Raw genomic sequence first — 428,849 nt, 5'->3', positions numbered from 1 at the left:
GTGCAGTAATGCATTAAGCTAACCAGTACTAATTGCCCGTAAGGCTTGTCCCTATAACATTAGCAGTTGTAGAGAATTGAAAGCGCGTTGTGCTTGTGAGATATATAATCTCTACCCAGCAGTAAATAAAGTTAAAACTTACTTCTTCCAGATTCAAGGCTGTGCTGCTCCGTTCGAGAGCACAGCCTGTACAAGTTATGCCTGATGACCATAGTAAATCGGTACCACCCCTTCCCATCCCGAACAGGACCGTGAAACGATATTACGCCGATGATAGTGCTGCAACCAGTGTGAAAGTAGGTTATCGTCAGGCTAGTTATAGTGAGAAAACCCCGTACAGCGATGTGCGGGGTTTTTTTACGTCTGGCGCTTTTGCGGAATCAGTACAATGTCTTGTCATTCCCATACTCACGTAATATATTCAGCGTATTCACCATTTCCCGGGACATGCAGCATGACACTCTCCAATTGGCTCCTCTACGTCGCAGCAGTGCTGGTCCTGACCGTCACACCGGGACCGAGCGTCTTGATGTGCGTGTCCACCTCGGTCAATCTGGGCGTGCGTAAGGCCTTGATCGCGTCGCTGGGCAGCACGACGGCAATTGTGGGCATCATGGCACTGTCGGCACTGGGACTGGGGACCGCGCTGGCTGCATCGGAAACTTTGTTTACTGCAATCAAGTGGATGGGTGCGGCCTATCTTGCCTATCTGGGCATCACCTCGCTGTTGTCATCGGCCACCGACATTGCCGTCTCCGGTTCTGTTACATCTTCGACGAGCGGGCGGCTTTTTGGCCAGGGATTCCTGGTTGGCGTCAGCAATCCCAAGGCGCTACTTTTCTTCGGCGCGCTGTTCCCCCAATTCATCATTCCGGGCGCGCCACAGGCACCACAATTCATGGTGCTGGGCGCGACATTCATTTTTTTCGAGTTGGCGTGGCTGACCATTTACGCGCTCTCGGCATCCAGGGCCAAGCGCTGGCTGCAGCAGCCACGTCGTGCCACACTGTTCAACCGTGCTACCGGGGCGGTGTTTCTGGTGGCCGCCGCCGTGCTGGCCAGCAGCAAGCGCAGCACGAGTTAAGTCAGGCCTGCGCAGCGCCGCGAAGGTGGCGCATCAGGTACTGGCAGGCACTGGCTCGGCAGGGACCACCTTGCCGCCCTGGCTGATGCTCTCGCCATCGTTGCGTTTCAAGGTCCAGAACGCCAGCGAGGACAGGATCGTGACCACCGACAGGGCGACAAAGGCGCTGTGCAGCGCGCTGGTGACCATGCCCTGGTTGGTTTGCGGCACCTCGCCCAGGTAATAGGCGGCCACCAGGCTGCCCGCGGCCAGGCCAAAACTCATCGACAGCTGCTGAAACGAACTCGATATCGTGCTAGCCATGCTCGAATCGGCCTGGGCAATGTCGGCGTACGCGAGGGTGTTCATGCTGGAAAACTGCAGGGAATTGAAAAAGCCCTGCATCAGGCTGAGCACGACGATCATGCTCAAAGGCGTGCCTGCCTTGACGGTCGAAAACAGGCCGATGGTGATGCCAATGCAGACCGTGTTGACGATCAGCACCTGGCGGTAGCCGAAGCGGGCCAGCAGGCGCGGCGAGATCAGCTTCATGCCCATGGCGGCAAGGGCAGTGGGCATCATCAACAGGCCCGACTTCCATGCCGGTAAGCCGAGGCCCACCTGGTACATCATCGGCAGCAAGAATGGCAGGCCGCCCACGCCCAGCCGGGTGACGAAGCCACCGAGCACCGCGGTGCGGAAGGTGCGTATCTTGAACAGGGTCAGGCGCAGCAAGGGGAACTCGATGCCGCTGGCATGCCAGCCATACGCCACCAGCAGACTGATCGACACCACCAGCATCAGCAGCGCCGTCATGGGCTCGAGCGTGTGCTCGCCGAACACTTCCAGCAGCCACGACAGCAGGGCGGTGCCGCAACTGAATAAAATCATGCCGACCACGTCGAGCGGGCGCCGCTCCGTCCCCTTGTAGTCGGGCATGTAGCGCCATACCAGGTAGAGGGCGATCAGGCCGACCGGCACGTTGACGAAGAAAATGGCCCGCCAGGAAATCCAGTGGACGATCAAGCCACCCAGCGTGGGCCCCAGTAGCGGCCCGATCAGCGCGGGGATGATGACGAAGTTCATTGCGCCGAGCAATTCGGACTTGGGAAAGGTGCGGATGATCGCCAGCCTTCCGACTGGCATCATCATGGCGCCACCTATGCCTTGCAGCAAGCGCGCGCCCGTCATCATGGTGGGATTCAAGGCCAGGCCGCACAGCACGGAGGCGAAGGTAAAGATGGCAATGGCGATGCCGAACACGCGGCGGGTGCCGAAGCGGTCGGCCATCCAGCCGCTGATGGGAATGCCCACTGCGAGACTGAGGATGTAGCTGGTGACGACCGACTTCAGGCTCAGGGGCGTGACGTGCAGGTCGGCGGCGATGCTGGGAATGGCCGTGTTGACAATGGTCGCGTCAAGCTGCTCCATGAAGAGCGCGGTGGCGACGACCCACGGCAGATAGGTCTTGATCGAAGCGGTTCTGGTCATCGGCCGATTGTCACATAAAACCGGCCGGGGTGAGCTCAAGCGAACGCGCCCCCGTGCCGGCCAAACACCATCAGAAGGGGCGCGCCAGCTTGACGACGAACCAGTTCACGCCGCTGTTGGGCTTCTTGTAACCACCGTTGGAGTAATGCTGGATCTTCGCGCCCAGTTCCCACTTGTTGCCGAACACATAGCCGGCACCCAGGTGGTCACCGAACTGAAAATTGGTCGACAGGCGATTGTCATCGTTGTCGTACTTTTTCGACAGCAGGCTGACACCGATACCGCCCTCCGCATACCAACCCAGCTTGTTGCTCGCTTCGTAGCGGAACACGGGGGTCAGGTTGATGGCGGTGATGTTCTGGTGCTGGCCGGCCACATTTTGATAGGCGTTGCCGCGCCACTGGGCCAGGTTGGCGTCCCAGTAACCCGACAGGTGGGTGCCGTTCGATTCGAACCAGGCGCGGTCCCAATTTTTCTGGGCGCTGACGCGGATCATTTGCACTTTGGCGCCGGCGCCCACTTCGAGGGCGACGGAGTCAACGAGATCCTGGGCGAGAACGGACTGGCACGCCAGCAAGGCGCCCAGCGCCAGGGCCGAGCGAGCGATGATTTTGCGAATAAACATGGGGATTTTCCGAGGTAAGAATGCAGTTCAGATAAGAGCTACAGCATTGTACCGGGTTCCCGATGGGGCGTTTGGCGCGTCCGCGCTACAATCTGTGACTCTACCAGGAGCCGCCATGACCCCAACCATTATTGCATTTCTCGGCATCGGACTGATGGGCAAGCCCATGGCCAGCCGGCTGGCGGCAGCCGGTCATACGCTGCGCGTATGGAACCGCACCTTGAGCAAGGCCCAGGCAATCACCGGCGCGCAGGTGCAGGCATGCGCCACGCTGGCCGAGGCCGTCGCCGGGGCCGACCTGGTCATCTCGATGCTCGAGGACGGCGCCATTGTCGGAGAGATTATCGCGGCCGCCCAGGCTGCGCTCAAGCCGAACGCCTTGTGGGTCGACATGAGTTCCACCCAGCATGCCGAAGCGCTGGCCTTCCACGCCCGCCTGGCTGAGGGCGGGGTGCGCTTCATGGATGCGCCCGTCTCAGGGGGCGTGGTGGGCGCCGAGGCGGGTTCACTCGCCATCATGGCCGGCGGGACATCGGCCGATTTCGCCGAGGCGGCGCCGCTGCTGGCAGCGATGGGTCGGCCCACGCTGGTGGGCCCGGTCGGCAGTGGCCAGGTCGCCAAATTGTGCAATCAATTGATTGTCGGCGGCACGCTCGACCTGATCGCCGAGGCGCTGCTGCTGGCGCAGGCCGCCGGGGCCGATCCGGCCGCCGTGCGCACGGCCTTGCGTGGCGGCTTTGCCGAAAGCCGCCTGCTGGAAGTGCACGGCCAGCGCATGCTCGATCGCAATTTCGTGCCCGGCGGGCAAGTCAAAAGCCAACTCAAGGACATGCGCAATGTGCTGGCGGCGGCCGCCGATGCGGGCCTCGCGTTGCCGCTGGCGACGCTGGTGACGGCGCACTACGGCGAAATTGGTGACAGCCACCCCGGCGCCGACCAGAGCGCCGCCCTGATCGCCCTTGAGTTGCGCAATCCCGGCCAGCGCCTGGGCAGCGGGCCGGACCGGCTCTAGGGGCTCAGGCCAGCGGCAAACTCAGCTCGGCCAATTTCACCCAATAACTGGCGCCGATCGGCAATAAATGGTCGTTGAAGTCGTAGCTGCCGTTGTGCAACTGGCAGGGGCCCAGGCCGTGGCCGCCATCGCGGTGGCCGCCTTCGCCATTGCCGATAAACACATAGCAGCCGGGCTTTGCTTGCAGCATGAAGGCGAAATCCTCGGCGCCCATGGTCGGCTCGACCTGCGTATCGACGCGCTCGGCGCCCACCACGGCCATCATCGCTTCGGTGGCCAGCGCCGTTTGCGCCGCATGGTTGACCAGCGGCGGATAGTTGCGTTTGAAGCTGAAATCGATGGTGGCGCGGTAGCCGGCGGCGGTGTGGACGGCGATGTCTTGCATGCGCTGCTCGATCAGGTCGAGCACGTTGGTGGTGAACGTGCGCACGGTGCCGATCATGACGGCCTCGTCGGGAATGACGTTGGTGGCGCTGCCCGCGTGGATTTGCGTGATGGACAACACCGCCGTGTCGAGCGGGCTTTTTTCGCGCGAGATGATGGTCTGCCACCCCTGGGCGATCTGCACCGCCAGCATGACGGGATCGACCCCTTTATGGGGCTGGGCCGCATGGGCGCCCTTGCCGCGCACGGTGACCTTGAATTCGTTACTCGAGGCCATCATCGGCCCCGCCACCACGCCGAAGGTGCCCTCCGCCATGCCGGGCCAGTTGTGCATGCCGTACACGGCGTCCATGGGAAACTGTTCAAACAGGCCGTCTTCGATCATGCGCCGCGCGCCCGCGCCGCCTTCTTCGGCGGGCTGGAAAATGAGGTAGATGGTGCCGTCGAATTCGCCGTTGGCGACCAGGTGGTGGGCCGCGCCCAGCAGCATGGCCGTGTGGCCATCGTGGCCGCAGGCGTGCATCTTGCCGGGGTGGACGGAGGCGTGGGCAAAACTGTTGACCTCATGCATGGGGAGCGCGTCCATGTCGGCGCGCAGGCCGATCGCGCGGGGCGAACTGCCCCGTTTCAGGATGCCCACCACGCCCGTGATGCCCAGGCCCCGCACCACGGGGATGCCCCACTCGGTGAGCTTGGCGGCAACCACATCGGCGGTGCGTTGTTCTTCGTAACACAGTTCCGGATGGGCGTGGATGTCGCGGCGGATCTGCTGTAATTCGGCTTGGAAAGCGAGGATCGGTTCGACCAGTTTCATCGTGCATCTCCAGGTTTGATCGATTGTTAATACTATTGTAGCCTTACTGCCTATTGCGTGGTGCCCATCTGCGCAGGGGGCAACTTTGCGCGCCAAAATCGTTTAAAGTAGACGCTTCCCAGCCCCCTTTTTCCTCGCCATGACCACCACCGAAGTGCGCGCCACCTGCCCGCATGACTGCCCCGACACCTGCGCCCTGTTGATCACCGTGACCGACGGCGTCGCCACCGAGGTCAAGGGCGATCCCGACCACCCCACCACGGCCGGCGTGCTGTGCACGAAGGTGGCGCGCTACGCCGAGCGCACCTACCACCCGGAGCGCCTGCTGTATCCGATGCGCCGGGTGGGCGCCAAGGGAGAGGGCAAGTTCGAGCGCATCAGCTGGGAGGACGCCATCGACACCATCGCCACGCGCCTCGGTGCCATCGCCGCGCGCGACCCGCAGGCGATCCTGCCCTACAGTTATGCCGGCACCATGGGCCTGGTGCAGGGCGAGTCGATGTCGGCGCGCTTTTTCAACCGCCTGGGCGCCTCCGCGCTCGACCGCACCATTTGCGCCACCGCCGGCCTCACCGGCTACAAGTACAGCATCGGCGCCGCGCTGGGCACTGATATCGAGCAGTTCCAGAATGCCCGGCTGATCATCATCTGGGGTGGCAATCCGATCGCCTCGAACCTGCATCTCTGGACCCGCGTGCAGGAAGCGAAACGGCGCGGCGCCCGCCTGATCGCGATCGACCCGTACCGCTCGCTGACGGCGGAAAAATGTCACCAGCATATCGCGCTGCTGCCCGGCACCGACGCCGCGCTGGCGCTGGGGATGATGCACGTGCTGATTGCCGAAGACCTGCTCGACCATGACTACATCGCCCGCCACACGCTCGGCTTCGACGCGCTGGCCGCGCGCGCGCTCGAATGGACGCCGGCGCGCACGGCGGCCGTCTGCGGCCTCGACGCCAATGAAGTGATCGGCCTGGCGCGCGACTACGGCCAGGCGGCCCGGCGCGGCGAACCGGTGGCCATCCGCGTCAACTACGGCGTGCAGCGGGTGGCCGGCGGCGGCATGGCGGTGCGCAATATCGCCTGCCTGCCCGCGCTGGTGGGCGCCTGGCGCCACGCCGCCGGCGGCGTGCAGTTGTCGACCTCGGGCGCCTTCCCCGTCGACCGGGTGGCCCTGCAGCGGCCCGATCTGGGCTGTGCGCCCGTGCGCACCATCAACATGACCACCATCGGCGACGATTTGCTGCGTCCCGCCTCGCCCGCCTTCGGCCCCGCCATCGACGCCGTCATCGTCTACAACGCCAACCCGCTGGCGATCGCGCCCGACTCGGCCACGGTGATGCGCGGCTTCCAGCGCGAGGACCTGTTCACGGTGGTGCTCGAGCACTTCCAGACCGACAGCGCCGACTACGCCGACATCCTGCTGCCGGCCACCACCCAACTCGAGCACGTCGACGCCCATCTGGCCTATGGTCACCTGTACATGATGGCCAATAACGCCGCCATCGACGCGCTGGGCGAGGCCAAGCCGAACACGGAAATTTTCCGCCTGCTGGCCGCGCGCATGGGGTTTGCCGATCCGTGCTTTGCCGAGACCGACGACGAGCTCGCCGCCCAGGCCTTCGACGCCAGCCACGCGCACGCCGTGCACTTCGACTGGGAGTCGCTAAAGCGCAAGGGCTGGCAAAAGCTGGTGGTGGCGGACGCGCCGTTTGCCAACGGCGGCTTTCATACGCCGTCCGGCAAGTGCGAGTTGTATTCCGCCGCGATGCTCGCCGATGGCCTCGACCCGGTCCCGGCCTACATTGCGCCCTACGAATCGGCCGCCTCCAACCCGCAACTGGCTAAACGGTTTCCGCTGGCGATGATCTCGCCGCCAGCGCGCAATTTTCTCAACTCGACCTTTGTCAACGTCAAGAGCCTGCGCGGCGTCGATGGCGAGCCGTATCTCGACATCCACCCGCACGACGCCGCCGCGCGCGCCATCGCACACGGCGACATGGCGCGCATTTTCAACGACCGCGGCTCGTTCGTCGCCAGGGCCAGGGTCACCGACAAGGCCCGCCCGGGGCTGGTGGTGGGGCTGTCGATCTGGTGGAAAAAGCTCGCCACCGACGGCAAGAACGCCAACGAAGTGACCAGCCAGCGGCTGACCGACATGGGCCGCGCACCGACCTTTTACGACACCCTGGTGCAGGTGGAAAAAGCGCCGGTGACGGTGTCATGACGCGGCGCTGGCGCCTGGCGGTTTTGGCCGCGGCGCTGGCGGCCGGCCTGGCCGGCTGCTCGACGCTGGGCTACTACAGCCAGGCGGCGCAGGGACAAATCGCGCTGCTGACGCAATCGCGCCCCATTGATGAGGTGATCGCCGACCCGGCCACCACGGCGCAGCTGAAAACCCGGCTGGCCAGCGCCCGCCAGATCCGCGCCTACGCGGTTGAGCGGCTGGCGCTGCCGGACAATCAAAGCTACCGCAACTACACGGCGCTGGCCCGTCCTTACGTGGTGTGGAACGTGGTGGCCACGCCGGCGCTGTCGATGAGGCCGATCCAGTGGTGCTTTCCCGTGGCCGGTTGCGTCAGCTACCGCGGCTATTACGGCAAGGACGATGCCGCCGCGTATGCGGGCGAACTGCGCGCGGCCGGCTACGACGTCCAGATGGGCGGAGTGACGGCCTATTCGACGCTGGGCTACTTCAACGACCCCCTCATTTCAACCTTCATCCATTATCCCGACGCCGAGCTGGCGCGGCTGATCTTTCATGAGCTCTCGCACCAGGTGGTGTACGTCGCCGGCGACTCCCAATTTAACGAGTCCTTCGCCAGCGCGGTGGAAGAGGCGGGCGTCGAGCAGTGGCTCGAACGTTTCGGCAACCAGGCCATGCGCGAGAACTACGGGCGCTACATGGTGCGCCGCCAGGCGTTTCTGAATCTGCTGCTGGGCTGCCGCCGCGCGCTCGAGGCCAATTACAAGTCGGCCGCCAGCGATGGCGTCAAGCTGGCCGAAAAGGGGCGCCTGTTCGCGCAGTTGCACAGCGATTACGCGCGGCTCAAGACCGAATGGGGCGGCTACGCCGGCTACGACCGCTTCTTTGCCGAGCCGCTGTCGAACGCCCACCTCGCCGCGGTGGCCACCTACAGCGACTTCGTGCCGGCGTTTCGCGCCCTGCTCAAGCGCGAAGGCAGTTTCCCCGCCTTCTATGCCGCCGCGCGCAGCCTGGCCGCGCTCGACAAGCCGGAGCGCCACCGCCGCCTGGCGGCGCTGGGCGGCGTCCTGCCGCACGCCATCCAGGACGAATAAGGTTAGAGCGCGCCTTCGAATCTGGGCAAAAGCGCTTGCCATTGCCTTCACTGCCCGATAGCATCTGTGGGAGCACCCCATAAATGGCGTCCACGCAGGCGTCAATAACGATAAATACGAGACAAAGGCATCCCGATGGACAAAATTTGGCTGAAGTCTTATCCCGCTGGTGTGCCGGCGGAGATCGATCCCGACCAGTACCGCTCGCTCGTCCAGCTGCTCGACGAGTCGTTCGTCAAATACGCCGAGCGCAATGCCTACGTGTGCATGGACAAGTTCCTCACCTACGGCGAGCTCGACGAGTACTCGCGCCGCGCCGCGGCCTGGCTGCAAAGCCGCGGCATGCAGCAGGGCGCGCGGGTGGCCATCATGATGCCCAATGTGCTGCAGTACCCGGTGGCGATCGCCGCCATCCTGCGCGCCGGCTACACGGTCGTCAACGTCAATCCCCTGTACACGCCGCGCGAACTCGAGCACCAGCTTACCGATGCCGGCTGCGAGGCGATCATCGTGCTCGAGAACTTCGCGCACACGCTGCAACAGGTGCTGCCGCGCACCCAGATCAAGCACATCGTGGTGGCCAGCATGGGCGAAATGCTGGGCGGCGCCAAGGGCGCCATCGTCAATTTCGTGGTCCGCAACGTCAAGAAAATGGTCCCCGAATTCAGCTTGCCGAACACCGTCAAATTCAAGGAGATGCTGGCGCAGGGCGCAAAAATGCAGTTCGCGCCCGTCGTCAGCACGCCGCAGGACATCGCCTTCCTGCAGTACACGGGCGGCACCACGGGGGTGTCGAAAGGCGCCACGCTGAGCCACCGCAACATCATCGCCAACCTGCTGCAGTCGGAAGCCTGGTCGGCGCCCGTGCTGGGCGCCGCCGGCGGCGCCCAGACCACCATCGTCTGCGCGCTGCCGCTGTATCACATCTTCGCACTGACCTGCTGCGCCATGTGGGGCATGCGGGTGGGGGCGCTCAACATCCTCATTCCGAACCCGCGCGATATCGGCGGCTTCGTCAAGGAGCTGCGCAAGTACAAGGTCAACATGCTGCCGGCCGTGAACACGCTGTATAACGCGCTGGTCAATCACCCGGACTTCGGCGCGGTCGATTTCTCGGGCCTGAAAATCGCCAACGGCGGCGGCATGGCGGTGCAGCAGACGGTCAACGACAAGTGGAAGGCCATCACCGGCGTGTCCATCATCGAAGGCTACGGCCTGTCCGAAACGTCGCCCGTCGCCACCTGCAATCCGGCCAATATGGACGGTTTTTCCGGCGCCATCGGCCTGCCCGTGCCATCGACCGACGTCGCCATTCTCGACGACGACGGCAAGCCGGTGCCGCTGGGCGAACGGGGCGAGATCGCCATCCGCGGCCCGCAGGTGATGGTCGGCTACTGGAACCGCCCCGACGAAACGGCCAAGGTCATGACGGCCGACGGCTTCTTCAAGTCCGGCGACGTCGGCGTGATGGACGCGGCCGGCTCCGTGAAAATCGTCGACCGCAAGAAGGACATGATCCTCGTGTCCGGCTTTAACGTCTACCCGAACGAACTCGAAGGCGTCATCGCCGCCCATCCGGGCGTGCTCGAATGCGCCGTCATCGGCGTACCCGATGAGCACTCGGGCGAAGCGGTCAAGGTGTTCGTGGTGCGCAAGGACCCGGCATTGACGAAGGAGCAGCTGATGGACTACTGCAAGGAACAGCTGACCGGCTACAAAAAACCGAAGTATATCGAGTTTCGCGATGAGCTGCCGAAGACCAACGTCGGCAAAATTTTGCGCCGCGTGCTGCGCGACGAAACGCCGGCCGAATCGGCCCGCCAGGTCGCATAGCAAGGCCGGCAGGACCGACCTTCGGGTCGGTTCACCGTAACGCCCGGCCGCCGGGCGTTTTTTATTGTATTGAGCATTGAGTAAATGAGGCGTGGATGGACAAGTTTTGGCTTAAATCGTATCAGCCCGGCGTGCCGGCGGAAATCGACTGGACGCAGTACCAGTCGCTCACGCACATGCTTGAAGACGCCTTCGTGCGCCACGCGGCGCGCCCCGCCTTCGCCTGCATGGACAAGTCGATCACCTACGCCGAACTTGACGTCATGTCGCGCAAGATGGCCGCCTGGCTGCAGTCGAAAGGGCTCAAGCAGGGCGCCCGCGTGGCCCTGATGATGCCCAATGTGCTGCAGTACCCGGTGGCGATGGCTGCCGCGCTGCGCGCCGGCTACGTCATCGTCAACGTCAACCCGCTCTACACGGCGCGTGAACTGGAGCACCAGCTGATCGACTCGGGCGCCGAGGCCATCGTGGTGCTGGAGAATTTCGCCACCACGGTCGAACACGTGCTGGCGAAAACGCCCGTCAAGCACGTCATCGTCGCCACCATGGGCGACCTGCTGGGCGCCGTCAAGGGCACCATCGTCAACCTGGTGGTGAGAAAAGTCAAAAAGCTGGTGCCGGCGTTTTCGCTGCCCGGCGCGGTGTCGTTCAACAAGGTCATCCGCGAAGGCGCGCGCCTGCAGTTCAAGCCCGTCACCATCAAGCACGACGACATCGCCTTCCTGCAGTACACGGGCGGCACCACGGGCGTGTCGAAAGGCGCCGTGCTGCTGCACCGGAACGTCATCGCCAACGTGCTGCAAAACGAGGCCTGGCTCACCCCCACCCTGTCGACCCTGCCGGCCGGCCAGCAGTTGCAGTTCGTCTGCGCGCTGCCCCTGTATCACATCTATGCGCTCACGGTGTGCGCGCTGATGGCGATCCGCCTGGGCGGCATGAACCTGCTCATTCCGAATCCGCGCGACATGCCCGGCTTCGTCAAGGAACTGGGCAAGTACCGCATCAATATTTTCCCCGCCGTGAACACGCTGTATAACGGCCTGCTCAACAACCCCGACTTCGCCAAGCTCGATTTTTCCAGCTACCGCGTCTGCAACGGCGGCGGCATGGCCGTGCAGCAGGTGGTGGCCGACAAGTGGCTGGCCGTGACGGGCACCCCCATCGTCGAAGGCTACGGCCTGTCCGAGACTTCGCCCGTGGCCACCGCCAACCGCTGCGACATCACCCGCTTCACGGGCACCATTGGCCTGCCGCTGCCATCGACCGAAGTGCGCATCCTCGACGACGCCGGCTTCGAAGTGCCGCTGGGCGAGCGGGGAGAAATCGCCATCCGCGGCCCGCAAGTGATGGCCGGCTACTGGAACCGCCCCGACGAAACGCTCAAATCGATGACCTCGGACGGCTTTTTCCGCACCGGCGACATCGGCATCATGCAAGCCGACGGCAGCACCCGGATTGTCGACCGCAAGAAGGACATGATCCTCGTGTCGGGCTTTAATGTGTACCCGAACGAGGTCGAGGCGGTGGTGTCGTCGATGCCGCAGGTGCTCGAAGTGGCCTGCGTGGGCGTCCCGGACGCCAACTCGGGCGAGGCGGTCAAACTGTTCATCGTCAAGCGCGATGCGGCGCTGACGAAGGAGCAGGTGCTCGACTACTGCCGCGAACAGCTGACCGGCTACAAGCGGCCGAAGTTCGTCGAGTTCAGGAGCGACCTGCCGAAGACCAACGTGGGCAAAATCCTGCGGCGCGAACTGCGCGACACCACCGCCGCCTGAACCCAACAGCGCGCTAGCTGGCCACGATGCGGGCGCTGCCCGCGCTCACCGTGAAGCGCGCCAGCGTGGCGCTGGCGCTGGCGGGATCGTGGACATCGTCGACGCCGATAAAGTGGGCCGTCGAACTGGCCGGCGTCACCGCCATCAGGATAAAACCGCGGCGGTCGCTGCGGCCGTAGCGGATGTGCGGATTGGTCTCGACCATTTTCAGGGTGCGCTCCTGCGGGCGGCTCGGCGAGGTAATCGAGGTGCCGCAGAATTCGGCCGCCAGCAGCGGGTTGGCGGGCGAGGCCGGCAGGTCGAAGTCGCGCCGCAATTCGGCGGCAAAAAAACTGTGGACATCGCCCGACAGCACCAGCGGATTGGCGGCCTGGCTCGTCTGTAAAATATCGAACAGGCGCCGCCGCGCGGCCGGGTAGCCATCCCAGCCATCGGTCCAGAAGCGTCCGTCGCCCGGCTGGACGATCCTGACCTGGCTCGCCTGCGCCATCAGGGTCTGCTGGGCGATGATGTTCCAGCGCGCGGGCGAGCCGCGCAGGCCCTGCGCCAGCCAGGCCTCCTGCTCGCCGCCCAGCATGGCGCGGGCGCGGTCCTCCAGCGTGGCGCAGCCGGCGCGCGTGGCGTTGCTGACGCCGCAGGCGTGCGGGGCGCGGTACTGGCGGTCGTCGAGCACGTGAAAGCGCGCCAGCCGGCCCCAGTCATAACGCTGAAACAGGCTAAATCTCGCATAATCGCTGCCCTGCGGCAGGCGCAGCGGCATGTGTTCATAAAACGCCTGGTAGGCCGCCGCCCGCCGCGCGGCAAAGCCGGCCAGGCCGTGCGCATCGACTTCTCCCGTGTAATCGTTGACCACCTCGTGGTCGTCCCAGGTGACGATCCACGGTGCGGCGTGATGCGCCGCCTGCAGATCGGGGTCGCTCTTGTACTGGGCGTAGCGGGCGCGGTAGTCGGCCAGGGTGAACGATTCGTTGGTGCGCAGCGCCTTGGCGGGATGGTCGCGGCGGTACGGTCCCCATTCGTAGATGTAGTCGCCGACAAAGGCGACCAGGTCGGGCGCGGCGGCGGCGATATGGCGGTGCGCGCAATAGCTGCCGAATTCCCAGTGCTGGCACGAAGCCACCGCCAGCTTGAGCAGCGCCGGCAGTTCGCCCGCCGCGGGCGCCGTGCGGGTGCGTCCGACCGGGCTGACGGCGTCGCCCAGCATGAAGCGGTACCAGTACCAGCGCCCCGGCCGTAAGCCCTTGACGTCGACGTGGACGCTGTGCGCCAGCGCCGGCGTCGCGCTGGCGCTGCCGCGCGCGGCGATGCGGGCAAACGCGGCATCCTCGGCCACTTCCCAGCGCACCGCGTAGGCGATGGGTGCACTGGCGGCGCCCAGCGGATCGCCGAGGATACGTGTCCACAGGATGACGGAGTCGGGCAGGGGCGCACCCGAGGCGACGCCCAGGCTGAACGGATAGGCGCTGTCGGCGGCGCGGGCGCAGCCAATGCCGGCGGCGGCGACGGCCGCCAGTTGCGCCGCATTGCGCAAGAAAATGCGGCGCTGAAGGCTCATGGGTGCGGCGGGTGATTGATCAGCGATTCGATCGGCGGCAGCGCCCGCGGCTTGCGGTCGGCGCCGGTGGCGACGTAGGTCAGGGTCGCCTCGGTCACCTTGACGATGTCGGCCTGCAGCCGGTTGCGCTCGGCGTAGACCTCGACATACACGGTGATCGAGGTGGTGCCCACCTTGACGATGTCGACGTAAAACGACAGCAGGTCGCCCACGAACACGGGCTGCTTGAACAGGAACGAGTTGACGGCGATGGTGGCGACGCGGCCGTTGGCGCGCCGGGTGGCCGGCAGCGAGCCGGCGATGTCGACCTGGGCCATGATCCAGCCGCCGAACACGTCGCCATAGACGTTGGCGTCGGACGGCGCCGGCATCACGCGCAACTGGGGCATTTTGCCCGCGGGGAGGCCGGGCGGGATCGCTGCGGGCGTGAAGTTTTCTGGCGTGGTCATCGTGAATTTCCGTGAAAGGCTACAATCGATCCGAATTGAACCACAAAAGTAAAAGCTCTGTCATGCGCCGTTCCTCCCCCCCCAGCACGCCCGCCACCGCCAGCGCCGAAAAAACCGGTCGCAGCGACTGGTCGACCATCAAGACCCTGCTACCGTATTTGTGGGTCTACAAGTGGCGGGTGGCCGCCGCGCTGGGCTGCCTGATCGGCGCCAAGGTCGCCAACGTGGGCATTCCCGTGGTGATGAAACACCTGATCGACGCGCTCACCATCGGCCCCGGCAATCCGCAGGCGCTGCTGGTGCTGCCCCTGGGCGTGCTGGTCGCCTACGGCGCCCTGCGCCTGTCGACGACGGTATTTACGGAGCTGCGCGAATTTCTGTTTGCCAGGGTCACCCAGCGCGCCGTGCGCACCATCGCCCTGCAGGTGTTTCGCCACCTGCACAACCTGTCGCTGCGCTTTCACCTGAACCGCCAGACGGGCGGCATGACGCGCGATATCGAACGGGGCACCCGCGGGGTCAGCTCGCTCATTTCCTACACCCTGTTCAATATTTTGCCCACGCTGGTGGAAATCACCCTGGTGCTGTCTTACCTGGTCGTCAAGTATGACCGCTGGTTCAGCATCATCACGGCCGTCGCCCTCGTCACGTACATCACGTTTACCGTGATGGTGACGAACTGGCGCACCCATTTCAGGCGCACCATGAACGAGCTCGATTCGAAGGCCAACACCAAGGCCATCGACTCGCTCATCAACTACGAGACGGTCAAATACTTCGGCAACGAGCGCTACGAGGCGGCGCGCTACGACGAAGGCCTGCAGCGCTATGAAAATGCCGCCGTCAAGTCGCAGACCTCGCTGTCGGTGCTCAACACGGGCCAGTCGCTGATCATCGCCAGCGCCGTCACCCTGATCCTGTGGCGCGCCACCGTCGGCGTCATCGATGGCAGCATGAGCCTGGGCGACCTGGTGCTGGTCAATGCCTTCATGATCCAGTTGTACATCCCGCTCAACTTCCTCGGCGTGATCTACCGCGAAATCAAGCAAAGCCTGGCCGACATGGAGCGCCTGTTCGCCCTGCTGGACCAGAACCGCGAAGTGGCCGACAGCGCCGGCGCCGGCGCGCTGCTCACGCACGGCGCCCGGGTCGAATTTCGCCACGTCGATTTTAACTACGAAGCGAACCGCCAGATCCTGTTCGATGTCGATTTCACGATCGCCGCCGGCACCACCACGGCCGTGGTGGGCCACAGCGGCTCGGGCAAGTCGACCATGTCGCGCCTGCTGTTCCGCTTTTACGACGTCAACGCCGGCGCCATCACCATCGACGGCCAGGATGTGCGCGCGGTGACGCAGGAGTCCTTGCGCGCGGCGATCGGCATCGTGCCGCAAGACACGGTGCTGTTCAACGACACCATCGAATACAACATCGCCTATGGCAAGCCGGGCGCGAACAAGGCCGACATCGTCGCCGCCGCGCGCGCGGCGTCGATCCACGACTTCATCGAGTCGCTGCCGGACGGCTACGCGACGATGGTGGGGGAGCGGGGCTTGAAACTGTCGGGCGGCGAAAAGCAGCGCGTGGCGATCGCCAGGACGCTGCTGAAGGATCCGGCGATCCTGATCTTCGACGAGGCGACGTCGGCGCTGGACTCGCGCGCCGAGCAGGAAATCCAGGCGCAACTGAAGGACATCGCCAGGAACCGCACCACGCTGGTGATCGCTCACCGCCTGTCGACGGTGGCCGACGCCCAGCAGATCCTGGTGCTCGACCATGGCCGCATCGTCGAGCGCGGCACCCATCAGTCGCTGCTGGCGCTGGACGGCCTGTATGCGCAGATGTGGCAGCGCCAGCAGGCCCGCAGCGACGAGGCGCTGGCTTCGCCGCCGGCGGCACTGCTTCAGTAAGTGTAGAACATGCGCTGAATGTCCTTGCTGTTGCTGGTGCGCGTGAGCGCCAGCATCAACAGGATCCGCGCCTTTTGCGGGTTGAGGGTATCGGCGGCGACGAAGTCGAGTTCATCGTCGTTGGCTTCGCCGTTGCGGGCCAAAATCCCCTGTCCGACGCGGCTGGCGCGCACCACGATGGCGCCTTTCTGGCGCGCCGCTTTCAAGGCCGGCAGCACTTTCGCCGCCAGGCTGCCGTCGCCCACACCGGCGTGGATGATGCCCTTGGCGCCGGCGGCGACAAACGCGTCCACCGCCACCGGGCCCACGTTGGCGTAGCCGTAGACGATTTCCACCATCGGCAAGGCGTTCAGGCCGGCGATGTCGAACTCGGTGTCGACCGTGTGCTTGCGCGTGGACTGGCGATAAAAGAACGGTTTGCTGCCCTGGATGTAGCCCAGCATGCCCAGTTCCGGGGTGCGGAAGGCGTCGAGCGTAGAGGTGTTGGTCTTGGTGATGTCGCGCGCGGCCTGGATCTGGTCGTTCATCGCCACCAGCACGCCCTTGCCGACCGCCTCGGGGCTGGCCGCCAGCAGCACGGAATTGTACAGATTGATGGGACCGTCGGCCGACAGCGCCGTCGACGGCCGCATGGCGCCCACCAGCACGACCGGTTTGCGGCTTTTCACCACCAGGTCGAGAAAATACGCCGTCTCTTCGAGCGTGTCGGTGCCGTGGGTGATGACGATGCCATCGACATCGGCGCGCGCGAGCAGCACGTTGACGCGCTTGGCCAGGGTCAGCCAGTGCTCGTTGCTCATGTTTTCGCTGGCGATCTGGAACACCTGTTCGCCGCTGACCTGGGCCACCTTGGCCAGTTCCGGCACCGCCTTGATCAGGCTTTGCACGCCGACGGTGGCGGCGGTGTAGCCGACCGTCGTGGTCGAGCTGGCGCCGGTGCCGGCGATGGTGCCGCCGGTGGCGAGAATGATGACCCTGGGCAGCGGCGCGGGCGCCACGCTCTGCGCGTGGGCGCCGGTGAGCACCATGGAGGCGCACAAGGCGAGCATGAGACGGCGTGTAGGTTGGTGCATGAAGACTCCCTGGTAAAAAAACGAAGCGAAATCAAAAAAAAGGCTTTCCATCGCTGGAAAGCCTTGAGGCGGTGCGAACGGCTGCCGGCGGATCAGGCCAGCGGCGCCGTCGCCAGGTCCTTCTGGACCGGCTGGGTCAGTTCGCCCTCCCACTTGGCGACGACGGCGGTGGCGATGCCGTTGCCGATGACGTTGGTGGCCGAACGCGCCATGTCGAGGAAGTGGTCGATCCCCAGCAGCAGCAGCAGGCCCGCTTCCGGAATATTGAACTGGGCCAGGGTGGCGGCGATCACCACCAGCGAAGCGCGCGGCACGCCGGCCATGCCTTTCGAGGTGAGCATCAGCACCAGCATCATGGTGATCTGCGAGCCGAGCGACATTTCGATGCCGTAGGCCTGGGCGATGAAGACGGTGGCGAAGGTGCAGTACATCATCGAGCCGTCGAGGTTGAACGAATACCCGATCGGCAGCACAAAGGCGGCGATGCGGTTCTTCACGCCGAAGCGCTCGAGGCCTTCCAGGGTTTTCGGAAACGCCGCTTCCGACGACGCCGTGGAAAACGCCAGCAGGGTCGGTTCGCGCAGCTCGGCCAGCAGGCGGATCACGCGTGGGCCCAGAAACAGGAAGCCCAGCGCCGTCAACACCAGCCACAGCAGCGCAATGCCGAAGTAGAACTCGCCCATGAAGATGCCGTAGGTTTTCAGCACGCCCAGGCCGCTCTTGGCGACGATGCCGGAGACGGCCGCAAACACGGCGTACGGCGCGAAGTTCATCACGTAGCCGGTGACCTTGAGCATGATGTGGGCGACCCCGTCGATGGCGTCGATCAGCGGCTTGGCGCGCTCGCCGACGGCGGCGGCGGCGGTGCCGAAGAACAGCGAGAAGATCACGATCTGCAGGATCTCGTTTTTCGCCATGCCGTCGGCGATCGAGGTGGGCACCAGGTGGGTGATGAACTCCTTGAGCGTCAGGCCGCTGGTGACGATGCCGGAGGCGGTGCCGATGGCCGGCATGGCGTTGGCGGCGTGGAAGGCGTCGCCCGGACGGAACAGGTTCACCAGCACCAGGCCCAGCGTGAGCGAGATGACGGAGGCGATGACGAACCAGCCCAGCGCCTTGATGCCGATGCGGCCCACTTCGCGCGAGTCGCCCATGCGGGCGATGCCCACGACAAGGGTGGAAAACACCAGCGGCGCGATGATCATTTTAATCAGGCGCAGGAACAGGGTGGTCACCAGGTTCATGGCGTCGGCGTAGCTGGTGGGCGCGGCCATGTTGGCGTTGACGATGTAGCCGACCAGGATCCCGAGCGCGAGCCCGATCAGGATGTAGATGGTCAGGCGGTTGCGATTGTTCATATGGCGCTTCCTGTGAGAGGGTCGAGGCGGGTGCTGACAGTGACGGTGGAGCGCCGCCGGCGCGCGATCTCGGGCAAAATATGCCGGCCGAAGCGCGTGGTCGCCGCCGATACTGGTGGTAAAGACAAGTTCCGCAGTATCCTAAGCATTACAGACGCTGTCAAGCTAACCTGCCTGGGGAACAACGCAACAATGATCGAACTGAACAAAGTCAGTAAATGGTACGGCGCCTTCCAGGTGCTCGACCAATGCAGCACCGCTGTCGCCCGTGGCGAGGTGGTGGTGGTGTGCGGGCCGTCCGGTTCGGGCAAATCGACCCTGATCAAGACCGTCAACGGGCTCGAGCCGTTCCAGCAGGGCCGTGTCAGCGTCGACGGCATCGCCGTGGGCGACCCCGCCACCGACCTGCCGGCCCTGCGCGCCCGCATCGGCATGGTGTTCCAGAATTTCGAGCTGTTTCCCCACCTGAGCGTGCGCCACAACCTCATTCTGGCGCAAATGAAGGTGCTCAAGCGCAGCGAGGAGGAGGCCAGCGTCAACGGCCTGAAATACCTGGACCGGGTCGGCCTGCTGGGTCAGCAGGACAAATTCCCCAGCCAGCTCTCCGGCGGCCAGCAGCAGCGGGTGGCGATCGCCCGCGCGCTGGCAATGGACCCGGTGGCCATGCTGTTCGACGAACCGACTTCCGCGCTCGACCCGGAAATGATCAACGAGGTGCTCGACGTGATGGTGGGGCTGGCGCAGGACGGCATGACGATGATGGTGGTGACCCACGAAATGGGCTTTGCCCGCAAGGTGGCCGACCGCGTCATTTTCATGGACCACGGCCAAATCGTCGAGGAAGCGGCCACCGAGGCGTTTTTTACGGCGCCCCGCTCGGCGCGGGCGCGCGACTTTTTGGCGCGCATTATTCATTAGTGTTGGTCTGATCATGGCTGCCACTGGCGCGGGCGACGTCGGCGCGGGCGCAGAGTAAAATACCGCCACCCGTGTTTTGAAAGCTGCCATGTCCACCATCGCCTCCCCGCAGACCCTCACCATCACCCGCCCCGACGACTGGCACCTGCACCTGCGCGACGGCGCCACCCTGGCCAGCGTGCTGCCGCACAGCGCGCGCCAGTTCGCCCGCGCCATCGTCATGCCGAACCTGAAGCCGCCCGTCACCACCACCGTCCAGGCGGCGGCGTACCGCCAGCGCATCCTGGCGGCGCTGCCGGCCGGGATGGCGTTCGAGCCCCTGATGACCTTGTACCTGACGGAGGACACCGACCCCGACGAAATCCGCCGCGCCCAGGACAGCGGCTTCGTGCACGCCGTCAAGCTCTACCCGGCCGGCGCCACCACCAATTCGGCCGCCGGCGTGACCGACCTGGCGCGCTGCTATAAAACCCTGGAAGTGATGCAGGAAGTGGGCATGCCCTTCCTCGTGCACGGCGAAGTCACCGATGGCGACATCGACCTGTTCGACCGCGAAGCGGTGTTCATCGAACGCGTCATGCGGCCCCTGCGGCGCGACATGCCGGCCCTGAAAATCGTTTTCGAGCACATCACCACGAAGGACGCGGCGCAGTACGTGGCCGAGGCCGAAGGGCCGATCGCCGCCACCATCACCGCCCACCACCTGCTCTACAACCGCAACGAGATCTTCAAGGGCGGCATCCGTCCCCATTACTACTGCCTGCCCGTGCTCAAGCGCGAAGAGCACCGGCTGGCGCTGATGACGGCCGCCACCAGCGGCGACGAGCGCTTCTTCCTCGGCACCGACTCGGCCCCGCACGCCATCGGCGCCAAGGAAACCGCCTGCGGCTGCGCCGGCTGCTACACCGCCCTGCACGCGATGGAGCTGTACGCCGAAGCGTTCGAACGCGCCGGCGCCCTCGACCGGCTGGAAGGCTTCGCCAGTTTTCACGGCGCCGATTTCTACGAACTGCCCAGAAACGAAGGCAGCATCACCTTGACGCGCGAGGCCTGGACCCTGCCGGACACGCTGCCGCTGGCCGACGCCGCCGTGGTGCCGCTCAACGCGGGCGAGCAAATCAACTGGAAGATGCTGTAAGGCGTGCTGCGCGATATTGACTGGCGCCAGCCGTGGTACGACAGCGTGCGGCCCGCCTTCGAGCGCCTGGCGCCGGGCGACCTGCATGCGGCCCTGAACGGCGCCGCCCGCGCGCTCGATCTGCGCAACGGCGCGCAGGTGCCGATCCGTTTCGTCCCGGCGGCTGCGCTGCCGGCCGACCAGGCCTATGAGCAGTTCATCGGCGCCACCGCCTGCGTGCCCACGCGCGAAAACCTGCACGATTTTTTCAACGCCCTGGTCTGGCTCACCTTCCCCCGCATGAAGGTGCAGCTCAACGCCCTGCAGGCGGCGCAGATCGCCCTCGACGGTGTCGGCCGTTCACGCGGTCCGGCGCGCGACGCGGCCACCATTTTCGATGAGAACAGCGCCTTGCTGGTGGTGCGCGACAGCGACAGCGCCGCCGCCCTGGTCGAGGCCTTGCGGGACCACCGCTGGCACGAAGCGTTCGTCGAGCGGCGCGCCCAGTTCGGTGTTGATACCGACTTGTGGCTGTTCGGCCACGCACTGATGGAAAAGCTGGTGGCGCCGCGCAAGCCGATCACCGCGCACACCCGCGTGGTGGTGGCCGACGCCGCCTATTTTCTGGCGCCGCCGCCGCAGCGGCGCGCCTGGCTCGACGCCCACCAGGCGCAGGCGCTGACACAAGCGCCCCTGACCACGGCCTGCTTCACGCCACTGCCGGTGCTGGGCGTGCCCCACTGGTGGCCCGGGCAGGATGAACAATTTTATGACGACGCCAGCGTGTTTCGACCGAAGCGGCGCTGACAAGAAGGAGTGATATGGACGCAAACGTACGCTGGGGCATCCTCGGCACCGGCAAGATCGCCCGTGCCTTTGCCGAAGCGCTGCGGCACACGCCGGGCGCCGTGCTGGCCGGCGTCGCCTCGCGCGACGGCGCCAGCAGCGCCGCCTTCGCTGCCGAATTCGGCACCGCCCACGCCAACACCGTCGCCTACACCGGCTACCAGGGGCTGGCCGACGCCGATGGCATCGACCTGGTTTACATCGCCACCCCGCACCCCATGCATGCGGAGAATGCCCTGATGGCGCTGCATGCGGGCAAGGGCGTGCTGTGCGAAAAAGCCTTCACGGTGAACCGCCGCGAAGCCGAACAGGTCGTCGCCCTGGCCCGTGCCAAGGGGCTGTTCCTGATGGAGGCCATGTGGACCCGCTTCATGCCGGCCCTGGCCGCGGTACGCAGCGTCATCGCCGAAGGCCGCATCGGCACGCCCACCCACCTGACGGCCGATTTCGGCTTTCATGCCAGCTTCGGCGCCGAACACCGCGTCTTCAATCGGGCCCTCGGCGGCGGCGCGCTGCTCGACCTGGGCATCTATCCCCTGTCGATCGCCGCCAGCCTGCTGGGCCCCGTGCAGGCGGTCAGCGCCCTGGCCGACATGGGCCCCACCGGCGTCGACCTGCAGACCGCCTTCACGCTGCGCCACGCGGGCGGCGCCATCTCGGCCTGTGCCTGCTCGCTGCGCGCACGCACGCCATGCGAGCTGACGGTGTCGGGCGAACTGGGGCAGGTGCGCATGAACACGCGGTTTCACCGCGCCACCAGCATCCGCGTCACGCTCGCCGACGGCAGCAGCAGCACGCTGGCCACGCCCTACCTGGGCAATGGCTATGTCCACGAGATCGTCGAAGCGCAGCGCTGCTGGCGCGCCGGCCTGATCGAAAGCCCGCACATGACGCACGCGGACACGCTGGCGCTGATGGGCGTGATGGACGCCATCCGCGGCCAGATCGGCCTGCGCTACGAGGCCGACGATCTGCCAGAGGCATAAAAATTTTTTGTGGAAAGATTGTAAAAAACAGTTGCATTTACATTACAATTATCGGCCCGGACCGGGCGATTCGTCGGGCTCGCTCGCCGGATCCCTTCCATTGTTTCGAAAGGCCGTACTGTGATGCTTCGTTCTTCCCTCGCCGTCGCCGCCGCAGCGCTGCTTACCGCATGCGCCACCCCGCAAGCGCCCGTTGGCATGGGCGCCACCACCTTGACCAAGCCGGGTAGCAGCTACGCCGTCATGATGACGACGCTGGCGCCGTCCGACACGTTTTTTCCCGGCGCCGACTGCCTGCTGTGCATCGCCGCCGCCTCGGTGGCCAACAGCAAGCTGACCGCGCACACCAAGACGCTGGCGCCGGGCGAGCTGGCCAAGCTCAACGTGGAAGTGGCCGAGGCGCTGCGCAAGAAGGGCGCCACCGTCACCGTGGTCGATGCCTTCGACATCAAGTCGCTGCCGGACGCGGCGAAATCGGCGCCGAACTTCGCGCGCAAGGATTTCAGCAGCCTCAAGGCCAAATACCATGTCGACAAGCTGCTCGTGATCGCCGTCGACGCCACCGGCTTCGAACGCCGCTACGCCACCTATATTCCGTCGAGCGATCCGAAGGCCAAGGTGGGTGGCGTCAGCTACATCGTCGACCTGTCGACCAACGCCTACGAATGGTATATGCCCATCAATGTGCAAAAAGCCAGCGACGGCGCCTGGGACGAGCCCCCCACTTTTCCCGGCCTGACCAACGCCTACTACCAGGCGCTTGAAATGACCCGCGACCAGGTCATCAAGCCGCTGGCCCAGTAAGCCAAAGCGCCAGCGCATGCCGCAGCACCGACCAATGGGACGCCGCCTGGCCGCCTGCCTGGCCGCCGTCGGTGCGCTGGCGAGCGGCGCCGGCGCCGCCGACCTGCCGCCCGGCCTGTGCCTGCGCGGCCCGGCCCAGCCGCAGGTGGCGTTTCACGGTCTGCCCAATTTCGACGGCGCCGGCGGCAGCGCCACGCCGATTCTGTACCCGGCGCCGAACCTGGCCGGCATGCTGGGCGGGGTGATCGCCCATGGCCTGCTGGTCAATGGCGGGCGCGAGCGCGAGAAAGAGCGCATCCGCGAAGAGGCTGACAAGGTGCTGCTGCCCTACCACGGCGACCTGGCGCAGTTCAATCATGAGCAACTGCTGGGCGCCGCGCTGGCGCAGGCCAGGGTGGCCGGCGCCAAGCGCCTGGCGGCAGCGGCAACGGTGGCCGGCGTCGACGAGACGGTGCTCGACAGCGCGCCCCTGTTCTACATGACCCAGGACCGGCGTGCGCTGGTGCTGGTCAACACGCTCACCGTGCGGATCGCCGGTGCTGCCGCGGCGGTGCAGAAAATGGTGCGGGTGGTATCGGCGCCGCGCGCCCGCGATGCCGAGGCGGACTGGACCGACGGGACCCCCAATCTGCTGCGCCGCACCAGCATCGGCATGCAGGCGCGCGCCATCGAAATCGCCCTGGCCGACGCCAACGCCGACTACCGCGCCGGCGCCGCGGCGCCGTTTCGCACGGTGCGTTACGACGAGGGCGGCGTCGAGCGCATGGAGCGCGCGCAGGTGGTCGCCGAGCAGTGCGGCGAATTGGTCATCCGTACCCTGCGCGGCGAATTGATGGCAGTGCCGCGCAAGGCGGCCGGCGGCGATCCCTTGTGCACGCCGCACGCCGGCAGCTGACCGGCGCCGTTTCAGGCCTGCGCGCGCGCGCCGTCGAGCTTTTGAAACAGCGCCCGGTACTGGCCGCGCGCATGCTTGTTCAAATGCTGGCGCACCAGGTCGAGTTCCTTTAATTCGCGCCCGGCCAGGTCGGGGCGGCCGTGCGCCAGCGCCCACATGGCCAGGCCGGCGCGCGCTTCGATGCTGGCGAAACGCTCGACCAGCGCCTCGTACTCGACGCCCGCCTCGGCGTGGCGGCCGGCGCTGTCGTACGCGGCCGCCAGCGTCAGGCCCAGCTGCTCGGGACGAAAGCCCGGTTGCGCCGCGCGGACGGTGACGAGAATGCCGATCGCTTCGCCCGGTTGGGCGTTGGCCAGGCGCGCGCGGGCGGCGCCCAGTTGCAGTTCGGCGTCGCCGGCGAACGGGCCGGCCAGGCAGGCGTCATAGTGGTCGACCGCCTCGGCGATGGCGTCGGCCTCGCCCGTGTCGAGCAGGGCGGTGGCCAGGCTGACGCGGTTGGCGGCGGTGGGCGCGAGCGCAAAGGCGGCGCGCGCCTCGCGCACGGGGCGGCCCGGCTGGACGGCACGGTCGATGGCGCCGGTGGCGCGCGCCAGCCCCCGCTGCAAGCGGGCATCGGGCAGGAACACCACGGCGAAATACACCACGCTGCCCAGCAGCGGGAACATAAACAGGATCAACAGCCAGTACAGCTCACGGCCCGTGCGCACGGCGTGAATGGCGAAGAAGAGGGCGACGATGACGTGGAGTCCGAGTCCGAGGAATGGCATGCGCGAAACAATTTAATAGATAGATTGGCAAGTGTAGAGAGTATTTGCCTAATGAAAACTATTCAATTGTCACAAGTACACCGATTGCGCCCACTTGTAACGTTGCGGACAGAATCGGTGTCGCGGTGGCGCCACGCTCACACCTTCAGGAACTCTTCCTTGCCGCCCAGCCAGCGTGCCAGGTGCGCCTCGACGACGTCGCCGGCCGGGTTGCGCAGCAGTTCGGTGGCCACTTCCTTGGCCTGTTCGACCAGCCACTGGTCCGTTTCCAGGTCGGCGAAGCGCAGCATGGCCTGGCCCGACTGGCGCGCGCCGAGGAACTCGCCGGGGCCGCGGATTTCGAGGTCGCGGCGGGCGATCTCGAAGCCGTCGGTGGTCTCGCGCATGGTCATCAGGCGCTGCTTGGCGATGCCGCCCAGCGGGCTTTGGTAGAGCAGCAGGCAGACGCTGGCCGCCGAGCCCCGTCCGACCCGCCCGCGCAACTGGTGCAGCTGCGACAGGCCGAAGCGCTCGGCGTGCTCGATCACCATCAGCGAGGCGTTCGGCACGTCGACCCCCACCTCGATGACCGTCGTCGCCACCAGCACCTGCACGCTGTTGGCCGTGAACGCGTCCATCACCGCCTGCTTTTCGGCCGCTTTCAGGCGCCCGTGCACCAGTCCCACCTGCAGGTCCGGCAGCGCCTCGGCCAGCATGGCGTGGGTGTCGGTGGCCGTTTGCAGCTGCAGCGCTTCGGATTCTTCGATCAGCGGGCAGACCCAGTAGACCTGGCGCCCTTCGAGGGCGGCGGCGTGGACCCGCTCGATGACTTCGTCGCGGCGGTTCTGGTCGATGGCGCGGGTGACGATGGGGCTGCGGCCCGGCGGCAGTTCGTCGATGACGGACACCTCGAGGTCGGCGTAATAGGTCATGGCCAGCGTGCGCGGGATCGGCGTGGCCGACATCATCAGCTGGTGCGGGGTCTTGCCGTTGCTGCCCTTGTTGCGCAGGGTCAGGCGCTGGCCCACGCCGAAGCGGTGCTGCTCGTCGACGATCACCAGGCCCAGCCTGGCGAAGCTGACGCTGTCCTGGATCAGCGCATGGGTGCCGATGACGAGTTGCGCTTCGCCCGATTCGACGAGGGCGGTGGCGGCGAGCTTGTCCTTTTTTTTCAGGCTGCCCGTCAGCCACGCCACCTTCACGCCCAGCGGCTCCATCCAGCCGGCGATTTTTCGGAAATGCTGGTCGGCGAGAATTTCGGTGGGCGCCATCAGCGCCGCCTGGTAGCCGCTGTCGATGGCCTGGGCGGCGGCCAGTGCCGCCACCACCGTCTTGCCGCTGCCGACGTCGCCCTGCAGCAGGCGCTGCATGGGATATGGCTGGCGCAGGTCGGCGCGGATTTCTTCGAGCACGCGCGCCTGGGCGCCCGTCAGCGTAAATGGCAGCACCGCCGTGAACGCCGCGGTGAGGGTGCCGGCGGTCTTGATCACGGGCGCCCCCTTGGCGCGCCGGGCGCGCTGGGCGCGTTTGAGCGAGAGCTGCTGGGCCAGCAGCTCGTCGAACTTCATGCGCACCCAGGCCGGGTGCGAGCGGTCCATCAGCGCGTTCTCGTCGATTTCCTGGGGTGGCGTGTGCAGCAGGCGCACCGACGCTTCGAACTGCGCCAGGTTCATCGCGTGCACCAGCGGCGCCGGCAGGGTGTCGGTCCAGTCGATGCGGCCCATCGCCTCGGCGATGGCGCGTCGCAAAATGGTCTGCGAGAGCCCTTCGCCGGACGGGTAGACGGGGGTGAGCACGGTGGGCAAGGGCGCGCCCTCGTTGACCACCTTGTAGATGGGGTGGACCATCTCGGCGCCGAAGAAGCCGTGTTTGAGTTCGGCGCGGGCGCGCACCCGCGTGCCTTCGGCCAGCTGGCGCACCTGGCTGCCGTAGAAATTCATGAAGCGCAGCAGCAGTTCGCCGCTGGCGTCGGCGATCGTCACCAGCAGCTGGCGGCGCGGCTTGAAACTGATCTCATTTTTGGTGACGATGCCTTCGACCTGCGACACGTGGCCGCCGCGCAGGCAGGCCTCGCGGATCGGCACGACGATGGTTTCATCTTCGTAGCGCATCGGCAGGTGCAGCACCAGGTCCATGTCCGAGCGCAGGCCCAGCCTGGCGAGCTTGGTTTCGTTGGATTTTGGCGCGGCTTTGGGTTTAACAGGCATGGATGGCGATCAAGCGTGGCAAGTGGCGTAAAATAGAGGGTTGCCCGGCGCGTTTGACGCGGTATTTATCGCAATACCCGTATTGTAAGTCGCGTGGGCCTGCCCCGTGAACCCCGCCACCAGGCGTGCGCCGGTGATGGCCCCCTTTTTTTTGAACGACCACCATGTACAGCCTTTCCGACTTCGATTTCGACCTGCCGCCCGAGCGCATTGCGCAAACCCCGCTGGCCCGGCGCAGCGCCTCGCGCCTGCTGCACCTCGATGGCGACGCCATCATCGACCGCCAGTTCGGCGACATCGTCGACCTGCTGGACGCGGGCGACTTGCTGGTGATGAACGACACGCGCGTGCTCAAGGCGCGCTTCTTTGGCGTCAAGGCCTCCGGTGGCCAGGTCGAAGTGCTGGTCGAGCGCGTGCTCGACAACCGCACCGTGCTGGCCCAGGTGCGCGCCTCGAAGTCGCCCAAGCCGGGCAACCGGATGCGCCTGGCCGACGCCTTCGATGTCACCGTGGGCGAACGGGCCGGTGAATTTTTCACCCTCACGTTCGAGGCCGATGTGTTCGAGCTGATCGAAGCGCACGGCCGCCTGCCGCTGCCGCCCTACATCGACCACACCGCCGACGCTTTCGACGAGCAGCGCTATCAGACCGTGTACTCGAAGGCGCCGGGGGCGGTAGCCGCGCCCACCGCCGGCCTGCATTTCGACGACGCCCTGCTGGCGCAACTGGCCGCCAAGGGCGTGCGCTTCGCCTACGTCACCCTGCACGTGGGCGCCGGCACGTTCCAGCCGGTGCGGGTCGAAGCGCTGGCCGAGCATCACATGCACACCGAGTGGTACACGGTGCCGCAGGCCACCGTCGAGGCGGTGCAGGCGGCCAGAAGCGCCGGCCGCCATGTCGTCGCCGTCGGCACCACCAGCCTGCGCGCGCTCGAATCGGCCTCGCAGGGGGGCGCGCTGGTCGCCGGCAGCGCCGACACGGCGCTGTTCATCACCCCCGGCTACGCCTTCCATACGGTCACGCGCCTGATCACCAATTTCCACCTGCCCAAATCGACCCTGTTGATGCTGGTGTCGGCGTTTGCCGGCTACGCCCAGATCCGCGCCGCCTACGCCCACGCCATCGCCCACGAATACCGCTTTTTCAGCTATGGCGACGCCATGCTGTTGACGACCACTTCACGTAAAGTAGCCCATGCTTGAATTTACCCTGCTTAAAACCGACACCAGCGGCCTGTCGCACGCCCGCCGCGGCCGTTTGAAACTCAACCACGGCATCGTCGAGACGCCCATCTTCATGCCCGTCGGTACCTACGGCTCCGTGAAAGCCATGTCGCCGCTGGAACTGAACGAGATCGACGCCCAGATCATCCTCGGTAACACTTTTCACCTGTGGCTGCGCCCGGGCACCACCGTGCTCGACAAGTTCGGCGGCCTGCACGGCTTCATGGGCTGGCAAAAGCCCATCCTCACCGACTCGGGCGGCTTCCAGGTGTTTTCGCTGGGCGCGATGCGCAAGATCACGGAAGAGGGCGTCAAATTCGCCTCGCCGATCGACGGCAGCAAGCTGTTCTTGTCGCCGGAAATTTCGATGCAGATTCAACGCTCGCTCAATTCCGACATCGTCATGCAGTTCGACGAGTGCACGCCATATGAAATCGATGGCCGCCCCGCCACCAGCGAAGAGGCTGCCAAGTCGATGCGCATGTCCTTGCGCTGGGCCCAGCGCTCGATGAACGAATTCAAGACGGGCGAGAACCCGAACGCCCTGTTCGGCATCGTCCAGGGCGGCATGTTTGAAAATTTACGCGATGAATCGCTGGCCGGCCTGGAAGAGATCAACTTCCCCGGCATCGCCATCGGCGGCCTGTCGGTGGGCGAGCCGAAGGAAGACATGATGCGCATGCTGGCCCACGTGGGCCCCCGCCTGCCCGCCAACAAGCCCCATTATCTGATGGGCGTGGGCACGCCGGAAGACCTCGTGGCCGGCGTCGCCAACGGCATCGACATGTTCGACTGCGTCATGCCGACCCGGAATGCGCGCAATGGCTGGCTGTTTACCCGCTTCGGCGACGTCAAGATCAAGAATGCCCGCTACAAGGACGACGCCGCGCCGCTCGACGAGAGCTGCAGCTGCTACTGCTGCAAGAATTTTTCGCGCGCTTACCTGCACCACCTGCACCGCTCGAAAGAAATCCTGGGTGCGCGCCTGAACACGATTCATAATCTGCACTATTACCTAAAAATCATGCAGGAGATGCGCGACGCCATCGACGCCGATGATTTCGCGGGATTTCGCCGGCAGTTCGCGGCCGATCGCGCGCGCGGGGTGTAAATACGCAGCAACAGGGCGCTTGTATAAACGAATAACGGTTCCACTTACGCGAAGTGGTTCACGCCATCGCGCCAATGCTAGAATACAGCGCTGCTTTTTTAACCAAGTCACAACGATAACTGGAGTAAACGTGTTCATTTCCAATGCTTATGCACAAGCCACCACGGCTGGCACCGCCGCCGATCCTGGCATGATGGGCAACCTGACGACCTTCGCCCCGCTGGTGCTGATGTTTGTTGTCATGTATTTCCTGATGATCCGCCCGCAGCAAAAGCGCGCCAAGGAACAGCGTTCGATGATGGATGCGCTGGCCAAGGGCGACGAAGTCGTCACCTCCGGCGGCCTGCTGGGCAAAGTGTCGAAGGTCAGCGACGCCGGCTACGTCACCATCGAAGTGGCGACCAACACCGAGATCGTGGTGCAAAAATCGGCCATCACGACCTTGCTGCCCAAGGGCACCCTGAAGTCGCTGTAAGCTTGCCCCTTGCGCGGCCCCCGGGCCGCGCTGTCGCGCATGTTTATCTGCCAACCCGCTTGACGCTGGAATACTATGAATCGCTATTCACTCTGGAAATACATCCTGATCGCCTTCGCGCTGCTGTTGGGCGCGCTGTACACGGCGCCCAATTACTTCGGCGAATCGCCGGCCTTGCAAGTGACGACCGGCAAGGCGACCGTCAAGATCACCAGCGACACCTCGGCCCAGGTGGCCCAGGCCCTCAAGCAGGATGGCATCGCCCCTGACCGCGTCACGCTCGACGGCCAGGGCGCCTCGAGTTCGGTGCGCGCGCGCTTTGCCACCACCGATGCCCAGTTCAAGGCCAAACTGGCCCTTGAGCGCGACCTCAACCGCGACCCCACCGACCCCGACTACATCGTCACCGTCAACCTGGTCAAGAACACCCCCGCCTGGATGCAGGCCATCCGCGCCCTGCCCATGAACCTGGGCCTGGACTTGCGCGGCGGCGTGCACTTCCTGATGCAGGTCGATGCCAAGGCTGTGCTGGAAAACAAGATCAAGGGCTTGCAGTCGAGCGTGCGCAGCACCTTGCGCGATAAAAACGTCCGTCATGCGGGCATCGAGCGCGTGGGCAATGGCCTGGAAGTCAAATTCCGCGACGCCGATACCCGCAGCCAGGCCCGCAATGCCCTGGCCGCCCAGATGGCCGACCTGGCCTTTGCCGACGCCGCCGACGGCAGCGACCTGAAACTGGTGGTGACCTTGAAACCGGCCGCACTGGCGCGCACGGTGGAAGAGGGCGTCAAGCAAAACATCACCACCCTGTCCAAGCGCATCAATGAACTGGGCGTGTCCGAGCCCATCATCCAGCAGCAGGGACCGGACCGCATCGTCATCCAGTTGCCGGGTGTGCAAGACGTCGCCCGCGCCAAGGATATTATCGGCCGCACCGCCACCCTGGAACTGCGCATGGTCGACGAGACCGTGTTGCCTGGCACCGAAACGGCGGCCACCATCCCCCTCAATTCCGAAGTGTTTACCACGGGCCCGGCCGCACCTGCCGTGCTCTACAAGGACATCGTTCTGACCGGCGAATACATCTCGAATGCGTCCGCCAGTTTCGACCAGAACCAGCAGCCCGCGGTTTCCATCGACCTCAATGGCGACGGTGGCCGCAAGATGCGCGAGGCGACGCGCGAGCGCATCGGCAAGAAGATGGCGATTCTGCTCAAAGAGAAGGGCAAGTACAACCTGATTTCCGTCGCCACCATCCAGAGCGAACTGGGCAGCAGCTTCCAGATCAACAACATGGGCTCGCCGGAACGGGCCAGCGAACTGGCTCTGCTGCTGCGCTCGGGCGCGCTGTCGGCGCCGATGGAATTCGTCGAAGAGCGCGTGGTCGGCCCCCAACTGGGCGCCGAAAATATCGCCAAGGGCCTGTACTCGACGGTGTATGGCTTCATCGCCATCGCCATCTTCATGATCATCTATTACCAGCTGTTCGGCGTCTTCAGCGTCATCGCGCTGGCGTGCAATTTGCTGTTCCTGCTGTCCTTGCTGTCGATGCTGCAGGCCACGCTCACCTTGCCCGGTATCGCCGCCATCGCGCTGGCGCTGGGGATGGCGATCGATGCCAACGTGCTCATCAACGAGCGTATCCGCGAAGAGTTGCGCGGCGGCGCCGCCCCGCAGGCGGCCATTGCCGCCGGTTTCGACCGCGCCTGGGCCACCATTCTCGACTCCAACGTCACCACCCTGATCGTCGGCCTGGCCTTGCTGGTGTTCGGTTCGGGCGCCGTGCGCGGTTTTGCCGTGGTTCACTGCCTCGGTATCCTGACCTCGATGTTCTCCGCCGTGTTCGTCTCGCGCGGGGTGGTCAACCTGTGGTACGGCCGCAAGAAAAAGCTCAGCAGCATCGCCATCGGTACCGTGTGGACGCCCGGCGTGACGTCCATCAAGAAGTAATAGAGAAGAGGAACATTCAAGATGGAATTTTTCAGAATCAAGCGCGACATCCCGTTCATGCGCCACGCGTTGATCTTCAACGTGATTTCGGCCCTGACCTTCGTCGCCGCGGTATTTTTCCTGGTCCACAAGGGCTTGCACTTCTCCGTTGAATTCACGGGCGGCACCAAGCTCGAGCTGCGCTACCCGCATGCGGCCGACCAGGAGAAGATCCGCCACAACCTCGAAGGCCTCGGCTACGAGCAGCCAGTGGTGACGAGCTTCGGCACCGCCCAGGACATCATCGTCAACCTGCCCGTCCTGAAAGGGCAGGGCGACGGTTCGGATCGGGTGTTTGGTTCACTGTGCGCGGCCGAGAAAGGCACGCCCAAGCAGATCGCCAGCGTCGTCAATGGCCAGAGCGTATCGAAGCAGGGCTGCGTCGACGCCGCCGGCGCCGAAGTGCTGTCGCTGCAATCGAAAGACTTCGTCGGCCCGCAGGTGGGCGAGGAACTGATGCAAAACGGTCTGAACGCCATGCTGATGGTGATCGTCGGCGTGATGATTTACCTGGCCATCCGCTTCGAGTGGAAATTTGCCGTGGCCGCCATCGTCGCCAACTTGCACGACGTCGTCATCATTCTCGGCTTCTTTGCATTTTTCCAGTGGGAGTTCTCGCTCACCGTGCTGGCCGCCATCTTGGCCGTGCTCGGTTACTCGGTGAATGAATCGGTGGTCATTTTCGACCGGATTCGCGAAAATTTCCGCAAGCAGCGCCGCGCCAGTGTCACCGAAGTGATCGACAACGCCATCACCAGCACCATCTCGCGCACCATCATCACCCACGGCTGTACCCAGATGATGGTGCTGTCGATGCTGTTCCTGGGCGGCGCCACCTTGCATTACTTCGCCGTCGCCCTGACCATCGGCATCCTGTTCGGTATTTATTCGTCGGTGTTCGTGGCCGCGGCGATCGCCATGTGGCTGGGCGTCAAGCGTGAAGACTTGATCAAGCCCGTCAAGGAAAAAGATGAAACGGATGGGGCGGTGGTGTAAGGCCGCACCCCGTTTTCGCCAACAAAAAGCGCGCCCGAGGGCGCGCTTTTTGTTGGCTGGGCCACACGTCCCGAAGGACGCGCTCGCTTAGCGTGGACGGCGACGACGGATGCCGCACAGGGCCAGCAGCGAGGCGCCGAACAGGGCGATCGAGCCCGGCTCCGGGACCGCCGACACGTGCAGGTTGTCGACGCGGACGGTGACGCCATTGTCGATATTTTCGGTACGAAAGCCAATGTTGTTGAAGGACGTCAGCGCCGACGCGCCGGTGGCGATGGCATCGGGGGCGGTCAGGGTGCGGAAGGCGGCAATGGTACTGGCGGTCTACAACTGCAAGACGTTGGCAAGACCAATATCCCTGAAGCAATATTCATGCCAAAAACATCATATTTTTCAAATCAACAAGTTGCAAACATATACCTGGAGTCAGTGTATACATGTGTCAATAATATCGACATATCAATTGAAGTAAACGATTTGTGTGGGCTGCCGCACAGAGCGCGCGGCGGCGCAGTCCTATAGTGAAGCTGTCTCTTTCAGGACATCCCTAGTTTTGGACTTTGGCCCGCTCTTTCGAGAGCGGGCATTTTTTTGCCCGGATCAGAACAGCGCCGCGGTCAGGCTGGCCACTTCATCTTTCGCTTCTTGCAAGATCTCTGCGAGCGAGCCTTCACCCACCACGAAGTCGACGGTGGCCGCCGACTGGGCGGTGGTGGCGCCTGCGCGCACGAGCAGGGGCGAGGGCAGGGGGGACAGGTCGTTGGCCAGCATCAGGGTGTCGCCCAGGGTTTCCGGCGGCAGGGCGCGCAGGCCGATCCACATGGCCTCGATCGCTTCCATGACGGGGGCGGGCACCCCCAGTTTTTTGAGGACGGCGCGGCCGATGGCACTTTCGCCGAACTCGACCCATTCATCGGGATCGCCGTCTAGCATGCCGGGAAACTCGCTGGCACGCGACAACATGTAAAAGCCGCCCACTTCGTGGATGATGCCGGCGAACAAGGCCGTCTCGGGATCGACCTTGCTGATGCGCTTGGCGATGAGCTGCGACAGCGCCGCCACGTGGGCCGAGTGCTTCCATAGCTGGTCGGCCTTGGCGCGCAGGGCGGGATCGGTGATTTTGCTGTCCAGTTGGCGCACGATCACGGCCGCCGCCAGCGCATTGAGGACGCGAAAGCCCACCAGTTGCACCGCCGCGCGCACCGTGGTGATGGGCTTGCCGGAGCGGTTGTAGGTCACGGAGTTGGCCATTGCCACAGTTTTCGCCGCCAGCAGGGGCTCGGCCTGCACCAGGCGGGCGGCGGTATCGGCATGCAGGTCCGGATCGCCCAGCGCACGCTGCAGTTTCAATGTGGCGTCCACGCTGGTCGGGAAGCTGAGCTCACCCCGATGCGCTTGCGCGGCGATTTTCTTGAAGGCGTCGAGTCGGTCCATGGAAAAATTATACTCCCGGCTTTTCAGCCACACGCAAAATATTTCTCTGTAGAACTAAGACGGTGGCGCTCAGCCTTCGCTGAAGATGGCGTCGCAGCCTTCCTCGGTGCCGTCGCTGTCTTTCAACTCGTCGACCATGCCCAGGTCTTCCAGTTCTTCCACGGCATTGGTGTAGCTGTTGGCCTTGGCGGCGCCGATCAGGCGATAAATGTCGCCCGTTTCATTGCGTACGCCGATCAGCATTTTTTCCTGGCGCACTTCGTCGGCGGAAGCGACATCGAGCAACAGGTTGCCGATGATGTGGGTGTCGATCTTGGCCGGCGTGATGCCGTCGAGCAGGGCAGTTTTCAAGTGGGATCCTTGTGATAAGTAGCTAAAGTGGGGCAGCCGCGCACGTCCGTGCTGGTGGCGCTGGCAAGCGTGCCCTTGAATTTGTCGAGGATGCCGTCGAGGGCATCGTAATCGGCGTCGTTCCAACTGGCGAACAGGCGCTTGCCGTCGTCGACCATGGCGGGGAACGCCCTGTTGAACATGGCCACGCCGTCGTCGGTCAGGCTGACGAAAAACGAGCGCTTGTCGTTGCCGCTGCGGCAGCGCGCCACCAGGCCCTTCTGTTCGAGCCGTTCGATGACGCCCGTCAGGGTGCCCTTGGTGATCAGGGTGCGCTCGCCCAGTTCCTTGTAACTCATGCCCGCGGTGTTGCCGAGCGTGGCGACAATATCGAACTGGGCGTGGGTCAGCCCGCAGCGGCGCACCGATTCGCCCGAAAAGCGTTCGAAGCCCTGCATGCATTCCGCCAGCAAGCGGATACTCTTTAAGTAACGTTCCCCCATGCCCCGATTATAAATCCCGGCGGCCAGTTGCGGGGCGCCGGTTCGCGTTTTGCGGCGCAGACAGTTACCATACGCAGATTGCCACCTTCGCCAGACGCCGAGAGATTGTCCATGACTCACACTTTACGGGGCATTCTTGCCCTGCTGCTCGTTACCCTGGTTTGGGGCACCACCTTTCCCGCCATGAAAGAGTTGACCCAGCATTTTTCGGCCCAGTGGATCATTTTCTTGCGCTTTGGCATCGCCGGCGTGCTGCTGGCGCCCTTCCTGTGGAAAGCCGGCCGCGACGACCTGGTCTCCGGCGGCCTGCTCGGCGTGCTGCTGTTTTTCTGTTTCGTGTTCCAGATCGAGGGGCTGGCGCTGACCAGTTCGAACCGCAACGCCTTCATCTGCGGCCTGTCGGTGCTGATGGTGCCGCTGCTGGACCTGGTGGCCGGCACATGGCCCGAAAAGCGCATCGTCGCCGCCCTGCTGCTGGCGCTGACGGGGCTGGCGCTGCTGTGCTGGGATGGCGGCCCGTGGGGGCGCGGCGACAGCCTGGCCCTGGCCTGCGCCGCCGGCACCGCCGTGTATATCAAGATGATGGCGTTTCGCACCCGCCGTGCGTCGCGCCTGATGACCCTGACGGCGGCGCAGGTCATCACCGTCGCCCTGTGCGCGGCCGTCTGGCTGCTGGCGCGCGACGTGCCGCGCAGCACCATCGACGCCGGCCAGGATTTTGTCAATTACTGGCAATACATCGAGCAGGGGCTGGCCAAGTACACGTTCAACCTGCTGTTCCTGGGCGTGGTCGCCACCGCCGCCATCATTTCCCTGCAAAGCTGGGGCCAGGCCCGCGCCAGCGCCAACGAGGCGGCCATCATCTACGCGTTCGAACCGGCCGCCGCCGCCTTCTTCGCCTACTTCATGCTCAACGAGACGATGACTTCGCGCGGCTGGCTGGGCGCCGCCCTGCTCATCCTGGGCATGATCGTGAGCCAGTGGAACGCGGCCACGCCGCGGCCGGCAGCGGCGCTGGTGCCCGAGTAAGCGCCCTTCATGGCTGAGCACGACGCTTCCCTGCTCGCTGCGCTGGCGCACGAACGGCCGCTGCGCATCCTGCTGCTCAATGCGGGCGAGCCCGACAGCCTGAGCTGGTCCGGCCTGTTCCAGCCGCTGCGCCTGGCGGCCAAGCTGCTGGGGCCGGCGCGCCTGCACGTCGATGTCGTCAGTCCCGACAAATTCGCCGCCGGCGCCTTGCAGCACTGGCAACTGGTGCTGCTGGTGGCCGACGACACGGAGGCGGCCCGCAAACCGGCCAACCTGCGCGGCGTCATCGAGCGCCTGCGCGCGGCGCCGCTGTGGGGCGGCATCGGCGCCGGCGTGCTGTGGCTGGCCGAGGCGGGCGCCCTGAACGGCGTGCGCGCGGCCCTGCCGTGGGCGCTGTACGCGGCCGTGCCCAGCAGCGCCGACCAGGCCATCATCACCCCGCAACTGTACGAAATCGACGGCAACACGCTCACCTGTTGCGGCGGCGCCGCCAGCATCGACTTCGCCCTGACCGTGGTGGAAGCGATCTTCGGCGCCGCCGTGCAGGCGCAGATCAAGGAAGTGCTGTGCATCGACCGCGTGCGCGGCAGCCAGGAGCGCCAGCGCGTGGCCCTGCAGGCCCGCTTCGGCGCCCTGCAGCCGAAACTGAGCGAAGCGGTCACCTTGATGGAAGCGAACATCGAGGAACCGCTCTCGACCGACGACATCGCCTCGCTGGTGGGCCTGTCGCGGCGCCAGCTCGAGCGCCTGTTCAAGCAATACCTGGGCAGCCTGCCGTCGCGGTATTACCTGGAAATGCGGCTGCAGCGGGCGCGCCAGTTGCTGCTCGATACCAATTATTCGATCGTCCAGGTGGGGCTGATGTGCGGCTTTTCCTCGGGCTCGCATTTCTCGACCGCTTTCGGGGCCCTGTTTGGCAACACGCCGCGCGAAGAGCGCCAGCGAAAATTGTCGAACTGATACCGCGATGCCGTAAAAAACGAAAATCGCTGTCGCCTGGAGAAAAGTAGGCGAGCCGGTCCTTTCCTATAATGGACCTGGCACCCTGCTGTCCGAGACCGGGCGCAGCCCCCCACTAACCAGATTGAAAGAGGAAATGCCATGAACGCAATGCTTGATTCGGGTGTCACCACGCGGCCAACCGAACGGGCCGTCACGCGCGCCACATTTGACGACGTGCTGGTGCCGACCTACGCCCCCGCCGCCATGGTGCCAGTGCGCGCGGCCGGCCTGGACCTGTGGGATCAAGCGGGCAAGCATTACCTCGATTTCACCGCCGGCATCGCCGTCACCAGCCTCGGTCACGCCCACCCCGTGCTGGTCGAGGCGCTCACGCGCCAGATCAACACGCTCTGGCACCTGGGCAACGGCTACACCAACGAGCCCGTGCTGCGCCTGGCCATCGCGCTGACGGAGGCCACCTTCGCCGACCGTGCGTTCTTCTGCAATTCCGGCGCCGAAGCGAATGAAGCGGCCCTCAAGCTGGCGCGCAAATACGCCCACACCAAGTTCGGCCCGCACAAGTCGCGCATCATTTCCTGCCTGTCCTCGTTCCACGGTCGCACCCTGTTCACCGTCTCGGTGGGCGGCCAGGCCAAGTACACCGAAGGGTTCGAGCCGCTGCCGCAGGAAATCAACCACGTGCCCTATAACGACATCGCCGCCGCCGTCGCCGCCATCACCGACGATGTCGCCGCCGTCATCGTCGAGCCGATCCAGGGCGAGGGGGGCGTCATTCCCGGCCAGGTCGCCTACCTCCAGGCCTTGCGCGAGCGTTGCGACGCCACCGGCGCCCTGCTCGTGTTCGACGAAGTGCAGTCCGGCGTGGGCCGCAGCGGCACCCTGTACGCCTACATGCAGCAGGGCGTCACCCCCGACATCCTCACCAGCGCCAAGGCGCTGGGCAACGGTTATCCGATCGGCGCCATGCTCACCACCAACGCCATTGCCGAGCACTTCGGCGTCGGCTCGCACGGCACCACCTACGGCGGCAACCCGCTGGCGGCGACGGTCGCCCTGAACGTCGTCGAGATCATCAACACCCCCGCCTTCCTGGCGCGCGTGAAAGAGGCCGCCGCCAGGCTGATGGCCAGCCTGGATGTGCTCAGCGCCGATTACCCGCAGCTGTTTGGCAAGGCGCGCGGCATGGGCCTGTTGATCGGCGTGCCGGTGGCCGACGCCTTCAAGGGCCGCGCCAAGGATTTCACCAAGGCGGCCGAGGGGCTCGGCCTGATGCTGCTCATCGCCGGTCCCGACGTCATCCGCCTGGCGCCCGCGCTGATCGTCAGCGATGCCCAGCTTGACGACGCGCTGCGCATCATGCGCGCCGCCGCCGAGCAGGTCATCGCCGCCGACGCCGCCCACGTCGCCGCCACGCCCGCCGCGGTCTGATTTTCCCCGGCCCCGAAGGAGCGCCCATGCACCTTGTCCGCCCCGCTGAACTGCGCGATATCGCCGCCCTCGAAACGCTGGCGGCGATCAGTTCGCCCGGGGTGCACACGGTGCCCCGCACGCGCGAAAAAATCGCCGCCTCGGTGGCCCGCTCGATCGCCTCGTTCGCCGCCCAGGTCGACCTGCCCAGCGAAGAGTCCTACCTGTTCGTGCTGGAAAACGCGGCCACCGGCGAGATCGCCGGCAGCGCCGCCATCCACGCGTCGGCCGGCTCGAACGGCACCTATTTTTCGTTCCGCAACGACGTCATCCAGCAGGTCTCGCGCGACCTCAACATCAGCCACAGCGTGCACGCGCTCACGCTGTGCTCGGAGCTGACCGGTTACTCACAGCTGTCCGGGTTTCATGTGCGCGAGCGGCAGGGCGCGGCCAACGAGGCGGCCCTGCTCTCGCGTGCGCGCCTGCTGTTTGCCGTGCTGGCGCCGCACCGCTTCGGCGACCGCTTTTTTGTGCCGCTGGCGGGCCTGACGGACGACGCCGGCAACTCGCCGTTCTGGGACGCGCTGGGCCGCAAGTTTTTCAAGATGGATTTTCTCGACGCCGAACGGGTCATCGGCGGCGCCCGCAACCGCACCCTGATCGTCGAGCTGATGCCCCATTATCCCGTCTACGTGCCGCTGCTGCCGGGCGACGCCCAGGCGGTGATGGGGCAGATTCATCCGGACGGCGAACTGGCCTTCCAGCTGCTCACGCAAGAAGGTTTTGAAGCGGACGACTACATCGACATCTTCGACGGCGGTCCCATCCTGCAGGCCCATAAAAACGCCTTGCGCACTTTTGGCGCCGCGGTCGTGCGGCGCGTCGCCGACGCTCCCGCCAGCGACGCCGGCGGCGTCACCTATGCCATCGCCGCCAGCGACGAGCAGCGCTTTCGCGCCATCACCGTCACCTGTGCACCGATCGAGGCGGGCGACACCATCAAGCTGCCGCCGGCGGCCCGCGCCGCCCTGCTGGTCGCCCCCGGCGACAGCGTCATCTGCGTTCGCCTTTAGTGCCAGGAGCTGCCATGCTAGTCGTACGCGCCATCCAGTTGAACGACCTCGACGCCCTGCTCGACATGGCCAGCCAGGTCGGCAGCGGCATGACCACCCTCAAGCCCGACCGCACCATGCTGGGCGACCGGGTCGAGGTGGCGGTCGCCTCGTTCGCCGAAACCATCGCGCCGGAAAAGCGCGACTACATGTTCGTCATGGAAGACACCGACAGCGGCCGCATGGCCGGCGTGTGCGCCATCAAGAGCGCGGTCGGCCTGAACGAGCCGTTCTATAACTACCGCATCGGCACGCTGGTGCACTCGAGCCGCGAACTCGACATCTTCACCCGCATGGAAACGCTGTACCTGTCGAATGACCTGACCGGCTCGACCGAACTGTGCTCGCTGTTCCTGCATCCCGACTACCGCTTTGGCCACAACGGCAAGTGGCTCTCGAAAAGCCGCTTCTTGTTCATCGCCCAGTTCCCCCACGTGTTCACCGAAAAGCTGATTGCGGAGATGCGCGGCTACCAGGCCGACGACGGCAGCTCGCCGTTTTACGAGGGACTGGGCCGGCACTTCTTCAAGATGGATTTCGACCATGTCGACGAGCTCACCGCGCTGGGCAAGAAATCGTTCATCGCCGAGCTGATGCCGCGCCAGCCCCTGTACGTCGACTACCTGCCCGAGTCGGCCCAGGCCGTCATCGGCAAGGTGCACCGCAATACCCAGCCGGCGCGCAAGATGCTCGAACAGGAAGGCATGCACTTCGAAGGCTATGTCGATATTTTCGACGCCGGCCCGGTGCTGCAGGGCCGCGTGTCGGAACTGCGCTCGGTGCGCCAGAGCGAACTGACGACGGCGCTGCTGGCCGACGGCGCGCCCGTCGCTGGCGCGCAGCCCACCCTGGTGTCGAACACCGACATGAAAAATTTTCGGATGATCGTCAGCGCCAGCGCGCCGGACGGCGGGGCCATTGGCCTGGACGGCGCCGAACTGGCCCTGCTGGGCGTCACGGCGGGCGAGCAGTTGCGCACGCTGCCACTTAACGCAAGGAAAAATCCCCATGTCCCAGCCCGACGCAATAACGATTAGTCCCCAGCACAGCAACTTCATCGGCGGCCACTGGCAGGCCGGCAGCGGCGCCGCCATCGTCACCATCGACCCGTCGACGGGCGCGCAGAGCTGGTCGAGCCAGGCCTCGGATGCGGCCGACGTGGGCCGCGCGGTGGACGCGGCCAGGGCCGCCTTCGCCGCCTGGGCCGACACCCCGCTCGACGCGCGCATCGCCGTCTGCGGACGCTTTCGCGACCTGCTCAAGGAGCACGCCGAACTGCTCGCCGCCACCATTGCCGAAGAAGTCGGCAAACCGCTGTGGGAAGCGCGCACGGAAGTGGCGACCATGGCCAACAAGGTCGACATTTCGATCCAGGCCTACGGCGCCCGCACCGGCGCCACCGCCGCCAAGGTCGCCGACGGCACGGCCGTGCTGCGCCACCGGCCGCACGGCGTGTTCGGCGTGTTCGGTCCGTATAACTTCCCCGGCCACCTGCCCAACGGTCACATCGTCCCCGCCCTGATCGCCGGTAACACCGTGGTGTTCAAGCCCAGCGAATACGCGCCCCGCACCGCCATCATCACGGTCCAGTTGTGGGAGCGCGCGGGCGTGCCTGCCGGCGTCGTCAACCTGGTCAACGGCGGCCGCGACACCGGCATTGCGCTGGGCCAGCAGGGCGGCCTCGATGGCGTGCTGTTCACGGGCAGCTGCCAGACCGGCGTGGCCCTGCACAAGCAGTTCGGCGGCCAGCCCGGCAAGATGCTGGCGCTGGAAATGGGCGGCAACAATCCGCTGGTGGTGTGGGATGTCAAGGACCTCGACGCCGCCGTCCACCACGCCATCATGTCGGCGTTTATTTCGGCCGGCCAGCGCTGCACCTGCGCGCGCCGCCTGATCGTGCAGGACAGCCCCGCCGGCGACGCCTTCGTCGCCCGCCTGGTGCAAGTGGCCTCGACGCTGACGGTGGGCGCCTCGAACGCCGAGCCGCAGCCGTTCATGGGGCCGGTCGTGTCGAGCAAGGTGGCTGCCACGCTGGTCGCCGCCCAGGCCGACATGGTCGCCCGCGGCGGCCTGACGCTGCTGCAGATGCGCCAGCCCGACCCCGCCGCCGGCTTCGTCACGGCCGGCATTGTCGACGTCAGCAACGCCGTCGGCATTGCCGACGAAGAGTGGTTCGGTCCCTTGCTGCAAGTGATCCGCGTGGCCGATTTCGGTACCGCCATCGCCGTCGCCAACGCCACCGAATTCGGCCTGGCCGCCGCCCTGCTGTCGAACGACCAGGCGCTGTGGGAGCGCTTTGCCACCCATGCGCGCGCCGGCATCATCAACTGGAACCGGCCTACCACGGGCGCGGCCAGTTCGGCGCCGTTCGGCGGCGTCGGCAAGTCGGGCAACCACCGCCCCAGCGCGTATTACGCCGCCGATTACTGCGCCTACCCGGTCGCCTCGATCGAAACGAGCGAACTCGAACTGCCGGCCAAGCTCGCGCCCGGCCTGCACCTGTAAGCGGAAACTCTCCATGACAATCGCACGCGAATTCAACTTCGACGGCCTGGTCGGGCCGTCGCACAACTACGCCGGCCTGTCGTTCGGTAACGTCGCCTCGTTCAGCAACGTCAAGAGCGCGTCGAACCCGAAACAGGCCGCGCTGCAGGGCCTGGCCAAGATGCGCACGCTGGCCGCGCGCGGCTTCGCCCAGGCCGTGATGCCGCCGCAACTGCGCCCCGATTTCCCCATGCTGCGCGCGATCGGCTTTGGCGGCAGCGACGCCGACGTGCTCGCCGCGGCCTGCAAGGCCGCCCCCGTGATCCTGGCCTGCGCCTATTCGGCCGCGCCCATGTGGACCGCCAACGCCGCCACTGTCAGCCCGTCGGCCGACAGCGCCGATGGCCGCGTGCACTTCACCGCCGCCAACCTGAACAACAAGCTGCACCGCGCCCACGAACACCGCCAGTCGGCCCGCAGCCTGCGCGCCATCTTCGGCGATGCCGCCCATTTCTCCGTCCACGACGCGCTGCCGTCGACCCCCGCGTTCGGCGACGAAGGCGCGGCCAATCACACCCGGCTGGGCAACAGCCACGGCGCCGCCGGCGTCGAACTGTTTGTTTATGGCCGCGTCGAATTCGATCCGGCCGCGCCGGCGCCGCGCCGCTACCCCGCGCGCCAGACGCTCGAAGCATCGCAGGCGGTGGCCCGCCTGCACGGCCTCGATGCGCGCCGCACCGTGTTCGCCGCGCAGAACCCGGACGTGATCGACCAGGGCGTGTTTCACAACGACGTCATCGCCGTCGGCAACGGCAACGTGCTGTTCTACCACGAGCAGGCCTTCGCCGACGAGGCGGGCACGCTGGCGGCGCTGGGCGCCGCGCTCGAGACGGTCGAGGCGGCGCTGGTGCCGCTGCGGGTGGCCAGCGCCGACGTGCCGGTGGCCGACGCGGTGGCCAGCTACCTGTTCAACAGCCAGCTGCTTACCAAACCTGACGGCGCCATGGCGCTGGTGATTCCCCACGAGTGCCGCGAGAATGCCGCCGTCGCCCGTTACCTGGACGGCCTGACGGGCGCCGCCGGCCCGATCGACGAGCTGATCGAATTCGACCTGCGCCAGTCGATGCGCAACGGCGGCGGACCGGCCTGTCTGCGCCTGCGGGTGGCCTTGACCGACACCGAGGCGCGCGCCATGCACAAGGGCGTGCTGATGACGGAAGAACTGTATGCGCGCCTGGTGGACTGGGTCGAGCGGTTCTATCGCGACCGCCTGGCGCCGGCCGACCTGGCCGACCCGCAGCTGGCGCGCGAATGCGCCGCCGCCGCCGAAGCGCTCGAGCGCATCCTCGGCTTGCCCGGCCTGTACCGCTTCGATTGAGCGGCCGCCGGCCCCGCACTGTTTGATTCGCCTGCCATTAGCTGTTCTAATGGCGGCACCTGAAAGATGCTGTATTGACGACCGGTCACCCCGGTCCCCTTGACAATCGCTACCGCCACGCCACGAGCCGCCACGGCCGCGACGCACTGACCTCGTATTGGAGACGTACCATGACACAAGCACCCCACGACCTGCGCACGCAGACCCTCGCCACCGTTTCGGCCAACCAGCCTGCCGCCGCCGGCAGCCAGGTCGCCGCCCTGATCGGCGCCTGGACCACCTCGCTCGACGAGGAAGACCTGGCCGGCACCTCGCCGGCGAGCCTGGCGCCCGTGTTGTGGGACGGCTTTACGCAGGCCGCCCGCCGCGAAGCGCCCGGCTGCGAAGTCGAGCAGCTGCGCTACGCCGACGGCCGCGGCGGCATGGCCACCGCCCTGCTGGTGCTCAACGACGACATGCCCTACCTGGTCGACTCGATCGTGATGGCGCTGCGCCGCCAGCGCGCCGCCGTCGCCGCCGTGATGAACGCCGTGCTGCCCGTCAAGCGCGATGCGGCCGGCGTGGTCCTTGAAGTGGGCGCCGCCGGTGCGCCGCTCGAGTCCTACGTGCTGTGCCTGTTGGCCGAAGAATTGAATGCCGACGACCTGGCCGCGCTGGTCGCGCGCATTCACATGGTCGCGCGCGATGCCGCCGTGGTGCGCCGCGACGCCGTCGCCATGGGCGACCGCCTGACCGCGGTGGCCGCCCAGGCGGCCAGCCATGGCGCCGACGGCCAGGAAGTGGCGGCCTTTCTCGAGTGGGCGAAAAATGAAGGCTTCGAGCCCTTCGGTTACGCCTATTACGTCGTCAAGCCGGGCGTGCGCGAACTCGAACGCGATATCCCCAGCCGCATCGGCGTACTGCAAGACACCAGCCATCCCGTCTACGGCACCTGCCTGGCCAATATCCCCGGCGACCTGGTGACCCTGTCCGGCCGCGCCGACACCCTGTCGATCGTCAAGGCCGACGTCGAAGGCACGCTGCACCGCGACCAGCCGCTCGATTTCATCGGCGTGCGCGACACCGACGCCAACGGCAACATCCTCGGCGAGCATTGTTTTGTCGGCCTGTTCACCCGCGCGGCCACGTCGACGCCGCTGGCGCGCCTGCCGTATGCGCGTGGCCGCGTGGCCAAGGTACTGAGCCTGGCCGGCGTGCGCCAGGAAGGCTTCCGCGCCGAGAAATTCCTCGAGATCCTCGAATCGCTGCCGCGTACGGAAGCGATCGAAGCCGATCCGGAATGGCTGGCGCAAGTGTGCAGCTCGGTCGTGTCGCTCTACAAGCAGCCGCGCGCCCGCGTGTTCGCCCGCCGCGACGTTTATGCGCGCCACCTGAACGTGCTGGTGTACCTGCCGCGCGAGCGCTACAGCGCCGCCGTCGCCGCCGCCCTCGCCAACGCCTTGAAGGACAGCTCTGGCGCGCGCGACGTGCGCGTGCAGACCCTGGTGGCCGACGGTCCGCTGGCACGGGTCTACCTGATCGCCGAAGCGGCGCGCAATCCACTCGACCTGGAAACCGATATCCAGCGTCCGCTGCTGTCGGTGCTCGATGGCTGGCACGACACCTTCGCCGCCCTCACCGACAAGCTCGACGACATGCCGCTGCGCGGCAACCTGCGCAAGCTGTGCGCCGCGCTGCCGGTGAACTACGTCGCCAACACGCCGCCGGCGGTGGCCTTCCGCGACCTGGGCGCCCTGCTGCACAACGGCCAGAGCGGCCACGTGTCGGTGCGGGTTGAAGCCGACGCCGGCGACGCCGCCTCGGTGCGGCTGTATTCGACGGGCTCGGTGCCGTCGCTCTCGCGCATCCTGCCGGCCCTGCAAAACGCCGGCGTCGCCATCGACCGCGAGCAAACCTTCGGCATCACCCTGGCCGACGGCGCGCGCCATTTCGTCACCAGCCTGGTCGTCGACGCCGACAGCGCCGCCAAGCTGGCCAAGCCGGGCATCACCGCCGTCGCCGAAGAACTGTTCGCTGCGCTGTTCAACGACAACGCCGAAGACGGCCGCCTGAACGGCCTGACCGTCGAGGGCGGCCTGTCGATGCGCGAAGTGCAGCTCGTGCGCGCCTACATCAGCTACTGGCGCCAGACCGGCAGCAAGTTCACCACCCGCTACATGGCCGAGATCCTGCGCAGCCAGCCGGTGCTGGTCAAGCAGCTCGTCGACCTGTTCCTGCAGCGCTTCGATCCGGCCCGCGACGGCGCCGCCCGCGATGCCGCCGGCACCGCGCTGACGGACCTCAAATCGAAGCTGGCCACCGTCAACCACGCCGACACCGAGGAAATCCTGGCCGCCCTGGTCGACCTGGTGCTGGCCACCGTGCGCACCAATTATTTCCAGAACAGCCAGCAAGGCGACAAGATCATCTTCAAGTTCGACACCAGCGCGCTGGCGCTGGTTCCGGAGCCGCGCCCGTTCCGCGAAATCTACGTGTTCTCGCGCCGCTTCGAGGGCGTGCACCTGCGCGGCGGCCCGGTCGCCCGCGGCGGCCTGCGCTGGTCGGACCGGATGGAAGACTACCGCACCGAAGTGCTGGGCCTGGTCAAGGCGCAGATGGTCAAGAATGCCGTCATCGTGCCGGCTGGCTCGAAAGGCGGCTTCGTCTGCAAGCAGATGCCGAAAGACGCCGTGCGTGAAACCATCGCAGCCGAAGGCGAAGCGGTGTATCGCCTGTTCATCGCCTCGCTGCTGGAAGTGACGGACAACCGCGTGCGCGGCGCCATCGTGCCGCCGCTCGACACGGTGCGCTTCGACCAGGACGATCCGTACCTGGTGGTGGCGGCCGACAAGGGCACCGCGACCTTCTCCGACATCGCCAACAGCATCGCCGTGCAGCGCGGCTTCTGGCTGGGCGACGCGTTTGCCTCGGGCGGCTCGAACGGCTACGACCACAAGAAAATGGGCATCACCGCCAAGGGCGCCTTCGAGGCCGTCAAGCGCCATTTCTACGAGATGGGCCACGACATGAACACCCAGCCGATCACCATGGTGGGCGTGGGCGACATGTCGGGCGACGTGTTCGGCAACGGCGTGCTGCTGTCGCGCCAACTCAAAGTGCTGGCGGCGTTCGATCACCGTCATATCTTCCTCGACCCGACCCCCGATGTCGCCGTCTCGTTCGCCGAACGCGAGCGCATGTTCGCGCTGCCGCGCTCGTCGTGGGAAGACTACGACAAGTCGCTGATCTCGGCCGGCGGCGGGGTCTACCCGCGCAGTGCCCGCAGCATCGAGCTGTCGCCGCAGATCCGCGCCGCGCTCGACATCGCCGAGCTGTCGCTCGCGCCCGAAGAGCTGATGCACCGCATCCTGCTGGCGCCCGTCGACCTGTTCTATAACGGCGGCATCGGCACCTACATCAAGGCCTCCACCGAGACCCACGCGCAGGTCAAAGACCGCGCCAACGACCATATCCGGGTCGACGGCAACGCCCTGCGCTGCAAGGTGGTGTCCGAAGGGGGCAACCTGGGCGCGACGCAGAACGGCCGCATCGAGTTCGCCCTGGCGGGCGGTCGCATCTTCACCGACGCCATCGACAACTCGGCCGGTGTCGATTGCTCCGACCACGAAGTGAACGTCAAGATCTGGCTCGACACGGAAGTGAACGCGGGCGCGCTGACGGAAGCGGACCGCAACCGCATCCTCAACGAAATGACGGGCGAGATCGAGCGCCTGGTCCTGCGCGACAACGAGCTGCAGACCCACCTGCTGGTGCGCGAAGTGCAGGCCCAGTTCGAGCCATCGGTGGTGGACGGCTACGCCGCCCTGATCACCAGCCTGGAACGCGAAGGCGCGCTGTCGCGCGAACTCGAGCAACTGCCCAGCGATGCCGAACTGGCGCGCCGCAAGGCGGCCGGGCTGGGTCTGACGGCGCCGGAGCTGGCGGTCGTCATCGCCAACGTCAAGAACCGCTTCAAGCGCCTGCTGGCACTGCTGCCGCTGACCGAGATGGCGTGGGCCGAGACGGTCTTGAAGCCGTACTTCCCGGCCCAGCTGGTGGCCACCCGCCGCGCGCTGGCGCACCCGCTGGCCAACGCCATCCTGGCCACCGTGCTGGCCAACGAGTCGGTCAACCGCTGCGGTCCCCTGATGATCGGCGCGCTGGCCGATGAACACGCCATCGCCGACACCGCGGTGGTGGTGGCCTGGGGCCAGGCCTGGGCCGCGCTCAATCTCGCCCCCGTGTTTGGCGCCCTCGACGCCGACGCGCTGACGGTGCCGCGCGAGGTCTCGATCGAGGTCGATGTGCGCACCCGCGTGCTGTTCAAGTCGGTGCTGGAAGGGGCCTTGTCGGTCGCCGCCACCGAGCACGGCGCCGCGCCGGCCGGCGGCATGGCCGAATTGACCGGTTTGTTCGCTGACGGCATGCTCGACCAATTGACCCCGGTGCTGGCCCATGCGGCCGATGGCGCCGCCCTGGCCGACCTGCCGGCGCCGTTCGCGCGCGCCTGGAAGGCGGTCGACGCCCTCGAAGCGGTGGCGACGTTCCTGTTCGCCGCCGTCTCGGTACCGCGCCCGGCCGGCATGAACCTGGCCCAGTTCCTGCAGGTGGGCATGGCATTGCGCGGCAAGGCCGGCATCGACACGCTCGAACGGGGCCTCAAGCTCACGCCAACGAGCAAGTCGCAGGAACAGCTGCGCAACTACGCCATGCAAGCCTTGCGCCGCACCCAGCAGCGCCTGTTGATGCAGGTGCTGGCCAGGTCGAACGGCGGCGCGCAGGCGCTCGATGCGCTCGACGCGGTCGGCGCCGTCACCGGCACCATGGGCCTGTCCGGCTATGCGATGCCGGCCGACCTCGAACAAGCCATGCTCGACGTGTGGGCCTTGTCCGAAGCGACCACCGCCGCGGCGGCCTGATGGCTGCCGGCGCGCCCACCCTGAGCGCGGCGGTGCAACAGCTGGCCGCGGCCGATTTTTCCGCGCTGGCACAGCGCTTCGGCGAGGCCGGCTTCACGGTGGCCCAGCCGGCGCCCGGCATCATCACGCTGGCCGCGCCCGGCCTGGCGGCGCGGCCGTCGGTGCTGGTGTCGGTCGGCGTGCATGGCGACGAGACGGGGCCGATCGAGATGCTGGCGCAGGTGCTCGACCGGCTGGCGCCGGCCAGCCTGGCGGTGGACCTGATGGTCTGCGTCGGCAATATCGACGCCATTGCCCAGGGCCGGCGCTTCATCGACGCCGACCTGAACCGGATGTTCCGCGCCCAGCGGGGCGCGCTGGCGACGATGGCCGAAGCGGCGCGCGCCGACGTCCTGAGCGCCGCCACCACGGCGTTCTTTGCCGGCGCCGGGCCGCAGCGCTGGCACCTCGACCTGCACACGGCGATCCGGCCGTCGGTCTATCCCACCTTCGCGGTGGTGCCCGAGCTGCTCGCCGACGGGCCGAAGGCGCAGCTGCTGCACTGGCTGGGCCAGGCCGGCATCGGCGCCGTCATCCTCAATCCGCAGTCGGCCGGCACCTACAGTTATTACACGGCCGAGCACCACGGCGCGCGCGCCAGCACGGTCGAACTGGGCCGGGTCGGCGTGCTGGGCGAGAACGACCTGTCCCTGTTTGCCGATGTCGCCGCCGCGCTCGACGGCTTGCTGCGCGGCTTGCCGGCAGCAGCGGCGGTTCACCCGCACGTGTTCACGGTGGCGCAGGAAATCGTCAAGCGCAGCGACGCGTTCAGTATGGCGTTCGGGCGCGAGACGGAAAATTTCACGGCCCTGGAGGCGGGCGCGCTGATCGCCACCGATGGCGACACCCGCTGGCACGTCGGCGCGCAGCCGGAGCGCGTGGTGTTTCCCAATCCGGACGTGCGGGTGGGCTTGCGCGCCGGCCTGATGGTGGTGCGCACCGCCTGACGGCGCTGCTGCTGCCCGCACTCCGGTAGACTGGGGCATCGATGACCCCAGGAGCGACCGTGTCCCAACTTTTTTCCCCCATCTCGCTAGGCCCCCTGCAGCTTGCCAACCGCATCGCCATCGCGCCGATGTGCCAGTACTCGGCCGATGAGGGCCTGGCCACCGACTGGCACATGATCCACCTGGGCCACCTGGCGCTGTCGGGCGCGGCGCTGCTGATCCTGGAAGCGACGGCGGTGGTGCCGGAAGGGCGCATTTCGCCCGCCGACCTGGGACTGTGGTCCGAGGCGCACGCCGATGCGCTGGCGCCGGTCGTGCGCGCCATTCGCCAGTACGCCCCCATCAAGCTGGCCATCCAGCTCGGTCATGCGGGCCGCAAAGCCTCGTCCGCCGTGCCCTGGGAGGGCGGCGCCAACCTGGCACCCGGCGCGGGCGGCTGGCAGACGGTGGCGCCATCGGCCCTGCCGCACGGGGCCGGCGAGACGGTGCCGACGGCGCTCGACGAGGCCGGCATGGCGCGCATCATCGACGGCTTTGCCAGCGCCGCGCGGCGCAGCCACGCACTCGGTTTCGACGCCATCGAAATCCACTCGGCGCACGGCTACCTGCTGCACCAGTTCCTTTCGCCCCTGTCGAACCGGCGCGACGACCAGTACGGCGGCACGCTGGAGAACCGCATGCGCTTCCCCTTACAAGTGTTCGAGGCGGTGCGCGCGGCGGTGCCGGCGTCGATGGTGGTGGGGGTGCGCATTTCCGCCCACGACTGGGTCGATGGCGGCTGGGACGTCGAGCAAAGCGTGGCCTACACGCAGGCGCTGGAAAAGCTGGGCTGCCAGTTCATGCACGTCTCGAGCGGCGGCCTCTCGCCCCTGCAGCAGATCCCCGCCGGTCCCGGCTACCAGATCGGCTTCGCCGCCTGCATCAAGCGCGAAACGTCGATGCCGGTGATCGGCGTGGGCATGATCACCGAAGCGGTGCAGGCCGAGCAGATCGTCGCCACCGGCCAGGCCGACATGGTGGCGCTGGCGCGCGCGATGCTGTTCGATCCCCGCTGGCCGTGGCATGCGGCGGCCGAACTGGGCGCCCAGGTGACGGCGCCGCCCCAGTACTGGCGCTCGCAGCCGCGCCAGTACAAGGAGTTGTTCGGCGACACCCGGCTGGGGCAGCGCTAGCGCAGTTCGTGCCCGCTTTTGCGCAGTCTGTCGCAGTCCCCCGTTGCGCCTGTGCTGTTGTTGCTAAAGTGGGAACACTGGCGCCCCACCAGCACCACCACCACCAACACAAGGAACCCCATGCGCTCACTGATCACCATCGCCTGCATCGCTGCCCTGTCCGGCTGCGCCGTCATCGTCACCGGCACGGACGACGTCCAGGTCCGCTCCGTCTTCAGCAGCAACGCGGTGGCGGGCAACGGCACGCTGGCGCATGATGTGCGCCAGGTGGGCACGGTGAGCGGCCTCGAGGTGAGCGGCCCGCTCGACGTGACGGTGCGGGTGGGGCCGGCCACCACGCTGGCGATCGACGCCGACAGCAACCTGCTGCCGCTCATTCGCAGCGAAGTCTCGGGCGGGGTGCTGCGCGTGTGGGTCGACGGCGATGTGCGCTCGTCGAACAACCTGCGCGTGACCTACACCACGCCTTCGCTCGTGCTGCTGCGCGCCAGCGGTTCCGGGCGCCTGACCGTCAATGATTTCAACGGCGAGGCGCTGGACTTTGCCAAGAGCGGCTCGGGCAGCACCACCCTGACCGGGCAGGTCGCCAGCCTGGACCTGCGGCACAGCGGCTCCGGCCAGGTCAACGCCCATGGCCTGCGCATGGGCACCGCCCGCGTCGAGCAGTCCGGCTCCGGTCGCACCGGCCTCGGTCCCCTGCGCGGCAGCGAACTGTCGCTGCGGGTGAGCGGCTCCGGCTCGGTGCAGGCCAGCGGCACCGTCACCGCCCTCAACGCCCGCACCAGCGGCTCGGGCAGCGCCGACCTGACCGGCGTGACGAGCGAGCAGGCCGACCTGATCACCAGTGGCTCGGGCAGCATCAGCGCCACCGTCAAGCGCAGCGTGCTGGCGCAGACCAGCGGCTCGGGCCATATCACCGTCTACGGCAACCCGGCCCAGCGCCAGGTATCGGGCAAAAACGTCACCGTGCTGAACTGAGTGTGTTGCAAAACAATGCTAATAACAAATCATTGATTGACTTGTAACTTTCTTCATTGGAATATTGAGGCCGGCCTGTCCGGCCCTTTTTTCGACTGGAGACATGCATGAACAAGTTGCTGGCGCTCGTGGTGGGTGCGCTTTTCTGTGTGGCGATGGCGCGGGCGCAGGAGGCTGCGGCGCCGGCCATGGACAAGGACGCGTTCCTGGCGTCGCTGCATTTTCAGGAAGGGACGATTGCCTTGCCCGGCAAAATTGCCACCTTGCAGTTACCGGCCAGTTTCCGCTACCTGCCGCCGGCCGATGCCTCGCGGCTGTTGGCAATGTGGGGCAATCCGCCCGACGCCAGCACGCTGGGGATGATTGTGCCGGCCGCGCCTGGTGTACTGAGCGAGGGCGGCTGGGCGGTGGTGGTGACTTACGACAAGGATGGCCACATCAAGGACGACGACGCCGACAGCATCAATTACGACAGCCTGCTCAAGGACATGCAGGCGTCGATCGACGACGGCAATGCCGAGCGCAAGAAGCAAGGCTACGCGGGCATGCGCCTGCAGGGGTGGGCCGAACGCCCCAGCTATGACAAGGCCAGCCACAAGATGTACTGGGCCAAGCAGATCCGTTTCGACGATTCGGCGCACGACACGCTCAATTACAATGTGCGCGTGCTGGGGCGTGAGGGCGTGCTGGTGCTCAACGCCGTCGCCGATGCGGGCCAGATCAGCCAGATCAAGCAAGACATGCGGACGGTGACGGGCTTTACGGAATTTACCGCCGGTAATCGTTACGCCGATTTCGACAGCAAGACCGACAAGGTCGCCGAGTACGGCCTGGCGGCGCTGGTGGCGGGCGGGGTGGCGGCCAAGCTGGGGATGTTCGGCAAGTTGTTCGCGCTGCTGCTGGCCTTCAAGAAAATCATTTTCGTCGCCGTGGCCGCGCTGGGCGCCTCCGTGTTCCAGCGCTTCAAGGGCAAAGCGGCCGCGCCGCCCCCCGTGTCGCTGGAAAAACCGGACCAGGACCGTTGATGGGCAAACTGCTGGTGCTGCTGCTCTCGGCCGGCAAACTGGGCAAGCTGCTCACCACGGGCGGCACCATGCTCATCTCGATGGCCGTGTATGCCTGGGTGTTCGGCTGGCCCTACGCGGTCGGCTTCGTGCTGCTGATCCTGGTGCACGAACTGGGGCATTATGTGGCGGCGCGCCAGCGCGGCCTGGACGTGGGCGCGCCCACCTTCATTCCTTTTGTCGGCGCCTGGATCGCCCTGAAGGACCAGCCGCACGATGTGGAAACGGAAGCGTACATCGGCTTTGCCGGACCGCTGGCGGGCACCGCCGCCGCGCTGGCCTGCTACTTCCTGGCGCGCGAGAACGGCAGCCGCCTGCTGCTGGCGCTGGCCTATTCGGGCTGCATGCTCAATTTGATCAACCTGATCCCCCTGTCGCCCCTCGATGGCGGGCGCATCACGGCCATCATTTCGCCCAAGGTGTGGCTGCTGGGCGTGCCCCTGCTGGCGGCGCTGTTTTTTTACCGCCCCAGCCCCATGCTGATCCTGATCGGCCTGCTCGCCTATCCCCAGCTGAAACTGGCCCTGCAGGGCAATCCCGACCTGCCGCCGGCGTATTACGCGACGGCGCGCGAGACGCGCATCAATTATGGCGTGATGTACCTGGGGCTGGTGGTGTTCCTGGCGCTGATGAGTTTTAGCATTCACGAAATGCTGGACGCGTAAACACAGCGGACCAGCGGCCCTTTGGGGCCCGCGCAGGGTCCGCAAAAGATGTCAATCAGGAAGCGATATGGCCCTATAATCACAACGTTTTGGCGCGCCGCCACGCGTGTGCCTGACCTCCACCGCGTGACCAAAGGACTATTCGTGAAGCTGACTCTGGGCCAGAAACTGATCCGTACCAAACCGACCATGGCCGCCCCGGCCGAGCACGGCGACGGCAGCACCGTCCGCCTCGGTCGCAGCATCGGCCTGTTTCCGCTGACCATGATCGGCGTGGGCGCCACCATCGGCACCGGCATCTTTTTTACCATGGTCGAGGCGGTGCCGAAAGCGGGCCCGTCGGTCATCTTGTCTTTCCTGCTGGCCGCGCTGACGGCCGGCCTGACCGCCCTGTGCTACGCCGAGCTGTCGTTTCGCATCCCGGCGGCGGGCTCCTCGTATTCCTTCGCCTACGCCACCGTGGGCGAATTTGCCGCCTTCATCATGGCCTTTTGCCTGCTGCTCGAATACGGCCTGGCCGCCAGCGCCACCGCGATCGGCTGGTCCGGGTATTTGAACAATTTTCTCGGCAACGCCTTCCACTGGCAGATTCCCGAAGCGCTGCGCTCACCCATGTTCGTCTCCGGCGCCAATGGGCTCGAAGTGCACGCAGGGCATGTCAATTTGCCGCCCATCCTGCTGGTGATCCTGTGCGGCTTTTTGCTGCTGCGCGGCACCCGCGAATCGGCCACCGCGAATGCCGTGATGGTGCTGATCAAATTGGCCATCTTGCTGTTTTTCGTCGTCATCGCCTTTTCCGGTTTTAATATCGACAATTTCCATCCCTTCTTTTTCGAAGCCTCGGCCAAGAGCCCCGGCGGCATGGCCGGCGTCACGGCGGCGGCGGCCACCGTGTTCTTCTCGTTCATCGGCCTCGACACGGTGGCCACCGCCGGCGAAGAAGTGCGCGACCCCACCCGCAACGTGCCGGTGGCGATCCTGGCGGCGCTGGGCATCGTCACCGTGTTTTACATGCTGGTGGCGGTGGCCGCCATGGGCGCCCAGCCGGCCCACATGTTTGAGGGGCAAGAGGCGGGCCTGGCGGTGATTCTGCAGAACGTCACCGGTAAAACCTGGCCCGCCATCGTGCTCTCGGGCGGCGCCGTCATTTCCGTCTTCAGCGTGACCCTGGTGACGATCTACGGCCAGACCCGCATCCTGTACGCCATCAGCCGCGACGGCCTGATTCCGCAAACGTTCCAGAAAGTCCATCCGCGCACCCTGGCGCCGGTGGGCAATACCGTCATCGTCTGCCTGATCGTGGGCATCGTCGCCGGCCTGGTCGACTCCACCTACTTGTGGGACATGGTCAGTATTGGCACCCTGACGGCCTTCATCGTCGTCTCGATCGCCGTGCCGGTGCTGCGCGCCAAGGAAGGCGCCAGCGCCACCCGGGGCTTCCGGGTGCCATTTGGCCCCTACCTGGTGCCGGGGCTGTCGATTGCCGCCTGCCTGTACCTGGTGTGGGGGCTGTCGATGATTACCTACGTCACCTTCGGCGTGTGGATGAGCGTTGCCGTGCTCACCTACCTGGTGTACGGCGTGCGCAATTCGAAGCTGAATGGCCTGGCAGTGCAGGCCGCTTGATGGGTTTCATGAACACATGGACCAACTGTAATCGATAAAGTGTGCCATCGCACAGAGCGGGAAGCAGTTGACGCCTAGCATCCATTGTTGATTTCATTTATCACTGGATCTTGCCATGCCACGCTTTTCACTGACCTGCGGCGCGCCCTCGCGCTGCCCCTCGATGCCGTCGCCGGCACGCTACTGAGATGCCCGACGGAAGCACCTGCGGCGCGCTGCAAGCGCTGCCTGCCCGGGCCCACCGGCAGGATCACGCCACCGCCAAGATCATTTATCAGGCGCAAACCCTGCGGCGGGCATTCGGCCGTCGCGCCGCCCACGCCTTCCTGATTGCCCGGCGCGTGCCCGCGGCGCTGGCCCTGCGCGTGCTGGGGGCATCGGATCAGCAACTGCGACGCTGAGGCCCTTCCAGCAGGGCGAAAAAAAACCGCGCCAGCAGCGCGGTTTTTTTATGGACGGAACGCTTATTCGGCGCCCATTTCCTTGAGCAGATTGTCGGCATGGTCGACATGCTTCATGTTCCACAGGATGTAACGGACGTCCACCTGGATGTCGCGGGTGTTGGCCTTGTTAAAGTCCCAGTCGGAAATGATGGAGTCGAGCGTGCCGTCGAAGGCCAGGCCGATGAATTCGCCCTTGGCGTTGAGCGCGGCAGAACCGGAATTGCCGCCGGTGATGTCGAGCGTGGCCAGGTAGTTCACGGGCACGGTCTTCAGTTTTGCATCGACGTAGTTACCGAAGTCCTTGGCCTTGATGGCCGCCAGTTGGGCCGCTGGGGCGTTGAACTCGCCTTCGCCGGTGGCCTTGGCCTGCACACCCTTGACGGTGGTGAAGGCGGTCCACGAACCGGTGCCGTCGGCGCCATGGTCGCGGCCGGCGATCTTGCCGAAGGTCACGCGCAAGGTGCCGTTGGCATCTGGATAGACGGCCTGGCCCTTGCTGTTCATGTAGGCGATTTTTGCCTTCATGTAGTTGGCGTAGGATTGCTGGATCTTGCCCGACAATTCTTCGTCATCGGCTTCGCGCTTCAAGGCGCCGTCATACATGGCGACAGCGGCCTTGATGAACGGGTCGTTGCTGGCCTGGAAATCGGCCGGCTTCTTGCTCAGCCATTCAGCGCGCACCTTGGCGTCGTTCAGCGTGGTCTTGGCGTACATGGCGTCGAGCAGGCCCGACAATTGCGCTTCGCTCATGCCATCCTTGATGCCGACGGCGGCGTCGAAGTTGGCATTGCGCGTGGCGGCTGGCTGGGCGGCATATTTCACCAGGCTGTTCATCACCAGCGCCTTGTCGACTTTCGGGTCGTAGGTGCGGTCCAGACCGGCAACGCCCGCCTTGAAGCGGCTCAGGTCGCGGTCCTGGAAGCCGGACTTGCGCTCGGCGTCCGGCTTGGCCATTTCATTGGCCAGGCGGTACAGCGAACGGGCCGAACCGAGCAGGCGTGGCGACGACGAGAACAGGTACCAGTCGCGCATGGTCTGGGCGTCGCGCTCGGCGATGAGCTTCTCGACATTGTCGATGTCGGCGGCGTACTCTTTCTGACGGGCAGGATTGGCATTGACCCAGGTTTTCAGGTCGGCATGCTCTTTCGTCTTGCGTGCCAGGAAATCGCTGCCTTCGTAGCTGGTCAGCATGCCCTTGCGGTTCTTGTAGTAATTGTTGACGCCGGCGATCTGGCCTGCGTATTTCAGCTTGGCGGCAGGATCGTTCTTGGTTTCACGCTCGATGATGGCCAGCGTTTCGCCCGAGGTCTTGATGAAGGCTGGATAGTTCTGGTCGAAGGTGTACGCCACTTCCGACGGCAGGCGGTGACGGTTGGTGCGGCCCGGGTAGCCGGCGACCATGATGAAATCGCCTTCCTTGACGCCCTGCTTGGCCAGTTTCAGGTAATGCACGGGGACGTAAGGGACGTTGTCCTTGGAGAAATCGGCTGCCTTGCCGTCGCGGCTGACGTAGGCGCGGTAGAAACCGTAATCGCCCGTGTGGCGCGGCCACATCCAGTTGTCGGTGTCGCCACCGAATTTGCCCACGCCGGCCGGTGGCGCATGCACCAGGCGCACGTCGCGAATTTCCAGTTGCTTGATCAGGTAAAACTCCAGGCCGCCGTAGTAGCTGGCCACGGTGCAGCGGTGTCCCGGATCTTTTTCGCAGGCGGCGACCAGGGCCTTTTCATTTTTTTCCATGGCATCGACGCGGACCTTGCCGGCCAGTTTGGCGACCTCGGGCGTGATCACCTTGGTGCTGACGTTGCTGACGTCCTTGGTGACGAAAATCCGGCTGCCAGGCGAGGCGGGCAATTCATCGGCCAGCGTCTTGGCCAGGAAACCGTTGGCCAGCAAATCGTTTTGCGTCGTCGAGTTCACGGCCACGCTGTTGTAGACGCAGTGGTGATTGGTCGCCACCAGGCCCTGGGGCGAGACGAAGGAGGCCGAGCAGCCGCCCAGGCTGACAATCGCGCCCATCGGGAATTCGGTCAGTTTGGTCAGGGTCGCGGGGTCGAGCTTGAGGCCGGCGGCCTTGAGTTGCTTGGCTACTTGTGGCAGCTGCTGCGGCATCCACATGCCTTCATCGGCGTAGGCGGTCGATGCGGTGCTCAGGATGGCGAGCGCCAGGAGGGTCTTTTTCATTCGCTTTTGTCTCAGAGGGGTCAATCGGAACATGGCGCCCGGCCGGGGTGGCCGGCGAGCGCACCGGTGAAGCATCTCAGAGTATCCGCAGCCGCTTCATTTTAGTCAATCGAAATTGTTTCCTTGAACATATGCATATGTCCTCACAATTGCGATCCCACCAGGCTGGCCAGCTTGCCCATCAGCTTGGCCGACAGGGGCCGCTTGTCCCAGGCGGCGTAGGTGACGACCTTGGCGCGCGCCCAGTCGGCGTCGAAGACCTGCGACTGCTGCTGGGCAAATTTGGCGTCGAGCACGTTCAGATTGGCTTCATCGTTGAGGCTGAATGAACGGTTGTCGAAATTGGTCGAGCCCACCGACACGAGCAGGTCGTCGACCACCAGTGCCTTGACGTGGAACATGGTCGGTTGGTATTCGGCGATCTGCACGCCGGCCGCCAGCAGGGGGCCCCATTGTTCGCGCGAGGCGGCGCGCACCACGCCGGAATCGATGATCTTTCCAGGCGTGATGATCTGCACTTTCACACCGCGCTGCTGGGCCGCCACCAGCGCCCTGACGGTCAGTGCATCGGGCACAAAATAGGCGTTCGACAGGCGGATCGTGTGGCGGGCGGCAGTGATCGCCATCAGGTACATCAGGTGCATGCTTTCGCTGCCGCCCGTGGGCGAACTGCTGAACATTTGCGCCGGCTCGGTGCCGGCGGCGGGCAGGGGCGGGAAATAGTTGACGCCGTCGAGCACGGCGCCCGTCGACTTGATCCAGTTGTCGGTGAACACCGCCTGGATCTGCGCCACCACCGGGCCCTCGACGCGGAAATGGCTGTCGCGCCAGTGGTCTTCGTCCTGGCCCTGGCCGCGCCATTTGTCGGCGATGCCGACGCCACCCGTGAAGCCCACCTTGCCATCGACCACCAGCAGCTTGCGGTGGGTGCGGTTGTTCAGGCGCGTGAGCTTCCACCAGACGGGCTTGTGATAGCGCTCAAGTTCGATGCCGGCCGCGCGCATCGCAATCATGGCGTCGTCGTCCATCTTGATGGAGCCGATAAAGTCGAGCATCACGTGGACCTTGACACCGGCCCGGGCGCGCTCGATCAGGGCATCGGCAAATTCCTTGCCGATCGTTTCCGACCAATAGATATAGGTCTCGAAGGTGATGGTTTTTTGCGCGCTGCGGATGGCGCCCAGCATCGACGGGAAGATCTGGTCGCCGTTCAGCAAGACCTCGACCTTGTTGCCATCCAACATGGCCGGTCCCAGCAGGACGTCCATGGAACGGCGGAACTGGGGATCGGCGACATCGTATTTGCGCACCAGTTGCTGTTCGACTTTTTTCTCGCCGGGAGCGAGATTGAGAAACAAGAAACCCGCGAACAGGGTAAGCGCGCTGGTAATTAAAACAGTGACCACAGGTTTGGTTCTCATGGAAATTCTCAAGGTGAAAAAAAACCAACGCCGTGGCGTTGGTTCAATAGAGCGACGCTGTTTAGCGGGTACGGCCGCGACGGAACAAGTTGACGATGGCCAACAGGATGACGGCGCCCAGGAACGATACCAGCAGCGAGGTGACGCTGAAGTCGTTGGAATTGATGGTGCCCGTGCCGAACAGGGGCGAGAGCAGCCAGCCGCCCAGGAAGGCGCCGATGATGCCGACGACGACGTTGAGGATCATGCCTTGTTCGGCATCGGTTTTCATGACGAGGCTCGCCAGCCAACCCAAGATACCGCCTACAACGATCCAGATGATGAATAACATGGTGTTTCTCCTAAAGTTGTGTGCCCGAGACCCTTTGTGCCGGCCTTGTGAAAAAGTCTATTCATGCCGACACCCCGGGTCGGTGCGGCAACGAACCTTCCGTCCACCTTTTTTGACCGCGCCGGCGCGCTTGCGTTCAACGCGGCGTGGTCTGGCCATGATTGACGGAACAATCTGCCCGGCTCGGTGCGTGATCTAACAGAGAAAAGTGCGTTCAAGCGGTAATGTTGGCCCACTGGCAACAAACTTCGCGTTTGTTAGCGCGGGACCTTTACCAAAAATCAACCCAGAAGGAAACGACATGAGTAACTACGAGACAAGCAACAACGATTCCCGCATGGTTACCGGCCTGTTCCGTGACCGCGACAGCGCCGAGCGCGCCTATAACTCGCTGGCCGACCGTGGCTATTCCAAGGACGACGTCACGCTGATGATGTCGGACGACACCCGCAAAACCCATTTCGCCGACACCGACACCGAGCTGGGCAGCAAAGCCGCTGAAGGCGCCGGGATCGGCGCCGGCATCGGTGGCACCATCGGCGCCGTACTGGCCGGTATCGCCGCCGTCGGCACCACCCTGGTGCTGCCCGGGATCGGCCTGGTGGTGGCCGGCCCCATCGCCGCTGCACTGGCTGGCGCGGGCGCCGGCGGCGTCGCAGGCGGCCTGGTGGGCGCCCTGATCGGCGCCGGCATCCCCGAAGAGCGCGTCGTGCACTACGAAGAAGGCATCAAGAACGGCGGCATCCTGATGGGCGTGACGCCCCGCTCGGACGACGACGCCGCCTACGTCGAGCGCAGCTGGAGCGACAGCGCCGGTGAACACATCATCGGCACCGGCATCGGCGCCGCTGGCGGCGCCGCCACCGGTGCGGCGATCGGCTCGGTGGCCGGTCCTGTCGGCACCCTCGCTGGCGCTGCCATCGGCGGCATCGCCGGCGGCCTGGCGGGCAAGGGCGCCGCCGAAGTGGTCAACCCGAAGTCCGGTGACGACCTCGACGAGCACCACCTGGCCAAAGGCGTGGGCGCTGGCGCTGGCGCGGCGACCGGTGCCGCCATTGGCGCCGTGGGCGGCCCCATCGGCATGGCCGCTGGCGCTGCCATTGGCGCCTTCGCGGGCGGCGCGGCGGGCCATGCGGCCGGCAGCGTGGTCAACCCGCAGGAAGAAGATGCATATTGGCTCGCGGCGCACACGAGCGCCCCGTATTATTCGTCGCAATACAGCTACGATGACTACGCGCCGGCCTACCAGCTGGGCTACAACAGCCGCGGCCGTTATGTAGGTCAGACCTTCGACAGCGTGGAAAACACCCTGTCGGACGACTGGAACCGCAGCAAGGGCGCCTCGCGCCTGGCCTGGTACGATGCCCGCTCGGCGGCCCGCGCCGCCTGGGACCGCGTCGACGCCAATGGCGCTCCCCGCTAAGTGGCTATCGTAGTAGAGGGGAGGAAGCGGATGGCGATGACTGGCAAGCGCGGGCTAGGCGCGAGGAGGCCGCATGGCTAGCCATGCAACGACGAGCAACGCCGCCCCCGCTTGCCAGGCGCGGCAGCAGCGACTCCAATCTACTGGGATAGGCACTAAGTAAATTCGGCCTGTAACAAGTCAAAAAGCCCCGCATCCCAAGAGGATGCGGGGCTTTTTGCATGGGGCGGCGCAAGCGGCCGCCGCTCACTGCTTACTGCTTGACGGCTTCGACTTCGATGGCCAGTTTGACTTCCGGGTTGAAACCCATCTTGACAGCGTAATCGATGCCGAAGTCGGCGCGGTTGAAGGTGGCCGACGCATCGGCGCCGCACACTTCACGCTTCAACATCGGGTGCATGATGCACTTGAATTTGTTGATGGTCAGGACCACCGGCTTGGTCACGCCATGCAGGGTCAGTTCGCCATTGACGGTGGCCGGGGCGTCGCCCTTGAAGGTGATCGATGTCGATTTGTAGGTCGCGGTAGGGAACTTGGCGACGTCGAACATGTCCGGGCCCTTGGCGTGGCCGTTCAGCTTTTCATTGCCGAAGTCGAGGGTGCTGGCATCGATGGTGATATCGAGCGAGCCGGTCTTGGCGGCGCGATCGAGCACGACGGTGCCGCTGGTCTTGGTGAACTTGCCGCGCAAGATAGAGATGCCCATGTGGTCCGCTTCAAAACTCGGATAGGTGTGGCCTGGCTCGATCATGTAGGTGTCCGGTGCGGCGACGGCAGCGCCGGCGATGCTGGCGGCGAGAGTGGCGATCAAAAATTTCATGTTCATGCTTTTTTCCCTTGATGGATGGTTGATTTACTGCGCCGCTGTCACGCGGAATTTGATGATGACTTCGTCGGCGACGGTGCTGGTGTCTTTCCATTCACCTTCGCCGATGTTGTAGGTCAGCCGCTTGATGGGCACGGCGCCTTCGAACACTTGTTTGCCCCCGTCGGCCTTGACGGTCAAGGGAAAGGCGACATCGGTGGTCTTGCCCTTGATGGTGAGCTTGCCGGCCACGGTCAGCTTGCCGGCACCGGCCGGCTTGATCGACGAGGACACGAACGTGGCCTTGGGGAACTGGGCGGCGTTGAACCATTCTTTCTTCGCCACTTCCTTGTTCATTTCCGCTTCGCCCAGGTCCAGGCTGGCCGTGTCGATCTCGACGCTGGCCTTGGCCAGTTCCGGCTTGGCGGCGTCGTAGTCGACGTTGGCAGTAAATTTCTTGAACTTCGCTTCCACCGGCACGTTCATTTGTTTGAACGTGGCCGACACGCTGCTCTTGGCGGTATCGGTTTTGAGGGGGGCGGCAGCGGCGATGAGGGCGACGGTCAACAGCGACAGCGGGGCGAGCGTGGACAATTTCATGCAGTCTCCTGGGGTGGCAACAAAATCGGGTCAACAGTGATGGTGGCAGCAGTGACGGCGGCAGCGCTTACGGCAGCATGCGCCGCATGACGCCATCGCGGTTGATGATAGCGTGTTTCAAGGCGGCCCCGACGTGCGCTGCCACCAGTGCGGCCATGCCCATGGTCAGCCAGTAATGGACGGCCTTGAGGACCGGTTTCAAGGCCGGGTCGGCGTCCATGAACACGGGCAGCGGCAGCACGCCGAAGTACACCACCGGCACGCCGGCCGCCAGGGTATACAAATAGCCGGACACGGGCACGGCGAACATCAGCATGTACAGCAGCAGGTGCAGGTGGTGGGCCGCCGCCTTTTCCCAGGTTTTCATGCTCACCGGATAGGCCGGGGCCGGATGCGCCAGGCGCCACAACAAGCGCAGCGCGGCCAGACCCAGCACGGTGACGCCGGCCCATTTGTGCCACGAATAGTATTTGAGCTTGGTCGGCGAAAAGCCGGGGATGTCGGTCATGATCACGCCCAGCGTGAATGCGCCGATGATCAGCACGGCGATCAGCCAGTGCAGCAGCATGGCGGTACGGGTATAGCGTTGCATGGGCGGGTCCTCGGGGTATTTAGTACGTGTTAGGACTAATAGTACCGCAAAACGGCCGGGCGTGTTCGAGTGTTAAATTTTCATCGTGTGGCAAGCATACCGCAGCGCCGCCGAAAAAAAAACGGGAGCGGCCTGGTGGGCGCTCCCGTGTTCGATGTTGCCTGCAAGCTTACACGGCCGCGGCCAGTTGCGCGGCGATGCCGATGTAGTTCGCCGGGGTCATCTGCAGCAGCAAATCCTTGGCTTGCTGCGGCACGGCCAGGGTGCCGATGAACTCGCGCAGGGCGTCTTTCGAGATGCCCTTGCCACGCGTGAGTTCTTTCAGCTGCTCATACGGGTTTTCCACGCCGTAGCGGCGCATCACCGTCTGCACGGGTTCGGCCAGCACTTCCCAGTTGGCGTCGAGATCGTGTTCGATGCGGGCGGCATTGACTTCGAGCTTGTTCAGGCCGCGCAGGCAGCTGTCGTAGGCCAGCAGGGCGTAACCGAAAGCGACGCCGATATTGCGCAGCACCGTCGAGTCGGTCAGGTCGCGCTGCATGCGCGAGACGGGCAATTTTTCCGCCATGTGCTTGAGCACCGCGTTGGCCATGCCCAGGTTGCCTTCGGAGTTCTCGAAGTCGATCGGGTTGACTTTATGGGGCATGGTGGACGAGCCGATTTCGCCCGCTTTCAGGCGCTGCTTGAAGTAGCCCAGCGACACGTAGGTCCAGATGTCGCGGTTCAGGTCCAGCAGGATGGTGTTGGCGCGGGCGATGGCGTCGAACAGCTCGGCCATGTAATCGTGCGGCTCGATCTGGATGGTGTAGGGATTGAAGGTCAGGCCCAGGCGCTGCTCGATGACGTTTTTCGAAAACGCCGGCCAGTCGAAGTCGGGGTAGGCCGACAGGTGGGCATTGTAATTGCCGACGGCGCCGTTCATTTTTGCCAGCATCTCGACGGCCTTGATGCGCGTGAGCGCGCGGTCGAGGCGGGCGACGACGTTGGCGAACTCCTTGCCCAGCGTGGTGGGGCTGGCGGTCTGGCCGTGGGTGCGCGAGAGCATCGGCAAGGCCGCGTTGGTGTGGGCGATCTCGCGCAGTTTGTCGATCACCGCCTGCAGGGCGGGCACGATGACGCCGTCGCGGGCCGCCTTGAGCATCATGCCGTGCGAGGTGTTGTTGATGTCTTCGGAGGTGCAGGCAAAGTGGATGAACTCGGTGGCGGCGACCAGTTCCGGCACGTCCTTGACCTGTTCCTTGAGCCAGTATTCAACGGCCTTGACGTCGTGGTTGGTGACCGCTTCGATGGCCTTGATGCGGGCCGCGTGCTGTTCCGTAAAGTCGGCCGCCATCTTGTCGAGCAGGGCGCTGGCCTCTGCCGAAAATGGCTTGATTTCGGCAAAACCGGCCTGCGACAGGGCTTGCAGCCACGCGATCTCGACCTTGACGCGGTGGTGCATGAAGCCCGCTTCGGACAGGATCGGGCGCAGCTTGTCGGTCTTGGCGGCGTAGCGGCCGTCGAGGGGGGACAGGGCGGAAAGGGTGAACTGGGGGGCGGTAGAGGTCATGGCGGCAGGCGTGAGCAAAACGCCGATTTTACCACCGGCGGCAGGGCAGGTCCCATGTTGCAGCTGGACATCAGTAGCCCGTTTGGCAGGCCAGCGGCGCGGACGCCGATGCTATACTGGCTATTACTCTTTTACTCATAAGTACGTATGAAACTCATCGGTTCCGTTGCAAGTCCGTACGTGCGCAAGGTGCGCGTTGTGTTGGCCGAAAAAAAGCTCGACTGCGCGTTTGAGCTGGAAAACGTGTGGGCCGCCGACACCACGATCGCCCAGTCGAACCCGCTTGGCAAGGTGCCGTGCCTGGTGATGGAAGATGGCAGCGCCCTGTACGATTCGCGCGTCATCGCCGAGTACCTCGACACCCTCACCCCCGTGTGCAAACTGCTGCCCCCGAACGGGCGCGACCGCGCTGACGTCAAGGTGTGGGAAGCGCTGGCCGACGGCGTGCTCGACGCCGCCGTGCTGGTGCGCCTGGAAACCACCCTGCGCCCCACCGAGCAGCAAAGCAGCGCCTGGATCGAGCGCCAGATGGGCAAGGTCCACGGGGGCCTGGCCGTGATGTCGACCAAGCTGGGCGAGTCGCCGTTTTGCGGCGGCAATCACTACACGCTGGCCGACGTCGCCGTCGGCTGCTGCCTGGGCTGGCTGGCGTTCCGCTTTCCGCAGATCGACTGGCGCGCCGATTACCCCAACCTGGCGCGCCTGTTCGACAAATTGTCCGAGCGCGCCTCCTTCAAAGACAGCGTGCCGCAGTGAGCGAACTGAACATCGGCAAGGCGCCGCCAGCGGCCACCACCGTCATCTTCGGCGAGGCGCTGGTCGACGATTTCGTCACCGAGCAACTGGTGGGGGGCGCGCCCTTCAATGTGGCGCGTCACCTGGCCGCCTTCATGGCGCCGCACTTGATGATCACGCGCATCGGCAGCGACCGCAACGGCGCGGTGGTGCGGGGCGAGTTCGAGCGCTTCGCCATGAGCGAGCAGGGCTTGCAGATCGATGCCATGGAAGAGACGGGGCGGGTGCTGGTGGAGCGGCGTGGCAACGGCCACCGTTTCGTCATCCTGCCGCGCCAGGCCTACGATTTCATCGATCCGCAGCTGGCGCTGGCGGCGATGGGGGCGGTGACGCCCTCGACGCTGTACTTCGGCACCCTGGCCCAGCGCGCGCAGCGTTCGCGCGAGGCCTTGCGCACGCTGTTGGCGGCGACCGGGGCCAGCCGTTTCCTCGATCTGAACCTGCGCGAAAACCAGGTCGACCGCGCCTGCGTGAGCGCCTCGCTCGACGCCGCCGACATCGTCAAGCTCAACGAGGAAGAGCTCGAATCGCTGTTCCAATGGTATTTTCAGATCGCGCCCGGCACCCCGCTGGCCAGCGAAGAAGTGCGCGCCGCCTGCCGCGCCCTGCTCGACAAATTTCAGCTCGAAGGGCTCATCCTCACCCTCGGCCACCGGGGGTCCGTGTATTTCGGCGCCGACGGCCAACTGATCGTCCACCGCGACAATCCGGCGCCCCCCTTCGTCATCGACACGGTCGGCGCTGGCGACGCCTTCGCGGCCATGTTTCTGCTGGGCCGCGCGCGTGGCTGGGCGCTGGAAACGACGCTGTCGCGCGCCAACGAATTTGCCGGCGCCATCTGCGCCGTCAGCGGCGGCGTGCCGCGCGATATCGGCTTCTATGACAAATGGGTGAGCAGGTGGAAAGCCGGCTGACGCCAACGTAAAAAAAGCCAGCATCGCTGGCTTTTGTTTTTCATGCAGTACCTTTACGCGTGCTCGCCCATCTGGCTTTGCAGGTAGTTCTGGATGCCCACCTTGGCGATCAGGTCGATCTGGGTTTCCAGCCACTCGATGTGCTCTTCGGTATCGTCCAGGATCAGCAGGAACAGTTCGCGCGAGACGTAATCGCCCACTTTTTCGCACTCAAAAACGCCTTCCTTGACCGTCACGTGGGCGGCCCGTTCCAGCGCCAGGTCGGCCGCCAGCATTTCTTCCGTGTTCTCGCCGATCAGCAGCTTGTGCAGCGCCTGCAGGTTGGGCAGACCGTCGAGCATCAGGATGCGGTCGATCAGCTTGTCGGCGTGCTTCATTTCGCCGATCGATTCTTCGTACTCTTTCTTGCCCAGCTTGTCGAACCCCCAGTGGCGGTACATGCGCGCGTGCAGGAAATACTGGTTCACGGCCGTCAGTTCATTGGTCAGCTGCGCGTTGAGCAGGCGGAGGATGGTCGGGTCGCCCTTCATGGGATGCTTTCTTTGGATGAGAATAGAGGCAATCATAGCAAACCCGCGGCGCGCAGGGACACAATTTGCTTACCAGGACGCCGCGGCGATGCCCAGCATGGAACAGACGGCCACGGTGCCGATGGCGGTGCCGACCAGGCGCTTTTTGCTCATCAAGGCCCACAGCAGCACACCGGTGATCGACAGCAGGATGATGGAGCCGGCCAGGGTGTCGACCAGCAAGATCCAGCCCACCCCCATGCCCGAGCCCTTGTGCAGATTGGATATGACGCCGAAGGCATTGGTGTCGGTGCGCTTGACGCTGACGAAGTTGTTGCCGACCCAGTATTCGGCCTGCACATTGCTCGATGGCGTGATGAACGCGGCGCTCCAGCGCGCCGGTTGCACGACGGCGGCGTCGCCCCAGGCCACCGGTTTGGCCTTGTCGGCCTTGACCCGGGTGGCGGGCGCGGCGATGGCTAGCGATTGTTTCAGCCACAGCGCCATGGCGTCGGCGTCGCGCGGGGCGGGCGTGGGCAGCGGCACCTGAATGGTCGATTCCTGGCTCTGGACGGCGGGAATTTTCAGCAGGGCACGGTGGTTGAGCAAGATGCCCGAGGTGCCGAACAGCAGCCCCAGCGCGGCGCCCCACAGGCCAATCCAGCCGTGGGTCTTGCGCAGCCACTTGATCAGGCTGGCCTTGCGGCCATGCTGGGCCTTGTCGCGCTGGGGCGCGGCAGGCGCGCGCGCGGTGTCACGCTGGAGGGGGGTAATCGTTGCGCTCAAGCTCAGGCAGCCTGGCGCGTGCGGAAATGCAGTTCGGTGATGGCAACGGTGGTCACGACCTCGACCGCTTGGCCCAGGTGCGCCTGCAGGACCTGCTCGGCGTAGCTGGCACATTGACCGCAGCAGGTGGCCACGCCAAGATCGCGGCGCAGCTCGTCCATCGAAGTGATACCCAGCTCGATGGCCTGGCGGATTTCACGGTCGGAGATGTTATTGCAAACACAAACGATCATTCTGTAGCCTTTCGGGAAAAGTGGCCAGAGCGGCCCTTGCCGGCACCTTGTCTGATTACTAAAATGAGAATCATTATCATTTCGATGTAGATTCTCACCCATTTTTTCAGCCATTGCAAGCAGATTGTGCGTCTTGTGCACGGCGCAGACTGGCGCGCGGGGCGCCGGGCTTGCGATTTGTCGCGTCCGCCCCACCATGTCATGCCGGGGAAAGGAACGCAAATGGAAATTATTCGCATTTAGGTTTATGATGCTAGTATGTCGTGGCAACGCGGCACTGCGTACATTCTTTATATTTAGTTGGTTTCACCCACAAAGCCCACCATGACCCTCGTCTCGCAGTTGACCACGCTCGATACCCTCCCGGCAGGCCAGGGCGGCACCGTCATTCACCTCGCGCCCAGTGCGCAGGGTGGCGCCGACGTGGCGCGCCGGCTGATGGAACTCGGTTTCGTGCCCGGCGAGCGCATTCGCATGCTGCGCCGCGGCGTGCAGGGCGGGCCGCTGGCCATCAAGGTGGGTGAATCAACGTTCGCACTGCGCCGCTTCGAAGCGGCGCTGGTGTCGATCAAACCGGAACAACAGGCGGAATAAGCGGCTATGGGAGCAGTAGAACGGCGGGTCCAGGTCGACCCGCGCACGCCGCTGATCGCCCTGCTGGGCAATCCGAATTGTGGCAAGACGGCGCTGTTTAACCGCCTCACGGGCGCGCGCCAGAAAGTGGCCAACTACGCCGGTGTCACCATCGAGCGCAAGGAAGGCAGTTTTACCTCCTTGTCCGGGCGCGCCTACCGCGTGCTCGACCTGCCGGGCGCCTACAGCCTGTCGGCCCACACCCCCGATGAAGCGATCACGCGCGACGTGGTGGCCGGTCTGCGCGCCGGCGAGCAGGCGCCCGACGCCATCGTCTGCGTCGTCAACGCCACCACCTTGCGCCTGAACCTGCGCCTGGTGCTGGAAGTGCAGCGCCTGGGCCTGCCGATGGTGCTGGCGCTGAACATGGTCGATGTCGCCCACAAGCGGGGCATCAAGATCGATGCCGACCAGCTCGCGCTCGAACTGGGCATGCCGGTGGTGGAAACGGTGGCGGTGCAAAGCGGCGGCGAAAAGTCGCTGCTGCGCGCGCTCGACCTGATGCCCGCGGCCCAGGGCGGCGTCAAGCCCCTGTCGGCCATCGACGCCGTCTCGGTCGAAGACACCCAGCGCGAAGTGCGCCGCATTCTTGACGTCTGCGTCAGCCACGCCAACGACACGGGCAACCTGACGGAAAAAATCGACCAGGTCGTGCTCCATCCGGTGCTGGGCCCCATCCTGCTGGCGGCCCTGATGTTCCTGGTGTTCCAGGCCGTGTTCAGCTGGGCGGCGCCGCCGATGGAGGCGATCAAGGGCGGCGTCGACCAGCTCGGCCAGCTGCTCGCCACTCACATGGGCGAGGGCATGCTGCGCAGCCTGCTGGTGGAGGGCATCCTGGGCGGCGTCGGCAGCGTGCTGGTGTTCCTGCCGCAGATCCTGATCCTGTTCTTCTTTATCCTGGCGCTGGAAGACTGCGGCTACCTGCCGCGCGCGGCCTTCCTGCTCGACCGCCTGATGGGCGGCGTCGGCCTGTCGGGGCGCGCCTTCATTCCGCTGCTGTCGAGCTTTGCCTGCGCCATCCCCGGCATCATGGCCGCCCGCACCATCCAGAATCCGCGCGACCGCCTCGTCACCATCATGATCGCGCCCCTGATGACGTGCTCGGCGCGCCTGCCCGTGTACGCGCTGATCATCGCCGCCTTCATTCCCGCGCGCGAGGTCTGGGGCGGCTTCAGTTTGCAAGGGCTGGTGCTGTTCGCCCTGTACTTTGCCGGCATCGCCAGCGCCATGGCGGTGGCGTATTTCTTCAAGCGCAGCATGGGATCGTCGCACGAGCAGCCGCTCATGCTCGAGCTGCCCAGCTACCACTGGCCGCACCCGCAAAACCTGGCGCTGGGCCTGTGGGAGCGCGCCCGCATTTTTCTCTCGCGCGTGGGTACCATCATCCTCACCCTGATGGTGCTGGTGTGGTTCCTGTCGAGCTTTCCCGGCGCGCCGGACGGCGCCACCCAGCCGCCCATCTATTACAGCATCGCCGGCATGATCGGCCGTGGCATGGCCGTCATTTTCGAGCCGATCGGCTTTGGCTGGCAGATCTGCATCGCGCTGGTGCCCGGCATGGCCGCGCGCGAAGTGGCCGTCGGCGCCCTCGGCACCGTCTACGCCCTGTCGCAAAGCGGCGAAGCGCTGGCCAGTTCGCTCACCCCCATCATCGCCCAGTCGTGGACCCTGGCCACCGCCCTGTCTCTGCTGGCGTGGTATGTGTTCGCCCCGCAGTGCCTGTCGACCCTGTCGGTGGTGCGGCGTGAAACGGGCGGCATGCGCTGGCCCCTGATCATGGCGGCCTATATGTTCGCGCTGGCCTACATCGCCTCCTTCATCACCTACCGGGTGGCGCTGGCACTGTCATGATGCAAACCCTGATCGTCGCCCTGATCGTCGTCGCCGCCGCCCTCCACGTGGCGCGCAAATACCTGCCGGCCGGCTGGCGCGAAAAACTCGTGTATGCGCTGCGCGGGCGTGGCACCAGGCCGTCCCGGCTGGCCAACTGGGTCGACACCGCCTCCGGCTGCGGCAGCGGCTGTGACACCTGCAAGTCGTGCGCAACGCCGGCCGCCGGCGCCCCCACCGAACACGTCATCAAGATCGTGCGCCGCTGATCAAGGGCGGCCCGCCGCCAGCGCCGCCTCCAGCTCCTGGTCGCGCCCGGCCGCCTGCAGGGCGTAGCTGCGCCGCACCGGCAGGTCCGGGGTGACGCTGGCGTCAGGCGTGTCGGCGCGGTAGCTCGACGCCAGCAAGGGAATGTCGACCGCCACGCCCGAATGGGGCAGGTTCACCCATGCCAGCTGGCCCCCATTGAGGCCCCGTTGATTGCCGCCGGTGTTCTGGCCGACCAGTTTCGCCGCGCCCGTCTGCTGCGCCAGCTGGGCCAGCGCGAACGTCGCCGAGCTGTTTTCCGGCCCCACCAGCAACCAGGTCGCTCCCGTGAAGCGCGCGGCACGGGGCGTGATGGTGTGCGCCCGGTTGGCGTTCGGGCGAAACCGCCAGCGCCCGGCCTGCGGGCCATCGACGATTCGGTCGACTTGTCCCGTGCGGTCGAAAAAGCCGAAGTCCCAGGTGTCGAGGTAGCGCGCCAGCTGGTAAGGCACCCGCTCGACCATCGTCACCGACTGGTCCGACACGTACGTGACGGGCGTGTTGACCAGGTAGGACAGCAGTTCGAGGCCGATGGCGCCGTCGCCGCCCTCGTTGGCGCGGATGTCGATCACCAGGCGGGCGACGTGCTGCGCGCGCAGTGTGCCAAAACTGTCGGCGAAGAAGGCGCGCCAGTCGAATGTGTCGCGGTACAGGGCGAAGGTGGGCAAGGTCATCACGGCCACATCGCCGTCGATGCGCAGGCGCCAGGCCTGCGACGGCGGCGCCACCCCCTGCGCCTGCAGTGACTGCGCGCGCGCCGCCAGCGTGGTGGCGTCGGCGGTCACGCTGCGCACGGCGCCGTCGCCACCGCGCACCGTCAGCTGGTAGCGCCCCTCCCGTGGCGGCGCCAGCAGCGGCCAGACGGTGTCCATCATGCTCAGGTCGCCGCGGTCATGGTCCAGCTGGCGCAGGCGCTTGCCGTCGCTGGCGCCGTCGGCGCGCAGGTAGGGCAGCATGGCCGCCACCACCGCGGCGCTGGCGTGGCCGTCGATCGTCACCACTTCCTCGCCGGCGGCGATGGCGGGCGTGGCGCTGGCCAGCACGCGCCAGCGGCCCTCCACCAGCGTCATGGTCAGCGGCAGCTTGTCGGCTGTCTCCAGCAGTCGCTGCTTGATGGCGCCCTGCTGGTTGAGCACATTGGTCCAGGTGTGGCCGCAGCGGATCGAGGCGGCCAGTTCGGTCGCCGCCAGGTACATGGCGCTGCTGGTGCGGGCCTGGCCGGCGCGCTGGCGGAACTGTGCGAAGGCGGCGTCGACCTGGGCGTCGCTGCGGTACTTGTCGAGCGCCGGATGGAGCGTGCGCAGGGCGCTGACGAGGATGTCGGCGTCGCGCCTGGCCTGCTCGGCCGTCAAGCTGTCGGCGGCGGCCGGGAGGGACAGGAGCAGCGCGAGGGCGCCGGCAGTGGCGTGGAAAAAGCGGACGGGCATGGGCGGCTCTCAGGTGGTGGAATGGTGCCCCACTGTAGTGCCGGGGCCCGCGCCCGGCGTCGCAAAACCGTCGTGCGCCTCTGAAATACGGGATTTGCGACGCGTCCGACCTTCAGACGGGGGGCGCCAGGCCCTGCCGGTACGCGCTGGGCGTTTGTCCCGTGTACAGTTTGAAGGCGCGAATAAAACTCGCCTTTGAGTTGAACCCTTCCGCCAGCGCGATCTCGAGCAGGGGGCGGCGCTCGTCGTCCCCTTGCAGGGCGGCGAGCACGGCGTCGGTACGCAGGCGGTTGATCAGCTCATTGAAATTGACGCCCAGGCCGTCGTTGATGGCGCGCGACAGGGTACTGGTATTGGTCCCCAGCTGGCGCGCCAGGCTGGCCATGCTCAGGGTGGGATCGCGCCACCACTGGCGCGCCAGCGCTGGCCCAGCGCGGCAAGGTCTGGCACGGCCGGGGCGGCGGGCGCTGGCGCTGGCGCCATGGCCGGCGCGGGGATGGGAAACGGCACCACGCCGTGGCGGTAGCCGTCGGTGCCGAGATAGCCCACCACGATGGCCAGCCACATATAGAAAGGGAAGCGCTGGAAGTAATTCAGGCCCGAGCAGGCCAGTTCGGCGCCGGTCAGCAAAAACCAGAACAGGATGGTCAGGCCGGTGGCGACGAGCAGCTTGCGCGGCCATTCGCCATGGCCGCCGCCCTGGCGGTGGCGGCGCAGCGCCAGCAGCCAGTACAGCGCCAGCGACGCCAGCAGCGCCAGCGTCTCGAGCGGGTCCAGGTAGGGCCGGTGCACGCTGGCGTCCCAGTCGTTCTTGAATGCCAGCGGCTGGCCAAACAGCACGCTGTAGTACAGCACTTGCAGCAGCGCGGGCGCCAGGTGCAGGGCCCAGCGGGCCGGCAGGCGGGTGCCGCCGGCGTGCAGGCAGGCCAGGTACAGGTAGAGCAGGGGGCCGATCGCCAGCGTCGCCTTGTAGGGCGCGAACGACAGCCAGGGGTAGGCGTCGTAGTAACCGGCGTAACCGATGATGTAGGGCGCGCCGTACAGTGCCAGCACGCCGACCAGGCCGGCCAGCAGGCGGTTGGCGGGCCGGTTGACGGGAATGCAGCACAGCATGGCCGCGCACATGACGCTATACAGCGCGCCACACAGCAGCACAATGCTCATCGGACCGAAGCGTATCATCGGGGACCACGAAAAACGGAAAACCCGATTTTACCCTTGCCCGACGAGGTCAGCGGGGCAGCGCCCCCACCACCGGCAGGTCGATCACGCTGTGCATCCCCGCCGCATGGTAGATGCGCTGGGTGGCCTTCTGGTAATCGCCCGGCTTCGCATGGAAAATGTTCGGCACGAAGCGCTGCGGATTGCGGTCGTACAGGGGGAACCAGCTGGACTGGACCTGCACCATCACCCGGTGGCCGGGCAGGAACACGTGGTCGGCGTTGGGCAGGGCGAAGCGGTACGGTTCGACCTTGTTGGCGCTGATCGGCAGCGCCTTGTCCAGGCCCTGGCGATAGCGGCCGCGGAAGATGTCCATGGCGATGCCCAGCTGGTAGCCGCCCAACTCCGGCTGGGTCGACACTTCGTCCGGGTAGACGTCGATCAGCTTGACGACCCAGTCGGCGTCGGTGCCGCTGGTGGCGGCGAACAGCGTCACCTGCGGCTGGCCGGCGATGTGCAGCGGCGCGCTCAAGGGTGCGCTGACCCAGCTGACGACGTCGGGGCGGTCGGAGAACGCGCGCTGGTCGCTCACCAGCCACGGCTTCCAGACGTTGGCGTCGCCCATTCGCACGGGGCGCTGCACGAACGGCACCGGCTTGGCCGGATCGGACACATATTCGTCGAAGGCGGCGGCGCCGGCGGCGGGCGGCTCAAACCCCAGTTGGCCGCCCGCTTTCAGGTACAGGGGCGTGCTGGCGGCGGCCAGCGGCCAGCGCGCCAGGCGCCGCCACTGGTTGCTGCCGGTTTCGTACGACCACACGGGCGGGGTCGCCGCCACCGGTGCGCCATCCTTCAGGTACTGGTCGAAAAACGGCTGCATGACGTCGCGGCGAAATTGCGCGGCGGTGTCGCCGGAAAACTTCAGGGCGCCCAGGCTGCTGCCATCGTAATTGACGCCGCTGTGGCGCCACGGCCCCACCACCAGGTGGTTCATGGTGTTGGTGGTGTCGCGCTTTTCCATCGCCGCGTAACTGGCGTAGGCGCCGTAGATGTCTTCCTGGTCCCAGCGGCCCACGATCGTCATGGTCGGCACCGTCAACGGCCGCTCGGCCAGGATGCGGTCGAGCGCCTGGTGCTGCCAGAAGCTGTCGTAGGCGGGATGCTCGAAGAGTTTACGCACGAAGCTGAGCTGGTCGACCCCGGACTGGCGCGCGTAGTCGCCGACCGAGCCGGCCCGCAGTTGCGCCTCGTAGTCATCGTAGATGCCGGAGGCCAGGCGCGCCCCTTCACCGCGCGCGCCGGTCTGGCCGCTGGCGTAGTCGAGGTTATTGGTGCGGAAGGCGCCGTTATGAAACCAGTCGTCGCCGCGCCAGCCGTCGACCATGGGGCTCATCGGCGCGGCCGCCTTCAGTGCCGGGTGCGGGTCGGCCAGCGCCATCAGCACCGTGAACCCCTCGTAGGACGAGCCGACCATGCCGACCTTGCCGTTCGACCGGGGCAGGTTCTTGACCAGCCAGTCGATGGTGTCGAAGGCGTCGGTGGCGTGGTCGATGGCGGTCTCGTTGAGGGGGCCGCGCAGGGGCCGCGTCATCACGTAGTCGCCCTCCGAGCCGTGCTTGCCGCGTACGTCCTGGAACACGCGGATGTAGCCGGCGGCGACGAAATTGTCATCGCCCTCGGGCAGCACCGAGGCCATGCGGGGGCTGACGTTGCGGGCGGCGCGGCGGGCCGCGTTGTACGGGGTGCGGGTGAGCATGATGGGCGCGCGGGCGCTGGTCTGCGCGCTGTTGGGCGTGACGATCACGGTGTAGAGCTTGACGCCGTCGCGCATGGGAATCATGACGACCTGGCGCGTGTAGTCAGCGCCGGGCAGGGTCGCTTCGAATTTGGCGGCGCCGATGTCGGGCGCCATGGCGGCAAGCTGGGCGCGCGCGGGCGCCTGCAGCGCCATCGACAACAGCGACAATGCGGACAGGCAGAGCAGGGAACGACGGGGGCTGATTCGGCGCGACATTGAAACTCCGTTTCTGAAGGGGGGCGGGGCGGCTTCATCTTACCGCAAGAGGGGGCGTCTGCCGAGGCACAGGCGGGGCGTAAAATGTTAAGCTGGCCACCTTCCCACAGGCTGAAAGAGACCATGATCGTCGTCCACCATCTGAACAACTCGCGCTCGCAGCGCATCCTGTGGCTGCTCGAGGAACTGGGCCTGCCCTACGAGATCAAGAAATACCAGCGCGACGCCACCACCATGCTGGCGCCGCCCGCACTGCGCGCCATCCACCCGCTGGGCAAGTCGCCCGTCATCACCGATGGCGACGTCACCGTCGCCGAGTCGGGCGCCATCATCGAATACCTGCTCGAGACCTACGGCGACGGCCGCCTGGTGCCGCCGGCCCGCACCCCCGACAAGCGCCGCTACACCTACATGCTGCATTTCGCCGAGGGGTCGGCGATGTCGCCGCTGCTGATGAAGCTGGTGTTTGACCGCATCGAAACGAGCCCCATGCCGTTCTTCGTCAAGCCGGTCGCCCGCGGCATCGCGCAGAAGGTCAAGAGCGGCTACGTGCTGCCGAACCTGAAGGCGCACCTCGATTTTCTCGAGGCCGAGTTGCAGCAGTCGCCCTGGTTTGCCGGTGAAGCGTTCAGCGCCGCCGACATCCAGATCAGCTTCGTGCTGGAAGCGTCGGCGTCCCGTGGCGGACTCGACAAGAGTTACCCGAAGCTGAGCGACTTCCTGGCGCGCATCCACGCCCGCCCGGCCTACCAGCGCGCGCTCGAACGGGGCGGCGAGTACGCCTATGCCAAGTAAGTGTCCGTGCCTGCCATGACGGCCGCGATGGGCAAGCTGCTCGCCATCGACGGCCTCAATATCGTGCGCCGCGTGTACGAGGCCAGTCCCGAACCCGATTCGCACGAGAAGGCGGCGCTCGCCCTGCGCCATGCGCTGTCGTCGTTTCGGCGCCTGCTCGAAGCGCACGATCCCAGCCACGTGCTGGTCGCGTTCGACCATGGCGGGCCAACCTGGCGCCACGCGCTGTATCCCCGTTACCGCGAACAGCGTGCGCCCATGCCCGCATTTTTACGTGACGCCTTACCCGATTTTCATGCGAAACTGGCGGCCAGCGGTATCCGCGTGGTGTGCGTGCCCGAGGTCGAGGCGGACGATGTGATCGGCACCGGCGTGCTGCGCTGGCTGGCCGAGGGGCGCGGCGAGGCGATTGTCGCCAGCACCGACAAGGACCTGCACTGCCTGATCGCCAGCGGCGCCCTGGTGTGGGACCATTTCAAGGGCGAGTGGCACGACGACGCCTGGGTGCGCAAGCGCTTCGGGGTGGCGCCCGAACTGCTGCCCGACCTGCTGGCGCTGATGGGCGACGTCACCGACGGCGTGCCGGGGGTGTCGAAAGTGGGCATGAAGACGGCGGCCAAGCTGCTCAACGCTTACGGCGACGTCGACGCGGTGCTGGCGGGGGCCGGTATCCTGAAAACGCCGCTGGGCGAGCGCTTGCGTGCCGAGCGCACGATATTGATGTTGTCGCGCCAGCTGGTGCGGCTCAAGACGGACGTACAGTTGGGGGTGACATGGAACATGCTGGCCCTGGCGGCACACTGAATAAAGGGGGACCCGTATGCTCAAAGCGATGATCATCGATGGCAATTCAGTCTCGCGTGGCCTGCTCAACACCGTGCTCACCGAGGGCGGCTACGAGGTCGTGGCGCAGACCCATGTCTCTCACATCGGCTACGGCTTGATGCAAAAATATCGGCCGCAACTGCTGTGCATCGCCCGCGAGCAGATGGAGGACGGCGAAGACATCGTCGAACAGATTCGCCAGCAACTGCCGAAAACCATCATCTTCCTGGTCTCCGGCGCGATCGACGCGGCCACCCTGCAGGCGGCCCTCGCGCGCGGCGTGCAGGGCTTTATCGTCAAGCCGTTCAAGGCCGACGCGGTGCTCAAGACCATCCGCAATACCGTCATCACCACCATCAAGAAGCAGCAAAGCCAGGACGGCTGAGGCCAGCACCGCGCTTCGGCCCGGTTCGCCTCAGGCAGGCAAGGGCAGCGAGATGGAAAATTCGGCGCCGTGGCCCAGGCCCGCGCTAAACGCCTCCAGGGTGCCGCCATGCAGTTCGATCAGGCGACGTGTCAGCGCCAGCCCGATGCCCAGGCCATTGCCGCTGCCACGCTGCCCGGCCGGTGTCTCCTGGGCGAACATGGCGAACATGCCGGCCACCGATTCGGGCGCGATGCCGCGGCCGTTGTCGGTGATGGTGATCCGCGCGACGCCTTCCGCGACCTTGAGCGAGACGGCAATCGCGCCACCGGGCGGGGTGAATTTGGCGGCGTTATGGAGCAGGTTGGCGATGGCCTGGATGATGCGACTGCTGTCGAAACAGGCATCGACGGCATGCTCGGGCAGTTCAACGCTCAAGCGCTGGCCGCCCTGGCCGATCCAGTGCCCGCAGGTTTCCAGCGCCACCGTCACTGCCTGGCGCAGGTCGCCGGTGGTCCGTTGCAGATCGAGCTTTCCCGAGCCGATGCTGGCGACGTCGAGCAGATCGTCCACCAGCCGGGCCAACTGTGCGCTCTGGCGCTCGACGACGGCGGCGGCGCGCGCAGTTTGCGCGGGCTGGACCTGGGCCATTTGCATCAACTGCGCCGCCGAGCGGATCGCCGCGAGGGGGTTGCGCAATTCGTGCGCCAGCGTCGCCAGAAAGACGTCCTTGTTCTGACCGGCTTCGCGCAGCGACGCTTCGCTCGCGCGCAGGCGCGCGCTGGTGCTGCGCAGCTTGCTCAGTGCCTGTTTCATCAGGTGAATCAACCAGCAGTCGATCACCAGCACGCCGGCGAAAAAAACCATGGCAATCAGGTCGCTGCGCGAGAAATCGAGGGTGCCGGCGGGCCGATCGATAAAGAAGGTGGCGACGGCAAGGACGCTCAACAAGGCGGCCAGCAGGCCCGGCCCCAACCCGACCAGGAAGGCGCTGATCATCACGGCGGGGAAAAACGTCAGGAACGGAAACCCCGTGGCCGGCAGCACGCCGGCCAGCGCAAAGCGGCTCGCCAGCGCCAGCAGGAAAAACACGGTGGCGGCGCCGTAGCGGGCAGCCCCGGGCAGCCTGTCGAAGCCGGCCAGCAGCGCGGCGGTGACGTTGGCGGCGTGGGGCCACGGTGGCGCGCTGGACATGGCGACGGTGCGTTAAGTGCGGCTGTCGATGATGCCGCCGCCCAGGCAAACGTCGCCGTCGTACAGCACCGCCGACTGGCCAGGCGTGACCGCCCATTGTGGCTGCGTGAAACTGAGGTCGAACTGCGCGCCGTTGGCGTCGACGATCTGGCAGGCCACGTCGGCCTGGCGATAGCGCGTCTTGGCGAACAGCTCGCCCGCCGGCGGCGGCGTGCCCGCCACCCAGCTCGCCTGCGCGGCGGACAGGCCGCTCGACAACAGCCACGGGTGATCGTGCCCCTGCACGATGTACAGGGTGTTGTTGTCGATGTCCTTGCGGGCGACGAACCAAGGCTCGCTGGTACCGTCAGCGTTGCGGTGCGCTTTCAGGCCGCCGATGCCGATGCCCTTGCGCTGGCCCAGCGTGTAGAACGACAGGCCCACGTGTTCGCCCACGGTGGTGCCGTCGTCGAGCTTCATGGGGCCCGGCTTGTAGGCCAGGTAACGGTTCAGGAAGTCGCGGAACGGGCGCTCGCCGATAAAGCAGATGCCCGTCGAATCCTTCTTGGCCGCGTTGGGCAGCTTGAGTTTTTCGGCCAGCAGGCGCACTTCGGTCTTGGCGATTTCACCAAGCGGGAACAGGGTTTTCGACAACTGTGCCTGGTTCAAGCGGTGCAGGAAATAACTCTGGTCCTTGGTGGCGTCGACGGCCTTGAGTAATTCGAAGCTGCCGCCGTGGGGCTGCTGGCGCACGCGCGCGTAATGGCCGGTGGCGATCAGGTCGGCGCCCAGGCGCATGGCATGGTCGAGAAAGGCCTTGAACTTGATCTCGGCGTTACACAGCACGTCCGGATTGGGGGTGCGCCCGGCCTGGTACTCGCGCAGGAATTCGGCGAACACGCGGTCCTTGTATTCGGCGGCGAAATTGACCGCCTCGATGTCGACGCCGACCACGTCGGCCACGCTGGCCGCGTCGATCCAGTCCTGCCGCGTCGAGCAGTATTCGGAGTCGTCGTCGTCTTCCCAGTTCTTCATGAACAGGCCGACCACGTCGTAACCCTGCTCCTTGAGCATCCACGCGGCCACCGACGAATCGACCCCGCCGGACATGCCGATGACGACCTTCTTCTTGCGCGGCGCGCCGCTGTCCGTGCTCAGGTTCGTGCTCATTCCAGGCCCCCCTCGAACACCGAGGCGTGCGTGTGCAGCAGCGCGAGCGGCGCGAGCGTGCCGGCTGCGCGCGCGGCCAGGTAATCGTCGACGCAGCGCAGCACGATGGGGCTGCGGTGGCGCTCCTGGCAGGCGGCCAGTTCGTCGCGCGTCATCCACATGGTGCGCAGGATGCCCTCGTCGAGCGGCTGGTCGTGCTCCTGGCCGGCCACGCCGCAAAAGGTGAAGCGCAGATAGGTGACGTCGACGCCGCGCCGCTTCGACATGTAGCGCGACATGTACATGCCGACCAGGCCGGTGGCGGTGAAATCGTGCGCGGTTTCTTCCAGCACCTCGCGCACCACCGCCTGCTCGAGCGACTCGTGCGGGTCCAGATGGCCGGCTGGCTGGTTCAGCCGCACGCCCTCGCTGGTCTCTTCTTCGATGACCAGGAAGCGGCCGTCCCGTTCGATGACGGCGGCAACTGTGACGGAGGGTTTCCAGACATTCGGCATGAGGATGGGCTTTCGAAATGAGCCGGTATTCTACCTTGACGGCGCTGTCCGCGCCGGCCGCGCCGGCATTGTCAAGGGCCGTCAAGCGGAAATACGACAAACTATCATTGACCTGAGACAGCTTCTTTGCGATTTGCCGTGGTATGCAACGCCGATCGTTTCGATCGCTGCAATTAGCGTTCGTAGGGCTGACGTTGCGTACTCTTACGTGTTAGATTCTAGACAGTTTATCAATCCAGGAGACATTCCAATGAGAATAGGCATACCGGCCGAAACACGGTCGGGGGAAACCCGCGTCGCTGCCACGCCCGAGACCGTCAAGAAACTTGCCGCCAAACACCAGGTCATCGTGCAGTCCGGCGCCGGCTTGCAAGCGTCCGTCACCGACGAGGCTTACAGCGCCGCCGGCGCCACCATCGGCAGCGCCGCCGATGCGTTCGGCGCCGACATCGTGCTCACCGTGCGCGCCCCCGACGCCGAACAACGCGCGCTGATGCAGGCCGATGCAGTCCTGATCGGCATGCTCAATCCCTTCGACCGCGACAACCTGGCCGCCATGGCGGCGTCCCGGCTGCGCGCCTTTGCGCTCGAAGCGGTGCCGCGCATTACCCGCGCGCAGTCGATGGACGTGCTGTCCTCGCAAGCGAACATCGCCGGCTACAAGGCGGTGATGGTGGCGGCCAACACCTACCAGCGCTTCATGCCGATGCTGATGACGGCGGCCGGCACCGTCAAGGCGGCGCGCGTGCTGATCATGGGGGTCGGCGTGGCCGGCCTGCAGGCCATTGCCACGGCCAAGCGGCTCGGCGCCGTCATCGAGGCGTCCGACGTGCGCCCGCCCGTCAAGGAGCAGGTCGAGTCGCTGGGCGCCAAGTTCATCGACGTGCCCTACCTGACGGACGAAGAGCGCGAGATCGCCAAGGGCGCCGGCGGCTATGCGCGCGCCATGCCGGCCGACTGGATGCGCCGCCAGGCCGAACTGGTGCACGAACGGGCCAAGCTGGCCGACATCATCATCACCACCGCCTTGATTCCCGGCCGGCCCGCGCCCGTGCTCATTTCCGAGGACACCGTCAAGGCCATGAAACCCGGTTCCGTGATCGTCGATCTGGCCGTGTCCCAGGGCGGCAATTGCCCCCTGTCGGAACTGAACAAGACCGTCGTCCGCCACGGCGTGCACATCGTCGGCGAGCCCGACCTGGCCACCCTGGTGGCGGCCGACGCCTCGGCCCTGTACGCCCGCAACGTGCTCGATTTTCTGAAGCTGATCATCGACAAGGACGAGCAACTGGTGATCGACCGCGACGATGAAATCGTCAAGGCGTCGCTGGTGTGCGCCGACGGCGTCGTGCTGCGCAGCTGAGACCGCGCCGTCGCGTATCAACCATACTGAATCAGGAGAGACCCATGGAAATTAGCCATACCATCATCAACATCATCATCTTCGTGCTGGCCATTTATGTCGGCTACCACGTGGTCTGGACCGTCACCCCGGCGCTGCACACGCCGCTGATGGCTGTCACCAACGCCATCTCGGCCATCATCATCGTCGGCGCCATGCTGGCTGCCGGCCTGACCGAAGGGATCGTCGGCCAGGTCGCCGGTACCCTGGCGGTGGCGCTGGCCGCCGTCAACGTGTTCGGCGGCTTCCTGGTGACCCAGCGCATGCTGGAGATGTTCAAGAAGAAGGAACCGAAGGCCAAGGCCGCCGCCGCTGTCACCACGGGAGAGCACGCATGAACGACCTGCTTTCCCTTGTCAGCATGAACCTGGTGACCATGCTGTACCTGGTCGCCTCGGTGTGCTTCATCCAGGCCCTGAAAGGCTTGTCCTCGCCCGCCACGGCGCGGCTGGGCAATGCCTTCGGCATGGCCGGCATGGCGATCGCCGCGCTGACCACGGTGGCCCTGATTTTCAAACTGAAGGCGCAGGCGAGCAGCGGCGCGCTGGGTTTTCCGCTGGTGCTGTTCGGCGTGGTGGTGGGCGGGGCGATCGGCGCCTACGCGGCCAGGAAGGTGGAAATGACCAAGATGCCCGAACTGGTCGCCGCCATGCACTCGCTGATCGGCCTGGCGGCCGTGTGCATCGCCGTCGCCGCCGTCTCCGAGCCGTGGGCGTTCCAGATCGCCACCCGCGACACCGCGCTGCCCTTCGGTAACCGGCTCGAACTGTTCATCGGCACCTTTGTCGGCGCCGTCACCTTTTCCGGTTCCGTGATCGCCTTCGGCAAACTGGCCGGCAAATACAAGTTCCGCCTGTTCCAGGGCGCGCCCGTCAGCTTCCCCGGCCAGCACATCATCAACCTGGTCGTCGCCATTGCCATCGTCAGCCTGGGCCTGGTGTTCTGCTTCGCCCCCGGCGTGCAGCCGGCGTGGACGCCGTTCATCATCATGACGGCGCTGGCCTTCGTGCTGGGTGTGCTCATCATCATCCCCATCGGCGGCGCCGACATGCCGGTGGTGGTGTCGATGCTCAATTCCTATTCGGGCTGGGCGGCCGCCGGCATCGGCTTCTCGCTCAATAACTCGATGCTGATCATCGCCGGCTCGCTGGTGGGGTCGAGCGGTGCGATCCTGTCGTACATCATGTGCAAGGCGATGAACCGCTCGTTCTTCAACGTCATCCTGGGCGGCTTCGGCGGCGCCCCGGCCGAGGCGGCGGGCGGCGCGCAGGAACAGCGTCCCGTGAAAACCGGCTCGGCCGACGATGCTGCTTTCATCATGAGCAATGCCGAAACCGTCATCATCGTGCCCGGCTACGGCCTGGCCGTGGCGCGCGCCCAGCACGCGTTGAAGGAGCTGGTCGAAAAGCTGACCCACAAGGGCGTCATCGTCAAGTACGCGATCCACCCGGTGGCCGGGCGCATGCCGGGCCACATGAACGTGCTGCTGGCCGAAGCGGAGGTGCCGTACGACCAGGTGTTCGAGATGGAAGACATCAACGGCGAATTCGGCCAGACCGACGTGGTGCTGGTGTTGGGCGCCAACGACGTCGTCAACCCCGCCGCCAAGGACCCGAAATCGGCCATCGCCGGCATGCCGATCCTGGAAGCGTACAAGGCGAAAAGCATCATCGTCAACAAGCGCTCGATGGCGTCCGGCTACGCAGGCCTGGACAATGACCTGTTCTATCAAGCCAACACGATGATGGTGTTCGGCGACGCCAAGAAGGTCATCGAGGCGATGGTCAAGGCGGTCGACTAAGAACCTATCCCGGTAGTTCGGAGTCGCTGCTTGCGCGCCTGGCAACCGATGGCGGCGTTGCTCGTCTTCGCATGGCTCGCCATGCGTCATCCTCGCGCCTTGCCCTCGGCTGCCATGCATCGCAATCCGCTTCCTCCTACCTACCGGGATAGGTTCTAAGCGGCGTTTCGTCGCCATCCTGCGCGGGCGCGCCGGCAACGGCGTCGCCCGCTTTTTTTTGGTTTGCGCATCTTTGTTATGCTGCTCGCATCGCCATCAACGGACTCCCCATGAAAAAATCGCGCCTGGCCATCCTGGCCGCCCTGCTGTTCGCCGTCGGCGCCTTTGTCGTCGCCCATGACGGCGGCAGCGCCACCGTGGTGTCGCTGCCGGCCGGCGTGGCGCCATCGCCCGCGCTGGTCGACAGCGCGCGCCTGTTCGACGACGTGCGCACGCTGGCCTCGGTGCCCTTCGACGGCCGCCGCACGGGCACGTCCGGCAGTCACAAGGCGCGCGCCTACCTGCAGGAGCGCTTCACGCAACTGGGCCTGACACCGTTCGGCGCCGCCTATGCGCAGCCTTTCAGTTTTACCGTGACGAGCCTGAAGGGCCTGTTCACGCCGGGCCGGCCGTTTCGCACCAGTTACAACGATGCCGCCAACTACGTCGGCTTCATCAAGGGCAGCGGCGTGCCCGAACGCTTCATCGTCGTCTCGGCCCACTACGATCACCTGGGCAGCAAGGGCGGCCAGCTCTACCCGGGCGCCGACGACAATGCCTCGGGGGTGGCGGCGATGCTGGCGGTGGCGGCCTATTTCAAGGCCCATCCGCCCACCCACACCATCGTCTTTGCCGCCTTCGACGGCGAAGAAATCGGCCTGCAGGGCGCCAAGGCTTTCATGGGGGCGCTGCCGTTTGCGAAGGCGCAGCTGGCGCTCAACCTGAACTTCGACATGGTCAGCCACAACGAGCGCAACGAGATTTTCGCCGCCGGCACCAGCTACACGGCGGCGCTGGCGCCGCTGGTGGCCGAGGCGGCGCGCCGCCATACCGTCAACGTCAAGCTGGGTCACGATCATGGCCAGCTGCTGCCGGGCGCCGTGTCGGAAGACTGGACCGACAGTTCCGACCACGGCCCGTTCCACGATGCCGGCGTGCCGTTCCTGTATTTCGGGGTGGAGGACCACGGCGACTATCACCAGCCGGGCGACACCTTCGAGCACATCAACCAGCCGTTCTTCAACGCGGTGGCCAACCTGCTCGTCGATGTGGCGGCCACGGCCGACCGCACGCTTAAATAAGGGGCAGGCCGCTAGCGGCGGCCGTACATCATCAGTTCGGCCAGCAGGGAACGGGCCGGTGCGAACGCGTCGACGGCGCCCAGGCCCAGGCCCAGCAGCGCCTGCAGCGCGCCCTGGCCGGCGAACACCCTGGCCATGCTGTCGGTCAGGCCGATGGTGAGCTTGCGGTCGCGCTGGCGTGCCGCGCCGAAGGCTTGCAGCTGCGCCGGCGTGGGCGCCACCGCCAGCAGGCGCGCCAGCACGGCGGCGTCGCGCAGGCCCAGGTTCAGGCCCTGGCCGGCCACCGGGTGCAGGGTTTGCGCGGCATTGCCGATGGCGACCGTGCGCGCCGTGGCGGCGGCGTCGGCGTTCAGGCCCAGCGGGTAACTGGCGCGTTTCGACACGGCCGTAAAACGTCCCAGCCGGGCGCCGAACATGTCGCCCAGGCGCGCCAGGAAGGCGCCGTCGTCGAGCGCCAGCAAGTGCGCCGCCTGGTCCGGCCGGGCGCACCATACCAGCGCGTATTGCAGGCCGTCGGCGCCGTCCTGCGGCAGCAGCGCCAGCGGGCCTTCGTCGGTGAAGCGCTCAAAGGCGCGGTGGGCCAGCGGCGCGCTGGCCGCCACCCGGGCGATGACGGCGCTCTGTTGGTAGTCTCGCTGCACGGCGCGCGGGGCCTGCTGGCCGAACACGCCGCCCTCGGCCTGCACGGCGATGGCCGCGCGCAGCACGCGACCGTCTTCCAGGCGCAGGCTGACGGCGTCGCCGTGTTCGACCATGCCGGCCACGCGTGCCGGACGCAGCGGCGCGATGGCGGCGGCCGCACAGGCTGCCGCCAGCGCCGCCGCCAGCTCGCCGTAGCGGGTGACGTAGCCCAGCGCCGGCAGGCGGTGGTCGGCGCGGTCGATCAGGGTGCGGCCGAACTGGCCGCGGCGCGACACGTGGATCTGGTGGATCGGCGTGGCCGGCAAGGGCCAGGCGCCTGCCTGTTCGAGCAGCTGTTCGCTGCCGTAGGACAGGGCGATCGAGCGGGGATCGGCCACCGCGTCGGCCAGCGCCCTGGCGTCGAGCAGGGCGATGCGCGCTGGCGCCACCCCCCGCTTGACCAGCAGCAGCGCCAGCGCCATGCCGACCGGGCCGGCGCCGCAGATGGCGATGTCGACGTCGATGTCAGTGTCAGGGTGGGCCGGCGCGCTCATGCTGGCGCCATCGCCGCTTCGATCTCGGCCACCGTCTTCGGCGCGTCGATCGTCAGGATGCGGTGGCCGCCGGCGTCGATGATGACGTCGTCCTCGATGCGGATGCCGATGTGCCAGAACTGCTCGGGCACGCCGGCGGCGGGGCGCACGTAGATGCCCGGTTCGACCGTCAGTGCCATGCCCGCCAGCAGCGCGCGCGAGGGTTTGCCGTCCAGGTGGCTGTCGCGGTAGGCGCCCACGTCGTGCACGTCCATGCCCAGCCAGTGGCCGGTGCCGTGCATGTAAAACTGCTGGTGCAGGCGCTCGGCGATGACGTCGTCGACGCTGCCGACGACGGCCTTGTCGAGCAGGCCCAGGTCGAGCATGCCGCCGGCCAGCACCGCCACGGCGGCGTCGTGCATGCCGCTGTAGGGCAGGCCGGGACGGGCCGCGGCCAGCGCCGCGTTCTGCGCCGCCAGCACCAGTTCGTACAGGGCCCGTTGCGGCGCGCTGAAGCGGCCGTTGACGGGGAAGGTGCGGCTGATGTCGGCGGCGTAGCCATCGAGCTCGCAGCCGGCGTCGATCAGGATCAGGTCGCCGTCGCGGCTTTGCGCATTGTTGGCCACGTAGTGCAGCACGCAGGCGTTGGCGCCGGCGGCGACGATCGAGGTGTAGGCGGGCGACTGCGCGCCGCTGCGGCGAAATTCGTGCAGCAGCTCCGCTTCGAGTTCGTATTCGAACATGCCGGGCCGCGCCGCCTTCATGGCGCGTGTATGGGCGCGGGCGGAAATTTGCGACGCGCGCAGCATGGTGGCCTGCTCGCTGTCGTCCTTGATCAGGCGCATTTCATCGAGCAGCACGAACAGGTCGTGCGCCTCGGCGGGCGCACGCACGCCGCTGCGCGCCTGGCTGCGCACGGCGGCCAGCCAGGTCTTGATTTGCACATCGAGGGCGGCGCTGTGGCCCAGCGCGTACCACAGGGCGGGGGCGTCGGCCAGCAGGCGCGCCATCTCCGTGTCGAGTTCTTCGATGGGGAAGGCGGCGTCAAAGCCGAAGTGCGCGCGGGCGCCGTCGGGGCCATGGCGAAAGCCGTCCCAGATCTCGCGCTCGCTGTTTTTCGCCCGGCAGAACAGGATCGATTGGGCCGCCTGCGCGCCGCGCGCGGCCACCAGCACCAGCACGGCGTCGGGCTCGCAAAAGCCGCTCAGGTAATAAAAATAGCTGTCGTGCCGGTACGGGTACTCGGCGTCGCCATTGCGCAGCGCTTCCGCTGTGGTCGGCAGGATCGCCACCGCGCCCGGCTGCATGCGCGCCAGCACCGCTGCGCGCCGCGCGGCGCAGGCGCGCACCACGGCGGCCGTCATGAGGCGGCGCGCCGGTTCAGCGGCGCATTGAGCTCTTCGAGCTGCTCGATGGTGCCCACGTTGACCCACTGGCCATCGTAGATTTCGCCGCCCACCTGGCCCAGGTCGATGTACTGGCGCATCAATGGGCTGAATTTTGCGTGCTGTCCCGGCGTGATCTGCGCGAACATCTCGGGGCGGTACACGCCGATGCCGGCGAAATTCCACTTCGGCGTGCCCTCGTTCGACAGCGAGTACATATTGATGGCGAAGTCGCCCTGCGGGTTGTGCCACGGGTTCGGCGTCAGGTACAGCCAGGCGACGTCGCGTTTTTCAGGGGGATGGGGCTGGCCCCAGATGTCCTTGTCGTGCAACACGTCCTTGACCTGGCTGAAGTCGAAATACGGGCAGTAGATGTCTCCCGAGACGGCCACGAACGGTTCCTCGCCCAGCAGGTGCAGGGCATTGGCGACGCCGCCGGCCGTCTCCAGCGCGCTCGCTTCGGGCGAGTAGACGATGCTGGCACCGTAGGCGCTGCCGTCGCCCAGTTCGTCTTCGATCATCTGGCCCAGGTGGGCGTGGTTGATGACGATCTCGGTGATCCCGGCGCGCACCAGGTTGAGCACCTGCCAGGTGATCAGGGGGCGGCCCCGTACTTTGAGCAGGGGCTTGGGGCAGGCATCCGTGAGGGGACGCATGCGCTCGCCGCGGCCGGCGGCAAATATCATCGCTTTCATGCGCGCTCCGTCAGAAGGTGTAGCCGAACTGCGGCGTTTTTTCCTCGAACGCGTCGAGCAGGCGCACCAGGGGTTTCAAGGCGCCGTAGCGGTTGGCGGTCTTGCGCACGTAGTCGAGGACGGTGGGCAGGTCGCCCATGTAGATGCTCTTGCCGTCGCGGTAGTGCAGGCGGCAGAAGATGCCCAGGATTTTCAGGTGGCGTTGCAGGGCCATGAATTCGAAATCGCGGTAAAACGCGTCGATGTCGGGATTGACGGGCAAGCCCACCTGCTTGGCGCTTTGCCAGTAGCGAATCACCCAGTCGAGCACGACTTCTTCGTCCCACTGGATGTAGGCGTCGCGCAGCAGCGAAGCGAGGTCGTAGGTGACGGGGCCGTAGACGGCATCCTGGAAGTCGAGCACGCCGGGATTGTTTTGCTCCATCCACATCAGGTTGCGCGAGTGAAAATCGCGGTGCATGAACACTTGCTGCTGCGACAGCACATTGGCGGTGATGGCCTCGAACACGGCGTCGAGCTGCTTTTGCTGCTCGGGCGTCATGGTCACGCCCAGGTGCTTGCCAATAAACCATTCGGGGAACAGGTTCATTTCGCGCAGGACGAAGGCGCGGTCGAATTCGGGCAGCACGCCCGCTTCGCTGCTGAGCTGGAACTTGATCAGGGTCTCGACGGCGCTCGCATACATGACGGAGGCGTTGTCGACGTCGAGGCGGTCCAGGTAGGTGGTGCTGCCCAGATCGGACAACAGCAAGAAGCCGTTGGCCACATCGCGGGCGACGATCGCCGGCACGTTCGCGCCGGCCGCCTGCAGCAGGCCGGCCACGTGGATGAAGGCGGGCACATTTTCCCGCTCGGGCGGGGCATCCATGGCGATCAGGGTGGCGCCCACCTTGTCCTGCATGGCGGGTAAGACGTCGAACCGGAAATAACGGCGAAAACTGGCATCGGACGAGGCGGGGCGACGGCTGTCGACCTGGACCAGTCCGAGGGTGTCGAGCCAGCGCGTCAGTTGAACGAGGCGGGCATCGGCCGAGGTCGTCGGGGAAGAAGATGAAGACATTGACATGGAGCGACCTGTGGAATACGGAGAGGAGATGGTTATTCCCATATAATAAGGGATTAGCCCCAAAAAATCGCCCTCCAATAGTGTTCGCCTCCGTTTCATGAGCTCGATTTCAGCTCGCTTCCCCCTGACCCGCCTGGCCTGTGCCATCGGCGCCCTCGGCTTGCTCACCAGCGTCACCGCGCTGCCCGCGTTCGCCCAGGCGACGCTGCGCCCGGCGCGCGGGGTCGAGGACCCGAACGCGCCGACGGTGGCCGAAGCCGAACGCATCACGGGCCGGCCCGACCGCGAGATCACGCTCGAGCGCAATGCCGAAATCACGCGCGGCAAGACCCGCATGACGGCCGAGGTGGCGTGCTACAACGTCGTCGACGACGTCGTCGACGCCCGTGGCGACGTCAATATGTGGCGCTTCGGCGACCGCTACAAGGGCGACGCCCTGCAATTGCAGCTCGATTCGGGCAAGGGCTGGTTTCTGCACCCCGAATACCGCCTGGCGCAAAACAATGCCCAGGGCCGCGCCAGTCGCATCGATTTCATCAACACCGAAGTGGCGGTCGTCACCGACGGCACCTACAGCACCTGCGAGGGGCCCAATCCGGACTGGTACTTAAAATCGAGCACCATGCGCCTGGACCAGGGCCGCGACGTGGGCACGGCCGGCAAAACGATCGTGTATTTCAAGGATGTGCCCATTCTCGGCACGCCCGCCATGTCGTTTTCGCTGTCCGGTGCGCGCCGCTCGGGCTGGCTGCCGCCGTCGGTGGGCTTCGGCTCGAAGGGCTCGGGCGAAATCATGCTGCCGTATTATTTCAATATCGCCCCCAACCGCGACCTGACGATTTTTCCCCGCGAAATTTTCCGCCGGGGCTTGTTGATGGGCGCGACCGGTCGCTACATGGGCGAGACGGCGCTGGGCGCGTATGCCGGCCAGACCTCGGCCGAACTGATGATCCACGACCGCGTCACCAATACCGACCGCTGGCTGATCAATTCGCTCCATTCGCAGACCATCGGACCGGGCTGGTCGTACGGCTGGAACATCAAGGGCGCTTCCGACAACGAGTACCCGGCCGATTTTTCGCAGTCGGTGGCCAACAGCGCCGAGCGGCAGTTGCTGCGCGAAGTGCGCACCGATTACAACCAGCAGTTCTGGAGCCTGAGCGCGCGCGTGCAGAACTACCAGGTGCTGCAAGACCCGGCCGCCGCCGCCAACCCCATCTTCACGGTGGCGCGGCCGTACGACCGCCTGCCGCAAGTTAATTTCCACACGGGCCGCTACGACGTCGCCGGCTTCGACTGGACTTTCGACGCCGAAGCGACCCGGTTCTGGCACCCCGACCTGGTGCGCGGCAACCGCGCCGTGGCCCAAGGCCAGCTGTCGTACCCGATCGTGCGACCCAGTTATTTCATCACGCCCAAGCTGATGCTCAACGCGGCCAAGTACAAGCTCGACGACAACAGCATTCTCACCACCACCGTCGGCAACGGCACGGCCAGGCTGCCGCAGCCGGGGGCATCGCTCAGCCGCGCCGTGCCCACGTTCTCGCTCGACAGCGGCATGGTGTTCGAGCGCGACACCTCGCTGTTTGGCCGCGCCGTCACGCAAACGCTGGAGCCGCGCGTGTTTTATGTGCGCACGCCGTACAAGGACCAGAGCGCGTTCCCGAATTTCGACAGCGCCGAGGCCGGTTTTAGTTTTGCCCAGATGTTCACGGAAAACCGCTTTGTCGGCAACGACCGGATCGCCGACGCCAACCAGGCCACGGTGGCGCTGACGTCGCGCTTCATCGAGTCGAGCGGCGCCGAGCGATTGCGCCTGGCGCTGGGCCAGCGCTTTTATTTCGGCAAGCAGCGCGTCCAGCTCGACCCCAACGCGGTGCTCAACCAGAGCCACTCGGACGTGCTGCTCGCTGCCTCGGGCCGGGTATCGGAAACCTGGGCCTTCGACAGCGCATTACAATACAATGCGACGACCCACAGCGTATTCAGCTCGAATTTCGGCGCGCAGTGGCAGCCGGGCGAGAAAAAAGTCATCAACGCCGAGTACCGTTACGTGCGCGAGAGTTTCAAGAATGTCGATGTGTCGAGCCAGTGGCCATTGACGCAGCGCTGGTACGGCGTGGGCCGGGTCAGCTATTCGGTGCTGGACAAAAAAGTGGTGGAAAGTTTGATCGGCCTCGAGTACAAGGCCGATTGCTGGGTTTTCCGCATGGGCGCGCAGCGCTTCGTGACGGCGGCGCTGACCACCTCGACGCCGATTTTTTTCCAGCTTGAACTGAACGGCCTGTCGCGCCTGGGCTTGGGCAATCCGCTCGAGTCGTTCAACAAGAGCATTCCCGGTTATAGCCGGCTTAGCCCCGTGGCCACCCGCTAGCGGGGCGCCAGGCTGACGGTGCCGGCTGAATTTTTTCATGTGAATATGAATTATCTTATGACTGTTTCCCAGACTATGCGACCATTTCGACTGCACCCCCTGAAACTTGCGGCACTGCTGCTGTGTACCGCCGCCGCCGGCCAGTCGCTGGCCCAGGTGCGCGCCCCCGCGCCAGGCACCACGCCGGCACCCGCCGCGGCGGCGCCGGTGGTCCTGCCGACCCTGCCAAAGGCGGCCCCGGCCGCAGGCTTCGTGCCGCCGGCGTCGAGCGCCGCCAAAGTCATCGACTCGATTGCCGTCGTCGTCAACGACGAAGTCATCACCAGGAATGAAGTCGCCTCCCGCGTGCGCTCGGTGGAAGCGCGCATGAAGGCGAGCAATGCGCCGATTCCCGACAGCAGCGACCTGCAGCGCCAGGTCACGGAAGCGATGATCGTTGAGCGGGCCCAGCAGCAATTGGCCAAGGAAATGAACATCAAGACGGACGACCAGCAGCTCGACCGCGCCATCAGCCGGATCGCCGAAGGCCAGAAGCTGAGCGTGCAGGAACTGCGCAACCAGATGGAAAAAGAGGGCATGCCGTTTGCCGTCTTCCGCGAAGAAATTCGCAACGAAATCAGCATGCAGCGCCTGCGCGAGCACGAGGTCGATGCCAAGATCCAGATTTCCGACGCCGAAGTCGACACCTACCTGACGGCCGAGCAGGCCGCCGCCGCCGACAAGTTCGAAGTCAATATTTCGCAGATCCTCGTGCGGATTCCCGAAAACGCCACGCCCGAACAGGCCGCGGCCCGCAAGGCGCGCGCCGATGAAGTCGCGCGCCAGCTGCGCACGGGCGCCGATTTCGCCAAGATGGCGGCGACCTATTCGGACGCGCCGGACGCGCTCAAGGGCGGCGAAGTGGGCTGGCGTGACCCGAACCGCCTGCCGCCCCTGTTTGCCGAGCAACTGGTGAAAATGTCGCCCGGCCAGATCACCCCCGTGATCCGCAGCGCCACCGGCTTTCACCTGCTCAAACTGGTCGACAAGCGCGCCGCCGCCGCCGCCGCCCCCGACGCGGCAGCGCAGCAGCAGACCCACGCGCGCCACATCCTGCTCAAGGTCACCCCCACCATGACGGCGGCCGAAGCCAAGCACAAGCTGGCCGATTTCAAGGAACGCCTCGACAACAAGACCGCCAAGTTCGAAGACCTGGCGCGCACCATGTCGAACGATGGCACCGCGGCCAAGGGCGGCGACTTGGGCTGGCTGTATCCGGGCGACTCCGTACCCGAGTTCGAAACGGCGATGAACGCCTTGAAACCCGGCGAAATCAGCGGCCCGGTGGAAACGCCGTTCGGCTGGCACTTGATCGAAGTGCTCGAGCGCAAGAGCGATGACGCCACCAAGGAACGCCAGCGCAACACGGCCCGCAACGTCATTCGCGAGCGCAAGATGCAGGAAGCGGCCGAGGACTGGGCGCGCCAGGTGCGCGACCGCGCTTACGTCGAATTCCGCGAGGAAAAGTAAGCGCATGGCCGCCACCCGCCCCACCATCGCCATCACCACCGGCGAGCCGGCGGGGATCGGCCCGGAAATTTCCCTGCGCGCGGCGTGGGCCCTGCGCGCGCAGGTCAATGCCGTGCTGCTGGGCGACGCCGCCTACCTGGCCATGCTGGCGGCCGACATCGACCCCGCCATCCGCGTCGCCGCCCTGTCGATCCAGGCCCTGCGCAACGGCGGCCTGCCCCATTTCGGTCCCGAGCGCCTCACCGTCATCGATGTGCCGCTGGCCGCCCACGTGGTCGCCGGCCAGCTCGACCCCGCCAACGGCCGCGCCGTGCTGGCCACGCTCGACCTGGCGCTCGAGGGCATCGACGCCGGCTGGTTCGAGGCGATGGTCACCGCGCCCCTGCAAAAATCGACGATCAACGATGCCGGCGTGAAGTTTTCCGGCCACACCGAATACCTCGCTGAAAAAACCGGCACCGCCCAGGTGGTGATGATGCTGGCCGGCACCACCGGCACCACCGGCGCCAGCGGCGAGGCCGACTGGCTGCGGGTGGCGCTGGCCACCACCCATCTGCCCCTGCGCGCGGTGGCCGACGCCATCGGCGCCGACCTGCTGCTCGACGTGCTGACCATCATCGACCATGATCTCAAGCGCCATTTCGGCATCGCCGCACCGCGTATTGTCGTCACCGGCCTCAATCCCCACGCGGGCGAGCACGGCTACCTGGGCCGCGAGGAGATCGACATCATCGAGCCGGCGCTGGCCCGCGCGCGCGCGCGCGGCATCGACGCGCGCGGGCCGTATCCGGCCGACACCCTGTTCCAGCCCAAGTACCTGCAAGAGGCCGATTGCGTCCTGGCCATGTACCACGACCAGGGTTTGCCGGTCCTCAAGTACGCCACCTTCGGGCGCGGCATCAACATCACCCTCGGCCTGCCGCTGGTGCGCACCTCCGTCGATCACGGCACCGCGCTCGACCTGGCCGCGCGCGGCGTCGGCCTGGCCGACTGCGCCAGCATGATCGAAGCGATCGGCTGCGCCGTGCGGATGGCGGCGGCGCGCCGTGCTTTCACCCTATAAATTAAGACTTCAATGAAACATGTGGCCCGCAAGCGCTTCGGTCAGAATTTTCTGACCGACAAATTCGTCCTCGACAACATCACCGACGCCATCGACCCGCAACCGGGCCAGGCGCTGGTGGAAATCGGCCCCGGCCTGGCCGCCATGACGGCGCTGATCGCCAAGCGGCTCGACCACATGCACGTCGTCGAACTCGACCGTGACCTGGTGACCCGCCTTGAAAAGCAGTTTCCGCGCGAAAAGCTGACCATCCACTCGGGCGACGCCCTGAAGTTCGACTTCGCGCAAATTCCCGTGCCGCCGGGGCAAAAGCTGCGGGTCGTGGGCAATTTGCCCTACAACATCTCCAGCCCGCTGCTGTTTCACCTGGCCGAGTTTGCCCATCTGATCGAAGACCAGCATTTCATGCTGCAAAAGGAAGTGGTCGAGCGCATGGTCGCCGAACCGGGCAGCAAGGTCTACGGCCGCCTGTCCGTGATGCTGCAATGGCGCTATAAAATGTCGCTGCTGTTCATCGTGCCGCCCACGGCCTTCGATCCGCCGCCGCAGGTCGAATCGGCGATCGTGCGCATGATCCCCGTCGCGCAAAAACTGGCCTGCGACGGCGCCACGCTCGAAGCGGTGGTGTTGAAGGCGTTTTCCCAGCGCCGCAAGGTGATCCGCAACTGCCTGGCCGGCATGTTCACCGAGGCCCAACTGGTGGCGGCGGGCGTCGATCCCACCTTGCGGCCGGAGGCGATCGGCCTGGTCCAGTACGTGGCGCTGGCCAATCTGCTCAAGCCCCTGCCTACATCAGTTTGACACGCATCTAACCCATTGTGATTAGCCGTCGCTAGCGCGGACGGGTGCTAGCCAGGCACTGCAAATCTGGCTATTATAATTTCCTGAGTGTAATTATAGTTTCATGAGGGCAAAACTGTCGAAAGGCAGTGACGCAAAGCTACCGGCCTACCGCGCACCCGCGCCACGGCAGCGGGGCCGCCAACGTTGGCGCCGGCATCAGGCCGTGCGCTACTGCCACCGCACGCCGGAGGCAACGTTGTCGTGGCGTGGCCCTCGCCACCACGAGAGCCCCCGCCATGACCGACCGATCGATCGTTCCACCAGCGCTGCCAACCGGCCGTCTGCACTTCTTGCCGGCACTCGGTGTGGCCGCTGCGCTGAGCGCGTGCGGTGGCGCCGTCGACACGGCCCCCCAGGCCAGTGTGGCGATGGCGCCGGCCAGTGCCGTCACCACGTTGCAGCTGGACATGGCGCCGCTGCCGGAGGCCGCCGCCGCCTTTGTGGCGCGGCCCATGTTCAACCTGGCGCCGACCCTGCTGGCCGAACCGGACCAGCCCGACAGTGGTGAGGCCCACCGGGCGCCGCATACCCGGCGCCTGTCGACCGACCAGCAGCACCTGTCCACGCGCCGGCTGACGGTGCAAGCCATTCGCGAGGCCGACCGCCAGCGCGCCATCGACGAGGCGAACGGCGTTGACACCGGCGCCGCCGCGCAGGCTGACGGCGCCGGTGTCGCACCGATGGCCAGCGGCGCCGTCATCGCCACCTACACGCCGGCGCAGATCCGCGCCGCCTACGGCTTGCCGCCGCTGCCGGCCGCTGGCGCCGTGCTCAGTGCGTCGCAACGGGCGCAACTGGGCGCCGGCCAGACCATTTATATTGTCGACGCCATGCACGACCCCAACGCGGCCGCCGAGCTGGCCGCGTTCAACGTGAAATTCGGCTTGCCGGCCTGTACCGTCAAAGCGATCGCCGTCACCCAGGCGCTGCCGCTGGCGGCGGCCTCGTCCACCGCGTGCGAATTCTCGGTGGTCTATAACACCGCCGCCGGCGCCATGACCGCCGCCGCGCCCGCCTACAACTCGGGCTGGGCCACCGAGATTGCACTGGACGTCCAGTGGGCGCATGCCACCGCGCCGCTGGCGCGCATCGTGCTGATCGAGGCAGCCGACGCCTCCCTCAACAGCCTGATCGGCGCGGTCAAACTGGCCAACGCGATGGGCCCCGGGGTGGTGTCGATGAGTTTCGGTGCCAACGAGGGCACCTGGACCGCTTCGGTCGATGCTGCCTTCAGCGGCGCCAACATGAGTTACCTGGCCGCCACCGGCGACAACGGCGCCGCGGTGTCGTGGCCGGCCGTCTCGCCCAAGGTGGTGGCGGTGGGCGGCACCACCCTGACCTACAGCGGCACCGGCACGCGCAGTGAAGTGAGCTGGTCCGGCACGGGCGGCGGCACCAGTGCCTACACCCCCACCCCGACTTACCAGAACAGCACCATCCCCGGCGTCGGCACACCGCTGCGCCGCACGGTGGCCGACGTCGCCTTCAATGCCGATCCGTCGAGCGGCCAGTACGTGGCGGTGATGACACCTGGCAGCACCACCCCGAACTGGGTCAGCGCCGGCGGCACCAGCCTGTCGACCCCGCAGTGGGCCGGCCTGGTGGCCCTGGCCAACGCCATGCGCGCCCTGAGCGCCAAGGCGCCGCTGGGCATGGCCCACACGGCACTGTACGGCCAGATCGGCGCCGTGCCGATGAATTACTCCGGCGCGTTCGCCGACATCACCAAGGGCAGCAATGGCGCCTGCGCCACCTGCGTGGCCAAGGCCGGTTACGACTCGCTGGCCGGCCTGGGCACGCCCAATGTCACCAGCCTGCTGCAGTTGTTGTCCGGTGCCACCGTCACGCCTGTTGCGCCCGTGGTCACTGGCGCCGCCATCGCCGGCACGCTCGGCACGCCGCTGACGTTCACGGTCGCCGCCAGCGCCACCAATGCCGTGACGTACACGCTCAGCGGTGCGCCCTCGGGCATGACGATCAGTACTGCCGGGGTGGTGTCGTGGGCCGTGCCGCTGGTCGGCACCTATAACGTGACGGCGCTGGCGCGCGACAGCGTGAGCGGTTTGACGGGGCAGGGCAGCTACACCGTCACCATCGCGTTGCCACCGGCACCGGTGGTGACCGCCGGCGCCATCAGCGGCAAGGTCGGCACGGCCCTGTCGTTCAGCGTGAGCGCCAGTGGCAGCAATCTGAGCTGGTCGCTGACGGGCGCCCCGTCCGGCATGACGATCGCCAGCACCGGCGTGGTCAGCTGGCCGACCCCGGTCGCCGGCACCTATGCCGTTACCGCCATCGCCACCGACAGCAAGACCAAGCTGAGCGGCAAGGCCGTCTACACGGTGGCGATCGCCGCGCCGCTGCCGCCCGTCGTCAGCGCTGCCAGCCTGACGGGCCGGCCCGGTATCGCCCTGTCGTTTGGCGTGAGCGTGGTGGCGCCCAACGCCGTCACGTACAGTCTGACCGGTGCGCCTGCCGGCCTGACCATCAGCAGCGCCGGCCTGCTGGCCTGGGCCAGCCCGGTGCTGGGCAGCTACAGCGTGACCGTGGTGGCGCGCGACAGCAAGACGGGCTTGTCCGGTCAGGCCGTCATTGCCATCAAGATTGCCGCTGCCGGTCCCGTGATCACGGTCGTGCCCCTGACCGGCGTGGCGGGCAAGGCCTTCAGCGGCAGTTTCGGCGTGGCGGCCCCCGGCGCGAGCTGGTTGTCGGTGTCGATCGCCGGCGCCCCGGCCGGCATGAGCTTCGGCTTTAACGGCACCAGCATCCTGATGGCCTGGGCCAGTCCCGTGACGGGCAGCTACACGCTGACGGTGGTGGCGACCGATTCGGCCGGGCTCATCGCCAAGGCCAGCGTGCCCATTACCATCACGGCAAAATAAGTGGATCTAACCGGTAGCGGCGGCAACGCCGCTACCGCCTACCCCGCCGTCCTGGCACTGTTTTCCTCGATCATCGCCAGCGCCACGCTCCTCGCCTCGGCCTGCGCTTCTGCCTGACTCGCATACACGTGTTCCACCGCCACCCGCTGCGCGGGCACGATGCTGTTGCGGTGCATGGGATTGCTCGACGGACCGTAAATCGTCACCCATGCCGCCCAGCCGTCCACATCGTCCATGTGCACGCCGCTGTAGTCGATCTCGTACGCTCCCACCGTTTCTGTCGCCATCGTCGCTCTCCTTCAGGATGTCAGCGGCCATCATGCCAGTTTTGTGGCTCGCGCGAAGCGCGCCTTGACGGTGGGTACAGGCGAAAAAAAAGCCCGCTGTTGAGCGGGCTTGAAATCCAATTCTTTTTGAGGAGACTTGGAGGAGACAGATGCATTATGCTGCGTCACAGCATATAAAACCAATTGTCTTTTCCAATATCAGTTAATCAGATTTCGTATATCTCAGGTGCTGGCAGGCTTCGTTACGCAGGTAACATTGATATTGGTCACTGCCGCATCGCCCATCACGCCGGCAGGATTGCTGACGGTGCAGACTTGATTGGTGGGCTGGGTCAGCACGGTGATGCCGTAGCTGGTGTTGTAAGGCACGTTGTCGGTGAAGGCGTAGGCGGTGACGCCGGAGGCCACGGCGATGGTGCCGCTACTGCCGTTGGTGAGCACCAGGCCGTCGGCCGCGAGGCCGCTGACAGCGCCGCCGATGCTGTAGGTGTTGAGCAGGCAGGTGACGACGATGGCGATCGACGCCGTGCGCCCGGCCGTGCCGCTGGCCGTGTCGACGCCGGTCAGGGGACTGACCGTGGTGCAGCTCTGGTGCAGGGGCGGCGTCTTCTGGGTGACGTTGTAGACATCGCCGTACGACACGGTATTCGGGAAGGAAAAACTGGTGGCGCCGGCTGGCACGCTCAGATCCATGCCATTGGTGGTAAGCACCAGGCCGGGGTAGCTCAGGCTGGTCACCGTGCCGCCGATGGTGAAGGTGGCTTTGCCGCCGCAGGCCGCCAGGGTCAGGGCGATGGCCGCCAGGGCGACCGGGCGCAGGAAGGTTGTAAAAGTCATGAAGTTCTCCGGGAGGCGGTCAGATGCAGTTGACCTGGACATTGGTGACATTGGCCGGGCCCATCGTGTTGGTGCCGTTGGTCACCGTGCAGGTCTGGTTGGCCGGCTGGCTCAGGATGGTGACGCCGTACGGCGTACCGTCGCCCACCTTGGTCATCTTGAACGAGGTGGCATCGGCCGCCACGCTGACCTTGTCCGGACCGTTGACCAGCACCAGGCCGGTGTTTTTGAGGTTGCTCACGGTGCCGCCCAGATCGTAGGTATTGGTGACGCAGCTGATGACGACGGTGGTGATGTCGTAGGTCGACGTTTTGCCCGTGTTGCTGCTGGCCGTGCACACGGCGTTGCTGGGCGAACTTTTAACCGTGACGTTATAGTTGGTATCGTTGCCGACCAGGGTGGGGAAGACGAAGCTGGTGTTGGTCGCCGGAACGACCAACTCGTCGCCGCCGTTGTTGAGCAACACGAGGCCGGTGCGGTTGAGGTTGACCACGATGCCGCCGATGATCAGGGAGCCGCCGCTGCCACCGCACGAGGCCAGGGTCAGGGCGCACGCGAGCGCGACGCCCGAACGCAGGAACAGACTTTTCATGTTTTCTCCAAAAACGACAAGATGGCGCCAGCGCGCTGGCGACCGCAAAATAGACAAATTGGCCGCCATTTTAGTGCATTTGTTATGCTAAGGCCCCATTGGCCGTGTATCACGGTGTAACTGGCCCATGCGGCAGTTGAAATCGTCCTATTTACTTGTGAGCGCGTCATGACAGCACTGCCCCTTCCTGCCTGGCCCAAGGCCGTCCTGTTCGACCTCGACGACACCTTGTGGCCCATCGCTCCCGTCATCGAGCAGGCCGAGCGCCAGGTGTGGGCCTGGATCGAGCAGCATGCGCCGGGCATCGCCGGCGCCCACTCGATCGACAGCCTGCGCCAGGCGCGCCTGCAAAAGCTGGCGCGCGAGCCGCACTTCCACCTCGACCTGGCGGCCCTGCGCCGGGCCGGCCTGCTCGACGCCTTTGCCGCCAGCGGCGACGACGTCGGCCGCGTCGACGAGGCGATGGCGATCTTTTCCGCCGCGCGCAACCTGGTCGCGCCTTACGCGGACGTGCTCGACGGCCTCGAGCGGCTGGGCCGGCGCACGCTGATCGGCTCGATTTCGAACGGCAATGCCGACTTGCGCGCAATCGGCCTGGACCACCATTTCAAGGTGTCGGTGGCGGCCCACAGTTTCGGCCAGGCCAAGCCGGCCCCCGCGATCTTTCTGGCCGCCTGCGCCGAACTGGGGGTGGCGCCTGCCGAGGCCGTGTATGTGGGCGACGACGTCCTGCTCGACGTGCGCGGCGCCCAGCAGGCGGGCCTGCGCGCCGTCTGGCTCAACCGCACCGGCAGCGCGCGCCACCTCGAACACGGCGTCACGCCCGACGCCATCTGCGCCGATTTCGATCAATTGCTGGACTGGCTCGAGAACAACCATGCCTGAGCGCGCCCATGCGGCCGTCGTTACCCCGCACGGGCCGCGAGCGTGCATAATAAAGGCACCCAGTCCAAGGATCACGTCAGACCACCATGCATCTCGATAACCGTGCTCAAACCCTGCTCAAGGCCCTCGTCGAGCGCTACATCGCCGACGGCCAGCCGGTCGGCTCGCGCGCCCTGTCGAAAATATCGGGCCTGGACCTGTCGCCGGCGACGATCCGCAACATCATGTCCGACCTCGAGGAAATGGGCTACGTCGCCAGCCCGCACACCTCGGCCGGGCGCATTCCCACCCCGCGCGGCTACCGCATCTTCGTCGACACCCTGCTGACGGTGCAGTCGATCGACGAGCACTCGGTCGATTCGCAGTCGCGCATGCGCCTGCAGGCGCCGCAGCAGCAAAAAACCATCGCCAACGCGGCGCAGATGCTGTCGTCGCTGTCGCAGTTCGCCGGCGTCGTCATGAGCCCGCGCCGCGAGTCGGTGTTCCAGCAGATCGAATTTCTGCGCCTGTCGGAAAAGCGCATCCTGCTGGTGATCGTCGATCCCCGCGGCGACGTGCAAAACCGCCTGCTGCTCACCGATGTCGACTACACCCCGTCGCAGTTGATCCAGTCGGCCAATTTCATCAACCAGAATTACGGCGGCCTGTCGTTCGACCAGGTGCGCGCCCGCGTGACGGGCGAATTGCGGAAATTGCGCGACGACATGAGCCGGCTGATGCAGGCGGCGGTGGAAGCGGGCAGCGAGGCCATGGCCGACCACAGCGACGACATGGTCATCTCGGGCGAACGCAATCTGCTCAGCGTGGCCGACCTGTCGTCGAACATGAGTTCGCTGCGGCAGATGTTCGACATGTTCGAGCAGAAAACGGGCTTGATGCAATTACTTGATGTGTCAAGTAAAGCCACGGGCGTGCAGATTTTTATCGGCGGCGAGTCCAGCCTGGTGCCGATGGACGAGATGAGCGTGGTGACGGCGCCTTACGAGGTCAACGGGCGCATCGTGGGAACGCTGGGGGTGATCGGCCCCACCCGCATGGCGTACGAGCGGGTCATTCCCATTGTCGATATCACGGCCAAGTTGTTGTCGAACGCCTTGAGTCATTAAGAACCTACCGGGATAGGTTCGAAGGACTGGCAAGCGGCCAGCCCGTGCGCAGCTTAGCGGTGCGGGCAGGCCGGCTTGATGCAATTGCCATAAATGGCCAGCGCATGCTCGGCGATGCTGAAGCCGCGCTCGCTGGCGATGGTGTTTTGCCGGGTTTCGATCGCTTCGTCGAAAAATTCTTCGACGCGCCCGCAATCGAGGCACACGAGGTGGTCGTGGTGGGAACCCGCATTGAGTTCGAAAATGGCCTTGCCCGTTTCAAAATGGTTGCGGTTGAGCAAGCCAGCCTGTTCAAACTGGGTCAGCACGCGGTACACGGTGGCCAGGCCAACGTCGAGATTTTCTGTCAATAACTGCTTATAGACGTCTTCGGCAGTCAGATGGCGCACCTCGCTGTTCTGAAAGATCTCCAGAATTTTCAGGCGCGGCAGGGTCGCTTTGAGGCCGCTGGCCTTGAGGTCGGTGGGATTGTTACTCATGTTTGTTGCTCGAAGTTGGGCGTAGTGCTTTATGATATAGCGTTTTGGAGCTATGGCTCAAACGTTTTGAGGTTCCCTATGCGCGTCACGATTGCCGATTTTTCCCGCAGCTTGTCCCTGAAGCCCGTCCTGGTCGCCGCTGCCGCCTGTGCCGTGCTGAGCCTGGCCGGCTGTGCCAACTGGCGCCAGACCCAGCCTGCCGCCGCGGTCTCGACGGCGCCGGGGGCGATCGCGGCCGACGCCAACGCCTCGGCGGCCAGCGCCAACGCGGGCGCCCAGACCAGCAGCGCCACCAGGCTGCAGCGCTTCTTCTGGATCTTCTCGCCGTACCGGCCAGACATTCAGCAGGGTAACTTCGTGTCCCAAGAAATGCTGGCCCAGCTCAAAGTGGGCCAGACCCGCGACCAGGTCAAGTTCATCCTCGGCACGCCCCTGCTGACGGACGTGTTCCATGCCGAGCGCTGGGACTACCCGTTTTATCTGGCACGGGGCAATGGCGAGCTGACCAAGGCGCGCGTCACCGTCTATTTCAAGGACGACAAGGTCGAGCGTTTTGACGGCGGCAACCTGCCCACCGAAAAAGAGTACATTGCCCGCATCGCCGGTCCGTCGAAGGTGGCGGCCAAGGCGGCGCCCAAGAAGGAAGAGGCCGCTTCGGCCAGCATCCAGGTCAAGAAATAATCGTATGGCCGCTCTGAATATTGCCGTTGCCGGCGCCAGTGGGCGCATGGGCAAGATGCTGGTCGAAGCGATCGACCAGGCTGCCGACACCCGCCTGTCCGGCGCGCTCGACGTCGCCGGCGCGCCCGGCCTGGGCCAGGACGCCGCCGCCCTCCTGGGCCGCCCGTCCGGTGTGGCCATCGGCGCCGACCTCGCCAGCGCGCTGGCCGGCGCCCGCGTGCTGATCGATTTCACCCGGCCGGAAGGCACCCTGGCCCACCTGGCCTATTGCGCCGCGCACGGCATCGCCATGGTGATCGGCACCACCGGATTCGATGAGGCAGGCAAGGCGGCCATCCGCGCCGCCGCCGAAAAAACCGCCATCGTGTTCGCCCCCAATATGAGCGTGGGCGTCAATGTCACGCTCAAACTGCTGGAAATGGCGGCGAAAAGTTTTAGCGAAGGCTACGACATCGAAATTATCGAAGCGCACCACCGCCACAAGGTCGACGCGCCGTCCGGCACCGCCCTCAAGATGGGCGAAGTGATCGCCGACGCGCTCGGGCGCGACCTCGCCAGCTGCGCCGTCTACGGCCGCGAAGGCGTCACCGGCGCGCGCGACCCGTCCACCATCGGCTTCGCCACCATCCGCGGCGGCGACATCGTGGGCGACCACACGGTGCTGTTTGCCGGCGACGGCGAGCGCATCGAGATCAGCCACAAGTCGAGCAGCCGCGTCACCTACGCCCACGGCGCCCTGCGCGCGGCGCGTTTTCTGGCCGACAAGCAAAGCGGCCTGTACGACATGCAAGACGTACTCAATTTGAAGGACTGACATGGCCACCGTCGAACTCAAGGGCGCCGCCATCGACAGCGCGGCCGCCTTTCACCTTGCCTCGCAGGCCGCTTTTGGCTTTCCCGACAGTTATAGCCACACCATCGACGGCTGGGTCGATTGCCTCAGCTACCTGCGCGATGCCGATGGCATGAGTAAATTTCGCCTTTTCCCCAAAGAAATGCTGGAAATCGTCATCACCGACAGTGCGGCCCTCCAGGCCAGGCTGCCCGAGCTGGTCGAAGAAATCAGCTATTGCGTGGCCGGCATCAACGAGCGCTACGCCGATTACGGCGAATTGCCGGCACTTAAGCTGGTGCTGCGCTAGCCTGATCGGGTCAATTACGGCCGGCGTCCGCCGCCAGCCAGTATAATGTTCGGTTCAAACCAACATTCCTGGCCCTTTAATCATCATGCAAGATAAATATAGTCCCGCCGACGTCGAACAAGCCGCCCAATCCCACTGGAAAGCGATCGACGCTTACCGGGCCGTCGAACACGACCCGCGTTTCCCCAAGGGCAAGTACTATGCTTGCTCGATGCTGCCTTATCCGTCCGGCAAGCTGCACATGGGGCACGTGCGCAACTATACGATCAACGACGTGATGTACCGCTACCTGCGCATGAACGGCTACAACGTGCTCATGCCGATGGGCTGGGATGCGTTCGGCATGCCGGCGGAAAACGCGGCGATGCAGAACAAGGTGCCGCCGGCCCAGTGGACCTATTCGAACATCGCCCACATGCGCCAGCAGATGGAATCGATGGGCCTGGCCATCGACTGGTCGCGCGAAATGACCGCCTGCACGCCCGAGTACTACAAGTGGAACCAGTGGATGTTCCTCAAGATGCTGGAAAAAGGCGTCATCTACAAGAAGACGGGCACCGTCAACTGGGACCCCATCGACCAGACCGTGCTGGCCAACGAGCAGGTGGTCGACGGCCGCGGCTGGCGCTCGGGCGCGCCCATCGAAAAGCGCGAAATCCCCATGTACTACGCGCGCATCACCGACTACGCCGAAGAGCTGCTCGACTATGTCGACAATAAACTGCCCGGCTGGCCCGAGCGCGTGCGCGTCATGCAGGCCAACTGGATCGGCAAATCGGTGGGCGTGCGCTTTGCCTTCCCGCACACCATCACCGGCGCCGACGGCCAGCTGATCGACGACGGCAAGCTGTTCGTATTTACCACCCGCGCCGACACCATCATGGGCGTCACCTTCTGCGCCGTCGCCCCCGAGCACGCGCTGGCCGCGCACGCGGCGGCCAGCAACCCGGCCCTGGCCGCCTTCATCGCCGAGTGCAAACTCGGTTCCGTCATCGAAGCGGACATGGCGACGATGGAAAAGAAGGGCATGCCCACCGGCCTGTTCGTCAGCCACCCGATTACGGGCGAGGCCATCGAAGTCTGGGTCGGCAATTACGTATTGATCACCTACGGCGACGGCGCCGTGATGGGCGTGCCCGCGCACGACGAGCGCGATTTTCTGTTCGCCACCAAGTACGCGCTGCCGATCAAGCAGGTCGTCGCCATTGACGGCGAACAGTTTTCGCTGGCCGGCTGGCAGGAGTGGTACGGCGACAAGGAGCGCGGCGTGCTGGTCAACTCTGGCACCTACGATGGCCTCGACTACACGGCGGCCATCAACGCCATCGCCGGCGACCTGGTCGAACGGGGCCTGGGCGCGAAAAAAGTCACCTTCCGCCTGCGTGACTGGGGCATCTCGCGCCAGCGCTACTGGGGCACGCCGATCCCGATGATCAACTGCGCCGAGTGCGGCGCCGTGCCGGTGCCGGAAGCGGACCTGCCCGTCGTGCTGCCCGAGGACTGCGTCCCCGATGGCAGCGGCAACCCGCTCAACAAGTATGAAGCGTTCCTGCAGTGCGACTGCCCCCAGTGCGGCAAGCCGGCGCGCCGCGAGACCGACACCATGGACACCTTCGTCGACTCGTCCTGGTACTACATGCGCTACACCTCGCCCGGCTCGACCGAGGCCATGGTCGACGCCCGCAACGATTACTGGATGCCGATGGACCAGTACATCGGCGGCATCGAGCACGCCGTCATGCACCTGCTGTACGCGCGCTTCTGGACCAAGATCATGCGCGACATGGGCCTGGTCAAGTTCGACGAGCCGTTCACCAATCTGCTCACGCAGGGCATGGTGCTCAACGAGACCTATTACCGCGACGACGCCGGCAAAAAAACCTGGTTCAACCCGGCCGACGTCGACCTGGTGCTGGACGACAAGGGCCGGCCGCAGTCGGCCGTGCTGCTCAGCGATGGCCAGCCGGTGGAAATCGGCGGCACCGAAAAAATGTCGAAGTCGAAGAACAACGGCATCGACCCGCAGGCGCAGATCAGTCAATATGGCGCCGACACCGCGCGCCTGTTTACCATGTTCGCCTCGCCGCCGGAGCAGACGCTCGAATGGTCCGACAGCGGCGTCGAAGGCGCCAGCCGCTTCCTGCGCCGGGTGTGGGCATTCGCCCATGCGCAGGCGCCGAAGGTGGCCTCGGAGCTGGCCGCGCCATCGGCCGACGGCTTGAACGACGCGCAAAAAACGCTGCGCCGCGAGCTGCATAAAATCCTCCAGCAGGCCGACTACGATCTCAAGCGCATCCAGTACAACACCGTGGTGTCGGCCTGCATGAAGATGCTCAACCTGCTCGAATCGGCCAAGCTCGACGAGGGCAACGCCAGCAATGCGGTGATCGCCGAAGGCCTGTCGATCTTCCTGCGCGTATTAAATCCCGTGGCGCCGCACATCACCCACGTGCTGTGGCAGGAACTGGGCTTTGGCGCGCGCGATGGCGACATCCTCGACGCCAGCTGGCCGCAGGTTGACCCGCTGGCGCTGGAGCAGTCGGAAATCGAAATGATGGTGCAGGTGAACGGCAAGCTGCGCGGTGCGGTGCTGGTGCCGAAGGGCGCCGACAAGGCGGCCATCGAGGCGCTGGCGCTGGCCAGCGAAGCGGCCGTGCGCTTCATGGACGGAGCGACGCCGAAAAAGGTGATCGTCGTGCCCAACAAACTCATTAACATTGTGGTGTAAGCGATGACCGTGCTCCGTTCGACCTTCCTGCGCCATGGCGCCGTGCTGCTGCTGGCGCTCGTGGTGGCCGCCTGCGGCTTCAAGCCGCGCGGCGCGAACGGGCAGTACCGGATTCCCTTCCACACGATTTACCTGGGCTTTGCGGAAACCTCGCCGCTGGGCGTGGAACTGCGCCGCAACCTGCGCGGCCTGGAAGGCGTGCAGGTGGTCGACGATGCCGGCAAGGCCGAGGCCAAGGTCGATGTCGTCTCCGAGTCGCGCGGCAAGGTGATCCTGTCGCTCAACAGCCAGGGCCGGGTGCGCGAATACCTGCTCACCTACACGCTGGTGTTCAAGGTGCGCGACAACAAGGACGCCGAGCTGCTGGGCCCCACCGAAATCAGCCTGAAGCGCTCGATCGCCTTCAACGAGAACCAGACGCTGGCCAAGGAGTCCGAGGAAGTGCTGCTGTACCGCGACATGCAGTCCGACCTGGTGCAGCAGATCCTGCGCCGGCTCACGGCCATCAAGCCCCAGTAAGGCCGGGCCAACTTATGCAGCTTCGGGTCGACGCCCTCGACGCCCACCTCGCCAGGTCGGTCGCGCCGCTGTACGTCATCAGCAGCGACGAGCACCTGCTGGCGCTCGAGGCGGGCGACCGTATCCGCCGCGCCGCGCGCGCCAACGGCTACACCGAGCGCGACGTCCTCACCGTCGAGCGCACCTTCAAGTGGGGCGAGCTGCTGGCGGCCAACCAGGCGCTGTCGCTGTTCGGCGACAAAAAGCTCATCGAACTGCGCATCCCCACCGGCAAGCCGGGCAAGGAGGGCGGCGCCGCCCTGCAGGCCTACGCGAAAGATCTCAGTCCCGACAACCTGACCCTGATCACCCTGCCCAAGCTGGACTGGCAGACCGCCAAGGCGGCCTGGGTGGGCGCCCTGCAGCAGGCCGCCGTCTACATCGAGATTCCCGTCGTCGAGCGCAGCGCGCTGCCGGCCTGGATCGGCATGCGCCTGTCCAGCCAGGGCCAGTCGGCCGATCGCCAGGGCATCGACTTCATCGCCGAGCGCGTCGAGGGCAATCTGCTGGCGGCGCACCAGGAAATCCTCAAGCTGGGCCTTCTGCACGAGCCGGGAAAACTCAGTTTCGAGCAGATCCACGACGCCGTCCTCAACGTGGCCCGCTACGACGTTTTCAAATTGTCCGAGGCGATGCTGGCGGGTGACTGCGCGCGCCTGGTGCGCATGCTCGAAGGCTTGAAGGGAGAAGGCGAGGCGTTGCCGCTGGTGTTGTGGGCGGTCGCCGAAGAAATCCGTACGCTGCTAAAATTGAAGGCGGCGATGGCGCAGGGCCGGCCGCTGGGCATGCTCCTCAAAGAGCTGCGCATCTGGGGGCCGCGCGAGCGGCTGATGGAGCCGGCGCTGCGGCGCCTGTCGCTGGCCACGCTCGAACAGGCCTTGCAGGACGCCGCCCAGGTCGACAAGCTCGTCAAAGGCTTGCGCGCCAGGGGCCTGGCCGGCGACGCCTGGGATGCGATGCTGCAGCTGGCCCTGAAGGTGGCCCGTTGAACGCGCCCATGCCAACTGTCTCTGTTATCAAGATAAAGTGAACCGCCCGATGAATATTGCCCACTACATGGAACAGGTCGGCCGCCAGGCGCGCAGCGCCGCGCGCGCCATGGCCAAGGCCGATACCGCCACCCGCAACCGCGCCCTGCTGCTCATCGCCGCCGCCGTCGAACGCGACGCCGCCCTGCTGCGCGCGGCCAACCAGCGCGACCTCGACGGCGCCACCGCCGCCGGCCTGGCGCCGGCCCTGGTCGAACGGCTGGCCTTGTCCGACAAGGCGATCGCCACCATGGTCGAAGGCTTGCGCCAGATGGTGGCGCTGGCGGACCCGATCGGTGAAATCAGCAACATGAAATTTCGCCCCAGCGGCATCCAGGTGGGCCAGATGCGCGTGCCGCTGGGCGTGATCGGCATCATCTATGAAGCGCGCCCCAACGTCACCGTCGACGCGGCCGGCCTGTGCATCAAGAGCGGCAACGCCACCATCCTGCGCGGCGGCTCGGAAGCGATTCACTGCAACCGCGCGCTGGCCGCGATCGTCGCCGAGGGCCTCGAAGGGGCGGGCCTGCCCGCGCACGGCGTGCAGATCATCGACACCATCGACCGCGCCGCCGTCGGCGCCCTGATCACCATGCCGCAGTACGTCGACGTCATCGTGCCACGGGGAGGCAAGGGCCTGATCGAGCGCCTGATGCGCGAAGCGACGGTACCGATGATCAAGCACCTCGACGGCATCTGCCACGTCTACATCGACGCCAAGGCCGACCTGGACAAGGCGGTGCCGATCGCCGTCAACGCCAAGTGCCACCGCTACGGCACCTGCAACACCATGGAAACGCTGCTGATCGACCGCGCCATTGCCGCCTCCGTGCTGCCGCTGCTGGCGCCGCTGTACCTGGAGCAGGCGGTGCAATTGCGCGCCGATCCCACCGCGCTGGCGATCCTGCACGCAGCCGGCTACCCGCTGCTGGCCGCCGCCACCGAAGACGACTGGGCCACCGAATACCTGGCGCCGATCCTGGCCATCAAGACCGTCGATGGCCTTGACGAAGCGATCGACCATATCAACACCTGGTCCTCGCATCACACCGACGCCATCGTCACCGAAGACTATACCGACGCCCTGCGCTTTCTGCGTGAAGTCGATTCGGCGTCCGTCATGGTCAATGCCTCGACCCGCTTTGCCGACGGATTCGAATACGGCCTGGGCGCCGAGATCGGCATCTCCAACGACAAGCTGCACGCGCGCGGTCCCGTCGGTCTCGAAGGCCTGACGTCCCTGAAGTACATCGTATTCGGCCACGGCCAGGTACGCGTTTGAGCTGCACCTGACCCTACTGGACCCCCATGCTCTGGATTAAAGCGTTTCACATCGTCTTCGTCGCCTCCTGGTTCGCCGGGCTGTTTTATTTGCCCCGTATCTTCGTCAACCTGGCGCTCGAAAGCGAGCCGGCGGCCACTGCGCGCCTGCTGCTGATGGCGCGCAAGCTGTACCGCTTCGCCTCGATCCTGATGGTGCCGGCGCTGGTGCTGGGGATCTGGCTGTGGCTGGGCTACGGCTTCAAGGGTGGCTGGCTGCATGCCAAGCTGGCGCTGGTGCTGCTGGCGGTCGGTTACCATCACGCCTGCGGCTCGCTGCTCAAAAAATTCGAACGTGGCGTCAACCTGCGCACCCACGGCTGGTACCGCTGGTTCAATGAAGTGCCGGTTATTTTGCTGATCGCGATCACCATTCTCGTGGTCGTCAAACCATTCTAAGGAAGCGGCGATGTCCAAGACCACCATTTATTATCTGGCGCCCCATTCGCCGTGGACCTACCTGGGCCACGCGCGCTACGTCGCCATGGCGCGCGCCGCCGGCGCCCGCATCGACATCAAGCCGTGCGACATGGGACGGGTGTTCGCCGCCTCGGGCGGTCTGCCGCTGGGCAAGCGCTCGCCCCAGCGCCAGGCCTATCGCCTGGCCGAACTGGCGCGCTGGGCGGCGCACCTGGGGCTGCCGCTGAACGTGCAGCCGACCTGGTTTCCCGTGCCGCCCGACGCCGCCGCCAAACTGATCATCGCCGCCCGCACCAGCCTGGGCGGCGAGGCGGCGCTCGAACTGGCCGGCGCCATCATGCACGCCTTGTGGGCGGACGACAAAAACATCGCCGACGACGCCACCCTGGCCCACATCGCCAGTGCCTGCGGCTTCGACGGCGCCAACCTGGTGAAGTCCTCGCAAACGGCCGGCGTGCAGGCCGAGTACGAAAAAAACACCGACGACGCGCTCGCCGCCAATGTGTTCGGCGCGCCCTGGTACATCGTCGACGGCGAAGGCTTCTGGGGCCAGGACCGGCTCGACTTCGTCGAACGGGCACTGGCGAAACAAGCCTCTCCACAGTCTTAGCGCAGTTGTTGTAACGCGGGGAGGGCGCAGGCGCCTTCCCGTCATTTCATTGTAATTAACGGATAAAGGGAACCCCTGATGGCCTCATTTTTTTGTCCTTGCCCACGCGGCATGGAAGCGGCGCTGGCCGAAGAGCTGGGCGAAATCGCCCAGTTGTCCACCACCATGAAGGTGCACAACCAGGTGCCGGGCGGCGTGCACGCCTCCGGCCACCTGCTCGATAGCTACCTCATGAACCTGCACTCGCGCATCGCTTCGCGCGTGCTGATGCGCATGGCGCAGTCGAGCTACGCCAACGAAAACGATATCTACGACCTGGTGCTGGCCCAACCGTGGGAAGATTTTTTCACGGTGGACCACACCATCCGCGTCGACGTCACCGCCGTCAAGTCGCCCCTGCGCAGCCTCGAATTTACCACCCTGAAAATCAAGGACGCCGTCTGCGACCGCTTCCGCGACCAGTTCGACAAGCGTCCCTCGGTCGACACGCGCGCGCCCGACATCCGCATCGTCGGCTTCCTCGACGCGCGCAACTTCACCATCTATATCGACACCTCGGGCGAAGCGCTGTTCAAGCGGGGCTGGCGCGAAGAGACGGGCGACGCGCCGCTGCGCGAAAACCTGGCCGCCGGCATGCTGCGGGTGGCTGGCTGGAAGCCGGGCACGGTGCTGTTCGACCCCATGTGCGGCTCCGGCACCATCCTGATCGAAGCGGCGCAGATGGTGCAAGGCATCGCCCCCGGCGCGCGCCGCAGCTTCGCCTTCGAAAAATTCAACGACTTCAAGGCTGCCCCGTGGCAAGCCATGAAGGACGCCGTCAAGACCAATCCGCTGCCGTCGGAAGCGACCATTTTCGGCAGCGACATCTCCGGCGACATGGTCGCCATGACGCGCCACAATCTGAAAGTGGCGGGGATCGAATTCGACATCCCCCTGAAACAGATCGAGGCGCAGGAAGTCAAGCCGCCCACCGACCATCCGGGCATCTTGCTGACCAACCCGCCGTACGGCGAGCGTATCGGCGTGCGCGGCGACAGCACCATGGCGCCCGACGAGATGGCGCAGGCGTTCTATAGTTCGCTCGGCACCACCCTCAAGCAGCGCTTTGCCGGCTGGACCGTGTTCCTGTTCACCGCCGACCTGTCGCTGCCCAAGCTGCTGCGCCTGAAAGAAGCGCGCAAGACGCCGTTCTTCAACGGCGCCCTCGAATGCCGCCTGTTCCGCTTCGACATGGTGGCCGGCTACAACCGCCGCGAAGAGGCCAAGCCGAAGCAGGTCTGAATGTTCCCCGAGCCGCCGGCCAGTCTGCCGAAAGACCCCGTCATCCCGGTGCCGCTGCCGCCGGTGCACCGTATCGCCATGCTGGGCGGCGTCGCGCTGGCGATGCTGCTGGCCGGGCTGTCGATGCTGGGACCGTTTTCGATCGACGCCTACCTGCCCGCCTTTCCGAACATCGAAGCGGACCTGCACGCCAGCGCCATCGAGGTCCAGCAGACCCTGTCGGCCTACATGCTGGCGTTTGCCGGCATGGTGCTCTGGCACGGCGCGCTGGCCGACGCCTTCGGCCGCCGCAAGGTGATCCTGGCGGCGCTGATCGTGTTCGCCGTCGCCACCTTCGGCTGCGCCGCCTCCCATTCGGTCCATTACCTGTGGGTGTTCCGGATCATGCAGGGGGTCTCGGCGGGGGCCGGCGTGGTGATCGGCCGCGCCATCATCCGCGACCTGTACACGGACGCACCGGCGGCGCGCCTGCTGTCGCTGGTGACGATGATCTTTTCGATCGCCCCGGCGGTGGCGCCCGTGCTGGGCGGCCTGATCGTCAAGTACACCGACTGGCGCATGATTTTCCATTTTTTGCTGGTCTACACGCTGCTGCTGTTCTGGGTCTGCTGGCGCTATCTGCCGGAAACGCTGCCCGTGGCGCAGCGCCAGGCCTTCAATCCCGGCTACCTGGCCCGCAATTACTCGAGCATCTTCAAGTCGCCCCTGTTTCACCTCAAGTCCGGCGTCATCGCCTGCAATTTCGCCGGCCTGTTCCTGTTCATCACGGCCGCACCCGTGATGCTGCCCGTGCACCTGGGGCTTGGCCCCGACCAGTTCGCCTGGCTGTTCGTGCCCTCCGTGTCGGGGATTTTTCTGGGCGCGCTGGCTGCCAACCGCTGCGCCGGCCGGATGGGCTTTGCGCGCCAGATCGGCATCGGCTTCGGCTTCCTGCTCGCCGCCGCCAGCGCCAACGTGCTCTATCACCTGTGCTTGCCACCGGCGCTGCCGTGGAGCGTGCTGCCAATGTTCTTTTATACCTTCGGCATGTCGCTCGTCGCCCCCGGCGCCACCCTGCTCACGCTCGACCTGTTTCCGCACATTCGCGGCACCGTCGCGTCCTGCCAGTCGTTCGAAGTGACCTTGCTGGGCGCGCTGGTGGCGGGCGTGATCGCGCCCTTCCTGTCCCATTCGGTGCTGTGGCTGGCGCTGGGCCAGCTGGCTTTTTGCAGTGTGGCGCTGGCACTATGGATAGCGGCGAGGCAATATCGGCGCCGTTTGTCGAGGCAATCCCCGGGCTAAACCGCCCTCGCTGCGCCAAACACCACAGTTTGCCTGAAATGATTATTCCCATATAGAAAGCTTGTGTATATATGCTAAGATCGTTGTGTTATTAACTCGACCAAGGCCAAAAAGCTGCTTTGTCCGAGGCGTAAATACACATGTCGTGGCCGTTTTATCCAGGCGGCCCCCCGGATACATTCCCTTCGATTATTGGCGGCGTGCCTGAGATAATGCAGCAAACAGACCACGATATTCGCAATCGCCTGTTGATTGCCCGTCTGCCGGCGATGCCGCAGATCCTCATCAAGTTGCTCGAGCACCTGCAGGCCGACGATCTTGGCATGGCGGAGCTGGCCGCGCTGATCTCCAACGATGCGGGGATGACGGCGAAAATCCTCGCCGTTGCCAATAGTTCGGCCTACCACCGCGTGCACCGCCAGGTGGGCCTGGAGCCGGCCCTGATGGCCCTTGGCACCGACATGATCAAGACGCTGGTGATCAGCGAGTCGGTGTTCCAGACCTTTAATAACTTCCCCCATTCGGGCAGCACCGATCTGCGCGGTTTCTGGAAAACCTCGCTCACCGCCGCCGTCGTCGCCCGCGATGTCGCCAAGCGCATGGACTACCCGCACGTCGAGGAAGCCTACCTGGCCGGCCTGCTGCACAATGTGGGCCGCTTGGCCCTGCTGGCGACGGCGCCGAAGGAATACGCCTTCAATTTCACCGCGCGCGACGACGACGACCTGTGCGCCGTCGAACAGCGCACGCTGCAAATTACCCACTCGGAAGCGGGTGCCTGGCTGATCGAACGCTGGCACCTGGACTCCTTCCTGGCCGACTCGGTGCTGTACCACCATGAGCCGATCGAACGGCTCGAGGCGGCCCATCCGCTCATCCGCATCGTGCGCCTGGCCCATTTGCTCAGCCACCCGGCCGACCACCAGGACGACGACACGGCCATCGCCGCCGGCGCCGGCCTGTGCGCGCTGGGCCTGGACGACGTGATGGCGATTGCCGTCGCCGCCGCCCGCCAGGTGGAAAAATCGGCGGCGCATCTGGGCATCGACCTCGCCGGCGCCGACGACATCCCCACCCCGCCGGCCTATGCGCCGCCGCCTGACCCGGTGCGTCAGCGCCTGTCCGAGGAAGTGCGCAACCTGGTGCTGGTGTCGGAAGTGGGGCAGACCTTCGCCCGCCAGCAGGGCGAGGCAGGACTGCTCGAAGCGATGACGCGCTCGGCGCGCATCCTGTTCGACTTCGACAACGCCGTCATCCTGCTGGAAAATCCCACCGGCCAGGCGCTCGTCGGCATGCCGTCCGGCGCCCAGCAGCGCATCGCCGAATTTTCGATCCCCCTCAACCGCGGCGGCGTTGTCGCCGCCGCCGCGCTGGCCAGGAAGCCAGCCTTCGTCAAGCGCGACGCCCAGTCGCTGGGGCTGGCCGAGGAGCAGCTGTTTCGCTTGCTGGGTACCGACAGCCTGGTGTGCGTGCCGCTGGCGACCGGCGCCCGTTCGCTGGGCGTCATGATCGGCGGCCTGGCCGCCTGGCAGGTGCCGGCATGCCAGAAGCGCGAACGCTTCATGCTCGCCTTCGGCGCCCAGGCGGCGACGGCGCTGGACGCTGCACTGGCCGAGCGGGGCCAGGCCCACCGCCAGCTGGCCCACGCCGCCGAGGAATACCGCGAAGCGTCGCGCCGCGTGGTCCACGAAGTGAACAATCCCCTGTCGATCATCAAAAATTACCTGAGCGTGCTCGATAACAAGCTGGCCCGGCGCGAGCCGGTGGTGGGCGAAATGTCGATCCTGAACGAAGAAATCGACCGCGTCGGCCAGCTCATCAACGGCCTCGCGGACCTGCAGCCCAGCGCCAGCGAGGGCGCCGCCAACGTGGCGCGGGTGGCCGACGACGTGCTGCGCCTGTTCCGCGCCACCGAATTCGTGCCCGCCGGGGTGACGATGACGGCGTCGATGTCCGACACCAGCGCCGAGATCGACGGTGACGCCGATGTGCTCAAGCAGATCCTCGTCAACCTGGTCAAGAACGCCGTGGAAGCGCTGGACGGGCACGGCAAGATCGACATCGCCAACCGCGGCCACGTGGTGCGCGACCGCACCCTGTACGTCGACCTGGTGGTGGCCGACAACGGCCCCGGCATGTCGCAGGAGGTGCTCACGAACCTGTTTTCGCCCGTGCGCAGCGCCAAGGAAGGCAAGCACCACGGCCTGGGCCTGTCGATCGTGCACGGCCTGGTGAAAAAAATCGGCGGCACCATCAGCTGCCGCAGCGGCGCCGCCGGCACCAGCTTTGAAATTTTGCTGCCGGCCCGCGGTCCGGCCGGCGCCGTGGCCGCACGCTCGCGGGCGATGGACTCGATCTAGGCGATGATCAACTTGAACGCACAGGCAAGCGCCCCCATGGTCCCCGATACCGAGCACGGCGAGCAAGCTGCGGCGGGCGCGCTGGCGTCCTACGCCGAACGCGCCGACAGCCGCAAGCAGCTGCCGCGCATCCTGCTGGTGGATGACGAGCCGCGCCTGCTGTCGTCGCTGTACGAGCTGCTGCGCGACCGCGACTACCACCTGTTTACCGCCGCCTGCGGCGCCGAAGCGCTGGCGCACCTGGAAAAAACCAGTTTCGACCTGGTGCTGCTGGACCTGCGCCTGCCCGACATGAGCGGCCATGACATCATGGACTTCATCAACCAGAAGGGCTTCGACGCCGACGTCATCGTCATGAGCGGCGAAGTGGGCATCGACGCCGCCATCGGCGCCCTCAAGCGAGGTGCCTACGACTACCTGCGCAAGCCCTACAGCCGCGAAGAGCTGCTCAAGACAGTGGCCAATGCGCTGCAGCAGCGCCGCCTGGCGGCCGCCAACCTGCAGATCGCCTCGCAGCTGGAAAACTCGGAAAAGCTGTACCGCTACCTGGTCGACAGTTCGCCCGACATCATCTATACGCTCAACCACGAAGGCCGCTTCACCTTCGTCAACGACCGCGCCTACCAGTTGCTGGGCTTTTCGCGCGAGGACCTGATCGGCAAGCATTACTCGATCCTGGTCCATGAAGAAGATCTCGAGCGCGCCCGCTACGCCTTCAACGAGCGCCGCGTCGACGAGCGCGCCTCGCGCAACGTCGAACTGCGCCTGAAGTGCCACGCCGGCGGCAGCGCCGACCGCACCTTCAACAACACCCTGATGACGATCTCGCTCAATTCGATCGGCATGCACATCCCCGACAACGAGGTGACGCGGCTGGAGTTTTTCGGCACCTATGGCGTGGCGCGCGATATCACCGACCGCAAGCGCGCCGAAGAGCTGATCTCGTACCAGGCCTACCACGACATCCTCACCGACCTGCCCAACCGCATGCTGTTCAAGGACCGCCTGGGCCTGGCCGTGATCCAGGCCAAGCGCAAGATGACGGAACTGGCGGTGATGTTCATCGACCTGGACCGTTTCAAGCTGGTCAACGACACCCTCGGCCACGTCAAGGGCGATGAACTGCTGCAGCAGGCTTCGGTGCGCCTGAAAGAGTGCCTGCGCCGGGGCGACACGCTGGCGCGCCAGGGCGGCGACGAATTTACCATCGTGCTGCCGGAGCTGCGCGACCGCGACGACGCCAAGCTGATCGCCGACAAATTCCTCGAATGCCTGCAAAAGCCGTTCGACCTCGACGGCCACGAAGTGCATATCTCCGCCTCGATCGGCATCGCCATCTACCCCACCGACGGCGAATCGATCGACGAACTGCTGCGCCACGCCGACATCGCCATGTACCAGGTCAAGGCGCTGGGCAAGAACGGCCACAGTTTTTATCACAACTCGATGCTCGACATCTCGCACCAGAAGATCGCGCTCGAGCAAAGCCTGCGCAAGGCGCTCGAGCAGAACGAGCTGGAGATGCATTACCAGCCGCAGATCGACGTCATCACGGGCCGCATCATCGGCGCCGAAGGCCTGATGCGCTGGAACCACCCCGTGCGCGGTTTGCTGACGGCGGGCGAATTCCTGCCGTTCGCCGAGGAAAACGGCCTGATGCTGCCGATCTCGGACTGGATGATCGGCGCGCTGTGCCGTGACATGTTGCAGTGGAACGCCAGCGGCAACGAGGCGATCCGCCTGTCGCTGAACCTGTCGCCCCAGTACCTCGACCGCGGCGACTTTTTCGAGAAGATGCGCGGCGCGCTGGTGCGCTACGGGATTTCGCCGGCCCAGATCGAGGTGGAAATCACCGAAAACATCTGCATCCGCAATCCCCAGTACGCCATCGAGCAGTTGAACAAGCTGTGCCAGCTGGGCGTGTCGGTGGCCATCGACGATTTCGGCACCGGCTATTCCTCGCTGTCCTACCTGCACCGCTTCCCCATCCACACCATCAAGATCGACCAGTCCTTCGTCAAGGAGATCCACGACGAACACGGCCACTATCCGGTGATCCTGGCGATCATTTCGATCGCCCGCGGCCTTGGCCTGCACCTGATCGCCGAAGGCGTCGAGACGGACGTGCAGGCGCGCTACCTGAAGTCGAACGGCTGCCTGACCATGCAGGGCTATCTGTACCACCGGCCGATTCCGCTGTCGCAGTTCATCGGCTTGCTGGGCGAGCAGGGCAGCGCCAGGACGGCGCCGCCGCAGGTGGTGGCGCCGGCGTCGCACCGCCTCGTGATGCCGAGCTGAGCGGCGATGTCCCATCCCGGCGCACCGGCGCGTCCCGACGGCCGCCACACGTCCGAATTCCTGCGCATCAAGGCGCTGGCTGAAAAGGGCGTGGCCAGCGCCCAGCATTCGCTGGGCTTCATGTACGTCAACGGCCAGGGCGTGCCGCAAAACTTCGAGCTGGCGGTGGCCTGGTACCGCATGGCCGCCACTTCCGGCCTGGAGCAGGCGCAGTACAACCTGGGCGTGATGTACCAGAAGGGCCAGGGCGTGGGCCAGGATTACCCGCAGGCGCTGGCCTGGTACCAGCGCGCCGCCGAACAGGGGTATGCGGCCGCCCAGTACAACCTGGGCTGGCTGTATGCGAAAGGCCAGGGCGTGCCGGTCGACGTCCACCGCGCCATGCACTGGTTCAGCCAGGCCGCCAGCCAGGGCGATCCGGGCGCGCAGAACAACCTGGGCATGATGTACGAAAGCGGCAAGGGCGTGCCGCAGGATTTCAGGCTGGCCATCAGCTGGTACCGCAAGGCGGCGGAACAGGGCTACGCGCGCGCCCAGTTCAACCTGGCCCTGCGCTACGACAACGGCCAGGGCGTCCAGCAGGATCGCCCGCAGGCGCTGGCCTGGTTCCGCAAGGCCGCCGAGCAGGGCTACGCCCCCGCCCAGTTCAATCTCGCCTTGCGCCATGAACGGGGCGAGGATGTCGCCCTCGACATGGTCAAGGCCGTCAACTGGTACCGCAAGGCGGCCGCCCAGGGCCATGCCAGTTCGCAGTTCAACCTGGGCCTGATTTACGACGGCGGCCAGGGCGTCGAACGGGATGAAAGCGTCGCCCTCGGCTGGTTCCGCCAGGCCGCCGACCAGGGTCACGCGGGGGCCCAGGACAACCTGGGCCTGCGCCACGAATACGGCCAGGGCGTCGAACGCAACGCCGCCCGCGCCGCCCACTGGTACCGCAAGGCCGCCGTACAGGGTTTCGCCAGCGCCCAGTATCACCTGGGCCAGCTTATCGACAGCGGCCTTGGCGCCGACGGTGTCGACGCCGACCGCGCGCAAGCGGCCGCCTGGTATCGCAAGGCGGCCGAGCAGGGCCATTTGCGCGCCCAGTTCGACCTCGGCCTGTGCTACGAGAGCGGCGCCGGGGTCGACGCCGACATGCAGGCGGCGCTGCACTGGTATCTGCGCGCGGCCGAACAGGATTACGCCGCCGCCCAGTACAAGGTGGGCGCGCTGTTCGACCGCGACGACAGCGGCGGCGCCGACCAGCATGCCTGCGACTGGTACACCAAGGCGGCCCGGCAGGGCCACGCGCTGGCGCAGTTCGCCCTCGGCCTGCGCCACGACAGCGGCCAGGGCGTGCCACGCGACTACGCCGTCGCGCACGCCTGGTACCTCGCTGCCGCGCGCCAGGGCCACGCCAGGGCCCAGTTCAACCTGGGCCTGATGTACCTGAGCGGGCAGGGCGTCGCCAGCGATGCCCTGTACGCCACCTTGTGGCTGCAGCGCGCCGCCCACGCCGGCCTGGCCGGCGCCGAGCGCTACGCCAGCCAGGCCAGCGCCCGCATGAACGATCTGCAGCGCGAGCGCTGCCAGCGCGAGCTGCTGCAGGCGCAACCGTCTTTCACCGCGCCTCCCGCGCCAACCCACGCTTGACCGCCGCTCGCGCGGCCGGCGTCTCGACTGCCCCTTCCATGAATCTTCGTCCGCTCTGCCTCTGTCTCGTCCTCGCCTTCGGCGCCCAGGCCGCCCACGGCGCCACCGCGCCCCTTGCCGCACCGGTGACATTCGACCGCGCCGCCTACGCCATCGCGCACCAGCGCTTCGTGCTGCCCAACGGCCTGACCCTGATCGTCCACGAAGACCACGCGGTGCCCATCGTCGGCGTCAACCTGTGGTACCACGTCGGCTCGCGCAATGAAAAACGGGGCAAGACGGGCTTCGCCCACCTGTTCGAACACTTCTTCTTCAACGGTTCCGAAAACTACCCGCACGGCTTTCGCGAGGCGATGGATGACCTGGGCGCCAACAACCGCAACGGCACCACCAACACCGACCGCACCAATTTTTTCGAGGACGTGCCCACCTCGGCGCTCGAGCGCACCCTGTTCCTCGAATCGGACCGCATGGGCTTCCTGGCCAACTACATTTCGAAGGAGATGCTCGAGCGCGAACGGGGCGTGGTGCAAAACGAAAAGCGCCAGGGCGAAAACCAGCCCTACGGGCGCGTGCGCAGTGAAATCAGCGCAAAGATGTACCCGTATTCGCACCCGTATTCGTGGTCGACCATCGGCAGCATGGACGACCTCAATGCCGCTTCGCTCGACGACATCAAGGAGTGGTACCGCACTTATTATGGACCGAACAATGCGGTCATTTCGCTGGCCGGCGACATCACCCCGGCACGCGCGCTCGAGCTGGTGACGAAGTATTTCGGCGAGATTCCCCCGGGGCCGCCGCTGCCCCGCCTGGAAACCTGGATCCCCGCGCTGGAACACAATATCCGTGACGAGATGGCCGACCAGGTGCCGCAGGTGCGCATCACCCGCAGCTATCACGCGCCGGCCTGGAAGGACCCGCAGGTGGCGCACCTGGAACTGTTCGCCGGCGTGCTGGCCGGCTCGAAGAGCGCGCGGCTGGACCGCCGCCTGGTCTACGACAAGGCCATGGCCACCGGCGTCAGTGCATCCGTCAACGACGGCGAACTGGCCAGCACCCTGAATATTTCGGTGATGGTCAAGCCGGGCGTGGAGCCGCTGGCGGTCGAACGCGAACTCGACGCGGTGCTGGCCGAGCTGATCGAGAAGGGGCCGACGGCGGCCGAACTGGCGCGCGTCAAGACGGTGAACCTGGCCGATTTTTCGCGCTCGATCGAACGCCTGGGCGGCTTTGGCGGACGCTCGGACGTGCTGGCCGAAAGCATGACCTACGGCGGCGCGCCGGACGCCTACCTGGACCGCCTCGAGCGGCAGGCCAACACCACCTCCGCGCAAGTAAAGGCGGTCGCCCGCGACTGGCTGCGCGCGCCCTTTTACACGATGACGGTGCGGCCCTTCCCCAAGCTGGCGGCGACCAGGCCGGTGATCGACCGCAAGGTGCTGCCGGCGCTGGGCGAGACGCCTGACGCGACGTTTCCGCCGATCGCCCGCGCCACCTTGGGCAACGGCGTCAAGGTGATGCTCATCGAGCGCCATGGCGCGCCCATCGTCCACGTCGCGCTGGCGCTCGACGCCGGCGCCGTCACCGACAGCGCCGGCAAACCGGGCACCGCCTCGCTGGCGCTCGACCTGATCGACAAGGGCAGCACCACGCGCAGCGCGTTTGAACTGGCCGAGGGTTTCGAGTCGCTGGGCGCGCGCCTCACGGCCGGCGCCGGCCTGGAAACGGCGCTGGTGCGCCTGCAGACCACCAGCGCCAAGCTGGCGCCGTCGCTGGCGCTGATGGCCGATGCCGCACTGCGTCCGGCCTTCGCCCAGGACCAGTTCGCCTTGGCCCAGCAGCGCCGCCTGGCCACGCTGGGGCAGGAGCGCGCCCAGCCCGCGGCGCTGGCCGCGCGCCTGATGCCCGGCCTGCTGTACGGCGCCGGCAACGGCTACGGCCGCCCGGTGCTGGGCAACGAGGCGGGCATCAAGAGCGTGACGCGCGCCGACCTGGCGGCCTGGCACGCGGCCTGGTTCACCCCGGCCAACGCCACCATCGTCGTCACCGGCGACACCACGCTGGCGAAGGCCTTGCCGGCGCTCGAAGCGAGCTTCGGCGGCTGGCGCGGCGGCGCCGTGCCCGCCCGCGCGGCGATTGCCGATGGCCGCGCCGCACCGGCGCGCATCTACCTGGTCGACAAGCCCGACGCGCCGCAGTCGATCATCGCCGCCAGTGAGCTGTCGCAGCGCCACGGCCAGCCGGAAGACCTGGCCATGGAGATCGTGATGAGCAATTTCGGCGGCATGGCCACCTCGCGCCTGAACCGCAATCTGCGCCTGGACAAGCACTGGAGCTACGGTACCTCGGGGCGCCTGACGGACGTGCGCGGCGAACGCGCCTTCAATATCGTCGCGCCCGTGCAGACCGACAAGACGCGCGAAGCGATGCTGGAAGTGGCCAAGGAAATCCGCGGCGTCGCCGGCGAGCGCCCACTGGTGGGGGCCGAATACGACAGCATCATGCGCAGCATGCGCGCGCGCCTGGCGGGCCGCTTCGAAACCGTGGCGGCGCTGGAGTCGGCCGCCCTGAGCAGCCTGAACCTGGGCCTGGCGGACGACTACTGGCAGGGCTACGCGGGCAAGCTACGCGCGCTGACGGCGCCCCAGCTGGCGACGGCGGCGAGCAAATTCGTCAAGCCCGACAACATCACCTGGCTGATCATTGGCGACCTGCGCAAGATCGAAGCGGGCGTGCGCTCGCTCAACTGGGGCGAGGTGGTGGTGCTCGACAGCGAAGGCAAGCCGCTGCGCTGACAGCAGCGCTAGCGCGTGCCGGGGCGGCTTGTGCTGTTCCAGGTTTGACCCGGCAATCGTGCGCCGCACCGTGCGCCCTGGTGTAAAATACTGTACATACATACAGTAAATTTTACATCATGGAACTCACGGATAAACTGGAAATCCTCGCCGACGCGGCCAAGTACGACGCCTCCTGCGCCAGCAGCGGCGCGCCCAGGCGCAGCTCCATCGGCAAGGACGGCATCGGCGCCACCACGGGCATGGGCATTTGCCACAGTTACACGCCGGACGGTCGCTGCGTGTCGCTGCTCAAAATCCTGCTGACCAATTTCTGCATCTACGACTGCCAGTACTGCGTCAACCGCCGCACGTCCAATGTGCCGCGCGCCCGCTTTGCCGTCGATGAAGTGGTCAAGCTCACCATCGATTTTTATCTGCGCAATTATATCGACGGCCTGTTCCTCAGTTCCGGCATCATCCGCTCGGCCGACTACACCATGGAGCAACTCGTCGAGATCGCCCGCCAGTTGCGCGAGGTGCACCAGTTCCGCGGTTACATCCACCTCAAAACCATCCCCGACGCCGACCCCGCCCTGATCGCCCTGGCCGGCAAGTATGCGGACCGTCTCAGCGTCAACATCGAGTTGCCCACCCAGGACAGCGTGCAAAAGCTGGCGCCCGAAAAAAGCGTGCACACCATCAAACTGGCCATGGGCGCCATCCGCCAGCGCCTCGACGAAAAAGCGCAGGAGCCGAAATCGCCCCGTTTCGCGCCGGCCGGCCAGAGCACGCAAATGATCGTCGGCGCCGATGCCAGCGACGATCAAACCATCTTGTCGACGGCCGAAACGCTCTACAACAGCTACAAGCTCAAGCGCGTGTACTACTCGGCGTTCAGCCCCATTCCCGACAGTCCGAAAAGCGTGCCGCTGGCGCCGCCGCCCATGCTGCGCGAGCACCGCCTGTACCAGGCCGATTTTCTGTTGCGCAGTTACGGCTTTGTCGCCAGCGAGTTGCTGCCCGCTTCCGGCGGCAACCTGGCGCTCGACATCGACCCGAAACTGGCGTGGGCGCTGGCGCACCGCGAACACTTTCCCCTGGACCTCAATCTGGCCGACGCCAGCATGATTGCGCGCGTGCCGGGCATTGGCCTGCGCAACGCCCGGCGGCTGGTGGAATTGCGCTGCCTGCGGCGCATCCGCTATGTCGATCTGGCGCGCCTGCGCTGCAGCATGAAAAAAATCGCGCCGTTCATCGTCACCGCCGACTACGCACCCGTCAATGGCGCCGCCACCTCCGAACTGCTGCGGCGCTCGCTCACCGAGCAGCCCACGCAACTGAGTTTATGGACGCAATTGCAAGCGGCCTGAGGGCCCTGGACGAGCTCGCCGGCAGGGTTGCCGCCGGCGAAGCCGTGCCCGTGCCCGTGCACGACTTCGCCAGCTGGCGCGAGGCGGCCCGCGCTTTGCTGGCCGCCGCGGTGCCGCCGCATGCCATTGACTGGCGCACCGCCGGTCAGGCGGGCGACCTGTTGACGGGGGCGGGCGGCGGCGCTGATGCCGGCGCCGCCACCGCCGATTTGTTTGCCCAACCCGTGCTCACGCCGCCCACACCGGCCACGCCACCGACTCCGGCCACAGCGGCCACGCCACCGACTCCGCCCACACCGGCCACGCCACCGACTCCGCCCGCGCCGCCCGCCCCGAAGCCGCCCGCGGCGGGCGCGCCCGTGCGCATCCCGCGCCAGCTGATGGACATGCTGCAGCAAGCCGCCTGCTGCCGCGTGCCCGACCGCTGGGCCTTCCTGTACCGCGTGCTCTGGCGCTGGCAGCATGGCGAGGCGGTGGTGCTGTCGGCCGCCGACGAGGACGGCAGCCGCCTGCACGGCATGGTCAAGGCGGTCAAGCGCGAACAGCACGACATGCACGCCTACATCCGCTTCCGCGAGCGGGGCGAGGGCGCCGGGCCGCCCCGTTTCGTCGCCTGGTTCGAGCCCGCGCACGACGTGCTGCCCCAGGTGGCCCAGCACTTCGCCGGTCGCATGGGCAAGGTCAGCTGGCTGATCGCCACGCCCGAGGCGAGCGTCATGTGGGACGGCGTCGCGCTCCACTTTGCCGGGCCCGTGCTGCGCAGCCAGGCCGCCTTCGACGATGCGGGCGAAGCGCTGTGGCTGACCTATTACCGCAGTATTTTCAATCCGGCGCGCCTGAACGAGAAACTCCTGAAAAGCCATATCCCGTCCCGCTTCTGGAAAAACCTGCCGGAAGGCCAGGTGGTGCCGGACATGGTGACGCAGGCGGCGACCGGGATGCGCCGCACGGGGCAGACGGCGTCGGTGGGCCAGCGCCACGGCACCACCATTGCCATCGCACCGGAGCAGGCGCAGCCGCAGCGTGATGTCCCCACCTCGCTCGACCAGTGCCGCCGCTGCGAACTGTGGCAGCATGCCACCCAGGCGGTGGGCGGCGTCGGCCCCGGCCACGCGCGCATCATGCTGGTGGGCGAGCAGCCGGGCGACCAGGAAGACCTGGCCGGCACCCCCTTTGTGGGGCCGGCCGGGCAGCTGCTCGATCGCGTCATGGACGAGGCGGGCGTGGAGCGGCGCGCCGTTTATCTGACCAACGCCGTCAAACATTTTAAATGGATGCCCCGCGGCAAGCGGCGCCTGCACAAGACCCCCGCGCAGCGCGAAATCGATGCCTGCGGCGTCTGGCTCGAGCGGGAGCTGGCCCAGGTCCGGCCCGTCGTCGTCGTCGCGCTGGGCAGCACGGCCTTGAAAGCCGTGCTGGGCAACAGCCACGCCACCCTCAAGGACAGCCTCGGGCAAGCCATTGCGCACCAGGGCCGCTGGGTGGTGCCGGTGTATCACCCGTCCTACGTGCTGCGCGTGCCAGACGAGGCCAGCAAGCGCGAGGCGACGCAACTGATGATCGCGGGCTTGCGGCTGGCGCAGCGGCTGGTGGACGACGGCGCCGCGCCCCCATAGGAAAGACGCAGGCGCAGGCAAAAAAAAGCCGCCCCGGCGGGCCGGGGCGGCTTTAGACGAACATGGTGCGCGACCGACGATCGATCAGGCGGCGGCAAGCACCTCTTCGGCCACTTCGGCAGGCACATCGACGGGCTGGCGGATCAGGTAATCGAAGGCGCTCAGGGCCGCCTTCGAACCTTCACCGGCGGCAATGACGATCTGTTTATATGGCACCGTCGTCACATCGCCCGCGGCAAACACGCCGGGCAGGCTGGTGTGGCACTTGGCATCGATGACGATCTCGCCGAACTTGCTCAATTCCAGCGTCCCCTTGAGGAACTCCGTGTTGGGCACCAGGCCGATCTGCACGAACACGCCTTCGAGCGCCACGTGGTGGATCTCGTTGCTGACCCGGTCCTTGTAGCTGATGCCGTTGACCTTGCTGCCGTCGCCCGTGATCTCGGTGGTCTGGGCGTTGACGTGGATGGTCACGTTGTGCAGGCTGCGCAGCTTGTTGACCAGCACGGCGTCGGCCTTGAGGGCGTCGGCAAATTCGATCACGGTCACGTGCTGCACCAGGCCGGCCAGGTCGATGGCCGCTTCGATGCCGGAGTTGCCGCCACCGATGACCGCCACTTTTTTCCCCTTGAACAGGGGGCCGTCGCAGTGGGGGCAATACGCCACGCCCTTGTTCTTGTACTCGGCTTCGCCGGGCACGTTGACGTTTCTCCAGCGCGCGCCCGTCGAGACGATCACGCTGCGCGCATGGAGCACGCCACCGTTGGCCATGTGCACGGACACCAGGCCGCCCGGCTTGGTCGCCGGCACGATCTTGTCGGCCCGCTGCAGGTTCATGATGTCGACATCGTAGTGGCGCACTTGCGCTTCCAGCGCCAGGGCGAATTTCGGGCCGTCCGTCTCGAGCACCGAAATGTAATTTTCGATCGCCATGGTGTCGTTGGTCTGGCCGCCGAAACGCTCGGCGGCGACGCCGACCCGGATGCCTTTGCGGGCGGCATACACGGCCGCTGCCGCGCCGGCCGGGCCGCCGCCCACGATCAGGACGTCGAACGGGGTTTTTTCGTTCAGCTTCGTCGCTTCGCGGTCGGCCGAATGGACGTCGAGCTTGCCGACGATTTCTTCCAGCGTCATGCGGCCCGAACCGAACAGGGCGTCATCCTTGAACACCATCGGCACCGCCATCACCTGGCGTGCTTCGACTTCGGCCTGGTACATGCCACCATCGATCACGACGGTATTGATCTGCGGGTTATAAATCGCCATCAGGGCGGCGGCCTGCACCACGTCCGGGCAGTTATGGCAGGAGAGGGACATGTACACCTCGAAGTTGCCGCCGGCGAGCGTCTTGATTTGTTCGATGACTTCAGGGGCCACCTTGGGCGGGTGGCCGCCCGTCCACAGCAGGGCCAGCACCAGCGAGGTGAATTCATGGCCCAGGGGAATGGCGGCAAAGCGCACGCCACGGCTTTCGCCTTGCCTGGCGATCAGGAATGAGGGCGAGCGGGCATCGCTGCCCGATTCGTCGACCGTCACCTTGTCGGACAGGCTGGCGATGTCGAGCAGCAGCGCGCGCAATTCGGCGCTCTTGGCGCTGTCATCGAGCGTGGCAATGAGGGTAATCGGGGTACGCAGGTTCTGTAAATAAGCCTGCAATTGGGTTTTGAGCGTAGCGTCAAGCATGTCGATATCCGTAAAGTTGTTTTGAAGTCAGCCTTGCAGTTCAACCGCGCGCGTCTCTACTACGATGTTGTGACACGGGAGGGTGGCAAGGCAGCGCACCCTCCCGTCAAACTGCATTAAATCTTGCCGACCAGGTCCAGCGATGGGGTCAGGGTAGCAGCGCCTTCATTCCACTTGGCAGGGCACACTTCGCCTGGGTGAGCGGCGACGAACTGGGCAGCCTTGAGCTTGCGCAGGGTTTCCTTGACGTCGCGGGCGATGGCGTTGTCATGGATTTCCAGGGTCTTGATGACGCCATCCGGATTGACGACGAAGGTGCCGCGCAGTGCCAGGCCTTCTTCTTCGATGTGCACGCCAAAGCCACGCGTCAAGGTGTGGGTTGGATCGCCCACCAGTGGGAACTGGGCCTTGCCGACCGCTGGCGAGGTCTCGTGCCAGACTTTGTGCGAGAAATGGGTGTCGGTGGTGACGATGTACACCTCGGCGCCCACCTTCTGGAATTCGGCGTAGTTGTCAGCCGCATCTTCCACTTCGGTTGGGCAGTTGAAGGTGAACGCGGCAGGCATGAAAATGATGACCGACCACTTGCCCTTGAGGCTTTCGTTGGTGACTTCGATGAATTTGCCGTTGTGGAAAGCTTGGGCTTTGAAGGCGGGTACTTGGGTATTGATCAGAGACATGTGAAATCCTCGTGTGCAGTGGGTCGGTTGATAAAAACTATCGAATGAGAAGAACTCATTGAAAACATGATACATCAGATTCGCGGCGCGCCTGATTGGTAGTTTCAATCGCTGCGATTGGAAATGCTATCGGCGCCGGGGCCGTTTCCGTTTTCTGTAACGATGCCCCGGAGCGGCTTACCTGGTATTGCCGCCGCTACCGACCGACCACGATGGCCGTATCTGCCGTGCCCACCTTGAACACGCTCACCACCTGCGTCAGCGTGCTCGCCTGCGCCTGCAGCGAAGCGGCGGCGGCGGCGGCCTGTTCGACCAGGGCCGCATTTTGCTGGGTAACGGCGTCCATTTGCATGATCGCCTGGTTGATCTGGTCAATCCCCACGCTCTGTTCCTGGCTGGCCGCCGTGATATGCCCCATCACCTCGGTCACCCGATTGACGCTGTCGACGATCTCGCGCATGGCTGCGCCGGCGCTGTCGACCAACTCGGTGCCCGCCTGAACCGCGCCGACCGACTCGCCGATCAGGTGTTTGATGTCCTTCGCCGCGCTCGCCGAGCGATGCGCGAGGTTGCGTACCTCGGCTGCGACAACGGCAAAGCCGCGCCCCTGCTCGCCGGCGCGCGCCGCCTCGACCGCCGCGTTGAGGGCCAGGATGTTGGTCTGGAAAGCAATGCTATCGATGACGCCGATAATTTCCCCCATCTTCTTGCCGGAAGCGCCAATGGCGACCATGGTGTCGACCACCTGCCCCACCACTACGCCACCATTGACGGCGATGTCGCGGGCCCTGACGGCCAGTTGATTGGCCTGGCGCGCGCTGTCGGCACTTTGCCTGACGGTCCCCGTCAGTTCTTCCATCGCCGCGGCCGTTTGTTCGAGCGAACTGGCTTGCTGTTCCGTGCGCGCCGACAGGTCCAGGTTGCCGATGGCGATCTGGCTCGATGCCGTCGCGATGGTATCGGTGCCCTTGCGCACCTCGCCGACGATGGTATGCAAACTGCCGCGCATGGCCATCAAGGCCTGCAGCAAGCGGGCCGTCTCGTCCGTGCCAGTCACCACCAGCGACCTCGTCAAATCACCGGCCGCCACGGTTTGCGCGATATGTATTGCGCGGCGCAAGGGCTCAGTGATCGAGCGCCCGATGCGCCACGCCACCAGTGCCCCCACCACCATGCTCAAGGCGCTCAGCGTGCTGACCATGGTAACGCTGTCCGCATAGGCCGTGGCGACCTGCGCGCCCGCCTGCTTCATGAGCGTCGCTTGAAACGTCGCCGATTGGTCCAGGGCAGCGAAATAGCGTAGTTGCTGAGGGCGTAGCGTCGTCATGAGCAACTCCTTCGCCACCTCGAATTGTTCGTCCCTGATTGCGCGCATAAATAGTTCCTGAGCAGGAAAATAGAGCTTGCGTTCTCGCATGACCGCGCTCAATAGCACGCGCCCGTCGGCATTGTGGATGTGTTGATCCAGGTAATCGAGCTGGCGGTCGATGTTGCGATTATCCGCATCGATCTGGTTCAACTCCGCTGCAATGTGCCGTGCCTCGCTCATCAGCAGCGTGTTGCGCATGGAACGGGCAATTTGATTGAGGTTGTTCTTGATGTCGGTGATGGCGACGATTTTCGGGTATCGGTCGTCCAGCGTCAACGCGCTTTCCGTGTGCATCATGTGCAAACGGCCCAGGCTGAACAGGGCGACGCCAAGGAGCAAGGCGAGAAGGGCGGCGAAGCCCATGGCGAGGCGTACGCTAACGTTCAGCTTGGAGATTTTCATGGTGTGGGCGATTGCGGTGGCAGTGGCAGTGGCAGGGGGCCGGAAGCGGCTGCGCGCAGCCGCCGATGCGGCGTTGGACGGGACGTCGTCGTCAACCGGCAAGGATAAGGGACAGCTGGCGGTCTTCGGGCAAGCGAATTTCCCATTGGAAACAAGGAATTTCCCCGCCTGGGCAATTTCCCTGGTGCCGTGACAAATCGCCCGCGATGGCGTGCCGGTACGCCCGCAAAAATGATGCACAATGCTTGCATGTTAAGAAATCTTCCCCCCTCCTGTTGGCCGCTGGCGTGGCGCCGTTAGCGGCGCTGGGCGGCGCCTGCGCCCATCTATTGTTGATCGGCGCGCCAGTGCGGCCGCTGCAGGCGCTCTTGCATGCCGATGGCTACGCGATGACAGGCGTGGCCGACCTGGCGGCGGCGTCGGCGGCCATCGCCGTGCGCATGCCATCCCTGATCGTCCTCGCACTGGCGCCATCGGGCGGCGATGGCGATGCCTGGATGCGGGCGCTCAAGGCGGCGGTGGCAACGGCGCGCGTGCCCGTCCTGGTCGTCAGCGCGGACCTGCGCGATGCGGCCTGTTTGAAGTCGCTCGAGGCCGGCGCCGACGGCTGGCTGACGCAGCCGCCCGACGCGGCGCAATTGCGCCTGCGGGTGCGCAATCTGTTGCGCTTGAGCGGCGCGGCAGAAGGGCACGCCCCGGCGCTGGTGCACATCGATCCCGGTCAGGCGCTCCAGTTCACCGTCCTCGATGCGCTGCCTGCCACCATTGCCTTGCTCGATCGCGCCGGCGTCGTGGTGGCGGTCAATCAGGCATGGCGCAATTTCTCCACGCTCAACGGCCTGGACCTTGCACACAACTTTGGCATCGGTAGCAATTACCTCTCGGTATGCGAGCGCGCCTGTCTGTACCCGGACGGCGACGGCGGCGCGGTGGCCGCTGGCATCCGCGCGGTATTGCGGGGTCATGCCGGCCATTTTTCCATCGAGTATCCCTGCCACACCGATACTGCGCTGCGCTGGTTTTTGATGACCGTCTCGCCCCTTGGCGACGGCCCCGACGGCGCCGTCGTCATGCACCTCGAGGTGACGCAAAAATACATGGCCGAACAGTCGTTGCGCGACAGCGAAGCCCAGTTCCGGCAAATGGCCGACAACATCCGCGAGATTTTTTTCCTCGTCGATGCCGCCGACTGGCGCGTGTTGTACGTCAGCCCCGCCTACGAAGAGATCATCGGCCGCAGCTGCGCCAGCCTGTACGCCGATCCCGACGCCTGGACTGCCGCCATGTTGCCCGCCGAGCGCGAGCGTGTCTCGGCCGCCTATGCCCGGCATTGCACGAGCACGAGCGCGCGCTTCGATTGCGTTTTTCAAATCATGCGTCCGGATGGAAAAGTGCGGTGGATTTCCATGAAGATATTTGCCATCGCTGGGGCAGACGGACCGGTGGCGCGTTATGCCGGCGTCGCCCAGGACATTACGGAGAGCAAAAATGCGGTGCGCGATTTGCGTGAAAGCGAACGCCGCTTCCTGGAGCTGCTAAATAACACCAGCCTGCTGTCGGTCATGCTCGACCTCGACGGGCATGTCACGTTTTGCAATGATGCCTTGCTGCGCCTGACGGGCCTGCGGCGCGAAGCGGTCATCGGCGGCGACTGGTTTGGCGTCTTCATGGCAGCCGATAGTCGTGAAGCCAGGGCGCATTTCCTCGACCTGCTGTCGGATCATCCGCAACAGCTGCGCTATGAAGATGAAATCGTCAAAGCGAATGGCGAGCGGCGCCTGATTTGCTGGAACAGCTCGATCTTGCACGACCCTAGTGGCAAGGTCATCGGGACCGCAAGCATTGGCGAGGACATCACCGAGCAAAAAAAATCGGCGATCAAAATTCTCAAACTCAACGCCAACCTGGAAAAAATTTCTAGCCAGCTTTTGCATGCACAAGAACAGGAACGGATCAGCCTGGCGCGTGAGTTGCACGACGAACTTGGACAGCAACTGGCAGTGCTGAAAATTGACCTGCACCATTTGCGGCGCTTCCTGGCAGAACCGGCCGCCCACGCGGCATGGACGGCCATCGACAAGGCCGTGCATACCCTGATCGCGCAGATCCGGGTCATTTCAGTGTCCTTGCGCCCGCCTTCGCTGGACTACCTCGGTCTCGAATCGGCCCTGCGCCAGTTATTGGAGCGCCAGTTCGCCACCGGCGATTGCCGCTGGATCTTCGAATATGCGGGGCTGCCGGCGAAGCTGGCGCCACCGATCGAAATCGCCGTCTATCGCATCGTCCAGGAAAGCATCACCAACATCGTTCGCCACGCCGCGGCGACGTCCGTGGTGGTGGAAGTGAACGGCGGCGAATCCGGCCGCGAGCTCGAGCTGATCATCCGCGACAATGGCACCGGCTTCGCCGATGGCGCCGTGGCGGGCGCCACCCGCGCCGATGGCAGTCGGGGCGGCGTACTGGGCATGCGAGAGCGCGCCGAGCTGCTGGGCGGCACCTTCAATATTGCATCATCGGGCAAGGACGGCACCCGCATTCTCGTTGCATTCACCCTGGAACCCACATGAAGCGCAAGACCACCATCCTGCTGGTCGACGATCACGTGCTGGTGCGCGCCGGCATTCGCAGCCTGATCGATCAGCTCGACGATTTCTTCGTCATCGCCGAAGCGTCCGATCCGGATGCGGCCTTGCACGAGGTGGCCCGGCACGTGCCCGATATCGTGGTGACCGACATTACGATGGGAGCCCACAGCGGGCTCGACCTGGTGCGCGTGCTCAAGGCGCAGTATCCCCAGGTGGCCACCATTATCCTCAGCATGCATGCCTCTGAGGAGATGGTGACGGAAGCGCTGCAACTGGGCGCATCGGCCTACCTGTTGAAGGAATCCGCACCGGCCGAACTGGAGATCGCACTGAACGCGATCGTCCGCCGCGAGACCTATCTGAGTCCGCAGGTTTCGACCAAAGTGATCGAACGCTTCGTGCGCGGACCATCGGCGGAGCAGAAGCAATTTCAATCGCTGACGGCGCGCCAATTGCAGATCCTCACCATGATCGTCAATCGCAAAGGCACCAAGGAAATTGCCTTCGAACTCGACCTGAGCGAGAAAACGGTGGCAGCGCACCGCGCCCAACTGATGGAGCGGCTCGGCGTGCGCGACGTCGTCAGCCTGGTGTTGCTGGCGGTGAAGCACGGCCTGGTCGGTGCCGGCTAAGCACGCGCCGGCGGGGCAGCGTGCGCAGCCGGACGGGAGTTTATCTTGTTGCTCCCAAGCGTATCTCTCGAATCCTTGCGGCAACTTTCACCCATACTGGCAATCACATCCTGGCTGACCGATATCGGTGATGTGGCTCCCCCAAGCAACGCGGGCCTGCAGCCGACTTACCAATGGCATTCACTCGTGGCGTCCTGCCTCCACAGATTGCGCATCGGCCCCCACCGATTCATCCCAATAAAGCCCCGTGGACATGCTCAGCCAATTTTTCTCATCGAATAACTTCATGCCGCACGGTCATTGCTACCTGTGGCAGCCCGCCGTGCTGTGGCTGCATGTGGTGTCCGACGCGCTCATCGCCATGGCGTACTTCACCATTCCGCCCACCTTGCTGTTCTTTGTCTGGCGCCGCAAGGACTTGCAGTTCAACTTCATGTTCCTGTGTTTCGCCGTTTTCATCCTGGCCTGTGGCGCCAGCCACCTGATGGAAATCTGGACCGTCTGGCATCCCACGTACTGGCTGGCCGGCGCAATCAAGGCGATCACGGCGCTGGCGTCGATCCCCACCGCCATCTTGCTGATGAAGCTGGTGCCGTTCGCGCTGGCCTTGCCCAGCCCGGCGGCGCTGGCCGCCAGCAATGCGCAACTACGTCGTGAAATCGATGACCGCATCCGCATCGAGCGCCTGCTCAGCGAGAAAAATCTCGAGCTCAGTGCGCTCAACGAAGAGCTCAAGGCATTTAGCTACTCGGTGTCGCACGACTTGCGCGCGCCCTTGCGTAGCATGGATGGTTTTTCACTGGTCCTGCTCGAGGATTACGAGCACGTGCTCGACGAAGACGGCAAGCTTGTGCTCAAGCGTATCCGGCTTGCCAGCCAGCGCATGGGCCACCTGATCGATGACTTGCTGCGATTGTCCGAGGTGGGACGGGCAGCGCTCAGGTGCGAGCTGCTCGACCTGAGCGCGTTGGGCGGCGCCATTGCCGCGCAGCTGGCGGCAGACCATCCGCAGCGCGAGCTCGCCTGGGACATTGAACCGGGCATGCAGATCGACGGCGACAAGGCCTTGTTGCAGATCGTGCTGCAAAACCTGCTTGAAAATGCCTGGAAATTTACCAGCAAGACGAGCAAGCCGGTGATCCGGATCGGCAGCCTCGAGCAGGCAGGCGGCACCGTGTATTTCGTCGCCGACAATGGCGCCGGTTTTGACATGCAGCACATGGGGAACATGTTCGGCGCGTTCCAGCGCCTGCACAAGGCGGCCGACTTTGCCGGCACCGGCATCGGTCTGGCGCTGGTCAAGCGGATTATCTTGCGCCACGGCGGCCGTATCTGGGCCGAGGCCGAGGTCGGCAAGGGCGCCACGTTCTACTTCCACGCGAGCCGGGTGAACCATGCCGAGCCGGTCTGATCTGCTGCTGCTGGTCGAGGACAATCCCGACGACGAGGCCTTGATCTTGCGCGCGTTCGAGCTCGCCAAGGTCGCTCACCCGCTGGTCGCGCACGATGGCGTCGAAGCGCTCGAGTGCCTGTCCGGCTGCGCGCCGGAGGCGCTGCCAAGACTGGTGGTGCTGGACCTGAAGCTGCCCCGCCTCGATGGCATGGGCGTGCTCAAGGCGATCCGCGCCGATCCCCGTACCCGCCTGATCCCCGTGCTGATGTTGACCTCGTCGATGCTCGACGACGACCTGGCCGCGTGTTACGCGCTGGGCGCCAACAGTTACCTGGTCAAGCCCATCGATTTCTCGCAATTTGTGGCGATGGTCGCGCAGCTGACGCACTATTGGCTGACCTTGAATCAGACCGCGGCGGCGCAGGGGCTGGCATGAGACAGCCCCTGAAAGTGCTGCTGGTGGAAGACTGCGAGGACGACGCCGCGCTGGTCGAGCGCGCGCTGCGCAAGGGCGGCTTCGACCTGACATCGACCCGCGTGCACGACGCGGTGATGCTGGCGGCGGCCCTGGCGCAGCCGTGGGACGTGGTGCTGTCCGATTTTTCCATGCCCGGATTTAGCGGCATGGACGCCCTCATGCTGTGCCGGTCGCTGCAGGGCGATGTCCCGTTCATCCTGGTGTCCGGGACGGTGGGCGAGGAAACTGCGGTGGCCATGATGAAGGCGGGCGCCAACGACTATGTCATGAAGCACAACCTGGCGCGCTTGGCCCCGGCCTTGCAGCGCGAACTGCACGATGCCCGCGCACGGGCCAGCTTGCGCCGCACCGAGCTCGAACTGATCGACAGCGAAAAGCGCTTCCACGCCTTCATGGATGCCAGCCCCTTCGTCGCCTCGATCAAGGATCATGCGGGCTGCTACTTGTACATGAACAAGGGATGGAGCACGGCCTTCGGTGTGCAGGGGGAACAGTGGATCGGCAAGACGGACGGACCGGCACGGCGCAACCTGCGCATCGTCCCCAGCGCCAGCGATCTCGAGGTGCTCGACAGCGGCACCATCACCGAGACGATCGACGAATTTCACCTGCCCAATGCCGACGTCGCCTATTGGCAGAACACCCGTTTTCCCTTCATCGGCGCCTCCGGGCAACGCTTGCTGGGCGAATTTTCCACCGACGTGACGGCGCTGAAGGCGTCCGAAGAAACCATCCGCAAGCTGGCCTTCCTCGATCCGCTCACAGGGCTGCCAAACCGGCGCCTGATGCAGGACCGGCTTCTGCATGCGCTGGCGGTGGCGGCGCGCAGCAAGCGTTACGGGGCGCTGTTGTTTCTTGACCTGGACAATTTTAAAACGCTCAACGACACCCATGGCCACGATGCGGGCGATGAGATCCTCAAGCAGACGGGCCAGCGCCTGAGCGCCGGCATGCGCGCCCAGGACACGGTGGCGCGCACCGGCGGCGACGAGTTCGTCATCATCATCGAGCAGCTCGATTGCGTGACGGAGGCCGCCGCCGATGCCGGGGCGGCAATTGCCAGGAAAATCATCGGCCTGCTGGACGCTCCCTATATGCTCAATGGCAATTTGCACAGGATGTCGGCGAGCATCGGCATTGCCCTGTTTTGCGACAACCAGCCCGGTCCGGATGAGTTAATGAAGCGCGCCGACATCGCCCTGTACAGCGCCAAGGCGGGCGGGCGCAACACCCAGATGATGTTCGATCCGGCCATGCAGGCACGCATTGCCATGCGCAACACGATGGAAGCGGACCTGCGGCTGGGACTCGAGCATCGGCACTTCGTGCTCTATTTCCAGGCGCAAGTCGATCACGCCGGGACACTGATCGGCGTCGAAGCCCTGTTGCGCCTGCAGCATCCCGACAAGGGCCTGATCATGCCGGCGGCGTTTATCGGTCTGGCCGAAGACACCGGCCTGATTCACGACCTGGGCTGCTGGGCGATCGAGACGGCCTGTGCCCAGTTGTGCACCTGGTCGACCGACCCCGCGTGCGCGCAACTGACCATTGCCGTCAATGTCAGCGCGCGCCAGATGGGTGACGCCGGCTTCGTCGCCCGCGTACTGGGCATCGTCGAGGGCAGCGGGGCCAATCCCCACTGCCTGATCCTGGAGTTGACCGAAAGCTTGCTGCTCGACGAGGTCGATTGTACGATCAGCAAGATCATCGCCCTGCGCCGCCGGGGCATTCGCTTTTCGCTCGACGATTTCGGTACCGGCTTTTCGTCCTTGTCTTACCTGAAGCGCTTGCCGCTCTACGAAATCAAGATCGACCGGTCGTTTGTCCAGGATGTGATCAACGACACCAGCGATGCCGTGATCGTGCGGGCCATCATTGCCCTGGCCCACAGTTTCGGATTGTCCGTGATCGCCGAGGGGGTGGAAACGCTGGCGCAACGGGATTTCCTCACCAGCCTGGGCTGTAGCCGCTTCCAGGGCTACCTGTTTGGTCGCCCTGTGCCGGTGGACATGCTGGACGTGCCCGCTTAAGCCCCCTGGCGTGCGCGCCGACCGCGCCCCTTGCCCGATTGTCTGCGCCGCCCCGTCGAGGGTGAGGATGGTGCCGGCCGCCATGAACAGCAAAGGCAGGAGGTCGGTGTTTTTCATACAGCCAATGTGGCGGTACGGCAATTAACTAGCAAGCAATGGAGTTATCGAGTGTATTGATAATGAACACTATTCCTCTGCAACAGCGGTAGCGCCGTCCATGGCCGCGGTGATCGATGTCGGCAGACTCCCCGCAGGCACCTATTGCGCCCGACGCCCGTTTCGGCGTAAGGTGGGCGGCGCGCCCCGCGCAAGGCCTGCATTTTCAGGATACGTCCATGCACATTCATAGCGCCCGTTCGACCCGGGCGATGGCGGTCGCGCCGCACCACCTGGCGTCGCAAACGGCGCTGGCCGTCATGCGCAGCGGCGGCAATGCGATCGAGGCGATGATCGCCGCCGCCGCCACCATCGCCGCCGTCTATCCCCACATGAACGGCATCGGCGGCGATGGCTTCTGGCTGATTGTGCCGCCGGGCGGGGCGCCGATCGCCATCGATGCCTGCGGCCCGGCGGCGCGCGCGGCCACCATCGGCGCCTACCAGCAGCGCGGCCTGGCCGCCATTCCCGTGCGCGGGCCGCTGGCCGCCAACACCGTCGCCGGCACCATCGGCGGCTGGCAGTGCGCGCTCGAACTGGCCGGCGAGATGGGCGGGCGCCTGCCGCTGGCGCGCCTGCTCGAAGACGCCATCGGCTACGCCCGCGATGGCGTGGCCGTCACCCAGAGCCAGCACGACGCCACCGCCAGTCAACTGGCGCAATTGCGCGACCAGGACGGCTTTTGCGAGCAGTTCCTGGTCGACGGCGCCGTGCCGCGGGCGGGCGCGCGCTTTGTCCAGCCGCGCCTGGCCGCCACGCTGGCGATGCTGGCCGCCGATGGCCTCGACAGTTTTTACCGGGGCCCGCTGGCCGCACGCATCGCCGCCGACCTGGCGGCGGTGGGCGCGCCCGTCGATGGCGCCGACCTGGCCGCCTACCGCGCCGCGCGCGTCACCCCGCTGCAGCTGTCCCATTCGGCCGGCACGCTGTTTAATATGACGGCGCCCACCCAGGGCGTCGTCTCGCTGGCCATCCTGGGCCTGCTCGACCGGGTCGGCCTGGCCGCGGTGGCCGCCGACAGCGCCGATCATGTCCACCTGGTGGTGGAGGCGACCAAGCGCGCGTTCAGCTTGCGCGACACGTTTCTCACCGATCCCCGCCACATGGCCATCGACGCCCAGGACCTGCTGACCGACGCGCGCCTCGATGCGCTGGCGGCCGGCATTGGCCGCGATCGCGCCGCCCCGTGGGGCGAGGGCAAGGGGCCGGGCGACACCGTCTGGATGGGGGTGATCGACCAGGACGGCCTGGCGGTGTCCTTCATCCAGAGCATCTATCATGAATTCGGCAGCGGCGTTGTACTGCCGCAGACGGGCATCAACTGGCAAAACCGGGGCGCCTCGTTCAGCCTCGATGCGCAGCACCTGCTGGCCCTGGCGCCGGGCAAAAAGCCGTTTCATACGCTCAATCCTGCCGGCGCCCGTCTCAAGGACGGCCGCGTGATGGTCTACGGCAGCATGGGCGGCGACGGCCAGCCGCAGACCCAGGCCGCCGTGTTCACCCGCCACGTGGTGTTCGGCCAGCCCCTGCAAGCGGCGCTGAGCGCGCCGCGCTGGCTGCTGGGCCGCACCTGGGGCCAGCAGTCCGACACGCTCAAGCTCGAACAGCGCTTTCCCCAGGCGGTTCTCGACGACCTGGCGGCGCGCGGCCACGATGTCGAAGTGCTGCTGCCGTTCGACGAAACCATGGGCCACGCTGGCGCCATCGTGCGCCACGCCGATGGCATCCTCGAAGGCGCGTCGGACCCCCGCTCCGACGGCGCCGTCGCCGCCTGGTAAGCGCGCATGGACCCCAGTCACCCCGCGCACCCCGCGCACCCCGACGCCATCCACGTCCCTGCCACGGCGGCGCCGTCGCTGGACGGGGCCAGCGCGCCCCTGTGGCAGCATCAACTGAGCTTATTGATGGAGTCGACGGGCGAGGGCATCTTCGGCGTCGATCTGGCCGGCCACTGCATCTTCATCAATCGCTCGGGGGCGCGCATGCTCGGCTTCGAGCCGCACGAGGTCCACGGCCGCAACATGCATGCGCTGACCCACCACAGCCATGCCGACGGCGCGCCGTATGCCGACACCGACTGCCCCATCTTCAACGCCTTTCGCCAGGGCCTGCCGTGCCGCATCGACAGCGAAGTGTTCTGGCGCCGCGACGGCAGCGCCTTCGCGGTGGAATACTCGAGCTATCCGATCATCGATGGCCAGCAGGTGTGCGGCGCCGTCGTCACCTTCACCGACATCACCAAGCGCAAGCGCGAGGCCGCCGCCCTCCAGCGCGCCAACGACGAACTCGAACTGCGCGTGGCCGGGCGCACGGGCGAGCTGACGGCGGCGCTGGGCCAGCTGCGCGAGCTGTCGGCCTATCTCGACAAGGTGCGCGAAGACGAGCGCACCCGCATCGCCCGCGAAGTGCACGATGAACTGGGCAGCCTGCTGGTGGCCCTCAAAATGGATGTGAACTGGCTCGACAAGCGCCTCTCCGAGCAGGCGGCCCGTTCGCCGCAGGAGGCCGACACCGTGCGCTCTGGCCTGCGCAGCAAGTGCCAGGGCATGAGCCGCATGATCGAGACGGCGGTGCAGAACGTGGGCCGCATCATCACCGATTTGCGGCCCAGTATTCTCGACCACCAGGGCCTGTGGGCCGCCCTCGAATGGCAGGCGCAGGAGTTCGTGCAATCGGCCGAGCTGGCGCTGGACTGGCAGATGGAGCTCGACAGCGCGGTCGAACTGCCCGAGGCGGCGGCCATCGCCGTGTTTCGCATTTTTCAGGAAATGCTCAGCAATGTGGGCCGCCACGCCTGCGCCAGTCGCATCGCCATCCATATCGGCGTGAGCGGGGCGCACGGCGCGCAGCTGCTGCGCCTGAGCGTGGCCGACAATGGCGTCGGCGCCGCCGCCGCTGCCTTCGAGGCGGCCACCGCCTACGGCGTGATGGGCATGCGCGAACGGGCGCGCCACTTTGGCGGCGAAATCGCCATTCACAGCGCGCCGGGCCACGGTGCGCAATTTTCCCTGACCTTGCCGGTGCCCCCATGACGACCTCCATCCACATCCTGATCGGCGACGACCACCGCATCGTGCGCGAAGGCGTCAAGCAGGTGCTGGCCGACGCCACCGACATGCGCGTGGTCGCTGAAGCGCAGAGCGGTCCCGAGGTCGTCGCCACGGTGGCGCAGCGCTTCGAGGCGGGCCTGCCGCTGGACGTGGTGCTGCTCGATATCGCCCTGCCCGAACGCGATGGCCTCGACGTGCTGCAGCACTTGCGCAAGCACTGGCCCGCGCTGGCCGTGCTGATGCTGAGCACCTACCCGGAAAAGCAGTACGCGGTGCGCTGCCTGAAGCTGGGCGCGGCCGGCTACCTGAACAAGAGCGCCGACCCGGACGACATGATCGCCGCCGTGCGCAAGGTGGCCGCCGGCGGCCGCTACGTCAGCGCCGCCACCGCCGAGGCGCTGGCCAATGCGATCGGCGCCGCATCCGTCAAAGGGCACGCCACGCCGGACGCCCTGTCGCACCGCGAGCACCAGGTATTCCGGCTGCTCGTTTGTGGCCATTCGGTGAGCGAAATTGGTGCGCAGCTGGGCTTGGCGGCAAATACCGTGAGTACCTACCGCGCCCGCATCCTGGAAAAAACCGGCGCCAGGAACGATGTGGCGCTCGCCCTGTATGCCGAACGGCTGGCCAACGGGGGCGCGCCGACCTGATCGTCGACACGCCGTGTAGGGCGGCCCCTACACGGCGTCCCCCGGCCACCCGCGATCTGCTGCGCCAGGCCACCCAGGCGCCGTGCGAGGCCGTTTCAGGCACGCCGTTTGCATTCACCTGCTGCATCTTCCACTCGAGGTGCATGCCATGGCTAAATTTCCTGAAACGACGTCGCAGTCCCCGTATTCTCCCTACGATGCCGAGCGCACCTTGCTGCGTTGTGGCTGCGGCCAGGACCATGCGCCACAAGAGCACGCGCTGGCGGCGACCGACCCCGACGCCCTCTCGCGCGACTTCATCGAGGCCAGCCTGGTCAAGGCCATGTTCCCCGTCGAGAGCGTGCGCCGCAATTTCCTGCGCGCGGTGGGCGCCGGCACCGTGCGCGCGGCGATCGCCTCCGTGCTGCCACTGGGCTCGCTGCAAGCGATGGCGCAGGACAAGGGAACGCTGGAAAAGAAGGACCTGAAGATCGGTTTTATTGCCATCACCTGTGCCGCACCCCTGATCATGGCCGACCCGCTGGGCTTTTATAAGCGCGAAGGGCTCAATGTGCAGCTCAATAAAACGGCGGGCTGGGCGCTCATTCGCGACAAGATGGTCAACAAGGAGCACGACGCTTCGCACTTCCTCTCGCCGATGCCGCTGGCGATGACGATGGGGCTGGGCTCGAGCCAGGTCAACATGAACGTGGCCAGCATCCAGAATACCAATGGCCAGGCGATCACCTTGCACCTCAAGCACAAGGACAAGCGCGACCCGAAATCGTGGAAGGGTTTCAAGTTTGCCGTGCCCTTCGAGTACAGCATGCACAACTTCCTGCTGCGCTATTACCTGGCCGAGCATGGCCTCAATCCGGACACGGACGTGCAGATCCGCGTGACGCCGCCGCCGGAAATGGTGGCCAATCTGCGCGCCGGCAACATCGACGGCTTCCTGGGACCGGACCCGTTCAACCAGCGCGCCGTGTACGACGAGATCGGCTTCATTCATATCCTGTCGAAGGAGATCTGGGATGGCCACCCGTGCTGCGCCTTCGGCGTGAGCGACAGCTTCATCGCGCAAAACCCGAACACCTTCGCCGCCCTGTACCGCGCCGTGCTGTCGGCGTCCTACATGGCCAGCCAGCCGAAGGACCGCGCCCTGATCGCCAAGGTGATCGCGCCGGCGCAGTATTTGAATCAGCCGGAAGCGGTGATCAACCAGGTCCTGACGGGCAAGTTCGCCGATGGCCTGGGCAATATCCGCAACGTCCCCGACCGCGCCAATTTCGACCCCATGCCGTGGCAAAGCATGGCCGTGTGGATGCTCACGCAGATGAAGCGCTGGGGCTATATCAAGGGCGAGGTCAATTACCGCCAGATTGCCGAAAAAGTGTTCCTGCTCACGGACGCCAAGCGCCAGATGAAGCTGGCCGGGTTCACGCCGGAGGCGGGCGCTTACAGGAAATTCAAGGTGATGGGCAAGGAGTTCGATCCGGCCCAGCCCGAGAACTACGTCAAGAGCTTCGCCATCAGCAAGCTCGCGAGCTGATATGGCCAGCACGCTCAAATGGAAGGCGGCGGCGCTGTCGGCGCTGATGTTTGCGCTGTTCATCGGCGCCTGGACCGCTGCCACCCTGCCCACCGGCCCGGCCGCCGGTTCGCCGCAGGCGGCGGCCCTGAACGCCGAGCAGCTCGAGTACGCGAAGATGATGGGCAAGGACCCCGGCACCGTGAAACCGAACGGCTTTCCCACGCCGGGCCAGATGGGCCAGACCATCGTGCAGCAGCTGTCGCACCCCCTGTACGACAACGGCCCGAACGACAAGGGCATCCTGATCCAGCTGGCCCATTCGCTGGCGCGGGTGGGCCTGGGCTTCGCGCTGGCCTGCGTGGTCGCCATTCCGCTGGGCTTCGTGATCGGCATGTCGCCCCTGCTGCGGCGCGCCTTCGACCCCTTCATCCAGGTGCTCAAGCCGATCTCTCCGCTGGCCTGGATGCCGCTGGCGCTGTACACGATCAAGGACGCGGCCATCAGCGGCATCTTCGTCATTTTTATCTGCTCCGTGTGGCCCATGCTGATCAACACCGCCTTCGGCGTGGCCGCCGTCAAGCGCGAGTGGCTCAACGTGGCCGCCACGCTGGAAGTGAGCCCCTTGCGCAAGGCCCTGCTGGTCATCCTGCCCGCCGCCGCCCCTACCATCCTCACCGGCATGCGCATCAGCATGGGCATCGCCTGGCTGGTGATCGTCGCCGCCGAAATGCTCGTCGGCGGCACCGGCATCGGCTATTTCGTCTGGAACGAGTGGAACAATCTGTCGCTCACCAATGTGATCTTCGCCATCGGCGTCATCGGCATCGTGGGCATGCTGCTCGACCTGCTGTTCGCCCAGGCCCAAAGGATGCTGACGTATGAAGAATGACCTCAATCTCGATCCAGATATGTCCGCCGCCACGGACGCCGGCGCCGCGCGCAAGCGCGAGGTGCTGCTGAAAATCGAAGGCCTGGCCAAATCGTTCATTGCCGGTAAACCCGTGTTTGCCGATGTGTCGTTCACGCTCGAGCGGGGCGAATTCGTCTGCATCATCGGCCATTCCGGCTGCGGCAAGACGACGATTCTCAACGTGCTGGCGGGCCTGGACCAGGCCAGCGCCGGCCACGTGTTCATGGACGGGCGCGAGGTGGCCGGTCCCGGCCTGGAGCGGGGCGTGGTGTTCCAGAGCCACGCGCTGATGCCGTGGCTGACCGTGCGCCGCAATATCGCCTTTGCGGTGGCCTCGCGCTGGCCCGCCTGGTCGCGCGCGCAGATTGCCGCGCAGGTGGAAAAGTACGTGGCCATGGTGGGCCTGTCAGCGGCCATCGACAAGAAGCCCTCGCAGCTCTCGGGGGGCATGAAGCAGCGCGTGGGGATTGCCCGCGCGTTTGCCATCGAGCCCAAGATGCTGCTGCTCGACGAACCGTTCGGCGCCCTCGACGCGCTCACGCGCGGCACCATCCAGGACGAGTTGATGGGGATTGTGCGGGCCACCGGCCAGACCGTCTTCATGATCACCCACGATGTCGACGAAGCGATCCTGCTGGCCGACCGCATTGTCCTGATGCGCAATGGCGCCGAGACGGGCCACGGCTATGTGGCTGGCGGCATCGGCGAAACCGTCATCAACCCCCTGCCAAAAACGCGCACGCGCGCCGGCCTGCACCACCAGGACGGCTATTACGCCTTGCGCAACCACATCGTCGATTTCCTGATGCAGCGCGCCAATCCCGGCGCAATCGACTAAACCGTTTACTTTTAATTTCTTACTGGAGCCGCCATGAACCGCAATGACATCACGGAAAAAATCATCACCGCCAAGGTATCGAAGGGTATCAAGTGGGAGGAGGTGGCCGAGCGCGTCGGCCAGAGCAAGGAGTGGACCACGGCCGCCTGCCTGGGCCAGATGAGTTTTACAGCAGCGCAGGCGGTCGTCATCGGCGCCATCTTCGGCCTCGATCAAGAGGAGCAGAAATGGCTGCAGGTGGTGCCCTACAAAGGCTCCTTGCCCAGCGCCGTGCCGACCGACCCGCTGATCTACCGCTGGTACGAGATCGTCAGCATCTACGGCACCACGATCAAGGAATTGATCCACGAAGAATTCGGCGACGGCATCATGAGCGCCATCGATTTCAGCATGGATATCCAGCGCCAGGCCGATCCCAAGGGCGATCGCGTGCAAGTGGTCTTGTCGGGTAAGTTCTTGCCGTACAAGATGTATTGATGGGCTTTTAGGGGCGGGGGCGGCACGTTACTGGCGGTCCTGGCGCCTGAAATTTGTCAGGCACGCCAGAACCGGCGTAGAATGCGGGTCACGCGGGTGTAGCTCAATGGTAGAGCAGAAGCTTCCCAAGCTTACGACGAGGGTTCGATTCCCTTCACCCGCTCCATCGTGTTCTCCCTGTTCTCCCCGCACGCACGCCGTGCTACGCTCGGCAATTTGCTGCCAGAGTCTCCAGTGAAATCCCTCGCCCTCGCCGCCATCGGCCTGTACCAGCGCTTCCTGTCGCCCCACAAGGGCTTTTGCTGCGCGTATGCCGCCCACACGGGCCACGCCAGCTGCTCGGTGCTGGGCTACCGTGCCATCCGCCGGTTTGGCCTGTGGCGGGGAATCGCCGTGCTCGACCAGCGGCTCGATCGCTGCGGCCTGGCCGCCCGGCGCGCCCGTCGCGTCGCGCCGGCGGGGCCCTTGCGCCAGCAAGCCGGCTCCATCAGTTGCGATCTGCCGTGCGACGCTTGCGATGTGCTCGACTGCGCCGCCGAGTGCGACTGGCGCCGCCGCAAACGGCGCGATGACGGCACCGTGGTGATCCCGCCACGGCGCCAGCGTGGCAACCGGCCCGCGCCGTAATGTCCGCGCGCAAAGCCAGGCACGCACACGTCGATGCACACGGCTGGCGCCGGCTCCGGCACTGGCGTGCTGCGCCTGGAACAGGGTGACAAGGCCGGTCCGTGCGCTGTCGTGGCGGCCGCCACCGGCGCTGGACCGCGCATCACGTTCTGTTTTACTATGTCCGCGAGCCAGACCTGCCGCCGGCGATGCGGCGGGCGCTTCAACGATAAGGAACCGATGAGTAAAAATTTAATCGAGCAGAATGTTTTCGATCTGATCCAGAGCTCATACACTGCCAATACCTTATTTGTCCTGACCAAGGCCGGCGTCTTCGATCGGCTGTTGCGGCAAGCGGCGAGCGCCGCGCAACTTGCAAGCGAGCTTGGACTCGATGCATCCATGCTGCACGATATGCTGTTGTTCGCGCACGCTGTGCGGTTCGTGAAACGCGATGGTGCGACATTTTCGATCGCGCGCAAGGCCTTGCCGCTGACCGGGAAAAGCGGATCGTGGCTGCGCGCTTACCTGTTGGTGTGGGGCGAACAACTGAACCCGGCCTTTTCAAAACTTGGCGAGCAGCTGGCAACGGGCGATAACGCCTTCGCTTTGGCGAACGGAAAGCGGATCTGGGATCTGTATGCCAGCGACCCGGAACAAAACGCCTTGTTTGTCGAATTCATGGGCGGCGTGACGAAGCAGTTGCACTTCGGCGTAGTCGTTGAGGGACTCGATATCGGCGGCGCGCAACGCCTGCTCGACGTCGGCGGTGGAACGGGAAGTTTCGCCTGCGGATTGGCGCAGTCGCACCCGGGCCTGCTTGCAGACGTCTGTGACCAGCCATCGAATATGCACAATGCGAATGCAAAAATCGCGGCGCTAGCGCTGCAGGAGCGCTGCCACTTCATCGGCACCAATATTTTCGCCAGCATTCCGTCCGACTACGATCTCTACACGATCAAGCATGTCCTCCACGATTGGGATGACGCCAATGCCGCCGCCATCCTGCGGCAAATCGCTGAAGCAATGCACGACAGCGCGCGCCTGGTGATCATCGAAGGTGTGCTCGACCGTAGCGTCGACGAAGCCTTGCCGGAGCAGGCTTACCTCCATGCACGCAACATCGAGCAACGTGTCTGGACACCGGGGCGCGTGCGCACACGCGCCGCGTTCGACGCGCTGTGTGCCGTCGCGGGGCTGCGCATCGATCACGTCAGCCACTCGACGATTTTCGATATTTCCTACCTGACTTGCTCGCGTGTGCCTCGACCTGACTGAGCACGCCAGCAGCGCCGCAATCGGCTTGCCAACGCAGGCGCGGCCCGGGTATCCCGTTTGAACGGGACACCCGGGCCGCGCTGGCGTCAAAAAAAGCTGGGGGCGTGAATTACGCTTTGCTTAATTTGATCTGGCTCACTTCCGCCGTCAGGTAGCCCACCGCAGCACCGAACTTGTCCTTGTAGTTGGCGCGGATCAGGGGATCGAGGGTGGTCTTGACGTTGCCATGGATGCCGCCCCAGTCGCCCGCGTGCTGGAAGTTGCTCATGATGTAGGTCCAGCCATTGATCTCATCGACCGCGTGCAGGCCGGTCGACTCGCCGCCGGCGGGAATCGACATGATGCGCGAGAGGACCTTGGTGTCGACGTGGTAGGCCCACAGGAAGTTGTTGACGTGCTGGCTGCTGTCTTCGCCGATGAACAGGGTGCGCATCTTCTCCGAAAATTTCAGATTGTCGGGGTTGGCGATCCTGGCCGGGTTGGCCGTGTTGCCCAGCGCGTCGGCGGTGATGTCTTCGCCCGTGATCAGGGCCTTGGTGTCGGCCGGCATCCATTCGCTGTCGATGGTGGCGCCCAGCGTGTCCTTCTGGCCACCCTTCAAGTTGAGCATCATGACGGCGCCCGCATTGAGTGCCTTCGGAATTGAAATGCCGTTGCCGACGACGTTCAGGGCGTTGCCGGCCACCATCGACGTCTGGCAGTTCTGCAGGGCTGAGTAGGCGATCTTGTCGTGGATGTTGACGGTGGTGCCTTCCATTTTCGTGAACCCCATCGAGGCGCCCACCAGCGAAGCGTAACGGTGGGTTTCCAGGAACGCCGCGGCCTTCTGCATGTTCGGCTTGACCTTGATCCACTCGATGCGGCCATTGGCGGCCACTTTCGTGAACGTGGCGTCGAGCGGATCGGTGCTGCGCACGTCCATGATGTCGGTGGCCTTGAGGGTATTGGCCAGCTGGCGGATTTCGGCGCTCGAGGCCGAACCGAGCTTGATCCAGGTCAGCGGCGCGGCCGTGGTCGCGGCCGGGTCCAGCGAGAAGCCGGCGCCCACTTTGGCCACGTACAGGCTACCGGCCGACAGGTCCTTGGCGACGTCGGCAATGAACGCGAAATAACCGCTGTTGGTGGCGTCGTCGCCCATGATGACGGTGCGGTTGTCCGGCATCACTTGCACCAGTTCGTGCGAGATGCGGCCCATGCAGTAGTGCTTCTTGATCGACGCGGTGCCGTCGGCATTGACCGTCACTTCCGGCAGGTGGCCGTAGTTGTACGGGTTGGCGGCCGTTTCGCTGCCGTACAGGTTCTTGCTGTAGGTTTTGAACTGGGTCTCGGTGGCGGCCGTGAAGGCGTTCGGCTCGTACTCTTCGCTCGACAGGTGGGTGCCCCATGGCGACAGGCTGGCGCCGCAGGTAATCCACAGGCCGTTGACGGACGAAGTGTCGACGTTGTGGTATTTGACCAGGGTCAGTTTGCCCGTGGTGACGTCCTGGTCGAGCGTGAGCACGGCGATGGGGGACGGCAGATTGCCGTACATGCCCGTCACGCCATCCTGCGCCCAGGTGGCGTATTCGAACTGCACCACGGCGAACACGGTGTTGCCCTTGACCCCGGCCACCTTGGCGTTCGGCACCGTCAGCAGCGAGGTGCCGTCGGGCGAATCGGAAAAATACTGGCGGTTCTTGCCCGGCACGGTGGTGTCGATGATGGGCTGGTTGTTGATGTCGAAATAACCGCCGGCCAGGATGGTGCCGCCGCTGCCGTTGGCCACCAGGTCGCCCGAAATGAAGAAGGGCTGATAGGCCAGCTTGTAGTCGATCTTCGACATGTCGAAGAAGGTGGCGGTCATGGTCGAGCCCACCGAGGTGGTGGCCATGGCGGCCGGATTGGCCAGGGTGGGCGCGGCCATGCCGCTGAAGCTGACGCTGGCAAACGCTGGCGGCGTTGCCACCGGTGGTACTGCCGGGACAACGGCGGCGACGCCGTCGCTGCTGCCACCGCAACCGGCCAGCAGCGCGGCCGAGGACAGGCCTGCCAGCGGCAGCAGGGGGGCGGCGCCAAACAGTTGCAACAGGCGGCGGCGCGAGAGATCGGTAACGGGGTTCATGGTTCACACTCCAGGGTTGACGGGGATGGGGTCGGGAGCGCCAGGCGTTCCAGGTGGCCGCAGTGTAGCCAAGGTTTGTGTCAGGACGATGACGAAGCTGCCGCGGCCGGCGAGGCCGATTTGCCCGCTCGCGCGTGCGATATAATGGCGGCCGAATTCGACTCTCTCCTTGCCATCCCCATGTCCTCAGAAATCCCTCCCAACGGCAACGGCCGCGCCATGCTGTACGATCCCGCCGAACACCGCATCCGCAGCTTCGTCACCCGCGCCGGCCGCCTGTCGGTCGCCCAGGCGCGCGCGCTCGAAGAACTGGGGCCGCAGTTCCTGATCGAATACCGCAAGGCGCCGCTCGAATTTGCCGCTGCCTTCGGCCGCAGCGCCCCCGTGGTGCTCGAGATCGGCTTCGGCATGGGCGCCACCACTTCGCACATCGCCAAGGCCATGCCGGAGACGGATTTTATTGGCGTCGAAGTCCATACCCCGGGTGTGGGCAGCCTGCTCAAGCAGATCGGCGAAGAGGGACTGCGCAATCTGCGCCTGATCCAGCACGATGCCGTCGAAGTGCTCAATCAGATGATCCCGGACGATTCCCTGGCGGGCGTGCACGTGTTCTTTCCGGACCCGTGGCACAAGGCGCGCCACAACAAGCGCCGCCTGCTGCAAACGCCGTTCGTCAAGCTGCTGGCCGAGAAGCTCGCGCCGGGCGGCTACCTGCACTGCGCCACCGACTGGGAAGACTACGCCGTGCAAATGCTCGAGGTGCTGGGCAGCGAGCCGCTGCTGCAAAACAGCGCCGAGGGCTACGCCCCGCAACCGGCCTACCGGCCCCTGACCAAGTTCGAAAACCGTGGCATCAAGCTGGGGCACGGGGTGTGGGATCTGGTGTTTGTCAAAGCGGCCAAGCCGATCGAATAAACGCACCGGCCCGCGTTTGCCGGGCCTGTCACGAGCGCAAAACGGCCTTGACATAGTTCGATGATTAGCTAATAATCGAATTTATGAACACTGTCTTCAAAGCCCTGTCCGACCCCACCCGCCGCACCGTGCTGCAGTTGTTGCAGGCCGGTCCGCTGGGCGCGGGTGAGCTCGCGGCCCACTTCGAGGTCTCGAAGCCGACCATGTCGGCCCACTTTGCCGTGCTGGCCGAGGCGGGGCTGATCGAGGCGGACAAGCAGGGCCGCGCGATTGTCTATCGCCTGAAAATGTCGGTGCTCGAAGAAGCCTTGCTGGGCTTTGCCGCCGTATTCGGCCTGCAGGTGCAGCGCGCAGCCGTTCCAGTACGATCCCCCGCATCACCCCCGCCACCGCCTACCCTCACCCCCTGGGAGAAGCCATGACCACCATCCACGAACGCGCGCACCTGCTGCGCGGCCTGTTGATCGCCGCTGCCCTGCTGCTGGCGACATACGCCCTCAACAGCGCGTCGCCGGCGTATGTCAGCGTCGATTGCGCCACGCGGGTGCTCGGTATCATGATGGGCGCGCTGGTGGTCATGTACGCCAACAGCGCGCCAAAAATCCTCGCGCCCTTGACCTCCGCTTGCAGCGCGGCGACGGCGCAGCGCCTGCGCCGGTTCACCGGTTGGGCGCTGGTACTCGGTGGCCTCGGCTACATGGGTGCCTGGCTGTTCGCCCCCATCACCCACGCCGCCATCATCGGCTTGGTGCTGCTGGGCGTGCCGTTCAGCATGGTGGTGCTGCGCTACCTGCGCGCGCTGCTGCCGCGCTGATCGTACCTGCGCTCCCGCCTTGCGCGCGCGCCCCACGCCAGCACCGCCCCCGTTGCGAACCATGATCCGCATCGGGTTTGCGTATACTGAAAAAGCCCCCCGGCTCTGCCGGGGGGCTTTTTTATCTGACTACATCAAACAAAAGTAGGGTTGTACTTTTGTTTGATGGTCTACGCCATCTCGTTAATGATGGCAACAATCTCGTCGCCATACGACACCAGTTTCTTCTCGCCGACGCCCGTCACGCCGCGCAAGTCGTCGATCGACGAGGGCTTGACCTTGGCGATTTCGCGCAGGGTGGCGTCGACGAAGATGACGTAGGCCGGCACCCCGTGCGCGCGCGCCGTTTCCACGCGCCACCAGCGCAGCTTCTCGAAAATGGCCTGCTCCGATTTCGACAGTTCCATTTCCAGGTGCGGCTTGGCGGCCGTGCCCGCCGCCCGTTTTTGCTTGACGGGCTTCTGGTACTGGCGCAACTGCACTTGCTGGCCCCCTTTGAGCACGGGCCGGGCCGCGTCGGTCAGTTTGAGCGAGCTGTAGACTTCATGGTCGACCGTGACCAGGCCCAGGGCGATGGTCTGGCGCAAGATGGCGCGCCACTCCTGCTCGGTGCGCTCGGCGCCGATGCCGTACACGGACAGCGCATCGTGGTGCCACTGGCTGATGCGCTCGGACGACGCGCCGCGCAGCACGTCGATCACGTGGCCGGCGGCAAAGCGCTGGTCGACCCGGTAAATGGTCGACAACAGTTTTTGCACGGGCACGGTGCCGTCGAAGGACACGGGCGGGATCAGGCAGGTATCGCAATTGCCGCACGGGGTGGCCCGCTCGCCGAAATACTCGAGCAGGCGCACGCGCCGGCAGGTGAGGGTTTCGCACAGGCCCAGCATGGCGTCGAGCTTCATCGACAGCACCCGCTTGAAGCTGTCGTCAGCGTCGGATTCGTCGATCATGCGCCGCTGCAGCACCACGTCCTGCAAGCCGTAGGCCATCCAGGCCGAGGCGGGCATGCCGTCGCGGCCGCCCCGTCCGGTTTCCTGGTAATAGCCTTCGATGCTCTTGGGCAGGTCGAGGTGGCAGACGAAGCGCACGTCGGGCTTGTCGATGCCCATGCCGAAGGCGATGGTGGCGACCATCACGATGTGTTCTTCGCGCAGAAACTTTGCCTGGTTGGCGCTGCGCTTGGCGTATTCCATGCCGGCGTGATAGGGCAGGGCGCGGATGCCGTTTTCGTTGAGGAATTCGGCGGTCTCTTCGACTTTTTTGCGCGACAGGCAGTACACGATGCCGGCGTCGCCCGCGTGCTCGGTGCTGATAAAGTCGAGCAATTGCTTGCGGCCATTCGCCTTTTCCACGATCTGGTAGCGGATGTTCGGGCGATCGAACGAGGAGACGAACTGGCGGGCCTCGCCCAGTTGCAGGCGCAGGGCGATTTCGGCGCGGGTCTGGTGGTCGGCGGTGGCGGTCAGGGCGATGCGCGGCACGTTGGGGAAACGCTCGTGCAGGATCGACAGCTTGATGTATTCGGGGCGGAAATCGTGCCCCCATTGCGAGACGCAGTGGGCCTCGTCGATGGCGAACAGGGCGATGTTGGACGCTTCGAACAGCTCCAGGCAGCGCGGCGTCATCAGGCGTTCGGGCGCCACGTAGACCAGGTCGATGCCGCCCGTGCGCACCAGGCGCTCGATGCGCATCGACTCTTCGTAGGTCTGGGTCGAGTTCAGGAAGGCGGCGCGCACGCCCACCTCGGCGAGGGCGTCGACCTGGTCCTGCATGAGCGCGATCAGGGGCGAGACGACCACGCCGACGCCGTCGCGCAGCAGCGCGGGAATCTGGTAGCACAGCGACTTGCCGCCGCCCGTCGGCATCAGCACCAGGGCGTCGCCGCCGCTGGCGACGTGTTCGACGATGTCGGCCTGCTGTCCCCGGAACGCCGGGTAGCCGAACACGGTGTCGAGGATCTCGAGGGCGCGCGCGCCCAGTTCGGTCACGGTGCCGCTTGCTGTGTCGTTCACTGCGCCCCTGCTCATAGTGTTGTTCAAACCCTTACTCGACCCATTGGACCCACCCGTAATGCGCACTGGCGATGATAACAATGCCGAAGGCGATACGGTACCAGGCGAAGACGGTGAAGTCATGCGAACTGATATACCGCAGCAGCCAGCGCACGCACAGGAAAGCGGACACGAATGCGGCAAAGCCGCCCAGGCCGAACAGGGGCAGATCGGCCATCGACAGCAGGGCGCGTTCCTTGTAGACCGAGTACACGGTCGCCGCCAGCAGGGTGGGAATGGCGAGGAAGAACGAGAATTCCGTGGCTGCCTTGCGCGACAGGCCCAGCATCATGCCGCCGATGATGGTGGCGCCGGAGCGGCTGGTGCCGGGAATGAGGGCAAACGCCTGGGCGCAGCCGACCTTGAGGGCGTCCAGCACCGTCATGTCGTCGACCGAATCGATGCGGGCGACATTGCCGCGCTGCTTGTTGCGCTTTTCCACCCACAGGATGATCAGGCCGCCAACGATGAAGGCCAGCGCCACCGGCACGGGCGCGAACAGGTGCGCCTTGATCATCTTGCTGAAAAACAGGCCCAGCACGGCGGCCGGCAGGAAGGCGACGATCAGGTTAAGCACAAATTTCTGCTGCTTGCGCTCGCCCAGGCCCGTCAGGACGGCGCCGATACGCGCGCGAAACTCCCACATCACGGCAAGAATGGCGCCGGCCTGGATGGCGATATCGAACACCTTGGCGCGTTCGTCGACGAAATTGAGCAGGCTACCGGCAAGAATCAGGTGGCCAGTGGACGAAATCGGCAGGAATTCGGTGAAACCTTCGACCAGGCCCATAACGATGGCTTTGAGCGCGAGAATGAGATCCATGTATGTATTCGTAGGGAGTGAATGAGGATGGGGCAGGAGACGCTACGGTGTAGTGTGTCTTGCAGGCAGCGGGAACCGGGCCGAAGCTTACCACGAGCGGGGCCCCCGTGAGCGCATGGCCGCCCCGTCATGGCCGGGGTTTGCGCACCTGCGGCGACGCGGTATCATCAATGGCGCCATCAGAAACCGTCACGCAGGCAGGGCGCGCCGCACACGGAGACGACGACCATGATCGATGGGGCACACGCCTGGCTGGTGGGGCTGCTGGGCAATAATGTGGATTGGAAGCAGGTGTTACTGGTTGGCATGACGCCCCTGTTCCTGCTCGCCTTCGTGGTCGAGTATGCCGGCGCGCGGCGCCGTGGCCAGCAGGATTGTTTCCGCTGGAAAGAAATTATCGCCAACGTCGCGCTCGGCAGCGCCTATCAGTTGGCTGAAGCGCTGGCCTGGCTGCTGGCCACGGGGGCGATTTTTTCATGGGTGTACCAGCATCGCCTGTTCGACATCCCCGTCAATGGCTGGACCGTGCTGCCCATTTTCGTGATGGTGGAATTTTGCTATTACTGGTTCCACCGCAGTTCGCACCGGGTGCGCTGGTGGTGGGCCGCCCATGTGCCCCACCACAGCGGCGAAACCATGAATTTCACCACCGCCGCCCGCCAGAGCGTCCTGAACGTGCTGGTCGGCACGTTTGTGTTTTATGTGCCGCCGGTGCTGCTGGGGGTGCCGCCGGCGGTGGTGATGTTCATGCTCGCGGTCGACCTGGTGTACCAGTATTTCGTCCACACGGACGCCATCGGCAAGTTGCCCGCCTGGTATGAAGCGTGGTTCGACACGCCATCGAACCACCGCGTGCACCACGGCCGCAACCCCCGCTACATCGACAAGAACTACGGCGGCGTGCTGATCATTTTCGACCGCCTGTTCGGCACCTACGCGGCGGAAGTGGAAAAAGTCGAGTACGGCATCACCGAGCAGATCCGCTCCACCAATTTCCTGATTCTCAATGTGCACGAACTGGTCGACATGCTGCGCGACGTCGCCGCGCCGGGGCCCGTCTGGCAGCGCCTGCAGCACCTGTGGAAGCCACCGGGCTGGCGCCGGCCCGGCCACCAGCCGATCCACACGTGGACGGTGGAACGCATCGATGCGTCCGCGCCGGCCGGCGCCCAGGACGCCCCGCGCGTCCTGTAACGCCGCGCCGGCACGGTTCAGGGGGCGGTAGCGCGTTCCAGGTCCGCCAGCCAGTGCATCGCATACACGCGACTGGTGCCGCACATCTCCGTCGACGGCTGCAAGCCACCGCAAAAGGCGGGCCGCTCCGGTCTGCCAAAAATGCGGCACAGATTGTCGTCCCCTAACTGGATGCAGCGCACGCCAGCCGGCTTACCCTGCGGCATGCCGGGAATCGGGCTGGTGATCGACGGCGCCGTGCAGCAGGCGCCGCAGTCGGGACGGCAGGCGGGTGGGGAGGGGAGCGACATGCGGCACGCTGCGGAGAAAGAGGCGCCAGTATAGCCGTCAGGACGGCTGGCGCGTGCGGCGCGCGCGCACATCGTCATACATGGGCACGCTCGCCAGCGCCAGCAACAGCAAGGCCAGCGGCACCGTCATGGCGTAGCCGGCGAAGCGGAAGCCGTAAGCGCCCGTAAAGGCGCCGCCGACGAAGCAGCCTGCCAGACCCAGCAACAGGAGCAGGTGGGCGCGGTCGGCGCGCACGGGCGGCAATTGCACGTGCCTGCCCGAATGCCAGTAGGCCATGCGGCCCAGCTCGATGCCGATGTCGGTGACGATGCCCGTGATGTGGGTGGTGCGGATTTCCGCGCCCGACAATTTGGTGATCACGGCGTTTTGCAATCCCATGATGAAGCACAGCAACATAATGGTCATCAGCAGGTGCAGCGGGTCCGCGCTATTTAGTTGCGCGCCCGCCACACCGAAGCACAAGAGCAGCACCGCTTCGAACAGCAGGGGCAGCGCGTATTGACTGTGCAACTGGCGGCGCCGGGCGAAGTTGATCATCAGTGCCGAACAGGCGGCGCCGCCGACGAAGGCGGCCAGCGCGGCCAGGCCGGCGGGGATGGCGCCCGTGTGGCCCAGCACGGCGTTGTCGGCAAGGGCCGAGACGATGCCCGTCATGTGCGAGGTGTACTGGTGCACGGCCAGAAAGCCGCCCGCATTGATGGCGCCGGCAATGAAGGCCAGCACCAGCCCCAGTTGCCGGTTGGCGCGCTGGGCGCGCAGGGCGCCGGTCAGGGTTCGGGCAAATTGGACGGGCATGGACTCTCCTCGATGGTTCGAAACCATCATACCGCCCCGGCGCGCCGGCAGACCGGAAGTCGGCCGCAATACGTTGTTGTGAGGCACGTACGACGCGCGCCCGGCCAGCGCCCCCAGGGTTTGCGCGCTTGACGCTGGGCGACCGGCCCGCCTACTATTACTGACCCGGCGTTAATTTAAATTGTCGACGGTCGTGTTGCCGAAAAAGCAGGTCGCCAGCGGCGCTGCTGCGGCCACCTTCATTTACACGCCCGATTAAGCAGGTCCACCGCATGCCATGCCCGTTTGACACCAAGCCGCGCTGGGAGCGCAGAAAAGAGGCGCGGCCGCAGGAAGTGCTGGCGGCGGCGCTCGATCTGTTCGTCGAACGGGGCTTTGCCTCGACCCGGCTGGAAGACGTCGCCAAGTGCGCCGGTGTGTCGAAGGGCACCTTGTACCTGTATTTTGCCAACAAGGAAGAGCTGTTCAAGGCGGTGGTGCGCGCCAGCATCGTGCCCATCATCGGCGAGGCCGAGGAGATCATTGCCCATTTCGACGGCCCCAGCGATGAACTGATGCGTACCGTCATCATGGGCTGGTGGCAGCGCAGCGGCGAATGCAAAACGTCCGGCATCCCCAAACTGATCATGGCCGAAGCGGGCAATTTCCCCGACATCGCCATCTTCTACAAGGAAGAAGTGATTGACCGCGGCAGCAAGATGATCGCCAGCATGCTTGAGCGGGCGATTGCCCGCGGCGAGTTCCGCCAGGTCGACGTTGCCGCCATGACACAGGTGCTGATCGCGCCGATGCTCATGTTGATGACATGGAAACATTCAGTGGGCCCCTGCGAGCAGGCCGCGCTCGACCCCCAGGCCTTCCTGGCGACTTTCCTCGACATGGCCTTGCACGGGCTGACGGCGCCGGCCGCCGGCAGCGGGGCGGTGGCCGCCTGAGTCGCCCGTTCAAGTTCTTGCCATCACGTCGCCCCTATCGGACGTTCAGCCCCTTCAAACTGCAGACTGTCGCAATTTCAGGCGATATGAGATTGCTTGTCGTTAAGATGTTTCTACTGGGGCCGTTCACGATAAAATATCGCATTATCATTTTCCTCACCGAGTCTCCACCATGAATATTGAACAAGCCCGTTTTAACATGATTGAACAGCAGATCCGCCCGTGGAACGTGCTGGACCAGGACGTGCTCGATACGCTGGTGGTGGTCAAGCGCGAACAGTTCGTGCCCGCCGCGGCCCGCGCGCTGGCGTTTGTCGATACTGAAATCCCCCTCGGTGGCGGCCAATTCATGTTCACGCCCAAGCTCGAGGCGCGCATTTTGCAGGAAGTGCAACTGAAAAAGCACGAGACCGCGCTGGAAATTGGCGCTGGCTCCGGCTACATGGCCGCCTTGCTGGCGCACCGGGGCCGTTCCGTGACCACCGTGGAAATCGTGCCTGCCCTTAAAACCATGGCGGAAACCAATCTGGCCAATGCGGGCGTGAGCAATGTCACCGTCGAACTGGGCAATGGCGCGCGCGGCTGGGACCAGGGCGCCCCCTACGATGTGATCGTCATTTCCGGTGCGCTGGAAGTGCTGCCGGAAGCATTTTTGAAACAGATCAAGGTGGGCGGCCGGATCGCCGCGATCATCGGGCAGGCGCCGGTGATGTCATGCAACATCATCACCCGCGTGTCGGAGACGGGGTACGACACCGTCAAAGTGTTCGAAACGAATGTGAATTACCTGGCCGACACGGAAGTGTTGTCCCACTTTACGTTCTGAGAGCGGCGATGCAACACATCACCGCGCCCGAACTGGCTGCCCGACTGCACGATGCGGCGCAAGCGCACCCCCTGTTGCTCGATGTCCGCGAGCAATGGGAATACGATCATTGCCACCTGGACGGTGCGACTTTGATGACGATGAACACGATTCCAGCCCGCATCGACGATCTCGATGAGGATGCCGAAATTGTGTGCATCTGCCATCACGGCGCGCGCAGCATGCAGGTGGCGGCGTTTTTGGAACGCAACGGTTTTACCAAGGTAATAAATTTGACGGGTGGAATACACGCCTGGGCGGTGCAGGTCGACGGCGCCATGCCGACCTACTGATTATTTGATTCCTTAATTATTTGAACTCCACGGAGAGAGCAATGCAGAAACCCCTGATCGCCGCGCTGATTGCCAGCGCATGCCTGTCGCTTGACGCTTGTGCTGCCGACCTGGTCCAGGTCTACCAGCAGGCGCTGGCGAACGATGCGGTGTACGCCAGCGCGCGTGCCTCGCTGGCGGCGGGGCGCGAAAAGGTGCCGCAAGGACGTGCCGGCTTGCTGCCCACCGTGGGCCTGAGCGGCGCACTCTCCCGCAACAACAATGACTCTTCGCCGTACAACGAAGGCACCGTGCTGACCAATCCGCTGACGGGGGCGCAGTCCACGGTGGGCGGCAGCAGCGCCAGCCAGAATTCGAACCAGGTCACGCTGGCGCTGTCGCAGCCCCTGTTTCGCTGGGATCGCTGGGAAAGCTACGAGCAAAGCAAACTGGTGCAGGCGATCACGGAAGCCCAGTTCGCCCAGGCCCAGCAAGACCTGATCACCCGCGTCGCCCAGGCTTACTTCGATGTGCTGGCCGCCCAGGACACGCTGGAGTCGACGCGCGCGCAAAAAACCGCCACCACCGAGCAGCTCGCCTCGGCCAAGCGCAATTTCGAAGTGGGCACCCAGACCATCACCGATACCCACGAGGCGCAGGCGGCCTACGACCTGGTGGTGGCGCAGGAATTTGCCGCCATCAACGACCTGGAAAACAAGAAGAGCGCGCTGCAGGCGATCATCGGCGCCGCCCCCACCGCCCTGGCCACGCTCAAGCCGGGCATCACCCTGGCGCCGCCTCAGCCTGGCGTGATCGATCCCTGGGTGTCGTCGGCGGAAACGCAGAATTACGGCGTGACGGTATCGCAACTGTCGCTCGAGTCGGCCAAGCGCGACATCAAGCGCAACCGCGCCGGCCACTACCCCACCGCCGACCTGGTCGCCACGTCCCAGCGCCTGCACACGGGCGGCGCCACCGCCGGTTCGGGCACCACCACCAGCAATGCCATCGGCGTGCAGTGGAGCATTCCCATCTTCAGCGGCTTCGCCGTGACGAGCCGCGTGCGCGAATCGATCGCGCTGGAAGACAAGGCCCGCAACGACCTGGAAAGCACCAAGCGCAACGCCGCGCTGGCGGCCCGCCAGTCCTTCCTCGGCGTCAACAGTGGCCTGGCGCAAGTGAAAGCGCTGGAAGCGGCGGAAGTGTCGAGCCAGTCGGCGCTCGATTCGAACAAGCTCGGCTACCAAGTGGGCGTGCGGATCAATATCGACGTCCTGAATGCCCAGCGCCAGCTCTATTCGACCCGCCGCGACCTCTCGCGCGCCCGCTACGACACCATCATGAATGGCCTGCGCCTGAAGGCGGCGGCCGGTTCGCTGCGCGAAGCCGACCTGGTGCCGGTGAACGCCTTGCTGGTGCGCTAGGCGCCGTCGCTCATAATAAAAAAACGGGTGCTGCGGCACCCGTTTTTTATTCGACCTTGTACTGTCGACTCACGCCGTCAGGCCAGCGCCGGCCGCGTGGTCTTTGCGCTCGATCAGTTCCACCTTGTAGCCATCCGGATCGGTAATGAATGCGATCACCGTGCTGCCGCCCTTGACGGGGCCCGGTTCGCGGCTGATGTTGCCGCCATTGGCGCGCACGGCGTCGCAGGTAGCGACAATATCGTCGGCGGAAATGGCGATGTGGCCGTAGGCGGTGCCCATCTCGTACTGCGTCTCGCCATAGTTATAGGTGAGCTCGAGTTCGGCGTGATCGGGATTGTTGCCGTAGCCGACAAACGCCAGCGTGTACTTGTACTCGGGGTTGTCGCTGGTGCGCAGCAGCTTCATGCCCAGTACCTTGGTATAAAAATCAATCGAGCGCTGCAGGTCGCCGACCCGCAGCATGGTGTGCAAAATACGCATCAGTATCACCCTTCTAATATGGAAGCTGTAATTCTAGGCCTTTCAGGAACATTACGCTTGCAGCGTCGCGTCCAGCGTGATGGCGGCATTGAGCAGCTTCGAGACGGGGCAATTTGCCTTGGCGTCGCTGGCCGCGGCCTGGAAGGCGGCGTCGGTGGCGCCGGGAATGGTGGCCGTCAAGGCCAGGTGGACGGCGGTGATGGCAAAGCCTTCTCCCTGTTTTTCCAGGGTGACGGTGGCGCGCGTTTCCATGCTGGTCGCCTTCAGGCCTGCTTTTTCCAGCACGCCCGACAGCGCCATGGTGAAGCAGCCTGCGTGGGCCGCGCCGATCAGTTCTTCCGGATTGGTGCCGGGTCCGTCGGCAAAGCGGGCCTTGAAGCCGTACGGCGCCTTGTTCAGCACGCCCGTTTCCGTAGAGATGCTGCCGATGCCTTCCTTGATGCCGCCGCTCCAGAGGGCGCTTGCAGTTTTCTTGATGACCATGGTGTTCTCCTGTGGTGGTTGAGAGGACACGGCCGCCTCAGCGGCCGATGCCCCGGGATTACCTGGCGGCGGGGGTGACGCGCCAGATGACGTTGCCGACATCGTCGGCCATCAGGATGGCGCCGGCCTTGTCGGTGATGACGCCCACGGGACGGCCCCAGGCCTTGCCGTCGGGGCTCAGGAAGCCCGTCAGGATGTCTTGCGGCGGGCCGCTCGGCTTGCCGTCAGCAAACGGCACGAAGGCCAGCTTGTAGCCGGAGGCGGGCTTGCGGTTCCACGAACCGTGCTGGCCCACCAGCGCGCCGTTTTTCAGCTGCGGAAACAGGGTGCCTTCGTAAAACGCCAGGCCCAGCGAGGCCGTGTGGGCGCCCATGGCGAAATCGGGCGCGATCGCCTTGGCCACCAGCTCCGGGTTTTGCGGCTGGATGCGGGCGTCGACGTTCTGGCCGTAATAGCTGTACGGCCATCCGTAGAAGGCGCCTTCCTTGACCGAGGTGATGTAATCGGGCACCAGATCATTGCCCAGTTCGTCACGTTCGTTGACGGCCGTCCACAGCATGCCGCTTTGCGGATTCCATGCCAGGCCGTTCGGATTGCGCAGGCCCGAGGCGAAGATCTTGCCCTTGCCGGTGGCGCGGTCGAATTGCCAGATGGCGGCGCGGCCTTCTTCCTTGTCCATGCCGTTTTCGCCGACATTGCTGTTCGAACCGACGGTGGCGTAGATGAACTTGCCGTCCTTGCTGGCGATGATGTTCTTGGTCCAGTGGTGGTTGATGCCGGCCGGCAGGTCCACCACCTTGGTGGGGGTGGCGGTGATCTTGGTGTCGCCCGTTTTATACGGCACCTTGACGATGGCGTCGGCGTTGGCGATGAACAATTCGTTGCCCACCAGCGTCATGCCGAACGGCGAATTGAGCCCTTCCATGAACACGGTCCGGGTGGTGGCCACGCCCTTGGCGTCGATGCCGCGCAGCAGGGTGATGCGGTTGGGCGAGGCGACGCCCGCGCCGGCTTTTTTCATGGCCATGCCCATCACGGCGGCCTTGATCTGGTGTTTTTCTTTTTCTTCCTTGGCGGGCTTGTTGGTCTCGGCGACGAGGATGTCGCCGTTGGGCAGCAGGTACAGCCAGCGCGGGTGATCGAGGCCGGTGGCGTAGGCGGCCACGCTCATGCCGGTGGCGGCCACCGGCTTGCCGCCGCTGGGCCAGCCGATGGCGGCGGCGATATTGACAGTGGGGATCAGGCTTTTTTCCTGGGCCGGCAGCTGCGGGTTGGGACCGAAGCCGACGGTGTAGGCGGGGGTTTGCGCCAGGGCGGTACCGGCGCAGGCGGCAAGCGCCAGGGTCATCAGGGAGTAGCGGGCGGCTTGCTTCATGGGGTGTTGCCTTTCGAGGTACTGTTATTGTTGTCGTTGTGGCGCATGCCGTCGGCGGCATCGCTTTGTGGCCGGGCCTGCGCCGAAGTGGTGGCGCTGGCGGTATCGATATTGGCGGCGGCGGCCGGCTTGCCGTGCAGGTCGGTGTCAACCAGCCCTTGCGCCAGGTCGGAGGCAGCCTGCTTCATGACGCCGCGCGGTGCGCTGTCCTGGCCGTCGGGCGATTCGTCGCGCTCGTGCGGCATGCGCTTGACCTGATCGTTCTCGATCGGGGCGGCGGTGTTGACCTTGCGGTCCGGTGTTTCTTGGGCCATTGTGCGATTCCTTTCCTTGATCATTGCTTGAATGTTATCGGGCGCGGCGGAAAAGGGTCGCGCAATTGAATCGTCCAGACGGCAACGCGGCCCCGTTGTCGCTCGCCGGCGCCAGAAAAATCGTCGATGGCGGCCGCTGATATTGCTCAAGTGGAAGTGGATACCTTACACTGGGATATTGACTTTTACGCAAAAAATGCCCATGAGCAGCCACGCCCCCCTTGCATCGACGTGCCCGAATTGTGGCGCGTCGACCAGTGCCAATTATTGCGCCGTCTGTGGCCAGGAAACCCGCTTGCATGTCGCCAGCGCCGCCGAGTTCTTTCATGAATTCATCGGTCACTACGTGGCGCTCGAAGGCAAGCTGTGGCAGACCCTGTTGCTGCTGGTGACGCGGCCCGGGCGCCTGACCGCCGACTACATCGCCGGCCGCCGCGCCCGCTACGTGGCGCCCTTGCGCGTGTACTTGAGCTTGAGCCTGCTGTTTTTCGCGCTGCTCAAGTTCGGCCCGGGCGCGCATCTCGACCTCGGCCCCACCGATGCCGCCGCGCCAGCCGGCCAGGCCGTCGCCGGCCAGGGGACGGGTGAAAAGAACCTGCGCTTGTCGAGCGGGCTGACGGGGCTCAATCCCGCCTGGCAGAAACGGGTCGACGTCATCAACGCGATGCCGGCCGACCAGGTCGTTGCCAAGTTCAAGAGCACCTTCTTCAGCTATGTGCCTTACGCCATGTTCCTGATCATGCCCCTGTTCGCGCTGTACCTGCAGTTGCTGTACCTGGGGTCGGCACGCCGCTATGGCGAGCACATGCTGTTTGCCTTGCACAGCAATGCGTTCGCGTTCCTGATGCTGGGCCTGATCTCGGTGAGTCCGTGGGAGTGGCTGGGCCTGCTGCTGTTCTTCTGGCTGCTGGCCTACCTGCCGCTGGCGATGCGCCGCGTGTATGGCGGCGGCAAGCGGGCCACGCTGGCGCGCTGGCTGGTGTTGATGATGATGTATGGCTTCACCACCGTGACCGTCATCGCCGGCGTGCTGTTTGCCACCACGGTCATCCTGTAAGGCCGCGCGCGGCATGGGCGCCGCTTGCGGAAAACGCGGTGACCCAACTATACTGTGAATATATACAGTGAACCGCTGTTGCGAGGGCTTGCGGTCCACCGCCGATCCGTTTTGGGGTACTCTCCTGCGTATCGCCTTCCTCATCGTCGAGATTTCATGCCAGCAACGCCAGCAACGCCTACTTCGAAACACACCATCGCGCTGGTCGTCCGGCGCAACACGGATGGCATCGAGGCCCCCGTGCGGGGTCTGGTCTCCCATTTGCAGGAACTGGGTTACCACGTCGTGCTCGAAGCGGAAACGGCCAGCCACCTGCGCATCGACGGCATCGAGACGATGAGCGTGGCGCAGATCGGCGAGGCGGCCCGGGCCGCCATCGTCATGGGCGGCGACGGCACCATGCTGGGTATTGCGCGCCAGCTGGCGCCCTACGACGTGCCCTTGATCGGCATCAACCAGGGCCGGCTGGGCTTCATGACCGACATTCCCATCGAGCGCATGCTGCCCGTGCTCGACGAACTGTTGTCGGGCAAGTCGGAGGCGGAAAAGCGCACCTTGCTGCAAGCGCGCGTCCTGCGCGACGGCGCCGCCATTGCCAGCGGCCTGGCCGTCAACGACGTCGTCGTCGCCCGCGGCGCCGGCGCCGGCATGATCGAATTAAAAGTCACGGTCGATGGCCGCTTCATGTACAACCAGCGCTCGGACGGCCTGATCATCGGCACCCCCACCGGTTCGACGGCGTATGCGCTGTCGGCCGGCGGGCCGCTGCTGCACCCGGCGCTGGGCGGCATGGTGCTGGTGCCGATCGCCCCGCATGCGCTGTCGAACCGGCCCATCGTGATTCCCGATTCGAGCCGCATCGTCGTCGAGATCGTCAGCGGGCGCGATGTCAGCGTCAATTTCGACATGCAAACCTTTGCCAGCCTCGTGCACGGCGACCAGATCGTCATCGAGCGCTCGCCCAACACCATCACCTTTTTGCACCCGCAGGGCTGGAGCTATTACGACACCCTGCGCGGAAAACTGCACTGGAACGAATACCCGTCGGGCGACGGCAAGCTGACCTGATCGCACCCGGTCGATTGCCGCGCCACTTTGAACTTCTCCTCTTCCACTGATTCGAACCTGCATGCTGCGTACTCTGACCATCCGTGATTTCGTCATCGTCGACACCATCGAACTGGAATTTGCCAGCGGCTTTTCCGTGTTGACGGGAGAGACGGGGGCCGGCAAATCGATCCTGATCGACGCCCTGCAGCTGGCGCTGGGCGGGCGCGGCGACGCCTCGGTGGTGCGCGAAGGGGCAGCCAAGGCCGACATCAGCGCCGACTTTCAAGTCAACGGGCCCGCCCAGGCCTGGCTGGCCGCGCACGACTTCGCCCTCGACGAGGGCGGCGCGCTGTTGCGCCGCGTGATCGACAATGCGGGCCGCTCGAAGGCTTATATCAATGGCGGCGCCGCCACCGCCGCGCAATTGCGCGAACTGGGCGATCTGCTGGTCGACATCCACGGCCAGCATGCGCACCAGTCCCTGCTCAAGGCCGAGGCCCAGCGCGCCCTGCTCGACAACCAGGCCCAGCTGCAAGACCCGGCCGCCGCCCCGCTGGCGCTCGAGGTGGCGGCCCACTACAAGCAGTGGCGCGCGCTGCTGCGCCAGCGCGAGGCGTTCGAACGCGATGAAAAAAACGTGCTGATCGAGCGCGAGCGCCTCGAATGGCAGGTGGCCGAGCTCGACAAGCTGGCCGTCAAGCCGGGCGAGTGGCTCGACATCACCAACGAGCACAGCCGCCTGTCGCACGCGGCCAGCCTGCTCGAAGGGGCGCAGGAAGCGCTCGACGCCATTTCCGAGTCGGAGCAGCCGATCCTGTCGCAACTGTCCTCGCTCAACGCCAAGCTGGGCAAGCTGGTGGCGGTCGATTCCCAGTTACAAGGGGTGCTCGACTGCATGGAACCGGCCCGCATCCAGTTGCAGGAGGCGGTGTACGCGCTCAACGATTACCTCGACCGCGTCGAACTGGACCCGCAGCGCCTGCGCGCCGTCGATGCGCGCCTCGAAGCCTTGCACAGCGCCGCCCGCAAGTTTCGCGTGACGCCGGAAACCCTGCCGGAAGAACACGCCGCGCTGGCCGAAAAGCTGCTGGAACTGTCGGGCGCGTCGGACCTGGACGGCTTGCGCCTGCAGGAAGCGGCGCTGGCCGAGCGCTACCAGCAGGCGGCCGCCCGGCTCTCGGGCGTGCGCGCGGCTGCCGCGCACACGCTGGGTGAGCAGGTGACGGCGGCCATGCAAGAGCTGAGCATGACGGGCGGGCGCTTCGCGGTGGGGCTCAATCCGTCCGAGCCGAGCGCCGCCGGCCTCGAGCAGGTGGAGTTTCTCGTGGCCGGCCACGCCGGCGTGGCGCCGCGGCCGCTGGCCAAGGTCGCCTCGGGCGGCGAGCTGGCGCGCATCGCGCTGGCCATTTCCGTCATCACCTCCAACGCCACCACCACGCCGACCCTGATTTTCGACGAGGTCGACAGCGGCATCGGCGGCGCCGTCGCCGAGGTGGTGGGGCGGCTGTTGCGGCGCCTGGGCCAGCAGCGGCAAGTGCTGTGCGTGACCCACTTGCCGCAAGTGGCCAGCCAGGCCAACCAGCATTTCCAGGTGGCCAAGGCGACCACCGCGGCGGGCAAGACGGTCTCGCACATCGAGGTGCTCGACAACAAGGCCCGCATCGAAGAAGTGGCGCGCATGCTGGGCGGGGTGGAAATTACCGCCACCACGCGCAAGCACGCGCGCGAACTGCTGGCGTCCTGAGCAGGCCCCGCCGCGTAAATATCCGACAACACGGGCGCGACCCTATAATGGCATTCCCGCCGCCCTTATTGTCACCCCATGTCCTTCCGCAAAGAACCGCCTTACACCCACGGCACCGTCGCCCGCAGCGCCGTCGTGCTGGTCAACCTGGGCACGCCCGACGCGCCCACCCGGGGCGCCGTGCGGCGTTACCTCAAGGAGTTCCTGTCCGACCCGCGCGTGGTGGAAATTCCCCGCGCCGTCTGGTGGTGCATCCTCAACCTGATCATTTTGCCCTTCCGCTCGGGCAAGTCGGCCGCCAAGTACGCCACCATCTGGACCAGCGAGGGCTCGCCCCTGAAGGTGCACACGCAGGCGCAGGCCACCTTGTTGCGGGGCGCGCTGGGCGCCCGCGGCCATGACGCGCTGCGGGTGACGATGGCGATGCGCTACGGCTCGCCGTCGCTGCCCGAGGTGCTCGCCAAGCTGGCCGCCGAGCATTGCGAGCGCATCGTCATCCTGCCCGCCTATCCCCAGTATTCGGGCACCACCACGGCCTCGATTTCCGACGCCGTGTTCGCCTACTACCAGCAGGCCCGGAATGTGCCCGAACTGCGCATGGTCAAGCATTACCACGACCATGACGGCTACATCGACGCCCTCGCCGACAGCGTCCAGAATCACTGGGAAGCCAACGGCCGCGGCGAAAAACTGTTGATGAGCTTTCACGGCGTGCCCAAGCGCACCCTGATGCTGGGCGACCCGTATCACTGCGAGTGCTACAAGACGGCGCGCCTGCTGGCGGCCAAGCTGCGCCTGAGCAAGGACGAGTACATGGTCACCTTCCAGTCGCGCTTCGGCAAGGCCGAATGGCTGCAGCCGTACACGGCGCCGACGGTGATCGCGCTGGCGCAGGCGGGCTTGAAACGGCTCGACGTGATCTGTCCCGGCTTTACCAGCGACTGCCTGGAAACGCTGGAAGAAATCAATATGGAAGTGCGCGAGGATTTTATGAAGGCCGGCGGCAGCACCTACCACTACATTGCCTGCCTGAATGAAGAGCCGGCCTGGATTGCGGGGCTGGCCGAAATCGTCGAACAGCACCTGATCGGCTGGCCGACCATGATGACGGCCCAGCAGCGCGATGCCGAGCAGGCCGATGCCGATGCGGGCAAGGCGGTTGCGGTCAGCCTGGGGGCGACGCAGTAAGCTTGCGCAGCGCGCCTGCTACGTATGAAATAAGCAATAAAAATGCCGCCTGCTACAATGGCGGCAGACGTTTTACGTCAGTGCCAATTCTGCGTAGCAAATGCACGCCATCGCCAGCAGGGTATAAGCCAGCACGCTCAAGGTAAGAAATTGCAGTTTCATGATGGTCTCCCCGATGATTGCTTGTGCGGGTACGGCGCAAGCTTGCCAAATGCATAGTAGAGCGCCTACATCGCGGGGAAAGATTCTGATGCGTAAATTCTGTAACAACGCTTACAACTTCAGAAACATCTTCTTGAAATAATAACCCTTGAAACTGTAGGCGATAGCCCCATCTGCTGCGCATCGTGGCAATCATTGCGTGATTGTCGACCGCTAAGTATTTGATTTATAGGAGCTTTTCGATGCAAGACCAAGCAAGCCAGGACATGTCCCCCCCGAACGCCGACGGCGCCGAGCACGCTGTGACGCCAGAGAGCGCTCTGGAGCAACAGTTGACCGAGACCCAAGCGAAGCTGTCGGAAATGCACGACGCCTTCATGCGCGCCAAGGCCGAGGGAGAAAACATCCGTCGCCGCGCCCAGGAAGACATCAGCAAGGCGCACAAGTTTGCCGTCGAAAGCTTTGCCGAAGCCATGTTGCCGGTACGCGACAGCCTGGAAATGGCCTTGAAGGTCGACAATCCGACCATCGAATCGCTCAAGGAAGGCGTCGAAATGACGCTCAAGCAAATGGCCTCGGCGTTCGAGCGCAACAAGCTGGTCGAAGTGCTGCCGGCCGTGGGCGACAAGCTCGACCCCATGAAGCACCAGGCGGTCGCCGTTGTGCCAGCCGATCAGGAAGCGAACACGGTTGTCACCGTGCTGCAAAAAGGTTACATGATTGCCGATCGCCTGTTGCGTCCGGCCATCGTCACGGCAGCCCAAGCAAAATAAAAACAAGCTGCTGCGCTGCGCGCCCTTGAAAGCACGCAGTTCTTCCGCACATTTAGTACATCAAAATAACTTAGCGCCATACGGCACTTATAAAAGGAAAAAATCATGGGCAGAATTATCGGAATCGACCTGGGAACCACCAACTCCTGCGTCGCGATCATGGAAAATGGCCAGCCTAAGGTCATCGAGAACGCAGAAGGCGCGCGCACCACGCCGTCGATCATTGCGTACCAGGAAGATGGCGAGATCCTCGTTGGCGCCCCCGCCAAGCGTCAGGCCGTCACCAACCCGAAGAACACCTTGTTCGCTGTCAAGCGCCTGATCGGCCGTAAATTCGACGAGAAAGAAGTCCAGAAGGACATCGGTCTCATGCCGTATCAAATCATGAAAGCCGACAACGGCGACGCCTGGATCGGCGTGCGCGACAAGAAACTGGCGCCACCGCAGATTTCCGCCGAAGTGCTGCGCAAGATGAAGAAAACCGCCGAAGACTACCTGGGCGAAGAAGTCACCGAAGCGGTCATCACGGTGCCTGCGTACTTCAACGATTCGCAGCGTCAAGCGACCAAGGATGCCGGCCGCATTGCCGGTCTGGACGTCAAGCGCATCATCAATGAGCCGACCGCGGCCGCGCTGGCCTTTGGCCTGGACAAGACCGACAAGGGCGACCGCAAGATCGCAGTGTATGACCTGGGCGGCGGCACGTTCGACGTCTCGATCATCGAAATCGCCGACGTCGATGGCGAAAAGCAGTTCGAAGTGCTCTCGACCAACGGCGACACCTTCCTCGGTGGCGAAGACTTCGACCAGCGCATCATCGATTACATCATCGAAGAATTCAAAAAAATCAACGGCCTCGATCTGAAGAAAGATCCGATCGCCCTGCAGCGCATCAAGGCTTCGGCCGAGCGCGCAAAAATCGAATTGTCGTCGGCCCAGCAGACGGAGATCAACGAGCCCTACATCGCCATGGCGAACGGCGCGCCGGTCCACCTGAACCTGAAAATGACCCGCGCCAAGCTCGAGTCGCTCGTTGAAGAGCTGATCAACGCCACCATGGAGCCATGCCGCATCGCCATCAAGGATGCCGGCGTGAAGGTCTCCGACATCGACGACATCATCCTCGTCGGCGGCATGACCCGTATGCCAAAGGTGCAGGAAAAGGTCAAAGAGTTCTTCGGCAAAGATCCCCGCAAGGACGTCAACCCCGATGAAGCCGTCGCCGTGGGCGCCGCCATCCAAGGGTCCGTGCTGTCGGGCGAGCGCAAGGATTTGCTGCTGCTGGACGTGACGCCATTGTCGCTGGGTATCGAAACCCTGGGCGGCGTGATGACCAAGATGATCCACAAAAACACCACGATTCCTACCAAGTTCTCGCAAGTGTTCTCGACGGCCGATGACAATCAGCCTGCCGTGACGATCAAGGTGTTCCAGGGCGAGCGCGAAATCGCGGCCGGCAACAAGGGCCTGGGCGAATTCAACCTCGAAGGCATCCCGCCAGCATCGCGTGGCACGCCACAGATCGAAGTGACCTTCGACATCGACGCCAACGGCATCTTGCACGTGGGCGCCAAGGACAAGGCCACCGGCAAGGAAAACAAGATCACCATCAAGGCCAACTCGGGCCTGACGGAAGCGGAAATCCAGAAAATGGTGAAAGACGCCGAAGTCAACGCCGAAGAAGACCACAAGCTGCGCGAACTGGCCGAGTCGCGCAACCAGGCCGATGCGCTGGTGCACTCGACCAAGAAGTCGCTGACCGAATACGGCGACAAGCTTGAAGCGGGCGAGAAAGACAAGATCGACAGCGCCATCGCCGATCTGGAAACCTCGCTCAAGTCGGGCGACAAGGCAGACATCGACGCCAAAGTGGCAGCCCTGTCGGCCGCGTCGCAGAAGCTGGGCGAGAAGATGTACGCCGACCAGCAAGCACAGCAGGCAGCCGGCGGCGACGCTGGTGCCGGCGGCGATGCCGGCCAGCAAGCGGGCAACGCCAAGCAGGATGACGTCGTCGACGCCGACTTCAAGGAAGTCAAAGACGCCAAGTAATCGGGCCGTCAGCATGCTAAAAAGCCGAGCCGGTCACCCGGCTCGGTTTTTTGCTTATTTAAATACTAGACAGATAGACAGCGAGGTGCCGACAAATGGCAAAGCGTGATTTTTACGAGATCCTCGGGGTCGCAAAGGGTGCTTCGGAAGAAGAAATCAAGAAGTCGTACCGCAAACTCGCGATGAAATACCATCCGGACCGCAATCCGGACAATAAGGAATCCGAGGAAAAGTTCAAGGAAGTCAAAGAAGCCTACGAAATGCTGACCAACCCGGAAAAGCGCGAAGCGTATGACCGGTATGGTCACGCGGGCGTCGATCCGAACATGGGCGGCGGCGGTGGCTTCGGTGGCGGCGCGGGCGGTTTCGGCGATGCCTTCGGCGACATCTTCGGCGATATTTTCGGTGGCGGCGCAGGCCGTGGCCGCGGGGCCGGTCCCCAGGTCTACCGTGGCGCCGACTTGCGCTACAACCTGGAAATCACCCTCGAGCAGGCTGCGCACGGCTTCGACACCACCATCCGCGTGCCAAGCTGGGACAAGTGCGAGACCTGCCACGGCACCGGCGCCAAGCCGGGCACCGCGCCCGTCACCTGCACCACCTGTGCCGGTCACGGCCAGGTGCGCATGCAGCAAGGCTTCTTCAGCATCCAGCAGACCTGCCCGAAGTGTCATGGCAACGGCAAGGTCATCACCGACCCGTGCGCGCCTTGCGGCGGCCAGGGACGGATCAAGCGCAACAAGACGCTGGAAGTGAAGATCCCCGTCGGTATCGACAATGGCATGCGCATCCGCTCGTCGGGCAATGGCGAGCCGGGCACCAATGGCGGCCCGCCGGGCGACCTGTACGTGGAAATCCACATCAAGCCGCACGCCGTGTTCCAGCGCGAAGGCGACGACCTGCATTGCGAAATGCCGATTTCCTTCGTCAAGGCCACCCTGGGCGGCGAGATCGAAGTGCCGACCCTGTCGGGCAAATTGTCGTTCACGGTGCCCGAGGGCACCCAGTCCGGCAAGACGTTCCGCTTGAAGGCCAAGGGCATCAAGGGCGTGCGTTCAGGTTACGCGGGCGACTTGTTTTGCCACGTCCAGGTCGAGACGCCCGTCAAGCTCACCGACAAGCAGAAAGACTTGCTGCGCGACTTTGAAAAGCTCACTACCGAGGGCGGCGCCAAGCACAGCCCCCATAGCAAAGGCTGGATGGACAAGGTAAAAGACTTCTTCGAGTAAAATCGATCCCCAACCGCTGACGCGGGCACCCGCCCCCAGCGGTTTTTTTTCGCTTTTTTCGTTCACAGGATCACCATGACACAATCCAACACCGGTTTTTTGACCACGGAAGAATTATTCGAGCGCAACCGCACCTGGGCGGCCTCGATGGTGGCCGAAGACGAGGATTTCTTCAAAAGCCTGGCCTCCCAGCAGTCCCCCGAGTACCTGTGGATCGGCTGCTCCGACAGCCGCGTGCCGGCCAATGAGTTGCTGGGTATGGCACCGGGCGAATTGTTCGTCCACCGCAATATCGCCAACGTCGTCGTCCACTCCGATCTCAATTGCCTGAGCGTGCTGCAATTTGCCATTGATGTCTTGAAAGTCAAACACATCATCATTTGCGGCCACTACGGTTGTTCCGGCGTGCACGCCGCCATGACGAACCGCCGCGTTGGCCTGGCCGATAACTGGTTGCGTCACGTCCAGGATGTCCAGCAAAAACACGGCCGCTACATGGGCGAGGTCCTGCCGACCCAGCAGCGCGCCGATCGCCTGTGCGAATTGAATGTGATCGAGCAAGTGGCCAACGTCGCCCAGACGACCATCGTGCGCGACGCCTGGGAGCGGGGCCAGAGTCTGAGCGTGCACGGCTGGTGCTACGGCTTGCATGACGGCTTGCTGCGCGACTTGGGCATGAGTGTCAGTCACCACGAGGAACTGGCCGCGCGCATGGAAGCGCGGCTGGCCATTTACGCGACCGCGGACGGCGTCTGATGGGCGAGCTGCTGCGCCTGCGCGAACTGGTGCGCCAGTTCGTCGACGAGCGCGACTGGGACCAGTTTCATACGCCGAAAAATCTGTCGGCGGCCCTGTCGGTGGAGGCGGCCGAACTGCTCGAGCATTTCCAGTGGTTGCACAAGGGCGACCAGGCCGAGCTGGGCGAGCGCAAACTGACCCAGGTGCGGCACGAGATGGCCGATGTGCTGGTCTACCTGGTGCGGCTGGCCGACAAGCTCGATGTCGACCTGTTGAGCGCAGTGGAAGAGAAGATGGTGCTCAACCGGGCCAAGTATCCGGCCGAGCTGGTGCGCGGCGATGCCCGCAAGTACGACGAGTACAAAGACTGAAGCTGCCGGACCGGCAGCCTGCGCTGCCGGCCCGATTGACTACATGCCACCCATGCAGATGTACTTGATGACGAGATAGTCGTCCATCCCGTACTTCGAGCCTTCGCGTCCCAGTCCCGACTGCTTGACGCCGCCGAACGGGGCGATTTCGTTGGAAATGAGGCCCGTGTTGACACCCACCATGCCCGACTCGAGCGCCTCGGCCACGCGCCACACGCGGCCGATATCGCGCGAATAAAAATACGCGGCCAGGCCGAATTCGGTGTCGTTGGCCATGGCGATGACTTCGTCTTCCGTCTTAAAGCGGAACAGGGGCGCCAGCGGGCCGAAGGTTTCTTCCGTCGCCACCAGCATGGCGGACGTGACGCCCGTGAGCACGGTGGGCTCAAAGAAACTGTGGCCCAGCGCATGGCGCGCCCCGCCCACGGCCAGCGTGGCGCCCTTGGCCAGTGCGTCGGCAATATGCTGCTCGACCTTGCGCACCGCCTTCTCTTCGATGAGGGGCCCGGTGGTGACGCCCGCATCGACGCCATTGCCCACCTTGAGTTGCCTGACCGCCGCCACCAGTTTTTCGGCGAAGGCGTCGTAGACGCCGTCCTGCACATATAAACGGTTGGCGCACACGCAGGTCTGGCCCGCATTGCGGTATTTGGAGGCGATCGCCCCTTCCACGGCCGCGTCGATATCGGCGTCGTCGAACACGATGAAGGGCGCGTTGCCGCCCAGTTCCAGCGACAGTTTTTTGATGGTGGGCGCCGATTGCGCCATCAGCAGGCGGCCCACCGCCGTCGAGCCCGTAAAGCTCAGTTTGCGCACGATGGGATTGGCCGTCATTTCGCCACCGATGGCCTTGCTGTCGCCCGTGATGACGGAAAATACGCCTTTCGGCACGCCGGCACGCTCGGCCAGCACGGCCATGGCCAGGGCCGAAAACGGCGTCAGTTCGGCCGGCTTGACGACGATGGGGCAACCGGCCGCCAGGGCCGGGCCCACCTTGCGGGTGATCATCGCGGCAGGGAAATTCCACGGGGTGATGGCGGCGCACACGCCGATCGGCTCGCGCGTGACCACGGTGCGGCGGTCGGCCCACGGCGACTGCAGGGTGTCGCCTTCGACGCGCTTGGCCTGTTCGCCGAACCATTCGAGGAAGGAGGCGGCGTACGCCACTTCGCCCTTCGCTTCCGCCAGCGGCTTGCCCTGCTCGGCCGTCATGATGGCGGCCAGGTCGTCGGCGTTTTCCAGCATCAGGTCGTTCCACTTGCGCAAAATCAGGGCGCGCTCGCGCGCGGTTTTCTTGCGCCAGGCGGGCCAGGCGGCATGGGCGGCGTCGATCGCCCGGCGCGTTTCAAGCGCGCCCATGTGCGGCGCCGTGCCCACCGCCTCGCCCGTCGCAGGGTTGCTGACAGTAAAAGTGGCGGCATCATTGGCATCGCACCATGCGCCATCGATAAAGCACTGCTGGCGCAGCAAGGTCGGGTCGTTCAGCTTGAGCATGCGGTCCTCTTGGGTTGACTGTAAATAAACGGATACCGCCATGGTAGACCAATTCGCCGGGCGCGGTCGGCACGGCCGCTGGTGTTACGTGTTGGCATCAACGTGACTTTGCGCGTATGCTTTTGGCAAGAAACCGATCAGCCAATGATGCGCGCTATCCTTCTGGCTTATCATGGAGCCGTGCGTCAATACCAAGAGGGACTGTCCTTATGCGCCGCCCCATTGTCTTAATCCCTGCCTGTTCCTGCGATGTGGGCAACCATGCCAACCACGTCGTGCAGCGCAAATATGTCGACGCCGTGGTCATCGGCGCCGACTGCGCGCCCCTGATTCTGCCTGCGCTGGGCGACGCCACCGACCTGGAAACGGTGCTTGGTCTGTGCGATGGCATCATGCTCACGGGCGCCGCCTCGAATGTGCATCCGAGCCATTACGCCGAGGCGGTGCTGGACCAGTCTTTGCCGCAAGACCACCTGCGCGACGCCACCACCTTGCCGCTAATCCGCGCCGCGCTGCGGCGGGGCATTCCCATTTTCGCCATTTGCCGGGGCTTTCAGGAAATGAACGTGGCGCTCGGCGGCAGCCTGTACCAGGCCGTCCAGGACGTCGAAGGCCACATGGACCACCGTGAAAACGCCGACCTCGGACTGGAAGACCAGTACGGCCCCGCCCACCCGGTGACGCTGACCCCGGCGGGCCTGATGGCGCGCATCCTGGGGCCGGGAGAGATTGCCGTCAATTCGCTGCACGGCCAGGGCATCAAGCAGTTGGCCGCAGGCCTGGCGGTCGAGGCGCGCGCGCCCGACGGCCTGGTCGAAGCGTTTTCGGTGCCGGGTGCGACGGCATTCGCGCTGGCCTTGCAGTGGCATCCGGAATGGCAGATTCGCAGCAATCCCGTGTCGATGACACTGTTCGGCGCGTTCGGCGCCGCCTGCCGCACCTACCAGGCCGCGCGCCGGCGGCCCGTATGAAAAGCCAGCAACGATGGGCCGTCCTGCGCGAACCTTAGCTGCGCTCTCGGTATCTCAGCCCCCGGCGTGCGCGTGCTGCCGCCGGTCCCCCTTACTTATTGAGAGAACAAGATGGCAATTCGTGAAAATTTTAGTTACACCGACATGGACCTGTGGCTCAACGAAAAACGGGTCACGGAAATTGAATGCCTGATCCCCGACTTGACGGGGGTGGCGCGCGGCAAGATCATGCCGCGCGCGAAATTCACCCAGGAACGGGGCATGCGCATGCCCGAAGCGGTGCTGGGCATGACGGTGACGGGCAATGTGCCCGTCAACGACGCCCCCTACGACCGCGCCATTTCCAACACCGACCGCGACATGATCCTCAAGGCCGATCCCACCACCATCACCATGGTGCCGTGGGCGGCCGATCCCACCGCCCAGGTCATCCACGACTGTTATTTCGCCGATGGCGCGCTGGTCGACTTCGCCCCCCGCACGGTGCTGCGCCGTGTCTTGAAACTGTATGCGGACAAGGGCTGGAAGCCGGTGGTGGCGCCGGAACTCGAGTTTTATTTGACGGCGAAAAATATCGACCCCGACCTGCCCCTGCGCGCGCCCGTGGGCCGCTCGGGCCGCGCGGAAACGAGCCGCCAGGTCTACAGCATCGACGCCGTCAACGAATTCGATCCCCTGTTCGAGGACATCTACGATTACTGCGAAATGATGAACCTGGACGTCGACACCCTGATCCACGAGATCGGTGCGGGCCAGATGGAAATCAATTTCCTCCACGGCGATCCGCTGGGCCTGGCCGACAAGGTGTTCTTCTTCAAGCGCACCTTGCGCGAAGCGGCCCTGAAGCACGATATGTACGCCACCTTCATGGCCAAGCCCATGGCCGGTGAGCCGGGCTCGGCCATGCACGTGCACCAGAGCGTGGTCGACATCAAGACGGGCTTGAATATTTTCAGTGCCGAGGACGGTTCCGCCGCCCCCATCTTCAAGCACTACATTGCCGGCCTGCAGCGCTACATGCCGTCGGCCATGGCCATCGTCGCTCCTTACGTCAATTCCTACCGCCGCATCGTGCGCCACACGGCCGCGCCCATCAACTTGCAATGGGGCATCGACAACCGCACGGTGGGCTTTCGGGTGCCCGAGTCGGGCCACCAGGACCGGCGCGTGGAAAACCGCATCATCGGCGCCGATGCCAACCCGTACCTGGCACTGGCGGTCACGCTTGCCTGCGGCTACCTGGGCATGACGGAGCAGCTCGAGCCGACCCCGATGATGGCGGGCAGCGCCTACGACATGCCGTTTGAATTGCCGCAGGGCTTGCCCGAAGCGCTGGCCCTGCTGCGGGGCGAAGACAAGCTGCGCAGCGTGCTGGGCGAGCGCTTCATCGACGTCTACAGCGCCATCAAGGATCTCGAACACCAGGAATTCATGAAGGTGATCAGTCCGTGGGAACGCGAACACCTGTTGTTGCACGTATAAGGATGAACATGGAACAGATCGATACCAGGACCATCCAGGCGCTCGACGCCGCCCACTACCTGCACCCGTTCACCGACCACGCGGCGCTGGCCGCCAGCGGCGCGCGCGTGATGGTGCGCGGCGACGGCATCTGGCTGTGGGACTCCGAAGGCAATCGCATTCTCGACGCCATGTCGGGCCTGTGGTGCGTCAACATCGGCTACGGGCGCCAGCGCATGAGCGAGGCCGTCTACCAGCAGATGCAGACGCTGCCGTTCTACAACAGCTTTTTTAACACCACCAATGTGCCGGCGGTGATGCTTGCCGCCAAGCTAGTGGAACTGGCGCCGCCCGGTTTCAACCGCGTGTTCTTCACCAATTCCGGTTCGGAAGCGAACGACACCATCGTGCGCATGGTGCGGCGCTACTGGGAACTGATGGAGCAGCCCGAGCGCCACATCTTCATCAGCCGCAACAACGCCTACCACGGCAGCACGATTGCCGGCGTGTCGCTGGGCGGCATGGCCGGCATGCACGCGCAGGGTGGCCCGCTGCTGCCCGGCATCGTCCACATCGACCAGCCCAGCTACCTCGAACACGGCCAGGGCATGACCGAGGACGAGTTCGGCGTCGTCGCCGCCGGCTGGCTGGAAGAGCGCATCAAGACGGTGGGGCCGCACAATGTGGCCGCGTTCATCGGCGAGCCCGTGCAGGGTGCGGGCGGGGTCATCATTCCGCCCGCGAGCTACTGGCCGGAAATTGGCCGCATTTGCAAAAAATACGGCATCCTGCTCGTCGCCGATGAAGTCATCTGCGGCTTCGGCCGCCTGGGCGCCTGGTTCGGCAGCGAGCGGATGGGCATCGCGCCCGACCTGATCGCCTTTGCCAAGGGCGTCACCTCCGGCTACATACCGCTCGGCGGCGTGCTGGTGGGCGAGCGCGTCGGCGACGTGCTCACGGCCAGGGGCGGCGACTTCAATCACGGCTTTACGTATTCGGGCCACCCGGTCGCCTGCGCGGCGGCGCTGGAAAACATCCGCATCATCGAAGAAGAAGCGCTGGTGGCGCGGGTTGCCGAGGACACGGGCCCGTACCTGGGCGCCGCCTTCGAGGCGCTGCGCCAGCACCGGCTGGTGGGCCACGCGGACAGCTTCGGCTTTGTCGCCGGCCTGAACCTGGTGCGCAGCAAGGGCGCCAATGTGCACGCGCACGAAGTCTTCGATGGCGACCTGGGCGTGGGCATGTTGTGCCGCGCGCACATGTTCGACGCCGGCATCATCATGCGCGCCGTGGGCGATCGCATGATCATCGCGCCGCCCCTGGTGATGACGCGCGACGACATCGACGAGATGATCGGGCGCATCACGCTGGCGCTGGACAACACCGTGGCCGAGTTGCAGGCCAAGGGCATGCTGCCCTAGCGAGCTGGCGTAAAACGCTTTACGCCGGCTCGCTCATGGTGCGGGTGGTGTCGTGGCGGTTGCGCAGCGCTTGCGGCAGCAGCGAGCCGGCAAACATGCCGGCAAACGCCGCCAGCAAGCCGGCCAGCGGGGCGGGAAACACGGCGCCGAAGTTGCTCAGCTGGGGGAAGAACAGCAGCCAGACGACGACGCCTGCCGCCACCGAGGCGATCGCGCCCTGGGTGGTGGCGCGTTTCCAGTACAAACCCATCAGCAGCGGCACGAAGGCGCCCACCAGCGTGACCTGGTAGGCCGACGACACGAGCTCGTAGATCGAGGTGCCCTTCATGGCAATGGCGTAGCTGAGCACGATGGCGGCGAACACCACGATGGTCACGCGCATGGCGAACAGCTTTTGCTGGTCGCTCATGTCCGGGCGGATGTTCTGCAAAATGTTTTCCACGAAGCTCGTCGATGGCGCCAGCAGGGTGGCTGACGAGGTGCTCTTGATGGCCGACAGCAGCGCGCCGAAAAACACGATCTGCATCACCAGCGGCATGCGCGTGAGCACGAAGGTGGGCAGCAGGCGCTGGTAGTCGTTCCTGGCGATGTCCATCGCTTCCTGGCCCATCACCACCACGGCGGCGGCGACGACGAACATGGGCACGAAGGCAAACAGGATGTAGCCGGCGCGCGCGGTGGGCGCGTTCTTGGCCGACATCACGCGCTGGTAGACGTCCTGCTGGGGAATGCTGCCGAACATCATCGTCACGCCGGCGCCGATAAAGGCAAAAATTTCCGTCAAGGTGGGCGCCGGCCAGAAGCGCCACAGATCGCCCTTGGTGGCCACCGCCAGCACGGGCGCGCTGCCGCCGGCCAGGTCGGCGGCGAAGAAGGCGATCACGGTCAGGCCGATCACCAGCACGATCATCTGGATGAAATCGGTAATCGCCACCGCCAGGAAGCCGCCGACGACGACATAGATCAACACGGCCAGGGTGCCGATGATCATGCCGGCCGTTTCCGACAGGACGCCATTGGTCAGCACGGAAAACACCAGGCCCAGCGCGGTGATCTGGGCGGCCACCCAGCCCAGGTAACTGAGGATGATGGCGACGGAGCAGAAAATTTCGATGCCCTTGCCATAGCGGGCACGGTAGTAGTCGCCGATGGTGAGCAGATTGAGTTTATACAGTTTGGCGGCGAAGAACAGGCCCACCAGGATCAGGCAGGAGCCGGCGCCGAACGGGTCTTCCACCACCGCGTTCAAGCCACCCTGGACGAACTTGGCGGGAATCCCCATCACCGTCTCGGCGCCGAACCAGGTGGCGAAGGTGGTGGTGACCACCATGATCAGGGGCAGGCTGCGCCCGGCCACGGCAAAGTCGCTGGTGTTCTTGATGCGCGTACCGGCCCACAGGCCCAGTCCGAGCGTGCCGAGCAGGTAGAGCGCGACGGCGGAGATCAGGATGGTATTCATGAATGGATGTTCGATAGGAAACTTTATCGATTATATCGTCATCGACGGCGCGCCTGCGGGGCAATGTTGCGATGCAGTGACGCCCTTACCACAATGGCTCCGTGATCGTCCTCACGTAAAAACGCCGCCCGGGCGGGCGGCGTTTTTCCCGGTCATGGCGCCTTATTTGCGGCGGCGCTGCGACAGCGCGACCCCCATCAAGCCCAGGCACACCAGCGCCACCGACATCGGCTCCGGCACGGCGTTGGCGGTGAAGGCCTGGGCCGTGTAGCTGGCGCCGACGGCGCGCAAATCGGCGTCGGTCACGCCAAACACATAAAAATTGTTACTGCCTGCGCTGGTGAGGAAATCGTTGTCGTTGGCGATGTACAGGGTGTGGTTGACGACGCCGTCGACCATCACATCGTCGCCGAACGCGATGCCTTCGATTTTCGACGGAATCGTCGCCGCCGTCAGGCCGTAGGCTTTCAAGGCCGCCACCAGGTCGATGAAGACGGTTTTCTTGACCGCTTTCGCGGCGAGGTTGCCGCTCTGATTGGTGACGTCTTCGGCGCCGGCCAGGTCGACCTTGAAAATCTGCTTGACCACGGCGTTGCTGTTGTCGCCCAGGCCCTTGCCGTCGCGCTCGTCGATGAGGAACTCGGTGGCGCTGAGCGCGACGATGTCGCTCACGCCCGAGCCCGTCGTCAACTGGTAGGCGTACTCGTGGGTGGCGCCGCTGGCGACGTCGATGGTGACGATGCGCACCACCTTGTTGCTGTCCTGCGCCAGCGGGGCCTGCATGATGCCCACCAGGGTCTTGCCGTCCGGGGTGATGGCCAGCCCTTCCATGCCCTTGTTGGCCACGCGGCCAGTGCTGTTGCCGCTGATCTCGAGGTCGCCCCGCGCGCTCAGATTGCTCACCGCCAGGTTGCCCGGCAGGGCAAACGCGGCGATGCGCACGCCCGTGGCGCGGTCGAACTGGTAGACGTAGGGGCCGTATTCGTCGGACACGAAGATGCTCTTGCCGTCGTTCGAGACGCGCACCGCTTCCGGATCGAAGCGCGCATTGTTCGGGTTGGCAGAGGTCTGGGCGGGATCGAAACCGTCCGAGCGGCCCGTGAAGTAATTGGTGTTGTTGATGGCGTTCAGGGTGGGCGTGCCGTTGCCCAGCGTGTAGTTCACGCCGTTCAGGCTGCCCGTGCCCATGGCGCCGCTGCCGTACACCAGTGCGGTCGGGCTCGACAGCAAGGTGGTTGCGCTCAGGGTCGGCGTCAGGTTGAATTTCAGGCCGCTGCCGCTGGTGTTGGCCGTCAAGCCCATCGTCACCGTCTGAAACCGGGCGATATAGGAGGTGGTGTCGTCCACCAGCGGGTTATAGGCCTGCGCATTCGGGCCGCGGTCGGGGGTGGCCAGGAAGGTCGAGCCGCCGGCCCAGGCCAGGCCGGAGCCCATGCCACCGAGCACATTGCCGGCCACGCCGTTTTCCAGCGGTCCCGCCGTCTGTGTCGACAGGTCGGCGCCGCCCGCGTTGAGGCTGCCAACGGCGAGCAACTGCGGGCCGGCCGTGGCCGTCAGCGAAAACAGGGCGGCGGCCAGGGCTGCAGCAAGTGGCAATAATCTCATGGGAATCTCCGGCAAATAGTTGTTATGGATGCATTAGCATCCGAACAATACCTACCGAATATGACGCGCCGATGACGGCCCACTGTACGACCTGATCAGCCCAGGCATAAATCGGGCTGGTCTTTTGCCTGATGCCTTAAAAACAGTGCTCGGGTCCGGGAAAACTGCGGTCCGTGACCGCGTTGACGTAAGCGGTCACGGCCGCCTCGATGGAGCTTTGTCCGTCCATGAAGTTCTTGACGAAGCGCGCTTTGCGGCCCGGGAACACGCCCAGCATGTCGTGCATCACCAGCACCTGGCCGGAGCAGTCCGGGCCGGCGCCGATGCCGATGGTGGGCATGGCCAGCAGGTCCGTCACTTCCTTGCCCAGGGTGGCGGGAATGGCTTCGAGGACGACGATCGAGGCGCCCGCATCCTGCAGCAATTGGGCGTCGGATTTGAGCTGATCGGCGCTGGCGGTGGTCTTGCCCTGCACCTTGTAGCCGCCCAACTGGTGCACCGATTGCGGGGTCAGGCCCAGGTGGGCGCACACGGGGATGCCGCGCTCGGTGAGAAATTTGATGGTGTCGGCCAGCCAGGCGCCGCCCTCGAGTTTGACCATGTGGGCGCCCGCCTGCATCAGGATGACGGCGTTGTCGTAGGCCGCTTCGCGGGTGCCGTAGGCGCCGAACGGCAGGTCGGCGACGATCATCGCGCTCTTGCTGCCGCGCGCGACGGCCGCCGTGTGGTACGCCACTTCCTGCACCGTGACGGGCAAGGTGGAATGGTGGCCGTTGCAGACCATGCCCAGCGAATCGCCGATCAGCAGCATGTGGACGCCGCAGCGGTCCATCAGGGACGCGAAACTGGCGTCGTAGCAGGTCAGCATGGTGATGGGCGTGTTGGCCGCCTTGAGGGCGGCCAGCATCGGCGCGGTGACCGCCTTCGGTGGCACCACTTTGGCCGCTGCCGCCACGGCCGCGCCGGGCGTTGGCTCCTTGCCCTGCATGTCGCTACCCTGCAAATATGAACTCATCGCATGTCCTAAAAAGTCAAAACCGATTAAATGATCCGCACGTCGAGTGACGCGATCGTGTTATCCGCCAGTGTATCGCCGGTGCGCAAATCGTGCCGGGCCAGGGGGCACTCAGTCCAGCCGCTCGATCGCCTGCCCGGCCAGGGCCGGCAGCAGCGCGGCCACCGCGCCGATGCCGGCAATGACGGCGTCGGGCGCGATCTCGGCCAGCGGCGCCAGCACGAAGGCGCGCTCGTGCATGCGCGGATGGGGCACCGTCAGCGCGGCGCTGTCGATGCGCTGCTCGCCGTACAGCAAGATGTCCAGGTCGAGCGTGCGCGGCGCGTTGCGGTAGGGGCGCTCGCGGCCGTGCGCCAGCTCGATTGCCTGCAGCTGCGTCAGCAGCGCGTCCGGCGCCAGCGCCGTGTCGAGGCACGCCACCGCGTTGATGTAGTCGTCGCCCGCCGCGTCGACGGGGGCGGTTTTCCACAGCGACGAACGGGCCAGCAGGTCGGTGGCGGGCAGGGCGGCCAGGCGCAGCAGCGCATCCTCGACATTGGCGCGCGCCTGGCCCAGGTTGGCGCCGATGCCGATGTAGGCGATCATTCCTCGCCGCTGTGCTCGACGGCGGCGCCTTCGCGCTCGCCCGGCTTGCGCGCGCGGCGCGGCGCGCGCTTGCGCTTGGCGCCGGCCACGGGCATGCGCTCGCTGGTGAGCAGCAGTTCGCGCTCGCTGGCGTCGCCGTCGTAGAACGCGGTCCACCATTCGCCCAGTTCCATCTCGATCTCGCCCGACGCGCAGCGCAGCAGCAGGAAGTCGTAGCCGGCGCGAAAGCGCTCGTGCTCGAGCAATTTGTACGGCGCCTTGCCGTTGCGGCGCTCGAAGCGCGGCTGCATCGACCAGATGTCGCGCATGTCGGAGGCGATCTTGCGCTGCAGGGCCAGTTGCTCCGTTTGCGCGTCGAGCACGTCGTCGGCGGCCAGGTGCAGGGCCGGGATGGGCAACTCGCCGGCGGCCCGGTACGCAGCCCACTTTTCCACCACCTGGTGCCACAGCAGCGAGGCGAACAGGAAGCCCGGCGAGACGCCCTTGCCGGCCTTGATGCGGTTGTCGGTGGACTCGAGCGCGAGGGTGACGAACTTCATGCCGATCGGCTGCTCGAGCACCACGTCGAGCAGCGGCAGCAGGCCGTGGTGCAGGCCCTCGGTGCGCAACTGCTGCAGGCAGGCCAGCGCGTGGCCGCTCATGAGCAGCTTGAGCATTTCGTCGAACACGCGGGCGGCCGGCACGTTGTCGATCAGCGGCGCCATCACGGCGATCGGCGCGCGCGTGGTCGGCTCGATGGTAAAGCCGAGCCGCGCGGCGAAGCGCACCACGCGCAGCATGCGCACCGGGTCTTCGCGGTATCTCGCTTCGGGCTGGCCGATGATGCGCAGAATCCTGGCGCGGATGTCCTCGATGCCGCCGTGGTAGTCCATCACCTGCTGCGTGGCGGGGTCGTAGTACATGGCGTTGATGGTGAAGTCGCGCCGCATGGCGTCTTCGTGCTGGGGACCGAAGCTGTTGTCGCGCAGGACGCGGCCATGCTCGTCCTTCGGCGCGCTGGCCTCGCCGGCGCCGCGGAAGGTGGTCACTTCGAGCAGGTCCTGGCCGAACATGACGTGGACGATCTGGAAGCGGCGGCCGATGATGAAGGCGCGCCGGAACAGCCGCTTGACCTGCTCGGGGGTGGCGTCGGTGGCGATGTCGAAGTCTTTCGGCTTCACCCCCAGCAGCAGGTCGCGCACGGCGCCGCCCACCACGAAGGCCTTGAAGCCGGCTTCCTGCAGCGAGGAGGTCACCCGGATCGCGTTCGATGACACCAGTTTCGGATCGATGCCGTGTTCGGCTGGCCCGAGCACCACCGCGACGCTGGTGTCGCGGACCGGCTGCTTGACGCCGAGGATCTTGCGGATGAATGTTTTAATCATTGAATAGTTCGAGTGAGGGCCAGCCGTGTTGGGACGCATGCGCGCGCAGGGCGGCGTTGGGGTTGGTCGCCACCGGGTGGGTGACGACCGACAGCAGGGGAATGTCGTTGTGCGAGTCGCTGTAAAAATGGCTGCTCTCGAAGCTCGCCAAGGGCGTGCCCAGGCCAGCCAGCCAGGCGTGGGTGTGGGTCACCTTGCCGGCGCCCGAGGTGGGCACGCCGAGCAGGCGGCCGGTGATGCGGCCCGTGTCGTCCTGCTCGGGCACGGCGGCGATCAGGTGCGCCACGCCCAGCGCGGCGGCGATCGGCGCCGTGACAAAGCGGTTGGTGGCGGTGACGATGGCGACGACGTCGCCGGCGTCCTGGTGCTGGCGCAGCAGCGCGAGCGCCTGCGGCAGGATGGCCGGCTCGACCACTTCGCGCATGAACTGCGCATGCATGGCGTCGAGGGTGGCGCGGGGAAAGCGCGCCAGGGTACCGAGGGCGAATTCGAGATACTCGACCGGGTCGAGCGTGCCGGCCTGGTACTGGGCGTAAAAATCGTCGTTGGCGCGCTGGAAGGCGGCGGCGTCGACGGCGCCGGTGCGCACCAGGAACTCGCCCCACTCGTGGTCGGAGTCGATGGGCAGCAGGGTGTGATCGAGGTCGAACAGGGCGAGACGGGTCATGGCTTGGCGTCTTCAGGGTGGTGTGGCGAGGCGGCCTGCTGCAGCAGGTCGCGCAGCAGGGGCAGGGTCACTGGCCGCTGGGTTTCGAGGGAATACTGATCGAGGGCGTCTAGCATCGTCGACAGGGAGCGCATGTCGCGCCGAAAATGGGACAGCAGGTAGGGTAACACGCTCGCTGAAATGGTCAGGCCGCGGGCATCGGCGGCGTGGGTCAGCGCGGCGATTTTTTCATCGTCGGACAGGCCGTGAATCTGGTAGATCAGGCCCCAGCCCATGCGCGTGCGCAGGTCTTCGCGCACCGGCAGCACCGCCGGCGGCACCGCGCCCGTGCTGACCATGTAGGCGCCGTGCTCGCGGATCTGGTTGAACAGGGCGAAGGCGTCGATCTGGGCGTCGGCCGACAGCGCGCCGCAGTCGTCGAGCAGGTACAGCGACACCTCCGGCGCGTACGTGAAGTCGTCCGGGTGGTCGGCGCGGATGTAGCGCGAGCCGGGGGTGGCCGCCAGCGCGTGCAGCAGATGGGTCTTGCCGGCCGAGGCCTCGCCCCACAGGTACGCAAAGTGTTCGCGCGAGCTGCGTCCGGCGAACTGGTGCATCAGGTGCGCCAGTTCGGCATTTTGGCCTACCTCGAAGGAATCGAGGCTTTGCGCCTGGTCTGCGCCCAGGTCGAGCACCAGCTGCTTCATGGCGGTCGTCTCATACAGTGTTGCGCGTTGCCTTCATTGTGCGGTGGGGGGGCCAAGTAAAACGAATCAGCCTGCATTATAGAAGGAGCTGCGCAGATAGTGGTGTCGCAGATGGCGAAACGCTACCATTAGTACCGCCGATGCCGGTAAAGCGAGCAGCACGCCGACAAAACCGAACAGCTGGCCGAAGGCGAGCAGGGCGAAAATAACGGCCAGCGGGTTCAGGCCGATGCGCTCGCCCACCAGGCGCGGGGTGAGGAAAAACCCTTCGACGAGCTGGCCGCTGCCGTAGATCACGGCCACCGCGATCAAGCCGCCCCAGCCGGAAAACTGCAGCATGGCGGCGATCGTCGCCAGCATCAGGCCCAGGCCGAAGCCCAGGTAGGGAATGAATACCAGGAGGCCCGTGAGGATACCGACCGGCAGCGCCACTTCGAAGCCGGCAATGGTCAGCGCCGCCGAATAATAGGCCGCCAGGATCAGCATCACCAGCAACTGGCCGCGCAGGTACTGGGCCAGCAGCACATTGACTTCCTGCGCCATGCCCAGCGTTTGCGCGAGCCAGCGGCGCGGCACGGCGTCGCTGACGGAGGCGAGCAGCTTGTGCCAGTCGAGCAGCAGGTAGAACAGGGCGACGGGAATGAGCAGCAGGGTGACCAGCCAGCCCAGCACGCGGGTGCCGCCCACCTTGGCCGAGGCGAGGATGGTGGTCCAGATTTCGTCGCCGCCGGCGCCGGCGAACTGCTGGCTGAGCAGGGCGCGCAGGCCGGTGCTGTCGAGCTTGATCTTGAAGCCCATCTCGTGCAGCTTGGGCGAGAGCAGATTGTCGAGGCGGACCAGGAACACGGGCAGTTGCGCCAGCAGCAGGGGAATTTCCGTCTGCAGCACGGGCAGCACGATCAGCACCAGCGCCGTCACGGTGGCCAGGAACAGCAGCATGACGACGCTGACGGCGAGCGTGCGGGGAATCGGGTGGCGGCCGATGCGGCGCGCCGCCAGCGCGTCGACGCCGCCGTTGAGGGCGTAGGCGAGGATGGCGGCGGCCAGAAAGGGCGTCAGCACGGGGCCAAGCGCGTAGACCAGCAGGAAAAAAGCGCACCACAGCGCCAGCCAGAACGCGGTTTGCTTTTGTTCCGGCGTAAGGGGAAAGGGCATGAATGGGCGCGCTGACTGGAAAAACTGCGGTGGGCGGAGAGTGAAACGGGTCGCGCTTGGCCGACTTTGATAAAATACCGGCTTGACCACGGGCCGCGATGTGCATGGGCCCGTGCTTCGCCGTCCTTCCATTTTACCGCCTCCGCTGCCAAAAACACCATGAACCAACCTTCGAATGTGTCTCTTTCCTACCGCGATGCGGGTGTCGACATCGATGCAGGCGATGCCCTGGTCGAGGCGATCAAGCCGCTGGCCAAGCGCACCATGCGCGAAGGCGTCCTCAAAGGCATCGGCGGTTTCGGCGCGCTGTTCGAGATCAGCAAGAAGTACAAGGAGCCGGTGCTGGTGTCGGGCACCGACGGCGTCGGCACCAAGCTCAAACTGGCGTTCGAACTCAATCGCCATGACACCGTCGGCATCGACCTGGTCGCCATGAGCGTCAACGACATCCTGGTGCAGGGCGCCGAGCCGCTGTTCTTCCTCGATTATTTCGCCTGCGGCAAACTCGACGTGGCCACCGCCACCGCCGTCATCAGCGGCATCGCGCGCGGCTGCGAGCAGTCCGGCTGCGCCCTGATCGGCGGCGAAACGGCCGAAATGCCCAGCATGTACCCGGCCGGTGAATACGACCTGGCCGGCTTCGCCGTCGGCGCCGTCGAGAAATCGAAAATCATCGACGGCACCACCATCGCCGCCGGCGACGTCGTGCTGGGCCTGGCCTCGTCGGGCGTGCACTCGAACGGCTTTTCGCTGGTCCGTAAAATCATCGAAGTGGCCAAGCCGGACCTGAACGCCGACTTCCACGGCCGTCCCCTGGCCGACGTGCTGATGGAGCCCACCCGCATCTACGTCAAGCCGCTGCTGGCGCTGATGGAGTCGATCGACGTCAAGGGCATGGTGCACATCACCGGCGGCGGCCTGGTCGAAAACATCCCGCGCGTGCTGCAGCCGCATCTGACGGCCGTGCTCGACGCGTCCGCCTGGACCATGCCACCGCTGTTCCAGTGGCTGCAGCAGCATGGCGGCGTGGCCGACGCCGAGATGCACCGCGTGTTCAACTGCGGCATCGGCATGGTCGTTATCGTTTCTCCCGAGCGGGCTGACGCCGCGCTGGCGCAATTGCAGGCGGCCGGCGAGAGCGTGAGCAAGATCGGCGTGATCCGCGCCCGCGCCGGCGACGAACACCAGACGCTCGTCGCGTAATGATCGAGGGTTGCCTGTGGCCGTCTTTTGGTCAGGCGGCCTTCATTGTGACGGCCAATTGCGGGCGCTGTGACTGAGGCAGGCAACAAATTCATGATTCACAACGCCAGCGTGCATTCGTAAGATCGTGCCGATTAGCCGGGCCAGCGCCACGATACGCCTACTGATTTTCACAACTGAGAGCGCTGCACGACGTTCCGCCATGATGAAAGAGTATGTTGAAAAAATATTTTTCCGTGATGGAAGAAAATATTGATTGGGTACGAAATTGTGATTTCGCTCGGAAAACTCCGGCCGTTTTCATCATCGTCATACTTGACGGTGAAAGAAATATTCTTCACTCCGGGCAATGAAACATTCTCAATCACGCCTTCGACGCGCACAGGATGTGAATTCTTCTCCAGAATCCAGATTTTTGCCGTTAGGGGGAAATTGCCTTTTTTTGAAAATAGAGTTCGTATTTTTAATATAATATAATCTTCTCCGTCACGCTGCTCTCGCCCGACAAGGTCAACCGATGTTGCTGTGGGAAATAGCTCTTCTGGATGATTCGCAAATCTATCCGCAATTCCAAAATTCATTGCTCCCATTTTCACGCCTACATCTCCCTCCCTGGTTTTTTCGGAAAGTTCGCGTAACTGCTCACCTTCGCTAAGTACTTTCTTGATAATAGTTCGATATTGACCGTTCATTGGGGCTTCATCTCCTGGTAGCTCATATCTTGATATTATTTCGAAAGCAATGAATTGCCGATTTCGAGAAAGTTGGTGTTGAAGGATTTCCCAATTTTCAGTGCCGGTTCGTGAACTTGCTGTAGCGTTCATTTCGGTTGACTGTGCGAATAAAATTAAAATGGCTAGAAATGCAATAATATTTCGCCATTTGATACTCATATTGAAGACCAAATTTTTCATCTTGGCTTCTTTGTTGATTTCAGGTGCGCGCGGTTTTGATGAACGTGTCAATCTGATTGAGTATCCAATTAGATTGACATCCAGGTAAGCAAGTTTGCTATAGTTAAGTTCGAATTTTTATGCGCCGAAGAACTTCGCTATTGCGAGGAGAAGCGTAAAGAGATCGGACCAGAATCCGGTTATGACAGGTGCCGCTTTTGCGATAAATTCACTCATAATGCACTCCTTTGAATTGGTTTTTCTGCAACGCTGCAGGATTTAATCCAGCTGATAAAAAATACATTGGCGGACGTCATGCCGCTACTCGGCTGAGTTCGCAACACGTCTGTAAATTTTGGCAAGATCTGCATGTTTCGTATTGCGAAAAATTAATTCGTTGGAAGTTTATTCCTGCTGTCGTGGTGCTGATATTTGATGGCCTGCATCCTTGTGGCGCGATATTTGACCTGGCGCAACCAGCCCATCAGAAGCCGTCCATTGCATCTGGTTGACTGGATTCGTGGCTCAAATCGCTCACATTGGCATCTGGTTTTACTCAGCACCCGCAAAATATTTTTCCGGTTACTTGGTGTGCGTCAACGTCGATATGCGCTTGACCAGCGCGCAGTAAGCGGCCATCACGTCGGGGCGGCCGAAAATGTCGTTGTGGCCGGCGCCGTCGGCCACCACCCACTGTTTTTGTCCCGCCGGCAGGGCCGCGTACACGCGCTGGCCCAGCGCCGGCGGGGTGATGCCGTCGCGCGTGCCGGCCAGCACCAGGCTGGCGCCCCGGTAGCCCGATACCGCCGCCAGGTTGTCGACCGCGCGCAGCGAGGCGCCGATGTCGAGCCGCACAAACGGCCGCGCATACCACGGCACGTTGGCGTGCGCCCAGTCGACGACATTGGTGCTGGTCGCCTCGAGCACCAGGCCGGCCGTCTGCGGGCGGGCGCGCACCACCTGCGCCGCCATGAAACTGCCCAGCGACAGGCCATGCACGATCACCGGCCCCGGCGCCCGCGCGCTCACATGGTCGAATATGCGCACGGCGTCGGCCGTCATGGTGGCCACCGTCGGCACCCCGCTGCTGCGCCCATAGCCCCGGTAATCGAACACGGCGACATTGTTGCCGCAAGCCGCCAGCAGCGGCAGCAGTTGCGCGCCGTCGCGGTCCAGGTGAAAGGCGTTACCGCCAAAGTACAGCACCGTCACGCGCGCGCCCGGCCGCTCGGCAATCACCCCGCGCAGCTGCGCGCCGTCGTCGGTGACGATGTGCGCCGCGCGCACGCGGGCGCCCGGCAGCAGGGCCGACGGCTCGGGCGGCGCCGGCGCGGCCGTGCCGGGCGGGTCCGGACGAATCAATTGGCTTTCCTTGATCTGCACGGTGGTGCAGCCGGACAGCGCCACGATGAGCAGGGCGAGTAATTGGCAACGCATGGGGGGCTCCTTGACTGATAAAATAGTTGTATGTCATTTATAAATTATCGATTTACGATAATTTATTACTGTTTTTCGATAATAACATGAAAATATACTGCAATCTCATCGGTGTTTTGCTGGCGGCGTGCGTGATCGTGCAGCTGGGGTTCTTTGTGACGGCCTGGAGCGGCGTGCAGGCGCCCGGGGCCTTCGTGCAGATCAGTGTCAAGGGGCTGGACGTGGCGCAGATGCGCGCGCTCACGCCGGTCCAGCGCGCCGCCGGCGCCGCGCTGGCGCTGCCGGCGCTGCTGGCGCTGTGTTACGGCATGGTGCGGCTGGCGCGCCTGCTGGCCAACGTGGCGCGGGGCGCCGTCTTTACCAGTGCCACGATTGGCCACTTGCGCGCCTTTGCGGGCGCCACTTTGCTGTCGACCTTGCTGGCGGTTGCCGAGCCGCCCTTGCGCACCGTGATGCTGCACCTGGCGTTCGCGCTGCCGGCGTCGCGCTTCACGGTCGGCTTCAGTTCGGAGGAGTTGATGCTGGTGCTGGTGTGCGCGCTGTTCTTCCTCGTCACCAACCTGATGCACGAAGGGCGCCGCCTGGCCGAAGAGAACGAGGGCTTCGTCTAGATGCCGATCCTGATTCACCTCGACGTCATGCTGGCGCGCCGCAAGGTCAAGTCGAAGGACCTGGCCGCCTACATCGGCATCAGCGAACAGAACCTGTCACTGCTCAAGTCGGCCAAGGTCAAGGGCATCCGTTTCGCCACGCTGGCGAAAATCTGCGAGCGGCTCGCCTGCCAGCCGGGCGACATCATGGAATGGGTGGCCGGGGACGAGGACGAGGGCGAGGGCAGCTAGGTGCGCCGCTGTTCCGATACAAAATGGTGACATGCATACCTCGTGCCCGTCACATTTCCGCAAGTTTGTCCATGATCGCCGCAGCGACAGTTTTGTCATGTGCGGCAGGCCGCGCTTGCGCTGCGCGCGCGGCGCTCTAGACTTATCGTATCGGCGCCGCGACGATCGCGAGGGCGTCATGTTCGACCGACACGAAAGGAAGTCATCATGCGCAACGCTCTGCTTGTCCTTGCCGCCAGCTTCGCCACCAGCTTCGCCACCAGCGCCTTGGCGCAGGACCAGTCGGTCCAGGTGACGGGCGTCCAGCAAACCACCCGCCTGCAGCCGCAGCAACTGGCGGAAATCGCCGGCGTCTACCGTTTAGACGGTGGCGGCGTGTTCCGCATCAACCAGGTGCGCAACCGCCTGATGGCGCAACTGGGCGAGCGCCCCGCGACGGAACTGGTGGCGCAGACCGAAAACCGCTTCATTTCACGCGATCAGAAAATGACCGTCGATTATGTGCCGCAGGCTTTCGGCGACCTGATCATCGTGCACTACCCGGCCGATCTGGCCCGGGCCGATGCGCCCATGCTCACGCTGACCCTGGCGGCCAATTGAGCGCGCGCTGATTGCGTCGCGATCAGGCCGCTGTCGGGGGGCCTAATTTTGCCACCGGCGCCGCCCGCAGCCGGTGCGCTTCGGGCATGCCCGCGCCCACCAGGGGCCGCAGGTAGCGCAGGAAGGCCTCGGTGACGCCGGTGCCGGCCGCGTCGATGAACACGTCTTCCATCACCCGCGTCTTGCCGGCCACCGCCTCGAGCGGCAGCAGCGCGTACTCGACGGCGTAGTCGGCGCAGCGGCGAATCGCCACCGAGCCGTCACGCGCGCCGTGAAGGGCGAACTGCACGGCCTTTTCGCCCACCTCGCGCGCCTCGCGCTGGTCGACGTCGGACACGCAGCCCAGGAACGAGCGCTGCACATAGCCGAAGGTGTCGCCGCGCACCCGCTTGATGCCCAACTGGTCCTTAATGGCGTCGCACAGCAGGTCGGCCAGCGCGCCCGTGCCCGACAGCTGGACGTTGCCGTGGGCGTCGCGCTCGACGTCCTTCGCCAGCAGGCTGGCGATGGCATTGCCGTCGGCGTCGTGGATGCCCTCGGAGACGGCAATCACGCAGCGGCCCAGGCGCGCATGCACGGCCTTGACGTCGGCCAGGAAGCGCGCCATGTCGAAGCTGCGCTCGGGCAGATAGATCAGGTGCGGGCCGTCGTCGGGGGTGCTGCGCCCCAGCGCCGCCGCCGCCGTCAGGAAGCCCGCGTGGCGCCCCATCACCACGCCCACGTAGACGCCGGGCAGGGCAGCGTTGTCGAGATTGGCCCCGGCGAAGGCCTGCGCCACGAAGCGGGCGGCGGACGGGTAGCCGGGCGTGTGGTCGCTGCCGACCAGGTCGTTGTCGATGGTCTTGGGGATGTGGATGCAGCGCAGCGGGTAGCCGGCCTGGTGCGCCTGCTCGCTGACGATGCGCACCGTATCGGACGAGTCGTTGCCGCCGATGTAAAGGAATTGCTCGATCTGGTGCGCGCGCAGCACGGCGAAGATTTTCTGGCAGTAGGCGACGTCGGGCTTGTCGCGCGTCGAACCGAGTGCCGCCGACGGCGTCGCCGCCACCCGTTCCAGCTGGGCCGTGGTCTCCCAGCTCAGGTCGACCAGGTCCTCGTCGATGATGCCACGTACCCCGTGCAGGGCGCCGTAGATGCGGCTGGCGCCGGCCTGGCGCGCCGCCAGCACCACCCCCACCAGCGACTGGTTGATGACGGCGGTGGGGCCGCCCCCTTGTGCAACGAGAATGCGTCCGGCTGCCATGCTGGTCTCCCGCGATTGGACAAGCCCCTAGGGTAACCCAATCGGGCCCGTTATTGTGGACGGCCGGCGCCGATCTGTTTGTCGAGGAAGCGCTCGACGCGGCGCCAGAAATCGAAGCGGTTTTTCGGCAGTGCCCAGCCATGGCCTTCCTCGCCGTACTCCACGTACTCGACGTTGGGATTGTTCACCTTGACGGCCGCGTAGAATTTTTTGCCGTGGTAGATCGGCACGCGCCGGTCGGCGCCGCCGTAGGCCAGCAGCAGGGGCTGGGTGATGCGGGACGCCTGCGCCAGCGGCGAGGTGGCCTGGAACTTGGCGTGGTCGGTCGCCGGGTCGCCCACCAGCACCGGCATGCCGTAGCGCTTCCAGATTTCGCTGACGTCCGAGGAGGCGCTCCAGTGGCCGTTGAACAGCAGTTCGATATCGGTCACGCCCACCCAGTCGACGCCGCAGCGGTACAGGTCGGGGTCGTTCACCAGTCCCATCAGGGTGGCGTAGCCGCCGTAGCTGGCGCCGGCGATGCAGATGCGCTTCGGGTCGGCCACGCCACCGGCGATGGCCCAGCGGGTGGCGTCGGCCACATCGTCCTGCATGGCCAGTCCCCATTGCTTCCAGCCGGCCTTGAAATGGTCGAAACCGTAGCCGGTACTGCCGCGAAATTCGGGCTCGAGCACGGCGTAACCGCGCGAGGCGAGGAACTGGGCATCGGCATGCCAGCCCCAGACGGAGCCGCGTACGTATGGGCCGCCGTGCACCAGCACCACCATCGGCAGGTTCTTGCCGCCGCCATCGTGCGGCAGGGTCAGCCAGGCCGGAATGCTGCGGCCGTCGCGCGCCTTGAAGCGCACCAGGTCCTGGCGGCCCATGCGCGCCGGGTCGATCTGGGCGTGCGCTTCGCCGACCTTGTTGAAGACGCCCGTTTCGGTGTTGAACAGGGTCGTCACGCGCGGCTGCTGGTCGGAATGGGACTGCACCAGCACCCACGGCGTCTGCGCGCGCGGCGCCACCGAGATCAGGTTGACGGTCGCGGGCAGGCGCGCATCGACGCGCGCCTGCAGCGCCTTCATGGCCGGATCGAACCACTCGGTGGTGTCGGCATCGGTTTTCAGGCGTACGCCCAGCAGGCGGTTCGCGGTGGCGAGCACGGCGCCGTCGAAGTCGAAATCGGCCACCCGCAGCACGGGCGTCTTCTCCACCGCGTTGGCGGCAAAATCGTAGCGGTACAGGGCGCTCTTGTCGGCGTTCATGCGCGCTTCGACGAACAGGGTGCCGTCGGGACCGAAGGCCACCGGCGTGAAGCCGCCGCGGCCGGAAAACAGGGAGAACTGGGCCAGCTTGCGCCATTTGTCCGTCTGCGGGTCGCGGTACCAGATCACGCTGTCGCCGCCGTCGACGGCGCTGGCGATGCGCGGTTCGCCCTTTTGGTCGAGCAGGAACTCGCGTGTGCCGGGTGGCCGTTCGATACCCGCCGTGCGGCCCGTCAGTGTATTGAGGCGCAACAGGTCGACGTCGCGCAGCTCGCGGCTGGCGTAGTTCGGGCTGGCCACGTAGACCCACTCTGAATTCTGCGCGCCAGGCTGGGACAGCATGAAGGTATGCCAGGGCAGCAGCTCGCGCATGCTGCGCTCGCGCACGAAGTGGTCGCGCCGCTCGGCCAGCTGGCGAAAGTAGCTGCCGTCGCGGTTGACCGCGTACAGCCCCGGCGCAAAGTCGATGTCGCCGTCGCCGAGCTGCTTGTCGGCCGACGTGAACAGCAGGCGCTCGTTGTTCACCCAGGCGAACTGGCCGATATCGGTGTCGCCGAAATTGGCCACCACCTTGATCGCCATCGAGCTCAGGTCGACCACGGCGAGCATGTCGCGCCCGCCTGGCTTGCTGGTGCGCACGGCCAGGAAGGTGGCGTCGGGCGAGAGCACGGCGCCGGAAAAGCCGGGGTTGTCGAAAAAGCCTTCGACGGGCGGCAGCGGCGATGGCGCGGCCGGCGCGGCACCGGCCACTGTCAATACGAAGGGGAACAAGGCGAGCACAAAAAGACGCTGCAGGAACATGGCGGGGGTCCGGTTGGTTTAACTTAAGTACAAGTTTGTAAGAATAGCAGCGAAAATCGTCGCCGTATAGCCGGACCCTGCAGGTGGTGGGCCTACTCCGGCGCCCGGATGTGGTCGACGAAGCCGGCGCTGGCCGCATCCGGCGCCGGCGTGCACAGGCTGACGACGACCAGCACGGCCAGCCCGGCCGGTACGCCGAACACGCCGGCCGAAATGGGGGCGATATGAAACCACTGGGCCGCCACGCTGCCGCCCAGGATCGGGTTGGTGTGGAGCATGTAGTACAGGCACACGATGAAGCCGCTGAGCATGCCGGCCAGCGCGCCGGCGTGGTTGGCGCGCTTCCAGAACACCCCCATCACCAGCGCCGGGAACAGCGCCGAACCGGCCAGCGAAAAGGCCGCGCCCACCAGCGAGAGGATGTCGGCCGGCTTTTGCGAGGCGGCGTAGGCGGCGATGAAGGCCACCGCCAGCAGCAGCAGTTTCGAAATCGTCACCCGCTTCTGGGTCGAGGCGCTGGGGTCGACCACCTTGTAGTAGACGTCGTGCGAGAGGGCATTCGAGATCGCCAGCAGCAGGCCGTCGGCGGTCGACAGCGCCGCCGCCAGGCCGCCGGCCGCCACCAGGCCGGAAATGACGTAGGGCAGGCCGCCGATTTCCGGCGTGGCCAGCACCAGCACGTCGCCGTCGATGGCGATTTCTGCCAGCTGGACGATGCCGTCGTGGTTGATGTCGGCGATGGCGATCAGGGGATTGACCTTGTCGACGTTGGCCCAGTACGAAATCCAGGTGGGCAGGTGGGCATAGTCGAGGCCCACCAGGTGCGAGTAGACGTCGTACTTGACCAGCACGGCGAGCGCCGGGATGGTGAGATAGACCAGCAGGATGAAAAACAGGGTCCAGAACACCGACACGCGCGTCTCCTGCACGCTCGGCGTGGTGTAGGAGCGCATCAGGATGTGCGGCAGGGCCGCCGTACCCAGCATCAGGCACACCACCAGCGCCAGGAAGTTATTGCGCCGCTCGTCGCTTTGCGCCGCGTCGGCGCCGGGGAAGGGCGTGGTGTGGCGCTCGGGCGGCTGGGCGCGGGCCAGGTTGGCGCCCTGCTGGTCGGCCCACAGGCGCGCTGCTTCCTCGGCCGTTTTCGGGTAGGCCATCAATAGCCGCTCGGCGGCGCGCCATTCCGACAGGCTGCCGTTGTGGCGGCGCACGGCGTCGAGTTTGCGGTGCAGGTCCTGCTTGCCCGCCTCCCACGACGCGGGCAGACCGCTCAGGCGCGCGCCGTACTGGTCGGCGCGCTGCTGGAAGATGGCGCGCACTTCGCGTTCCTTCGGATCGTTTTCGAGGGCGATTTCGCGCTGCGCCAGCTTGGCCAGCACGGCGCCGTACGCCACCTGGGGAATCGGGTTGTCGGCGTGCTTGACCGACAGCCATATGGTGGGAATGAGGAACGCGACCAGGATGATGATGTACTGCGCCACCTGGGTCCAGGTGATGGCGCGCATGCCGCCCAGGAAGGAGCACACGAGGATGCTGGCCAGGCCCAGAAAAATCCCCACCGAAAAATCGACCCCCGTAAAGCGCGAGGCGATCAGCCCCACCGCATAAATCTGCGCCACCACGTAGGTAAACGAGACGATGATGGTGGCGCCCACCGCGATCAGGCGCACGGCGGCGCCGCGTCCGCCCTTGTCCATGCCGCCGCCGCTGTAGCGCGCCGCCAGGAAATCGGGGATGGTGTACTGGGCGAATTTGCGCAGGTAGGGCGCGATCAGCAGCGCCACCAGGCAGTAGCCGCCGGTCCAGCCCATGATGTAGGCCAGGCCGTCGAAGCCGCGCAGGTACAGGCCGCCGGCCAGGCTGATGAAGCTGGCCGCCGAGATCCAGTCGGCGGCGGTGGCCATGCCGTTGAACATGGCCGGCACGCGCCGTCCGGCGACGTAGTATTCGGAGACCTTGGAGGTGCGGCTGAGGACCCCGATGGTGGCGTACAGGGCGATGGTGGCGAACATGAACAGGTAGCCGATCCAGGCCCGCTGCATGCCTTCGCTTTCGAGCACCGTCAAGGCCAGCAGGAAGGCGGCGAAGCAGGCGGTGAAGTACAAATAGTACTGGGCGAGCCGGCGAAAGCGCCGGGTGGCCGGGGTGGTGGCGGCGCTCATGGCCGAGCGCCTGCGCCTGGCGCGCCGTCGCTGCCCAGCCGCTGATGAAATTCGGTGTCGTAGCGGCGCATCGCCAGCGCGTAGGCGGCCAGGATGGCCAGGTAGATCAGGGCGGCGCCCTGCGCGGCCAGGTAAAACGACAGGGGCCAGCCGAACAGGGTCAGGCCGGCCAGCTCGCGGGCGAAAAAGGCGCTGCAAAACGTCGTCGTCAGCCAGGCCAGCAGCAGCGCCGAGGTCAGGCGCGTACAGCGCTGCCAGTGGCGCGCGCGGGCGGCCGCCAGCACCAGTTGGCGCTGGGCGGTGGCGCCGGCGTCATCGACGCCGGCATCGAAGACGGCATCGGTCGCGTGGACGGACGGCGGCGGCGCGGGAAAATCAGGTTGGGTTGTCATGATCGAAAACGGGTGGCGGGAAGCTGACGCGAAACAGGCTGCCCGGATTCTTGCGCAGGGGGCCATGGGGATTGCTGAAAATATCGACTTCGGCGCCGTGCTGCTGGGCGATCTCGCGCACGATGGCCAGTCCCAGGCCGCTGCCGGAAGCGCTGCTGCCGAGGATCCGGTAAAAGCGCTCGAACACGCGGCTGCGCTCGGACAGGGCGATGCCCGGCCCGGTGTCTTCCACCTCAAGCAGGGCCGGACTGCCACCGGCGCCGGCCAGCACGCGCACCGTCACGCTGCCGCCGGGCGCGGTGTAGCGCAGCGCATTGTCGATCAGGTTCGACAGCAGTTCGCGCAGCATCAGCGGGTTGGCGGCGATCATGACGACTTCATCGGGCGGCGAGGGCGCCTCGTAGCCCAGGTCGATGCGGTGGATGAACGAGGCTTGCACCCAGTCGCGCACGGTGTCGCGGGCCAGCGTGGCCAGGTCGGTGGGCACCAGGGGCGCGCCCGCGTGCGGCTGGTTTTCCGCGCGCGCCAGCGCCAGCAGCTGGTTGACCAGGCGGGTGGCCGATTCCGAACTCTTGGCCAGCTGCTCGAGCGAGCGGTGGATTTCCTCGGGATCGAGCTGGCGCAGCGCCAGCTCGGACTGCATGCGCATGCCCGCCAGCGGCGTTTTCATCTGGTGGGCGGCGTCGGCGATGAAGCGTTTTTGCATGTCGATCGTCTGCGCCAGGCGGCCCAACATGTCGTTGAGCGAGCCGACCAGCGGCGAAATTTCTTCGGGTACCTGGCGCGAGTCGATCGGCGAGAGGTCGTCGGGGCGGCGCGCGCGGATGCGTTCCTGCAGCTGGGCCAGCGGCGACAGGCCGCGCGCCAGCGCGAACCAGACCAGCGCCAGCACGATGGGCAGGATGATGAACTGCGGCAGGATCACGCCCTTGATGATTTCGTTGGCCAGCAGGGCGCGCTTGTCGAGCGTTTCGGCCACCTGCACCAGGGCGTTGCGGGCGTCGGCCGGGGCGGCGCCGATGGCCGGGCGCAGATTGACATAGGTATAGGCCACGCGCACGGGTGTGCCCTGCATGCTGGCGTTGCGAAAGACGACGGCGGCGCCGCGCAGGCGCTCGCGCTCGTCCTCGCTGGGCTGGGGCAGATCGCGGTCGCCGTCGACCAGTTCGCCGCGCGGCCCCAGCACCTGGAAGTAGACATGGTCGACCTCGTCGGCGCGCAGGATCTCGCGGGCGCTGCCGGCCAGTTGCGACACCACCCGGCCATCGACTTCGCGCAGTTGCTGGGCCACCACCGTCACCGCGTCTTCCAGCGCATGGTCGAAGGGCTGGTTGGCGATCGACTTGGCCACCAAATACGTGATGGCGATGCTCATTGGCCACAGCAGCAGCAGCGGCGCCAGCATCCAGTCGAGAATTTCGCCGAACAGCGAGTGCTGGATGCTCTCGTCCTGCTCGGCATCGGGCGCCTGGTAGGGGCCGGCGGACGGCGCCGCCGTCAGCGGCCCGGCATCGCGCTCGCTCACTTGGCCGCGTGGCCCGGGGCGGCGGCGTCGGTGCCGGCCTTTTCCAGGCAGTAGCCCAGGCCGCGCACGGTGGCGATGCGCACGCCATCGACTTCGATTTTCTTGCGCAGGCGGTGCACATAGACTTCGATGGCGTTGTTCGACACCTCTTCGCCCCATTCGCACAGGTGGTCGACCAGTTGCTCTTTCGAGACGAGCCGGCCGCTGCGCGCAAGCAAAATTTCCAGCAGTCCCAGTTCGCGCGCCGACAGGTCGAGCATCTGGTCGTTGATGTAGGCGCTGCGGCCGACCTGGTCGTACACCAGCGGGCCGTGGCGGATGACGGTGGGCCCGCCGCCGGCGCCGCGCCGGGTCAGGGCGCGCACGCGCGCTTCCAGTTCGGACAGGGCGAACGGCTTGGCCATGTAGTCGTCGGCGCCCAGATCGAGGCCGTTGACGCGCTGCTCGATCGAGTCGGCCGCGGTGAGGATCAGCACCGGCAGCAGGGACGCGCGCGCGCGCAGGCGGCGCAGCACTTCCAGGCCCGACATGCGGGGCAGGCCCAGGTCGAGAATGAGCAGGTCGAACTCCTGCGTCGACAGGGCGGTGTCGGCGTCTTCGCCGTTCTTGACGCAGTCGATCGCATAACCGGACTGGCGCAGGGAGCGCGTCAATCCATCGGCAAGTACGCTATCATCTTCGGCAAGTAAAATGCGCATCGTGAAACCCTTGATGTGTCAGTGACAGTGTGATTTGCATTGTGTTTCATTTATCGCCGCAAGGCGAGCTTTTGCTGTCGCCAGCGACGTTCACCCACGCCCGAGCAGCGATCCGCTACAAACACCGCTTGCACAAACTACTGTATGCTTGTACAGTACAGTACTGATTGTGATCTCCCTTTGGCCCTGCACCGGCCTTATCAAGACGAAAGAACATTATGGACGACAAGAAAACGAATTTGAACGCCGCGGAAAAAGTCAAGGCGCTGGCCGCGGCCCTGGCCCAAATCGAAAAGCAGTTCGGCAAAGGGTCCGTCATGCGCATGGACGGCAATGCCCCCATCGAAGAAGTGCAAACGGTCTCGACGGGCTCGCTGGGTCTGGACATTGCACTGGGCGTGGGCGGTTTGCCGCGTGGTCGTATCGTGGAAATCTACGGACCTGAATCGTCCGGTAAAACCACGCTGACGCTGCAGACCATCGCGCAAATGCAAAAGCTGGGCGGCACCTGTGCGTTTATCGATGCCGAGCATGCGCTCGACGTCGGTTACGCCCAAAAGCTGGGCATCAACCTGTCCGACCTGCTCATTTCGCAGCCGGACACGGGTGAACAGGCGCTGGAAATCTGCGACGCGCTCGTGCGTTCGGGCAGTGTCGACCTGGTGGTCATCGACTCGGTGGCGGCGCTCACGCCCCGTGCCGAAATCGAAGGCGACATGGGCGATTCCTTGCCCGGTCTGCAGGCGCGCCTGATGTCGCAAGCGCTGCGCAAGCTCACCGGTTCGATCAACCGCACCAACACCCTGGTCATTTTCATCAACCAGATCCGCATGAAAATCGGCGTCATGTTCGGTAGCCCGGAGACCACCACCGGTGGTAACGCGCTCAAGTTCTACGCGTCCGTGCGCCTGGATATCCGCCGTACCGGTTCGATCAAGTCCGGCGACGAAGTCATCGGCAACGAAACGAAGGTCAAGGTCGTCAAGAACAAGATCGCGCCGCCGTTCCGCGAAGCCCACTTCGACATCCTGTACGGTGCTGGCACCTCGCGTGAGGGCGAAATCCTCGATCTGGGTGCGGACAATAAAATCGTCGAAAAAGCCGGTTCCTGGTACAGCTACAACGGCGAGCGCATCGGTCAGGGCAAGGACAACGCCCGCCTGTTCCTGGTCGAGCGTCCCGCCCTGGCGCGCGAGATCGAAAACAAGGTCCGTGCCGCGCTGGGCGTGCGTGAGTTGCCGCCGCCGCTGCCTGGCGTGGCTGGCGCTGCGCCTGCCGCCGCCGCTGGCGCGGCTGGTGACGAGCCCGCCGCCAAGCCGTCCAAGGCCAAGGTAGTTGCCGAGTAAGGGCGCGGTCCCGCGTGATGTGTGCGGGCGGGGTGCGTAGCCACCCTGCTTGCCGCGGCCAGCGGGCCGTGGGGTCAAGGTCTGTGATGGTGTCGATCTGTTCAGTCTGTCCAATGGTTGCGCGTGCATCGCACGCGGCAGCGCCGCTGCAAAGTGGCGGGGCGGCGTTGTCACGACCGTCCCGCCTGTCAGGCAGCTGATGCGCGCTCCCCAATTGAGTTTAAAGGGGCGGGCCTTGCGTTATCTGTCGATGCGCGAGCACAGCCGGATCGAACTGGGTCGCAAGTTAAGCCGGCATGCGGAAGAGGGCGAGGATGTGGAAGCCTTGCTCGACTTCCTTGAACAAAATAACTGGCTGTCGACGGAGCGTTTTTCCGAGTCGCTGATCAACCGGCGCGGGGCACGCTACGGCAACAGCCGCATCGTCGCCGAGCTGCAGCAGCACGGTGTCAGCGGAGAAGCCTTGAAAGAACTCAAGAGCGGGCTGGTCGATACCGAAGCGGCCAGGGCGGCCGAAGTGTGGCGCAGGAAGTTCGGCGAAGTGGCGGTCGACGCCGCCGGGCGCGCCAGGCAGATGCGTTTCCTTTTGCAGCGGGGCTTTTCGCAGGCGGCGGTGCGCCACGCCATCAAGGGCATTGACGACGAGCACGATGATTGTTAGGCATTAATCTGGCCTGTAGGGCCCAGTTTCAAGGGCTACGTGGCAACCGGCCGCGGCGCTGGTGATGATTCTCTGCCGGGCGCCTCGTCTGACACTACGCCGCGCTTGCCGAGGGGCTGCTCGTCGAGTGATGGCGCCGGCGCGGACTCATTAGCCGTTTGACAAGCGAGCAGTTCGGCAACGGAGCAATCTAGCAATCTAGCAATCTCGCAACCGAGCAATCTCGCAACCCAGCAATTCACCACACCGATTTCAGCATGGCACCGCCGCTGCAGGTGCTCCGGGCAGGGTGCACCTGCACTTCACCGGTGGCGGAGCCATGCTCTTTTTATTGAGAAACACACAAAAGTGGACCCCTACTTTTGTGTGGACAAAGGCGCACACAAAAGTGAACCCCTACTTTTGTGTGGACTAGTCAGAGAACCCAAGGGAAAACCAGCTTACAGGCGCAAAGCCAGTCAGGCTAAAATCACCGGCACAGCCGGTAATTTTAGAGGGACGCAAGCCCGATTCGGATCATGCTTCGCCTCGTACAATGAAACTCACGGCTGGCGCCATTCACGGCTGTGGCCAACTGCTTGCGGGTCTTGGGGGAATGTATGCGATGAAAAGCACTGTCAGGGGAGGTCGGGCGACGCCGCACGGCGGCCCGCCGAACCCCGAGGCGACAGCAGATCCGCGTCGGGTTTGCGTCCCCTCTTAAATCATCCGGCTCCGCGGGTGATTTTTGAATTCCACACAAAAGTGGACCCCTACTTTTGTGTGGACTAGTCAGAGAACCCAAGGGAAAACCAGCTTACAGGCGCAAAGCCAGTCAGGCAAAAATCACCGGCACAGCCGTTAATTTTAGAGGGACGCAAGCCCGATTCGGATCATGCTTCGCCTCGTACAATGAAACTCACGGCTGGCGCCATTCACGGCTGGCGCCATTCACGGCTGTGGCCAACTGCTTGCGGGTCTTGGGGGAATGTATGCGATGAAAAGCACTGTCAGGGGAGGTCGGGCGACGCCGCACGGCGGCCCGCCGAACCCCGAGGCGACAGCAGATCCGCGTCGGGTTTGCGTCCCCTCTCAAATCATCCGGCTCCGCCGGTGATTTGTGCCTGACTATGTTTGCGCTTGTAAGCCGGTTCTCCCCTTGGCTTACCGACCAGTCCACACAAAAGTAGGGGTCCACTTTTGTGTGTTAGAATTTCCCGGTTTTAGCAGCGCCGCAAGAGCGGTTGCCACCACAGAAGCTGGGGTGGCGTGCATCAGCACACGGCTGCATCACCCATTACTGCCGCTGTGCCGGCACTGGTCTCTATGCCCTTGTCTCCTCCTGTTCCCCGCGCTTTACGGCATACCCGTGCGATTCACGTCGACGCGTTCGCCCGCGAGGATGGTCTGTGGGATCTGGACGCACGCATCAGCGACATCAAAACCCGTGACATCCAGCTCGCCTCGGGCCTGCGCCCCGCCGGCACGCCCGTGCACGACCTGAACCTGCGCATCACCATCGACCGCAGCCTGACCATCGTCGATGCCGAGGCGGCGTCCGACAGCGTGCCCTACCCGGGCTATTGCGACACCATCGGCCCGGCTTACAAAAGCCTGATCGGGCTGTCACTGATGAACCATTTCCGCTTGCGCCTGAAAGACCGCCTCTCTGGCGTGCTGGGCTGTACCCATTTGACCGAGCTGGCGCTGGTGTTGCCCACCGCCGCCTTGCAAGCCTATGCCAACGACGTCATCCAGACCCGCGACGGCGACGGCGAGGATGCCTCGACCGAACGGCCATTCCAGCTCGACCGCTGCCACGCCCTGCGTGTCGACGGCCCGGCTGTGGCCCGCTATTACCCGCGCTGGTACCTCAAGCCGGTTGCCTGTTAGTTTCGCCATGCGCCGCGGCGGGCGCAATAACAACGGTCGGTCTGGCGCTTCGTCCTGACGGACTATTCAGTATCGCCGTAGTTCCACTTATTTTTACCACATCAGTTTCAGAAGAAGGGAAGCCAGCATGAAGATCCATGAGTATCAAGGCAAGGAAATCCTCCGGCAATTCGGAGTGACGGTACCGCGCGGCATTCCGTGCATGACCGTGGAAGAGGCTGTCAAAGCGGCAGAAACGCTGGGCGGTAAAGTCTGGGTCGTCAAGGCGCAGATCCATGCCGGCGGCCGCGGTAAAGGCGGCGGCGTCAAGGTTGCCAAGTCGCTCGAACAGGTCAAGGAATACGCCGAGCAGATCATGGGCATGCAACTGGTCACGCACCAGACCAGCCCCGAAGGCCAGAAAGTGCGTCGCCTGCTGGTCGAAGAAGGCGCCGACATCCAGAAAGAACTGTACGTCTCGCTGGTCACCGACCGCGTCTCGCAACGCGTCGTGCTGATGGCCTCGAGCGAAGGCGGCATGGACATCGAAGAAGTTGCACACAGCAACCCTGAGAAAATCCACACCATCGCCATCGATCCGTCCACCGGCCTGCAAGACGCCGAAGCGGACGACATCCTGACCAAGATCGGCGTACCTGCCGCATCGATCGCCGACGCTCGCGCGCAACTGATGGGCCTGTACAAAGCGTACTGGGACACCGACGCTTCGCTGGCCGAAATCAACCCGCTGATCCTGACCGGCGACGGTAAAGTGATCGCGCTCGACGCCAAGTTCAACTTCGACGCGAACGCCCTGTACCGCCACCCTGAAATCGTCGCCTTCCGCGACCTGGACGAAGAAGATCCAGCTGAAATCGAAGCGTCGAAATTCGACCTCGCCTACATTTCGCTCGACGGCAACATCGGTTGCCTCGTCAACGGCGCCGGCCTGGCCATGGCCACCATGGACACCATCAAGCTGTTCGGCGGCGAGCCGGCCAACTTCCTCGACGTCGGCGGTGGCGCCACGGCGGAAAAAGTGACCGAAGCGTTCAAGATCATGTTGAAAAACCCAGGCCTGAAAGCCATCCTGGTCAACATCTTCGGCGGCATCATGCGTTGCGACGTCATCGCCGAAGGCGTGATCACCGCTTCCAAAGCCGTCTCGCTGCAAGTACCGCTGGTGGTACGCATGAAGGGCACCAACGAAGAAATCGGCAAGAAAATGCTGGCTGACTCCGGTCTGCCCATCATCGCCGCCGACACGATGGAAGACGCGGCCAAAGCCGTGGTCGCCGCTGCCGCCGCTCACGCTGCAGCCTAAGCTAAAGGAACTAACATGTCGATTCTGATCAACAAAGATACCAAAGTCATCACCCAGGGAATTACCGGCAAGACCGGTCAGTTCCACACCCGCATGTGCCGCGAGTACGCGAACGGCAAGGAAGCCTTTGTCGCTGGTGTCAACCCGAAGAAAGCCGGCGAAGATTTCGAAGGCATTCCCATCTACGCCACCGTCAGCGAAGCGAAGGCTGCCACGGGCGCCAACGTGTCCGTGATCTACGTACCACCAGCGGGCGCTGCTGCGGCCATCTGGGAAGCCGTTGAAGCCGACCTCGACCTGGCCATCTGCATCACCGAAGGCATTCCCGTGCGTGACATGATGGCCCTGAAGGACCGCATGGCCAAAGCCGGCTCGAAAACCCTGCTGCTGGGCCCGAACTGCCCCGGCCTGATCACCCCCGATGAAATCAAGATCGGCATCATGCCAGGTCACATTCACCGCAAGGGCCGGATCGGCGTGGTTTCCCGTTCGGGCACCCTGACGTACGAAGCAGTCGGTCAACTGACCGCACTGGGCCTGGGCCAGTCGACGGCAGTGGGCATCGGCGGCGACCCGATCAACGGTCTCAAGCACATCGACATCATGAAGATGTTCAATGACGATCCGGACACCGACGCCGTCATCATGATCGGCGAAATCGGCGGTCCTGACGAAGCCAATGCCGCTTATTGGATCAAGGACAACATGAAGAAGCCCGTCGTCTGCTTCATCGCTGGTGTCACCGCTCCCCCGGGCAAGCGCATGGGCCACGCCGGCGCGCTGATCTCCGGCGGCGCCGACACGGCACAAGCGAAGCTGGACATCATGGAAGAGTGCGGCATCAAGGCCACCAAGAACCCGTCGGAAATGGCGCGTTTGCTGAAGGCGATGTTGTAAAAATAAGTACTTTCCCAAATTCATTGTCGAGATAACATTTTCGACACGTCTCTGGGTAAAATACACGGGGAGCGGCGACGCTCCCCGTTTTTCGTTTACGCCGCGAAGATGACGCAGCGCCTTCATTTACTGAACAGGGAATGCCATGACAGCCAGGCTGGTGATCACGCGCGACAAGCACGACGTGCGCGACTTGCTGCTCGACGGCCGGCGCCTGACCCTGGGGCGCCATCCCGACAACGACATCGTGCTGGCCCATCCCACCGTGTCGAGCCGGCATGCGGCCATCACGCCGGATGGCGCCCTGCTGGTGCTCGACGATCTGGGCAGCAGTAACGGTACCCTGGTCAATGGCCAGCGCACGACCCGCGCCAACCTGGCCGCGGGCGACCGCATCGGCATTGCCGTGTTCGAACTGACGCTGGTGATAAGCGCCGCCAGCACCCTTGAAGCGGCCGCGCCGGCCTGCCTGGCCATCGAGAACGGCCCCCGCGCCGGCACCACGCTGGCCCTGGTCAAGCCGATGACCACCCTGGGCAGTCCCGGCGCGGCGATCGTCATCATCAGCCGTCATGGCGAGCTCTACCATATAGAAAAAGTGCAGGGCGACGGCCCCGCCAGCCTCGGCGGCATCGCCATCGACCGCCTGGCCCGCCGCCTGCACGACGGCGACCTGCTCGACATCACGGGCACACGCATGCGCTTTGTGTCACCCCCATCGCAATCTTGACTAGTTCCTACCAAGAACGACAATTTACGTACGGCAACTGACGAAATTTGTCATGTAGTGCGACAAAAAGCGTCGTTTACCATGAACTTTGTTATGCCGAACACATCAAAACGGGCGGTTTCTGAGCTGGCACACCTATTGCTCTATACCAAGTCAGTAGCACTGCACATACAACCCCACCCGAAGGAGCTTTAAAATGAAATCGATGAAAATGGTTAAGAAAGCACAAGCTGGTTTCACCCTGATCGAGTTGATGATCGTGGTTGCAATTATCGGTATCCTGGCTGCTGTCGCGATCCCTGCATACCAGGATTACGTGGCAAAGTCGAAGTTCGCCGCGGCCCTGGCGGAAGTGGCGCCGGTCAAGACCGGTATTGAAGTGGCCGTGAACGATGGCAAGACTCCCGTGTTTGGTGCTGTGACGACCCCGGCGACGCAAGCGGCAACCGGCGTTCAGGCGACCAATCCGAACACCACCGTTGCATTCAACCCTGCGTTTGATGCCACTGCGGCCACCAACATTGTGGAAGCCACGATCGTCGGCGGTTCGGCAGCAGTGGCTGGCAAGAAGATCACCCTGACCCGCACCAGCGCAACCGGTCAATGGGCTTGCACCACCACGGTTGAACAGAAACTCGCTGGTAGCTGCCTGTATGCAGCAGCAGCAGTCGCACCTTAATACCTGAAAGCGCCCAGCGCGCTTTTACGCAAAAACCCGCCGGTGGCGACACCGGCGGGTTTTTTCATTGGGGGGAAGTAAATCAGTCGCGCAGCCGGCGGCGCGCGTTGTCGCTGCTTATACCCCGGCCGTCCAGTCCCCTGATGTCCCCCCGTGCTTCTCCAGCACCCGCACATCCCTCATCACCATGCCCCGGTCGACCGCCTTGCATATATCGTAGATAGTCAATAAACCCACCTGCACGGCTGTCAGCGCCGCCATCTCCACCCCCGTCTTGCCATGGGTTTCCACCTGCGCGCGGCAGTGCACGCGGTTGCTGTTGGCGTCGATCTCGAAGTCCACCGTGACCCGCGTCAGCGCCAGCGGATGGCACAGGGGAATCAAGTCGCTGGTTTTTTGGGCCGCCATGATGGCGGCGATGCGGGCGAAGCCCAGTACAGATGCGGCTTGCGCGTGGACAATCAAGGCGCCCCGCCGATGGTCTCAGCCACCGATGAATGATGCTGTGGCCGCTGACGCTCTCAAGCGCGCCCGGTGCTCCTGGATTTTTTTGAGTTTGCCGACGACGCTCCGGAACTCAGGGTCATCTTGGCGGTCTCACCATAGCCGCGCCATCGTCACAATAACATTGACTGTCGCTCCCTTCCCAGCAAGGTGGACGGCAAGTTTGGCGATTGGCTGTGCGGGACATTGCGCCATGGAAGGAATTGTCCAGGATGAAGAATCTTGACGAACATGGAGATGCCATTTCGGCGGCGCTGGAGGCCACTTGTGCCCAGGAGGCGATTCACCTGCTTGGCACTGTGCAATCCTATGGTTTTCTGATGGTCGTGGACGTTTCATCCCGCTCCATTGTGCAAGTCTCCTCGGGGATTGCGCATCATTGGCCCGGCTTGCAGTCTGCCAACTTGCTGATCGCCGCGCCCCTGTGCGATTGGGTCGCTGGTGTGGATGCCGGCGACACGCTTGACCTTGAATCGCTGCCCACATCGCGCGGGCTGCTATTGCAGTGGCGTCCCCGATTCGAGCAGACCTGTACGGCGCCGCAGCAGACTGCGGCGGCAGGCTGGGAGTGCCTCGGGCACCGGTGCGGGACGATAGCCTTGCTCGAATGGCTGCCGGTGGATGGTAGTGTCGATGAGTTGCGGCACCAGTGTCAGATAGTCGCCGATTTTGGCGCGGTACTTGCCCGCTTGCGCCATGCCGTGGGACTCGACTCTTTTTTTGATGTATGCGTGCAGGCAATCCAGGAAGTCAGCGCATTTGACCGCGTGATGATCTATCGATTCCTCGCCGATGGCGCTGGCGAAATTGTGGCTGAGCACACGTCCCCGGCGTGCGAGCCGAAATATCTGGGACTGCGCTTTCCCGCTTCCGACATTCCCAGCCAGGCACGTTCGCTCTATCTGATGAACAAGCTGCGCGTGCTGGCCGATGTGGAAGCCCCGATGGATACGCTGCTTCCCCCGACTCTGCCCGGCGGCGCCGTGCTCGATCAGAGTCACGGCATGTTGCGTGGCATGTCGCTGGTGCACCTGTCTTATCTTCGCAACATGGGCGTGCGCGCCACGCTCACCCTGTCGATTGTTTGCGACGGCAAGCTGTGGGGACTGGTCGCCTGCCACCACCATCAACCCAAGACGCCACCGCACCAGGTCAGGGAAGGCCTGCGCCAGATCTGTGAACTGCTGGCGGAAATCATCGCTATGCGCGTGGAGACATTTTCCAAGCTGGAATCGATGCGTCAGCGCGTTGCCATCGACAGCTTGTTAAACCAGTTTCATCAGGCCTTGATCCAGGACGGCGACATTCCCAACCTGCTCGAGCTCTGGTTGCCCGAGCTGTTGAAGGCATTCGGTGCGAGCGGCCTGGGTGTGCGGATCGGCACGCTCGCCTATGTCGGGGGGCAGGGCAAGCAACTGGGCTCGGCCCATCAGATACTCGATGAAGCTGGGGCGCGGATGGACCTGCAGAACCGCAGTCCGCATGTGCTCGCCAGTGACGATCTGCTGACCTCGACGACAGGCGCCTTGGCGTTTCTGCCCGAAGCGGCTGGACTATTGCTGGCGCAGCGCTTCGAGGAGGACATGATTTTTTGCTTCGTGACGCGGCCAGAGGTGGTGCAGCAAGTACGCTGGGGCGGCGAGCCCGTCAAGGATGTGGTGACGCTTCCGAACGGTATGATTCGGCTGGAGCCGCGCCGGTCGTTTGCCGTGTGGCAGCAGTCGGTGCAAGGCCGCTCCGATCCCTGGACGCAGAACGATGCCGATGCATTGCAAATGCTGCTGCAAATACTGAGCGAAGTCAACCGAGTGCAGGTCAACCGGAAACTGCACGACACCTTGCACTGGCGGGCCCACCACGATTTTCTCACCGGACTTTACAATCGTCGCGCCATGGAAGACGAGGTGTCGAGGCGCCTGGACGATGGCCAGTTCAATACCGCGCTCATGCTGCTGGACGTCGACCATTTCAAGAAAATCAACGACACCTACGGCCATGACATCGGCGATTGGTTCGCGTCAACTATCTTGGCCGGTCGGCGTCAATTATCTTGGCCGGTGAAGCGAGGCGTCGTTAATCCTTTTTTGCTTTCGGTTTAGTGTCCGTTCTGGCCGGGGCCTGCGTGGCAGCACGGCGCCGGTAGCTCTCAACGTTTAATTCGAAGATGGTCGAGTGATGCACCAGGCGATCAACCGCGGCCAGCGTCATCGCCACCTCCGGAAACACCTGATCCCAGCCAGAGAATGGCTGGTTGGCCGTGATCGCCAAGCTTTTTCGTTCATACCGCGCCGCGATCAATTCGAACAGCACAGATGTTTCGGCCTGGTCGCGCCGGACGTAGCTCAAGTCGTCCAGGATCAGCAGGTCGAAGCGATCCAGCCTGGCGATTTCGGCTGGTAATCGCATCTCGCTGCGCGCTACCTGCAGCCGCTGAACCAGGTCGCTGGTACGCGTAAAGTGAACCCGGTAGCCGCGATCGATCAGGCCGTTACCGATCGCGCACACGAGATGGCTCTTGCCGACGCCGGGCGGCCCGAACAGCAGCAGGTTGGCACCTTGTTCGACCCATCCGTCACCTTCAACCAGTGCCGTGACATGAGCTTTCGATACACTCGGCACGCTGGTGAAGTCGAAGCTCGATAGCAGCTTACCGGGCAACAGCTGAGACTCCAGCCGGTGCCGTTCCAAGCGACGTGTTTCCCGCTCGGACAGCTCGTGCTCCATCACTGCGGCAAGGAAGCGCTCGGCGGGCCACCCTTCCTTATTCGACTGCTCAGCCAGGCCTGCCCACAGGCGTTTGACGGTTGGCAGCCGCAATTCGGTGAGGATCAGCGGCAATCGTGCCGCAGCGCCCGTCATGCGGCCTCCAGCAGGCGGTCGTAACTGGCGAGCTCGGGCAACCTGACGGTCACTGATGGGTACAGTCCGGGACGCGGAGCGAGTTCATGTCGCAGCTGCTCCAGATCCGGTAATGCGCCAGCCGCGAGCAACGGCACCAGGCGCTGGGCCAGTTCTGCCTCGCAGCCCCCGTTACCAGCCAGATCGAGCAAGCCGACCATCAGCCGGCAGGCGCCGGCCTCGGGCAGCTGCTCCTTGAGCTGCTCCCACATCTGACGGTACTCGGTGCGTGGGAACAGTGTGTCGCGAAGCACTGAGCGCGCTAGTGCGCCAGGCTTGCGCTTGAGCGCCGGCAGCAGGTGTCGGTAGTCGACCACCTTGCCGCGCCCGTTGGCCGCGTCGGACTGGCCCCGCCGCAGTTCCAGCACGCATACGTTGCCGAGCCAGCATTCCAGCTTCTCGCTGTAGACCCGCACTTTCAAACGGTGGCCCACCAGTCGCGACGGCGCCGAGTACAGCACCTTCTTGACGGTCATCGTTCCGTACTTGGTGACCCTGGCGTCGACTTCCTCGTAGTCACTGCTGCGCCGTGCCGGCAACGCTCTGAGTTGGCTACGCTCTTCGTTGAACTTGCGCGCCACGCGCGCATTGAGGCGGCCGAACACCTCGGCTACGAAGCGACGATAGGCGTCCAGATCGGTGAAGTCACGGTGTCCGCGCAGCAGCAACGCTTGCTCGAGCGTCCGCTTGAGGGAGTTCTGGCGCGATTCGATCGAGCCGTTCTCATGGCTGACGCCCAGATTGTTGCGACTTGGCCGCATGCCGTAGTGCGTGCACAGCGCCTCGTAACGCCGCGTCAGCAGCTCGTGTTCCGTCTTGTTCTTGAAGGCTGCCGCCAGGCTGTCGGTCCGGTGTTCCTCAGGCACGCCACCCATCATCCACACCGCGTTCTGCAGCCCCGACGACAGTGCCATGAAGCTCTCGCCGCCCAGCACCACTTCGACATAGCGCCAGCCCGAGTATGCCAACGCAAACTGATACAGCAGGTGCAGCAAGGCCACCCCGGCCACAGTCACCTGCAGCACGGCGGCGTGCGTGAAGTCGGACAGCCCCAAGCGACCGGGCGGGTGCGCCTGTGCGAAGAACACCTCCCGCTCCGCGCCATGGCTGGCGCCCCAGGTGCGCACGCGGCGCTGCAAGGTGCGCAGCAGCGCGTCATCGTAGCTCCCTGGATGGCGCCGTTGCACTTCCTCCAGCAACGTCGTGGCCGTCAGTGCCGGCGACGCTTCCAACATCGGCACGATCTCGCTGTGCCAGACCGCTTCGAATGGATCGGCGCGGGTGCGCCACGTACGTGCATCCCGTTGCGACGGCAATGCTTCTGTGCCGTCGAGCCGGCGTGCTGAGCGCACGCTGATGCCGGCCTTGGCGGCGGCGACTTCCTGGCCGTGACTGGTTCTAAGTTTCTTGTAAATGCCCACTTGGTGATCCCCAATGCGTTTGCCGGCCACTCGTCGTCTCCCCAGCTCCATGCTGAATGAAACAACTGTAAACCTCGCTTCCGCACCGGGCCGGTTTCAGGTGACAAACCGGCCAAGATAGTTGTCGTCTACCGGCCAAGATAATTGTCGCTCACCAGGCGATCAAGTGTTGCAGCAATTAAGCCTGCGCTTGAAGGCCGTAATGCGGGGACTTGACCTGCTGGCGCGGTTGGGCGGTGATGAATTCATGTTGTTGTTGCAGGTGCTGCGGCCCACGCCTGCCACGGTGCTGACCCTGGCCGAGCGGCTGCACCAGGCAGTCTCGGCGCCGTTCGACATCAATGGAAAACAATTTCGAGTGGGCATTTCCGTGGGCATTGCCATTCCACCCGCCCATGGCCGGACAGTCGATCAATTGCTGCGGCATGCCGATCTCGCCTTGTACCAGGCGAAAACCCAGGGCCGCGCTCGCAGTGTCGTGTTCGAGCTGGCGATGGCATCGGATCAGCGGGACGCCTATCTGCTCGAGTGCGACCTGAACGAGGCGGTGGACCGCAACCAGCTCTCGCTGGTGTTTCAACCGAAGGTCGATCTGCTCAGTCGTAAAGTGATCGGCGTCGAGGCACTGGTGCGATGGGACCACCCCACGCGCGGTCAGAACAGCCCTGGTACATTCATCCCGATGGCCGAGCACAGCGATCAGATCGTACGCATCGATCGCTGGGTCATGCGCAGCGCGATCGCAGAGCAGGCCCGCTGGCGAGCGCAAGGATTGATGAAGCTGCCGGTGGCGATCAATCTTTCGATTGTCGACATCCTTTCGCCGAACCTGGTGAGCTATCTGACTGGTTTATTGATGGAATACCATGTGCCGGCGGACGCACTGGAAATCGAGGTGACCGAATCGTGTGTCATGAGCGAACTGACCAAGACCCAGGGCGTCCTGCGGGCCCTCAACGAAACCGGCATCGCCACCACACTTGATGATTTTGGCACGGGTTTTTCCTCGCTCAGCTGCCTGCGCCAGTTGCCACTGCAGTGTCTCAAGATCGATCAATCCTTCATCCAATGCATGCTGCAGGATCCCCACGCAGAGAAGCTGACCCAAGCCATCGTCGCCATGGGTATTGCCCTGAAAATGAGCATTGTGGCGGAAGGGATAGAGACCAGGGAGCAGATGCATTGGCTGCTCGCACATGGGTGCCACATCGGTCAGGGCTATTATTTCAGTCCGCCGGTCGCCCCCGACGACCTGCCGCAAGTGATCGAGCGGATCGAATTGCGATTGTCCGCCTGACCACAAGGGCTGCGGTCACGCTCCTGGACAAGCAACCGTGCGCCATCGTCATCGCAGCAGACCATAGCGGATTTTCTGCGCTATCACCTGGCAAAATCAATGCCTTACACCTCGGCCGTCCAGTCCCCTGATTTCCCCCCGTGCTTTTCCAGCACCCGCACATCCGTCATCACCATGCCCCGGTCGACCGCCTTGCACATGTCGTAGATGGTCAGTAGGCCCACCTGCACGGCCTAGGACGCTGTGTGCTTTGCACCCCGAAAAATCATCTAATTTTCTGTCTTGGCCCAACGCAGTGGGACAAATTTGGGACAGGATTTTTGCCCCGCCCTCCCAAGAGGGTACCCGCAATCGGCCATGCAATCAAGCGGCTGCATAGGGCTGCGTGCCGAGTGTATGCTATTGGTCGAGTTCAATAGAAAATTAGACCTGAGGCAGACATCCCCGAATGAAATACAAGCGACCAAGTGGACTAGAGGATTTCAGCCTCAAAAAATACTCCACACTAAGCACCTTCACGCCAGATCAATGGATCCCACTTATCGAGTCCCGCTTGCACTTGAGATCGATCATCGACAAATTGGGGATCCAACGCGCCAATACTGAAGTCGCCCCGAACCCATTCCGTGACTATGCAAAGGCTCAGCTCGATTGCCTGTTTGCGGAGCCTCTTGTTCCGTTTGGTAGCAGCTTTCTCAAGCAGTTTTCGGAGCACAGCAGACATAAGTCGACAGTTGAAGCAATGAAAGCCATCGACGTTGTTCATTTTTACAATGCAGTTCTCGAGGTGAGAGATCGCGTTCCCGATCCCCCATCGGCTCCCGGACATGCGCCAACGGTTGCGCAGCTCGCTGGCGGTAACTACGAGGTGCCAATCGACGAGGTCTTGGCGAAATCGAAGCGCTACAACCTGAAAAATTTTGCGAACTTTAGAGTAGACCTTTACGCCGACGATGCCACTCTTCGGGAAGATTTTAAGGCGGCAATTTCTGTGGCCCGCAAACGCCTAAAACAGAACAGCCCGTCCTCGACGTTTTCGCGTGTTGCGCTGTGGCATTCAAACCAAGTGCTACCCTACGCAGACTTGAAGCTTTGGTCGGAACTGACGGGTACAAAGCTGACGGATTGGGATTTCAGCAATTTAATTTTCGAAGGAGACGATCATAAAATTTGTAACGCAGATGATCCGCTGTTCGGAACAAAGCGTGATTATAAGGACGCAATCACTCCAGCGATCCTTCGAAGATTAAGCACCCTCTCGTCGACGAAAAAATCAAAAAAATAGAAAAGTCAACCCACTGAAATTCGGCAAAAACAGTGGGTGTATTTGTTTCACTCGTTCACCCAAAATTGATCCCATCGGTAGGCGCTTCGACCTCCGACAATACATCACATTGGGATCACGGGTATGAACAGAAATTTTGACGACTTCTACGCAGGCCTTGCGCCACAACGACCGAGCCCGCAAGACGGGCAAGAATTACTTCCGGTCAGAGGCCCCTCGGGCGATCTGAACTATTTCTATGACGCGGTGAGCGACACAAGCGCTTCCGCACTCAACTGGGCGCTCCATGCCATTCCTTATTTGGAGGCGTTGGCTTGGTTCAAAGCGATGCACCATTACTTACCTCAAGCTCGGGTCGAGCAGAACTATGCCCAACTGCCTTTGCTAGCGAAAGTCATCATCGAGCGGGGATACTGCATCGAAAATCATCGAGCCTTTCCTCCGCTATTCTTCGGCAATCGATACCTTGTCGAGCTTGAAGTTGATGAGTCGAGTATTGAATTCCCTGTGCGGAGAATTGATGAGCAAAAATTTTTCGGAACTGTCTGTCAGAGAAATTCAGGAGACGCGCTTCATTGAAATTGTTTGCGCAACGCGTTTCAGAATTTCAGTGCTTATTCATCTGACACATTCCGTCGAAACATAGACGCTAGGATTCACGCATGAAAATTGTTTCTCCCCTTCTAAAGCAACTAGGTGTACCGGCCGCCGCAACGAAGCAACTGCAGCATACTTCTCCCGCCGCCGCACTACCGTCCGCTATGCTAACCGTGCTAACTGCATTCGCCAATGACACCGTCAAACGCTTTGACCTCGACGAGGCCGGGCTCTTAAAGTGCGTGCCGTATGGGCAGGAAAGCCATTTCAAGCACGAGCTTCACCCAGTTAGCAACATAGCCGAGTTAGGCCAACTCGTCACAGCCCTAAGCACGACGCAAAATACCTTCCTGATCCGTGGGCAGGCGGTCCCTGGGTTGCCAAAACCGATCCGGCGACGTACTGAAAATTTCCCGGAGCACAACGACGGCTGTCGTTGGGTGATGCTTGATTTCGACGATCTGCCGTGCCCGGAAGGGATGGCTCCAACCAGTCGAGAAGCTGTTGAGCACGTAGTTGGCAAACTGCCGCTCGAATTCCATGACGCCAGCTATTTCTACCAATTCAGCTCAAGCGCTGGCATAGTCAAACCAGACGGCACTGCGCTCAAGGTAGGGCTGAATATGCATCTTTTTTTCTGGTTCAATGAACCCGTTCCAGGAAAATCGCTGGACGCGCACTTAGCGCTGCATTGCATCCGGACCGGCTTTTATGAAAAGGCGTTCGACAGAGCCGGGCACCCAATCGTTAGAGCTGGAATCGATCCTGCCGTGCTTCGATCTTCTGTACAGCCGCACTACGTCGGACTACCGATCATCGGAGCGGGAGTGACGACAACCATTTCTCTCGCAGAAAGGCAAGGACTTGTGGTGAAGGGCAACGACAGCGTCGTTCTGCCCCCGTTCGAGGAAGACGTTCAGAAGTCTGCGGCAATCGCCCGTAAGAAGCTGCTACAAGACTACAAGCGAGAATGTGGCTTTGTAGAGGCGAGGCTGGTCACAAGAGCTGCACATGGCGGAATCTCGGTATCTACATATCACCGCAAAGTGGACGGACGTTCGCCGAGTGCGAATCGTGTTTTCATCAAGGCGGTTCCTTATGACGATCAAGCGAAGTCAGTCATCTTACATTTCGATGAGGAAGGCAGTCCGGGAAGTTGGTTTGTAACACAGGCCAGTCCGATGCTCGCCCGTCGATTCGGCGACTTCAGCTGCCTGCCCCTCAAGGAACTATCGGAGGGGGCCTATGTTCACGTGCGAGACGTCTTAAACTGGTTCAGTGACGTTACCCAAAACGATGGGATGCCGTTGACGGCCGACGGATACTTACCGTCCATTTCATCCTTTATCGGCAACGTTCAAAATGTCCTCATCGAGGCGCCAACAGGGTCAGGCAAGAGCTATGCATTTTCCCGCTTTGCAAATAGCAACCGACGTTCGGTAGTCCTGTACGCCGCCCAGACTCGGGCTCTGGTGCGCCAAATGTACGACGACCTTGCTGCCGCCGGTGTTCCGGTAGTGCACTACAACGATTTCTCCCCAGGGACTAGTCTCGGCGTAGGCGTTTACGTTACAACTAATGAATCCTTGGGTAAGTTCGTGGATGCTGCTACCGATCAAGGGAAGGACTACATCCTCGTCGTTGATGAAGTTCACATGGCGCTCGACGACTTCATGAAGACTGATGCAAAAAATCGGCTCTTTGAGAGAGCCATAGGTCGGGCTAGACGCAGCCTTTTCATGACAGCAACCATCACGCCTCTGCAAGTGCAAAAGCTGTTGGAGGCAATATCTCGTGCGTGTGGAGCATTGAGTTCAGAGATGTATGCTGGATTCAAATTTGCGTCGGTCAAATCAAACCCATTAATTCTGAAGCGTGTCGGCGAACTGGGGGCAGACTTCGTCGCCCTTATGCGATCCTACCGTCTGCTAAAGGCCAATAAACAGCCTATCCCCCGCACCGTCATGATTGTACCAACGAGCAAAATGCGGCTATTCGACGAGGTACTGGAGGCATTTGGCCTGCAAAATGATTCGCTTGTTGTGAGTCGTCAAGAGGCCACACCGGCCGAGATTGAAGAGGCTAGGACGAGTGCCAAGCCGATCTTGATAAGCAGTCCAATGTTTGCCCTAGGCCTGAACTTTTTAGCAGAACCTTTACGATTCTGGACCTATTTCTCGCATCTGCCTGTAGACACAAGTCAGATCATTCAGACCCTCAACCGAGCCAATCGAGGGACTGCGCAATGCGAGGTGCGGCTGTACTATGGCGCACTGGATCCAAAGCCCTATTCAATTCCACGTCTTGTCGAGGAGCGAGCGAAGATCGCCGGATACCTCCTTGATGAGAGTACCGTGCAGGGAGTGATTGATACGCATTTTCAAGTGGATCGTCCTGCCTACAATTCGTTACGCAAAGCTGAACAAAAGACTGCTAAGGCTACTGCTCATTTGATCCAGGGAGAGGGCTTTCAGAACTACCGGATCGACCACGTTTGGCAAGAAACGCTCGTGCGAGATCGGAACGACGCGCAACTGTACAAAGGTTTCAAGGAGCTCGCTGCAGAGTCATACATGGATGAAATTTCAGAACACGCGGCAAGGTTAGAGGGAGAGAGTACGGCAATGCTGCTTTACAAGTTGGAACTCCTCGACGAAGAAGAACGTTTGCTTGACCGCCGCACCGATGGCAGAGTACACCGAGACATTGAAACGGAGACGCGTGCTGTGATGATGGTCCTCTGTGGCATTGCCGATCCCGAGGACACCGCCAGGGTGAAGCCTAAGCGTTTGCGCCGCCTTTTTGGCGAACTTCGCCCTTACCTGACGTCGCAGTTCAGTTCAGGTCGAACGAGTTCGTGGCGAGAGGCTACAGTTGAAAAGACAACGCAACTTGTCCCTCTTTTGCGGACGCTGAAGACGATGCGTGCTGGGCAACTGGGTGGCCAGGAGTTCGCAAGCAAAATGAGGCGTCCTGAGCTTAGGGCCGCTGTGAAAGCCCTCGCCGATTCTGAGGCTAACTTTCTTCAAGTGTGGCAGCCAAAGCTGTCGAATATGGATCGATGGAGTGAAGAAATGCGTATCTCCGCCAGTGCCGCAAAGCGGATCGAGTTAAGGCAAAATCAGCTTGAGGTTGCCGTTGAATTTCTCCGTTCGATCGGCGTCCTATTTGCGAACGTCAAAATTGATGGCCGGTGGGAAGCAGATCCAAGAAGGCCACTGGTGCCGGATTGGGAGTTCGACGAAATGGCGCTGAATTTAGAGCGCACGGCAGAGAGTTTGAAGGAACAGCCAGCCGAGCGCATTAAACCGCACGAGGTTGATGAGGCGTTGTCCGGTCCGCCGGTGAATCCGGAACTTTGCCAACGTTGCGTTCATCGAAAGCCCGCATGGGCATGTGCTTTGGGCATGCCTGTTTATTGGAGTGAGATCGGCGACTCATGGGCGGTTAGTGAGTCGTGTGACTTTTTTAAGCGTCTCCCAGTTAGGTTGGTGCGAAAACAATCGTCAGAACGTGAGTTCAGGGTTTTGCCTACTTATTCTCCATTACCGGGATCTGTTCCCATTTAGTAGACGGATTCACGTCGGCGCTGTTCAGCAGAGTGTCGTCGTTCAGCGCAGATTGCGATCCGCGTTAAGGGAAGTAGCGAAATCAGCGAATTTCGGAAACTGATTTATGAACCCACGAAAAAATGAAATTTGGTGGGTTCGTCTTATGCTATATTCCTTGTAGCTATTCGAATTTTACCTCTTTCGATTTTCTTATAGATAGAGGTAGAGATATCCTGCGTTACCGCCTGCTTCGCAGCCATTCAGCGTTGCATAGCCATCACTTGGGCGATCAGTCATCCTTTCGATCTGATAGCAGTAGCAGTATCAGGGAAGGGCCACAACGTATTTTGGTGCCCTGCCAGTCTAAAGACGAGGCATTTGTATGGGTGAATGTACTTTGAAATATGAATTTAGCGGGTAGAAGGGCCGACGCCACGAAGCTGATCAGCCCGTCTCACACTGAGCTCTGATGACTCAAAATTGATTTACCGATCGAGGATTGCAAGAATGGATGAATTAGATCTAGAGTACGTAGGATTCTGGCCAAGAGTTTGGGCGTCACTGATCGATACGGTCATCATATTTGTTGTCACAACGCCGCTGCTGTTGATGGTGTATGGCAAGAACTACTACTCGCTTTCAGGCTTCTCGCAGGGGCCAGTGGATTTCATTATTTCGTACCTTATACCGGCAGCGATCGTGATCGTGTTTTGGACTACTCGAAACGCCACACCCGGGAAGATGGCTATTGGTGCGAAGATAGTAGATGCATCGACAGGCGATGCGCCAAGCCTCGGCCAGTACATCGGGCGATACTTTGGCTATTTTGTATCGATCTTCCCACTTTTCCTAGGCATATTCTGGGTCGGATTTGATCGCAAGAAGCGAGGGTGGCACGATATGCTCTCCGGAACTGTCGTAGTCAGATGCAAGAATAGAGGACCAGAGCCAGTCCGTTTGAATAACCTCTCGCCCTCTTTACCGTTATCATTTTAAGTATCCATCGAACACCCAAAGAAAAAATGAACGACCTCTCAAAGCTCTCCCTATCAGAACTTCACAAGCTCGACTCCGAACTTGCCGAAGCGATTAAGACTCGCCAGTACCTCGACATCAGCAAGGCCCGTGAACAGATCCTATACATCGCTCAAAGCGCTGGTTTGTCGGTGAAGGAGATCCTGAGCGACAAGGCTTCAAATCGAGCTGCGACCGGTCTGTGACTGTGAAATACGTAATCAAGACGATGCTAGCCAGACCTGGAGCGGCCGTAGACGCCAGCCGCTGTGGATCAAAGCGTGGCTTGCGGAGGGGAAGAGGATGGATGACTTGGGAGTGTAAGGGTCTTGACCAGAACTGGCTTAATTCCCGACTATGGAATTGACTTCCGAAAGAAATGCATCGGTATCCAAGAAGTAATTCGGATACGCACGGCGTAAAGAAGCGATAGAAGATACGGAAACCAGCACAACTCGGACAGCCGATTTCTTGTCGATTTCATTCTCTGCTTCGGTATACAACCTATTCGCTTCCTGCGACTCTCTTTGCTTGAATCCTTTGACACGCACAAGGCGATTTATCGGATCGAGTCGAACCAAGAAATATTTGGCATCCTTCAATTTTTCGACCTGAGGGAAGATTGCGCGATAGCCAGAAAAAGTTGCTGCCATGTGGTGTTCTTTATCCAGTCGTCTAATCTCGGCATGCAACTCGGCAATGTTGTTAGGCGTTCCAGGAACCGTGGGACTATTTTCCCTTATCGCAAATACAGAACTCATCAACGAGAAAAAGCGTCTCCAATCCTGGCTACCTTGATTTGATTTTAATGCTTGTCCGGTAAAAGTCTCTGCTGCCTCAACCGCCGTCGCCCATTTATGCTGCAGAAGTGTCCTCAGCTGTATTTCTATTTTGAGGCCATTATAGGGCCATTCGGCATTTACACTTGCGATACTGTATTTAAGATGAATGCCTCTGTAGCCCGTTTCTTTTGGCTCATCGATATAATCCTTGCATCCATTGTAAGTGTGGGCCAGCGGTTCTGTTTGGTAATATCGTTGCAATTTTCTAACATTATCTACGCTTGGAAGAACCGCACGGCATCCCGCAATGTCCTGCATTTGCGTCAACTTCATTTTATTACTATGAATTAATTTAAACGCGATAGACTCAAGCCGCTTAATTCGTTGCACAACTAAGGCTGTTCGAGCAAACTTTGTAGCTCGCCGCTTTAGCGTCATATAAAAGGCATTTAATGGATGGGCATGCGCAGCTCTCCAATTATCTATTATCATAAGATAATTTTTGCCATCATCGGATTCGAGGCCAGCAAGTTTTCTGCCTGCCTCATTGACTTTTGCTCTCGGGTAATTTGGTTTAGCGTAGTACGACATCTCACTCTTTCTAATTGCTAACCTCGTAAATTCGAAAATCTAAGTATTTTTGACCACAAATGCCTCAGTCGCCTTAACCAGATCCTTGACGAACCGAATTACTTTTTCAAGCTCATCCCTTTTAATTAGATGAGCGACTGGGGCGCCGTTGTTGACCGGCCGTGATCGATGTACGGCATCTCCGCGTTTCCCTATCCAGGTATTGAGAGCTGCTCTAGCCTTTTCCGGATCGTGGTTTGGCCAAATCCATCCCATTGTCACGTCCACTCCCAAGTACTCTTGGAATATCCGTTTCGTTTTCTCAGAATTCGGATTGTGAAATTGCTTCAAGTCCTGATTTAATTTTTTCGAAACAAAATCTCCCACATAGCTCCCCGCAACGGCACTGAGCTTTTTATCCATCGACTCGACTAGGCGGTCTTCGACGTACGTTTCCCACGCTGTTAAGGCCATAACAAGGCCCGCCCGCTTCAACACTTCCGCGTTGGCTGGCGGAGGATTGCCGTTCAAGGCATCAAAATGGGCCAGGAGCTCTTCGGCATCTTTTATTCCAAATTCAAAACTTTGAATTGCACGAGACATAAGCAGAAACCTATACCTTTTCTTTAACTGATTTCGTCACATGCGCTGCCAACTCATGGCAGTATGTTTCATTACTTTGCATCCAGAGGGCGAAAAAAGCGCCTCTTACTATTACTTCGGAAACAAAACCGATCTTGATTCCAATCTGATTGAATATTAAGTGAGGATCTCGGTTCGTGCTTAGAACTTCTGTAACGACTTGCCTCACCGTTTCTTGAGTTTCTGGCTTTCGTTGACAGGAAACGGTAAGGATTGCTATATCGCGTTCTAAATTTTTTAGAACACCGTTGGCGACCTCCAACTCAGGCTGCGCTCCGGGCAGACGTAATACTCCCATGTCCAAATCCTCCTTTTGAGATGAATCGCCGTCAATAATACATAACGATTTAAAATTGATAGCCGGATTTGCATTATGAGAACGCTGAATTGAGACGGCATTGCCATCGCCTGCCACAGCGTGGACCTCGACTTGCTCATAATCTGACCCGAGGTTTTCTCTCAGGATTGCGTCGACCCACGATTTCGCAAATTCATCTTCGACGAAGATTGCTAACTTTTTATCTACTCTGCCTGAAACAGCTCTTAGCGCTTCAACACTCAGCTTTCCTTGTCTTAGACGGTTATTTATACAAGCCCAAACTCCCTCATTCGGGAGTGGCGAAAGTGCATAATCGCTATGCGTAGTAAAAATCGACTGGATCTTTTTTCGTTCAGCGACGTCGATTAGATATTCAACCATTCGTCGTGTCGCAACTGGGTGCAACCCATTTTCGATTTCCTCGATTAAAACGAGGGAGTTTTCAGGTGCATTTTCAATTGACGATACCATTCGAATGATTGACGACTCACCCGCACCAAAATGAAATTCAGAATAACGATTTTCACCATTTCGACCAATAAAGAATAATCCATCGTTTCCGAGGTCGGCAAATTGGAAATTTGCTACGGATTTCCCTAATATATGCTCGATTTGTCGAGCTGCGATTATTTCCATAACCTCTGATGTCCCCTTGTAGTCATAAGAAGAACGCATAAGTTTTCGGAACTTAAGCTTTTCACCCGCCGGGACTGTTCGTTCAATACCAAAAAACAAAATGTTTCGGTCAAGAACTTCACCACGAACCCATTTTGCTTGACGAAAATTGCTAGTGCGCTTGAGTAGCTGCTTTGCGTTAATCGACTTGTCAATCGCATCATATTCTGCTCTCCATCCTGACATGGATTCATCCCCGATAACACTTTTGGGGAAGAAAATTCCTGGCCGGATCGGTTTGTAAGCGCATCCTGCAGCGCCAAGAACAGATGACTTGCCGCTTCCATTTGGACCAATTAATGCTGTTACCGGAAAATCGAAGGTGACATCCTCTCCGACTAATCCTCGTATTTTTTGTATGCTGATCTTAGCAAGATATTTTCCAAAATCGTGCTTTCGGACTTTTTCCAGTAGTGCTAATTTCGTGGAGTTTCTTATTTCACTATGTTCATTGCTCATTTTTTTCCTATTATGTCAATCCGAAATAAATCAGATAGTGGCGATTTATTAATTCACTGAATTGCAACAGTGCGATTGGTTAAGGCCAACTACAGCTCAGCTCGTCCCGCCCCGGAGTTCCTTTTCTTCGCAAAGCCCGCAAAGACCAGGTCCAGCAAGATCTCTGAGAGCCCGTCTTGAACTCGTGGGCTGTTTAGGACCTGCTTGGCCATTTCCTGATACTTGTCCAGACCGTCAGCAACGCTGTCCAGCATTACGTTCTTGTAGTCCGGACTGGCCCCGAACTGCTCCTTGGTGTTTGCCTCCGCTTGCTCGGCTAACATCTGGTTATCCATCATTAGTCCACTCACGTGGTTCGCCAGCGCAAGTAGGTCGTGGTCTGTCAGGTCGCCCTCGAAAAGGTCATTCATCTTGGCGATGATCGCCGAGAGCATCGCTACTTCAGGGGCGTGGGATTTGCCCGAACCGATATCGGTCAGCGGTTTCAGCTTGTACTCGTCTAGATCCTGCCCCAGCTTGATTGCCTGTTTGCCTGTGTCACTCAGCTTGTAGTGGGTCAGCTTCACGGCGGACAAATCCACTGGATCATGGCTACGCTCATCCTTCAACCAGGGCAGCAAGTGCTTGAAGTAGATCGACCGCTTTTCCAGGTCGGTGTCGCCGAAGTCAACGATCTGTGAAAGGAAATCATATGCACGGATGAATCCGCCAACGTCCTTGCGGAAGATCTGCAGCCCATCGATCGCCTCTTCGTCAGCGGCCTCTATGGCCTCTCTGAACTGCACACGGTATCGGTCGACCGCTGGCCCCACCTTGGCCTGCATATCGCCTTGGCGGCCCTTGAAATAGGCTGCAACAAGCCCTTCCACTTCCTCCGGGGTGTAGATTCGTGCGGCATCGAGTTTGCTCTGCAGGTCGTGAATGAGATTCGGATCGGACACGTCGGCCAGCTCCGCCGTCTCGAAATAGGGCTGGAACGCTGCCTTAATCTCTTCGGGATCATTGACGAAATCGATGACGAACGTCTGGTCCTTGTCTGGCATTGTCCGGTTCAGCCGTGACAAGGTTTGCACCGCTGCGACTCCTGCCAATTTCTTGTCGACGTACATGGACACAAGCTTGGGTTGGTCAAAGCCGGTTTGGTACTTATTTGCCACCAAGAGGATCTGGAACTCGTCGGTGTCGAAGGCTTCGCGTAGATCTCGCCCCTTCAATCCTGGGTTCATATTCGATTCAGTGAACTCGCCCGGACCACTCTCTGCGTCTTCAACTTCCCCAGAAAAAGCGACTAGGGTTCCAAGATCCTTGTAGCCCTGCGATTTGATGTATTTGTCGATCGCCACCTTGTAGCGTACGGCCTCCTTGCGAGATGAGGTCACGACCATCGCTTTGGCCTGGCCATTCAACCTCCAAGCAACGTGCGCCTTGAAGTGTTCAACTATGACCTGGACCTTCTGCGAGATGTTGTAAGGGTGGAGACGGACCCACCGCATCAGCGAGATCATTGCATCGCTCTTATCTACGGTGTCGTTATCGTAGTCCTTGCCGTTGTGGGCCAGCTTGAACGCCAGCTTGTATGGCGTGTAGTTCAACAGGACATCGAGAATGAAGCCTTCTTCAATTGCCTGACGCATCGAGTAGACGTGGAATGCCGCCGGGAGGTTGGTGTCCGATGCCGGCAATGAGGCGTCAGGGACACGCCCGAACAATTCAAGCGTCTTGCTCTTCGGCGTAGCAGTGAAAGCAAAGTAGCTCAGCGAGTTTGGCTGCGGTCGTGCCGACATTTCGGCGATCAACAGATCCTCGTTGCTGAACTCTTCACCCTCCTCGATCTGTTCAGCGGTCAGCACTTTTTTCAGGTTCTTGGCGGCGGCGCCCGTCTGTGAAGAGTGAGCCTCGTCTGCAATGATGGCGTAGGTGCGACTCTTGAGTGAAGTCTCCTTTCGGATCGCTTCAAGAACGAACGGGAATGTCTGGATCGTGACGATGATGATCGGCACGTTGTCCTTCAGCGCTTGGGCCAGCTGAGCCGACTTCACGCCCTCGTTGGTCACACGGCAGACAACGCCCTGCTTATGCTCGAATTGGTAGATAGCGTCCTGCAGCTGCTGGTCGAGGATTGTTCGATCCGTGATGACAATGACCGAAGAAAAAATCTTGTTGTCTGTGTCGTCGTGGAGGTTGGAAAGTTGATGCGCTAACCAAGCGATAGAATTTGTTTTGCCCGACCCCGCCGAATGCTGGATAAGATACTTGTGGCCGGCCTTCTCCTGCTTGGCAGCGGCGATCAATTTCGTGACACCTTCCCATTGATGAAAGCGTGGGAAGATCAGCTTCTCCTTGACCTCCTTTTTGCCTTCTGCGTTCTTCTTGTCTTCCCTGAACAGGTGCACAAACCGCCCGATGATGTTGAGCCAGGCATCACGGTCCAGCGTCCGCTCCCACCAGTACGAAGTGCGGTAGCCCTTTGGGTTTGTTGGGTTGCCTGCACCGCCGTCATTTCCAAGGTTGAACGGAAGGAAGAACGTGTCCTTGCCACGCAGCTCTGTGGCCATCCAGACCTCGTCCGTCGAGACGGCGAAGTGGACCAGGGCCCTCCGATTGAATGCCAACAGGGGTTCTTCTCGCTTGCTGGCGGGGTCCCTCGGATTGCGATCGTGCCGGTACTGATTCTTCGCGTCGTCGATCGTTTGAGTGAAGTCGGTCTTAAGTTCGGCGGTAGCAACCGGGATGCCGTTAACGAAGAAGACCAGGTCGATGGAGTTCTCGCTCGACAGGCTGTAACGAACCTGACGCACGACACGGCAACGAACCTTGCCGTAACGATCCAGGACCTCGGGGTTGATCGATTGCGCTGGCTTGAACTGGCACATCTCAATCTTGCCGGAGCCAATATCCTTGAAGCCTTGACGCAACACAGCCAACGATCCTTCCTTGTCGAGCACTTGCGTCAGCCGGGCCAGCAGTGTTTTCTCCGTCGCACCGTTGTGCGTGGCCTTCAATTTCTCCCATGCTTTAGGTTGCGTGTCCTGAATCCATCCGATCACGTCCTCGGGGTACAAGGCTAGTTCCCGGTCGTACTTGGCGGCGTCACCCTCCAACCATCCGTTGGCGGTCAGCTCAGCGACGATATCGGATTCGAAGTGGATCTCTTTGTGGGGGCTAACAGTTGCCATGTCGATCCCGTGCTTTAGTTGTTCTTTTGTTTGAGTGCACGCAAGAGGTCGCCAAGATTTTTCTTGTCGGCAGAAATCCAGTTATCGGCATTGCTGTTGATCCCTCGCATCACGCATGCGGCGGCAGAGGCTGAAGAAAAGAACTGGTCTTCGGTAAGCGTAAGCTTTCCGTTCAGGTCCGCAATAACACCGGATTCCAGAAGCTGTCGCCTCATCTGCGCATAGCCAGCGCAATAGGTCTCAAAGCTAGGCACTGGCTCTCTGACAACCGTGCTACCCTTCTTGAGCCATACGCCGCCCTCAACGATTTCCAGCGTTGCGTTCGCCTCTTTGTGCGTGCCGCTAAAAAGCATGCCACGAGGCAGAGACGAATAGATTCCCGCACGGCGTCCAACAGCAACCTCGCCAGAACTACTTTCTTCACTAGCGATTTCGTCGGTGGCCGTTACAGGCGATACGAACTGAGTAATACCCAGCAGTGGGAGCATCAAAAGCAAGTCTGCGAGCACATTTTCGGCAAAGGCGTATTCCTCTTCACCTAGCGCTGGCACTTGCGGTTGATTTCCGTTGTCTAGCGTGATCGCTATAGCGCCGCTCGCCAATTTGATCAGCCTCGCTTCCAAATGCTGAATGTGCGCTTTGTTCAGGCGATTGTCAGCGGTGAAAAACAGCGCCTTGTCCCAGAATGTCTTCTTCGTCGCATGATCTTCAAGTCGCTTGCCAGCCGGGTCCCCTTCGCCGATATAGAGCTTCGATTGGCCGACCAGCAGATACACACCTAGTAGGTTCCACTCTTTCCGGCCCTTTACTTCGCCCAGCAACGCACGCGGGAAGATTATTGCCTTTCCGATGCCATCGTCACGAGTGGCAACCAAGACGCCCGACGGATCCCCGGATGGAAGAAAGATTCGGAGTGTAAATGGCCTCACGCAGCCTTCCTTTCTGTTGCCTGGGCAAGAACATCGATTTTCCCCGTGACCGCTGCGGAGATCAAAGCGGTGCGGTGCTCTTTTTGCAAAACGATGGCTTGCTGCGCTTTGGCGATGAGGGTATCGATCTTGGCCGTCGTCATGTCAATGAAGGCAACAATCGAATTCTGCTCGTCAAGCGGCAATGAAGGAATTGGGGCCTCTGAAACAGCGGAGAGACTTAGACCCTCTTTAAGTCCATATTGGCTGACCTCGAAGTATGTTCTGCCAATATCCGACGCTAACAGATACGCCAAAAACTTTGGAGAAACGGTCTTATGCATTGGTCGCACAAGTGCGAGGTGTTGATTGATAAATGCAGCGCAGGGGATACCCACCACGACTGCGACTCTCCCGGTATTTGCGCCGGTAATGCAAACAACGATATCAAGCTCGTTCAACGTGGTCCGTCTCCCCTCAGCATTTGCTGGAGGGGTCACTCGTTTCGTCAATCTAAAATCAATTCCGAGCTCGTCGTTGAGGTCTCCACTTTGAAGAAAAATAGGACCTTCATCGGTGAGGTACTCAGACCACCCTCGTGGGCCAGACGTAATGAATGACGCCACAAATTTCAGTCGAGTAGTATTCCAATGTTCAGGCACGTCCCCCAGCCACTCCACACCGCTCGCCTTCATCGGAACGCTCGGATCAAGCCCCTTCGTGACTGCATGCGAGATCACCGCCTGCCGCTTTTCTTTCAGCAGCCCGATCATCGCTTCTTGCTTGGCGATCAGAGTGTCGATCTTGGCGGTTTCACGATCGAGAAAAATTGTGATGGAGACCTGATCGCAAATAGGGGGTACTGGCAGCTCAATACCACCGATATAGTCCCAAGATGCTCTCGGCATTTTCGACCCATAAGTTGAACTGTCGACCAATGCAACAAAGTCTCTGTTCAGCACTTGGTGAAGCAAATATTGAGCGACGACATTTTTCGGTCTGAGGACCAACAATTCAGAACTGCACACGCCGGTCCGATCGGATAGCCATGCCTTCGCTAAATAGGGCCGAAGCTTTCCAAATAAAACGTCACCCACGTCGAACCCATTAGATAATCCTTCGGCTTCGAAGTCAGATGCGCTTTCCACAAATTTACCAGACCAAGACTCGATATTTTCCATTCCCACGTATCCGGCCGCAGTGTCCTTGGCTTGGATTTTTTCGTTTGTCATGGCTACGGTCCGCTTTAGCGGCGCCACGCTCCAACCTTCCGGCACGTCCCCCAGCCACTCGACGCCGGATGCTTTGTACTTGGGATATGGCTTGAACGTCACGCAGTCACCTCGTTCAGCAATGCCAATATGTCGCTCGTCACCGCCTTGAGCTCGGCATCAATCACTTCCAGCGAGCGTGGTGGCGTGTACTGGTAAAAGAATCGATTGAAAGGGATCTCGTAGCCGATCTTGGTCTTATCATGCTCGATCCAGGCATCGGGCACATGCGGCAATACTTCACGCTTGAAGTAGGCCTCGATGTTGTCCTTCAGTGGCACGTTCTCGGTGTCACGTAATTTAGCGTCGGCCTTAGGCTTGCCCTTCTTGTCGGCGACAGCTTTGCCGTGCTCGTCCGTGAGCGGTTGCTCGACCGTTATGGTGCTGTAGCCGAAGTCGTTATTGTCGAAGATTCGGGAAACCAAGAACGTCTCGACCTTGCCGCCGTCCGGTGCAAACGGTATTTGGTCGCTAGCGGGCACGATGCCATCGCTGATAGTCTTGCCATCCACGTCAACGACCTTCACCTGGCGGAGTTCTTCGAAACGGCCATGCAGCTCAACGAGACGTTCGATGTCTGCCTGGGCCAGTTCCTTACGCTTGCTGCCAAGTGTCTTGCGCATCTTGCTGTAGTACTCAGCACCGTTGATGAGCTGAACCTTGCCCTTTCGAGCCGCAGATTTTTTGTTCGTCAGGATCCAGACATAGGTCGCAATTCCCGTGTTGTAGAACATATCTGTAGGAAGCGCAACGATCGCTTCGAGCCAATCATTTTCAATGACCCAACGCCGAATTTCAGACTCACCAGATCCAGCGCCGCCAGTGAACAGCGGTGAGCCATTTAAAACGATGCCTATACGCGAGCCGCCTTCGTCCTTGACCTTGTCGTATGGCCGCATCTTGGAGATCAGGTGCATCAAGAACAGCAAGCTTCCGTCCGAGACGCGTGGCAGACCTGGCCCAAACCGACCCGCGTAGCCGTGCTGCTCCTGCTCTTTACGAATGGCTTTTTCAACCTTTTTCCACTCAACCCCGAACGGGGGGTTGGACAGCATGTAGTCGAAGGATTTACCAGCATGGCCATCATCAGACAACGTGTTGCCCATGATGATGTTATCTACGTCCTGGCCCTTGATGAGCATGTCGGCCTTGCAGATCGCGTAGGATTCGTCGTTCAACTCTTGCCCGAACATGACCATACGTGCCTTGGGGTTCAGGCCATGCAAGTGCTCTCCAGCGATGGACAACATGCCACCAGTCCCCGCTGTAGGGTCGTAGATCGATCTGACGATGCCAGGCTTGGTCAGTGCTTCGTCGTCGGTGGTGAAGAGCAGGTCTACCATCAACCGAATGACTTCACGCGGCGTGTAATGTTCACCAGCCGTCTCGTTTGAGAGTTCAGCAAAGCGACGGATAAGGTCCTCAAAAATCAAGCCCATGTCAGCGTTGCTGACCACGTTCGGGTGCAGGTCGATCGCTGCGAATTTTTGGACAATCAAGAACAGTAGGTTGTTGTCGTCCAGCTTTTCGATCTGCTTGAAAAAATCATAACGCTCGAAGATGTCACGGGCGTTGTCGGAGAACGCGTTGACGTATGCGATGAGGTTGGCTTTGATGTGAGCGGGGTCGCCTTGCAGCTTTGCAAAATCGAACAGAGAGACGTTGTAAAAAGACTGCGCCGCCCGTTTGGTCAAGAACGTCTTGAGGTCGATGCCTTGGTTCTTGCGAGCTTCGACTTCGGCCAAGACGACGGCCTTGTTCGCTTCTAGTACGCAATCCATGCGACGCAGCAGGGTGAACGGCAACACAACTTTCCCGTAGTCTGATTGGCGAAAATCACCTCGCAGGAGATCTGCCACGGACCATGTAAGGGAGGCAAGTTCGCTAAAATTTGATGACACAGTTGAGCCTGAAAGTTAGTTTCTACTGAGACATTGTAAGGGTAAGCTGCTGGGCCTTGGAAGAAATGTAACGTGAGAGATTTGGTGAGATTTGCACAGTAAGAACCCACGAAAAATTGAAATTTGGTGGGTTCCAATCTCGTCGGATCGCCAGTTATCACAGGGATTCTAGGGCGTTTCATTTTCTTATAGATAGTAGTAATGACAGGAAGCGAAGAAGTCCGCTTCGCAGCAAGACAGCGTTGCAAGGCCATCACTGTATTGGATTTCGTAGAGAGCGGATCGGCTCGAACGAATATTTTTAATCTACCAATCTACCTAGTCGAAAAATTCACCACCTTAACAACACGTATGGCAGAATCACGGCCCGGCACCAGAGACACTGTTGGAACAGGTTTATAGGCGTTACCATGCGCTCAGACCAATTCTGCTCCGAAAATCCGTTAAACCTTGCAAGCTTCAAAAATTGAAAACACCATTTATGAAATACTGGCACTTGTTGCTACTCACTGCTTGGTCATCCTCGGCCTTTGCACAAACCGCATCATCCGCATTTTCGCAAAGTGAACTGAGAGTACGCGCACAGGCGTTCCTTCACGCAATTGGCAAAGGACCTCAATCCGCTGAAATTGCAGTATATTCGTCGCAGTTTTTCGGTTATGTTGCGGGCCATATCGATGCGAGGAAATTCGGCCCGAATACCGCACAACATCTAGTTGGATGCACACGACGCCTGAAGATGAATGAGATCGTTCGGCGTACCGCAGAAATAATTCAAGGAGGAAGAGCTGAATCTGGCGAAACAGTTGACTTCACTATTGGATTTGCAATCGATTATGCTTGCGCCGAGGATAAGTGGAAATCCAGTTACAGCAACAGCATTGCTCCTACCGGCGTCTCCCCAAGCTGGCTAAAATTTGGCGAGAATGATCGTCTAGTGGCTTACTTCCAACCATCCTCAACTACATCGGAGAAAACAAAGACTGCCTCGGTTCTATACGACTACAAAGCGGAGCAAGAGTCCCCTCGCAGTGGGCGGCATTATAAATCGCAGAAGGGACAGCATGAGATAGACTGCGACGGAGAACGTAGTCGTACGACCTTTTTCACATGGCATGAGGGACGTATGGGCGATGGCGCCGTCGTGTACACGGGGAGTAAGGCGATGCCTTGGGAGCCAAATTTACCTGGTAGTTTTGGGATGGCACTCGCAGCAATGATGTGTCAAAGACGATAGGTTGACCGCCGATCCGTTCAGCGATAGTGCCGAATGTGGTCGTAAGCACCGAATCGGAAAAATTCTTCGTCAACTACAGGACCGGCCATTGGCCCATCGGTCCAGAACAAGAGCAATCTATGCAAATCCAAATTAACTACGACGACGACTATTCAAATTCATACCGTGCGCAGCTGTCGATGGCAGTCATTGAATCTAGGAAATTGGGCTTCACACGTGCAGCACTAATTTCTGAGCAGACGACTATTCCAGACAAAACGCTTGGCGTCACGATTGAATTGATGAACGAACTTTCGGGACTTTTCGATGCCATCCTGCCTGGCTATTGGGGTAACTCTTGCCAGACTCTCTCGACAAATATTTTCGCTTACCTAAACAGTCGGGGCATCGCTGCTGACATTGTTCTTGGCAATGTCATCATCAACGGCACTGACGAATTCGATACTACTCTCGACACCTTGCAGCGGGAATTCAGTGCCACAGAACCTCTGGCAGGACACCAAGCAGTCCATGCGTGGGTTTCGTTAGGCGATGACACTATCATTGACGCTGCGCTCCCACCAAGACTTGTAAAGCACTACAAGGCACCGCCTCATTTTGATGACATGATTTTCATTGGTCGTGCATCGGAATTTTCTTCTAGATACTTGCTTCGATACCAACCAATTCTGGTAGGGACCGAGTTCTTTGCGAAGACGAACCCGCCGGACCCAATGGACTTGCTTGATGCGCTGAATGTCAGAAGCATTAATAGAGCAAGATGAACCGAAAAATGCTCCCCCAACCCAGGGAGCCACGGCGGCGATTAGCCACCACAGAAGACGCTACCCACGATCATCTTCCCCAGCCAGAGCAGCACGACGCCAATGCCTATGATCAGGACCGGAATGCCGATGCACACTGCGACCATGCCGATCAAGATCATGGCAACTCTCCCGGCTTGTCGCTGCCGGCCTTCTTGTCCAGCTTTTCACGCAGCGTCGGCTTGGCCGGCTTGAGCGTCGACACATGTGCAACGTCATCGCCACCGTCAGCCCCAGCGTCTACACTGGCATCAGGAAAGAACTCCTCCACGATCTCCGGGATCTCTTCACCTGATTCATCGAACGCGCCGTTTGCGAAGCCCTGCTTGGCGCTTTCGTCAAGACTGGCCTGGTCGTAGCCCACGGCCTTTCTGCGCTCATCATTCGACCGGGCCTCAGCAATGCCCTCTTCAAGTGTTATCCCCTCTCGAACTGTCAGATCCACGTAATAGACGGGCGTTCTGTGGCTCATGGTCGTGCTCTTGCCACGAAGGCGAAGCTCCAGCGGAAGGCACGCCAACAGATCACCCGACACGGCCTTGTAGTAGCTGAGCCGAGCCGCCAGACTGCGAATGCTGTTGAATCCGGTAGTGCGGAAGATGAAGGTACCAAGCTCGTCATCATCCCCGATTTTCACGTTCAAACGACCATAGGGCTTGCACAGACCGCCCTTGGCAAGCTCGCAGCCATCGGGTGAAGGGCAAGGCAGGGATTGGACGCCGGACGCCGTGTAGCGCCTACAAACGTCTCCATTGCCAACGCAGAGAGGGCGCCCTGTAGTGCGATCAAACATGCTGTACTCGGCCCGCAAGTTGAGGTCGGGATCGTTGAACAGGACACGTACCGGAATGGATCGAATCTTCCCGTTGCCAGCGGCCTTGCGCAAACCTTCGTCAAACGGATGCGGCACCCAACCCTCCCTGGTCTGGACTTGGCTTGTTATGGTGAACTGGTCATCCTTTTCAGGCAGGCGCTTCCCATTTTTTTCGACGACCTTACCGATGGAAATTCGCCCCAAAATCGGAGGTGTAATTGCTAGTCCTTTAATCATCTCTCTCTCCTGTTGAGGGCACTGTCGATCCCAAGCGCTGCATGGGACTGACAACGCAAACAGCCCCGACTTGGGGCAATAAACTTCGTTGAACTGCGGTGAGATTGCTACGTATTGATGAGAAACCGGCGACTACCAGGGCGGACCAACGGATACGTTGCCAGCAAGTCCGGCTGTTCCTTGATTAAGGAAGTTACATCAAGGCCGAGGCCGTCTTTCGACCGCTTCCACGACACGTCGCCAGTCTCGAACTTGGCTCGACTGGCATCGCCCATTCGCTGCTGAATACGTTGCTTGAGCTCTGCCTCGATCTTGTCCCGAACTTCGATTTCGGCTCTGATCGCAACGAGGTCGGAGAACGTGCTGGACATTTCAGTGTCTTCGACGAAATCCAGCGTGTTGCCACTATCATGCGGATACAAGCACTTCAACGCGGTCGCCGCTGATTCAGAACCGTCAGCTGGCGGCGGTGTATCCGTTTCAACGTAGTGCCAGAACTTACGTTCCAGCTCAATAAGGCGATCTATCAAGGCGTCGTCACGCTCAATGCGATGAATCCGGATTTCTTGACCACAGATCAGCACGCATACATCTGCCGCCAACTTGTTGGTGACGGCGAGCTGATGCTGTACCTGAAGCTGGACATATTCGGGCACGCCATCGGACCAAAGGCGAGCTCCGTTTATCCCCGCCGTTTTGCATTCAAGAATCTGAACGTCATTGTTGCCAACGACCGTATAGTCGAGGTTCGCACGCACGAATGCTCTATCGGGATCCGGGTGTTGAAGGACCGCGTTGATCCGCCGAACCCGGTTCCCTGTCCGCTTCGTGTAGTGATCTGCAACGATCGGCTCCAACAGACTTCCCCAATACATCGGACTAGTTTCGTCCTTAGGATCGACCTTGGGCAGGCCAGCGTCACGCCCGGTTTTCACCAGCCATAATTCAAGCTGGGACTGGTACGGATTGAGGCCGACTGCCGCTGCCGCATCACTGCTGCCAATGCCGCCCTTACGTACGTCCAACCAAGCATCTCTGCTGAGCGCTTTCGTAGATACAAGCCGCAATGCTGGCCGATTTGCTCTCCCTGCGATTGCTGTTGTGTTCATCATGCCTCCTCAAAATGAAGAAGCCCGACGGAGGTGTTAGCTCAGCCGGGCTTTCTGGTGGTGAAACGTGGTGGTAGTTAGGCGATCAACAGCAACGCCTGGTCGAGTGCTTTCTGCTTCAGTGCTGCGCCTTGCCCAAACCACGCCGAGTCCAACCGGTAGTCAGAGCTCATTGCTCGACGCTCATGATCTACAAACTCGGTGATGGAGTTGAGGAGTCCGAACGCAGTCGCCTTCGACGAAGCGAGGTCAGCCCCTTTGCCAGCGCCTTCGTAGAGGGTCATTGCTTTTGTCATTGCTCGCTCATTCGTCACGCCAGCACCAGATCGGGTTGGCTCGCTTGTGAAGACCCGAAGGAAGTAGTTGAAGGCCTCTGTGGACTTCACCTTGCGTTCGCTTAGGCCCTTCATTTCGTACATGAACGAGTCCCACGAAGAGACCGATATGCCCAACTGCGCCTTAACCGCCTGCGGGTCGAACGTAGTCGAATGCGGAACTTTTACTGCACCGCTGTCACCGGCCAAAGCCACCGCCAAGGTGTTGTTGCACACCACACGTACGCTCGTAAACTGGGCCGTCGTGGCAAGCGTGCCGTCACATGCGGTTGCCAAGAGCAAATAGCCATTGACAGTATCGTTTCCCTTCAACGTGGAGGACTGACCTGTTCTGGCCAGCGCCCAGAGCTTCTTGCCGCCTTTCAGCACCCCAGCAGTTTCAAGCTCATAGCCTGCAACTTCGGTGAGATCTTTGTAGAACGACAGGATTTCGTCAGGCTGCACGACTTTGTAGCGACTTCCAACGACGGACAGCGGCGCGTTCGTGTCGGATCGAAAGAGCACCTTGTTTTCGGGGTAGCTCATGATTGCGCCCAGGCTACCGGCGCTCTCCGTCATGAATCGGACGGGGGCTTCTCGAATCTGCCAGTTCATTCCTGCCTGATCCGCCCACACTTCGAGCGGTTGGCCGGCGCTGAGTTGATTTCCCAGTCCGTGCCAAGGCGTTTCGGCGACATACGCCATTGATTCAACAAGATGTGCCATTTTTGATTCCTTCTATTTGTACTAGCGTGACTAAGCCGTTGCGTAACAACGGTGTCGATCGAATGAAGATTGATATTCGGCTGAAGGGCCGTTCTGATGTAAAGGCAAGGCTGATGCTGATGGCGATTTAGTATTACTAGGGCCGCTGGGGACGTGCTTTTTTCTTGCTACCAAAAACCTCGTTGAGGACCTCGACCACCGCTCGTACAACGATGGCAATCAACAGCCTGCCGAACAGCTTTAGAAAGTTCTTCATGTTTAATGCTCCTTGGGGATGTAGTAAGAGGAATATCTCTTTCACTTGTCTTATACCAAGGATGGATGCGAAAATTGAAATCGAGTTTTTTAGCCTTGGCGCTAAGTTTAAATTAAACGGAGCCCGCATCATGTTCTGCGTATGCAAAAATCGGATAGCTTACAACTATTACCAAAACCCAATGCCTATCAATGCCCCCCTGTGGAATTTCGGGAGAGCGTAATTTTCAAAGCCTAAAGACGGTTAGGCTGGTCGGTGATCGGTGAATTTTCCTCAACATTCGCTCGCCCTGCCACTTCGACGCCGCTCTTGAATAGCAGGGATCTTATGGCATCTGCTTCCAGATCCATTTGCTTCTGAAACTTGCCATAGTTGGAGAAATGCAGGTGCAAATATACAGTTCGAAGACCGTCCGAATGGATAACAGGAAGTATGCCAGCAGAGCCTGTAACCGCTCGAAGCCATGGAAACTGTTTACTAATTTTCATCAACCGGGCAACGCCGGCCGACAAAAATATATATTTTGCGGAACCTTCTAGAATCAAAGAATTAAGATGTTGGAGATACTTGGGATCGAGATCCTGAACTGTGAGAGAACTTCTGCCAACAGTCGGGAAGTCAAGCAATTCGACAAAGGAAACGAGCGTAGCGTGTTCTGGCCTGAAACCAATACGTGCGAAGCTTCTGTGATATCGATGTCCGTCTCCAGAATACTGGGGGAGCAGAAAGGGATGGTGGACACCTCGCTGATTCCAAAATTTAACCCCATTCTCATGGTAGCTCAGCACATCCTTAAAAATCGGCTTGAGCTCGATCTCTTCGTCATAGTTTGCATCAAGTCCGACGAATAGAAAGGTAGCGCTTTTTGGCTCTGCTCCTTGAAAGGGCTTTAGAGAGAATAATGATTTCAGTATTGGGCTTGGGTGCGGTTGATACATGACCGGGGTCTTCTCGACAATATTTCAAAGGACGTGGCACCTATGAATGCGCAACGGATGAGGCCGATTGTCGGGCCAAGTCTGATTTGTTGCAACCCATCTCTAATCCCGCCACATCTCCTGCTCCAAGGAGAACTGTTCTACGATCTCGACGACCAGGTTGCGACGATGTTCAGGCATGGCCCGGAGTGCCGCCAGCATCTTCAGCTCGTCAGTGGTCGGTGCCGTCGCAACTACCTTGGTCTTTTGCGGCTTGTGGGCGGACTTGGCAACTGGCTTGTCCTCGGCGATTCCATACCGTAGCCACTGAAGCGACACGTTGAGCCAGTCGGCAAGAGTGACAATCTTTTCAAAGGTAGGCAGCGAAGTACCCGCTAGCCACTTCTGTGCTGCTTGCGGGGTCACTGGGTCCCCTGCATGTCGCAGGTTGAAATTGAGGGCAAGTTCTGTAGGTGAGCTGATCTTCTTCGGGCTGCGTTTGAGCGCCTGTTTGAGACGAAGTGCGAAAGCGAATTTTTCTTGTTCATTGGGCATGGGCGCCAGTGTCCAAGATGCCGCTCCCACCTCGACAACAGTGGTTGTTCAAAAATACTTTGTGGTTTATGCTAACAACCTGTCAAATTGACACAAAACTACGCGACATGGGATGGCGATGAGTGACAACGACAAAGCGAAGGATCAAGCAGAGGCACGCAAGGAACGGTTCAAGGCACTTGCTGCGGAAGGCGGTCTAACGATATTTCAAGGCTTCTGCTACACGGTCGGAATGGCCTTAGCGACGATCATGGTTGACCACATGCGAAATCGCAAGAACGCAGCAGTAGACGACGTTTCGTAAGCGAACGCAAAAAATTAGGAGGATTAGATGAAGTTAAAAGAAATGCTTGACGCCGGTATAAGTGTCAAGGGATCTCCTTTGGGAAATCGCCTGAAACCAGTACTGAGTATGTCTGAAACGACGCAACGCCGGATGGGCTACGCAGACAAAAATGGATGTCTGACTGAGCGTGGGTACGATCGAATGATCAGTTCCGACCAGAACCGATTAGATAGCGCCAGGCAGAAGTACCTTAAGTCAAAAGGTTGAACCATCTTTCATGCAGTTAATGGTAAGTCCGAGGGTTGTTGCAACCTCGACGAGGCCGTGTGAAATTTAAAGTTTGAGCACAAATGCAAAAATTAAAATCGAGTATCGCTTTCCATTTTTCAAATAAAAAATTGCTATCTTTTTTAATGATAGTTGGAGGATTTTTTATAATTGACCTAATTTATACATTTCTTCTTGAATGCAAAACGATTCAGCATCAATCTTACGGCGTTACATTTTTCGGAGTGTTGCAGAAATTTTCCGCTTGGCAAATCCTTGAAAAGGCGGACTATGGATTAGTACATCGGATCAAAATTATTGCAATACTTTTAGGCGCACCGCTGGGTATTTTCTTATGGATCTTATGGCCAAAATTTACGCTCGAAGAGCATCAGGGTTGGCGAAGAATATATATTTCTGTACCTATATTGCTGGGATTTATTCTTCTATTAATTGGGCATGACAGGGATCCGGCTAGCTATGTAATTAGCACCGTCTTAATTACTACTGGCGTAGCAATCGGTGGAATATTTGTGATGTTATTGCGATGGATTTTTTCGGGGTTTGAAAAGAAGGAGAATGGTTAAATATTATGAATAGCAAAGAATCGACTTCTAGTCGCCAAGAAAGAAAAAGCCCAAACGTAGCAATGATCTGGAGCGTCGTTTGTGCTGGACTCGGCCAATTTTACAATGGTGACGTTCCAAAAGGTGGTGCCTTTCTCATTGCCGCAATTCTATCCTGGATAGTCTTTTGGCCACTTTGGATTCCTGTGGCTCTCTGGAGTATCGCTGATGCACACACCCGAGCTGAAGAGATAAATGGTATTTTGGAAGTTGAAGAAATTGAGGTCCAGCATGAAAAAGAAAGAGAAAATGTTATCGCATCAACGAAAACGAGAGTTTCGGATTTTATTGTAAGAGCAAATAAATTTTCCAATTTGAATAATAATAATTTACTATCAGAGGATGAATTTCGCTTAAAAATATCTGAGCTGATCAATGAGCTAAATCACAAAAAGGCATTTGAGAATCCAGATGATTTCTTGACGGAGCTTATTCCACTGGTTGCTTCTGGCGCGTTGAATTCTGAAGATATCACGAAGATTAAATCATTAATATATTAATTAATTTTTTCAATCAAGTTCTATTTAATTATCGTGATTTATTTTCAGTTTTCCCTACACATTACTATCCTTGAACTAACATATATATGACAAGCAACTGACAACCAATTGCCAAGTTCATGAAAATAAAAACAAGGAAATGAATGTTCGACCTCGCCTTAAACCACGTAAAAACCGCCGTAAACCGCCTAGGCGGTCCCACCAAGGCTGCAACGGCCCTCTCAGTATCAGGCACGACAATTCATGACTGGATCAATCGCAGACGAATTTCCAGCATCGAGAAGGCCAAACTCATGGCAAAATTGTCTGGTTTGCAACTTCAGCAGTTGAGGAGTACGCAATGACTATCGATAAAATCAACAAGAAAAGCGCCAGAGAAATCATCGCCGATGCCATGAAAATTCTTCAAGGGAAGTCGTATGTCATGCAACCAAAGAAGGTAATTTCCTTCGGAAACTATAGCGACTTGTCCCGAGGGCAAATCGATCAGGGCGTTGTAGCGTTCGTGGTGCACTGCAACTTGTCTGGGGGATCTGCGGGATTTATGGACCGGCGGTCTCAAGTATCAAGTGCAACACCGGGTTATTGAATCGAATCGGCCTGCAATTGTAGCCGAGCCATGTGTTCGGTATAAACCACCAGCGGGGACTTCCAGCCGAGCGTTTCACGTGGTCGCGTATTGAGCGATAGTGCGATGGCATCGAGGTCGTCCTGCGAGTAAATCGACAGGTCTGAGCCCTTTGGCATGTACTGGCGCAGCAAGCCGTTGGTGTTCTCATTGGAGCCGCGCTGCCATGGGCTGTGCGGGTCGGCAAAGTAGATCTGCACGCCGGTGCGCTCAGTGAGAATTTTGTGGCCATGCATCTCGCGGCCCTGGTCGTAGGTCATCGACTTGCGCAGTTCGGCGGGCTGACGGTTGAGCACCGCCGAAAAGCTGTCGACGACGGAGCGGGTGCCGGCGTTGTCCATCTTGGCCAGCACCACGAAACGCGTGGTGCGTTCGACCAGCGTGCCGACCGAGGAGCGGTTGCCTTCGCCCTTGATGAGGTCGCCCTCCCAGTGGCCTGGGATGAGGCGGTCCTCGATCTCCGGCGGACGGATATGGATGCTCTGCATATCTTTGATCTGGCCACGCCGGTCGACTCCACGGCTGCGCGGTTTGCGGACCTGGTTGTGGTGGCGCAGGCAGGCGATCAGCTCGCGCTTGAGCTCTCCACGCGGGTGCAGATAGATCGCGTTGTAGATCGTCTCGTGAGAGACCGTTTTGTCGGAGTCGTCGGGCCACATGGCACGCAGTATGTTCGCAATTTGCTGGGGCGACCAGAGTTCCTTCAGATAGTGGCGCACCACTTGGAACAGCACGCCATCGGCGTGGAGTTTCGGTAGGCGGCGCGGTGCGACACGGCGCGCGCCGCTCTGCAAATGGGCCAGGTTGGCATCGTAGGCATTGCCACCGGGCGCACGGTGAAGTTCGCGACTGATCGAACTGGGAGCACGGCCAAGGCGCTTAGCAATGGATCGGATACTGCACTGGTCGTCCCGCATGGTCATCACGACGGCGCGCTCCTGTGTCGTCAGATGGGTATAGATTTTCGGCATGGCAGCACCTTACAGCAAAGGGTGTTGCACTTGGTTTTAGAGGCTGCCACCTCTACAGGCTCGTCAGGACATATTTGTGGGATGCACAGGCTCAGGCAGAAATTAACGCCGTGGTGGGCCGCTATGGCCTTTGAGATAGCGTTCTTGGCGACCTGGGCGCTGTTCTTGTTGGAGGACTGGTTGGACGAGAAGGGCGGGGGCAGCGATCCCAAGTGATGGCTTTGCAACGCTGTCTTGCTGCGAAGCAGGCGGTGACGCTGGTTGTACCTTCCTCTATATATATAAGAAATCTGGACGGGCCATAGTTCCAGTGACTAGAGGTAAAACAACGAAGTAGGAACCCACCAAATTTCTGTTTTTCGTGGGTCGTCTTCATCTAATTTATATCAATCCAGCTTTTTTGCCAGTGCTTCCGCTTTGGGATGGTAGTAGCGTTTCAGCATCTGAATGGTCTGATGCCCTGTTACCGCCGCAAGTTCGATGACGTTGGGCAACTTCTCCGCCAGCCGACTTGTGGCCGTGTGACGTAGATCATGAAAGTGTAAATCTACGATTTCTGCTCGGGCGCAGGCTTTTCGAAAAGCGGCCTCCATGCCCATTTCGGAGAGTGGTAAAACGCGCCCATCATCACAACGCGGAAGCTCTGCCAAGATCGTGATCGCTTTTCTCGACAATGGAACTGTTCTCGGCGAGCCATTTTTAGTCATCGGCAGAAATGCTATTTGCCGGTTCAGGTCGATGTTCTCCCAGCGCAGGCCCAGGAGCTCGCCTCGACGCATCGCCGTTTCTAAGGCTAAGCGTACGAGCGGCGCCATCCAAGGGCTTCTGCGCCATATTGGTTGGAGCTCAGCAAGCAATGTCGTTTCCTCATCGTCACTGAGGAGGCGACTTCGCCCTAACGGCTTCGCTGGCTTCCGCACGAGCTCGCAAGGATTGTTGATGGGAAGGCTCCACTCCCGACGGGCGTGATTGATAACGCTCGACAAGATGGACATCTCTCTGATAATCGTGCCTGCCCCAACAGTCTTCAGCCGATGGTCACGATAACTCGCTATCACAGCGGGGCTTAGCTTGGCCATGCTAAAGGCCGCAAATTTGTGCCGCTGCATGAACGCTATTCCTTCGGCTTCCCGCTTGGCTCCGCGTTTCAACGGCGTCACTTCGTCGACATAGCGCTGCAATATTTCCTTAAGAAGGAGCTCGCTGCCTTCTCTTTGGACTAGATTCTCTCCACGGTCCCAAGAGGATTCGACTTGCCTTGCCCATCGCTGAGCAGCTGATTTCGTATCGAACGATTTCGTTTCGTCGGGACATCCTTTGATGCGTACTCGTGCCTGCCATTTACCAGATCGTTGTCTAAAAGTTGCCATATGCCTTCCCAGTGGGACAGGCGTGGGACAAGAAAAGAAAATAGCTTAAATTTCAGAGTGAGCTTTACGGTCGTCGGGCGGACCAAAACGTGCAGGAAAAACTTGGGGAGGATATAAAGTCAAATGAAATCAATGCCTTACACCTCGGCCGTCCAGTCCCCTGATTTCCCCCCGTGCTTTTCCACCGCCCGCACATCCGTCATCACCATGCCCCGGTCGACCGCCTTGCACATGTCGTAGATGGTCAGTAGGCCCACCTGCACGGCCGTCAGTGCCTCCATCTCCACCCCCGTCTTGCCATGGGTTTCCACCTGCGCGCGGCAGTGCACGCGGTTGCTGTTGGCGTCGATCTCGAAGTCCACCGTGACCCGCGTCAGCGCCAGCGGGTGGCACAGGGGAATCAGGTCGCTGGTTTTCTTGGCCGCCATGATGGCGGCGATGCGGGCGATGCCCAGCACGTCGCCTTTCCTGGCGCTGCCGGAGGTGATCAAGGCCAGCGTGGCTGGCTGCATGCGGATGGTGCCGGCGGCGACGGCCACGCGGGCGGTGTCGGCCTTGCCGCCGACATCGACCATGTGGGCCTGGCCGCTGCTGTCGAAATGGGTGAGGGTGCTGTCGGTCATGTGAGGGGCAATCGATGCGGTGATTTGTCGGGACGCCGGCGTCGTGAGCCGCGCCGGCAGGGTGCGGGTATGATAGCACCGTGAAATCGACCATCGCCCCCGTCTCCGCCCGCCGCCCGCTTGCCAAACGGCTGGCCGCCGCCTTGCTGCCCCTGTGCCTGCTGACCATGCCGGTGGCCCAGGGCCAGAGCAGTCAGGGCGCGCTCAACGCTGCCCCCGGCAACAGCCTGCCCGTGCTGGGCGATAGCGCGCGCGGCGACCTCTCTCCCGTGCTTGAGCGCAAACTGGGCGAGGAGATCATGTTCGACGTGCGGCGCGACCGCGATTTTCTCGACGACGCTCCCATCCTCGAATACCTGAACAATTTCGGCAATGCGCTGGCGGCAGCGTATCCGGGCGCGCGCGGTGAAACGGGCAACGATTTTTACTTTTTTTGCGTGCGTGATCCCATGCTCAATGCCTTCGCGCTGCCGGGCGGCTTTATCGGCGTCCACTCGGCGCTGCTGCTGGCGGCGCAAAACGAGTCGGAACTGGCCTCGGTGCTGTCGCACGAAATCGGTCACGTCACCCAGCGCCACATCGCCCGCATGATCGGCCAGCAAAAGGGCGACGCCCTGATGCCGCTGGCGGCCATCATCCTCGCCGCGCTGGCCTCGAAGGCGGGGCCGGACGCGGCCATCGGCGTGTTCATGGGCGGCCAGGGCCTGGCCATCCAGCGCCAGATCGATTTTACCCGCGACGCCGAACGCGAATCGGACCGGGTCGGCTTTCAGATCATGAACGCGGCCGGCTTCGACGCCTCCGGCATGGTGGCGTTTTTCCAGCGCATGCAGGCGGCCACGAAGGTCTACTCGGATCTGACCCCGCCGTGGCTGATGAGCCATCCGCTGACCTCCGAACGCATCAGCGACATCCGCGAACGCATCCGCGCCATGCCGTTCCGCCAGCGCATCGATGGCCTCGAGTTTTACCTGGTGCGCTCGCGCGCCCGCGTGCTGCAAGATGAAAGCAACCAGGGCCGCGTCGAGGCGCAGGCGGCCTTCGACAGCCAGCTCAAATCGCAAAATCGCCAGCAGCAGGCGGCCGGCCACTACGGCCTGGCCTACCTGGCCATGAAACGGGGCGAATTGGCGAAAGCGGCCGAGGCGCTCGCGCGCGCGCGCGCCACCATGAAGCCGGCCAGCGGCGCCGTGTTTTCCACCGGCCAGAGCGCCTCCGATGGCGCCGCCATGTTCGCTTCGCTCGACCTGGAAATCAAGCTCGCCTCCGGCCAGCCGCCCGCCCTGGCCGCGCAGACGGCCAAGGATGCCGCACTGGCGCATGACCAGTTTCCCCTCGCGCGCGGCATCGCCCGCCAGTACGCCGACGCGCTCATTGCCAACGGCCAGGCCGAGCAGGCGGCCAGCTATCTGCGCGAGCAGGTGCGCCAGTACCGGGAAGAGCCGAAACTGTACGATTTGCTGGCCAAGGCCTACGCCGCCCAGGGCAAGCTGACCTTGCAGCACATCGCGCTGGCCGAATCGTATGTGCTGGCCGGCGCCGTGCCGGCCGCCGTCGACCAGCTGGGCATCGCCCGCAAGGCGCCCGACGCCTCGTTCTACGACCTGGCCCTGATCGACGCCCGCGAACGCGAACTGCAAACGCGCCAGCGCGACGATAAAAAGGAAAAGAAAGAGCGCTGAGCGATCGAGGTGCTCAGACGGCCGGCTCGCCCGGCAGGCGCACGAAGCCGAAACGCGCCGCGACGGCGGCGCTGTCGATGCGCCCGACCTCGATGTCGCTGCCGGCCACACGCAGACGGAGTTGGCCCGCCGCGCCAGCCAGCCACGCCAGCAACTGCGCGTCGCCAGCGGCCTCGCCATCGATCGACAGCGCTGCCAGCAACTGCACCACGTCGCGGTCGTCCACCTGCGCCACCACGGCGCCGGCCGTGACGATCAGTGCGCCTTCCTCGCTCATGAACGCCGCCTGCGGCGCCAGCGTGGCGCCCGTCTGCACCGTCAGGCCCCGTTGCGGGTCGGTGCGGGCGATGTACGGCGTCGCCTCCAGGTTGACGAACACGCGCTGGGGGCCGTTCTGGAAAAACCAGCAGCCGCGGCTGTCCACCCCGTAGTTGCGGTTGATGAAGGCGAGCAGGGCCACCTGGATCACCTTGTCGCCCGCCAGTCCCAGGTGCTGGGCGCGCTCGTCGCGCATGCGCCAGGCGCCGCGCGCGTCGAGCGCCAGCCAGCCGTAGCAGTCGGGCACGTGGGGCCACTTGGCCATGGCTTGTTTTACGATGTCATCCATGCTCGTGAGCATCGCACATGCTGGCCCTTGCTGGCGCGCCGCTGGCTGCGCCAGGCTGTGCCCGTTCGCCGCCGACCCCGTCGAAAAAGGCCAGCAGGCGCTGCGGCAGCCAGTCCAGCCGTCCGGGTGGGCCGCCCACGGCGAAGCCCACATGGCCGCCGTGGGCCGGATACTCGAGCGTCACGGCGGGCGCGGCGCTGGTGGGCAGGTAGCGGCCCGGCAGGAACGGGTCGTTGCGGGCATTGAGCACCAGGGTGGGCACGCGGATGTCGTCGAGCACGTGCCTGGCGCTGGCGCGGTCCCAGTAATCGTCGGTGTTCTTGTAGCCGTGCAGGGGCGCCGTCACCACGTTGTCGAACGCGTACAGGTCGCGCGCGGCGAGCAGGGCGGCGCGGTCGAACAGGCCGGGAAACTGGGTCAGCTTGTGCAGGCACTTCGGTTTCAGGGTGCGCAGGAACATGCGCGTGTAGATGCGGTTCAAGCCCGACGACAGGGCGGCGCCCCCTTGCGCCAGGTCGAGCGGCGCCGACACGGCGCAGGCGGCATCGACAATGGCCGCCTGCCCCTGCGATTCGCCCAGCCAGCGCAGCAAGGCGTTGCCTCCCAGCGAGACGCCGGCGGCGGAGAACGGGGCCGTCGTGCGCAGGCGCAGCTTGCGCAAGACCCAGTCGATTTCGGCCGCGTCGCCCGAGTGATAGAAGCGGGGCGCCAGGTTCGCCTCTCCCGAGCAGCCACGAAAATGTGGCACCGCGCCCGACCAGCCGCGCGCTGCCAGCGCCGCCATCAAGGCCTTGGCGTAGTGGCTGCCTGACGAGCCTTCCAGGCCGTGAAACAGCACCACCATGGGCCGGCCCGGCAGGCCGTCGACGAAATCGACGTCGATGAAGTCGCCGTCGGCGGTCGGCCAGCGCTCGCGCCGCATGGGCGGGCCGGCCTGGCGCATGGCCACCGCCGGCAGCATGGTTTGCAGGTGGCCGCCGGGCAGCCAGGCGGGGGCGGGGTAGCGCATGGGGCGAATGAAGGACGACGCTATGTCAGTGCAGGCTCGACGCCGCCGGCATGCCGGTCGGCGCCGGGCCGGGCGCCACCGACACGTGGTGCAGCACCATGCGCCAGCCATGCGGCGTCTTCAAATAGACGTTGGTGGCGAGCAGGTGCGCCGGCTCCTTGCCGGTGGGGCCGTTCGGATCGATCCCCGTGCCCCCCTCGACCACCGTGTGCACCGCGCTCATGAGGTTGTGCGCCTCGTACAGCTGCGACGGCCGCACCTGCAGGCCGCCCTTGTGCAGAATCGCTTCCCACGAAGCCTGGATGGCGACATGGCCATGCAGGCGCGGCCCACCCGGGTGGATGCAGACGATCTCGTCGTCGTCGGCCCACAGTTTCATCAGGGCGTCGACATCGGCGCGGTTGAGGGCATCGTAGAACGCCGCTTCGACTTCGGCGGCACTACCGTTGAGCTTGACGCTTTTCATGGCGATCAGTGGTGCGCCAGCACCGTCCCCGGTTTCAGGCGGTATTCGGTGCCGCAGTACGGGCACTTGGCCACGCCGTGGTGGTCGAAGTCGAGGAACACGCGCGGGTGGGACGACCACAACGGCATGGCCGGGTTGGGGCAATGCGCCGGCAAGTCTTTGCCGTCAAGTTCTACCGCAGCTACGTGCTTGTCGTTCATGTTTTCTCCGAAGGGCAGGCCGGGACCAGTGCGGCCCAGCAAAACCAAGATTTTAGACGATTCAGACGGCTTGTCGGAACCCTCGGTAAAATAGCGCTTCCAGCCACACCGGCCGCATCGTCCCTTTGCCGCACAATTGTGACGCGCGCGCCCCCCACGCACCCCTATTCGATGCCATTTTTCGCTTGTCACACCGTCCTTCTCGCTTGCCGTTGTGGCATGAAAGCCACATGAGCGCCGCCCCCCTCGCCGCCGTCGATCCCAACGCCCTGTCCGATATTCCCGATGCGGCGGCCTGGAAAGCGGGCTTTGCCGCCGGCGTGCCCACCCTGCCCGGCATTGCCGCCTGGGGCATGGTAGTGGGCGTGGCCATGGTCAAGGTGGGGCTGACGGTGCCGCAGGCGTTGGGGATGACGCTGCTGGTGTTCGCCGGCTCGGCCCAGCTGGCGTCGCTGCCGCTGATCGTCGCCCATGCGCCCATCTGGGTGATCTTTGCCACCGCGCTGGTGGTCAATTTGCGCTTCGTGATTTTTTCGGCCCTGATGGCGCCCCATTTTGGCCACCTGCCGTGGAAGTCGCGCGTGGCCTTCGGGTATGTCACGGGCGACATGACGGTGGCACTGTTCCTGCAGCGCTTCCCCTCGCCGGCCCCGGCAGCGGGCAAGCTGTCCTATCTGAAGGCGCTGGTGTACCCGAACTGGGCGGCCTGGCAGGTCGGCTCGGTGGCCGGCATCTTGCTGGGCAGCGCGGTGCCGGCGCAATGGGGGCTGGGCTTTGCCGGCACCCTGGCCATCCTGTGCATCACCGTGCCGATGGTGGCCAACAAGGCGGTGCTGGCCGGCGTTGCCGTCGCCGCGCTGGTGTCCGTACTGGCCTTTGGCCTGCCCTATAAACTGGGCTTGCTGGTGGCGGTGGTGGCCGGCATGCTCACCGCCATGCTGGTCGAGGAATGCGTCGAACGCTACAACAAAGAAAAGGCCACAACATGAGCGAACTGGAAATCTGGGCCGTCATCGGCGTGCTGTGCGTGGCCACGCTGGCGGCGCGCTCGTCGCTGTGGCTGGTGGGCCACCGCATCAGTATCCCCAAGCGGGTGCAGGAGATGCTGCGCTTCGCCCCCGCCTGCGCGCTGGCCGCCATCATCGCCCCGGACATCCTGATGAGCGCTGGCGGCCAGTTGCAAACGAGCCTGGTCAACCCGAAATTGCTGGCGGCGATCGCCGCCACGGGGTTCTATTTGTGGCGCAAAAATATGCTGCAAACCATCGTGGTGGGCATGCTGGTGTTTACGCTGTTGCGGCTGGCGACGGGCGGCTGAAGAATGGCGCGCGCCCCGTGCCGATTGCCCATTGTGGACCGGTGCATCAGGTAAAATAGCCATCTTTCTACTTTCAGAGCGCTGTCACGGCGCGAAAAGCCATGCACGACGTCCTTCACTTCCTCCGCTTGCAAGACTTGATCGACCAGCAGGCCTTGCGCGGCAAACGCGTCTTCATTCGCGCTGACCTGAACGTGCCGCAAGACGATGCCGGCACCATCACCGAAGACACCCGCATCCGCGCCTCGGTGCCGGCCATTCGCGCCGCCCTCGACGCTGGCGCCGCCGTCATGGTGACGTCGCACCTGGGCCGCCCCACCGAGGGCCAGTTCAAGAGCGCCGACAGCCTGGCCCCCGTGGCCGCGCGCCTGGCCGAGCTGCTGGGCCAGGGCGTCGAGCTGAAACAGGACTGGGTCGACGGCGTCGAGGTCGCCCCCGGCCAGGTGGTGCTGCTGGAAAATTGCCGCGTCAATGTGGGCGAAAAGAAAAATGACGACGCGCTCGCCCAAAAAATGGCCAAGCTGTGCGATGTCTACGTCAACGACGCCTTCGGCACCGCCCACCGCGCCGAGGCGACCACCCACGGCATCGCCAAGTTTGCCCCCGTCGCCTGCGCCGGCCCCCTGCTGGCGGCCGAACTGGACGCGCTGGGCAAGGCGCTGGGCGCGCCCGCCCGTCCCCTGCTGGCCATCGTCGCCGGCTCGAAAGTGTCGTCCAAGCTGTCGATCCTGAAGGCGCTGGCCGACAAGGTCGACAACCTGATCGTCGGCGGCGGCATCGCCAACACCTTCATGAAGGCGGTTGGCCTGAACATCGGCAAGTCGCTGGTCGAAGCCGACCTCGTCGTTGAAGCGCGCGCCATCATCGACATGATGGCCGCGCGCGGCGCCACCGTGCCGATTCCCACCGACGTCGTGTGCGCCAAGGAATTTTCGCCCACCGCCGTCGCCACCACCAAGCGCGTCGACGAGGTGGAAGACGACGACATGATTCTCGATATCGGCCCGCAAACGGCGGCCGCCCTGGCCGCGCAGATCGGCGCGGCCGGCACCATCGTCTGGAACGGCCCCGTGGGCGTGTTCGAATTCGACCAGTTCGGCGGCGGCACGCGCACGCTGGCGCTGGCGATCGCCGCCTCGAAGGCGTTTTCCATCGCCGGCGGTGGTGACACCCTGGCCGCCATTGCAAAATATGACATTACCGATAAAATCGGGTATATCTCCACGGGCGGCGGTGCTTTCCTGGAATTCCTGGAAGGCAAAACCTTGCCGGTGGTAGAAATTCTTCTGCAACGCAACGCTTCCTGATCGACCTCCGTCCACTCCATTAAGGCGCTCCCCATGCTACGTGGCACCAAGATTGTTGCAACCATCGGCCCGGCATCGTCGGATTTCGAGATGCTCGTCAAGATGATCCGTGCCGGCGTGGATGTGGTGCGGCTCAATTTTTCGCACGGCACGGGGCAGGACCACATCGACCGCGCCGCCCTGGTGCGCCGCGCGGCGGCCGAGTGCGGCCGCGAAGTGGCCATCATGGCCGACATGCAGGGGCCGAAAATCCGCGTCGGCAAGTTTGAAGACGGCAAAATTACCCTCGAGCCCGGCGCCAAGTTCATTCTCGACGCCAAGTGGGGCAGCAATGGCGAACTGGGCAACCAGGACCGCGTGGGCCTCGACTACAAGGCCTTGCCGCGCGACGTGCGCCCGGGCGACAAGCTGCTGCTCAATGACGGCCTGATCGTGCTGATCGTCGACAAGGTGGTGCTGGCGGAAATTTTCACCACCGTGCGGGTGGGCGGCGTGCTGTCGAACAACAAGGGCATCAACCGCCAGGGCGGTGGCCTGACGGCGCCCGCGCTGACCTCGAAGGACATGGAAGACATCAAGACGGCGATGGCATTCCAGGCCGACTACCTGGCCATCTCGTTCCCGAAAAGCGCCACCGACATGGAGATGGCGCGCCAGCTGGCCAATATCGCCGGCGAGCCGTGGCAGCACAAGCCCATGCTGATCGCCAAGATCGAACGGGCCGAAGCCATTCCCGCGCTGCAGGAAATTCTCGACGCCTCCGACGGCATCATGGTCGCCCGCGGCGACCTGGCTGTGGAAGTGGGCAATGCCGCCGTGCCGGCCTTGCAAAAGCGCATGATCGCCATGGCGCGCGCCTCCAACAAGCTCACCATCACCGCCACCCAGATGATGGAGTCGATGATCGTCAATGCCGTGCCGACCCGCGCCGAAGTGTCGGACGTGGCCAACGCCGTGCTCGACGGCACGGATGCGGTGATGACCTCGGCCGAGACGGCCTCCGGCAAGTACCCCATCGAAACGGTAGAAATGATGGCCGCCATCTGCGTCGAGGCCGAGCAGTCCGAGTACAACCGCCTCGACGCCGACTTCCTCAACGTCAAGTTCACCCGCATCGACCAGTCGATCGCCTACGGCACCCTGTTTACGGCCCACCACCTGGGCGTGAAAGCGATCGCCGCGCTGACCGAGTCGGGCTCGACCGCCTTGTGGATGAGCCGGCACCGGGTCGAGGCGCCCATCTTCGCCCTCACGCCCAGCATTTCCACCCAGCGCAAGGTGGCCCTGTACCGCAACGTGCACGCCTACCACCTCACCCAACAGGGCGACAGCGGCGCCGTACTCAAACAGGCCGAGGATTTGATGGTCGCCAACCGCATCGTCAACAAGGGTGACATGATCGTCTGCACCTGGGGCGAGCCGATGGGACAGGTGGGCGGCACCAATGCTCTCAAGATTGTCCGCGTGGGCGAATTCAGCTAACCGGGCCCAGCTACCTTATTCGCCTGCTCGCAGGCCCCCATTTTTCTTATTGTTTGGAGTACTACCATGGCACTCGTCTCACTCCGTCAGCTTCTCGACCACGCCGCCGAAAACGGCTATGGTCTGCCCGCTTTCAACGTCAACAACCTCGAACAGGTGCAAGCGATCATGGCCGCTGCCGACGCCAGCAGCAGCCCCGTCATCATGCAAGCGTCGGCCGGCGCCCGCAAGTATGCCGGCGAAGCGTTCCTGCGCCACCTGATCGACGCCGCCGTCGAAGCCTATCCGCACATTCCCATCGTTATGCACCAGGATCATGGCCAGTCGCCGGCTGTGTGCATGACCGCCATCCGCTCGGGCTTTACGTCCGTCATGATGGACGGCTCGCTCGAAGCGGACGGCAAGACGGTCGCCAGCTACGAATACAACGTGGAAACCTCGCGTGAAGTGGTCAAGTTCGCCCACTCGATCGGCGTCACCGTCGAAGCCGAACTGGGCGTGCTGGGTTCGCTCGAAACCATGAAGGGCGACAAGGAAGACGGCCACGGCGCCGAAGGCCTGATGACGCGTGAGCAACTGCTCACCGACGCCACCCAGGCGGCCGATTTTGTCGCCCGCACCCAGTGCGACGCCCTCGCCATCGCCATCGGCACCTCGCATGGCGCCTACAAGTTCACGCGCAAGCCGACCGGCGACATCCTCGCCATCGACCGCATCAAGGAAATCCACGCGCGCATTCCGAACACCCACCTGGTCATGCACGGCTCGTCCTCGGTGCCGCAGGAACTGCTGGCGATCATCCGCGAATTCGGCGGCGACATGAAAGAAACCTACGGCGTGCCCGTCGAAGAAATCCAGGAAGGCATCCGTCACGGCGTTCGCAAGATCAACATCGACACCGACATCCGCCTGGCCATGACGGCCGCGGTGCGCAAGTACATGTTCGAGAACCCGTCGAAATTCGATCCGCGCGACTGGTTGAAGCCCGCCCGCGAAGCGGCCATGCAAATTTGCAAGGCCCGCTTCCAGGCCTTCGGCTGCGAAGGGCAAGCCGCCAAGATCAAGCCGATCCCGCTCGACAAGATGGCCGAGCGTTACGCCCGCGGCGAACTGTCGCAGATCGTCAAGTAAGTGCCGCACAGGCCGCCTGCGTGGCGGCCTGATTTTTCCCGCCGGCGGCGCTGCCCGCCGGTCACGTTTCCCCGGTAGCCTCCTATGAACAGCCTGTACACCACCACCATCGCCTCCCTGCCGCTGCTGGGCCACGGCAAGGTGCGCGACAACTACGCCGTCGGCGACGACAAGATCCTCATCGTCACCACCGACCGCCTGTCCGCCTTCGACGTCATCATGAACGAGCCGATCCCCGGCAAGGGCATGGTGCTCAACCAGATGAGCGATTTCTGGTTCGAAAAACTCGGCCACATCGTGCCCAACCACCTCACCGGCGTGGCGCCCGAATCGGTCGTCGCCGCCAGCGAAATCGAGCAGGTGCGCGGCCGCGCCGTCGTTGCCAAGCGCTTGCAACCGATCATGGTCGAAGCGGTGGTGCGCGGTTACATCATCGGCTCGGGCTGGAAGGATTACCAGGAAACGGGCGCCATTTGCGGCATCGCCCTGCCAGCGGGCTTGCAGCAGGCCGAAAAGCTGCCGGAGCCGATCTTTACTCCCGCCGCCAAGGCCGAGCTGGGCGCGCACGACGAAAACATCAGTTTCGCCGACATGGAACAACGCATCGGCGCCGACCTGGCCGCCAGGATGCGCGACACCGCCATCGCCCTGTACAAGGCGGCCGCCGAATACGCCGCCACGCGCGGCATCATCATCGCCGACACCAAGTTCGAATTTGGCCTGGACGAGGCCGGCGTCATGCACCTGATGGACGAAGTGCTGACGGCCGATTCCTCGCGCTTCTGGCCGGCCGATTCCTACCAGCCTGGCATGTCGCCACCGTCGTTCGACAAGCAGTTCGTGCGCGACTACCTGGAAACCCTGACCGACTGGGGCAAGACGGCGCCGGCGCCCGCCTTGCCGCAGGATGTCATCGATAAAACCCAGGCGAAATACTTCGAGGCCATCGAACGTCTGACCGGCAAGAAACTGGACGCCTGATGACCGACACCGTTGACATCAAGGCCAGCCCGCTGGTCGGCGTGGTGATGGGCTCGTCGTCCGACTGGGACGTCATGCAGCACGCCGTCGCCATGCTCGAGCAGTTCGGCATCCCCCATGAAGCGCGGGTCATTTCCGCGCACCGCATGCCCGACGATATGTTCATTTACGCCGAGCAGGCGCGCGGGCGCGGCTTGCGCGCCATCATCGCTGGCGCCGGCGGCGCCGCCCACTTGCCCGGCATGCTGGCGGCCAAGACCATCGTGCCCGTGCTGGGCGTGCCGGTGCCGTCCAAATACCTGCGGGGCGAAGATTCGCTGCTGTCGATCGTGCAGATGCCCAAGGGAATTCCAGTGGCCACCTTCGCCATCGGCGAAGCCGGTGCTGCCAATGCGGCCTTGACGGCGGTGGCCATGCTGGCCGCCGGCGACGACGCCCTGGCCGCGCAGCTCGAAGCCTTCCGTATCACCCAAAGCGCCGCCGCGCGCGCCATGACCTTGCCGCCTGCATGAACAAATTGCCCGCTTTTGTACCCGCCGCCGCCCCGCCCACCTGGCTGGGGGTGATGGGCGGCGGCCAGTTGGGCCGCATGTTCGCCCACGCCGCGCAGGCCATGGGCTTCAAGGTCGCCGTGCTCGAGCCGGCCGCCGACTGCCCGGCCGGCCAGGTGGCCGACGAGCTCATCGTCGCCTCTTACGATGACGCCGCCGCGCTGGCGGCGCTGGCGCAGCGCTGCGTGGCCGTCACCACCGAATTTGAAAACGTCCCCGCCGACAGCCTGGCGCTGCTGGCCGCCCGCAGTTTCGTGGCGCCGTCGAGCGCCTGCGTGTCGATTGCCCAGGACCGCGCCGCCGAGAAGCGCTTCTTTGTCGACTGCGCGCCCAGCTCGGGCGTGATGCCGGCGCCGCACCACCTGATCGCCTGCAGTGCGGACATCGACGCCATTGCCGATCACCTGCTGCCGGGCATCCTGAAGACCGTGCGCATGGGCTACGACGGCAAGGGCCAGGCGCGCGTCGCCAGCCGCGACGAACTGCGCGCGGCCTTCGCCGCCGGCGGGGGCGTGCCCTGCCTGCTGGAGAAAATGCTGCCGCTGGCCTACGAGGTGTCGGTGCTGACCGCGCGCGGCGAGGACGGCGAAGCGGTGGTCTATCCGATCGCTGAAAACGTCCACCGCGACGGCGTGCTGTTTACCACCACCGTGCCCGGGCCTAACGTGTCGGCGGCGCACGCGCTGCAGGCGCAGGACGCGGCGCGCGCCATGATCGGCCGGCTGGGCTACGTGGGCGTACTGTGCATCGAATTTTTCGTCCTCACGGACGGACGGCTGGTGGTCAACGAAATGGCGCCGCGGCCCCATAACAGCGGCCACTACACGATGGATGCCTGCATCACCAGCCAGTTCGCCCAGCAGGTCAGGGCGATGGCGCGCTTGCCGCTGGGCGATGTGCGCCAGCATTCGCCGGCCGTCATGCTCAATATTCTCGGCGACGTCTGGTTCGACGACACCAGTACGGCATCGCGCGAACCGGCCTGGGACCAGGTCCTCGAGCTGCCCGGCGCCTGCCTGCATTTGTACGGCAAGGAAGCGGCGCGGCCGGGCCGCAAGATGGGCCACATCACCTTTGTCGCGCCCACCCTGGCGCAGGCACAGGCGCAATTGCAGGCGGCCTGCGCCATCCTGGGCATCGCGGCGTGATGATCGATCACGCGAGCATCGGGCAGGCCGCGCGCGCGCTCGAGCAGGGCCTGCTGGTCGCCTTTCCCACCGAGACCGTGTACGGCCTGGGCGCGGACGCCGAAAACCCGGCGGCGGTGGCGGCCATTTACGCCGCCAAGGGCCGTCCGCAGGATCACCCGGTGATTGTCCACCTGGCGCCGGGCGCGTCGCTGGCGCACTGGGCCGCCGAAATTCCCGCCGAAGCGCAGCAGCTAGCCGACGCCTTCTGGCCCGGCCCCCTCACCATGATACTCAAGCGGGCCGCCGGCGTGCCCGCGGCCGTCTCGGGCGGCCAGGACACCATCGGCCTGCGCTGCCCGGCGCACCCGCTGGCGATCGCCCTGTTGCAGGCGTTCAAGCAGGGCAGGGGGGGCATCGCCGCGCCCTCGGCCAACAAGTTCGGTCATGTCAGTCCCACCACGGCCGCGCACGTGCACGATGAATTCGACGCCGACGGCGCGCTGGCCATGGTGCTCGACGGCGGCGCCAGCCTGGTCGGCATCGAGTCGACCATCGTCGACCTGTCGCGCCTGGCCACGCATGGCCCGGTGCTGTTGCGCCCCGGCCATATCAGCGCCGACGCCATCGCCGCCGTGATCGATCGCCTGCCGGCCGCGCCCGACGCGGCCGCACCGCGCGCCTCCGGCACGCTCGAGTCGCACTACGCGCCGCACACGCCGGTGGCGATGCAGCCCACGGCGACCTTGAAAACCACCCTGGCGCAATTGCACGAGGCCGGCCGCAAGGTGGCGCTGGTGCACTATTCCGACTTGCCGGCCACCCATGCGGCGGTGCGCCTGCCGGCCGCTCCCGGCGGCTTCGCCCACGCCCTCTACGCCGCCCTGCGCAGCATGGACGGCAGCGGCGCCGCACTGATCCTGGTCGAAGCGCCACCACAAGAGGCCGCCTGGCTGGGCGTCAACGACCGCTTGCGCCGGGCCGCCCACGGCTCGACCGGCATCGTCCACGGCCTGCTCAACAAGGAGGCGCCCTGATGATTTTTGCTGCGCTGCGGCAGCAGTGGGCCGTGACAGGATGTTGCGTTCATGTGACAGTCAATACAGGCCTTTTCCCTATACAAGCGCTACCATCACTGGCATATTAGTCGGGTTGCGAATAGCACGAGCGTTCGATTAAATTTATCACGAGAAAATTCAGGAGACAATATGCGTCAAACAACATTTGCACTCGCTTTGCTGACGGCAGCCGTCCTGTCCGCCTGCGGCGGCAGTAGCAGCGAACCGGGCGTGCAGAACGTCAAGGTCAAGTTCAGTTCCCAGGTCGCGTTCGGCGACAGCCTGTCCGATGTCGGCACGTACAACGTCGGCACCGTGGCGGCGCTCAAGGGCGGCAAGTTCAACATCAACGGCGACAATACCGCCGTCAATGCCACCCTGACGGGAAAGAACTACACGGAACTGCTGGCCACGCAACTGGGCCTGCCCGCCGCCTGCGCCGCTTACACCGGCCTGGACGGCAACGCAACGCAAGGCTTCTCGGTGCCGGTCGTCCAGCACGCCGGCTGCTACATTTACGCCCAGGGCGGCGCCCGCGTCACCAACCCGGTCGGTATTGGCAACAAGCTGACCGGCAGCGCGCTGGGGGCCCTGACCGTGCCCGTGGTCAAGCAAGTGGCCAATCACCTGTCGCTCTCCGGTGGCAAATTCACTGGCACCGAACTGGTGATCGTCATGGCTGGCGCGAATGACGTCTTCGTCAACCTGTCGCAATTGTCGACCGCCGCCACCGCCGCCGGTACTGCCGCTGGCACCGCCGCCGGCAGCGCCGCCTTCGGCACCAGCCTGGTGAGCCAACTGGCTGCCGGCGCCACCAATCCGCAAACGGCGGCCGTGGCCATCGGCACCGCGCTGCAAACGGAATCGGCCCGTCCCGGTCACACGGACGCGACCGTGGTCGCCGCCGCCGTCACGGCCGCCGTCATCGCCGGCAACACCCCGGCAGCGTCGGTTGCCGTGTATGGTCCGATGGTCGCGACCGCCCAGGCCGCCGGCACCAGCGCCGGCGCGACCGCCGGCGCCAAGGCCGGCGCCGATTACTTCGCCGCCAACGCCCCCGCCCTGGTCACCACCATGGCCGGCGTGGCCAACGAACTGGCCGCGCTGGTGAAAGACCAGATCGTTGCCAAGGGCGCCAACTATGTGGTCATCAACAACATGCCCGACATCGCCACCACGCCGTTCGGCCGTGGCCAGGCCGCCAGCACCGTGGCCCTGATCGACAATATGGTCAAGACCTTCAACAGCACGCTGGCCACCGCTGTCGCCAGCGAAAGCAAGATCCTGTACGTCGACACCTACGCCGTCAGCCACGACCAGGCCACCAATCCGGCGCCGTACGGCCTGACCAACGTCACCACCCCAGCGTGCAATCTGAACACCACCGTCAATCCACTGGCCAGCTCGCTGGGCTGCAATGGCGGTAATCTGGCCACGGGCGACGTCAGCCATTACTCGTTTGCCGACGAGGTGCATCCGACCCCGTTCGTCCAGCTGCTGCTGGCGCGCTATGTCTCGAAGTACATGGTCACCAAGGGCTGGCTGTAAGCCCTGGCGACCCCAGGCTCACGAATACACCGGCGTGGCTTCGGCCACGCCCACAATGATCAGGAGAACACATGAAACAAGGTTTCAAACACATCGCCAGCGTGCTGGCGGCATCGGCAGTGCTGGCGCTGGCAGGCAACGCTTCGGCCCAGAGCGCCGGTCAATTCACCGCCAAGCTGGGCGTCGGCAAGATCACCCCGAAAGTCGAGTCCGGCGACGTGAGCGCGCCGGCCCAGCCTGGCAGCAAGGTGGCGATCGCTGCCGACACCCAGCCCGTGCTGATTTTCGCCTATGGCGTGACGGATAATTTCTCGACCGAGCTGGCGCTGGGCTTGCCATACAAGCACAAACTGTACGGCGACGGCGCCATTGCCGGTACCGGCCAGCTGGGCACCGTGCAATCGCTGCCGCCCAGCCTGTTTGCCCAATACCGTTTCTTCACCCCGGACACGATGGTGCGTCCCTTCGTCGGTGTGGGCGCCACCTATGCCTATTTCCGCGAAGAGCGCGGTTCGGCGCAGCTGACCTCGATCCTCAACACGGGCGGCCCGGGCGTCAATTTTCACATCAAGAACAAGGTGGCGCCCACCATCCAGGCCGGCGTGGCCTTCAACATCAACCCGAAATGGTTTGTCGACTTCACCGTCACCAAGACCTACCTGAAGACCGACACGTATTATTCGACCGGCCAGACGCAGCACGTCGTGCTCGATCCGGTGGGCCTGGTCTTGGCAGTGGGTTACAAGTTTTAATGTAACTGGTGGTAATTATGAAACCCGCTGCGGCGGGTTTTTTTTCGTCGCGGGCACGCCTGCCCGCCGCATGCGTGGGGCATAATTTTGTCGCACCGCACCAACAAGCAGCGCCTAAATTTGCGCGTGAAGGACGAAGATGGTGTAAACCGTGTTACTTTACGGCATTAGAATTCTTGCCATTGATCCCCGCGCCCATGCGTTATTCGAAGAACAATAAGACTCCAGAGGTTGCCAAATTGCCGCGCGGACTGCTCGTCGGCAGTGCGGCCGCGTTCGCGCTGGTGGCGGCGGCGCTGACCTTGAGCACGCCGCAACCGTCGACGCGCAAGGCCTTGCCCGAGTTTAGCCTGCCGGGGCCAGTACCCGCCGTGCTCAATGTGGCGCCGCAGGACGACAAGCCGCTGCGCCTGGTCTACCGCAATTCCATCGTGCCCGGTGGCGTACACAGCGCTGCCGAACTGGCCGCCGTGATCAAGCGCGACCCCATCGCGGCCGCGCACTACGGCAATTTCAACGTCGCCGCGGCGCACCTGGTGCGGGTCGAGCAATCGCGCATGGTGCACGTGTCGTATCGCATCGGTAACCAGATTTACTGGACCAAGAACAAGGTGCGCCTGGCCTTGGGCGAGTACCTGCTCTCCGATGGCGAGCACCTCATTCGCGCCCGCTGCGGCAACCGGATTGCCGACACGGTGCAGGGCCCCGTCCTGCTCAACGAACCGGCGCCGGAAATCCTGGAAACGGCGTTTGTCTCGGCCGGCGACCTGATCGACCAGACCGTCAGCATGGCCGCCCTGGGCGGCATGCCCATCCCGCCAGTGCCGGGCAGCAGCACGGCCGCCATGGTGACCGCCACCCCTGCGCCCGCCTTTCGCGGCTATGCCGACCGCTTCGGCATGCCGGCCCTGGTCAGCATACCCACCTTGCCCGGCGTGACGGTGATCGGCACGCGCCCGACCGCACCCGCGCTGGTCGATGGCGGCAGCGCCACCGATCCGGTCGTAACCACCCCGGTGACCACGCCCCCGGCTGCCACCGTTCCCGCCACCGAACCGGTCGCGCCTGTCCCGGCAGTTGCCGACCCTGCCGCCACCGCCCCTGTCGTCACCGTTCCTGTCGTAACCGCGCCCGTCACCACCGACCCTGTCGTCGTCAAGCCCGTCGCCGAGCCGGCCGCACCGCTGTTGCCGGTGCCGGACAGCGTGCCCGTCCCGACGCCGGCACCGCCGATTGATATCAAAACGGAGTTGCCCGTCTCGAGCACCCCGGAAGCACCGTTTATCGAAACGCCGACCTTCACGCCGACGCCGCCGCTGGTGAGCACGACGGACGACAGCGGCACCGTGCCGGAGCCGGGCAGCCTGCTGCTGGCGGCGATGGCGCTGGTCATGCTGTTCATCGCACATCGCCTGCGGCGCAGCCAGCGCTGACCCTGCGGGACCGTCCCGGCCGAAAAAAAAGCGTTGCCCGATTTCTCGGGCAACGCTTTTGTCATCGTGGGGCGGTGTTTATTGAAACGCCTGGATGCCCGTCTGCGCGCGGCCCAGGATCAGGGCGTGGATATCGTGGGTGCCCTCGTAGGTGTTGACCACCTCCAGGTTGACCATGTGGCGGATGATACCGAACTCGTCGGAGATGCCGTTACCGCCGAGCATGTCGCGGGCGACGCGGGCGATGTCGAGCGACTTGCCGCAGGAATTGCGCTTCATCATCGAGGTGATTTCGACGGCGGCCGTGCCTTCATCCTTCATGCGGCCCAGCCGCAGGCAGCCTTGCAGGGCCATGGTGATTTCGGTCTGCATGTCGGCCAGTTTCTTTTGCACGAGCTGGTTGGCCGCGAGCGGCCGGCCGAATTGCTGGCGGTCCATGGTGTACTGGCGCGCCGTGTGCCAGCACGATTCGGCCGCGCCCAGCGCGCCCCAGGCGATGCCGTAGCGGGCCGAGTTCAGGCAGGTGAACGGCCCCTTCAGGCCACGCACGTCGGGGAAGGCGTTCTCTTCCGGGCAAAATACATTGTCCATCACGATTTCGCCAGTGACAGAGGCGCGCAGGCCGAATTTGCCGTGGATGGCGGGGGCCGACAGGCCCTTCATGCCTTTTTCCAGCACAAAGCCGCGGATGGCGCCCTCATCGTCCTTGGCCCAGACCACGAACACGTCGGCCACCGGTGAATTGGTGATCCACATCTTGGCGCCCGACAATGCGTAGCCGCCGGGCACGGCGCGGGCGCGGGTGATCATCGAACTGGGGTCGGAGCCGTGGTTCGGCTCGGTCAGGCCGAAGCAGCCAATCCATTCGCCGGTGGCCAGTTTCGGCAAGAATTTCTGCCGCTGCGCTTCCGTGCCGAACTCGTAGATGGGCACCATGACGAGCGACGATTGCACGCTGGCCATCGAGCGGTAGCCGGAATCGACACGCTCGATTTCGCGGGCGATCAGGCCGTAGCTGACATAGTTCAGGGCGGGGCCGCCGTAGGCTTCCGGAATGGTGGGGCCGAGCAGGCCCAGTTCGCCCATTTCGCGGAAAATCGTCGTGTCCATTTTTTCGTGGCGGAACGCTTCGAGCACGCGCGGCTGCAGCTTGTCCTGGCAATACGCATTGGCGGCATCGCGCACCATGCGCTCGTCGTCGGTCAACTGGTCGTTCAGCAACAGCGGGTCGTCCCAGTGAAACTGGGCCTTGCGCGGCGATTCGTGTGTGCTCATGGAGGATCCTGTCAGAAATGTCGATCGGACGGGTGGCCGGCCAGCGGCTCTGGCCACAGCGTCAAGGTTGTCTATTCTACCGGAACGATGCTGCCGAACCGGCCGCCGTGAAAGATCAGCGGCGCCTGTGGATGGATGGCGCATTCCTCAACTTCGCCCACAAAAATGACATGGTCGCCTTCCGGGTAGCGGCTGCGGTTGTGGCACTCGAACCAGGCCACCGCGCCGGCCAGGATGGGCTGGCCCGTGCGCGAGAGTTCGTACTCGGTGACTGCGAAGGGATCGCCGCCGCGACGGGCGAAGCGCTCGGCCAGTTCGGCCTGGCCGGCCGCCAGCACGTTGATCACGTAGTGGGAATTGCCGGTAAAAATCGGCATGCTGTTGGCGTTGCCGGACAGGCTCCACAGCACCAGCGGCGGGTCGAGCGACACGGAATTGAAGGAACTGGCCGTCAGGCCGCGGAACGTGCCGTCGGCCAGGCGGGTGGTGATGACGGTGACGCCGGTGGCAAACTGGGACAGTGCCTGGCGAAACTGGGTGACATCGAAAGCGGGCGCGGCGGCGCGGGGAGAACGAGTATTCATCGGAACCTTTAGAGTGCGCCCATTATGCCAAATTTACGGGGACACGGGCGTCGCTGCCCCCGCCTTGTCACGCTAAGAGTGACACGAAAACCCAGGGCTGCAAGGGGGCGTCGTTTGGAGTACAGTGATTCCATCGGAAACATATTGCTGAGAATCCAACATGCTAAATCAGACTGAGGTGGCAATCCTGGGCGGCGGGTGCTTCTGGTGCCTGGAGGCGGTGTACCGCGAGGCGCGCGGCGTGACCCTGGTCGAGTCTGGCTACATGGGCGGGCAGCAGCCTCACCCCACCTACCAACAAGTCTCCACCGGCAACTCCGGCCACGTCGAAGTGGTGCGCATCGAATACGATCCGGCGCTCATTACCTACCGCGACCTGCTCGAAGTGTTTTATACGATCCACGATCCAACCACGCCGGACCGCCAGGGCAAGGACGTCGGCACCCAGTACCGCTCGGCCATCTTCACCACCACGGCGCAGCAGGCCGAGCTGGCGCGCCAGGTCACCGCCGAGATGGCGGCCGTGTGGGACGCCCCCATCGTCACGCAGATCGCGCCAGCGACGGCGTGGTACCGGGCCGAAGACGAGCACCAGGATTATTTCAGGCAGCACCCTAACCAAAGCTACTGCGCCCTCGTGGTGGCGCCCAAGGTGATGAAGTTTCGCGCCATGTTCGAGCACCGCGCCAAACAAGGGCACTAAGTGCCTATCCCAGTAGATTGGAGTGGCTGCTGCCGCGCCTGGCAAGCGGGGGCGGGCCGTCATATATGACTTGCCTCGTCGTTGCATGGCTAGCCATGCTGCCTCCTCGCGCCTTGCCCGCGCTTGCCAGTCATCGCCTACGCGCATGTCGCCATCCGCTTCCTCCCCTCTACTGAGATAGGCACTAAGTAAGCGTGGCAATGTAACGACACGGGTTGCGGAAACACTGGGCGGGGCAGGGGAGCCCCGCTTACAATCAAATGTTTCCGCACATCAAGGAATTACCATGATTTTTCGCTTCATCCCCCACGCCGCGATTGCCGGCGCCCTCGTCGTGTGCAGTGCCGCGCAGGCGCAACTGGCGGTGACCGTCGACCTCGGCACGACCGGCGCCGGCGCCCACCTGGTGGTGCCCATGGGGACGCAGTGGAATGCCCGCGTCGGCGCTGCTTTTCTCAGTCACGAGTTCGACGGCAGCACCAATGCCATCGACTACCGGATCGACGGCAAATTGCGCATGGCGGAGGCCTTGCTGGACTGGTTTCCCGTGGCCGGCAGCGGCTTTCGCCTGAGCGCGGGAGCGGTCTACGATGGCAATAAATTCGACCTCAACGGCAAGCCGTCGGCCGGCCGCTACCTGATCAATGGCGTCAGCTATTCGGCGCTCGAGGTGGGCACGCTCAAGGGTGTGCTCGACTACGGCAAGTTTGCGCCCTACCTGGGCATCGGTTTTGGCAATGCGCCCGCCGCCAGCGCTGGCTGGGGCTTTGCGGGCGACCTGGGCGGCTACTACCAGGGCAAGGGCAGCGCCCGGCTCAACAGCGTCGGCTGCACCGCCAGCGCCCCGATCTGCCAGGCGATCGCCCGCAACGTTGCCATTGAAGAGAGCCGCTTTGCCGATCAGATCAGCGATGTGCCGAAGATCTACCCCGTGCTGCGGGTGGCGCTGTCGTACAGATTTTAATTCAGCCACCCAGCGGCGCCGCATACATGGGGCGGCGCGACCACGGCATCGCGGGCGCCCGTCCGGCCTTGCCGCAGACGATCTGGTACAGGCTGATCCAGTCGTGTTCGAACGCATAGCTGCAGCCGGCCAGGTAGACGTGCCAGATGCGAAAGCGGCGCGCGTCCGTGAGCTGCCTGATGCGATCGGCCTTGTGTTCGAAGTTGTCGGTCCACAGCGCGCAGGTGCGGGCGTAGTGGCGCCGCAGGTTTTCCACGTCGCGCACTTCCAGTCCCCCTTCCTGCATGCAGCGCACGACGGTGCCCAGGTGGGCCAGTTCGCCGTGCGGAAACACGTAGCGGTTGATGAAGCGGCCGCCGCCGTAGGGGGTGCCCCGCTGGCCCGTGTCGGTGGTGGTGATGCCGTGGTTCATGGCCACGCCGTCGTCCGTGAGCAGCGCACTGACGCGGGCAAAATAATCGGGCAGGTGGCGTAGCCCCACGTGCTCGAACATGCCCACGCTGGTGATGCGCTCAAAGGCGCCGCCCACGTCGCGGTAATCCTGCAGGCGAATTTCCACCAGCTCTTGCACACCCGCCTGGCGCACCCGTTCGCGCGCCAGTTCCAGCTGATTGCGCGACAAGGTGATGCCCAGCACTTGCACGCCGAAGCGCTGGGCGGCGCGGATCGCCAGCGCGCCCCAGCCGCAGCCGATGTCGAGCAGGCGGTGACCGGGGCGCAGGTCGATCTTGGCGAAAATGTGGTCGATCTTTTTTTGCTGCGCGGTGGCCAGGTCTTCGTCGCCGTTTTCAAAATAGGCGCACGAATAGAGCATGGCCGGGTCCAGCCATTCGCGGTAAAAATCGTTCGACACGTCGTAGTGGTAGCGCACCGCCTCGGCGTCCGTTTCGCGCGTGTGGATGAGGCTGCCGACGGCGCGCGCGAGCAGGCCGCGGGGGCGCAAGGTGGCGGCGGCGAGCATGTTGACGACGGCAATCATGTCGGCCGCGCGGCCGCGCACGTCGATGGCGCCTTCGACGTAGGCGCTGCCCAGGTTGTACAGCGAGGGCGCCATCAGGTAGCGCAGCGCCGACGGCTTCGGCACGTGCACGGTCACTTTGGGCAACTGGTGAGAGAAATCGAGTTCTTTTCCATTCCACAAGACCACCCGCAGCGGCACGGCCCCGCGGCCGCACACCTGGTCGCGCCAACTGGTCAATCGCATCTGCTTGAACACGCTCACCTCCACACAATGGCAGGGCGCGCGCCAGGCGCGACCTAGGGCTGCAACCGCTCGGTGTGCCAGCTGCCGTCAGGCTGCCGGGTATAGACGATGCGGTCATGAAAACGCGACCGCCTGCCTTGCCAGAATTCGATGCGTTCAGGCACCAGGCGGAAGCCGCCCCAGTGGTCCGGACGGGGCGGTGCTTCGCCATACTGCGCTTCGGCCGCTGCAAAGTTCTGTTCCAGCGCAGCCCTGCTGGCGATTGGCGCGCTCTGGACGGAGGCGATTGCCGCGAGGCGACTTTTCAGGGGACGGCTGTGAAAATAGGTGTCGCTCTCTGGCGCGCTGGTATGTTCCACGCGGCCTTCGATGCGCACCTGGCGTTCCAGTTCCGGCCAGAAAAACAGCAGCGCCGCGTGCGGATTGGCGGCCAGCTGGCGGCCCTTCTGGCTGTCGTAATTGGTGTACCAGGTGAAGCCGCGCGCGTCGTACTGCTTGATGAGGACGATGCGCGAAGTCGGCTTGCCGCCGGCATCGACGGTGGCCACGCTCATCGCGTTGGGCTCGTTGACGCGGGCCGCCAGCGCCTGCTCGAACCAGGCATTAAATTGCACGAACGGGTCGTCGGCCACATCGGCGGCGTCGAGCGTGGCGTGGCCGTAATCCTTGCGCAGGGCGGCGACGGCGTCGCCGGTGGCGGGCGCCGCCGGCAGCAGGCCCCGCCGCTGCTGCATGGCCTGGCCCAGTTCAATTATCTGCTGCGCTGAAAACAGCCGCTTGGCCATCGGCGCGATATGCGTCTCTTCCAGCGTCATGTGGGCCTGGTAGCGTTCGGCAAAGGCGCTGGCGGTGACGGCGTCGAGCGTTGTGGCAGTGCCGGCGGCGATGGCGCTCAACTGTTCATGCAGCAACTGCCACATCGCGTCCATGGCATTGTGGTCGTCCAGGATGCCGGGCACCAGCGCTTCCAGGGTGGCGGCGTCGGCGTCGATGGCCACCGTGCCCAGCATGGGCAGCAGGTTCTCTTCTTCGTCGGCGTGGTGCAGGGGCGCGGCCTGGTCGAAATACTTGGCGATGGCCCGCGCGGCCTGCTGCGCCTGCGCGTCGGCGCCGTGGGCGGCCAGGTGCGCGGGCAAGCGCAGCAAGGTGTCGAGCTGTTTGCGGATGCGGTCGTGGCAGTGCTTGAGCACGGCGATCGGCTGGTCGAATCCTGGGGCGGTGTCGGGCAGGGCGTGGGTCATCGTGGTCTTTCCTGGTGGGGGTGCCGAAACTGTCATTTTAGAGCAGCCAGCCTGGCCGGGTCCGCTAAAATGGCGCCATGAATTCACCTGACACTTTTATTGCCGACAACGCGCGGCGTTTCGGCGGCCTGGCCCGCCTGTACGGCGCGCCCGCCTTGCGCCGTTTCGGCGCCGCCCACGTGTGCGTGATCGGCGTGGGCGGCGTCGGTTCCTGGATCGTCGAAGCACTGGCCCGCAGCGCCATCGGCCGGCTCACCCTGATCGACCTGGACAACGTGGCCGAATCGAACATCAACCGCCAGGTGCAGGCCCTGACCAGCACGCTGGGCCAGGCCAAGATCGACGCCCTCGCCGAGCGCGTCGCACAGATCAATCCGGCCTGCCAGATCACGCTGGTGGAAGAGTTCATTGACGCCGACAATCTCGAGACCATGTTGGGCGGCAAGGGGTTCGATTACGTCATCGACGCCATCGACAGCGCCCGCGCCAAGGCGGCCGTGATCGCCTATTGCCGCGACCACAGCCTGCCCCTGTTGATCATCGGCGGCGCCGGCGGCCAGACCGATCCCACCAAGATTGCCGTGCGCGACCTCGCCCGCACGGAACAGGAACCGCTGCTCAAGCGGGTGCGCAAGCTGCTGCGCAACCAGTACGGTTTTCCGCGCGGCGAAAAAGCCAAGTTCCACGTCGATGCCGTGTTCTCCATGGAGCCGCTGCGCTATCCCGAGGGCGAACCGGGCTGCTCGCTCGACGCCGACCAGCGCGGCAGCGCCGGCATTACCGGTATCAATTGCGCCGGCTTCGGCTCGAGCGTCGTCGTCACCGCCAGTTTCGGCATGGTGGCGGCCGCCCACGTGCTGCGCCAGCTGGCCGACCAGGCGATGGCCGACGCGCCCGCGCAGGCCGATGTGCACGATCACGGCGGCGCGGTATGATAGGCATAGTGCGCGCCCTGGTCGGCTGGCGTGGACCTTCTTCAATTTTATGGAAACCATTATGATGATTCGTTGTTCCCTGCCGCGCCTGCTCGTGTGCGCCGCCTTCGCCTCGTTCGCCACCGCCGCCGCCGCCCAGAGCGCCACCACGGCGGCGCCGCAAACGGAGGTGCAAGCGGCCCCGCAAATCGCCCCGGCCACCGTGCTGCCGGCGCCCACCGAGACGAACCCGCTCGTCAAGATCGACAACGTCGTCGGCACCGGCAAGGAAGCGACCGCCGGCAGCAATATCGTGGTCCATTACACGGGCTGGTTCTACAAGCCGCTGGCCACCCGCCAACGGGGCCGCAAGTTCGATTCCTCGCTCGACGCCGGCCGCGAGCCGCTCGAGTTTCAACTGGGCGCCGGCCGCGTCATCAAGGGCTGGGACCAGGGCGTGGTGGGCATGAAGGTGGGCGGCAAGCGCACCCTGATCATCCCCAGCGATCTGGCCTACGGCAAGCGCGGCGCCGGCGGCGGCTCGATTCCCGCGGACGCGGACCTGATCTTCGATGTCGAACTGCTTAACGTGAAGTAAATCGTCAAAAACAAGTAAAAAATGAAATAATATTTCAACCACCCGCGGGGAGGAGACAGCATGCGCATCGCCAATGACGTCACTGAATTGATCGGCAATACCCCGCTGGTGCGGATCCGTCGCATGGGCCTGGCGCCCGGCGACGCCGAGCTGGTGTGCAAGCTGGAATTTTATAATCCCGCCCACAGCGTCAAGGACCGGATCGGCCTGGCCATGATCGAGGCGGCCGAAGCGGCCGGCCAGATCGGCCCGGACACCGTCATCGTCGAGCCCACCAGCGGCAACACGGGCATCGCGCTGGCCATGGTGTGCGCCAGCCGCGGCTACCGCTGCACGCTGGTCATGCCCGACACCATGAGCCTGGAGCGGCGCCTGCTGCTGCGCGCCTACGGTGCCGAACTGGTGCTCACGCCCGGCGCCGAGGGCATGCTGGGCGCCATCCGCCGCGCCGAGGAGCTGGTGGCGGCCAACCCCGGCTGGTTGATGCCGCAGCAATTTAACAATCCCGCCAACCCGCAGGTACACCGCCGCACCACCGCCGAAGAAATCTGGAACGACACCGACGGCAAGGTCGACATCGTCGTCGCCGGCATCGGCACGGGCGGCACCATCACGGGCGTGGGCGAAGTGCTCAAGGCGCGCAAGAGCGGCGTGCAGATCATCGCCGTCGAACCGGCCGCCTCGCCCATGCTGTCGAAGGGCAGCAAGGGCCCCCATCCCTTGCAGGGGATCGGCGCCGGCTTCGTGCCGCAGGTGCTCAACACGGGCATTTACGACGAGATCGTTGCCGTCAGCAACGACGACGCCTTCGCCACCGCGCGCGCGGCGGCGCGGGAAGAAGGTTTGTTGGTCGGCATTTCCTCGGGCGCCGCCCTGTGGGCCGCCCTGCAGGTGGCGCGCCGGCCCGACAACAAGGGCAAGCTGATCGTGACGATCATCCCCTCGTTCGGCGAGCGCTATCTGAGTACGCCCCTGTTCGCCAACCTGGCCTGAGCCTGGCTGACGCTGGTCAGTGCGCGTGCAGCGCCACCGGCGGCGCCGCCACCAGCAGGCAGCAGGCGTGCGCCGTGGTGCCCTGTTCGATTTGCAGGGTGCTGTGGTGAATGGCGAACTGCTCTTTCAGGCGCGCCGTGATGGCGTCGATGGCGGCGTCGCCGGGATAGCCGTCAGGCATCACCAGGTGCGCCGTCAGCGCCGTTTCCGTCGTGCTCATTGACCAGATGTGCAGGTCATGGGTGCTGCTCACACCGGGCAGGGCCGCCAGGTAGGCGCCCACCAGGTGCGGGTCGATGTTCGACGGCACCGCCGCCAGCACCATGCGCAGCGATTCGCGCAGCACCGACCAGGTCGACACGATGATCAGGGCGACGATGACGAGACTGACGGCGGGGTCGATCCAGGCCCAGCCGGTGCCCATGATGAGCAGGCCCGACACCACCACGCCCAGCGAGATGGCGGCATCGGCCGCCATGTGCTGGTAGGCGGCGCGCACATTGATGTCGTCCTTGCTGCCGGACATGAACAGCCAGGCCGAGATGCCGTTGATGGCCACCCCCACCAGCGCGACCATCGACACCGTCCAGCCCGCCACTGGGGCCGGTTCATGGAAGCGTTGCACCGCCTCCCAGGCGATGGCGCCGCACGCCACCATCAGCAGCAGGGCATTGCCCAGCGCCGCCAGGATCGACGAACTGCGCAGGCCATACGTATACGTCGGGTTCGGCGCGCGCCGCGCCAGCACGGCCGCGCCCCACGCCAGCACCAGGCCGAGCACGTCGGACAGGTTGTGGCCCGCGTCGGCCATCAACGCCGTCGAGTTGGCGATGAAGCCGTAGACGAATTCGACGCCCACGAACACGGTGTTGAGGACGATGGCGATGACGAAGGCGCGGCCCATGTTGTTGGGGTCGACGCTGTGGTGGTGGCCGTGGCCGCCGTGGTCGTGGCCGGCATGCGCCGCATGGCCGCTGGCCTTGGCGCCGTGCTCATGGTTATGGTCGTGGCCGTGGTCGTGGTCGTGCGGGTGATCGTGTTTCATCGCTGTTCTTTTATGGCTTTTGCATCTCGGCGCGGATGGTGGCGCGGGTCTTGGGGTCGAGCTTTTGTATGATCTTATCGAGTTTATCGGCCTGGCGCAGGGCGGCGCCCTGGTCGGCGCTCAATTCGCGCGCCTGCACCACGGCCGCCGGCGCCGGCACGGGCTTGAACCACAGCGCCTGGCCCAGCAGCACCAGCACGGCGCCCAGCACGGCAGCGGCGCCGGCCAGCAGGGCCGGCCCGGTGGCGGCAACGGCAACGTGAGCGGCCGGGGCCACGGGCGCGGCCGCCCGCACGGGCGCCGGCGCCCCCGCCAGCGGTCCCGCCAGCCGCGCCGCCATGGCGTCGCTGGCCTGCTCGATCAGCGCCACGTGGCGCTCGACCGCTTCGGCCAGCACCGCCTCGTTCAGGGCCACCAGGGCGAACACGGGATCGTCGAGATCGATCTTGACGCCGGTTTTTTCGAACACCAGCGTGCGCAGTTTTTGCTGATCCATCGCCGCGCTCCTACCAGTTGACCTTGTCGAGCTGCTCGAACAGGTCGCGGAACACCACCTTGATGCGCTGTTTTTCCATGACATTGAACTTGTCGCTGGCGCGCACCTCGGCCGCTGTCATGCGGGCGATATTCATTTTTTTCAGGTCGGCGCCGAAGGTGTCGGCGTTTCTTTGGGTGAGCACCACGCGGCCCACCACGCGGCTGGCGTGTTCGGCATAGGTGGCCGAATCGGTGAACTGCTTGCCGCTGCCCGACTGCAACAGGCCGAAATGCTGGTTTTCCCACAGCACCAGCGGCACCCGGGTCGCCTTGGCGGTCGAGACAAAGCCCATCGCCGTGTCGTGCAAGGTGTCGCCGCCGCCGACGATGGTGTGGATGTACACGGTGCGGCCGGACTCCTTGAGCAACTCGAAGCAGTCGTTTTCCAGCAGGTAGCCCATCAGGGGCGAAAACGTGTTGGCGCCGTTGTCGACGACGCAGTTGCCGTCTTCCTCGAGCAGGTCGATCATCAGGGCGTCGAAGCGTTTCGGGTCGATGTTGCGGCTGTCCGTCATCACCGGCACATGCTTGACGGCCATCGCCTTGTAGCGCGAGAAGGTGGCGTTTTCCTGGTCGGTGTCGTAGCAGCGCAAGGGCCGGCCTTCGCTGTCCTTGTCGGCCAGCCATTGCGCCAGGATGGTCGACACCATCGTCTTGCCGATGCCACCCTTGCCCTGCAAAATAAAATGAACCGTGTTGTGCATCGATCGCTCCGTAGGTAATGCTGTGCCAGTTGGCGAATGGCGGGAATCAGTGGCAGGACGCGCTGCCGCGGTCGGGCGCGAACAGGGCGTCGCTGCCGACCGGCAGGAAGGCCCAGTCGTAGCCGTCGGCGCGCAGCACCAGTTTCAGCACGCCCAGGTGATTGCTGTCGCGCGCTTCGCTGTTGCGCAAGGGCAGCAGCAACGGCGTGAGAAAGGCGCCGCCCGTGCCCACCACGAACTGGCGGATGCCGCCGGCGTCGTCGCGCTGGCCCTGACCATCTTGCGGCGCGAAGCGCTCGTACAGGTGGTCGTGGCCGGTCAGCACCAGTTCGGCCCCGGCGGCCATCAGCAATTGCCACGCGGGCCGCATGCGGGGATCGACGCCTTTCAAGCCGGAACTATACATGGGGTGATGCCAGTAGGCGAGCGTGCAGCGCGCGGGGTTGGCGGCCAGCTCGTTTCTGAGCCAGGCCAGCTGGCTGGCGCTGGCGGCCGCGCCCAGGTTGCTGTCGAGCGAGATCAGGCGCCAGCCGCCCAGCGTGAACGCGTAATGGCCGGGACCGGCCTGGGCGCCGAAATACGTGAAATAGCCCGCTGCCCCGGCGGTGGCGTATTCGTGGTTGCCCGGGGTGGGATAGGTGCGCGCCTTGAAACGGCCCCAGGTGTCCTGGTAGCAGCCGGTAAATTCGGCCAGGCGCCCGCGCGGGTAGGTCAGGTCGCCCAGCGCCAGCACGACCGCCGTGCGGTCCTGGGCCAGCGCGGCGTCGATCAGGGTCGCCGTTTGCGCCGCGCCCGCGTAGCGCGGCGGCGCGCTGCCGCAGTGGGCGATATCGCCGGCGGCGTAGACGGTGACAGCGGGCGGCGCCGCCTGGGCTGCCGCCGCCAGCAGCAGCGCCGCAGCGGCCATGAGGGAGGGATGCAAGCCTTACTCGATGAAACGCAACAGGCCCTGCAGCGCATGGATCACCGTCTGCTCGCGCACGGCGGCGCGGTCGCCCTGGAACACCAGCCGTTCGGTGTGGGTGCGCTCGGCGCTCGACCAGGCGAAACAGACGGTGCCGACGGGCTTGCCGGGGACGGCGCCGGTGGGGCCGGCGATGCCCGTGGTCGACAGCGCCACGTCGGCGTTGCTGTTGGCCAGCGCACCTTCGGCCATGGCGCCGGCCACTTCTTCGCTGACCACGCCCATCTGGGCGATCAGGGCATTCGAGACATTGAGCATCTCGATTTTCGACACGTTCGAATAGGTGACGAAACCGCAATCGAACCAGGCGCTCGAGCCGGCGATTTCCGTCACCGCCTGGGCCACGCCGCCGCCCGTGCACGACTCGGCAGTGCACAGCATGCGCTCGCTGGCCTGCAGGGCGTGGCCGACGCGGGTGGCCAGATCCATTAACTCGTTTGTCACGTGCAATCCTTTCGCGACCCCGCCGCCGGGCGGGGCACCGATGAAATCGGTGAAATGGTGGTAAATCGGTCTGACGGTATCGGCTACTTTAGCATGGCAGCCTTGCCGATCACGCAGCGCGCCGACGAAATTTTCAGGGCAGCGCGAAGTGGTCGAAACCGGCCGCGTCGAGCGCGACGGCGCGCCCGTTCCCGTCGACCAGGCGCAGGCCCGCCTGCGCGTCGATCACGCCCACCCGCGTGACGGCGGTGGCGCAGGCGGCGGCGGCGGCGACGATGGCATCGCGCCGGGCCGGGTCGGCCGTAAAGCACAGTTCGTAGTCGTCGCCACCCTGGGCGCAGAAGCGGCGGCGGGTGGCGCTGTCCTCGCGCGCAAGGGCGGCGCCGGCGGGCAGGGCGTCGACATTGACGCTGGCGCCCACCCGCGAGGCGGCCAGGATGTGGCCCAGGTCGCCCGCGAAGCCGTCGGAAATATCGAGCGCCGCGTGCGCCAGTGCGCCCTGCGCGAGCGCCTGGCCCAGCGCGACGCGGGGTTCGGGCAGGTGCATGCGGGGGCTGGCCAGGGCCAGCGTGGCCTGATCGATGGGGAATTCGTCGCGCAGGCCGGCCAGGGTCAGGCGGGCGTCGCCCAGCGTGCCCGAGACCCAGATGTCGTCGCCGGCGACGGCGCGGCTGCGCTGCAAGGCCTGGCCGGGCGCGATCTCGCCGAAGATGGTGATGCTGATGGTGAGCGGGCCGCGCGTGGTGTCGCCACCGATGAGCTCGCAGCCATGCAGGTCGGCCAGCGCGAACAGGCCCTCGCTAAAGCCGGCCAGCCAGACGGGATCGGCTTTCGGCATCGCCAGCGCCAGCGTGAACGCCAGCGGCGTCGCGCCCATCGCGGCCAGGTCGGACAGGTTGACGGCGAGCGCTTTATGGCCCAGGCAGCGGGGATCGGCGCCGGCAAAAAAATGGCGGTTTTCCACCAGCATGTCGGTGGAAATGGCCAGTTCGGTGCCGGCGCGCGGGGTCAGGAGGGCGCAATCGTCGCCGATGCCGAGGGTGGCGCGGCTGGGGCGGTCGCGCACAAAATATTGCTTGATGAGGTCGAATTCGGAGAGCATGCGCTGATTTTACAACGGCCGCCGCTCCCCGCCTGCGTCAGCCCTGCGCGCCGGCGCCTTGGTGGGCCTGATCGAGTTCCGCCATCAGCGCGTTGCGCAGGGCCGGCGTGTGCAGCGACAGGCCGAATCCCCGCACGATGCCGGCGCCGTCGACAAAGCGGGCGACGATGCGCTCGCCGTCGTCGACATGGATCCAGGCGCCCGTGCTGCCCGCTGGTGGCGGCGCCAGCGCCAGTTTCAGGCTGGCCGTCTTGACCACCACCGCATCGTTCCTGAGGACGATCGGGGTGGGCGTGCCGGCCAGGGTGGCGCCGATCGCCCGCGCCGCCAGCAGCAGCGGGGCGACATACGGCATCACCGCGCCGCCGCCCGCGCCGGTGCGGTACTCGGCGCAGTCGCCCAGCGCATACACGTGGGCGGCGCTGGTGCGGCCGAACGGGTCGATGACGATGCCGCGCGCGGTGGCCAGGCCGGCCGACTGCGCCAGCGCAATGGCCGGGCGCAGTCCCACCGCCGAGAGCACGATATCGGCGTCGACGGCGCTGCCGTCGGCCAGTTCGACCACCAGGGCGGCGCCCTGCCGGCGCACGACGCTGGCGGTGGTGCCCAGCTTGAGCGTGATGGGCAGGGGCGCCCACGCGGCCACCAGCGCGGCCGACAGCGCCGGCGCGGCCAGCGCGGCCAGCGGGCGCGGATGGGGATCGACCAGCGTGACCTGGTGGCCGCCGGCGACGAGGTCGTCGGCAAATTCGCAACCGATCAGGCCGGCGCCGAGGATGGTCACCCGCGCCGGCCGGCCCAGTCCCGCCAGCGCCGTGCGCAACAACGCGTAGTCGTCCAGGTGGTTGACCGACAGGACGGCGGCGGCGCCGTCGCCGCCGAGCGGCAGGCGGATCGGGCTGGCGCCCAGCGCCAGCACCAGGTCGCGGTAGGCGAAGCTGCGCCCGTCGGCGCTGCCGATGGTGCGCGCGGCCGGATCGATGGTGGTGATGTCGACGCCGCCGACAATGGTGGCGTCGAGCGTGGCGGCCATCTGCGCCGCGCTGTGCGACAACAACTGGGCGGCGTCCTTGCCCATGGCGAGGGCGTTCGACAACATCGGCTTCGCGTACGCGCCGGCCTGGTCGCTCGAGACGATCAGCAGGGCAGTGGTCTTGTCGAGCTTTCTGAATTCACGGGCGACACCGTAGGCAGCCATGCCGGCGCCGACGATGATCACCGGAAGTGGCTGCGTCATATCAGATTTCCACCATCTCGAAGTCGGACTTGGCCACGCCGCAGTCCGGGCAGGACCAGTCGGCCGGAATGTCGTTCCACAAGGTGCCGGCGGCCAGGCCTTCCTCGGGCAGGCCGACGCTTTCGTCGTAGATGAAGCCGCAAACGATGCATTGGTAAGTTTTCATGGTGGTTCCTGTGGTGGTCAATCGGGTAAGGGGCATGCGGGGCGTGGCGTCAGGCGGCGGCATTGAGCTTGTCGAGCGCCGCCTTGTAGTGGTTGGCGTGGCGCTGCTCGACATTGACCAGGGCGGCGAAGCGCTTGGCGGCCATTTCCAGGGTTTTCTTGAAGCGCGCTGCGTGCTCCTTCGATTCCTCGATCTGCTCGTCGTATTCGGCCACGGCGGCGCTGTTGCCCTCTTCGACGGCCAGGTGGCGAAATTTCGGGTACATCTCCGTGTATTCGTAGACCTCGCCCTCGATGGCGATTTCCAGCGCCCGTGCCGGCGTCATCAGGTCTTTCGGGTACAGCAGGTCGAGGTGGCCGAACGCGTGCATGACTTCCTGGTCGGCCGTCGCCTCGAACGCTTCGGCCACCTCGATGGCGCCGGCGGCGCGGGCCAGCTTGGCAAAATAGCGGTACTTGATGTGGGCCATCGATTCGCCGGCAAAGGCCGCTTCAAGGTTGGTGATGGTGACCGATGGGGTGGCGTGGCTCATGGTGTTCTCCGGTGGGTTCTGCTTGCTGCGCGGCTGCGCTAACAACTGGAGTCCATCATACTGCGGTCCGTCGCATTGGTAAATTTAATCGTTTTCATCGGCTCGATAGTTTTTATGATTTTTGTGTGGGGCGTGGTGCAACTTTGACACGCCCGCGTAGCCCTTGGTGAAAATACGTAGCTTGTTGAAAGAATCAGTCTGATAAAATCCTCAGTCCCCGTATAGCAAGGAAGGCAGCACAGCATGGATTCGAATTCAGACAATAAAGAACAACTGCGCCAGCAATTGCGCACTGCCGCTCTCGATTACCATGAGCTGCCGCGGCCGGGCAAAATCAGCGTCACGCCTACCAAGCAGGTGCTCAACCAGCGCGATCTTGCCCTGGCGTACACGCCGGGCGTGGCCGCGCCCTGCGAAGAAATCGTCAGCGACCCTGCCAATTCCTATAAATATACGGCGCGCGGCAACCTGGTGGCCGTCATCACCAACGGCACCGCCGTGCTGGGCTTGGGCAATATCGGCCCGCTGGCCGCCAAGCCGGTGATGGAAGGCAAGGCCGTCCTGTTCAAGAAATTTGCCGGCATCGACGTGTTCGACATCGAGATCGCCGAAAACGACCCGGACAAGCTGGTCGACATCATCGCCGCCCTCGAGCCCACCTTCGGCGGCGTCAACCTCGAGGACATCAAGGCCCCCGAGTGCTTCTACATCGAGCGCAAACTGCGCGAAAAGATGAAGATTCCCGTCTTCCACGACGACCAGCACGGCACCGCCATCATCGTCGGCGCGGCCATCATCAATGGCGTCAAGGTGTGCGGCAAGAAGCTCGACGAGTGCAAGATGGTGGTGTCGGGCGCCGGCGCGGCCGCGCTGGCCTGCCTCGAACTGCTGGTCGACCTGGGCTTTCCGATTGAAAACATCACCGTCACCGACCTGGCCGGCGTCGTCTACAAGGGCCGTGTCGAACTGATGGACCCGGACAAGGCCCGCTTCGCCCAGGACACGCCGCATCGCACCCTGGCCGAAGTCATTCCCGGCGCCGACATTTTCCTCGGCCTGTCCGCCGGCGGCGTGCTCAAGCCGGCGATGGTGGCGGCGATGGCGAAGCGCCCGCTGATCCTGGCGCTGGCCAATCCCCATCCGGAAATCCTGCCGGAAGAAGTCAAGCTCGTGCGTGACGACGTCGTCATGGCCACCGGTCGTTCGGACTACCCGAACCAGGTCAACAACGTGCTGTGCTTCCCCTACATTTTCCGTGGCGCGCTCGACTGCGGCGCCACCACCATCACGCGCGAGATGGAAATTGCGGTGGTGCATGCCATCGCCGACCTGGCCCACGCCGAGCAGAGCGACATCGTCGCCACCACCTACGGCATCAACAACCTGTCGTTCGGCCCGGAATACCTGATCCCGATGCCGTTCGATCCCCGCCTGCTGACCCATATCGCCCCCGCGGTGGCCCAGGCCGCCGTCGATTCGGGCGTGGCCACGCGGCCGATCGCCGATCTGCACGCCTATGCGCAGAGCCTGCAACGGTTCGTCTATCGCAGCGGCAACTTCATGAAGCCACTGTTCCAGATGGCCAAGGAAGTGGCGCCGGAACTCAAGCGCATCGTCTACGCCGAAGGCGAAGAAGAGCGTGTGTTGCGCGCCGTGCAAGTGGTGATCGACGAAAAACTGGCGCGGCCGATCCTGGTGGGCCGTCCCGCCGTGCTCGAGCAGCGCATCGAGAAATTCGGCCTGCGCCTGAAAATGGGCGAGCACTTCGACGTCATCAATCCGGACCACGACGAGCGCTACCGCGACTACTGGCAGACCTACTACGAGATGGGCGCGCGCAAGGGCGTCACGCAGGAGTGGGCCAAGCTGGAAATGCGCCGCCGTCATACCCTGATCGGCGCCATGATGATCCACAAGGGCGATGCTGACGGCATGATCTGCGGCACCTTTGGCACCACCTGGCTGCATTTGCATTACATCGACCAGGTGCTGGGCAAGCGTGCCGGCGTGAACTGCTATGGCGCCATGAATTTCGTCATCCTGCCCGAGCGCCAGCTGGCCATCGTCGACACCCACGTCAACGAAAACCCCAGCGCCGAGCAACTGGCGGAAATCACCGTCATGGCCGCCGAGGAAATGAGCCGCTTCGGCATCCTGCCCCGCGTGGCCCTGTTGTCGCACTCGAATTTCGGGTCGGCCAACACGCCGTCGAGCATCAAGATGCGCACCGCGCTGGGCCTGATCCAGCAAAAGGCGCCGGACCTGGAAATCGATGGCGAAATGCACGGCGATGCCGCGCTTGACTCCAAGCTGCGCGCGGCCAGCATGCCCAATTCGACCCTGAAAGGCGATGCCAATCTGCTGGTGCTGCCGGACATCGACTCGGCCAACATTTCCTACAACCTGCTCAAAACGGCTGCCGGCAACGGCGTCGCCATCGGTCCCGTGCTGCTTGGCTGCGCCAAGGCCGTGCACATCCTGACCCCGTCGGCCACCGTGCGCCGCATCGTCAACATGACCGCGCTGTGCGTGGTCGATGCTGTCGCCCAGCGCTAAGCGCCGCTCCGGCCGGGACACTCCAACCCGGCCGGAGTTCATTCATTAAACAGTAACATTCAGTAAAGCTGGCGCTTCGCTGGGCCTTTGCACGTCATAATAGAACAATAAATTGCATTTAATGCATTAGTTTCTTTTAGGTAATGCATCCCTGCTATAATAATAGCCAATTAGTTAATTAATCGATATTATTTCGAATCTAACCATGCAAACAAGAAAAAAAGCCCTGATCACCGGCATCACCGGCCAAGACGGCGCCTACCTTGCACAGTTATTGTTGGAAAAAGGCTACGCTGTCACGGGAACCTACCGCCGCTCCAGCTCGGTTAATTTCTGGCGTATCGAAGAGCTCGGCATTCACCCGCATCCGCAACTCGACCTGGTCGAATATGACCTGACCGACCTGTCCTCGTCGATCCGCCTGATCGAGCGCTGCGATCCCGACGAGGTCTATAACCTGGCGGCCCAGAGTTTTGTCGGCGTCTCCTTCGATCAGCCGCTGGCCACCGCCGCCATCACGGGCCTGGGCGCCGTGCACCTGCTCGAAGCGATCCGCGTGGTCAAACCGGGCGCGCGCTTTTACCAGGCATCGACGTCGGAAATGTTCGGCAAGGTGCAAGCCATTCCCCAGGTGGAAGATACCCCCTTCTATCCGCGCAGCCCGTATGGCGTGGCCAAGCTGTACGCCCACTGGATGACCATCAATTACCGCGAGTCCTACGGTATTTTCGGCGCCTCCGGCATCCTGTTCAACCACGAGTCGCCGCTGCGGGGCCGTGAATTCGTCACCCGCAAAATCACCGACACGGTCGCCAAGATCGTGCTGGGCAAACAGGACGTGCTGGAACTGGGCAACCTCGACGCCAAGCGCGACTGGGGCTACGCCAAGGAATACGTCGAAGGCATGTGGCGCATCTTGCAGGCCGAGCAAGCCGACACCTTCGTGCTGGCGACCAACCGCACCGAGACCGTGCGCGACTTCGTCCGGATCGCCTTCGAGGCCGCCGATGTGGCCATCGAGTGGCGTGGCAAGGCCGAGGACGAGGGCGGCTTCTGCGCCCGCAGCGGCAAGCAGCTCGTGCGCATCAGTCCGAAGTTCTACCGCCCGGCGGAAGTCGAATTGCTCATCGGCGATCCGGCCAAGGCGCGCAAGGTGCTGGGCTGGGAGCCCAGCACCACGCTCGAGCAGTTGGCCGCCATGATGGTCGAGGCCGATTTGCGCCGCAACAAAGCCGGCTTTTCCTTCTGATATGGCGGCCCTTTCCGCCCCCGGCGCCGGCGCCGGCAAGCGGGCCCTGGTCACTGGCGTGAGCGGTTTTACGGGCGTCTACGTTGTCAATGCGCTCAAGCAAGCCGGCTACCGGGTGTTCGGTACCGTGCGTGCCGATCAGCCGGCCGGCATCGACCAGTTCGCCGTCGACCTCGCTGACGCCGCCGCCGTGGGCGCCGTGGTGGCGCAGGTGCAGCCCGACGTCGTCGTCCACCTTGCCGCCATTTCCTTCGTGGCGCATGCCGATGTCGATGTCATCTACCGCGTCAATATCGGCGCCACCCGCAATCTGCTGGCTGCCCTTGCCGCCGCGCCCCACCGCTGTTCAAAGGTCGTGCTGGCGTCGTCGGCGAATATCTACGGCAATGCCGACGTCGGCCTGATCACCGAAAGCCAGGCGCCGGCGCCGGCCAACGACTACGCCGTCTCCAAGCTGGCCATGGAATACATGGCGCGGCTGTGGATGGACCGCCTGCCGATCGTGATCGTGCGGCCGTTCAATTACACGGGCGTGGGCCAGGACGCGCGGTTTCTGCTGGCGAAAATGGTCGACCATGTCCGCCGCCGCGCGCCTGCCATCGAACTGGGCCAGTTGGCCATTGCCCGCGATTTCTCCGACGTGCGCACGGTGGCGACCTGCTACCAGCGCCTGCTCGAGACGGGGCAGCCGGGCCAGGTCTACAATATTTGTTCGGGCCAGTCCGTGTCCTTGCAAGGCGCGCTCGACCTGCTCGCCGACATCGCCGGCTACCGCATCGCGGTGAGCGTCAACCCCGCCTTCGTGCGCGCCAACGATGTGCTGACCCTGGCCGGCAGCAATGCCAAACTGATCGAGGCGATCGGTCCCATCGACGCCGTGCCGCTGGCCACCACCTTGCGCTGGATGGTCGAAGCGTGAGTGTGTTGCGCGTCGGTCTGGGCACCACCATGATCGAGCCCTTGTTCAACGGTGGGCGCCAGGACGGCATTGGCGTCTACACGACGGCGCTGCGCCGTCACCTGCCCGACGCCGGCTGCCACGTGACGGGATTTTCCTACCCGCGCTGGGGCGCCGACGGCGCTGCCGTCACGGTTGGCCAGGCGCTGCCGCAATCGTTCGAAGCGGCCACCCTGCGCGACTTGCTCACGCCCGCCGTACACCGCATGCACATGCCGGTCGATATCTTTCATGCGCCCGATTATCGGCTGGTGCGGATGGACTGTCCGCAGGTCGCCAGTTTGCACGACGCTTTGCCGATCAGCCATCCCGAGTGGTGCAATCCGCGCCTGCGCAGCCTCAAAAACTGGCTGCAGCGCAGCGCCAGCCGCAAGGCCGACCATGTCATCGCCCTGTCCCATTTTGCCGTCGATGAACTGGTGTCGTGTTTCGGCATCGACCCCACCCGGATCAGCGTGGTGCCCTGCGGCATCGACGACGACTGGCAGACGCCCCCCGATCCGGCCGCGGTGCGCGCCACCCTGGCCGCCAACGGCTTGCGGGCAGGGTATTTTTTGTTTGTCGGCACTTTGCAGCCCCGCAAGAATGTCGACCGCCTCATCGATGCGTGGGAATCGCTGCCGGCGGCCATCCGCGCCGCCCACCAACTGGTGCTGGTCGGCGCCGCCGGCGCGCGCAGCGAAGCGACGGTGCGGCGCCTGGCCGGCGCCCGTGAACGGGGCGAGCACATCGTCTGGCTCGATGCGCTGACCGAGCACAGGGCCTTGCGCCACGTGTATGCCGGCGCCGCCGTGTTCGTCTTTCCGTCCCTGTACGAAGGCTTCGGCATTCCCGTGGTCGAAGCGATGGGCGCCGGCGTGCCGGTGGTGACGTCGAACAGTTCCTCCTTGCCCGAGGTCAGCGCTGGCGCGGCCCTCGAAGTCGATCCCCGCGACGTGGGCGCGATGGCCGCCGCGATGCGCGCCCTGCTCGATGAACCTGCCTTGCGCGCGCGCTGCATTGCCGCCGGTCTCGAGCGCGCGGCCGTCCTGACCTGGCGCGCAGCGGCGCGCCAGACCGCCGCCGTCTATCACCAGGTTTTATCGCGCTGACACGCAGCGGCGCACCAACGGGCAAACACATGCGTATACTTCATTTCTATAAAGACTATTTTCCCGACTCGATGGGGGGCGTGGAACAGGTCATCCGGCAAATTTGCGTGGGCACGGGGCGCATCGGCGCCCGCAACGACGTGCTGACCCTGACCGCCAGCGACGATCTGGCGCCCATTGCGTTCGAGGGCCACACCATCCACCGCGTCCATCGCGACCTGAATATCGCCTCGACCGGCATGGCCGTGGCCGCCTTTGGCGAACTCAAGCGCCTTGCGGCGCAGGCCGATGTTGTTCACTACCATTTTCCGTGGCCCTTCATGGACCTGGTCCACTTTATTGCCGGCATCAACAAGCCGACGGTGCTGACCTACCACTCCGATATCGTGCGCCAACGCACCCTGTTGCGCCTGTACACCCCGCTCAAGCGCAAGTTTCTGCAAAGCGTGGACACGATCGTGGCAACGTCGCCCAATTACCTGGCCACCTCGACGGTGCTGGACCGTTACCGCGACAAGACCCGTGTCATTACCTACGGGCTCGATCAATCGACCTATCCGGCGCCGGACGCTGCCTTGCTGGACAAGTGGCGCGCCGTGGTGGGCACGAAGTTTTTTCTGTTCGTGGGGGTGCTGCGCTATTACAAGGGACTGCACATCCTGCTCGACGCCGTGGCTGACCTGGACTACCCGGTGGTCATCGTCGGCGCCGGCCCCATCGAAGCCGAACTGAAGGCGCATGCCTTGCGGCTGGGCCTGACCCATGTGCTGTTTCTGGGCTTTCTCGACGATGCCGACAAGGTGGCCCTGCTGACCTTGTGCTACGCCATGGTGTTTCCCTCGCACCTGCGCTCGGAAGCGTTCGGCATTTCCCTGCTGGAGGGGGCCATGTACGGCAAACCGCTCATATCCAGCGAAATCGGCACCGGCACGTCCTACATCAATGTGCATGACGAAACGGGACTGGTGGTGCCACCCAGCGACGCCATGGCCTTCCGGGATGCCATGGTGAGCTTGTGGAACGATCCCGCGCGCGCCCACGCCATGGGCCGGCGCGCTGCCGAGCGCTACACCACACTGTTCACCGCCGAACGCATGGCCAGCAACTACATGGCGCTGTACCGGGAACTGGTGACGCGCCATGCGGACGCCGCCGTGGCCCGGCACGGGGTGGCGCGCGAGCAGTAGGCGATGGTGCCAGACGCTTCACCGCCTGCAATACTGCTATGCTTGGGCCAGCGGGCGCTTGCCCGGCGCCAAATGGGGATGGCAATGGGGTGGAACACAGCGGTGCTGACGGTATGCCTGGGCAGTGCGACACTGGGCTGCATGGCCGCGACCGCGCCGCCGCAGTTGTACCTGATGACGGAATCATCGCCCCCGATCAGCATGTTGGACGGCCAACAAGTGGTGGGCAGTGGCACCGAAAAAGTCGCCGACATCATGGCCCGGACGGGCACGGCCTACAGCATGGAACTGTTGCCGTGGAAACGGGCCTACCTGGAACTGCAGCGCCGCCCCGATGCGTGCCTGTTTTCCACCACCCGCACGCCCGAGCGCGAAGCGCTGTTTCGCTGGGTCGGCCCGACCGACGAGGCCGAGTGGGTATTGCTGGGCCGCGCCGACCGCGTCTACCACCTGCGCACCCTGGAAGACGCCCGCCCGCTGCGCATCGGCACCTACAATGGCGACGTGCGCGACAGTTATCTGCGCGCGCGCGGCTTCCAGGTCGATCCGGCCCCCAACGACCTGCTCAATCCCGACAAGCTGCTGATGGACCGCATCGACCTGTGGGCGGCCGGCCTCAAGCGTGGTCATGCCGCCCTGCAGCATTTTGACTGGGCCAGCAAGATCGTGCCTGTCCTCACGTTCAACAAGGTGAGCGTCTACCTGGCGTGCAACCGGGGCGTGCCGGCGTCGCTGGTGGCCCGCATGAACACGGCCGTGAAGGCCATGAACCGCGATGGCACCATGCGCCGCATCGACCTGAAATACGAAAAATGGGTGGACGTGCAGCGTCCCCGGCCATGAAGTATTTCGACGCCGCCGCCACCCGCGCGGCCTTGCCCTTCGATGCCCTGATCGACGCCCTCGACGCCCTGTTTGTCGAGGGCTGCACGGTGCCGCCACGCCACGTCCACCGCATCGGCGAGCTGGGCACCAGCCTGATCATGCCGGCCTGGCAGCAGCGCTATCTGGGCATCAAGACGGTCAATATCTTCCCTGACAACAGCGCACGGGGCTTGCCCGGCCTGTTTTCCACTTACGTGCTGTACGACGCCGCCACCGGCGCGCCGCTGGCGTCGATCGACGGCAATGAAATCACGTCACGCCGCACCGCCGCCGCCTCCGCGCTGGCGGCGCGCCACCTGGCGCGCGCCGACGCCACGCGCCTGCTTGTGGTGGGCGCGGGCCGCGTGGCCAGCCTGCTGGCCCACGCCTACAGCGCGGTGCTGCCGCTGCGCCAGATCGAGCTGTGGAGCCGCAAGCCCGAGGCCGCCGCCACGCTGGCGGCGGCGCTGCGCGCGCAGGGCCTGGCGGCGCACAGCGTGACCGATCTGCAAGGGGCGGTGCGGCGGGCCGACATCGTCAGTTGCGCCACCCTGTCGAGCGCGCCCCTGATCCACGGCGACTGGCTGCCGCCGGGCAGCCACCTCGACCTGATCGGCGGTTTTACGCCGCAGATGGTGGAAGCGGACGACGCCTGTTTTGCCGGCGCCGGCATTTACGTCGACACGGCCGAAGCGCTGCAAAAGGCGGGCGACTTGCTGGGCCCGATGGCGCGTGGCGTGTTCGGCGAAGCGGACATCCGCGGCACCCTGGCGCAACTGTGCCGGGGCGAGCGGGGCGGGCGCCGCGACGCCCGCGAGAAGACGGTGTTCAAATCGGTCGGCAGCGCACTGGAAGACCTGGCGGCGGCGATGCTGGTGGTGAAACAGGACTGATAAAATCGCGGGCAACAAAAAACCCGCCGGGCTGAGCGCTGGGCGGGTATTTGATACAAGCAAGTACAGACTGTGCGTTCAAAGGCTGGTGCCAGCAGGTGCATCCCCTGGCCGTCAGTGTGCTTGTCGCCAGCAGGTGCGCCGCTGTGTTTTACGTTGCGCAGGAAGGTATCGATCAGTGGCATATTGGCCTTCGTGTTGGTATCTGCTTTGGCAGATTTTGCAGGTACCAACAAAAGTACCCTCCAAACGATGATATACCATGACCTTTAATGCAACAGCGTAAGACGTAAAAAAACCCGCTGTCCTATGAGAAGGGCGGGTTTTGATACTACTTAGCGCTTGGTAACGTGAGGTTATGGTGCCCAGAGCCGGAATCGAACCGGCACGCCGCGAAGCGGCAGATTTTGAGTCTGCTGTGTCTACCAGTTCCACCATCCGGGCAGCATTACAGCACGTCAAACGCAAGCCACGCATTATAGACGAGGCGAGCGCAGAAAACGAGGGTTTTATGGTGCCAGCCGATGTTTGAGCTGGCGCAGGGCTGGCAGCGGGCCGCCGACGGTGATGGCGTGCTGCTGGACGGACAGCGAGATGGTGCGCTCTTTCCAGTGGAACAGGCCGGCGGGGCGCTGGTAGCAGCGGGTGGCGGCGCCCGCGTCCGCGCTCGCACTCGCGGCGGGCCGATAGCCCATGTCGCCCAGGCTCGCATCGAGTGTGCCGAGCAGATGGCTGGCGTCGAAGCGGGTGACGACATCGAACTGGCCGGGCAAGGCGGCAAACAAGGGCAGCGAGCCGCCCAGCAGCACCGGGATCACGATCCAGGCAGCCGGGGCGAGAGGGTCGAACATCATCAGGAGCACCGTGAGCAGCGCCAGGCCCGCCGACAAGGTCAGCGTCAGCGCCACCAGTTCGCGCCACGACTGCACGGGGCTGGCCAGCCGGTACGGCGACTGCGCGCGGACGACCTGCGACAGCGATACGCTTTTCATGGCGCGCTCCTTCGAACAGTGACAACGAAGGTTTCATTCTCGACGCCAATGACGATGGCGAATTGATATTTCTCAAGCGGCGTGAGCAATCCGCCCGGCTCGGCGTGCGCCGGCGCCCGTCAGTGCGGCGCCAGCCTGGCCGTCGACGGCCGCAGCACGGGCAGCACTTCGCCGGCGGGCGCATCGACCCGGCGGTACAGGCGGAAACGCTCGTCGCGGTCGATGGCGCGGCGCCCTTCCCACAAGGGCGCCCACTGGCGGCCGCGGAAGGCCTGTTCGATCTCGCCGTCGTCGCCCAGGTGGATGCTGTCTTGCAGCAGCAACAGCTGGCACTGCTGGTGCCGCAGGCCGGCAAAATCGAGACCGCCAAAATAGGCGAACGACGCGCGCTGGGCCGGCGCGACATTGGTGATGATGCAGCCGCCCCCTGCCGGCAAGTGGGCGGCGATCTGCTGCGCCACGCTGCGGTAGCTCTTGCCGTAGTTGAGCGCCGGCAGCATCAAGGTCATCAGCAGGACCCAGAACAGGATCAGGCCGCCCGAAGACAGCACCACCGCGCGCCACAGCACGGCCGGGTGGCGCGAAATGCGCCAGTGCACGAGGAAGAACCAGCCGATGGTGGCGCAAGCGGCCACCACGAAGCCGGCCAGCTCGAACTGGGGATGGAAGTCGGGCAGCAGCCTGGTCGCGTTGCGCGAAAACTGCGCCGGCCAGCCCGTCATCATGCCCAGCCAGAACACCCACACGCCGATGGCAATCATGGTCAGCACCATCACCGAAAACCAGTCGATGGCATTGATGGCGCCCCGTTTCATCGCCGGCAGGCCGAACGCGGCCATGATCGACAGGGGCGCCAGCAGCTTGAGCAGGTCGCCGTTTTCCGGCGCCGGATCGCACAGCACCAGCAGCGTCAGCGCACCGACAAAGCTGAGCGGCACGACGATGTGCAGCAGGTGGTGCTGGCGGCGCCAGGCGTAGATCGCCCACAGCGCGAACGGCCAGGCGGGCCAGAAAAACCACATGCCGACGCGGCACAGGTATTTGAGCGAGTGCCAGTTGGGTAAGCCCATCTGGCTGGCGTTCCAGGCCAGCCAGCCCGCCACCGGCGAGGCGCCGTAGGGTTGCAGCACGGTCGCCGGCACGATCCACAGCAGGGACAGCAGCAGGGCCACCAGGGCCGCCACCGCCATGTCGCGCAGGGTGATGGCGGCGGCGATGTTGAGGAAACGGGTGCAGAAAAACAGCGCCAGCAGCAGCACCGCGGGCGGCAGCCAGCCACGCGTCAAGGTCAGGCCGCCCAGCGCGACCCCGACCAGCATGGCATTGCCGCTGCTGGCCGCCTCCACGTAGCGGGTGGCGCGGTAGACGAAGAAGGCCAGCAGCGAGCCCTGCAAGGTCACCGCCAGCGTCTCGTGGCTGTGCAGCAGCAGGCCCAGGCAGCCCAGGTAGATCAGCAGGGCGGTGTCGGCCAGGGTGCGGCCGTAGTCGTTCGGTTCGGGCTGGCCGCCGAAGGCCAGGCGCAGGGGCTGGGCGTCGGCGCGCCGGCCCAGGTGAAAGCTGGCGTACCAGACCGACAGCGCGCCGATCACGAAAATGCCGATAGTCGACACGCGCGCGGCCATGACGTCGCCCAGCAGCCAGCCGAACAGCTTGATGCACAGCGCGCCCAGCCAGAATGCCAGCGGGCCCTCGTCGGGCACCGCCAGGCCGGCGATATTGGGCAGCAGCCAGTCGTTCAGGCCGCCATGCGCCATGGTCCACATGATGCCGAAACTGGCCGCATCGTCCTTCCATGGATCGCGCCCGATCAGGCCCGGCAGGATGTACAGCAGGCCGAGGCCGAAAACGGCCCAGCGGGGCAGGGCGAGGGTGGCGGCGGCAGGGAGGCGGACTGGCTTCATCGGCAATTAGGTGGCGGGCACGGCCCAGATTTCTGATAGTGCGTAGTATCCGCGAAAAAAAAGCAGCCGTAGCTGCTTTTTTTATCGGCTTGTAACAACTTAGCCGTTGGCGACTGCGGTTTTCGAACCGACGGTGCCGAATTTCTGGCGGAATTTCTCGACGCGGCCGGCGGTGTCGACGATCTTGTGCTTGCCGGTGTAGAACGGGTGCGATTCAGCCGAGACCTCGATCTTCACCAGTGGGTACTCTTTACCGTCGTGGGTAATTTTGTCACGGGTCTGGATGGTCGAGCGGGAGACGAATTTGAAGTCGCAGGAGACGTCGTGGAACACAACATCGCGGTAATCTGGGTGGATATCTTTACGCATGGTCTTGCCTCATTAGTGTCGGTAGCCAAACAGCACTTCGTCGATCGTCTTGCCTCGTGACCCGATTGCCGCTCACTTGCCTGGGGGTTAAATACTGCAACCCGCGATTGTACAAGCATTTCGCGGTGCAGTCACCAAAAAAAAGGACACCGCAGTGTCCTTGTATTGGCGAGCGGGTTTAGCCGCCGCGGCGCATCAAGTCAAAAAATTCATTGTTGTTCTTGGTCGCCTTCATCTTGTCGAGGATGAACTCCATCGCTTCGATCTCGTCCATCGAGTACAGCAACTTGCGCAGAATCCAGATTTTTTGCAGCTGGTCGGGCTTGATCAGCAGTTCTTCGCGGCGGGTACCCGATTTGTTCAGGTTGATTGCCGGATAGACCCGCTTCTCGGCCAGGCGGCGCTCGAGGTGGACTTCCATGTTGCCGGTGCCCTTGAATTCCTCGAAAATCACGTCGTCCATGCGCGAACCGGTTTCGATCAGGGCGGTGGCGATGATGGTCAGCGAGCCGCCTTCTTCGATGTTTCGGGCGGCGCCGAAGAAGCGTTTCGGGCGCTGCAGGGCGTTGGCGTCGACACCACCGGTGAGCACCTTGCCGGAGGCAGGGATGACGGTGTTGTAAGCGCGCGCCAGGCGGGTGATCGAGTCGAGCAGGATCACCACGTCTTTTTTCATTTCGACCAGGCGCTTGGCTTTTTCCAGCACCATCTCGGCGACCTGCACGTGGCGGGTGGCGGGCTCATCGAACGTGGAGGCGACCACTTCGCCGCGCACCGAGCGCTGCATTTCCGTCACTTCTTCCGGGCGCTCGTCGATCAGCAGGACGATCAGGGTGCAGTCAGGATGGTTCGCGGTGATCGCGTGCGCCATGTGCTGCAGGATGACCGATTTACCCGATTTGGGCGACGCCACCAGCAGGCCGCGCTGGCCCTTGCCAATCGGTGCGATCAGGTCGATGATGCGGCCCGTGATGTTTTCCTGGCCCATCATTTCGCGCTCGAGGCGCAAGGGCTCGTTCGGGTGCAGCGGGGTCAGGTTCTCGAACAGGATGCGGTGCTTCGACGCTTCGGGCGACTCGCCGTTGACCTTGTCGACCTTGACCAGTGCAAAGTAGCGCTCGCCGTCTTTCGGGGTGCGCACTTCGCCTTCGATCGAGTCGCCGGTGTGCAGGTTGAAGCGGCGGATCTGCGACGGCGAGATATAGATGTCGTCCGTCGAGGCCATGTAGGAGGCGTCGGGCGAGCGCAGGAAGCCGAAGCCGTCCGGCAGCACTTCGAGGGCGCCGTCGCCAAAAATTTGTTCACCGGACTTTGCGCGCTTTTTCAGGATCGCAAACATCAGTTCCTGTTTGCGCAAGCGGGCCGCGTTGTCGATGTCGAGGCCAATTGCCATCTCGAGAAGTGCCGAGACGTGCATTGCCTTCAGTTCAGATAAGTGCATGTGTTGAGTCCCGTGACGGGAAAGTAAGGTAGGGGAGGGAACTACGTGGGTTGATCAAGGGGAGGCAGGCGAGTGCGCCACACCCGTCCACATCAGATTCCGACGCGGGCGCGCCGGAATCGCGTCATCATATCAGATGTTGCTGTCGATGAACGAGGTCAATTGGCCTTTGGCCAGGGCGCCGACTTTTTGCGCCGCAGCGACACCGTTCTTGAACAAAATCAGGGTGGGGATGCCGCGGATGCCGAACTTGGCCGGTACGGCCTGGTTGGCGTCGACGTCCATCTTGGCGATCAGGATCTTGCCGTCGTATTCCTTGGCCACTTCTTCCAGGATGGGACCGATGGCCTTGCAGGGACCGCACCACTCCGCCCAGAAGTCAACCAGCACCGGACGCTCGGATTTGAGGACGTCGGCTTCGAAGGATGCGTCGGTAATGTGTTTGATATTTTCGCTCATGTTATTTTTTCCTCAATCGAGGGTAAGGTGAAAATTATGCCTGGCGGTGGGCCGTCCAGCTTCTGATTTTGCACACGTTGTGTCAACGTAATTGCAACACTTATGGTGGCGACGAAACACGCGAATTCAATAAGTGGGGGAAGAGGAAGAGGCGTCGGGCGGGATATTGATAGAAATAATAACCGATTTTTTACTTGGGGGGCGGGGCGCCGCACAAAAGTTGAAGTTTATGTAAAACCGCTCAAGCCACGCTGCCCGTGTACTGGTACAGATCGCCCGGGTGCCACATCGTCACCACCGAGGCCACGCTGCCGCCCGAAGTGGTGGTGCGCTTGAGCACCAGGCAACTGGCGTTGGCGTCGATCGCCAGCATCTGCGCCACCTCTTTGGGCGCGGCCAGCGCCTCGATGCTGTAGCTGGCCCCTTGCAGGGGCGCCGCCTGCATCAGGTGCTCATTCGGGGTGATGCGGGCGTAATCCTGCTGCAAATAGGCGGGCGCGCTGGCCGGATTGACCCAGCGGTCCTCGACCTGGATGGGTTTGCCATTTTCAAAGTGGACGATGACGGAGTGAAACAGCGCGCTGCCGGCGGCCAGCGCGAAGCGGCGCGCCAGCGCCTCGCTGGCGCGCTCTTCGGCCAGCAGGTGCAGGCGGCTGGCGTGGACGTGGCCGCGGGCGCGGATTTCTTCGGCGATACTCTTGATTTCCACCAGCGTCGCCTGGTATTTTTTCGGCGCCACGAAGGTGCCCGAGCCCTGGCGGCGCGTCAGCACCTGCTCGGCCGTCAGCTCGCGCACGGCGCGGTTGACGGTCATGCGCGAGACGCCGAACTGGCGCACCAGCGCCTGCTCGGACGGCACCACCTCGCCCTCTTTCCAGCGGCCGGCGGCGATCTCGGCAACGAGGTAATCCTTGATGCGCTGGAAAATCGGGGTGCTCTCTTGCGCGTTCGGGTGATCCACACTACTCTCCGGGGTGAAACGGCGGCACGCCGCGACGGGGCCGAATGGGGCCGATTCTAGCATTTGAATTCAAAAGCAAGACCCGGGGTGCGGCACGGCGCGCGACGGTCCATCCTGCGCTGGTACCGGACAAGGAGAGCGCCATGGACCGCATGATCGACGACACACTATATAAGACCGACGCCACCGACGCCGACGCCTGCTGGGCTGGCGTATTGCGGCGCGACGCCCGCATGGACGGGCGCTTCTGGTATTCGGTAGCCAGCACGGGGGTGTTTTGCCGGCCCTCGTGCGGCGCCCGGCCACCCCTGCGCCGCAACGTCGCCTTTCACGCCAGCGTGAGCGCGGCGCTGGCGGCGGGCTTCCGGCCCTGCCTGCGCTGCAAGCCGGACCAGCCGCCGCTGGCCGAACGCCACGCCGCCGCCGTCGCCGCCGCCTGCCGCATGATCGACAGCGCCGCCGCCGACGCGGTGCTCGACCTCGAGGCCATCGCCGCCGCCTGCCGCATGATCGACAGCGCCGCCGCCGACGCGGTGCTCGACCTCGAGGCCATCGCCGCCGCCGGCGCCATGAGCCGCTTTCACTTTCACCGCATCTTCAAGGCCCACACGGGCATCACCCCGAAGGCCTACGCGGCCGCCGCCAGGACCCGCCGGGTGCAGCAGGCGCTGACGCAAGCGGGCTCGGTGACCGATGCCATCTACGCCGCCGGCTACCAGTCGAGCGGGCGGTTTTATGCGGGCGCCGATGCCATTCTGGGCATGCGGCCGGCGGCGTACCGGGCCGGTGGCGCCGGTGCCAGCATGGTGTTTGCCATCGGCGCGTGCTCGCTGGGGGCGATCCTGGTGGCGGCGAGCGAGATCGGCATCTGCGCCATTCTCATGGGCGACGACCCGGACGTGCTGGTGCGCGACCTGCAGGACCGCTTTCCCCGCGCCGAACTGCGCGGCGCGGACGGCCACTTCGAGGCCATCGTCGCCCGCGTGGTCGGCCTGGTCGAGCAGCCCGGCCTGGGCCTGGACCTGCCGCTCGATGTGCGCGGCACCGCCTTCCAGCAGCGCGTCTGGCAGGCCTTGCGTGCCATTCCTGGCGGCGAGACGGTCAGCTATGGCGCGCTGGCCGAGCGGCTCGGCGTGGCCGGCGGCGCCCGCGCCATCGCCGGCGCCTGCGCCGCCAACCCGCTCGCCGTGGCCATTCCCTGCCACCGGGTGGTGCGCCAGGATGGGTCCATGTCCGGCTACCGCTGGGGCGTCGAACGCAAGGCTGCCCTGCTCGAGCGCGAAGCGGCCCAGGCCGTGCCCGTGCCCGTGCCAGCGGCGCCATGACGCCCGCCGCGCTGGACTGGGATGCCATTCGTGAACGGCTCGACGCCCACGGTTGCGCCGTCGTGCCCGCACTGCTCGACGCCGCCGCCTGCGCCGCGCTTGCCGCCAGCTATGCCGAACGCGCCCTGTTTCGCAGCCGGGTGGTGATGGAGCGCCACGGCTTTGGCCGCGGCGAGTACCAGTATTTTGCCTATCCGCTGCCGGACCTGGTGGCGCGCCTGCGCGAGCAGTTGTATGGGCCGCTGGCGGCGATCGCCAACGACTGGCACGCCGCCCTGGGCATCGACAGCCGCTTTCCCGCCGCGCACGCGGGCTTGATCGCCCGCTGCCACGCGGCCGGCCAGCGCCGCCCCACCCCCTTGCTGTTGCAGTACGGGGAAGGCGACTACAACTGCCTGCACCAGGACCTGTATGGCGAGCAGCTGTTTCCGCTCCAGCTGGTGGTGCTGCTGTCGCAGCCGGGCAGCGATTTTACCGGCGGCGAACTGGTGCTCACCGAGCAGCGCCCGCGCATGCAGTCGCGCGTCGAGGTGGTGCCGCTGGAGCGGGGCGACGCGGTGATCTTTCCCGTCAATCTGCGCCCCGTCAACGGTGCGCGCGGGCCGTACCGGGTGGCGATGCGCCATGGCGTGAGCCGCATTCGCAGCGGCGCGCGCCACACGCTCGGGATCATCTTTCACGACGCCGCGTAGGCGGGTACACTCTGAGTTCGCGCTGCCGCGCCCGCTACCTGGAGATGATTCGATGCGCCTGATGCCCCTGTTTGTCCTTGCCCCGCTGGCATTGCTGTCGGCCGCCCATGCGGCCACCGTCCTTGACCGCGCCAACGGTTACACCCTCAACAGCAAGAATGAACTGGTGCGTTTCAGCTCGCTCGCGTTCGACGACGCCGGCCGCATCATCTCGGTCGGCAGCGCCGCCCAGGTGGCGGCCAGGGCGCCAGGCGCGCGCCACATCGACCTGCAGGGCCAGACCGTGCTGCCGGGCCTGATCGACGCCCACGGCCACGTGTTCGGCCTGGGCCAGATGCTCACCGAGCTTGACCTGTCGGCCAGCGTCAACCTGGCCGACGCCCTCAAGGCGACGGCCGCCTACGCGCGCGCCAATCCGGGCGACGACAGCGCCTGGCTGCGGGGACGGGGCTGGAACCAGGAAGTGTGGAAGCTGGGCCGCTTCCCCACCGCGGCCGAACTTGACAAGGTCGTGCCCCGGCGCCCCGTCTGGCTCGAGCGGGTCGATGGCCACGCCGGCTGGGCCAACAGCGCCGCGCTGAAACTGGCCGGCATCACCAAGGCCACCGCCGATCCGGTGGGCGGCAAGATCATCCGCGACAGCGCCGGCAATGCCACCGGCATCCTGGTCGACGCGGCCAAGGAACTGGTCGAAAAAGTGCTGCCGCCCCAGAGCGAAGCCCAGGCCCGGCTGGTGCTCGAGCGCGCACTGGCGGAAATCGCCCGCGTCGGCCTGACCACCGTGCACGACGCCGGCATCGATGTGGCCAGCGACGCCCTCTACCGCGACTACGCCGACAACGGCAAACTGAGCGCCCGCGTCTACGCCATGATCGGCGGCACCGAGCGCGACTTCGACGTGCTGGCCGCCAAAGGCCCCCTGAAAACCTACGCCAACGACATGTACGCGCTGCGCGCCGTCAAGCTGTACTCGGACGGCGCGCTGGGCAGCCGCGGCGCCGCCCTGATCGCCCCCTACAGCGACGAGCCGACCTCGCACGGCCTGCTGTTCAAGAGCGACGCCCAGATGCGCGCCATGATGGAAAAGGCCATGAAGAAGGGCTACCAGGTCAATGTGCACGCCATCGGCGACGCCGGCAACCGCCAGATACTCGACGGCTACCAGGAACTGATCGGCAAGACCGCCACCAGCGGCCTGCGTCACCGCATCGAACACGCGCAGGTGGTGGCCTTGCCCGACATTGCCCGCTTTCGCCAGGCCGGCGTGATCCCCTCGATGCAGCCGACCCACGCCACCTCGGACATGAACATGGCCGAGCAGCGCGTGGGCGCCGAGCGCATCAAGGGCGCCTACGCCTGGCGCACCTTCCTCAAGCAGGGCTCGCGCATCGCCTGCGGCTCCGATTTCCCCGTCGAGTCGCCCAATCCCTTCTACGGCATCCACGCCGCCGTCACCCGCCAGAACGGCGCCGGTGTGCCCGCCGGTGGCTGGCACAAGGAGCAGGCGATGACCTTGCCCGAGGCGTTCCGCTGCTTCACCCTGGACGCCGCTTTCGCCGGCCACCAGGAAAACCAGGTCGGCTCGCTCGAAGCGGGCAAGTGGGCCGACTTCATCGTCATCGACCGCGACCTGTTTACGATCGCGCCGGCCGACATCGGCAAGATCGGCGTGCTGCAGACCTGGGTGGCGGGCAAGCAGGTATTTTTGAAAAAATAAGGCTGGCAACAAGGAGAAAGCCATCATGCTCGAGCTCGATCCCTCCCTGCTGGGGCGCATGACGCTCAGCGCCGCCGCGCTTGCCGCCATCGATCCCGCCGCTGGCGCGCTGGCGCCGGGGCGCCATCGGCTGGGCCTGTCCGCCGGGCGCGACGCCGTGCTGTTCGTCCCCGCCGGCCTGCGCATTGACGCCCCCGTGCCCCTGCTGGTGTTCTTCCACGGCGCCGGCGGCTTCCCCGAAAAGGTGCTGCCGTTTATCGAAGAACACGCCGAGCGGGGCCAGTTCCTGGTGCTCGCGCCGCACGCCACGTTTGCCACCTGGGACATCGTCATCGGCGGCCACGGCCCCGACCTGGCGCGCCTGCAGGCGGCGCTGCGGCTGGTGGCGCAGCACTACCGCATCGACGTGGCGCGGCTGGCCTTCGCCGGCTTTTCCGACGGCGCCAGTTACGCCCTCTCGACCGGCATCACCAATGGCGACGTGGTCAGCCACGTGATCGCTTTTTCCGGCGGCTTCATGAATATCTTCCGCCAGCACGGGGCGCCGCGCGTGTTCATCGCCCATGGCCTGGTCGACGAACAACTGCCGATCGCCACCAGCGGGCGCGCCAACGCGGCCAGCCTGCAGGCGGCCGGTTACGACGTGCGCTATGTCGAGTTCAACGGCCTGCACGTGATCGCGCCGCCCATCGTGGCACTGGCCGTCGACTTTTACCTGGACCATTAACCGTTAGCCGATCAGGACCGCGCATGGACTTTGAGATCCCCGAATCGCTCGTCAAGCCCCTGCTGGGCGCCATCGCGGCCGACTCGCCGCTGGCGCGCCGGCTGGGCGAATTTGGCGCCTGCCACGGCGACATCGTCGTGCCCAGCGCCCTGTTCGACGCCGCCGCCCTCAACACCCTGTACGCCCTGAGCAAAACGGGCAACGAGCGCGCGCTGATGTTCCAGATGCTGGCGCTCGATAACATCTATAACGCCCCGCAGGCGCGCCCCATCCCCGCCCTCGACCAGCTGGTGCCGGGCCTGGTGGCCTACCTGGCGCGCGACCTGATCGACGGCTGGCTGTACCGCCGCAACAAGGACGGCACCCTGCTGCCCTGGCTGGTGCAGCGCCTGCGTTACGTCGAGCCCGACCAGGGCCGCCCCTACGTGGTGGTGGACCTGCTGGCCAATACCATGGACGCGGCCAACGCGGCGCACACCGACCCCGCCCAGCGCCGTTCCGGCATGTCGTACTCGCTGGTGATCAACCGCCACGATATCGTCAACCGCAGCATTCCGGCGCTGCTGGCCGAATTCGGCTTTTACAAGGAATGCGCCGAATTCAAGCGCGAATACGAGGGCCACGCCGCGCTGTTCGTGCGCTACCAGCCCCGCTTCGGGGCCCAGTTCGTCGCCCGCCACGGCGGCTTTGTCGAGGACGACGGCGCCAGGGGCCAGCTGCAACTGCGTCGCATCGCCGCCCCGGGCGGCGCCCGCTGCGTCAACGACGAAGCACTGCTCGAGCGCCGCTTCGACACCGCCAGCGACGCCGATTTCTGGCGCGCCGCCGGCATCGGCGAGGGCTTCGAGCGCATCCCGCTGCACTGCTATATCCACCTGTTCCATCTCGAATGGCACCGCGCCATCCGGGTCCACGTGCAGCACCTGCAGCCCTACCAGTACCGGCCCGCCTTGCGCGACAAGCTGGTGCTGCCCAGCCACCACCGCGACCTGATCGACATTCTCACGGCGAACCTGGACGTTTTTACGGAAGACGTGGTGCCCGGTAAATCGGGCGGCACCACCATCCTGTGCCAGGGCGCGCCGGGCCTGGGCAAGACCCTCACTGCCGAAATCTACGCCGAGGTGGTGGGCAAACCCCTGTACCGTGTCCACTCGGGCCAGCTGGGAACAACGGCGGCCTCGGTGGGCGCCACCCTGACGGGCATCTTGCACCGCGCCATGCGCTGGCAGGCCATCATCCTGCTCGACGAAGCCGACGTGTACATCCGCCGGCGCGACAACGACCTCGAACACAACGCCATCGTCGCCGAGTTCCTGCGCACGCTCGAGTATTTCGACGGCCTGCTGTTCATGACCACCAACCGCAGCGGCGACGTCGACGACGCCATCCTGTCGCGCTGCATCGCCACCATCTGCTACGAGACGCCGACGCAGGACGACGCGCTGCGCCTGTGGAAGCTGCTGGGCGAGCAGTTCGGCGCGGCCCTCACGGACGAGCTGATCGAGGCGCTCAGCGGCGCCTTCCCCCACGCCAGCGGGCGCGACATCAAAGAGCTGCTCAAGCTGGCCACGCGCTACTGCAAGGCGAAAAACCTGCCCCTGTCGGAGCCCGTGTTCCGCCTGTGCGCGCGCTTTCGCGGCCAGCCGTGAACCGATGCGCCGCCGCCCCACCGCGCGCCTGCTGGTGACCGACCCGCAGGGCCGGGTGCTGCTGTTCCTGTTCGAACACCGGGGCGGCGCCCTCGCTGGCCTGCGCTACTGGGCCACCCCGGGCGGCGGGGTCGAGCCGGGCGAAGCGGTGGCCGCCGCCGCCGTGCGCGAACTGCGCGAGGAAACCGGCATCGTGCGCACCCTGGCGGCCGTGGGCGCGCCGCTGGCCCGGCGCCAGCAAGTGTTCAAGGTCGATTGCGGCGCCAGCGTGTGCGACGACGAACATTATTTTTCGGTGCCCGTCAGCGACGGCGCCGTCGATTTCTCCGGCTGGACCGACTACGAACGCAACTGCATGAGTACGCACCGCTGGTGGTCGACCCTTGATCTGGCGCAAACTGCGGAAACCATCTGGCCGCAAGATTTGTCGCGCCTGCTCGAACTGGCACGCCGTCATCGAAGCGCTTGACGATCTTGTATAGACAACTTATCCTTCGTTTCAGACCCGTCCACCAGGAGCTGACATGCAAGATCCCCGCTTCGATCCCACCCGCGTCGTGAGCGCACCGCGCGGCGCCACCCTCAGCTGCAAGAGTTGGCAGACAGAAGCGGCCTACCGCATGCTGCAAAACAATCTTGACGCCGCCGTCGCCGAAAATCCCCAGCACCTGGTCGTCTACGGCGGCATCGGCCGCGCCGCCCGCGACTGGGCCTGCTTCGATCAGATCCTGGCGTGCCTGCGCACGCTCGAGGACGACCAGACCCTGCTGATCCAGTCCGGCAAGCCGGTCGGCGTGTTCCAGACCCACGGCGACGCCCCCCGCGTGCTGATCGCCAATTCCAACCTGGTGCCGAAGTGGGCCACCTGGGAGCATTTCAATGAGCTCGACCGCAAGGGCCTGTTCATGTACGGCCAGATGACGGCGGGCAGCTGGATTTATATCGGCACCCAGGGGATCGTGCAAGGCACCTACGAAACCTTTGCCGAAGCAGGGCGCCAGCATTTTGGCGGTTCCTGGCGCGGCCGCTGGATCCTGACGGCGGGCCTGGGCGGCATGGGCGGCGCCCAGCCGCTGGCGGCCAGCTTTGCCGGCGCCGTGTCGCTGACCATCGAATGCCAGCAAAGCAGCATCGACTTCCGCCTGCGCACGCGCTACCTCGACAAGCAGGCACGCGACCTGGACGACGCGCTCGCCCTGGTCGAGCACCACTGCGCGCTGGGCGAGGCCGTCTCGATCGGCTTGTTGGGCAATGCCGCCGAGATCCTGCCCGAACTGGTGCGCCGCGTGCAGGCGGGCGGCCGCGCGCCGGACCTGGTGACCGACCAGACCTCGGCCCACGACCTGATCAACGGTTACCTGCCGGCCGGCTGGAGCGTGGCCGCATGGCAGGCGGCGCGCCAGGACGCGACTGAACACGCGCGCCTGCGCGATGCCGCCGCCGCCTCCTGCGCCGTGCACGTGCAGGCCATGCTGGCCTTTCACGCGATGGGCATCCGCGTCGTCGACTACGGCAACAACATCCGCCAGGTCGCCTTCGATCAGGGCGTGGCCGACGCCTTTGCCTTCCCCGGTTTCGTGCCCGCATATATCCGCCCCCAGTTCTGCGAAGGGCGCGGGCCGTTCCGCTGGGTGGCCCTGTCGGGCGACCCGGAGGACATCTATAAAACCGACGCCAAGATCAAGCAGCTGTTCCCCGACCACGCCCAGGTCCACCACTGGCTCGACATGGCGCGTGACCGGATCGACTTCCAGGGACTGCCGGCGCGCATCTGCTGGCTGGGGCTGGGCGAGCGCCACCTGGCCGGCCTGGCCTTCAACGAGATGGTGCGCACGGGCGAACTGAAGGCGCCGATCGTGATCGGCCGCGACCACCTCGACACCGGTTCCGTGGCCAGCCCGAACCGCGAAACCGAAGCCATGCGCGACGGCAGCGACGCCGTCTCCGACTGGCCCCTGCTCAATGCCCTGCTCAACACCGCCGGCGGCGCCACCTGGGTCTCGCTGCACCACGGCGGCGGCGTCGGCATGGGCTACTCGCAGCATGCCGGCATGGTCATCGTCGCCGACGGCAGCGCCGCCGCCGCCAGGCGCCTGGCGCGCGTGCTGGTCAACGACAGCGCCTCCGGCGTCATGCGCCACGCCGACGCCGGCTACCCCGCCGCCATCGCCTGCGCCAAGCGCAGCCACCTCGACCTGCCGATGATCCCATGACCACTTTTACCCTCACCCCCGGGGCCATGACCCTGAGCGATCTGCGCGATGCCTGGCACGCGCGAGCGCCGCTGGCGCTGGCGCAGTCCGCCTGGGCGCCCGTCGAACGGGCCGCCGCCGCCGTGCGCGCCATCGTCGCCAGGGGCGACGCCGCCTACGGCATCAACACCGGTTTCGGCATCCTCGCCAAGACCCGCATCGCCGACGACCGCCTCGAGCAACTGCAAACGAACCTGATCCTGTCGCACGCGGTGGGCACGGGCGCGCTGCTGTCGGACGCGGTGGTGCGGCTGATTTTACTGATGAAAATCGGCAGCCTGGCGCGCGGCTACTCGGGCGTGCGCCCCGTCATCGTCGAGACCCTGATCGCGCTCTACAACGCCGGCATCATGCCGGCCATTCCCGCCAAGGGCTCGGTGGGCGCCTCGGGCGACCTGGCGCCGCTGGCGCACATGACGCTGGCCATGCTGGGAGTGGGCCAGGTGCGCGTCGACGGCGTGCTGATGGAAGCGCAGGCGGCGCTCGACGGCGCCGGCATCGCCGTCGTCACGCTGGCGGCCAAGGAGGGCCTGGCGCTGATCAACGGCACCCAGGTGTCGACCGCGCTGGCGCTGCACGGCCTGTTCATGGCCGAGCGCCTGCTGGAAGCGGCCATCGTCACCGGCGCCCTGTCGCTCGATGCCGCCCGCGGCAGCGACGCGCCGTTCGACGCCCGCGTGCACGAAGTGCGCGGCCAGCCGGGCCAGATCGCCACCGCCGCCATGTACCGCGAACTGCTCGCCGGCAGCGCCATCCGCGCCTCGCACCTGGTGGGCGACGAGCGCGTGCAGGACCCCTACAGCCTGCGCTGCCAGCCGCAGGTGATGGGGGCGGTGATGGACCTGGTGGGCAATGCGGGCCGCACCCTGCTGATTGAGGCCAATGCCGTCACCGACAACCCGCTCATTTTTGCCGACACGGGCGAGATCATCTCGGGTGGCAATTTCCACGCCGAACCGGTGGCCTTCGCCGCCGACACGCTGGCGCTGGCCATCGCCGAGATCGGCGCGCTGGCCGAACGCCGCATCGCCCTGCTGATCGACGCCAGCCTGTCGGGCCTGCCCGCCTTCCTGGTGCGGGAGCCCGGGGTGAACTCGGGCTTCATGATCGCCCACGTCACCGCCGCCGCGCTGGCGTCGGAAAACAAGTCGCTGGCGCACCCGGCCAGCGTCGACAGCCTGCCCACCTCGGCCAACCAGGAAGACCACGTCAGCATGGCCACCTTCGCGGCGCCCCGGCTTGACGATATGGCGCACAATACGGCTGTCATCATCGGCATCGAGCTGCTGGCGGCGGCGCAGGGCATCGACTTTCACCGTCCGCTGACCAGTTCGCGCCACCTCGAACACGTGCATGCGCGGCTGCGGGCAACGGTGCCGTTTTTCGCCGCCGACCGTTTTTTTGCGCCCGACATCGAGGCGGCCCGCACGCTGGTGATCGAGGGCGCGCTGAGCGCCGCGTGCAAGCACCTGTTTACCGCTTTGCATCAGTAAATCAAGCCGGAGGCAGCATGGATTTCGATTTTGTCGGCGGTAGCCTGCCCCTGCTGGTGTCGATGCCGCACGCCGGCGCGCACTTGCCGCCAGAGCTGGCCGCGCACATGACGGCGTGCGCCGCGCGCAGCGCCGACACCGACTGGCACCTGCCGCGCCTGTACGATTTTCTGGCTTCGATGGGCGCCTCGACGCTGGCCGCCCGCCAGTCGCGTTACCTGATCGACCTGAACCGCCCGCCCGACGACATCAACCTGTATCCGGGCCTGGACACCACCGGCCTGTGCCCCCTCGACACGTTCGCGCGCGAACCCCTGTACCGGCCCGGCGCCGCGCCCGACGCCGCCGAAGTGGCGCGGCGCCGGGCGCGCTACTGGCAGCCCTACCACGCGCAGCTGCAGGCCGAACTGGCGCGCCTGCTGGCGCTGCATGGCGCCGTGGTGCTGTGGGAAGCCCACTCGATCGCCTCGCGCGTGCCGCGCTTTTTCGACGGCCGCCTGCCCGACCTGAACATTGGCACCGCCGATGGCGCCGCCTGCGCCGCCGGCCTGGCCGAGGCGGTCATGGCGCAGGTGCCGGCGCACTTTTCCACCGCCCTGAACGGCCGCTTCAAGGGCGGTTACATCACCCGCCGCTACGGCCAGCCGGAGCAGGGCGTGCACGCGATCCAGCTGGAACTGTGCCAGTGCCTGTACATGAACGAGCCGGGCATGGATGCAGACTTGCTGGCCGGCGCCGACGCCACCCCGCTGGCCTACCGCCCCGACCTGGCCGCGTCGCTGCGCCCGGCCTTGCAGGCGATGGTGACGGCGGCCGTCGACTGGGTGGCCCGGTGAACGGCGGCGCCGTGCTGGCGCGCCACGCGCTGCTGCCGGACGGCTGGGCGCGCGACGTCGCCATCGCCTGGAACGGCGACGGCGTGATCACCGCCGTTGGCGCGACCGCCGCCGACGCTGGCGCGGCGGCCGCGGCGGCGGTCGGCCTGGTCATTCCCGGCATGGTCAACCTGCATTCGCACGCCTTCCAGCGCGCCATGGCGGGGCAGGCCGAAACGGCCGGCGAGGGCGAGGACAGCTTCTGGACCTGGCGCGAGCTGATGTACCGCTTCGCCGGCCGCATCACGCCGGCCCAGCTCGAAGCGGTGGCCGCCCAGCTGTTTGTTGACTGCCTGCGCCACGGTTACACCAGCGTCTGCGAATTTCATTACCTGCACCGCGCCGCCGACGGCGCCGCCTACGCCAGGCCGGCCGAGATGGCCGAGCGGGTGGCGCAGGCGGCGCGCGAGACCGGCATCGGCCTGACCATGCTGCCGGTGCTGTACAGCCACGGCGGTTTCGGCGCGCAGCCGCTGGGCCCGCGCCAGCGCCGCTTCCAGAGCGACGTCGGCGCCGTGCTGGGCATGGTCGAGGCGCTCGATCGCCTGCGCGACGGCCAGTTCGAAGTGGGCGCCGCCCCCCATTCGCTGCGCGCGGCGTCGATGGCGCAGATCGGCGAACTGGCGGCCGCCCTGCCGCCGGGGCGGCCGATCCACATCCACATCGCCGAGCAGCAACTGGAAGTGGACGCCTGCCTGGCCCACAGCGGCCAGCGCCCGCTGGCCTGGCTGCTCGAGCGCCAGGGCCTGGACGCGCGCTGGTGCCTGGTGCACGCGACCCACCTCGACGAGGCCGAACTGGCCGCGCTGGCTGCCAGCGGCGCCGTCGCCGGCCTGTGTCCCAGCACCGAAGCGAACCTGGGCGACGGCCTGTTTGCGCTGGCGCCCTACCTGGCCGCGGGCGGGCGCTTCGGCATCGGCAGCGACAGCCACGTGGGGCACAGCCCCGTCGAAGAGCTGCGCTGGCTCGAGTACGGCCAGCGCCTGCGCCAGCAGCGCCGCAACATCGCCGTCAGCCCCGTCCAGCGCCACGTCGGCGACCTGCTGTGGCAGGCGGCCCTGGCCGGGGGCGCCCAGGCCAGCGGCCGGCCGGTCGGCGCGCTCGCCGTGGGCCGGCGCGCCGACTTCCTGGTGCTCGACGACGAGCACCCCAACCTGGCCGGCGCTCCTGCCGACGAGGTGCTGGGCCGGCTCCTGTTTGCCGGCAACGACAATCTCGTGCGCGACGTGCTGGTGGGCGGGCGCCGGGTCATTCAAGACGGCCGCCACGCGGGGCAGGCGGCGATCGCCGCGCGCTACCGCGCCGCGCTGGCACAACTGCGGGAGAGATCGCCATGACCATCCTGATTCCGTTTGCCGGCCTGGCGCCGGCGCCGTGGAAAAACGGCGGCGGCAGCAGCACCGAGATCGCCATCGGCCCGCCCGGCGCCAGCGTGCACAATTTCGAGTGGCGCATCAGCCTGGCGACGATTTCGCACAGCGGGCCGTTTTCCCCGTTCGCCGGGGTCGACCGCACGCTGGCGCTGGTCGAGGGCCCTGGCCTGACGCTCGATATCGACGGCAGCCGCCACATCCTGCTCGACATCGACGACGGCGTCATCGCCTTCGACGGCGAGGCGGCCGTCAGCGCCACCCTGCACGAGGCCAGCACCACCGATTTCAACGTGATGACCCGGCGCGCCGTGTGCCAGCACAAGTTCGGCCGCCGCCACGTCGAGGGCAGCGTGCGCTTCGCGCCGGGCGGCCAGCGCAGCCTGCTGTTCCTGGCCGCCGGCGAAAGCCTCACCGTCAGCTGCGACGACGAGCGCATCGGCCTGGTGCGCTACGATGCCGTGCTGTTTTCGCCCGGCAAACTGTGGACGCTCGAGGCGGACGACGCCACCGTGTTCATCGTCGATATCTATGCGCGCCCCGCGCAGGCCGCATGAACGCCAGCGTCATTCTCAATGTGCACCTGGCCACCATGGTCGACGGCTACGGCGAACTGCGCGACGGCGCCGTGCGTGTCGAGGACGGCCGCATTGCCTGGGTGGGCGCGCGCGCGGCCGCGCCGCTGGAAGGCGCCGCCATCATCGACGGCGCTGGCGCCTGGCTCACGCCCGGCCTGATCGACTGCCACAGCCACATCGTCCACGCCGGCAACCGCAGCGCCGAGTTCGAGGCGCGCTTAAATGGCGCCAGCTACGAAGCGATCGCCCGCGCCGGCGGCGGCATCATGGCCACCGTGCGCGCCACCCGCGCCGCCTCGCTCGATGCCCTGCTCGAGCAAAGTGCGCCGCGCGTGCTGCGCCTGCTGGCCGAAGGGGTGACGACGCTGGAAATCAAGTCCGGCTACGGCCTTGACCTGGCCAGCGAGCGCACCATGCTGCGGGCGGCGCGCCTGCTGGGCCAACGCTTGCCGGTCGATGTCGTCACCACCTTCCTGGGCGCGCACGCGCTGCCGCCCGAATTTTCCGGCCGCGCCGACGCCTACATCGACCACCTGGTCACCGTCATGCTGCCGGCGCTGGCCAGCGAGGGACTGGTCGACGCCGTCGACGCCTTTTGCGAAACCATCGGTTTTAGCCTGGCCCAGACGGCGCGCCTGTTCGACGCCGCCCGCGCCTTGCAGTTGCCCGTCAGGCTGCACGCCGAGCAGCTCTCGGACCAGGGCGGGGCCGCCCTGGTGGCGCGCTGCCAGGGCTTGTCGGCCGACCATCTCGAGCACCTCTCACCGGCCGGGGTGGCGGCGATGGCGCGCGCCGGCACGGTGGCGGTGCTGCTGCCGGGCGCCTACTATTTTCTGCGCGAGACGACGCCGCCGCCGATCGCCGCCCTGCGCGACGCGGGCGTGCCGATGGCGCTGGCCACCGACTGCAACCCGGGCACCTCGCCACTCACCTCGCTCCTGCTGGCGATGAACATGGCTTGCACCCTGTGGCGCCTGACGCCCCTCGAAGCGCTCGCTGGCGCGACTGTGCACGCCGCCCGCGCGCTGGGCCGCGGGCACGCCATCGGCACGCTCGAAGCGGGCAAGCGGGCCGACTTCGCCCTGTGGCGCATCGACCGTCCCGCCGACCTGGCGTATGCGATGGGCGCCAATCCCTGCGTGGGCGTGGTCAACGCCGGCGTGCTGCGCGCGCCGGTGGTAAGCTGGGGCGCTTGACCACTGCTGGAGCTCGCGTGCCGCTGTCCCCCTTCACTACCGCGGCGCCCCGCTGGCTTGCCGCGCTGCTTCTGCTGCTACTGCTGCTGTTTTCCCTGCTCGCCGGTGCCCCGGCGGCGGCCGACGACGTCCTCAAAATCGGCTCGAAGCGGTTCACCGAATCGTACGTGCTGGGCGAAATCCTCACGCAGACGGCGGCCGCGCACGGCAAGGCCGCGCACCGCCAGGGACTGGGCAACACCGCCATCGTGCTCGCCGCCCTGCAGGCGGGCAGCATCGACGTCTACCCCGAATACCTCGGCACGATCGACCTGGAGATCCTGAAAAATCCCGCGCCCACCAGCCTGCCGCAAATGCGCGCGGCGCTGGCCAAGCTGGGCCTGGGGGTGGGGGTGCCGCTGGGCTTTAACAATACCTACGCGCTGGCGCTGCGGGGCGACAGCGATGGGCCGACCAGCCTGTCGCAGCTGGCCGCTTACCCGGCGCTGCGACTGGGCCTGTCGCACGAATTCATCGGCCGCGCCGATGGCTGGCCAGGCCTGGCGCGGCGCTACGGCCTGCCGCAGGCGCCGCGCGGGCTCGATCACGGCATCGCCTACGCCGCCCAGGCCGAGCGCCAGGTCGACGTCATCGACATCTATTCGACCGACGCGAAAATCGCCCAGTACAAATTGCGTGTGCTCGACGACGATCTCGGCTATTTCCCCCGCTACGACGCCGTGCTGCTGTACCGGCTCGATGTACCGGCCCGCTTCGGCGCCCGCTGGCAGGCCATCGCCGCGCTGGAAGGGCGCATCCCGTCGGCGCAGATGATCGCCATGAATGCCGCCGTCGAAGTGGGCCAGCGCAGCTTTGCGGCGGTCGCCGCCGACTGGCTCAAACGCGCCCCCGGCGCGGCGCCGGCCACCACGGCGGCACCGGCATCGGCCCCTGCGCCGGCAGCGGGCGCCCTGATGGCCCGCCTGTTCGACGGCAAGCTGTGGCAGCTCACCGGCGAGCACCTGTTCCTGGTGCTCGCCTCGGTGGGCCTGGCCTGCCTGGCCGGCATTCCGCTGGGGGTGCTGGCGGCCGGGTCGCCGCGCCTGCGCCAGAGCGTGCTGGCGTTGGCGGGGCTGCTGCAGACGGTGCCCTCGCTGGCCCTGTTGGCGATGCTCATTCCCCTGCTGGGCATGATCGGCACGGTGCCGGCGCTGGTTGCCCTGTTCGTCTACGCGCTGCTGCCGATCGTGCGCAATACCTGCACCGGCCTGCTGCAAGTGCCGGCGGGGCTGCGCACGGCGGCGCTGGCGCTGGGCCTGACCACGCGCCAGCGCCTGCTGCATGTCGATCTGCCGCTGGCGCTGCCGGTGATACTGGCCGGCGTCAAGACGGCGGCGGTGATGAGCGTGGGCACGGCGACGATTGCCGCCTTTATCGGCGCCGGTGGCTACGGCGAGCGCATCACCATCGGCCTGGCCCTGAACGACAACAATATGCTGCTGGCGGGGGCGATCCCGGCCGCCGTGCTGGCCCTGCTGACCCAGGCCGGCTTCGAGTTGCTGGAAAAGCTGCTGGGACGCCGGCTGGCGCCCCCTGTTTGAGCGAGCTCAACAGAGGACATTTTCCCGGAGGTAAGATCACTGCAACGCTGGCACCCCGGATGGGCACAGCGAAGCTGGTCTCCCCTCCCATTGCCTGGAATGGGTTGTCCCACGGTCTGCATGCCGTGGGATTTTTTTAGCGGACGTCGTCGGCCAGCGCCGCCAGGGCGTCGCCGGCCAGCCGGCAAATCCGCCACTCCGGCATCACTTCTGCGCCCACCCCTTCATAGAAAGCGATGGCGGGGGCGTTCCAGTCCAGCACCGACCATTCAAAGCGGCCGCAGTCGCGTTGCCGGGCAATCTGCGCCAGCGCCACCAGCATCTGCCGGCCAAAGCCTTTGCCACGCTGGGCCTGCTTGACGTACAGGTCTTCCAGGTACAGGCCCTTGCGGGTCAGGAAGGTGGAAAAATTGTGGAAGTACAGGGCGAAGCTGACCACGTCGCCGTCGATCTCGCCGACGATCGCTTCGCACGACGGGCGGGCGCCGAACAGGGCATCGTGCAACATCGCTTCGGTGGCCACCACCAGGTGTTCGAGTTTTTCAAACACGGCCAGCTCGACGATCATGGCGTGGATGTGGGCGACGTCGGCGGCTTGGGCAGGGCGGATGGCAAAGGCGGTCATGGGGTCTCGGGTAAGGGGGAAGGGGAAATCGGCGCGGCCTGCGCGGGGGCGCGCACGGCCCAGGCCACGCTGGCCAGGCACAGGATCATACCGGCCCATTCGAGGGGGCCGGGGCGGTAGTGTTCGAGGCGGATCGACAGCAGCACGGAAATGACGGGCGCGCAGACGCCCACATACACGGCCTTTTGGGCGCCGATCCGGTTGATCAGGGTGAAATAGGCGATGAAGGCGATCACTGAACCAAACAGCGACAGGTACATCAGCCCCATCCAGTAACGGGGCGCCGCCGGCAGCACCAGGGGCTGGCCCGACAGCAGCACCAGCAGCAGCACCAGGGCGGTGCCCCAGGCCATCGACCAGGCGGTGGTGAGGTAGACATTGGCCGATGCGGCGCGCACCTTGCCGACGATGACGTTGCCGGCCGAGCTGGCGATGGTGGCGCTGACGGCCAGCACCAGCCCCAGCAGGAAGTGGCCCTTGCCGCCGCCGCCGATCTCGTGCAGCGCCGCGCCGATCGAGCGGGAGAACAGCAGCGCCACGCCGGTCACGGCCACGCTGCCGGCGGCCCACACGCGCCAGCCGATCGGCGTGCCAAACAGGAGGCGCGCGCACAGCGGCGTCCAGAACACCATCAGGGCGAACAACACCGCCACCAGCGCCGACACCAGGTATTGCTCGGCGCTGTAGGTGCACATGTACGACAGGCCGAAGGTGAGGAAGCCCTGGCTCATCAGCCAGCGCTGGGTGCGCCAGGGCAGGCGCAGGCGGTCGCCCCGCAGCAGGCAAAAGCCGAACAGGGCGGCGGCGGCCAGCGCGAAGCGGTAGACCACCGACACCATCGGCGGCACTTCGCCCAGTTGCAAGGTGATGGCCCAGAAGGTGGAACCCCAGATGAGCGAGGCGAGCAGGAACAGGAAGGGAGAGGGCATGGCGAAAGTATACGGGAGTTCACACTTTCTTGTGGGCACTGCCTGGAAAACGACAGCGGCCGCGCGGCGGCTTGAGGCGGCGCAAGCGAGGCCTGCCCGGTCCAGGGCGGCGTGGGGGCGCCGGTATCATGGGTGACTCTTTTCGCGAGGACGTCGATGAAACGGTCGCTGCAGGTGAAGGTGTGGATTTTGCTGGGCTACGTGATGCTGTGCACGGCGCTGGTGCTGCTCGAACAGGCCGAGATGGCGCCGCCGCCCCACCCGGCCCGCGGCGCGGCGCTACCAGGACCTCAGTAACTGAGCCGCAGGCGGCGGTACAGGAAGCCCAGCACGAACAGGGGGCCGATCAGCAAAAAGCGCAGGTCGTCGAAAAACGATGGTTTTTTTCCTTCGATCTGGTGGCCGATGAACTGGCCGATCCAGGCCAGCACAAAAATGCTCAGCGAGATGGGCAGCACGGTCAGTGGCGGCATCGCGTAAAGCAGGCCCAGCATGACCAGCGACATCGCCAGCATGCCCAGCGCGAACGGGCGCGACAGCTGAAAATAGTAGGCGAGGGCGGCGCCACTGACGAGCACGGCGGCCAGCGGGTGCATCCACCACACCAGCCCCAGCAGGGAAAACACGATCAGCGGCACGCACACCATGTGGATCAGCTCATTGGTGTGATTGCGGTGGCTCTCGCTGTACTGGCCGAGCAGGTGGTCGATCTGGCGTGGGTCGCGCATGCTGGTCTCCGTCATGGTTTTTTTTAAGAAGCGGCACACCGATTCTACACCGCTGGCCGGGCTAGAATGCGGCATGACCTTGCCCCCTTCTACCCTGTCCCCCGCTGCCGCCGCGCCCAAGCGTTGTTTCGATCCCGTCGTCAATGCGCACACCCGCCTGCTGGTGCTGGGCAGCTTGCCGGGTGAACAATCGCTGGCGCTGCAGCAATATTATGGCAACCGGCAGAACAAGTTCTGGACGCTCATGTCGGCCGTGCTCGACGTGGAGCTGGTGCCGCTCGACTATCGGACCCGGCTGGCGCAGTTGCTCGCGCACGGTGTCGGCCTGTGGGACGTGGTGGCGCAGGCGCAGCGCCAGGGCAGCCTTGACAGCAATATCCGCCAGCGCGACGACAACGATTTACCCGCGCTGCTGGCGCGCTATCCCGCCATTGGCAGCCTCGCCTTCAACGGTGGCACGGCGGCCCGGCTGGGTCAGAAGGTGCTGGGCGAGCGGGCATCGCACTACCGCCTCATCGAGCTGCCCTCGAGCAGCCCGGCCTACACCCTCGCGTATGCGGACAAGCTGGCGCGCTGGCTGGCGCTGCGCCCGGCTTTGCAAGCCTGAATCAAGCGCGCGCCGGCGCGGTATCGATCCGGCTGAGCACCCGCACGGTCGACTCGAGATAGTCGACAAAACCCATCCGTTCATAAAAATCGTGGGCCTGCCGGTTGGCCCGCATCACGTGCAGGAAGGGCAATTGGCCCGCTTGCATCTGCTGGTCGATCAGCTTGCCCATCAGCTGGCGCGCCAGCCCGCGGCCCTGGGCGTCGGGGTGGGTGCACACGCCGCTAATTTCCGTGTAGCCGGGCACGCGCATGCGCTGGCCCGCCATGGCGATCAGGCGGCCTTGATCGCCCCCTTCCAGGTAGCCGTAGTAGTTGCCCAGTTCGATGGTGCGGGGGCCGAACGGGCCGGGCCGGCACAGCGCCGCCAGTGCCACGGCGGCGTCGACGTGCTGCGGGCCCAGCGCCACCGCGTGCGGCGCGCTGTCGACGGTGATCACGCGGGGATCCCAGACCATGCGCAGCATGGTGGTCTCGGCATCGATGCGCCAGCCGTCCGGGCAGTCGCCCTGCCAGCCTTCGCAATAAAACACTTCGCCCGGCGCGCAGAACGGCGTCAGTGCGGCGAAATCGGCCGCCCCGGGATCGGCGAAAGCGATGATGGGCGAGAAGCCGGCGGCGTAGCGGCGGGCGCCGCCGACGCCGCTGGCGTGGCGGGCGTGCGGCCCGGTCAGGGTGTTCCAGAAAATGGCGTCGAGCGGCGGGTGGGCAGTAGTCATGGTGATCGGGCAGGCAAAAACCCCATTGTAGTGGGGTGCTGGCGCCGCGGCCTTCTGTTTCTTGCTACGGCTTACAAGGCCAGGAGATCGACACCGCGTCCGCAGGCCTCAGTGCGTAAAACAGTCCAGCAGCTGGTCGACCAGATCGCTGACCTCATCCTCGCCCATCGACAGGTAGGCGCAGGCGCTCGCGCCCCCTTTTTGCCACTCGAGCGAGACGGGCGCGCCCTGGCAGGCCTGCAGGGCGCGTTCGGCCACCAGCGACAAGGCCACCAGCGAACGCACCGTGTCGTCGCTGGCGGCGTCGTCGATCACCTGGTAGTCGTGGTGGTGCAGGATGGCCCAGGTGACCTCGCTCGACAGGCCCCAGTTGCGCGCCAGCAGGCAGCCGATGGCCGCGTGGTTGGTGTTGTGGCGCTCGTCTTCGATCTCAGTGACGCGGCGCAGTGGCTCGTGGGTGGCCGCGTCGAAGGTGGCGCCGTAGTCGGCAAAGCGGTCCAGCAGCAGGGCCACGCCGGTATCGCAGAACAGGCCGAAGGTGTGGGCCACGTCGGGCGCGCCGATGTGCAGGCGCTTCGACAGGAACACCATCGCTTGCGCGCGCCGCGTCGACAGCTCCCAGAACTGCGCCAGCGAGACCCCGCTGCTGCTGGTAATCGCCTGGCGCGCCAGCAAACCCGCCATCAGCGCCGCCACCTGGTTCATGCCCAGAAAAGCGATGGCCTGGTCGATCGACTTGGCCGGCCGGGTGGCGCCATAAAACGAGGAATTGGCAAGTTTGAGCAAGGCGCCGGCCATGCCGACATCGGCGCCGATGATGCGGCTGATCGCCGCCGGCGCAGGGTCGTCCCGCGCCAGCTCTTGCTGCAGGTCGGCCAGCAGGCTCGGACGCGGCGGGATGCGGATTGACTTCATCAGCGCCTCGACCGGATCGGCCGCTGCGACGGCAGGGTTGTGCATGTTCATGGGGGGGAGGGTAATGCTTTTGAGAAATATCCCCCACTATAGACCAATCGCCGCAGCACCGCATCGGTCGGATGGTTCAGATGGTTAAATGGCGGCCGAATCGGGCGCAACTGTGGCGCGCAAGCCCTGTAATATTGTCATGAAAACACAGCCCGCATGATTTGTACCAGGCGCGCCCGTATCGCCGCGGGCGGCGCCTGCTTAGCGGGTGCGGCGCGCCGGCAGCGCCCGTGGCGTGGCGGCGCGCATGCCGCTGCTGGCGGCACGTCGCTCGTGCGGCTCGTGAAACGCGTCGGCGTCGCCATCGCCGGCCTGCGCCCGCGCCCGCGCCGGCGCGGGCGGGGCCAGGTCGGCGGCGTCGTCGAACTTGAACACCGCCACCGCTTGCGCCAGGTTGATGGTCTGTTCGTGCAGGCTGGCCGCCGCCGCCGCAGCCTGTTCCACCAGCGCCGCGTTTTGCTGGGTCATGTCATCCATCTGCCCCACCGCCAGGTTCACTTCGGCGATGCCGTCGGCCTGCTCGGTGCTGGCGGCGCTGATGCGGGCGATGATTTCGTTGACCTGCTGGACCGAGGCGACGATATTGCCCATGCTGTTGCCCGCCTCATTGACGGAGGCGCTGCCGCCGTCGATGATGGCGACGGAATCGGCAATGAGCGCCTTGATCTCTTTGGCCGCCGCCGCCGAGCGCTGCGCCAGCGTGCGCACCTCCGAGGCCACCACCGCGAAGCCGCGCCCCTGCTCGCCGGCGCGCGCCGCTTCGACGGCCGCATTGAGCGCCAGGATATTGGTCTGGAACGAGATGCCGTCGATGACGCCGATGATTTCGACGATCTTGCGCGAACTGGCCTTGATCGACTCCATCGTCGCCACCGCCCGGTTGACGGCGGCGCCGCCGCTCGAGGCCAGCGACGACGCGCTCGCCGCCAGTTCGGTGGCCAGGCGGGCATTGTTGGCGTTGTCTTTCACCGCCACCGTCAGCGTTTCCATGGCGCTGGCAGTCTCCTCGAGCGAGCCGGCCTGCATTTCCGTGCGCGCCGACAGGTCCAGGTTGCCGGTGGCGATTTCCTGCGAGGCCGTGTCGATCGAGTGCACCGAGCTGAGGATGCTGCGCAGGCTGCCGGTGAGCCGTTCGATGGTGTGATCGAGCGCGCGCGAGGTGGCCGCGATCTCGTCGCGTCCGCTGTTGGCCTGTCCTTTCGCCAGGCGCCCCTCGGCCAGCTCGTCGACCACGTCGGCGATTGCGCGGATGTCTTTCAGCATGGCGCGGCGCACCAGCATGGTGGCGATCAGCGACAAGGCAATCGACAGCAGCACCAGCGCCGCCATCGTCATCACCAGCTTGCGGTACTCGGCGCGGGCGGCGGCGAACGCCGTTTCGCTCAGTTGCCGTTCGTGCGCGGCCAGCTGGTCGAGCTGGGCGTGCAGGACATTGAACTGCTTCTCCGCCTTGCTCATCGACGCCGTCGCCGTCGACTGGTCCACCTGCGCCAGTTCGATCGTCTGCTGCACGCTCTGGCGGTACGCCGTCAGCGCGGCGGCGCTGGCGTCGAGCAGGCGCCGCTCGGCCGGATCGGCCACCGCCGCCAGCGCCGTCAGGTGGATGCCCAGATCGACGTGCTTGCGGCCGATGTCGGCCGTCAGCGCGTCGATCCTTGCCTTGGCGAAGCTGCCATTGATCCACGCCAGCAGCTGATAGATATTGGCGTGCGCATACTTGGCGTCGCCGGCGATGTCGGCCGTCGCCTTGAGCCGCGCCGCCCGCACCTGCACCAGGTTTTCCAGCGATGCGTTCTGGCGCACCATCCCTTGCCAGGCACTGCCGGCCGTGATGACCAGCAAGACCAGTACCAGGCATGGCGCCAACAACAATTTCGGACCAATGCGCAATTTGCTCAGCATGCTGCCTCCCTGGTGGATGTTGAATGGACTCGAGCGGGACGCGGCCAGCCCCTATTTTTTGTAGATGCCCGCTTCCAGGGTGACGTCGCCGACCAGCTGGATGTACGTGGTCTTGGCCTCGACCTTGCCGCTGGCCGGGTTCTTGAACTTGTAATCGACCCAGCCCTTGCCTTTTTTCTTGGCCAGTTCCAGGATTTCGCGGCGGAACGGCTTGCCGTCGGCGTCGGGCACATCGACCAGGTCCTTGCCGATCATGGCGGGATTGACCGGGTTGGCCAGAATCACCCCTTTCGCGTCGCGCATGGTCAGGTACAGGGGGCCCTGGATGAACTCGGGGTCCTTGGCGTTGATGCGCTTGATCATATCGTCCTTGCCCGCCGTTTTCATGAACGTGGCGCCTTTCTCCACCATGGCGATGGCGTCTTTCTCGGACGGTTCCGCCGCCCACGCGGGGGCGGCGATGGCGCAGGCGGCCAGGGCGAGGGTCAGGACAGTGGTATGCAGGGTTTTCATGTTTCCTCCGGGAAATTTATCGGCGCTATCCACTTTACCGAGACGGCCGATTCAGTTTTTGCGATTGCGCAAGTGCACAGCGTTCACCTATGCGGACCGGGTTTGTGGGCGCGCAATGCCCGCCGAACGCACGCTCCTATCATTCCCACTCGGCAATAAGTTTCTCCCGGCTCCCCGCCCGGCAGTGTCGTTCCACTCCCACCTGAAGAGGAATTCATGTACAAGATCGCCATTATCGGCCTTGGTCCGCGTGGTATTTCCGTGTTCGACCGCATCATTGCGTACGCCCGCAATGACGCTACCGCCACGCCGCTCGAGTTATACCTGTTCGACAGCAAGGAGTTCGGCCCAGGCTGCCACACCACCGACCAGGCCGATCATTTGCTGGTGAACACGGTCGCGTGCCAGATGACGCAGTTTTCCGACGACACCGTGCGTGCCGCCGGACCGTTGCTGTACGGGCCCTCGTTCGCGGACTGGCTGATCAGCAAAAACAGTGCGCTCGGCAAGGGCACCGACGCCACGATCCACATCGACCGCAATGGCTATTATTCGCGCGCCCTGTTTGGCGATTACCTGCGCTGGGGCTTCGAATACCTGAAAAAAATGGCGCCGCCCCACCTGACGATTTACCTGCACAACTATGCGGGCGTCGACGACCTGCATTGGGAGAATAATCGCTGGCAAGTGTCTTACGATGGCTGCAATTTCCCTGCCGACTTCGTCTACCTGACCACCGGCCACGCCCGCAAAGTGCTGACCGAGGGCGAGCGCAAGCTGACGCGCCAGGTCGAGTGCGCCCGCGTGCGCAATCCCCGCCTGCAACTGGTGCTGGAGCCGTATCCGATCCGCAATGCCACCTCCAGCGTGATGGCCGGCGACACCATCGCCATCGAAGGCATGGGCCTGACCAGCTTCGACCTGATCGCCCAGCTGACCCAGGGCCGTGGCGGCAAGTTCGAGGCGGCCGGCAAACTGCAGCCGGCGGGCAGCTTGCGCTACCGGGTGTCGGGCCAGGAGCCGAAAATCCTGCTCTATTCGCGTTCGGGCCTGCCGCTGACGGCGCGCGCGGTCAACCAGAAGGGCGTGTTCGGCCAGTACAAGCCGAAATTCCTCACCTTTGCCAAGCTCGACGAACTGCGTGCCCGCGCCGACGGTGGCCAGCTCGATTTCGAGCAGCAAATCATCCCGCTGCTGTGGGCCGACATGCAGTTCGCCTACTGCTTCGCGTGGCTGCAGCAAAAGCGCGACAAGATCGCCGCGCTGATGTTCAGCAATGAATTTCTCGCCGCCGACAGCGCCCAGGCCCGCCAGCACCTGGTCGATCGCCACATCGACAAGCGCGAGCAGCTCTCGTGGGCGCGGCTGGTCGACCCGGTGCCGCCACTGGCGCTGAAAAGCCGGCGGCAATTCGATGACTGGCTGCGCGGCCACATGTGGCGCGACGTCGAGCACGCCCTTGAGGGCAACCTGGACAATCCCGTGAAATCGGCCTGCGACGTGCTGCGCGACGTGCGCGACGTGGTACGCGCCGCCATCGATTTCGGCGGCCTGTTCGAGCACTCGCACCGCTGGGTGTTGGGCGAATTCCTGCCCATCATGAACCGCCTCGCGGTGGGCCCGCCGAAAGAGCGCATCGCCCAGTTGCTGGCGCTGATCGACGCCGGCGTGGTGCGCGCCGATTTCGGCCCGGGCGCCCGCTGCGAACTCGATGAGGCCAACGCTACCTTTGTCGTACGGGGCCACTGGGCCGGCGACAGCGAGCGCGCCAACGTGCTGGTGCGGGGCCGGGCGTCGCTGCCGGGGCCGCTGGAAGACAAGTCGCCCCTGATGCGCCAGCTGGTCGAGCGGGGCATCGTGCGGCCCTTCATGAACGGCCAGTTTCACCCGGGCGGCATCACGGTCGACCGCAACATGAACGTCGTCGCCCGCGACGGCACCGCGCAGACCACCCTGTGGGCGCTGGGCACCCTGGTCGAAGGGTGCAAATTCTATACCTTCGTGCTGCCGCGCCCGGGCGCGAACTCCACCACCATGGTCGATGCGGGCCGCGCCGTCGGCCGCATGATGGACGCGATCGCCGAACGGGGGCAAAGCCAGCAGGCGGCGCAGGAAGAGCTGCAGGGCGTGGCCGCAGCGGGGCCGGCGCCGGCGGCCGTCAGGAGCATCGGCGCGGCGGGCGTGACGGGCCTGGAAGCGGCGCCGGCGCGCGTGCGGCGCCTGGACGCCGATTCGGCCAACTGCCCCGCGTTCGGCCGCACCTGAGATGGCGCGCGTAGCGGCCGCCGCCGGCGTCGACGCGCGCCTCTGGCCCGGGCTGTGCGGGCTGGCGGCCACCCTGACCGGGGTCGGCGTGGGCCGCTTCGCCTATGTCGCCATCCTGCCCCTGCTGGTCCAGCAGCACTGGTTCAGCCGCCAGCAGGCCGGCTGGCTGGGGGCGGCCAACCTGGGCGGTTACTTCGCCGGCATCGGCGTGGCGGCCCTGCTGGCGCGCCGCCTGGCGCCCGGGCAGATGGTGCGGCTGGCCATGCTGCTGGTGTCGCTGAGCTTTTTTGCCTGCGGCTGGCACGGCGGCGGCGTCACCTGGTTCCTCGCCTGGCGCAGCGTGGCCGGCGCCTGCGGCGCCATCCTGATGGTGCAGGCGCCGGTGCTGATCTTGCCGGCCACCGCCGTCGCCCGCCGGGGCCGCGTCGGCGGCATCATCTTCAGTGGCGTCGGCCTGGGCATCATCGCCGCCGCCACGCTGGTGCCGATGGTGATCGCGCAGGGACTGGCCATCACCTGGCTGACGCTGGGATCGCTGTGTACCCTGCTGACGGCGGCCACCTGGCGCTTCTGGGGCGGCGCCGGCGCGCCGGCGGCGCCGCCCGCGGCGCTGGCGCCGGCCCTGCTGCAGGCATGGCGCCTGCCGCTGCCGGTCGCCCTGCTGCTGTTCGCGTACGCCCTCAACGCCATCGGCTACCTGCCGCATACCCTGTTCTGGGCCGATTTTCTCACCGCCGAGCTGCACCGCCCGCTGCCGCAGGCGGGATTTTTCTGGGCCTGCTTCGGCGCCGGCGCCGCCTGCGGCCCCTACCTGACGGGGGTGGTGGCCGACCGGATTGGGCTGGCGCCCACCCTGCTGGGCGCGTTTGCCCTCAAAGCGCTGGGCGTGGCGCTGCCGCTGGTGGCGCAGGGCGACGCGGTGTTGCTGGGGTCGTCCGTGCTGGTGGGATTTTTCTCGCCCGGCATCGTCGGCGTCGCCTCCGGCTACGCGCTGGAAATCGGCGGCGCCGTGCACCACCGCCGTTACTGGACGGTGATGAACGTGGGTTTTTCACTGGCCCAGGCGGGCGGCGCGGCGCTGATGGTGGCCATGATGGCCACGCGCGCCTCGTACGCGCCGCTGTTCGCCATCAGCGCCGCCGCGCTGCTGCTTTCCTGCGCCTGCATCGGCTTGATCATCCTGCTGCGCGCCAAGGTAGAATGCCAGCCTGGCATCGCTTTGAAAGCAGAATATGAAACTGGTCCGCTATGGCCGTCCCGGCAAAGAGAAACCTGGCCTGATCGATGAATTCGGCCGGCTGCGCAGCCTCGCCGGCGTCGTCGACGACATCACCCCCGCGCAACTGTCCGCCGCGGCCCTGAAGAAACTCGCAAAGATCGATCCGGCCAGCCTGCCGCTGGTGCGCGGCGAACCCCGCTTCGGCGTGCCCTTGCGCGGCGTCGGCAAGTTCATCGCCATCGGCTTGAATTACGCCGACCATGCCGAGGAAGCGGGCATGGCGATCCCGCCCGAGCCGATCGTGTTTTCCAAGGCGATCACCTGCCTGTCCGGTCCCGACGACGCCATCGTGCTGCCGCCCGGCGCCAAAAAAACCGACTGGGAAGTCGAACTGGGCGTGGTCATCGGCAAGCGCGCCCAATATGTCGACCAGGCCGAGGCCCTCGATTACGTCGCCGGCTACGTCGTCGTCAACGACGTCTCCGAGCGCGCCTGGCAGCTGCAAAGCTCGCAGTGGGACAAGGGCAAGGGCTGCGACAGCTTCGGCCCGGTCGGTCCCTGGCTGGTCACCCGCGACGAAATCGTCGACGTCCAGGACCTCGACATGTACCTGGAAGTCAATGGCAAGCGCATGCAGACGGGCAGCACCGCCACCATGATCTTCGGGGTGGCGCAGCTGGTGAGCTACCTGTCGCGCTACATGACGCTCGAGCCGGGCGACATCATCGCCACCGGCACCCCGCCCGGCGTGGGCATGGGCCGCACCCCGCCCCGCTTCCTGAAAAACGGCGACACCGTCCGGCTGGGCATTCCCGGCCTGGGCGAGCAGCAGCAGGTGGTCCAGTCCCATCCTTTGAAAGGGAGCCGCGCATGAAGTCCGATCGCAAACCGGAAGCGGACCGCCTCGGTCCCCTGTCGATGGAGCAGATGAGCAATGCCCAGCGGGTGGTGGCCCAGGCCATCATCGACGGCCCCCGCGGCGCCGTCTACGGCCCCTTCGTGCCGCTGTTGCGCAGCCCCGAGCTGATGCAGCATGCCCAGCGCATGGGCGAGTACCTGCGCTTTCGCAGCGCCATCGGCACCCGCCTGTCGGAGCTGGCGATCCTCGTCACGGCGCGCCAGTGGAACCAGAAGGTCGAATGGGCGATTCACGCGCCGATCGCCTTTCAATGCGGGATCGACCGCGCCATCATCGACGCCATCGGCGCGCGCCAGGCGCCGGCCGGGCTGCGCGAGGACGAAGCGGCCGTCATCGATTTCTGCACCGAGCTCCATTGCGACAAGCGCGTCAGCGACGGCACCTACGCCCGCGCGCGCAGCCTGTTCGGCGACCATGGCGTGGTCGATCTGATGGGCTTGAACGGTTACTACACCTTCCTCGCCATGATCATGAACAGCGCGCAAACAGCGCTGCCGCCGGACGCCAGCTGGTTGTTGCCGGACTGATCACGGCCGTGGCAATGGCGGCGGCACGCCCGTCGCCATCGTCGCGGCGCCGCCACGTATTGTTCAATTGATGCATTGCTTCATGGTTATTGCTTGATTTTGAGCAAGTTTCAACATTAAGATGGCTTCCTTTGCCGCCACCGGTGGCGCCATCCCTGATGAAGGAAACTCCATGTCGTTGTCGAATCTGAAAATCGGGGCGCGCCTTGGCGGCGGCTTTGCCATCATTCTTGTCTTGCTGTCGGTGGTGGTCGGTCTGGGCGTCGTTTCGATGGGCCGGATCGATGCGCAGGTACGCGAGATCGTCGATAACCAGGAAGTGTCGACGGCGGCGGCGATCGCCATTGGCGACAGCCTGCGCGATGTGTCGTTCGCGGTGTCGACCCTGGTGCTGGTGAGCGACCCTGGCGATGTGCGGGTGCAGGTGGAAAAGCTGGCGGCGGCACGGGCCGGCTTCGCCAGGGCCAAGCGCGATTTTCTGGCCACCCCGCAAAGCGAGGCAGAAACGGCGATGATGGCCAAACTCGACGCCGCCATCGCCATCGCCAGGCCGAAAGTGGACCACACGGTCGCGCTGGGCATGGCCGGTCAACGCGAGGAGGCGACCGAAGACATGCTCAAGCAATCGGCGCCCGCCACCGCCGCCGTGATCGCCATCACCGCCGACATCGTCGCGTACGAAAAGGCGCAAGCGCTGGCCGGCGCCGCCACGGCTCGAGCGCTGTACGAGAGTGCCAACGCGCTCATGCTGGGCCTGGGCGGCATCGCCATCGTGCTCGGCAGCCTGATTGCCGTCGTCACCACGCGCGCCATCGTCAAGCCGTTGCGCTACGCCGTCAAGGTGGCCGAGGCCGTCGCCGCGGGCGACCTGACCACCGTTGTCGAGGTGCGCAGCAGCGATGAAATGGGCCAGCTGATGCGCGCCTTCAAGCACATGAACGAAAGCCTCAATGGCATCGTCGCCAACGTGCGCCGCGGCACCGATTCGATCGCCACCGCCTCGGGCGAGATCGCCAGCGGCAACCTCGATCTGTCGGCCCGCACGGAGCAGCAGGCGGGCGCGCTGGAAGAGACGGCCTCGTCGATGGAAGAGCTGACGTCGACCGTCAAGCAGAACGCCGACAATGCGCGCCAGGCCAATGTGCTTGCCGCCTCGGCCTCGCAGGTGGCGGTCACGGGCGGCCAGATGGTCTCGCAAGTGGTCGACACGATGGGCGTCATCAACGCCTCGGCGCGCAAGATCGTCGACATCATCGGCGTCATCGACGGCATCGCCTTTCAAACCAACATCCTGGCCCTGAACGCCGCCGTCGAGGCGGCCCGGGCGGGCGAGCAGGGCCGCGGCTTCGCCGTCGTCGCCTCCGAGGTGCGCAGCCTGGCACAGCGCTCGGCGGCGGCCGCCAAGGAAATCAAGGTGCTCATCGGCGACTCGGTGGCGGCCGTCGAAACGGGCTCCCGGCTGGTGGGCCAGGCGGGCAGCACGATGGACGACATCGTCGCTTCCGTGGCCCGCGTGACCGACATCATGAGCGAGATCTCGGCCGCCAGCCACGAGCAGGAAGCGGGCATCGAGCAGATCAACCAGGCCATCGGCGAGATGGATGCGGTGACCCAGCAAAACGCCGCGCTGGTCGAGGAGGCGGCGGCGGCGGCGGCGTCGCTGCGCGAACAGGCCGGCCAGCTGGCGCAGGCGGTGGCGATTTTCAAACTCGACGGCGTGACTGGGCAGGCCCCGGCCCCGCGGGCGCGCCCGCCCGTCAGCGCCACCGCGCCCGCACGACAACTGACCAGCGCCGCGCCCGCACGGCCCGCCAGGGCGGCGCGGACGGCGCCCGCCGCCACCGAGTGGGAAGCGTTTTAGTCAGCGCCAAAAAAAACGGGGTCACGCTTGCGCGGACCCCGTTTTTTGTTTGACGTGACGCGTTACGCCAGCGCTTCCTTGGCCGCTTCTTCCGGCGTCAAGCCATCATAAAACTGGTCGGTGAACCACTCGACCTGCTCTTCGATGTGTTCCTGCGCCTGCGCCTGGGTGGCGCCGCCGGCGACCAGGAAGCCCTCGACTTCGATACACCAGTGAATCAGGGCCAGGGTTTCTTCGTCCAGCTCTTCTTTCTTTGCCATCATGCGCTCCTTTATGCCTGCAGGCCCTTGGCCAGCAACTGGCCGACCAGTTCATTGATGTCGATCGCCTGTTCGCCGGCGCGCGCCTGCAACTGCTTGACCAGGTCGGCGTTGATCTTGACGGCGAACGGCACCAGGCCGGCCGCCTGGTCCAGGCGGCGCTGTTCGCGGCGGTCGACGGCGGGGGCGGCAACGCTGCCGAAGGCGGCGGCGCCTGCCGGGGCCATCTGGCCCATCAGTTTTTTGGCGTCGCTCTTTGCCATTCCGGTTTTTTTCATGGGGTGCTTTCGTAAGGAGGGGAGGGCCGGCGCGCCGGTTCGGTCAGGCGCGCGGGCAAGTGAAGAGAAAAGCGGGGAGGTCGGTGGCGCTTACGCCAGGACCTTGTGCAGCCAGGCGCCGATGTCGAGCACCTCCTGCTGGCACAGCGAATGCTGCATGGGGTAGTCGTGCCATTCGACCTGGTAGCCCAGCGACTGCAGCAATAGGCGCGAATCGCTGGCGCGGCCGATCGGCACCACGCCGTCGCTGCGGCCGTGCGCCATGAAGATCGGGGTGGTCAGGGACGCCTCGCTGCGCTCGGCCGCCACGGTGCTGGCGATGGGCAGGTAGCCCGACAGGCACAGCAAGCCGGCCAGGGTTTCGCCGTGGCGCAGGCCCGTCTGCAGGGTCATTGCGCAGCCTTGCGAGAAACCGGCCAGGATGATGCGGCTGGCGGGAATGCCACGCGCTTTTTCGCGCGCGATCAGCGCCTCGACCTGGCGCTGCGACTTGCGCAGGCCCGCTTCGTCTTCGCGCCGGCCCAGGTCGGAATGGACGATGTCGTACCACGAGCGCATGACGTAACCGTTGTTGACGGTGACGGGCATGGTGTCGGCATGGGGGAACACGAAGCGGATGCCGGGCAGGCCGGTTAAATCGAGTTCGCGCACCAGCGGCACGAAGTCGTTGCCGTCGGCGCCCAGGCCGTGCATCCAGATGATGGCCACGCCAGGCTGGGGCGCGGTCTCGATTTCGATATTCTCAAGCAGGTCAGTCATGGGTTCTTTCAGGCGGGGGGACGCTGCGCCGACTTGGGGCGCCAGGCCACGCACACGGCCGGGTTGGTGTCGAGGTAGGGTCCGCCGATCAGGTCGACGCAATACGGCACGGCGGCGAAAATGCCACCGACGATGGAGACGCCATTGGCATCGCGCACCCCTTCCAGGGTTTCCTTGATGGCCTTCGGCTGGCCCGGCAGGTTCATGATCAGGGCGGCGTGGTCGGCCGTTTCGCGCACCACCGCCAGTTGGCGCGAGAGCACCGCGGTGGGCACGAAGTGCAGGCTGATCTGGCGCATCTGTTCGCCGAAACCGGGCATTTCCTTGGTGCCCACGGCGCGCGTCGCCTCGGGGGTGACGTCGCGCCGGGCCGGGCCGGTGCCGCCGGTGGTGAGCACTAGAACGCAGCGCTGCTGGTCGACCAGTTCGATCAGGGTGCGCTCGATGACGGCCTGGTCGTCGGCGATCAGGCGCGTCTCGACCCGGAACGGCGTCGACAGGGCCGCCGTCAGCCATGCCTGCAGCGCCGGAATGCCCTTGTCCTCGTAGACCCCGCCGCTGGCGCGGTCGGACACCGACACCAGGCCGATGACGATATCGTCAGTCACGCTCGTGCTCCTGGGCGTCGCCGTCTTCGTCGACGTCATCGTCATTGCCGTCCGCGTCGGCAGCCTTGGCTTTTTTCGACAGGTCCTTGAGGATCTGGAAAATTTCGCGGTAGGCCTTCGGCGGCTTGTTCTCGGCCTGTTCTTTCTTGGCGTTGCGGATCAGGGTGCGCAGGTGCTGCACGTCCAGATGCGGGTATTCCTCGATCAGCTTGGGCAGTGCCGTGTCGTCGGCGAGCAGCTTGTCGCGGCGGCGCTCCATCGCGTGCAGGAAGGCGGTGTCGGCTTTCGAGGCGCCTTTCCAGCCCTCGATGGTGCGCTGGATGATCGCCACTTCCTCTTCGTCGAGGGTGCGCATCTTCTTGCCGACATATTGCATCTGGCGCCGACGGCCTTCGTGGTTGGTGATGGTCTGGCACATCAGGATGGCGTCGAGCACGTCTTCGGGCATCGGTACCTTCTTGACCCGCTCGCGCGGCGCCTCGACCAGTTCTTCGCCCAGCTTTTGCAGCTCACTCATGAGGCGTTTGAGCTCGGACTTGGAAGGACGTTCGTACTCTTGTTCGAACTCGGAGGATTGGAACCCGACGGAACCGCGGTTAGGATTTGGCATGATAGGAGGGGCCGGTAGCCGCGCAGGCGACCGGTAAAAACAGTAAACGACTGCTATGATAACCCCTTTAGCGCCAGTCGAAGAAAACACCCCATGAACGAATCGATCTTCATCCACTCCCAGGACCAGCTCAAAGAGCTCGCCGCCGACGTGCTGGCCTTCGCCCGCGAGAAGGGCGGCACCGACGCCGCCGTCGATATCAGCGAAGGCAGCGGCCTGTCCGTCACCGTCCGACGGGGAAAAATCGAGACGATCGAGCAAAACAAAGACAAGGGCATGGGCGTGACGGTCTACATCGGCCAGAAGCGCGGCAATGCCAGCACCTCCGATTTTTCCGCCGCCGCCCTGCGCGCCACGGTGGACGCGGCCTACAACATCGCCCGCTTCACCGCCGACGACGATTGCGCCGGCCTGGCCGATGAACATTTATTGGAAAAAAATCCGCAGGATTTGAAGCTGTGCTACCCATGGCGCATCTCCACCGAGGAAGCGGTGCTGCTGGCGCAGCGCGCCGAAGGGGCCGCCTTCGACGTCGACCCGCGCATCACCAACAGCGAGGGCGCCAGCATCCATGTGCAGCAATCGCACTTCGTCTCGGCCAATTCGCGGGGCTTCTCGGGTGGCTATCCGTTCTCGCGCCATACCCTGTCGGTGGCGCCGATCGCCGGCAAGGGCGCGCGCATGCAGCGCGACGACTGGTACACCTCGGTGCGCGACCCCAGCAAGATGGCCGCGCCCGAAGCGGTGGGCCGCTACGCCGCCGAGCGCGCGCTGGCGCGCCTGAACGCGCGCAAGCTCGACACCCGCAACTGCCCCGTGCTGTTCGAGGCGCCGCTGGCGGCCGGCCTGGTGGGCGCCTTCGTGCAAGCGACCTCGGGCGGCGCGCTGTACCGCAAATCGACCTTCCTGCTCGATTCGCTGGGCACATCGATTTTCCCCAACCACATCCAGATCGTCGAAGACCCGCACATCATCGGCGGCGTCGGCTCGGCCCCGTTCGACGAAGAGGGCGTGCGCACGGTCAAACGCAATATCGTGGAAAACGGCGTACTCAACGGCTATTTCCTGTCGAGTTACTCGGCGCGCAAGCTGGGCATGCAAACGACCGGCAATGCGGGCGGCTCGCACAATCTGACCATGTCGTCGAGCAAGGCGAAACGGGGCGACGACTTCGCCGGCATGCTGCGCAAGATGGGCACGGGCCTGCTCGTCACCGAACTGATGGGGCAGGGCACCAACTACGTCACGGGCGACTATTCGCGCGGCGCCTCCGGCTACTGGGTGGAAAACGGCGTGATCCAATACCCCGTCGAGGAAATCACGATTGCCGGCAACATGAAAGACATGTTCCAGCAGATCGTGGCAATCGGCAACGACGTCCTTACCCGCGGCAACAAGTCGACGGGCTCGATCCTGATCGAGAACATGGTCATTGCCGGTAGTTAATTTATCCCGTTTTGTCGTCTGTTCGGTTTTTAGTTGCAAGGTTTCAACAGCACTAATACACTAGCCTGAGCAAACACCCATGCTCGGGCAATCTGCCCGCTAAAACCAACAGGAGACAACCCCCATGGAACGTCGTTCCTTCCTCAAAAAAGCGGCTGTCAGCGCCGGCGTCGCCGGTAGTGCCGTGGTGCCCGGACTGGTGCAGGCAGCCGAGCTGCCGACCATCAACTGGCGCCTGGCCAGCAGTTTTCCGAAAAATCTCGACACCATTTTTGGCGCCTCCGAAGTGTTCTGCAAGCGCGTCGCCGCGCTCACGGGCGGCAAGTTCACCATCCGGCCGTTCGCCGCCGGCGAAATCGTGCCCGCCCTGGAAGTGATGGACGCGGTGCGCAACGACACCGTCGAAATGGGCCACACCGCCTCTTATTACTACGTGGGCAAGGACGCCGCCTTCGCCTTCGACTGCGCCGTGCCGTTCGGCCTGACCTCGCGCCAGCAGTCGGCGTGGATGGAAGTGGGCGGCGGCAAGCAGTTGATGCGCGAATTTTTCAAGGGCTACAACATCATCAATTTCATGGGTGGCAACACGGGCACCCAGATGGGCGGCTGGTTCCGCAAGGAAATCAAGACGGTGGCCGATCTGAAGGGCTTGAAGATGCGCATTTCCGGCCTGGCCGGGCGCACCATGTCCAAGCTGGGCGTGGTCACCCAGCAACTGCCCGCTGCCGACATCTACCCGTCGCTGGAAAAAGGCACGATCGATGCGGCCGAGTGGGTGGGACCGTACGACGATGAAAAAATCGGCATCTATAAAGTGGCGCCGTTCTATTACGCGCCCGGCTGGTGGGAAGCCGGTCCGCAGCTGTCGTTCTACATCAACATCAAGGAATGGGAAAAGTTGCCGAAGGAATATCAGGCAGCCGTCGAAGCGGCCACCTATGAAGCCCACGTCTACATGCAGGCCGACTACGACGCCAAGAACCCGGCCGCACTGGCGCGCCTGATCAAGAACGGCGCCAAGGTGCGCTTCTTCAGCAAGGAGATGATGGACGCCGGCTACAAGGCGGCGGCCGAAGTGCTCGACGAAGAAGCGGCGAAAAATCCGAAGTTCAAGAAAATCTACGAGCCGTGGAAAGCCTTCCGCCGCGAGCAGAATACCTGGGCCTCGGTGGCCGAAGCGCCGATGCAGAATTTTCTGATCAGCGCCAACAAGGCCAAGTAATCCTGTTCTTCCGCGGGAGACTGGCCCCCAGTCTCCCGCTGCCCCCGCGGCACCGATTTGCATCTCAGCCCGCTTTTTCCGCATTTCATCGCATTTACCCACTATCAATGTTGCTATCTGCCATGATGGCGCCCGTGGTCAATCTCGGCCATGCCGTCCTTTATTCAGATCAATAACAATGAACGCCACGTCCCGCTATTCCCTTTGCCTGCGCCTGCTTGCCGCCGCGCCGGCCATTTTCGCCGCCCACCTGGCGCACGCCCAGCAGGACAGCGCGATCACGCCGCCGCCCGTGCCGGCCAGCGCCGTCAAGCCAGCGGCCGCCGCGCCCATGCAGCAAGTTGAAATCAAGGGCGCCGCCGCCCAGTACGACGCGCGCCGCAACGACACCGCCACCAAGATCGTTGTCTCGCAGGAAGAAATCCTGAAAAACGGCGACACCACGGTCGGTGAAGTCTTGAAACGCCTGCCCGGCATCACCATCGGCGGCGTCCAGGGACGTGGCGGCGATATCCGCATGCGTGGCCTGGGCAGCGGCTACACCCAGATCCTGCTCAATGGCGAGCCGAGCCCGCCGGGCTTCTCGCTCGACTCGATTTCGCCCGACATGATCGAACGCATCGAGATCATGCGCGCCGCCACCGCCGAATACAGCACCCAGGCCATTGCCGGCGGCATCAATATCGTCTTGAAGCGCGCCATCGTCACGGCGCAGCGGGAAATCAAGGCCGGCGTGCAGGAGGAAAACGGCCACTTCGGCAGCAACGTCAACTACCAGCTGGCCGACAAGAAGGGGCCCCTGTCGTACGCCATCGGTGGCGCGATCACCTGGGCCAAGTTCGAGCGGCCCTCGGACATCGTCACCGAGGGCAGCGATGCGGCGGGCCGGCAAACCCTGCTGCGCCACTCGGACGAGGCGAGCAGCGGCCACTTCGAGGCCTTCAATATTTCGCCGCGGGTGAACTGGACGCTCGGTCCCGGCGACGTCATCACCTCGCAAAGCTTTATCAACGTCAACCGTTTCAAGGGCGACAACCACGAGCGCGTCCACACCCTCGTCGGCGCCGCCCCCTTGTACCAGGCGACCAATGTGCAAATCGCCTCCGGCATGGAAATGCTGCGCAGCGACCTGTCGTGGACGCGCAAGCTGGCCGAAGGCGCCAAGCTGGAAATGAAGGCGGGCGCCAACTACAATCACCGCGACACCGATGCGCCGTCGCAGCAGTACGGCGCCAACGACGTCCTGCTGCTCAATCGCACCATCAGCTCGGACGCCAGCGACAAGGGCTTCACGGGCAGCGGCAAGTACTCGACGCCGATCTTCGAAGGCCACGCGCTGGCCACCGGTTTCGATGGCGCCTACAGCAAGCGCAACGAGGACCGCATCCAGCGCGAGAGCTCGCCGGTGGCGGGCCTGGCCAAGAACGACGACCAGGTATTCGACGCCAACGTGCGCCGCCTGGCCCTGTTCGCCCAGGACGAGTGGACCATCGATCCCCGCTGGTCGGTGTATTTCGGCCTGCGCTGGGAAGGCATCGAGACGCGCAGCGCCGGCTTGAACTACGCCCCCATCGACAACAAGTCGAGCGTGTGGAGCCCCTTGTTCCAGACTTTGTGGAAAATCCCCGGCAGCAAGAACGACCAGGTGCGCCTGGGCCTGACGCGCACCTACAAGGCGCCTGGCGTGAACAGCCTGATTCCGCGCCGCTTCTCGTCGAACAACAACACGGCGACCTCGCCCGACAGCCAGGGCAATCCGAACCTCAAGCCGGAACTGGCCTGGGGCCTGGACCTGGCGCTCGAGCACTACCTGGAAGGGGGCGGCCTGCTCACCGCCAGCACCTACGCCCGCCGCATCGAGGACATCACCCGCAACCAGGTGTCCCGGCTGGACGGCTTGTGGGTGTCGATGCCCGTCAACGCGGGCGTGGCCAATACCTATGGCATCGAACTGGAAGCGAAGCTGCCCGTGCGCAGCCTGTGGAAAACCGCGCCGAACATCGATTTCCGCGCCAACGCCTCGCGCAACTGGTCGCGCCTGCAAGCGGTGCCGGGGCCGGACAACCGGCTCGATGCGCAAACGCCGTTTTCCGGCACCATCGGCGCCGACTGGAAGCTCGACAAGTCGCCGCTGACGGTGGGCGGCAGCTACAGTTTTCAAAATGGCGGCCCGGTGCGCATCTCTGCCAACCAGTACGCCTATTCGGTGCCGAAACGCTCGCTCGATGTGTACGGGCTGTGGAAATTCAATCCGAAGAACCAGCTGCGGGTGGCGCTGGCGAACGGCCTGCACCAGGAAAATATCCAGCAGTCGGCGTATGTCGACAGCACCGGACGGCTGAGCGACACCACCATCACGCCCACCTACCTGGTGCTGCGCGCCCTGCTGGAAATGAAGTTTTAAGACTGCGGCGCCGCCCAGCGCTGCCGGTAGGCGCCGTCGCCATCATGGTCGGCCGTCTGCTTGCCCACGTTGAAGCGGCGCCCGCCACGGGGATCGGTGCCGCGCCCGGCGATGTATAACCAGTTGCCCTGGTTGCTGTAGACATCGTAGTCGAGCAGTTGTGCTTCGAACCAGGCGGCGCCGGCGCGCCAGTCGCCGCCCACTTCGTAGATCAGATAGCTGGCCACCACCTGGCGCAGGCGGTTGCTCAGGTAGCCCGTGGCCGCCAGTTCGCTCATGGCCGCGTCGACCAGGCCTTCGCCGGTGCGTCCTGCGCACCAGCGCGCGAAGCCTTCCCCATTGTGCGGCCCGAGCGGCTGCTGCCCCAGCCCGCGCGCCCGGTACAGCGCACTGCCGTACTGCAGGTGCAGCAGGCGAAAATAATCGCGCCACAGCAGTTCGAACCACAGCCAGTAGCTGCCGTCGCTGGCGCCGTGGCGCGCCTCGTACTGGCGCAGTTCGGCCAGGATGCGGCGCGCCGATAAGGCCCCCGTGGCCAGCCACGGCGACCATTTGCTGGAAAAGTCGGCGCCGCTCAGACCATTGCGGGTCTGCTTGTAGGTTTGTGGCAGTTCCCGCGCGAGGTAGCGCGCCAGGTGGGCCAGGCCGGCCCGTTCGCCGCCGGTATAGTGGCCGGCGCTGTCCTGCAGGGACGAGCGGGGATCGCCGGTGACCGACGCCAGCGCGGCCAGGTCGGCGCGCAGGTGGGCGGGGATGACGGCCCCCGGCGGCCACGGTGGCAGGCTGGCGGGCGCCGCCAGCGGCGCCGGTGGGACGATGGCGGCGTGTTCGAGGGCCTGGCGAAACGGCGTGAACGTGGCCGGCAAGCCGGCCGCCGGCCACGGCAGCGCGGCCGGGTCGAGCAGGCTGCTTTGCCAGACCTCGTGGACGTCCAGCCCGGCCGCGCGCAGGGCGGCCACCTCGGCCTGTTCCTGCGGCGCGGCGATCTGTTCGCAAACAATCCGGTCGATGCCCAGCGCCGAGGCCAGCGCGGGCAGGGTGGTCGATGGGGGACCGGCGCACAGTAGCAAGGGGCAGCCCAGGCGCTCGAGCTGTTGCGCCAGCTCGCCCAGCGCCGCCGCCAGCCAGGCCTGGCGCGCCGGGCCCATGCGGGCGAAGCCCCACGCGGTGACGGCGTCAAGGGGCGGCAGGCAGAACACGGGCAGCAGGTGGCGCGTGCCGCCGGTGCAGGCGGCCCGCAGTGCGGCCTGGTCGTGCAGGCGCAAGTCGCTGCGAAACCAGAACAGCGACGTGCTCATGGCCTCAGCTGGCCTGGCGCAACCGGCGCACCGCCTGCAGCACGGGCTGAAGCATGGCCGCGCCCAGGCGCGCACTGCGCTCGCCGCTCCAGCCGGTCAGCGCGTCGGGATCGTTGGCGTTGTCCTTGAACGGCAACTCCAGCGTCAGCGACAGGCAGCCGAAGGCATGCGTAATGTGGGGCGAACCCATGGTCAGCACTTCGTCCGTGTAGGGGGCGGCGGGGTAGCCGTGCAGGTCCTGGAAGTCCGGGCTGGCGATCTTGAAATCATCGGAAAACTGCTGCTGCGCCGCCGCCTGTGCCGGCGTAAAGGTGGGCAGCGCTTCCGAGCCGGCCACGAACACGTAGGGCAAGCCTTCGTCGCCGTGCACGTCGAGGAACAGGTCGCAGCCCACTTCCAGCATCTTCTGCTTGACCAGGAATACTTCCGGGCTACGCGCCATGGTCGGCGTGTTCCACTCGCGATTGAGGTTGGCGCCGGCCGCGTTGGTGCGCAGGTTGCCGCGCACGGCGCCGTCCGGGTTCATGTTCGGCACCACGTAGAACACGGTCTCTTTCAGCAGCTGGCGGCCGATCGGGTCGGACGGATCGAGCAGGGCGTCGAGCATGCCGTCGACGGCCCATTCAGCCATCGTCTCGCCCGGATGCTGGCGCGCGATGACCCAGACCTTGCTGGCGGCGGCGTCGCTGTCGTCGCCGATCACCAGCAGGTTCATGTCGCGGCCTTCGACCGTGCTGCCCAGGTCGAGCAGGCGTACCTGTTCCGACAACTGCGCGCGGTCGAGCAGTTCGAGGTGGCGTTCCCACGAATACGGCTCGAAATAGGCGTAATACACGCTGTCGAATTCCGGCGTGTGCGAGATGGTCATGACGGCGCCGTCGAAGGTGGTGGGCACGCGGAACCATTCGACGCGGTCGTAGCTGGCCACCGCCTGGTAGCCATGCCAGCCGTCCGGATAGGCGCTGGCGCCGGCGTTGAGGAAACGGATGGTGCAGTCCTCGTCGCGGGCGCCCTGCAGGCGGAAATAAAACCACTGGGTGATGTCGGCGTGCGAATCTTTGCGGATGTTCAGGTCGATGGCGCCGGCGCTCGTGGCGCTGACGATATCGATGGCGCCGGCGTCGAAGCCGCTGCTGATCTTGATAGACATGGTAAGTCCTCGTGGAAGGGGCGTGTAAGCGAAGCTGCGATGATATCGCAGCGGCGCGGCTGCGCGTGAATTGCTGTGCGACGGCGCCGGGCGCTTGCCTATTCGAGGCCGCCGAAACGCTGATAAAACGCCGCGTCCGCATCGGGCGCCAGGGCGTCCTCGCGCCGCATCACCGCCATCACGTGCTGTTCGGACGCCGCCTGCACGCTGCGGTACAGGGTGCGCGCCAGCTCATAGGCGCGCGCGCCCGGCCACGGCTCGGGCAGCAGTTCCACCGGCAGCATCGGGTCGTGCAGCTGCACCCGGCGGTAGGCGTGAATGAGCAGGGTACGGATGACGAAAGCCTGCTGCGGCTCGAGCACGGCGTCGCCCTGCAAGGCCAGCAGGGGCGAGAACTGGGCGATGAACTGCTCGTAGGCCGCGCTCACGTCGGACAGGTCCCAACCCTCGGCCACCAGTTCCGGCAGCGCCCGCGCGCCCACCTCCGGCAAGGCCGCCGCGCTGCAGGCGAATACCTGCTGGCGTGCGCCCGTGCGCGCCAGCAGTTCGGCCAGCACCGCGCTGTCGGCGGCCGGGTGGCCGAACACGCCGGGCGAGAACTGGGCGTAGCCTTCCCACAGCAGCTCCTTGCGCAGCGCCGCCCGCACCGGGGCGTCGACGGCGGCGCCGGCGGCCATCACCAGCGTCCAGTTGCCGTCCCAGTTGATCTCCAGCGGGGCGTAGATGCGCCGGTTGGCCCGCTCGAAACGGGGCAGGGCCTGCGCCAGGATCGAGTAGGAGCTGCGGCGGCGGTCGCGGTTGGCCACCAGCCAGCCTTCCTGGGCCAGCCGGAACACGCTGGTGCGCAGCAGGCGGTCGTTGACGCCGAACGGCGCCGCCAGCTCGATCAGGCTGCCCAGCCACACCGTGCCGCCGTGCGGGGCGACGGTGTCGCCGAAGATCGTCACCACCAGCGACTTCGAGCGGGGCGGATCGCTGGCGAGGAAGTGGGCGATCCATTCGGTGCTGGTCAGTTGTTTCATATCCATGGGTCCGTAAAAGGCGGGGTGAGCGCACCCCCAGCGCGCAGTTTACTTTAGTGGACGAAGGGCGCAGCATTAATTTTCCCGCGGCGCCGGCCCCAGTCCGTTCCAATAGGATACAGTTTGTTAATTCGATTCAGATTTTCTGTGTACTTATCGTTTTTTGTATCGTATGATCTTCCACACTTCCATGCAAGGGGAACCCCATGTACGCACAACTGGTTGAAACCGGCCTCAAAACTGTTCAGTCGATCGCCGAGATGGGCGAGCAGGACCGCGCGTTCCAGCAGCGCATCGACGACGGCATCAAGATCGAGGCCAAGGACTGGATGCCCGACGCTTACCGCAAGACCCTGATCCGCCAGATTTCCCAGCACGCCCACTCGGAAATCGTCGGCCAGCTGCCTGAGGGCAACTGGGTCACCCGCGCGCCCACCCTGAAACGCAAGTCGATCCTGCTGGCCAAGATCCAGGACGAAGCGGGCCACGGCCTGTACCTCTACAGCGCCGCCGAAACGCTGGGCGTCTCGCGCGACGAGTTGCTCGCCGCCCTGCATGCGGGCAAGGCCAAGTATTCGAGCATTTTTAACTATCCCACCCTGTCGTGGGCCGACATGGGCGCCATCGGCTGGCTGGTCGACGGCTCGGCCATCATCAACCAGATCCCCCTGTGCCGCTGCTCGTACGGCCCGTATGCGCGCGCCATGATCCGCGTGTGCAAGGAAGAATCGTTCCACGCGCGCCAGGGCTACGACATCATGCTCAGCCTGGCCAACGGCACGCCGGAACAGAAGGCGATGGCGCAGGACGCCCTCAATCGCTGGTGGTGGCCGTCCCTGATGATGTTCGGCCCGTCGGACGCCGAATCGGTCAACAGCGCGCAGTCGGCGCAGTGGCGCATCAAGCTGTTCTCCAACGACGAACTGCGCCAGCGCATGGTCGACCAGACCGTGCCGCAGGCCGAATTTCTCGGCCTGACGGTGCCCGATCCCGACCTCAAGTTCAACGAGGAGACGGGCCACTACGAATTCGGCGCCATCGACTGGGACGAGTTTTATAACGTCTTGAAGGGCAACGGCCCGTGCAACCGCGAGCGCCTGCAAACCCGCGTCACCGCGTGGGAAGAGGGCGCCTGGTTCCGCGATGCGCTGGTGGCGCACGCCGACAAGAAGGCTGCCCGCGCGGCCGCCTGACCCCAATCAATACAGACCGGAGCATCGACATGAGCAAAGAATGGCCCCTGTGGGAAGTGTTTATCCGCAGCCAGCATGGCCTGGCCCACAAGCACGTGGGCAGCCTGCACGCGCCCGACGCCGAAATGGCCGTCAATAACGCCCGCGACGTCTACACGCGCCGCAACGAAGGCGTGTCGATCTGGGTGGTACGCGCCATCGACATCGTCGCCAGCAGCCCCGACGACAAGGGCGCGCTGTTCGAGCCGGCCAATTCCAAGGTCTACCGTCACCCCACCTTCTTCCCGATGCCGGAAGAAGTCAAAAACCTGTGAGCGCGGCCATGAGTGAGCACAAACTCGATGAGCAAAAGCTCGACTACCTGCTGCGCCAGGGCGACAACGCCCTGATCCTGTCGCAGCAGCTGTCCAAGCTGTGCGGCAAGGGCCCCGCCCTCGAAGAGGACATGGCGCTCACCAACGTCGCCCTCGACCTGCTGGGCCAGACCCGCATGTGGTACGGCTACGCCGCCGAACTCGAAGGCAAGGGGCGCAGCGAAGACGACCTGGCCTTCCTGCGCGACGCCGGGCAATTGCGCTGCACCCTGCTGGTCGAACAACCGAACGGCAACTACGCCGACACCATGGTGCGCCAGTTCCTGTTCGACACCTGGCACTATTTCTACATGCAGGCGCAGTTGCAGTCGAGCGATCCGCGCGTGGTGGAAATCGCCGCCAAGTCGATCAAGGAAGTGACCTACCACCTGCGCCGCAGCGGCGACCTGATCGTGCGCCTGGGCGACGGCACCGCCGACAGCCACGCCCGCACCCAGGCGGCGGTCAACGCCCTGTGGCCGTACTGGGGCGAGCTGTTCAACTATGACGCCGTCGACGCGGCCATGGTCGAGCAGGGCGTGGCCCCTGCCGCCGCGCCCCTGCGCGCCGAGTTTCTCGAGCACGTGGGCGAAATTTTCGCCGAGGCGACCTTGACCATGCCGTCCGCCGACGCCTGGATGCACAGCGGTGGCAAGCGCGGCGTGCACAGCGAGCACCTGGGCTTCATCCTGGCCGAAATGCAGTTCCTGCAGCGCGCCTATCCCGGCGCCCAGTGGTAATGGCCAGCCTGTCAGTGTCGACCGCCCAGGTCTGGGACTGGCTCGGCCAGGTGAGCGACCCGGAGATCCCCGTGATCTCGATCGTCGACCTGGGCATCGTGCGCGACGTCGTGTGGCAGGACGACGAGTGCGTCGTCACCATCACGCCCACCTATTCCGGCTGCCCGGCCATGCAGGTGATCGCCGATGCCGTTGGCGACGCCTTGCGCGCGCACGGCATCGCGCGCGTGCGGCTGGTGAGCCAGCTGGCGCCCGCCTGGACCACTGACTGGATGAGCGAAGCGGGCCGCGCCAAGCTCAAGGGCTACGGCATCGCCCCGCCGGCCCAGCAGGTGATCGACATCAGCGGGCTCAAAGGGGGCGTCAAGCGGGGCGCCGTGACGGCGCCGACGGTGGCCTGCCCCAACTGCGGTTCGACCCGCACGGCGCTGACCAGCCAGTTCGGCTCGACCCCCTGCAAGGCCTTGTACAAATGCCTCGACTGTCTCGAGCCTTTCGATTACTTCAAGTGCCATTAAGGCCCTGATCCCATGAGCAAATTCTATCCCCTGACCGTGTCCGCCGTGCGCAACGAAACGCGCGACACCATCGCCGTCACCTTCGACGTGCCGGCCGAACTGAAAGCCGGCTTCGCCTGGCAGCAGGGCCAGCACCTGACGCTGCGCGCGCTGATCGACGGCGAGGACGTGCGCCGCTCGTACTCGATCTGTTCGGCCGTGCAGGACCCGCAACTGCGCGTGGCCATCAAGCGCACCCCGGGCGGCGCCTTTTCCACCTGGGCCAACGACACCCTCAAGGCGGGCACCGTGATCGAGGTGATGCCGCCGATGGGCCACTTCAATGTGCCGCTGGCGGCCGGCCAGGCGCGCCATTACGTCGCCTTCGCCGCCGGCAGCGGCATCACGCCGATCCTGTCGATCATCAAGACCACCCTGCTGACGGAGCCGGACTCGCACTTCACCCTGTTCTACGGTAACCGCGCCTCCTCGACCGTCATCTTCAAGCAGGAGCTGACGGACCTGAAAGACCGCTTCATGGAACGCCTGCGCCTGGCCTACGTGATGAGCCGCGAGCAGCAGGACATCGACCTGTTCAACGGCCGCATCACCAAGGAAAAGACCGAGGCGCTGCTGCGCCACTGGGTGCGCGTCGAAGACATCGACGTGGCCTTCATTTGCGGCCCCGAAGACATGATGCATGGCGTCTCGGCGGCCCTGCAGGAAGCGGGCATGCCCAAGCAGCATATCAAGGTCGAGCTGTTCGCCGCCAGCATTCCCAAGCACGAGCGAAAGCCGCGCGCGCTGGCGCTGGACGTACCGCACGAGACCGAGGTCACCGTGATCCTCGACGGCAATCACACCAGCTTCACCATGGACAAGGACAAGGAGTCGATTCTCGACGCCGGCCTGCGCGCCGGCATCGACATGCGCTACTCTTGCAAGGGCGGCGTATGCTCGACCTGCCGCTGCAAGCTGGTCGAGGGCAAGGTCGACATGGACGTCAACTACGCCCTCGAAGACTACGAAGTGGCGCGCGGCTTCGTGCTGTCGTGCCAGAGCTTTCCCATCACCGACAAGGTCGTGGTCGATTTCGACCAGGCCGAATAAAAAAAACCACCGACGGAGACCGCATGCGCTATCAGAATATCGAATTCGAGATCACCAACGGCATCGCCGTGCTGACCCTGAATCGCCCGGACAAGCTCAATAGCTTCACCCAGGCCATGCACCTGGAAGTGCGCCACGCGCTGGCGCTCACCGCCACCGATCCCAGCGCCCGCGTGCTGGTGCTGACGGGCGCCGGGCGCGGCTTTTGCGCCGGCCAGGACCTGGGCGACCGCGCCGTCGCCCCCGGCGAAGAGGGCACGCGCACCGACCTGGGCGACTCCGTCGAGCAGTACTACGCGCCGCTGGTGCTGTCCCTGCGCGCGCTGCCGCTGCCCGTCATCTGCGCCGTCAACGGCGTCGCCGCCGGCGCCGGCGCCAACCTGGCGCTGGCCTGCGACATCGTCATCGCCGCCCGCTCGGCCAGCTTCATCGAATCGTTCTGCAAACTGGGCCTGATTCCCGATACGGGCGGCACCTACCACCTGCCGCGCCTGATCGGCATGGCCCGCGCCACCGGGCTGGCCATGCTGGGCGAAAAGCTGGGAGCCGAAAAGGCCGAGCAGTGGGGCCTGATCTGGAAGTGCGTCGACGACGACCAGCTCATGACCGAAGCGATGGCGATGGCCACCCATTTTTCCAGCGCCGCCACCAAGGGACTGGCCTTCACCAAGAAGGCCTTCCAGGCCAGCTACGCCAACACCCTGCCGCAGCAGCTCAAGCTCGAAGGCGAGATGATGCGTGAGCTGGGCTTCAGCCACGATTACCAGGAAGGCGTGGCCGCCTTCACGGCCAAGCGCGCCGCCAACTTCAAGGGAGAGTGAACATGGACCAGGCTATTTCCGCGCACGGTATTGACGGCATCGTCGCCGTCATCGGCAGCGGCGCCATGGGCGCCGGCATTGCGCAAACGGCGGCGGGCGCCGGCCACCAGGTACTGCTGTTCGACACCCGCGAGGGCGCCGCCGCCAAGGCCATCGCCGATATCGTCAAGGTCTACGCGCGCCTGGTCGAGAAGGGCCGCATGACGGCCGCCGACGCCGACGCGGCCGGCGCGCGCATGCGCGTGGCCGCCAGCCTGGCCGAGGTCAGGGACGCCGCCCTGGTGGTCGAAGCGATCGTCGAAAACCTCGACGTCAAGCGCGCCCTGTTTGCCGAGCTCGAAGCGCTGGTGGGCGAGCACTGCATCCTTGCCACCAACACCTCGTCGATTTCCGTCACCGCCATCGGCGCCCGCCTTGTCCGTCCCGAGCGCCTGGTGGGCATGCACTTTTTTAATCCGGTGCCCCTGATGGCGCTGGTCGAAGTGATCAGCGGCCTGGCCACCGCGCCGTCTGTGGCGGCAACCGTGTATGCGACCGCCCTCGCCTGGGGCAAGAGCCCCGTGCACGCGAAGTCGACGCCCGGCTTCATCGTCAACCGGGTGGCGCGGCCGTTCTACGCCGAGGCGCTGCGCCTGCTCACCGAGCAGGCGGCCGACGCCGCCACGCTCGACGCCGTCATGCGCGAGACGGGCGGCTTTCGCATGGGCCCGTTCGAGCTGATGGACCTGATCGGCCACGACGTCAATTTTTCCGTCACCCAGTCGGTCCACCAGGCGTATTTTGGCGACCCCCGCTTCACCCCCTCGGTGCTGCAGCAGGAGATGGTCAACGCGGGCTTTTTGGGCCGCAAGTCGGGCCGCGGCTTTTACCGGTATGGCGAAGGCGACGGCGTGCCGGCCGCGCACAGCGAAGCGCCGCAGCCGCGTCCCAGCACCGTCAGCGTCAGCGCCGAGCCGGGCGTCGAGCACCCCGTGGTGGGCCGCATGGAAGCGCGCCTGCGCGCGGGCGGCTTCAACGTCGAGCACCGCAAACCCTTGCCGGGCGCCGGCGCCCACGAAGCGCCCGCGTTTTACTGCCACGGCGCTGCCGTGTTCCTCACCGACGGGCGCAGCGCCACCGAGCGCGCCGCCGCCAATCACCACCCCGACACGGTGCTGTTCGACCTGGCGTTCGACTACGCCGGCGCCACCCGCATGTGCCTGGCGCGCGCCGACCAGTGCAGCGACAGCGCCTACGACGCCGTGGTGGGCCTGTTCCAGGCGGCCGGCTTGACCGTCTCGCGCATCGACGACGTGCCCGGCATGGTCGTCATGCGCACCGTCGCCATGCTGGCCAATGAAGCGGCCGACGCCGTCAACACGGGCGTGTGCAGCGCTGGCGCGGTCGATGTCGCCATGCAGAAGGGCGTCAATTATCCCCGTGGCCCGCTGGCCTGGACCGACGCCATCGGCGTGGGCCAGGTGGTGACGGTGCTGGCCAACCTGGCCGCCAGCTACGGCGAGGACCGTTACCGGGTGTCGCCGCTGCTGCGGCGCAAACTGGCCGCGCTCGCGAGCACCACGGGCGGGCGCTTTCATGAATGAGGCACAGCAGGAGCGCGCCAGCATCGACGCCCAGGCGCTCGCTGAACTGGCCGGCAAGACCATGTACGAGCGCGATCCCGCCACCCGCCACCTGGGCATCGCGCTGGCGGCCATCGGCCCCGGTTACGCGCGCATGACGATGACGGTGCGCCCCGAGATGCTCAACGGCCACCAGAGCTGCCACGGCGGCTACATCTTCCTGCTGGCCGACAGCGCCTTCGCGTTCGCCTGCAATTCCCACAATGCCGTCACCGTCGGCGCCGGCTGCAGCATCGATTACGTCGCCCCCGGCCGTTTGGGCGACCTGCTCGAGGCCGAAGGCGTCGAACAGGTCGTGGCCGGCAAGACGGGCGTCTACGACATCACCGTGCGCAACCAGCACGGCCAGATCATCGCCCTGTTTCGTGGCAAATCGCACCGGGTCGCCGGCCTCGTCGCCGCCCTCTGACCACCCAGTTGATCATAATAGGAGACCACCATGGTTCAACGTACGCCATCGCCAGCCGAGCTCGAACCGATCGAGCGCGCCAGCCGCGACGAGCTGCAAGCCTTGCAACTGTCGCGCATGCAGGCCACGCTCAAGCACGCCTACGACAATGTGCCCCACTACCGCCAGGCTTTTGATGCCGCCGGGGTCCACCCGTCCGACCTGAAAACGCTGTCTGACCTGGCGAAATTTCCGTTCACGGACAAGAAGACCCTGCGCGACAATTACCCCTTCGGCCTGTTCGCCGTGCCGCGCGAAAAAGTGGTGCGCATCCACGCCTCGTCCGGTACCACCGGCAAGGCCACCGTGGTGGGCTACACCCAGAACGACATCGACACCTGGGCCAACGTCGTCGCCCGTTCGATCCGCGCCGCCGGCGGGCGCGCCGGCGACATGGTCCACATCGCCTACGGCTACGGCCTGTTTACGGGCGGCCTGGGCGCCCACTACGGCGCCGAGCGGCTCGGCTGCACGGTCATTCCCATGTCCGGCGGGCAGACCGAAAAGCAGGTGCAGCTGATCTGCGACTTCCAGCCCGATATCATCATGGTGACGCCGTCGTACATGCTCAACATCATCGAAGAGTTCCAGCGCCAGGGCATGGACCCGGCCGACTCCTCGCTCAAGGTGGGTATCTTCGGCGCCGAGCCGTGGACCGACGCCATGCGCGCCGAAATTGAAGTGCGCGCCGGCATCGACGCGGTCGATATCTACGGCCTGTCCGAGGTGATGGGCCCCGGCGTGGCCAGCGAATGCATCGAGTCGAAAGACGGCCCGGTGATTTGGGAAGACCATTTTTATCCCGAAGTGATCGACCCGGAAACGGGCGAAGTGCTGGCCGACGGCGAAGAGGGCGAACTGGTATTTACCTCGCTGACCAAGGAGGCGCTGCCGATCATCCGCTACCGCACGCGCGACCTGACGCGCCTGCTGCCGCCCACCTCGCGTTCGATGCGCCGCATGGGCAAGATCACCGGGCGCTCGGACGACATGCTGATCATCCGCGGCGTGAACGTGTTCCCCACCCAGATCGAAGAGATCATTTTGCGCATGCCCGCGCTGGCGCCCCACTACCAGCTGGTGGTCAGCCGCGACGGCCACCTCGACAAGCTCGAGGTGCACGGCGAACTGCGCGACGGCTCGCTCACCGTCGAGGCGATCGGCATGCTCAAGGGCGACCTCGAATACCAGATCAAGACCTTCGTCGGCGTGACCACCAAGGTGACCTTGCTGGCCGCCGAAGGCATCGAGCGCACCATGACGGGCAAGGCGCGCCGCGTGATCGACAAGCGTCCCAAATAACTCAAGGAAAACCCATGAACGAAGCTTATATTGTCGACGCCATCCGCACCCCGTTCGCCCGCTTCGGCGGCGCCCTGTCGACGGTGCGCGCGGACGACCTGGCCGCCTTGCCGATTGCCGCCCTGATCGCCCGCAATCCCGGCGTCGACTGGACGGCGGTGGACGACGTCTACTATGGCTGCGCCAACCAGGCCGGCGAAGACAACCGCAACGTCGCCCGCATGGCCGGCCTGCTGGCGGGCCTGCCCGTCGAGGTCCCCGGCAGCACCATCAACCGCCTGTGCGGCTCGAGCCTGGACGCGGTCGGCATGGCCGGCCGCGCCATCAAGGCCGGCGAAGCGCACCTGATCATCGCCGGCGGCGTCGAGAGCATGACGCGCGCGCCTTTCGTGATGGGCAAGGCCGACAGCGCCTTTTCGCGCGCCGCAAAAATCGAAGACACGACCATCGGCTGGCGCTTCGTCAACCCGGCCATGAAGGCGCAGTACGGCATCGACTCGATGCCCGAGACGGCGGAAAACGTCGCGCGCGAATTCAACATCAGCCGCGCCGACCAGGACGCCTTCGCCATCCGCAGCCAGCAGCGCTGGGGCGCCGCCCACGCGGCCGGCGTCTTCAAGGACGAGATCGTCGCCGTGATGGTGGCCCAGAAGAAGGGTGAACCCAAGCGCTTCGACACCGACGAGCACCCCCGTCCCGACACCACCATCGAACAGCTGGCCAAACTCAAGGGCGTGGTCAGCGCCGACGGTTCCGTCACGGCCGGTAACGCCTCCGGCGTCAACGACGGCGCCTGCGCCATCCTGATCGCCTCCGGCGCGGCCGTCGAACAATACCAATTGACGGCGCGCGCGCGCATCGTCGGCATGGCCACGGCCGGCCTGGCGCCCCGCATCATGGGCTTCGGGCCGTCGCCCGCCACGCGCAAACTACTGGCGCAGACGGGCCTGACGATGGCGCAGATGGACGTTATCGAATTGAACGAAGCGTTCGCCGCCCAGGGCCTGGCCGTCACGCGCGACCTCGGCCTGGCCGACGACGACGCCCGCGTCAATGCCAACGGCGGCGCCATCGCCATCGGCCACCCGCTGGGCGCCTCCGGCGCGCGCCTGGTGACCACCGCCGTCAACCAGCTGCACCGCACGGGCGGGCGCTACGCCCTGTGCACGATGTGCATCGGTGTCGGCCAGGGCATCGCCCTGATCATCGAACGCGTCTGACCTGCAGCACCGGCACCAGCACCAGCACTAAAACAGCAGCCATAACGACACCACCCCGAGGAGACATAGCATGATCAAAACGACGTTGAAAAAATCCCTGTTGTTCGCAGCGATGGCCCTGGCGGCCAGCGGCGCCATCGCCGCCGAGCCCATCAAGATCGGCTCGGTCCTGTCGGTGTCCGGTCCGGCCGCCTTCCTGGGCGACCCGGAACTGAAAACGCTGCAGATGTACATCGAAAAAATCAACGCCGAAGGAGGCGTGCTCGGTCGCAAACTCGAACTGGTGCACTACGACGACGGCAGCGACGCGGCCAAGGCCAACAGCTTTACCAAGCGCCTGATCGAGTCCGACAAGGTCGACGTGCTGATCGGCGGCACCACCACCGGCGCCACCATGGCGATGGCCCCGCTGGTGGAAAAAGCCAGCCTGCCGTTCATCTCGCTGGCCGGCGCCGTGGTGGTGATCGACCCGGTGAAAAAATGGGTGTTCAAGACCCCCCACACGGACCGCATGGCCGCTGAAAAAGTATTCGAGGACATGAAAAAGCGCGGCATCAGCAAAGTGGGCCTGCTGTCGGAAACCAGCGGCTTCGGCGCGTCCGGGCGCAAGGAAACCCAGGCGGTCGCCGCCAAGTACGGCATCACCCTGGTGGCCGACGAAACCTACGGTCCGAAAGACACCGACATCACCGCCCAGCTCACCCGCATCAAGAGCGTGCCGGGCGTGCAGGCGGTGTTCGTGTTCGGCCTGGGCCAGGGTCCCGCCGTCGTCACCAAGAACTACGGTCAGCTGGGCATGAGCGCGCTGCCGATGTACCAGTCGCACGGCGTCGCCTCGGACGAGTACCTCAAACTGTCCGGCAAAGCGGCCGAAGGCGTGCGCCTGCCGACGCCGGCCCTGTTGATCGCCAACGCGCTGCCGGCGGCCGACGTGCAAAAAGCCATCGTCACCAGCTACGACAAGCTCTACAAGGACAAGTACAAGATGGACCCGTCGACCTTTGGCGGCTACGCCCTCGACGCCCTGAACCTGTCGGTCGACGCCATCAAGCGCGCCGGCGGCACCGACCGCGAAAAAGTGCGCGCCGCGCTCGAGACCACCAAGGGCTTTGTGGGCACCACGGGGATTTTCAACATGACCCCGGCGAACCACATGGGCCTGGACCTGTCGGCCTTCCGCATGGTCGAAGTCAAGAACGGCGACTGGGTGCAGCTCAAATAATCCCGCGACACGTTCACAAGGTTACCCATGCTTGCACAATTCCTCCAGTTCCTGTTTTCGGGATTGACGGTGGGCTCGGCGTACGCTCTGGCGGCGCTGGGTTTTACCATCATCTACAACACCAGCGGTGTCATCAACTTTGCCCAGGGTGAGTTCATCATGCTGGGCGGGATGCTGGCCGCCCTGCTGGCCGGCGCCGGCGTGCCGCTGCCGCTGGCCATCATATTATCCGTCGTCGTCACCGGCGCCATCGGCCTGCTGATGGAGAAGATCGTCATCGAACCGGCGCACAACGCCCAGGTGGTCACCCTCATCATCATCACCATTGGCGCTTCGCTGACCATCCGTGGCCTGGTGCAGATCTGGCTGGGCAAGGGCACCCATTCGCTGGCGCCGTTTTCGGGCGACACGCCGATCGTGCTGTTCGGCGCCAGCCTGCTGCCGCAAAGCCTGTGGGTGCTGGGCGTCACCCTCGTCATCGTCGGCGCGCTGGCCTGGTTCTTTGGCCGCACCCTGCTGGGCAAGGCCATGCTGGCCACGTCGCACAACAAGCTGGCCGCGCAACTGGTGGGCATCAACACCGGGCGCGTGCTGCTGCTCTCGTTCGGGCTGGCGGCCCTGCTGGGCGCCTTCGGCGGCATCCTGGTCGCACCCATCACCTACACCTCGTACGACGCCGGCATCATGCTCGGTCTGAAGGGTTTCGTGGCGGCGGTGCTGGGCGGGCTCGGTGGCGGCGTGGGCGCGGTGGCGGGCGGTCTGATCCTCGGCATCGCAGAGGCCATGACGGCCGGTTACATCTCCTCCTCGTACAAGGACGCGGTGCCGTTCGTGCTGATCCTGCTGATCCTGTTCTTCATGCCGCGTGGCCTGTTCGGCGCCAAGATGTCGGAGCGCGTATGAAGTTGATCCAGTCGCGACACGGTGGTCTGCTGATCCTGGCGCTGGTGCTGGCGGTGCTGCCGCTGGTGCTGCCCAATTCCTTCTATGTCGACGTCGCCATCCGCATCGCCCTGAACGCGGTGGTGGTGATCGCCCTGAACCTGCTGATGGGGTACACGGGCCAGATCAGCCTCGGTCACGCGGGGTTTTATGGCCTGGGCGCCTATTCATCGGCCGCCCTCACCACCCATTTCAACTGGGCGCCGATGCTGGCGCTGGCCACCGGTGCGCTGGCGACGGCCTTGCTGGCATGGGCGCTGGCGCGGCCCATCCTCAAACTCAAGGGGCACACGCTGGCCATGGCCACGCTGGGCCTGGGCATCATCATCTCCATCGTCATCAACAACGAGCAGCAGTGGACGGGCGGGCCGGATGGCATGGCCGTGCCGCCGTTCGAGCTGTTCGGGGTGACGGTGACGGGCGAAACGGGCTGGTACGCGGTGGCCGCCGTGATGCTGCTGTTGATGACCTGGCTGGCCTTGAACCTGATCGATTCGCCCGTCGGCCGCGCCCTGCAGGCGATCCACGGCTCGGAAATCGCCGCCCGCGTGGCCGGCATCGACACCACCCAGTTCAAGGTGCGGGTGTTCGTGCTGTCGGCCGTGGTGGCCAGCATCGCCGGTTCCGTCAGCGCCCACTACATCGGCTTCATCACCCCCGGCATGGCCGGCTTCTTCCACTCGATCGAGCTGGTGACGATGGTGGTGGTCGGTGGCATGGCCTCGGTGTTCGGCTCCATCATCGGCGCCGCCCTGCTCACCATCCTGCCGCAACTGCTGCAGGCCTTCGAGGGCTGGGAAGTGGTGGTGTTCGGCGTGATCCTGATGGTGACCATGATTTTCCTGCCGCGCGGCCTGGTGCCCAGCATTGCGCTGCGCTATAAAAGCCGGAGGAAATGATGCTCGAAATTAGTCACTTAAGTAAAAGCTTCGGCGGCGTGCACGCGGTGCAGGACGTCAGCTTCAGCGTGCGCGAAGGGGCGATCGCCTCCGTGATCGGGCCGAACGGCGCCGGCAAGACGACCCTGTTCAACCTGGTCAGCGGCATTTACACGCCGACCACGGGCTCGATCACCTTCAAGGGCGAAAACGTGGCCGGCATGGCGCCCGACGCGCTGGCCCGGCGCGGCCTGTCGCGCACCTTCCAGAACCTGCAGGTGTGCATGAACATGCGCGCCATCGACAACGTCATGGTGGGCTCGCACCTGCGGCTGAACCAGAACCTGTTCGCCTCGATGCTGGCGCTGCCGTCCGTGCGCCGCCAGGACGCCGCCTGCCGCGAGGAAGCGGCGCAGCTGATGGCCTTCGTCGGTGTCGGCAAATACCTCGATGCCGAGGCCAGCCAGATGCCGTATGGCGCCCTCAAGCGGCTCGAGATTGCGCGCGCGCTGGCGGCCAAGCCGGCCATCCTGCTGCTCGACGAACCGGCGGCGGGCCTGAACCACACCGAGACGGGCGAAATCGAAGCGCTCATCCGCAAGGTGGCGCAGGCCGGCATCACCGTGCTGCTCGTCGAGCACGACATGAAGCTGGTGATGAACCTGTCCGACCACATCCTGGTGCTCGACTACGGCAAGACGCTGGCCGAAGGCAGCGCCGCCGAAGTGCGCGCCAACCCCGCCGTCATCGCCGCCTATCTTGGCGCGACCGCTTAAAGGTGTTTACAGATGCGAGATTTTAGCAACGCCGCGCCAGTGCTGGAAATTCGGGCACTGGCCAGCCACTACGGCCCCATCCAGGCCCTGCACGCCATCGACATCGACGTGCGCCAGGGCCAGCTGGTCGCCCTGGTGGGCGCCAACGGCGCCGGCAAGACCACCCTGTTGCGCGCCATCTCCGGCGTGCAGCCCGTCAGCGGCGGATCGATCGTCTTCGGCGGCCAGGACATCACCCGCCTGAGCGCCGACCGCCGCGTGCGCGCCGGGATCTGCCAGGTGCCGGAAGGGCGCCAGGTGTTCGGCCCCATGAGCATCGAAGACAATCTGCGCCTGGGCGCCTACACGCGCCCGAAAGGGGAACTGGCGGCCGACCTGGAACGGGTCTACGGCCTGTTCCCCGTGCTGCGCGAGAAGCGCGCGCTGACCGCCGGCATGCTCTCCGGCGGCCAGCAGCAGATGCTGGCGATGGCGCGGGCGCTGATGGGCCATCCGAGCCTGCTGCTGCTCGATGAGCCCAGCATGGGCCTGGCGCCGCTGCTGATCAAGGAGATTTTCCGCATCGTCGAGAGCTTGCGCGACCAGGGCATCACCATCTTGCTGGTCGAGCAAAACGCCCACGCCGCGCTGGCCATCGCCGACGTCGGCTACGTCATCGAGACGGGCGCCATCGTGCTCTCCGGTCCCGGCCCCGAACTGCTGCAGAACGAACAGGTGCAGTCGGCCTATCTCGGCATGTAAGCAGGCTTAAACAGGCTCACACAGAAAAAACGGGCATCCCATGGTCAAAGTCTATGCAATCAATGGCATCACCCCGGTGGTCCATCCCAGCGCCTACGTGCACCCCAGCGCGGTGCTGATCGGCGACGTCATCGTCGGCCCGCGCTGCTACGTGGGCCCGCTGGCGTCGATGCGGGGCGACTTCGGCCGCCTCATCCTCGAAGAGGGCGCCAACCTGCAGGACTGCTGCGTCATGCACGGCTTCCCCGGCGACGACACGGTGGTCGAAGTCGATGGCCACATCGGCCACGGCGCCATCCTGCACGGCTGCCGCGTCATGCGCAACGCCATGGTCGGCATGAACTGCGTGGTGATGGACCAGGCGGTGGTGGGCGAAGACTCGATCATCGCCGCCAACAGTTTTATCAAGGCCGGCATGCTCATTCCGCCCCGCTCGATGGTGATGGGCTCGCCCGCGCGCGTGGTGCGCCAGCTGGAAGAGAAGGAAATCGCCTGGAAGCGTTTCGGCACCACCCAATACCACCAACTGGCCGTGCGGTCGATGCAGACCATGCGCGAAACCGATTCGCTCGACGCCGTCGAAGCCGATCGCCAGCGCATCGTGTTCGATGACGATATGCACAAGCCGAAGCACACTTGAAGACGTAAAGGATATCGATATGACCCACGTAGCAACCCTGCAAAGCCTGATCGGCGGCCGCTGGATCGGCAGCCAAGCGAGCGCACCCCTGCACAGCGCCATCACCGGCAAGGTGATGTTCCATACCCACGCCGAGCGCATCGACTTCGACGAAGCCATCGTCTACGCGCGCAAGACGGCGGTGCCGGCGCTGATGGCGATGGACTTCCAGACCCGCGCCGCCAGCCTGAAGGCGCTGGCCATGTACCTGATGGAGCGCAAGGAAGCGCTGTACGCCATCTCGCAGCACACGGGCGCCACCCGCGCCGACAGCTGGGTCGACATCGAAGGGGGCATCGGCACCCTGTTCGCATTCGCCAGCATGGGCTCGCGCGAGCTGCCCTCGTCGAACGTGCTGCACGAGGGACCGGCCATCGCGCTGGGCAAGCGGGGCGGCTTTGCCGGCACCCACATCATGGTGCCGCGCGGCGGCGTCGCCGTGCACATCAACGCCTTCAATTTTCCCATCTGGGGCCTGCTGGAAAAATTCGCGCCCAGCTACCTGGCCGCCATGCCCTGCATCGGCAAACCGGCCAGCGCCACCAGCTACCTGACGGAAGCGCTGGTGCGGATGATCGAGCAATCGGGCATCCTGCCGCCGGGCGCGCTGCAACTGGTCATCGGCAGCACGGGCGACCTGCTCGACCGCCTGCGCGGCGACGATGTCGTCACGTTTACGGGCTCGGCCGACACCGCCCTCAAACTGCGCACCAACCCGAATTTGATGCGCAACTCGGTCCCCTTCACCGCCGAGGCGGACTCGCTCAACTGCGCCATCCTGGCGCCGGATATTGCGCCGGACGACCCGGAGTTCGAGCTGTTCGTCAAGGAAGTGGTGCGTGAAATGACGGGCAAGTCGGGCCAGAAGTGCACGGCGATCCGCCGCGTGATCGTGCCCGAAAACCGGGTCGATGCGCTCGCCGAGCGCTTGCGCGAGCGCCTGTCGAAGGTGGTGGTGGGCGACCCGCAGGCCGAGGGCGTGCGCATGGGCGCGCTGGCCTCGCTCGACCAGCAGCGCGACGTGGCCGAACGGCTGGCGCTGCTCGCCGCCGGCAATGAAGTCGTGTTCGGCGCCGCCGACGGTTTTCATCCGGTCGGCGACGACGTCGCCGGCGGCGCCTTCTTCGCGCCCACCTTGCTGCTGTGCCGCGATGGCGCCAATAACGCCGCCGTCCACGACGTCGAGGCGTTCGGCCCCGTCAGCACCATGATCACCTACAGCGCCGCCGGCGGCATCGACGAAGCGGTGCAGCTGGCCGCGCGCGGCAAGGGCTCGCTGGTGTCGACCCTGTGCACGCGCGACCCCCGCATCGCCGCGCGCGCCGTGCCCGGCCTGGCCGCCTTCCACGGCCGCGTGCTGGTGCTCGAGCGCGAAGCGGCGGTCGATTCGACGGGCCACGGCGCGCCGCTGCCGCAACTCAAACACGGCGGCCCGGGCCGCGCCGGCGGCGGCGAAGAGCTGGGCGGCGTGCGCGCCGTCCGCCACTTCCTGCAGCGGGCCGCCCTGCAGGGTTCGCCCACCATGCTGGCCGCCGTCACGGGCGAGTACGTGCGCGGCGCGGCCGTGCAGGAAAGCCCCATCCACCCCTTCCGCAAGCACTTCGAAGAGCTGCAGATGGGCGACTCGCTGCTGACCCACCGACGCACCGTGACGGAAGCGGACATCGTCAATTTCGGCGGCGTCTCGGGCGACTATTTTTATATGCACTTCGACGAGATCGCCGCCCGCGACACCCAGTTCGGCAAGCGCATCGCCCACGGCTACTTCGTGCTGTCGGCCGCCGCCGGCCTGTTCGTCTCTCCCGCACCGGGCCCCGTGCTGGCCAACTATGGCCTCGACAACCTGCGCTTCGTCGCCCCGGTGGCGATCGGCGACACCATCCGCGCCCGCCTCACCTGCAAACGCAAGGTCGACCGCCAGCGCGTCGATGACAAGGGCATCGGCCAGGGCGTGGTGGCGTGGGACGTGCAAGTGACGAACCAGCACGAAGAGCTGGTGGCCAGCTACGACATTCTGACGCTGGTCATGAAGCAGCACTGAGTCCACCCGGGACGGCAACGACGGAACTCGCGCCGGCGCCATCGGTCTAACGATGGTGGCGCCTTGCGCGTTTTTTTCGTCCCTCCCATGCCCGAGCCCAGCCGTTTTAGCACGCGCGAGCAAGCCGGCAAGCTGCTGGCGGCGCGCCTGCGTGCCTATGCCTACCGTGCCGATGTGACCGTCATTGGCCTGCCCCGTGGCGGCGTGGCGGTGGCCGCTGCCGTGGCCGCCATCCTCGATGTCGCGCTCGATATCGTGCTGGTGCGCAAACTCGGCGTGCCGGGGCACCCCGAATACGCGATGGGCGCCGTCGCCAGCGGCGGCCTGCGCGTGTTGCAGCCCGATACCGTGGCCGAACTGCACATCCCCGCCGCCGTCATCGAGCAGGTGGCAGAGCATGAAGCGGCGGAAATTGCGCGGCGCGAAGCCTTGTATGGCGCCCATGCGCCCGGCCCCGCATTGCAGGGCAGGGTGCTCATCGTCGTCGACGACGGCCTGGCCACGGGCGCGACCATGTGGGCCGCCGTCGAGGCGCTGCGCCAGGCGGGGCCGGCGCGCATGGTCGTCGCCGTGCCGGTGGGGGCGCCCGACACCTGCGCCGCCTTGCGGCCCCGCGTCGACGAACTGGTCTGCCTGCGCGAACCGTCGCCGTTCTTCGCGGTGGGGCAGTGGTACCGCGATTTCCGGCAAATCGACGACGCTGAGGTCAGTGCGCTGCTGGCCGCCGCCCGTCAGCGCCGGCACCCTTGAGGTCAGCTGCCCAGCACGATGCTGTTGCGCACAGTATTGACCCCGGGTGCCATCCAGGCGGCCCGTTCGGCTTCCTCGCGCTCGGCCCAGGTCTTGACGGTGCCGGTCAGCACCACGTCGGCGCCGCTCACTTCGATGGTGATGCGGTTGGCCTCGAGCTGCGCGTTGCGGTGGAAGGCGGCCTGGATGGCGCCGCGGATTTCCTTCGGGGCCACGCCGGGCAGCAGGGTGATTTCATTTTGCACGCCTTTGACCCCGTGCAGGGAGCGCACCGCCGTTTCGGCGCGCTGGCGCTGGTAGTTCCATTGCACCTGGCCTTCCAGGCGCACGTGGGCGTTCTCGACGATGGTCTTGATGTTTTTTGACGATACCGGCAACTGGATTTGCAGGGCATGGACGGCATCGTGGGCGATTTCGGCGTCGCTGCGGGCGTCGGGGCCGATGCGCACTTCGATGTCGTTGGCCAGCCCGTACACGCCCTTGACGCGCTTGGCGGCCCGCTCGGCCTGCAGCTTCTCGCCATAGCGGTGCACCACGCCCGTGAGCGTGACGACGCCATCCTTCACGCCCACCGTCACCCCGCCCGCGTCGATGACGGGGTCCCAGGCCAGTTCATGTTCGACGTTTTGCTTGACTTCCTTATCCGTGCTCATGCGCTCCTCCGATGGTGGCATCGCCGGCGGCGGTGTCGCCGCCCGTGAATGGGTGTCCGGATTCCAGCATCGGCCGCGGCCGGCCAGGGCGATTGATTCCCCTCAATCGTGCGCGGCGCCGGTGGCGGCGGCCAGTTTTTCGGCAGCGATCTCGTCGTCTTTCTCGCGCAGGGCGCGCGCCGTCGTCATGGCGGCGGCCACCCCGGCGGCCTGCTCGGCGCCCATGCCATCGGTGCGCCGCAGGTACTCGGCCTCGCCGACGGTATCGCTGCGCTCGATGCTGCGGTCGGCCGCTTGCGCCACCTCGCCTGGCAGGTCCATTTTCAGTTCTTCCACCAGCATCAGCAGCGCCGCCGCCACGGGCAGGGCCAGCAGGGCGCCGGCGATGCCGTACAGGCTGCCGCCGGCGATCAGGGCGAACAGCACGATCGACGATGGCAGGCGCAGCGCGCGGCCGTACACGAGCGGCACCAGCACCCGGCTCTCGAATTCTTCGTAACACAGCAGCAGCACCAGCACGATGGTGGCGGCGACCGAACTGACCGCCAGCGCGGCCAGCACGGCCGGGATCATGGTGAGAAAAATGCCGACGAAGGGCAGCACGTCGGCCAGTCCGCCGAAGGCGGCGATGGCCAGCGCGTTGGGCACGCCGGTGGCGGTCAGCAGCGCGAACAGGAAGCCGCCCATCAGCGCGCAGGTGACGATCTGGCCGCGCACGTAGCCGCCGACGATCACTTCCAGGCGCAGCAGGATGCGCGAGAGCTTGATGTGCTGGCCCCGTGGCACGGCGGCGAACAGGGCGCCACGCAGGCGGTCGCGGTCGATCATGATGTAGAGCGCGAGGAAAAACGCGCCGGCGCCGTAGGCGACGATTTCGAGCAGGTCGCGCGACATCACCAGCGCCTGCGTGCCGAAGGACTTGAACATGGCGCTGTACTGGAGGGTGTGGACGGTGCTGGCCAGGGGCGAGGTCAGCGGATAGCTCGACAGTAGCGCCACCAGCCGGGCGCGCAGTTGCGGCTCCTGCCGGACCAGGCTGGCCACCTGCTCGACGATGGCCGGCACGGTAAACACCAGCAGCGCGCCCACCCCCACCAGCACGGCGAAAAACACGGCGAAGATGGCCGGTGCGCGCTTGAGTTTGCGCTGTTCGAGCGCTTCGACCGCCGGGTTGAGCGTCCCCACCAGCATCAGCGCCACCACCAGCACCAGGATCACGGGCACCATCTGGGTCAGCAGGGCCAGGCCGGCCACCAGGGCGACGATCAGGTACAGGCTGTTGGGCGCGATCTCGATGCGCACGCTGCGCTTCTTGCGGGGCAGGCCGGTCGATCGATCGGGGGGCAGCTCGGTCATGGCGTTCTTTCGTGGCGTTGGGCTTGCGGTTCGCTTGCGGTGGCATCCATGATGGCAGCAAGTGCGCTGCCACGGTGGTGTAACTGCGCCGCGCGAACGACTATACTGCGGCGATGAGCCTCCTGATCTCCCGCATCCTGCACGCCGGCTACCTGTTCGAGGCGGACGGCACGCGCATCGCGTTCGACCCCGTGTTTGAAAATCCGTTCAGCCGCAACTGCCACGCCTTTCCCGCCGTGCGTTTCGATACGGCCGCGATCGCGGCAACCCCGCTCGACGCCGTGTTCATCTCGCACCTGCACGACGACCATTGTTCGCTCGACAGCCTGGCCCTGCTCGCGCGCAGCACCCCGGTCTACCTGTACTGCCTGTTCGACGAGCTGTTCGAGATGATCGGCCAGCTCGGCTTTACCCGCGTTCACCGGCTGGCGATCGACCGCCCGGTGCGCATCGGCGCCATCGAGGTGACCCCGCGCGAGGCGCTCGACGCTGACGTCGACGCCATGTTCCAGGTGCGCGCCGGCGGCGTCAATGTGCTCAACGTCGTCGACGCCTGGATCGCCGACGCGGTGGTGGCGCAGCTGGCCGCCGAGGGGCCGTGGGACATGGTGCTGTGGCCGTTCCAGCCCATGCGCGAACTGGCCGTGATCGCGCCGTCGCGGGCCGCGCCGCACCAGCCAGGCCTGCCGGACGACTGGATCGACCAGCTGCGCGCGCTCGCGCCCCGCTACGTGGTGCCCAGCGCCTGCCAGTTCGTGCAGGAAGACTGGTCGTGGTACAACCATGCGATGTTCCCCATGACGTATCGCGAGTTCGCGCAGGCCGTCACCACGGCCCTGCCGGCGATCGCCATCGTGCGCCTCAACCCGGGCGTGTCGGTCCGCCTGGACGCCGCTGGCATCGCGCCGGCGCCGCCGCTGGCGTGGGTCGAGCCGGTCGGCCCGCAGGATGTCGATGTCGATTTTCGTCCGCACGCCGCGCCACCGTCGACGGCGTCCATCGCGCAGCGCTTTGCCGCCCTCGACGCCGCCGGGGCGGCGCTGGTGCTGGCGTTTTGCGGCGACGGCCTGCTGCGCCGCTACCGCGCGCTCGAGCTGCCCGAAGCGAGCTATTTTCAGCGCCGGCGCCACTGGCGCCTGCGCCTGTTTGACCACGATGGCGCGGTGCGCCAGTTCGACTACATCGTCGAGGGCGACACCATTGAACTGGCCGGCGACGCGCTGGCGCCGGGCTGGCTGACCGAGGTGGCGATGAGCAAAGTGTACGGCGCGCTGGCGCTGGGCGAATCGCTCACGTCGATGTACGTGCGCATCAATGACGCCACCTTCGACGCGGCGTCGGAACACGATTTACGCGATGCCGACCTGGTCGACGATCCCTTGATCCGCTGCCTGTTCGACGAGGTGGTGGGGGCCTACCAGGCGGCCCAGCTCAAGCGCCTGCTGGCGGCACAGGCTCCGCTTATTTCGACAGCGCCGGCAACGGCGTCGCCATTACCAACTGCAGACTCTGCTCGGCCGTAAAGCCCTTTTTGCGCAGCGCGTCGAACAGGTTTTTTTTGAAGCTGGCGATGCGCTCGGCCGTCTCCGGCTGTTCCGCCACGGTGAGCTGGGCGTTTAACTGTGCCTGCACGCCCCGTTCGAGGGCGGCCAGCGCCGCCGCGGTCGACGAGTCGGCCATCCGCAGCATGTCTGCGGGGGCGGGGCGGGGCGGCGTTTGCGCCAGCACGGACGTCGACATCAGCACGGACGTCGACAACAGCAAACCGGCAACAGCGATCGGGACACGCATGCGGTGGATCCTTAGATAAAACCCAGCGTTCGCGCGCCGGCATTGTAGTTCGACAGGCTGGGCAGCAGCGTCAGCAGGTTGCTGTCGGAGACGCCCATCCATTTGCCCAGGGTGGCGGCGAGCTGGTCGACCGAAGTGGTGGGCACCAGCCGGCCCTGGCCGACGTCGTCGGGGCCGTTGTTGGCCACCACCGGCGCCGTGCCGTACAGCGACTTGCCCTTGACGGCGCCGCCCATGACGAAGTGCATGCTGCCCCAGCCGTGATCGGAACCGTCGTTGTTGCCCACCATTGTACGGCCGAAGTCGGAGGCGGTGAAGGTGGTGACGTTGGCGGCCACGCCCAGTTCGACCGTGCTCTGGTAAAACGCGGTCATGGCGGCGGCCACGTTCTTCATCAGGGTCGGGTGGACGGTGGCCATCGAATCGTGGGTGTCGAAGCCGCCCAGCGACACAAAGAACACCTGGCGCCTGGCGCCCAGCTTGGGCGCGGCGGCGATCATGCGCGCCACCATCTTGAGCTGGTCGGCCAGGCTGTTCGGGGTGGGCCAGGCGGTGGCCAGGGCCGGGGTGCTCGCCAGCGCGCTCGTTAGTACGCTGTCGGCATCGACCGAGCGCTTGGCCACCCGGTTGTATTCGGCTTCGAGCAGGTGGCTGCGCGGCTGGGTGATCAGGGTGCGCAGCGCTTCGGTGGCGGCGCTCGAGCCGAACAGGGGCGACTTCAGGCCCGCCAGCGGCACCGAGCCGTTGGTCGACACCTGGTATTGCACGGCCGAGTTACCCGACATGAAGACGGCGTTGCCCGACACGTTCACGCAGGTGAAGGTGCTGTTGCCGTTGCCGCTTTCGAAGACGTCGCCGATGCGCCCGCCCCAGCCTGAAATTGCCCCTTCCGGCGCCAGCGCCTGCCAGGTCGATTGCTGGTCGTTGTGGGAAAACAGTTTGGCTGGCAGCTTGACCGACTTGTTGGTGTACTGGAGCTTGGTGGTGGGCCCGATCAGGGTGCCGATGTTGAGCAGCACGCCCAGTTGGCCGCCATCGAACAGGGGCATCAGCGGCGCCAGGTTGGGCGCCAGCGCGTACTGGTGCGCCGCGCCCGTGCTGTCGACGGGCGCCTGGACGGGATTCAAGGCGGTGGCAGCCAGGCTGGCGCGGGCGTGGGCGAAGCTGGGGCGCATCGCCTGGTAGGCGTTGTAGCTGGCCTGGTCGTAGGGGGTGACGGTGTTGGCGTAGTCGTTGCCGCCATACAGGAAGATGCAGACCATCGCCTTGTAGTCGGTGGCGGTGGCGGCCGAGGCATCGGCCATGGCGGCCAGGTTGAGCGCCCACGGCGCGGCCACGCCGGCCAGCGAGAGGGCGGAAGCGCGTTGCAGGAAGGCGCGGCGGGAGGCGCTGGTGGCGGGTTTGGACATGGCGGTGTTACTTCACAATGATGAATTCGGGGGCGGCCAGCACCAGCACCAGGGCGGCGTAGATGCGGTTCAGGCGGGCGGCGTCGGTGCCGGCGGTCATGGAATTGACGGCCGTGGTGATCAGGGCCGTGCTGGCGCCCGAGAGCTGGCCGGCGGCCAGCAGCAGGTTCAGTTCATCGACCAGGCTGGCCGCCACATCGGCCAGCGGCAACAGCGCCGCGTAGGTCGACTTGACGTCGCCGGCGCCGTTCTTGACGACGTTCTGCATGTAGTTGAGGTAGCCGACCACGCTGGACTCGTTGGTGATCTGAAATTCCGGCGCCACCAGGCCGGCGCTGCCGACGGCGCTGTTGGGCGGCGCGTAGCCGGGCCGGAAGAAATTGAACACGCTGCCCGAGCGCAGCGGGCTTTGCGACAGGCGGGTGGCCGGGTCCGAGGTGTTGCCGACGGTCCAGGCGTCGGCCGTCGAGGTGGCGCCCGTGGCGCGCGCCCACGCGCACAGGCGCAGCACCGGTTCGCGCTGCTTGCCGAAGGCGGGGTCGGCCAGTTTGGCGCTGGCGCGCGCCTCCCCGTCGAGCAGGATGGCCTTGAGCACGGCCTTCAGATTGCCCTTGACGCCGCTGCCGTCGTTGCTGAACACGGCGGCAATGCGGGCCACGTAGGCGGCGCTGGGATTGCTGGTGACGAGGCGCATGATCAGCTGGCGGCTGATGTTGGGCGCAATGTTCGGGTGGGCGAACAGGGTGTCGAGGGCGATGCGCAGGCTCTCTTCGCCGCTGGTGCCGGCGGCGATGGTGGTGCCGAGGAAGGTCTTGCTGCCGCTTTCATGGCGGCTGGCCGTCACCGTCATGGGTTTGCGCTTGAATTCGGGCACGTCGGTGGTGGTGCCCGTCAGGTCGTAATTCCAGCCCGTGAAGACCCGCGCCAGGCCGCCGATGTCGTCGAGCGTGTAGGTTTCCGTCGCCACACCCCCGCTCAGTTTGGCGCTGCCGTCCTGGTTCAGTTGCACCAGGCCGATGGTAAACAGCTGCATGACTTCGCGCGCGTAGTTTTCGTCCGGCAGGGCGCCCGTGCTGGTGTTGGCCTTGACGTTGCCGCGGAAGGTCAGGTATTCGCCCATCGGGGCGCTGGTCGACACTTGCCCCAGCAGGGTGCGGTAATTGCCGAACGCCTGCGCTTCGAGCAAGTCGAGCCAGGCGGCGGCCGAAAACGTGTTCCAGCCGCCGCTGAAGCCGGCGATCGAGGCGACCAGGATTTCCGACAGGGCAAAGGTGACGCGCTGGCGCAGGGTGTCGGGCGAGCTGAGCATCTTGCGCCAGATCGCCGGGTCGGCGCCCGCTTCGCTGTTCTTGTTGGCGAGGGCGTCGAAGCCCTTCGACACCAGCCAGTCCCAGCGCGTGGTCGACGGCGCCAGCGCCATCTGTTCATCGATCCAGCCGGCGTAGCCGAGCGCCTGCACGCGGGCGATCTGCTCGCGCGTGGCGCCCATCGACGCCTGCGCCAGGAAGCGCGAGGCCGTCACCGCCGTCACCGCTTCCGGCACCACCGGGGTGGGCGCCGGCGTGACGGGGCTGGCCGGCGCGCCCGGGGCGCTGGCGCTGGCGCCACCACCGCCGCCACCGCAGGCGGCCAGCAGGGCGGCGGCGGACAGCGCCAGCGCCGCGCTGCTGGCCTTGTGCGCCGCCGCGCCAGGGGTGGGCGCCGCCGCCAGTTGTTGCGTGTCGTGTTCGGCGTCCGATATCGATTCGACCACTGCCATGTTGACCCCGTTTTGCTTGATTGAACAATTAACGGGAATCGTAGAGCAGAGACCGCGAGATACCAACGGGCAATTCAAATGAACGCGAGAAAAGTGTTAATTGAATCCGTACAGCAACACTAAATTGTGTCGTCAATAATGACTGATGTGGTCTTGACAGTTGGCGTCGAGGCAAGCGCCGGCGGGGCGCCCCCTATTTGTTGTCCGGCTCATAACTTGGCTGGGGAATATCGCTCGACGGCACATCGAGCTTCAGTTCCAGCTGTTCCGTCATGTCGGTTTTTTTCTCGATCGACACCAGGCGGGGGAAGGCGATGATGAGGGCGACCATGACGACCTGGATCAGCACGAACGGGATCGCGCCCCAATAAATGTCGCTGGTTTTGACTTCTTTTGGCGCCACCGAGCGCAGGTAGAACAGGGCGAAGCCGAACGGCGGGTGCATGAACGAGGTTTGCATGTTCACGCCAAGCAGCACGCCGAACCAGATCAGGTCGATGCCCAGCTTGTGCGCCACCGGTCCCACCAGCGGCACCAGGATGAAGGCCAGCTCGAAAAAGTCGAGGAAGAAGGCCAGTAAAAAGAACATCACATTGACCACCACCAGGAAGCCGTTGACGCCGCCGGGCAGGCTGGTGAGCAGGTGTTCGACCCACAGGTCGCCATTGACGCCGCGGAACACCAGCGAAAACACGGTCGAGCCGATCAGGATGAAGATGACGAAGGCGGACAGGCGGGTGGTCGAATGCATGGCTTGGCGCAACAGCGACCAGGACAGGCGGCGGTTGGCGAGGGCCAGGAGGATGGCGCCGGCCGCGCCCATGCCGCCCCCTTCGGTGGGGGTGGCCATGCCGATGAAGATGGTGCCCAGCACCAGGAAGATCAGCGCCAGCGGCGGGATCAGCACGAACACCACTTTTTCGGCCATGCGCGAGAGCAGGCCCAGCTTCAGATTGCGGTTGGCGATGGCGGCGACAAAGGCGAACACGATGGCGGCGGCGCTGGAAAAAATCGCCAGCTCGTCGGCCGCCAGGTTCGGGTGGCTGGCGCCCCACAGCGTGTCGAAGGCGACGCCGACACCGGCCGTCACCGCCAGCAGTGCGAACAGCGAGGCGACGCCGCTGTCGCCGTTCGGCTGGCGCAGGTTGCGCGCTTCGAGCGGCAGGGCCGGCACGTAGGCCGGCTTGATCAGCGACAGCAACAGCACGTAGCCGGCATACATGGCCGTCAACATCAGGCCGGGAACGAACGCGGCGCGGTACATATCGCCCACCGAGCGGCCCAGCTGGTCGGCCATGACGATCAGCACGACGGAGGGGGGAATGATCTGCGCCAGCGTGCCGGAGGCGGCGATGACGCCCGAGGCGAGGCGCTTGTCGTAGCCGTAGCGCAGCATGACGGGCAGGGAAATGAGGCCCATCGAGATGACGGACGCGGCCACCACGCCGGTGGTGGCGGCCAGCAGGGCGCCGACGAAAATCACCGCGTAGGCCACGCCGCCCCGGATCGGGCCGAACAGCTGGCCGATGGTGTCCAATAAATCCTCGGCCATGCCGGAGCGTTCCAGGATCAGGCCCATGAAGGTAAAGAAGGGGATCGCCAGCAGGGTGTCGTTGCCCATGATGCCGAAGATGCGGTTCGGCAGCGCTTGCAGCAGCTCCGGCTTGAGCAAACCGAGCTCAATGCCGACGAAGCCGAAGAACAGGCCGTTGGCGGCCAGCGAAAAGGCGACCGGGAAACCCGACAGCAGGAAAATGACCAGGGTGCCAAACATGATGGGCGCGATGTTGGCGATGATGAATTGTTCCATTGAGTCCCCGAAAGCCTTGTTTTTTTATGGGTGCAAGCGCTGCAAGCGCGGCGCGCCGTCGCGTGCACGGACGGGCGCGCTTGCTGCCGATGATTACTTGATCTGGTTGGCCGCCTTGATGGCGGCAATTTCGTCCTGCGGCGTGGTGCTGAGCTTGGCAAAGTCGCTGCCGTCGCTGCGGCCGGCCAGGAAGGCGATGCGCTTGATGATTTCCGAGACGCCTTGCAAGGTCAGCAGGAAAAAGCCCAGCGGCACCAGCAGCTTGGCGGGCCAGACGATCAGCCCGCCCGCGCTGCTCGAGCTCTCGCCCGTCAGCAGCGAATAGCGGAAGAACGCGATGCCATAGTAAAAAATCAGCAGGCACACGGGCAGCAGGAACAGGGCATAGCCGGCCAGGTCGATCCACACCTGGGTGCGCTTGCTGAAATGGCTGGTGATGACGTCGATGCGCACGTGCTCGTCGCGGCGCAGGGTGTAGGCGCTGGCGAGCATGAAGACGGCGGCGAACAGGTACCACTGGATTTCCAGCCAGGCATTCGAGCTCATCTTGAAGGTGTAGCGCACCAGCGCGTTGACGGCGCAGATGATCACCGCCAGCAGCAAGGCCCAGCTGACGGCGCCGGCAATTTTTTCATTGAGCAGATCGATTGCGCGCGAGAAGGCGATGAACATGGCGGCTCCGTCGGTCGTTAGCGGGGCAACTGGCTGCGCACGCGGGCGATCGCCGCGCGCACCTGGCGCGGCGCGGTGCCGCCCACGTGGTCGCGCGCGGCCACCGAGCCTTCGAGCGTGAGCACGGCAAACACGTCCGCGCCGATCAGGGGCGAGAACGCCTGCAGGTCCTCGAGCGTCATTTCCGACAGGTCGAGCCCGCTGGCGTCGCAGGCGCGCACGGCGCGCGCCACCGCTTCGTGGGCGTCGCGGAACGGCAAGCCGCGCTTGACCAGGTAGTCGGCCAGGTCGGTGGCGGTGGCGTAGCCTTGCAGGGCGGCGGCGCGCATATTGGCCGCTTTGACGGTGATGCCGCCGGCCATGTCGGCGAAGATGCGCAAGGTGTCGGTGACGGTGTCGACGGTGTCGAACAGCGGTTCCTTGTCTTCCTGGTTGTCCTTGTTGTAGGCCAGCGGCTGGCCTTTCATCAGGGTCAGCAGGCCCACCAGGTGGCCGTAGACGCGGCCGGTTTTACCGCGCGCCAGTTCCGGCACGTCGGGATTTTTCTTTTGCGGCATGATCGACGAGCCCGTGCAGAAGCGGTCGGCGATGTCGATGAAGCCCACGCGGGGGCTCATCCAGATGATCAGTTCTTCGGCCATGCGCGACACGTGCATCATCAGCACCGAGGAGGCGGCGCAGAACTCGATGGCGAAATCGCGGTCCGAGACGGCGTCGAGCGAGTTGTGGCAGACGTCGTCAAAGCCCAGCGTGTTCGCCACGCGCAGGCGGTCGATGGGGAAGGTGGTACCGGCCAGCGCGGCCGCGCCCAGCGGCAGGCGGTTGACGCGCTTGCGGGTGTCCTGCATGCGCTCGACGTCGCGGCCGAACATTTCGACATACGCCAGCATGTGGTGGCCGAAGGTGATGGGCTGGGCCACCTGCATGTGGGTAAAGCCGGGCAGGATGACGTCGGCGTGCTGCTCGGCCAGGTCCGTCAGCGCGCCGCGCAGGGCCTGCAGCAGCGCCACGATGTCGTCGATGGCGGCGCGCACGTACAGGCGGATGTCGGTGGCGACCTGGTCGTTGCGCGAACGCCCCGTGTGCAGGCGCTTGCCGGCGTCGCCCACCAGTTCGGTCAGGCGCTTTTCGATATTCAGGTGCACGTCTTCCAGGTCGAGCAGCCAGGTGAAGGTGCCGGCCTCGATTTCGGCCCGGATGGTGGCCATGCCGCCGTCGATGGCGGCGCGGTCGTCGGCGCTGATGATCCCTTGCGCGGCGAGCATCTCGGCGTGGGCCAGCGAGCCCTCGATGTCGAACAGGGCCAGCCGCTTGTCAAAGAACACCGAGGCGGTGTAGCGTTTGACCAGTTCGGAGACGGGTTCGGAAAAGCGTGCCGACCAGGCTTCGCCCTTGTTGGAAAATTGTTCTGTCATGTGAGGTGCCTGCTGAATGCGGTTTTGAAATGCGTGACGGCGGCGCGTGTGGTGCCGCATTCGCGCCGGAGTGGTTGCTGCCTTGCTCTAATTATAAACAAGCGGGGGCGTGGCAGGCCAGTTTTGGCCGTCGGCGCGCGCCGCTGGCGGGCGCGCCAGCCCCGGCGGTGGCAAAAAAATCGCGCAAAATCATTTGCTCGAGTCTGCTCTTCACGGCGGCAAACTCTGTAGAATTCAATTTTTGCAGTCTTACGGGATGGAAGCGTATGACCAGTTTGAAGATCAGCACCGACCGGACGGAACTCGACGTCCCCATGATTTACCGGTTTCTCAGCGAACAGTCGAGCTGGGCCGTGGGCATCCCGCGCAGGGTGGTCGAGCGGGCCATCGAAAACTCCCTGTGTTTCGGCGGCTATATCGACGGGCGCCAGGTGGCGTTTGCCCGCGTCGTCACCGACTTCGCCACCTTCGGGAACCTCGTCGACATGTTCGTGCTGCCCGAGTACCGCGGCCACGGATACGCCGCCGAGCTGCTCACCGCCGTCCTCGCCCACCCCAGCTTGCAGGGCCTGCGCCGCCTGACGCTGGCCACCAGCGGCGCGGCCGGCCTGTACGAAAAATTCGGCTTCGGCGCCCCCCAGCGCCCGGACACGCTGATGGAGCGCTATTTCCCGAATATTTATTTGTCTTGAGCGCGGTGCTCGCCTCACTGCCAGTGCATCAGCACGGGCGGCGCCAGTAGCGCCAGCGCCATCACCAGGTAAATAAGCTGCAGCGGCACCATCCAGCGCGCCCAGGTCAGCCAGGGAATCCGCGCCAGCGCCAGCACGCCCACCGTGATGCCCGAGGTGGGAATCATCGGCGTGCTCAATTCGCCCAGCTGGAACGCCAGCACGGCCGTTTGCCGGCTCACGCCCACCAGGTCCGCCAGCGGCGCCATGATGGGCATGGTGAGCGCGGCCTGACCCGTGCCCGAGTGGATGAAGAAATTGATCACCGACTGGATCACGAACATCTTCTGGGCGGCGATGATGGGTGAGGCCGACTGCACCAGCGGCGTGAGCGCGTGCAGCATGGTGTCGATGATGTGGGCGTCGCGCGCCAGGATCACCGTGCCCCGTGCCAGCGCGATCACCAGCGCGGTGGTGACCAGGTCGCGCGCCCCTTGCAGGAAGGCGGCCACGAAGGTGTCGGCATTGAGCCGGCCGACGATACCGATCAGGATCGCCATGGTCAGGAACAGCGCGCCGATTTCTTCGATATACCACTGGTAGCGCACCACCCCCAGCACCATCACGCCCAAACTGGCGGCGAACAGCGCCAGCACGGCGCCGTGGCGGCCGCTCATGGCGACCAGTTCGACGCCGCCGGGCACGCTTTCCTTGCGCTTTTCCTGGTCCAGCGCCCAGGTGGGGCTCGACTGGGGATGGCGCTTGATGCGGGCCGCGTACCACATCATGAACAGCACCGTCACGGCGGTGGCGACGGCCCACACGATCAGGCGGTAGCCCATGCCGGAAAACAGGGGGATGCCGGCGATGCCCTGGGCGACGCCCACATTGAAGGGGTTGATGAAGGCGGCGGCGAAGCCCACCTGCGAGCCGACGAAGGGAATCGAGACGCCGACGATCGAATCGTAGCCCAGCGCCAGCGCCAGCGGCACGAAGATGAGAATGAAGGGAATGGCTTCCTCGGCCATGCCGAAGGTGGCCCCGCCCAGCGAAAACAGGGTGATGAAGACGGGGATGACGGCGGCGCGCACCAGCGGCGAGCGGCTGTGGGCGCGCACCACGGCGCCGATCATGGCGTCGACGGCGGCGGTTTTTTGCAGCACGGCGAAGGCGCCGCCGACGATCAGCACGAAGCCGATGATCAGCGCCGCCTCGACGAAGCCCTTGATGGGCGCCATCATCAGCGCCACCGGGCCCTGCGGCTTGCTGGCGATGTAATGGAAGCTGGCCGGGTCGATCAGCTGGCGGCCATCGACCAGGTGGGTATCGTACTGGCCGCCCGGCACCAGCCAGGAGGCCAGGGCGATCATGGCCAGGATGGCGAACAACAAGATGAAGGTGTTGGGCAGGCGCAGGCGCATCGGTTTGGTCTTTACTGGCGAAGGGATTTTATTGGCTGAGGAGCTTGCCGGCGCGGAAGGCGGTGGCGCCGGCGATTTTGCCGATCGCCATGCCGCGCAGCAGGTGGCGGTGGGCGGTGCGGGCAAAAAACACCCCCGGCACGCTGGCGTGAACGGTGGTGGTGGCGCCGCTGACGGGATCGATCAGGTCGGCCACGGCGTCGCCCGCCGCCAGGCGCGCGCCCAGCGGCTGCAGGAACACCAGCACGCCCGCGTGCGGCGCCACCAGCGGCGCCACCCCTTCCAGCGGGGTCGGTGCGCACAGGGGCACGGGCAGCGGCGGGGGGGGCGCGGCGATCACGCCGCTGTGGGCGAGGAAGGCCAGCAGGGCGCTGGCGTCCTGTTGCGCCAGCGCGTAGCTGACATCCATCTCGCCGCGCAGCTCCACCGTGCTCGACAGGCAAGCCATGGGAATCGGCGTGGCCGGCCCGAAATACGCGGCCAGGTCCCACCACAGGCGGCTGCAGGCCTCGTCGAACGGTTCTTCACCCGCCTCCAGCGCCAGCAGCACCGCGTGCGCGCCCAACAGCGATGCCAGCGGGGCGATGGCGTCGGCCAGCGGCGTGCCCGTATAGATATGAATGACCGCTTCGTTGTCGCAGTGTAAGTCGAGGACGATATCAGCGTCGATGGCCAGGCCCAGCAGGATTTTTTTCAGCGACTCGGCATCCGTCGATGGCTGCCAGCTGGCCACCGACGCCCGCGCGTGTTCGCGCACCAGCGCCACATTGGCGCCTTCGTCGGCTCCCAGCTTGCCGGCCAGCGAAACTTTCAGGTCTCCGGCCACGTGCTTGTAGGCGCGGTTGAAGTTGGTGCCGGTCGACAGGTCGAAGCGGCCGAACGGCGCACCGTGGATCGCTTGCGCCAGGCCCAGCGGATTGGCGGCCGGCACCAGCACCACTTCGCCCACCAGGCTGCCGTCGGCTTCGGCCGCCAGCAGGGCAGTGCGCAAAAATTGCGACACCAGCATGCCGGGAATCTCATCGGCGTGCAGGGCCGCCTGGATATACACTTTCTTGCCACGGCCGGGCGTACCGAAGTGAAAACTGCTCAGTTGGAAGTTGCCGCCGCTCTCGGGCAGCGAAATGGGATGACGTTGTGCATGCATGGTGGGCGAGCCAAGGCAAATAGAAGGGATAGTGTGGCATACCTGTTACTCAGGCGACAACCCACATATTCTTCCTGGCGAACGAAACAGTTGTGACAGGGCAAATCTGCTATTGTCCTTGCGGTTAAGCTTCAGTTCAGCCTGTACCGGCGTAAACGAATGACAATGTGTATGATGGCAGAATAAGGCGATGACCCGCAGAGTGAGGCTCTGAACCCCGTCATGCGGGCCGGCGCGCAGCCCAGGCGCCGCAGCCCAGGACACCCGTGGTCCCTTTTTCGGCCTGCGCGCACATGCAGCGCGGCTGTGTACAGACGGGACCCGTCGGGTGAGCGAAGAAGCTCACCCTTTTTTTTGAAGGAAGCCCGATGTCGACAAGTTTGATCCGCCTTGCCGTTGCCCTGGGCGCCCTGGTCGGCGCTCTGGTGGGCATGCCGGCGGCGGCGGCCGTCGATCCGCTCGTGCCGGCGTCAGTCCCGGCGAAGGTGGCGCCCGAGAAGGTGGTGCCCGCTAAGGTTGTGCCTGAGAAGGTGGTGCCTGAGAAGGTGGTACCTGAGAAAGTGGCGCCCGTGATCGTGCCGGCCGTGCCATTGAGCGCCGCCGTGCAGGGCGAACCGCCGGCGCCAGGCGCGCCGGTGCCGCCGGCGCCGGCTGAAGGCATCTCGGCCGTGGTCACCATCTCCGGCAGCGGGGTGGGGGCCAAGAGCACCTCCCTGCCTTCCGGCAAGACCGTCCCCAACGGCCCCAAGGGCTCGCTGGTGATCGTCGGCGGCGCCCTGCGCTCCGACAATGCCACCGTCTGGGAGCGCATCGTGCGCCTGGCCGGCGGCGAGAGCGCCCGCATCGCCGTGTTCGCCTCCGCTTCGGCCAGCCCGGAAGCGACCGCCAAGTTCAACGTCGAGTTGCTCAACCAGTACGGCGCCGACGCCTTTTTCATTCCCGTCGCCGTGCGCCTGGCCGGCTCCGACTACCTGGCCGCGGCGGACGATCCGGAACTGGCGGCGGCCGTGCGCAAGGCGGGCGGCGTGTATTTTGCTGGCGGCGACCAGGCCCGCATCACGCGCTCGCTGCGCCGCCCCGACGGCAGCAATTCGCTGGTGCTCGATGCCATCTGGGACATGTACCGCAAGGGCGGCGTCATCGCCGGCTCGAGTGCCGGCGCGGCCATCATGAGCAGCACCATGTTCGACGAACCGCGCACCGTGCTGGGCACGCTCAAGCACGGCGTCGCCGAGGGTCACGAGATTTCCCCCGGCCTGGGCTTCATCGGCGACGACGTCTTCGTCGACCAGCACCTGCTGGTGCGGGGACGCTTCGCCCGCATGCTGCCGGCAATGCTCAAGAAGGGCTACAAGCTGGGCCTGGGCATCGATGAAAATACGGCGATGGTGGTGACCTCCAATCGCGACGTCGAAGTGATCGGCTACAAGGGCGCCCTGCTGATCGATCTGCACGAGGCCAGCACCGAGCCGGGCGCGTTCAACCTGTCGAACGCGCGCGTGAGCTACCTCGATGCGGGCGACCGTTTCAATATCGCCAGCGGCGAATTTTTTCCCGCCCAGGACAAGGCCGAAGGCAAGCTCGATCCCGCCAAGCCGTATTATCGGGAACCCCTGTTCGCCGCCGACATCCTGGGCAACACCACCGTGGTGGACCTGATGGGCAAACTGATCGACAGCGACCAGCCCGACGCCATCGGCATCACGCTGGGCAGCCCGCGCAGCGCGCAGCCGGACCTGGGCTTCGAGTTTCGCTTCAGCCGCGTCCGCGACAGCATCGGCTACATGTCGGCCGCCTCGGAAGCCTATTCGATCTACAACCTGCGCATGGACATCCGGCCGATCCAGATCCGCCTGCCCCTGTACCAGTACCAGAGCGAGCGCCCCAGCCTGAACACGCCGCCGCAGCTGCGCGGCAGCGAGTAAGTTCCAGGAGCGCGCAGGCCTGCTAGACTCGGGGCCTTGCGCCCCGCCGCGCCGTTTCCCCCTAGCCGCCATGTTCCGTTCCCATTTGTTTGCGCTGGCCGCCAGCGCGCTGCTGGCCGCCCCCGCCATCACCGTGGCTGCCGCACCGGCCACCATCCGCCTCGACTATCTCCACAGCGGCAACGCGCTCGCTGACAGCTACGCCATCGAACGCGTGCTGATCGAGCCCTTGCCGTGGCCGGGCGCACTGTCGCGCAATCTCGACGACACCGACCGCGGCACCCACCGCGTCGAAGTGGTCGACCCCGGCACCGGCCAGGTGCTGTACTCGCGGGGCTTTTCCACCATCTTCGGCGAATGGAAAAGCACGCAGGAGGCGCAAAAAACCAGCCGCGGCTTTCACGAGTCGGTGCGCTTTCCGGCCCAGGGCAAACCGGTCAGGGTGCGCATCCTGCAGCGCGATGAGCGCAGCCTGTTTTCCGTCGTGTGGAGCGTCGAGGTGGACGCCGACGCGCCCGAGGTCGTCAAGCAGCAGGAACCGGCGCCCGCGCCCGTGCTGCCCATCCACGTCAGCGGCGCGTCGGCCGACAAGGTCGATCTGCTGGTGATCGGCGACGGCTACACGGCGCAGGAGATGAAAAAATTCGAGGCCGACGCGCGCCGTCTGGCCGCGCACCTGTTCACGGTGTCGCCGTTCAAGGAGCGCGCGGCCGACTTCAATGTGTGGGCGATGGCGGTACCGACCGGGCAGTCGGGCGTGTCGCGGCCATCCACCGGCGTGCACCATGCGAGCCGGCTGGGCGCCCGCTACGACATCTTCGGCAGCGAGCGCTATGTGCTCACGCTCGACAACCGCGCCCTGCGCGACATCGCCCAGCACGCCCCCTACGAGTTCATCGAAATCCTGGTCAACAACGACACCTACGGCGGCGGCGGCATCTTCGGCCAGTTTTCCACCGCCGCCGCCAGCAACGACTGGGCCAACTACCTGTTCGTCCACGAATTCGGCCACCACTTCGCTGGTCTGGCCGACGAGTACTACACCTCGCCCGTGGCCTACCAGGCCGGCGCCGGCCGCCCCGAGCCATGGGAGCCGAACGTGACGGCCCTGGGCGATCCGGCAAAGCTGAAGTGGCGCCAGTTCGTCAAGCCGGGCACCGCCTTGCCGACGGCATGGCCGAAAGCCGACTACGAAACCGCCTCGCGCGCCTACCAGGCCAGGCGTGCCGCCCTGCGCGCCGCCAACCGGCCGGAGACGGACATGAGCGCCCTGTTCAAGGAAGACCTGGCCCGTTCGAACGCCCTGTTCGCCGGCGCCGCCCAGCGCCACACGGTGGGCGCGTTCGAAGGGGCGAACTACCAGGCCAGCGGCTATTTCAGGCCGCAGATGCAATGCATCATGTTCGACCGCAGCGAGGCATTTTGTGAAGTGTGTCAAAGCGCGATCGGCACCATCATCGACCTGTACGCCCCGCGGCCCTGAGGGGGGCTGTGGGCGCTGGCGAATAATTAAAAATCTTTACAGTTCCTGTCAACCATTGATTGAGGGCACCCGTTTATGGTGTAACAGCGGGGCCATGAAGTGTACGGTAGCGTACAGACCCTATTGTTATTACGTCATATTCTGGCTTCGTTCCTAGACGAAAGTTTAGATCGAGAATGAAAGAAGACGATAGGACTCACGCCTGGGAAGGCTTGGCCCGTAACGTCCCCAATAAGTCCTCTCCACTCATCATTAAAGGAATTACCATGAATAAAGTACTCGCTGCCCTGATCGCCGGTTTGTTCGCCACCTCCGTGTACGCCCAGACCCCGGCGCCAGTCGTCGCACCAGTGGCCACCAAGGCTGAAGTCAAAGCCGACAAGAAAATCGTGAAAGCTGAAGTCGCCGAAGCCAAGACCGACGCCAAAGCGGACGAAAAAGTGCAGAAAGCCGCTGTCAAAGCCACCGAAAAGAAAGCCAAAGCCAACGCTAAAGCTGCTGACAAAAAAGCGGACGCTGCTGCCGACGTCGCCAAGGCCGATCCAGAAGACAAAATGAAAGTCGCTGCCAAGTCGGAAGAAAAAATGGTCAAGGCCGACGTGAAAGCCGATAAAGTCGCTGCCAAGGCCGATTCCAAAGTAGAAAAAGTCGCTGCTGAAGCCAAGAAAGACAAAGCTGTTGCTCACGCAAAAACGACCGAAAAGAAAGCTGAAGCTGTCGCTGACGTGAAAAAAGACGCTGCCAAGTAATTCATTACCTGCAGACGTTAAAAGGGGGCTGGCACCGCAAGGTGCCAGCCCCCTTTTTTTATACGGCACCCGCTCGCGGGTGCCCCTTGTGTTAGTCGGTGGTGCGCATCGCCAGCGTCATCGCCTTGACCTTCTGCACCAGCGCCTTGCCTTTCCTGGCCCGCTTGCCGAAGTGGGGTTCCAGGCCGCTGGCGAACAGTTCGACCGTTCTTGGCTTGGCGCCCGCCCAGGTACCGATGACGTTGACGCCGCGCTGGTTGATCGGCTGCACCGCCAGCAGTTTTTCTTTCGGCTCGAGTTCCATCAGGATGACACCGCGCCCGCCATTGGTGAGCGACTTCATTTCATCCATGCCGAACACCAGCACGCGGCCCTTCTCCGACAGGCAGGCCAGCGCGCCGGCGTTGTCCGGCACCACGCGCGGCGCCAGCAGGGCCGCGCCGTCGTCGACGGTGATGAAGGCCTTGCCCCCTTTCAGGCGGCTGACCATGTCGCCCGCGCGGGTGACGAAACCGTAGCCGTTCGAGGTGGCCAGCACCAGCGCGGTCGCGGCGGGACCGGCAAAATAGTGGAGGATGCGGGCGCCGCCGGCCAGGTCGACCAGGGTGGTCACCGGCACACCGTCGCCGCGCGCGCCCGGCAGCGCCGCCACCGGCACCGAGTACACCTTGCCGTTGTCGCCGAAGGCGAGCAGGGTGTCAACGGTGCGGCATTCGAACGCGCTGTACATGGCGTCGCCCGCTTTGAAGGTGAACAGGGCGGCGTCGTGGCCGACGCCGGTGCGCGCGCGCACCCAGCCCTTCTCGGAGACGATCACCGTCACCGGCTCGTCGACGATTTTCTGTTCGGCGACGGCCTTCTGCGCTTCCTCGATCAGGGTGCGGCGCGGGTCGCCGAAGGTCTTGGCATCGAGCTCGATCTCGCGGATGATCAGGCGCTTCATGGTGGCCGGGTTGTCGAGGATATCGAGCAGACCCGCGCGTTCCTTGCGCAGCGCCGCCAGCTCCTGCTCGATCTTGATGGTTTCCAGGCGCGCCAGCTGGCGCAGGCGGATTTCGAGAATGTCGTCGGCCTGGCGCTCGGACAGGCGGAACTCGGCGATCAGCGCCTGCTTGGGCTCGTCCGCATTGCGGATGATGGCGATTACCTTGTCGATATTGAGCAGGACCGCTTCGCGCCCTTCGAGGATGTGGATGCGGTCGTCGACCTTGGCCAGCCTGAATACGGTGCGCCGGCGCAGCGTGATGAAACGGTACTCGACCCACTCCTGCAAAATGCTCGACAAGCCCTTCTGGCGGGGGCGGCCATCGATGCCGATCATCACCAGGTTGATCGAATTGGACGATTCGAGCGAGGTGTGCGCCAGCAGCATCAGCATGAATTCGGTCTGGTCCTGGTTTTTCGACTTGGGCTCGAACACCAGCCGCACGGCCGCCTCGCGGCCGGACTCGTCGCGGATGGCGTCGAGCGAGCCGAGCAGGGTCTGTTTCAGCGTGGTCTGCTCGGGCGAGAGGGCCTTCTTGCCCAGCTTGACCTTGGGATTGGTGAGTTCCTCGATTTCTTCGAGCACCTTTTGCGAGGACACCCCCGGCGGCAGTTCGGTGACCACCGCCTGCCACTGGCCGCGCGCCAGCTCTTCGATCTTCCAGCGTGCCCGTACTTTCATGCTGCCGCGGCCGTTCGCATACATGTCGGCGATCTGCGCGGGCGGGGTGATGATCTGGCCGCCGCCGGGGAAGTCCGGTCCGGGGATGATGGCCATCAGTTCGGCGTGGGTGATCTTCGGATTCTTGATCATCGCCACCGCCGCCTGCGCCACTTCCGCCAGATTGTGCGACGGGATTTCCGTGGCCAGGCCGACGGCGATGCCGGAGGCGCCATTGAGCAGCACCATCGGCAGGCGCGCCGGCAGGGTTTTCGGTTCCGTCGTCGAGCCGTCGTAGTTCGGTTGAAAGTCGACCGTGCCCTGGTCGATTTCATCCATGAGCAGCTTGGCGATGGGCGTCAGGCGCGCTTCCGTGTAGCGCATGGCGGCGGCGCCGTCGCCGTCGCGCGAGCCGAAATTGCCCTGGCCGTCGATCAGCGGATAGCGCAGCGAAAAATCCTGCGCCATCCGCACCAGCGCGTCGTACACCGACTGGTCGCCGTGCGGGTGCAGCTTGCCCAGCACGTCGCCCACCACGGCTGCCGATTTTCGCGGCTTTGCGGTGGGGCCCAGGCCCAGTTCATTCATGGCGAACAGGATGCGCCGCTGCACCGGCTTCTGGCCGTCGGTGACGTCGGGCAGGGCGCGTCCCTTGACGACCGAGACGGCGTAGTCGAGGTAGGCGCGCTCGGCGAAGGTGGACAGGGTGAGGGCGTCGTCGTCGCCGGGCGGCGCCGGCGGTGCCGGCGGCGTCGGTGGTGCTGGCGGCGCGGGCGGCTGGCCCGGCGCGGCAGGGTCGGCGGGGTCGAACAGGGTGGCTTGCAGGGACGATTGTGTGGACATAGGGGTGGGCAAATTCGTATTCGGTCGGGGAGGGCGCGGGCCCTCCCAAGTAATCAGATGTCGGCTTCGGTCTCGTTGCCGTGCTCTTCGATCCACGCGCGGCGGGCGGCGGCTTCGCCTTTGCCCATCAACATATTAAAGCGCGACGCGGCATCGGCCTGGCTGAAGTCGCCCAGCTTGACGGGCAGCAGGCGGCGGGTGTCCGGGTTCATGGTGGTTTCCCACAGCTGCTCGGCATTCATCTCGCCCAGGCCCTTGAAGCGCGAGATGCCCCAGGCGCCTTCCTTGACGCCGTCCTTGCGCAGCTTGTCCTCGATCGCCACCAGTTCGCCCGCGTCGAGCGCGTACATCTTCTGGATCGGCTTCTTGCCGCGCGCGGGCGCGTCGACGCGGAACAGGGGCGGGCGGGCGATGCAGATGTGGCCCTTGTCGAACAGGGCGGGGAAGTGCTTGAAGAACAGCGTGAGCAGCAGCACCTGGATGTGCGAGCCGTCGACGTCGGCGTCGGAGAGGATGCAGATTTTTCCGTAACGCAGGCTCGACAGGTCGGGCGAGTCGCCGTAGGCGTGCGGATCGACGCCGATGGCCACCGAGATATCGTGGATCTCGTTGTTGGCGAACAGGCGGTCACGGTCGGTTTCCCAGGAATTGAGCACCTTGCCGCGCAGGGGCAGGATGGCCTGGAATTCCTTGTCGCGGCCCATCTTGGCCGAGCCGCCGGCGGAGTCGCCCTCGACCAGGAAAATCTCGTTGCGGCTGATGTCGGAGGACTCGCAATCGGTCAGCTTGCCCGGCAAGACGGCCACGCCGGACGATTTTTTCTTTTCCACTTTTTGCAGCGAGCGCAGGCGCGACTGGGCCTGCTTGATGACCAGTTCGGCCAGCTTCTTGCCGTATTCGACGTGGTGATTGAGCCACACTTCCAGCGGCGGCTTGGAAAACGTCGACACCAGGCGCACCGCGTCGCGCGAGTTCAGGCGCTCCTTGATCTGGCCCTGGAACTGGGGATCGAGCACCTTCGCCGACAGCACGAACGAGACGCGCGCGAACACGTCTTCGGGCAGCAGCTTGACGCCCTTGGGCAGCAGCGAGTGCATCTCGACGAAGTTTTTTACCGCGCCGAACAGGCCGTCGCGCAGCCCCGATTCGTGGGTGCCGCCGTTGGGCGTGGGGATCAGGTTGACGTAGGATTCACGCACCACGCCGCCTTCTTCGGTCCACGCCACCACCCAGGCCGCGCCTTCGCCCTCGGCGAAGCCGTCGGTTTCGCCGTTGGCGTACTGGGCACCTTCAAACACGGGAATGAGGGTCTCGCCGTTCGACGTTTGCGCCAGCATTTCATTGAGGTAGCCGCGCAGGCCTTCGTCGTACTTCCAGGTTTGCACTTCGCCCGTTTTGGCGGTGGTGAGGGTGACCGTCACGCCGGGCAGCAGCACCGCTTTCGAGCGCAGCAGCCGTTGCAGCTCGGTCCTGGAGATGTCGGCCGAATCAAAATACTTCGGATTGGGCCAGGCGGTGACGCGGGTGCCCGATTTTTTGCCGTCGCGGGGCGCCGGGCGCGAACTCAAAGGCTCAATGACGTCGCCGTCGGCGAACACCAGGTGGTGCAGGCCGTTGCCGTCGGGTTCCTTCCTCCACACGGTGATTTCAAGGCGCGAGGACAGCGCGTTGGTGACCGACACGCCCACCCCGTGCAGGCCGCCCGAGAAGGCGTAGGCGCCGCCCGAACCCTTGTCGAATTTGCCGCCCGCGTGCAGGCGGGTGAACACGATTTCGACGGTGGGCACCAGTTCTTCCGGGTGCAGGCCGACGGGGATGCCGCGGCCGTCGTCTTCCACCGTGATCGAGCCGTCGACGTTGACGGTGACGGCGATGTGCGAGCAGTAGCCGCCCAGCGCTTCATCGGAGGCGTTATCGATCACCTCCTGGATGATGTGCAGGGGATTTTCCGTGCGCGTGTACATGCCTGGTCGCTGCTTGACGGGCTCGAGGCCCTTGAGGACGCGGATCGATGATTCGCTGTAGTCGGATACGGGTTTTTTGGTTGCCATTGCGATGTCGTGGTGTGATCGTTTGCGTGATCAAGCGGATGATGTTGGAATTGTTCGGGGCAGCATTGCCCGCGCATTCTAGCGCAAGTGCCGGATACTGGATATAAACACAGTAGTTTGCCCCTGCCTATTTTACCCATTTATGCGCCGTGTTTACAGGCGCAGGTGGGCGTTTTGGAAATAATGCTTCGTCAATCTTGTCGCGATGGTTGCGCCGTCGCCACACTTGGGCTGGGCTGGCGGGCAATAAATTGCTTGCCACCCTATGCGTTTGTCGCTAGATTCACTGCATCGGCCAGTCGGCCTGCCGCTTCCCCCATCGATTGCAGGATCATGCATTCTCCCAGCCACCCGCATGCCGTACGCTTGATCGGATTCGCGCCGGACGACAGCGCCGGCCTTGGCGCGACGCTGCTGCAGTCGAGCGCCGCCGGCCCCCACTATTACTGCCTGCTCGACGACAGCCTGCAAGAGCCCGACCTGTACGTCGTCAAGGGCGACGACGGCGCCGCCCTGGGACTGCTGGCGGGCTTGAATCCGGGCGAGGCGACGCCGGTGCTGCTGCTGGGGCCGGCCACGCCGCGGCTGCCGTTTGCCCGCCTCGACTGGCCGGCCGATCCGCTGCGCCTGCACCAGGCGCTGGCCGAACTGGTGGCGCGCCGTGCCCAGGCGCTGGCGCAGATGGCCGCGCGCGGCCAGTCTCCCGTGCGCATCGAGCGGCGCCGCACGCCCCGCATCGACATCGACCTGAGCGAAGGCGCCGCCGGCGCCGACCACCAGTACGTCAACCGGCGCCAGTCGCCGCCGTCGGGGGCGATCCTGATCGTCGACAAGGGCGGCGCCTTTCGTGACCATGTGGCCAAGGTGGTGGGTACGCGCCGCCTGCCCGTCGAATGGACCGACAGCGCCGGCGCCGCCGTGCGCCTGTGCGACGAGACGGCCGTGTCGCTGCTGATGATCAATACCTCGACGCCGCGCATCGATCCCTACCGCCTGTGCGCCGACGTCAAGGGTTTGCCTGGCGCGGCGCGCACGGCGGTGGTGTTCCTGCTGGCGCGCAATTATCCCTACGATGCGGGGCGCGCCCGCGCCGCCGGGGTGCGCGGTGTGCTCGACAAGCCGGTGGCGGACCGCCATTTGTATTCGGCCATCACCAAGCTGATGTCGCTGCCTTGAATTGCTGACATCGCCTACTTGCTCAGCAGGCGCATGCCCCGTTCCAGCCCGTCTATGGTGATCGGAAACATCCGGTTGTGCATGATCTGGCGGATCACGGCAATCGACTGCCGGTATTGCCAGCTCGCTTCCGGCTCGGGATTGAGCCAGATAAATTTCGGAAAGGCGTTGCAACAACGCGCCAGCCAGGTCGAGCCTGCTTCCTCGTTGTTGTATTCCACCGAGCCGCCCGCCTGCAGCACCTCGTACGGGCTCATGGTGGCGTCGCCGACGAAAATGAGCTTGGTGTCGGGCGGGTATTTGCGCAGGACGTCCCAGGTGGGGAAGCGCTCGGCGTTGCGGCGCCGGTTGTTTTTCCACAGGAAGTCGTAGACGCAGTTGTGGAAGTAGAAGAACTCCATGTTCTTGAACTCCGTCTTCGACGCCGAAAACAGTTCCTCGGTGCGCTCGATATGGTCGTCCATGCTGCCGCCCACGTCGAACAGCATGAGCACCTTGATGTTGTTCTTGCGCTCGGGCTGCATGCGGATGTCGAGGTAGCCGGCGTTGCTGGCGGTGGCGCGGATGGTGGCGTCGAGCGCCAGTTCTTCCTCGGCGCCCTGGCGGGCGAATTTGCGCAGGCGACGCAGGGCCACCTTGATGTTGCGCGTGCCCAGTTCGCGCTCGCCGTCGTAGTCCTTGAAGGCGCGCTGCTCCCACACCTTGACGGCTGTGCGATTGCCGCCGGCGCCGCCGATGCGGATGCCTTCCGGGTTGCTGCCGCCATTGCCGAACGGCGAAGTGCCGCCCGTGCCGATCCACTTGCTGCCGCCCTCGTGGCGTTCTTTTTGCTCCTTGAGCAGCGCATTGAGGCGGTCCATCAGCTTGTCGTAGCCGTATTTTTCCAGCGCCGCCTTCTGTTCCGGCGTCAGTTCGCGTTCCATGCGCTTGAGCAGCCAGTCGAGCGGGATGGCGCCGTTGCTGTCGAAGGCGGCGTGGACGCCCTTGAAATACTGGCCGAAGGCGCGGTCGAACTTGTCGTAGTGGGCTTCGTCCTTGACCAGCACCAGCCGGGCGAGGAAATAAAAATCGTCGAGCGACTGGTCGATCAGCTGCTTGTCGAGCGCTTCGAGCAGGGTCAGGAATTCCTTGATGGTGACGGGAATCCTGGCGTCCTTGAGGGTGTAGAAAAAATCGATCAGCATGGCGCCTCCCCGCCGTGGCGGCGCAGGCGGTCGGCCAGTTGCGCCTGAATTTCCGGCCATTCGCCGCGCACGATGCTGTACATCACGGTGTCGCGCACGCTGCCGTCGCGCCGCCTGGCATGGTGGCGCAGCACGCCATCCTTGCGTGCGCCCAGGCGCTCGATCGCCTGCTGCGAGGCGTAATTGAAATTGTCGGTACGCAGGCCCACCACGGCGCAGCCCAGGGTGTCGAAGGCGTGGCCGAGCAGTAGCATCTTGCAGCTGCTGTTGACGTGGCTGCGCTGGACGCGCCGGGCGTACCAGGTCCAGCCGATTTCGAGGCGGTCGACCTGTTCGACGATGTCGTGGTAGCTGGTCGAGCCCAGCACGACGCCGCTGGCCGCCTCGATCACGGCGAAGGCCAGCCGGTTCGGCGTGGCCAGGGCCGCGGCGATGTACGCCTCGACCTGGTCGGGCTCGGGCACCGAGGTCACGCGCAGCTGCCACAGGGCGCCGTCGCTGGCGGCGGCGCGCAGGCCGTCGGCATGGTGCGGCGCCAGCGCTTCGAGGCGCACGCCGTTGGCAGAGAGAACCACCGCTTGGGGAACGATCATGGCAAGCGCATTCCTGCTTAACGGTTGGTGCGCGACATGTGCACGAGGCGCTCGAACAAATGCACATCCTGCTCGTTCTTGAGCAGCGCGCCGTGCAGGGGCGGCACCACCGCGCGGCTGTCCTGGCTGCGCAGCGCTTCCGGGCCGATGTCTTCGGCCAGCAGCAATTTGAGCCAGTCCAGAAACTCGGACGTCGACGGCTTTTTCTTCAGGCCGGGCACGTCGCGCACTTCATAAAAACTGTTCAGGGCCTGCGCCAGCAGGTCCTGTTTCAGGGTCGGATAGTGGACCTTGACGATGGACGCCATGGTGTCGCGGTCGGGGAATTTGATGTAGTGGAAAAAGCAGCGGCGCAGGAAGGCGTCCGGCAGTTCTTTTTCGTTGTTCGAGGTGATGATCACCAGCGGGCGGTGGAGCGCCTGCACCATTTCGCGCGTTTCATAAACATAAAATTCCATCCGGTCCAGCTCGCGCAACAGGTCGTTGGGGAACTCGATGTCGGCCTTGTCGATTTCATCGATCAGCAGCACCACGGGCGCCGGCGCCGTGAATGCCTGCCACAGCACGCCCTTGACGATGTAATTGTGGATGTCGCGCACGCGCTCGTCGCCCAGTTGCGAGTCGCGCAGGCGCGAGACGGCGTCGTATTCGTACAGGCCCTGCTGGGCCTTGGTGGTCGACTTGATATGCCACTGCATCAGCGGCATGCCCAGCGCGGCCGCCACTTCCTCGGCCAGCATGGTCTTGCCGGTGCCCGGCTCGCCCTTGATCAGCAGGGGCCGCTGCAAGGTGAGGGCGGCATTGACGGCCAGTTTCAGGTCCTGGGTGGCAACGTAGCTGGCGGAGCCTTCGAAGCGGCGGGGCGTCGTGTGTGCGGTCATGGGTGGGCGGCAAAGTGGTGGAAATTGAGGCTGAGTATATGTCAATTGCGAGGTCCCTTGCGCCTTGCCACGCGGGCCGCGCCCGTTGTGGACTGCCAGGAACTCTTGCGTTAGAATCGAATGCTAATAATATAAGTTGTAAAAAGGCGCGGTCGGATCCGATAACTCTTTACCATTGCAACCATGAAAAAAATCACCGCACTTCTCGTGCTCGCCAGCGTGCTTCCCTTCGCTGGCGCGGCCGACATCGTTGGTAATCCCAAGGCGGCCGCCGCCAAGGTTGAAATGTGTATCGGGTGCCACGGCATCGCCGGCTACAAGACCGGTTACCCGGAAGTGTACCGGGTGCCGATGATCGCCGGCCAGTCCGCCAAGTACCTCGAAGCGGCCCTGACCGCCTACAAGAAGGGCGATCGCAAGCACCTGTCGATGCGCGGCGTGGCCGCCTCGATGAGCGAGCAGGACATCGCCGACGTCGCCGCCTACTACGCCCAGATGCCGGTCAAATAAGGAGAACCCGATGAAACTGCTGCTCGTTGCCCTGACCGCCGCCGCGCTGAGCGTGCCCGCCGCCGCCGCCGATATTGCCCGTGGCGCCACCCTGACCAAGACCTGCGTGGCCTGCCACGGCGCCGACTTCAACAAGCCCATCGACCCCAGCTACCCGAAGCTGGCCGGCCAGCACCCGGACTACCTGGCGCACGCGCTGACGGCCTATAAACGGGGCAACGGCGTCAACGGCCGCAACAACCCCATCATGGGCGCCCAGGTGGCCAACCTGTCGGACAAGGACATCGTCGACATCGCCGCCTACCTGGCCAGCCTGCCGGCGACGATCGGTACCGGCCACCGCTGATTACGCAAGCCTGCCCCTGTAAAAAAAGCCCCGCTGATCGCTCAGCGGGGCTTTTTTTGTGTTGCAGGCTATTTGCCGCCCTTGCGCACGCACTCGATGTAGGCGGCCGTATCGGGTTCGGTGCCGGCGCGCTGGGCCGCCCAGATCATCTGGCCCAGGCACTCCATGATCTGGTGGTGCGCATCGTGGGCGCCGAGCCGGACGGCGAGCGCGTTGAAGGCGTCGCGGATGCCGTGCGGCTGGTCGGCCTGGACCTGCTCGGCGATCGACAGGTGCATCGACAGGTGCAGGAAGGGGTTGGTCTGGCCGCTCTCGACGGAATAATCGCGGGCGATGGCGGCCTCCGGGTCGGCCAGGGTGGCCGCGTATTCGGGGTGCTCGGCGATCCAGTCGGCGGCGATGGCGTCCATCGGGCTGAGGATCTCGCCGGCGTGCTGCTTGCGCCAGGCTTCGCAAAAGAACCGGCGGACGTCGTGGGAAGAGGGGGTGAACATGGTGGCGCTTCTCGGTGCGGGGAGGCGCTCATTGTAACGGATGCGACGATGGACGCCGGGGCGTCCATCGTGGTTCAACTTATGGCTTGTCGGGCGCCAGCAGCAGGCCCGGCATCAGCACCACGGTCTCGTCGGCGGGGGCGGGCGGACGCGGCGCGTGCGGCTGGCGCAAATAGCGCGCCGTGTGACGCCGCTCGTGCGTGTGGCCACCCTGGCCGGGCCAGGACAGAAAGCGCGACAGCTCCTGCAGGGCGCGCTGGTAGACGTCGCGCTTGAATTCGATGACGACGTCGAGCGGCACCCAGTAATCGTGCCAGCGCCAGGCGTCGAATTCGGGGTGGTCGGTCAGGCGCAGGTTGACGTCGTTGTCGCGCGCGACCATGCGCAGCAGGAACCAGATCTGTTTCTGGCCACGGTAATGCCCGCGAATTTCACGCTTGATAAAATGATCGGGCACCTCATAGCGCAGCCAGTCGCGGGTGCGACCGACGATCTTGACGTGTTCCTTGCGCAAGCCGATTTCTTCTTCGAGCTCGCGGTACATTGCCTGTTCCGGCGTTTCTCCGTATTTGATGCCCCCTTGCGGGAATTGCCATGAGTGCTCGCGCACCCGCTTGCCCCACCACACCTCGTTTTGGGCGTTGAGCAGGATGATGCCGACGTTGGGCCGAAACCCTTCACGGTCGAGCATGCTTCACCTCGAAACTTTCTGCCAGCGCGTGCTCTTTCCGTTTTACCTCTAAATCCGTCGTCCTGCGGCCGCACCCACCGGATTTTCGACGCGCGAAAACGGCGGGAACCGCTCCAACGGACCCATTTGTACAAAGATTGGACGCATCGGCCAGCTAATCCTTTAAAATTAGGTTGATTATAACTCTCTCTTTTTAAAAAGAATTCATCGATATGCGCGCCTCCCGATTTTTTATTTCAACACAAAAAGAAGCGCCTTCCGACGCCGAGATCGTCAGTCACCAGCTGATGATGCGCGCTGGCATGATCAAGCGCCTCGGTTCCGGTATCTACACCTACATGCCGACCGGTCTGCGCGTGATCCGCAAGGTCGAAGCGATCATTCGTGAGGAAATGAACAAGGCCGGCGGCATCGAGCTGCTGATGCCACTCGTGCAGCCGGCCGAACTGTGGCAGGAAACGGGCCGCTGGGACAAGATGGGCCCCGAGCTGATGCGCGTCAAAGACCGCCACGGCCGCGAGTACGCCATCCAGCCCACGTCCGAAGAAGTCATCACCGACGTGGTGCGCACGGAAATCAAGTCCTACCGCCAGCTGCCGCTGAATTTTTATCACATCCAGACCAAGTTCCGCGACGAGCGCCGTCCCCGCTTCGGCCTGATGCGGGGCCGCGAATTCACCATGAAGGACGCCTACAGTTTCGACCGCGACCTGGCCGGCATGCAGGCCTCCTATAAAGTCATGTTCGACGCCTACACGGCCATCTTCACGCGCTTCGGCCTGAAGTTCCGCGCCGTCGCCGCCGACAACGGCGCCATCGGTGGCAGCGGTTCGCACGAGTTTCACGTCATCGCCAGCACGGGCGAGGACGCGCTCGTGTACTGCCCCACCTCCGACTTCGCCGCCAACATGGAAGCGGCCGAAGCGATGCCTGTCGCGGCCACGCGCGCCGCCGCCACTGCCGCCTTGAGCAAGGTCGCCACCCCCGGCACCACCAAGTGCGAGACCGTGGCGACGCTGCTCAAGCTGGACCTGGCGCAAACGGTAAAAACCATTGCGCTGACGGTGGAGAAGGAAGTGGCCGGCAAGCTGGTCAAGGAAAACTGGATGCTGCTGCTGCGCGGCGACCATGAACTCAACGAGATCAAGGTGGGCAAGGTCGCCGGCCTGGCCGCCCACCGCTTCGCCACCGAGGCGGAAATCCTCGACTGCTACGGCACCATTCCCGGCTACCTGGGCCCCATCGGCACGCGCCAGCCCGTCACCATCGTGGCCGACCGCACGGTGGCCAACATGGCCGATTTCGTCTGCGGCGCCAACGAGGAAGGGTTTCACTACACGGGCGCCAACTGGGGCCGCGACCTGCCCGAGCCGCTGGTGGCCGATTTGCGCAACGTCGTCGCCGGCGACGCCTCGCCCGACGGCAAGGGCGTGCTGGCCATCGAACGGGGGATCGAAGTCGGTCACGTGTTCCAGCTCGGTACGGCCTACTCGGAGAGCATGAAGGCCACCTTCCTCGACGAAAACGGCAAGCCGGCGCCCCTGCAAATGGGCTGCTACGGCATTGGCGTGACGCGCATCCTGGGCGCGGCCATCGAGCAGAACTTCGACGACAAGGGCATCGTCTGGCCCACGGCGATCGCGCCGTTCGAGCTGGTGCTGTGTCCGATGGGAATGGATCGCAGCGAACTGGTCAAGACCACCGTCGACCAGCTCTATGCCGACCTGCAGGCAGCCGGCGTCGACGTCATCGTCGATGACCGCGGCCTGCGCCCGGGCGCCATGTTCGCCGACTGGGAACTCATTGGCGTGCCGCACCGCATCGTGGTGGGCGAGCGCGGCCTGAAAGAGGGCAACCTCGAGTACCAGGGCCGGCGCGACGCCGCTGCCACCGCCGTGCCCGTCGACGGCATGGTGGCCTTCATCAAGGACCAGTTGTCGCGGTGAAGGCGGTGCTGAGCATGCTGGCGCGGGCGGCCTTGCTGGCCGGTCTGCTCGCATCGTCCTGCGCCTGGGCCGGCAACCAGAAAGAGGAAGCGCTGGCCGACTCGGTGCGGCTGGCGCTGGCCAACGCCATCAAGGACGCCCGTCCGCCGCAGCCCGTGTTGCGCGACGAGGCGGCGCGCCAGCACTTCGCGCAGTGGCTGGCGACCATGTCGGAACGGCTCAAGCGCAAACTGCCCGACGAGCAGCTGCGCATCGAATTTCTCACCACCGCCTGGTACGAAGCGACCCGCGCCGGCCTCGACCCGGGCCTGGTGCTCGGTCTCATCCAGGTCGAGTCGGCCTACCGCAAATATGCCGTCTCGATGGTGGGCGCGCGCGGCTACATGCAGGTGATGCCGTTCTGGGCCGCGGTGATCGGCGACAGCGACCGCAGCAAACTGTTCAATATGCAGACCAACCTGCGCTACGGCTGCGCCATCTTGCGCATGTACATCGACATGGAAGGGGGCAGCCTGTACCTGGCGCTGGGCCGCTACAACGGCAGCCGCGGTCGGCCCGAGTACCCGAATGCGGTGCTGGCGGCGTGGAAGCGGTGGGAGCAATAAGCCGGCAAACCACCGTCCCCGCCAAAAAAAAAGCCCCGATATGCTGATCGGGGCTTTTAATATGCAATTGGCCGACCGGCCACATTCTTCTTATTTCAGGTGATCGGAAATCAGCTTGGTCATTTCGAACATCGATACTTGCGCCTTGCCGCCGAAAACGGCTTTGAGCTTGTCGTCGGCATTGATCATGCGGCGATTGGCTGCATCTTGCAGTTCGTGTTTCTTGATGTACTCCCACACTTTCTTGGTCACTTCGGTGCGTGGCAACGGCGTCGCGCCGACCACACCCGCGAGGATGTCCGAAGGCGTCATGGCCTTCATGAAAGCGGCATTGGGCTTGCGGGGTGCGGCTGGCTTCTTGGCGGCGGCGGCGGCTTTCGGCGCGGCGGCCTTGGCTGGAGCTGCTGCTTTTTTCGCTGCCGGCTTGGCCGCTGCTGCTGGCTTGGCCACGGCGGCCTTTTTTGCTGGCACTGCTGCTGGGGTTTTTTTGGCTGTTGCCATCTTCGAGCCTCCTGAACGGACAATATGGGAAATTGCGCTATACATCGCACGGCTTATATTGGTGGCCTTTTACTGTTGTTGCAAGTGTTTTTCATCATTTTTCGTATCGGAAACAGTCGAAACCGCCAGAACAGAGTATTTGGCAACGCCACAGAGGGAAAAGCCATGAAAAAAGCCGGCGCCAAGGGGGTGTTTCCCCTTGCGCCGGCCTGTATAAAGGGCGGTGAATTAGCGCATGCCGGGCATCATGCCCTTCATTCCGCGCATCATTTTCATCATGCCGCCGCCTTTGAATTTCTTCATCATGGCGTTCATTTGTTCGTACTGGGCCAGCATGCGATTGACTTCCTGCACCTGCACGCCGGCGCCGGCGGCGATGCGGCGCTTGCGGGTGGCCTTGATCAGTTCCGGCTTGGCGCGCTCGGACGGGGTCATCGAATCGATGATGCCGACCATGCGCCGCACCTGCTTGTCGGCCTGGTCCATGTTGGCGCCGCCGGCCGCTTGCTGGAACTGCGCCGGCAGTTTGTCGAGCAGGCCGGCCATGCCGCCCATTTTCTTCATCTGGCCCAGCTGCGCTTTGAAATCGTTCATGTCGAACTTGCCGCCGACCTTGATTTTATTGGCCAGGTCGGCCGCCGCCTTGGTATCGACCCCTTTGCGCGCCTCTTCCACCAGCGCCAGGATGTCGCCCATGCCGAGAATCCGGTTGGCCATACGCTGGGCATCGAACGCTTCGAGGCCGTCGAGCTTTTCCGACACGCCGGCAAACTTGATGGGCTTACCGGTAATGTGGCGCACCGACAGGGCGGCGCCGCCGCGCGAGTCGCCGTCGAGCTTGGTGAGCACGATGCCCGTCAGGGGCAGCGCGTCATTGAAGGCCTTGGCCGTGTTGATGGCGTCCTGGCCCAGCATGGCATCGACCACGAACAGCGTTTCGATGGGCTTGACGGCGGCGTGGACGGCGGAGATTTCCTGCATCATCGCCTCATCGATGCCGAGACGGCCGGCGGTGTCGATGATGAGCACATCGTGGTAGTGCTTCTTGGCCCAGTCGAGCGCGGCCAGGGCGATGTCGACCGGCTTGTCGGTGGCGGACGAGGGGAAGAAGTCGGCCCCCACCTGCCTGGTGACGGACTCGAGCTGGGCGATGGCGGCGGGACGGTACACGTCGGCCGAGACCGTCAGCACTTTCTTTTTCTTTTGTTCCTTCAGGTACTTGGCCAGCTTGCCGACGGTGGTGGTTTTACCCACCCCCTGCAGACCGGCCATCAGGATGATGGCGGGCGGCTGCTGGGCGAACGACAGTTGCGACGCTTCCGGGCCCAGGTCGGCACCCATCAGGGCGCCCAGTTCCTTTTGCACCACGCCGACGAGCGCCTGGCCGGGGCTGAGCGAGGACAGCACTTCTTCGCCGAGGGCTTTTTCCTTGACGCGGCTGATGAATTCGCGCACGGCGGGCAGGGCAACGTCGGCCTCGAGCAGGGCCAGGCGCACTTCGCGCAGCATCTCGGCGGTGTTCGTCTCGGTCAGCCGCGCCTCGCCGCGCATGGTCTTGACGACCTTGGCCAAGCGTTGGGTTAAGTTATCTAACATGGTCTACCTGACTTGGGTTGGAGGGGGAGGGCTGCCGTGGCGGCCGAAAAATCAAGCGGCCATTTTACCCGAAGCGCCGCACCGCCTGCACGCTGTGCTGGCGGCGCCCGACAGATTGTATCGGCGCGGTTTTTACTATCGACTCATGGACGGGATTGTATGCATAATAGTGGCTGCCATATTTGCTTACTTGACCATTGGCCACACGCACCACCACAACAACGGAGACCGGCATGACCCATAAAACCATTTACACCACCCTCGCCCTGGCGGCGATGCTCACCGCAGGCAGCGTCCAGGCGCAGGAAGTGGTCCGCCTGGGCAATCTGAAATTCGCCCACTACGGCGCGGTCTCGTACATGAAGGAAATCGCACCCAAGTGCGGCATCAAGATCGACGAAAAAATCTTCGCCAAGGGCCTCGACGCCATGCAGGCGGTAATCGCCGGTGAACTCGACGTCGCCACCACCGCGTCGGAGGCGGCCATCTCCGGGCGCGCCAGCGGTGCACCCATCTACGTCGTCGCCGGTTTCGCCAAGGGCGGCGCCCGCCTGGTGGCCCGTCCCGACCTGGGCATCAAGTCGGTCAAGGATTTGAAGGGCAAGAAAGTGGGCGTCACCCGTGGCGCCATCCAGGAAGTATTGCTGATGGCCGAGCTGCAAAAGCACGGCTTGACGGCCGATAGCGCGCCCGGCAAGGACGTGCAACTGATTTACCTGTCCTACCCGGACCTGAACGCGGCGCTGCTGGGCAAGAACATCGACGCCATGATGCAGTCGGAGCCACAGTCTTCGCAGGCGATCAACAAGAATTTCGGGGTCGAAGTGATCAAGCCCTACGACACCCCCATCGGCGAGCCCGTGCGCACCATGGTGATGACCGAAAAATTCTACAAGGAGAAGCGGGTGCTGGCCGAGAAGTTCATGCGCTGCTTCGTCGAAGCGACCAAGACCTTCATCGACAACAAGCCACTGGCGGAGAAATACGTGCGCGAAACCGTCTTCAAGGGCCAGATCAGCACCGACGATTTCAACGATGCGATGGGCAACGCCGAGTACACCTACGACGTCACCGCCGAGCACATCCAGATCACCACCGACATCATGGCCAAGACGGGCGTGGGCAAGATGGCCAAGCCGCCCGTGGCGAAAGACTGGGTCAAAACGGATTTGCTGATGGAAGCAAAGAAAAGCCTCAAGGTTAATTAAGCGTCGATCGGATATTTTTTCATGCAAAAAGCAATAGTGCGCGGCGCCGGCCTGGGCCGCTTCGTCGGCCTGATCGTGCCCGCGCTGATCATCGCCGCCTGGCAGGGCGTGGCCATGGCCGGCTGGGTCAATCCCCAGGTCCTGCCCTCGCCGCTGGCCGTGGTCGAACGCTGGATCGCCTACCTGCTGCCGATGCAGCCCTACGACCCCGCCGGCGGCACCAGCAAGCTGGCCTGGATGTTTTCCGGCGAGTTGATCATCGATTCGATCGGCAGCATGTACCGGGTGGTGGTCGGCTTCGTCATCGGCGCCGGCCTGGCCCTGCCGATCGGCCTGGCGATGGGGGCCAGCAACCGCGTCTACGCGTGGTTGAATCCCCTGTTCCAGTTGCTGCGGCCGATTCCGCCCATCGCCTACATCCCCCTGTCGATCCTGTGGTTCGGGCTGGGCAATCCGCCAGCCGTGTTCCTGATCGTGCTGGGAGCGTTTTTCCCCGTGCTGATGAACACCATCGCCGGCGTGCGCCAGGTCGACAGCATTTATTTGCGCGCTGCCCGCAACCTGGGCGCCAGCCAGCGAACCATGTTTATCAGGGTGATCCTGCCGGCGGCCGTGCCGTACATCCTGGCCGGCGTGCGCATCGGCATCGGCACCGCCTTTATTGTCGTCATCGTCTCCGAGATGATCGCGGTCAACAATGGCCTCGGTTTCCGCATCCTGGAAGCGCGTGAATACTTTTGGTCCGACAAAATTATCGCCGGCATGATCACCATTGGCCTGTGGGGCCTGGCCATCGACGTCGGCATGAACCGCCTGAACAACCACTTGCTGCGCTGGCACCGCGGTCTGGAGCATTGAGCATGAACACGCCTCACATTATTATCAGCGGCGTCAATAAAATCTTTCGCACCGACGAGCGCGAGCTGGTCGCCCTGAAAGACATCAACCTGGAAATCCCGCGCGGGCAATTTACCTGCCTGCTGGGGCCTTCCGGCTGCGGCAAGTCGACCCTGCTCAACGCCATCGCCGGCTTCGCCCTGCCCACCTCGGGCAGCATCGTCGCCGATGGCAAGCAGGTGACGGCGCCCGGTCCCGAGCGGGGCATGGTGTTCCAGGAATACGCCTTGTTCCCCTGGATGACGGTGGAAGACAATATCGGCTTCGGCCTGGAAATCAAGGGCATGGCGCGCGCCGATATCAAGCAGCGCGTCGATGGCTTGCTGGCGATGCTGTCGCTGTCGGACTTCCGCGCCCGCTTTCCGAAGGATTTATCGGGCGGCATGCGCCAGCGCGTGGCGATCGCCCGCGTGCTGGCGCTCGATTCGCCCATCATGCTCATGGACGAGCCCTTCGGCGCCCTCGACGCGCTCACCCGCCGCAACCTGCAGGACGAGTTGCTGCGCATCTGGTCCGAACTGAAGAAGACCATCATCTTCGTCACCCACAGCATCGAGGAGGCGATCTACCTGGCCGACCGTATCGTCGTGATGACCTACCGGCCCGGCACCGTCAAGCGCGACATCCTCGTCGAGCTGCCGCGCGAGCGCGACCCCGCCTCGCCCGAGTTCAATGCCTTGAAACGCGAACTGGGGCAACTGGTGATGGAAGAGCAGCAGCGCCACCACAACGACGAGATGCGCATGGCGGCGGTGGACTGAGTTCAGGCGGGGGCGGGCACGTCGTCGTCGACGGGCCGGCCCTGGTGGCCGCCGCACCACCCGGGCGGGGCACCATGGTGTAAACTGATGCGCATGCACACCACCTATTTTTATGCCGCCGCGCTGCTCTACGCCGTGTGCGCCCTGTTGCCGCTGCGCCAGGGCGGCCTGATTGCCGCCGGCACCAGCCTGGCCTGGCTGCTGCACGCGGGCGCCCTGTGGTTCAATATGCAGGCGCCGGGCGGCGTGCGGCTCGGTTTTGCCGTCATGCTGTCGGCCGCCCTGTGGGTGTCGGTGGCGGCCTACCTGGTGGAAAACCGCAATTTCGCCCTCGACGGCCTGCGCCGCATGGTGCTGCCGTGCGCCGCCGTCGCCGCCGCCCTGCCGGCCGTGTTTCCCGGTGTCGTCTTCCAGCTCAAGGGCCAGTCGCCCGCCTTCGGCTGGCACATCGCCGTGGCGGTGCTGGCCTACAGCACCCTGACCATCGCCGCCTTCCACGCCGTCCTGATGGCCCTGCAGGAAGCGCGCCTGCATGCGCGCTCGCCGGCGCCCGCGCGCTGGCTGGGCCGCTCGCTCGACCAGTTGCCGGCCCTGCTGACGATGGAAAAACTGCTGTTTCGCCTGATCGGCATCGGCTTCATCCTGCTCACGCTCACCGTGCTGTCGGGCGTGGTGTTTTCCGAGCAGCTCTTTGGCGCCGCCCTCAAATGGGACCACAAGACCGTCTTCGCACTGCTGTCGTGGCTGCTGTTCGGCGCCCTGCTGGCGGGGCGCCGCTGGAAAGGCTGGCGCGGCAAGATGGCGCTGCGCTTCACCCTGGCCGGCTTTGCCACCCTGGTGCTGGCTTACGTCGGCTCGCGCTTCGTGTTCGAAGTGGTGCTGCACCGGGCGGTCGCATGAGCCGCCTGTTGTTCTGGCTGGCGCTGGCCGTGCTGGTGGTGTTCGCCATCCGCGCCAAGATCCAGGCCGCGCGCGCGCGCGCCGACCGCGCCAATCGCTTCGATGCGGCGCCCGGCGCCGTCAGCCCCGCCGAAGGGGGCGAAGCGATGACCTCATGCGCCCACTGCGGCCTGTACTTCCCCGCCTCCGAAGCGGTGCGCGCCGACGGCCTCGATTACTGCTGCCCGGCGCACGTCCGCCTGCCGGCACCCTGACGATGTCGCGCGGCCACTGGCTGTGGAACGGCGCGCCCGCCGCGCGCGCGCCCCTCGCCACCCGGGCGTCGTTCTGGCGTTCGCTGCAGACGCTGGCCTTGACCCGCATCGCCATCGCGGTGGTGCTGCTGGCCTATCTGAGCCTGGGCAGCGAGGGCTGGCGCAGCGCCGCGCCCCGCCTGTATATCTATACCTGCCTGGCGTACCTGCTGGGCGGCGGCGTGTTCGCCCTGCTGGCGCTGTACCGCCGCCGTCACTTCCTGCTGCAACTGTGCACCCAGGTGGCGCTCGACCTGGCCGTCATCGCCATGCTGTACGCCGCCGCCGGCGGCATCCGCAGCAGCCTGGCGATCCTGTTCCTGTTTCCGCTGGCCGGCGCCGCCATCCTGGCGCCGCGCCTGCTGGCGCTGTTCGCCGCCGCCCTGGCCACCCTGGTGGTGATTGGCCACAGCGGCTATCAAATGCTGGCGCTGGAAGGCGAAACGGCCCAGCTGCTGCAGTCTGGCGTCTACGGCGCCATGTTCTTTGCGCTGGTGCTGGTGGTGGGCGGGCTGGCCCGGCGCCTGATCCGCCAGGAGGAACTCGCTGCAGGCCATGGCGCCGACCTGGCCATCCAGCTGGCCATCAATCACATCGTCATGGCCGACGTGGGCGATGGCATCCTCGTCGTCGGCGCCGACAGCCGGGTGTTTACCAGCAATCCGGCAGCCCGCCGCATGCTGGCGCTGGCGCCGCCCGACGATGGTGCCCCGCTCACGCTGGCGGCAGCGCCCGCGCTGGCGCCGCTGGCCGAGGCCTTCGCCAGCTGGCGCGGCTGCGATTGCGGCGAAGCGTATGTCGTCATCAAGCCCGAGCCGGACGCCAGTGGCACCCGCAGCGTGCGCCCGGAACTGGCGGCGCACCTGAAACTGCGCTTCGCACGGGTCGAAACGGCGGCCAATGCGCACGAGCGCTTCGTCATCTTCCTGCAGGACGTCACCGCCATCGAAAACCAGGCGCAGCAACTCAAGCTGGCGTCGATGGGGCGGCTCACCGCCAGCATTGCCCATGAAGTGCGCAATCCCCTGTCGGCGATCGGCCACGCCACCTCCCTGCTGGCCGAAGACCTGGCCGATCCCGGCCACGCGCGGCTGCTGAAAATCGTCGGCGACAACGTGGCGCGGGTCAACCGCATGATCGAAGACATCCTGCAGCTCTCGCGCAAGGTGCAGCCGCAGACCACGCCGCACGCGCTGGGCCCGTTCCTGGCCGACGTCGGCGCCGAATTCGAGGAAACCCACGGCTTGCCGGGCGCGCTGATCGAGCTGGCGGCGGGCAGCGCCGCCGTGCGCTTCGATCCCCTGCACCTGCGCGAAGTGGTGGTCAACCTGCTCACCAACGCCATCCGCTACGCCAGCGGCACGGCCGGCTCGATCCGCCTGTTCGTCGTCAGCGACACCCCCGGGCGGCTCGAGCTGCACGTGCAGGACGACGGCCCGGGCATCACGCCGGAAGTGCGCGCCCACCTGTTCGAGCCGTTCTACACCACCTCGAGCAAGGGCACGGGCCTGGGGCTGTACCTGGCGCGCGAGCTGTGCTTGAATAACGGCGCCATGCTCGATTATGAGTATCGTATCGACGCCGGCCACTTCGGCCTGCGCAAGCCCACCGGCCGCTTCGTCATTTCGTTCGCCCACACCGCTTCGCTTGCAGAGAAGGTTACGCCATGAGTTCACCCCGGGTCCTGGTCGTCGACGATGAAGCCGACCTGCGCGAACTGCTCGACATTACCCTGGTGCGCATGGGCCTCGACGTCGCCTGCGCCGCCACCCTGGGCGAGGCGCGCGCGCTGTTCGCCGCCGCACCGTTTGCGCTGGTGCTGACCGACATGCGCCTGCCCGACGGCCTGGGCCTGGAGCTGGTGCGCGAGGTGGCCGCCAGCGGCAAGGGCACGCCGATCGCCGTCATCACCGCCTACGGCAGCGCCGACAACGCCGTCGTCGCCCTCAAGGCGGGCGCCTTCGACTACGTCTCCAAGCCGGTGGTGCTCGACGATTTGCGCCTGATGGTGCGCTCGGCGCTCAAGCTGGCGGCGCCGGCGCCGGCATCGGCACGCGGGGCCGGGCCGGCCGCCGGCGCGGCGGGCGGCTCGAACGGCAGCCGCCTGATCGGCGATTCGCCCGCCATGCAGGCGCTGCGCGGGCAGATCGGCCGGCTGGCCCGCTCGATGGCACCGATCGCCATTTCCGGCGAGTCCGGCAGCGGCAAGGAACTGGCGGCGCGTGAAATCCACGACCAAAGCGCCCGCGCGGCCCAGCCTTTTATCGCCGTCAACTGCGGCGCCATCCCCGAGGCCTTGATGGAAGCGGAGTTCTTCGGCTACCGCAAAGGGGCGTTTACGGGCGCCGCCGATGAGCGCGACGGTTTTTTTCAGGCGGCCAACGGCGGCACCCTGATGCTCGACGAAGTGGCCGACCTGCCGCTGGCGATGCAAGTGAAGCTGCTGCGCGCGATCCAGGAGCGGCGCGTGCGCAAGATCGGCGCCACCGCCGAGGAAAGCGTCGACGTGCGCATCATCAGCGCCACCCACAAGGACCTGGCCGCCTGCGTCGAGCAGGGCGCGTTTCGCCAGGATCTGTTTTATCGCCTCAATGTCATTGAGCTGACCCTGCCGCCCCTGCGCGAACGGCTGGTCGACCTGGCCGTGCTCACCGACGCCATCCTGCGCCGCCTGGCCGGCAGCGCCAGCCCGGCCAGGCTGGGCGCCGGGGTGCTCGACACCTTGCGCGCCTATGCGTTTCCTGGCAATGTGCGCGAGCTGGAAAACGTGCTGGAGCGCGCGCTAGCGTTTGCCGACGACGGCGTCATCGAGACGGGTGACCTGTCGCTCAAGGCGGCCCGGGTGGCGCCACCGGACGGGCAGGTCGCCGCGCCCATCCCGGTCACTGCGGTCACCCCGGTCACCCCGATCACCCCGGTCGCGCCGGCGGCCAGCGCCGAACTGCCCGCAAATTTACCGGCCAATCTGCCCGATCACCTGGCCCAGGTCGAGCGCGAACTGATCGTCAGGGCGCTGGCGCAAACCCAGTTCAACCGCACCAAGGCCGCCGAGTTGCTGGGCATCAGCTTCCGCCAGCTGCGCTATTCGATGCAAAAGCTGGACATCCAGGAGCCCTGATGACGCGCCCGTTTGACCAGGACGCCATCGACAGCGAGGGCTGGTGGCCGCCCGCGCGCCGCTACGACTCGCCCAACTGCAATGCGCGCCCCGACGGCGCGCCCATCGAGCTGATCGTCCTGCACAACATCAGCCTGCCGGCCGGCCGCTTCGGCGGCCCCCACATCGCCGACCTGTTTAGCAATCGCCTCGACGTCCGTGCCGACCCCAGCTTCGCCGAACTGCGCGCGCTGCACGTGTCGAGCCACTTCCTGGTGCGCCGCGATGGCAGCGTGACGCAGTTCGTGGCATGCCAGGGGCGCGCCTGGCATGCAGGCGTGTCGGTGTTCGACGGGCGCGCCAATTGCAACGATTATTCGGTGGGCATCGAGATCGAAGGCAGTGATTTTGTTGCTTTTTCGTCAGCCCAGTACGACAGCGTCGCCCGCCTGGTCGCGGCCCTGGCGGCGCGCTACCCGATCGCCGCCATCGCCGGCCACGAGCATGTCGCCCCGGGCAGGAAGAGCGATCCCGGACCGTTTTTCGACTGGTCAAAATTACAAGCGATGGTCCTGCCAGCGGCAGAGAAGTTAGTGCTCGCTAACCGCCGATGCACCAGTGCTTCCAAGCTGCGCAAAGTCAAGTGGGCACACCTCGATTTCGGCTAAATATTTACTTCCCAATGGTGTTGGAAATATATTGCAGGCCTGGCAGTCAGGTACTACAATTAGTCTCAAGTTAGCTTTCGTGACTAGATGTAGTGGTGTAGAGGCAGTTTAGCCATAGCCCGGTACACCACGAAAGTCAAGTCTGACTTGCACGATCGAGCACCCCAATCCCTGCCTTTCGCCCGTCATTGCCGCCCCCTTGTCGATCAAGGCGCCCGGCTGGGCGTTCGGTATGGGTCGGTGGCTCGTCCGCTTTTTTCGTCATGGCCAACCGCCGTGCGTTCGACAACAAAGGCCGCCCACAACAGCGGCCAACCTGGGGAGCTTCAATGCATACTTCACAAGATATTTCTACCAATCCGCTGCACCTGACCCCGGGTTCGGCCGTCGCCAGCACCACCGAACTGGCCGCCAGCGGCGACTACCGCATCATCCGCCGTAACGGCGCCGTGGTCGCTTTCGAGCCGTCGAAAATCAATGTCGCCATGACGAAAGCGTTCCTGGCCGTGCATGGCGGCCAGGGCGCCGTTTCGGCCAGCATCCGCGACAAGGTCGAGCAATTGACCGCCGGCGTGGTCGCCGCGCTGGTGCGCCGCCAGCCGGGCGGCGGCACCTTCCACATCGAAGACGTGCAAGACCAGGTTGAACTGGCGCTGATGCGCTCGGGCGAGCACGACGTCGCCCGCGGCTACGTGCTGTACCGCGCCAAGCACATGGAAGAGCGCCGCGCAGCCAAGGAAGCCGCCGGCGGCAAGGCCGACGTGGCCGCGCCGCAGATCCACGTGCTGGAAAACGGCCAGCGCCGCGCGCTCGACATGCAGGAAGTGCGCGACCTGATCGGCGCCGCCTGCGTGGGCCTGGAAAAGCACGTCGACGCCGACGCCATCCTCGCTGAAACGGTGCGCAACCTGTACGACGGCGTGCCCGTCGAAGAGCTGCACAAGTCGGCCATCCTGGCCGCCCGCGCATTGATGGAAAAAGACCCCGCCTATTCGCAAGTGACGGCGCGCATCCTGCTGCACACCATCCGCAAGGAAGTGTTTGGCCAGGAAGTGCCGCAGGCGAAGGCTGCCGCCCATTACGTCGACTACTTCCCCCAGTACATCGCCAAGGGCATCGCCAACGACCTGCTCGACCCGGTGCTGGCCTCCTACGACCTGGCCAAGCTGGCCAAGGCCCTGGTGGCCGACCGCGATCTGCAGTTCGGCTACATCGGCCTGCAAACCCTGTACGACCGCTACTTCCTGCACGTGCGCGACGTGCGCATCGAGATGCCGCAGGCGTTCTACATGCGCGTGGCCATGGGCCTGTCGCTGCGCGAGGAAAACCGCGAAGCGCGCGCCATCGAGTTCTACAACCTGCTGTCGAGCTTCGATTTCATGAGCTCGACGCCGACCCTGTTCAACTCGGGCACCCTGCGCTCGCAGCTGTCGTCGTGCTACCTGACGACCGTGTCGGACGACCTGGAAGGCATCTACGACGCCATCAAGGAAAACGCCCTGCTGGCCAAGTTCGCCGGTGGCCTGGGCAATGACTGGACCCCCGTGCGCGCCCTGGGCGCCCACATCAAGGGTACCAACGGCAAGTCGCAAGGCGTGGTGCCGTTCCTGAAAGTGGTCAACGACACCGCCGTCGCCGTCAACCAGGGCGGCAAGCGCAAGGGCGCCGTCTGCGCCTACCTGGAAACGTGGCACCTGGACGTCGAGGAATTCCTCGACCTGCGCAAGAACACGGGCGACGACCGCCGCCGCACCCACGACATGAACACGGCCAACTGGATTCCCGACCTGTTCATGAAGCGCGTGATGGAAAAGGGCGACTGGACGCTGTTCTCGCCGTCGGAGACGCCGGACCTGCACGACCTGGTCGGCCGCGCCTTCGAAACGGCCTACACGGGCTACGAAGCGAAGGCTGCGCTTGGGGAGATCCGCGTGTTCAAGAAGATCGCTGCCCTCGACCTGTGGCGCAAGATGCTCTCGATGCTGTTTGAAACGGGCCACCCATGGATCACCTTCAAGGACCCGTGCAACATCCGCTCGCCCCAGCAGCACGTGGGCGTGGTGCACAGTTCGAACCTGTGCACGGAGATCACCCTCAACACCAACGAGAGCGAAATCGCCGTCTGCAATCTCGGTTCGGTGAACCTGCCGGCGCACATGAAAGAAGGCAAGCTCGACCACGTCAAGCTGCAGAAAACCGTGCGCACCGCCATGCGGATGTTGGACAACGTCATCGATATCAATTACTACGCCGTCGAAAAAGCCCGTAACTCCAACCTGCGCCACCGTCCCGTCGGGATGGGCGTGATGGGCTTCCAGGATTGCCTGCACATGATGCGCGTGCCGTTCGCGTCGAACGAAGCGGTCGCGTTCGCCGACACCCAGATGGAAGCGGTCTGCTACTACGCCTACCTGGCCTCGACGGAGCTGGCCGAAGAGCGCGGTCGTTACGAATCCTACGAGGGTTCGCTGTGGTCGCGTGGCATCCTGCCGCAGGACTCGGTGCGCCTGCTGGCCGAAGAACGGGGCGGCTACCTGGAAGTGGACGATTCGTCGGCCATGGACTGGACCCTGGTGCGCCAGCGCATCGCCCAATTCGGCATGCGCAACTCGAACTGCGTGGCGATCGCGCCGACGGCGACGATTTCCAACATCATCGGCGTGTCCGCCTGCATCGAGCCGACGTTCCAGAACCTGTACGTGAAATCGAACCTGTCGGGCGAATTCACGGAAATCAATGCCTACCTGGTGCGTGACCTCAAGGCGCGCGACCTGTGGGATGAAGTGATGATCGCCGACCTGAAATACTTCGACGGTTCGCTCGTCAAGATCGACCGCATCCCGCAAGACCTGCGCGAGATCTACGCCACCGCCTTCGAAGTGTCGCCAAGCTGGCTGGTCGAAGCGGCCTCGCGTCGCCAGAAGTGGATCGACCAGGCGCAATCGCTCAACATCTACATGGCCGGCGCGTCCGGCAAGAAGCTCGACGAAACGTACAAGCTGGCATGGCTGCGCGGCCTGAAAACCACCTACTACCTGCGCACCATCGCCGCCACCCACATGGAGAAATCCACCTCCCGCACGGGCGCCCTGAACGCGGTGGCCGTCGATGGCGGCATGTCGGCCTCGGCCACTGCCTCGGCAGCGGCAGCGGCAGCGGCAGCGGCGGTGGCCGCACCGGCAGTCGCTGCTGTGCAAGCGAGCAGCGAAGACGACGGCGCCGCCTGCTATTTGCGTCCGGGCGACGACGGTTTCGAGGAATGCGAAGCCTGTCAGTAACATTCATGAGGCGCGCCGCCCGGCGGCGCGCCTGTCATCCCTCTAGATAGAGCACAAGGAAATCATCATGTTGTCATGGGACGAAGATACCACCGCCGCCGCGCCGATCCCGGCGCCGGGATTTGAAGCACCGGCCGATGAAGCGTCGGTCGCCAAGCGCGTCAATGCGGACGACAAGCGCATCATCAACGGCAAGACCGACGTCAACCAGTTGGTGCCGTTCAAGTACAAATGGGCCTGGGACAAATACCTGGCCGGCTGCGCCAACCACTGGATGCCGCAAGAGGTCAACATGCAGCGCGACATCGAGCTGTGGAAGAACCCGAACGGCCTGACCGACGACGAGCGTCGCCTGGTCAAGCGCAACCTGGGCTTTTTCGTCACCGCCGATTCGCTCGCCGCCAACAACATCGTGCTGGGCACCTACCGCCACATCACGGCGCCGGAATGCCGCCAGTACCTGCTGCGCCAGGCTTTCGAGGAAGCCATCCACACCCACGCCTACCAGTACATCGTCGAGTCGCTGGGCCTGGACGAGGCGGAGATTTTCAACGCCTACAATGAAGTCAAGTCAATCCGCGACAAAGATGAGTTCCTGATCCCCTTCATCAATGTGCTGACCAATCCCACCTTCACCACCGGCACCACCGAGTCCGACCAGACCTTGCTCAAGTCGCTGATCGTCTTCGCCTGCCTGATGGAAGGCCTGTTCTTCTACGTCGGCTTCACCCAGATCCTGGCGCTGGGCCGCCAGAACAAGATGATGGGCGCTGCCGAGCAGTACCAGTACATCTTGCGCGACGAGTCGATGCACTGCAATTTTGGTATCGACCTGATCAACACCATCAAGATGGAAAACCCGCTGCTGTGGACGCCGGAGTTCCGCGAAGAGATCAAGCAGCTGTTCCACCAGGCGGTCGACCTCGAGTACGCCTACGCCGAAGACACCATGCCCCGTGGCGTGCTGGGCCTGAACGCCTCGATGTTCAAGGGGTACTTGCGCTTCATCGCCAACCGCCGCTCCGTGCAGATCGGCCTCGAGCCGCTGTTCCCGCACGAAGAAAATCCGTTCCCGTGGATGAGCGAAATGATCGACATGAAGAAGGAGCGTAACTTCTTCGAAACGCGCGTGACGGAATACCAGACCGGTGGGGCGCTGAACTGGGAGTGAGTTTTCCCGCAGTGCCGCTGCAAGCGACCAACCCGGCCATGTGCCGGGTTTTTTTATCGCCGCTGATCCGGGCGTGGATCGCCCCGTGCAGCGCTCGTTGCGCCAACGAGACGAAAACGCCCGCGCCGCCCACGCCGGCGGTCAATTCGCGTCCGCCGGCCTGCGATGCGATGGCGCGCGCGCCGGCCGCACCCGCGCCAGCAGGCGCGCGGCAGCCCCGGCGAAATCGCGCCATTTTCTATACGGCCCGCAGGTACGGGCTGTCTGCGCAGTGCGCCGGGCCTTTCTTCGAACGGTTCACGGCACCGTCTGCGCCATCGATGGCGCGCCCCAACGCGCCTTGGCAGGCGAACTCGCGCACCGATCGCGACGCGTTCGATGACGCCGCCGCGCCGACGGGTTTGCGCAGACGTGCGCGTCGATAAAAAAGCCTGCGATTTTCTCCGTGTGCCAGTTGCGTAGTGTTAAGCTTTTCGTGTAATTTACGTGATTGAATTTGTCGCATTGTGAAGTCGCCGTATTTTTCGCGCACACGACGTCAGATTGAACCGATCAAATGGGAAGCTGATTCACACAGATATGCACCGGACCTCACCGAAAACCGCAAGCCGCACTGCTTGAGCAAGATCAGGCATGGCGGCTTTTTTGTTTCGGGTTGGTGCAGTCGCCAGGTGGGGACAGTGTCCCGGTAGTCCCGATTTTGTCGTCGCATTGTGTCGACGACGACGGCTGAAGTGCTGCAATCGTGAGGAGTTGCAGCAGTTCAGCTGGTGCCGAATTCACTAGCGCAAACCCCGCCTCATGTTTGCGCCGATGAATAATTCGCTCGACCGTACAACGCTGGTCGAACGGGTTTCAACCTTGTAGCGTATTTTTTCATCGAAGATGAAGGAGAACTCAAATGGCAACAGCAGCAAAAAAAGCAGCAGAAAAAAAGCCGGTAGCCAAGTCCGCCGCCGCCTCTAAACCCGTTGCGAAGAAAGCGGCAGTCGCCGCCAAGCCAGTCGCCAAAAAGGCCGCTGCCGTGACCAAGCCAGTCGCCAAAAAAGCCCCTGCGGCAGTCAAGCCAGCAGCCAAGAAGGCCAGTGTAGCGGCGACCAAGTCGACCGCGCCAGCAAAAAAAGCGGCGACCCCTGCCAAGCCGGTCGCCAAGCCAGCGGCCAAGAAAGCCGCCGCCACCAAGGCAGCGCCGAAAGCAGCACCGAAAGCAGCACCGAAAGCGGCGGCCAAGGCAGCACCGAAAGCGGCAGCCAAGGCAGCACCGAAAGCGGTAGCCAAGGCAGCACCGAAAGCGGCCGCCAAGGCAGCACCGAAAGCGGCAGCCAAGGCAGCACCGAAAGCGGCGGCCAAGGCAGCACCGAAAGCGGCAGCCAAGGCAGCACCGAAAGCGGCCGCCAAGGCAGCACCGAAAGCGGCAGCGAAGAAGGTGAGCAGCAAGGCAGCCGTCAAGCCGGTCGCTAAAAAAGCGGCAACGACCAAGGCGGCAGCGCCCGCGAAAAAAGCGGCGACCAAGACCACGGCCAGCAAGTCGGTGGCGAAGCCTGTCGCCAAGCCGGCAGCGAAAAAAGCGGTCGTCAAAGCGGTCGCCAAGCCAGTGGCCAAGAAAGCCGCCGTTGGCAAGGTCGCCGCCAAGCCAGCCGCCAAGCCAGCTGCCAAGAAGGCCGCCGTTGCCACCAAAACCGTCGCCAAGCCGGTAGCGAAGAAAGCGGTCGCCGCCAAGCCGGTCGCGCCAGTCAAAGCGGCACCGAAGGCAGCGGCCAAGCCCGTCGTCGCCAAGCCAGTCGCCAGCAAAGCCATCACCACCAAAGCAGCAGCCAAGCCAGCAAGCAAGACCGCAGCCAAGCCAGCAGAAAAGACGGTAGCGGCTAAGCCAGCGGCAAAAAAGCCCGCTAAGGCTGCGGCGCCGGCAGCACCGGCACCAGCACCAGCACCGGTAGCGGCGCCAGTTGCGCCAGTGGCGGCCAAGCCGGCGCCAGCGAAGCGTGCTGCGCCGAAAAAAGCCGCCAAAGCGGCTGCGACGCCAGCGTCGGCCGTTGCCGCGCCCGCCGCGCCAGCGGAGAAGCCGGCAGCACCAGCGCCAACCGCCAAGACCGCGTTGGCGCCAGCTGCCGCCTGGCCATTCCCCACCAGCAGCCGTCCGTAATAGCCAGCCGCGCCTCCTTCAGGCAAAATACCGCTGTGTGACTTTCACACAGCGGTATTTTTTTTAAGGAGTCGATGTGCTCAGTATTCTCCAGTTGATCGTCGATACCATCGCCACCTTGCTCGGCGGGGTCTTGCTGCTTCGTTTCTGGATGCAGGCCACGCGCGTGCGGCCCCCCCAATCGGTGGCCCAATTTACTTACACGGTGACGGACTGGCTGGTGCGGCCCCTGCGCCGCGTGGTGCCGGGGGTGGGCGGCTACGACTGGGCCAGCCTGATCGGCGCCTTCCTGATCGTCATGCTGGGCACTTCGGTGTACCTGCTGGCCGGCCTGCCCGTCGAGACGGTGTTCCTGCATGCCATCCACCGCTTTCTCACCTGGATCCTCTACGGCTTCATGGCGCTGTTGATCATCGAAGCCATTTTCAGCTGGGTCAATCCGCAGGCCCCGCTGGCGCCCCTGGTGAGCGCGCTCAATGACCCCCTGCTGCGGCCCCTGCGCCGGTTGGTGCCCACCCTGGGTGGCCTCGACCTGTCGATGCTGGTGGCATTCATCGTGCTGCGCATCGTCATGTACCTGGTCGATACGACGATTCCCCACTTTTGACCGATGTGAGCGATCCCTGGTGCACGGCGCTGGCGGGCGGCGTGCGCCTGGCCGTCCAGATCACCCCGAACGCCCGCAAGACCGAGGTGGTGGGGGTGCTCGGCGATGCGCTGAAGATCAAGCTGCAGGCGCAGCCCGTGGAGGGCCAGGCCAATGCGGCGCTGGTCAAATGGCTGGCCAAGGAACTCAAGGTGGCGCGCGGCGCCGTCGTCCTCACGCACGGCGCCACGGGCCGGCGCAAGCTGGTCGAAGTGCGCGGCGTCGAGCGCGAAGCGGTGTTACGTCACTTCACGCCGTGATCGCGCCCTGGTCCGGCCAGTATCACTGAAACCGGTAGCCGAACGCCGCTTCGAAGCGCTCGCCGATCTCGGCCGGGGTGAAGCGGTGGTTCTGGCCGCCCTGGTGGGCGATCTTGATTGAACCGAGCAGGCTGGCCAGGCGGCCCGTGGTGGCCCAGTCGAAGCCCTTGGCGATCCCGTACAGCAGGCCGGCGCGGTAGGCGTCGCCGCAGCCGGTGGGGTCGACCACGGCGCTGGCGCCGACCACGGGAATGAGTATGCGCTCGCCGTTGGCGAAGATTTCCGAACCGAGGTCGCCACGGGTGACGATCAGCGCCTCGAGCCGGCTGGCGATCTGCTCGGCCGACCAGCCGGTGCGCTCGGTGAGCATCTCGAATTCATAGTCGTTGGCCGCCAGGTAGGTGGCTTTTTCGATGAAATCGCGCAGCTCTTCGCCATTGAACATGGGCAGTTGCTGGCCCGGATCGAACATGAAGGGCACGCTGGCGCTGACGCAGTCGCTGGCGTGCTTGAGCATGCCGTCGCGGCCGTCAGGGCCGATGATGGCGATGCGCAGGGGCCCGTAGTCGGCCAGGTTATTCTCGTGCGAGAACTGCATGGCGCCAGGGTGGAAGGCGTTGATCTGGTTGTTGTCCTGGTCGGCGGTGACGAAACACTGGGCGGTGTAGGCGTGGCCGATGGTGCGGATGGCGCGGGTGGAAATGCCCATGGTGGCGAAGCGCTCGAGGTATTCGCCGCCGTCCTGGCCCAGCGTGGCCATGATCAGGGGATCGCCGCCCAGCATGCCCAGGTTGTAGGCGACGTTGGCGGCGCAGCCGCCGTATTCGGTGCGCAGGGTCGGCACCAGGAACGAGACATTGACCTTGTGCAGCTGGTCGGCGATCAGCGCTTCGGAGAAGCGGCCGTGGTACTGCATGATCTTGTCGAAGGCGAGCGAGCCGCAGATCAGGGTGGTGGTGGGTTTGACTGCATCGTTCATGGGGGCGTCCGCTTAAGGGTAGAAAATGGCGAGGTGGTATCCCGACGCCTTGATGTGATTGAGTTGAAAATACAGTTTAACGGGCTGTTCCGTGCGCGCGGCGAAACCCTTGCCGGCCACGCTGCCGGCGGGCAGATAGTCGGCCGGGGCGAACACGCGGCGCACCAGCGTTTTGTCGCTGGCATCGGTGAGCGCCAGTTCCAGGTGGGGCCAGGCCTGCACCAGGTCGCCCTGGTTGCGCAGCAGGGTGGTAAACGAGAAGGTGCCGCCATCGGCCGTGGCCTCGAGCGACTGCAGCTCTCCCGTTTCCACGCTGAGGGCATCGATCTGCGCCGGCAGCGTCACTTTGCAGCCCAGCAGCGTGCACACGGCGCCCAGCAGCGGCCGGGCCGCCGGGTAGCGCGCCGCCAGGACATTGCGAAAACTCCAGACGCCTTGCAGCAGCAGCAGTGCCACCAGCAGCGCCACGCCGGCGGCCATCAGGCGCCGGCGGGTGGCGCCGGTTTCTTCGCGCCGGCGGCCGCTGCGCACGAACTCCGGTTCGTCGTCGACAACGGCGGCCGGGGACGGTGGTGGCGGTTTGAGTTCGGGCGTCTTCTTGCGGGCCGCGCCGTCGCGCCTGGCCAGGCCCGGCTGCACCAGGGTGGCCGGTCCAGGGCGGTCCTCGGCCCCTGCCGAGGCGCGCATGAGCAAGGGCGCGAGCGAGTCGAGCGCGGCGGACCGGGGCCGGGCCGGCGCTGGCGCTGGCGCAGGCCCGGCTTCGGCGCCCGTGATGGTGGGGGTGGTGGCGATGGCGTCGAGGCCGTCGTCGTCCGGCGGCGGCAAGGCCACCAGGTATTCTTCGATCAGTGGTTCGGTCGCAGCGGCAGGGGGCGCCGGAGCGGGCGCGGCCGGCGCCAGCGTGGTGTCGAAGTCGATGATGTAGGTGGCCGCCTCGGCGGGCGCGGTGGGCGCCGGCGGGGTGCTGACGACGCTGTGCAGGACGGGCAGGGCGCCGACGTCGGCTTCGGCGTCGGCCGCTGGCAGGGCGCCCTGCGGCGCCGCGTCCAGGTCGACCAGCGCCGCGCTGCCGTCGAATACTTCATTGCAGGCGCCGCAGCGCACGATGCCCCCGCGTAGCTTCAACTGGTCCGAGGCGACCCGGAACGTGGTGCTGCAGTGGGGGCAGATCGTGGCGAGGGCCATGCCGATCGCGCCTTAAGGTGCGCGCGGTGGCGGTATGTCGGCCAGTCCCAGCACGCCGTGCAGGGCCACCCAGCCGTCCTGCTCGGCCCACACGCCCAGCTTGATGAAGGGCGCATAGGCGGCCGCCACTTCCTCGGCCTGGCGTGCCAGCACGCCCGACAGGGTCAGGGTGCCGCCGGCGGCGACCCGGCCCGACAGCATCGGCGCCATCAGTTTCAGGGGGCTCGACAGGATGTTCGCCACCACGCAGTCGAACGTGGCGCCGGCCGCGGTATGGACGGCGAAATCGTCGGGCAGGTAGTAGTCGATGGCACAGCCATTGCGCTCGGCGTTGGCCTTGGCCGATTCGATCGCCTGCGGGTCGATGTCGACGCCGATGACGGCGCCGGCGCCCATTTTCTTGGCCACCATGGCCAGAATGCCGGAGCCGCAGCCGTAATCGAGCACCGTCTTGCCGGGTGCCGGATGGGCTTCGAGCCACTCCATGCACAGGCGGGTGGTGGGATGGCTGCCAGTGCCGAAGGCCAGGCCCGGATCGAGTTCAAGAATCAGGGCGTGCGGATCGGGCGCTTCGTGCCAGCTTGGCACCACCCAGATATTGGTGCCGATGTGGATCGGCGCGAACTGCGACTGGGTCAGGCGCACCCAGTCTTCGTCGGCGACGAAGCGGGTGGCAAACGCTGGCGTGGCGATGCCGATGGCCGCCGCCGCGGCAGCGACGATGGCGCCCTGGTCGGCGTCGACGTCGGTCAGGGCCACCACCCGGCTGTGATCCCAGGCCGCTTCTTCCGGTTCCATGCCGGGTTCGCCGAACAGGGGCTTTTCCTGCTCGGTGCCTTCGTCGGCGTCTTCCACCGACACCGACAGCGCGCCCGCTTCCATCAGCGCGTCCGACAGGGCCTCGGCGTGATCGCGGGCGATTTCGATGACGACTTCGGTCCAGCTCATGACGATGCCTTGGTATCGGCCGTGCCGCCCAGCGCGACCTTCAGGTCGGGCTTGTTGGCCAGTTTCTGCTCGAGGTAATGGATGTTGGTGCCGCCTTCGATAAAGCGGGCATCGATCATCAATTCGCGGTGCAGGGGAATATTCGTCAGGATACCCTCAACGACCATTTCCGACAGCGCGATCTGCATGCGGCGGATCGCCTGGTCGCGCGTGGCGCCGTAGGCGATGACCTTGCCGATCATCGAATCGTAATGGGGCGGCACGTAGTAGCCGGCGTACGCGTGCGAGTCGACCCGGATGCCGGGACCGCCCGGCGTGTGCCAGCTGGTGATGCGGCCCGGCGACGGGGTGAACTTGAACGGGTCTTCGGCGTTGATGCGGCACTCGACGGCGTGGCCCGACAACATGATGTCGCGCTGGCGGAAGCGCAGCTTTTCGCCGCAGGCAATGCGGATCTGTTCCTGCACGATGTCGATCCCGGTAATCATTTCCGTCACCGGATGCTCGACCTGGACGCGGGTGTTCATTTCAATGAAATAGAACTCGCCGTTTTCGTACAGGAATTCGAACGTGCCGGCGCCACGGTAGCCGATCTTGCGGCACGCTTCGGCGCAACGGTCGCCGATTTTTTCAATCAATTTGCGGGGAATGCCGGGCGCCGGCGCTTCCTCGATCACCTTCTGGTGGCGGCGCTGCATCGAGCAGTCGCGTTCGCCCAGCCAGACGGCGTTCTTGTGTTCGTCGGCGAGGATCTGGATTTCCACGTGGCGGGGATTTTCCAGGTACTTCTCCATATACACTTCAGGATTGCCGAACGCCGTGCCCGCTTCCGTCTTGGTCATCGCCACCGCGTTGATCAGCGCCGCTTCCGTGTGCACCACGCGCATGCCGCGGCCACCACCGCCGCCGGCCGCCTTGATGATGACGGGGTAGCCGACCTTGCGGGCCGTTTGCACGATTTCCTTCGGGTCGTCCGACAGCGCCCCTTCCGAGCCGGGCACGCAGGGCACGCCGGCGCGGATCATCGCCTGCTTGGCCGAGACCTTGTCGCCCATCAGGCGGATCGAGTCGGAACGGGGGCCGATGAAGACGAAGCCGGATTTCTCGACGCGCTCGGCGAAGTCGGCGTTTTCCGACAGGAAGCCGTAGCCCGGGTGAATCGCTTCGGCGTCCGTCACTTCGGCCGCGCTGATGATGGCCGGCATGTTCAGATAGCTGAGCGAGGAGGAGGCGGGGCCGATGCAGACCGACTCGTCGGCCAGCTTGACGTACTTGGCGTCCTTGTCCGCTTCGGAGTGGACGACCACGGTCTTGATGCCCATTTCGCGGCAGGCGCGCTGGATGCGCAAGGCGATTTCACCCCGGTTGGCGATGAGAATTTTTTCAAACATGGTAGGTTCGGTGTTTCTATGAAGCCCGGCGCGAGCCGGGAAACAGCATGATGAGTCAGGAATCGTCGCCGCCGGCGTGATGCACCAGGGGCGACTGCCGCGCTGCGCTGGCGGGATTAGCCGATCACGAACAACGGTTGACCGAATTCGACCGGCTGGCCGTTTTCAACCAGGATCTTGCTGACGACGCCGGAGATTTCCGCATCGATTTCATTGAGCAGTTTCATCGCTTCGATGATGCACAGGGTATCGCCTTCCTTGATGGCGCTGCCCACTTCGACGAAGGCCGGCGAACCGGGCGACGAGGAACGGTAGAAGGTGCCGACCATGGGCGACTTGATGACGTGGCCGGTGGGCTCGGCGGGAATCTCGACGGGCGCGGCGGCAGGGGCTGCCGGCGCTGCCGCATACTGCTGGTGCATGCCTTGTTGCGGCATCATCATCATCTGGCCTTGTGGCATGGCCGACGATTTGACGATGCGGACCTTGCTCTCGCCTTCGGTGACTTCGAGTTCGGCGATGTCAGATTCAGCGACCAGGTCGATCAAGGTCTTGAGCTTTCGTAAATCCATGTGAAACCCCTTGGAATTATTGTGGTTTTTAAAGGCAAATGGCGTGCCCGGATAAGGCGCGCCACGACAATACGTGAAGTTGACGAAGATTAACGCTTTTTGAGCGCGAAGTCGATGGCATACCGGTAGCCGTCCGTTCCCAGCCCGCAAATCGTGCCCAGCGCGATGGCGGAAAGGAAGGAATGGTGGCGGAATGCTTCACGTTGATGGACGTTTGAAATGTGGACTTCCACGAACGGTATCTCAACTGCGGCAAGGGCGTCGCGCAAGGCGACGCTGGTGTGCGTGAGCCCGCCCGGATTGATGACAATGGCATCGACCCCTTCGCCGCGGGCCGCATGGATGCGATCGATCAATGCGCCTTCGTGGTTACTTTGAAAACAGGCCAAACTGGCGCCCGCCGCCCCCGCTTGCGCCACCGCCGCCGCTTCCAGATCGGCCAGGGTGGTGCCACCGTACACGGCCGGCTCGCGGGTTCCCAATAAATTGAGGTTGGGGCCGTTCAGCAGCAGTAGCTTGTTAACCATGGGCTTGACATCACTGGTGGGGACGCGTATTGGATAATCCTGCGCGAAAGTCTGGCATTTTGCCGACTACATCGGCGATTGGCAAGCAGTAAAACCGGCCCGCGCTAGAATAGAACGACCGTTCGCGGGCCTACAGCGCCGCCAGATCGGCGCGCAATTCGGCAAATTTCAGACGGCCCAGGTAAGTCTTGCGCACCGTGCCATCGGCGCCGATCAGCACGGTAAACGGCAAGCCGCCATTGGTATTGCCGAACTGGCGCGAGAGCTCGGTGCCGCTCATGCCGGCCACATAGATGGGGTAGGAAATCTTGTATTTGTCGGTGAACTGGGCGATGTTGGTGGGCGAGTCGATGCCGATGCCGACCACGCCGATCTGTTTGGGGCCCAGTTCCCGGGCCAGTTCGACCAGTTCCGGCATTTCTTGCACGCACGGTCCGCACCAGGGCGCCCAGAAATTGACCAGCACCGCCTTGCCTTTCCATTGCGCCAGCGCTTGCGGGGCGCCGCTGGCGTCGTTCATCGACTGCGCATACAAAGCGGCGACGGGGCCGGCCGGGGCGGGCACGACGGCGGCCGGGGGCACTGCATGTTTCTTGCTCAGCGTGGCGCCCGCGCCGATGGCGATGACGGCGACCAGCGCAAACACGATCTTGTTGGTTTTATTCATTATTTAAATGTCAGTCAATGGCAGGTGGAAGGGCGGCGCCGTCGGCCCCGTCGATGAGGGCACGCACGGCCTCGAGCGGGGCGCGGTGGGGACTGCCGTCGGCGCGTGGTTTGAGGGCGCCCTTGATATCGTTCATTTCGTACAACTGCGCGTGGACTTGCTGCTTGCGCCAGTGAAAGCTGACGGTCTCCACGGGCGCGTGCCGGCCGCCCTTGAAATGGGGCGCCTCGCCGATCTCGAGCGGCACGTCGCGGTCGAGCAGAAACAGGATGACCTCCTTGGCGCTGTCGGCAAACAACTGCAAATGAATATCGTCGTGCTCGCCGGCGGTGCCATGCAGGACCGCACCCGTCAGGTAGGGCCGGAACGGCTGCAGCTGTTGCATGAGCTGCACGGCCAGCTGGCGCAGCTGCAGCAGGCGGGCCGGCTGGCTGTCGGCCAGAAACAGGGCCTGGTACTTGCGCACCTCGCCCTCGATTTCGATATTGTCGGGCAGCAGGTTGGGCAGGGCCACGGCCTCGCCCAGCAACTGGCGCGCCGCCTTGCGCTTGGCCAGGTCGTAGTCGGCGCCGTCCTCGGCAATGAGGCGGGCCGCGCGCACGGCGATCTCGCCGCGCAACTGGGCGTTGCCATGCGCCTGGGCCTGGGCCTGGTCGGAGTGCGGAGTCGGCGTCATGGCACGATGATACTCTGGAACGGAAAAGCGCAGCGGGTCAGGTAAAATCGCGGTTTCGCCCTTCTTATTTGCGACGCGCCCCGCGCGCGCCTTTCACGACGACCAAGACCATGCATATTCACATCCTCGGCATTTGCGGCACCTTCATGGGCGGCCTGGCCGTCCTCGCCAAGGAAGCGGGCCACCGCGTCACCGGCTGCGATGCCAACGTCTACCCGCCCATGAGCACCCAGCTCGAAGCCCAGGGCATCGAGCTGATTCAAGGCTTCGGCCCCGAGCAGATTGCCCTCGAGCCCGACCTGTATGTGATCGGCAACGTGGTCGCGCGCGGCAATCCGCTGGTCGAGGAAATCCTCAACCGCAGCCTGCCTTACATGTCGGGCCCGCAATGGATGGGCGAACACATTCTGCGGCATAAATGGGTGCTGGCCGTCGCCGGCACGCACGGCAAGACCACCACCTCGGCCATGCTGGCCTGGATCCTGGAAGACGCCGGCTATGCGCCCGGCTTCCTGATCGGCGGCGTGCCGGTCAATTTCGGCGTGTCGGCGCGCCTGTCGGGCCAGACGGAATCGGATTTTTTCGTCATCGAGGCCGATGAATACGACACGGCGTTTTTCGACAAACGCAGCAAATTTGTCCATTACCACGCCAAGACGGCAGTGCTGAACAACCTCGAATACGACCACGCCGACATTTTTCCCGACATCGGCGCCATCGAAACCCAGTTTCACCACCTGGTGCGCACCGTGCCCGGGGTCGGCCGCCTGATCGTCAACGGCGACGAAGCGTCGCTGGCGCGCGTCATCAAGCGGGGCTGCTGGAGCGAGCACGAAAGCTTCGGCGCCGGCGCGCAGGTCAACTGGAGCATGGTCGAGCACCAGGACGGCAGCTTCGACGTGGTGTTCAACCGCGCCGTCGTCGGCACCGTCACCTGGGGGCTCACTGGCCGCCACAACCGCGCCAACGCGCTCGCCGCGCTGGCCGCCGCCCGCCACGTGGGGGTGCCGGTGGCGCAGGCGGCCGCTTCGCTGGCGCGCTTCGCGTCCGTCAAGCGGCGCATGGAAGTGCGCGGCGTGGTCGACGGCGTCACCGTCTACGACGATTTCGCCCACCACCCCACCGCCATTGCCACCACTGTGGGCGGGCTGCGCCAGAAGATCGGCGCCAGCGGGCGCATCCTGGCGGTGCTCGAACCGCGTTCGAACACCATGAAGCTGGGCGCCATGAAGGACGCGCTGCCGGGCAGCCTGAAAGACGCCGACCTGGTGTTTGGTTTCGGCAGCCAGCAGGCGCTGGGCTGGAGCCTGGCCGACGCCTTCAAGCCGCTGGGCGCGATCGCCCACAGTTTCGATCAGATCGATTTCCTTGTCAGCGCCATCGTCCAGGCGGCGCAGCCGGGCGACCATGTGCTGGTGATGAGTAACGGCGGCTTCGGCGGCGTGCACCAGAAGCTGCTCGAGGCGCTGGCCGCGCGCACGTCGTCGGCAGCCGCGGCGCCATGATCCTGTACCTGCACGGGTTTCGCTCGTCTCCCGCGTCCTGTAAAGCGCGGGTGGTGGCCGCGCGCATGGCCGCGCTGGGCCGATCCGATGAGCTGATCTGTCCGCAGCTGCCCGCCTCGCCCAAGGCGGCCATCGCGCTGGCGCTGGCGCTGGTCGACGGCGTGCCGGCCGAGCAACTGGCCATCGTCGGCTCTTCGCTGGGGGGCTACTACGCCACCTGGCTGGCCGAGCGGCTGGGCTGCCGCGCCGTGCTGCTCAACCCGGCCGTCGATCCCCTGAAAAATCTGCGCGATCAGACCAGCATTACCACCGCCTGGCATTCGGCCGAGCCGTTCGAATTCAAGCCCGAGTATCTCGACGAGCTGCGCCAGCTCGCCGTGCCCGCCATCAGCGAGCCGCAGCGCTATTTCCTGCTCGCCGCCAGCGGCGACGAAGTGCTCGACTACCGCGACATGCTGGCCCACTATGCGGGCGCGCGCCAGCACCTGATCGACGGCAGCGACCACGCCATCGGCGAATTTGCCGACTACGTCGACGCCGTGCTCGATTTCTGCATGCCGAAAGCGGGCCGGTGAGCGGGGCGCGCGCGCGTTCGCTGCGCCAGGTGCGCTGGCATGGCCACCTGGGCGCCGTCAACGCGCCGGCGCCGCTGGCGGCGTGGCTGGGCGCGGACGGCTCGCTGACGGCGCGCCTGATCGCCCACAGCGCGGCCTTTCGCGTGCAGCGCCTGCGCCAGGGCAGCGCCTTGTGCCTGCCCGACGAGACTGGCGCCATCGGCCTGGCGCGCCCGGTCCAGGTGCTCGAGCGCGAAGTGCTGCTGCGCTGCGACGGGGTGGCGGTGGTGTTTGCCCACACCGTGGTGCCGCTGTCCGATTCGGCCACCGACTGGCCCCTGTTCGGCGGCCTCGGCGAGCGCTCGCTGGGCTCGACCCTGTTTTACGATCCGCTGGTGCGCCGCGGCCCGCTCGAATTTGCCCGCTTGCGCGCCGGCCATCCGCTGGCCCGGCGCGCCAGCGCCGCGCTGGGCGACCGCCTGCCGCTGTTGCCGTGCCCGCCCATGTCGCTGTGCCCCCCTGTTTATTACGCGCGGCGCTGCCTGTACCGCCGCCATCAAGGCAGCCTGCTGGTGACCGAGGTATTCTTGCCGCCGGTCCTGACACTGCTGCCTGCTCCCCTTGATACGAACGTGAAGTGAACCATGAATTTATTTTTTGAAGAATCCGGTGATTTCAAAGTCGGCAGCGTGCTGTCCCAGGCCGGCGAGGCCTACCAGGTTGAAATGCCGTCCGGTAAACGCACCAAGGTCAAGGTCAAGGACGTCCTGCTGCACTATGAAAAGCCAGCGCCGGCCGAACTGCTCGACGCCGCCAAGGCAATCGCCGCCGACGTCGACCTGGAGTTTTTGTGGGAAGTGGCGGGCCAGGAAGAATTCGGCTTCGCCGACCTGGCCGCCGATTACGTCGGCCACGCCGCCCTGCCGGCCGAGTCGGCGGGCCTGATCCTGGCCCTGCACAACGCCCCCATCTATTTCTATAAAAAGGGCCGCGGCCGGTACAAGGCGGCGCCGGAGCAGTCGCTGCGCGCGGCGCAGGCGGGCATCGAAAAGAAAAAACAGCAGGCCATCATCCAGGCCGGCTATGTCGAGCAACTCAAGGCAGGCACCCTGCCGGCCCCGCTCGAGCCCCTGGTGCTGCAACTGCTGTTCAAGCCCGACAAGAACAGCATCGAATACAAGGCGCTCGAGACGGCCTGCGACGAACTGCACACCACTGCCCCCCGCCTGATGCTCGCCACCGGCGGCATCGCCTCGCCGAAAGCGCTGCACATGGCGCGCTTCCTGTTCGAGAATTTCCCCCGCGGCGCCGGTTTTGCGCCCATCGCCGCCCCCGCCACGCCGGGCGGCCTGCCGCTGGCCGACGTCGCCGCCTTCTCCATCGATGACGTCACCACCACCGAGATCGACGACGCCTTCTCCGTCACCATGCTGGCCGACGGCAAGGTCAAGGTGGGCATCCACATCGCCGCGCCGGGCCTGGGCATCCGGCCCGACGACGCCATCGACAAGATGGCGCGCGCGCGCATGTCGACCGTGTACATGCCGGGCGATAAAATCACCATGTTGCCCGACGATATCGTCGAGGCCTTCACCCTGGCCGAAGGGCGCGCCTGCCCGGCGCTGTCGCTGTACGCCACCATCGACCCGGCCGACTGGTCCGTGCTGGCCACGGAAACGCGCGCCGAAATGGTGCCGATCGCCGCCAACCTGCGCCACAACGACCTTGACGCCGTGGTCAACGAAGCGACCCTCGCCAGCGGCGAAGGCGACTACCCGCACAAGGCCGAACTGCTGCAACTGTGGCAGTGGGCCGGCAAGCTCGAGGCGGCGCGCATGGTCAAGCGCGAAGCGTTTGGCTTGCGCCCCGAGCAGAACAACCGGGTCGATTACAATTTTTATGTCGACGACGACGTCGTCTCCGTCGTCAAGCGCAAGCGCGGGGCGCCGCTCGACAAGATCGTCGCCGAGCTGATGATCTTTGCCAACAGCACCTGGGGCAAGTTGATGCACGACTGCGGCGTGCCCGGCATCTACCGCTCGCAAGGGGCGGGCGGTCCCGGCTGGGGCGCCAAGCTGCAGGTGCGCATGGTCACGCACGCGGCGCCGCACCAGGGCCTGGGCGTGGACCAGTATGCGTGGAGCACCTCGCCGCTGCGCCGCTACACCGACCTGGTCAACCAGTGGCAGATCCTCGCTTGCGCCAGCAACGGCGTCACCGCGCCGCTGGTGGCGCCGTTCAAGCAGCGCGACGCCGGCCTGTTCGCCATCGTTTCGGCCTTCGACGCCGCCTACGCCGCCTACAACGAGCACCAGCAGAACATGGAACGCTACTGGTGCCTGCGCTGGCTGGGCCAGGAAAACGCCCGCCAGGTCGACGCCGTGGTGCTCAAGGACGAGCTGCTGCGCCTGGCCGACATCCCGCTGGTGATCCGTCTGCCGGGCATGCCGCCAGTGGCGCGCGGCGCCGCCGTCACCCTCGACATCCTGCGCTGGGATGAAGTGGACCTGTCGATCGAAGCGCGGCTGCTCGAGGTGCACGGCGTCGACGGTGCCGCCGCGGCCGCGCCAGCGACCGACGACGAGGACGACGACAGCAGCGCCGCCATTGCCGCCGAAGCCGAAGGCGTCGAGCTGGTCGAGGGCGGCGCTGCGCTGCCAGGCACGCCGCCGGCCGACGCAGGGGCGCCCTTGGCGAACTGAGCGCAGGGCGCGCCGTGCTCGCAAAGGCCTCGGCGCGCCCGCCCAAACGCGGTAGAATTAACGTTCCGTAGTTCAATAGTTTCAACCGGTGTCGCGTGACGTCTCATTTCCACAACCGCTCCATGCAGATCGCCCTCGCCGTGTCGGTGGTATTGCATGCGGCCCTGCTGACGGTGCGCTTTGTCGCCCCCGACGCCTTTAAATTGCAGCCGGCCGATCCCGGGCTGGAGGTGATCCTCGTCAACGCCAAGCACGATCGCAAGCCCCTCAAGGCCGACGCGCTGGCGCAGGCCAATCTCGACGGGGGCGGCCAGGCCGAGGCGGGGCGCTCGAAGTCGCCCTTGCCGGACATGCGCAAGAGCGAAAACGGCGACAGCGTCAAGGCGGCCCAGCGCCGCATCGCCGAACTCGAAGCGGTGCAGCAAAACCTGCTGACCAAGGCGCGCGCGTCGGCCTACACGGCGCCGCCGCTGACGGAAAAAGACAAGCCCGATCCCGCCCGCACGGGCCAGGACCTGCTCGAATCGTCGAAGGCGATCGCGCGCGCCACGGCCGAGCTGTCGACCACGATCGAGGACCAGAACAAGCGGCCCCGCAAGACCTACATCACGCCCAGCACCCAGGAAGTGGGCTACGCGATGTACTACAAGACCATGCAAAAGCGGGTCGAGGAAATCGGCACGCTGAACTTCCCGCAGAAAGACGGCCGCAAACTGTATGGCGAACTGGTGCTGTACATCCCGATTTTCCAGGACGGCAGCATCTATCTCAAGGATGGCGGCGTGCGCATCGAGAAAAGCTCGGGCAACCCGGCGCTCGACGCGGCCGCCATGGCCATCGTGCGCCGCGCCGCCCCGTTCGGCAAATTTCCGCCGAATATGCTCTCGAGCGACAAGGACGATCTGTGGGTGATCATCACCCGTTTCAAATTTACCCGCGAAGAGCGGCTCGAGACGAACTTGAAGGGCAATTGATGCACGATTTTTATCGCGTCATCGGCAATCCGGTTGGCCACAGCAAGTCGCCCGCCATCCACGCCGCGTTCGCGCGGCAACTGGGCATCGAGCTCGAATACGCCACTTGCCTGGCGCCGCTGGACGGCTTTGCCGGCACCGTGGCCGCGCTGGCCGCCGCCGGCTGCAAGGGCGCCAACGTCACCGTCCCCTTCAAGATCGCGGCGTTCGACCTGTGTACGCGCCTGACGGCGCGGGCGCAGGCGGCCGGCGCCGTCAATACCCTCAGTTTTGATGGCGCCGCCATCGCCGGCGACAACACCGACGGCGCCGGCCTGGTGGCCGACATCGTCGGCAATGCCGGCGTGACCATCGCCGGCAAGCGCGTGCTGCTCGTCGGCGCCGGCGGCGCCGCGCGCGGGGCGATCCTGCCCCTGCTCGAGCAGGGCCCGGCCGCGCTCACCCTGGTCAACCGCACCGCCGCCAGCGCGCACGCGGTGGCGGCGCAGTTCGATTTCCCCATCGCCGTGCGCCAGTTCGAGGCGCTCGACGGCCCGTTCGACATCGTCATCAACGCCACCTCGGCCAGCCTGACGGGGGCGCTGCCGCCGCTGCCGGCGGCCGTGTTCGGCGCCGGCACGCTGGCGCTGGACATGATGTATGGGGCCGCGCCCACCCCTTTCATGGCGTTCGCCACTGGCCACGGCGCCAGCGCGCGCGATGGCCTGGGCATGCTCGTCGAGCAGGCCGCCGAGGCGTTCCATGTCTGGCGCGGCGTGCGCCCGGCCACCGCCGCCGTGCTGGCGCAACTGCGCGCGGGCGCATGAAGGCGCGCCACGGCAAGCGGGCGGGCGGACGCGGCTGGCTCAAGTGGATCGTGCTGGGGCCGCTGCTGGCGGTGCTGCTGCTGCAGCTGTATTTCTTTTTGCAGATCTGCTGGTGGGCGCGCTTTAACCCCACCATGACCAGTTTCATGAGCGCCCAGCTGTCGAGCATGCGCGAGACCAACCCGAAGGCCGCCCTGGAACACCAGTGGGTGCCGTACGGGGCCATCTCGGCCAACCTCAAGCGGGCCGTGATCGCCTCGGAAGACGCCAATTTCGCCGAGCACGACGGGGTCGACTGGGAAGCGCTGCAAAAGGCTTACGACCGCAACAGCACCCGTCACAAGGTGGTGGGCGGCGGCTCGACCATTACCCAACAGCTGGCCAAGAACCTGTTTTTGTCCGGTTCGCGCAGCTACCTGCGCAAGGCGCAGGAGATGGTGATCGCCTACATGCTCGAACTGGTGCTCGACAAGGCGCGCATCCTGGAAATCTACCTCAACGTGGTCGAATTCGGCCGCGGCGTGTTCGGCGCCGAGGCCGCGGCGCGCCATTATTTTCGCGCGCCCGCGTCCAGCCTGAACGCGGCGCAGGCGGCGCGGCTGGCGGTGATGCTGCCCAATCCCCGCTATTACGACGCCCATCGCAGCACCAATTACCTGGCGCGCCGCACCGGCGTCATCCTCAACCGCATGAATTCGGCCGAGTTACCCTGATTCGCCACGCGGCGAGGGTGACGGGCCTGGCTGCTTGCGGTTACACTTGCGCTAATTTTTGACGTCAAGCCGGGTAAATCACGCATGATCAACGTATTCGTCCTACAAAATGGCCGCCTGAACCAGGTCCCCATCGACAGCCGCGAGGATCTTGAACTCGTCGAGCCTGTGTGGGTCGACCTGACCGACCCGACCGACGATGAGCGGGCCTGGGTCAAGGCGATCTATGGCGTGATCCTGCCGGGCGAAGACGAAGTCAAGGACATCGAGGCGTCGGCGCGCTACTACGAAGCGGAAAACGGCGACCTGCACCTGCGCACCGACTTCCTGCTCGAAGAAGACGATGGCCCCTCGCGCGTGGTGACGGTGGCGTTCATCCTGGCTCGCAAGATGCTGTTCTCCGTGCACACGGACGACTTGCCCGTGTTCCGGCTGGTGCGCATGCGCGCCCGCTCGCGCCCCGGCTCGATCGAAGACTACATGGACGTGCTGCTCGACCTGTACGCCACCGACGCCGAGTATTCGGCCGACGCCCTCGAGGGCATCTACCAGAACCTGGAAGAAGTCTCGAGCCGTGTGCTGCAGGAAGAGTTCACCGACACCGACGCGGCGGCCACGCTGAACGCCATCGCCCACGAGGAAGATTTGAACGGCCGCATCCGTCGCAACATGATGGACACCCGCCGCGCCGTCAGCTTCCTGATGCGGGGCCGCTTGCTCAACGCCGATCAGTTCGAGGAAGCGCGCCAGATCTTGCGCGACATTGAATCGCTCGACGGCCACACCTCGTTCCTGTTCGATAAAATCAACTTCCTGATGGACGCCACCGTCGGTTTCATTAACATCAACCAGAACAAGATCATCAAGATCTTCTCGGTGGCCTCGGTAGCCTTCCTGCCGCCGACCCTGATCGCCAGCATCTACGGCATGAATTTCAAATGGCTGCCCGAGCTGGACTGGCAGCTGGGCTATCCGTTCGCGCTGGGGCTGATGCTCACCAGTGCGATCGCGCCGTTCCTGTATTTCCGGCACCGGGGGTGGTTGAATTAGATCAAACAAAAGTGGAAACCTACTTTTGTTTGGCCTGGTCAGGTAAACGCCTTGGCGGAGCCAAGGCTTTTTACAGGGGACGCAAACCCGATGCCGTGCGGCGGTCGCCTCGGGGGCGGGCGGCGGGTAGCGGCTTGCAGCGCTACCTGGTCCTTGGCTAGGCAAATGGTCGGCAACCGGGCACGCGCCCGGCTTGAACATCGTTACATGGTGGCGAACATGGCCACCACGGCGACGAGCATCACGCCCACGCCCAGCCAGCCGATGATGGTGTGGCGGCGGCTCAGGGTAAATTGTCCCATCAGTTTTTTGTTGTGCGCCAGCAGCATCATCACCGCCATGATGGGCACGGCGATGACGCCGTTGATCTGGGCCGACAGCATCAGCGCCTTGATGGGGTCGATCGGGGCGAAATTGAGCAGCATGCCGCCGATGGTGGCCAGCGCGATGATCCCGTAAAACTCCTGCGCCTCGAGCACCTTCAGGTCGAGCCCGTTGGTCCACCTGAAACTCTCGGTGACGGCGTAGGCGGCCGACCCGGCCAGCACGGGCACGGCCAGCATGCCGGTGCCGATGATCCCCAGCGCGAACAGGAAGAAGGCGAATTCGCCCGCCACCGGGCGCAGCGCTTCGGCCGCCTGCGCCGACGTCTCGATGGTGGTCACGCCGTGCGCGCCCAGCGTGACGGCGGTGGTGAGAATAATAAAATAGGCGACCAGGTTGGAAAAGCCCATGCCGACGAAGGTGTCGACCTTGATCCGGCGCAGCTGCCCGGTGGCGTGCTCGGGCTGTTTGCGCAGCGCCTTGGTGGAGCCGTCGGCGCGGATTTCCTCGACTTCCTGCGAGGCTTGCCAGAAAAACAGGTAGGGGCTGATGGTGGTGCCGAAGATGGCCACGATCAGCGCCACCGACTCCCGGGTGAACGTAAAGTCCGGCCACACCGTCTTGCGCAGCACTTCCAGCCACGGCAGCTTGACGGCGAACACCGTGCCCACATAGGCCAATAAACCCAGCGTGAGCCACTTCAGGTAGCGCACGTAGGTGGCGTACGGCAGCCACACCTGCAAGCCCAGGCACAGCAGCCCGAATCCCAGCGAGTACAGGTGCGCCGAGCCGACGCCGGTGACCAGGCGCGCCGCTTCGCCCATGGCGGCGATGTCGGCGGCGATATTGATGACGTTGGCCACCAGCAGCAGCAGCACGATCGAGTACAGCAGCCACGGCGAATAGGCGCGGCGGATATTGGTGGCCAGGCCATGGCCGGTGACGCGGCCGATGCGCGCCGATACCAGCTGGATGCCGACCATGAACGGGTACGTCAGCACCAGCGTCCACAGGGTGTTGAAGCCGAACTGGGCGCCCGCCTGCGAATAGGTGGCGATGCCGGACGGGTCGTCGTCGGCGGCGCCCGTGATGAGGCCGGGGCCGAGGGCTTTGAGGGTGGCGTTGTCGGTGAGACGGCGGATCAAGTGCATAGGAGGCTCGCGCGCATGCGGCGCGGCCTCCCGCGAGGGGAGCTAGCGCGCCGGTGTTTTCAGGGTGGGTATCGGTGGTTTCATTGCGGTCGCACTCTAACATGGCGCCACCGTCAGCGGTGGCGCCCGGGGGGGCTTTTTACGGGGCCTTAAGGCTCGCTTCAGAAGTCGGCGCGTTCGCCCTGGCCATGGTCGCTGGCGCGACGGGTGGCCAGCAGGCGGGCAAACACGCGCCGCGCCGCCGCCACCGTTTCGGCGATCACGGCGTCGTCGTGCTGCGCCGAGACAAAGCCCGCTTCGAAGGCGGCCGGGGCGAAATACACGCCTTCTTCCAGCATGCCATGGAAAAAGGCATTAAATTGCGCCTTGTCGCCGGCCATCATCTGGGCGTACGAAGTGGGCACCTCGGCCGAGAAATACATGCCGAACATGCCGCCCACCGCATCGGCGCAGAAGGTGACGCCGGACTCGCGCGCCGCATCCATCAGGCCGTCGACGAGCTTGCGGGTCTGGGCCGTCAGGTGCTCGTAGAAGCCGTCTTGCTGGATCAGCTTCAGGGTGGTCATGCCGGCCGCCACCGCGACCGGGTTGCCCGACAGGGTGCCGGCCTGGTAGACCGCGCCCAGCGGCGCCATGTTTTCCATCAGCTTGGCGCTGCCGCCGAACGCCGCCACCGGCAGGCCGCCGCCGATGACCTTGCCCAGCGCCGTGATGTCGGGGGTGATGCCGTACAGCGCCTGGGCGCCGCCCAGGGCAACGCGGAAGCCGCACATGACTTCATCGAAAATGAGGATGGCGCCGTGGCGCGTGCACAGATCGCGCATCGCCTGCAGGAAGGGGGCACTGGCGCGTATCAGGTTCATGTTGCCGGCTACCGGCTCGACGATGACGCAGGCGATGGTCTCGCCCATCGACGCGAACGCCTCTTCCAGCTGGGCGACGTTGTTGTAGTCGAGTACCAGGGTGTGCTTGACGAAGTCTTCCGGCACGCCCGCCGAGGTGGGATTGCCGAAGGTGAGCAGGCCGCTGCCGGCCTTGACCAGCAGCGAGTCGGCGTGGCCGTGGTAGCAGCCTTCGAACTTGATGATCTTGTCGCGCCCGGTGGCGCCGCGCGCCAGGCGCAGCGCGCTCATGGTCGCCTCGGTGCCCGACGAGACCAGCCGCAGCTGCTCGATCGACGGCACCAGCTTGCACACTTCCTCGGCCATTTCCACTTCGCCCAGCGTGGGTGCGCCGAACGACAGGCCGCGCGCGGCCGCCTCCTGCACCGCCTTGACCACTTGCGGGTGGGCGTGGCCGACGATGGCCGGGCCCCACGAGCCGATGTAGTCGATGTAGCGCTTGCCGTCGGCGTCCCAGAAGTAGGGGCCTTCGGCGCGCGTGATGAAGCGGGGCGTGCCGCCCACCGAGCGGAAGGCGCGCACGGGCGAATTAACGCCACCGGGGGTGGTTTCCTGGGCGCGGGCAAACAGGATGTCGTTCTGGGAAGTTGATTCAGTCATGGCGGGCAGTCGAAAGGGTAGGGGAGCGGCGCGCATCGGGCGCACCATCAGGGCGTGAACGGCGCGGCGCGAAACAGTTTGTTCGGCACCAGCTTGCCCATGCCGAAGCGCTGGGCGTGGGCGAGGGCGCCGTGGGTAAATTGCTGGGCCGCGCGTACCGCCTCGAGCGGCGTCAGACCCTGCGCCAGCAAGGCGGCAATCGCCGCCGACAGGGTGCTGCCGGCGCCGATGAAGGTACCGGGCAGGTGCGGGAAATGAAACGTCTCGGCGACGCCGTCGGCGTCGAACAGGGTGTTGGCGATGGTGGCGCCGTCGCCCTTGCCGACGGTGCCGGTGCCGGTCACCAGCACGTAGGCACAACCCATCCCGGTCAGCTCGGCCACGTCGAGCGCGAGCATGTCGCCGCTGCCGCCGTCGCGCCAGGTTTCGGCCATGCGCGCCAGTTCGACCTGGGACAGCAGCATCAGCGTCGCCTGCGGCGCGAGGATCTGGCGGATCGCCGCCAGCATGTCGTCGTCGAGCAGGCCCGAATCGGGCATCGACGACAGGTAGGGGTCGAGGATCAGCGGCACCTCGGGATAGTCGGAAATGACTTCGGCGATCGCCGTGGCCTGCTCGATCGAGGTCAGGGCGCCCACCTTGAAGGCGGCCACCGTCATGTCTTCGAGCAGCACGCGGGCCTGGTCGACGACCGAATCGGCATCGATTTCATCCCAGTCTTCCACCCGCGCGGTGTCGCCGATGAGCATTCCGGTCAGCGCCGACAGGCCGTGGCAGCCGAACGCGGCGAAGGTGGCCAGATCGGCCTGGATGCCGGTGGCGCCGACCGGGTCGGCCACGCCGAAGCTTAATATCAGGGGAGTTGTTTGGATTTGCACGAAGGAAGGATTAAGATACTTGATCCATCATTTTACTAGATACAAGGAACACGAACGTGAGTAGCAATGAAACAACGCAGGCCAATGCGGCACCTTTTCAGAGCTGGATGTGCCTGATTTGCGGTTGGGTGTACGACGAGGCCGCCGGCGCCCCGGACGACGGCATCGCTCCCGGCACCCGCTGGGCCGACGTACCGATGAACTGGACCTGCCCCGAATGCGGCGCCCGCAAGGATGATTTCGACATGATGCCTGCCTGACCTCTTCGAAGGACTAGTTGACGAGTTGACTCATTGCAACATTTAATGCACAGATATCTTGCCCTATGGTATCGTGCTGATTCATGCTGAAGTGAAGACTATGACCCATCCCCAGCAATCCCCCGGCCTGAAGATCATGGTGATCGACGACAGCAGCACGATTCGCCGCTCCGCCGAGATTTTCCTGAACCAGGCCGGCTACCAGGTGGTATTGGCCGAAGATGGTTTCGACGCGCTTGCGAAGATCAATGATCACCACCCGGCGTTGGTATTTTGCGACATCCTGATGCCGCGCCTCGATGGTTATCAGACTTGCGCGTTGATCAAGAAAAGCGCGCGCTTTCACGCCACCCCGGTGTTGATGCTCTCGTCCAAGGACGGCCTGTTCGACCGTGCGCGCGGCGCCATGGTGGGCTCGTCCGCTTACCTCACCAAACCGTTCAGCAAGGACAGCCTGCTGGCGGCCGTACGCGAACACACTGCCGGCCTGGCATAACCCAATTCAACGCAGGAGCGCACCCGTGGCCATCCAGAACATCCTTATCGTCGACGATTCGCCCACCGAGCGCTATTACCTGACCGATATCCTGGTCAAGAACGGCTTTTCCGTCACCACGGCCGAAAACGGCGAGGCGGCGCTGGCGCAGATCAAGGCGCACAAGCCGGAGCTGATCCTGATGGATGTGGTCATGCCGGGGGCAAATGGCTTCCAGGTGACCCGTTCGATCGCGCGCGATCCCGAACTGGCCAACGTCCCCATCATCATCTGCAGCAGCAAGAACCAGGAAACCGACCGCATCTGGGGCTTGCGCCAGGGCGCGCGCGGCTACCTGGTCAAGCCGGTCGACCCGGCGGCGCTGCTCGAGAAAATCGCCGCGCTGGGCGCGCTCTGAGATGAGCGGGCCCGATGCCGTCACGCCAGCGCGTGCCGCGGCCCCGTTGCGCCTGGACGCCGCCGGCCGCCGCGCGCGCCTGCGCCAGTACCAGGAGCAGCTGCTCGAGCGGATGCAGGCGGCGCGTGCCAACAGCGGCGCCAGCGTCAACCAGCTGGGCGTGCAGATCGGCGCGGCGCGCTACCTGCTCGACCTGACCCAGGCCGGCGAAATCGTGCCGCTGCCACCGCTGACGGCGGTGCCGCTCACGCATGACTGGTACCTGGGCCTGGCCAATATCCGCGGCAACCTGGTCGGCGTGGTCGACCTGGCGCGCTACCTGGGCGAGGGCGACACCGCCATCGGCGGCGACGCCCGCGTGATCACCTTCGGCGCCGCCATCGGCTTCAATTGCGCCTTGCTGGTGGCGCGCGTGTACGGCTTGCGCCAGGCCGAAAAAATGCAGCCGAACGGCGCGCAGCTGCGCGACGGCGACGGCAACGACTGGACCGCGCTCGACCTGACCATCGTGGTCGCCGACGAGCGTTTTCTGCACGTGGGGCGATAGCGCCGCGCAAAACGGGTTACATCATTGATTGACGGCGTGACGTCTTACTTTACTGGCTGGGAGCTGCGATGGGAATGGCGACGAAACTGACGATGGGATTGACGCCGAAGGGCAAACCCGAGCACGAGGTGGCGCTCACTTCGCCCGATACCCAGTTCGGGCCGACCCCGACCGCGACCCCGATGCCGACCCGGACTTCGACGTCCGCGCCGGCGCCGAAGGCCGAACCGGCGCCGGAGGCGGCCCGGCCGCTCAGCCTCGGCGGCGTGCTGCGCCGTAAGCCGGCCGCCACCGAAGCCGAACAGGCCCAGGAACTGCAACTGCCGCTGATCGGCCACCTGTCGCTGGCGCGCCAACTGCGCATCCTGCTCGTTACCTTCGCCGTCGGCATCCTGCTCACCATCGTCGCGCTGTGGCAGAACTCGGCCGCGAACGTGATCGCCTCGGCGCAGACGCAGATCGCCAGTGACGCCCTGATGCACTCGCAGCGGGTCGGCAAGGCGGCACCGAACGCCATCCAGGGCAATCCCGAAGCGTTCGTTCAGCTCGACGAAAGCCGCCTCGAACTCACGCGCGACCTGAACCTGCTCGCGCGCGGCGGCGACTTCGCCGGGCGCCGGGTGCCGGCGCCATCGGCCGGCGTGGCCGGCGCGCTGGCGACGGCGCGCGCCAAGTGGGTCACCTCCGACAACGCCGCCGGCACCATCCTGAAAATGAAAAGCGAGCTGACCGGCTTCAAGGACACCTTGAAGCAGCTCGATGCCCTCTCTCCCCAGCTGGTGGCGCTGTCGGACGACTTTCTGACCCAGAAAATGGCCAAGGGCGGCAGCCCCCGCGAGCTGGCGGCGATCGGCCGCATGATGATGCTGACCCAGCGCCTCTCGCGCAGTGCCAGCGAATTTCTCACCTCCGGCGGCATCCGCGCCGACACCGCCTTTCAGCTGGGCCGCGACACCGGCACCGTGCGCGCCACCCTCGACGGTTTCCTCAACGGCAGCGATACGCTGGGACTGGCGGCCGTGCGCGACGCCGACCTGCGCAACAAGCTGGTGGCCATCAAGGCCAAATTCGACGTCTACCAGAAACTGGTCGGCTCGATCCTCGACAACCTGCCCCGCTTCACCGCCGCCAAGGGCGCCGAGCAATCGATCTTCTTCGAGAACGAGGAAATCCGCCGCCAGCTGTCGGCCCTGCAAGCGAATTACCGCAGCAGCCAGGATTCGACCGACGCCTGGTTCTGGCTGATGGTGGCCGCCTCGATCTTCACGCTGGCCGTGGCCGGCTCGATCAGCCGGGTCATGCTGCAGGACTCGCGCAACCGCACCCGTGGCGCCGACAGCCGGCGCGCCGAAGCGGAAGCCCAGCGCCTGCTGTCGCAAGCGAAGGAAGAAGAAGCCAAGGCCACCAACGACCAGAACCAGGCGGCGATTTTGCGCCTGATGAACGAATTGCAGGAAGTGGCCGACGGCGACCTGACGGTGCACGCCACGGTTTCCGAAGACATCACCGGGGCCATCGCCGACTCCGTCAACTACACGGTGGAAGAGTTGCGCGGGCTGGTCGAACGGGTCACCAACACGGCCGAGCAGGTCACGACCGCCTCGACCAACGCCCAGAACATCTCGTCGTCGCTGTTGACGGCGACCCAGCAGCAGTCGCGCGAGATCGAGGACGCCTCGGCCACGGTGCTGAAAATGGCCAGCGAAATTACCGATGTCTCGAAGTCGGCCAATGAGTCGGCCGAAGTGGCGCGCCAGTCGGTGGCGGCGGCCCAGCAGGGCTCGACGGCGGTGGAAAACGCCATCAAGGGCATGCACGAAATCCGCGAGCAGATCCAGGAAACCTCCAAGCGCATCAAGCGGCTGGGCGAATCGTCGCAGGAGATCGGCGAGATCACCGAACTCATTTCCGACATCACCGAGCAAACCAACGTGCTCGCGCTCAACGCCGCCATCCAGGCCGCCTCCGCCGGCGAAGCGGGGCGCGGCTTCTCGGTGGTGGCCGAAGAGGTGCAGCGGCTGGCCGAACGCTCGGCCGAAGCCGCCAAGCAGATCGGCGCGCTGGTGCGCACCATTCAGACCGATACCCACGACGCCGTGGCGGCGATGGAAAAATCGACCCAGGGCGTGGTCGAGGGGGCGCGCCTGTCCGACGCCGCCGGCGCCGCGCTCAACGACATCTCCGGCGTGTCGAACCGCCTGGCCGAGCTGATCCAGGGGATTTCCTTCGCCACCGGGCTGCAGGCGACCTCCGCCAACGGCGTCGCCCACAACATCCAGCACATCCTGTCGGTGACGGAGCATACCCAGGACGGCACCATGCAGACCGCCCAATCGATTCGCCAGCTGTCGATGCTGGCGCAGGAACTGAAAAACTCGGTCTCGCGCTTTCGCGTCACCGCCTGACGGACCGCATCCCGGATTAGCCCATGACCGACCATTCGTCCACGCCGCCCGCAGCCGCCACGGCTTTTTTCGATACCGGCCCGCTGTCGTGGGTGATCGGCGAAATCCGCGAGGCGCTGGCGCGCGCGCGCGCGGCCCTGGCCGAGGCCGAGGCGCACCCGGGCGACGCCCGCGTGACCAGTTTGCAGCACGCCCGCGCCCATCTGCACCAGGCCCACGGCGCCCTGCAAATGGTCGATGTCGAAGGGGTCGGCCTGCTCACGGCGGCGGCCGAGAGCGTGCTCGAACGGATGCGCGATGGCACCCTGGAAGTGAGCACCGCCGGCTGCGAGGCCATTGCCGAGGCCTGCCAGGCGATCGCCGAATACCTCGATGAACTGATGGCCGGCGCCGCGCCGCAGCCGGCACGCCTGTTTCCGTATCACCGCGCGCTGCAGCAGGCGCTGGGCGCCGAACGGATCCACCCGTCCGACCTGCTGTTCGTCGACCTGTCGGCGCAGGTGCCGCTGGCGCCCGCCGGCGCTGCCGCCGACAGCTTGACGGCCGACTACGCGGCCTACCGCGCCCGTTTCGAAAAAGCCCTGCTGCCGTTTCTGAAAAGCGCCGACGGCGCCGCCCAGCGCAGCAACGCCCAGGCCCTGCAAGAGGCCATCGCGCTGGTCGAACAGGCCCAGGTCGAGGCCCCCGCACGCACCTTCTGGATGGCGATGCGCTGTTTTGCCGAGCTCGTCGCCAGCGGCCAGGTCCATGGCGACTTGTACGTCAAGCAGCTGTTTGGCCTGATCAACCTGCAGATCCGCCGCCTCTCGCAAGGCCAGGGCGGCCTGCCCGAAGCGATGCTGCGCGACGCCCTGTTTTTCATCGCCGCCGCCAGCGCGCCCTCGGCCGACGCCCAGTCGCTGCGGCGCGCCTACGGCCTGGCCGGGGTGGTGCCGGCCGACTACGACAGCCGCCGCTACGGCCGCATCGACCCGCACGCGCTCAAGAGCGCCACCGACGCGCTGGCGCAGGCGAAAACCGACTGGGACCGGGTGGCCGCCGATCCCGGCATCAAGCTCGAGCAGCAATTTAATCAGTCGCTGGCGCACCTGGCGCAGGCCAGCGAGCAGCTGGGCGCGCCCGCCCTGACGCAACTGCTGCACGAACTGGGCCGGGCGGCGCAGGACTCGATCGCCGCCGGCCGCAGCGACCAGTTCAGCATGGAGATGGCCACCGCCATGCTGTTCGTCGAGCAGGGCCTCGACCAGGTGCGCCAGTTGCCGGCCGACTTTGCCGGGCGCGCCGAGGTGGTGGGCGCGCGCCTGCTGGCGCTGGCCGCTGGCGAGACGCCGCCCGCCGCGCCCGAGTGGCAGGGCGACTTGTCGCGCCAGATCGCCCAGGGGCAGACGGTGGCGGCGCTGGCCGCGGAAATGAAGACCGCCCTGCGCCAGGTGGAGAAGGTGCTCGACGATTATTATGCCGACGCGGCGCGCCGGCCGGCGCTGGCCACCATCGATCCGCTGCTGCACCAGTTGCACGGCGCGCTGGCCATCCTCGACCAGGACCAGGCCGTGCAGGCGGCCCAGCACATCCGCGATGCCGTCAAGGCACTGGCGGCCGGCGCCGCGCTGCCCGCGCAGGACGCCGCTGCGCTGCAGGACATCGCCCGCAACGTGGGCGCGATGGGCTTTTATATCGATATGCTGGGCCGCGATTTCGACGCTGCCCAGCGCAGTTTCCGCTTCGATGCGGCAAGCGGGCGCTTCGAGCAGCTGCCGTTTGAAAAGCAGCGCGCGGGCGACACGCCCTTCGATGTCGAGCCGGCCGCGGCCGCGGTGCCGGCCCCCGTGCCCGCGTCCGTCAGCGCAACGGCGCCGCCGCTGGCCGACGGCGACGCGGCCATCGAAGCCGAACTGCTGGAGATTTTTATCAGCGAGGCGCAGGACGTGCTGGCACTGGTGGGCGCCACCGTGCCCGCGGCCAGGGCCGAGCCGACCAGCCAGCACAGCCTGACGACGCTGCGGCGCGCCTTCCACACCCTCAAGGGCAGTGGCCGCATGGTGGGGCTGCACAATTTCGCCGAGGGCGCCGCGGCCGTCGAAAAAGTCATGAACGTCTGGCTGGGCGACGCCCGCGCCGCCACCCCGGCGCTGCTGGCGCTGCTCGAATACGCGCACGGGGAGATGACGGCCTGGGTCGATGAGCTGGCCATCGACGGCTTCTCCGCCCGGACCAGCGCCGCCCTGGTGGCCGCCGCTGGCGCCGTGCAGGACGGTGGCCAATTCGTGCTCGATGGAGCGACCGCCGTGCCGGAGGCGCCCGGCGATGCCGCCACCGCCACGGATACGGACACCGCCACCGCCATTGATACGGACACTGATACGGCCATCGCCACCGATACCGACACAGCCACCGCCACCGATACCGACACAGCCACCGGCGCCCCCCACGATGGCCACGACGCCAGTGCGCCGGAGGCGGACGACGAGCCGCACGCGCTGGCGGGTCCCGACACGCCAGCGCCAGCGCCGGTGCCGGCGCCGGCCGGCGCCGGCGGCCGCGTCATCGAGTTCCCGTCCGCCGTGCCGGAGGCGCCGCTGGCGGACAATATCCGCCGCTTCGGCGACCTGGAAATTCCGCTGCCGCTGTACAACATCTACCTGGCCGAGACGGACGAGTTGATGCGGGTGCTGACCCAGGACTTCGGCGAGTGGCGCCACGAGCCACTGCGCGCGGTGACCGCGGCGGCCCTGAAAGCGGCCCACACCCTGGCCGGCACCTCGGCCACGGTGGGCTTCAAGGCGCTGCGCGACGTCGCCTACGCGCTGGAGATGGCGCTGTTGACGCTGGTCGAGCCGGCCCCCGTGCTGAACGACCCGCAGCGCGACCTGCTCGACGAGGCGCTGGCCGCGGCCGGCCAGATGCTGCGCCTGTTCGCCCAGGGCGAACTGCCCGCCGCCCGGCCGGCACTGGTCGAGCGCCTGGTCGCGCTGCGCGAAGCCTTGTCGGCGCAGACGGTGACCAGCGCGCCGGCCGATGCCGATGCGTATGCCGACGTCGGATATGACGACGGTGACGGCGGTGACGACGAGCCCGTGCTGGCCGCGCCTGGGGCGCACGGCGACAGCGAGCCGCTGAGCGACTTCGCCACCGACATCCGTTTCGATCCGGACCTGGAAGCGGAAGCGGGGGCGCTCGACGCTGCGCCCGAGCCCGAGCCCGAGCCCGAGCCTGCGCCGGCCGCCGAACCTGCACCCCTCGCCGCCGAAGCGCGCCTGGAACCGGCCACGCTGGCCGAGCGCGCGCCCGACAGCGTGGCGGCGCCGCTGGAGACGGCGATCTCCGACGATCTCGACGCCGACCTGCTGCCCGTGTTTCTCGAGGAAGCGGTCGACCTGCTGCCGACGGTGGGCGCCTTGCTGCGCCAGTGGCAGGCCAATCCGGCCGACCCCGCGCCGGCCCAGCAACTGCTGCGTATTTTGCACACCGTCAAAGGCAGCGCGCGCATGGCCGGCGCCATGCGCCTGGGCCAGCACACCCACGAGATCGAAACGCAGATCGAGAACATGGTCCACGCCGGCTCCACCACGGCGGCCGCGTTCGACGAGGTGCTGGCCAACTACGATCACGCCATGCTGCTGTTCGAGCAGTTACACAATCCGGCCGCGCCGGTGGCGGCGCCCGATGCCGGCGATGCCGGCTTGCCGGCCGCGCCGCCGCTGGCGGGCGCCGACGGCGGCCCCGCGCGCACGGCGCTGGTGCGGGTACGCGCCGACATTCTCGACCGCCTGGTCAACCAGGCCGGCGAAGTGTCGATCACCCGCTCGAAGCTGGAGAACCAGGTCGCTACCCTGAAAACCTCGCTGGCCGATTTTTCTGACAACCTGGCGCGGCTGGCGCGCCAGTTGCGCGAAGTGGAAATGCAGGCCGAGTCGCAGATCGCCTCGCGCATGTCGATTTCCAGCGAGCGCGAGTTCGATCCGCTCGAATTCGACCGCTTTACCCGCTTGCAGGAATTGACGCGGATGATGGCCGAAAGCGTGGGCGACGTCGCCTCCTTCCACGACAGCTTGAGCCGCACGGTCGATGCCGCCAGCGCCGACCTGGTCCAGCAAAGCCGCCTCACGCGCGACTTGCAGCGCGACCTGATGCGGGTGCGCATGGTGCCCTTCGCCAGCCTGTCCGAGCGGCTGTTCCGGGTGGCGCGCCAGAGCGCCAAGGAACTCGACAAGCGGGTCAACCTCGATATCCGCGGCAGCGCCGTGGAAATCGACCGCAGCGTGCTCGAACAGATGGCGGCGCCGTTCGAACACCTGTTAAGGAATGCCATCGTGCACGGCATCGAACCGCGCGCGCGCCGTGGCGCTGCCGGCAAGGCCGAGACGGGCGAATTGCTGATGCAGGTGAGCCAGCAGGGCAATGAAGTGGTGATCCAGATCAGCGATGATGGCGCCGGCCTCGATCTGGCCAGGATACGCGCCAAGGCAGTCCAGGCGGGCTTGCTGGAAGCCGGCGCCAGCATCACCGACGCCGAAGCGGCCGAGCTGATTTTCGCACCGGGCCTGAGCACCGCCGACAGCCTGTCCGAACTGGCCGGGCGCGGCGTCGGCATGGACGTGGTGCGCTCGCAGGCGCAGGCGCTGGGCGGGCGGGTGGCGATCGAAACGACGGCCGGCAAGGGCGCCCGTTTCACCGTGCACCTGCCGTTGACGCTGGCCGTCACCCAGGTGGTGCTCACCGCCAGCGCCGGCACCACCTATGCGCTGCCGTCGATCCTGGTCGAGCAGGTGCTGCAGATGAAGGAGGGCGCCCTGGTCGAGGCACACGCCGCTTGCGTGCTGCGTTTCCAGGGCCAGAACGTGGCCCTGCATTACCTGCCGGCGCTGCTGGGCCAGGCGGGCGCGCGTCCGCTGGCGCAGCGCTCGTCGCCCGTGCTGATGCTCAAAAGCGGCGCTGACCGCCTCGCCGTGCAGGTCGACGACGTGGTGGGCAACCGCGAGGTGGTCATCAAGAACATCGGTCCGCAACTGGCGCGCATGGTCGGCATCGCCGGCGCCACCGTGCTCGGTTCCGGCGAGATCGTCCTGATCCTCAACCCGGTGGCGCTGGCGCTGCACGGCGCCGGCCGCAGCCACGCGGCGGGCCAGACGCCAGCTGCGCTGGCGCCGGTCGCCCCCCGTGAGGCGGTCATCATGGTGGTCGACGATTCGCTCACGGTGCGCAAGGTGACCCAGCGCCTGCTCGAGCGCGAAGGCTACCGCGTGATCCTGGCCAAGGATGGCGTCGACGCCCTCGATCATCTGCAGGAGACCATCCCCGACCTGATGCTGGTCGATATCGAGATGCCACGCATGGATGGCTTCGACCTGACCCGCAATATCCGCGGCAACGGCAGCACCGCCCATGTGCCGATCATCATGATCACCTCGCGCACCGCCGACAAGCACCGCAACTATGCGCTGGGGCTGGGCGTGAACGCGTATTTCGGCAAACCGTTCCAGGAAGCGATGCTGCTGGCGGCGATCGCCGGCCTGCTCGACCCGGTCGTGACGGCGCCGTCGGCCTAGCGCACCAGCGCCGCCCGGGCCCCCCCGCGGCCGCGGTCTTTACGCGTCGGCCTCGCCGGCCGCCTTGACCACGGCGTAGCGCACCAGCGTGGTCGCGCGCGCCTGGGCATGGTCGACCATCGGCGCCGGGTAGTCGCCCCTGGGCGCGGCCGGCCACTCCCACGGCGCGTGGATCTGCTTGTCGTCGAGTTTTTTCAGCTGGGGCAGCCAGTGGCGGATGAACTGGCCGCTCTTGTCGAATTTCTGCGACTGCGTGACGGGATTGAAAATGCGGAAATACGGCTGGGCGTCGCAGCCGCTTGACGAGGCCCATTGCCAGCCGCCGTTGTTGGAGGCGAGCTCGAAGTCGTTCAGGTGCAGGGCAAAATACTGTTCACCCCAGCGCCAGTCGATGCCCAGGTCCTTGACCAGGAACGAGGCGGTGACCATGCGCAGGCGGTTGTGCATGAAGCCGGTCTGGTTGATCTGCGCCATGGCCGCGTCGACCAGCGGGTAGCCGGTGCGCCCTTCGCACCAGGCGGCAAACGCGGCCTCGGCCTGCGGCCCCGCCTCCCACGCCACGGCGTCGTAGGCGGGCTTGAAGGCGCGCTCGACGACGTGCGGGTTGTGAAACAGGATCTGCGCATAGAACTCGCGCCAGATCAGTTCGGACAGCCAGACGGGCGCGCCGGCGCCGCCGGCCCCGCTGGCGATCAGCTGGTTCACCGTGCGCACCAGGTGGCGGATCGACACGGTGCCAAAGCGCAGGTGGATCGACAGGGTCGAGGTGCCGTCGATGGCCGGATAATTGCGCGCCTCGTCGTAGGCCGCCATGCGGGCGATGAAGGACTCGAACGTGGCGGCGCCGCCGCGCATGCCGGCGACGATGCCCACCGCCGCCAGGTCGACCGGCTCGAAGCCGAGCGCCGCCAGCGAGGGCAGCGCCGGCGCCCCTTGCGCTGGCGCCAGGCGCGCCGCGTGGGGCGCGATCTGCCACGGTGCCAGGCACTCGGGCGCCGCGTGCATGCGCTTGAGCCAGGCGTTCTTGTAGGGCGTGAACACGGAAAAGCGCCCGCCCGCCAGGGTGCGCACTTCATCCTTGGCGAAGATCAGCTGATCCTTGACCACCAGCAGTTGGCGGCCAGCGGCCTCGAGGGCATCGGCGACGGCGACATCGCGGTCGATCGCCTGCGGCTCGTAGTCTTCGTTGGCGAACACCGCCTGCACGTCCAGTTCGGCGGCCAGGCGCACGATGTCGCTGCGGGCGTGCGCATGGCGCACCAGCAGGCAGCCGCCCAGCGTGCGCAGCTCGGCGTCGAGCTCGGCAATACTGGCGTGGATGAAGGCCACGCGGCGGTCGTGTCGTGGCAATTTCGCCAAGATGGCGTCGTCGTACACGAAAGCGCAATAGACTGTTTTGGAGGTGGTCAGCGCGTGGTGCAGGGCAGCGTGATCGAAGGCGCGCAGGTCACGGCGGAACCACACCAGGGATTTTTCGAATTTCATTTCTCGTGTGCAAGGTCAACAGGATTGGGCATTTTACTGGCTAGGATGAAATCCGCCACGCGCTTTGTCGGCACGGCGTGGCAGGCTCTCAAATCAGTGTAAACTATCGAAAAGTCCAGAATTGTAATTTTGAACGCTGGCTTCAAACTACAAGAGTGAGACGAGAAAGCGTGACGCGTATGACCAAGAGCAAAATCGACAAAACTCGGCCCCTGCATGGCATGCGGCACGACGAGCAGCAGCGGCCCGAATCGGCCATCGGCGCGGTGTCGGCCAGCTTCAACCTGGCCAATCATTTTCTCATCGCCATGCCGGCGATGCAGGACCCCGTGTTCGGCGGCACCGTCGTCTATGTGTGCGAACACAACGACAACGGCGTGCTGGGCGTGGTCATCAACAAGCCCACCGACATGACCATGGAAGTGCTGTTCGAGCGCATCGACCTGACCCTCTCGGCCAGCCTCGACGCCAGCGTGGTCAATGAGCCCATCATGTTTGGCGGCCCCGTCCAGGACGACCGCGGCTTCGTGCTGCACACGCCGGGCGCGCGCTATTCGTCGTCGCTGACGGTGACGAGCGAGGTGGCATTTACCACCTCCATCGACGTGCTCGAAGCGGTCGCCGCCGGCGATGGCCCGTCGCGCATGCTCGTCTCGATCGGCTACGCGGGCTGGAGCCCGGGCCAGCTGGAAGACGAAATCGGCCGCAACGGCTGGCTGACGGTGGGCGCCGACGCCCACGTGCTGTTCGACCTGCCCGTCGAGCAGCGCTACCACGCCGCCATCAAGCTGCTGGGCATCGATCCGGCCATGCTGGCCCTCGAGGCCGGTCACGCCTGATGGTCGATACGGTTCTCGGTTTTGATTTCGGTATCAAACGCATCGGCATCGCCATCGGCAACACCCTGACCGCGCAGGCCCAGCCTCTCGAGGTGATCAAGTCGATCGACAACGCCGCCCGCTTTGCCCGCATCGGTGCCCTCATCGCCGAATGGCAGCCGGCGCGCCTGATCGTGGGCGAACCGCGCCACCCCGACGGCGCCGAGCACGACATGACGCTGCGCTGCCGCCGCTTCGCCAACCAGCTCCATGGGCGCTACAATCTGCCTGTGGAACTGGTCGACGAGCGCTATTCGTCGGCCGTGCTCCAGGCCCGGCGCGGCGAGGTCATCGATGACAAGGCCGCCGCCATTATTTTGCAACAATACTTTGACGACCATGCCCACACCCCATCAGCAATTTGACGCCGAGGCGCTGTACCGCGACCTCCTGTCGCAGGTCCGCAGCGGCCTGGAAGGCGTCAGCGACGCCGCCATCGTCGGCATCCACTCGGGCGGCGCCTGGCTGGCCCGGCGCCTCGCGCTCGACCTGGGCCTGGAAGCGCGGCTCGGCTCCATCGATGTCTCGTTCTACCGCGACGACTACGCCCGCAAGGGGCTGCACCCGGACGTCAAGCCGACCCATATCGGCTTTAGCGTCGACGGCGCCGTCATCGTGCTGGTCGACGACGTGCTGCACACGGGCCGCACCACCCGCGCCGCCATCAACGTGCTGTTCGACTACGGCCGCCCGGCGCGCATCATGCTCGCCGCGCTGGCCGACCGCGCCGGCCGCGAGCTGCCGGTGGCGGCCGACTTCGTCGCCGCCCGGGTCGACCTCGCCCCCGGCCAGTCGCTGGCGCTGCAGCGCGGCGACGACGGCCTCCTTTCGCTGACCATCGAAGACGACCATGCTTAATCCGCAACTGAACAAACACGGCGAACTGCAGCACCTGCTGAGCATCGAAGGGCTGCCAAAATCGATCGTCAACCACATCCTCGACACCGCCTCCTCGTTCGTCGGCATTTCCGACCGCGAAGTGAAGAAAGTGCCGCTGATGCGCGGTAAAAGCGTATTCAACCTGTTTTTTGAAAACTCCACGCGCACCCGCACCACCTTCGAAATCGCCTCCAAGCGCCTGTCGGCTGACGTCATCAACCTGAACATCTCGGCCTCGTCGGCCAGCAAGGGCGAGTCGCTGCTCGACACCATCGACAACCTGGCCGCCATGCACGCCGACATGTTCGTGGTGCGCCACGCGCAGTCGGGCGCGCCCTACCTGATCGCCAAGCACCTGATCGACACGGGCCAGCGCCATGTCCACGTGGTCAATGCGGGCGACGGCCGCCACGCCCACCCCACCCAGGGGCTGCTCGACATGTACACCATCCGCCACTACAAGAAAGACTTCACCAATCTGACGGTGGCGATCGTCGGCGACATCCTGCACAGCCGCGTGGCCCGTTCCGACATCCACGCGCTGACCACGCTGGGCGTGCCGGAAGTGCGGGCAATCGGCCCGCACACGCTGCTGCCCGGCGGTCTCGAGCAGATGGGCGTGCGGGTGTTTACCAATATGGACGAGGGCTTGAAGGGGGTCGACGTGATCATCATGCTGCGCCTGCAGAGCGAGCGCATGAGCGGCGCCCTGCTGCCCTCGGCCCAGGAGTACTTCAAGAGCTACGGCCTGACCCCGGAACGGCTGGCGCTGGCCAAGCCGGACGCCATCGTCATGCACCCCGGCCCCATGAACCGCGGGGTGGAAATCGATTCGGCGGTGGCCGATGGCGCCCAGGCGGTGATCCTGCCGCAGGTGACGTTCGGCATCGCGGTACGGATGGCGGTGATGAGTATCGTGGCGGGCACGCACGGTTGAACTATCTGAACAAGACAAACTGATGAAACTGCATATCAAGAACGGCCGCCTGATCGATCCGGCCAATGGCGTCGACGCCCTCGCTGACCTGTACCTCGACAATGGCCGCGTGGCGGCGATCGGCGCTGCCCCGGCCGGCTTCGTGGCCGAGCGCGTCATCGACGCCGCCGGACTCGTCGTCGCCCCCGGCCTGGTCGACCTGTCGGCGCGCCTGCGCGAGCCGGGCTACGAGTACAAGGCCACGCTGGAATCGGAAATGCAGGCGGCCATGCAGGGCGGCGTCACCAGCCTGGTGTGCCCGCCCGACACCGACCCCGTGCTCGACGAGCCGGGCCTGGTCGAAATGCTCAAGCACCGCGCGCGCGGCCTGCACCAGGCCCACGTCCACCCGCTGGGCGCCCTCACCATGGGCTTGAAGGGCAAGGCGCTCACCGAAATGGCCGAACTGACCGAGGCCGGCTGCATCGGCTTCGCCCAGGCCGAGGAACCGGTCGAGGACACCAATGTGCTGCTGCGCGCCTTGCAGTACGCGCGCACCTTCAATTACACCGTCTGGCTGCGTCCGCAGGACGCCCACATCGGCCGCGGCGGCATCGCCCACAGCGGCGCGCTGGCCTCGCGGCTGGGCCTGTCGGGGGTGCCGGTGATGAGCGAAACCATCGCCCTGCACACCATTTTCGAACTGGTGCGCGCCACCGGCGCGCGCGTGCACCTGTGCCGCATGTCGTCGGCGGCCGGCTTGGAACTGGTGCGCGCGGCCAAGAAGGAAGGCTTGCCCGTCACCTGCGACGTCGGCGTCCACCACATCCACATGACCGATGCCGACATCGGCTTTTTCGACTCGAACGCCCGCGTGACGCCGCCATTTCGCAGCCAGCGCGACCGCGACGCCATCCGCGCCGGCCTGGCCGACGGCTTGATCGACGCCATCTGCTCGGACCATACGCCGGTCGACGACGACGAAAAACTGCTGCCGTTCGGCGAAGCCTCGCCCGGCGCCACCGGCCTGGAACTGCTGCTGTCGCTGGCCCTGAAATGGGCCGACGACCAGCACGCCTCGCTGCCGGCGGCGCTGGCCAAGGTGACGTGCGAGCCGGCCCGGGTGGCCGGACTGGCGGCCGGCCAGCTGGCCGTGGGCGCGGTGGCCGACGTGGTGCTGTTCGATCCGGCAGCGCGCTGGACGGTGGCGCCGGCGGCGCTGGCCAGCCAGGGCAAGCACACGCCGTTTCTCGGCTACGAACTGGCCGGGCAGGTGATGGCGACCATCGTCGCCGGACGCCTGGCGTGGGAGCGGCCGGCGCGCTAAAGGCGCCATGACGGGCGGCTGGGCCGATGGCGCATTGGACAACAATCGTGCCGTGCGAGCGCCAGCGGTTAAAATCTACCTGCCGCGCATGGTGCCCGGCCGTCACCCATTGGTATCGCTTGAAGCTCAAATCCGCCGTTCGCCTGCTGCGTGTCATGATTCACCTGGTCGAAGGCCTGGTCACGTGCGCGCTGCTGTTTCCGCTGTCGTCAAAGGGGCGCCGCGACGCCCTGGTGGCGCGCTGGTCGCGTCGCCTGCTGGGCATCTGCGGCGTGCGCCTGGCCCAGGTCGGCGTGCCGCTCGAGCACGCGCTGCTGGCGGCCAACCACATCTCCTGGCTCGATATCTTCGTCATCAACGCGATGGCGCCGTCGCACTTTGTCGCCAAGGCGGAGATCCGCGCCTGGCCGGCGATGGGTTGGCTGGCGGCCAAGGCGGGCACCGTGTTCATCGCGCGCGGCTGCCGGCGCGACCTGCGCCACACCTTCAAGGGCATCGTCGAGCAGCTCGAAAACGGCCAGCGCGTGGCGTTTTTCCCGGAAGGGACCACCGCCGCCCAGGGCGCCTTGCTGCCGTTTCACGCCAACCTGTTCGAAGCGGCCATCGACGCCGGCGCCCGCCTGCAGCCGCTGGCGCTGGCCTATCTCGATGAGCACGGCGCGCCGCACGCGGGCGTCGATTTCACGGGCGAGGTCAGTTTCGCCGCCAGCATGATGACCATCCTGAACGGCCCGCCCGTGCAGGCGCGCGTGACCTGGCTGGCGCCCATCGAAGGGCGCGATGCGCAGCGTCGGGCCTTGTGCGATGCCGCCCGCACGGCGATCGACGGCGCCCTGGCCGACGTCGTCGCCGTCGAAGCGGCTGCCTGACAGGTTCGGTCAGCCCGCCGGCTTGCCCTTGG

The 428,849-nt window shown here is 64.8% G+C and carries 396 protein-coding genes, 2 tRNA genes, 1 rRNA gene, 2 pseudogenes and 1 riboswitch (1 of these 402 only partly in view); of the genes and pseudogenes, 243 read left to right on the top strand and 158 right to left on the bottom strand.

The window, feature by feature from the left end; all coding sequences use genetic code 11:
* Window positions 1–200 precede the first annotated feature (200 nt).
* Both rrf and ACP7EY_RS02255 read left to right on the top strand, forming a co-directional pair.
* Window positions 201–313: ribosomal RNA gene (rrf, locus tag ACP7EY_RS02260) — 5S ribosomal RNA — on the top strand.
* 141 nt (window positions 314–454) lie between these two features.
* Entirely contained in the window at window positions 455–1,084 is a 630-nt protein-coding gene (locus ACP7EY_RS02255; RefSeq protein ID WP_426190012.1) for a LysE family translocator, read from the top strand.
* A 33-nt stretch (window positions 1,085–1,117) separates the two neighbouring features.
* Here the strand turns inward: ACP7EY_RS02255 and ACP7EY_RS02250 are convergent, their stop codons facing one another.
* Window positions 1,118–2,554, bottom strand: coding sequence for a DHA2 family efflux MFS transporter permease subunit (locus tag ACP7EY_RS02250; protein WP_426190010.1), 1,437 nt, complete (start codon window positions 2,552–2,554; stop codon window positions 1,118–1,120).
* 70 nt (window positions 2,555–2,624) lie between these two features.
* Window positions 2,625–3,179, bottom strand: a complete 555-nt coding sequence (locus tag ACP7EY_RS02245; RefSeq protein WP_426190008.1) for an acyloxyacyl hydrolase — start codon at window positions 3,177–3,179, stop codon at window positions 2,625–2,627.
* 115 nt (window positions 3,180–3,294) lie between these two features.
* Here ACP7EY_RS02245 and ACP7EY_RS02240 point away from each other — a divergent pair, with 115 nt between their 5' ends.
* On the top strand, window positions 3,295–4,191 hold the full coding sequence (locus tag ACP7EY_RS02240; RefSeq protein WP_426190006.1) for an NAD(P)-dependent oxidoreductase: 897 nt from the start codon (window positions 3,295–3,297) through the stop codon (window positions 4,189–4,191).
* A gap of 4 nt (window positions 4,192–4,195) precedes the next feature.
* Here the strand turns inward: ACP7EY_RS02240 and ACP7EY_RS02235 are convergent, their stop codons facing one another.
* On the bottom strand, window positions 4,196–5,389 hold the full coding sequence (locus ACP7EY_RS02235) for a M20 aminoacylase family protein (protein WP_426190004.1): 1,194 nt from the start codon (window positions 5,387–5,389) through the stop codon (window positions 4,196–4,198).
* Between the two features lie 139 nt (window positions 5,390–5,528).
* Between ACP7EY_RS02235 and ACP7EY_RS02230 the strand changes: the two genes are divergently transcribed.
* The 4 genes from ACP7EY_RS02230 to ACP7EY_RS02215 all read left to right on the top strand — a co-directional run bounded on the left by ACP7EY_RS02230 (window position 5,529) and on the right by ACP7EY_RS02215 (window position 12,297).
* Window positions 5,529–7,616 (top strand): molybdopterin-containing oxidoreductase family protein, encoded by a 2,088-nt coding sequence (locus tag ACP7EY_RS02230; RefSeq protein WP_426190002.1) that lies wholly within the window; start codon window positions 5,529–5,531, stop codon window positions 7,614–7,616.
* The gene (locus ACP7EY_RS02225; protein WP_426190001.1) at window positions 7,613–8,689 is read left to right on the top strand and encodes an aminopeptidase; all 1,077 of its coding nucleotides are present in this window, start codon (window positions 7,613–7,615) and stop codon (window positions 8,687–8,689) included. The genes ACP7EY_RS02230 and ACP7EY_RS02225 overlap by 4 nt, the downstream gene beginning before the upstream one ends.
* Window positions 8,690–8,824: 135 nt before the next feature.
* Complete coding sequence (locus ACP7EY_RS02220; protein WP_426189999.1) at window positions 8,825–10,522, top strand: long-chain-fatty-acid--CoA ligase; 1,698 nt, start codon at window positions 8,825–8,827, stop codon at window positions 10,520–10,522.
* 95 nt (window positions 10,523–10,617) lie between these two features.
* A complete protein-coding gene (locus tag ACP7EY_RS02215; RefSeq protein WP_426189997.1) occupies window positions 10,618–12,297 on the top strand; it encodes a long-chain-fatty-acid--CoA ligase in 1,680 nt (559 codons plus the stop codon).
* Between the two features lie 13 nt (window positions 12,298–12,310).
* Here the strand turns inward: ACP7EY_RS02215 and ACP7EY_RS02210 are convergent, their stop codons facing one another.
* Both ACP7EY_RS02210 and ACP7EY_RS02205 read right to left on the bottom strand, forming a co-directional pair.
* Window positions 12,311–13,852: an alkaline phosphatase D family protein gene (locus ACP7EY_RS02210; RefSeq protein WP_426189995.1), complete on the bottom strand. Its 1,542-nt coding sequence runs from the start codon at window positions 13,850–13,852 to the stop codon at window positions 12,311–12,313.
* On the bottom strand, window positions 13,849–14,301 hold the full coding sequence (locus ACP7EY_RS02205; RefSeq protein ID WP_426189993.1) for an acyl-CoA thioesterase: 453 nt from the start codon (window positions 14,299–14,301) through the stop codon (window positions 13,849–13,851). The genes ACP7EY_RS02210 and ACP7EY_RS02205 overlap by 4 nt, the downstream gene beginning before the upstream one ends.
* Before the next feature lie 62 nt (window positions 14,302–14,363).
* On the opposite strand from ACP7EY_RS02205, the gene ACP7EY_RS02200 reads away from it, so the two are divergent.
* Complete coding sequence (locus ACP7EY_RS02200; protein WP_426189991.1) at window positions 14,364–16,211, top strand: ABCB family ABC transporter ATP-binding protein/permease; 1,848 nt, start codon at window positions 14,364–14,366, stop codon at window positions 16,209–16,211.
* Here ACP7EY_RS02200 and ACP7EY_RS02195 read toward each other — a convergent pair.
* Window positions 16,205–17,284, bottom strand: coding sequence for a type II asparaginase (locus ACP7EY_RS02195; RefSeq protein WP_426189989.1), 1,080 nt, complete (start codon window positions 17,282–17,284; stop codon window positions 16,205–16,207). The two genes, ACP7EY_RS02200 and ACP7EY_RS02195, sit on opposite strands and share 7 nt — an antisense overlap.
* A gap of 92 nt (window positions 17,285–17,376) precedes the next feature.
* The gene (locus ACP7EY_RS02190) at window positions 17,377–18,642 is read right to left on the bottom strand and encodes a dicarboxylate/amino acid:cation symporter (RefSeq protein WP_426189987.1); all 1,266 of its coding nucleotides are present in this window, start codon (window positions 18,640–18,642) and stop codon (window positions 17,377–17,379) included.
* Window positions 18,643–18,834: 192 nt separating this feature from the next.
* Between ACP7EY_RS02190 and ACP7EY_RS02185 the strand changes: the two genes are divergently transcribed.
* From ACP7EY_RS02185 to ACP7EY_RS02160, 6 genes are all read left to right on the top strand, one after another.
* Window positions 18,835–19,560 (top strand): amino acid ABC transporter ATP-binding protein, encoded by a 726-nt coding sequence (locus ACP7EY_RS02185; RefSeq protein ID WP_426189985.1) that lies wholly within the window; start codon window positions 18,835–18,837, stop codon window positions 19,558–19,560.
* A gap of 88 nt (window positions 19,561–19,648) precedes the next feature.
* Window positions 19,649–20,698 (top strand): dihydroorotase, encoded by a 1,050-nt coding sequence (pyrC, locus tag ACP7EY_RS02180; RefSeq protein ID WP_426189983.1) that lies wholly within the window; start codon window positions 19,649–19,651, stop codon window positions 20,696–20,698.
* A gap of 3 nt (window positions 20,699–20,701) precedes the next feature.
* Complete coding sequence (locus ACP7EY_RS02175) at window positions 20,702–21,484, top strand: DUF3025 domain-containing protein (RefSeq protein WP_426189981.1); 783 nt, start codon at window positions 20,702–20,704, stop codon at window positions 21,482–21,484.
* Between the two features lie 14 nt (window positions 21,485–21,498).
* Window positions 21,499–22,509, top strand: coding sequence for a Gfo/Idh/MocA family protein (locus tag ACP7EY_RS02170; protein WP_426189979.1), 1,011 nt, complete (start codon window positions 21,499–21,501; stop codon window positions 22,507–22,509).
* 123 nt (window positions 22,510–22,632) lie between these two features.
* Window positions 22,633–23,313: a hypothetical protein gene (locus ACP7EY_RS02165; RefSeq protein WP_426189977.1), complete on the top strand. Its 681-nt coding sequence runs from the start codon at window positions 22,633–22,635 to the stop codon at window positions 23,311–23,313.
* Window positions 23,314–23,347: 34 nt separating this feature from the next.
* Window positions 23,348–24,208 carry a hypothetical protein gene (locus tag ACP7EY_RS02160; protein ID WP_426189975.1) on the top strand — a complete coding sequence of 287 codons (861 nt, stop codon included), beginning with the start codon at window positions 23,348–23,350 and terminating at the stop codon, window positions 24,206–24,208.
* Between the two features lie 11 nt (window positions 24,209–24,219).
* On the opposite strand, the gene ACP7EY_RS02155 is transcribed toward ACP7EY_RS02160, so the two are convergent.
* Both ACP7EY_RS02155 and recG read right to left on the bottom strand, forming a co-directional pair.
* Window positions 24,220–24,975, bottom strand: a complete 756-nt coding sequence (locus ACP7EY_RS02155) for a hypothetical protein (protein WP_426189973.1) — start codon at window positions 24,973–24,975, stop codon at window positions 24,220–24,222.
* A gap of 137 nt (window positions 24,976–25,112) precedes the next feature.
* A complete protein-coding gene (gene recG, locus ACP7EY_RS02150; RefSeq protein WP_426189971.1) occupies window positions 25,113–27,161 on the bottom strand; it encodes an ATP-dependent DNA helicase RecG in 2,049 nt (682 codons plus the stop codon).
* A gap of 164 nt (window positions 27,162–27,325) precedes the next feature.
* Here recG and queA point away from each other — a divergent pair, with 164 nt between their 5' ends.
* From queA to secF, 5 genes are all read left to right on the top strand, one after another.
* On the top strand, window positions 27,326–28,363 hold the full coding sequence (gene queA / locus ACP7EY_RS02145; RefSeq protein ID WP_426189970.1) for a tRNA preQ1(34) S-adenosylmethionine ribosyltransferase-isomerase QueA: 1,038 nt from the start codon (window positions 27,326–27,328) through the stop codon (window positions 28,361–28,363).
* On the top strand, window positions 28,356–29,495 hold the full coding sequence (gene tgt, locus ACP7EY_RS02140; protein WP_426189968.1) for a tRNA guanosine(34) transglycosylase Tgt: 1,140 nt from the start codon (window positions 28,356–28,358) through the stop codon (window positions 29,493–29,495). Before queA ends, tgt begins: the two co-directional genes overlap by 8 nt.
* A gap of 130 nt (window positions 29,496–29,625) precedes the next feature.
* The gene (gene yajC / locus ACP7EY_RS02135) at window positions 29,626–29,970 is read left to right on the top strand and encodes a preprotein translocase subunit YajC (RefSeq protein WP_426189965.1); all 345 of its coding nucleotides are present in this window, start codon (window positions 29,626–29,628) and stop codon (window positions 29,968–29,970) included.
* Between the two features lie 75 nt (window positions 29,971–30,045).
* Window positions 30,046–31,920: a protein translocase subunit SecD gene (gene secD / locus ACP7EY_RS02130; RefSeq protein ID WP_426189963.1), complete on the top strand. Its 1,875-nt coding sequence runs from the start codon at window positions 30,046–30,048 to the stop codon at window positions 31,918–31,920.
* A gap of 21 nt (window positions 31,921–31,941) precedes the next feature.
* A complete protein-coding gene (secF, locus tag ACP7EY_RS02125) occupies window positions 31,942–32,955 on the top strand; it encodes a protein translocase subunit SecF (RefSeq protein WP_426189961.1) in 1,014 nt (337 codons plus the stop codon).
* Window positions 32,956–33,042: 87 nt separating this feature from the next.
* Here the strand turns inward: secF and ACP7EY_RS02120 are convergent, their stop codons facing one another.
* On the bottom strand, window positions 33,043–33,132 hold the full coding sequence (locus tag ACP7EY_RS02120) for a PEP-CTERM sorting domain-containing protein (RefSeq protein WP_426189959.1): 90 nt from the start codon (window positions 33,130–33,132) through the stop codon (window positions 33,043–33,045).
* Between ACP7EY_RS02120 and ACP7EY_RS02115 the strand changes: the two genes are divergently transcribed.
* A complete protein-coding gene (locus ACP7EY_RS02115) occupies window positions 33,133–33,477 on the top strand; it encodes a hypothetical protein (protein WP_426189957.1) in 345 nt (114 codons plus the stop codon). It abuts the gene before it with no gap.
* 78 nt (window positions 33,478–33,555) lie between these two features.
* On the opposite strand, the gene ACP7EY_RS02110 is transcribed toward ACP7EY_RS02115, so the two are convergent.
* The 3 genes from ACP7EY_RS02110 to ACP7EY_RS02100 all read right to left on the bottom strand — a co-directional run bounded on the left by ACP7EY_RS02110 (window position 33,556) and on the right by ACP7EY_RS02100 (window position 35,177).
* Window positions 33,556–34,389, bottom strand: coding sequence for an HDOD domain-containing protein (locus tag ACP7EY_RS02110; protein WP_426189955.1), 834 nt, complete (start codon window positions 34,387–34,389; stop codon window positions 33,556–33,558).
* A gap of 69 nt (window positions 34,390–34,458) precedes the next feature.
* Entirely contained in the window at window positions 34,459–34,740 is a 282-nt protein-coding gene (locus ACP7EY_RS02105) for a hypothetical protein (RefSeq protein WP_426189953.1), read from the bottom strand.
* Window positions 34,737–35,177 carry a MarR family winged helix-turn-helix transcriptional regulator gene (locus ACP7EY_RS02100; RefSeq protein ID WP_426189951.1) on the bottom strand — a complete coding sequence of 147 codons (441 nt, stop codon included), beginning with the start codon at window positions 35,175–35,177 and terminating at the stop codon, window positions 34,737–34,739. Before ACP7EY_RS02100 ends, ACP7EY_RS02105 begins: the two co-directional genes overlap by 4 nt.
* A gap of 156 nt (window positions 35,178–35,333) precedes the next feature.
* Between ACP7EY_RS02100 and ACP7EY_RS02095 the strand changes: the two genes are divergently transcribed.
* The 15 genes from ACP7EY_RS02095 to ACP7EY_RS02025 all read left to right on the top strand — a co-directional run bounded on the left by ACP7EY_RS02095 (window position 35,334) and on the right by ACP7EY_RS02025 (window position 55,385).
* Window positions 35,334–36,251, top strand: a complete 918-nt coding sequence (locus ACP7EY_RS02095) for a DMT family transporter (RefSeq protein WP_426189949.1) — start codon at window positions 35,334–35,336, stop codon at window positions 36,249–36,251.
* Between the two features lie 9 nt (window positions 36,252–36,260).
* On the top strand, window positions 36,261–37,211 hold the full coding sequence (locus ACP7EY_RS02090; RefSeq protein ID WP_426189947.1) for a GlxA family transcriptional regulator: 951 nt from the start codon (window positions 36,261–36,263) through the stop codon (window positions 37,209–37,211).
* A 141-nt stretch (window positions 37,212–37,352) separates the two neighbouring features.
* Window positions 37,353–38,642, top strand: coding sequence for an acetylornithine/succinylornithine family transaminase (gene astC, locus ACP7EY_RS02085; RefSeq protein ID WP_426189945.1), 1,290 nt, complete (start codon window positions 37,353–37,355; stop codon window positions 38,640–38,642).
* A 26-nt stretch (window positions 38,643–38,668) separates the two neighbouring features.
* Window positions 38,669–39,694 (top strand): arginine N-succinyltransferase, encoded by a 1,026-nt coding sequence (locus ACP7EY_RS02080; RefSeq protein WP_426189943.1) that lies wholly within the window; start codon window positions 38,669–38,671, stop codon window positions 39,692–39,694.
* Window positions 39,695–39,708: 14 nt separating this feature from the next.
* Window positions 39,709–40,770: an arginine N-succinyltransferase gene (gene astA, locus ACP7EY_RS02075; protein WP_426189941.1), complete on the top strand. Its 1,062-nt coding sequence runs from the start codon at window positions 39,709–39,711 to the stop codon at window positions 40,768–40,770.
* The gene (gene astD / locus ACP7EY_RS02070; RefSeq protein ID WP_426189939.1) at window positions 40,742–42,238 is read left to right on the top strand and encodes a succinylglutamate-semialdehyde dehydrogenase; all 1,497 of its coding nucleotides are present in this window, start codon (window positions 40,742–40,744) and stop codon (window positions 42,236–42,238) included. Before astA ends, astD begins: the two co-directional genes overlap by 29 nt.
* A 13-nt stretch (window positions 42,239–42,251) precedes the next feature.
* On the top strand, window positions 42,252–43,595 hold the full coding sequence (gene astB, locus ACP7EY_RS02065; RefSeq protein ID WP_426189937.1) for an N-succinylarginine dihydrolase: 1,344 nt from the start codon (window positions 42,252–42,254) through the stop codon (window positions 43,593–43,595).
* Window positions 43,596–43,765: 170 nt separating this feature from the next.
* Complete coding sequence (locus ACP7EY_RS02060; protein ID WP_426189935.1) at window positions 43,766–48,493, top strand: NAD-glutamate dehydrogenase domain-containing protein; 4,728 nt, start codon at window positions 43,766–43,768, stop codon at window positions 48,491–48,493.
* Window positions 48,493–49,479 carry a succinylglutamate desuccinylase gene (locus ACP7EY_RS02055; protein ID WP_426190044.1) on the top strand — a complete coding sequence of 329 codons (987 nt, stop codon included), beginning with the start codon at window positions 48,493–48,495 and terminating at the stop codon, window positions 49,477–49,479. The genes ACP7EY_RS02060 and ACP7EY_RS02055 overlap by 1 nt, the downstream gene beginning before the upstream one ends.
* Window positions 49,480–49,538: 59 nt before the next feature.
* Complete coding sequence (locus tag ACP7EY_RS02050; protein ID WP_426189933.1) at window positions 49,539–50,651, top strand: NADH:flavin oxidoreductase/NADH oxidase; 1,113 nt, start codon at window positions 49,539–49,541, stop codon at window positions 50,649–50,651.
* Window positions 50,652–50,771: 120 nt separating this feature from the next.
* Window positions 50,772–51,629 (top strand): head GIN domain-containing protein, encoded by an 858-nt coding sequence (locus ACP7EY_RS02045; RefSeq protein WP_426189931.1) that lies wholly within the window; start codon window positions 50,772–50,774, stop codon window positions 51,627–51,629.
* Between the two features lie 107 nt (window positions 51,630–51,736).
* Window positions 51,737–52,654: a DUF2167 domain-containing protein gene (locus ACP7EY_RS02040; protein ID WP_426189929.1), complete on the top strand. Its 918-nt coding sequence runs from the start codon at window positions 51,737–51,739 to the stop codon at window positions 52,652–52,654.
* Window positions 52,654–53,358 (top strand): site-2 protease family protein, encoded by a 705-nt coding sequence (locus ACP7EY_RS02035; protein WP_426189927.1) that lies wholly within the window; start codon window positions 52,654–52,656, stop codon window positions 53,356–53,358. The genes ACP7EY_RS02040 and ACP7EY_RS02035 overlap by 1 nt, the downstream gene beginning before the upstream one ends.
* Before the next feature lie 144 nt (window positions 53,359–53,502).
* Complete coding sequence (locus ACP7EY_RS02030) at window positions 53,503–54,984, top strand: amino acid permease (RefSeq protein ID WP_426189925.1); 1,482 nt, start codon at window positions 53,503–53,505, stop codon at window positions 54,982–54,984.
* A 188-nt stretch (window positions 54,985–55,172) separates the two neighbouring features.
* Window positions 55,173–55,385: a hypothetical protein gene (locus ACP7EY_RS02025; RefSeq protein ID WP_426189923.1), complete on the top strand. Its 213-nt coding sequence runs from the start codon at window positions 55,173–55,175 to the stop codon at window positions 55,383–55,385.
* A 63-nt stretch (window positions 55,386–55,448) separates the two neighbouring features.
* Here the strand turns inward: ACP7EY_RS02025 and ACP7EY_RS02020 are convergent, their stop codons facing one another.
* The 3 genes from ACP7EY_RS02020 to ACP7EY_RS02010 all read right to left on the bottom strand — a co-directional run bounded on the left by ACP7EY_RS02020 (window position 55,449) and on the right by ACP7EY_RS02010 (window position 59,363).
* Entirely contained in the window at window positions 55,449–57,611 is a 2,163-nt protein-coding gene (locus ACP7EY_RS02020; protein WP_426189921.1) for a S46 family peptidase, read from the bottom strand.
* A gap of 143 nt (window positions 57,612–57,754) precedes the next feature.
* A complete protein-coding gene (locus tag ACP7EY_RS02015; protein ID WP_426189919.1) occupies window positions 57,755–59,032 on the bottom strand; it encodes a phospholipase D-like domain-containing protein in 1,278 nt (425 codons plus the stop codon).
* 61 nt (window positions 59,033–59,093) lie between these two features.
* Entirely contained in the window at window positions 59,094–59,363 is a 270-nt protein-coding gene (locus tag ACP7EY_RS02010; RefSeq protein ID WP_426116615.1) for a GlsB/YeaQ/YmgE family stress response membrane protein, read from the bottom strand.
* A 301-nt stretch (window positions 59,364–59,664) separates the two neighbouring features.
* On the opposite strand from ACP7EY_RS02010, the gene ACP7EY_RS02005 reads away from it, so the two are divergent.
* Complete coding sequence (locus ACP7EY_RS02005) at window positions 59,665–60,786, top strand: hypothetical protein (RefSeq protein ID WP_426189917.1); 1,122 nt, start codon at window positions 59,665–59,667, stop codon at window positions 60,784–60,786.
* Window positions 60,787–61,039: 253 nt separating this feature from the next.
* On the opposite strand, the gene ACP7EY_RS02000 is transcribed toward ACP7EY_RS02005, so the two are convergent.
* The 4 genes from ACP7EY_RS02000 to purB all read right to left on the bottom strand — a co-directional run bounded on the left by ACP7EY_RS02000 (window position 61,040) and on the right by purB (window position 64,332).
* Window positions 61,040–61,612 carry a YceI family protein gene (locus ACP7EY_RS02000; RefSeq protein WP_426189915.1) on the bottom strand — a complete coding sequence of 191 codons (573 nt, stop codon included), beginning with the start codon at window positions 61,610–61,612 and terminating at the stop codon, window positions 61,040–61,042.
* 27 nt (window positions 61,613–61,639) lie between these two features.
* Window positions 61,640–62,191, bottom strand: coding sequence for a YceI family protein (locus ACP7EY_RS01995; protein ID WP_426189913.1), 552 nt, complete (start codon window positions 62,189–62,191; stop codon window positions 61,640–61,642).
* Window positions 62,192–62,258: 67 nt separating this feature from the next.
* Window positions 62,259–62,783, bottom strand: coding sequence for a cytochrome b (locus tag ACP7EY_RS01990; protein ID WP_426189911.1), 525 nt, complete (start codon window positions 62,781–62,783; stop codon window positions 62,259–62,261).
* Between the two features lie 169 nt (window positions 62,784–62,952).
* On the bottom strand, window positions 62,953–64,332 hold the full coding sequence (gene purB / locus ACP7EY_RS01985; protein WP_426189909.1) for an adenylosuccinate lyase: 1,380 nt from the start codon (window positions 64,330–64,332) through the stop codon (window positions 62,953–62,955).
* A gap of 147 nt (window positions 64,333–64,479) precedes the next feature.
* Between purB and ACP7EY_RS01980 the strand changes: the two genes are divergently transcribed.
* Window positions 64,480–65,088, top strand: coding sequence for a glutathione S-transferase C-terminal domain-containing protein (locus ACP7EY_RS01980; RefSeq protein WP_426189907.1), 609 nt, complete (start codon window positions 64,480–64,482; stop codon window positions 65,086–65,088).
* The gene (locus ACP7EY_RS01975; RefSeq protein WP_426189905.1) at window positions 65,085–66,041 is read left to right on the top strand and encodes a PfkB family carbohydrate kinase; all 957 of its coding nucleotides are present in this window, start codon (window positions 65,085–65,087) and stop codon (window positions 66,039–66,041) included. Before ACP7EY_RS01980 ends, ACP7EY_RS01975 begins: the two co-directional genes overlap by 4 nt.
* 53 nt (window positions 66,042–66,094) lie before the next feature.
* On the opposite strand, the gene bfr is transcribed toward ACP7EY_RS01975, so the two are convergent.
* The 3 genes from bfr to ACP7EY_RS01960 all read right to left on the bottom strand — a co-directional run bounded on the left by bfr (window position 66,095) and on the right by ACP7EY_RS01960 (window position 67,569).
* Complete coding sequence (gene bfr / locus ACP7EY_RS01970; RefSeq protein WP_426189904.1) at window positions 66,095–66,571, bottom strand: bacterioferritin; 477 nt, start codon at window positions 66,569–66,571, stop codon at window positions 66,095–66,097.
* A 69-nt stretch (window positions 66,572–66,640) separates the two neighbouring features.
* Window positions 66,641–67,336, bottom strand: coding sequence for a PepSY-associated TM helix domain-containing protein (locus ACP7EY_RS01965; protein ID WP_426189902.1), 696 nt, complete (start codon window positions 67,334–67,336; stop codon window positions 66,641–66,643).
* Between the two features lie 2 nt (window positions 67,337–67,338).
* Window positions 67,339–67,569, bottom strand: coding sequence for a (2Fe-2S)-binding protein (locus ACP7EY_RS01960; protein ID WP_426189900.1), 231 nt, complete (start codon window positions 67,567–67,569; stop codon window positions 67,339–67,341).
* A 324-nt stretch (window positions 67,570–67,893) separates the two neighbouring features.
* On the opposite strand from ACP7EY_RS01960, the gene ACP7EY_RS01955 reads away from it, so the two are divergent.
* From ACP7EY_RS01955 to ACP7EY_RS01945, 3 genes are read left to right on the top strand one after another with little or no spacing between them, the layout of a single operon-like run.
* Window positions 67,894–68,163 carry a FeoA family protein gene (locus tag ACP7EY_RS01955; RefSeq protein WP_426189898.1) on the top strand — a complete coding sequence of 90 codons (270 nt, stop codon included), beginning with the start codon at window positions 67,894–67,896 and terminating at the stop codon, window positions 68,161–68,163.
* Between the two features lie 6 nt (window positions 68,164–68,169).
* Window positions 68,170–70,053 (top strand): ferrous iron transporter B, encoded by a 1,884-nt coding sequence (gene feoB, locus ACP7EY_RS01950; protein WP_426189896.1) that lies wholly within the window; start codon window positions 68,170–68,172, stop codon window positions 70,051–70,053.
* A complete protein-coding gene (locus ACP7EY_RS01945) occupies window positions 70,050–70,301 on the top strand; it encodes a DUF6587 family protein (protein WP_426189894.1) in 252 nt (83 codons plus the stop codon). Before feoB ends, ACP7EY_RS01945 begins: the two co-directional genes overlap by 4 nt.
* Here the strand turns inward: ACP7EY_RS01945 and ACP7EY_RS01940 are convergent, their stop codons facing one another.
* The 4 genes from ACP7EY_RS01940 to ACP7EY_RS01925 all read right to left on the bottom strand — a co-directional run bounded on the left by ACP7EY_RS01940 (window position 70,302) and on the right by ACP7EY_RS01925 (window position 74,940).
* A complete protein-coding gene (locus ACP7EY_RS01940) occupies window positions 70,302–71,765 on the bottom strand; it encodes a S41 family peptidase (protein WP_426189892.1) in 1,464 nt (487 codons plus the stop codon). It abuts the gene before it with no gap.
* A 112-nt stretch (window positions 71,766–71,877) separates the two neighbouring features.
* On the bottom strand, window positions 71,878–72,150 hold the full coding sequence (locus ACP7EY_RS01935; protein ID WP_426189890.1) for a helix-turn-helix domain-containing protein: 273 nt from the start codon (window positions 72,148–72,150) through the stop codon (window positions 71,878–71,880).
* A gap of 2 nt (window positions 72,151–72,152) precedes the next feature.
* Window positions 72,153–72,929 (bottom strand): hypothetical protein, encoded by a 777-nt coding sequence (locus ACP7EY_RS01930; RefSeq protein WP_426189888.1) that lies wholly within the window; start codon window positions 72,927–72,929, stop codon window positions 72,153–72,155.
* 67 nt (window positions 72,930–72,996) lie between these two features.
* A complete protein-coding gene (locus ACP7EY_RS01925; RefSeq protein ID WP_426189887.1) occupies window positions 72,997–74,940 on the bottom strand; it encodes a CocE/NonD family hydrolase in 1,944 nt (647 codons plus the stop codon).
* Between the two features lie 123 nt (window positions 74,941–75,063).
* Here ACP7EY_RS01925 and ACP7EY_RS01920 point away from each other — a divergent pair, with 123 nt between their 5' ends.
* From ACP7EY_RS01920 to ACP7EY_RS01910, 3 genes are read left to right on the top strand one after another with little or no spacing between them, the layout of a single operon-like run.
* Window positions 75,064–75,735, top strand: coding sequence for a glutathione S-transferase family protein (locus ACP7EY_RS01920; RefSeq protein WP_426189885.1), 672 nt, complete (start codon window positions 75,064–75,066; stop codon window positions 75,733–75,735).
* A gap of 27 nt (window positions 75,736–75,762) precedes the next feature.
* Window positions 75,763–76,539: a 5'-3' exonuclease gene (locus tag ACP7EY_RS01915; protein WP_426190042.1), complete on the top strand. Its 777-nt coding sequence runs from the start codon at window positions 75,763–75,765 to the stop codon at window positions 76,537–76,539.
* 16 nt (window positions 76,540–76,555) lie between these two features.
* Window positions 76,556–76,945 (top strand): response regulator, encoded by a 390-nt coding sequence (locus ACP7EY_RS01910; RefSeq protein WP_426189883.1) that lies wholly within the window; start codon window positions 76,556–76,558, stop codon window positions 76,943–76,945.
* Window positions 76,946–76,975: 30 nt separating this feature from the next.
* Here the strand turns inward: ACP7EY_RS01910 and ACP7EY_RS01905 are convergent, their stop codons facing one another.
* The 3 genes from ACP7EY_RS01905 to ACP7EY_RS01895 are packed head-to-tail and all read right to left on the bottom strand — an operon-like array spanning window position 76,976 to window position 79,761.
* The gene (locus ACP7EY_RS01905) at window positions 76,976–78,118 is read right to left on the bottom strand and encodes a sensor histidine kinase (protein ID WP_426189881.1); all 1,143 of its coding nucleotides are present in this window, start codon (window positions 78,116–78,118) and stop codon (window positions 76,976–76,978) included.
* A gap of 12 nt (window positions 78,119–78,130) precedes the next feature.
* A complete protein-coding gene (gene mnmA / locus ACP7EY_RS01900; protein WP_426189879.1) occupies window positions 78,131–79,267 on the bottom strand; it encodes a tRNA 2-thiouridine(34) synthase MnmA in 1,137 nt (378 codons plus the stop codon).
* On the bottom strand, window positions 79,264–79,761 hold the full coding sequence (locus ACP7EY_RS01895) for an NUDIX hydrolase (protein ID WP_426189877.1): 498 nt from the start codon (window positions 79,759–79,761) through the stop codon (window positions 79,264–79,266). Before ACP7EY_RS01895 ends, mnmA begins: the two co-directional genes overlap by 4 nt.
* 250 nt (window positions 79,762–80,011) lie before the next feature.
* On the opposite strand from ACP7EY_RS01895, the gene ACP7EY_RS01890 reads away from it, so the two are divergent.
* From ACP7EY_RS01890 to ACP7EY_RS01875, 4 genes are all read left to right on the top strand, one after another.
* Entirely contained in the window at window positions 80,012–81,124 is a 1,113-nt protein-coding gene (locus ACP7EY_RS01890; RefSeq protein ID WP_426189875.1) for a Re/Si-specific NAD(P)(+) transhydrogenase subunit alpha, read from the top strand.
* A 44-nt stretch (window positions 81,125–81,168) separates the two neighbouring features.
* Window positions 81,169–81,501: an NAD(P) transhydrogenase subunit alpha gene (locus ACP7EY_RS01885; protein WP_426189873.1), complete on the top strand. Its 333-nt coding sequence runs from the start codon at window positions 81,169–81,171 to the stop codon at window positions 81,499–81,501.
* Window positions 81,498–82,964, top strand: coding sequence for an NAD(P)(+) transhydrogenase (Re/Si-specific) subunit beta (locus tag ACP7EY_RS01880; protein WP_426189871.1), 1,467 nt, complete (start codon window positions 81,498–81,500; stop codon window positions 82,962–82,964). Before ACP7EY_RS01885 ends, ACP7EY_RS01880 begins: the two co-directional genes overlap by 4 nt.
* A 269-nt stretch (window positions 82,965–83,233) precedes the next feature.
* Complete coding sequence (locus ACP7EY_RS01875; RefSeq protein WP_426189869.1) at window positions 83,234–84,244, top strand: M20/M25/M40 family metallo-hydrolase; 1,011 nt, start codon at window positions 83,234–83,236, stop codon at window positions 84,242–84,244.
* An 11-nt stretch (window positions 84,245–84,255) separates the two neighbouring features.
* Here the strand turns inward: ACP7EY_RS01875 and ACP7EY_RS01870 are convergent, their stop codons facing one another.
* Genes ACP7EY_RS01870 through ACP7EY_RS01855 form a run of 4 tightly spaced genes read right to left on the bottom strand, consistent with a single transcriptional unit; the run spans window position 84,256 to window position 88,538 of the window.
* Window positions 84,256–85,419, bottom strand: coding sequence for an FAD-dependent monooxygenase (locus ACP7EY_RS01870; protein ID WP_426189867.1), 1,164 nt, complete (start codon window positions 85,417–85,419; stop codon window positions 84,256–84,258).
* A complete protein-coding gene (gene pepP, locus ACP7EY_RS01865) occupies window positions 85,416–86,762 on the bottom strand; it encodes a Xaa-Pro aminopeptidase (protein ID WP_426189865.1) in 1,347 nt (448 codons plus the stop codon). The genes ACP7EY_RS01870 and pepP overlap by 4 nt, the downstream gene beginning before the upstream one ends.
* Window positions 86,759–87,478: an N-acetylmuramate alpha-1-phosphate uridylyltransferase MurU gene (gene murU, locus ACP7EY_RS01860; protein ID WP_426189863.1), complete on the bottom strand. Its 720-nt coding sequence runs from the start codon at window positions 87,476–87,478 to the stop codon at window positions 86,759–86,761. The genes pepP and murU overlap by 4 nt, the downstream gene beginning before the upstream one ends.
* Window positions 87,479–87,488: 10 nt before the next feature.
* Window positions 87,489–88,538, bottom strand: coding sequence for an aminoglycoside phosphotransferase family protein (locus ACP7EY_RS01855; RefSeq protein ID WP_426190040.1), 1,050 nt, complete (start codon window positions 88,536–88,538; stop codon window positions 87,489–87,491).
* A 103-nt stretch (window positions 88,539–88,641) separates the two neighbouring features.
* Here ACP7EY_RS01855 and ACP7EY_RS01850 point away from each other — a divergent pair, with 103 nt between their 5' ends.
* The 5 genes from ACP7EY_RS01850 to ACP7EY_RS01830 all read left to right on the top strand — a co-directional run bounded on the left by ACP7EY_RS01850 (window position 88,642) and on the right by ACP7EY_RS01830 (window position 97,212).
* Window positions 88,642–90,918: an LPS-assembly protein LptD gene (locus ACP7EY_RS01850; RefSeq protein WP_426189861.1), complete on the top strand. Its 2,277-nt coding sequence runs from the start codon at window positions 88,642–88,644 to the stop codon at window positions 90,916–90,918.
* Window positions 90,919–90,993: 75 nt separating this feature from the next.
* Window positions 90,994–92,427 (top strand): peptidylprolyl isomerase, encoded by a 1,434-nt coding sequence (locus tag ACP7EY_RS01845; protein WP_426189859.1) that lies wholly within the window; start codon window positions 90,994–90,996, stop codon window positions 92,425–92,427.
* Between the two features lie 4 nt (window positions 92,428–92,431).
* Window positions 92,432–93,490 carry a 4-hydroxythreonine-4-phosphate dehydrogenase PdxA gene (gene pdxA / locus ACP7EY_RS01840; RefSeq protein ID WP_426189857.1) on the top strand — a complete coding sequence of 353 codons (1,059 nt, stop codon included), beginning with the start codon at window positions 92,432–92,434 and terminating at the stop codon, window positions 93,488–93,490.
* A 12-nt stretch (window positions 93,491–93,502) separates the two neighbouring features.
* Window positions 93,503–94,291, top strand: coding sequence for a 16S rRNA (adenine(1518)-N(6)/adenine(1519)-N(6))-dimethyltransferase RsmA (gene rsmA / locus ACP7EY_RS01835; protein ID WP_426189855.1), 789 nt, complete (start codon window positions 93,503–93,505; stop codon window positions 94,289–94,291).
* A gap of 98 nt (window positions 94,292–94,389) precedes the next feature.
* A riboswitch (cyclic di-GMP riboswitch) is annotated at window positions 94,390–94,476 on the top strand.
* A gap of 93 nt (window positions 94,477–94,569) precedes the next feature.
* Window positions 94,570–97,212 (top strand): peptidase S53, encoded by a 2,643-nt coding sequence (locus ACP7EY_RS01830; RefSeq protein WP_426189853.1) that lies wholly within the window; start codon window positions 94,570–94,572, stop codon window positions 97,210–97,212.
* A gap of 38 nt (window positions 97,213–97,250) precedes the next feature.
* On the opposite strand, the gene ACP7EY_RS01825 is transcribed toward ACP7EY_RS01830, so the two are convergent.
* The 3 genes from ACP7EY_RS01825 to ACP7EY_RS01815 form a co-directional block, all read right to left on the bottom strand.
* A complete protein-coding gene (locus tag ACP7EY_RS01825) occupies window positions 97,251–97,499 on the bottom strand; it encodes a hypothetical protein (RefSeq protein ID WP_426189851.1) in 249 nt (82 codons plus the stop codon).
* A gap of 222 nt (window positions 97,500–97,721) precedes the next feature.
* Window positions 97,722–98,336, bottom strand: a complete 615-nt coding sequence (locus ACP7EY_RS01820) for a hypothetical protein (protein ID WP_426189849.1) — start codon at window positions 98,334–98,336, stop codon at window positions 97,722–97,724.
* Window positions 98,337–98,355: 19 nt separating this feature from the next.
* Window positions 98,356–98,928 carry a hypothetical protein gene (locus ACP7EY_RS01815; protein ID WP_426189847.1) on the bottom strand — a complete coding sequence of 191 codons (573 nt, stop codon included), beginning with the start codon at window positions 98,926–98,928 and terminating at the stop codon, window positions 98,356–98,358.
* A gap of 168 nt (window positions 98,929–99,096) precedes the next feature.
* Between ACP7EY_RS01815 and ACP7EY_RS01810 the strand changes: the two genes are divergently transcribed.
* The gene (locus tag ACP7EY_RS01810; RefSeq protein ID WP_426189845.1) at window positions 99,097–99,813 is read left to right on the top strand and encodes an HAD family hydrolase; all 717 of its coding nucleotides are present in this window, start codon (window positions 99,097–99,099) and stop codon (window positions 99,811–99,813) included.
* Window positions 99,814–99,899: 86 nt separating this feature from the next.
* A complete protein-coding gene (hrcA, locus tag ACP7EY_RS01805; RefSeq protein ID WP_426189843.1) occupies window positions 99,900–100,919 on the top strand; it encodes a heat-inducible transcriptional repressor HrcA in 1,020 nt (339 codons plus the stop codon).
* A 53-nt stretch (window positions 100,920–100,972) separates the two neighbouring features.
* Here the strand turns inward: hrcA and fur are convergent, their stop codons facing one another.
* Window positions 100,973–101,398 (bottom strand): ferric iron uptake transcriptional regulator, encoded by a 426-nt coding sequence (fur, locus tag ACP7EY_RS01800; protein ID WP_426189841.1) that lies wholly within the window; start codon window positions 101,396–101,398, stop codon window positions 100,973–100,975.
* 78 nt (window positions 101,399–101,476) lie between these two features.
* On the opposite strand from fur, the gene ACP7EY_RS01795 reads away from it, so the two are divergent.
* The 17 genes from ACP7EY_RS01795 to ACP7EY_RS01715 all read left to right on the top strand — a co-directional run bounded on the left by ACP7EY_RS01795 (window position 101,477) and on the right by ACP7EY_RS01715 (window position 124,503).
* The gene (locus ACP7EY_RS01795) at window positions 101,477–102,079 is read left to right on the top strand and encodes an outer membrane protein assembly factor BamE (RefSeq protein WP_426189839.1); all 603 of its coding nucleotides are present in this window, start codon (window positions 101,477–101,479) and stop codon (window positions 102,077–102,079) included.
* A 4-nt stretch (window positions 102,080–102,083) separates the two neighbouring features.
* Window positions 102,084–102,893 carry a 4-hydroxy-tetrahydrodipicolinate reductase gene (gene dapB, locus ACP7EY_RS01790; RefSeq protein ID WP_426189837.1) on the top strand — a complete coding sequence of 270 codons (810 nt, stop codon included), beginning with the start codon at window positions 102,084–102,086 and terminating at the stop codon, window positions 102,891–102,893.
* 1 nt (window position 102,894) lies between these two features.
* The gene (locus ACP7EY_RS01785) at window positions 102,895–103,221 is read left to right on the top strand and encodes a barstar family protein (RefSeq protein WP_426189835.1); all 327 of its coding nucleotides are present in this window, start codon (window positions 102,895–102,897) and stop codon (window positions 103,219–103,221) included.
* Between the two features lie 85 nt (window positions 103,222–103,306).
* Window positions 103,307–105,949, top strand: a complete 2,643-nt coding sequence (leuS, locus tag ACP7EY_RS01780) for a leucine--tRNA ligase (RefSeq protein ID WP_426189833.1) — start codon at window positions 103,307–103,309, stop codon at window positions 105,947–105,949.
* Between the two features lie 3 nt (window positions 105,950–105,952).
* Complete coding sequence (gene lptE, locus ACP7EY_RS01775) at window positions 105,953–106,468, top strand: LPS assembly lipoprotein LptE (RefSeq protein WP_426189831.1); 516 nt, start codon at window positions 105,953–105,955, stop codon at window positions 106,466–106,468.
* Window positions 106,469–106,482: 14 nt separating this feature from the next.
* Window positions 106,483–107,496 (top strand): DNA polymerase III subunit delta, encoded by a 1,014-nt coding sequence (holA, locus tag ACP7EY_RS01770; RefSeq protein ID WP_426189829.1) that lies wholly within the window; start codon window positions 106,483–106,485, stop codon window positions 107,494–107,496.
* A 49-nt stretch (window positions 107,497–107,545) separates the two neighbouring features.
* Entirely contained in the window at window positions 107,546–108,817 is a 1,272-nt protein-coding gene (locus ACP7EY_RS01765) for a glutamate-5-semialdehyde dehydrogenase (RefSeq protein WP_426189827.1), read from the top strand.
* A 26-nt stretch (window positions 108,818–108,843) separates the two neighbouring features.
* Window positions 108,844–109,254: a CopD family protein gene (locus ACP7EY_RS01760; RefSeq protein ID WP_426189825.1), complete on the top strand. Its 411-nt coding sequence runs from the start codon at window positions 108,844–108,846 to the stop codon at window positions 109,252–109,254.
* Window positions 109,255–109,264: 10 nt separating this feature from the next.
* Window positions 109,265–109,885: a 2-hydroxychromene-2-carboxylate isomerase gene (locus ACP7EY_RS01755; RefSeq protein ID WP_426189823.1), complete on the top strand. Its 621-nt coding sequence runs from the start codon at window positions 109,265–109,267 to the stop codon at window positions 109,883–109,885.
* A 78-nt stretch (window positions 109,886–109,963) separates the two neighbouring features.
* Window positions 109,964–111,166, top strand: coding sequence for a THUMP domain-containing class I SAM-dependent RNA methyltransferase (locus ACP7EY_RS01750; RefSeq protein WP_426189821.1), 1,203 nt, complete (start codon window positions 109,964–109,966; stop codon window positions 111,164–111,166).
* On the top strand, window positions 111,167–112,447 hold the full coding sequence (locus ACP7EY_RS01745) for a multidrug effflux MFS transporter (protein WP_426189819.1): 1,281 nt from the start codon (window positions 111,167–111,169) through the stop codon (window positions 112,445–112,447).
* 212 nt (window positions 112,448–112,659) lie between these two features.
* Entirely contained in the window at window positions 112,660–114,807 is a 2,148-nt protein-coding gene (locus tag ACP7EY_RS01740) for an HDOD domain-containing protein (protein ID WP_426189817.1), read from the top strand.
* Between the two features lie 36 nt (window positions 114,808–114,843).
* On the top strand, window positions 114,844–117,105 hold the full coding sequence (locus tag ACP7EY_RS01735) for a putative bifunctional diguanylate cyclase/phosphodiesterase (protein ID WP_426189815.1): 2,262 nt from the start codon (window positions 114,844–114,846) through the stop codon (window positions 117,103–117,105).
* A gap of 6 nt (window positions 117,106–117,111) precedes the next feature.
* Window positions 117,112–118,737 carry a tetratricopeptide repeat protein gene (locus tag ACP7EY_RS01730; RefSeq protein WP_426189813.1) on the top strand — a complete coding sequence of 542 codons (1,626 nt, stop codon included), beginning with the start codon at window positions 117,112–117,114 and terminating at the stop codon, window positions 118,735–118,737.
* A 38-nt stretch (window positions 118,738–118,775) separates the two neighbouring features.
* Window positions 118,776–121,535: a M16 family metallopeptidase gene (locus ACP7EY_RS01725; protein WP_426189811.1), complete on the top strand. Its 2,760-nt coding sequence runs from the start codon at window positions 118,776–118,778 to the stop codon at window positions 121,533–121,535.
* 119 nt (window positions 121,536–121,654) lie between these two features.
* Entirely contained in the window at window positions 121,655–122,887 is a 1,233-nt protein-coding gene (locus ACP7EY_RS01720; RefSeq protein ID WP_426189809.1) for a putative DNA modification/repair radical SAM protein, read from the top strand.
* Entirely contained in the window at window positions 122,863–124,503 is a 1,641-nt protein-coding gene (locus tag ACP7EY_RS01715; protein ID WP_426189807.1) for a UdgX family uracil-DNA binding protein, read from the top strand. The genes ACP7EY_RS01720 and ACP7EY_RS01715 overlap by 25 nt, the downstream gene beginning before the upstream one ends.
* Before the next feature lie 84 nt (window positions 124,504–124,587).
* Here ACP7EY_RS01715 and ahpF read toward each other — a convergent pair whose 3' ends face one another.
* From ahpF to ACP7EY_RS01700, 3 genes are all read right to left on the bottom strand, one after another.
* Window positions 124,588–126,186, bottom strand: coding sequence for an alkyl hydroperoxide reductase subunit F (gene ahpF / locus ACP7EY_RS01710; protein WP_426189805.1), 1,599 nt, complete (start codon window positions 126,184–126,186; stop codon window positions 124,588–124,590).
* Between the two features lie 116 nt (window positions 126,187–126,302).
* Window positions 126,303–126,866, bottom strand: coding sequence for an alkyl hydroperoxide reductase subunit C (ahpC, locus tag ACP7EY_RS01705; RefSeq protein ID WP_426189803.1), 564 nt, complete (start codon window positions 126,864–126,866; stop codon window positions 126,303–126,305).
* Window positions 126,867–127,062: 196 nt separating this feature from the next.
* Entirely contained in the window at window positions 127,063–128,877 is a 1,815-nt protein-coding gene (locus ACP7EY_RS01700; protein WP_426189801.1) for a methyl-accepting chemotaxis protein, read from the bottom strand.
* A gap of 47 nt (window positions 128,878–128,924) precedes the next feature.
* Between ACP7EY_RS01700 and ACP7EY_RS01695 the strand changes: the two genes are divergently transcribed.
* The 15 genes from ACP7EY_RS01695 to ACP7EY_RS01625 all read left to right on the top strand — a co-directional run bounded on the left by ACP7EY_RS01695 (window position 128,925) and on the right by ACP7EY_RS01625 (window position 145,233).
* Window positions 128,925–131,204 (top strand): PAS domain S-box protein, encoded by a 2,280-nt coding sequence (locus tag ACP7EY_RS01695; RefSeq protein ID WP_426189799.1) that lies wholly within the window; start codon window positions 128,925–128,927, stop codon window positions 131,202–131,204.
* Window positions 131,201–131,854 (top strand): response regulator, encoded by a 654-nt coding sequence (locus ACP7EY_RS01690; RefSeq protein ID WP_426189797.1) that lies wholly within the window; start codon window positions 131,201–131,203, stop codon window positions 131,852–131,854. The genes ACP7EY_RS01695 and ACP7EY_RS01690 overlap by 4 nt, the downstream gene beginning before the upstream one ends.
* A 286-nt stretch (window positions 131,855–132,140) precedes the next feature.
* Entirely contained in the window at window positions 132,141–133,265 is a 1,125-nt protein-coding gene (locus ACP7EY_RS01685; protein WP_426189795.1) for a sensor histidine kinase, read from the top strand.
* Window positions 133,249–133,683 carry a response regulator gene (locus ACP7EY_RS01680; protein WP_426189793.1) on the top strand — a complete coding sequence of 145 codons (435 nt, stop codon included), beginning with the start codon at window positions 133,249–133,251 and terminating at the stop codon, window positions 133,681–133,683. The genes ACP7EY_RS01685 and ACP7EY_RS01680 overlap by 17 nt, the downstream gene beginning before the upstream one ends.
* The gene (locus ACP7EY_RS01675) at window positions 133,680–135,755 is read left to right on the top strand and encodes a putative bifunctional diguanylate cyclase/phosphodiesterase (protein WP_426189791.1); all 2,076 of its coding nucleotides are present in this window, start codon (window positions 133,680–133,682) and stop codon (window positions 135,753–135,755) included. Before ACP7EY_RS01680 ends, ACP7EY_RS01675 begins: the two co-directional genes overlap by 4 nt.
* A 335-nt stretch (window positions 135,756–136,090) precedes the next feature.
* Window positions 136,091–137,689, top strand: coding sequence for a gamma-glutamyltransferase family protein (locus ACP7EY_RS01670; protein ID WP_426189789.1), 1,599 nt, complete (start codon window positions 136,091–136,093; stop codon window positions 137,687–137,689).
* 6 nt (window positions 137,690–137,695) lie between these two features.
* The gene (locus tag ACP7EY_RS01665) at window positions 137,696–138,943 is read left to right on the top strand and encodes a PAS domain S-box protein (protein ID WP_426189787.1); all 1,248 of its coding nucleotides are present in this window, start codon (window positions 137,696–137,698) and stop codon (window positions 138,941–138,943) included.
* Window positions 138,940–139,611: a response regulator gene (locus tag ACP7EY_RS01660; RefSeq protein ID WP_426189785.1), complete on the top strand. Its 672-nt coding sequence runs from the start codon at window positions 138,940–138,942 to the stop codon at window positions 139,609–139,611. The genes ACP7EY_RS01665 and ACP7EY_RS01660 overlap by 4 nt, the downstream gene beginning before the upstream one ends.
* 148 nt (window positions 139,612–139,759) lie before the next feature.
* Window positions 139,760–141,142 (top strand): CmpA/NrtA family ABC transporter substrate-binding protein, encoded by a 1,383-nt coding sequence (locus ACP7EY_RS01655; RefSeq protein WP_426189783.1) that lies wholly within the window; start codon window positions 139,760–139,762, stop codon window positions 141,140–141,142.
* A 1-nt stretch (window position 141,143) separates the two neighbouring features.
* Window positions 141,144–142,013 (top strand): nitrate ABC transporter permease, encoded by an 870-nt coding sequence (ntrB, locus tag ACP7EY_RS01650; protein ID WP_426189781.1) that lies wholly within the window; start codon window positions 141,144–141,146, stop codon window positions 142,011–142,013.
* Window positions 142,014–142,032: 19 nt separating this feature from the next.
* Window positions 142,033–142,872 carry an ABC transporter ATP-binding protein gene (locus tag ACP7EY_RS01645; protein WP_426190038.1) on the top strand — a complete coding sequence of 280 codons (840 nt, stop codon included), beginning with the start codon at window positions 142,033–142,035 and terminating at the stop codon, window positions 142,870–142,872.
* A 33-nt stretch (window positions 142,873–142,905) separates the two neighbouring features.
* Window positions 142,906–143,349 carry a cyanase gene (gene cynS / locus ACP7EY_RS01640; RefSeq protein WP_426189779.1) on the top strand — a complete coding sequence of 148 codons (444 nt, stop codon included), beginning with the start codon at window positions 142,906–142,908 and terminating at the stop codon, window positions 143,347–143,349.
* Window positions 143,350–143,441: 92 nt separating this feature from the next.
* A tRNA-Gly gene (locus tag ACP7EY_RS01635) sits at window positions 143,442–143,515 on the top strand.
* Between the two features lie 68 nt (window positions 143,516–143,583).
* Entirely contained in the window at window positions 143,584–143,976 is a 393-nt protein-coding gene (gene yidD / locus ACP7EY_RS01630; protein ID WP_426189777.1) for a membrane protein insertion efficiency factor YidD, read from the top strand.
* A gap of 33 nt (window positions 143,977–144,009) precedes the next feature.
* Window positions 144,010–145,233: a methyltransferase gene (locus ACP7EY_RS01625; RefSeq protein WP_426189775.1), complete on the top strand. Its 1,224-nt coding sequence runs from the start codon at window positions 144,010–144,012 to the stop codon at window positions 145,231–145,233.
* Between the two features lie 109 nt (window positions 145,234–145,342).
* Here ACP7EY_RS01625 and ACP7EY_RS01620 read toward each other — a convergent pair whose 3' ends face one another.
* Window positions 145,343–147,334: a PhoX family protein gene (locus tag ACP7EY_RS01620; RefSeq protein ID WP_426189773.1), complete on the bottom strand. Its 1,992-nt coding sequence runs from the start codon at window positions 147,332–147,334 to the stop codon at window positions 145,343–145,345.
* A gap of 219 nt (window positions 147,335–147,553) precedes the next feature.
* On the opposite strand from ACP7EY_RS01620, the gene trmB reads away from it, so the two are divergent.
* The 3 genes from trmB (at window position 147,554) to ACP7EY_RS01605 (ending at window position 149,063) form a co-directional block, all read left to right on the top strand.
* A complete protein-coding gene (trmB, locus tag ACP7EY_RS01615; protein WP_426190036.1) occupies window positions 147,554–148,249 on the top strand; it encodes a tRNA (guanosine(46)-N7)-methyltransferase TrmB in 696 nt (231 codons plus the stop codon).
* A gap of 83 nt (window positions 148,250–148,332) precedes the next feature.
* Window positions 148,333–148,671: an autorepressor SdpR family transcription factor gene (locus ACP7EY_RS01610; RefSeq protein ID WP_426189771.1), complete on the top strand. Its 339-nt coding sequence runs from the start codon at window positions 148,333–148,335 to the stop codon at window positions 148,669–148,671.
* Window positions 148,668–149,063 carry a hypothetical protein gene (locus ACP7EY_RS01605; protein ID WP_426189769.1) on the top strand — a complete coding sequence of 132 codons (396 nt, stop codon included), beginning with the start codon at window positions 148,668–148,670 and terminating at the stop codon, window positions 149,061–149,063. Before ACP7EY_RS01610 ends, ACP7EY_RS01605 begins: the two co-directional genes overlap by 4 nt.
* 170 nt (window positions 149,064–149,233) lie before the next feature.
* On the opposite strand, the gene recQ is transcribed toward ACP7EY_RS01605, so the two are convergent.
* Both recQ and ACP7EY_RS01595 read right to left on the bottom strand, forming a co-directional pair.
* Entirely contained in the window at window positions 149,234–151,078 is a 1,845-nt protein-coding gene (recQ, locus tag ACP7EY_RS01600; protein WP_426189767.1) for a DNA helicase RecQ, read from the bottom strand.
* 31 nt (window positions 151,079–151,109) lie between these two features.
* On the bottom strand, window positions 151,110–151,940 hold the full coding sequence (locus ACP7EY_RS01595; protein ID WP_426189765.1) for an undecaprenyl-diphosphate phosphatase: 831 nt from the start codon (window positions 151,938–151,940) through the stop codon (window positions 151,110–151,112).
* A gap of 228 nt (window positions 151,941–152,168) precedes the next feature.
* Between ACP7EY_RS01595 and ACP7EY_RS01590 the strand changes: the two genes are divergently transcribed.
* Window positions 152,169–153,134, top strand: coding sequence for a sterol desaturase family protein (locus ACP7EY_RS01590; protein WP_426189763.1), 966 nt, complete (start codon window positions 152,169–152,171; stop codon window positions 153,132–153,134).
* Between the two features lie 17 nt (window positions 153,135–153,151).
* On the opposite strand, the gene ACP7EY_RS01585 is transcribed toward ACP7EY_RS01590, so the two are convergent.
* Both ACP7EY_RS01585 and ACP7EY_RS01580 read right to left on the bottom strand, forming a co-directional pair.
* Window positions 153,152–153,424 (bottom strand): YkgJ family cysteine cluster protein, encoded by a 273-nt coding sequence (locus tag ACP7EY_RS01585; protein WP_426189761.1) that lies wholly within the window; start codon window positions 153,422–153,424, stop codon window positions 153,152–153,154.
* A gap of 37 nt (window positions 153,425–153,461) precedes the next feature.
* Window positions 153,462–154,220 (bottom strand): YoaK family protein, encoded by a 759-nt coding sequence (locus ACP7EY_RS01580; RefSeq protein ID WP_426189759.1) that lies wholly within the window; start codon window positions 154,218–154,220, stop codon window positions 153,462–153,464.
* 272 nt (window positions 154,221–154,492) lie between these two features.
* Here ACP7EY_RS01580 and ACP7EY_RS01575 point away from each other — a divergent pair, with 272 nt between their 5' ends.
* From ACP7EY_RS01575 to ACP7EY_RS01560, 4 genes are all read left to right on the top strand, one after another.
* Window positions 154,493–155,155 carry a TetR/AcrR family transcriptional regulator gene (locus ACP7EY_RS01575; protein WP_426189757.1) on the top strand — a complete coding sequence of 221 codons (663 nt, stop codon included), beginning with the start codon at window positions 154,493–154,495 and terminating at the stop codon, window positions 155,153–155,155.
* A gap of 172 nt (window positions 155,156–155,327) precedes the next feature.
* Window positions 155,328–155,981 (top strand): protein-L-isoaspartate O-methyltransferase family protein, encoded by a 654-nt coding sequence (locus ACP7EY_RS01570; protein ID WP_426189755.1) that lies wholly within the window; start codon window positions 155,328–155,330, stop codon window positions 155,979–155,981.
* An 8-nt stretch (window positions 155,982–155,989) separates the two neighbouring features.
* On the top strand, window positions 155,990–156,313 hold the full coding sequence (locus ACP7EY_RS01565; RefSeq protein ID WP_426189753.1) for a rhodanese-like domain-containing protein: 324 nt from the start codon (window positions 155,990–155,992) through the stop codon (window positions 156,311–156,313).
* A gap of 41 nt (window positions 156,314–156,354) precedes the next feature.
* Complete coding sequence (locus tag ACP7EY_RS01560; protein ID WP_426189751.1) at window positions 156,355–157,716, top strand: TolC family outer membrane protein; 1,362 nt, start codon at window positions 156,355–156,357, stop codon at window positions 157,714–157,716.
* 69 nt (window positions 157,717–157,785) lie between these two features.
* Here the strand turns inward: ACP7EY_RS01560 and gloA are convergent, their stop codons facing one another.
* The 4 genes from gloA to ACP7EY_RS01540 form a co-directional block, all read right to left on the bottom strand.
* Entirely contained in the window at window positions 157,786–158,199 is a 414-nt protein-coding gene (gene gloA, locus ACP7EY_RS01555) for a lactoylglutathione lyase (protein ID WP_426189749.1), read from the bottom strand.
* A gap of 51 nt (window positions 158,200–158,250) precedes the next feature.
* Window positions 158,251–158,676, bottom strand: coding sequence for an OsmC family protein (locus ACP7EY_RS01550; protein WP_426190034.1), 426 nt, complete (start codon window positions 158,674–158,676; stop codon window positions 158,251–158,253).
* A gap of 64 nt (window positions 158,677–158,740) precedes the next feature.
* Window positions 158,741–160,057 carry a PQQ-dependent sugar dehydrogenase gene (locus ACP7EY_RS01545; RefSeq protein ID WP_426189747.1) on the bottom strand — a complete coding sequence of 439 codons (1,317 nt, stop codon included), beginning with the start codon at window positions 160,055–160,057 and terminating at the stop codon, window positions 158,741–158,743.
* Window positions 160,054–160,371 carry a hypothetical protein gene (locus ACP7EY_RS01540; RefSeq protein ID WP_426189745.1) on the bottom strand — a complete coding sequence of 106 codons (318 nt, stop codon included), beginning with the start codon at window positions 160,369–160,371 and terminating at the stop codon, window positions 160,054–160,056. The genes ACP7EY_RS01545 and ACP7EY_RS01540 overlap by 4 nt, the downstream gene beginning before the upstream one ends.
* Before the next feature lie 202 nt (window positions 160,372–160,573).
* On the opposite strand from ACP7EY_RS01540, the gene ACP7EY_RS01535 reads away from it, so the two are divergent.
* The 9 genes from ACP7EY_RS01535 to ACP7EY_RS01495 all read left to right on the top strand — a co-directional run bounded on the left by ACP7EY_RS01535 (window position 160,574) and on the right by ACP7EY_RS01495 (window position 170,732).
* Window positions 160,574–161,428 carry a DUF3667 domain-containing protein gene (locus ACP7EY_RS01535; protein WP_426189743.1) on the top strand — a complete coding sequence of 285 codons (855 nt, stop codon included), beginning with the start codon at window positions 160,574–160,576 and terminating at the stop codon, window positions 161,426–161,428.
* A gap of 156 nt (window positions 161,429–161,584) precedes the next feature.
* On the top strand, window positions 161,585–162,496 hold the full coding sequence (locus tag ACP7EY_RS01530) for an NAD kinase (RefSeq protein WP_426189741.1): 912 nt from the start codon (window positions 161,585–161,587) through the stop codon (window positions 162,494–162,496).
* A gap of 61 nt (window positions 162,497–162,557) precedes the next feature.
* Window positions 162,558–164,222, top strand: coding sequence for a DNA repair protein RecN (recN, locus tag ACP7EY_RS01525; protein WP_426189739.1), 1,665 nt, complete (start codon window positions 162,558–162,560; stop codon window positions 164,220–164,222).
* Between the two features lie 78 nt (window positions 164,223–164,300).
* Window positions 164,301–165,410 (top strand): ferrochelatase, encoded by a 1,110-nt coding sequence (gene hemH / locus ACP7EY_RS01520; RefSeq protein WP_426189738.1) that lies wholly within the window; start codon window positions 164,301–164,303, stop codon window positions 165,408–165,410.
* Window positions 165,411–165,814: 404 nt separating this feature from the next.
* A complete protein-coding gene (gene grpE / locus ACP7EY_RS01515) occupies window positions 165,815–166,345 on the top strand; it encodes a nucleotide exchange factor GrpE (protein ID WP_426189736.1) in 531 nt (176 codons plus the stop codon).
* A 105-nt stretch (window positions 166,346–166,450) separates the two neighbouring features.
* Window positions 166,451–168,394, top strand: a complete 1,944-nt coding sequence (dnaK, locus tag ACP7EY_RS01510; protein ID WP_426189734.1) for a molecular chaperone DnaK — start codon at window positions 166,451–166,453, stop codon at window positions 168,392–168,394.
* 95 nt (window positions 168,395–168,489) lie between these two features.
* The gene (gene dnaJ / locus ACP7EY_RS01505) at window positions 168,490–169,623 is read left to right on the top strand and encodes a molecular chaperone DnaJ (RefSeq protein ID WP_426189732.1); all 1,134 of its coding nucleotides are present in this window, start codon (window positions 168,490–168,492) and stop codon (window positions 169,621–169,623) included.
* 75 nt (window positions 169,624–169,698) lie between these two features.
* Entirely contained in the window at window positions 169,699–170,379 is a 681-nt protein-coding gene (gene can / locus ACP7EY_RS01500) for a carbonate dehydratase (RefSeq protein WP_426189730.1), read from the top strand.
* Window positions 170,379–170,732: a nucleotide pyrophosphohydrolase gene (locus ACP7EY_RS01495; protein ID WP_426189728.1), complete on the top strand. Its 354-nt coding sequence runs from the start codon at window positions 170,379–170,381 to the stop codon at window positions 170,730–170,732. Before can ends, ACP7EY_RS01495 begins: the two co-directional genes overlap by 1 nt.
* A 39-nt stretch (window positions 170,733–170,771) precedes the next feature.
* Here the strand turns inward: ACP7EY_RS01495 and ACP7EY_RS01490 are convergent, their stop codons facing one another.
* The gene (locus ACP7EY_RS01490) at window positions 170,772–172,226 is read right to left on the bottom strand and encodes an NAD-dependent succinate-semialdehyde dehydrogenase (protein ID WP_426189726.1); all 1,455 of its coding nucleotides are present in this window, start codon (window positions 172,224–172,226) and stop codon (window positions 170,772–170,774) included.
* 209 nt (window positions 172,227–172,435) lie between these two features.
* Here ACP7EY_RS01490 and ACP7EY_RS01485 point away from each other — a divergent pair, with 209 nt between their 5' ends.
* The 3 genes from ACP7EY_RS01485 to ACP7EY_RS01475 all read left to right on the top strand — a co-directional run bounded on the left by ACP7EY_RS01485 (window position 172,436) and on the right by ACP7EY_RS01475 (window position 176,079).
* Window positions 172,436–173,197, top strand: coding sequence for a gamma-glutamyl-gamma-aminobutyrate hydrolase family protein (locus ACP7EY_RS01485; RefSeq protein WP_426189724.1), 762 nt, complete (start codon window positions 172,436–172,438; stop codon window positions 173,195–173,197).
* A 111-nt stretch (window positions 173,198–173,308) separates the two neighbouring features.
* Window positions 173,309–174,679 (top strand): glutamine synthetase family protein, encoded by a 1,371-nt coding sequence (locus tag ACP7EY_RS01480; RefSeq protein ID WP_426189722.1) that lies wholly within the window; start codon window positions 173,309–173,311, stop codon window positions 174,677–174,679.
* 8 nt (window positions 174,680–174,687) lie between these two features.
* On the top strand, window positions 174,688–176,079 hold the full coding sequence (locus tag ACP7EY_RS01475; RefSeq protein WP_426189720.1) for an aspartate aminotransferase family protein: 1,392 nt from the start codon (window positions 174,688–174,690) through the stop codon (window positions 176,077–176,079).
* A gap of 19 nt (window positions 176,080–176,098) precedes the next feature.
* On the opposite strand, the gene ACP7EY_RS01470 is transcribed toward ACP7EY_RS01475, so the two are convergent.
* The 8 genes from ACP7EY_RS01470 to ACP7EY_RS01435 all read right to left on the bottom strand — a co-directional run bounded on the left by ACP7EY_RS01470 (window position 176,099) and on the right by ACP7EY_RS01435 (window position 184,615).
* Window positions 176,099–177,538, bottom strand: a complete 1,440-nt coding sequence (locus ACP7EY_RS01470) for a sodium:solute symporter family protein (RefSeq protein ID WP_426189718.1) — start codon at window positions 177,536–177,538, stop codon at window positions 176,099–176,101.
* A gap of 162 nt (window positions 177,539–177,700) precedes the next feature.
* On the bottom strand, window positions 177,701–179,143 hold the full coding sequence (locus ACP7EY_RS01465; protein WP_426189716.1) for an esterase-like activity of phytase family protein: 1,443 nt from the start codon (window positions 179,141–179,143) through the stop codon (window positions 177,701–177,703).
* Window positions 179,144–179,279: 136 nt separating this feature from the next.
* The gene (panB, locus tag ACP7EY_RS01460; RefSeq protein ID WP_426189714.1) at window positions 179,280–180,158 is read right to left on the bottom strand and encodes a 3-methyl-2-oxobutanoate hydroxymethyltransferase; all 879 of its coding nucleotides are present in this window, start codon (window positions 180,156–180,158) and stop codon (window positions 179,280–179,282) included.
* A gap of 111 nt (window positions 180,159–180,269) precedes the next feature.
* Window positions 180,270–180,743: a 2-amino-4-hydroxy-6-hydroxymethyldihydropteridine diphosphokinase gene (gene folK, locus ACP7EY_RS01455; protein ID WP_426189712.1), complete on the bottom strand. Its 474-nt coding sequence runs from the start codon at window positions 180,741–180,743 to the stop codon at window positions 180,270–180,272.
* Window positions 180,740–182,107: a polynucleotide adenylyltransferase PcnB gene (gene pcnB / locus ACP7EY_RS01450; protein ID WP_426189710.1), complete on the bottom strand. Its 1,368-nt coding sequence runs from the start codon at window positions 182,105–182,107 to the stop codon at window positions 180,740–180,742. The genes folK and pcnB overlap by 4 nt, the downstream gene beginning before the upstream one ends.
* Complete coding sequence (locus ACP7EY_RS01445; protein ID WP_426189708.1) at window positions 182,100–182,774, bottom strand: HAD family hydrolase; 675 nt, start codon at window positions 182,772–182,774, stop codon at window positions 182,100–182,102. The genes pcnB and ACP7EY_RS01445 overlap by 8 nt, the downstream gene beginning before the upstream one ends.
* Window positions 182,771–183,460: a DnaA regulatory inactivator Hda gene (gene hda / locus ACP7EY_RS01440; protein ID WP_426189706.1), complete on the bottom strand. Its 690-nt coding sequence runs from the start codon at window positions 183,458–183,460 to the stop codon at window positions 182,771–182,773. The genes ACP7EY_RS01445 and hda overlap by 4 nt, the downstream gene beginning before the upstream one ends.
* Before the next feature lie 66 nt (window positions 183,461–183,526).
* Window positions 183,527–184,615 carry an AI-2E family transporter gene (locus ACP7EY_RS01435; RefSeq protein WP_426189704.1) on the bottom strand — a complete coding sequence of 363 codons (1,089 nt, stop codon included), beginning with the start codon at window positions 184,613–184,615 and terminating at the stop codon, window positions 183,527–183,529.
* A 159-nt stretch (window positions 184,616–184,774) separates the two neighbouring features.
* Between ACP7EY_RS01435 and purM the strand changes: the two genes are divergently transcribed.
* Window positions 184,775–185,818 carry a phosphoribosylformylglycinamidine cyclo-ligase gene (purM, locus tag ACP7EY_RS01430; protein WP_426189702.1) on the top strand — a complete coding sequence of 348 codons (1,044 nt, stop codon included), beginning with the start codon at window positions 184,775–184,777 and terminating at the stop codon, window positions 185,816–185,818.
* Between the two features lie 170 nt (window positions 185,819–185,988).
* Here the strand turns inward: purM and ACP7EY_RS01425 are convergent, their stop codons facing one another.
* Window positions 185,989–186,732 (bottom strand): hypothetical protein, encoded by a 744-nt coding sequence (locus tag ACP7EY_RS01425; RefSeq protein ID WP_426189700.1) that lies wholly within the window; start codon window positions 186,730–186,732, stop codon window positions 185,989–185,991.
* A gap of 227 nt (window positions 186,733–186,959) precedes the next feature.
* Here ACP7EY_RS01425 and ACP7EY_RS01420 point away from each other — a divergent pair, with 227 nt between their 5' ends.
* Window positions 186,960–187,223, top strand: a complete 264-nt coding sequence (locus tag ACP7EY_RS01420) for a hypothetical protein (RefSeq protein WP_426189698.1) — start codon at window positions 186,960–186,962, stop codon at window positions 187,221–187,223.
* Between the two features lie 70 nt (window positions 187,224–187,293).
* Here the strand turns inward: ACP7EY_RS01420 and ACP7EY_RS01415 are convergent, their stop codons facing one another.
* Window positions 187,294–188,148, bottom strand: coding sequence for an alpha/beta hydrolase (locus ACP7EY_RS01415; protein ID WP_426189696.1), 855 nt, complete (start codon window positions 188,146–188,148; stop codon window positions 187,294–187,296).
* 86 nt (window positions 188,149–188,234) lie between these two features.
* Here ACP7EY_RS01415 and ACP7EY_RS01410 point away from each other — a divergent pair, with 86 nt between their 5' ends.
* The 3 genes from ACP7EY_RS01410 to ACP7EY_RS01400 all read left to right on the top strand — a co-directional run bounded on the left by ACP7EY_RS01410 (window position 188,235) and on the right by ACP7EY_RS01400 (window position 189,590).
* On the top strand, window positions 188,235–188,759 hold the full coding sequence (locus ACP7EY_RS01410; RefSeq protein WP_426189694.1) for a DUF2975 domain-containing protein: 525 nt from the start codon (window positions 188,235–188,237) through the stop codon (window positions 188,757–188,759).
* Window positions 188,760–188,990 carry a helix-turn-helix domain-containing protein gene (locus ACP7EY_RS01405; protein WP_426189692.1) on the top strand — a complete coding sequence of 77 codons (231 nt, stop codon included), beginning with the start codon at window positions 188,760–188,762 and terminating at the stop codon, window positions 188,988–188,990. It begins immediately after the preceding gene.
* Window positions 188,991–189,197: 207 nt separating this feature from the next.
* Window positions 189,198–189,590, top strand: a complete 393-nt coding sequence (locus tag ACP7EY_RS01400) for a hypothetical protein (protein ID WP_426189690.1) — start codon at window positions 189,198–189,200, stop codon at window positions 189,588–189,590.
* A 22-nt stretch (window positions 189,591–189,612) separates the two neighbouring features.
* Here ACP7EY_RS01400 and ACP7EY_RS01395 read toward each other — a convergent pair whose 3' ends face one another.
* The 6 genes from ACP7EY_RS01395 to ACP7EY_RS01370 all read right to left on the bottom strand — a co-directional run bounded on the left by ACP7EY_RS01395 (window position 189,613) and on the right by ACP7EY_RS01370 (window position 197,658).
* Window positions 189,613–190,833, bottom strand: coding sequence for a 6-phosphofructokinase (locus ACP7EY_RS01395; RefSeq protein WP_426189688.1), 1,221 nt, complete (start codon window positions 190,831–190,833; stop codon window positions 189,613–189,615).
* 50 nt (window positions 190,834–190,883) lie between these two features.
* The gene (locus ACP7EY_RS01390) at window positions 190,884–192,881 is read right to left on the bottom strand and encodes an alpha/beta hydrolase family protein (RefSeq protein WP_426189686.1); all 1,998 of its coding nucleotides are present in this window, start codon (window positions 192,879–192,881) and stop codon (window positions 190,884–190,886) included.
* A 92-nt stretch (window positions 192,882–192,973) separates the two neighbouring features.
* On the bottom strand, window positions 192,974–195,043 hold the full coding sequence (locus ACP7EY_RS01385; RefSeq protein WP_426189684.1) for a sodium:solute symporter family protein: 2,070 nt from the start codon (window positions 195,041–195,043) through the stop codon (window positions 192,974–192,976).
* Window positions 195,040–195,435 (bottom strand): DUF4212 domain-containing protein, encoded by a 396-nt coding sequence (locus ACP7EY_RS01380; protein ID WP_426189682.1) that lies wholly within the window; start codon window positions 195,433–195,435, stop codon window positions 195,040–195,042. Before ACP7EY_RS01380 ends, ACP7EY_RS01385 begins: the two co-directional genes overlap by 4 nt.
* Complete coding sequence (locus ACP7EY_RS01375) at window positions 195,419–196,960, bottom strand: sensor histidine kinase N-terminal domain-containing protein (RefSeq protein ID WP_426189680.1); 1,542 nt, start codon at window positions 196,958–196,960, stop codon at window positions 195,419–195,421. Before ACP7EY_RS01375 ends, ACP7EY_RS01380 begins: the two co-directional genes overlap by 17 nt.
* Window positions 196,957–197,658 (bottom strand): response regulator, encoded by a 702-nt coding sequence (locus ACP7EY_RS01370; protein ID WP_426189678.1) that lies wholly within the window; start codon window positions 197,656–197,658, stop codon window positions 196,957–196,959. Before ACP7EY_RS01370 ends, ACP7EY_RS01375 begins: the two co-directional genes overlap by 4 nt.
* Before the next feature lie 218 nt (window positions 197,659–197,876).
* Here ACP7EY_RS01370 and recA point away from each other — a divergent pair, with 218 nt between their 5' ends.
* From recA to ACP7EY_RS01335, 7 genes are all read left to right on the top strand, one after another.
* Window positions 197,877–199,004 carry a recombinase RecA gene (gene recA / locus ACP7EY_RS01365; RefSeq protein WP_426189676.1) on the top strand — a complete coding sequence of 376 codons (1,128 nt, stop codon included), beginning with the start codon at window positions 197,877–197,879 and terminating at the stop codon, window positions 199,002–199,004.
* Between the two features lie 199 nt (window positions 199,005–199,203).
* On the top strand, window positions 199,204–199,665 hold the full coding sequence (gene recX / locus ACP7EY_RS01360; protein ID WP_426189674.1) for a recombination regulator RecX: 462 nt from the start codon (window positions 199,204–199,206) through the stop codon (window positions 199,663–199,665).
* A 1,305-nt stretch (window positions 199,666–200,970) separates the two neighbouring features.
* On the top strand, window positions 200,971–201,537 hold the full coding sequence (locus ACP7EY_RS01355; RefSeq protein WP_426189672.1) for a DUF2889 domain-containing protein: 567 nt from the start codon (window positions 200,971–200,973) through the stop codon (window positions 201,535–201,537).
* A gap of 127 nt (window positions 201,538–201,664) precedes the next feature.
* Entirely contained in the window at window positions 201,665–202,840 is a 1,176-nt protein-coding gene (gene sucC / locus ACP7EY_RS01350) for an ADP-forming succinate--CoA ligase subunit beta (protein WP_426189670.1), read from the top strand.
* Window positions 202,841–202,855: 15 nt separating this feature from the next.
* Window positions 202,856–203,737 carry a succinate--CoA ligase subunit alpha gene (gene sucD, locus ACP7EY_RS01345; protein ID WP_426189668.1) on the top strand — a complete coding sequence of 294 codons (882 nt, stop codon included), beginning with the start codon at window positions 202,856–202,858 and terminating at the stop codon, window positions 203,735–203,737.
* A gap of 145 nt (window positions 203,738–203,882) precedes the next feature.
* Window positions 203,883–204,467 (top strand): FHA domain-containing protein, encoded by a 585-nt coding sequence (locus ACP7EY_RS01340; RefSeq protein ID WP_426189666.1) that lies wholly within the window; start codon window positions 203,883–203,885, stop codon window positions 204,465–204,467.
* Between the two features lie 196 nt (window positions 204,468–204,663).
* Window positions 204,664–205,146, top strand: a complete 483-nt coding sequence (locus ACP7EY_RS01335; RefSeq protein WP_426189664.1) for a pilin — start codon at window positions 204,664–204,666, stop codon at window positions 205,144–205,146.
* A gap of 117 nt (window positions 205,147–205,263) precedes the next feature.
* Here the strand turns inward: ACP7EY_RS01335 and ACP7EY_RS01330 are convergent.
* Window positions 205,264–205,599, bottom strand: a pseudogene (locus tag ACP7EY_RS01330) (cyclic pyranopterin monophosphate synthase MoaC); the annotation flags it as partial.
* Between the two features lie 263 nt (window positions 205,600–205,862).
* Here ACP7EY_RS01330 and ACP7EY_RS01325 point away from each other — a divergent pair.
* Window positions 205,863–207,749, top strand: coding sequence for a diguanylate cyclase domain-containing protein (locus tag ACP7EY_RS01325; RefSeq protein ID WP_426189662.1), 1,887 nt, complete (start codon window positions 205,863–205,865; stop codon window positions 207,747–207,749).
* Here ACP7EY_RS01325 and istB read toward each other — a convergent pair.
* Both istB and istA read right to left on the bottom strand, forming a co-directional pair.
* Window positions 207,724–208,509 (bottom strand): IS21-like element helper ATPase IstB, encoded by a 786-nt coding sequence (gene istB, locus ACP7EY_RS01320; protein ID WP_426189660.1) that lies wholly within the window; start codon window positions 208,507–208,509, stop codon window positions 207,724–207,726. The genes ACP7EY_RS01325 and istB overlap by 26 nt on opposite strands.
* Entirely contained in the window at window positions 208,506–209,999 is a 1,494-nt protein-coding gene (gene istA / locus ACP7EY_RS01315; protein ID WP_426189658.1) for an IS21 family transposase, read from the bottom strand. Before istA ends, istB begins: the two co-directional genes overlap by 4 nt.
* A 136-nt stretch (window positions 210,000–210,135) precedes the next feature.
* Between istA and ACP7EY_RS01310 the strand changes: the two genes are divergently transcribed.
* Window positions 210,136–211,266: a putative bifunctional diguanylate cyclase/phosphodiesterase gene (locus ACP7EY_RS01310; RefSeq protein WP_426189656.1), complete on the top strand. Its 1,131-nt coding sequence runs from the start codon at window positions 210,136–210,138 to the stop codon at window positions 211,264–211,266.
* A gap of 104 nt (window positions 211,267–211,370) precedes the next feature.
* Here the strand turns inward: ACP7EY_RS01310 and ACP7EY_RS01305 are convergent.
* Window positions 211,371–211,499 (bottom strand): annotated as a pseudogene (locus ACP7EY_RS01305) (cyclic pyranopterin monophosphate synthase MoaC); the annotation flags it as partial.
* Window positions 211,500–211,714: 215 nt separating this feature from the next.
* On the opposite strand from ACP7EY_RS01305, the gene ACP7EY_RS01300 reads away from it, so the two are divergent.
* The 6 genes from ACP7EY_RS01300 to ACP7EY_RS01275 all read left to right on the top strand — a co-directional run bounded on the left by ACP7EY_RS01300 (window position 211,715) and on the right by ACP7EY_RS01275 (window position 218,037).
* Window positions 211,715–212,551, top strand: a complete 837-nt coding sequence (locus tag ACP7EY_RS01300; RefSeq protein WP_426189654.1) for a DUF6387 family protein — start codon at window positions 211,715–211,717, stop codon at window positions 212,549–212,551.
* A 123-nt stretch (window positions 212,552–212,674) separates the two neighbouring features.
* Complete coding sequence (locus tag ACP7EY_RS01295; RefSeq protein WP_426189652.1) at window positions 212,675–213,130, top strand: hypothetical protein; 456 nt, start codon at window positions 212,675–212,677, stop codon at window positions 213,128–213,130.
* Window positions 213,131–213,213: 83 nt separating this feature from the next.
* Window positions 213,214–216,717, top strand: a complete 3,504-nt coding sequence (locus ACP7EY_RS01290) for a DEAD/DEAH box helicase family protein (protein ID WP_426189650.1) — start codon at window positions 213,214–213,216, stop codon at window positions 216,715–216,717.
* A 489-nt stretch (window positions 216,718–217,206) separates the two neighbouring features.
* Window positions 217,207–217,695 (top strand): RDD family protein, encoded by a 489-nt coding sequence (locus ACP7EY_RS01285; protein WP_426189648.1) that lies wholly within the window; start codon window positions 217,207–217,209, stop codon window positions 217,693–217,695.
* Between the two features lie 26 nt (window positions 217,696–217,721).
* Window positions 217,722–217,919, top strand: a complete 198-nt coding sequence (locus ACP7EY_RS01280; protein WP_426189646.1) for a hypothetical protein — start codon at window positions 217,722–217,724, stop codon at window positions 217,917–217,919.
* The gene (locus tag ACP7EY_RS01275) at window positions 217,897–218,037 is read left to right on the top strand and encodes an H-NS family nucleoid-associated regulatory protein (RefSeq protein ID WP_426190032.1); all 141 of its coding nucleotides are present in this window, start codon (window positions 217,897–217,899) and stop codon (window positions 218,035–218,037) included. The genes ACP7EY_RS01280 and ACP7EY_RS01275 overlap by 23 nt, the downstream gene beginning before the upstream one ends.
* A gap of 20 nt (window positions 218,038–218,057) precedes the next feature.
* On the opposite strand, the gene ACP7EY_RS01270 is transcribed toward ACP7EY_RS01275, so the two are convergent.
* From ACP7EY_RS01270 to ACP7EY_RS01240, 7 genes are all read right to left on the bottom strand, one after another.
* Window positions 218,058–219,086 carry a RelA/SpoT domain-containing protein gene (locus ACP7EY_RS01270; RefSeq protein WP_426189644.1) on the bottom strand — a complete coding sequence of 343 codons (1,029 nt, stop codon included), beginning with the start codon at window positions 219,084–219,086 and terminating at the stop codon, window positions 218,058–218,060.
* Window positions 219,087–219,125: 39 nt separating this feature from the next.
* Entirely contained in the window at window positions 219,126–219,668 is a 543-nt protein-coding gene (locus ACP7EY_RS01265) for a HEPN domain-containing protein (protein WP_426189642.1), read from the bottom strand.
* Between the two features lie 10 nt (window positions 219,669–219,678).
* Window positions 219,679–221,160, bottom strand: a complete 1,482-nt coding sequence (locus tag ACP7EY_RS01260; RefSeq protein ID WP_426189640.1) for an ATP-dependent nuclease — start codon at window positions 221,158–221,160, stop codon at window positions 219,679–219,681.
* An 89-nt stretch (window positions 221,161–221,249) separates the two neighbouring features.
* Complete coding sequence (locus ACP7EY_RS01255) at window positions 221,250–224,336, bottom strand: type I restriction endonuclease subunit R (RefSeq protein ID WP_426189638.1); 3,087 nt, start codon at window positions 224,334–224,336, stop codon at window positions 221,250–221,252.
* A 14-nt stretch (window positions 224,337–224,350) separates the two neighbouring features.
* Window positions 224,351–225,265, bottom strand: a complete 915-nt coding sequence (locus ACP7EY_RS01250) for a GIY-YIG nuclease family protein (protein ID WP_426189636.1) — start codon at window positions 225,263–225,265, stop codon at window positions 224,351–224,353.
* Window positions 225,262–226,578, bottom strand: coding sequence for a restriction endonuclease subunit S (locus ACP7EY_RS01245; RefSeq protein ID WP_426189634.1), 1,317 nt, complete (start codon window positions 226,576–226,578; stop codon window positions 225,262–225,264). The genes ACP7EY_RS01250 and ACP7EY_RS01245 overlap by 4 nt, the downstream gene beginning before the upstream one ends.
* On the bottom strand, window positions 226,575–228,416 hold the full coding sequence (locus ACP7EY_RS01240) for a type I restriction-modification system subunit M (RefSeq protein ID WP_426189632.1): 1,842 nt from the start codon (window positions 228,414–228,416) through the stop codon (window positions 226,575–226,577). The genes ACP7EY_RS01245 and ACP7EY_RS01240 overlap by 4 nt, the downstream gene beginning before the upstream one ends.
* 385 nt (window positions 228,417–228,801) lie before the next feature.
* On the opposite strand from ACP7EY_RS01240, the gene ACP7EY_RS01235 reads away from it, so the two are divergent.
* Window positions 228,802–229,653, top strand: coding sequence for a surface-adhesin E family protein (locus ACP7EY_RS01235; RefSeq protein WP_426189630.1), 852 nt, complete (start codon window positions 228,802–228,804; stop codon window positions 229,651–229,653).
* A 119-nt stretch (window positions 229,654–229,772) separates the two neighbouring features.
* A complete protein-coding gene (locus ACP7EY_RS01230; RefSeq protein ID WP_426189628.1) occupies window positions 229,773–230,417 on the top strand; it encodes a hypothetical protein in 645 nt (214 codons plus the stop codon).
* A gap of 157 nt (window positions 230,418–230,574) precedes the next feature.
* On the opposite strand, the gene ACP7EY_RS01225 is transcribed toward ACP7EY_RS01230, so the two are convergent.
* The 5 genes from ACP7EY_RS01225 to ACP7EY_RS01205 all read right to left on the bottom strand — a co-directional run bounded on the left by ACP7EY_RS01225 (window position 230,575) and on the right by ACP7EY_RS01205 (window position 235,384).
* The gene (locus ACP7EY_RS01225; protein WP_426189626.1) at window positions 230,575–231,507 is read right to left on the bottom strand and encodes a hydrolase or metal-binding protein; all 933 of its coding nucleotides are present in this window, start codon (window positions 231,505–231,507) and stop codon (window positions 230,575–230,577) included.
* A gap of 107 nt (window positions 231,508–231,614) precedes the next feature.
* On the bottom strand, window positions 231,615–232,616 hold the full coding sequence (locus ACP7EY_RS01220; RefSeq protein ID WP_426190030.1) for a YqaJ viral recombinase family protein: 1,002 nt from the start codon (window positions 232,614–232,616) through the stop codon (window positions 231,615–231,617).
* Between the two features lie 77 nt (window positions 232,617–232,693).
* Window positions 232,694–233,656: a DUF932 domain-containing protein gene (locus ACP7EY_RS01215; RefSeq protein WP_426189624.1), complete on the bottom strand. Its 963-nt coding sequence runs from the start codon at window positions 233,654–233,656 to the stop codon at window positions 232,694–232,696.
* Window positions 233,657–234,145: 489 nt separating this feature from the next.
* Window positions 234,146–234,850, bottom strand: coding sequence for a hypothetical protein (locus ACP7EY_RS01210; protein ID WP_426189622.1), 705 nt, complete (start codon window positions 234,848–234,850; stop codon window positions 234,146–234,148).
* Between the two features lie 102 nt (window positions 234,851–234,952).
* Window positions 234,953–235,384, bottom strand: a complete 432-nt coding sequence (locus tag ACP7EY_RS01205; RefSeq protein WP_426189620.1) for a transcriptional regulator — start codon at window positions 235,382–235,384, stop codon at window positions 234,953–234,955.
* A 118-nt stretch (window positions 235,385–235,502) separates the two neighbouring features.
* Here ACP7EY_RS01205 and ACP7EY_RS01200 point away from each other — a divergent pair, with 118 nt between their 5' ends.
* The 5 genes from ACP7EY_RS01200 to ACP7EY_RS01180 all read left to right on the top strand — a co-directional run bounded on the left by ACP7EY_RS01200 (window position 235,503) and on the right by ACP7EY_RS01180 (window position 237,652).
* Window positions 235,503–235,688, top strand: a complete 186-nt coding sequence (locus tag ACP7EY_RS01200) for a hypothetical protein (RefSeq protein ID WP_426189618.1) — start codon at window positions 235,503–235,505, stop codon at window positions 235,686–235,688.
* Between the two features lie 332 nt (window positions 235,689–236,020).
* Window positions 236,021–236,524 carry a hypothetical protein gene (locus tag ACP7EY_RS01195; protein WP_426189616.1) on the top strand — a complete coding sequence of 168 codons (504 nt, stop codon included), beginning with the start codon at window positions 236,021–236,023 and terminating at the stop codon, window positions 236,522–236,524.
* Between the two features lie 5 nt (window positions 236,525–236,529).
* Window positions 236,530–237,063: a hypothetical protein gene (locus tag ACP7EY_RS01190; protein ID WP_426189614.1), complete on the top strand. Its 534-nt coding sequence runs from the start codon at window positions 236,530–236,532 to the stop codon at window positions 237,061–237,063.
* 143 nt (window positions 237,064–237,206) lie between these two features.
* The gene (locus ACP7EY_RS01185) at window positions 237,207–237,407 is read left to right on the top strand and encodes a hypothetical protein (protein WP_426189612.1); all 201 of its coding nucleotides are present in this window, start codon (window positions 237,207–237,209) and stop codon (window positions 237,405–237,407) included.
* A complete protein-coding gene (locus ACP7EY_RS01180; RefSeq protein ID WP_426189610.1) occupies window positions 237,404–237,652 on the top strand; it encodes a hypothetical protein in 249 nt (82 codons plus the stop codon). Before ACP7EY_RS01185 ends, ACP7EY_RS01180 begins: the two co-directional genes overlap by 4 nt.
* Here the strand turns inward: ACP7EY_RS01180 and ACP7EY_RS01175 are convergent.
* From ACP7EY_RS01175 to moaC, 3 genes are all read right to left on the bottom strand, one after another.
* Window positions 237,646–238,662, bottom strand: a complete 1,017-nt coding sequence (locus tag ACP7EY_RS01175; protein WP_426189608.1) for an IS30 family transposase — start codon at window positions 238,660–238,662, stop codon at window positions 237,646–237,648. The two genes, ACP7EY_RS01180 and ACP7EY_RS01175, sit on opposite strands and share 7 nt — an antisense overlap.
* A gap of 386 nt (window positions 238,663–239,048) precedes the next feature.
* Window positions 239,049–240,032 (bottom strand): integrase, encoded by a 984-nt coding sequence (locus tag ACP7EY_RS01170; RefSeq protein ID WP_426189606.1) that lies wholly within the window; start codon window positions 240,030–240,032, stop codon window positions 239,049–239,051.
* Window positions 240,033–240,169: 137 nt separating this feature from the next.
* Window positions 240,170–240,655, bottom strand: a complete 486-nt coding sequence (gene moaC, locus ACP7EY_RS01165; RefSeq protein ID WP_426189604.1) for a cyclic pyranopterin monophosphate synthase MoaC — start codon at window positions 240,653–240,655, stop codon at window positions 240,170–240,172.
* Window positions 240,656–240,822: 167 nt separating this feature from the next.
* Between moaC and ACP7EY_RS01160 the strand changes: the two genes are divergently transcribed.
* On the top strand, window positions 240,823–242,337 hold the full coding sequence (locus ACP7EY_RS01160) for a M48 family metalloprotease (RefSeq protein ID WP_426190028.1): 1,515 nt from the start codon (window positions 240,823–240,825) through the stop codon (window positions 242,335–242,337).
* 13 nt (window positions 242,338–242,350) lie between these two features.
* Here the strand turns inward: ACP7EY_RS01160 and ACP7EY_RS01155 are convergent, their stop codons facing one another.
* The 4 genes from ACP7EY_RS01155 to ACP7EY_RS01140 are packed head-to-tail and all read right to left on the bottom strand — an operon-like array spanning window position 242,351 to window position 244,619.
* Window positions 242,351–242,944 (bottom strand): DUF2946 family protein, encoded by a 594-nt coding sequence (locus tag ACP7EY_RS01155; RefSeq protein WP_426189602.1) that lies wholly within the window; start codon window positions 242,942–242,944, stop codon window positions 242,351–242,353.
* Window positions 242,937–243,953 (bottom strand): YheT family hydrolase, encoded by a 1,017-nt coding sequence (locus ACP7EY_RS01150; RefSeq protein ID WP_426189600.1) that lies wholly within the window; start codon window positions 243,951–243,953, stop codon window positions 242,937–242,939. Before ACP7EY_RS01150 ends, ACP7EY_RS01155 begins: the two co-directional genes overlap by 8 nt.
* 25 nt (window positions 243,954–243,978) lie before the next feature.
* Entirely contained in the window at window positions 243,979–244,419 is a 441-nt protein-coding gene (locus ACP7EY_RS01145; RefSeq protein WP_426189598.1) for a YybH family protein, read from the bottom strand.
* 5 nt (window positions 244,420–244,424) lie between these two features.
* The gene (locus tag ACP7EY_RS01140) at window positions 244,425–244,619 is read right to left on the bottom strand and encodes a zinc-finger domain-containing protein (RefSeq protein ID WP_426189596.1); all 195 of its coding nucleotides are present in this window, start codon (window positions 244,617–244,619) and stop codon (window positions 244,425–244,427) included.
* Between the two features lie 230 nt (window positions 244,620–244,849).
* On the opposite strand from ACP7EY_RS01140, the gene ACP7EY_RS01135 reads away from it, so the two are divergent.
* From ACP7EY_RS01135 to ACP7EY_RS01080, 12 genes are all read left to right on the top strand, one after another.
* Window positions 244,850–245,608 (top strand): AzlC family ABC transporter permease, encoded by a 759-nt coding sequence (locus ACP7EY_RS01135; protein ID WP_426189594.1) that lies wholly within the window; start codon window positions 244,850–244,852, stop codon window positions 245,606–245,608.
* The gene (locus tag ACP7EY_RS01130) at window positions 245,605–245,937 is read left to right on the top strand and encodes an AzlD domain-containing protein (RefSeq protein WP_426189592.1); all 333 of its coding nucleotides are present in this window, start codon (window positions 245,605–245,607) and stop codon (window positions 245,935–245,937) included. Before ACP7EY_RS01135 ends, ACP7EY_RS01130 begins: the two co-directional genes overlap by 4 nt.
* A gap of 101 nt (window positions 245,938–246,038) precedes the next feature.
* Window positions 246,039–247,244: a phosphoglycerate kinase gene (locus tag ACP7EY_RS01125; protein ID WP_426189590.1), complete on the top strand. Its 1,206-nt coding sequence runs from the start codon at window positions 246,039–246,041 to the stop codon at window positions 247,242–247,244.
* A gap of 33 nt (window positions 247,245–247,277) precedes the next feature.
* A complete protein-coding gene (gene pyk / locus ACP7EY_RS01120) occupies window positions 247,278–248,726 on the top strand; it encodes a pyruvate kinase (RefSeq protein ID WP_426189588.1) in 1,449 nt (482 codons plus the stop codon).
* A 66-nt stretch (window positions 248,727–248,792) separates the two neighbouring features.
* The gene (fba, locus tag ACP7EY_RS01115; protein ID WP_426189586.1) at window positions 248,793–249,857 is read left to right on the top strand and encodes a class II fructose-bisphosphate aldolase; all 1,065 of its coding nucleotides are present in this window, start codon (window positions 248,793–248,795) and stop codon (window positions 249,855–249,857) included.
* An 84-nt stretch (window positions 249,858–249,941) separates the two neighbouring features.
* Window positions 249,942–250,838 (top strand): phosphoribosylaminoimidazolesuccinocarboxamide synthase, encoded by an 897-nt coding sequence (locus tag ACP7EY_RS01110; RefSeq protein WP_426189584.1) that lies wholly within the window; start codon window positions 249,942–249,944, stop codon window positions 250,836–250,838.
* Window positions 250,838–251,350, top strand: a complete 513-nt coding sequence (purE, locus tag ACP7EY_RS01105; protein WP_426189582.1) for a 5-(carboxyamino)imidazole ribonucleotide mutase — start codon at window positions 250,838–250,840, stop codon at window positions 251,348–251,350. The genes ACP7EY_RS01110 and purE overlap by 1 nt, the downstream gene beginning before the upstream one ends.
* Window positions 251,347–252,537 (top strand): 5-(carboxyamino)imidazole ribonucleotide synthase, encoded by a 1,191-nt coding sequence (locus ACP7EY_RS01100; protein ID WP_426189580.1) that lies wholly within the window; start codon window positions 251,347–251,349, stop codon window positions 252,535–252,537. Before purE ends, ACP7EY_RS01100 begins: the two co-directional genes overlap by 4 nt.
* Window positions 252,537–253,553 (top strand): L-threonylcarbamoyladenylate synthase, encoded by a 1,017-nt coding sequence (locus ACP7EY_RS01095; RefSeq protein ID WP_426189578.1) that lies wholly within the window; start codon window positions 252,537–252,539, stop codon window positions 253,551–253,553. Before ACP7EY_RS01100 ends, ACP7EY_RS01095 begins: the two co-directional genes overlap by 1 nt.
* A 171-nt stretch (window positions 253,554–253,724) precedes the next feature.
* Entirely contained in the window at window positions 253,725–255,122 is a 1,398-nt protein-coding gene (locus tag ACP7EY_RS01090) for an SGNH/GDSL hydrolase family protein (RefSeq protein WP_426189576.1), read from the top strand.
* A 71-nt stretch (window positions 255,123–255,193) separates the two neighbouring features.
* Complete coding sequence (locus tag ACP7EY_RS01085) at window positions 255,194–255,874, top strand: OmpW/AlkL family protein (protein ID WP_426189574.1); 681 nt, start codon at window positions 255,194–255,196, stop codon at window positions 255,872–255,874.
* Between the two features lie 239 nt (window positions 255,875–256,113).
* Window positions 256,114–257,307: a hypothetical protein gene (locus tag ACP7EY_RS01080; RefSeq protein ID WP_426189572.1), complete on the top strand. Its 1,194-nt coding sequence runs from the start codon at window positions 256,114–256,116 to the stop codon at window positions 257,305–257,307.
* A gap of 78 nt (window positions 257,308–257,385) precedes the next feature.
* Here ACP7EY_RS01080 and ACP7EY_RS01075 read toward each other — a convergent pair whose 3' ends face one another.
* Both ACP7EY_RS01075 and ACP7EY_RS01070 read right to left on the bottom strand, forming a co-directional pair.
* Window positions 257,386–258,582, bottom strand: a complete 1,197-nt coding sequence (locus ACP7EY_RS01075) for an acyl-CoA dehydrogenase (protein WP_426189571.1) — start codon at window positions 258,580–258,582, stop codon at window positions 257,386–257,388.
* Window positions 258,583–258,653: 71 nt separating this feature from the next.
* Window positions 258,654–259,166, bottom strand: coding sequence for a flavin reductase family protein (locus ACP7EY_RS01070; RefSeq protein WP_426189569.1), 513 nt, complete (start codon window positions 259,164–259,166; stop codon window positions 258,654–258,656).
* Between the two features lie 160 nt (window positions 259,167–259,326).
* Here ACP7EY_RS01070 and msrA point away from each other — a divergent pair, with 160 nt between their 5' ends.
* A complete protein-coding gene (msrA, locus tag ACP7EY_RS01065; RefSeq protein ID WP_426189567.1) occupies window positions 259,327–259,869 on the top strand; it encodes a peptide-methionine (S)-S-oxide reductase MsrA in 543 nt (180 codons plus the stop codon).
* A gap of 286 nt (window positions 259,870–260,155) precedes the next feature.
* Window positions 260,156–260,833 (top strand): hypothetical protein, encoded by a 678-nt coding sequence (locus ACP7EY_RS01060; RefSeq protein WP_426189565.1) that lies wholly within the window; start codon window positions 260,156–260,158, stop codon window positions 260,831–260,833.
* 1 nt (window position 260,834) lies between these two features.
* On the opposite strand, the gene ACP7EY_RS01055 is transcribed toward ACP7EY_RS01060, so the two are convergent.
* Window positions 260,835–262,049, bottom strand: coding sequence for a class I SAM-dependent methyltransferase (locus tag ACP7EY_RS01055; protein ID WP_426189563.1), 1,215 nt, complete (start codon window positions 262,047–262,049; stop codon window positions 260,835–260,837).
* Between the two features lie 41 nt (window positions 262,050–262,090).
* The gene (gene pdxH / locus ACP7EY_RS01050) at window positions 262,091–263,278 is read right to left on the bottom strand and encodes a pyridoxamine 5'-phosphate oxidase (protein WP_426189561.1); all 1,188 of its coding nucleotides are present in this window, start codon (window positions 263,276–263,278) and stop codon (window positions 262,091–262,093) included.
* 77 nt (window positions 263,279–263,355) lie between these two features.
* On the opposite strand from pdxH, the gene tcdA reads away from it, so the two are divergent.
* The 3 genes from tcdA (at window position 263,356) to cysK (ending at window position 265,783) form a co-directional block, all read left to right on the top strand.
* Window positions 263,356–264,213, top strand: a complete 858-nt coding sequence (gene tcdA / locus ACP7EY_RS01045) for a tRNA cyclic N6-threonylcarbamoyladenosine(37) synthase TcdA (protein WP_426189559.1) — start codon at window positions 263,356–263,358, stop codon at window positions 264,211–264,213.
* A 61-nt stretch (window positions 264,214–264,274) separates the two neighbouring features.
* Window positions 264,275–264,790 (top strand): FKBP-type peptidyl-prolyl cis-trans isomerase, encoded by a 516-nt coding sequence (locus ACP7EY_RS01040; RefSeq protein WP_426189557.1) that lies wholly within the window; start codon window positions 264,275–264,277, stop codon window positions 264,788–264,790.
* 60 nt (window positions 264,791–264,850) lie between these two features.
* Window positions 264,851–265,783: a cysteine synthase A gene (cysK, locus tag ACP7EY_RS01035; RefSeq protein WP_426189555.1), complete on the top strand. Its 933-nt coding sequence runs from the start codon at window positions 264,851–264,853 to the stop codon at window positions 265,781–265,783.
* 16 nt (window positions 265,784–265,799) lie between these two features.
* Here cysK and ACP7EY_RS01030 read toward each other — a convergent pair whose 3' ends face one another.
* The 9 genes from ACP7EY_RS01030 to ACP7EY_RS00990 all read right to left on the bottom strand — a co-directional run bounded on the left by ACP7EY_RS01030 (window position 265,800) and on the right by ACP7EY_RS00990 (window position 272,514).
* Window positions 265,800–266,828 (bottom strand): cation diffusion facilitator family transporter, encoded by a 1,029-nt coding sequence (locus tag ACP7EY_RS01030; protein ID WP_426189553.1) that lies wholly within the window; start codon window positions 266,826–266,828, stop codon window positions 265,800–265,802.
* Between the two features lie 10 nt (window positions 266,829–266,838).
* Window positions 266,839–267,324: a hypothetical protein gene (locus tag ACP7EY_RS01025; RefSeq protein WP_426189551.1), complete on the bottom strand. Its 486-nt coding sequence runs from the start codon at window positions 267,322–267,324 to the stop codon at window positions 266,839–266,841.
* Between the two features lie 10 nt (window positions 267,325–267,334).
* Window positions 267,335–268,069 carry a hypothetical protein gene (locus ACP7EY_RS01020; RefSeq protein ID WP_426189549.1) on the bottom strand — a complete coding sequence of 245 codons (735 nt, stop codon included), beginning with the start codon at window positions 268,067–268,069 and terminating at the stop codon, window positions 267,335–267,337.
* Window positions 268,070–268,115: 46 nt separating this feature from the next.
* Window positions 268,116–268,991, bottom strand: coding sequence for a metallophosphoesterase family protein (locus ACP7EY_RS01015; protein ID WP_426189547.1), 876 nt, complete (start codon window positions 268,989–268,991; stop codon window positions 268,116–268,118).
* A gap of 3 nt (window positions 268,992–268,994) precedes the next feature.
* Window positions 268,995–269,462: a CinA family protein gene (locus tag ACP7EY_RS01010; protein WP_426190026.1), complete on the bottom strand. Its 468-nt coding sequence runs from the start codon at window positions 269,460–269,462 to the stop codon at window positions 268,995–268,997.
* Window positions 269,463–269,610: 148 nt separating this feature from the next.
* Complete coding sequence (gene thiL / locus ACP7EY_RS01005; protein ID WP_426189545.1) at window positions 269,611–270,579, bottom strand: thiamine-phosphate kinase; 969 nt, start codon at window positions 270,577–270,579, stop codon at window positions 269,611–269,613.
* Window positions 270,580–270,616: 37 nt separating this feature from the next.
* Window positions 270,617–271,816: an NAD(P)/FAD-dependent oxidoreductase gene (locus ACP7EY_RS01000; protein WP_426189543.1), complete on the bottom strand. Its 1,200-nt coding sequence runs from the start codon at window positions 271,814–271,816 to the stop codon at window positions 270,617–270,619.
* A 1-nt stretch (window position 271,817) separates the two neighbouring features.
* Window positions 271,818–271,982 (bottom strand): rubredoxin, encoded by a 165-nt coding sequence (locus tag ACP7EY_RS00995; protein WP_426189541.1) that lies wholly within the window; start codon window positions 271,980–271,982, stop codon window positions 271,818–271,820.
* A 49-nt stretch (window positions 271,983–272,031) separates the two neighbouring features.
* Window positions 272,032–272,514 (bottom strand): rubrerythrin family protein, encoded by a 483-nt coding sequence (locus tag ACP7EY_RS00990; protein ID WP_426189540.1) that lies wholly within the window; start codon window positions 272,512–272,514, stop codon window positions 272,032–272,034.
* Window positions 272,515–272,757: 243 nt separating this feature from the next.
* Here ACP7EY_RS00990 and ACP7EY_RS00985 point away from each other — a divergent pair, with 243 nt between their 5' ends.
* The 7 genes from ACP7EY_RS00985 (at window position 272,758) to ACP7EY_RS00955 (ending at window position 281,312) form a co-directional block, all read left to right on the top strand.
* Entirely contained in the window at window positions 272,758–275,070 is a 2,313-nt protein-coding gene (locus ACP7EY_RS00985; RefSeq protein ID WP_426189538.1) for an NADP-dependent malic enzyme, read from the top strand.
* Between the two features lie 205 nt (window positions 275,071–275,275).
* The gene (gmd, locus tag ACP7EY_RS00980; RefSeq protein WP_426189537.1) at window positions 275,276–276,319 is read left to right on the top strand and encodes a GDP-mannose 4,6-dehydratase; all 1,044 of its coding nucleotides are present in this window, start codon (window positions 275,276–275,278) and stop codon (window positions 276,317–276,319) included.
* A 1-nt stretch (window position 276,320) separates the two neighbouring features.
* Window positions 276,321–277,238 (top strand): NAD-dependent epimerase/dehydratase family protein, encoded by a 918-nt coding sequence (locus ACP7EY_RS00975; protein WP_426189535.1) that lies wholly within the window; start codon window positions 276,321–276,323, stop codon window positions 277,236–277,238.
* Complete coding sequence (locus ACP7EY_RS00970) at window positions 277,235–278,368, top strand: glycosyltransferase family 4 protein (RefSeq protein WP_426189533.1); 1,134 nt, start codon at window positions 277,235–277,237, stop codon at window positions 278,366–278,368. The genes ACP7EY_RS00975 and ACP7EY_RS00970 overlap by 4 nt, the downstream gene beginning before the upstream one ends.
* 29 nt (window positions 278,369–278,397) lie before the next feature.
* A complete protein-coding gene (locus tag ACP7EY_RS00965; RefSeq protein WP_426189531.1) occupies window positions 278,398–279,555 on the top strand; it encodes a glycosyltransferase family 4 protein in 1,158 nt (385 codons plus the stop codon).
* Window positions 279,556–279,639: 84 nt separating this feature from the next.
* The gene (locus ACP7EY_RS00960) at window positions 279,640–280,398 is read left to right on the top strand and encodes a substrate-binding periplasmic protein (RefSeq protein ID WP_426189529.1); all 759 of its coding nucleotides are present in this window, start codon (window positions 279,640–279,642) and stop codon (window positions 280,396–280,398) included.
* Window positions 280,395–281,312, top strand: coding sequence for an ornithine cyclodeaminase family protein (locus tag ACP7EY_RS00955; protein ID WP_426189527.1), 918 nt, complete (start codon window positions 280,395–280,397; stop codon window positions 281,310–281,312). The genes ACP7EY_RS00960 and ACP7EY_RS00955 overlap by 4 nt, the downstream gene beginning before the upstream one ends.
* A 359-nt stretch (window positions 281,313–281,671) precedes the next feature.
* Here the strand turns inward: ACP7EY_RS00955 and ACP7EY_RS00950 are convergent.
* The 7 genes from ACP7EY_RS00950 to hutC all read right to left on the bottom strand — a co-directional run bounded on the left by ACP7EY_RS00950 (window position 281,672) and on the right by hutC (window position 287,435).
* Window positions 281,672–281,756: transfer RNA gene (locus ACP7EY_RS00950), tRNA-Leu, on the bottom strand.
* Between the two features lie 65 nt (window positions 281,757–281,821).
* Window positions 281,822–282,304, bottom strand: a complete 483-nt coding sequence (locus tag ACP7EY_RS00945) for a hypothetical protein (RefSeq protein WP_426189525.1) — start codon at window positions 282,302–282,304, stop codon at window positions 281,822–281,824.
* Window positions 282,305–282,423: 119 nt separating this feature from the next.
* On the bottom strand, window positions 282,424–284,205 hold the full coding sequence (locus ACP7EY_RS00940) for an ArnT family glycosyltransferase (RefSeq protein ID WP_426189523.1): 1,782 nt from the start codon (window positions 284,203–284,205) through the stop codon (window positions 282,424–282,426).
* Window positions 284,206–284,304: 99 nt separating this feature from the next.
* Entirely contained in the window at window positions 284,305–284,574 is a 270-nt protein-coding gene (locus tag ACP7EY_RS00935; RefSeq protein WP_426115185.1) for a type B 50S ribosomal protein L31, read from the bottom strand.
* A gap of 178 nt (window positions 284,575–284,752) precedes the next feature.
* A complete protein-coding gene (gene rho / locus ACP7EY_RS00930; protein ID WP_099787178.1) occupies window positions 284,753–286,015 on the bottom strand; it encodes a transcription termination factor Rho in 1,263 nt (420 codons plus the stop codon).
* Window positions 286,016–286,147: 132 nt separating this feature from the next.
* Window positions 286,148–286,474 carry a thioredoxin TrxA gene (gene trxA / locus ACP7EY_RS00925; protein ID WP_426189521.1) on the bottom strand — a complete coding sequence of 109 codons (327 nt, stop codon included), beginning with the start codon at window positions 286,472–286,474 and terminating at the stop codon, window positions 286,148–286,150.
* Between the two features lie 241 nt (window positions 286,475–286,715).
* On the bottom strand, window positions 286,716–287,435 hold the full coding sequence (gene hutC / locus ACP7EY_RS00920; RefSeq protein ID WP_426189519.1) for a histidine utilization repressor: 720 nt from the start codon (window positions 287,433–287,435) through the stop codon (window positions 286,716–286,718).
* Window positions 287,436–287,578: 143 nt separating this feature from the next.
* Between hutC and ACP7EY_RS00915 the strand changes: the two genes are divergently transcribed.
* From ACP7EY_RS00915 to ACP7EY_RS00855, 13 genes are all read left to right on the top strand, one after another.
* Window positions 287,579–288,760 (top strand): methylated-DNA--[protein]-cysteine S-methyltransferase, encoded by a 1,182-nt coding sequence (locus tag ACP7EY_RS00915; RefSeq protein ID WP_426189517.1) that lies wholly within the window; start codon window positions 287,579–287,581, stop codon window positions 288,758–288,760.
* Window positions 288,757–289,452 (top strand): 2OG-Fe(II) oxygenase, encoded by a 696-nt coding sequence (locus ACP7EY_RS00910; protein ID WP_426189515.1) that lies wholly within the window; start codon window positions 288,757–288,759, stop codon window positions 289,450–289,452. Before ACP7EY_RS00915 ends, ACP7EY_RS00910 begins: the two co-directional genes overlap by 4 nt.
* A gap of 52 nt (window positions 289,453–289,504) precedes the next feature.
* On the top strand, window positions 289,505–291,169 hold the full coding sequence (locus ACP7EY_RS00905; RefSeq protein ID WP_426189512.1) for an amidohydrolase: 1,665 nt from the start codon (window positions 289,505–289,507) through the stop codon (window positions 291,167–291,169).
* 25 nt (window positions 291,170–291,194) lie between these two features.
* Window positions 291,195–291,896, top strand: coding sequence for an alpha/beta hydrolase (locus ACP7EY_RS00900; RefSeq protein WP_426189509.1), 702 nt, complete (start codon window positions 291,195–291,197; stop codon window positions 291,894–291,896).
* Window positions 291,897–291,919: 23 nt separating this feature from the next.
* A complete protein-coding gene (locus tag ACP7EY_RS00895; RefSeq protein WP_426189507.1) occupies window positions 291,920–293,548 on the top strand; it encodes an AAA family ATPase in 1,629 nt (542 codons plus the stop codon).
* A gap of 4 nt (window positions 293,549–293,552) precedes the next feature.
* The gene (locus ACP7EY_RS00890; RefSeq protein ID WP_426189504.1) at window positions 293,553–294,017 is read left to right on the top strand and encodes an NUDIX hydrolase; all 465 of its coding nucleotides are present in this window, start codon (window positions 293,553–293,555) and stop codon (window positions 294,015–294,017) included.
* 55 nt (window positions 294,018–294,072) lie between these two features.
* Window positions 294,073–295,761, top strand: coding sequence for a urocanate hydratase (gene hutU, locus ACP7EY_RS00885; protein ID WP_426189502.1), 1,689 nt, complete (start codon window positions 294,073–294,075; stop codon window positions 295,759–295,761).
* Window positions 295,758–297,293 (top strand): histidine ammonia-lyase, encoded by a 1,536-nt coding sequence (gene hutH / locus ACP7EY_RS00880; RefSeq protein WP_426189499.1) that lies wholly within the window; start codon window positions 295,758–295,760, stop codon window positions 297,291–297,293. Before hutU ends, hutH begins: the two co-directional genes overlap by 4 nt.
* Before the next feature lie 17 nt (window positions 297,294–297,310).
* Entirely contained in the window at window positions 297,311–298,129 is an 819-nt protein-coding gene (hutG, locus tag ACP7EY_RS00875) for an N-formylglutamate deformylase (protein ID WP_426189496.1), read from the top strand.
* Window positions 298,126–299,505, top strand: a complete 1,380-nt coding sequence (locus tag ACP7EY_RS00870; RefSeq protein WP_426189494.1) for a formimidoylglutamate deiminase — start codon at window positions 298,126–298,128, stop codon at window positions 299,503–299,505. The genes hutG and ACP7EY_RS00870 overlap by 4 nt, the downstream gene beginning before the upstream one ends.
* The gene (locus ACP7EY_RS00865) at window positions 299,502–300,095 is read left to right on the top strand and encodes a HutD/Ves family protein (RefSeq protein WP_426189492.1); all 594 of its coding nucleotides are present in this window, start codon (window positions 299,502–299,504) and stop codon (window positions 300,093–300,095) included. The genes ACP7EY_RS00870 and ACP7EY_RS00865 overlap by 4 nt, the downstream gene beginning before the upstream one ends.
* Entirely contained in the window at window positions 300,092–301,312 is a 1,221-nt protein-coding gene (gene hutI / locus ACP7EY_RS00860; protein WP_426189490.1) for an imidazolonepropionase, read from the top strand. The genes ACP7EY_RS00865 and hutI overlap by 4 nt, the downstream gene beginning before the upstream one ends.
* Before the next feature lie 80 nt (window positions 301,313–301,392).
* On the top strand, window positions 301,393–302,892 hold the full coding sequence (locus ACP7EY_RS00855; RefSeq protein WP_426190024.1) for a glycine betaine ABC transporter substrate-binding protein: 1,500 nt from the start codon (window positions 301,393–301,395) through the stop codon (window positions 302,890–302,892).
* Window positions 302,893–303,028: 136 nt separating this feature from the next.
* Here the strand turns inward: ACP7EY_RS00855 and ACP7EY_RS00850 are convergent, their stop codons facing one another.
* Both ACP7EY_RS00850 and ACP7EY_RS00845 read right to left on the bottom strand, forming a co-directional pair.
* Window positions 303,029–303,517 (bottom strand): GNAT family N-acetyltransferase, encoded by a 489-nt coding sequence (locus tag ACP7EY_RS00850; RefSeq protein WP_426189487.1) that lies wholly within the window; start codon window positions 303,515–303,517, stop codon window positions 303,029–303,031.
* Entirely contained in the window at window positions 303,514–304,446 is a 933-nt protein-coding gene (locus ACP7EY_RS00845) for a DMT family transporter (RefSeq protein WP_426189486.1), read from the bottom strand. The genes ACP7EY_RS00850 and ACP7EY_RS00845 overlap by 4 nt, the downstream gene beginning before the upstream one ends.
* Before the next feature lie 156 nt (window positions 304,447–304,602).
* On the opposite strand from ACP7EY_RS00845, the gene ACP7EY_RS00840 reads away from it, so the two are divergent.
* Window positions 304,603–304,743 (top strand): hypothetical protein, encoded by a 141-nt coding sequence (locus ACP7EY_RS00840; protein ID WP_426189485.1) that lies wholly within the window; start codon window positions 304,603–304,605, stop codon window positions 304,741–304,743.
* On the opposite strand, the gene ACP7EY_RS00835 is transcribed toward ACP7EY_RS00840, so the two are convergent.
* Window positions 304,737–305,174 carry a DUF962 domain-containing protein gene (locus ACP7EY_RS00835; protein ID WP_426189483.1) on the bottom strand — a complete coding sequence of 146 codons (438 nt, stop codon included), beginning with the start codon at window positions 305,172–305,174 and terminating at the stop codon, window positions 304,737–304,739. The genes ACP7EY_RS00840 and ACP7EY_RS00835 overlap by 7 nt on opposite strands.
* 73 nt (window positions 305,175–305,247) lie before the next feature.
* Between ACP7EY_RS00835 and ACP7EY_RS00830 the strand changes: the two genes are divergently transcribed.
* A complete protein-coding gene (locus ACP7EY_RS00830) occupies window positions 305,248–305,781 on the top strand; it encodes a DNA-deoxyinosine glycosylase (RefSeq protein ID WP_426189481.1) in 534 nt (177 codons plus the stop codon).
* A gap of 1 nt (window position 305,782) precedes the next feature.
* Here the strand turns inward: ACP7EY_RS00830 and ACP7EY_RS00825 are convergent, their stop codons facing one another.
* The 4 genes from ACP7EY_RS00825 to ACP7EY_RS00810 all read right to left on the bottom strand — a co-directional run bounded on the left by ACP7EY_RS00825 (window position 305,783) and on the right by ACP7EY_RS00810 (window position 309,880).
* Entirely contained in the window at window positions 305,783–306,499 is a 717-nt protein-coding gene (locus ACP7EY_RS00825; RefSeq protein WP_426189479.1) for a GNAT family N-acetyltransferase, read from the bottom strand.
* 108 nt (window positions 306,500–306,607) lie between these two features.
* Window positions 306,608–307,465, bottom strand: a complete 858-nt coding sequence (locus tag ACP7EY_RS00820) for an HDOD domain-containing protein (protein ID WP_426189477.1) — start codon at window positions 307,463–307,465, stop codon at window positions 306,608–306,610.
* A gap of 201 nt (window positions 307,466–307,666) precedes the next feature.
* Window positions 307,667–309,367 (bottom strand): methyl-accepting chemotaxis protein, encoded by a 1,701-nt coding sequence (locus ACP7EY_RS00815; RefSeq protein WP_426189475.1) that lies wholly within the window; start codon window positions 309,365–309,367, stop codon window positions 307,667–307,669.
* A 51-nt stretch (window positions 309,368–309,418) separates the two neighbouring features.
* The gene (locus tag ACP7EY_RS00810) at window positions 309,419–309,880 is read right to left on the bottom strand and encodes a cache domain-containing protein (protein WP_426189473.1); all 462 of its coding nucleotides are present in this window, start codon (window positions 309,878–309,880) and stop codon (window positions 309,419–309,421) included.
* 216 nt (window positions 309,881–310,096) lie between these two features.
* Here ACP7EY_RS00810 and ACP7EY_RS00805 point away from each other — a divergent pair, with 216 nt between their 5' ends.
* The 5 genes from ACP7EY_RS00805 to ACP7EY_RS00785 all read left to right on the top strand — a co-directional run bounded on the left by ACP7EY_RS00805 (window position 310,097) and on the right by ACP7EY_RS00785 (window position 316,671).
* Window positions 310,097–312,145 (top strand): FAD/NAD(P)-binding protein, encoded by a 2,049-nt coding sequence (locus ACP7EY_RS00805; RefSeq protein ID WP_426189471.1) that lies wholly within the window; start codon window positions 310,097–310,099, stop codon window positions 312,143–312,145.
* 1 nt (window position 312,146) lies between these two features.
* Window positions 312,147–313,433, top strand: a complete 1,287-nt coding sequence (locus ACP7EY_RS00800) for a YbfB/YjiJ family MFS transporter (protein ID WP_426189469.1) — start codon at window positions 312,147–312,149, stop codon at window positions 313,431–313,433.
* Window positions 313,378–314,238, top strand: coding sequence for a fumarylacetoacetate hydrolase family protein (locus tag ACP7EY_RS00795; protein WP_426189467.1), 861 nt, complete (start codon window positions 313,378–313,380; stop codon window positions 314,236–314,238). Before ACP7EY_RS00800 ends, ACP7EY_RS00795 begins: the two co-directional genes overlap by 56 nt.
* Window positions 314,235–314,810: a carboxymuconolactone decarboxylase family protein gene (locus ACP7EY_RS00790; RefSeq protein ID WP_426189465.1), complete on the top strand. Its 576-nt coding sequence runs from the start codon at window positions 314,235–314,237 to the stop codon at window positions 314,808–314,810. The genes ACP7EY_RS00795 and ACP7EY_RS00790 overlap by 4 nt, the downstream gene beginning before the upstream one ends.
* Before the next feature lie 172 nt (window positions 314,811–314,982).
* Entirely contained in the window at window positions 314,983–316,671 is a 1,689-nt protein-coding gene (locus ACP7EY_RS00785; RefSeq protein ID WP_426189463.1) for a methyl-accepting chemotaxis protein, read from the top strand.
* A 62-nt stretch (window positions 316,672–316,733) separates the two neighbouring features.
* Here ACP7EY_RS00785 and ACP7EY_RS00780 read toward each other — a convergent pair whose 3' ends face one another.
* The 5 genes from ACP7EY_RS00780 to yjgA form a co-directional block, all read right to left on the bottom strand.
* On the bottom strand, window positions 316,734–316,934 hold the full coding sequence (locus ACP7EY_RS00780) for a hypothetical protein (protein ID WP_426189461.1): 201 nt from the start codon (window positions 316,932–316,934) through the stop codon (window positions 316,734–316,736).
* 8 nt (window positions 316,935–316,942) lie between these two features.
* A complete protein-coding gene (locus tag ACP7EY_RS00775; protein ID WP_426189459.1) occupies window positions 316,943–317,209 on the bottom strand; it encodes a hypothetical protein in 267 nt (88 codons plus the stop codon).
* A gap of 90 nt (window positions 317,210–317,299) precedes the next feature.
* Entirely contained in the window at window positions 317,300–317,968 is a 669-nt protein-coding gene (locus ACP7EY_RS00770) for an alpha/beta hydrolase (RefSeq protein WP_426189457.1), read from the bottom strand.
* 8 nt (window positions 317,969–317,976) lie between these two features.
* Window positions 317,977–318,621 (bottom strand): molybdopterin adenylyltransferase, encoded by a 645-nt coding sequence (mog, locus tag ACP7EY_RS00765; RefSeq protein ID WP_426189455.1) that lies wholly within the window; start codon window positions 318,619–318,621, stop codon window positions 317,977–317,979.
* Entirely contained in the window at window positions 318,569–319,186 is a 618-nt protein-coding gene (gene yjgA / locus ACP7EY_RS00760) for a ribosome biogenesis factor YjgA (protein WP_426189453.1), read from the bottom strand. The genes mog and yjgA overlap by 53 nt, the downstream gene beginning before the upstream one ends.
* A gap of 93 nt (window positions 319,187–319,279) precedes the next feature.
* On the opposite strand from yjgA, the gene pmbA reads away from it, so the two are divergent.
* From pmbA to ACP7EY_RS00745, 3 genes are all read left to right on the top strand, one after another.
* A complete protein-coding gene (gene pmbA, locus ACP7EY_RS00755; protein ID WP_426189451.1) occupies window positions 319,280–320,632 on the top strand; it encodes a metalloprotease PmbA in 1,353 nt (450 codons plus the stop codon).
* A 124-nt stretch (window positions 320,633–320,756) separates the two neighbouring features.
* Window positions 320,757–321,854, top strand: coding sequence for a TRAP transporter substrate-binding protein (locus ACP7EY_RS00750; RefSeq protein WP_426189449.1), 1,098 nt, complete (start codon window positions 320,757–320,759; stop codon window positions 321,852–321,854).
* Between the two features lie 178 nt (window positions 321,855–322,032).
* The gene (locus ACP7EY_RS00745; RefSeq protein ID WP_426189447.1) at window positions 322,033–324,258 is read left to right on the top strand and encodes a TonB-dependent receptor plug domain-containing protein; all 2,226 of its coding nucleotides are present in this window, start codon (window positions 322,033–322,035) and stop codon (window positions 324,256–324,258) included.
* On the opposite strand, the gene ACP7EY_RS00740 is transcribed toward ACP7EY_RS00745, so the two are convergent.
* The 3 genes from ACP7EY_RS00740 to paaX form a co-directional block, all read right to left on the bottom strand.
* Window positions 324,255–325,556, bottom strand: coding sequence for a DASH family cryptochrome (locus ACP7EY_RS00740; protein WP_426189445.1), 1,302 nt, complete (start codon window positions 325,554–325,556; stop codon window positions 324,255–324,257). The genes ACP7EY_RS00745 and ACP7EY_RS00740 overlap by 4 nt on opposite strands.
* Window positions 325,557–325,560: 4 nt before the next feature.
* On the bottom strand, window positions 325,561–326,706 hold the full coding sequence (locus ACP7EY_RS00735; RefSeq protein ID WP_426189443.1) for a M14 family metallopeptidase: 1,146 nt from the start codon (window positions 326,704–326,706) through the stop codon (window positions 325,561–325,563).
* A 98-nt stretch (window positions 326,707–326,804) separates the two neighbouring features.
* A complete protein-coding gene (gene paaX, locus ACP7EY_RS00730) occupies window positions 326,805–327,728 on the bottom strand; it encodes a phenylacetic acid degradation operon negative regulatory protein PaaX (protein WP_426189441.1) in 924 nt (307 codons plus the stop codon).
* Window positions 327,729–327,934: 206 nt separating this feature from the next.
* Here paaX and paaA point away from each other — a divergent pair, with 206 nt between their 5' ends.
* The 18 genes from paaA (at window position 327,935) to ACP7EY_RS00640 (ending at window position 345,063) form a co-directional block, all read left to right on the top strand.
* Window positions 327,935–328,921 (top strand): 1,2-phenylacetyl-CoA epoxidase subunit PaaA, encoded by a 987-nt coding sequence (paaA, locus tag ACP7EY_RS00725; RefSeq protein WP_426189439.1) that lies wholly within the window; start codon window positions 327,935–327,937, stop codon window positions 328,919–328,921.
* Between the two features lie 29 nt (window positions 328,922–328,950).
* On the top strand, window positions 328,951–329,235 hold the full coding sequence (gene paaB, locus ACP7EY_RS00720; protein ID WP_426189437.1) for a 1,2-phenylacetyl-CoA epoxidase subunit PaaB: 285 nt from the start codon (window positions 328,951–328,953) through the stop codon (window positions 329,233–329,235).
* An 8-nt stretch (window positions 329,236–329,243) separates the two neighbouring features.
* Window positions 329,244–330,014, top strand: coding sequence for a 1,2-phenylacetyl-CoA epoxidase subunit PaaC (gene paaC / locus ACP7EY_RS00715; RefSeq protein ID WP_426189435.1), 771 nt, complete (start codon window positions 329,244–329,246; stop codon window positions 330,012–330,014).
* Window positions 330,014–330,532, top strand: a complete 519-nt coding sequence (paaD, locus tag ACP7EY_RS00710; RefSeq protein ID WP_426189433.1) for a 1,2-phenylacetyl-CoA epoxidase subunit PaaD — start codon at window positions 330,014–330,016, stop codon at window positions 330,530–330,532. The genes paaC and paaD overlap by 1 nt, the downstream gene beginning before the upstream one ends.
* A gap of 12 nt (window positions 330,533–330,544) precedes the next feature.
* Complete coding sequence (gene paaE, locus ACP7EY_RS00705) at window positions 330,545–331,621, top strand: 1,2-phenylacetyl-CoA epoxidase subunit PaaE (RefSeq protein ID WP_426189431.1); 1,077 nt, start codon at window positions 330,545–330,547, stop codon at window positions 331,619–331,621.
* A 23-nt stretch (window positions 331,622–331,644) separates the two neighbouring features.
* Window positions 331,645–332,442, top strand: coding sequence for a 2-(1,2-epoxy-1,2-dihydrophenyl)acetyl-CoA isomerase PaaG (paaG, locus tag ACP7EY_RS00700; protein WP_426189429.1), 798 nt, complete (start codon window positions 331,645–331,647; stop codon window positions 332,440–332,442).
* Between the two features lie 2 nt (window positions 332,443–332,444).
* Window positions 332,445–334,025, top strand: coding sequence for a 3-hydroxyacyl-CoA dehydrogenase PaaH (gene paaH / locus ACP7EY_RS00695; RefSeq protein WP_426189428.1), 1,581 nt, complete (start codon window positions 332,445–332,447; stop codon window positions 334,023–334,025).
* Window positions 334,018–334,473, top strand: a complete 456-nt coding sequence (paaI, locus tag ACP7EY_RS00690) for a hydroxyphenylacetyl-CoA thioesterase PaaI (RefSeq protein ID WP_426189426.1) — start codon at window positions 334,018–334,020, stop codon at window positions 334,471–334,473. Before paaH ends, paaI begins: the two co-directional genes overlap by 8 nt.
* A 30-nt stretch (window positions 334,474–334,503) precedes the next feature.
* Complete coding sequence (gene paaK, locus ACP7EY_RS00685; RefSeq protein ID WP_426189424.1) at window positions 334,504–335,814, top strand: phenylacetate--CoA ligase PaaK; 1,311 nt, start codon at window positions 334,504–334,506, stop codon at window positions 335,812–335,814.
* Between the two features lie 14 nt (window positions 335,815–335,828).
* Window positions 335,829–337,034: a 3-oxoadipyl-CoA thiolase gene (gene pcaF, locus ACP7EY_RS00680; protein WP_426189422.1), complete on the top strand. Its 1,206-nt coding sequence runs from the start codon at window positions 335,829–335,831 to the stop codon at window positions 337,032–337,034.
* A 70-nt stretch (window positions 337,035–337,104) separates the two neighbouring features.
* Window positions 337,105–338,256 (top strand): ABC transporter substrate-binding protein, encoded by a 1,152-nt coding sequence (locus tag ACP7EY_RS00675; protein WP_426189420.1) that lies wholly within the window; start codon window positions 337,105–337,107, stop codon window positions 338,254–338,256.
* Between the two features lie 27 nt (window positions 338,257–338,283).
* On the top strand, window positions 338,284–339,159 hold the full coding sequence (locus ACP7EY_RS00670) for a branched-chain amino acid ABC transporter permease (RefSeq protein ID WP_426189418.1): 876 nt from the start codon (window positions 338,284–338,286) through the stop codon (window positions 339,157–339,159).
* Window positions 339,156–340,097, top strand: coding sequence for a branched-chain amino acid ABC transporter permease (locus ACP7EY_RS00665; protein ID WP_426189416.1), 942 nt, complete (start codon window positions 339,156–339,158; stop codon window positions 340,095–340,097). Before ACP7EY_RS00670 ends, ACP7EY_RS00665 begins: the two co-directional genes overlap by 4 nt.
* Window positions 340,097–340,852, top strand: coding sequence for an ABC transporter ATP-binding protein (locus ACP7EY_RS00660; RefSeq protein ID WP_426190022.1), 756 nt, complete (start codon window positions 340,097–340,099; stop codon window positions 340,850–340,852). The genes ACP7EY_RS00665 and ACP7EY_RS00660 overlap by 1 nt, the downstream gene beginning before the upstream one ends.
* Before the next feature lie 12 nt (window positions 340,853–340,864).
* Window positions 340,865–341,593, top strand: a complete 729-nt coding sequence (locus ACP7EY_RS00655; RefSeq protein ID WP_426189414.1) for an ABC transporter ATP-binding protein — start codon at window positions 340,865–340,867, stop codon at window positions 341,591–341,593.
* Window positions 341,594–341,633: 40 nt separating this feature from the next.
* Window positions 341,634–342,233, top strand: a complete 600-nt coding sequence (locus ACP7EY_RS00650; protein ID WP_426189412.1) for a phenylacetic acid degradation protein PaaY — start codon at window positions 341,634–341,636, stop codon at window positions 342,231–342,233.
* A 19-nt stretch (window positions 342,234–342,252) separates the two neighbouring features.
* Window positions 342,253–344,313 (top strand): phenylacetic acid degradation bifunctional protein PaaZ, encoded by a 2,061-nt coding sequence (paaZ, locus tag ACP7EY_RS00645; protein WP_426189410.1) that lies wholly within the window; start codon window positions 342,253–342,255, stop codon window positions 344,311–344,313.
* 87 nt (window positions 344,314–344,400) lie between these two features.
* Window positions 344,401–345,063: a phosphoribosyltransferase gene (locus ACP7EY_RS00640; RefSeq protein WP_426189408.1), complete on the top strand. Its 663-nt coding sequence runs from the start codon at window positions 344,401–344,403 to the stop codon at window positions 345,061–345,063.
* A 2-nt stretch (window positions 345,064–345,065) separates the two neighbouring features.
* On the opposite strand, the gene ACP7EY_RS00635 is transcribed toward ACP7EY_RS00640, so the two are convergent.
* Together ACP7EY_RS00635 and ACP7EY_RS00630 are read right to left on the bottom strand one after the other, a co-directional pair.
* Complete coding sequence (locus ACP7EY_RS00635) at window positions 345,066–345,716, bottom strand: BON domain-containing protein (protein WP_426189406.1); 651 nt, start codon at window positions 345,714–345,716, stop codon at window positions 345,066–345,068.
* 102 nt (window positions 345,717–345,818) lie between these two features.
* A complete protein-coding gene (locus tag ACP7EY_RS00630) occupies window positions 345,819–347,072 on the bottom strand; it encodes an AI-2E family transporter (RefSeq protein WP_426189404.1) in 1,254 nt (417 codons plus the stop codon).
* Window positions 347,073–347,185: 113 nt separating this feature from the next.
* Between ACP7EY_RS00630 and ACP7EY_RS00625 the strand changes: the two genes are divergently transcribed.
* Complete coding sequence (locus ACP7EY_RS00625) at window positions 347,186–348,595, top strand: MBL fold metallo-hydrolase (protein ID WP_426189402.1); 1,410 nt, start codon at window positions 347,186–347,188, stop codon at window positions 348,593–348,595.
* Here ACP7EY_RS00625 and ACP7EY_RS00620 read toward each other — a convergent pair.
* The 6 genes from ACP7EY_RS00620 to argH form a co-directional block, all read right to left on the bottom strand.
* The gene (locus tag ACP7EY_RS00620) at window positions 348,534–348,863 is read right to left on the bottom strand and encodes a hypothetical protein (RefSeq protein WP_426189400.1); all 330 of its coding nucleotides are present in this window, start codon (window positions 348,861–348,863) and stop codon (window positions 348,534–348,536) included. The two genes, ACP7EY_RS00625 and ACP7EY_RS00620, sit on opposite strands and share 62 nt — an antisense overlap.
* 11 nt (window positions 348,864–348,874) lie before the next feature.
* Entirely contained in the window at window positions 348,875–350,272 is a 1,398-nt protein-coding gene (locus ACP7EY_RS00615) for a DUF1501 domain-containing protein (protein ID WP_426189398.1), read from the bottom strand.
* A gap of 7 nt (window positions 350,273–350,279) precedes the next feature.
* On the bottom strand, window positions 350,280–352,031 hold the full coding sequence (locus tag ACP7EY_RS00610; RefSeq protein WP_426189396.1) for a DUF1800 domain-containing protein: 1,752 nt from the start codon (window positions 352,029–352,031) through the stop codon (window positions 350,280–350,282).
* Window positions 352,032–352,224: 193 nt separating this feature from the next.
* Window positions 352,225–353,841, bottom strand: a complete 1,617-nt coding sequence (locus ACP7EY_RS00605) for a TRAP transporter large permease (RefSeq protein ID WP_426189394.1) — start codon at window positions 353,839–353,841, stop codon at window positions 352,225–352,227.
* A gap of 93 nt (window positions 353,842–353,934) precedes the next feature.
* Window positions 353,935–354,513: a TRAP transporter small permease subunit gene (locus tag ACP7EY_RS00600; protein ID WP_426189392.1), complete on the bottom strand. Its 579-nt coding sequence runs from the start codon at window positions 354,511–354,513 to the stop codon at window positions 353,935–353,937.
* Between the two features lie 17 nt (window positions 354,514–354,530).
* Window positions 354,531–355,928: an argininosuccinate lyase gene (gene argH / locus ACP7EY_RS00595; protein WP_426189390.1), complete on the bottom strand. Its 1,398-nt coding sequence runs from the start codon at window positions 355,926–355,928 to the stop codon at window positions 354,531–354,533.
* 266 nt (window positions 355,929–356,194) lie between these two features.
* Here argH and ACP7EY_RS00590 point away from each other — a divergent pair, with 266 nt between their 5' ends.
* A complete protein-coding gene (locus ACP7EY_RS00590) occupies window positions 356,195–356,620 on the top strand; it encodes a GNAT family N-acetyltransferase (protein ID WP_426189388.1) in 426 nt (141 codons plus the stop codon).
* Between the two features lie 14 nt (window positions 356,621–356,634).
* On the opposite strand, the gene ACP7EY_RS00585 is transcribed toward ACP7EY_RS00590, so the two are convergent.
* From ACP7EY_RS00585 to ACP7EY_RS00575, 3 genes are all read right to left on the bottom strand, one after another.
* A complete protein-coding gene (locus ACP7EY_RS00585) occupies window positions 356,635–358,020 on the bottom strand; it encodes a YfcC family protein (protein ID WP_426189386.1) in 1,386 nt (461 codons plus the stop codon).
* A gap of 28 nt (window positions 358,021–358,048) precedes the next feature.
* On the bottom strand, window positions 358,049–359,167 hold the full coding sequence (locus tag ACP7EY_RS00580; protein ID WP_426189384.1) for a succinylglutamate desuccinylase/aspartoacylase family protein: 1,119 nt from the start codon (window positions 359,165–359,167) through the stop codon (window positions 358,049–358,051).
* Window positions 359,168–359,387: 220 nt separating this feature from the next.
* A complete protein-coding gene (locus tag ACP7EY_RS00575; protein WP_426189382.1) occupies window positions 359,388–359,828 on the bottom strand; it encodes a pentapeptide repeat-containing protein in 441 nt (146 codons plus the stop codon).
* Here ACP7EY_RS00575 and ACP7EY_RS00570 point away from each other — a divergent pair.
* From ACP7EY_RS00570 to ACP7EY_RS00560, 3 genes are all read left to right on the top strand, one after another.
* The gene (locus ACP7EY_RS00570; RefSeq protein WP_426189380.1) at window positions 359,713–361,092 is read left to right on the top strand and encodes a cyanophycinase; all 1,380 of its coding nucleotides are present in this window, start codon (window positions 359,713–359,715) and stop codon (window positions 361,090–361,092) included. The genes ACP7EY_RS00575 and ACP7EY_RS00570 overlap by 116 nt on opposite strands.
* Before the next feature lie 70 nt (window positions 361,093–361,162).
* Window positions 361,163–362,575, top strand: a complete 1,413-nt coding sequence (locus tag ACP7EY_RS00565) for a M64 family metallopeptidase (RefSeq protein ID WP_426189378.1) — start codon at window positions 361,163–361,165, stop codon at window positions 362,573–362,575.
* A 266-nt stretch (window positions 362,576–362,841) separates the two neighbouring features.
* Window positions 362,842–363,324: a hypothetical protein gene (locus tag ACP7EY_RS00560; protein WP_426189376.1), complete on the top strand. Its 483-nt coding sequence runs from the start codon at window positions 362,842–362,844 to the stop codon at window positions 363,322–363,324.
* 91 nt (window positions 363,325–363,415) lie between these two features.
* On the opposite strand, the gene parC is transcribed toward ACP7EY_RS00560, so the two are convergent.
* Both parC and ACP7EY_RS00550 read right to left on the bottom strand, forming a co-directional pair.
* Complete coding sequence (gene parC / locus ACP7EY_RS00555) at window positions 363,416–365,812, bottom strand: DNA topoisomerase IV subunit A (protein WP_426189374.1); 2,397 nt, start codon at window positions 365,810–365,812, stop codon at window positions 363,416–363,418.
* 53 nt (window positions 365,813–365,865) lie between these two features.
* Entirely contained in the window at window positions 365,866–367,863 is a 1,998-nt protein-coding gene (locus tag ACP7EY_RS00550; RefSeq protein WP_426189372.1) for a DNA topoisomerase IV subunit B, read from the bottom strand.
* Window positions 367,864–368,196: 333 nt separating this feature from the next.
* Here ACP7EY_RS00550 and ACP7EY_RS00545 point away from each other — a divergent pair, with 333 nt between their 5' ends.
* Window positions 368,197–369,039 (top strand): response regulator, encoded by an 843-nt coding sequence (locus tag ACP7EY_RS00545; RefSeq protein ID WP_426189370.1) that lies wholly within the window; start codon window positions 368,197–368,199, stop codon window positions 369,037–369,039.
* A 14-nt stretch (window positions 369,040–369,053) separates the two neighbouring features.
* Here ACP7EY_RS00545 and ACP7EY_RS00540 read toward each other — a convergent pair whose 3' ends face one another.
* The 3 genes from ACP7EY_RS00540 to ACP7EY_RS00530 are packed head-to-tail and all read right to left on the bottom strand — an operon-like array spanning window position 369,054 to window position 371,697.
* A complete protein-coding gene (locus ACP7EY_RS00540; RefSeq protein ID WP_426189368.1) occupies window positions 369,054–370,223 on the bottom strand; it encodes a vWA domain-containing protein in 1,170 nt (389 codons plus the stop codon).
* Window positions 370,217–370,816, bottom strand: coding sequence for a GNAT family N-acetyltransferase (locus tag ACP7EY_RS00535; protein WP_426189366.1), 600 nt, complete (start codon window positions 370,814–370,816; stop codon window positions 370,217–370,219). The genes ACP7EY_RS00540 and ACP7EY_RS00535 overlap by 7 nt, the downstream gene beginning before the upstream one ends.
* A gap of 17 nt (window positions 370,817–370,833) precedes the next feature.
* Window positions 370,834–371,697, bottom strand: coding sequence for an AAA family ATPase (locus tag ACP7EY_RS00530; protein ID WP_426189364.1), 864 nt, complete (start codon window positions 371,695–371,697; stop codon window positions 370,834–370,836).
* A gap of 183 nt (window positions 371,698–371,880) precedes the next feature.
* Between ACP7EY_RS00530 and ACP7EY_RS00525 the strand changes: the two genes are divergently transcribed.
* Both ACP7EY_RS00525 and ACP7EY_RS00520 read left to right on the top strand, forming a co-directional pair.
* On the top strand, window positions 371,881–372,207 hold the full coding sequence (locus ACP7EY_RS00525) for a c-type cytochrome (protein ID WP_426189362.1): 327 nt from the start codon (window positions 371,881–371,883) through the stop codon (window positions 372,205–372,207).
* 10 nt (window positions 372,208–372,217) lie between these two features.
* The gene (locus ACP7EY_RS00520; protein WP_426189360.1) at window positions 372,218–372,553 is read left to right on the top strand and encodes a c-type cytochrome; all 336 of its coding nucleotides are present in this window, start codon (window positions 372,218–372,220) and stop codon (window positions 372,551–372,553) included.
* A gap of 68 nt (window positions 372,554–372,621) precedes the next feature.
* Here the strand turns inward: ACP7EY_RS00520 and ACP7EY_RS00515 are convergent, their stop codons facing one another.
* A complete protein-coding gene (locus tag ACP7EY_RS00515) occupies window positions 372,622–373,047 on the bottom strand; it encodes a DUF1841 family protein (RefSeq protein ID WP_426189358.1) in 426 nt (141 codons plus the stop codon).
* Window positions 373,048–373,126: 79 nt separating this feature from the next.
* Complete coding sequence (locus ACP7EY_RS00510) at window positions 373,127–373,738, bottom strand: RNA pyrophosphohydrolase (protein WP_426189356.1); 612 nt, start codon at window positions 373,736–373,738, stop codon at window positions 373,127–373,129.
* Window positions 373,739–373,950: 212 nt separating this feature from the next.
* Between ACP7EY_RS00510 and ACP7EY_RS00505 the strand changes: the two genes are divergently transcribed.
* Entirely contained in the window at window positions 373,951–375,684 is a 1,734-nt protein-coding gene (locus ACP7EY_RS00505) for a proline--tRNA ligase (RefSeq protein WP_426189354.1), read from the top strand.
* A 14-nt stretch (window positions 375,685–375,698) separates the two neighbouring features.
* Window positions 375,699–376,289, top strand: a complete 591-nt coding sequence (locus ACP7EY_RS00500) for a lytic transglycosylase domain-containing protein (protein WP_426189352.1) — start codon at window positions 375,699–375,701, stop codon at window positions 376,287–376,289.
* Between the two features lie 90 nt (window positions 376,290–376,379).
* Here ACP7EY_RS00500 and ACP7EY_RS00495 read toward each other — a convergent pair whose 3' ends face one another.
* Together ACP7EY_RS00495 and ffh are read right to left on the bottom strand one after the other, a co-directional pair.
* Window positions 376,380–376,790 carry an SWIB/MDM2 domain-containing protein gene (locus ACP7EY_RS00495; RefSeq protein ID WP_426189350.1) on the bottom strand — a complete coding sequence of 137 codons (411 nt, stop codon included), beginning with the start codon at window positions 376,788–376,790 and terminating at the stop codon, window positions 376,380–376,382.
* Between the two features lie 228 nt (window positions 376,791–377,018).
* A complete protein-coding gene (ffh, locus tag ACP7EY_RS00490; RefSeq protein WP_426189348.1) occupies window positions 377,019–378,386 on the bottom strand; it encodes a signal recognition particle protein in 1,368 nt (455 codons plus the stop codon).
* Between the two features lie 233 nt (window positions 378,387–378,619).
* Here ffh and ACP7EY_RS00485 point away from each other — a divergent pair, with 233 nt between their 5' ends.
* From ACP7EY_RS00485 to ACP7EY_RS00425, 13 genes are all read left to right on the top strand, one after another.
* Window positions 378,620–379,594: an ABC transporter substrate-binding protein gene (locus tag ACP7EY_RS00485; protein WP_426189346.1), complete on the top strand. Its 975-nt coding sequence runs from the start codon at window positions 378,620–378,622 to the stop codon at window positions 379,592–379,594.
* Between the two features lie 21 nt (window positions 379,595–379,615).
* On the top strand, window positions 379,616–380,452 hold the full coding sequence (locus ACP7EY_RS00480) for an ABC transporter permease (protein ID WP_426189344.1): 837 nt from the start codon (window positions 379,616–379,618) through the stop codon (window positions 380,450–380,452).
* Window positions 380,453–380,454: 2 nt separating this feature from the next.
* Window positions 380,455–381,252: an ABC transporter ATP-binding protein gene (locus ACP7EY_RS00475; RefSeq protein WP_426189342.1), complete on the top strand. Its 798-nt coding sequence runs from the start codon at window positions 380,455–380,457 to the stop codon at window positions 381,250–381,252.
* Between the two features lie 93 nt (window positions 381,253–381,345).
* Window positions 381,346–382,152, top strand: coding sequence for a cytochrome C assembly family protein (locus tag ACP7EY_RS00470; RefSeq protein WP_426190020.1), 807 nt, complete (start codon window positions 381,346–381,348; stop codon window positions 382,150–382,152).
* The gene (locus tag ACP7EY_RS00465) at window positions 382,149–382,406 is read left to right on the top strand and encodes a PP0621 family protein (protein ID WP_426189340.1); all 258 of its coding nucleotides are present in this window, start codon (window positions 382,149–382,151) and stop codon (window positions 382,404–382,406) included. The genes ACP7EY_RS00470 and ACP7EY_RS00465 overlap by 4 nt, the downstream gene beginning before the upstream one ends.
* Before the next feature lie 2 nt (window positions 382,407–382,408).
* Entirely contained in the window at window positions 382,409–384,115 is a 1,707-nt protein-coding gene (locus ACP7EY_RS00460) for a sensor histidine kinase (protein ID WP_426189338.1), read from the top strand.
* A complete protein-coding gene (locus ACP7EY_RS00455) occupies window positions 384,112–385,563 on the top strand; it encodes a sigma-54-dependent transcriptional regulator (RefSeq protein WP_426189336.1) in 1,452 nt (483 codons plus the stop codon). Before ACP7EY_RS00460 ends, ACP7EY_RS00455 begins: the two co-directional genes overlap by 4 nt.
* Window positions 385,563–386,210, top strand: a complete 648-nt coding sequence (ampD, locus tag ACP7EY_RS00450) for a 1,6-anhydro-N-acetylmuramyl-L-alanine amidase AmpD (RefSeq protein ID WP_426189334.1) — start codon at window positions 385,563–385,565, stop codon at window positions 386,208–386,210. The genes ACP7EY_RS00455 and ampD overlap by 1 nt, the downstream gene beginning before the upstream one ends.
* Window positions 386,211–386,539: 329 nt before the next feature.
* Entirely contained in the window at window positions 386,540–389,488 is a 2,949-nt protein-coding gene (locus tag ACP7EY_RS00445; RefSeq protein ID WP_426189332.1) for a ribonucleoside-diphosphate reductase subunit alpha, read from the top strand.
* Between the two features lie 67 nt (window positions 389,489–389,555).
* Window positions 389,556–390,659 (top strand): ribonucleotide-diphosphate reductase subunit beta, encoded by a 1,104-nt coding sequence (locus tag ACP7EY_RS00440; protein ID WP_426189330.1) that lies wholly within the window; start codon window positions 389,556–389,558, stop codon window positions 390,657–390,659.
* 1,024 nt (window positions 390,660–391,683) lie between these two features.
* Window positions 391,684–392,802: a hypothetical protein gene (locus ACP7EY_RS00435; RefSeq protein ID WP_426189328.1), complete on the top strand. Its 1,119-nt coding sequence runs from the start codon at window positions 391,684–391,686 to the stop codon at window positions 392,800–392,802.
* Window positions 392,803–392,878: 76 nt separating this feature from the next.
* Window positions 392,879–393,409, top strand: coding sequence for a YggT family protein (locus tag ACP7EY_RS00430; RefSeq protein WP_426189326.1), 531 nt, complete (start codon window positions 392,879–392,881; stop codon window positions 393,407–393,409).
* A gap of 5 nt (window positions 393,410–393,414) precedes the next feature.
* A complete protein-coding gene (locus tag ACP7EY_RS00425; protein WP_426189324.1) occupies window positions 393,415–393,708 on the top strand; it encodes a DUF167 domain-containing protein in 294 nt (97 codons plus the stop codon).
* A 22-nt stretch (window positions 393,709–393,730) separates the two neighbouring features.
* Here ACP7EY_RS00425 and ACP7EY_RS00420 read toward each other — a convergent pair whose 3' ends face one another.
* The 8 genes from ACP7EY_RS00420 to ACP7EY_RS00385 all read right to left on the bottom strand — a co-directional run bounded on the left by ACP7EY_RS00420 (window position 393,731) and on the right by ACP7EY_RS00385 (window position 400,653).
* Entirely contained in the window at window positions 393,731–394,687 is a 957-nt protein-coding gene (locus tag ACP7EY_RS00420; RefSeq protein WP_426189322.1) for a carbohydrate kinase family protein, read from the bottom strand.
* A gap of 12 nt (window positions 394,688–394,699) precedes the next feature.
* Entirely contained in the window at window positions 394,700–395,872 is a 1,173-nt protein-coding gene (locus ACP7EY_RS00415) for a DUF3426 domain-containing protein (protein WP_426189320.1), read from the bottom strand.
* Window positions 395,873–395,884: 12 nt separating this feature from the next.
* The gene (prmA, locus tag ACP7EY_RS00410; RefSeq protein WP_426189318.1) at window positions 395,885–396,820 is read right to left on the bottom strand and encodes a 50S ribosomal protein L11 methyltransferase; all 936 of its coding nucleotides are present in this window, start codon (window positions 396,818–396,820) and stop codon (window positions 395,885–395,887) included.
* Window positions 396,817–398,211 carry an acetyl-CoA carboxylase biotin carboxylase subunit gene (gene accC, locus ACP7EY_RS00405; protein ID WP_426189317.1) on the bottom strand — a complete coding sequence of 465 codons (1,395 nt, stop codon included), beginning with the start codon at window positions 398,209–398,211 and terminating at the stop codon, window positions 396,817–396,819. Before accC ends, prmA begins: the two co-directional genes overlap by 4 nt.
* A 116-nt stretch (window positions 398,212–398,327) precedes the next feature.
* A complete protein-coding gene (accB, locus tag ACP7EY_RS00400) occupies window positions 398,328–398,783 on the bottom strand; it encodes an acetyl-CoA carboxylase biotin carboxyl carrier protein (RefSeq protein ID WP_426189315.1) in 456 nt (151 codons plus the stop codon).
* Window positions 398,784–398,872: 89 nt separating this feature from the next.
* Window positions 398,873–399,310 carry a type II 3-dehydroquinate dehydratase gene (gene aroQ / locus ACP7EY_RS00395; protein ID WP_426189313.1) on the bottom strand — a complete coding sequence of 146 codons (438 nt, stop codon included), beginning with the start codon at window positions 399,308–399,310 and terminating at the stop codon, window positions 398,873–398,875.
* Window positions 399,311–399,440: 130 nt separating this feature from the next.
* A complete protein-coding gene (locus ACP7EY_RS00390; protein WP_426189311.1) occupies window positions 399,441–399,977 on the bottom strand; it encodes a TlpA family protein disulfide reductase in 537 nt (178 codons plus the stop codon).
* A 10-nt stretch (window positions 399,978–399,987) separates the two neighbouring features.
* Window positions 399,988–400,653: a hypothetical protein gene (locus tag ACP7EY_RS00385; RefSeq protein ID WP_426189309.1), complete on the bottom strand. Its 666-nt coding sequence runs from the start codon at window positions 400,651–400,653 to the stop codon at window positions 399,988–399,990.
* Between the two features lie 110 nt (window positions 400,654–400,763).
* Here ACP7EY_RS00385 and mpl point away from each other — a divergent pair, with 110 nt between their 5' ends.
* The 8 genes from mpl (at window position 400,764) to corA (ending at window position 408,957) form a co-directional block, all read left to right on the top strand.
* On the top strand, window positions 400,764–402,158 hold the full coding sequence (mpl, locus tag ACP7EY_RS00380; protein WP_426189308.1) for a UDP-N-acetylmuramate:L-alanyl-gamma-D-glutamyl-meso-diaminopimelate ligase: 1,395 nt from the start codon (window positions 400,764–400,766) through the stop codon (window positions 402,156–402,158).
* Entirely contained in the window at window positions 402,155–402,733 is a 579-nt protein-coding gene (locus ACP7EY_RS00375; protein ID WP_426189306.1) for a YqiA/YcfP family alpha/beta fold hydrolase, read from the top strand. Before mpl ends, ACP7EY_RS00375 begins: the two co-directional genes overlap by 4 nt.
* On the top strand, window positions 402,730–403,353 hold the full coding sequence (locus tag ACP7EY_RS00370; RefSeq protein ID WP_426189304.1) for a chorismate--pyruvate lyase family protein: 624 nt from the start codon (window positions 402,730–402,732) through the stop codon (window positions 403,351–403,353). Before ACP7EY_RS00375 ends, ACP7EY_RS00370 begins: the two co-directional genes overlap by 4 nt.
* A 3-nt stretch (window positions 403,354–403,356) precedes the next feature.
* On the top strand, window positions 403,357–405,414 hold the full coding sequence (locus ACP7EY_RS00365) for a ribonuclease catalytic domain-containing protein (RefSeq protein WP_426189302.1): 2,058 nt from the start codon (window positions 403,357–403,359) through the stop codon (window positions 405,412–405,414).
* 122 nt (window positions 405,415–405,536) lie between these two features.
* Window positions 405,537–406,388 (top strand): TonB family protein, encoded by an 852-nt coding sequence (locus ACP7EY_RS00360; protein ID WP_426189300.1) that lies wholly within the window; start codon window positions 405,537–405,539, stop codon window positions 406,386–406,388.
* Complete coding sequence (gene aroE, locus ACP7EY_RS00355; protein WP_426189298.1) at window positions 406,388–407,194, top strand: shikimate dehydrogenase; 807 nt, start codon at window positions 406,388–406,390, stop codon at window positions 407,192–407,194. The genes ACP7EY_RS00360 and aroE overlap by 1 nt, the downstream gene beginning before the upstream one ends.
* Window positions 407,191–407,907 (top strand): monofunctional biosynthetic peptidoglycan transglycosylase, encoded by a 717-nt coding sequence (gene mtgA / locus ACP7EY_RS00350; protein ID WP_426189296.1) that lies wholly within the window; start codon window positions 407,191–407,193, stop codon window positions 407,905–407,907. The genes aroE and mtgA overlap by 4 nt, the downstream gene beginning before the upstream one ends.
* Before the next feature lie 84 nt (window positions 407,908–407,991).
* Window positions 407,992–408,957 (top strand): magnesium/cobalt transporter CorA, encoded by a 966-nt coding sequence (gene corA, locus ACP7EY_RS00345; protein ID WP_426189294.1) that lies wholly within the window; start codon window positions 407,992–407,994, stop codon window positions 408,955–408,957.
* 203 nt (window positions 408,958–409,160) lie between these two features.
* Here the strand turns inward: corA and ACP7EY_RS00340 are convergent, their stop codons facing one another.
* From ACP7EY_RS00340 to thiD, 3 genes are all read right to left on the bottom strand, one after another.
* Entirely contained in the window at window positions 409,161–410,432 is a 1,272-nt protein-coding gene (locus ACP7EY_RS00340; protein WP_426189292.1) for an NRAMP family divalent metal transporter, read from the bottom strand.
* Between the two features lie 161 nt (window positions 410,433–410,593).
* Entirely contained in the window at window positions 410,594–411,934 is a 1,341-nt protein-coding gene (hemL, locus tag ACP7EY_RS00335) for a glutamate-1-semialdehyde 2,1-aminomutase (protein ID WP_426189290.1), read from the bottom strand.
* A 47-nt stretch (window positions 411,935–411,981) separates the two neighbouring features.
* Window positions 411,982–412,812 (bottom strand): bifunctional hydroxymethylpyrimidine kinase/phosphomethylpyrimidine kinase, encoded by an 831-nt coding sequence (thiD, locus tag ACP7EY_RS00330; RefSeq protein WP_426189288.1) that lies wholly within the window; start codon window positions 412,810–412,812, stop codon window positions 411,982–411,984.
* A gap of 107 nt (window positions 412,813–412,919) precedes the next feature.
* Here thiD and ACP7EY_RS00325 point away from each other — a divergent pair, with 107 nt between their 5' ends.
* From ACP7EY_RS00325 to ACP7EY_RS00300, 6 genes are all read left to right on the top strand, one after another.
* A complete protein-coding gene (locus tag ACP7EY_RS00325) occupies window positions 412,920–413,072 on the top strand; it encodes a rubredoxin (RefSeq protein WP_426190018.1) in 153 nt (50 codons plus the stop codon).
* 100 nt (window positions 413,073–413,172) lie between these two features.
* Window positions 413,173–413,568, top strand: coding sequence for a response regulator (locus ACP7EY_RS00320; protein WP_426189286.1), 396 nt, complete (start codon window positions 413,173–413,175; stop codon window positions 413,566–413,568).
* 25 nt (window positions 413,569–413,593) lie between these two features.
* On the top strand, window positions 413,594–413,965 hold the full coding sequence (locus ACP7EY_RS00315) for a response regulator transcription factor (protein ID WP_426189284.1): 372 nt from the start codon (window positions 413,594–413,596) through the stop codon (window positions 413,963–413,965).
* A gap of 1 nt (window position 413,966) precedes the next feature.
* On the top strand, window positions 413,967–414,512 hold the full coding sequence (locus tag ACP7EY_RS00310) for a chemotaxis protein CheW (protein ID WP_426189282.1): 546 nt from the start codon (window positions 413,967–413,969) through the stop codon (window positions 414,510–414,512).
* Between the two features lie 68 nt (window positions 414,513–414,580).
* Entirely contained in the window at window positions 414,581–416,917 is a 2,337-nt protein-coding gene (locus ACP7EY_RS00305; protein WP_426189280.1) for a methyl-accepting chemotaxis protein, read from the top strand.
* A 23-nt stretch (window positions 416,918–416,940) separates the two neighbouring features.
* Complete coding sequence (locus ACP7EY_RS00300; RefSeq protein WP_426189278.1) at window positions 416,941–422,463, top strand: Hpt domain-containing protein; 5,523 nt, start codon at window positions 416,941–416,943, stop codon at window positions 422,461–422,463.
* A 39-nt stretch (window positions 422,464–422,502) separates the two neighbouring features.
* On the opposite strand, the gene ACP7EY_RS00295 is transcribed toward ACP7EY_RS00300, so the two are convergent.
* Window positions 422,503–423,948 (bottom strand): cryptochrome/photolyase family protein, encoded by a 1,446-nt coding sequence (locus ACP7EY_RS00295; RefSeq protein WP_426189276.1) that lies wholly within the window; start codon window positions 423,946–423,948, stop codon window positions 422,503–422,505.
* 221 nt (window positions 423,949–424,169) lie between these two features.
* On the opposite strand from ACP7EY_RS00295, the gene ACP7EY_RS00290 reads away from it, so the two are divergent.
* The 6 genes from ACP7EY_RS00290 (at window position 424,170) to ACP7EY_RS00265 (ending at window position 428,817) form a co-directional block, all read left to right on the top strand.
* Window positions 424,170–424,787 carry a YqgE/AlgH family protein gene (locus ACP7EY_RS00290; protein WP_426190016.1) on the top strand — a complete coding sequence of 206 codons (618 nt, stop codon included), beginning with the start codon at window positions 424,170–424,172 and terminating at the stop codon, window positions 424,785–424,787.
* Entirely contained in the window at window positions 424,787–425,191 is a 405-nt protein-coding gene (gene ruvX, locus ACP7EY_RS00285; RefSeq protein ID WP_426189274.1) for a Holliday junction resolvase RuvX, read from the top strand. The genes ACP7EY_RS00290 and ruvX overlap by 1 nt, the downstream gene beginning before the upstream one ends.
* Window positions 425,166–425,684, top strand: a complete 519-nt coding sequence (gene pyrR, locus ACP7EY_RS00280) for a bifunctional pyr operon transcriptional regulator/uracil phosphoribosyltransferase PyrR (protein WP_426189272.1) — start codon at window positions 425,166–425,168, stop codon at window positions 425,682–425,684. The genes ruvX and pyrR overlap by 26 nt, the downstream gene beginning before the upstream one ends.
* Window positions 425,677–426,642, top strand: coding sequence for an aspartate carbamoyltransferase catalytic subunit (locus ACP7EY_RS00275; RefSeq protein WP_426189270.1), 966 nt, complete (start codon window positions 425,677–425,679; stop codon window positions 426,640–426,642). Before pyrR ends, ACP7EY_RS00275 begins: the two co-directional genes overlap by 8 nt.
* Window positions 426,643–426,664: 22 nt before the next feature.
* The gene (locus tag ACP7EY_RS00270) at window positions 426,665–427,948 is read left to right on the top strand and encodes a dihydroorotase (RefSeq protein WP_426189268.1); all 1,284 of its coding nucleotides are present in this window, start codon (window positions 426,665–426,667) and stop codon (window positions 427,946–427,948) included.
* Window positions 427,949–428,067: 119 nt separating this feature from the next.
* Window positions 428,068–428,817: a lysophospholipid acyltransferase family protein gene (locus tag ACP7EY_RS00265; protein ID WP_426189266.1), complete on the top strand. Its 750-nt coding sequence runs from the start codon at window positions 428,068–428,070 to the stop codon at window positions 428,815–428,817.
* A 9-nt stretch (window positions 428,818–428,826) separates the two neighbouring features.
* Here the strand turns inward: ACP7EY_RS00265 and ACP7EY_RS00260 are convergent, their stop codons facing one another.
* On the bottom strand, window positions 428,827–428,849 hold the end of the coding sequence (locus ACP7EY_RS00260; protein WP_426189264.1) for a symmetrical bis(5'-nucleosyl)-tetraphosphatase. It continues 835 nt past the right edge of the window; the window shows 23 of its 858 coding nt (coding positions 836–858); its start codon lies off the right edge, out of view — the gene reads right to left on this strand; it ends in the stop codon at window positions 428,827–428,829.

It is taken from the genome of Massilia sp. DWR3-1-1, assembly GCF_049898325.1.
Classification (GTDB): domain Bacteria; phylum Pseudomonadota; class Gammaproteobacteria; order Burkholderiales; family Burkholderiaceae_D; genus JAFCUW01.
This window is presented reverse-complemented; position numbering and strand designations above follow the sequence as displayed.

Coding starts and splice junctions, on each gene's coding strand:
- ACP7EY_RS02255 (WP_426190012.1), top strand. CDS start 455: ATGACACTCTCCAATTGGCTCCTCTACGTCGCAGCAGTGCTGGTCCTG.
- ACP7EY_RS02250 (WP_426190010.1), bottom strand. CDS start 2,554: ATGACCAGAACCGCTTCGATCAAGACCTATCTGCCGTGGGTCGTCGCC.
- ACP7EY_RS02245 (WP_426190008.1), bottom strand. CDS start 3,179: ATGTTTATTCGCAAAATCATCGCTCGCTCGGCCCTGGCGCTGGGCGCC.
- ACP7EY_RS02240 (WP_426190006.1), top strand. CDS start 3,295: ATGACCCCAACCATTATTGCATTTCTCGGCATCGGACTGATGGGCAAG.
- ACP7EY_RS02235 (WP_426190004.1), bottom strand. CDS start 5,389: ATGAAACTGGTCGAACCGATCCTCGCTTTCCAAGCCGAATTACAGCAG.
- ACP7EY_RS02230 (WP_426190002.1), top strand. CDS start 5,529: ATGACCACCACCGAAGTGCGCGCCACCTGCCCGCATGACTGCCCCGAC.
- ACP7EY_RS02225 (WP_426190001.1), top strand. CDS start 7,613: ATGACGCGGCGCTGGCGCCTGGCGGTTTTGGCCGCGGCGCTGGCGGCC.
- ACP7EY_RS02220 (WP_426189999.1), top strand. CDS start 8,825: ATGGACAAAATTTGGCTGAAGTCTTATCCCGCTGGTGTGCCGGCGGAG.
- ACP7EY_RS02215 (WP_426189997.1), top strand. CDS start 10,618: ATGGACAAGTTTTGGCTTAAATCGTATCAGCCCGGCGTGCCGGCGGAA.
- ACP7EY_RS02210 (WP_426189995.1), bottom strand. CDS start 13,852: ATGAGCCTTCAGCGCCGCATTTTCTTGCGCAATGCGGCGCAACTGGCG.
- ACP7EY_RS02205 (WP_426189993.1), bottom strand. CDS start 14,301: ATGACCACGCCAGAAAACTTCACGCCCGCAGCGATCCCGCCCGGCCTC.
- ACP7EY_RS02200 (WP_426189991.1), top strand. CDS start 14,364: ATGCGCCGTTCCTCCCCCCCCAGCACGCCCGCCACCGCCAGCGCCGAA.
- ACP7EY_RS02195 (WP_426189989.1), bottom strand. CDS start 17,284: ATGCACCAACCTACACGCCGTCTCATGCTCGCCTTGTGCGCCTCCATG.
- ACP7EY_RS02190 (WP_426189987.1), bottom strand. CDS start 18,642: ATGAACAATCGCAACCGCCTGACCATCTACATCCTGATCGGGCTCGCG.
- ACP7EY_RS02185 (WP_426189985.1), top strand. CDS start 18,835: ATGATCGAACTGAACAAAGTCAGTAAATGGTACGGCGCCTTCCAGGTG.
- pyrC (WP_426189983.1), top strand. CDS start 19,649: ATGTCCACCATCGCCTCCCCGCAGACCCTCACCATCACCCGCCCCGAC.
- ACP7EY_RS02170 (WP_426189979.1), top strand. CDS start 21,499: ATGGACGCAAACGTACGCTGGGGCATCCTCGGCACCGGCAAGATCGCC.
- ACP7EY_RS02165 (WP_426189977.1), top strand. CDS start 22,633: ATGCTTCGTTCTTCCCTCGCCGTCGCCGCCGCAGCGCTGCTTACCGCA.
- ACP7EY_RS02160 (WP_426189975.1), top strand. CDS start 23,348: ATGGGACGCCGCCTGGCCGCCTGCCTGGCCGCCGTCGGTGCGCTGGCG.
- ACP7EY_RS02155 (WP_426189973.1), bottom strand. CDS start 24,975: ATGCCATTCCTCGGACTCGGACTCCACGTCATCGTCGCCCTCTTCTTC.
- recG (WP_426189971.1), bottom strand. CDS start 27,161: ATGCCTGTTAAACCCAAAGCCGCGCCAAAATCCAACGAAACCAAGCTC.
- queA (WP_426189970.1), top strand. CDS start 27,326: ATGTACAGCCTTTCCGACTTCGATTTCGACCTGCCGCCCGAGCGCATT.
- tgt (WP_426189968.1), top strand. CDS start 28,356: ATGCTTGAATTTACCCTGCTTAAAACCGACACCAGCGGCCTGTCGCAC.
- secD (WP_426189963.1), top strand. CDS start 30,046: ATGAATCGCTATTCACTCTGGAAATACATCCTGATCGCCTTCGCGCTG.
- secF (WP_426189961.1), top strand. CDS start 31,942: ATGGAATTTTTCAGAATCAAGCGCGACATCCCGTTCATGCGCCACGCG.
- ACP7EY_RS02110 (WP_426189955.1), bottom strand. CDS start 34,389: ATGGACCGACTCGACGCCTTCAAGAAAATCGCCGCGCAAGCGCATCGG.
- ACP7EY_RS02100 (WP_426189951.1), bottom strand. CDS start 35,177: ATGCAGGGCTTCGAACGCTTTTCGGGCGAATCGGTGCGCCGCTGCGGG.
- ACP7EY_RS02095 (WP_426189949.1), top strand. CDS start 35,334: ATGACTCACACTTTACGGGGCATTCTTGCCCTGCTGCTCGTTACCCTG.
- ACP7EY_RS02090 (WP_426189947.1), top strand. CDS start 36,261: ATGGCTGAGCACGACGCTTCCCTGCTCGCTGCGCTGGCGCACGAACGG.
- astC (WP_426189945.1), top strand. CDS start 37,353: ATGAACGCAATGCTTGATTCGGGTGTCACCACGCGGCCAACCGAACGG.
- ACP7EY_RS02080 (WP_426189943.1), top strand. CDS start 38,669: ATGCACCTTGTCCGCCCCGCTGAACTGCGCGATATCGCCGCCCTCGAA.
- astA (WP_426189941.1), top strand. CDS start 39,709: ATGCTAGTCGTACGCGCCATCCAGTTGAACGACCTCGACGCCCTGCTC.
- astD (WP_426189939.1), top strand. CDS start 40,742: ATGTCCCAGCCCGACGCAATAACGATTAGTCCCCAGCACAGCAACTTC.
- astB (WP_426189937.1), top strand. CDS start 42,252: ATGACAATCGCACGCGAATTCAACTTCGACGGCCTGGTCGGGCCGTCG.
- ACP7EY_RS02060 (WP_426189935.1), top strand. CDS start 43,766: ATGACACAAGCACCCCACGACCTGCGCACGCAGACCCTCGCCACCGTT.
- ACP7EY_RS02055 (WP_426190044.1), top strand. CDS start 48,493: ATGGCTGCCGGCGCGCCCACCCTGAGCGCGGCGGTGCAACAGCTGGCC.
- ACP7EY_RS02045 (WP_426189931.1), top strand. CDS start 50,772: ATGCGCTCACTGATCACCATCGCCTGCATCGCTGCCCTGTCCGGCTGC.
- ACP7EY_RS02040 (WP_426189929.1), top strand. CDS start 51,737: ATGAACAAGTTGCTGGCGCTCGTGGTGGGTGCGCTTTTCTGTGTGGCG.
- ACP7EY_RS02035 (WP_426189927.1), top strand. CDS start 52,654: ATGGGCAAACTGCTGGTGCTGCTGCTCTCGGCCGGCAAACTGGGCAAG.
- ACP7EY_RS02025 (WP_426189923.1), top strand. CDS start 55,173: ATGCCCGACGGAAGCACCTGCGGCGCGCTGCAAGCGCTGCCTGCCCGG.
- ACP7EY_RS02020 (WP_426189921.1), bottom strand. CDS start 57,611: ATGAAAAAGACCCTCCTGGCGCTCGCCATCCTGAGCACCGCATCGACC.
- ACP7EY_RS02015 (WP_426189919.1), bottom strand. CDS start 59,032: ATGAGAACCAAACCTGTGGTCACTGTTTTAATTACCAGCGCGCTTACC.
- ACP7EY_RS02010 (WP_426116615.1), bottom strand. CDS start 59,363: ATGTTATTCATCATCTGGATCGTTGTAGGCGGTATCTTGGGTTGGCTG.
- ACP7EY_RS02005 (WP_426189917.1), top strand. CDS start 59,665: ATGAGTAACTACGAGACAAGCAACAACGATTCCCGCATGGTTACCGGC.
- ACP7EY_RS02000 (WP_426189915.1), bottom strand. CDS start 61,612: ATGAACATGAAATTTTTGATCGCCACTCTCGCCGCCAGCATCGCCGGC.
- ACP7EY_RS01995 (WP_426189913.1), bottom strand. CDS start 62,191: ATGAAATTGTCCACGCTCGCCCCGCTGTCGCTGTTGACCGTCGCCCTC.
- ACP7EY_RS01990 (WP_426189911.1), bottom strand. CDS start 62,783: ATGCAACGCTATACCCGTACCGCCATGCTGCTGCACTGGCTGATCGCC.
- purB (WP_426189909.1), bottom strand. CDS start 64,332: ATGACCTCTACCGCCCCCCAGTTCACCCTTTCCGCCCTGTCCCCCCTC.
- ACP7EY_RS01980 (WP_426189907.1), top strand. CDS start 64,480: ATGAAACTCATCGGTTCCGTTGCAAGTCCGTACGTGCGCAAGGTGCGC.
- bfr (WP_426189904.1), bottom strand. CDS start 66,571: ATGAAGGGCGACCCGACCATCCTCCGCCTGCTCAACGCGCAGCTGACC.
- ACP7EY_RS01960 (WP_426189900.1), bottom strand. CDS start 67,569: ATGATCGTTTGTGTTTGCAATAACATCTCCGACCGTGAAATCCGCCAG.
- ACP7EY_RS01955 (WP_426189898.1), top strand. CDS start 67,894: ATGACCCTCGTCTCGCAGTTGACCACGCTCGATACCCTCCCGGCAGGC.
- feoB (WP_426189896.1), top strand. CDS start 68,170: ATGGGAGCAGTAGAACGGCGGGTCCAGGTCGACCCGCGCACGCCGCTG.
- ACP7EY_RS01945 (WP_426189894.1), top strand. CDS start 70,050: ATGATGCAAACCCTGATCGTCGCCCTGATCGTCGTCGCCGCCGCCCTC.
- ACP7EY_RS01940 (WP_426189892.1), bottom strand. CDS start 71,765: ATGCCCGTCCGCTTTTTCCACGCCACTGCCGGCGCCCTCGCGCTGCTC.
- ACP7EY_RS01935 (WP_426189890.1), bottom strand. CDS start 72,150: ATGGCCAGCCTGGCGCGCCAGCTGGGGACCAATACCAGTACCCTGTCG.
- ACP7EY_RS01930 (WP_426189888.1), bottom strand. CDS start 72,929: ATGAGCATTGTGCTGCTGTGTGGCGCGCTGTATAGCGTCATGTGCGCG.
- ACP7EY_RS01925 (WP_426189887.1), bottom strand. CDS start 74,940: ATGTCGCGCCGAATCAGCCCCCGTCGTTCCCTGCTCTGCCTGTCCGCA.
- ACP7EY_RS01920 (WP_426189885.1), top strand. CDS start 75,064: ATGATCGTCGTCCACCATCTGAACAACTCGCGCTCGCAGCGCATCCTG.
- ACP7EY_RS01915 (WP_426190042.1), top strand. CDS start 75,763: ATGGGCAAGCTGCTCGCCATCGACGGCCTCAATATCGTGCGCCGCGTG.
- ACP7EY_RS01910 (WP_426189883.1), top strand. CDS start 76,556: ATGCTCAAAGCGATGATCATCGATGGCAATTCAGTCTCGCGTGGCCTG.
- ACP7EY_RS01905 (WP_426189881.1), bottom strand. CDS start 78,118: ATGTCCAGCGCGCCACCGTGGCCCCACGCCGCCAACGTCACCGCCGCG.
- mnmA (WP_426189879.1), bottom strand. CDS start 79,267: ATGAGCACGAACCTGAGCACGGACAGCGGCGCGCCGCGCAAGAAGAAG.
- ACP7EY_RS01895 (WP_426189877.1), bottom strand. CDS start 79,761: ATGCCGAATGTCTGGAAACCCTCCGTCACAGTTGCCGCCGTCATCGAA.
- ACP7EY_RS01890 (WP_426189875.1), top strand. CDS start 80,012: ATGAGAATAGGCATACCGGCCGAAACACGGTCGGGGGAAACCCGCGTC.
- ACP7EY_RS01885 (WP_426189873.1), top strand. CDS start 81,169: ATGGAAATTAGCCATACCATCATCAACATCATCATCTTCGTGCTGGCC.
- ACP7EY_RS01880 (WP_426189871.1), top strand. CDS start 81,498: ATGAACGACCTGCTTTCCCTTGTCAGCATGAACCTGGTGACCATGCTG.
- ACP7EY_RS01875 (WP_426189869.1), top strand. CDS start 83,234: ATGAAAAAATCGCGCCTGGCCATCCTGGCCGCCCTGCTGTTCGCCGTC.
- ACP7EY_RS01870 (WP_426189867.1), bottom strand. CDS start 85,419: ATGAGCGCGCCGGCCCACCCTGACACTGACATCGACGTCGACATCGCC.
- pepP (WP_426189865.1), bottom strand. CDS start 86,762: ATGACGGCCGCCGTGGTGCGCGCCTGCGCCGCGCGGCGCGCAGCGGTG.
- murU (WP_426189863.1), bottom strand. CDS start 87,478: ATGAAAGCGATGATATTTGCCGCCGGCCGCGGCGAGCGCATGCGTCCC.
- ACP7EY_RS01855 (WP_426190040.1), bottom strand. CDS start 88,538: ATGTCTTCATCTTCTTCCCCGACGACCTCGGCCGATGCCCGCCTCGTT.
- ACP7EY_RS01850 (WP_426189861.1), top strand. CDS start 88,642: ATGAGCTCGATTTCAGCTCGCTTCCCCCTGACCCGCCTGGCCTGTGCC.
- ACP7EY_RS01845 (WP_426189859.1), top strand. CDS start 90,994: ATGCGACCATTTCGACTGCACCCCCTGAAACTTGCGGCACTGCTGCTG.
- pdxA (WP_426189857.1), top strand. CDS start 92,432: ATGGCCGCCACCCGCCCCACCATCGCCATCACCACCGGCGAGCCGGCG.
- rsmA (WP_426189855.1), top strand. CDS start 93,503: ATGAAACATGTGGCCCGCAAGCGCTTCGGTCAGAATTTTCTGACCGAC.
- ACP7EY_RS01830 (WP_426189853.1), top strand. CDS start 94,570: ATGACCGACCGATCGATCGTTCCACCAGCGCTGCCAACCGGCCGTCTG.
- ACP7EY_RS01825 (WP_426189851.1), bottom strand. CDS start 97,499: ATGGCGACAGAAACGGTGGGAGCGTACGAGATCGACTACAGCGGCGTG.
- ACP7EY_RS01820 (WP_426189849.1), bottom strand. CDS start 98,336: ATGACTTTTACAACCTTCCTGCGCCCGGTCGCCCTGGCGGCCATCGCC.
- ACP7EY_RS01815 (WP_426189847.1), bottom strand. CDS start 98,928: ATGAAAAGTCTGTTCCTGCGTTCGGGCGTCGCGCTCGCGTGCGCCCTG.
- ACP7EY_RS01810 (WP_426189845.1), top strand. CDS start 99,097: ATGACAGCACTGCCCCTTCCTGCCTGGCCCAAGGCCGTCCTGTTCGAC.
- hrcA (WP_426189843.1), top strand. CDS start 99,900: ATGCATCTCGATAACCGTGCTCAAACCCTGCTCAAGGCCCTCGTCGAG.
- fur (WP_426189841.1), bottom strand. CDS start 101,398: ATGAGTAACAATCCCACCGACCTCAAGGCCAGCGGCCTCAAAGCGACC.
- ACP7EY_RS01795 (WP_426189839.1), top strand. CDS start 101,477: ATGCGCGTCACGATTGCCGATTTTTCCCGCAGCTTGTCCCTGAAGCCC.
- dapB (WP_426189837.1), top strand. CDS start 102,084: ATGGCCGCTCTGAATATTGCCGTTGCCGGCGCCAGTGGGCGCATGGGC.
- ACP7EY_RS01785 (WP_426189835.1), top strand. CDS start 102,895: ATGGCCACCGTCGAACTCAAGGGCGCCGCCATCGACAGCGCGGCCGCC.
- leuS (WP_426189833.1), top strand. CDS start 103,307: ATGCAAGATAAATATAGTCCCGCCGACGTCGAACAAGCCGCCCAATCC.
- lptE (WP_426189831.1), top strand. CDS start 105,953: ATGACCGTGCTCCGTTCGACCTTCCTGCGCCATGGCGCCGTGCTGCTG.
- holA (WP_426189829.1), top strand. CDS start 106,483: ATGCAGCTTCGGGTCGACGCCCTCGACGCCCACCTCGCCAGGTCGGTC.
- ACP7EY_RS01765 (WP_426189827.1), top strand. CDS start 107,546: ATGAATATTGCCCACTACATGGAACAGGTCGGCCGCCAGGCGCGCAGC.
- ACP7EY_RS01760 (WP_426189825.1), top strand. CDS start 108,844: ATGCTCTGGATTAAAGCGTTTCACATCGTCTTCGTCGCCTCCTGGTTC.
- ACP7EY_RS01755 (WP_426189823.1), top strand. CDS start 109,265: ATGTCCAAGACCACCATTTATTATCTGGCGCCCCATTCGCCGTGGACC.
- ACP7EY_RS01750 (WP_426189821.1), top strand. CDS start 109,964: ATGGCCTCATTTTTTTGTCCTTGCCCACGCGGCATGGAAGCGGCGCTG.
- ACP7EY_RS01745 (WP_426189819.1), top strand. CDS start 111,167: ATGTTCCCCGAGCCGCCGGCCAGTCTGCCGAAAGACCCCGTCATCCCG.
- ACP7EY_RS01740 (WP_426189817.1), top strand. CDS start 112,660: ATGCAGCAAACAGACCACGATATTCGCAATCGCCTGTTGATTGCCCGT.
- ACP7EY_RS01735 (WP_426189815.1), top strand. CDS start 114,844: ATGGTCCCCGATACCGAGCACGGCGAGCAAGCTGCGGCGGGCGCGCTG.
- ACP7EY_RS01730 (WP_426189813.1), top strand. CDS start 117,112: ATGTCCCATCCCGGCGCACCGGCGCGTCCCGACGGCCGCCACACGTCC.
- ACP7EY_RS01725 (WP_426189811.1), top strand. CDS start 118,776: ATGAATCTTCGTCCGCTCTGCCTCTGTCTCGTCCTCGCCTTCGGCGCC.
- ACP7EY_RS01720 (WP_426189809.1), top strand. CDS start 121,655: ATGGAACTCACGGATAAACTGGAAATCCTCGCCGACGCGGCCAAGTAC.
- ACP7EY_RS01715 (WP_426189807.1), top strand. CDS start 122,863: ATGGACGCAATTGCAAGCGGCCTGAGGGCCCTGGACGAGCTCGCCGGC.
- ahpF (WP_426189805.1), bottom strand. CDS start 126,186: ATGCTTGACGCTACGCTCAAAACCCAATTGCAGGCTTATTTACAGAAC.
- ahpC (WP_426189803.1), bottom strand. CDS start 126,866: ATGTCTCTGATCAATACCCAAGTACCCGCCTTCAAAGCCCAAGCTTTC.
- ACP7EY_RS01690 (WP_426189797.1), top strand. CDS start 131,201: ATGAAGCGCAAGACCACCATCCTGCTGGTCGACGATCACGTGCTGGTG.
- ACP7EY_RS01685 (WP_426189795.1), top strand. CDS start 132,141: ATGCCGCACGGTCATTGCTACCTGTGGCAGCCCGCCGTGCTGTGGCTG.
- ACP7EY_RS01680 (WP_426189793.1), top strand. CDS start 133,249: ATGCCGAGCCGGTCTGATCTGCTGCTGCTGGTCGAGGACAATCCCGAC.
- ACP7EY_RS01675 (WP_426189791.1), top strand. CDS start 133,680: ATGAGACAGCCCCTGAAAGTGCTGCTGGTGGAAGACTGCGAGGACGAC.
- ACP7EY_RS01670 (WP_426189789.1), top strand. CDS start 136,091: ATGCACATTCATAGCGCCCGTTCGACCCGGGCGATGGCGGTCGCGCCG.
- ACP7EY_RS01665 (WP_426189787.1), top strand. CDS start 137,696: ATGGACCCCAGTCACCCCGCGCACCCCGCGCACCCCGACGCCATCCAC.
- ACP7EY_RS01660 (WP_426189785.1), top strand. CDS start 138,940: ATGACGACCTCCATCCACATCCTGATCGGCGACGACCACCGCATCGTG.
- ACP7EY_RS01655 (WP_426189783.1), top strand. CDS start 139,760: ATGGCTAAATTTCCTGAAACGACGTCGCAGTCCCCGTATTCTCCCTAC.
- ntrB (WP_426189781.1), top strand. CDS start 141,144: ATGGCCAGCACGCTCAAATGGAAGGCGGCGGCGCTGTCGGCGCTGATG.
- ACP7EY_RS01645 (WP_426190038.1), top strand. CDS start 142,033: ATGTCCGCCGCCACGGACGCCGGCGCCGCGCGCAAGCGCGAGGTGCTG.
- cynS (WP_426189779.1), top strand. CDS start 142,906: ATGAACCGCAATGACATCACGGAAAAAATCATCACCGCCAAGGTATCG.
- ACP7EY_RS01625 (WP_426189775.1), top strand. CDS start 144,010: ATGCACACGGCTGGCGCCGGCTCCGGCACTGGCGTGCTGCGCCTGGAA.
- ACP7EY_RS01620 (WP_426189773.1), bottom strand. CDS start 147,334: ATGAACCCCGTTACCGATCTCTCGCGCCGCCGCCTGTTGCAACTGTTT.
- trmB (WP_426190036.1), top strand. CDS start 147,554: ATGCTGTACGATCCCGCCGAACACCGCATCCGCAGCTTCGTCACCCGC.
- ACP7EY_RS01610 (WP_426189771.1), top strand. CDS start 148,333: ATGAACACTGTCTTCAAAGCCCTGTCCGACCCCACCCGCCGCACCGTG.
- ACP7EY_RS01605 (WP_426189769.1), top strand. CDS start 148,668: ATGACCACCATCCACGAACGCGCGCACCTGCTGCGCGGCCTGTTGATC.
- ACP7EY_RS01595 (WP_426189765.1), bottom strand. CDS start 151,940: ATGGATCTCATTCTCGCGCTCAAAGCCATCGTTATGGGCCTGGTCGAA.
- ACP7EY_RS01590 (WP_426189763.1), top strand. CDS start 152,169: ATGATCGATGGGGCACACGCCTGGCTGGTGGGGCTGCTGGGCAATAAT.
- ACP7EY_RS01585 (WP_426189761.1), bottom strand. CDS start 153,424: ATGTCGCTCCCCTCCCCACCCGCCTGCCGTCCCGACTGCGGCGCCTGC.
- ACP7EY_RS01580 (WP_426189759.1), bottom strand. CDS start 154,220: ATGCCCGTCCAATTTGCCCGAACCCTGACCGGCGCCCTGCGCGCCCAG.
- ACP7EY_RS01575 (WP_426189757.1), top strand. CDS start 154,493: ATGCCATGCCCGTTTGACACCAAGCCGCGCTGGGAGCGCAGAAAAGAG.
- ACP7EY_RS01570 (WP_426189755.1), top strand. CDS start 155,328: ATGAATATTGAACAAGCCCGTTTTAACATGATTGAACAGCAGATCCGC.
- ACP7EY_RS01565 (WP_426189753.1), top strand. CDS start 155,990: ATGCAACACATCACCGCGCCCGAACTGGCTGCCCGACTGCACGATGCG.
- ACP7EY_RS01560 (WP_426189751.1), top strand. CDS start 156,355: ATGCAGAAACCCCTGATCGCCGCGCTGATTGCCAGCGCATGCCTGTCG.
- gloA (WP_426189749.1), bottom strand. CDS start 158,199: ATGCGTATTTTGCACACCATGCTGCGGGTCGGCGACCTGCAGCGCTCG.
- ACP7EY_RS01545 (WP_426189747.1), bottom strand. CDS start 160,057: ATGAAGCAAGCCGCCCGCTACTCCCTGATGACCCTGGCGCTTGCCGCC.
- ACP7EY_RS01540 (WP_426189745.1), bottom strand. CDS start 160,371: ATGGCCCAAGAAACACCGGACCGCAAGGTCAACACCGCCGCCCCGATC.
- ACP7EY_RS01535 (WP_426189743.1), top strand. CDS start 160,574: ATGAGCAGCCACGCCCCCCTTGCATCGACGTGCCCGAATTGTGGCGCG.
- ACP7EY_RS01530 (WP_426189741.1), top strand. CDS start 161,585: ATGCCAGCAACGCCAGCAACGCCTACTTCGAAACACACCATCGCGCTG.
- recN (WP_426189739.1), top strand. CDS start 162,558: ATGCTGCGTACTCTGACCATCCGTGATTTCGTCATCGTCGACACCATC.
- hemH (WP_426189738.1), top strand. CDS start 164,301: ATGTCCTTCCGCAAAGAACCGCCTTACACCCACGGCACCGTCGCCCGC.
- grpE (WP_426189736.1), top strand. CDS start 165,815: ATGCAAGACCAAGCAAGCCAGGACATGTCCCCCCCGAACGCCGACGGC.
- dnaK (WP_426189734.1), top strand. CDS start 166,451: ATGGGCAGAATTATCGGAATCGACCTGGGAACCACCAACTCCTGCGTC.
- dnaJ (WP_426189732.1), top strand. CDS start 168,490: ATGGCAAAGCGTGATTTTTACGAGATCCTCGGGGTCGCAAAGGGTGCT.
- can (WP_426189730.1), top strand. CDS start 169,699: ATGACACAATCCAACACCGGTTTTTTGACCACGGAAGAATTATTCGAG.
- ACP7EY_RS01495 (WP_426189728.1), top strand. CDS start 170,379: ATGGGCGAGCTGCTGCGCCTGCGCGAACTGGTGCGCCAGTTCGTCGAC.
- ACP7EY_RS01490 (WP_426189726.1), bottom strand. CDS start 172,226: ATGCTCAAGCTGAACGACCCGACCTTGCTGCGCCAGCAGTGCTTTATC.
- ACP7EY_RS01485 (WP_426189724.1), top strand. CDS start 172,436: ATGCGCCGCCCCATTGTCTTAATCCCTGCCTGTTCCTGCGATGTGGGC.
- ACP7EY_RS01480 (WP_426189722.1), top strand. CDS start 173,309: ATGGCAATTCGTGAAAATTTTAGTTACACCGACATGGACCTGTGGCTC.
- ACP7EY_RS01475 (WP_426189720.1), top strand. CDS start 174,688: ATGGAACAGATCGATACCAGGACCATCCAGGCGCTCGACGCCGCCCAC.
- ACP7EY_RS01470 (WP_426189718.1), bottom strand. CDS start 177,538: ATGAATACCATCCTGATCTCCGCCGTCGCGCTCTACCTGCTCGGCACG.
- ACP7EY_RS01465 (WP_426189716.1), bottom strand. CDS start 179,143: ATGAGATTATTGCCACTTGCTGCAGCCCTGGCCGCCGCCCTGTTTTCG.
- panB (WP_426189714.1), bottom strand. CDS start 180,158: ATGAGTTCATATTTGCAGGGTAGCGACATGCAGGGCAAGGAGCCAACG.
- folK (WP_426189712.1), bottom strand. CDS start 180,743: ATGATCGCCTACATCGGCATCGGCGCCAACCTGGGCCAGGCGCGCGCC.
- pcnB (WP_426189710.1), bottom strand. CDS start 182,107: ATGATTAAAACATTCATCCGCAAGATCCTCGGCGTCAAGCAGCCGGTC.
- ACP7EY_RS01445 (WP_426189708.1), bottom strand. CDS start 182,774: ATGACCCGTCTCGCCCTGTTCGACCTCGATCACACCCTGCTGCCCATC.
- hda (WP_426189706.1), bottom strand. CDS start 183,460: ATGAAGCAGCTGGTGCTCGACCTGGGCGCAGACCAGGCGCAAAGCCTC.
- ACP7EY_RS01435 (WP_426189704.1), bottom strand. CDS start 184,615: ATGCCCTTTCCCCTTACGCCGGAACAAAAGCAAACCGCGTTCTGGCTG.
- purM (WP_426189702.1), top strand. CDS start 184,775: ATGAACCAACCTTCGAATGTGTCTCTTTCCTACCGCGATGCGGGTGTC.
- ACP7EY_RS01425 (WP_426189700.1), bottom strand. CDS start 186,732: ATGAAAAATTTGGTCTTCAATATGAGTATCAAATGGCGAAATATTATT.
- ACP7EY_RS01415 (WP_426189696.1), bottom strand. CDS start 188,148: ATGCGTTGCCAATTACTCGCCCTGCTCATCGTGGCGCTGTCCGGCTGC.
- ACP7EY_RS01410 (WP_426189694.1), top strand. CDS start 188,235: ATGAAAATATACTGCAATCTCATCGGTGTTTTGCTGGCGGCGTGCGTG.
- ACP7EY_RS01405 (WP_426189692.1), top strand. CDS start 188,760: ATGCCGATCCTGATTCACCTCGACGTCATGCTGGCGCGCCGCAAGGTC.
- ACP7EY_RS01400 (WP_426189690.1), top strand. CDS start 189,198: ATGCGCAACGCTCTGCTTGTCCTTGCCGCCAGCTTCGCCACCAGCTTC.
- ACP7EY_RS01395 (WP_426189688.1), bottom strand. CDS start 190,833: ATGGCAGCCGGACGCATTCTCGTTGCACAAGGGGGCGGCCCCACCGCC.
- ACP7EY_RS01390 (WP_426189686.1), bottom strand. CDS start 192,881: ATGTTCCTGCAGCGTCTTTTTGTGCTCGCCTTGTTCCCCTTCGTATTG.
- ACP7EY_RS01385 (WP_426189684.1), bottom strand. CDS start 195,043: ATGAGCGCCGCCACCACCCCGGCCACCCGGCGCTTTCGCCGGCTCGCC.
- ACP7EY_RS01380 (WP_426189682.1), bottom strand. CDS start 195,435: ATGACAACCCAACCTGATTTTCCCGCGCCGCCGCCGTCCGTCCACGCG.
- ACP7EY_RS01370 (WP_426189678.1), bottom strand. CDS start 197,658: ATGCGCATTTTACTTGCCGAAGATGATAGCGTACTTGCCGATGGATTG.
- recA (WP_426189676.1), top strand. CDS start 197,877: ATGGACGACAAGAAAACGAATTTGAACGCCGCGGAAAAAGTCAAGGCG.
- recX (WP_426189674.1), top strand. CDS start 199,204: ATGCGCGCTCCCCAATTGAGTTTAAAGGGGCGGGCCTTGCGTTATCTG.
- ACP7EY_RS01355 (WP_426189672.1), top strand. CDS start 200,971: ATGCCCTTGTCTCCTCCTGTTCCCCGCGCTTTACGGCATACCCGTGCG.
- sucC (WP_426189670.1), top strand. CDS start 201,665: ATGAAGATCCATGAGTATCAAGGCAAGGAAATCCTCCGGCAATTCGGA.
- sucD (WP_426189668.1), top strand. CDS start 202,856: ATGTCGATTCTGATCAACAAAGATACCAAAGTCATCACCCAGGGAATT.
- ACP7EY_RS01340 (WP_426189666.1), top strand. CDS start 203,883: ATGACAGCCAGGCTGGTGATCACGCGCGACAAGCACGACGTGCGCGAC.
- ACP7EY_RS01335 (WP_426189664.1), top strand. CDS start 204,664: ATGAAATCGATGAAAATGGTTAAGAAAGCACAAGCTGGTTTCACCCTG.
- ACP7EY_RS01325 (WP_426189662.1), top strand. CDS start 205,863: ATGAAGAATCTTGACGAACATGGAGATGCCATTTCGGCGGCGCTGGAG.
- istB (WP_426189660.1), bottom strand. CDS start 208,509: ATGACGGGCGCTGCGGCACGATTGCCGCTGATCCTCACCGAATTGCGG.
- ACP7EY_RS01300 (WP_426189654.1), top strand. CDS start 211,715: ATGAAATACAAGCGACCAAGTGGACTAGAGGATTTCAGCCTCAAAAAA.
- ACP7EY_RS01295 (WP_426189652.1), top strand. CDS start 212,675: ATGAACAGAAATTTTGACGACTTCTACGCAGGCCTTGCGCCACAACGA.
- ACP7EY_RS01290 (WP_426189650.1), top strand. CDS start 213,214: ATGAAAATTGTTTCTCCCCTTCTAAAGCAACTAGGTGTACCGGCCGCC.
- ACP7EY_RS01285 (WP_426189648.1), top strand. CDS start 217,207: ATGGATGAATTAGATCTAGAGTACGTAGGATTCTGGCCAAGAGTTTGG.
- ACP7EY_RS01280 (WP_426189646.1), top strand. CDS start 217,722: ATGAACGACCTCTCAAAGCTCTCCCTATCAGAACTTCACAAGCTCGAC.
- ACP7EY_RS01270 (WP_426189644.1), bottom strand. CDS start 219,086: ATGTCGTACTACGCTAAACCAAATTACCCGAGAGCAAAAGTCAATGAG.
- ACP7EY_RS01265 (WP_426189642.1), bottom strand. CDS start 219,668: ATGTCTCGTGCAATTCAAAGTTTTGAATTTGGAATAAAAGATGCCGAA.
- ACP7EY_RS01260 (WP_426189640.1), bottom strand. CDS start 221,160: ATGAGCAATGAACATAGTGAAATAAGAAACTCCACGAAATTAGCACTA.
- ACP7EY_RS01255 (WP_426189638.1), bottom strand. CDS start 224,336: ATGGCAACTGTTAGCCCCCACAAAGAGATCCACTTCGAATCCGATATC.
- ACP7EY_RS01230 (WP_426189628.1), top strand. CDS start 229,773: ATGCAAATCCAAATTAACTACGACGACGACTATTCAAATTCATACCGT.
- ACP7EY_RS01225 (WP_426189626.1), bottom strand. CDS start 231,507: ATGATTAAAGGACTAGCAATTACACCTCCGATTTTGGGGCGAATTTCC.
- ACP7EY_RS01220 (WP_426190030.1), bottom strand. CDS start 232,616: ATGAACACAACAGCAATCGCAGGGAGAGCAAATCGGCCAGCATTGCGG.
- ACP7EY_RS01215 (WP_426189624.1), bottom strand. CDS start 233,656: ATGGCACATCTTGTTGAATCAATGGCGTATGTCGCCGAAACGCCTTGG.
- ACP7EY_RS01210 (WP_426189622.1), bottom strand. CDS start 234,850: ATGTATCAACCGCACCCAAGCCCAATACTGAAATCATTATTCTCTCTA.
- ACP7EY_RS01205 (WP_426189620.1), bottom strand. CDS start 235,384: ATGCCCAATGAACAAGAAAAATTCGCTTTCGCACTTCGTCTCAAACAG.
- ACP7EY_RS01200 (WP_426189618.1), top strand. CDS start 235,503: ATGAGTGACAACGACAAAGCGAAGGATCAAGCAGAGGCACGCAAGGAA.
- ACP7EY_RS01195 (WP_426189616.1), top strand. CDS start 236,021: ATGCAAAAATTAAAATCGAGTATCGCTTTCCATTTTTCAAATAAAAAA.
- ACP7EY_RS01190 (WP_426189614.1), top strand. CDS start 236,530: ATGAATAGCAAAGAATCGACTTCTAGTCGCCAAGAAAGAAAAAGCCCA.
- ACP7EY_RS01185 (WP_426189612.1), top strand. CDS start 237,207: ATGTTCGACCTCGCCTTAAACCACGTAAAAACCGCCGTAAACCGCCTA.
- ACP7EY_RS01180 (WP_426189610.1), top strand. CDS start 237,404: ATGACTATCGATAAAATCAACAAGAAAAGCGCCAGAGAAATCATCGCC.
- ACP7EY_RS01175 (WP_426189608.1), bottom strand. CDS start 238,662: ATGCCGAAAATCTATACCCATCTGACGACACAGGAGCGCGCCGTCGTG.
- ACP7EY_RS01170 (WP_426189606.1), bottom strand. CDS start 240,032: ATGGCAACTTTTAGACAACGATCTGGTAAATGGCAGGCACGAGTACGC.
- moaC (WP_426189604.1), bottom strand. CDS start 240,655: ATGACCGACAGCACCCTCACCCATTTCGACAGCAGCGGCCAGGCCCAC.
- ACP7EY_RS01160 (WP_426190028.1), top strand. CDS start 240,823: ATGCCGGTGGCCCAGGGCCAGAGCAGTCAGGGCGCGCTCAACGCTGCC.
- ACP7EY_RS01155 (WP_426189602.1), bottom strand. CDS start 242,944: ATGGATGACATCGTAAAACAAGCCATGGCCAAGTGGCCCCACGTGCCC.
- ACP7EY_RS01150 (WP_426189600.1), bottom strand. CDS start 243,953: ATGCGCTACCCCGCCCCCGCCTGGCTGCCCGGCGGCCACCTGCAAACC.
- ACP7EY_RS01145 (WP_426189598.1), bottom strand. CDS start 244,419: ATGAAAAGCGTCAAGCTCAACGGTAGTGCCGCCGAAGTCGAAGCGGCG.
- ACP7EY_RS01140 (WP_426189596.1), bottom strand. CDS start 244,619: ATGAACGACAAGCACGTAGCTGCGGTAGAACTTGACGGCAAAGACTTG.
- ACP7EY_RS01135 (WP_426189594.1), top strand. CDS start 244,850: ATGAGCGCCGCCCCCCTCGCCGCCGTCGATCCCAACGCCCTGTCCGAT.
- ACP7EY_RS01130 (WP_426189592.1), top strand. CDS start 245,605: ATGAGCGAACTGGAAATCTGGGCCGTCATCGGCGTGCTGTGCGTGGCC.
- ACP7EY_RS01125 (WP_426189590.1), top strand. CDS start 246,039: ATGCACGACGTCCTTCACTTCCTCCGCTTGCAAGACTTGATCGACCAG.
- pyk (WP_426189588.1), top strand. CDS start 247,278: ATGCTACGTGGCACCAAGATTGTTGCAACCATCGGCCCGGCATCGTCG.
- fba (WP_426189586.1), top strand. CDS start 248,793: ATGGCACTCGTCTCACTCCGTCAGCTTCTCGACCACGCCGCCGAAAAC.
- ACP7EY_RS01110 (WP_426189584.1), top strand. CDS start 249,942: ATGAACAGCCTGTACACCACCACCATCGCCTCCCTGCCGCTGCTGGGC.
- purE (WP_426189582.1), top strand. CDS start 250,838: ATGACCGACACCGTTGACATCAAGGCCAGCCCGCTGGTCGGCGTGGTG.
- ACP7EY_RS01100 (WP_426189580.1), top strand. CDS start 251,347: ATGAACAAATTGCCCGCTTTTGTACCCGCCGCCGCCCCGCCCACCTGG.
- ACP7EY_RS01095 (WP_426189578.1), top strand. CDS start 252,537: ATGATCGATCACGCGAGCATCGGGCAGGCCGCGCGCGCGCTCGAGCAG.
- ACP7EY_RS01090 (WP_426189576.1), top strand. CDS start 253,725: ATGCGTCAAACAACATTTGCACTCGCTTTGCTGACGGCAGCCGTCCTG.
- ACP7EY_RS01085 (WP_426189574.1), top strand. CDS start 255,194: ATGAAACAAGGTTTCAAACACATCGCCAGCGTGCTGGCGGCATCGGCA.
- ACP7EY_RS01075 (WP_426189571.1), bottom strand. CDS start 258,582: ATGAGCACACACGAATCGCCGCGCAAGGCCCAGTTTCACTGGGACGAC.
- ACP7EY_RS01070 (WP_426189569.1), bottom strand. CDS start 259,166: ATGAATACTCGTTCTCCCCGCGCCGCCGCGCCCGCTTTCGATGTCACC.
- msrA (WP_426189567.1), top strand. CDS start 259,327: ATGCTAAATCAGACTGAGGTGGCAATCCTGGGCGGCGGGTGCTTCTGG.
- ACP7EY_RS01060 (WP_426189565.1), top strand. CDS start 260,156: ATGATTTTTCGCTTCATCCCCCACGCCGCGATTGCCGGCGCCCTCGTC.
- pdxH (WP_426189561.1), bottom strand. CDS start 263,278: ATGACCCACGCCCTGCCCGACACCGCCCCAGGATTCGACCAGCCGATC.
- tcdA (WP_426189559.1), top strand. CDS start 263,356: ATGAATTCACCTGACACTTTTATTGCCGACAACGCGCGGCGTTTCGGC.
- ACP7EY_RS01040 (WP_426189557.1), top strand. CDS start 264,275: ATGATGATTCGTTGTTCCCTGCCGCGCCTGCTCGTGTGCGCCGCCTTC.
- cysK (WP_426189555.1), top strand. CDS start 264,851: ATGCGCATCGCCAATGACGTCACTGAATTGATCGGCAATACCCCGCTG.
- ACP7EY_RS01030 (WP_426189553.1), bottom strand. CDS start 266,828: ATGAAACACGATCACCCGCACGACCACGACCACGGCCACGACCATAAC.
- ACP7EY_RS01025 (WP_426189551.1), bottom strand. CDS start 267,324: ATGGATCAGCAAAAACTGCGCACGCTGGTGTTCGAAAAAACCGGCGTC.
- ACP7EY_RS01020 (WP_426189549.1), bottom strand. CDS start 268,069: ATGCACAACACGGTTCATTTTATTTTGCAGGGCAAGGGTGGCATCGGC.
- ACP7EY_RS01010 (WP_426190026.1), bottom strand. CDS start 269,462: ATGGATCTGGCCACCCGCGTCGGCCACGCCCTGCAGGCCAGCGAGCGC.
- thiL (WP_426189545.1), bottom strand. CDS start 270,579: ATGCTCTCCGAATTCGACCTCATCAAGCAATATTTTGTGCGCGACCGC.
- ACP7EY_RS01000 (WP_426189543.1), bottom strand. CDS start 271,816: ATGACGCAGCCACTTCCGGTGATCATCGTCGGCGCCGGCATGGCTGCC.
- ACP7EY_RS00995 (WP_426189541.1), bottom strand. CDS start 271,982: ATGAAAACTTACCAATGCATCGTTTGCGGCTTCATCTACGACGAAAGC.
- ACP7EY_RS00990 (WP_426189540.1), bottom strand. CDS start 272,514: ATGAGCCACGCCACCCCATCGGTCACCATCACCAACCTTGAAGCGGCC.
- ACP7EY_RS00985 (WP_426189538.1), top strand. CDS start 272,758: ATGGATTCGAATTCAGACAATAAAGAACAACTGCGCCAGCAATTGCGC.
- gmd (WP_426189537.1), top strand. CDS start 275,276: ATGCAAACAAGAAAAAAAGCCCTGATCACCGGCATCACCGGCCAAGAC.
- ACP7EY_RS00975 (WP_426189535.1), top strand. CDS start 276,321: ATGGCGGCCCTTTCCGCCCCCGGCGCCGGCGCCGGCAAGCGGGCCCTG.
- ACP7EY_RS00965 (WP_426189531.1), top strand. CDS start 278,398: ATGCGTATACTTCATTTCTATAAAGACTATTTTCCCGACTCGATGGGG.
- ACP7EY_RS00960 (WP_426189529.1), top strand. CDS start 279,640: ATGGGGTGGAACACAGCGGTGCTGACGGTATGCCTGGGCAGTGCGACA.
- ACP7EY_RS00955 (WP_426189527.1), top strand. CDS start 280,395: ATGAAGTATTTCGACGCCGCCGCCACCCGCGCGGCCTTGCCCTTCGAT.
- ACP7EY_RS00945 (WP_426189525.1), bottom strand. CDS start 282,304: ATGAAAAGCGTATCGCTGTCGCAGGTCGTCCGCGCGCAGTCGCCGTAC.
- ACP7EY_RS00940 (WP_426189523.1), bottom strand. CDS start 284,205: ATGAAGCCAGTCCGCCTCCCTGCCGCCGCCACCCTCGCCCTGCCCCGC.
- ACP7EY_RS00935 (WP_426115185.1), bottom strand. CDS start 284,574: ATGCGTAAAGATATCCACCCAGATTACCGCGATGTTGTGTTCCACGAC.
- rho (WP_099787178.1), bottom strand. CDS start 286,015: ATGCACTTATCTGAACTGAAGGCAATGCACGTCTCGGCACTTCTCGAG.
- trxA (WP_426189521.1), bottom strand. CDS start 286,474: ATGAGCGAAAATATCAAACACATTACCGACGCATCCTTCGAAGCCGAC.
- ACP7EY_RS00915 (WP_426189517.1), top strand. CDS start 287,579: ATGGACCGCATGATCGACGACACACTATATAAGACCGACGCCACCGAC.
- ACP7EY_RS00910 (WP_426189515.1), top strand. CDS start 288,757: ATGACGCCCGCCGCGCTGGACTGGGATGCCATTCGTGAACGGCTCGAC.
- ACP7EY_RS00905 (WP_426189512.1), top strand. CDS start 289,505: ATGCGCCTGATGCCCCTGTTTGTCCTTGCCCCGCTGGCATTGCTGTCG.
- ACP7EY_RS00900 (WP_426189509.1), top strand. CDS start 291,195: ATGCTCGAGCTCGATCCCTCCCTGCTGGGGCGCATGACGCTCAGCGCC.
- ACP7EY_RS00895 (WP_426189507.1), top strand. CDS start 291,920: ATGGACTTTGAGATCCCCGAATCGCTCGTCAAGCCCCTGCTGGGCGCC.
- ACP7EY_RS00890 (WP_426189504.1), top strand. CDS start 293,553: ATGCGCCGCCGCCCCACCGCGCGCCTGCTGGTGACCGACCCGCAGGGC.
- hutU (WP_426189502.1), top strand. CDS start 294,073: ATGCAAGATCCCCGCTTCGATCCCACCCGCGTCGTGAGCGCACCGCGC.
- hutH (WP_426189499.1), top strand. CDS start 295,758: ATGACCACTTTTACCCTCACCCCCGGGGCCATGACCCTGAGCGATCTG.
- hutG (WP_426189496.1), top strand. CDS start 297,311: ATGGATTTCGATTTTGTCGGCGGTAGCCTGCCCCTGCTGGTGTCGATG.
- ACP7EY_RS00865 (WP_426189492.1), top strand. CDS start 299,502: ATGACCATCCTGATTCCGTTTGCCGGCCTGGCGCCGGCGCCGTGGAAA.
- hutI (WP_426189490.1), top strand. CDS start 300,092: ATGAACGCCAGCGTCATTCTCAATGTGCACCTGGCCACCATGGTCGAC.
- ACP7EY_RS00850 (WP_426189487.1), bottom strand. CDS start 303,517: ATGACCGCCTTTGCCATCCGCCCTGCCCAAGCCGCCGACGTCGCCCAC.
- ACP7EY_RS00845 (WP_426189486.1), bottom strand. CDS start 304,446: ATGCCCTCTCCCTTCCTGTTCCTGCTCGCCTCGCTCATCTGGGGTTCC.
- ACP7EY_RS00840 (WP_426189485.1), top strand. CDS start 304,603: ATGAAACGGTCGCTGCAGGTGAAGGTGTGGATTTTGCTGGGCTACGTG.
- ACP7EY_RS00835 (WP_426189483.1), bottom strand. CDS start 305,174: ATGCGCGACCCACGCCAGATCGACCACCTGCTCGGCCAGTACAGCGAG.
- ACP7EY_RS00830 (WP_426189481.1), top strand. CDS start 305,248: ATGACCTTGCCCCCTTCTACCCTGTCCCCCGCTGCCGCCGCGCCCAAG.
- ACP7EY_RS00825 (WP_426189479.1), bottom strand. CDS start 306,499: ATGACTACTGCCCACCCGCCGCTCGACGCCATTTTCTGGAACACCCTG.
- ACP7EY_RS00820 (WP_426189477.1), bottom strand. CDS start 307,465: ATGAACATGCACAACCCTGCCGTCGCAGCGGCCGATCCGGTCGAGGCG.
- ACP7EY_RS00815 (WP_426189475.1), bottom strand. CDS start 309,367: ATGCTGAGCAAATTGCGCATTGGTCCGAAATTGTTGTTGGCGCCATGC.
- ACP7EY_RS00810 (WP_426189473.1), bottom strand. CDS start 309,880: ATGAAAACCCTGCATACCACTGTCCTGACCCTCGCCCTGGCCGCCTGC.
- ACP7EY_RS00805 (WP_426189471.1), top strand. CDS start 310,097: ATGTACAAGATCGCCATTATCGGCCTTGGTCCGCGTGGTATTTCCGTG.
- ACP7EY_RS00800 (WP_426189469.1), top strand. CDS start 312,147: ATGGCGCGCGTAGCGGCCGCCGCCGGCGTCGACGCGCGCCTCTGGCCC.
- ACP7EY_RS00795 (WP_426189467.1), top strand. CDS start 313,378: ATGAAACTGGTCCGCTATGGCCGTCCCGGCAAAGAGAAACCTGGCCTG.
- ACP7EY_RS00790 (WP_426189465.1), top strand. CDS start 314,235: ATGAAGTCCGATCGCAAACCGGAAGCGGACCGCCTCGGTCCCCTGTCG.
- ACP7EY_RS00785 (WP_426189463.1), top strand. CDS start 314,983: ATGTCGTTGTCGAATCTGAAAATCGGGGCGCGCCTTGGCGGCGGCTTT.
- ACP7EY_RS00780 (WP_426189461.1), bottom strand. CDS start 316,934: ATGATGGCAAAGAAAGAAGAGCTGGACGAAGAAACCCTGGCCCTGATT.
- ACP7EY_RS00775 (WP_426189459.1), bottom strand. CDS start 317,209: ATGAAAAAAACCGGAATGGCAAAGAGCGACGCCAAAAAACTGATGGGC.
- ACP7EY_RS00770 (WP_426189457.1), bottom strand. CDS start 317,968: ATGACTGACCTGCTTGAGAATATCGAAATCGAGACCGCGCCCCAGCCT.
- mog (WP_426189455.1), bottom strand. CDS start 318,621: ATGACGATGACGTCGACGAAGACGGCGACGCCCAGGAGCACGAGCGTG.
- yjgA (WP_426189453.1), bottom strand. CDS start 319,186: ATGCCAAATCCTAACCGCGGTTCCGTCGGGTTCCAATCCTCCGAGTTC.
- pmbA (WP_426189451.1), top strand. CDS start 319,280: ATGAACGAATCGATCTTCATCCACTCCCAGGACCAGCTCAAAGAGCTC.
- ACP7EY_RS00750 (WP_426189449.1), top strand. CDS start 320,757: ATGGAACGTCGTTCCTTCCTCAAAAAAGCGGCTGTCAGCGCCGGCGTC.
- ACP7EY_RS00745 (WP_426189447.1), top strand. CDS start 322,033: ATGAACGCCACGTCCCGCTATTCCCTTTGCCTGCGCCTGCTTGCCGCC.
- ACP7EY_RS00740 (WP_426189445.1), bottom strand. CDS start 325,556: ATGAGCACGTCGCTGTTCTGGTTTCGCAGCGACTTGCGCCTGCACGAC.
- ACP7EY_RS00735 (WP_426189443.1), bottom strand. CDS start 326,706: ATGTCTATCAAGATCAGCAGCGGCTTCGACGCCGGCGCCATCGATATC.
- paaX (WP_426189441.1), bottom strand. CDS start 327,728: ATGAAACAACTGACCAGCACCGAATGGATCGCCCACTTCCTCGCCAGC.
- paaA (WP_426189439.1), top strand. CDS start 327,935: ATGTACGCACAACTGGTTGAAACCGGCCTCAAAACTGTTCAGTCGATC.
- paaB (WP_426189437.1), top strand. CDS start 328,951: ATGAGCAAAGAATGGCCCCTGTGGGAAGTGTTTATCCGCAGCCAGCAT.
- paaC (WP_426189435.1), top strand. CDS start 329,244: ATGAGTGAGCACAAACTCGATGAGCAAAAGCTCGACTACCTGCTGCGC.
- paaD (WP_426189433.1), top strand. CDS start 330,014: ATGGCCAGCCTGTCAGTGTCGACCGCCCAGGTCTGGGACTGGCTCGGC.
- paaE (WP_426189431.1), top strand. CDS start 330,545: ATGAGCAAATTCTATCCCCTGACCGTGTCCGCCGTGCGCAACGAAACG.
- paaG (WP_426189429.1), top strand. CDS start 331,645: ATGCGCTATCAGAATATCGAATTCGAGATCACCAACGGCATCGCCGTG.
- paaH (WP_426189428.1), top strand. CDS start 332,445: ATGGACCAGGCTATTTCCGCGCACGGTATTGACGGCATCGTCGCCGTC.
- paaI (WP_426189426.1), top strand. CDS start 334,018: ATGAATGAGGCACAGCAGGAGCGCGCCAGCATCGACGCCCAGGCGCTC.
- paaK (WP_426189424.1), top strand. CDS start 334,504: ATGGTTCAACGTACGCCATCGCCAGCCGAGCTCGAACCGATCGAGCGC.
- pcaF (WP_426189422.1), top strand. CDS start 335,829: ATGAACGAAGCTTATATTGTCGACGCCATCCGCACCCCGTTCGCCCGC.
- ACP7EY_RS00675 (WP_426189420.1), top strand. CDS start 337,105: ATGATCAAAACGACGTTGAAAAAATCCCTGTTGTTCGCAGCGATGGCC.
- ACP7EY_RS00670 (WP_426189418.1), top strand. CDS start 338,284: ATGCTTGCACAATTCCTCCAGTTCCTGTTTTCGGGATTGACGGTGGGC.
- ACP7EY_RS00665 (WP_426189416.1), top strand. CDS start 339,156: ATGAAGTTGATCCAGTCGCGACACGGTGGTCTGCTGATCCTGGCGCTG.
- ACP7EY_RS00660 (WP_426190022.1), top strand. CDS start 340,097: ATGCTCGAAATTAGTCACTTAAGTAAAAGCTTCGGCGGCGTGCACGCG.
- ACP7EY_RS00655 (WP_426189414.1), top strand. CDS start 340,865: ATGCGAGATTTTAGCAACGCCGCGCCAGTGCTGGAAATTCGGGCACTG.
- ACP7EY_RS00650 (WP_426189412.1), top strand. CDS start 341,634: ATGGTCAAAGTCTATGCAATCAATGGCATCACCCCGGTGGTCCATCCC.
- paaZ (WP_426189410.1), top strand. CDS start 342,253: ATGACCCACGTAGCAACCCTGCAAAGCCTGATCGGCGGCCGCTGGATC.
- ACP7EY_RS00640 (WP_426189408.1), top strand. CDS start 344,401: ATGCCCGAGCCCAGCCGTTTTAGCACGCGCGAGCAAGCCGGCAAGCTG.
- ACP7EY_RS00635 (WP_426189406.1), bottom strand. CDS start 345,716: ATGAGCACGGATAAGGAAGTCAAGCAAAACGTCGAACATGAACTGGCC.
- ACP7EY_RS00630 (WP_426189404.1), bottom strand. CDS start 347,072: ATGACCGAGCTGCCCCCCGATCGATCGACCGGCCTGCCCCGCAAGAAG.
- ACP7EY_RS00625 (WP_426189402.1), top strand. CDS start 347,186: ATGAGCCTCCTGATCTCCCGCATCCTGCACGCCGGCTACCTGTTCGAG.
- ACP7EY_RS00620 (WP_426189400.1), bottom strand. CDS start 348,863: ATGCGTGTCCCGATCGCTGTTGCCGGTTTGCTGTTGTCGACGTCCGTG.
- ACP7EY_RS00615 (WP_426189398.1), bottom strand. CDS start 350,272: ATGTCCAAACCCGCCACCAGCGCCTCCCGCCGCGCCTTCCTGCAACGC.
- ACP7EY_RS00610 (WP_426189396.1), bottom strand. CDS start 352,031: ATGGCAGTGGTCGAATCGATATCGGACGCCGAACACGACACGCAACAA.
- ACP7EY_RS00605 (WP_426189394.1), bottom strand. CDS start 353,841: ATGGAACAATTCATCATCGCCAACATCGCGCCCATCATGTTTGGCACC.
- ACP7EY_RS00600 (WP_426189392.1), bottom strand. CDS start 354,513: ATGTTCATCGCCTTCTCGCGCGCAATCGATCTGCTCAATGAAAAAATT.
- argH (WP_426189390.1), bottom strand. CDS start 355,928: ATGACAGAACAATTTTCCAACAAGGGCGAAGCCTGGTCGGCACGCTTT.
- ACP7EY_RS00590 (WP_426189388.1), top strand. CDS start 356,195: ATGACCAGTTTGAAGATCAGCACCGACCGGACGGAACTCGACGTCCCC.
- ACP7EY_RS00585 (WP_426189386.1), bottom strand. CDS start 358,020: ATGCGCCTGCGCCTGCCCAACACCTTCATCTTGTTGTTCGCCATCCTG.
- ACP7EY_RS00580 (WP_426189384.1), bottom strand. CDS start 359,167: ATGCATGCACAACGTCATCCCATTTCGCTGCCCGAGAGCGGCGGCAAC.
- ACP7EY_RS00575 (WP_426189382.1), bottom strand. CDS start 359,828: ATGCCTTCAGCCGGCGCCGGCGGCACCGGCGCGCCTGGCGCCGGCGGT.
- ACP7EY_RS00565 (WP_426189378.1), top strand. CDS start 361,163: ATGTTCCGTTCCCATTTGTTTGCGCTGGCCGCCAGCGCGCTGCTGGCC.
- ACP7EY_RS00560 (WP_426189376.1), top strand. CDS start 362,842: ATGAATAAAGTACTCGCTGCCCTGATCGCCGGTTTGTTCGCCACCTCC.
- parC (WP_426189374.1), bottom strand. CDS start 365,812: ATGTCCACACAATCGTCCCTGCAAGCCACCCTGTTCGACCCCGCCGAC.
- ACP7EY_RS00550 (WP_426189372.1), bottom strand. CDS start 367,863: ATGGCAACCAAAAAACCCGTATCCGACTACAGCGAATCATCGATCCGC.
- ACP7EY_RS00545 (WP_426189370.1), top strand. CDS start 368,197: ATGCATTCTCCCAGCCACCCGCATGCCGTACGCTTGATCGGATTCGCG.
- ACP7EY_RS00540 (WP_426189368.1), bottom strand. CDS start 370,223: ATGCTGATCGATTTTTTCTACACCCTCAAGGACGCCAGGATTCCCGTC.
- ACP7EY_RS00535 (WP_426189366.1), bottom strand. CDS start 370,816: ATGATCGTTCCCCAAGCGGTGGTTCTCTCTGCCAACGGCGTGCGCCTC.
- ACP7EY_RS00530 (WP_426189364.1), bottom strand. CDS start 371,697: ATGACCGCACACACGACGCCCCGCCGCTTCGAAGGCTCCGCCAGCTAC.
- ACP7EY_RS00525 (WP_426189362.1), top strand. CDS start 371,881: ATGAAAAAAATCACCGCACTTCTCGTGCTCGCCAGCGTGCTTCCCTTC.
- ACP7EY_RS00520 (WP_426189360.1), top strand. CDS start 372,218: ATGAAACTGCTGCTCGTTGCCCTGACCGCCGCCGCGCTGAGCGTGCCC.
- ACP7EY_RS00515 (WP_426189358.1), bottom strand. CDS start 373,047: ATGTTCACCCCCTCTTCCCACGACGTCCGCCGGTTCTTTTGCGAAGCC.
- ACP7EY_RS00510 (WP_426189356.1), bottom strand. CDS start 373,738: ATGCTCGACCGTGAAGGGTTTCGGCCCAACGTCGGCATCATCCTGCTC.
- ACP7EY_RS00505 (WP_426189354.1), top strand. CDS start 373,951: ATGCGCGCCTCCCGATTTTTTATTTCAACACAAAAAGAAGCGCCTTCC.
- ACP7EY_RS00500 (WP_426189352.1), top strand. CDS start 375,699: ATGCTGGCGCGGGCGGCCTTGCTGGCCGGTCTGCTCGCATCGTCCTGC.
- ACP7EY_RS00495 (WP_426189350.1), bottom strand. CDS start 376,790: ATGGCAACAGCCAAAAAAACCCCAGCAGCAGTGCCAGCAAAAAAGGCC.
- ffh (WP_426189348.1), bottom strand. CDS start 378,386: ATGTTAGATAACTTAACCCAACGCTTGGCCAAGGTCGTCAAGACCATG.
- ACP7EY_RS00485 (WP_426189346.1), top strand. CDS start 378,620: ATGACCCATAAAACCATTTACACCACCCTCGCCCTGGCGGCGATGCTC.
- ACP7EY_RS00480 (WP_426189344.1), top strand. CDS start 379,616: ATGCAAAAAGCAATAGTGCGCGGCGCCGGCCTGGGCCGCTTCGTCGGC.
- ACP7EY_RS00475 (WP_426189342.1), top strand. CDS start 380,455: ATGAACACGCCTCACATTATTATCAGCGGCGTCAATAAAATCTTTCGC.
- ACP7EY_RS00470 (WP_426190020.1), top strand. CDS start 381,346: ATGCACACCACCTATTTTTATGCCGCCGCGCTGCTCTACGCCGTGTGC.
- ACP7EY_RS00465 (WP_426189340.1), top strand. CDS start 382,149: ATGAGCCGCCTGTTGTTCTGGCTGGCGCTGGCCGTGCTGGTGGTGTTC.
- ACP7EY_RS00460 (WP_426189338.1), top strand. CDS start 382,409: ATGTCGCGCGGCCACTGGCTGTGGAACGGCGCGCCCGCCGCGCGCGCG.
- ACP7EY_RS00455 (WP_426189336.1), top strand. CDS start 384,112: ATGAGTTCACCCCGGGTCCTGGTCGTCGACGATGAAGCCGACCTGCGC.
- ampD (WP_426189334.1), top strand. CDS start 385,563: ATGACGCGCCCGTTTGACCAGGACGCCATCGACAGCGAGGGCTGGTGG.
- ACP7EY_RS00445 (WP_426189332.1), top strand. CDS start 386,540: ATGCATACTTCACAAGATATTTCTACCAATCCGCTGCACCTGACCCCG.
- ACP7EY_RS00440 (WP_426189330.1), top strand. CDS start 389,556: ATGTTGTCATGGGACGAAGATACCACCGCCGCCGCGCCGATCCCGGCG.
- ACP7EY_RS00420 (WP_426189322.1), bottom strand. CDS start 394,687: ATGAACGATGCAGTCAAACCCACCACCACCCTGATCTGCGGCTCGCTC.
- ACP7EY_RS00415 (WP_426189320.1), bottom strand. CDS start 395,872: ATGGCCCTCGCCACGATCTGCCCCCACTGCAGCACCACGTTCCGGGTC.
- prmA (WP_426189318.1), bottom strand. CDS start 396,820: ATGAGCTGGACCGAAGTCGTCATCGAAATCGCCCGCGATCACGCCGAG.
- accC (WP_426189317.1), bottom strand. CDS start 398,211: ATGTTTGAAAAAATTCTCATCGCCAACCGGGGTGAAATCGCCTTGCGC.
- accB (WP_426189315.1), bottom strand. CDS start 398,783: ATGGATTTACGAAAGCTCAAGACCTTGATCGACCTGGTCGCTGAATCT.
- aroQ (WP_426189313.1), bottom strand. CDS start 399,310: ATGGTTAACAAGCTACTGCTGCTGAACGGCCCCAACCTCAATTTATTG.
- ACP7EY_RS00390 (WP_426189311.1), bottom strand. CDS start 399,977: ATGAATAAAACCAACAAGATCGTGTTTGCGCTGGTCGCCGTCATCGCC.
- ACP7EY_RS00385 (WP_426189309.1), bottom strand. CDS start 400,653: ATGACGCCGACTCCGCACTCCGACCAGGCCCAGGCCCAGGCGCATGGC.
- mpl (WP_426189308.1), top strand. CDS start 400,764: ATGCATATTCACATCCTCGGCATTTGCGGCACCTTCATGGGCGGCCTG.
- ACP7EY_RS00375 (WP_426189306.1), top strand. CDS start 402,155: ATGATCCTGTACCTGCACGGGTTTCGCTCGTCTCCCGCGTCCTGTAAA.
- ACP7EY_RS00365 (WP_426189302.1), top strand. CDS start 403,357: ATGAATTTATTTTTTGAAGAATCCGGTGATTTCAAAGTCGGCAGCGTG.
- ACP7EY_RS00360 (WP_426189300.1), top strand. CDS start 405,537: ATGCAGATCGCCCTCGCCGTGTCGGTGGTATTGCATGCGGCCCTGCTG.
- aroE (WP_426189298.1), top strand. CDS start 406,388: ATGCACGATTTTTATCGCGTCATCGGCAATCCGGTTGGCCACAGCAAG.
- mtgA (WP_426189296.1), top strand. CDS start 407,191: ATGAAGGCGCGCCACGGCAAGCGGGCGGGCGGACGCGGCTGGCTCAAG.
- corA (WP_426189294.1), top strand. CDS start 407,992: ATGATCAACGTATTCGTCCTACAAAATGGCCGCCTGAACCAGGTCCCC.
- ACP7EY_RS00340 (WP_426189292.1), bottom strand. CDS start 410,432: ATGCACTTGATCCGCCGTCTCACCGACAACGCCACCCTCAAAGCCCTC.
- hemL (WP_426189290.1), bottom strand. CDS start 411,934: ATGACTGAATCAACTTCCCAGAACGACATCCTGTTTGCCCGCGCCCAG.
- ACP7EY_RS00325 (WP_426190018.1), top strand. CDS start 412,920: ATGTGCCTGATTTGCGGTTGGGTGTACGACGAGGCCGCCGGCGCCCCG.
- ACP7EY_RS00320 (WP_426189286.1), top strand. CDS start 413,173: ATGACCCATCCCCAGCAATCCCCCGGCCTGAAGATCATGGTGATCGAC.
- ACP7EY_RS00310 (WP_426189282.1), top strand. CDS start 413,967: ATGAGCGGGCCCGATGCCGTCACGCCAGCGCGTGCCGCGGCCCCGTTG.
- ACP7EY_RS00305 (WP_426189280.1), top strand. CDS start 414,581: ATGGGAATGGCGACGAAACTGACGATGGGATTGACGCCGAAGGGCAAA.
- ACP7EY_RS00300 (WP_426189278.1), top strand. CDS start 416,941: ATGACCGACCATTCGTCCACGCCGCCCGCAGCCGCCACGGCTTTTTTC.
- ACP7EY_RS00295 (WP_426189276.1), bottom strand. CDS start 423,948: ATGAAATTCGAAAAATCCCTGGTGTGGTTCCGCCGTGACCTGCGCGCC.
- ACP7EY_RS00290 (WP_426190016.1), top strand. CDS start 424,170: ATGCGGCACGACGAGCAGCAGCGGCCCGAATCGGCCATCGGCGCGGTG.
- ruvX (WP_426189274.1), top strand. CDS start 424,787: ATGGTCGATACGGTTCTCGGTTTTGATTTCGGTATCAAACGCATCGGC.
- pyrR (WP_426189272.1), top strand. CDS start 425,166: ATGCCCACACCCCATCAGCAATTTGACGCCGAGGCGCTGTACCGCGAC.
- ACP7EY_RS00275 (WP_426189270.1), top strand. CDS start 425,677: ATGCTTAATCCGCAACTGAACAAACACGGCGAACTGCAGCACCTGCTG.
- ACP7EY_RS00270 (WP_426189268.1), top strand. CDS start 426,665: ATGAAACTGCATATCAAGAACGGCCGCCTGATCGATCCGGCCAATGGC.